Genomic DNA, 461,373 nt, shown 5'->3' with positions numbered 1-461,373 from the left:
CCTTGCTCAAGGATGGTTCGACCATTCATGACACACAGTCGTCGTTGGTATTAGAGGACCTGATCGGTAAATTCCTGCTTAATACGGTTAGTAAAGACGCCAAATGAGGAGTTTGTTCATGATCTCAACCTTGCGACGTGGCCTGTTGGTGCTGTTGGCAGCCTTGCCATTGATGGCTAACGCCGTGGCGGCACCTTCGGCGCACGACATTATTGATAGAACCACCAAAGAGCTGCTGGCTGACCTTGCCGCGAACAAGGAACAGTACAAGCAGAGCCCAAGCGCGTTCTACGATGCCCTCAACGGTATCGTGGGCCCGGTGGTCGACGCTGACGGCATCTCGCGCAGCATCATGACCGTCAAGTATTCGCGTAAAGCTACGCCTGCGCAGATGCAGCGCTTCCAGGAAAACTTCAAGCGCAGCCTGATGCAGTTCTACGGCAACGCCCTGCTGGAATACAACAACCAGGGTATCGTCGTTTCCCCGGCCAAGGATGAGTCTGGCAACCGCACCAGCGTGGATATGCAGGTCAAGGGCAACAATGGCTCGATCTATCCGGTTTCCTACACCCTTGAGAAAATCAACGGCGAATGGAAAGTGCGCAACGTGATCATCAACGGCATCAACATCGGCAAGCTGTTCCGTGATCAGTTCGCCGATGCCATGCAGCGCAATGGCAACAACCTGGACAAGACCATTGATGGCTGGGCCGGCGAAGTGGCCAAGGCCAAGGAAGTGACCGAAGAAGCTGCAGAGAAGCAGGCCCCATGACTGAGTCGGCTGTTCGTCAAGGCCAGGCCGGTGAGCTGCTCCTCAGTGGCGTGCTCGACTACAGCACCGGGCCGGCCCTGCGTAAGCAGGGCCAGGCACTGATCAATGCCAGCACTGCGCCGGCATTGGTCCTCGATTGCTCGGCGGTGGTGAAGTCCAGCAGTGTTGGCTTGTCATTGCTCTTGTGTTTCCTACGTGACGCCGCGGCGGTCAACAAACCTGTCAGTATTCGCGCATTACCCGAGGATATGCGTGAAATTGCCCAGGTTTGCGGTCTGGCCGAGCTGTTGGCGCATCCTTAATACACATTATTGAAGAAGCCCCCCGTCAGAGTCCTGCTATGCGGGGTTCGCAGGCGCGGGGCTTTTTTGTATGATGTGCGACCCGCGCGCACTGGGCGCCGATAGAGGTTGAGCATGCAGGCCCTAGAAGTTAAAAGCTTCCTTGAAGGAAAGCTGCCGAATACTGAGGTTGCAGTTGAAGGCGAAGGCTGCAATTTCCAGCTGAACGTGATTAGCGATGAACTGGCGGCATTGAGCCCGGTCAAGCGTCAGCAGCAGATCTATGCCCATTTGAACCCGTGGATCACCGATGGCAGCATCCATGCGGTCACTATGAAATTTTTCAGCCGCGCGGCCTGGGCCGAGCGCACCTGAGCCCCCAAGGCGTCGAGATTCTTATGGATAAATTGATTATTACCGGCGGTGCCCGTCTTGATGGCGAAATCCGTATCTCCGGGGCTAAAAACTCGGCCTTGCCGATCCTGGCCGCCACCTTGCTGTGCGATGGCCCGGTTACCGTAGCCAACCTGCCGCACCTGCACGACATCACCACCATGATCGAGCTGTTCGGTCGCATGGGCATTGAGCCGGTGATCGACGAGAAGCTGTCGGTCGAAATCGACCCGCGCACCATCAAGACCCTGATCGCACCGTACGAACTGGTGAAAACCATGCGTGCCTCGATCCTGGTACTGGGCCCGATGGTCGCCCGTTTCGGCGAAGCCGAAGTGGCACTGCCTGGCGGTTGCGCCATTGGTTCGCGTCCGGTGGACCTGCACATCCGTGGTCTTGAAGCCATGGGTGCGACCATCGACGTCGAAGGTGGCTACATCAAGGCCAAGGCGCCGGAAGGCGGCCTGCGTGGTGCAAACTTCTTCTTTGATACCGTCAGCGTGACCGGTACCGAGAACATCATGATGGCCGCTGCCCTGGCCAATGGCCGCAGCGTCCTGCAAAACGCCGCGCGCGAGCCGGAAGTGGTCGACCTGGCCAACTTCCTGATCGCCATGGGTGCCAACATCACTGGCGCCGGCACCGACACCATCACCATCGACGGTGTGAAACGCCTGCACTCGGCCACCTACAAAGTGATGCCGGACCGTATCGAGACCGGTACCTACCTGGTTGCGGCTGCCGTGACCGGTGGTCGCGTCAAGGTCAAGGACACCGATCCGACCATCCTTGAAGCGGTCCTGGAAAAGCTGCGCGAAGCCGGTGCCGAAATCACCACCGGCGAAGACTGGATCGAGCTGGACATGCACGGCAAGCGGCCAAAAGCCGTCAACGTGCGTACCGCTCCGTACCCGGCGTTCCCGACCGACATGCAGGCGCAGTTCATTTCCCTGAACGCGATTGCCGAAGGCACTGGTGCGGTCATCGAGACCATCTTCGAAAACCGCTTCATGCACGTGTACGAACTGCACCGCATGGGCGCCAAGATCCAGGTCGAAGGCAACACTGCCATCGTCACCGGTATCGAGCAGCTCAAGGGCGCGCCAGTGATGGCCACCGACCTGCGGGCTTCGGCCAGCCTGGTGATCTCGGCGTTGTGCGCTGACGGTGACACCCTGATCGATCGCATCTACCACATAGACCGTGGCTACGAGTGCATCGAAGAAAAACTGCAGATGCTCGGCGCGAAAATCCGCCGCGTACCGGGCTAACCCCCACTGCTCGGGCGCAGGGAAGCGCCCGCCCGAGGTGTGCACAGGCACGCCTCGGCTGAATTTGTTTCAAATCGAGGCTGTAATGGCCTCGATCTGTGTCTGGCGCCATTTGCGACCGGACAGCAATAGCCTGATGAAGGATTGACGTTTCCCATGTTGACCATCGCACTGTCCAAGGGCCGCATCCTTGACGATACTTTGCCGCTTCTGGCTGAAGCGGGCATCGTGCCGACCGAGAATCCGGACAAGAGCCGCAAGCTGATCATCCCCACGACCCAGGACGACGTTCGCCTGTTGATCGTGCGTGCTACCGACGTGCCGACCTACGTTGAACATGGCGCCGCCGACCTCGGTGTCGCCGGTAAAGACGTGCTGATGGAATACGGCGGCCAGGGCCTGTACGAGCCGCTGGACCTGCGTATCGCCCTGTGCAAGCTGATGACCGCCGGCCGTGTCGGTGACGTCGAGCCAAAAGGCCGCCTGCGGGTAGCCACCAAGTTCGTCAACGTCGCCAAGCGCTATTACGCCGAGCAAGGCCGTCAGGTCGATATCATCAAGCTCTATGGCTCGATGGAGCTGGCGCCGCTGATCGGCCTGGCCGACAAGATCATCGACGTGGTCGACACCGGCAACACCCTGCGCGCCAATGGCCTGGAACCCCAGGACTTTATCGCTGACATCAGCTCTCGCCTGATCGTCAACAAAGCTTCGATGAAAATGCAACACGCCCGGATCCAGGCGTTGATCGACACCCTGCGCAAGGCAGTGGAGTCTCGACACCGCGGTTGACTCACCTGCGCGGCCCTAGGTCGCGCCCGTCTATCCGCCTCATAGCCAGAATTCTCAGGTGCCCAAGCGGAAACGACTGCTAGTTTAGGGCGCCTGAGTTTTTGCCAATTCTATTGAGGCCCTCGCTATGACCACGTCCACTGCAATTGCCCGACTCAACGCTGCCGACCCGGATTTCGCCCATCATCTGGATCATCTGCTGAGCTGGGAAAGTGTGTCCGACGATTCGGTCAACCAGCGGGTGCTCGACATCATCAAGGCCGTGCGCGAGCGCGGCGATGCGGCGCTGGTGGACTTTACCCGCCAGTTCGACGGCCTGGACGTCAAGTCCATGGCCGACCTGATCCTGCCCCGCGAACGCCTGGAACTGGCCCTGACGCGCATCACCGCGGCCGCAGCGCGAAGCCCTGGAAGTCGCAGCGGCGCGGGTGCGCAGCTACCACGAAAAACAGAAACAGGACTCCTGGAGCTACACCGAAGCCGATGGCACGGTGCTGGGCCAGAAAGTCACACCGCTGGACCGCGCCGGCCTGTACGTGCCGGGCGGCAAGGCTTCATACCCGTCGTCGGTGCTGATGAATGCCATTCCCGCCAAAGTGGCGGGCGTGACCGAGGTGGTCATGGTGGTCCCGACCCCGCGCGGTGAAATCAACGAACTGGTGCTGGCCGCTGCCTGCATCGCCGGCGTTGACCGCGTGTTCACCATCGGGGGGGCCCAGGCCGTCGCCGCGTTGGCCTATGGCACCGAAAGCGTGCCGAAAGTCGACAAGGTGGTCGGCCCCGGCAACATCTACGTTGCCACTGCCAAGCGCCATGTGTTTGGCCAGGTCGGTATCGACATGATCGCTGGCCCCTCGGAAATCCTCGTGGTGTGTGACGGCCAGACCGATCCTGACTGGATTGCCATGGACCTGTTCTCCCAGGCCGAGCACGACGAAGACGCCCAGGCGATCCTGGTCAGCCCCGACGCCGAGTTCCTCGACAAGGTGGCGGCGAGCATCAATAAGCTGCTGCCGACCATGGAGCGTGCCGAGATTATCGAGAAGTCGATCAATGGCCGGGGTGCGTTGATCCTGGTGCGTGATATGGAGCAGGCCATCGAAGTGGCCAACCGCATCGCCCCCGAGCATTTGGAACTGTCGGTGGCCGACCCACAGGCCTGGCTGCCGTCGATTCGTCACGCCGGTGCGATCTTCATGGGCCGCCACACCAGCGAAGCCCTGGGCGACTACTGTGCGGGCCCCAACCACGTGTTGCCGACCTCCGGCACAGCGCGATTCTCGTCGCCGCTGGGGGTGTATGACTTCCAGAAGCGCTCGTCGATTATCTTTTGCTCGCCACAAGGTGCTTCCGAGCTGGGCAAGACCGCCTCGGTGCTGGCCCGTGGTGAATCGTTGAGCGCGCACGCCCGCAGCGCCGAATACCGCATCGTCAAGGGAGAGTAAGACATGAGCAAATTCTGGAGCCCTTTCGTCAAGGACCTCGTGCCTTACGTGCCCGGCGAGCAGCCGAAGCTGACCAAGCTGGTCAAGCTCAACACCAATGAAAACCCCTACGGCCCGTCGCCCAAGGCGCTGGCAGCGATGCAGGCCGAGTTGAACGACAACCTGCGTTTGTACCCCGACCCCAACAGCGACCTGCTCAAGCAGGCCGTGGCCAAGTACTACGGGGTGGATGGGAGCAAGGTATTCCTCGGTAACGGTTCCGACGAAGTCCTGGCGCATATCTTCCACGGCCTGTTCCAGCACGACCTGCCACTGCTGTTCCCGGACATCAGCTACAGCTTCTACCCGGTGTACTGCGGGCTGTATGGCATCACCTCGGCCCCGGTGCCGCTGGACGAGCAGTTCCAGATCCGCGTGGCGGACTACGCCAAGCCTAACGGCGGGATCATCTTCCCCAACCCGAACGCGCCGACCGGCTGCGTGATGGCGCTGGACGCGGTGGAGCAACTCCTCAAGGCCAGCCCGGATTCGGTGGTGGTGGTCGATGAAGCCTATATCGACTTCGGCGGCGAAACCGCCATCAGCCTGGTGGACCGCTACCCCAACCTGCTGGTGACCCAGACCCTCTCCAAATCGCGCTCACTGGCCGGTTTGCGGGTAGGCCTGGCGGTGGGCCACCCGGACCTGATCGAGGCGCTGGAGCGGGTCAAGAACAGCTTCAACTCCTATCCACTGGATCGCCTGGCGATTGTCGGCGCGGCGGCGGCCTTCGAAGACCGTGAATACTTCGAGAAGACCTGCCAACTGGTGATCGATAGCCGCGAGACGCTTGTGGCGCAGTTGCGAGAGAAGGGCTTTGAGGTGTTGCCGTCAGCGGCCAACTTCATCTTTGCCCGCCACCCACGGCACGACGCGGCCGGCCTGGCGGCCAAGTTGCGGGAGCAAGGGGTGATCGTGCGGCACTTCAAGCAGGAGCGGATTGCCCAGTTCCTGCGGATCAGCATCGGGACGCCTGAGCAGAACCAGGCGTTGATTGATGGTTTGGGTGATCTTTAAGGCTTGAATCTATATGGGCTGGACGGGCCGCATCGCGGGCAAGCCCGGCTCCCGCATGGAAATGCATTCCAATGTGGGAGCCGGGCTTGCCCGCGATGAGGCCATCAGCTACACCGACACTCCGTAGCCTTTAGAGCAACGGCTCGTCCGGCTTCTTGTGCTTCCAGCCATCATTGCCCGGCAGCAGCAGGTTCAAACCAATCGCTACCACGGCGCAGAGGGCGATGCCCTTCAGGCCGAAATCATCGGGACCGGTACCGGTGCCGATCAGCACACCGCCAATCCCGAACACCAGGGTCACCGACACAATCACCAGATTGCGCGCCTCACCCAGGTCGATCTTGTGACGGATCAGGGTGTTCATCCCCACCGCGGCAATCGAGCCGAACAACAGGCACAGAATCCCGCCCATCACCGGCACCGGAATGCTTTGCAGCAGCGCGCCGAACTTACCGACAAAGGCCAGGGTGATGGCAAATACCGCCGCCCAGGTCATGATTTTCGGGTTGTAGTTCTTGGTCAGCATCACCGCGCCGGTCACTTCGGCGTAAGTGGTGTTGGGCGGGCCGCCGAACAGGCCAGCCGTGGTGGTGGCGATACCATCGCCCAACAGCGTGCGATGCAGGCCGGGCTTTTTCAGGTAGTCACGACCGGTCACGCTACCCACGGCAATCACGCCGCCGATGTGTTCAATGGCCGGCGCCAGGGCCACCGGGACGATGAACAGAATCGCCTGCCAGTTGAATTCTGGCGCGGTGAAGTGGGGCAGGGCAAACCACGGTGCGGCGGCGATCTTTGCGGTGTCGACCACGCCGAAGTAGAACGACATGCCAAAACCCACCAGCACCCCGGCAATGATCGGCACCAGGCGGAAAATGCCCTTGCCGAACACGGCCACGATCAGCGTGGTCAGCAGCGCCGGCATCGAGATCAGCATTGCCGTCTGGTAAGGGATCAACTCGGCACCGTCGCCCGACTTGCCCATTGCCATGTTCGCGGCAATCGGCGCCATGGCCAGGCCGATGGAGATGATCACCGGTCCGATCACCACGGGCGGCAGCAGCCGGTCGATAAAACCGGTGCCCTTGATCTTCACGGCGAGGCCGAGGAAGGTATAGACGAAACCCGCCGCCATCACCCCGCCCATGGTCGCCGCGAGGCCGAACTGGCCCTTGGCGAGAATGATCGGGGTGATAAACGCAAAGCTCGATGCCAGGAACACCGGCACTTGGCGCCCGGTGACAATCTGGAACAACAACGTGCCAAGGCCTGCGGTAAACAGTGCAACGTTTGGATCAAGACCTGTGATCAGCGGCATCAACACCAGCGCGCCAAATGCTACGAAGAGCATTTGTGCGCCAGACAGGATCTGGCGCCAAAGCGGGTCGTTGAATTCATCCTGCATGTTCACGCGTCCTTCTGCTTGGTGCCGAAGATCTTGTCGCCAGCATCGCCCAGGCCCGGAATGATGTAGCCGTGCTCGTTCAGGCGCTCATCAATGGACGCGGTGTAGATCACGACATCCGGGTGAGCTTTTTCTACGGCGGCGATACCTTCGGGTGCCGCTACCAGCACCATGGCGCGGATATCCTTGCAACCGGCTTTCTTCAGCAGGTCGATGGTAGCGACCATGGAGCTGCCGGTGGCCAGCATCGGGTCGATGATCATCGCCAGGCGCTCGTCGATCTCGGGGACGAGTTTTTCCAGGTAGGTGTGGGCCTGCAGGGTTTCTTCGTTGCGGGCTACGCCCACAGCGCTGACCTTGGCGCCCGGGATCAGGCTCAGCACGCCTTCAAGCATGCCGATACCGGCGCGCAGGATCGGCACCACGGTAATTTTCTTGCCAGCGATTTTCTCGACCTGGACGGGACCGCACCAACCGGGGATCTCGTAGTTTTCCAGGGGTAAATCTTTGGTGGCTTCGTAGGTGAGCAACGCTCCGACTTCCTGAGCAAGCTCACGGAAGTTCTTCGTGCTAATGTCGGCGCGGCGCATAAGGCCGAGCTTGTGTCGGATCAGCGGGTGGCGGATCTCACGGATGGGCATGGGGAAAGGCTCCGGCGGCGGGCAAAAAAACCGGCCTAGATTAATCTATCCGAGGGTGTTGTCCTATAGACAACCTGTACGTTAGTCCATAAAGGCTTGAACGTTGCGTCCCAGAGGCGTACCTTCGCCCGCTTTTCTTGCCACAGTACCCCTGGAGAGCGCCATGTCCGCTGATCTCGAGCATATCCGTCAAATCATGCGCGAGGCTGACTGCCTGTACACCGAAGCACAAGTCGAAGAGGCTATCGCCAAGGTCGGCGCGCACATCACCCGTGAAATGGCTGAAACCAACCCGGTGGTGTTCTGTGTGATGAACGGCGGTCTTATTTTCGCCGGCAAATTGCTGACGCATCTGCAATTCCCGCTGGAAGCGTCCTACCTGCACGCTACGCGCTATCGTAATGAAACCAGTGGCGGCGACCTGTTCTGGAAAGCCAAGCCGGAAGTGTCGTTCATCGACCGCGACGTCTTGATCATCGACGACATCCTCGACGAAGGTCACACCCTGGGCGCGATTGTCGACTTCTGCAAACACGCCGGCGCGCGCAACGTGCACACCGCCGTGCTGATCGACAAAGACCACGACCGCAAGGCCCGCCCGGACCTGAAGGCCAATTACGTCGGCCTGCCGTGCATCGACCGCTACATCTTCGGTTACGGCATGGATTACAAAGGCTACTGGCGCAATGCCAATGGCATCTTTGCTGTGAAGGGGATGTAAGTCGTGGCGCGTTTTCTTGATCAGTCGCTGTTTGCCGAATTGGCCGAGAAAGCCGCCGCCAACCCCCGTGGCCGGCAGAACGTCAACTTCCACCAGATGGAAGAGCCGTGCCATCGCATGGCTGTCGGTTTGCAGCCACACACCTATGTGCAGCCCCATCGTCATCTCACCGCTGACAAGGCCGAGACCCTGCTGGTACTCAAGGGGCGCCTGGGTATTTTGATTTTCAGCGAGTCTGGCGCGGTTCTGGAGCGGCGCATCTTGCAGGCCGGTGGCGATTGCCAGGGCGTTGATCTGTCGCCAGGGGTTTTCCACGGTCTGGTGGTGCTTGAGCCAGACACGGTGATGTTCGAGTGCAAGGCAGGCCCTTATCGCCCGGTGGGCGAGGGCGAACTGGCGACCTGGGCACCCCGGGAAGGCGAAGCCGGCATGGCTGAGTATCATCGCTGGATGCTGGCCCAGTTCGATTGAACCTGGCAGCGGAAAAAAGGTGGGTGGGGCCCGCTCCCACATTAGAGCTTCGTGGCTTCCGAACCTTGTGTCCCGCAGGTAGACTTCTACCCCCGTGTACATGTCTGCAGGCTGGAGTCGGCAATGCGTAAAGATAAGAAACAAGTGATTGGTGACGAGATCGGCGACGATCAGATCAAGCTGTTCCTGGATTTTGAACCGGTCGACGCCACCTCACCGTCCCTGCACAAGCTGATCAAAGCCTATCGCGGCCTGCGCATCGACGATTTCGAGCGGTTCCTGGGCTTTTTCAAGGAAGCCGGGCTGGACCTCGACGGTAAGGACGAGCATGGCCAGACCTTCGTCGATCTGATCAAGGACCAGCGCAACGCGGACGAGTACATCGAGCTGATCAAAATCGCTCGCGGCTGAATAGCCAGGACATAAAAAAACGCCCCGTTCTCATCACGAGAGCGGGGCGATCGTTCCCACGCTCTGCGTGGGAATGCATCCGGTGACGCTACGCGTCACGACCTCAAGCGTAGCTTTCGGCCTCGCTACCTTGCTCAACCAGTTCCAGGCTGATGTTGTTCTGCACGCTGATCTTGCGATACAGCTCGGCATCGGTCTCCAGGACTTTTTCCCGGGCCGGGAAGATCTCCTGCAACTTGGCCGCCCACTCGCCGGCCGCCTGGGCCGGGAAGCAGCGTTCGATCAGTTCCAGCATGATCGAAACGGTCACCGACGCCCCTGGGGACGCACCTAGCAGCGCCGCCAGCGAACCGTCTTTGGCCGCGACCAACTCGGTACCGAATTGCAGCACGCCGCCTTTCTTCGGATCCTTCTTGATGATCTGCACCCGTTGGCCAGCCACTTCCAGGCGCCAGTCCTCGGCTTTGGCTTCGGGATAGAAGCGGCGCAGGGATTCCAGGCGCTGCTCCATGGACTGCATCACTTCGCTGACCAGGTACTTGGTCAGGTCCATGTTGTCCCGGGCCACGGCCAGCATCGGGCCGATATTGCCGAGGCGAATCGACATGGGCAGGTCAAGGAACGAGCCGAACTTGAGGAACTTGGTGGTGAAGCCAGCGTATGGCCCGAACAGCAGGGATTTCTTGCCATCCACCACGCGGGTGTCCAGGTGCGGCACCGACATCGGTGGCGAACCCACGGCCGCCTGGCTGTAGACCTTGGCCTGGTGCAGCTTGACCACTTCCGGGTTGTCGCAACGCAGCCACTGGCCGCTGACCGGGAAGCCGCCGAAACCTTTGCTTTCTTCAATACCCGAGGCTTGCAGCAGCGGCAGGGCCGCGCCGCCAGCGCCGAGGAACACGAACTTGGCGTCGACATTGCGCGTGTTGCCGCTGTTGACGTCCTTGATGCTCACGGTCCAGCCGGCGCCATTGCGCTTGAGGCCGGTAACGCGCTTGCTGTACTTGACGTGGGCATCTGCCGAGCTGCTCAGGTGCGCGAGCAATTGGTTGGTCAGGGCGCCGAAGTTGACGTCGGTACCGTTCATCACGCGGGTCGCGGCGATTTTCTCGTCGGCCGGGCGGCCCGGCATCATCAGCGGCATCCACTCGGCCATTTCTGCGCGGTCTTCGGTGTAGTGCATATCCGAGAACGCGTGGTGCTGGCTGAGGGTTTCAAAGCGTTTCTTGAGGAACGACACGCCTTTTTCGCCCTGCACGAAGCTCAGGTGCGGCACGGGGCTGATAAAGGACTTGGACGAGCCAAAGGTGCCTTTTTTGGTCAGGTACGCCCAGAACTGCTTCGACACTTCAAACTGGGTGTTGATGTGCACGGCTTTCTTGATGTCGATGGAGCCGTCACCCGCCTGCGGGGTGTAGTTCAGCTCGCACAGCCCGGCGTGACCGGTACCGGCATTGTTCCACGGGTTGGAACTCTCCGCGGCACCCGAATCCATCAGCTCAACGACTTCCAGCTTGAGGCCGGGGTCGAGCTCCTTGAGCAGTACGGCGAGGGTGGCACTCATGATGCCCGCACCTACCAGTACTACGTCGACTGCTTCGTTATGCGCCATTTAACGCGTCTCCAAAATCTGCAGCACCAAATTGACGGCATGGCTGCCAGGAGTGACGGGGCGGTTCACGTAATGCCCCAGGTTACCCATGGCCAGGATCGCCATGTCCGATTCTTCGCAATTTTTTTGCAACTTCAGCGGACGCTGCCGACCAGGCCTTATCTGCATATGAACGCATTTAAGGGCCCCTGTGGCAATTCGACTTATGGTCAAGTACGTCCGATCGTGCAACCAAATCCGTAGCGGACAGGCTTCAAGCTCCGGTTTTTGAGGAGTACTCGGTCCTGTGTGGTTGGGCAGTGCCAGACGTTGATGGTGCTTGTACAAACGCAAAACTATTCATTTGCTCGCCACACTCTTGTGAAGTTGTGAAAACCCGTTTTTTTCACGCTCTTTTGAAGACGTGAACCTCAAAAAAGGGCTGCCCCAGCCTGGCACCTGGCCCGAAATCACTGCCGACACGCGGCATAACGGGCAAACAACTCAAGTGGCCGAGCGCAATGGCAGCTCTGGCAGATTCGGTAAAGGCGCAGGTTTGCAGACAAAACAGCCAGCTCGCCAGCTTCACTCGATCTGTGTGGGCGGCTCTCTGTGGGCGGTGCGGGGGAGCTAATACCGGAGCATTAGCGATGCTGCGAGGCCCGATCAGGAGACGTCCTTATAATCGGGGGGAGATTGTAGCGAAGAACTGCAGGGAAATGGACGTGTTTTATGACTTTTATTAGCGCTTCGGTCAGGCGGTCAACGGCAGGCGGTGTGATGACCGTGCGCGGCGCGGGCTGATGCGGGCGCGGGCGGGCAGTGGCTGGTGCATCCAGCTCAAGCGGATCTCCTCGACTTCGACCCAGCCTCCACCCACCGGTGGCTGGCTGCAGTGCTTGAATGCCTGGCAACGACCTTGCGCGTCGAGCAGGGCAAAGTGTCGAAAGGCGGGCTTGCGTGCGAATAAGCGCCAGAGAAAGTCGAACATGGTGGGCCTCCTGATAATGGGGCCAAGCATGCCAGCCCAGCATGACATATCGGTGACACTGAACCGCAGCCGGCGGGCCTGTGTCTGAGGTTGTAACTGACGCTAGTTCCCGGCAGCGGCGCACCGCTATACTGCTCGGCTGTCGGTACCTGATTTCTGGAGAGAAAAGCATGTTGCAACGCCTGTTGTTCGGTTTGATCACTGTGACCAGCTTGACCCTGGTTGGCTGCGCCCACAGCCCGCAGCAACTCAGCCCGCAACCCAAGCTCACCACCCAGCTGGCGCCTGTAGGCCATGGCCAGCCGGTCTCGGTGCGGGTGGTTGACGGTCGTCCGTCGCCGACCCTGGGCACCCGCGGTGGCCTGTACCCGGAAACCAGCGCCATCACGGTGACCGGCGCCGACGTGCTGCCCAAGCTGCAAGCCCAGGCCGAAGCGGCTGTGCGCCTGCTGGGCTTCACCCCGACCAGCAACTCGCCTGGCGCGCCGCAACTGACCGTGACCCTGGCAGAGCTGAAGTATCAGTCGCCCAAGGAAGGCCTGTACGTGACCGAAGCCACCATCGGTGCGACCTTCCGCTCTGATGTGTCGGCCGGCAACCGTCGCTACAGCGGCCGTTACGGTGCGTCCCTGGACCAGCGCTTCGGCATGGCGCCGAACCAGGAAACCAACACCAAGCTGGTCAGCGACGTGTTGAGTGACGCCCTGACGCGTCTGTTCAAGGATCCAAGCATCGGCCAGATCCTCAGCTCGCAATAATCAGCTGTAAAAAAGCCGGGCCCCGTTACGGGCCCGGCTTTTTTGTGTCTGCGCTCTTCATGCCGCCGTTTCGACATAAAAGTCCAGCACACTCACGCCTGTGAGCAGGTCCAGCTCCGGCAGGTCGGCATGTTGGTGCCCGCCGAGGGCGCAATACACCAGCCAGTGCCGGTCCTGGACATTGAACGCCAGGCCGCCGACCAGCGCCTCTTGCTCATCGCTGGGGGCGATCAGATACAGCCGATCCTGGTTCTGCGCGTGCAACATGACAAGCTCCCTTGTGTGCGAAGGGCAACAGAGTGGCTTGTTAAGGTGACGTTCAGGTGACGCTGTAAATTACTCGATACAGTAGTCGTCAATGGGGGAGGGAGCTGTGATGCGCAGGAGGGCGCAGTCCGTTCAGGTTTGTATCTGGATGGACACCCGGTCACTGTTACACCGAGGTTTTTTGATGTCGCTGCCGGCATTACTGCTAAATACCACTGCATTGTTGATTGCCTGCCCCGGCGCCGGGCTGCTGTTTGTGACCCGCCTGCGGGAGCAGCGGGCGATGGCCCAACTTGCCGCGCAAAGTGAAGAGCGGGCGATCGACCAGCCGATGCTGTTTCTGGATGTGCGTACCGAGCGCCGTCATCGCCTGGGCTACCGCCTCGGGTTTGCCTGTATCGGGCTGGCGTTAGTGACCTCCTGGCTCAGCACTCAATTGTAAAAATACCCCAAAACCACTGTGGGAGCGGGCTTGCTCGCAATAGCGGTGTGTCAGTCAAATAGTTATCAACTGACCCACCACCATCGCGGGCAAGCCCGCTCCCACATTGTGTTGTTCACGCTATTGGCTTACAGGACAATCCCTGCTTTAACCCGATATTGATTACGCACCGGCATCGCATATTGCAGCACCAGATACGGTCGGTGCTCCGCCGGGCAGGCATTCAAGCGTCGCTCCCACTCTGCTTTCGCCTTGGCCAACTCGTCCGCCGGGAACACCTCGGCAGCCGTCGGCACCTGCAATTGCGGGTCGGCGTCGCTCCATTGTGCGTAGGCCAGGTAATGCACGGGAAATAACCGGTAGCCCCCCAGAATCTGTCGGTCCATCTCGATGGCCAACTGTTTGGTGTCTTCAAAACGCTCGACAATCGGCGGCGCGAAGTTGACGTGGACCCGGCCCTTGTAGCCCGTGATGCCCAGGGCAATGCTCACGTCATCTTCACCTGGCGCTTTGGCGTAGGTGCCGGTGGTGGCGCGGATATACAGTTCGCGCGCCTTGGCCGCGTCGCACGGGTCGTATTCGTAGCTGATGGACACCGGCGTCAGGTTCAGCGACAGGATGACGTCAGCAAACGGCTCATCCTTGCGGCTCATATGGAACATCTTGAGGATCGCCGACTCAGTGCGATCATCCCCATCCTTGGCGCGGCCTTCGGCCTGGGCAATCCAGATCGACTGGCAGTCGTTACGGATCGAATGGTTGATGTAGGCCGACAGCAGTTGGTACGCCGCCATCTTCTCGCGTCGCCCGGTAATGGAGCGATGTACGATAAAACTCTTGTTCAGGCGCATCAGATCGCTGACAAACGGCTTCTGCAGCAGGTTGTCACCGATGGCAATGCGCGGTGTTGGCAGGCCGGCGTGGTACACCGCATAGTTGACGAAGGCCGGGTCCATCACGATATCGCGGTGGTTGGCCAGGAAAACATAGGCCGTACCGGACTTGAGCTGTTCGACCCCGGTATAGGTGACGCCGTCGGTCGCCCGGTCGATGGTGTGGTCGACGTAAAACTCGACTTTGTCCTGCAAGGTGGCGACGGTGGTCACACCGGCGAACTCACGGCGCAGCTTCTGGGCGATCAGCGGCTTGAGCAGCCAGCCGAAGGCGCCGGCAAAGCGCGGGAAGCGAAAGTGGGTCAGGATGTCCAGAAAGGCCTTGTCACTGAACAGCCGGGCCAGTACTGCCGGGACTTCGCTGTCGTTGTAAGGTCGGATGGTATCGAATTCGCCCATCATGCTCTCTTGTTAGAAACGGCTAGGGTAAGTAAAGGTTTGGATCGATAAGTGACAGGGCAGGTCTGAACAAATGGCATCAAACGAAAAAGCCCTGCAAATAGACCGGCGATTATACGCACAAGTCACCTGGGAGAGACCGCGATGCTAGAACCTGCGCTGTACGATTGTCCTTATTGTGGTGAAGAGGTCGAGACATCTGTGGATTTGTCCGGCGGTGACCAGAACTATATAGAGGACTGCCAGGTGTGCTGTCGGCCGATCAATTTCTACCTGCAGGTCCACGGCGAGGAATGGATGCTCGAAGTGCGCAGCGAGAATGAATAAGGGGGGCAGCCATGCAACGAATCTACGAACCGGAAAACCTGATGGAGGGCGAGTTGCTGCAGCAAATGCTCGCCAGCGAAGGTATCGACGCCCATCTGGTGGGGCGCCATCTGCTGGGTGGTACGGGTGAACTGCCGATCTTCGGCCTGTTGGGCCTGGAAGTGGAGAACGACCAGGCTGGTGAAGCCCGCGAGTTGATTACCGCCTATATCGGCGCCCAACCGCTACCCGGCGATGAACCCGACAGCTACCCCGACGTGCTGGTCTGTTAGGCTGTCGTTCGGTTTACCCAAGAGTCGTGTTGCCCCATGTGTGGACGTTATGCCCTGTTTCGCTGGAACCCCGCCTTCGCTGCCTTGCCGGGGTTCCCGGCGGATCAACAGGCCCAGTGGAATATTTCTCCCAATGATTCGGTGCTGATCCAGCGCGCTACCGACGGCCAGCGCACCCTGGCGCGGGCCCGCTGGGGGCTGACGCCCCCCTGGTTGACTGATCTGTCCCGCACCCCGGCCCATGCCCGCGCCGAAACCCTGGCCGAACAACCGATGTTTCGCGAGGCCTTTCGCCTGCGCCGCTGCCTGCTGCCAGCCAATGGCTTTTATGAATGGCGTGGCACCCAGCGCAAGCGGCCGTACTGGCTCACGCCGGGGGAGGGCTCGACGCTGTTCTTTGCGGCGATCTGGGAGGCTTATCCGGTGCAGGAGCAGGTGTGGTTGAGCGCGGCAGTGGTGACCCAGGCCGCGCAGAGCCAGCGCCGGCCGCTGATTCTGGATGCGGCGGGGCAGGAAGCCTGGCTCGATCCCGAGACGCCTTTGCATGTGTTGCAGGGGTTGCTGGCCGGTGAGCCGGCGGCGTTGCGTGAGCGGGTGCTGGCTAACATGGTCAATGATCCGAAGCTCAATGGGCCGGAGTGTTTGACCCCGGGTTGAGGCTGGGGGTTGAGTGGGGGATTCGCTGGCGCCATCGCAGGCAAGCCAGCTCCCACATTTTGATGGGTGAATACCTTCAAATGTGGGCGCTGGCTTGCCTGCGATACGGCCCTGAAGGCCGCTGAAACCTTTATACCTTGAACTGATTGATCAACCGCCGCTGCTGCTCCGCCAACTGGGTCAGCCCCGCACTGGCAGCACTGGACTCATCGGCACCGCCCGCCACCTCATTGGCCACCTGGCCGATATTGATCACATTGCGGTTGATGTCCTCGGCCACCGCACTCTGTTCCTCTGCCGCACTGGCAATCTGCGTGTTCATGTCATTGATCACCGACACGGCCTGGGTGATGGTCTCCAGGGCCTGGGCCGCCTTGGCCGCGTGCTGCACGCTTTCATCGGTACGCTGCTGGCTGTCTTCCATGACCCGTACCACGTCCCGCGTGCCTTGCTGCAATTGCTGGATCATGGCCTGGATTTCTTCGGTGGCCTTCTGGGTTTTCTGCGCCAGGTTGCGCACCTCGTCGGCCACTACCGCAAAGCCCCGGCCCTGTTCGCCAGCCCGTGCAGCTTCGATGGCGGCGTTGAGGGCCAGCAGGTTGGTCTGCTCGGCAATGCCGCGGATGGCAATCAGGATGGCATTGATGTTCTCGCTGTCCTTGGCCAGGGTCTGGACCACGCCCACTGCCTTGCCGATCTCCAGGGCCAGGGCGCCGATGGACGTGGAGGTGTCGCGCACAATCTGCATGCCCTGGCTCGCAGCCTGGTCGGCATGGGTGGCGGCTTGTGCGGCCTGGGTGGCATTGCGGGCCACGTCCTGGGCGGTGGCGGTCATCTCGTGCACGGCGGTGGCGACCTGGTCGATCTCGACCATTTGCTTGTGCACCCCGAGGTTGGTGCGGATGGCGATGTCGGCGGTGTGTTCCGACGAATCGCTGACTTTCTGCACCGAACTGACCACCTGGGTAATCATGCCCTGCAGCTTGATCAGAAAGGTATTGAAGCCGGCGGCAATCGCGCCCAGTTCGTCGGCGCGGTCACTGGTCAGGCGGCGTGTCAAATCGCCTTCGCCCTGGGCGATGTCATTGAGCATCGCCACCATCTGCTTGAGCGGCCGGGCAATGCCATGCCCCACCAGCCAGATCACCAGCAGGCCGATGCCGGCAATCACCAGACCAACCATGGTCATGCCGAAGATATCGGTTTTGCGCTGGGCGTCCAGGTCGCCCTGCAGCGCTTGCAAGTCGGCCATCACCGTGCCCAACGGCAGTTGCAGCATCAAGGTCCAGCGCGCATCGGTCTGGCCGATGTTGAAGGGCAGGAACAACTCGATCAGCCCCTGGGCCTGGTCGACGTCGTAGCGGACTTCGCCGACGTTCGGCTGGTTGAGGTGATCGATTGTATTTTTGTCGAACAGGTCGCTGGCTTTCTCTCCCAGCTTGCTGGCGTCCTTGGTATAGGCGACCAGGCGGCCATTGTTGGAAATCAGCGCCATTTCGCCGGCACCGTTGTACAGCTTCTGGTCGGCAGCGGTCAGCATTTCCTGGATGAAGTTAACCGACAGATCGGCGCCGACGATGCCCTGGAACTTTGCGTCGATCATGATCGGCTCGATAAACGAGGCCAGCATCACCGTGGTATTGCCTACGCGATAGGGCGCGGGGTCGATGACACAGGGTTTTTGGGTTTCCTTGGAGCAGAGGTAGTACTCACTGGCGCGGATGCCGGTGGAGAGAATTTTCTGGTCGGTCAGGTCGGCGAGTTTTTCCAGGCCCAGGCTGCCGTCCTGGTTGCGGAACCACCAGGGCATAAAGCGCCCGTTTGTGGGCTCTATGCCAACCACGGCGGTGTTCAGGTAGTTGGCGTCGTTGTGGTCGATGGCATTGGGTTCCCAGGCGATATAGGAGCCGAGGACTTTCGGGTTGCGCACCACGGTTTCGTGCAGCAGGTTGATCAGTTGTTCGCGGCTGACCTGCAATGGGGCGCCGCCGTTTGCGTCTTTCATGCCCATCAGTGCGTTGGTGGTGGCCAGGCCTTTGGCGGTCACCAGTGGCGCTTCCAGTTCGCGCTGGATCAGTGTGGCTTGAGTGTGGGCGAGTGCCGTGAGCCGTTGCTCGATGATCTGCTCGAATTGCGCCTGGGTGCGTGCCTGCACCATGTCCTGGGTCCGTGCGCCGGCGAACAGCGCGTACAGCACCAGGGCCGCCACGACGCTCAGCACGATGGCCCCGGCCAATGCCGCAACAGAAAACTGAATCGACTTGAATTTCATGGAAGCTCCGGGCGCTTAGGGCATCATCTGTTTTCTTATATCGGCCACAGGCGCTGCAGACATGAGGTGCTGCCCTGTAAAAGAATCAGGGGTGTCGTTTATAGAATGGTTGTGGGCGTGGGGGATGTCTGAAATCAGCGGTTATGCGTCAGGTGTATCTGGCGCAGATACAAGGGAGGGCCTAGGATATGCGCCATAATTTCAGGGAGAAGGCGCATGAAAAAATATTTGGCGGTAACGGCATTGAGCGCAGCCTTGCTGCTCGCCGGTTGCCAGTCGGTCAACACCACCAGTGGCGGCGCCGTGGGTGTGGAGCGCAAGCAGTACATGTTCAGCATGCTGTCGAGCCAGGAAGTCGACCAGATGTACGCGCAGTCGTACCAGCAGACCCTTGGCGAAGCCAGTGGCAAGGGCCTGCTGGACAAGACCAGCACCAACGCCAAACGTGTGCAGGCTATCGCCAAGCGCCTGATCGCCCAGGCTCCCACCTTCCGTCCGGATGCGGCGCAGTGGAAGTGGGAAGTGAACCTGATCAAAAGCGACGAGATGAACGCCAACTGCGGGCCTGGCGGCAAGATATTTGTCTACAGCGGGCTGATCGACACCCTCAAGTTGACCGATGATGAGCTGGCGGCGGTCATGGGCCATGAAATTGCCCACGCCCTGCGTGAACATGGCCGCGAAGCCATGTCCAAGGCCTACGGCATCGAGATGGCCAAGCAGGGCGCCGGCGCATTGTTGGGCCTGGGCCAGGACAGCATGGCGCTGGCCGATACCGTGGCCAACTACGGCATGACCTTGCCCAACAGCCGCAGCAACGAGAACGAAGCCGACCTGATCGGCCTGGAACTCTCGGCCCGCGCCGGTTACAACCCGAACGCGGCCATCACGCTCTGGAACAAAATGGCCAAGGCCTCCGAAGGCGCACCGCCTGAGTTCATGAGCACCCACCCGGCCTCCAGCAGCCGGATCGCCTCGTTGCAGGCGGCGATTCCCAAGGTGATGCCGTTGTACCAGCAGGCCAAGAAGTCCTGATAATCCAGGCCTTGTGACGATCCAAAGCTGGGAGCGGGCTTGCTCGCGATAGCGGTGGTTCAGTTAATTAATACGTGACTGATACAGCGCTATCGCAGGCAAGCCAGCTCCCACATTTGCAAAGGGTTACAACCAGCCGCTGCTTTGCATGGCCTTGTACACCGCCACCAGCGCCAGGATAAAGAACGCCGAGGCCGCCAGGCGCCGAATCAGGGTCAGCGGTAGTTTCTCCGCGGCGAAATTCCCCGCCAGAACCACCGGCACGTTGGCAATCAGCATGCCCAGGGTGGTACCGATAATCACCAGCCACAACTCCGGGTATTGCGCCGCCAGCATCACCGTGGCGATCTGCGTCTTGTCCCCGATTTCTGCGATGAAGAACGCAATCAGCGTGGTCAGGAACGGCCCGAACTTGCGTGAAGTACTGGCCTCGTCATCGTCGAGCTTGTCCGGCACCAGGGTCCACAGGGCCGTGGCGCAGAAGCTCGCAGCGAGTATCCAGTGCAACACCGCATCCGAGAAGAAACTGCCAAACCAGGCACCCACGGCACCGGCGGCGGCGTGGTTGGCCAGGGTCGCGGCGATGATGCCGGCGATGATCGGCCAGGGTTTGCGAAAGCGTGCGGCGAGGATGAGCGCGAGCAATTGCGTCTTGTCGCCGATTTCGGCCAAGGCAACGATTGCGGTAGGAACGAGGAGTGAATCCAGCATCAGGTAGGTTTCCAGGGGCGGGTCGACACGGCTATGACACGTACAGCCTTCCCGCCCCGGGTAAGGTGTGCGTGTCATAGGTCTTGTCAAACCCCGGTCCGTCTGTGCGGACTCCTGGGTCGCATACGCCATGGTCTGCTGACCAAGTATGTTGACGTATGCCGGACGAGCATGTTGCTCGTGGGAGACTACTCCCCTAGGACGGAGCGGATTCTGCCTTGGCAAAATCCATTCGGCAAGCGTTCTTTTTCAAACGCCCGTCAGCCGCGCTTGGCACGGTAGATGCGAAAACCCTGGCCCTCGGCCTTGACTGCGCACACGCCCAGATGCTCTTCGATCAGTGGTTGGTACTTCAGGAAGCTGTTGGCAACTAGCCGAAGTTCGCCACCGTTTTTCAGATGTTGGCGTGCTTTTCGCAGCAGGTTTTCCGTAGCGAAATAATCCGTATGCACCCCGACATGGAACGGCGGGTTGCTCAGAATCGCATCCAGGCCCATGGGCGCGGCGTCGATGCCATCACCGGTCAGCACTTCGCCTTCCAGGCCATTGGCCTCCAGGGTCAGGCGACTGCTGGCGGTGGCGAAGGCGTCCACGTCGAGCAGCGTCACGGTGTTGTGCGGATAGCGCCGCTTGACCGCCGCGCCGAGCACGCCGGCGCCACAGCCGAAGTCCAGCAGATGACCGCTGGGCAGCTTGTCCAGGTGTTCGAGCAAAAGCGCGGTGCCGCGATCCAGGCGGCCATGGCTGAACACGCCGGGCAAGCTGACGACCTTGAGCGGCCCGTCGGCCAGTGGCACTTCAAAGACCTCGGCCAGGCTTGCCAGGTCGGGGGCTGCCGGGGCGTCGGCCACGGTGGCCAGCCACAGCTGGCAGTGCCGCGCATTGTCGAGCTTGCGTGGTTTGCCGAAGGCGTTCAGTTGCTTGGCGGCGCTTTCGATGCCGCCGCGTTTTTCGCCCACCAGGTACAACTCGGCGCCCGACAGCCGTGCCGCCACAGCCTTGAGGATGTAGTCGGCGAGGTCCTTGGACTTGGGCAGGAATACCACGGCTGTGTCGAAGGCACGCTGCGGTACATTCACCCCGAAATGGCTGCGCTCGGCAAACCGCGCATCCAGCGCCGCCTGATCGCCCGCATGCCAGCACCAGCCATGGGCATTGGGCAGGCGGCCCAGCAGGTCGTCGGCGGGCAGGCCGGCCAGTAACACATTGCCTTGAAAAAGTTCGGCCTGACGAAGCAGTACTTCACTGCGCGGATCCATGGTCTGTTCCCTGAAAAAGGAGCGCAGTTTATCAACTGACGACGCGCTGCGGTGCTCCGCTGAAAAAGCCCCGGGCGTTTTCGGTCAATTGGCCGACGATCCGTTGCCGCGCTTCGCGACTGCCCCACGCACTGTGTGGGGTGATGATCAGCCGTGGGATGTCGCTCGCCAGCAGCGGGTTGCCGGCGGTCGGCGGTTCGACGCTCAGCACATCGGTGGCCGCGCCCCCCAGATGACCGCCGCGCAGGGCGTCTGCCAAGGCCTGTTCATCAATCAGGCCACCGCGTGCGGTGTTGACCACGAACGCGCCCGGCTTGAGCAGCGCCAGTTCGCGGGCGCCGATAAAGTGCCGCGTATGTTCGTTGAGCGGGCAATGCAGGGTCAGGGCGTCGATCTGCGGCAGCAGTTCGTCCAGTGGCACCCGATCTGCGCGGGGCGGGCGACCGGGGATGGCGCCCAGCACTACGCGCATGCCAAAGGCTTCAGCCAGACGCGCGACGGCGCCGCCCAGTTCGCCATGGCCCAGTAAACCCAGGGTTTTGCCTTCCAGCTCGACAATCGGGTAGTCCAGCAGGCAGAACTGCTTGGCTTGCTGCCACAGCCCGGCATCGACGTCTTTTTGATAGTCCTTCAGGCGCGTGGCGAGGTTGAGCAGCAGCATGATCGTGTGTTGCGCCACTGACGGCGTGCCGTAACCCTGGCAGTTACTCACGGTAATGCCCTGGGTGCGGGCGGCGGCCAGGTCGACGTTGTTGGTGCCGGTGGCGGCGATCAGGATCAGTTTCAGGTCAGGGCAGGCGGCCATCGTCTGGGCGTTGATCAGGATCTTGTTACTGATCGCTACCTGGGCGCCTTGCAGGCGCTCGACCACTTGATCGGCCGAGGTCTGTTCGCACAACTGCAAGTCGCTGAAGGTCTCCCGCAACCCGCTGAGGTCAAGGTCCCCCTGGTCCAGGGAAGGGTGATCAAGGAAGACGGCGCGGCGATTGTTCGTCATCAACTGTACCTTTTGCGACAGGGTTCGAAGGCGTAATCTGCCGAGCCTACCAGATGAAATAATCAGTTACTTCTTGGAGTGTGCATGTACCTCACCGAGTTTTTGACCGTGGCGTTGATTCACCTGCTGGCCGTGGCCAGCCCCGGGCCGGACTTTGCCGTGGTGGTACGCGAGAGCGTTACCCATGGCCGGCGTGCCGGCACTTGGACGGCGTTGGGCGTCGGTTCGGCGATTTTCCTTCACGTTGGCTACTCGTTGCTCGGTATCGGTTTGATCGTGTCCCAGTCCATCGTGCTGTTCAACGCCTTGAAATGGGCGGCGGCGGCCTACCTGTTGTATATCGGCTTCAAAGCCCTGCGGGCGCAGCCGGCCAAGCCTGCCAGTGAAGAAGACTTGCACCGCGAAGTGGGCGAGCGCAGTGCCCGCGGCGCCTTTACCTCGGGCTTTGTGACCAATGGCCTGAACCCCAAGGCCACGCTGTTTTTCCTGTCGCTGTTCACCGTGGTGATCAACCCCCACACGCCGCTGGCCATCCAGGCCGGTTATGGCCTGTACCTGGCCGTGGCTACCGCCCTGTGGTTCTGCATGGTGGCCATGTTGTTCAGCCAACAGCGCGTGCGCGCCGGGTTTGCGCGCATGGGCCATTGGTTTGATCGGAGCATGGGTGCGGTGCTGATTGCCATTGGCGTGAAAGTGGCCCTCACCGAGCGCTAAAGGCGCCGCTGGCTGAATGAATGCTGGCGTAAAGCTAGCATTCATCCGGCTCTGCAAATCATTCCTTCGGCTGATTTGGCCGGCGTGCAAGGTCTCTACAGTGCAAATCCTTTAGCCAAGACCGTGCAGTCATAAAAAGGGATTCGTATGTTGCAGACTCGTGTTATCCCGCCCGCCGAAGGCGCCTACCAATACCCGCTGTTGATCAAGCGCCTGTTGATGTCGGGTGCGCGCTACGAGAAAACCCGGGAAATCGTCTACCGCGACAAGCTGCGCTACACCTACCCCACCCTGATCGAACGCGTCGCCCGCCTGGCCAATGTGCTGACCGCAGCCGGGGTCAAGGCCGGTGATACCGTGGCCGTGATGGACTGGGACAGCCACCGTTACCTGGAATGCATGTTCGCCATTCCGATGATTGGCGCGGTGATTCACACCATCAACGTGCGCCTGTCGCCAGAGCAGATCCTCTACACGATGAACCACGCCGAGGACCGCTTTGTGCTGGTCAACAGCGAGTTCGTCGGCCTGTACCAGGCCATTGCCGGCCAATTGACCACCGTCGACAAAACCCTGCTGCTGACCGATGGCGACGAGAAAACCGCCGATCTGCCCAACCTGGTAGGCGAGTACGAAACGCTATTGGCCGCTGCCAGCACGCACTACACCTTCGAGGACTTCGACGAGCATTCGGTGGCTACCACCTTCTACACCACCGGTACCACCGGTAACCCCAAGGGTGTGTATTTCACCCACCGCCAACTGGTGCTGCACACCATCGGCGTGGCGACCATCATGGGCAGCGTCGACAGCGTGCGCCTGCTGGGCACCAACGATGTGTACATGCCCATCACGCCGATGTTCCACGTCCACGCCTGGGGCTTGCCGTATGTGGCGACCATGCTCGGCCTCAAGCAGGTCTACCCCGGCCGCTACGACCCGGAATACCTGGTGGAGTTGTGGCGCAAAGAGAAGGTCACGTTCTCCCACTGTGTGCCGACCATCCTGCAGATGCTGCTCAACGCCAAGGCCGCCCAGGGCGTGGATTTTGGCGGGTGGAAAATCGTGATTGGCGGCAGCGCCCTCAACCGCTCGCTGTATGAAGCAGCCAAGGCCCGTGGCATCCAGTTGACAGCGGCCTATGGCATGTCCGAGACCGGCCCGCTGGTGTCCTGTGCCCACCTCAACGAAGAACTGATGGCCGGCAGCGAAGACGAGCGCACCACCTACCGGATCAAGGCCGGTGTGCCGGGGCCGTTGGTGGAAGCCGCGATCATCGACGGGGACGGCAACTTCCTCCCGGCCGATGGCGAGTCCCAGGGCGAACTGGTGCTGCGCGCGCCATGGCTCAGCGAGGGGTATTTCAACGAGCCGCAGAAGGGCGCCGAACTCTGGGAAGGCGGCTGGATGCACACCGGCGACGTGGCCACCCTCGATGCCTTCGGTGTGATCGACATTCGCGACCGTATCAAGGACGTGATCAAGACCGGCGGCGAGTGGATTTCATCCCTGGCCCTTGAAGACCTGGTCAGCCGTCACCCGGCGGTACGCGAAGTAGCGGTGGTCGGGATTGCCGACCCGCAGTGGGGCGAGCGTCCGTTTGCCCTGTTGGTGGTCCGTGAAGGCCACGGGATTGGCGCCCGCGAACTCAAGGAACACCTCAAGCCGTATGTCGAGCAGGGCCACCTGAGCAAGTGGGCAATTCCAAGTCAGATTGCCATTGTTACGGAAATTCCCAAGACCAGCGTCGGTAAGCTGGACAAGAAACGTATCCGTATCGACATCATTGAATGGCAGGCCAATAACAGCACCTTCCTGTCCACGCTCTGAGCCCTTGTGCCGTGCCCGTTCGGGCACGGCAATGCTCTATTACAAGCCTTCGCCTTGTCATTTGCCGAATTTCAGCCATCCTCTTTTGCGTCAGCCCTCGCTGACATGGCGAAAGGGCTGTCGCAGACGGGTTGGTGATGCAAATCACACTTTAGAGGGATCAAGCGGTACCCCCTGCTGGCTATAGTCCCTCCCAGAGTTTTTCAAGGATGCGGCGCTGCGGTCCTGGGTGGTCCGGTGGCTGTCTGGCATTGGAATCGTTGTATTCCGGCCGTTACAAGCGTGTTTGAAAAGGCTCACTGCCATAACAATAAAATGCACATGGAGTAGCGTCGATGACCTCAGTAAATCAGTTCTGGCGCCGGGCGAGATTACCCCTGGCGGTCAGTCTTGCCTCGACCCTCGCCGGGCCCGCATTCGGCGTCAGTTTCAACATTGGTGAGGTCGAAGGCAGCTTCGACTCGTCCCTGTCGGTGGGGGCCAGCTGGAGCACGGCCAAGCCCGATCGCGACCTGATTGGTGTCAACAACGGTGGCAAGGGGCTGTCGCAGACCTCCGATGACGGTCACTTGAACTTCAAGCGCGGGGAGACGTTCTCGAAGATCTTCAAGGGCATCCATGACCTGGAACTGAAGTACGGCGATACCGGTGTATTCGTGCGTGGCAAATACTGGTACGACTTCGAACTCAAGGATGAAGGCCGCGAGTTCAAGGACATCAGCGACCACAATCGCAAAGAGGGCGCCAAGTCTTCCGGCGGGCAGATTCTCGATGCGTTCATCTACCACAACTACTCCATTGCCGATGCGCCGGGTTCGGTGCGTTTTGGTAAGCAAGTAGTGAGCTGGGGTGAAAGTACTTTCATTGGCGGTGGTATCAACTCCGTCAACCCGATCGACGTGTCTGCGTTCCGTCGTCCGGGCGCCGAAATCAAGGAAGGCCTGATTCCGGTCAACATGTTCTACGTGTCGCAATCCTTGACCGATAACCTGTCGGCAGAAGCGTTCTACCAGTTGGAATGGGATCAGACGATCACCGACAACTGCGGGACATTCTTCTCGCAGCCGGATGTGATTGCTGACGGCTGCAACGATAACTTGCGCTTGCTCAGCAAGCGTTCAGTGATCGCGGCGGGCGGTGGTTTGCCGTTGATGAACGCGTTTGGCGTGAACATCAATGAGGAGGGTGTGCTGGTCAAGCGTGGCCCTGATCGCGACGCACGTGATAGCGGTCAGTTCGGCGTGGCGATGCACTACAACTTTGAGCCGCTGGATACTGAGTTCGGCGCGTATTTCATGAACTATCACAGCCGTGCGCCGATTTTCAGCGCCAGGGGCGCCTCCGCTGCGACCTACGCAGCAGCTAACGCATTGACGTTTACACCTGGCGCCAGTCAGTTGCGTCCTCTCATTGTGGCCGGTAACTCCAGCTACTTTGTCGAGTACCCGGAGGATATTCGGCTGTATGGCTTGAGCTTCTCCACCACGCTGGCGACAGGGACCGCCTGGAGTGGTGAATTGAGCTATCGGCCGAATGCGCCAGTGCAACTCAATACCACCGATATTTTGTATGCGGGCGTAACGCCGCTGTTGGGCCTGGGGGACGCTTCGCCACTTAAAGGCTCTGCTGACCAGGATCTGAACGGCTACCGGCGTAAGGAAGTTACCCAGTTCCAGACGACCTTTACGCACTTCTTCGATCAAGTGATGGGAGCAAGTCGCTTGACGTTGGTCGGTGAAGTGGGCGTGACCCACGTCGGTGGCCTGGAAAGCAGTAACAAAGCACGTTACGGGCGTGATCCGGTGTATGGCCCTGGGCAAGGCGCTCTTTGTGCAACGCTTAACGGCGGAACAATTGCCGGTGCCGGACCTGGCACCGATGCCAGCAACCTTACTGCCAATTGCAACAATGATGGCTTCACTACCGCCACTTCCTGGGGCTACCGTGGCCGGGCAATCTGGGAATACCCGGATGTCTTCGCCGGCGTGAACCTCAAGCCTAACGTGGCGTGGTCCCATGATGTGAACGGTTACTCGCCAGGTCCTGGCGGCAACTTTGAAGAAGGTCGCAAAGCGGTGAGCCTGGGGCTGGACGCGGAATACCAGAACACCTACACGGCGAGTCTGGCCTACACCAACTTCTTTGGTGGCGACTACAACACCTCGGTTGACCGCGATTTCGTGGCCCTGAGTTTCGGCGCGAACTTCTAAGTACACTGCATTTCAGGAAGACCAGAACATGAAAATAACCAAAAGTCTGTTGCACGTGGGTGTGCTGGGACTGTCGATCATGGCCAGCAGCGTCATGGCGGCCGTCTCGGCGGATGAAGCCGCCAAGCTGGGCACCACGTTGACCCCGATGGGCGCGGAAATGGCCGGCAACGCTGCCGGCACCATCCCTGCCTGGAAAGCCCTGCCAACCAACGCCGGCGCCGTGGACGCCAAAGGCTTCCTGGCCAACCCGTATGCCAGCGAGCAGCCGCAGTTCATCATCACCGCGCAGAACGTCGAGCAGTACAAAGACAAGCTGGCGCCGGGGCAGTACGCGATGTTCAAGCGCTACCCTGAAACCTTCAAGATGCCGGTGTACACCACCCATCGCGGTGCCACCGTGCCGGCGCAAGTGTTCGCCTCCATCAAGAAAAACGCCACCAGCACCAACCTGGTAGGCGGTGGTAACGGCCTGGAAAACTTCGAAACCGCGATTCCGTTCCCAATCCCGAAAAGCGGGGTCGAGGTGATCTGGAACCACATCACCCGTTATCGCGGCGGCAGCGTGACACGCCTGGTAACCCAGGCCACGCCACAGGCCAACGGCTCGTACAGCCTGGTGTACTTCCAGGACCAGTTCGTGTTCCGCGACAAGATGAAGGATTACGATCCGGCAAATCCGGGCAACATCCTGTTCTACTTCAAGCAGAAAGTGACCGCTCCTGCGCGTCTGGCCGGTGGTGTATTGCTGGTGCACGAAACCCTGGACCAGGTAAAGGAACCGCGCGCCGCGTGGGTCTATAACGCCGGCCAGCGTCGTGTGCGCCGCGCGCCGCAAGTGTCCTATGACGGGCCGGGGACTGCCGCCGATGGCCTGCGGACTTCCGACAACCTCGACATGTACAACGGCGCTCCGGATCGCTACGACTGGAAGCTGGAAGGCAAGAAGGAAATCTACATCGCCTCCAACAGCTACAAACTCGACGATCCGAAGCTCAAGTACGCCGACATCATCAAGGCCGGCCACATCAACCAGGACCTGGCGCGTTATGAACTGCGCCGCGTCTGGCACGTGGTCGCCACCTTGAAGGAAGGCCAGCGCCATATCTATGCCAAGCGTGACTTCTACATCGACGAAGACACCTGGCAAGCAGCGGTGATCGACCATTACGACGGTCGTGGCCAACTGTGGCGTGTAGCGGAAGCCCATGGCGAGAACTACTACGACAAGCAAGTGCCGTGGTACGCCCTCGAAACCCTCTACGACCTGCAGTCCGGCCGCTACCTGGCCCTGGGCATGAAGAACGAAGAGAAACAGGCCTATGACTTCGGCTTCACTGCCACCACCAGCGACTTCACCCCGGCGGCTCTGCGTCAGGATGGTGTTCGCTAAACAGCGCTAGACAAGTCCGCACCTGTGGGGGTGGGCTTGTGTGGGAGCGGGCAAGTCCGCTCCCACACAAGCCCATCCCCACATTTGTTTTTGGGCATCCGGAAAATAGTTGGTTATTTCTTGTTGTAGTCTTTTTCAGACAAATGTTGCAAAGATCTACAAAGCGACGGCTTTTAACGCTAGTCTGCGGACATCTGCAATGCCGACCACAGCCTACTACAAGAGCCCGGCGATGACTGATCTGTCCCCAATCCAAGGGCCTGCCAGTGCGATAATCCCCACGCTGGAAGGGCGCTTCTACCGACCCCCGCTGCCCGATGGCTATGTGCTGCGCCCGCGTTTGTGCGAGCGCTTGAGCGCCGGCCTGGACGGGCGTCTATTACTGGTCAGCGCGCCGGCCGGGTTTGGCAAGAGCTCGCTGGCGGTGGAGTTCTGCCAAAGCCTGCCTGATCACTGGCATAGCCTGTGGCTGGGCCTCAGTTCGCGGGACAGTGATCCGGGACGCTTCCTTGAGCGCCTGCTGGAAGGTTTGCAGCAGTATTTCCCGCAGGTCGGCACCCAGGCCCTGGGTTTGTTGAAAATGCGCCAGCGCCATCAGCCGTTTGCCTTTGAAGAGTGGCTTGATGGCCTGCTCGACGAATTGACCGTCCACCTGTCCACACGTACCCCGTTACTACTGGTGCTGGATGACTACCACCTGGCCCAGGGCCCGGTGCTGGATCGCTGCCTGCAATTCTTTCTCAACCATTTGCCCGATGGCCTGTTGGTGCTGGTCACCAGCCGCCAGCGTCCCGACTGGCATTTGGCACGGTTGCGTTTGTCCCGGCATCTGCTGGAGTTGCATGAACAAGACCTGCGCCTGACCAACGACGAATCCCTGGCCTTGCTCGAGAGTCATAGCAGCTCGTTGCGCGGTGAAGCCTTGGACAACCTGATCCGTCGCAGCGAAGGCTGGGTGGCCGGCCTGCGTTTCTGGTTGCTGGCGGCCTCCGAAGCCGGCAACGAGGCCGACTTGCCCCAGGGCCTGCATGGTGGGGAGGGGCTGATCCGTGACTATCTGCTGGAAGAGGTGATCGACTGCCTGCCGCCGGAAGTCCAGGCCTTCCTTTACGACACGGCCTCCCAGGAGCGTTTTTGCAGCGAGTTGTGCGATGCCGTGCGCGAGGCCCATGACAGCGCGGAAATCCTGCGCTACCTGCAAGCCCATCAGGTGTTCCTGGTGCCGCTGGACGAGCAGGGCCACTGGTACCGTTATCACCACCTGTTTTCCGATTTACTGCGCACCCGGCGCTCGCCAAATGCGATGTTGCCGGCCGCCAGCCTGCACCTGCGCGCCTGCCGCTGGTTCAACGCCCAGGGCTTGCTCGATGAGGCCGTGGAGCAAGCACTGCGTGCCGGGCATCCGGATGTGGCGGCGAATCTGGTGCAGAACCTGTCCGAAGAACAACTGCTGGCCGAGCAGAACGTCGGCATGCTCCTGCGCTGGAAGATGGACTTGCCCGACAGCCTGTTGATCAGCACGCCGCGCTTGATCGTGCTCTATAGCTGGGCGCTGGGGCTGGCTTGCCAGTTGGATGCGGCGGAAGAGTTGTCCAGCCATCTCAGCCGCTTCCTGCCGGCACCGTCGGCCACTGCGCAGAAGTCGATGCTCGCCCAGTGGCTGGCCCTCAGCGGCATCATCGCCCGTGGGCGCGGCGACCGGGAACTGACCCACTTGTATTGCACAGAGGCCCTGGAAAGCCTGCCGCACAAGCGTTACGGCCAGCGTTTGATGTGCCTGTCGACCTTGTCGAACCTGGCCATCGTCGACGCCGACCTGTGGCGTGCGCGGGGCTTGAATCGCGAATCCCTGGAACTGGCGCAACGCGTCGGCAACCCGCTGTTCGAGGCCCTGGCCCATTACGACCGGGCACGGGTGCTGCAGGCGCGTGGGGAAATCCTGCGTTCCCTGGAGGAGGTGCGCGAGGGCCTGCAACGCTTGCAGGGCCTGGCATCCCAGCGCCTGTATGCGGTGCGCGCACGCCTGTCGTTGTATGAAGGGTTCCTGCTGCTGATGCGTTGCCAGCCGGAGGCCGGCCTGTTGCGTTTGCGTACAGGGCTTGCCGAAGCCCGCGCCTGCCGGGATATCAGCGTGTTGATCGGCCACTGTGTCATCGCCAACCTTGAGGGGCGCCGTGGCGATTTTCCCAAGGCCTTTGCCGAACTGGCCGAAGCCGAGCGCTTGATGCATATCTGGGACGTGCCGCCGATCTACTACCTGGCCATGATCACCCTGATCAAATGCGAGTTGTGGCTGGCCCAGGGCCGTACCGACCTGGCCGATGCCTGGCTGGTGCGCCTGGGGCAAACCTATAACGGCGAGCAGGCTGCCGCCGCCCCGGAGTTTCATCCGCACCTGGCGCAACATATCGAACTGCAACAGGCGGCCCTGGATGCTATTCGTGGCCAGTGCGAAAGCGCCCGGCGTCGACTCGATGGGTTGGCGCGGCAAGCCGAAGGCAAAGGCCAGCAGATGATCGCGGTGATGGCCCTGAACCAGCACGTGCTGTTGTTGCTGGATGACGGCCAGGCAATGTCAGCCCGGCCGCTGTTTGCCCGCGCCTTGCAAATGGCCAGCGGTGGCGCGTTGCAACCCTTCCAGCGCCTGTTGGAACGTTATCCCGACTGGGTACGCGAGCAACTGGGCCAGGCGCCGAACGATTTGATGCGGCAAAGCCTCTGGGCCCTGCTGCCGGCGGTTGCCCCGCGCGAGCCGGTCGAAACCAGCCATTCCAGCGAAACCTTGAGCGCCCGTGAGCTGGCAGTGCTGCAGTTGATCGCCCAAGGGTGCTCCAACCAGGAAATCAGCAACCAGTTGTTTATCTCGCTGCACACCGTCAAGACCCACGCCAGTCATATCAACAGCAAACTGGGGGTCGAGCGCCGCACCCAGGCAGTCGCGCGGGCGCAGGAGATGGGGTTGTTGGGGTAAGGGGGAGACTTGCGCCGCAAAAGCCGGATAATGGCGGCCAATTCGTTTGCTCCGCTATTCTGGTAATCCCGCATGGAAATCAAGGTCAATTTTCTCGACAATCTCCGGCTTGAAGCCAAGTTCGATGACTTCACCGTGGTGGCCGACCAGCCGATTCGCTACAAGGGCGATGGCTCGGCCCCCGGTCCGTTCGACTACTTCCTGGCTTCGTCGGCGTTGTGTGCGGCTTACTTTGTGAAGTTGTACTGCAGCACGCGCAATATCCCCACGGACAATATCCGCCTGTCGCAGAACAATATTGTCGACCCGGAAAACCGCTACAACCAGATCTTCAAGATTCAGGTCGAGTTGCCGGCGGATATTTCCGACAAGGATCGCCAGGGCATCCTGCGCTCCATTGACCGCTGCACGGTCAAGAAAGTGGTACAGGCCGGGCCCGAGTTTGTTATCGAAGAGGTGGAAAACCTCGACGCCGACGCCCAGGCGTTGCTGATGCCGGCGGCTGCGGCAGACGCGGGCACCTTCATCGCGGGCAAGGACCTGCCGTTGGAGCAGACCATCGCCAACATGTCGGCCATTCTCGCGGGCCTGGGCATGAAGATTGAAATCGCCTCGTGGCGCAATATCGTGCCCAATGTCTGGTCGTTGCATATCCGCGATGCCCATTCGCCGATGTGCTTTACCAACGGCAAGGGCGCGACCAAGGAAGGCGCACTGGCGTCGGCCCTGGGAGAGTTTATCGAGCGCCTGAACTGCAATTTCTTCTACAACGACCAGTTCTGGGGCGAAGACATCGCCAACGCGGCGTTTGTGCATTACCCGGAGGAGCGCTGGTTCAAGCCCGGCCGTAAAGACGCGCTGCCGACGGAAATCCTCGACGAGTACTGCCTGAAAATCTACAACCGCGATGGCGAGTTGCGCGGCTCACACCTGATCGATACCAACTCCGGCAATGAAGAACGTGGCATCGTCTCACTGCCGTTTGTGCGTCAGTCTGACGGCGAGGTGGTGTATTTCCCCTCCAACCTCATCGAAAACCTCTACCTGAGCAACGGCATGAGTGCCGGTAACACCTTGGCTGAGGCCCAGGTGCAGTGCCTGTCGGAGATTTTCGAGCGTGCGGTGAAGCGCGAAATCATTGAAGGTGAATTCGCCTTGCCGGATGTCCCGGCTGAAGTGCTGGCCAAATACCCAAGCATCCTCGCCGGTATCCAGGCCCTGGAAGAGCAGGGTTTCCCGGTGCTGGTCAAGGATGCGTCCCTGGGCGGCGAGTTCCCGGTGATGTGCGTGACCCTGATGAACCCGCGCACCGGCGGCGTATTTGCCTCGTTTGGCGCCCACCCAAGCCTGGAAGTGGCGCTGGAGCGAAGCCTTACCGAGTTGCTTCAGGGCCGCAGCTTCGAAGGCCTGAACGACTTGCCGCAGCCGACCTTTGAAGGGCATGCGGTGACCGAGCCGAACAACTTTGTCGAGCACTTCATCGACTCCAGCGGCGTGGTGTCGTGGCGCTTCTTCAGTGCCAAGTCCGATTACGCGTTCGTGGAGTGGGATTTTTCCGGCCAGGGCGAAGACTCCAACGCCGAAGAGGCCGCGACTTTGTTCGGTATTCTCGAAGGCATGGGCAAGCAGGTCTACATGGCGGTGTACGAGCATATCGGCGCCAAGGCCTGCCGCATCCTAGTGCCGGACTATTCGGAAATCTATCCGGTTGACGACCTGATCTGGGATAACACCAACAAGGCGTTGTTCTTCCGCGCCGATATCCTCAACTTGCACAGCCTGGATGAAGACGGCCTGCAAGCGCTGGTCGAGCGCCTGGTGGAAAGTGAACTGGATGATTACACCGATATCACCACCCTGATCGGCATCGAATTTGACGACAACACGGCTTGGGGCCAGTTGACGATCCTTGAGTTGAAGCTGCTGATCTATCTCGCCTTGCAGCAGTATGAAGAGGCGAAGGAAGCGGTGGAGATGTTCCTGCAATACAACGACAACACCGTCGAACGCGGCCTGTTCTACCAGGCAGTGAATGCGGTGCTGGAGATGCAGTTGGACGAGGATTTGGAGCTGGAAGACTACGAGGCCAACTTCCGCCGGATGTTTGGCAACGAGCGCATGGACGCCGCCATTGGTTCGGTGGAGGGCAGCGTGCGGTTCCATGGTTTGACCCCGACCAGCATGAAGCTCGAAGGCCTGGATCGACACCTGCGGCTGATCGACAGCTACAAAAAACTGCACGCCGCACGGGCCAACAGCTAGAAGGGAGTCCTTATGCACGCCACAACCCCCGACTGATCCGCGAAACCTTCCCCGTCGGCCCTTTGCAGTGCAACTGCACAATCATCGGCGGGTCACCAAGAAGGCCATCGTGGTCGATCCGTATGGCAACCATGAGCTGATCCTGGCGCGGCGCGGCTCGACGCGCTGGGCCTGGGCCTTAAGGTGGTGAGCATCATCCACACCGATGCGCACCTGGGCCACTTCCTGGCTTCCGGCCAGTTGAAAGACAAGACCTGCGCCACGCTGCACCTGCACAAGGAAGATTGTCTTTCTGGGCTGCCCAATACGCTTGGTTTTAGCAACTGAAAAAGTAATCCGAATCGCTCAATCACGAAGCCAAATGTCATAAGCGAAAGACTGGTTCGGTTCCAAGCCGGCAAGGCTCCCTCAGCGGCAAAAAACACTCATGGATCGTTCAGGTCAGATATTAAGTTATCCTTGTTTGAACGATTGTAGATTCGATTCCGGTCAGCTAGCAGCGATTGTTAAATTTATAAGTAAGACACGTAGACGTGTAGATGTTTTTTTCTTACTTAGGCTCCATATGTAGTGGTCTAATAAAAATTGAAATGCTCTAGTGTTCGGCTCAAGGATCGAATGTTGTAGGCTTAACAGAAATACCGCTCACCCAGAATGGGTATTTTTTTGCGTTCCTAAGTTAATCATTTGCTGTCTCTATGATTCGGCGTAGAGTAAATGCACCGCGCAACTCTCCTAGAGCAAAGCCGCGGGCTTTATCCTGTGGGTATCGTTGATCTATTACCGCAGCCAGTTCCGGCTTTAGCTCCTTACCATGGCATCCTAAACACGCCTCACCTGTGGGAATAGCCTTCATCATTCGGAATTCACCCTTTACGATTTCCGAATACGCTAAACCAGATAATGCTTCACCTGCCGCAGCGCGCTTAACAAACTGCTCAAGGATCTGCCTTTCCCAAACATCTGGCGCGTTATCCGGATTTCGAACCTTTAATGCTGTCCGACCCACAACCCACGGTGTTTGACTATGCTGATCAGCAATTTGTGGTGCGAGCAACTGGCAAGCCTCAACGGCGTTAACCGCTCCGCCTGTTTGCATCGCTGATTTCACGGTGTCCATAAGATGCTGCTGGAAGGGGGGAATAAGAGTAGCCCCTTCAGCAGTCATCTTTTCGAGGTCGTCAGCATAGGCTGCAACGCTCAATGCTCCGCTCAGAAAAATCGTTACCATCCGCATATCAATTTCCTCATACTTTTCTCGATCGAACTGTTGGGGTTAACAAACATGGCCTTGACGGGGTGGTGAGTCACGATCTAAAACGTGCATCTGCCCTTGTCAGGTAGCGACGGTATTGACGCATGCCAATTATTTAAGTGAGTCAATTAACGACAGCAACTCAGAGCACGTTAAGAGTCATTTTCAGGTAGCAAGTGCCACTTCCTTAAAATGGAGGTAACTGACCGGCCCGCATGTTCACTTGCACGGATGGGTGGATAAGTGTCGGCGTACCGAAGGTGGCATTCCGCGCTTGGCGCATAGCAACGAAATCTGCTTCGCTGGTGCCCATGATGCACATGGACGTTATGAGTTCGTTGCTCTGCAATGGTTGTTTCATTGCGGTATTCATCTCGACCCGGGACCTTATAGTCGGGTCACTGACAACATAGCTATAGGTATGCTTAGCGGAGTCAAAAAAAGCTTCTACATGTGGTTTCATGATGGAATTCTCTTTTCGATATACGAAGTGGAGTGCTGATCTACCAACGGGCTCTGGTAAGGAACCGTGATCAGTGCTGCGATCTAAACCACCAGGGGCACCTTCAGGCGCCCGCTAGTGTGCAACGGTTGCCGCTCAGCAACGGTTACAGGTTTTGATGCCTAGCAACGTATAGACAGGGCAGAAACGGAAAATGCCAGTGGCCAGCGGCACCAAACCTATCCAACCCCACACGCCGATCACACCGGATAGACTGAGGCCAATGAGAAGCAGACCAGCGACAACGCGCAGGCTACGGTCAATGGTTCCAATGTTCGCTTTCATGGCGATCTCCCGATCAATGGCTGCGCCGGGTCTCCAGCGCAGTAAACAACAACATGCCGGCCAGCATGGCCAACATGAACACAATCACTTGCCAGCTTCCTGTCAGCAGAATTGCCACGGCGGGGCCAGGACAGATGCCTGCTATTCCCCAGCCGATGCCGAACAACAGGCTCCCGCCAATCAAGCGCGGGTCCAACTCACGTTTGATCGGTAGCTGCATTGGCCTTCCCAGCAGAGAACTTGATTGCTGTCGCGCCCAGGTTAGCGGGCCAACGGCTATGCCGATCGCCCCGACCATGACCAACGCCAAGGAAGGATCCCAGGCACCGGTTAAATCGAGGAAAGCGAGTACTTTGCTCGGATTGGCCATGCCTGCCAGAAGCAGACCCAAGCCGAACAGCAGACCCGCAATGAATGCACTCAGTTTGGTCATGTCCAACCCCCCAGCAGATGACGCAAGACAAACACTGTGGCGAAACCACTGAACATGAAGCACGCAGTGGCAACCATCGATCGCGGCGAAAGGCGCGATATGCCGCACACCCCATGGCCACTGGTGCAACCTGAACCATATCGTGTGCCGATGCCCACCAATACACCGGCGACGATCAATTCGAACCAGCCACTTTGGAACTCAATCTGCGGCAGCGTGGCGAACAAGCCCCATAGAAGAGGCGCGATGAGCAGGCCCAGGAGAAAAAGTGCTTTCTCACTCACCCCCTCGCTCCCACGCTGTAAAAAACTGCCGATCAGACCGCTGATGCCTGCGATACGCCCGTTGGCGACGACGAATAGACTGGCCGCCAAGCCAATCAATGCACCGCCTGCAAGGGATGACCAGGGAGTGAAGTTGAGCCAGTCGACATTCATGAAGCTTCTCCGGCACAAAATTGTTGATACAGGGTTTGGATGACTGCCGATGCTGCTGGACTGCTGATGCGATAGAACGTCACCAACTCCAATACCAATCGGGCACTCTAAGCCACAATGTTTTACCTATCCGCTGCAAGTTTTCACGCCCCTGTCGAAGCGGGTTCAGTGGAAGCATGCAGATCACCTTTTAGTACCAGCCCTTCGGAGTCTATGACTCGTAATTGGACTGGGATGCCTTGGGCCACGCTTTGTGTAACGGTGCAAAAACTTTCGAATTGGCCAAGGATGCGCGGTAAGTGCTCCAGCTTGGCAGCTGATTTTCCTAACTGCAGTTCAATGTCTATATGGAGTACCCGTAGGCGATTTTCAGCATTGCGTCCGACCTCAGCAGTGGCCTTGCATGAAAGCGGCTCGGCATCCTGCTTGTACTTACGCAGGGCGAACAGCAGACTGTTAGTCAGACAGTTAGCAACCGCACCGAGCAGCAGTTCCACCGGGCTGGGACCAACAGCCTCACCCAGTGGGGGTGGCTCATCCACGGTCAGAGTCGGCGCACCTTCTTCGAAGTGCAGCGTGCAGCGATAGTCATGTTGTTGCTCCAAACGCAAATTCACACGAGTGCTGTCGTTCATGAGTCCAATCCTTCGTTCATTTGACGGTAGGTTCAATCCAGCTCTGCAGCAGCGGACCAGGAAGTGGATCAGTGGGGTGGCCGAGATAAATACCAGCAGAAGAACCATCGCGGCCGGATCTGGCAGTCATGGATTGGCTGAAGGCTTCCAGGGCAGCCGTCAACAGGCGGATAAGTCCTCCGCCCTGATCTACTGAATAGCTTTTACCAGCAAGGCCACTGCAACCACTGCAGATACAATGGCAAACCCTTTTTGTAAGTTTGGCCCCGACAGCTTGGCAGCGACCAAGCGCCCGCAGATCATGCCGGCTAATGCGCCAATGGAAAACGGAATGGCAACTGCCCACTGTAAGTGCCCAGCTGCCGAGCTTGCAGCAACGCCGGAAATTGAAACCAGTGCAATAACGGCTAGAGACGTTGCGAGCACGGACTGCGCTGTCAAATTGGTGTATCGCTGGAGCGCCGGCACCATCACGAAGCCACCGCCCACGCCGAGCAAGCCGGAAAGCCCGCCCGCGACAATCCCAGAAACGGTGAGCGCCCATGCACAGGGTGCAGTCCAGTTCAGCTTTCCGCGATTTGCGTCCAACAGACAAGGCGGTTGTTTGTTCATGGCCGGTGTCTTTGATTCCGCGGAAGAAGGCAATGAGCGTTGAAACACCCGGAACGCTACGTACATCAAGACAAAGGCAAAGATGATCGTCAACGGACGGTTCGGCATGCGCTGCGCCAGCCAAAGGCCAAGCGGAGAACAGACGATCCCCGCACCTGCGATCAAAAGCGCTGCTTTATAGCGGACGGTGCCGTTTTTGAGTCCCATCACGGCACCCAGAGTCGCGGCTAAACCGACAGCCAGTAAACCGATTGGCCCAGCTTCGGCCATGCTCAACCCCACTCCAAACACCAGCAAGGGAACAGCCAGTATTCCTCCGCCAGCGCCGGTCAGCGCCAGAATGACCCCAACAGTAAGCCCGAGCAGTAGGATCACGATCATCTCAGTCTCCTTGCTTTCAGGTCTGGTTTCATAGGTCGGCCAACTCAGGTTTCGCCATCCACTCATGGCCCTTGAGCATTCCCTTCCAATACAGCGGTGGAAGAATCCGTTCCTTGAGCAGCCATGCCAGCCTCGATGGCCGGGTGCCGTCGATTAGCCAGGATGGGAAGCTGGGGGCGACCTTGCCACCATAGGTGAACTCAGCCAGTACGATCTTGCCGCGTTCAACCGTCAGCGGGCAGGAGCCGTAACCGTCGTAATGGGCGCTGCCTTTCGCTTTACCCATTGCAGCCAGCACATTATGGGCAACGACTGGCGCTTGCTTGCGTGCTGCTGCGGCGGTTTTGGCGTTGCTGGAGTTGGCCGCGTCTCCCAGCGCGTGAATATTGACCCAGGTTTTATGGCGCAAAGTGGCAGGGTCGACATCAATCCAGCCAGCCGTGTCAACGAGAGGGCTGACCCGGATGAAGTCCGGCGCAATCTGCGGTGGCACCACATGAAGTAGATCGAAGTCGCGCGTAACAAGATGGGAGCTGCCATCCGAATCGACGCAGTTGAACGTTGCAGTCCGTGCGGGCCCATTCACGCTGGTGAGTGTGTTGCCGAAATTCAGGTCGACACCATAAGCCTTGATGTATGACATCAGTGCGGGCACATAGTCGGGAACTCCGAACAGCACCGCGCCAGCGCTGCAAAACTCGATCTCGATGTTGTCCAATACACCGGTACGTTTCCAATGATCGGCGGAGAGGTACATTGCCTTTTGCGGTGCCCCGGCACATTTGATCGGCATGGGTGGTTGAGTGAAAATGGCTCGCCCACCACGCAGTTGCTGCACCAGTTCCCACGTGTAAGGGGCAAGGTGATACAGGTAGTTTGAAGTCACACCGTTGCGGCCTAGCGTGTCCGACAACCCCTCGATGGCATGCCAGTTAAGCTTCAGGCCAGGGCATACAATCAGCTGCTCGTATTTGACGACTCGGCATCCATCAAGAATGACGGCATTTCTCTCTGGTTCGAATGCGGCGACCGCCGACTTGATCCAGTGCACGCCTCGCGGGATGGTTGTGCCCATCGTGTGGGCAGTTTGGGGTGCATTGAAGACACCACAGCCGACAAGCGTCCAGCCTGGTTGGTAGTAGTGCACATCTGCCGGGTCGATGATGGCAATGTCTAGTCCAGGCTCTCGTGCCAGCAAGCTGGATGCAGTCGCGATACCCGCCGCACCGCCACCGATGATGACCACGGAATGCTCCGCCTCAGAAACTTCGACCGGTGTGCGCCCCTGATTCGCAATTCGGCGAATGACGCCTTTCATATCGAACCCGGCTTTTTTGGCAGTATCGATGATGTGTGGCAGGGATTGTTGGCCGGCTTGTGACAGTGCCCACATCGTTGTCGAGCGCATGCCGGAACGGCAATAGGCCAACACGGGCTTTGGAAGCGTTTCAAGGAGCTTGCCAAAGGCAATACCTTGCTCGTCGGTGACTTTGCCTGATTCAGCAGGAAGGTAGTGCGCCTCAATACCGATCGCCTGGGCGGCTCGTTTGATTTCGGCAAACAACGGTTGATCGCCGCCTTCGCCATCGGGACGGTTACACACAATGGCGCGAAAACCAGCTTCTTTCAGTTCCGCCAATTGGTTGGGGAAAATTTGTTCTGATACCGACAGTCCAGGCACAAGGCAACGAATGTCCATAAAGGTCTCCGTTATGGGTATTTTTCTTATAGGTTTTTCAGGGGAGGCAACGTCAGGCGACGTTGAGTGGGATTTTCAGGTAGCGCGTCCCGTTCGCTTCAGGCTCAGGCAAATGCCCGGCTCGCATGTTGACCTGAACCGATGGCAGGATCAGCGTTGGCATGTCCATCAATGCGTCACGCTTTGTGCGCATCGCCACGAACTCTTCCTCACTGATCCCATTACGCACGTGGACGTTTTGCGTGCGTTGGTCTGCAACAGTACTGACGAACTGCACCTCACGGCCATCTGGCTGGTAGTCGTGGCACATGTACAGCAAGGTATTGGCCGGCAGACTCAGTACCTTGTTGATTGATTGGAACAGCGTACGCGCATCGCCACCGGGAAAATCACAGCGTGCAGTACCGTAGTCCGGCATAAACAAGGTATCGCCGACGAATGCAGCCTTTTCGGTCCCATCGCTGATCACATAAGTCATACAGGCTGGTGTATGGCCCGGTGTATGGAGCGCGTGGCATTGCAGCGTGCCGATGGTGAACAGCTCGTCATTGACGAACAGGTGATCGAACTGGCTTCCATCGCGGGCCATATCACGACCTGTATTGAACAGAGTGCCGAATACCTCTTGCACCGTCGAAATCTGGCTGCCGATCCCTATTTTTCCACCGAGCTTTTCCTTCAGGTATGGCGCGGCCGTCAGGTGGTCTGCGTGGACGTGAGTCTCAAGAATCCAGTCGACCTTCGCATTGAGTTCGTTCACCCTCGCAATCAATTTGTCGGCAGACGTTGTGGCGGTGTGGCCGGATTTAGGGTCGTAGTCAAGTACGCTGTCTACTAAAGCGCAGTGGTTGGTCGCTTCATCCAGCACAAGGTAGCTGACGGTATTGGTGGCAGAATCGAAGAATCCTTCGACGTGAAGTTTTACGCTCATGACCTGTCTCCTTAGGGGGGCTTTTATCGAGCCGCTCACACTAAGGACTGACATAGCAATAAGCCTGCCAAGGTTGTTTCGTGCGAAAAATGGTTTTTATCTTGTTGATTTCAATAGATTTATATTTTTTTTAGGGATTTGTTTTTTATAAGACCCTGAAATTCGCTGCCATTGGCAGTGCCTGTTGACAGAGCTGGCAGTGCCACAACAGGATGGTGGATTCTCAGGAGCCACCATGAAGACCATCCTGCCCGCCCCGGACAACTCACTCCCACACCCGGATCAAGTGCAGTCGCTTGTTTCGTTTCTTGAGCACGAACCCCAGCCGATGATCGTGCTCGATCCGGAGTACAACATCCTGGCCGCCAACACTGCCTATCAGCGGCAGTTTGGCAGCGCTGACAAACCCTTTATCGGTCATAAGTGTTATCAAGTCTCACACCATTACGATGTCCCTTGTGATCAGGCGGGTGAGAATTGTCCGATGAAAAAGGCGCAGGAAATGCGCGGGCCGGATCGTGTTTTGCACATTCACCACACGCCTCGCGGTCCCGAGCATGTCGACGTCGAATTGCGTCCGATCCTAGACGAGCACGGAATAATTACCGCGTATGTTGAGCGTCTCACACTGGTCCGAAGCGCCTCAGCGCGCCCCAGTAACGAAGGGCTGGTGGGCTGTTCACCAGCCTTTAACCTCGCCCTGTCTGAGCTGCAGCGGGTCGCACCATCAATGCTGCCGGTACTGCTGTTAGGCGAGTCCGGTACGGGCAAAGAGTTGTTCGCTCGCGCGGTGCATGAAACCAGCGAGCGGGCCACTGGACCCTTTGTAGTCGTAGATTGCTCAGGATTGACCGAAACGTTGTTTGAGAGCGAGCTGTTCGGCCATGAAAAAGGAGCATTCACCGGTGCCTCCACGCGTAAACCTGGTTTGGTCGAAACGGCCCAGGGCGGCACGTTGTTTCTTGATGAGATTGGCGATGTTCCGCTGGCAATGCAGGTGAAACTGTTGCGCCTGATCGAATCGGGCACCTATCGCCGTGTCGGCAGTGTCGAGACCCTTCACGCCAACTTCAGGTTAATTGCTGCGACCCATAAACCACTGGAAAAAATGATGGAGAGAGGTGAGTTCAGGCAGGACCTGTACTACCGCATCAGCGCCTTTCCAATTCAGTTACCCCCCTTGCGTAACCGAGTTGAAGATATTGGCTTGCTTGTGAATTCATTTCTACAACGTGCCGGTACAGGCAAGCGCCGGCTGACGATAGATGCCGATGCTCTGACACAATTGCAGCGCCTTCCCTGGCCCGGCAATATCCGTGAGTTACGCAATGTTCTAGAAAGAGCCAGTCTGTTCGCTGACGATGGAGTGATCCGCTCCATACATTTACCCCTGCCCAGCGTCGTGATACCTCCTCAGTCCTCGACGTCCACCCCTTTAGGCGGCAGCACGCTGGTACAAGCACTCGCGACTTTTAAAGGTTCCCGCAGTGAGTTGGCCAAGCAAATGGGGATTAGCGAGCGTACGTTGTATAGGCGACTGAAAGAGCAAGGGTTGGCGTAGTCGCTAGCGCTCACACCGCATGACTGCCAATGACTGCCACTCTGGCAGATTGGCAGCGTATTAACCTGCCACGGCATCCTCTGCCTTGACGGACTCACTTCTAACATACTGTTATTAAACAATAAAAATAAAAAAGATCCCCTTGGCATGCCGTGTGCTAACTGCATAGTCATGACCATTTCCGACAAACGACTACGACGCCATCTGCTCACAGCAGTACTGATCAAGCTACTGGTGCTGACAGTGCTGTGGTGGCTGTTCATCCGGGATTCGCACGTCAGCGTCGACTCGAACACTATCGGCGACAGGTTCGGTGTACCCACCTCGACTCAAGGGGCAAGCAAGTGATTTCAGAACAACTGGTGGATTTGTCTCGGCTGCAGTTTGCAGCCACTGCGCTTTACCACTTTCTTTTTGTACCGCTCACGGTTGGCATGGTGTGGCTGCTGGTCATCATGGAAAGCGTTTATGTGATGACCGGTAATGTCATCTGGAAAGACATGACGCGCTTCTGGGGCAAGCTGTTCGGCATCAACTTCGCCCTCGGGGTGACTACGGGTATCACCCTGGAATTTCAGTTCGGCACCAACTGGGCGTATTACTCGCACTACGTCGGCGACATCTTCGGTGCCCCGCTGGCCATCGAGGGTTTGATGGCGTTCTTCCTTGAATCGACCATGATCGGCCTGTTCTTTTTTGGCTGGGATCGCCTGAAAAAAGAGCACCACTTACTGGTCACGTTGCTGATGGCCATTGGTACAAACCTCTCTGCGCTATGGATTTTGATCGCCAATGGATGGATGCAGAATCCGGTGGGCTCGGAGTTCAGCTACATCACCATGCGCATGGAGATGGTTGATTTCTGGGCAGTGGTGTTCAACCCGGTTGCCCAGGCCAAGTTTGTACACACGGTCTCTGCCGGCTATGTCACCGGCTCGATGTTTGTGCTGTCGATTTCAAGTTGGTATTTGCTCAAGAATCGTGATGTCGAGTTTGCCAAGCGCAGCTTCCGGGTGGCGGCCGCCTTCGGTCTGGCATCCGTGTTGAGCGTGATCGTGCTGGGGGATGAGTCGGGTTACACGGTAGGTGAGGCGCAGCAAACCAAACTGGCGGCCATGGAGGCCATGTGGGACACCAAACCGGCACCTGCGAGTTTGACCCTGGTCGCCAGCATCAATGAAGCCGAGTCCAGGAACAACTGGGAGGTTGATATTCCATGGGTGATGGGCTTGATCGGCACTCGCTCGGCCAGCAAGCAAATCCCAGGCATACATGACATTAAAGAAAAAAACCGCGCTCGAATTCTCCGCGGCATTACCGCCGTCAATGCGCTGGAAGCGCTGCGAGCCGACCGCACCGATAAAGCGGCATTCGAAACCTTCGAAGCTTATAAGGCGGACCTGGGCTTTGGTCTGCTGCTCAAAAAATACGTCGAGGACGTCAACCAGGCCACGCCGGACATTATCGACAAAGCAGTGAACGATACCGTCCCGCGCGTAACCCCCATGTTCTGGGCGTTCCGGATCATGGTGGGGCTTGGTTTTGCGATGTTGATGCTCTTCGGGCTTGCCTTCTGGAGCACGTTGAAGTCGACCTGCACGCGCAGCCGCTGGTTACTGCGTTGGGCTCTTTACATGCTGCCTGCGCCATGGGTTGCCTGCGAGTTGGGCTGGTTCGTCGCCGAATATGGTCGTCAGCCATGGACCATCTATGGCGTGCTGCCTACCCACATGAGTGTGTCTACCCTCAGCGTCAACAACCTCTATGGCTCGCTGGCGGGATTCATCGTGTTCTACACCGTGCTGCTGGTGGTTGAAATGTTCCTGATGGTCAAGTTTGCCCGTCAAGGTCCCGGCAGCCTCGGTACAGGTCGTTATGCCCACGACGCCCATTTGAAGGAACTCCACCATGCTTGATTACTTCACCCTGAAAATTATCTGGTGGGCGCTGGTTGGCGTACTGCTGATCGGTTTCGCCATCATGGACGGCCACGACATGGGGGTTGGCACACTCCTGCCTTTTGTCGGCCGCAACGACCTGGAACGACGCGTGGTTATCAACACCGTAGGGCCGCACTGGGATGGCAATCAGGTGTGGTTCATCACTGCCGGCGGCGCCCTGTTCGCGGCGTGGCCAGTGGTGTATGCCACTGCATTCAGCGGGTTCTATTGGGCGATGATCATGGTCCTGTGGGCGCTATTCTTCCGCCCGGTGGGTTTTGACTATCGCAGCAAGATTCAAAACTCCACTTGGCGCAGCACTTGGGATTGGGGCCTTTTTGTCGGAGGCGCGGTGCCGCCCCTGGTGTTCGGGATCGCGTTCGGCAACCTGTTGCAAGGGGTGCCGTTTCATTTCAACGACCTTCTGGTATCGACGTACACCGGCAGTTTTTGGCAACTGCTCAATCCCTTTGCGCTGCTGACCGGGGTTGTGAGTAGCGCAATGATTACCTTGCAGGGCGGTACCTATCTGGCACATCGCACTGAAGGTGTCATCCAGGCCAGGGCGATCAAAGGTGGAGTGGCTGCGGCAATCGTATTGTCGTGCTCGTTTATAGCGGCCGGCATCTGGCTGCAATGGATCGACGGTTATCGCATTACATCGTTGGTTGATACCGCCGGATTGCCCGATATTCTTAACAAGTCCGTGGTGCGCGAAGCGGGCGCCTGGATGGCTAACTATGGTCATTATCCGTTGTTGTGGCTGTTGCCCGTACTGGGATTGGTTGGCGCAGGAGGTGCCGCCATATTGCTGATGATGCGTCGCACACTCTCGGCGTTTGTTGCCTCATCGCTTGCGGTGATCGCAGTCATCAGCACGGCGGGTGTGTCGATGTTTCCATTCATCATGCCGTCATCAACAGTACCTGCGGCAAGTCTCACCGTGTGGGACAGCGTCTCCAGTCATTTAAGCCTAGCCATCATGTTCTGGGCCACGTTGATCTTCATGCCACTGATCGTGATTTACACCTCGTGGGCGTATCGCGTTATGCGGGGCAAGGTCACCGTCGCACACATCAAAGCCAACGAACATTCAGCCTATTAGTGCCAGCAAAGGAGTAAAGACTATGTGGTATTTCGCCTGGATGCTGGGAGTCGGTTTTGCATTGCTACTGGCTATATTGAATGCGATGTGGGGCGAGAACGAGGGCGGCCGAGCCTTGAGTGACAATGAGGAGACGCGGACATGATGCCGCGTGTTGCTAACGCTCCACCATCCTCACAAATTAATTTGCTGAGTTTGCTTATCGCTGTGGCGATCATGCTCGCATGTACGCTGTATCCCCCCATGATGGCAGCCCCCGATGGGAAAGCTGACCATGTGCTGGCTACTGCGTTGTTTGCGGCCATGAGTGTGGCCTTCGTGAGAGGTGTGGGTTTTGTCCCGCGGATGCTCGTCTGGCGTTGGCTTTTCTCAGGCTGGACCTGCTTTGCGGCACTTGCGCTTGCTGGTTGGGCAAAGTTTCTACATTGAGGACCGACGATATGACTGAGCTATTGAGTGACCAATATAAAGAAGGCGCTAGTACTTATCTCCAGTTAGGGGGGGAATCAGGCGTCCGTAAACTCGTCAACCGCTTTTACGAGCTGATGGATACGCTATCTGAAGCGAGAGTGGTGCGCCTGATGCATCCATTGAGCCTCGCCGACAGTGCTGACAGTCTATTTAAGTTCCTCAGCGGCTGGTTTGGCGGCCCGCCGCTGTTCCAACTGGAGCGCGGCCACCCGCGTCTGCGCATGCGACATGCGCCCTTTGCAGTCAGTATTGTTGAGCGCGACGAATGGATGCTGTGCATGCGTCAGGCAATTGATGAACAGGTGAATGACATAGCGCTAAATAGCAAGCTACAACGTATGTTTTCCGAAATGGCCGATCATATGATTAATACTGATGGGCAAAGTGCAGGTATTGCGGCACCCGTCTGAACGTTGCGTCTACTTTCAGCATCCGCACAATCGCAATGCTTTTAATTGGTTTTACCTGCTGCTTGTGAGAGCAGTTTGATAGATGTTCTTCAGTCTGAACTTTCTGATGGTGCGTATCTATGCCCAGATGGTTTTCCAATGCTGACTCACCAAACAGAAGTAATCACCTCACTTAATTGGACTTTTAAAAATATCATGATAAAAACTGCCCATGACCTAGTAACTGAGGCAAAAGCACTGATTGAAGAGGTCTCCATCAAGGACGCAGAGCAGGCTATCCAGGATGCAGATGTGCTTATCGATGTGCGCGAAGCGGACGAGTATGCTGCTGGACACATTTCAGGCGCGATACATGCTTCGCGCGGCATGCTGGAATTTAAACTTACTAACGACAGTGCCCTCAGTTCTCGAGAGCTTAAAGTTGTAGTTTATTGCAAGACAAGTGGCCGTGCCGCACTAGCGGCCGCGTCAATGAAAAATATGGGCTATCTGTATGTCAAGTCGATCATGGGCGGATTTGATGCTTGGATCAGTGAAGAGAAACCAATTGCAGTTCCGCACCTGCCAACCTTTGATTAATATCTTATGTTCAAGTGGATTACGTGTTAGTGATGCAATTCAAGGCAGGGGATCGTTGCGCGTTAATCCTGACAAAGAAATCGAATCGCCAGTGGTTTAGTCTAAGTGATGCCAGTATGTCATAATCAAATTTTTTTACAGTTTTTGACATGTTCCGCCCGCCGCTATACGGGTATCAATGGTCGCTGCAGCAGACTTCGAACTGACTGAGGGAAGTAGGCGCTGTATTTCATGCTCGTTCTATCATTACGCCTGTATGCACCAAGCCAAGGGGCTAATACTGTCCGGTGCCGGAAGGTCAGCAGTGCTCTAGCGACAGTGGCGAGCAAGACCCGTGTTAGTGAAACTCGCTCGCCATTGACGCCACGCTTGGAGCGACGGATTGGGTATCTGACCGCGTTGCAACAAAAGCTTGAGCTTCTGGAGCGTGACCAGCCATTCAGACACCTGAAGTCTCGGCGTCTGTCTGCGGCAGGATTGAATGTGATCTCCGCCCATCCGGCTTACGCGCGGGCCTACCGTTACGACCGGTATGCCCTGCGCTCTGGTATCAGTAGAGCGGTCGGGGAGGAGTCTTTATGGATCAGTCCCACCTAGGAAATCTATGAGCGTTGGTGCTACGTGATGCTTGTGAGCGTGCTCAGGCAACTGTTAGCTCATTTCGAGAAGTGCCGCCGCTTCAAAACCACTGATCGCGTGCTGTGGCGCGCCAGGCATGAGGGGGGGCACGCGTTGTACGCCGTTATGAGAGCCTTGCTCTTGAGATCTGAATCTCGATGTATGGTGATGTAATTGATATAAGGGTGTTTGTCAGGGCCTGACAGGGCAAGGCTCTGCTAGGGTTTAGGTGAGCGTGCCGGTGTTTATCTTTTGTCACAGGTGCGCGGCGGAGCACGGAATTTTTACCGTTTGTCGCGTTCCAAACTCGGCACAGGTCCATTGCCAATGTCCTCTGCATCACAGAATGCAAAAGTAGGAGCTTCCCTCATGTTCACTTCGCGTCGTCTGCTTGTTGTTGCTACCGCGGTAGCCCTATTGTCGGGCTGTGCTTCCCCTAACCCTTACGATGGCAGCCAGGGACAGGCGGACAACGGTTCACAAGGCATGAGCAAAACCGCCAAGTACGGCGGCCTCGGCGCGCTGGCGGGTGCCTTGGCCGGTGCAGCCATTGACCACAACAACCGTGGCAAGGGCGCGCTGATCGGCGCCGCCGTGGCCGGTATCGGCGCTGCCGGTTACGGCTATTACGCTGACCAGCAGGAAAAGAAACTGCGGGAAAGCATGGCCAACACCGGCGTCGAGGTGCAGCGCCAGGGTGACCAGATCAAATTGATCATGCCGGGTAACATCACGTTTGCCACCAACTCCGATGCTATCGCCAGCAGCTTCTACACCCCCTTGAACAACCTGGCCGGGTCGCTCAAGCAGTTCAACCAGAACACCATCCAGATTGTCGGCTATACCGACAGCACCGGCAGCCGCCAGCTCAACATGGACCTGTCCCAACGGCGTGCGCAAAGCGTGGCCAACTACCTGACCTCCCAAGGTGTGAGCCCGACCAACCTGACCACCCGTGGTGCCGGCCCGGATAACCCGATTGCCAGCAACGCTGATGTCAATGGTCGTGCGCAGAACCGTCGTGTCGAGGTCAACCTCGGCCCGATCCCGGGTCAGCAGTACGGCCAGCCTGCGCAGCAACAGCAGCAGAACAACCAGTTCCAGGGCAATCCGTACCAGCAGTACCAGTAACCGCCAGCCAATAAAAAGGGCGCCGTGCAGTCAATGCACGGCGCCCTTTTTATTGGCTGGCGATTACATCAGTCGATGTATTCGAACAGCTTCACAATTTTCTGTACCCCGGACACACCCTGGACCAGGTTGGTGGCGCGGGTGGCTTCCTGCTGGGTCAGCAGGCCCATCAGGTAGACGATGCCGTTGTCAGTCACCACCTTGATCCGCGAGCCGGGGATCGCGCTGTCGGTGAGCATCTGCGCCTTGATCTTGGTGGTCAGCACAGCATCATTGCTGATTGCCAGCAGGGTGATGGGTTGTGCGACCTGCAATTCGTTATGGACTTTCTTGACCCGTTGCACGGTCGAAGCAGCTTGCTCGGCCTGGGTCTTGAGGTCGGCGCGCGGGGTTTGCCCGGCGAGCAGCACGATGCCGTTGAAGCTGGTCACGACGATGCGCGATGCGCCGTTACCCAGGTCGGTGGCGGCCTTGGCGACGTTGACGCCGACCTTGGTCTCGATCAGCGAGTCATCGATCTTGCTGCCAAAGGTGCGCGTGCCGCGGTCGTCCTGGATAGGGGAGTCGCGGGTCGCGGTGATGGCCGAGGTGCAGCCGCTGATAGCGAGGCACAGCGTGATGGCCATAAGGCTGAGGCGGTTAACGGTCATTCTTCACTCCCGAACAGTTGGCTGTCGATCAGATCGCACAGGCAGTGGATCGTCAGCAGATGGACTTCCTGAATACGTGCAGTGACATGGGCCGGGACGCGGATCTCCACGTCTTCGGGCAGCAGCAGTGAAGCCATGCCGCCACCGTCGCGCCCGGTCAATGCTACGACAATCATTTCGCGATCATGTGCGGCCTGGATCGCTTGAATAATGTTTGCCGAGTTGCCGCTGGTGGAAATCGCCAGCAGCACATCGCCCGGTTGGCCGAGGGCACGGATTTGTTTGGAAAAGATTTCGTTGTAGCTGTAGTCGTTGGCGATCGAGGTAATCGTCGACGAATCGGTAGTCAAGGCGATAGCCGGCAGGCTCGGCCGCTCGCGCTCAAAGCGGTTGAGCAGCTCGGAGGAGAAGTGCTGGGCGTCGCCGGCCGAACCGCCGTTGCCGCACGAAAGCATTTTGCCTTCGTTGAGCAGGGCGTTGACCATGACCTGGCTGGCTTGCTCGATGTGCGGTGCAAGTACGTCCATCGCCTGTTGCTTGGTATCGATACTGGCCTGGAAAAGCTGGCGAATTCGGGATTGCATGTCCATCTGTGTGACCTTAAGTAGCGCGGCTGTATGGCACACGAATGTGCAGCCCGCAAAGCAAAGAGCAAAAGTGTGCGGTGAAGATGTCCGATCTGTGCCGGTGGCGCTCAGCCGTCGAAGGCGTTGCGCAGCCAGTTCAGACCAGCGGTTCCGTGGGGGCTGCTTTCTATGGCAACCACATCGAAACGGCAGGGGGAGTCGGCCCAGCGACGTTCACTGAGCAGGAAAAACTGCGCGGCGAGTATCAGCTTTTGACGTTTGCGCTCGTCGATACTGGCGAGCGCACCACCCCATTGTGCGTATTTTCTGTAGCGGACTTCGACAAATACTACTGTATCGCCGTCAAGCATGACCAGATCAAGCTCGCCGCGTTTACACAACCAGTTCTGCGCCAGCAGGCGCAGACCTTGTCGCTGCAAGTGTTCAAGTGCTTGTTGTTCGGCATCCTTGCCGGTTTTTGCGCTGGAGCGTGGGGGCATCAGCGCGGGGTATCGGGCAAGCGTTCGATCTGGCCACTGACAAACTTGGCCCACGGCATCTGGCGTTCGATCCGTTGGCTCGGGCTCATGCCCAGGTTGCCGGAATGGCCGTCGATGCGGGTGTCGGGCAGCGCCTTGAGTTGACCCAGGCGTGGCGCCAGGCGGTAGGCGTCCACACCCATCGCATAGAGGCGGCCCAGGCTGCCATTGGCTTGTGGCCATTGTGTAGCAACCTGATTGCGCAGCGGGTCGGTGGTGTTGAGCAGCCACGGCGTTTCGCAGAACATAATGCCGTTCATGTCGTTGTACTGGTTCTTGTCGCCACTGGCACTGAACACGTGGGAAGTGGCATATACCGGCACATCGCCCGCGTATTGGAAGTTCAGCGTCGGCTTGATCTGTTGGGCCTGTTGCGGTGTCACGGCGAGGAAGATGAACTCGATATCCTGGCGACGCGATGGCTGTGCCGCGATGTCAGTGCCGACTGTGCTTTGCAGGCTCTTGGCGCGGCCTTCGCTCTGGCGCAGCTTGAACAGGTCGGCGATCTGCTGGGCGAGGGCCACAGGCTGGTCGACATGTTCGACACCGATCAGGGTGCCGCCGTTGGCTTCCCAGTCCTGGCGGAAGGCCTTGAGCACACGGTCGCCCCATTCGCCTTTCGGCACCATGGCCGCTGCGCGGTGCAGGCCATCGGCGCGGGCACGGCGCGACACTTCACGGGCTTCGTCCTCGGCAGCCAGGCCGAACTGGAACAGTTGCGCAGGGGCTTGGTCGCCCTCGCTGTAGTTCAGGGCCAGGGTGGTGATGGGCAGTTGCGAGCGGGCGCTGAGTTGCTTGACCAGCGGCTTCTCCAGCGGGCCGATCACCAGTTGCACGCCATCAGCCTGGGCCTTTTTGTAGAACTCATCGATGGAGCTGACGCGCGAGCTGTCATAGAACTCGATGACAGGTGGCTTCTGCCCGGCCTGTTGCGCTTGGTAGTGCGCGGCCATGAAACCTTCGCGCAGGGCCCTGGCCACGCTGGCCAGCGGGCCTTGCTGCGGTAAGAGCAGGGCGATTTTATTCAGCGGCTGGCTGGCCAGTTCCTTGAGCTTGGTCAGCGGCGTCGGCAGTTGCACCGCCGCCGGGTGCGCAGGGTTCTGCACGCGCCAGGTGTCGATGGCGGCTTGCTGCTGCTCCAGGGTGCCGGCGTTCTTCACGGCCTGGGCCAGGCTGATCCAGCCGTCGAGGACCGGATTGCCGCTGGCCTGCAACTGCTCGCCAGGTACGGCGGCAATCAGGCTCCAGATGGCTTCGTGGTTGCTGGCGGCAGCATCGCCCGTCAGCAACGGGGCCATGGCCACGCGTTCGCGGGCGGCGGCCAGGGTCTGGCCGTCGGCTTCATAGGCGCGGGCATGCACGCTGCCAGTGCGGATCTGTTGTTCCGGCGGCAACTCCTTGAGGTTTTGCAGGCTCGGATGGCTCAGCGCGGTCAACGCAGCCTTGGGCTGGTTGCGGCCCATGGCCAGTTCTGCAGTCAAGGTGCTGGCGAAGACCTGGGCGGCCGGCTTGAGGCTGTCCAGCGGCACTTGCGCGAGGATCTGCGCGGAGCGCCCAGGATTGTTCTGGTGGAAGGCCATGTCCGCTGCGCTCAGGCGCAGCAGTGCAGCTTTTTCTGGAGTCTTGGCCGAAGTCGCCTGTTCGAGCAGTTGCTCGATGGTGGCATCCGGGGTCCGTGGGAGTTCGCCAAGGCTTGACGAGGGCGAGCTTGCGCAAGCCGCCAACAGGGCAGCCAGGCAAAGGGCGGAGAACAGCCGCAGGCAAGCGATCATGTAAGTGTTCCTGATACCGATCAAATTAGCGTGGAATTGTACCCAAGCACTGGCCCGGGCGCGATGTTACTGGCGTGAAACCGTCTATTTAGATCGTTTAAATGTTGCAGGGCGTCAGTAACCGCAGCAAACAGACCCGATGGACACGACCCCGTTGGCGCATTTTCTTGACGTCTACGCGCTACAATATGGCTTTTGCCAATCTTTGAGGTGTGCGCTTTGACTGCTCCAGGTCCTTTGAATTCCACTGCTGGCTCGCTTTTTGTGGTGGCGACGCCCATTGGCAACCTGGACGACATCAGCGCACGGGCGCTGAAAGTGTTGCGCGAAGCCAAGTTGATTGCGGCGGAAGACACCCGGCACTCGCTGCGCCTGATGCAGCACTTTGGCATCACCACGCCCCTGGCGGCCTGCCATGAGCATAATGAGCGTGACGAGGGCAGTCGCTTTATTACCCGCCTGCTCGCGGGCGATGACGTGGCGTTGATTTCCGATGCCGGTACGCCATTGATCTCCGACCCTGGTTACCACCTGGTCCGTCAGGCCCGGGCGGCGGGCATCAATATAGTCCCGGTTCCCGGGGCGTGTGCGTTGATTGCCGCCTTGTCAGCCGCGGGCTTGCCGTCCGACCGCTTTATCTTCGAAGGTTTCCTGCCGGCCAAGGCCGTGGGGCGCCGGGCGCGTCTGGAACTGTTAAAGGAAGAGCCGCGCACCCTGATCTTCTACGAGGCGCCGCACCGTATCCTCGAGTGCCTGCAAGATATGGAGCTGGTCTTCGGTGGCGAACGCCTGGCCTTGCTGGCACGGGAGCTGACCAAGACTTTTGAAACCCTCAAGGGCCTGCCGCTGGAAGAGCTGCGCGCGTTTGTCGAGGGTGACAGCAATCAGCAGCGTGGCGAATGCGTCGTGCTGGTCGCGGGCTGGGCCGCGCCAGAGACTGAAGATGCCGTGGGCAGTGAAGCCATGCGCGTGCTGGACCTGCTGCTCAAGGAAATGCCACTCAAGCGCGCCGCAGCCCTGGCCGCAGAAATCACCGGTGTGCGCAAGAACGTGCTGTATCAGGCCGCGCTTGATAAGCAAAAGAGCGAATAGTTCCAGGGTTTAACCTGCACGGCGTCGGAACATGATGGCAATGCTGTCTTTTAATACTTGTTCTAAGGCCGCCGTGCCGTTAACCTTCGCGGCGGAGAGTCGATTGGACAGTCGCTGCCCTCTATGAAAATTAGGGGGGGGAGGAAAGTCCGGGCTCCATAGGGCGAAGTGCCAGGTAATGCCTGGGGGGCGTGAGCCTACGGAAAGTGCCACAGAAAATAACCGCCTAAGCACTTCGGTGCCGGTAAGGGTGAAAAGGTGCGGTAAGAGCGCACCGCGCGACTGGCAACAGTTCGTGGCTAGGTAAACCCCACTTGGAGCAAGACCAAATAGGGTTCCAAGGCGTGGCCCGCGCTGGAACCGGGTAGGTTGCTAAAGATGTCCAGTGATGGCCATCGTAGACGAATGACTGTTCAAGACAGAACCCGGCTTATAGATCGACTCTCCACCTTTTTCCCTCTGCACGAGTCTCGGGCAGAAACCAGGTAGTAGCGCAAGAATCCCTCCCTGCCAAATCATTGGCAGATGCGTCTTCGTAATACCGAAAAAATCTTACTCTTAATAAATTACTTTAAGTTCAAGCTCTAGCTCTTTGAGCTATTTGCGTTTGTTGAGTCAAAAACATCGTCGAACTCTCGTTTCTCCTCCTTTTACGCTCCTAAATCTCCGTTCTGTAAGGCTTTTCCTTTAATCCGCGCCTTGACGGTGTGGTAGGCGCATTCCTATAGTGTGCGCAAGTGGCGGAAAGTGGCACAAAGTGGGTTTTTTGAACGTAAAACGCTAAAATTTGGAGAAACGCACCTGTGTTTCGCGGAGCTAACGCTATCAGTCTCGATGCAAAAGGCCGTCTCGCCATGCCGAGCCGGTATCGTGACGAGCTCATTTCGCGAAGTTCCGGGCAGTTAATCATCACGATTGATGCCGTTGACCCTTGTTTGTGTGTTTACCCCCTCGATGAGTGGGAGTTGATTGAAACCAAGTTGCGCGCTCTGCCTTCGTTGCGTGAAGAAAACCGCCGTTTGCAACGCCTGCTGATTGGTAATGCCGTCGACCTCGAACTCGATGGCAGTGGTCGTTTCCTGGTTCCACCGCGTCTGCGCGAATACGCCAAGCTGGATAAGCGCGCGATGCTGGTAGGCCAACTGAACAAGTTCCAATTGTGGGACGAAGATGCCTGGGATGCTGTGTCTGCAGCTGACCTGGCTGCTATTCAACAACCGGGCGCCATGCCTGATGAACTGCGTGATTTGATCCTGTGACTATTGATAGCGGCTTTAACCACATCACCGTGCTGCTTGACGAAGCCGTCGAGGCTCTCGCCGTGCGCCCTGATGGCTGCTATCTGGATGGCACGTTCGGGCGCGGCGGGCATAGCCGGTTGATCCTCCGCCAGCTTGGCCCGGAGGGCAAACTCCTCGGGTTCGACAAGGATCCCCAGGCGATTGCCACCGGGCAAGCGCTAGCGGCCGAAGACGGCCGCTTTGTCGTTGTGCAGCGCAGCTTTGCCGAGTTGGGCGCGGAAGTCGCCGAGCGGGGCATGGCGGGCAAGGTGGCCGGGGTTTTGCTGGACCTGGGCGTGTCGTCGCCGCAGTTGGACGACCCTGAGCGCGGTTTCAGTTTCATGAATGATGGTCCGCTGGACATGCGCATGGACCCGAGCCGTGGCATCAGCGCCGCGCAGTTCATCGCCACCGCGCCCCACGAAGAAATCACCCGCGTATTCAAGGAATACGGCGAAGAGCGTTTCGCCGGCCGCATGGCCCGTGCCGTGGTAGAGCGCCGGGAAATCCAGCCGTTCGAACGCACCGCCGACCTGGCCGAAGTGCTGAAAGTCGCCAACCCGGCATGGGAGAAGGGCAAGAACCCTGCGACCCGTGCATTCCAGGGCCTGCGCATTCACGTCAACAACGAACTGGGCGACCTGGAGGCTGGCCTCGAGGCTGCCCTGGAGTCCCTGGAAGTGGGCGGTCGTCTGGTGGTGATCAGCTTCCACTCCCTGGAAGACCGCATCGTCAAACTGTTCATGCGTCGTCTGGTCAAGGGCGAAACCGACAACCTGCCGCGCAACCTGCCGGTACGTTTCGAAGCCTTTGTGCCGAAAATCAAAATCCATGGCAAAGCGCAGTTCGCTTCCGAAGCCGAACTCAAGGCCAACCCACGTGCTCGCAGCGCCGTCATGCGTGTTGCGGAGAAGTTGCGGTGAGCAAGCTTTTCGCCAAGCCCCTGCCGGGCGGCAGCTTCTTTATGATGCTGCTGTACGTCGGCGTACTGGTGTCTGCAATTGCGGTGTCCTACAGCGCCCACTGGAACCGTCAGCTGCTCAATAGCCTGTACGGCGAATTGAGTGTGCGCGACAAGGCCCAGGCGGAGTGGGGCCGGTTGATTCTTGAACAAAGCACCTGGACGGCCCATAGCCGCATCGAAGTGCTGGCCTCCGAACAGCTGAAGATGCACATTCCTGGCGCGGCGGAAGTCCGCATGGTGGCGCCATGATGAAACTCGAAGGCGCACTCTACCCGTGGCGCTTCCGCGTCGTGCTGGGCTTGCTCGCGTTGATGGTGGGTGCGATTGTCTGGCGCATCGTCGACCTGCAAGTGGTGGATCGCGACTTCCTGATCGGCCAGGGCGATGCCCGCAGCCTGCGTCATATCCCGATTCCTGCGCACCGCGGGCTGATCACCGACCGTAACGGTGAACCCCTGGCTGTCAGTACACCGGTGACTACGCTGTGGGCCAACGCCAAGGAACTGCAAGGGTTCAAGGACAAATGGACCGAGCTGGCCCACGCCCTCGGCCAGGATCCCAAGGCCCTTAAAGAGCGTCTTGAAGCCCAGGCCAGCAAAGAATTCATCTATCTGGTTCGCGGCCTGACCCCGGAACAGGGTCAAGGCGTGCTCGACCTGAAAATCCCCGGTGTCTACGGCATCGAGGAATTTCGGCGTTTCTACCCGGCCGGCGAGACCACTGCCCACATGGTCGGCTTCACCGACATTGATGACCATGGCCGCGAAGGGGTGGAGCTGGCCTACGACGAGTGGCTGGCCGGGGTTCCCGGCAAGCGGCAGGTCATCAAGGATCGGCGCGGCAGACTGATCAAGGATGTCCAGGTCACCAAAAACGCCAAGGCCGGTAAGCCCTTGGCGTTGTCGATTGACTTGCGCCTGCAGTACCTGGCCAACCGCGAGCTGCGCAATGCGATCATCGAGAACGGCGCCAAGGCCGGCAGTCTGGTGATCATGGACGTGAAGACCGGCGAGATCCTCGCCATGGTCAACCAGCCGACCTACAACCCGAACAACCGTCGCAACCTGCAACCGGCGATGATGCGCAATCGCGCGATGATCGACGTGTTCGAGCCGGGTTCGACCATGAAAGCCATCTCCATGAGTGCGGCCCTGGAATCCGGGCGCTGGAAGCCGACCGACAAGGTCGAGGTCTATCCGGGCACCCTGCAGTTGGGCAAATACACCATTCGCGACGTGTCCCGCAGCGAAGGCCCGGTGCTGGACCTGACCGGCATCCTGATCAACTCCAGTAACGTCGGCATGAGTAAAATCGCCTTTGATATCGGCGGCGAAAACATCTACCACCTGGCGCAGAGGATCGGCCTGGGCCAGCCTACCGGCCTGGACTTCCCGGGCGAGCGCGTCGGCAACCTGCCCAACTACCGTGAGTGGCGCAAGGCCGAGACCGCGACCCTGTCCTATGGCTATGGCCTGTCGGTGACCGCGATCCAACTGGCCCACGCCTTTTCCGTGCTGGCCAACAATGGCCGCATGACGCCGTTGAGCCTGATCCACCTGGACGAAGCGCCGAAATCCGAACAGGTCATCCCGGAAAACGTCGCCAAGACCATGCAGACCATGCTGCAACAAGTGATCGAGGCGCCACGCGGCGTGTTCCGTGCCCAGGTCCCGGCCTATCACGTGGCCGGCAAGTCCGGTACCGCACGGAAGACGTCGGTGGGCACCAAGGGCTATGCCGAAAACTCCTACCGCTCGCTGTTCGCTGGCTTCGGCCCGATGAGCGATCCGCGTTACGCCATCGTCGTGGTCATTGATGAGCCGAGCAAAGCCGGCTACTTCGGTGGCCTGGTCTCGGCCCCCGTATTCAGCAAAGTCATGTCCGGCACCCTGCGTTTGATGAACATCACGCCGGACAACCTGCCGCCGACCCAACAAGCCAACGCCGGACCACCGGTCGCTGCTGTAAAAGCCAATGGAGGGCGCGGCTGATGTCTCTTAGCCTGAACAAGATTTTCGCCCACGCTGGCCGCGATCTGTTGATTCGCGAACTGAGTCTGGACAGCCGTAACGTACGTGCTGGCGACCTGTTCCTGGCTGTGCCGGGCGGCAAGTTCGATGGTCGTGCCCATATCGCCGACGCCCTGCAGCGCGGCGCGGCGGCGGTGGCCTACGAAGTCGAAGGCGCCACTGTATTACCGATTACCGATGTGCCGTTGATTCCGGTCAAGGGCCTGGCGGCGCAGTTGTCGGATATCGCCGGGCGTTTTTATGGCGACCCGAGCCGCCAGCTCAACCTGATTGGCGTCACCGGCACCAACGGCAAGACCAGTGTCACCCAGTTGGTGGCCCAGGCGCTGGATCTGCTGGGCCAGCACTGCGGCATCGTTGGCACCCTGGGCACCGGTTTCTATGGCGCGCTGCAAAGCGGACTGCATACCACACCGAACCCGATTGCCGTGCAGGCGACCCTGGCCGACTTGAAAAAGGCCGGGGCCAAGGCCGTGGCCATGGAAGTGTCGTCCCATGGCCTGGACCAGGGCCGGGTCACCGCCCTGGCGTTCGACGTGGCAGTGATGACCAACCTGTCCCGCGACCACCTGGACTACCACGGCAGCATGGAGGCGTACGCCGCCGCCAAGGCCAAGCTGTTCGGCTGGACCGATCTGAAGTGCCGCGTCGTGAACCTCGATGATGCATTCGGGCGCCAACTGGCCGCAGAAAAAAGCGAAGCGCGCCTGATCAGCTACAGCCTGGAAGACTCCAGCGCCTACCTGTATTGCCGCGAAGCCCAGTTCAATGATGAAGGTGTACTCGCGACGCTGGTCACGCCCCAGGGCGAGCACCACTTGCGCAGTGCCTTGCTCGGTCGCTTTAACCTGAGCAACGTCCTCGCGGCCATCGGCGCCTTGCTGGGCCTGGATTACGCCCTGGACGAAATCCTGCGTGTATTGCCCAAGCTTGAAGGCCCGGCCGGGCGTATGCAGCGCCTGGGGGGCGGGACGCAGCCGCTGGTGGTGGTCGATTATGCCCACACCCCGGATGCCCTGGAAAAAGTTCTCGAAGCCCTGCGCCCTCACGCCAAGGGCAAGTTGCTGTGCCTGTTCGGCTGCGGCGGCGACCGCGATCGCGGCAAACGCCCGCTGATGGCCGAGATCGTCGAGCGCCTGGCCGATGGTGTGCTGGTGACTGACGACAACCCGCGCAGCGAAGCGCCAAGCCAGATTTTCGATGATATCCGCGCAGGCTTCCAAGACGCCTCTCGGGTGAGCTTCGTCGCCGGTCGCGGCGCGGCCATTGCCCAATTGATCGCCAGCGCCAGCGCTGACGATGTGGTGGTCCTGGCCGGTAAAGGCCATGAGGACTACCAGGAAATCAACGGCGAACGCCATGCCTTCTCCGATCTGGTCGAGGCCGATCGCGCCTTGACCGCGTGGGAGGTGGCCCATGCTTAAGGCCATGCAGTTCAGCGAACTGACTCAGGCCTTGTCGGCCCGTGTGTTGTCGAGCGATTGCAGCTTCGACGGCGTCAGTATCGACAGTCGCAACATCAAGCCGGGGCAACTGTTTGTCGCCCTGGCCGGCCCGCGCTTCGACGGGCATGACTATTTGAATGAGGTGGCCGCCAAAGGCGCGGTCGGTGCCTTGGTGCAGCGTGAAGTCACTGACGCGACACTGCCGCAGTTGCTGGTGGCCGACACCCGTCTGGCCCTGGGTCAATTGGGCGCGTTGAACCGCGCGGCGTTCACCAATCCGGTGGCGGCGATCACCGGCTCCAGTGGCAAAACCACGGTCAAGGAACTGCTTGCCGGTATCCTGCGCACGCGCGGGCCGGTGCTGGCGACCCGTGGCAACCTGAACAACGATTTCGGCGCACCGCTGACCCTGCTTGAACTGGCGCCGGAACATACCGCCGCCGTGATCGAGCTGGGCGCGTCGCGCATTGGCGAAATTGCCTACACCGTAGCCATGACCCGGCCGCACGTCGCCATTATCAACAACGCGGGCACTGCCCACGTTGGCGAGTTTGGTGGCCCCGAGAAGATCGTCCAGGCCAAGGGTGAAATCCTTGAGGGACTGGACGCTTCCGGTACCGCAGTCCTGAACCTCGATGACAAGGCCTTCGAAACCTGGCGTGTACGTGCCGCCGGGCGCAAGGTCTTGAGCTTCGCCGTGCACAACGCCGCGGCGGACTTCCATGCCTCGAACATCACGCTCGATGCCCGTGGCTGCCCGGCCTTCACCCTGCACAGCCCGCAAGGTGATGAGCACGTGCAATTGAACCTGCTGGGCAACCACAACGTTGCCAACGCCCTGGCCGCCGCCGCCGCTGCCTACGCCCTGGGCGTGTCGCTGTTCGGCATTGCTACCGGCCTGGGCGCAGTGCAACCGGTCAAGGGGCGCACCGTGGCGCAACTGGCGAGCAACGGCATGCGCGTGATTGATGACACTTACAACGCCAACCAGTCCTCGATCTGCGCGGCCATTGACCTGCTCAAAGGCTTTGACGGTCGCAAGGTGCTGGTGCTGGGTGATATCGCCGAGCTGGGCGACTGGGCCGAACAGTCCCACCGCGAAGTGGGTGCCTACGCCAGTGGCAAGGTCGACGCCTTCTACGCCGTCGGCCCGAACATGGCCCACGCCGTCGCCGCGTTTGGTTTGGGCGCGCGGCACTTCGCGAGCCAGGCCGAGTTGATCCAGGCGCTGGGCGTAGCCGAACAAGACAAACACACAACCATTTTGATCAAGGGATCGCGCAGCGCGGTGATGGAAAACGTCGTCGCGGCCTTGTGTGGCTCAAGTACGGAGAAACATTAATGCTGCTGCTGCTGGCTGAGTATCTGCAACAGTTCCACAAAGGCTTCGCGGTCTTTCAGTACCTGACCCTGCGCGGGATCCTGGGTGTGCTGACCGCGCTGTGTTTGTCGCTGTTTCTGGGGCCATGGATGATCCGTACTCTGCAAAACCTGCAGATCGGCCAGTCCGTGCGCAATGACGGCCCGCAGTCGCACTTGTCCAAGTCCGGCACACCGACCATGGGCGGCGCGTTGATCCTGTCGTCCATCGGCATCAGCACCTTGCTCTGGGCCGACCTGGCCAACCGCTATGTCTGGGTGGTGTTGCTGGTGACCCTGCTGTTCGGCGCCATCGGCTGGGTCGATGACTACCGCAAGGTAATCGAGAAGAACTCCAAGGGGCTGCCAAGCCGCTGGAAGTATTTCTGGCAATCGGTGTTCGGCCTGGGCGCGGCGATCTTCCTTTATATGACTGCGCCAAGCGCGGTGGAAACCACGCTGATTTTCCCGATGCTCAAGGATGCCAGCATCCCGTTGGGCATTGGCTTCGTGGTGTTGACCTATTTCGTGATCGTCGGCTCCAGCAACGCGGTCAACCTGACCGATGGCCTCGACGGCCTGGCGATCATGCCGACGGTGATGGTGGGCGGCGCCCTGGGCATCTTCTGCTACCTGTCGGGTAACGTGAAATTCGCTGAATACCTGCTGATCCCGTATGTACCGGGCGCGGGTGAATTGATTGTGTTCTGCGGCGCGCTGATCGGTGCCGGACTGGGCTTCCTGTGGTTCAACACCTATCCGGCCCAAGTGTTCATGGGCGACGTCGGCGCCCTGGCGCTGGGCGCTGCCCTGGGCACCATTGCCGTGATCGTGCGCCAGGAAATCGTCCTGTTCATCATGGGCGGCGTGTTCGTGATGGAGACCCTGTCGGTGGTGATCCAGGTTGCATCTTTCAAGTTGACCGGTCGCCGCGTGTTTCGCATGGCGCCGATTCATCACCACTTTGAACTCAAGGGCTGGCCGGAGCCACGGGTGATTGTCCGTTTCTGGATCATCACCGTGATTCTTGTGCTGGTTGGCCTTGCCACCCTGAAACTGAGGTAGAAACGAGTGTCCCTGATCGCTTCAGACCACTTCCGCATCGTTGTCGGCCTCGGCAAGAGCGGCATGTCCCTGGTTCGCTTCCTGGCGAACCGGGGCACGTCGTTTGCCGTGGCCGATACGCGGGAAAATCCACCGGAGCTGGTCACGCTGCGCCGTGACTACCCGCACGTGGAAGTGCGTTGTGGCGAGTTGGATGTCGAGTTTCTGTGCCGTGCCGACGAGCTCTACGTGAGCCCCGGCCTGGCCCTGGCGACCCCGGCCCTGCAAGCGGCAGCGGCGCGTGGCGTGAAGTTGTCCGGCGATATCGAGCTGTTTGCGCGTAACGCCAAGGCGCCCATCGTCGCGATCAGCGGTTCCAACGCCAAGAGCACCGTCACCACCCTGGTCGGCGAAATGGCGGCTGCGGCCGGCAAGCGCGTGGCCGTGGGCGGTAACCTCGGTACGCCGGCGCTGGATTTGCTCAGCGACGATATCGAGCTGTATGTCATGGAGCTGTCGAGCTTCCAGCTGGAGACCACCGATCAACTCGGCGCCGAAGTGGCCACCGTGTTGAACGTCAGCGAAGACCATATGGACCGCTACAGCGGCCTGCCGGCTTATCACCTGGCCAAGCACCGGATCTTCCGTGGTGCGCGGCAAGTGGTGGTCAATCGCCAGGATGCCCTGAGCCGTCCGCTGATGGGCGAGGGCCTGCCATGCTGGACCTTCGGCCTGAGCAAACCCGATTTCAAGGGCTTTGGTATCCGTGAAGAGAATGGCGAGAAATACCTGGCCTTCGAATTCCAGAACCTGATGCCGGTCCGTGAACTGAAGATCCGTGGCGCCCACAACCAGTCCAATGCCCTGGCGGCCCTGGCGTTGGGGCATGCGGTCGGCTTGCCGTTCGACGCGATGTTGTCGAGCCTGCGCACCTTTGCCGGCCTGGAGCACCGCTGCCAGTGGGTGCGCGACCTGGATGGCGTGTGCTACTACAACGATTCCAAGGCCACCAATGTCGGCGCCGCGCTGGCCGCCATCGAAGGCCTGGGTGCCGATATCGACGGCAAACTCCTGCTGATCGCCGGTGGCGACGGCAAGGGTGCCGACTTCAAGGACCTCAAGGGCCCGGTGGCTGCTCATTGCCGTGCCGTGGTGCTGATGGGCCGTGACAGCGACTTGATCGCCGCTGCCCTGGGCGACGCAGTGCCGCAAGTGCGCGCCACCTCCCTGGACGACGCCATCGCCCAATGCCGCGCCCTGGCCCAGCCCGGCGATGCCGTGCTGCTGTCGCCGGCGTGCGCCAGTTTCGACATGTTCAAGAACTACGAAGAGCGCGGCCAATTGTTCGCCCGTGCCGTGGAGGGCTTGGCATGAGTCTGGACCTGAAGAACATTATCAAGCCGTACCCGTCGCCGATCATTACCGGGCGCGGGATCGACCTCGACTTCCCGATGCTCGCCGGTTGCCTGGCGCTGCTGGGCCTGGGCCTGGTGATGATCACGTCGGCCTCCTCGGAAGTGGCCGCCGTACAGTCGGGTAACACCCTGTACCACATGATCCGCCACCTGATTTACCTGGTGATCGGCCTCGGTGCGTGCATCGTCACCATGATGATTCCTATCGCCACCTGGCAGCGCCTGGGTTGGCTGATGCTGCTCGGTGCCTTCGGCCTGCTGGTGATGGTAATCGTCCCCGGCATCGGCCGTGAGGTGAACGGTTCGATGCGCTGGATTGGCTTCGGTGCCTTCAACGTGCAGCCTTCGGAAATCGCCAAGGTGTTCGTGGTGATTTACCTCGCGGGCTACCTGGTGCGTCGTCAGAAAGAAGTGCGGGAAAGTTGGATGGGCTTCTTCAAGCCATTCATCGTGCTGCTGCCCATGGCCGGTCTGTTGCTGATGGAGCCGGACTTCGGCGCCACCGTGGTGATGATGGGCGCCGCTGCTGCGATGCTGTTCCTCGGCGGGGTGGGCTTGTTCCGCTTTGCCCTGATGGTCGGGCTCGCCGTGGCGGCCGTGACGATCCTGGTGCAGGCGCAACCCTATCGGATGGCGCGCCTGATCACCTTTACCGACCCCTGGTCTGACCAGTTCGGCTCCGGCTACCAGCTGACCCAGGCGCTGATCGCCTTCGGTCGCGGCGAGTGGCTGGGCGTGGGCCTTGGCAACAGCGTGCAGAAGCAGTTCTACCTGCCGGAAGCCCATACCGACTTCGTGTTCTCGGTACTCGCCGAAGAGCTGGGCGTGGTCGGCTCCCTGGCCACCGTCGGGCTGTTCGTGTTCGTCTGCGTGCGGGCCATGTACATCGGCTTGTGGGCGGAGAAAGCCAAACAATTCTTTGCCGCCTATGTGGCTTACGGCCTGGCCTTCCTGTGGATCGGCCAGTTCCTGATCAACATCGGTGTGAACGTCGGCCTGCTGCCGACCAAGGGCCTGACCCTGCCGTTCCTCAGTTATGGCGGCAGCTCGTTGGTGATCTGCTGTGCCTGTCTCGGCTTGTTGCTGCGTATCGAGTGGGAGAGTCGAACCCATTTGGGCAGCGAAGAGATGGAATTCAGCGAGAGCGATTTTGCCGAGGAGCCGACCCATGGGCGCTAACGTGCTGATCATGGCGGGCGGCACCGGCGGCCACGTGTTCCCGGCGCTGGCCTGTGCCCGTGAGTTCCAGGCCCGCGGCTACACCGTGCATTGGCTGGGTACGCCCCGTGGCATCGAAAATGAACTGGTTCCGGCGGCCGGCTTGCCCCTGCACCTGATCAACGTCAGCGGCCTGCGCGGCAAAAGCAAATTGTCCCTGCTCAAGGCGCCGTTCGTGTTGCTCAAGGCGGTGTGGCAGGCGCGCAAGGTTATCCGTGAGTTGAAGCCGGTGTGTGTGCTGGGCTTTGGTGGCTATGTCACCGGTCCCGGCGGTGTGGCCGCGCGATTGGCCGGTGTGCCGGTGATCGTCCACGAGCAGAACGCTGTGGCCGGTACTGCCAACCGCCTGTTGGCGCCATTGGCGGCGCGAGTCTGCGAGGCATTCCCGAATACGTTTGCAGCCATGGACAAGCGCCGCACCACCGGTAACCCGGTGCGTACCGAGCTGTTTATGGACATTGCCCGCCAGGCCCTGACCGGGCGCAAGGCGCACCTGCTGATCCTCGGCGGAAGCCTGGGCGCCGAACCGCTGAACAAGCTGCTGCCGGAGGCGCTGGCGCAACTGCCTGTGGAACTGCGTCCCGAGATTTTCCATCAGGCAGGCAAGAACCACGATGAAGTGACTGCCGCCCGCTATCGCGAGGCCGGTGTCGAGGCGACTGTAGAGCCTTTTATCAAAGACATGGCCCATGCCTATGGCTGGGCCGACCTGGTGGTCTGTCGCGCAGGTGCGTTGACCGTCAGTGAACTGGCTGCTGCCGGTCTGCCGTCCTTGCTGGTGCCTTTGCCCCATGCGATCGACGATCACCAGACCCGCAACGCCGAATATTTGGCCGGGGAGGGCGCTGCCTTCCTGCTGCCGCAAAGAACGACTGGCGCCGCCGATCTGGCCGCACGCCTGACTGAGGTTTTGATGCAACCCGAACGACTGAACAGCATGGCGAGCACCGCAAGCCGCCTGGCCAAACCCGACGCCACCCGTAGCGTGGTCGATATCTGCCTGGAGGTGGCCCATGGTTGAGAATCAAAAAGCCATGCCGCAACCGGAAATGCGCCGTATCCGTCGCATCCACTTCGTCGGTATCGGCGGCGTGGGCATGTGCGGGATCGCCGAGGTGTTGCTGAACCTGGGTTACCAGGTCTCCGGCTCCGACCTCAAGACCTCGCCGGTCACCGAGCGCCTGGAATCGTTTGGCGCACAGATCTTTATCGGCCACCGTGCCGAGAACGCCGCGCAGGCCGATGTACTGGTGGTCTCCAGTGCCGTGAACACCTCCAACCCGGAAGTGGCCACCGCCCTTGAACGCCGTATTCCCGTGGTGCCCCGCGCCGAGATGCTGGCCGAGCTGATGCGTTACCGTCACGGCATCGCCGTCGCCGGTACCCACGGCAAGACCACCACCACCAGCCTGATCGCTTCGGTATTTGCCGCCGGCGGCCTGGACCCGACCTTCGTGATCGGTGGCCGGCTGAATGCAGCAGGTACCAATGCACAACTGGGTACCAGCCGTTACCTGATTGCCGAAGCCGATGAAAGCGATGCCAGCTTCCTGCACCTGCAGCCGCTGGTGGCCGTGGTCACCAATATCGACGCCGACCATATGGCGACTTACGACGGCGACTTCAACAAGTTGAAGAAAACCTTCGTCGAGTTCCTGCATAACCTGCCGTTCTACGGTTTGGCCGTGGTGTGCCTGGACGATCCGGTAGTGCGCGAAATCCTGCCGCTGGTCAAGCGTCCGACCGTGACCTATGGCTTCAGCGAAGACGCCGACGTGCGCGCGATCAATGTACGTCAGCAAGGCATGCAGACCTTCTTTACCGTGTTGCGCCCGGATCGCGAGCCGCTGGACGTCTCGGTGAACATGCCGGGCAACCACAATGTGCTCAATTCCCTGGCGACCATCTGCATCGCCACCGATGAGGGCGTCAGCGATGAAGCCATCGTCGAAGGCCTGTCGGGCTTTGCCGGTGTGGGCCGGCGCTTCCAGGTCTACGGCCACCTGCCGGTAGACGGCGGCGACGTGATGCTGGTGGATGACTACGGTCACCACCCGACCGAAGTCGCGGCCGTGATCAAGGCCGTGCGTGGTGGCTGGCCGGAGCGTCGCCTGGTGATGGTCTACCAGCCGCACCGCTACAGCCGCACCCGTGACCTGTACGACGATTTCGTAAATGTATTGGCCGATGCCAACGTGCTGCTGTTGATGGAAGTCTACCCGGCCGGTGAAGAACCGATCCCCGGCGCCGACAGCCGCAAGCTGTGCAACAGCATCCGTCAGCGCGGGCAACTGGACCCGATCTATATCGAGCGCGGCGTGGACCTGGCGCCGGTCGTCAAGCCGCTGTTGCGTGCCGGCGACATCTTGCTGTGCCAGGGTGCCGGTGATATCGGCGGCCTTGCCCCTAAATTGCTCGCGAGCCCGCTGTTTGCTGCCGCGCCTGCCCAGGGGAAGTCGAAATGACCACCAACTACGGCTCCCTGTTCTCCACCATCGCGCCTGCCGACTTCGGCCGCGTGGCGGTACTGTTCGGCGGCAAGAGCGCTGAGCGCGAAGTGTCGCTCAAGTCCGGCAATGCTGTGCTCCAAGCGCTGCAAAGTGCCGGTGTGAACGCCTTTGGTATCGACGTGGGCGATGACTTCCTCGCTCGCCTGCAGGCCGAGAAGATCGACCGCGCCTTCATCATTCTTCACGGCCGTGGTGGTGAAGACGGCAGCATGCAGGGCCTGCTGGAGTGCGCCGGGATCCCTTACACCGGCAGCGGCATCCTTGCCTCGGCACTGGCCATGGACAAGTTGCGCACCAAGCAGGTGTGGCACAGCCTGGGCATTCCGACGCCGCGTCACAGCGTTTTGTGCAGCGAAGACGATTGTATTTCTGCGGCCAAGGAACTGGGCCTGCCTTTGATCGTCAAACCAGCCCATGAAGGCTCCAGTATCGGCATGGCTAAAGTGAACTCGGCCGCCGAATTGATCGACGCATGGAAAGCGGCAAGTACCTACGATTCGCAAGTGTTGGTGGAACAGTGGATCTCCGGTCCCGAATTCACCATCGCGACCCTCCGTGACCAGGTATTGCCGCCTATCGCGCTGGGCACCCCCCATACCTTTTACGACTACGACGCCAAGTACCTGGCCTCCGATACCCAGTACCGGATCCCATGCGGCCTCGATGCAACCAAAGAGCAGGAATTGATGGACCTCACAGCGAAAGCCTGTGAGGCGTTGGGTATCGCCGGTTGGGCGCGGGCAGACGTGATGCAGGATGACCAGGGGAACTTCTGGTTCCTTGAAGTCAACACCGCACCGGGCATGACCGACCACAGCCTGGTCCCCATGGCTGCACGCGCAGCCGGCCTGGACTTCCAGCAGTTGGTGCTGGCGATCCTGGCCGCCAGTTATGTGGCCGGTAATGTGGCCGGTAATGAAGAGGCACGAGGTTAAGACCATGCAAGGCGCATCGCTTCGCCATCAGCCACCCGCTCCCGGCCGCAAGCCGGTGCCGCGTGGTGCCAGTCGAATGGTGGCTAAAGAGCCGATGTCGGCGCGCCTGCCGAAAGCCAACTTTGGTTTTCTCAAGGCCCTGTTCTGGCCGGTGCTGTTGGTGGCGTTGGGCTTTGGCACCTATGAAGGTGCGCAGCGCCTGTTGCCGTATGCCGACCGCCCCATCACCAAGATCAGCGTGCAGGGCGACTTGAGCTACATCAGCCAGCAAGCGGTGCAGCAGCGGATCGCGCCTTTTGTCGCGGCGAGCTTCTTCACCATCGACCTGGCAGGCATGCGTGCCGAACTGGAGCAGATGGCGTGGATTGCCCACGCCGAAGTACGGCGCGTGTGGCCGGATCAAGTGACGATCCGCCTGGAAGAACAACTGCCCGTGGCCCGTTGGGGTGACGAAGCGCTGTTGAACAACCAGGGCCAGGCGTTCAACCCGCGTGAGCTGGCCAACTACGAGCATTTGCCGCAGTTGTTCGGGCCGCAACGGGCGCAACAACAAGTGATGCAGCAGTACCAGGCGTTGAGCCAGATGCTGCGGCCACTGGGCTTCTCCATTGCGCGCCTGGAATTGCGCGAGCGGGGCAGCTGGTTCCTGACCACCGGGGCAGGCAGTTCCGGCCCGGGCATCGAGTTGTTGCTGGGACGCGACCACTTGGTGGAGAAGATGCGCCGCTTTATCGCCATCTACGACAAAACCCTGAAAGAACAGATTACGAACATTGCGAGCATCGACCTGCGTTACGCCAACGGCCTGGCCGTTAGCTGGCGCGAACCGGCTGCGCCCACGGCAGCGCAACCCGCTGTCGCGAAGAATTAAGAAGAGGCAGGACCCATGGCAAACGTGCAAAGCGGCAAAATGATCGTCGGTCTCGATATCGGCACCTCCAAGGTGGTGGCGCTGGTAGGCGAGGTCGCGGACGACGGCACGCTGGAAATCGTCGGAATCGGCACGCATCCGTCCCGGGGCCTGAAGAAGGGCGTGGTGGTCAACATCGAATCCACCGTGCAGTCGATCCAGCGCGCTATCGAAGAAGCGCAACTGATGGCGGGCTGCCGGATTCACTCGGCATTCGTCGGCGTGGCGGGCAATCACATTCGTAGCCTGAACTCCCACGGCATCGTGGCGATCCGCGACCGTGAAGTCAGCTCGGCCGACCTTGAGCGCGTCCTCGACGCTGCCCAGGCCGTGGCAATCCCGGCTGACCAGCGTGTGCTGCACACCCTGCCGCAGGACTACGTTATTGATAACCAGGAAGGCGTACGTGAGCCCCTGGGCATGTCGGGCGTCCGCCTGGAAGCCAAGGTCCACGTGGTGACCTGCGCCGTGAATGCCGCACAGAACATTGAAAAATGCGTGCGTCGTTGCGGCCTGGAAATCGACGACATCATTCTTGAGCAGTTGGCCTCGGCCTACTCGGTCCTGACCGACGACGAAAAAGAACTGGGCGTGTGCCTGGTGGACATCGGCGGCGGCACCACCGATATCGCGATCTTTACCGAAGGTGCGATCCGTCACACCGCGGTGATCCCGATTGCCGGCGACCAGGTGACCAACGACATCGCCATGGCCCTGCGGACACCGACCCAGTACGCCGAAGAAATCAAGATCCGCTACGCCTGCGCCCTGGCCAAGCTGGCCGGTGCCGGCGAGACCATCAAGGTGCCGAGCGTGGGCGACCGTCCACCGCGTGAACTGTCGCGCCAGGCCCTGGCCGAAGTGGTCGAGCCGCGCTACGACGAACTGTTCACCCTGATCCAGGCTGAACTGCGTCGCAGCGGCTACGAAGATTTGATCCCGGCCGGCATCGTGCTGACCGGTGGCACCTCGAAGATGGAAGGCGCGGTCGAACTGGCCGAGGAAATTTTCCACATGCCGGTCCGCCTGGGCGTGCCCCATGGCGTCAAGGGCCTGGGCGACGTGGTGCGCAACCCGATTTATTCCACCGGTGTGGGCTTGCTGTTGTACGGCCTGCAAAAGCAGACCGACGGCATTTCCCTGTCGGGCATTGGCAGCCGCGAAAGCTATAGCAGTGACGAGCCCAAAGCGCCGTTGCTGGAGCGCCTGCAGGCTTGGGTGAAAGGCAATTTCTAAAGATTTACCGCAACACCGTTTCAAAGTAGTAGGCGAAAAAACTAGAGAAATGAAAGGAGAGGGAAAATGTTCGAACTCGTAGACAACATCCCCGCAAGCCCGGTTATTAAAGTAATCGGTGTCGGCGGTGGCGGCGGCAACGCTGTCAATCATATGGTCAAGAGCAACATTGAAGGCGTTGAATTCATCTGTGCCAACACTGATGCCCAGGCGCTGAAGAGCATCGGCGCGCGGACCATCCTGCAATTGGGCACAGCCGTGACCAAGGGCCTGGGCGCTGGCGCCAATCCGGAAGTCGGCCGTCAAGCCGCCCTGGAAGACCGTGAGCGTATTGCCGAAGTGCTGCAAGGCACCAACATGGTGTTCATCACCACCGGCATGGGCGGCGGTACCGGTACCGGTGCGGCGCCAATCATTGCTGAAGTAGCCAAGGAAATGGGGATCCTGACGGTCGCTGTCGTGACCCGTCCGTTCCCGTTCGAAGGCCGCAAGCGCATGCAGATCGCTGACGAAGGTATCCGTCTGCTGTCTGAAAGCGTTGACTCGTTGATCACCATCCCCAACGAGAAACTGCTGACCATCCTCGGTAAAGACGCCAGCCTGCTGTCGGCTTTCGCCAAGGCCGATGACGTACTGGCCGGTGCCGTTCGCGGTATCTCCGACATCATCAAGCGTCCGGGCATGATCAACGTCGACTTTGCCGACGTACGCACGGTCATGAGCGAAATGGGCATGGCAATGATGGGCACTGGCTGCGCCAGCGGTCCTAACCGTGCACGTGAAGCGACCGAAGCGGCCATCCGCAACCCGTTGCTCGAAGACGTGAACCTGCAAGGTGCACGCGGCATCCTGGTGAACATCACCGCCGGTCCTGACCTGTCCCTGGGTGAGTACTCCGACGTGGGTAGCATCATCGAAGCCTTTGCTTCCGAGCACGCGATGGTCAAGGTCGGTACCGTTATCGATCCAGACATGCGCGACGAGCTGCATGTGACCGTGGTTGCCACGGGTCTGGGCGCTAAAATCGAGAAACCGGTGAAGGTTATCGACAATACCGTGCACACCAGCCAGGCCTCGGCCGCCGCTCCAGCACCTGCTCGTCAGGAACTGCCGTCGGTGAACTACCGTGATCTGGATCGTCCGACCGTGATGCGCAACCAGGCCCAGGCCGGTGCTGCGGCGTCCCGTAGCCCGAATCCGCAAGATGATCTGGACTATCTGGACATCCCGGCTTTCCTGCGTCGTCAGGCCGATTAATGGAATGTATCAGGGCTATGAAGGTGATTGGTGTTCAGCAAAGGTCTGGTCTGCTATTATCGCCAGCCTTTGTTGATACCAGTTCGCAATTTGCGCTGAAGCGGTCCAAGCCATGATTAAACAACGCACCCTGAAGAATATTATCCGTGCCACAGGTGTAGGTCTGCACTCCGGGGAGAAGGTATACCTGACTCTCAAGCCCGCACCTGTCGACACCGGCATCGTGTTTGTTCGTGCCGACCTGGACCCTGTGGTGCAGATTCCTGCTCGCGCGGAAAACGTTGGCGAAACCACCATGTCGACCACATTGGTCAACGGTGACGTCAAAGTGGACACGGTGGAGCACTTGCTCTCGGCCATGGCTGGCCTGGGCATCGATAACGCCTACGTCGAGCTCTCCGCGTCTGAAGTCCCGATCATGGATGGTAGCGCTGGACCTTTCGTATTCCTGATTCAATCTGCCGGCCTGGAAGAACAGGACGCAGCCAAGAAGTTCATTCGCATTCTGCGGGAAGTGACAGTAGAAGACGGCGACAAGCGCGCCACCTTCGTCCCGTTCGAAGGCTTTAAAGTGAGCTTTGAGATCGATTTCGATCACCCGGTATTCCGTGACCGCACCCAAAGTGCAAGCGTGGATTTTTCCAGCACTTCGTTCGTAAAAGAAGTCAGCCGCGCCCGTACCTTTGGTTTCATGAGTGACATCGAGTACCTGCGCAAGCACAACCTCGCACTCGGCGGCAGCGTTGAAAACGCCATCGTGGTCGACGCGGATGGTGTACTGAACGAAGACGGCCTTCGCTATGAAGACGAATTCGTGAAGCACAAGATCCTCGATGCAATTGGTGACCTCTACCTGCTGGGCAATAGCCTGATAGGCGAGTTCAAAGGCTTCAAGTCGGGCCATGCACTTAACAACCAGCTCCTGCGCAAGTTGATTGAGCAGAAAGATGCTTGGGAAGTCGTGACCTTCGAAGATGCCAGCACCGCACCGATCTCTTACATGCGTCCCGTTGCGGCGGTGTAAGTAACAACTCTCTTTCTTTAGTTTTTAAAGGCTGCCTTCGGGTGGCCTTTTTTTATGGCGGTGGTTTGTGGCTCCGCCAATGTTCAATCAAGGCGCAAAACAGACCTGCGGTGACAAGCTCCCTCGCCACAATAGGTACGCAACCACTACCTCACCAGGGCCGCATCGACGACGCGGTTACGCCCGCTATTTTTCGCCTCATACAATGCCCGGTCAGCACTGAGCAGCAACTCCTCCAATGACGCGCTGCTGCGTTTGTCCCAGGTGCTCAGGCCGATACTCACCGTAATAGGCTCGCTATCACCGGCAACCGGCGGCAAGTGCTGGATCCCCTGGCGGATATGCTCGGCAATCGTCCTGGCACCGCTGGCATCGGTATGCGGCAGGATCACCGCAAACTCTTCGCCGCCGTAACGTGCCGCCAGATCGGCCGGGCGGCGGATTTGGCGGCCGATCACCTGCGCCACGCTGCGCAAGGCTTCATCCCCCCCCTGATGGCCATGGCGGTCGTTGAAGGCCTTGAAGTGGTCGACGTCGATCATCAGCACAGACAAGGGCTCGGTCGAGCGGCGGGCGCGCTCCCATTCCAGAGCCAAGCGCTGGTCGAGGGTCCGGCGGTTGGCCAGGCCGGTCAGGCCGTCCGTGGCTGCCAGTTCTGACAGCACCTTCTCGGCGCGATAGCGGCGCCGCAGCTCCAGGCGCAACATCCAGCTCAGCCACAGCAGGCCCACACACAACACCCCGGTGGCCCCTGCCGTCAGCCACGCGGCGCGCTGCCAGGCGGCGAACACATCGTCGCTGGCCAACGCCACCACCACGATCAATGGCAACCGCCCCACATTGGTAAAGGTATACAGCCGTGGCGTACCGCTGATCGCAGAGATGGCCCGGAAGCTGCCGCTGCCTTCTTTCAGCATGCGCTTGAAGTTGGGGAGTGAACTCAGGTCCTTGTCGATCATGTCCTGTTCGAGCACGGGGTGCTGGGCCAGCAGGATGCCCTGGTTGTTCAGCAGGTTGATGGTGTTACCGTTGCCGATGGTCAGGCTGCTGAACAGTTGGTCGAAATACGCCAGGCGCATGGTCGCCACGGCCACCCCGGCAAACTCGCCGTCGGGCCCGGTCACGCGGCGGCTGAAGGCGATACGCCAGACCTGCTCGCACTGACAATGGATCTTGAACGGGCGGCTGATAAACAGTCCGGCCTCGGGGTTCTGTTGATGGACCTGGAAGTAGTCGCGGTTGGCGAAGTTACGTCGGGTTGGGGTCAGCGTCGACGAGTCGGCAAGCACCGCGCCCTGGGCGTCCAGCAGCAGGACTTCACCTTTATAGGGGGCTGCGGTGGACTGGTCGAATTGCAGTTGATGCCGCACATCCGCCGGCAGTCCCGACAAGTCCTTGCCGGCCGCCTCAATCAGGCCGTGCAGTGCCAAGTCATAGAGCTCGACGTTGCGCAGCACATCGGCATTGATCAGTTGGGTGATATTGCTGGTAGACCGTTGGGCGGTCTGCAGCGTGCTGGCATGTTCGCGGATCAGCAGCACGGCGACGATGATCAGGATCAGGGTGACGGTGAGGCCACTGCCCAGAATCAGCAAAAGCTCCGGGCGTGCAGGCAGGTTAAGGGCGCGGCGTTGACTCATCGGACGGACTTCGGCGGTGACGATGAGGGCAGTTTAGTTCCGCGCGCCTGAAATTAGCTCATCGGCAAAAAAGATAATTGGCCGTCAGAACACATTGATCGGGTAGTCGACGATCACCCGGTACTCATCCACATCGCGGTCCACCGCCGAGTAGCCATTGCTGCCCCGGTTGGTCGCCCATTGCAGGCGCACCGCCAGGTCCTTGGCCTTGCCGCCCTGCACCACGTACTTGAGGTCGATATCCCGTTCCCAGTGCTTGGCGTTCTTGCCGTCGGCGCTGTACCAGGCCGAGTAGCCGCGGCTGTTGGGGTCGACTTTGGTCAGGTCGGTCTTGCCGCTGATGTACGACACCGCTGACGTCAGGCCAGGGACGCCGAGCCCGGCGAAGTCATAGGCGTACTTGAGCTTCCACGAGCGCTCGTTGGGGCCGTTGAAGTCCGAGTATTGCTGGGAGTTGTCCAGGTACACGCTGTCGCCCTGGGCGATATAGTCGAACGGCGTGTTGCCGTTGACCCGCTGGTAGGCGGCCATGACGCTGTGATTGCCCACGCCCACAGTGAAATGCAGGCTGTAGGTGTTGTTGTCGATATCCCCCAGCAAGGCATTGCCGGTGTCCTGGGTATGGTAGAAGTGCAGGCCCGGGTTGAGGCTGACCAGGTCATTGACCGCGTAGGTGTAGTCCAGGTCGTAGTAGTACTGGTTCCACACGTCCTTGAGTTCGGAGGCGTACAGGTTGCTGGTCAGCCCTGGCAGACCGCTCCAGGCCACGCCTGCCCAGTTCATATGCTGGCTGTCCTGGCCCTTGGGCAGCGCGCCATAGCTGGTGCCGATGCGCCCGTGGCCGCTCTGGTTGTAGAGCTTGGCAAAGCTGGCCTGGCCGCCTTCGAACATCCAGCCGTCGAGGCTGTGGTTGGTCAGGCTGACGCCACGGAAGGTCTCGGGCAGCATGCGGGTCATGCCGCCGGCAATTACCGGGTTGTTGAGGAACAGATCGCCGGCTTTGAATTCGGTATCCAGAGCGCGGATTTTCAAGGTGCCGCCACCGGTGGAAAACGAGCCCGGCGCTTTGCCGTTGCCGCTGCCGTACGGCAGGATGCTGGAGCCGTCCGTACCGCCGCCGCCGTCCAGTTTCAGGCCGAGCATGCCATGCACATCCAGGCCGAAACCCACGGTGCCCTGGGTGTAACCGGACTCGAAGACCCCGAGGAAGCCTTGGCCCCACTCTTTGCTGTCGTCGGTGTGAATGTCGCGGCGGTCACGATTCATGTAGTAGTTGCGGGTGTTGATATTGAGGCTGGAGCCTTCGACGAATCCGTCGGTGGGAGGGGTGTCTGCGGCATGGGCGATAGGGGAGATAGTTGCTGCAATCGCGAGGAATAACGGGGTGAATGTCAGCGCGGTTTTCACCGGGGGAGCTCCTTTGGGTCAGTCTGAACGGCCAATGTTGTGGGGTGTTCCTGGCCTTTTTTACGGCAAAAAAAAGCCGCTGAAGTCAGCGGCTTTAAGACAGATTCCCAGTGTAGAGCCCTGGAAATAAGTCGAGGGAAATGGCAGGGCGGGTCGGCTGTCTTTGCCGTCTCGCTCGTCGATGCGACATATTGGCGCAGGCGAGCGGTACGGTACAGAGTGTAACAAGATAATGACTGTTGCCCAAATCGCAACAGTCGAGACGATGAAGACCCTCTATGGGAATGGGCTTATGTCGGAGTGATTTTAAAATTCAGATCGGCAGGGTGATACCAAAGGTGTTGCCACCGTGTTCACTGCGCACAAACACCTCCCCGCCATGCATCAAGGCAATCGCCTTGACGATGGCCAACCCCAACCCATGATTGGCCCCGCTGTTGCTGCGCGAGGCGTCGACGCGGTAGAAACGCTCGAACAACCGTGGCAAATGCTCGCTGGCGATCCGTTCTCCAGGGTTGGTCACGCCAATCAGCACCTGCTGCTCGTGCGTTTCAATCCGCACCTCGATCACTTGCCCCGGCGAGGTGTGCTGCACGGCGTTGTTCAGCAGGTTGATCAGGGCCCGGCGCAAATGGGCCTTTTCGATCCTCACCTGGGCATCGCCGACCACCGTGACCTGCACCTGGGCGTCTTCAAGGATAAAGTCCAGATAGTCGAGGGTGGTCGCCACCTCATCGGCCAGGGAGCTTTCAACCAGCTTGGTGGCTTTGCTGCCCTGGTCGGCGCTGGCCAGGAACAGCATGTCATTGATGATCGAACGCAGGCGCTCCAACTCCTCCAGGTTCGATTGCAGCACTTCAAAGTAATGCTCGGCCGAGCGGCCACGTGTCAGCGCCACCTGGGTCTGGCCGATCAGGTTGGTCAGTGGCGAGCGCAGTTCGTGGGCCACGTCGGCGTTGAACGACTCCAGGCGCGAGTAGGCGGTTTCCACCCGCTCCAGGGTGGAGTTGAAGGCATTGGCGAATTGCTTGAGTTCCGGGGGCAGCGGCGACAATTGCAAGCGCCCGGACAGTTTCGGCGGGGCCAGTTTTTGCGCTTCGTCCGAGAGCCTGATCAGCGGCTTGAGGCCGATGCGCGCGACCCAGAAGCCCAGCAGCGAAGCCAGCACCACGCCGATAAACGCCAGGCTGATCAACGCCATCAGCAAATGGTGCTGGGTGGCGCGGAAGTTGGCGGTGTCGATGGCGATCATAAAGCGCAGCGGCGGGCGCAGGTCCTTGGCCGGGAACTGGCTGACCAGCACCTTGAACGGATACGCATGCCCCGGCAGGTATAAATCACGCTTGCCCGTGGGGCCGGCGGCGAACTCGCGAAGGTGCGCGTCCGGGTTGCCGTACTCATAGGCCGGGTCGCTGCTCACTACCCAGAAGCGTATGCGTGCATCCTCTTCGCCCAGCAGCTTGAGTTTGTTGGTCATTTTCACCCAGTGATCCGGCGTGCCGAAACGTGTGATCGACGACTCCAGCACACTGTAGCGCGCATCCAGTTCGGCCTCCGGCAACAGGCCCAGGCCACGGTCCACCTGCTGGTAGAGCGCGCCGCCGATCAGCAGGAAAATCACCAGCGCGACCAGGGTGAACATGCCGCTCAGGCGCAGGGCAATCGAGTTACTCGACACTGCGGTTCTCCAGTACATAGCCCATGCCACGGATGGTGTGCAGCAACTTGTGCTCGAACGGCCCGTCGAGCTTGGCCCGCAGGCGCTTGATCGCCACTTCGACCACATTGGCGTCGCTGTCGAAATTGATGTCCCAGACCATTTCCGCAATCGCCGTCTTGGACAGGATCTCGCCCTGGCGCCGCGCCAGGACGCTGAGCAGCGAGAACTCCTTGGCCGTCAGGTCCAGGCGCAGGCCGGCGCGGCTGGCCTTGCGGCTGATCAGGTCGATCCACAGGTCGGCAACGGTCACCTGCACCGGTTCATGCCCGCCGCTACGGCGGGTCAGGGCTTGCAGGCGGGCGACCAGTTCGAGAAAGGAAAACGGCTTGCCCAGGTAATCGTCGGCGCCTTCGCGCAGGCCGCGAATGCGGTCTTCCACGCGCTCGCGGGCAGTCAGCATGATCACCGGGGTTTGTTTACGCGCCCGCAGTGCGCGCAGCACGCCAAACCCGTCGAGGCCGGGCAGCATCACATCGAGCACGATTACTGCGTAGTCGCTTTCCAGGGCCAGGTGCAGGCCCTCGATGCCGTCGCGGGCGACGTCCACCGTGTAGCCTTGTTCCGTCAGCCCGCGATGCAGGTAGTCGGCGGTTTTCTCTTCGTCTTCAATAATCAGGACACGCATGACCCCGCCTCAATGTGTGGTCGCCAGCCCGGGGGCCGGAGTGGGTCTGTGGAACAGCTTCTCAAGGTACAAGTATATGACCGGCGTGGTGAACAGCGTCAGCGCCTGGCTCACCAGCAACCCGCCGACCACCGCGATGCCCAGGGGCTGGCGCAGCTCCGCGCCGGGGCCTGCGCCGAGCATCAGCGGGACTGCGCCCAGCAGCGCGGCGAGGGTGGTCATGATGATCGGTCGAAAACGCGTGACACAGGCTTCATAAATCGCATCCGCCGGTGCCAGCCCACGAACCCGTTGGGCTTCGAGGGCAAAGTCGATCATCAGGATGCCGTTTTTCTTGACGATGCCGATCAATAGCACCAGGCCGATCAAGGCCATGATGGAAAAATCCTGGCCCAGCAGCCACAGCATGATCAACGCACCCAGGCCGGCCGAGGGCAGGGTCGAGATGATGGTCAGCGGATGCACGAAGCTCTCATACAGCACGCCGAGGATGATATAGACCGCCACCAGCGCCGCGAGGATCAGCCACGGCTGGCTGGCCAATGAACTCTGGAACGCCTGCGCCGCACCCTGGAAATTGCCAATGAGGGTGCTCGGCATGCCGATCTCGTTCTTGGCCTGGTCGAGCATGATCACGGCGTCGCCCAGGGCCACGCCCGGCGCGAGGTTGAACGACAGGTTGGCCGCCGGGAACATGCCGTTGTGGCTGATGGATAACGGCCCGACCGTCGGCGGGTCGACCTTGGCCAGCGCCGACAATGGCACCATTTCGCCGCTGAGGGGCGAGCGCAGGTAGAAGTAGTTCAGGCTCTCGGCCTTGCCCCGTTGCTGGCTGTCCAGTTCCAGCACCACCTGGTACTGGTTGGTCTCGGTCTGGAATTCATTGACCTGGCGCTGGCCGAACGCATCGTACAGCGCCTGGTCGACATCGGTGGCGGTCAGGCCGAATCGCGCGGCGGCCTGGCGGTCGATGCTGATGTGGGTGATGCTGCCGCCCAGTTGCAGGTCGTTGGACAGATCGCGGAAGGCCGGGTTGGTGCGCAGTTTTTCGGTCAGGCGCTGGGTCCAGGTGTTCAGGGTCGCGCCGTCGTTGCTCTTGAGCACGTACTGGTACTGGCTGCGGCTGGGCCCGGAGCTGAGGTTGATGTCCTGGCCGGCGCGCAGGTACAGCACGATCCCCGGTACCCGGGCCAGTTTGGCGCGGATCCGGTCGATAAACTGGCTGGCCGACACATCGCGATCACCGCGATCCTTCAGGGCAATCCAGAAGCGGCCGTTGGCGATGGTCTGGTTACTGCCGGTCACACCCACCGAGTGGGAGAAGTTTTCCACCGCCGGGTCGGCCTTGATGATTTCGGCCAGGGCCTGGTGCTTGGCCACCATGTCCGGGTAGGACACATCGGCCGCTGCCTCGCTGGTGCCAAGAATAAAACCGGTGTCTTGTACCGGGAAAAAGCCCTTGGGGATAAACACGTAGCCGGCCACGGCCAGGCCCAGGGTCACAGTGAAGATGCCGAGCATCGTGCGCGGATGGGCCAGGGCCCGGCGCAGGTTCCTCGCGTAACCGGCCAGCAGGCGTTCGCCAAAGCCCGGTTTGTCGTGGGGAGGGTGGGCGGGGGCGCGCATAAACTGCCCGGCCAGCATCGGCGCCAGGGTCAGGGACACCACCACCGAAATCAGGATGGTCGAGGTCGCGGTCAGGGCAAATTCCTTGAACAGGCGCCCGACCACGCCGCCCATGAACAGCAACGGGATAAACGCGGCCACCAGCGAAAAGCTGATCGACACCACGGTAAAACCGATCTCGCCGGCGCCCTTGATCGCCGCTTCGCGCTTGTCCAGGCCCGCCTCAAGGTGACGGTGGATGTTCTCCACCACCACAATCGCATCGTCCACCACAAAACCCACGGCAATCACGATGGCCACCAGGGTCAGGTTGTTCAAACTGAAGCCCATCACATACATCAGGGCAAAAGTGGCCACCAGCGACACCCCCAGCACACTGGAGACAATCAGGGTTGCCGACCACTGGCGCAGGAACAGCGCCATCACCGCCACCACCAGCAACACCGCGATCAACAGGGTGATTTCCACTTCATGCAGCGAGGCACGAATGGTCTTGGTGCGATCCGACAGCGAGCTGACTTCCACCGACGCCGGCAGCATCGCCTGCAAGCGCGGCAGCTCGGCCTGAATGCGGTCCACGGTGTCGACGATATTGGCCCCCGGCTGGCGGAAAATCACCAGGTTGACCCCCGGCGTATCACCGGACCAGGCCTGCACGTAGGCGTTTTCCGAACCGTTGATCACCCGTGCCACGTCGCGTAACTGCACCGGCGCGCCGTCCTTGTAGGAAACAATCAGCTCGCCGTATTCCTCAGGATGAAACAGCTGATCGTTGGTCGACAGCGTCGATACGCTGTCGCGCCCATACAGCGCGCCCTTGGCCAGGTTCAGGCTCGACTGCTGCAGCACCAGGCGGATATCGGCCAGGGTCAGGCCGATGGCGGCGAGTTTGTCCGGCGAGGCCTGTACCCGGATTGCCGGGCGTTGCTGGCCGGTGATGCTGATCTGGCCGACGCCGTCGATCTGGCTGATCTGCCGGGCCAGCAGGGTTTCCACGTAGTCGCTCAGTTCGGTGCCGGGCATATTGTTGGAGCTGATACTGAGGATCAGCACCGGGCTGTCCGCCGGGTTGACCTTGCGCCAGGTCGGCAGGTTGGGCATATCGCTGGGCAACTTTCCGGCCGCCGTGTTGATCGCCGCCTGCACTTCCTGGGCGGCGGTGTCGATGCTCTTGTCGAGGGTGAATTGCAGGGTCAACAGGCTGGAGCCCAGGGCGCTGCTAGAGGTCATCTGGGTCATGCCGGGGATGGCACTGAATTGCACTTCCAGGGGCGTGGCCACCGACGAGGCCATGGTGTCGGGGCTGGCGCCGGGCAGTTGGGCGGTGACCTGGATCGTCGGGAACTCCGCCTCCGGCAATGGCGCGACGGGCAGGCGCGGAAAGGCGATCAAGCCCAGCAGCACCAGGGCAAAGGTCAGCAGCAGGGTGGCGACCGGATGGTCGACGCACCAGGCCGATACTGAGCCACGACCCTTCATGGCCGGGCCTGCGCTTGGGCGGTCTGGACCACTTGCGGCGGCTCCTTGAGCACCTCCACCTGGGCACCGGCCTTGAGGCGCGACTGGCCGTCGCTGACCAGCACATCACCGGCCTGCACACCGGTGACAATCGTCAGGTCGCTGTTCTGGTAGGTCACGTGCACCGGCACCACGTCCACCTTGTCGCCATTGACGCGGTACACGAAGTGCGAGTCCAGGCCGCGCTGGACCACGGTCGGCGGCACCACCAGGGCCGCCTTGTCGAGGGCGGTCTGGATCTTCACCGTGACCAGTTGCCCCGGCCACAGTTTTTGCGTGGCATTGCTGAATTCGGCCTTGGCGCGGATGGTGCCGGTGGTGGCGCTGATCTGGTTATCAATCAGGCTCAGGCGGCCTTCGCCGAGCAGGATGGCGGCCGGGCTGTCGGTGTCGGCGCCGAGGAACGCATCGACACTGGCCGGGTGTTGCGCGGCGATCAGGCCCTGCAGGGTCGGCAGCATCTGTTGCGGCAGGGAAAATTCCACGGCGATCGGGTCGATCTGCGTCACCGAGAACAGGCCCTGGGCATCGCTGGTACGCAGGAAGTTGCCTTCATCCACATTGCGAATCCCCACCCGACCGCTGACGGGGGAGCGAATCTGTGTGTAGGAAAGCTGAACCTGGGCCGCATCAATTGCCGCCTGGTTACCCAGGGCCGTGGCCTTGAGCTGGTTGACCAGGGCTTGCTGCTGGTCGTAAGTCTGCTTCGACACGCCGTCGTCGATGCTCAGCTCTTTGTAGCGCTTGAGATTGACTTGTGCCACCTGCAACTGCGCCTGGCTTTCGCCCAACTGGGCCTTGGCCTGGTCAAGGCTGGCGCGGATCGCCCGGTCATCAATGCTCGCCAGCAGGTCGCCGGCCTTGACCCGTTGCCCCTCCTTGACCAGCAACTGGGTGAGAATGCCGTCGACCTGCGGGCGGATCACCACGCTATGCAGCGACAGTACCGAGCCGATACCGCTGACAAACCGTGGGATATCCTGCTGCGCGACACTGACCACCCGGACCGGGATTGCGCTGGAAGCCGACAGCTTGGTCTTGGCCGGCCGGGTCGCCACCCAGGCCACGACCGCCAGGGCCACGACGGCGAGCACAATCACGGTGGTTTTGCGTGGAATGGGCATGGTCTCGCGGCGTCCGGACAGGGAAAGGGAGGAGTGGAGGCTCTTTATAGCCTGTAAAGCCGGTCAGCAAAGTGACCGGTAACTGACAGGGCTGTCAGCAAAGGTCGACCATTCGTACGGGCAGTGGTTAAAGAACCAGGGCGCGCAGGTATACTGCGCGCCAGTGTGGCCCGCAAGTCGGGCCCGCGTCATTTTTTGCACGCTCCGGAGCTTCCATGAATTCCCCGACACAACCGCCTGTTGAAAGCGCCGAACTCGCTGATCCAGACAGCCTCGACAGTGAAGCCAAGCCGGTGATCCCGGCGTTCAAATTCCCCTTCAAGCCGGGTGAGCTGGCCGGGGCGAAAGACAGCAATCAGCCGTGGTACAAAAACGGCGCGAAGAACGGTCACACCAAGACCCCCGGCATGGCGCCGCCCGGCACCCGTCGTTCGATGGGCAAGCGCTGACTGCCTACAGCCATTGCTGACTTTTCGCCTTGTCGGCCCATGACCTTTTCTTGAAAGCTTGCTCGATACCCCTTCGCCGCGCCTGGTTGGCAGCACGGGGTGAAGGAGTGGGATTTTCAAGAAAGGGATGTCTTCATGGCTTGGGCAAAGATCTTTGTTTTATCCATTGGGGCGCTACTGTCGGGCGCCTTTCTGATAGGGCCGGTGGCCGCCGCGGCGCCGCGCAGCGAGATCCGCTTCGCGATTTCCCCTCTGTTTCCTCCCTATGAAAGCCGCAACGCCCAAGGGCAGTTGGTCGGCTTGAACATCGAACTGGGCAATGCCTTGTGCGCGCAACTCGATGTTCGCTGCACCTGGGTCGATCAAGTCTTCACCCATAGCATCGCAGCCCTTGAAAGCCGGCGTTTCGACGCAATCATGGGCATGGCTTCTACCCCGCAACGCCGGCAGTTGATCGACTTCACCGACGATTTGTACCCCCTGACCACGCACTTGGTGGCGCGCCGTTATTCCGGGCTGATGCCCACGGTACGCGCCCTCAAGGGCAAGCGCGTGGGGGTGTTGACCGGCAGCAATCGCGAAGCGTTCGCCCTGGCGCAATGGGCGCCGGCCGGGGTGATCATCAAGAGCTTCTGGCTCAATGACCAGTTGATCCGCAGCCTGGTGGCCGGTGATATTGACGCGACTCTGCAAGGTACAGCCGAAATTCGCCAGGAGCTGCTCGACACCGAGCAGGGGCAACCTTTCGATTTCGTCGGCCCGCCGGTCACCGGCCAACAGATGGGCACTGCCGTGGCCATCGGCGTGCGCAAGTCCGATCGTGAATTGCGCAGTGACCTTAACCGGGCGCTGGAGCAGCTCAAGCAGAGCGGCGAGCACCAGCGCATTCTGCGAGGGTATCTGCGGGAGGAACTCGACATTGCAGCGGCGCAACCGGGCGATGGGCCGCGCTTTTACCCCAGCGAGCTGACGCTGCCTTTTTCCGAGGCGGTGCGGGTCGGCGACACGTTGTACATCTCCAGTATCTCGGGGTTGGATATTCGCGGCAATCCGGTGAAAGGCGGGACGGGCGCACAGATGAAGCAGGTGATGAAGAACCTGCACGACCTGTTGGAGCGTCATCATTCGTCGTTGGATCGGGTGGTCAAATGCACCTTGATGCTGGCCGACCTGGATGATCTGGCTCTGGTCAATGAGGTGTACCTGGGCTACTTCGCCCGTAGCCGCTTGCCCGCCCGCAGCGTACTGGCCGTGCGCAGGTTGCCGCGCAGCGCACGGGTGGCGCTGGACTGTGTCGCCCTGATTGAGGAGTACCACGAGCCGCAGGCGCTGGCGCCGGGCAACTAAATGCGTGGAACATGAGCTGGATCAGTATTTGCTCAACCGGTGCGCTTAGAGTCGGTGCCCCTGCCGACTCCCCCAATAACCCCCGAGCGCGCTTTCCATGAAGATCAATCTCCCGGTCACGGGGCGAAATGTGGACATTGCCCAAGATGCCAACATTCTCTCGACCACCGACCTCGGCAGTTCGATTACCTACGCCAACCAGGACTTTATCGACGTCAGCGGCTACAGCCGCGAGGAGCTGCTGGGCGCGCCACATAATCTGCTGCGCCATCCGGACATGCCGTCGGCGGCCTTTGCCCATATGTGGCAGACCCTCAAAAGCGGTCGCTCGTGGATGGGCATGGTGAAGAATCGCTGCAAGAACGGCGATCACTACTGGGTCAGTGCCTATGCCTCGCCGGTCACCCGCGACGGCGTGGCGGTGGAGTACCAGTCCGTGCGGACCCGGCCCGATGCGCGGCGGGTGATGGCGGCGGAGCGCGTGTATGCCCGTCTGCGCACGGGCACTCGGCGCATGCGGCCGGTGCTGGAGATGCCCTTGAAGTTGTCGCTGGTCACCGGCGCGACATGCGCCTTGACCTGGGGGGCTGGGGTCGGCTTGGCGAGCTATCCGTGGGCGGTGCAAGTGCTGGGCCTGGCGGCGGTGGGCGCGGTGGGGATATTAGGCGTCAACCTGTTGTTGCGCCCCCTGCGGCAACTGAGCGAGCGGGCGCGGCAGATCGCCGATAATCCCGTCAGCCAGGCGATCTATACCGGGCGTGCGGATGAGCTGGGGCAAATCGAATTTGCCATGCAGATGCTTGAAGCCCAGGTGGGCGCGGTGGTCGGCCGGATTGGCGATGCATCGCAGCGTTTGTCCGGGCACGCCGCCGCCCTGGTCGAGCAACTGGACAGCAGCCACAGCAGCACCCTGGGCCAGCAGAGCCAGACCGACCAGGTGGCCACCGCCATCCACGAGATGGCGGCCAGCGTGGCGCAAGTCGCCAACCATGCCCAGCAAGCTTCGAAAGCCGCCGACCAGGCCGGCAGCGCGACCCGTGAAGGTCATCAGCGAGTGGACGAAAGCCGCGATGCGGTGCTGCGTCTGTCCCAGGAACTGGCCAGGGCCACCACGGTGATCCATCAATTGGAAAGCCATAGCGGTGATATTTCCGGTGTGCTGGAGGTGATCCGGGCGATTGCCGAGCAGACCAACCTGCTGGCCCTCAACGCGGCCATCGAGGCAGCGCGAGCGGGCGAACAGGGCCGTGGTTTTGCGGTGGTGGCCGACGAAGTGCGCGGCCTGGCACAACGTACCCAGCAATCGACCAATGAAATCCAGCGCATGATCAGCACCCTGCAGGGCGGCGCCCGGGATGCGGTGATGGCCATGGAACAGAGCAGCCAGCATGTCGAAGCCAGCGTCGATCACGCCCAGCGCGCCGCATCGGCCCTGGATGGCATCAGCCAGCGGGTCAACCAGATCACCGCCATGAGTGTGCAGATTGCCACTGCAGTGGAAGAACAGAGCGCGGTCAGCGAAGACATCAATCGCAATATTGTCGGCATCCGCAATGCCGGCGAAGCCACCGTCACTGCCGGTCAGCAGAGCCAGCTCAGCTCGGGCGACGTGGCGGCCCTGGCGGAAGATCTGCGGCGGCTGGCAGAAGAGTTCTGGGGCAAACGCCACTAGGTTGTGGCTGTGGCAAGCCCTGATGCCCTTCAGTTCATAGAGGGTGCAGGGCAATCAATAACCTGTGGCGAGGGAGCTTGCTCCCGTTGGGGCGCGAAGCGGCCCTAAAATGGGACTGCTACGCAGTCCAACGGGAGCAAGCTCCCTCGCCACAGTACAGCCCCAACCCATTTGACGCGCCTCAGGCAGCGCGCAAGGAGATAAACGCATAGTTGGCCGGCACCTCGGTGGCGATCTGTGCCCCGGCATCCAGCAACTGTTCGGCGATGTCCATGCCGGACACATGAAACACCCACTCATTGGCCATGGCCGGTTGTTCCACCGCCAATTCAATGGCCTGGGCAAACGCGCCCATATCCGGCAGGTACGCGGTAAAACCATCGCCCTTGAGCGCCGTGGTGCGAATCCCCAGCAGGGCGCACACCGCTTCCTTGGTCTGCACGTCGTCACGGTCGGCCTGGCGTGAGCGGCGGATCAGCTCCGCCAGTTCAGGGTCCACCAGTTCACCCCCGACGATCAGCGCCGGGCCCTGTTCCCAGGAGTGCGGCGGACAATCCTTGGCGGCCGGGTTCAGTGGGATATGCGGGTTGATCTCCATCGGGTAGATACGACAGACCAGCGGCCGCCGCTCATAGATGCCGCAGCGGTTGTCTTCGTCAAGATTCCGGCAGGGCCCCGCGTTGTAGGCGGCAAAAGTAATGGCCACAAACGCCTCGGTCGTGCCGCTGGGCACCACCACCGAACGCCGTTCGGCATGCTCGCGTTGTTGCAGCGGCAGGCCCAGGCCATTGCCCAGGAAGCCTTCCACCAGGACGATGACATTGCCGCCGTCCGCCGCCCACTGGCGGGCTTCGTCGAGTGTCAGGGGGACATGATGGTCGGTGCAGCATTTGCCGCAACCAACGCAGGAAAAATGGGTATTCATGGAGGATCTGCTACCAGGCCAGGTCAGAGGGCGCTCTTGGACGGTGACGGGTTTTTGCCTCTATCCGCCGTTCAGAGACTCTGGAAGCAAGTTATGCGCCAGTGCCGGTCAGTCGTCGCTGACCATGTCGCGCAGCACAAACACCATGCCCGCACTTTCATACAGCTGGCGTGCGCGCAGATTGCTCTCCAGCACCTTGAGGTCCACATAGGGCTCGCCGCGTTGCTTGAACACCTGGAAGCTGTGCAGCAACAAGGCGCGACCCAGCCCCTGGCCCTGGGCACAGGGGTGGATGGCGAGATTCTTGATAAAGGCACTGGTCCAGCATTGGGCCACGCCAAGAATCCCTTCGGCGTTGCTGACCACCAGGCACAGCCTGGGGTCGAACTCTGCGTTGCTGATGAACTGCTGCTGCCAGGTGTCCAGGTTGGCGACATGGCCGCCGCCCTGTTCCTGGGTCATGCGTAACACCGCATGAATCGCCGTGGCCAGTTCGTCGCGGTAATGGTCCAGGCGGATGCCGGCCGGCCATTGCGGCGCGGGCAGGCTGGTGGTGAGGTCGCGGCGCAGCAGTTGGTAATACGCTGTCACGGTTTACAGGCCTTTTTGCGCCACGGTCTGGGCCGCAACCACCAGGCATTTGGTCAGCTCGGGTGACGAGAACTTGGTCAGCACCGAGTCGGCACCGGCCAGGCGGGCTTTTTCGCTGTTCATCGCGCTGTCCAGGGAGGTGTGCAACAGCACGTACAAATCCTGGAAGTCCGGGGTTTCGCGCAGGGTGCGGGTGAGGGCGTAGCCGTCCATTTCCGACATTTCGATGTCAGACACCACCACATTGATCTGCCCGGCGCTGCCTTGCAGTTCCAGCAGCACGTCGATGGCCTCTTTGGCACTGCGAGCGGTGTGGCAGGTCAGGCCGAGGTTGCGCAGGGTGTGCACCGATTGCTGCAGGGCCACCTGGCTGTCGTCCCCCACCAGGATGCGCGCATGGCCGAGCACTTCGGCTTCTTCCATGGTCAGGTCGGTCGGTGCCACTTCGATCTGCGCGGGGGCGATGGCGTGGATGACTTTTTCGATGTCCAGCACCTGCACCAGCACCCCGTCGACCTGGGTCACGCCGGTGATAAACGAGCGCGTACCGCCGGAACCAAAGGGCGGCGGACGGATATCGGTGGTCAGGCAATGCACGATCCGGCTCACCGCCTGCACATGCAGGCCCTGCTTGGAGCGGCTGACATCAGTGACGATCAGGCAACCGCCGTCGGGGTCTTGCAGGGGCATTTCGCCCAGCGCCCGGCTGAGGTCGATCACCGACAAGGCCGCGCCACGCAGGGTGGCGATGCCTTTGACGTGCGGGTGGGACTCCGGCAGCTTGGTCAGCGGCGGGCAGGGAATGATTTCGCTGACTTTCAGCAGGTTGATGGCCATCAGCTTGCCGCTGCGCAAGGTAAAGAGCAGAAGCGAGAGTGAATCTGCGCGGGCTTTGGTGGTGGACATAAAAACCTTCTGTGGATCAGCGATAACAATCTATAGCGGGTTATCGACGTTCGCGCCAAAAACTGTAGGGGCTGGCTTGCCAGCTCCTACAATGCCGATCAGCCTTTCCACACCTGCGGGTTCACCAGATCCTGCGGGCGCTGGCCCTGCAGGGCGCTGCGCAGGTTGTCCAGGGCACGGTTGGCCATGGCTTCACGGGTTTCATGGGTGGCCGACCCGATGTGCGGCAAGGTCACTGCATTGCTCAGTTGGAACAGCGGCGACTCGGCCAGGGGCTCGCGCTCATACACATCCAGCCCGGCGCCGCGAATGCGCTGGGTTTGCAGGGCTTCGATCAGTGCCGGCTCGTCCACCACCGGGCCTCGGGAAATATTCACCAGGATTGCGCTGGATTTCATCAGGCCCAACTCGCGATGGCTGATCAGGTGCTGGGTCTTTTCACTCAACGGCACCACCAGGCACACAAAATCCGCCTCGGCCAGCAACTGGTCCAGGCTGCGCATCTGCGCGCCCAGTTCCTGTTCCAGCGTGGTCTTGCGGCTGTTGCCGCTGTAGATAATCGGCATATTGAAGCCCAGGCGCCCACGGCGGGCGATGGCCGCGCCGATATTGCCCATGCCGACGATACCCAGGGTCTTGCCGTGTACATCACAGCCAAACAACGGCGCGCCGACGCTGGCTTTCCACTGCCCGGCCTTGGTCCAGGCGTCCAGCTCGGCCACGCGGCGGGCGCTGCTCATCAGCAGGGCGAAGGCCAGGTCGGCGGTGCTTTCGGTCAGCACATCGGGGGTGTTGGTGAGCATGACCCCGCGTTCGTTGAAGTAGTCCACGTCGTAGTTGTCGTAACCCACGGAGACACTGGACACCACTTCCAGCTTGCTCGCCCCTTCGAGCTGCGCCCGCCCGAGCTTGCGGCCGACGCCGATCAGGCCGTGGGCGTGGGGCAGGGCTTCAGTGAACTGCGCGTTGATATCACCCTGCTTGGGGTTGGGGACGATGACCTCGAAGTCCTGTTGCAGGCGTTCGATCATCGCGGGGGTGACACGGCTGAAGGCGAGGACAGTCTTTTTCATCGCAAGTGAGGCTCATCGACAGGGAAGAATGCCAAGCACGCTAACATTCCTCGCTGCGAATGTCAGGACACCGCTAGACCTCTGTGGGCACAGGGCAAAATGTGGGAGGCTGGCTTGCCTGCGATGACGGCAGGTCAGCTACCCAGCCGCACCCCACCCAAACTGCCACTCAGTTCATACGCAACCAGTTCCGCCTGGTGCGCCGCGAGGATCTCCGGCAGCGAGCCGCGCAGGTATTCCACCCAGGTCTTGATCTTCGCATCCAGGTACTGGCGCGACGGGTAGATGGCGTACAGGTTCAGTTCCTGGGAGCGGTAATTCGGCATCATCCGTACCAGGGTGCCGTTACGCAGGCCTTCGATGGCCGCGTACACCGGCAGCAGGCCGACGCCCATGCCGCTGATGATCGCGGTCTTCATCGCGTCGGCGGAGTTCACCAGGAACGGCGAGCTGTTGATGCTCACGCTTTCCTGGCCGTCCGGGCCGTTGAAGGCCCATTTGTCCAGTTGGATCACCGGGCTGACCAGGCGCAGGCAGGCATGGTTGAGCAGGTCACTGGGCCGCTGCGCGCAGCCGTTGGCTTTGACGTAGGCCGGCGAGGCACAGACGATGCTGTAGGTGATCCCCAGGCGTTGGGAGACAAACCCCGAGTCCGGCAGCTCGCTGGCGAGCACGATGGACACGTCGTAGCCCTCGTCCAGCAGGTCGGGCACGCGGTTGGCCAGGGTCAGGTCGAAGGTCACGTCGGGGTGGGTGCGGCGGTAGCGGGCAATCGCGTCGATCACGAAATGCTGGCCGATGCCGGTCATGGTGTGCACTTTGAGCTGCCCGGCGGGGCGTGCATGGGCGTCGCTGGCTTCGGCCTCGGCTTCCTCGACATAGGCGAGAATTTGCTCACAGCGCAATAAATAGCGCTTGCCGGCCTCGGTCAGGGCGATGCGGCGGGTGGTGCGGTTGAGCAAGCGGGTTTGCAGATGGGCTTCCAGATTGGAGACCGCGCGCGAGACGTTGGCCGTGGTGGTGTCCAGTTGTACGGCGGCGGCGGTGAAGCTGCCGGCCTCGGCGACACAACTGAAGGCGCGCATGTTTTGCAAAGTGTCCATGGGGTGCTCTCAAGGGAGATGGCAAATTGTGACACGAAGTTACGGGGGCGAGTGAGCCCGACCAATGGATTATCGCCTGAACGGTAATAAAGATTCACAGGAATCCCACCTTATCGCCATTCCCCGTGCCCCCTAGAATTGCCGCACCGTCCCCGCAACACCACCTCAGGAATTCGCAGCAGTGCCGCGTCGCATCAGCAGAGAGCTGAAGACTCTCAGTGTTTGGGCTTTATCGTTAGCAATCAGCGGCTGCATCGGAACCGGAGGAATTGCCCCCCAAGGCAAGCACCTCGCCGCCAATACCCTGGCCACCGACGACGCGATCCAGAGCGCCGCCCGGGATGCCCACTGGCCGACCAGCCAGTGGTGGCAGGCCTATGGCGACCCGCAACTCAATCGGTGGATCGACCTCGCCGTACAAGGCAGCCCGAGCATGGCCGAAGCCGCCGCCCGGGTGCGTGAAGCACGGGCCATGGCCGGGTTGGCCGAGTCGGCCGAGGCCGTGCAGATCAACGGGGATGCCACCTTCAAGCGCCACAACTGGCCCAGCGATCAGTTCTACGGCCCCGGCAAGCTGGACAATTCCACCACCTGGGACAACAACGCTGCCCTGGGCCTGAGCTACGCCCTCGACCTGTGGGGCCGCGAGCGCAATGCCAGCGAGCGCGCCGTCGACCTGGCGCATAGGCGTGTCGCCCAGGCACGCCAGGCCCAGTTGGAATTGCAGAACAATGTGGTGCGCGCCTATATCCAGCTGTCGCTGCATTACGCCCAGCGCGATATCGTCGCCGCCACCCTGGCCCAGCAACAGCAGATCCTCGACCTGGCGCAAAAGCGCCTGGATGGCGGGATCGGCACGCACTTTGAAGTCAGCCAGGCCCAGACGCCGTTGCCGGAAACCCATCGGCAACTGGACGCCCTCGACGAAGAGATCGCCCTGACCCGCAACCAACTGGCGGCTTTGGCCGGCAAGGGGCCGGGGGAGGGTGCAACCTTGCAGCGGCCGACCCTGGCCCTCGGTGCGCCGCTGAAATTGCCCTCGGCACTGCCCGCGCAATTGCTCGGCCAGCGCCCGGACGTGGTCGCCAGCCGCTGGCAAGTCGCGGCCCAGGCCCGGGGGATTGACGTGGCCCACGCCGGTTTCTACCCCAACGTCGACCTGGTGGGCAGCCTCGGCTACGTCGCCACCGGCGGCGGCATGCTGGAGTTCCTCACCGGCAAGAAACTCAACTACAGCGTCGGCCCGGCGATCACCCTGCCGATCTTCGACGGTGGCCGCCTGCGTGCGCAATTGGGCGAGGCCAGCGCCGGCTACGACATTGCCGTGGCCCGCTACAACCAGACCCTGGTCAATGCACTCAAGGGCATCAGCGACCAACTGATCCGCCGCGAATCCATGGCCAAGCAGCAAACCTTCGCCGCCGAATCGCTGGCCTCGGCGCAGAAAACCTATGACCTCGCAATGATCGCCTATCAGCGCGGGGGCTGACCGATTACCTCAATGTGCTCAATGCCCAGACCCTGCTGTTTCGCCAGCAGCAGGTCGAGCAACAGGTCCAGGCCGCGCGCTTGAGCGCCCATGCCGAACTGGTGACAGCCCTGGGCGGTGGCCTGGGTGCTGGCAGCGATGCTCCGACACCCGATAAGACACTCCCGAGCAAGACCCCGGCGGCTTTGGCCGTGTTCGATCACTGATCAGGTTCCCCATGACTCCCTTGCCTGCACCGCTGCGTTGGCTGCATTCCCTGGAATGGCGCCGTGGCTTTTTCGACTGGGCGCGCAGTGATGGCGTGACCTGGGTGTATATCTTCAAAGTACTGATCGCCGCGTTTCTCACCCTGTGGCTGGCGATGCGCCTGGAACTGCCGCAACCGCGTACCGCGATGATCACCGTGTTTATCGTGATGCAACCGCAAAGCGGCCAGGTGTTTGCCAAGAGCTTCTACCGCTTCCTCGGCACCCTGGCGGGGTCGGCGGTGATGGTGTTGTTGATCGCCTTGTTTGCGCAAAACACCGAGCTGTTCCTTGGCGCGCTGGCGATCTGGGTCGGCGTGTGCACGGCCGGTGCCACCCGTAACCGTAACTTTCGCGCCTATGGTTTTGTGCTGGCCGGGTATACGGCGGCGATGGTCGGCCTGCCGGCGCTCGCCCACCCGGACGGCGCCTTTATGGCGGCGGTCTGGCGGGTGCTGGAAATCTCCCTGGGGATTTTGTGTGCGACCCTGGTCAGTGCCGCGATCCTGCCGCAAACCAGCAGCGCGGCCATGCGCAACGCCTTGTACCAGCGTTTCGGCACCTTCGCGCTGTTCGTCACCGATGGCCTGCGCGGGCGCAGCCAGCGTGAAGGTTTTGAAAGCAGCAACGTGCGCTTTATCGCCGAAGCCGTGGGCCTGGAAGGGCTGCGCAGCGTCACCGTATTCGAAGACCCCCATATGCGCCGGCGCAATGGTCGCTTGAGTCGCTTGAACAGTGAGTTCATGGGCATCACCACGCGCTTCAACGCCCTGCACCAGCTGCTCGAACGCCTACGCAGCGATGCCGCCGACCATGTGGTGGCCGCGATCAAGCCCGGCCTGCAGGACTTGGCCGAACTGCTCGATGGCTTCAGTGGGCGCGCCCTGACCAGCCCCGATGCTGCGCGCCTGGTGAGCCAACTGACGGCCTACAAGGAGAGCCTGCCGGCCAAGGTCCGCAGCCTGCGGGCGATGTTCCAGGAGAGCAGCCCGAGCGATGCCGAGCAGTTGGATTTCCACACTGCCTACGAGCTGCTGTACCGCTTTGTCGATGACCTGCACAACTATGCGCAGACCCATGCTTCCCTGGCCGAGCACAGCCACGCACGGGAGCACTGGGACGAGTCCTACACGCCGAAAACCAACTGGCTGGCCTGTGCCGCGTCGGGAATTCGCGCGTCATTCATTCTGCTGGTGCTGGGCAGTTACTGGGTGGCCACCGCCTGGCCCAGCGGCGCGACCATGACCCTGATCGCGGCAGCCACCGTGGGCCTGTCGGCCGCCACGCCGAACCCCAAGCGCATGGCCTTCCAAATGGCCTGCGGGACGCTGATCGGCGCCGTGGTGGGCTTTGTCGAAATGTTCTTCGTGTTTCCCTGGATCGACGGCTTTCCCTTGCTCTGCGTGATGCTCGCCCCGGTGATCGTGCTCGGTGCGTTCCTCTCGTCGCGCCCGCAATACGCCGGGGTCGGCCTGGGCCTGCTGATCTTTTTCAGTACCGGTTCGGTGCCGGACAACTTGACGATCTACAACCCCTACACCTTTATCAACGACTACATCGCCATGATCATCGGCATGCTGGTGTGCGCCGCGGCGGGGGCGATTATCCTGCCGCCCAACAGCCCTTGGCTGTGGCGCCGCCTGGAGCGCGACCTGCGTGAGCAAGTGGTATATGCCATCAGCGGCAAGCTCAAGGGCCTGGCCTCGGGTTTTGAAAGCCGCACCCGCGACCTGCTGCACCAGGCCTATGGCCTGGCCGCCGGCCAGCCACAGGTGCAACGCAACCTGTTGCGCTGGATGTTTGTGGTGCTTGAAGTCGGTCACGCGATCATTGAGTTGCGCAAGGAACAGGCGATCCTGCCGGTGCACCCGGCGTACGCTCAATCCCAGCCCTGGCGCCAGGCCATCCGGGTCATGGGGCGTTCGCTGGTGCGGCTGTTTTTGCAACCGAGCCAGAGCAACTTGGAGCGCGCCCTGGTGGCGGTCGATCACGCCATCAGCCGCGTGCAGGCCACCGACGAACCCTTCGCCCCGCACTTCGACACCTCGGCCCTGCGCCGGGTGAAAAGCTACCTGCACTTTATCCGCACCTCCCTGCTGGACCCGCAATCGCCCCTGGCTGCCTTCAAGCCTTCCGGAGTCGCCCATGCCTCGTGAAATAGCGTTCCACGGCATCTACATGCCGACCATGACCCTGATGTTTTTTATCGCCGCCGCACTGGCCTGGGCCCTGGATCGCTTCCTGGCGGGCTTTGATTTGTACCGTTTTTTCTGGCACCCGGCGCTGCTGCGCCTGAGCCTGTTCACCTGTCTTTTCGGCGCCATGGCGCTGACTGTCTACCGTTGAGAATGCCCCGATGAAAAAGTTTTTCAGCCTGCTCGCAACCCTGCTGGTTCTGGCCCTGGCGATCTGGATTGGCCGCACCTTGTGGGTCCATTACATGCAGACCCCATGGACTCGCGATGGCCGGGTGCGCGCCGACATCATCAACGTGGCCGCCGACGTCACCGGCGAAGTGGTGGATGTGCCGGTGTGTGACAACCAGTTGGTGAAAAAGGGCGACCTGCTGATGCAGATCGACCCCGAGCACTACCGCATCGCGGTCAAGCAGGCGCAATCTTTGGTCGCCTCACGCAAAGCCACCTGGGAGATGCGCAAGGTCAACGCCCACCGCCGTGCCGACCTCGACGCCCTGGTGATCTCCAAAGAGAACCGCGACGACGCCAGCAACATCGCCGACTCGGCCCTGGCGGACTACCAACATGCCCTGGCGCAACTGGAGGCCGCCGAACTGAACTTGAAACGCACGCAAGTCGTGTCAGCGGTCGACGGCTATGTCACCAACCTCAACGTGCATCGCGGCGACTATGCGCGCATTGGCGAAGCCAAGATGGCCGTAGTCGATATGAACTCGTTCTGGGTCTACGGCTTCTTCGAAGAAACCAAGCTGCCCCATGTGAAAGTCGGTGATAAAGCCGATATGCAACTGATGAGCGGCGAGACCCTCAAGGGCCATGTGGAAAGCATCTCCCGCGGCATCTACGACCGCGACAACCCCGAGAGCCGCGAACTGATCGCCGACGTGAACCCGACCTTCAACTGGGTACGCCTGGCCCAGCGGGTACCGGTGCGGATCCATATTGATGAAGTGCCGGAGGGGGTGTTGCTGGCGGCGGGGATTACTTGCACGGTGATCGTCAACCAGGCACAAAACTAAACAGAGGGCATCAGGCACGTCGCCTGCCGGCTCCTGCAGGGGAGGGTTATTGGCCCTGGATATAGGTCTCATGCAGGTGCCGCCACAGCAGTGCGCCGCTGGCCTGTTTCTCGAACACCACGGTGGCCCGGCGATCCGTCTGGCTGGCGCTGTGATCAACCTGATGCTCACGGTAGGTCACCGTGGCACCCCGCGCATGGCGGTCGATGCCGGTCAGTTCACTCAAGGTGATTTTCAATCCGGGCCGCATGCCGCCCAGGCGAGTGAACAGGGCCTGGACCCCGGCGGCATTCACCCGTGCGCCGGTGGCGGGGGCGATCATGCTGAACTCGGGGGAGAAGCGCGCCAGCAAGTTCTGCAGGGTGCCTTCGGGGGCTGTGCCGGCAAACCACTGCTCGATCTCGATGTGGGTCTGGATCACTTCTTCAAAAAAGTCGCTGTAATCAATCATCATTGAGTCTCGCTGGCTGGGTGAAGCAGTGCGCGAACCCTGGAGGTATCCAGGCTCAGCGCTGCGAAGAGCGGCAGCAGTGTCAGGGCTGCCGCGATCAAGAAGGTCATGGTGAAGGAATCCGAGGCCGATAGCACGGCGCTGAGTGCCGCTGCGCCGAGGCAAAAGCTCACTTGCCGATTGATATTCCACAGCGCGCTGGCGTGGCCCATGCGTTCGGCAGGAATATCCAGAAAGGCCAGGGTCTGCGCGGTGCTGCTGCACAGGCTGCCACCCAGGCCCATCAGGGCATAGGCGCCCACCAGCAGGGCGGGCTGGGCAGCATTGAGCAGCAGGATGCCGGCGCATTGCAAGGCCATGCCGGCCAGCAGCAATGGCTTGGGCCCGCACCGGCTGAACAACTGCTTGCTCAGGTAGATGGCCAGGGCCGAGGCCAGTGCCCACGGCAGCATCAAGGCCCCGGTGCGTGTCGCGTCGTATCCAAGGCCTCGCAGGTAGAGGATGGCGACCAGGCTGGTGCCGATAAAGACGCCGGGGATAAACAGATACACCAGCATCGCCACTCGCAGCATCGGGTGGCGGATCTGCTTGAACAGACTCCCCAAGGCCAGGGCCGGTCGCGAGGTTGCGGGCACATCGGGTTTTATCCACAGCAGTGCCAGCAGCAGGGTCAGGAGGGCCAATGGCAGGTTGGCATAGAAGATCCAGCGCCACGACACCGTGTCCACCAGCAAGCCGCCCAGCGCCGGGGAGAGTGCTGGCACCAGCAGCGTCACCGACATCACTCGGGCCGTCAGTTGGTGACGCTGCCCAGGGGCAAAGTGTCGGTACGCCAAGGCCTGGCCCACCGGTATCAGCAATCCACCCCCCAAGCCTTGCAACAGCCGCCAGCCGATCAGGGCCTGAATCGACTCGGCCTGGCCTACCAGCACCGATGCCATGCCAAACAGCCCCAGGCTCGCGGCGATCAAGCGCCGCTCGCCCAACACTGCGGCGAGCCAGACGCTCAGCGGAATAATCAGGGTCAGGCCGAGCAGGTATGCGTTGCTGATCCACGCCAATTGCGTGACCGAAGCCTGCAGTTCATGGGCGATATCCGGGTAGGCGACGGTGGCGACAAACATGTTCACCAGGTCCAGGGCGAAGCCCAGTAAAAAGATCCAGGCGACTTTCGAGCGGTAGGTCATAGGGGCGATCCAGCGTTTGAGGCTGGCAGGGTAGGCCGGTTGCAGAGCTTGGGATACACGGGTTTGCCTGTTAGTTTGTCAAAAATATTTTGACAAAGGGGGGCTGTGGCCATGGTCAGTCTGGACCGATTCGACACTTTCAAAGCCGTGGTCGAGGCCGGCTCGCTGACGGCCGCCGCCGATCTGCTGGGCCAGACCCGCGCGGTGGTCAGCTTCAATCTCAAACGTCTGGAAGCCGAACTGGGCGTCACCCTGCTCACCCGCAGTACCCGCCAACTGGCGCTCACCGATGCCGGCGAACGTTTCTACCTGCGCTGTACACGCATGCTCGAAGAAGCACGGCTGGCAGTGGAAGAGGCCCGTTCTGAGCACGCCCAGCTCAAAGGCACCCTGCGCATCACCACGACTGTTGAATATGCGTTGGCGGTGGTCGCGCCGGCCGTGGAAGGTTTTCGCCGCCTGCACCCGGACCTCAACATCCACTTATCCACATCCTCGACCCATGCCGACCTGATCTCCGAGCGGTTTGACGTGGCGATCCGGCTGGGGCGCCTGGTGGACTCCAATCATCGTGCGGTGCAGTTATCCACCTATCAGGTATTTGCCGTTGCGGCGCCTGGTTTGGGTAGTGCCCATACGTTGGATGAACTAGAACGACTGCCCAAGCTGGGGCATGGCCGCCTGACTGAGTTGAGCGTGACCGACCCGGCAGGTGGCGAACATCACTATCGCTCTGGCCCCAGTGCGCTGGTGGTCGACAGTGCCGCCGTGCTGCAAGCATTTGCCGTGCGCGGGCATGGCGTGGCGGTCCTGCCGCAGTGGCTGGTGCAGGAGGACCTGGACGCGGGGCGGCTGGTACGCCTGTTGCCGGATCATCGTTTCGCGCCTCAGGGGGTGTATGCGCTGTATCCGGACACGCGGCATTTACCGCTGAAGGTGCGGGCGTTTATTGACTTCATGAAATAGCGAAGACCCCGTGCAGAGGGCAAGTCCGCTCGCCACGGTGATCAAAGTGCTCCACCCAGCCCAAATCGCTTCTTCAACACCGTCTCCAACAACCCCTTGGGCAGCAGCGCCGCCATCAACGGCAACGCCCGGCTGCCATTCCCCGAACGCAGCAGGCGCGGTGGTTCACTCTGTTGCACGGCCTTGAGCACATCCGCCGCAAAGGTGCTGGCCGGGGTCGGTTTGTCCTGGGAGGCCTGGGAGCGGGCACGGATGCTTTCGCGCAGTGGCCACCACGGCGATTGTTCATTGATCAGCAATTCGGCCTGGGTGCCGGCGTTCTTGGCAAAGTGGGTATTGATCGCCCCCGGCTGCACTTCCATGACTCGCACGCCAAACGGTGCGAGTTCCATGCGCAAGGCATCGCTCAAGGCATGCACGGCGGCCTTGGAGGCGCAGTAGGCGCCGGCAAACGGCGTGACCAGCACCCCGGAAACGCTGCCGATATTCACCACCAGCCCTTTGCGCGCGCGCAGGGCGGGGAACAGCGCCTGGGTCACGCCGACGATGGCGAACACGTTGGTCTCGAACTGGCGCTGCAGGGCCTCGGTGCCACCATCGAGCAGCGGGCCCATGGCGCCGTAGCCGGCGTTGTTGATCAACACATCCAGCTCGCCCACCTGTCCGGCCAATTGCGCCAGGGCCGCGCCATCGTTGACGTCCAGTTGCACGGCCTTGAAACCGGCAGATGCGAGGGCCGCGACGTCTTCGGGACGACGGGCGCTGGCCCATACGTCATAGCCGGCGACTTTGAAGGCATCGGCCAGGGCACGGCCGATGCCGCTGGAGCAACCGGTGATAAGCACGTTAGGCATGGGGCAATCCTTGGTAGTGGTTAGTCGGAGAAGCTGCCTTGCAGGTGTTCGGCGCGAAACTCCAGGGTTTGCGGGCGGTAGCCGGGGCGCAGGGGCGGCACTGGCAGACAGTCTTCCCAGGTGGCGCCGGCCTGCAGTTCGCCGGGGCCGCGATAACGCGGGGCAGCATAGACGTTGTCCGCCAGGTTCACCGTATCGCCTGGTGCGTAGGCGGCGACGCGCCAGCGCAGTTCGGTCAGGGGGACGTCGTTGCCGTTGTTGAGCTTGAGCTGCAAGGGGCGGTCGGCGGGGCACTGATCGGGGGCATAGTGGATGCGCAGTTCCAGGCGCGCCAGTTGCGAGGCTTCGCGGTTGTCCAGCCAGACCACCCATATCGCCACGAAGCCCAAGCCCACTGCTGCGGCGAGGGAAACCGGCAATGCCTTGGCCGGGTAGCGCAGGAGTAGGACCAGCCAGGTGATGATGAGCAGAACGCCGAAGAACATGGGGGCAGCCTCGTGGGTAGATGAACCATCGTACCGTTGACAGCATGCGGTTGCCTATCGGGTTGCGGTCACCCCCGAACGGACACTCCACGTAACCTTCGCGCTGGAATCAAGGGGGTTGTTCGCTTCACACACCTATATACAGCCACAGACTGACGGTCGTTGTTCTGTGAGCTTTTTTTATACGTGCCGAGAACAACGCCATGACCTTATCCGTACAAAATTTTGCTGTTCCAGCCTACCGCTCCTTCGCTTCTGACGATGAGAGCAGCCCAATGAAGTCCGCCTCCAATACCCAAGCCACCACCGTTGCCGGCAACAGTGCCCTGGACAACCGTAACGCGCTGATACTGACCCTGGCAGGCCTGGAGCAAGGACTTGCAACGGGCCGTATATCCAATGAGCATATTCTCCCGGCCTTGCAAGCCGCCAAAATACAATTGGCTCCCGATGCGCAACACCCAGGCCCGACAATGGAAGTCAGCCTTGCGCAATACATCACCGCCAATGGCTGGAGCATTCCGCAAAACCGAGAGGGGCTCATCCAACTCAGGCAGACCGTGTCTGCCCTGGCACCGACAAGCCCCTCGAATGCCTACGCAGTCATTACCGAGCGAGCCGCCAAGGCCAATGTCGAAAAAACCAAATTCAAAAAGATTGTGTTGGACACGGCCGTGGCGTTTCCAGATGTGCGCAAAGAAGCCAAAAAGCGTGCAGAAGAAATTGTGTTCGGGTTGACCGGAATCCATGTAGACGCCGACAAGACTTATTTGAATCGTTTTAACAGTTCGCAATCAGGGCAAACCGCTACCGGTTGGGAACACATGAAGGAAGAACCCACGTCATCCATCAGTTTGACTGACGCCGTGTTGAAGAACTTTTCCGAGTACGACGGGATTCCCGGCACTCTGGACTCGGAAGCGGGCTTGTATAAAGACGGCCCCGGACAAAGCGCCAAAGCAGGCTATGGCGCCCACAACGAAATCCCCCTGGCGCCTTCGGCCTTTATGAAGGCCCTTTGGAAATCCGATTTCCAGACGACCATGTCGGCAAAAATCGACAGCTTCTGGAAAGACCACGCCGATGGCTACCGCACAGTCCAGAAAGGCATATTCATCTATAGGGCAGGCGAGCAACTCAAGGCCCAGGAGGCGAAGTTACCGGCCGAACGTGCGCTGCAGCCGCCCGAGCATCAGCTCACCAGGAGTGACTATAGACGGCTGATGAAGGCGGTTACCGGTGCAGAAATAGCCGAAGACCAGCCCATGACCGTGGAGAAACTGCAGGCAACCTCCCCGGTAACCGGCGATGTCCAGGTTCATGCATTTGATATCAATGGCTTTCAGTCCAGTGATATTTTGCGTTTTACCCTGCCCGCAGAGGGGCTCCAGAAGGATGCCAGCGGGCGCCTGGACGGCGTGCAAATTCTCTATATTCCTGACGCCAAGCCAGCCTTTCTGAAATTCGCCTCACTGGAAAAAATGGATCAATGGGTCAGCGATCAAGGCAAGACGCCCCAGACGCGCAAAGCCCTGGAGTCGCACTTCTCGTTGGCTGATCGGCAGAACAGTGAGTCCGGTGGTTTTGGGACCGCATTCTTTAATGCAATCGTGCCGCTGGGTTCCCTGATCTCTGAGATACGGCCAAAAAACGGCGTCGATTCATCCCTGGAATACCTCAGTACGGATAGCGTCAGCAGCCAGGAGGGCAACGTCATTGACCGCAGCAATATCGCGATCAAGGGCGATGTGTTCAGTCACATGGCGGACAGTGGCCAGCAGCGTATGAGGAACGACGCAGACACCGCGATCAAATCCAACAGCGAGGTCACCCGTGACACCTGGCTCAACGACATTTCGGTCGGCGCAGAACTGCTGGTCAAACTGGCCCCGCTGGCTGCTCCGGTCGCCGCCGCTGCCGTCATCACAAGTCTCACGGAAGTGGTATTGGGCACCGAAAAAGAGATTTCGGGCGACACCCAGGCTGAACGTCATGACGGGGCGTCGAAGTCATTCGATGGCATGATCAACACCTTGTTCTCCTCTGCCGGTCTCAGCTCAAATGCCGCGGATCCCTTTGCGCTGCCCAAAGAAGAACCGCTAGCCCCTGAGCCCTCCGTGGAGTCCGCGTCCGAACCGGCGCCTGACTCTCCAGGCGTTGATGCCGATGTGCCCAATCGCCTGCAACCGTCACAAACGGACAACATCAGCGCCTACGCCATTGCCGATGGCGAATCATTACTGGCCAAGAGCACAGTCAATGCTAGAGGGATTTATCAGTACAAGAACGAGGCGGGGCTAGATCGTTGGTTTATCCGTTACACCGATCAGTCCGGTATCGCCAAGACGTATGAGATTAAAGGTGATTTCAAACTCAGTGACGGCTATGTCCAGATTATTGATCCCCAGACCGGTAAACCCGTACTGACCGTTGAAACAGGTGCCGATAACCAATGGCGCGCGAGCAAGATGCTCGGGGGCAATAGAAAAGGCAAGGGGGTCAACGCTGCCCGCGAGCAGCCTGCCGGGCAAGGCCCGCTGGCATCAAGCTCAGCAACCAATCAACCCTTGGCCAATCATCAGGATTGGCAGTCGATAGTGGATTCGGGCACTTACAACGGCAAGCCGGTTTACATTCACTACACCAGCAAGGCCGGCGCAGAAGCGATCGCTCGCGAGCGAAGCATCAATGATCTGGCGCGTGGTGAAAGGCGTGCGGGTTCAAAGGGCGGTGTGTACGTTAACCCCCCAGGCCAGCAATTTAACAGCGAGAACGTTGAGAACCTGTTGTTTTTAGGGAATGAACGCTATGTGGGCAGTGGCGACTATATGGTGATCTTCAGCTCTGACCAGGTGCCCACGGATTTAGGCCCGGTCACGGCCGGCAGCCAGTTCGTCGAGCTCAAGATGGCCAAAGAAATCAAGCTGACGCCGTCGAACTTTCTGTATTTGGGGCCGAACAATTTCAAGGACTATTTCGAGTGAAGGGAACAACGCTGAGTGGGTGATCGCTGCCAATCTGCAAAGTGGCCCGATCAGAAAAAGCCCCCGCCCAGCCCATTGCGGATAGGGGACGCAACGGGCTGGGCGAGGGCTTTTTGTTTTGCGGTGTTACTGCGCGATGGTTTTCACTGACACACCACGCTCGACGGGAGTCGAGCGCCCGTAGATATCTTCAAACCGCTCGATATCGTCTTCGCCCAGGTAGCTGCCCGATTGCACTTCGATGATCTCCAACGGGATCTTGCCCGGGTTGCGCAGGCGGTGCACCGAGGCAATCGGGATGTAGGTGGACTGGTTCTCGCAGAGCAGGAACACATTCTCGTCGCACGTCACTTCGGCGGTGCCGCTGACCACGATCCAGTGTTCGGCGCGGTGGTGGTGCATCTGCAGCGACAGGCACGCGCCCGGCTTGACCGAGATGTGCTTGACCTGGAAACGCCCGCCCATGTCCACCGAGTCGTAGGAGCCCCACGGACGGTAGACCTCGCAGTGGTTCTGGGTCTCGCTGCGCCCCTGTTCGTTCAGGGTGTTGACCATCTGCTTGACGCCCTGGACCTTGTCCTTGTGGGCAATCATCATCGCGTCCTTGGTTTCCACGACCACGATGTTTTCCAGGCCGATCACCGACACCAGCTTGCCGTTGCCGTGGATCATGCAGTTCTTGCTGTCCTGGATCACCACGTCGCCCTTGGTCACGTTGCCGTTGGCGTCTTTGTCATTGACCGCCCACAACGAGGCCCAGCAACCCACGTCGCTCCAGCCGGCACTCAGCGGCACCACGCAGGCGCGCTGGGTTTTTTCCATCACCGCGTAGTCGATGGAATTGTCCGGGCAGCAGGCGAAGGTGGCTTCGTCGAAGGTCACGGTGTCGGCGGTGTGTTCGCTGCGTTCCAGGGTCAGCACGCAGGTGTCGTAGATGTCCGGATCGTGCTTTTTCAGCTCTTCGAGGAAGCGGCTGGCGCGGAACAGGAACATCCCGCTGTTCCAGAAATAACCGCCGCTTTTGACGAACTCGACGGCGCGTTTTTCATCCGGCTTCTCGACGAACTGCTGCACCCGGCTGACACCTTCGGGCAGCAGCGAATCGTTGGTGGACTTGATATAGCCGTAGCCGGTTTCCGGACGGGTGGCCGGTACACCGAACAACACCATCTCGCCACGCTCGGCCGCCACGGTGGCCAGGGCCAGGGCGCGTTGCAGGGCTTTCTGGTCATCCAGCACATGGTCGGCTGGCAAGACCAGCATCAGTTCATCGCGGCCTTCATTGACCAGCATCATCGCGGTCAGGGCCACGGCCGGCGCGGTGTTGCGGCCAAACGGTTCCATCAGGATGCGCTGGCTGTCGAGCTTGCGAGTGCTCAGTTGCTCATTGACGATAAAACGGTGGTCTTTGTTGCAGACGATGATCGGTGCGTCCATGCCTTCGAACACCAGGCGCTCGAGGGTTTGCTGGAACAGCGTGTGCTCGCCGGTCAGGGCCAGGAACTGTTTAGGAAACTGTTTACGGGAAAGCGGCCAAAGACGTGAGCCGCTACCACCGGAAAGGATTACTGGGATCATGTGTTTCTCCTTGAATCGATTTGGGTCAGAGCTACGAAGGTTTGTCGTTTCACTCTTGTTTTTGTCTCGGTCCTGAGTCGACACGCGGACAGTGTGGGAGCAGGCAAACCAGCTCCCACAAGGGGGCGTCTCAACTCAGGGAAATCATCAGCGGGTCGACACGGGGCGCTTGACCCACACTGGCGACAGGTTGCTGCCGGAGCCGGTGACATACAGCACCGCCGCCTCACCACGTTCCAGGGCCACCGGCTTCACATCGCCAACCTTCTTGTCGCCGTCGTACAGCGCCAGGCTGACCTTCACCGGGTTGATCTCGCGCTCGCCACGGCCCTTGGCGGCCACGGCCTTGACCACATCGGTCTTGCCGTCGGCAGTTTTCAGGGTCAGGGCCTTGTCGCTGAGGTTCTGCACGCGCACCAGGGATTTCTGCTTGTTCTTGAACGGCGGTTCTTCGATCAGTTGCGGCTGGCCGCTGGCGCTGTTGACCAGGGTGTAATAGTGATCGGCGGCCAGTTTGACCGTGACGTTCTGGCTACCGACCTTGGCGCTGTAGTCACCGCCCGGCAGGAAGCTGAAGTCACTGCTGGCCAGCGGTGCCACATCGCTCAACGCCGTGTTGCCGACGCTGGCGCTGACTTCCTGGTTGCTGGCGTTGAACAGGCGCACGAAGCTCGAGCCTTTCGGTGCGACGGGGCCATAGAGGGCGGCGTCGCCTGCGAACGCGGACATGGATACGAAGCTCATGCCGGCGGCCAGGGCCAGAGTCTTGGCGAGACGACGCGGAGTAGTAGTGAAAGTCATGTGAGTTACCTCTCTTTCAGTTTTGCGCCCGGTCGGGCGTCTCGGATTTTTCGGTTTTAACTGGGGTGTTGCTTGCCATGTTCTGTTGGCGCGTACCGGCTTGTTTGAGCTGCGCGACCCACTCGGGGTCGGCTTCGCCGATTTCGTTGTTCACCGGCAGATAGCGTTCCGGAAACTCCCAGATCAGCACTTGCGGCGGGCTGTTCTTGAAGTCATCGCTTTTCAGGTAGCTGAGCATCGGCAGGATCGGGCCGTGGCCGTCTTCGGAGTAGTTCACCACTTCGCTGCCCAGGGCTTGCTTCAGGGCGCCGACGAAGTTCCAGTTGGGGTTGGCGCTGTAGCTGGTGCCCACCAGGGCCACCGGCATCTCGCTGTCGGCAAACAGCGCGTCGTCGCCTGCGGCCTGGGCCTGCACCGCGTGGGTCACGCGTTTTTGCAGGGGCTCCTTGGGCGGCATCAGGTTTTCGAACAATGGGTCCAGGGGCAGGAACAGGCGCAAGTCACCGCTGTGGGGGGCGATGCCCTCGGCGTCGGTGACAAAGCGCTGGGGCTCGCCGCTGAGCAGGGTCTTGGCGTTGATGGTCCTGGCCAGTTGCTTGGCGGCGACTTCGGCGCCATCCGGGGTCCAGTGGGTGTCGGTGCGCAGGAACACCTGCTGGCCGTGGAGCTTGGCCTGTTGCAGCGGGCCCAGCAGGTCGGGGGCGAGGATCTTGTCGGCGGCAACCCGCGCATGGAAGTCCTGATAAAGCCCGGCATGAATGCTCGCCGGTTGCACTTCACCCAGATGCTCCGGGTACAGGCGCACCTTGGCCGGGACAATCGCCATCACCAACTGCACGCCCTTGGCCTTGAGGGTCTGGCGCACGCCTTCGACCAGGGCGTAGTTGTCTTGCAGGTTCTGCTCTTCGTTGACGGCGGGGTTGAACTCCTCGTCGCTGTACAACCAGTGATCGCGACCCAGCACCACGCCGGGACGGCCTTCGTTGAACAGCTTGTAGTCCAGGGCGGCCCAGAGGTTGGTGCCCAGGCGCTTGATCGGGAACTCGTCGTCGTAATGGGTCTCGACGGCCTTGGCCCAGCGCCCGTTGAGCACGGTGGCCTCGGCGTTGGTGTTGAAACCGAAGAAACTGCGCACCGACCACGCGCCCAGGGCCATAAGCAGGGCCATGAACAGCGCGGCGTAGAGGATGCGGAATGAACGGGTCATGGTCGGCTCCCTCAGAACTGGAAGTAAAGGAACGGCGAGAAGCTTTGCGCCGAGAGTTTCAGAATCGAAGCCACAAACAGCAGCAGGATCACCGCGCGCATGGCATAGCGGGGCCAGTCAGCGGTCCAGTAGGCCGGTTGCACGGCGGCGTTGCTGCCGACGCTGAAACCGGGCTCCTGGATGCTGCCGGGGGTGTCGCCAGGCACTGCCTTGATCAGGCTCGGATCGGCCGGCTTGGCCTTGTCGGCCGGGCGATTGTTGTAGAAGTCGCGCAGGCCGAAGAACGCCAGCGTGGCGTAGGCCACCACCATGGTTGCCACTTGCAGGCCCGTCAGGTTGGCGCGGTTGAGTTCCGACAGCGACCACTCGCCAAAGCTGAACATCGCGCCGTACATGCGCCCGGCGACGTGCAGGTTTTCGGCGCGGAAGATCACCCAGCCCATCACCACCAGCAGGAAGGTGAAGGCCCAGCGCACCGGGTTGAAGCTACGTGGCGAGGTGTTGAGGCCGATGGCTTTTTCAATCGCCAGCCACATGCCGTGCCAGGCGCCCCAGACGATGTAGGTGATGTTCGCGCCGTGCCACAGGCCACCGAGCAGCATGGTCAGGAACAGGTTGCGATAAGTGGTCAGCGTGCCTTTGCGGTTGCCGCCCAGGGTGATGTACAGGTAGTCACGCAGCCAGGTGGACAGGCTGATATGCCAGCGCCGCCAGAACTCGGTGATCGACTGGCTGATATACGGCTGCTTGAAGTTTTCCATAAAGCGGAAGCCCATCATCAAGCCCAGACCGATCGCCATGTCGCTGTAGCCGGAGAAGTCGAAATACAGCTGCGCGGTATACGCCAGCGCGCCGAGCCAGGCGTCGCCGGTGGTGGGGTTTTGCAGGGCAAAGCAATGGTCGGCCACCACCGCCAGGGTGTCGGCGATAAACACCTTCTTGATAAAACCCTGCATGAACCGCGTGCAGCCCTCGGAGAATTTATCCAGGGTGTGGGTGCGGTTGTTGAACTGGTCGGCCAGGTCGCGAAAGCGCAGCACCGGGCCGGCAATCAAGTGCGGGAAGATCGCCACGAACGCCGCAAAGTCGATGAGGTTGCGGGTGGCCGGGGTGTCGCCGCGGTACACGTCGATGATGTAGCTGATGGACTCGAAGATGTAGAACGAGATCCCGATCGGCAACAGCACGTGGGTCAGGATAAACGGCTCCAGTCCCGCCGACTTCATCATCAGGTTGATGCTGTCGACGCCGAAGTTGGCGTACTTGAAGTAGCCGAGGATGCACAGGTCGACCGCCACGCCGAGCAGCAGCCAGCGCTGGGCCGGCTTGGTGCGCACGCCTGCGGCACCGACCTTGAGGCCGATCCAGTAGTTCCACAGGGTCACGGCGGCGAACAGCGCCAGGAAGTCCACTCGCCACCAGGCGTAGAACACATAACTGGCAATCAGCAGCAGCAGATTGCGATAGCGTTGCCCGCTCAAATAGTACAAGCCGAGAAAGATCGGCAAGAACAGAAACAGGAACACATTGGACGAGAAAACCATCCCGATCTCTCCATGTTTAACCAACAGTCAAGGGCCAACGGCCCCCCCAAACCCCCCACGAAAACCGGGGAGGGCGATCGTTCCCACGCTCTGCGTGGGAATGCCTCTTGTGACGCTCTGCGTCACGCTGTGGGACGCAGAGCGTCCCGTGCTGCATTCCCACGCGGAGCGTGGGAACGATCAGCGGCTAACTGCCTTTTTCATGTGCCGGGTCGTAGACCTTGGTCAGGTCGCCACCCAGGCGGAAGGTCTTGAACGGCTGCATCTCGTGCTTGCGCTCCAGTACCTCCGGGGCGCAGGTGTAGAGGGTGCAGAAGGGCTCCAGCCAGGCGAATTTCGAGTCCTGCTCCAGATCCTGCATGTCCTGCTCTTTGCCGTTCTTCTGCTCGAAGAGTTCCGGATCCTTGACCCCGGCCAGCACCTTGTCGCCCAGGCGCTTGAGTGCGCCGTTGTTTTCCGGGCGTACATCCACGCCATTGACCAGGGCGAAACTGGCGATCATCGCCAGCGGTGGCAGCGCATAGTTGTGGTAGGCCAAGGCCCGTTGCTGGCGCTTGAGTTCGTTGGGCAGGTAGCCCTGGGCGTCGACCTGATTGGCGCCGACCTTGTATTCCTTCACCGCCCAATCGAACAGGTCGCGACGGTTGGTGGCGACGGATGTGGCCATCACCGACCAGGCGGCCCAGTACGAATGGTTGTTGGTTTTTTCCAGGGGCAGGTTGTCCCAGTCGCTGACCACTTGCTCGGCCAGTTTGTTGAACCAGGCTTCGATCAACTGCGATTCCTGTGGGTGCCTGGCCAGTGGTTGCGACTCGGAGAACTTCAGGCGCACATAGGCCGACGCCATGCTGCCCAACGCCCATTTGCGCATCGACTTGCCGGTGTGGTTGAAGTCCTTGGACATCAACGCATCGGCCTTGGCCCAGCTCACCAGCCAGTTCAGCGTGCACTGCAATTGCTCCGGGCGACCGTCGCGCATGAACTGCATCACTCGCTTGCTGGTGTCTTTTTCCAGTTTGGTGATGTCGGCGGTGCTGTCGCGAAAGGCTTTTTCCGACTGCACATTCAGGGTCGAACGGGCTTTGTCGGAGCCTTCGTATTTGCTGCGAAACTGCAGCGAGCCGGTGTAGGGCGTCGGCATGGCGTCGCAGTCATTCTTGAAGTCGCCGGTCTTGAACGCTGCAATCGGCGCGAAGTAGCCCTGGGGCGGACGCAGCGGCGCGGCGGCGTTGGCGTGGCCGGCAAATATCGCCAGGCCGAGCAACGTTGGAATCAATAACTTCTGCATAGGTAACCTCATTGCCCGGCGGAAGCAGTCTGCTGACCACCCGCGGGGAATACGTTGCGTGTGCAAATTTTCGCTTCGACTTTCTGCGCCGCAGCGCCCGCTTCGGGGCCCTGCACTTCCACGGCCAGCAGGTTCTGCGAGGCCCAGTCTTCATCGGTGCGCAGTTCAAAGGCGAAACGCCCGTCTGTCTCGGATGTTTCGGGTTTGTCGATCTTGATGTCCTCGTGGCGCCCGTTCATGTACCAGAGGGTGGCTTGCAGGGTTTTCACCGAGGGATCGGCGAAGCGAATGTCGACCTGATGACGGCTGTTGCGCAGGTCCATGTTCTTGCTGTTAACCATCAACTCGTTCTTGCCCGGCTTGAGGGTGGTGCTGGCGCTCATCTGCGCCGGCTTGCCCTCACAGCCGTTGTCGAGCAGGGCCATCATCTGGCGGTAGGTGGTTTCCTGGTCGAGGCGATACAGCGGTGAGAATTCCCAGATCAGAATCTTCGGTGGGCTCTTCTGGAATTCTTCGCTGCCCAGGTACTGGATCATCGAGCCTTCCAGGCCACCGCCGGGGAAGGCGACGTTAAGGATGTCGGCGCCGATTTCCTGTTGCAGGAAGCCGGCGAAGTTGTAGTTCTTGCCACTGTGGCTGGTGCCCACCAGGGTGATCTGCGGGTTGCCGGAGTCGCCGAACAGGTCGCCGTCCGCCGCTTCGCCCTTGGGCTCGGTGCTGAACTGGTCCATGTACTGGATCGCGTAGCTGGTGCCGCACAGCTGCCCGGCCATGTTGTGCAGGGTGCCGGTCTTGCCCATGCGCCCGGACTTGTTGGTCTCGAATTCACGCTGGGGGATCCCGGCGAACTCGGGCATGGCGCGCACCTTGGCCCCGACGATTTTGGCGGTGCGCTGGGCGCCATACGGGGTCCAGTGCTGGTCGCCACGGAAGTAGAAGTCGTGGGCCGGCTGTTCGTCCGGCAATTGCTCGTTGGTCAGCGGCGACAGGTCCGGCACCACATAGCCCATCTTGGCAAAACGCCCGAGCATGCTCTTGTAGTTGCCCAGGGCCTTGTCGAAATCGAAGCTGGCTTTCTCTGCCGGGTTGAGTTTGTTGCGGTTCACCAGGCCACGGGTCGGCTGGTAGACCACCACCAGTTCCACGCCCTTGCTCTTGAACGCATCGCGCAGTTGCTGCATGCGCTTGTAGCCGGCCGGGGTGGTGTCGAATTCGGTGCGCAGGTCTTCCTGGGTACGGAACAGCCAGTCGCCCTGGGCCTGTACCAGGGTGGTGAAGTTCTGCTGGTAGCGGGTGGTGTAGTTCTTTGCGTCGTGGGCCTCGGGGCACAGGTTGCAGCACGGCTCGGCGGTAAAGCTCGGCGCCTGGGCTTCATCGGCGCGCACGCCGCTGCTGGCGGCCAGGATGCCGAGGGTCAAACCCGAGAGGCTGAGTAGCTTGATCATGTGTGGGTGCATAAAGGTCATCCTCAGTCCTGCAATGGGGTCTGGCGTTCGACAGGGTCGATCAGCACGGCTTTTTTCTGGCGTACCAGCAAGTCGAGAATCTCTTCCTGGCGCTCACCTAGAACGCCGGAGAAGCTGATGCCACTGGATTTGGTCGGCGCGAGCATCGACACGCGGTACAGCTCGATGCTCAACGGCGAGTCGATGGACAGCGGCCCGCTGCCATTGGCCGCCAGCTCGCCGCCAACCACGATCAGCGAGACCTTGGTGTCGAACGGATCGAGCGCGATGTCGCGGTCGGTGTCGGTCAGGTCCTTGATATGGCCGTAGACCCCGGTCAGGCCGTTGGCCATGGCGAGGTTCTCGTACAGGCGGATGTTCACGCTGTTACGGACACGGATGCCGTGGCGACGGTTGCTGATCACCTTGTTGCCCCACAACAGGTTATCGCCGCTCTCATAGAGGGTGATGCCGTCGGTGTGGTTGCGGTAGATCTCGTTGTCGGCGATCAGGTTGTTCACGCTGTTACGGTCGATCACCAGGCCCGACAGCTTGTTGTCGTAGCTGCGGTTGTTGAAGATGAAGCTGTCGTTGACTTCACGGGAAATAATGATGCCGTGCTTCTTCTTGGTGCCGTATACGGTGTTGTCGGCAATGATCAGGCCGTGGGAGCGGTCGTGGGGGTCGATGCCGTAGACGATGTTGTCTTTGTAGGTGCTGCCCTTGATCACAAAACCGGTGGTTTCGTAGCAGTAGAAGCCGTACCACATGTCCGAGAACTCGGAATCGACAATCCAGCCGGTCGGCTCCGGGCGCTTGAGGACCTTGGCCATGTTCGGCGTGTACTGGGAAATACTCACGCCGTAGGACTTACTGTTGGCATAGCCGAAGCTGGCCATCTTGCTGTTGACGATATAGGTCTGGGTACCGCCCCAGGCCAGCAGGAACGGGCGGAATTCCGTGGGCGAGCGGAAGGTCGCCGGGCCGTTGGTTTTCTCGCGCCAGCCGGTGATCCTGGTGTCGCGCACAAACAGCTGGCCGTCGTTGACCAGGAACGAGCCGGCTTCCTGGGACAGGCGCAGTTCCTGGGTCTGCCCGTCGATTTCGAGGATGCCTTTTTCGCCGACCACAATCGGCAGCCTGGCCAGGAACACGCCGGGCGAGGTTTCGCTCAGGTATTGCTTGGGCACCTTCTTGAGCAGGTCCTTGAGGTTCATGTAGCCGTCGTCGATAAAGATCGCCTGGGGAATGCCGTGCTGGCGCACCACCCATTCGGCCATCTTGTTGTCGCCGCCGATGAAGTCCTTGAGGGCGTTTTCCTGCATCATCCGGCGCACGCTGACCTTGCCGGCCTTGCTGCGCACGATTTTTTTCGCCACGGCTTCGGCGGTGTAGCCCGAGAGGTCCGGCAGCGGCGGCTTGGCCATCTCCAGCGGCGCCGTAGGCGGGCTGGTGATGGTGTAGGTCTTGGCCTGTTGCAGTTCCTTGGCGAGGGTGGGCGCCTTGACCTGCGGCTCGACATTGGCAAAGGCCGGGGCGCACGCCAGCAGCATTGCCGCAGCGAGCAGGGCCGAGCCTTTGAGGGCGTGAGGATTCATTGCGCAGGCTCCCATCAGAAACGCCAGATCACATCGACAAAGGCGCGGTGCATGTACGAGTCGACTTGCTTGCCATAGGCGTCGCCCGGTTTGAACACACCGCCACGAAAGCGCACCAGGGCCGACGGTTCGTCGATCGACTGGCTGAGGGCGGCGGGCAGCAGGCCTTTCTTGAAGTACTTGGTGACCACCAGGTCCATCTCCTGGCCAAGGTCTTTCTTACCGTCTTCCAGGGGCAGGGAGGCGCTGGACAGCACGGCGCCGGTGACGTCGTCGTAGTTGTTCTGCACCGCGTCGATGCCATTGCTGCCCACTGGCTTGTTGCCGTCCACACGCCAGAACTTGTGGTAGACCAGGCTGGCGTCGTAGTCATCGCGCAACTGCCAGGAACCGAACAGGCTCATGGACTGCATATTGTTCATCTCGCCGCGAAACGCCTCGCCAAAACGATGCATCCGCGATTGGGTGCCGGTGAAGTTCGAGCGGTTGCTTTGCAGGCCGTTCTGCTCGTAGTCGGCACTGGCGCGGGCATAGGCCGCACCCACTTGCCACTGCGGGTCGAGGCGCAGGCGCACCCCCAGGTCGGTGGCCCAGCCATCCACATCGGTATTGCGCTTGGCGTTGGCCGGGCGGCTGCCGTCGGCGTTCAGCGCGTTGACGTTGCTACGGTCGCCCTGCATGCCGGTGACGCTGGCCCAGTAGTTGACGGTGTTGGTGTTGCGCCAGTTGTAAGCGTCGCTGTTGGCCTCAATGCCGAGCCAGGTCAGGTCGCCGTTCTGGCGCTTGTCCAGCGAATCGGCGGCCACGCCCGGTTGCGGGTAGTCGAGCTTGCCGTCGTCATGGCTGTGATGACCGCGCACGCCAACCCAATGGCCCGGGGTCCACTGGTAGGCCGCGTCGGCGTAGAAGTGCTGGCGGTCCTTGTCTTCGGGGGACAGTTCCTTGAGGTCGGTGCGGTACTCGCTGAAGCGTTCGGCGGCGCCGACATTGGCCTTGAGCAGGGTGGTGTCGAAGGTCCAGTTCAGCGCTTCGATGTTGGTGTCGCGCCATTGCCCGTCATCATTGCGCAGGCGCTGGCGGCCGAGCTTGAGGATCTCGCCGGGGTAGGGGGTGAAGCCGCTGTAGCCGACCCAGAACTCACGCAGGGCCAGGTAGTTTTTCTTGGTCTTGCGGTCGTTGTTGCTCGATTGCTCGGTGGTGTCGCCATCGGACTGTTGCAGGGTGTCGGTTTCGATGATGTCGCTGGACGCCACCGCCTGGCCCATGGCGTAGGCGCTCCAGGCGCCGCTTTCACCGTAGATCCACGGGCGCACATCCAGGCCGATGCCGTTGACGTCGCCGCCTTTTTGCGTGCCCAGGTCGCGGTCGTCTTCGGACTGGCCGGTGACTTTCACGTCCAGGCCGAAGTTCTTGTCTTCGGTCAGCGCGGCCAGGGTCGGGCACGACCACAGCAGGGCGAAGGTCAGGCCAATACCGGCCTTGACGAATGGATTGAGTTTCATAGGGATTCCTCGCCGTCTTCTTCTTGCAGGGCGTGCAGTTGCAGCGTGCTTTGGCTCAAGGCACCACGGGCGGCCAGCTCTTGTTGCAGCAGGCGCTGGCCCTCGGCGCGCTGGGCGGGCGGCAGTTGTTGTTCGAGTTGCGCGGCCAGTTCATTGGCCTGCGGCGTGTCCTGGCGCTTCGCCAATTGGCTGAACACATAGGCGTTGAGCGGGTCGGGCTGGGTGCCCTTGCCTTGGGAAAACAGCTGGGCGATAGCGAAGTCGGCGCTGTTCTGGCCGTTGCGCGCCGCCGTCAGCAAGTGATCCAGGGCTTTTTGCGGGTAGACCTGGCCCAGGTAGCCACGGCGGTAGATCTGGCCGAGGTAGTAATCGGCGGCCACTTCCCGGCCCTGGGCATTCTGGAAGTGGGCTTCGGCGGCCTTGGCATCGGCCGGCACCCACTTGCCTTCGTAGTAGAGCTTGCCCAGCAGCAACTCGGCGCGGGGCTGGTCGGCGGCGCGGCCGTTGTCGAGGTACTTCATCATCTGCTCGACGTCGCCCAGTTCCGGGAAGTCGTAGAGCAGTTGCGCGAGGCTGACCCAGGACGCCGGGTAGCCGGGGGCGATTTTTTCCAGCAGGGCCTGGGCGCTTTTTTCATCGGTCTTGCCCAATGAGGCATCGCCCAGCACACGGGCCACACTGTCGACCCGCTGGGCGCTGACGGTGCCACGGCTGTAGCCGGCTTCCATCTGCTTGAGCAGTTCGGCCTGTTGCTCCGGTTGCTCGCGCTTCTGGTAGACAGTGGCCAGTTCGACGTAGCAGATATCGGTGCTGTTCAGCGCGGCCTTGCAGATTTTTTCGATGTCATCCAGGTGCTGATCGTAGGTGCCCTGGGTGCGGTACAGCAGCACCTGTGCCAGGCCGGCTTCCGGGTAGCCGGCGGAGCGCCAGCTATCAATCTGCTGCTGCGCGTTGACGCTGGGGAAATCGTGGGGGTATTGCAGGTACAGCATGGCCAGCGGGATCAGGGTGTTGCCTTCGCCATTGGCAAAGGCTTTTTTCAGCAGGCCTTCGGCTTCGCGGTGCTCGGCTTCGGTGGCGCCGGGCTTGGCCACCAGCAGGCGACCGAGACGGGCCTGGGCGCGGGGCGAAATATCGGCCGCCGCACGGTAGGTGGCTTCGGCTTGCTTGATCTGCGCCGGGTCACGGCTGCCGACCTGGATATCGGCCAGGCCGACCTGGGCTTCGCTGTAGCCCAGCTCTGCCAGTTGCTGGTAGTTCTGCGCGGCGGTGGTGGTGTCGCCACGCTTGAGGGCTTCATTGGCCAGGCGCTGGTCGGGCAGGCCGGCGCAACCGGCCAGTGTGACGGCCAATGCCAGCAGCGCCACAGGTCGCAAGGGGGAGCGAGCTTTTGTGGGCGCTGGCTTGCCTGCGATGGCATCGCCGCGGTGTATCTGCTGCACCGAGTCGATGCCATCGCGGGCAAGCCCGGCTCCCACAGAAGTGGGCTCCCACAAGGATTGTGTTGTTCTAGAAATAGGCTTCACAGGCAAATCCTCGCTTACAAACCAGCAGCCATGGCTTTATCAATCAGCCAGTTCAGGGACGGACCACGGTCGCTGGTCACTTCCACGGGGCGGCCGGCATAGGCGCTGTCCAGCGGGGCATCGGGCTTGATCTGCACGCGGATATCCGAGGACAGGTCGGCGCTGTTGAGGCTGGTGCTGCTGACGATGGTGCCGGTGCGGGTCTGTTCTTCATCGGCGACCTGGAAGCTCACCGGGGTGCCTGGGCGCACGTCGCCGAACTGGCGATAGGAGAAGCGCGCCTCGACATTCGCCTGGCTGCCGCGCGGCACCAGTTGGAAGATCACATCACCCTTGCTCGCGTATTGACCATCGGCCACCAGTTGCTGGGCGACGATGCAGTCGCAAGGGGAGGTCAGGGTGCCGGTCATTTGCTTGCCGAACAGCTCTTCGACCTTGGCCGGTTGCAGCTGGTCTTCGTCCAGGTGGCCCTTGAGCACATCCAGCATGCTGGTGCTGAAGGTCGCCAGTGGCGCGCCTTTGGCGGCAACGCCGTTGTCTTTGATCAGGCTTTGCACGGTGCCGTCGCGGGGCATCGTGACGTTCATCCCCGGCACGCTGACCAGGCCGGCCTGGGCATGACTGACGAAGTACATGCCATACACCGACTTGAACACAAACCCGAATGCCGCCAGGCCCACCAGGAAGATCGCCAGGCTGAACGTCACGGCGCGCAGGCGACCAAAGGCGCTCATGCCGCTGCCGCTGTCCTTGACCTTGCGTGCCTTGGTGAAGTTGTCGCGCTGCAGGGTCGCCAGTACATCGCCCATGGTCACGATATCGCCGGACAGGTGCGAAGTGATCAGGTGCCGCAGGGTGGAAATATCCTGGGCATCCAGGTTCTGGAACTGGCAGCCGGTGCGGCCGGTCTGGCGGTCGTGGGAGCGGATCAACAGCTCCACGTCCATCGCCAGACCGAGGTTGTCGATGACAAACTGCAGGCGCGCTTTATGCACATCGCCGACCTTCAGCGGTTGCTGGGCGGCATTGAAGGCCAGGCCGCCGGCGGACAGGTCGATGACCCGTACTTCCATGGGCGTGCGGTCGGCACCGAAGAAGCGCAGCTTGGCCGGGATTTTCACCCGGGCGTGTTGGCGCTGGGCTTCGGATTCGTGGACAACGTTGGCGTTTACTTGACTGTTCATCAGGGCATTTCCTTAAGTTAATTCAGGCTTGGCAGGGTCAGACCATCATCAGCAACACGGCGACGAAAATGCTGCCGGCGGAGAAGGGTCATGGTCCGAGACGACCAGGTGTTGAACCAACGTTGAAAGCTGGCCAAATCGCGGGTCAGTTTGGTGTCCTGGCGGGTCCAGGACTGTTGATCGAGGCGGAAGAACACGTAGATCTTCACCAGCGCGCCCATGATCTGGTTGTAATAGAGAATCACCGGGTAGGCGGGGCCGATCTTGTGCCCCGAGCACGACAGCAACAGGGTCAGGATCAGGCGGGTGATGCCGATCCACAAAAGGTAAGCGAGGATGAACGCGCCGCCGTACTTGAAGGTGGCGATGATCGCCACGGTCAGGCCGAGCAGGGAGGTCCACATCGACACGCGCTGGTCGAACAGCACCACGCTGGTGAACAGACCCAGGCGGCCCATGCCCAGGCCCAGGGCCCGGGAGTTCTGGCGCAGGTTGTTGCCGTACCAGCGGAACATCAGCTTGCGGCTGGCCTTGATAAAGCTCTTTTCCGGCGGGTGTTCCACGGTGTTGATCGCCGCATCGGGCACGTAGAAGGTGTCGTAACCCAGGCGCATCAGGCTGAACCAACTGGACTTGTCATCGCCGGTCAGGAATTTGAAACGGCCCAGGCGCCAGTGTTGCAGCGAGTCGCTTTCCACGTCGGCGATAAAACCGGGGTCGGTGACGACGCTGGCACGGAACACCGACATGCGTCCGGTCATGGTCAGCACGCGCTTGGACAGGGCCATGGAGCACATGTTGATGTGGCGTTGGGCGAAGCGCAGTTTGTGCCACTCGCTCATGATGTAGCCGCCGCGCACTTCGCAGAACTCGTTGGTGGTCAGGCCGCCGACATTGCCGAACAGCTGGAACCACGGCACGGTCTTGCGCACTACGCCTTCGGCGAGCACGGTGTCGCCGTCGATCACCGCCACCACGGCGCGGTCGTCCGGCAGGTGACGGGAGATCGCCCGAAAACCGAAGGCCAGGCCGTCGCGCTTGCCGGTGCCGGCGATACGCACGAAGTCGAGCTTGACGTGAGCCGGTGGGTTCATCTTTTCCCAGAGGCTCTTGACCAGCAGCTCATCGGACATTTCCACCAGGGAGCAGACCACAGTGGTGGGGAAACCGCACTCGATGGCCTCGCGGATCACCGAGCTGTAGACCTGGGCCGTGGTCAATGCGTCGATACGAAAGCTGGTAACCATCAGGAACACATGGGACGGGTCCGCCGCCTTGCCCAGCTTGCGCACTTTGCGCCGCAGGTGCGGGTAGACCACGTACAGGAACAGCATGCCGCGAAAGAAATGCGTAGCACCCATCGAGTAGCGCCAGATACCCACGGCGCCAATCAGGAAAATAAAATTCTTCGACTCGGAGTCGAACGTACTCGCCGGCAGCAGCAGGGCGAGTCCCATCAGCAGACTCAGAAAGACCAGCCAGCCGGCGGATTGGAGCAGTACGTGTTTTAACTTGGACATAAGCGTCATCCGAAGGTGAAGAAGGCTTCAAGCTGCAAGCGCTGGGGATCAGGACACTTGCAGCTTGAAACTTGCCGTTGCTGTTACCAGCAAATGCCTTCGGTACGGCCACTGACGCTGGTGGCCTGGGACATAAAGCCCACCAGGTCGACCACTTGCTTGCCGTGCGGGGCTTGCTGGGCCAGGGCGCGGAATTTCTCGTCGCGGTTGCCGAGGATGATCACGTCGCTGTTGTTGATCACATCGTCGAAGTCCGAGTTGAGCAGGGACGACACGTGGGGAATCTTGCCTTCGATGTAGTCCTTGTTGGCCCCATGCACACGGGCGTATTCGACGTTGCTGTCGTAGATGCTCAGGTCGAAGCCCTTGCCGATAAGCATTTCCGCCAGTTCCACCAGTGGGCTTTCACGCAGGTCATCGGTGCCGGCCTTGAAGCTCAGGCCCAGCAGGGCGACCTTGCGCTTGTCGTGGCTGGAGACGATGTCGAAAGCGTTCTGCACCTGGGATTCGTTGCTGCGCATCAGCGAGTTGAGCAGCGGCGCCTCCACGTCCAGGGTGCTGGCGCGGTAGGTCAGGGCGCGCACATCTTTTGGCAGGCACGAGCCGCCGAAGGCAAAGCCGGGGCGCATGTAGTACTGGGACAGGTTGAGGGTCTTGTCCTGGCAGACCACTTCCATCACTTCGCGACCATCGACGCCTACGGCCTTGGCGATGTTGCCGATTTCGTTGGCGAAGGTGACTTTGGTGGCGTGCCACACGTTGCAGGTGTACTTGATCATCTCGGCAACGGCGATGTCCTTGCGGATGATCGGCGCATCGAGTTCTTCGTACAGCGATTGCAGGACATCACCGGAGGCTTTGTCCAGTTCACCGATCACGGTCATCGGTGGCAGGTCGTAGTCGGCGATGGCCGTGGATTCGCGCAGGAACTCCGGGTTGACCGCGACACCGAAGTCGACGCCGGCTTTTTTGCCGGAGCAGTCTTCGAGGATCGGGATCACCACGTTGGCCACGGTGCCGGGCAACACGGTGCTGCGCACCACGATGGTGTGGCGGGTGGTCTTGTCACGCAGGACAAAACCGATCTCGCGGCATACCGCCTCGATGTAGTTGAGTTCCAGGTCGCCGTTTTTCTTGCTCGGCGTGCCGACACAGATCATCGACAGGTCGGTATCGCGGATGGCGTCGGCGAAGTTGGTGGTACCGCGCAAGCGGCCGGTGGCAATGCCCTGGCTCAACAGTTCGCCCAGGCCGGGTTCAACGATGGGGGATTTGCCCGCGTTGATCAGGTCGATCTTATCCTTGGAAATGTCTACGCCGACCACTTCGTGGCCCCGTGCAGACAGGCAACCGGCACATACTGCGCCCACGTAACCCAAACCAAATATGCTGATGCGCATCGCATTTACCTCTATCTTTATCACGCCATTAGATGGCCGGAGTTCATGTTTTCAAGCGTCACTCATGCACTAGGTAATGCGGTGAATAGACACAGCATTGCCATGTACAGGCATGTTAAAAGTCGAGTGACTAACTAATGCACTCAAGTTGTGCGCAACTTGGCCTTATTGTTGGGGCTTGCCCTGAAATGCAGCCAGCCTTCGGTGAGAAGGGTCTGGCGTCAGTGCCGCAACGCCTTGATATGGACATAAAGCCCTTATCTATCAACGCATTGGGTTATCTCACTGACCCATTTGAGTAGGCTCAGCCTTGGCCTTGTAGGGGATGGTCATGCAACCTTATCGCCCGCCCTCAACTAAACAGTTGTTAATCAGACCGAAGGGTCAAAGTTGAATGTGACAACTTTGCTACTTCCGTTGGTCGCTGTGTAAGTCATATCGCACAAGAACAGAGATAATCGTTACCGGTGGTATGAGCGGCACTGAAGGACATAGTTCCTGGCCGCTCATCCTGTTTCTGGAAATTTCTTGAAATATTAGGAAAGATGGCACTAGTACTATATTGATAGCACTTGCGGATTGGGCTAGTGGTTATAGGGAGTTGGCGCGGGGATATAGTTTTGTGCCACTACTGTTTGAAAAAAGTGGTGCCACTACGAAAAATTCTGACGAATGTCGAGTGAAAGAAACGTTAGGAAATCTGAAGAAATATTTTTGACGTCAAAGTAATGACGATTCCGCATTTGAAATACGGAAAAAATGTGGGAGCAGGCTTGCCAGCTCCCACATCGGATTTGCGCTGTACTGGCGACCTACTCCGGTGCGTGATCGCGCAAAAATACCAGGTTATCCGGCTTGGACTGCTCGGCACTGAAGCGATAACCCTGGACATCAAACTGCTTGAGCTGCGCCGGGTCGTTGATGCGCTCTTCGATGACAAAGCGGCTCATCATGCCCCGGGCCTTCTTGGCGTAGAAGCTGATGATCTTGTATTGGCCGTTCTTCAGGTCCTTGAACTCGGTATTGATGATCCGCGCGTTCAAGGCCGGGCGCTTGACCGCCGAGAAGTATTCGTTGGAGGCCAGGTTCAGCAGCACATCATCGCCCTGCTCAGCCAGGGCCTCGTTGAGCCATTCGCTGATCCGCGTGCCCCAGAAGGCGTACAGGTCCTTGCCACGGGCGTTGCCCAGCTTGGTGCCCATCTCCAGGCGGTACGGCATCATCAGGTCCAGGGGGCGCAGCAGGCCGTACAGGCCCGAGAGCATGCGCAGGTGGTCCTGGGCGTAAGCGAAGTCGGCGTCGTTGAAGGTCTGGGCATTGAGGCCGGTGTAGACGTCGCCCTTGAAGGCCAGCAGCGCCTGCTTGGCATTGGCCGGGGTGAAGGCCGGGGTCCAGCTGCCGAAACGTGCGGCGTTGAGGCCGCCGATCTTGTCGGAAACATGCATCAGTTCGCTGATCTGCGCCGGGCTCAGCTCGCGCAACTGCTCGATCAACTCCTGGGAGTGGTCGAGGTATTGCGGCTGGGTAAAGCGCTGGGTTACCGGCGGGGTCTCGAAATCGAGGGTTTTGGCGGGGGAAATCACCGTCAGCATGAAGTCGTCTCCTGTAATCGTCGGGGGATTCTAGGGGGTTGGGGCGTTGGACTCCACCTATCACGCCAATAGCTGCCATACGGTTATCCCTGTGGGAGGATAGTGATCGGCTATAGTGGCCGACGAATCAGGAGGGGGAGACCTGTTGTGCGAATTGCGCTTTTAGTGTGCGCCTGGCTGACGTGCCTGGGCGCCCAGGCGGCCAGTGTGGATGTCGCGACCCTGGACCGTGGCACCTGGCCGGAAAAACTCAGCAGCCCGGCGCTGTTTGATGTGGCATCACGCGCCGAAATCCTCATGTTCGCCAACGCGCTGCTGGCCAGCGAGGCCCTGGATGAACCGGCCCTCAAGCAGCGCCTGGGGCTGAAGATCGTCAACCAGGGCGCTATCGACGACCTGCGCCGCCACCTCTGGCAGCGGTTGCTGGAGAACTACATGTTCGCCCAGCAAAGCTGCGAACAGGACGCCTCATTCTGCTATCTGGTGGACAACCTCGACGACCTGCGCGATCAAGCCGGCAAGTTCGAGGTGAGCGAGCAATCTTTCTATATAGGCTGGGCCGGTCCCAGCCGCGCGTTTCACCAACGCTACCTGGATGAACTGTTGCGCAAGGCCGCGCTGTTCCCGCAGATCGGCAGCGAAGTGGCGCGTTTTGGGGATTTCGAGCGCAATGGCGATGAACTCAACGACCGCCTGTTTTTACTGACCTTCGATGGCGGCCCGTCACCGCTGGGCGGTCAGACCGACTGGCTGGCCGACTACCTGCGCAAGCAGAAAATGACAGCCACCTTCTTTGTCCTGGGCAACAGCCTGCAAACCCGCCTGGAAAAGACCTCGGCCGTCGATGTGCAGGGTTTGTACCAGGGCCAGTGCGTGGGTATCCAGGGCTGGCAATACCGTTCCCACAGCCATTGGGTCGACTGGCAAAGCTCGATCACCCGCAGTGCGTCGCTGACCCAGAACCTGCTGCCGGAAAACTACGTGCCGCTGTTCCGCCCACCCTATGGCCAGCGCCGGGCTGACAGCCAGGGCTTTTTCCAGGCCCAGGGCCTGCAAGTGGCATTGTGGGATATCGACTCCCAGGATGAACCGGGCCTGCTCAAGGCCGACGAGTCGGCCCAGCGGGTGCTGACGCTGATGTTGTTGTGGCGCAAAGGGGTGATTGTGTTCCACGACACCCAGGACAAGGCGCGGGTCGCATTGCCGCTGTTGCTACAGGCAACGGCGCAAAGTGGGCTGGGTTGGCAGGATTGTCGGGAAGCGTTTCGCTGAAAAGGGCAAAAGCCCGGCCCTGTTGGGGATGAGGGTTTTTTGGGGTGATTTGCTGCGACATTTCGATGCAGGCGGACTTCCGACTTTAGCGGGGTGCGTGGCGGCCCGCCAGTGCTATTCGTCATCCTGAAAAATAAACTTCAAAAAAGCGTCAAAGTGCTTTTTCCTGTCATGGGTTTTGCGGTATTACGAAGTCAGATCGCCGAAACCTGCACCACAGGTGGCGTCTTCCCAGACTCCCTTTGCGGTGTATTCGGCGCTCGAATCGAGGCGCAGCACTGTTGTGGTATTGCGTCGACTGGCTCCCACAAAGGTGACCGAGTATGGATGATCATGGACGTAACCCTTCTTCCGACCAGCCAATCCTTTATGTGCTTGATACCAATGTATTGATTCACGATCCAAACGCGTTGCTCAATTTCGAAGAACACCACGTCGCCATCCCGATGATCGTGCTTGAAGAGCTCGACAAACTCAAAAGCGGGCACCACAGCGTTGCCGCCGAATGCCGCCAGGCGATCCGCCTGATTGACAAGACCCTGGGCGAGGCCTCGCCCGATGATGTGGAAGTCGGCGTCCCGATCCAGCGTGGCAAGAGCGGGCCCAAGGGCTTGCTGTCGATCCTGATGAGCAAGCGCAGCGAGCCCAACAGCCTGCTGCCGGAAAACCTCAACGACAACAAGATCATCAACCAACTGATCGACCTGCACGCACGCGACAAGGACCTGCGCCTGGTGCTGGTGACCAAAGACATCAACATGCGCCTCAAGGCACGAGCGTGTGGGATCGCTGCCGAGGACTACAGTACCGACCAGCTGGTCGACGATGTGTCGATGCTGTCCCGGGGTTATCACACCATGACCGGCTCGTTCTGGGACCGCGTGAGCAAGGTCGAGACCCGCCAGGACCATGGCCGCACCTGGCACCAGGTGCAACTGACCGACAACCTGCCGGCGGTGCATATCAATGAATTCATCATCGACGAACAGGGCTTCGTGGGCTGGATCAAAGAGATTCAGGTCGACAAGCTGCTGATCCTCGATCTGCATCAGGAGCCCCTGTTGCACCAGGAAGCCTGGGGCCTGAAACCGCGTGATATCTACCAGAGCCTGGCGCTGTACGCGCTGCTCGACCCGGACATTCACCTGGTCAACCTGACCGGCGCGGCGGGTTCGGGCAAGACCATCCTCGCCCTGGCGGCTGCCATCGAGCAGACCATGGTCACCAAGCGTTATCGGCGCATCATCGCCACCCGTAGCGTGCAGGGCCTGGACCAGGAGATCGGCTTTTTGCCCGGCACCGAGGCAGAAAAAATGGAGCCGTGGCTGGGGGCGATCACCGACAACCTCGAAGCCTTGCACATGGATGACGAAAACACCCATGGCAGCGTCGACTACATCCTCAGCAAAGTGCCGTTGCAGTTCAAATCCCTCAACTACATTCGAGGTCGCAGCTTCCAGCAGAGCCTGATTCTGATTGACGAATGCCAGAACCTCACGCCGCACCAGATGAAAACCATCATCACCCGTGCCGGCGCCGGTTCCAAAGTGGTGTGCCTGGGCAACCTGGCACAGATCGACACTCCCTACCTGTCCGCGACCAGCTCCGGGCTGACCTACCTGACGGAACGCTTCAAGGATTTCCCGAACGGCGTGCACATCGCCTTGCAGGGCGTCCCTCGCTCGATTCTGGCCGAATACGCCGAATCCCACCTGTAATCCGAAACCGGGCGATGCCTCCATCGCCCGGTTCACCTCAGTTCCTGTGGGAGCCGGGCTTGCCCGCGATGGCGTTGGTGACTGACACTGCGCTATCGCAGGCAAGCCTGCTCCCACCTTTTGATCTGCGTTGGGTTTACAATCGGGGCTTCTGATCAGGAGTATCCCCGTGCTGACTCATCTCGATTCCCAGGGCCGTGCCCATATGGTCGACGTCACCGATAAAACCGTGACGTTCCGCGAAGCCGTGGCCGAGGCGCGGGTGCGCATGCTGCCCCAGACCCTGCAAATGATTGTCGACGGCGCCCATCCCAAGGGCGACGTGTTCGCCGTGGCGCGCATCGCCGGGATCCAGGCGGCGAAAAAGACCAGCGACCTGATCCCCCTGTGCCATCCGCTGATGTTGACGGGTGTCAAGGTTGAGCTGGCAGCCGAAGGGGAAAATACCGTGCACATCATCGCCCGCTGCAAGCTGTCCGGGCAGACCGGCGTGGAAATGGAAGCACTGACTGCCGCCAGTGTTGCCGCGTTGACGATCTACGACATGTGCAAGGCGGTGGACCGTGGCATGACCATCGAGAACATCCGCCTGCTGGAAAAGCTCGGCGGCAAAAGCGGGCATTTCAAGGCGGACCAGGCATGAGCATCAACGTACTGTTTTTTGCACGCTACAGCGAGGCGATAGGCCTGGACTCCCTGGAGGTCGAAGGCGACTTCGCTACGGTCGATGCCGTGCGCCTGGCACTGGCGGCTGATGCGGGCTTCGAGGTGCTCAACGAGGCCAGCCTGATGTGTGCGCGCAACCAGGAACTGTGCTCCCTCGACGAGCCTTTGCAGGCCGGTGACGAAGTCGCCTTCTTCCCGCCCGTGACCGGAGGCTGACCATGGCCATTCGTGTGCAAGCCCAGCCCTTTGACCCCGGCGCCGAAGTCAACGCCATGCACGCGGCCAACGTGGGTGTGGGTGCGGTGGTGAGCTTTGTCGGCTATGTACGCGATTTCAACGATGGCCTCGATGTGGCGGGGATGTTCCTTGAACACTACCCCGGCATGACCGAAAAAGCCCTGGCCAAGATCGCCGTCGAAGCCGAGCAGCGCTGGCCGCTGCTCAAGCTCGAAGTGCTGCACCGCATCGGCGCCCTGGAGCCCGGCGAACCCATCGTGTTCGTCGCGGCCGCCAGTGCCCACCGCCAGGCGGCGTTTGATGCCTGTGCGTTTGTGATGGACTACCTCAAGACCCGGGCGCCGTTCTGGAAGAAGGAGAACACCAGTGAGGGGGCGCGGTGGGTTGAGGGGCGAGAGTGATCATGCGGCGGCGGGTCGCTGGAAAGCCTGATTGTTTATCATTGGGTGGCGCTTGCAAGAACACGCAGTCATGGCTGTGGTTTATAGTTATAAAGGTTCATTAAGTTATTTCTATTTCAGCTAATTAACTGTCATTTTTAACAGTTACTTTCTCTTTTTTTCCTGGTCTCTAATCTCCCTAAGTGTTCGATATCTAAGTTCGTGGAATTTCAGCTCGAATTTGGTTTCGAGAAAGTTCGCGCTACGGCGATGGATGTGGTTTTTGGAGAACGAGATGATCAGGCAATCACATAATATGCGGCTTGTGCATTTTAAGGTCAGGTTTGCTGATGGCACTGACTATACGGATGCACTTTATGCCAATGGGCATCATCAAGTTGAAGTTGTAGTTGAGGTTTTAAAGCAGGTTTTGGGGAAAAAAGGTGTCTGGAGTCAAGCCTCCTTAACCGATAGTGAGCGAGCGAGTGTAAAAATCGTACCTGTTTCTATCGCGGATAATGCCAGTGTAGGCAGCGGGTGGAGTTGCGATACGCAGAAGAACGAATATGATCCAGGACTCTGGAATCGTACTGGGGAAGAACTCGGCGAGAGTCTGCCAAACAATACGGTTGTTGACGCGGGGGTAGAGATTGTCAGGCGTTATATGCGCCTTGAGGAAAATGTCTCTCTCAAGGCTGTACAGTTCATGGCGACTATTGTGTTGGACGGAGAGACGGTTACTAACAGCTATTCCGAATATCCGACTGATTTTAAGTCGTCGGTATTTATCAAGCCCACGGTGCCCCCAGTATTGCTTTCTACAGAGCTTGATTTGATTGTTGATTATGATGCTTTAAATATTACAGGGCTTCTTGATATTGATATGTACTATTGGGAAGGTGTTAATGGTTTGTGGTTTGTTCATAATTATGGGTTGAATGAGTCAGTGGAGGTGCCAAATGAAGGGACCTCCTTTCAGACGTCTTATGGACTTTCGGGTAATTATAAAGGAGGGGTTTTCTCTGGGTCTGCGAGCAGTACTTTACGGTTGAGTATGGTTCACCAGTATCTTCCAGTTGTAAATCCAGGTGAGGATCCAGTGATTCATCGGATAAGTAATCGTGTCATGTGCGCGGTTAAACTTACTACACAGATTCCGGACCTTCCGCATGAGGTTTTGAATAGCAAGTGGCGGTTGCGGGATAACTATGGGAATCTTCATGTATTTAAAATAGTTCCCTATGAAAGTGGCAATCGTCTGACGGTGGAGCCCGTTAAGTTAGCAAGGCGACCTCAGCACTTCCACATCGTCCTTGCTAATGGTCAGGATTCTACTGACGCGCTGTATGCCAATGGCCGGCATCAGTGCAAAGTTCTTATTGAAGTCACTATGGTGCAGGAAGGGATTAATGGTAATTGGGAGAGCACGCTCCTGCGGGAGGATGAAAAAGCCAGTGTAGCGGTCACATTATATTCTCCAAATGTGAACCAGCCTCTACCGGGGGGGTGGTCCTGCGATACCGTGAAAAATATATATGATACCGGACTTTGGATTCGAGAGATACAAGACGCAGAGGGGGGCGGAATTGGGGAGAACACTACGCAACAAAAGAGTGGGGCGCTGGATACTATAGAGATAGTTGAGCGATTTATGCGTTTGGAAACCGGCGCTTCAATGGAGAGTCGGAGGCTTATGGCTAAGATAATTATAGATGGTAAAGTTTATACCACGAATTTTAACGAAGGGGATTCAAAGTTTAATGCTTGGGTGAATATCTCGCCTCGGCAGCCTTATCGAGTGAGAGTTCGTGATCTTATACTTACTGTGGATCACGCTTATTGGAATCACAATACGAAGACCGATATTGATGTTTGGTATTGGTTGCCCCCGCCTGGGGTGAGGTTTATCTCCCAAATGGGGTTAGACGCACCCATGTGGGTCCCTTGGGAGGGGCGTTACTTTCAGACGTCTTTTGTTAATGGGGCCGGTGGAGTTGATAGAAAAGGCGGAGTTGTAGTGGGCCACGATAAGCCTGGGTCAAGCCCCTCTCTTGATGAGATACATGAAAACTTGTCAGATAATTATCATATTCTGAGATTTAATCGAGTAAATACGATTATGCGTGCGTTATGGGTTTCCATTGAGCTCCCCATGTTTGAAGGGGAGGGCAACACACCTTGGCGACTAGTCGATAATTATGGCTGCATGCATGTATATACTATGCGTGGAAGTAGGCAAAATATTGAGTTGTTGGATTATGAGAGCTGATTAGATTTGTGCGTCTCGTCTTCAGAACAGGTGCTTACCATGAATGTCTATTCCAACGCATTTAATTTTTCCTCGTACTTGAACGGTTCCGTCGATCCACGAACAGGTCAGTATGGTGCCCAAATCAATTTGGCTCAATTATCTCCTGAGGGGCCTCTCGAGGTCAGTCGCAGTATTGTTTTGTTATTTTCAATGTTTGAGCCTGGCCGTGTACCTTATGGGTTGGGGTGGCGCCTGAGTAATACGGAATTTGACCTTTCCAGTGCGCAACTCACGTTGATTAGCGGCGAGCGATTTAAGACGCAAGGTATGCCTTCTGTTGGCGGAACGATGGTTTTCAAGGATCGAAAACTTAAAGATCTAGTGGTAAGGCGAACGAATGAAACCACGCTGCATGTGATTTATCGGGATGGCACGATTGAAGTTTTGGAGCGTACCAGTAGTACGCTCCCTTATCGAATTACTTCCATAAGATTTGAAAATGGTGAGGTCTTCAGATTCGGCTATGCCCCAGGTGGTTCTCTTGAGCGTATCCTCAATCACAAACAGGAAGAGTTGCTGCTACTGACCTACGCGAGTGGGCGCCTGCAAACGGCTGATAGACGTGTCGAGGGGGGGCGTTATGCGCGTACGCGATTTACACAGATCAATGATCGCCTTACAGGTGTCACTGCGCCTTACGATCGTAGTGGTGCGCCGGGGGTTGCTGCCTATACGTTTGTATACAGGACGCCGTTTCGTAATGGCTTGGTTGCGATTGAGCGGGTGCAAACGCCGATGGGCGGAACTGAGCAGATCAACTATACCGAAAACGGTCATCAATATGGCAACAACCAATTCATCCCCCGTGTGTCCAGTTGGACGCAGACTCCAGGTGCCAATCAACCTCCAATGATCCGGACTTATGATTACAGTCCAGGGCAGAACTTCACGGGGTTCCCTTATGCGGGTGGTTTCAAAGAGGGTGAGGACAACCTGTATCTGATTAGCGGCGCCTATGACTATTGGACTGAGGAGAAAAGCATTGACGCGGCCAATAACAATACGGTCTTGAGCGTCACTCGTACCACCTACAATAAGTTTCACCTGTTGACCGAAAAGCAGGTCCTACGCGAGGGAACGCGCAGTAAAGTAAATATCACCTATAACACGCTCCCCGGTCTATTTCCCAGCCAGCCCGCGAACTTCCAGCTGCCCAAAACCGTTACCAATCGCTATGAACTCGTAGCTGGTGGCACCTCGAGGGAAGAGATCCAGCAGATCGAAACCGATGATTATGGCAACGAACTCAGCCGCACCGAACCCTCTGGTATTCGCACCGAATACAGTTATTACCCGATTGCCGGCGAAAGCGGCAAATGCCCGGCGGACCCCCACAAATTGTTCCAGCGCTACCTCAAACAAGAGCGACTCGTACCTGTAGGAGGCACCCCTACCGCGCGACTCACGGAATATACCCATACGCGCGTCCCCCAGACGGGCAGTAGTTATTTTGTGCTACAGCAATCGAGCAGCCAGGCTGGTGTGCTAGTGATGCAGCAGACTTACTACGAAACCCCTGTGGCGCTGGCTGGCCGGTTGAAGAGCAGCACCAGTACGGTCGGCGGGCAGCTGTTGACCAGTGATTTCAGTTACGTCATTGAAGGCGATAACCTGATCGAAACCCGACGGTTGAAAGGGCGCGAAGAACAAGGAAATCAATGGCTTGAGGCAAAACGCACGCTTTCGATGGTCAGTCGACGCCTGTTGTCGTTAACGCGAGATGGCGGCAGCACGATGGGCCTGGCGTACGACGTCAATGGCCGGCTGACCGCAGAAACCGTAGCTCTTGGAGCGCCGCAGAAAGCGACCCGGCAATACGCTTACCATTTTGCCGAAGAGAATAAGCGTGCCCATCTGATTACCGCGGACGCGCAAGGTAACAAGACGATTACCTACTACGACGGTGCCGGACGCCAGGTGTCCGAAGCACAATTGATCGGCTCGAGCCAGGAGCGAGTCGCCTGCACTTGGCGTTATGACGCGCTTGGGCAAACTGTGGAAGTGGTCAAGAGCGACTACGTGACCAACGGGCAACGCTCGTTGCGCAGCGTCCACTCCTACAGTAAGTGGGGCAACGCCAGCCGCGTCACCCACGCCGATGGCCGTGTTGTCATCAACGAGTATGACCCGCGGCTCAATCTTACGGAGGAGGGCGTGGTTGGCGGTGAACGGCTGTTGACCTATTTCAATACGCATAACCAGCCAATGAAGGTGGAGCGCCTGGATGCCAACAATAATAAAGTGGAGCTGGCGTCGTATACCTACGATGGCCTGGGGCGCTGCGTGACGGCAGTGGATGTCAATAAAACGTCCACTGAGCTGACCTATGACGTGTTCGACCGGGTGCTGACGACCCTTCAAAAACCAATAGATGGCACTCCTCATCGGCTGCGTAAAACGGATTACGCCCCCGGCACCAGCAGTGAATTGGCCAGTGCTTTTACGGTCGACAACAAGCGGCTGGGGGCCCGTACCTACGATAGCCTCGGCAGAATGACCAGCCAGACGCGTGGGGCATTGGGGCAGGCCACGACCTGGGAGTACAAGGCCGGAGAGATGGAACCGTTCACCATGGTTTCCTCCCGTGGGGTTCGCCAGACCCTGACTTATGACACAGAGTTGGATGTGCCGACTCGGATTGAGATGTCGGACCATCCGGCGAGCACCTACCGGCATGACCCGGTTACCGGTGCTATGACACGTTCCGAGACCAATGGCTTGATCCATGAGTTCGTTATGGATGCCAACGGCCGTCCTGAAAAGGATATCCAAACCGCCAACGGCAACGTCCTGACCTCGCAGTATGGCTATTCCCCTGGCGGGCGCCTGCTGCAGCAAACTTCCGCCGACGGCCAGTCCAGCCAGCTTGAGTACGATGTGTTCGGGCGGTTCTCCAAGATGACCACTGGCGCCATGGTCATCGAGCAAACCTACGATACATTGGGCCGGCCGCATGTCCTGAGCACCGCCTATGAAAGCACGCGAGTCGTTACCAAGCTGTCCTATGACTCGCTGGGTCGGGAAGCCGAGCGCCGCTTCGAGCAGAACGGTGCGCTGTTCCAGGTCATGACCAGCACGTATCACCTCAACAGTATGTTGGCGACACGGGAACTCAAGGACGCCGGCTCACGCCTGGTGATCGGCGAGACCTTCACCTACGATGCCTTTCTGCGGCTCAAGACCTATCGCTGCACGGGGCCCGAACACCCCAAGGATCATCTGGGGCGTGGCATTGTCGGGCAGGATTTCAGCTTTGACAGCCTCAATAACATTACTCGGGTTGTCACGACGTTTGCCGACAGCACGCAAGACACCTGCGAGCGTTATTTTACCGGTGCCGATCCCACTCAACTGACCCGGCTGACCCATACACGCCCGGCGCAGGATGTCACACTGACGTATGACGCGGCGGGCAACTTGCAGGCACACCCGGCGGGCCAGGCCTATACCTACAATGGTTTTGAGCAGTTGACCACAGTGCAGGCCGGTCCCCTCAAGTACAGCTACCAATACGATGCCGAGGCCCGCCAGGTACTGGCGTCCCGGGGCAGTGAGCCGCCGGTGATGCTGGCATACGCCGGCGACCGGCTGGAGACTCTGGTTGAAGGCAATAAAAAGATCCGCTACGCCGACGGCGGGGATGAGGTGATGGCACGCAGCGGGGGCGTCGACGGGCTGCAACTGCATATGAACGATGCCAGCGGTAGTGTGCGCGGCGTATCGGCCCCAGGCCAGGCCCATGTGCGGCGACACTACACGCCCTACGGCGATACGAAAATCCCGCTGGATGACGGCAAGGTCCGTAGCATGGCTGATCTGCAACTGCCGGCGTTGAATGGTCAACGGCTGGATGCGGCGATCAACCTCTACTTTCTCGGCAACGGTCAACGGGTCTACGATCCTCACCTGATGATGTTCTTGCAGCCTGATCCGCTGAGCCCTTTTGACGAGGGGGGGATCAACAGCTATGCCTACTGTGCTGGTAATCCGGTCAACCTAATGGACCCCAGCGGGTTGTTGCCGAACTGGTTGAAGTGGGTATTGACCGGAGTTGCGCTGGTGTTGTCGATAGTGACGGTAGGGTTTGCGGCTCCCGGATTTGTTACCGCGGTAGCGGCATATGCGGCGGCAGCTGGAACGGCGGCGGCATCTGCGGCGGGGATGGTTGTTGCTTCCAAGGCGGCGCTGCTGGGGGCTGCATCGTTGGGGGTGGTTGGGGGAACGCTTAGTGTCGCAGCCTTGAGTATCGCTGAGGTCGACAGGGCGATGGGTTGGGACCGTTCGCACCACATCCAAAACCTGGGGTGGGCATCTTTCGGGTTCTCTGTGGCGTCATGGGTAGTTAGCTTTGCGGGGGCCTACACGTCGGCAAGTATGGCCTACACTGCGGCTCTCAAGGCCAGCACGGCCAAGGACTTTGTCAAGTACAGCAGCTTTTTTGACGCCCCACTGGGGGCCAGCTTTCTGGCGGCTGGCAAGCGGATGCTGGGCTTGAGCTATAAGTTCACCGATAAACAGGGAATCACTAGCTTCAGCAAGATTTACGGGGTCACCCGTTTCGTATTGAGAAGTACCAACTTTGGTCGCTCGGTAGAGGCCAGAACCACATCGGCAGGCTCGGGTGGTGGCGATCCTGCCCAACCCGTGCCAGGTGCTCCCGGTTCGGCCCATCCCCAGCCGCAAGCCACGGGCAGTCGCCTGGTGGATATGCCGGCCAGCAGTGCAGGCTATTACCAGGCATTCAGAGACGAGGCGTCGCGCATTCGCCAGCCCATCATTGCGCAGTTGTATCAAGGATGATCCAGCAGGGTACCGTGCCTGCAATCAACCCAGGCGCCGGGGCGATAACATCGCCTCCGTCAGGCCGGCACGCTGCAACGCCTCGGGTAACGCCAGGTGGCGAACCAATGCCGCACTGGCCTGGCCCATCGCCGGTGAGGTCTGGATGCCATAACCGCCCTGGGCCGCGACCCAGAATAAACCCTCGACCTGTGGATCGAACCCGCACACCAGGTCGCCATCGCTGACAAAGCTGCGCAACCCTGCCCAGGTGCGGGTCGGGCGGCGGATGCTCAGGGTGGTGGCTTGTTCGATGTGATAGATGCCCGTGGCAATGTCCAGCTCTTCGGGTTGCACGTCGTGGGGCGCCACCGGGTCGGCATTGGCCGGTGAGCCGAGGAACATGCCGGCGTCGGGCTTCATGTAGAACGAGCCGTCGAGGGCCGCCAGTTCCGGCCAGGTGTGGCTATTCACCTCGGCGGGGGGCGCGAAGATAAAGGCGCTGCGCCGCTTGGGTTGCAGGCCGATCTTCCGCGCTCCGGCCAGCTCGCCAATGGTGTCGGCCCAGGCGCCGGCGGCATTGAGGATCACCGGGGCGCTGAAGCGTTGTTGCGAAGTGCGCACGTGCCACTGGCCCTCGCCGTCGCGGGTCAGTTTCTGCACTTCATTGTCGGTGTGGATTTCTCCGCCATTGCGCCGGATACCACGTAGATAGCCTTGGTACAGCGCGTCGGTGTCGATGTCGCAGACCGTCGGGTCGTAGATCGCCCCGTGGACTTTTTCCGGGCGCAGGATCGGCAGCCTGTGCAGCGCCTCCTCGGCACTCAGCAGCTGCGTCTCGGGTACCAGGGCCTTGGCACTCAGGTATTGGCGCTGCAGTTCGTCAGGATCGCCCAGCAGGTCCACCAGCAGTTCGCCACGGGGCGTGAGCAACGGATGCTCGCTGAAACCTGCGGGCGGGTGATCGAAGAAGTCGCGGCTGCCCAGGGTCAAGGCGCGCACTTGCGGGGTACCGTAGGCGGCGATATACAGCGCGGCCGAGCGGCCAGTGGAGTGATAGCCCGGCATGGACTCACGCTCCAGCACGATGACGCGGGCGTGTCGGGACAGCCAGTAACCGGCGGAGGCACCGGCAATACCGCCGCCGATGATGATGTAGTCGGCCTGGTTCATGTGTTCCTCCTTGAATGTGAAAGCGCTGAAAGCAAATGTGGGAGCGGGCTTGCTCGCGAATGCGGTGTGTCAGTCTCTGGACATATTGACTGATTCACTGCGTTCGCGAGCAAGCACGCTCCCACATCTTTTACCGCATTCCAGCTTAAGGGCGTTTACGCTCTACGGGACGCAGCAAGTGCGTCGGCGGCGTTTCGCAGCTGATCTTGCGGCCCAGCAAGGTTTCGATCGACGGCAATTGATACGAATCGTCTTCCCCGGCAAAGCTGATCGACACACCGGCAGCGCCTGCACGCCCGGTACGGCCGATACGGTGTACGTAGTCGTCCGGCACTTCCGGCAGGGTGAAGTTGATCACGTGGCTGATGCCGTCGATATGAATCCCGCGGCCTGCCACATCGGTGGCCACCAGCACGCGGATCTTGCCTTCGCGAAAGCCTTCCAGGGTCTTGATGCGTTTGTGCTGCGGCACGTCGCCGGACAGTTGCGCGGCATTGACGCCGTCGCGAACCAGGCGTTCTTCAATGCGCCGCACTTCGTCCTTGCGGTTGGCAAATACCATGACCCGCTCCCAACCGTTGTCGTTGACCAGGTTGTAGAGCAGCTTGTATTTGTCGGCACCGGCCACCGCATAGATATGCTGTTCGACGTTTTCGCTGGCGACGTTCAGCGCCTCGATCTCGACGATGGACGGGTCGGTGGTCCACTGCTTGGCGAGGTTCATCACGTCTTCGGTGAAGGTCGCGGAGAACAGCAGGGTCTGGCGTTCGTTTTTCGGTGGGGTCTGGCGAATGATCTGACGCACTTGTGGGATAAACCCCATGTCGAGCATCCGGTCGGCTTCGTCCAGCACCATCACTTCAACCATGTCCAGGTGCACGTCACCACGCTGGTTGAAGTCCAGCAAACGGCCCGGGGTGGCGACCAGGATGTCGCAGTGCCGCGCTTCCAGGTGCTTGAGCTGTTTGTCGAAGTCCATGCCGCCCACAAACGTCATGACGTTGAGGCCGGTGTATTTGGTCAGGTCGGCGGCATCCTTGGCGATCTGCACCACCAGCTCCCGGGTCGGGGCGATGATCAGTGCCCGTGGCTCGCCCATGTAGCGCTCTTTGGGCGGCGGGGTTTGCAGCAGCTGGGTAATGATCGAGATCAGGAACGCTGCGGTCTTGCCGGTACCGGTCTGGGCGCGGCCAATGGCGTCTTTGCCGGCCAGGGTGAAGCCTAGTACCTGGGCCTGGATCGGCGTGCAGTATGGAAAGCCCAGGTCCTGGATGGCATGCATCAGTTCCGGGGCCAGCTTGAAGTCGTGAAAGCGGGTCTTGCCCTCTTGGGGCTCAACCACGAAGTCTTCCGGTTTCCACGGCTTTACCACCGGTTTTGGCGCACGTTCGCGGCGCGGTTTTTCTACGCGCGGTGGTTCTTCTACGGGCTGGGCGGCTGGAGCCGGGGCGGCAGGCGTGGCAGGCGCTGGTTTTGGCGAGGCAACGGGCGCGGTTCGGCCAGGCTGTTTACCGTCATTGCGGCTGCCGGAAGTTTGGGCCGGGGCGCTGGGAACAGGGGCGAGTGGTTCAGCCTCGCTTTTACCGAACATCTTCTTGAGTGCTTTGAGCACGGTCATCTCATCAATTGGTTAAGGAATGTACGCCGGCCAGTGTAATGCAAGAATCGGGCGCGGCGTAGTGCGTTGGACACGCGGCTACACAATGGCGGTTTTTTAGCCAAGGCGCTGGCTTAGCCATTGACCGATATCGCGGATCTCTTCGGGTAACACTTCGTGACCCATTGGGTATTCTTGCCATGTCACGGTGACACCCTGCTGCTTTAAATGCTCATAGGCGCTGCGGCCCATGGCGTTCTGCACCACTTCATCGTACTGGCCGTGCAGGCACAGGGCCGGAATGCGCTGCTGGCTGGCGGACAGTTCCAGTTCATCGCTGAACGTCGGTGCATAAGTGGAGAGGGCAAGCACGCCACCCAAGGCCCCCTGCCATTTCATAAAGGCGGCGTGCAGGACCACCGCGCCGCCTTGGGAGAAGCCGGCAAGGAAAATGCGCGAGGCGTCTATTCCGCTGGCTTTTTGTTGGTCGATCAAATCAATGACCATTTTTGCCGACTCATCCAGCTGTTCACGGCTGATGGCCCGTGCCGGGGTCATGGCCAATATGTCGTACCAGCTTGGCATCTCGTAGCCGCCATTGATGCTCACCGCACGGGTCGGAGCCTGGGGCAATACAAAGCGCGTGGACAGCAAGGTTTCCTGCAACGCCTCCGCCACTGGCAAGAAGTCGTAGCGATCGGCACCCAGGCCATGCAACCAGATTACGCAGGCGTCTGCGGGCTTGGCGGGCTGAAGAATCAAGGGGTCGGTCATGTTTGCTCCATAAATGTGCGTGCGCGCCGAAGAGATGCGACAAGGCAGTTCGTGCAAGGCGGCTCAGTTAACAAGATGTCGCATGGTTGACTGTTTTGCGATTGATCCTGGGCTGAAACGACTCAGCTGACACTCTGGTACGGCGCTTGCTATGTGTAGGTTGATGTCAGAACTATCCGGGAACGGTAACACTATCAGTGACTACCGCCTCTGGGATAGCCGCTGCAATGACAGCGACAGCCTCTTGCTGCTTGACCCCAAAAAAAGCCAACACGGGTCGATATCGCCTCATAAGGGTGCGCAGAGGTTCGAGCTCCGACACAACAAGAGCAACTGGAGGTTTGAATGAAGGTATTGAAGTCCACCCTGGCCATCGTGACTGCGGCGACCGTATTGGGGATCAGTGGTCTGGCCCAGGCCGGTGCCACCCTGGATGCAGTGCAGAAGAAAGGGTTTGTGCAATGTGGCGTCAGCGACGGCCTGCCGGGTTTCTCGGTGCCGGATGCCAGCGGCAAGATCCTCGGGATTGACGCTGACTACTGCCGCGCCGTGGCCGCTGCGGTGTTCGGCGACGCGACCAAGGTCAAGTTCAGCCAATTGAATGCCAAGGAGCGTTTCACCGCGCTGCAGTCTGGCGAAGTCGACATCCTCTCGCGCAATACCACCATGACCAGCTCCCGCGATGCGGGCATGGGCCTGAAATTCCCGGGGTTCATCACCTACTACGACGGCATCGGCTTTTTGGTCAACAACAAGCTGGGCGTGAAAAGTGCCAAGGAACTGGACGGTGCAACCATCTGCATCCAGGCCGGTACCACCACCGAGCTGAACGTTTCCGACTACTTCCGTGGCAACAACCTCAAGTACACCCCGATCACCTTCGACACCTCCGATGAAAGCGCCAAGTCCCTGGAGTCCGGGCGCTGCGACGTGCTGACCTCCGACAAGTCGCAACTGTTCGCCCAGCGCAGCAAGCTGGCCGCGCCGAAAGACTACGTGGTCCTCCCGGAAACCATTTCCAAGGAGCCCCTGGGCCCGGTCGTGCGTAATGGCGACGACGAGTGGCTGGCCATCGTGCGCTGGGTGGGCTACGCCATGCTCAACGCTGAAGAAGCCGGTATCACCTCGAAAAACGTCGAGGCTGAAGCCAAGGCCACCAAGAACCCAGACGTTGCTCGTCTGCTGGGCGCTGACGGCGAATACGGCAAAGACTTGAAAGTGAAGAAGGATTGGGTGGTCCAGATCGTCAAGCAGGTCGGTAACTACGGTGAAGTGTTCGAGCGCAACCTGGGCAAGAGCACCCCGCTGGAAATCGACCGTGGCCTGAACGCGCTGTGGAACAACGGTGGCATTCAATACGCACCTCCTGTGCGCTGATCGCTGATGGTTCTATCACCCGGTGGGCCAACCGCCGGGTGATGTTCTGTTCCATTTTTTGCGGGGCACTTAATGCAAACTCAAATCGGCGCACCAAAACAGAAGCTCAGCTTCAGTGATCCAAAAGTGCGTGCGTGGCTGTTCCAGATCATCACCATCGTGGCGGTGGTCGCGTTGGGCTGGTACCTGTTCAACAACACGCAAACCAATCTTCAGCACCGGGGCATTACCTCCGGCTTCGACTTCCTGGAGCGCAGCGCCGGTTTCGGCATCGCTCAACATTTGATCGACTACACCGAATCGGACAGCTATGCCCGGGTCTTTGTGATCGGTCTGCTCAACACCTTGCTGGTCACCGTGATCGGTGTGGTCCTGGCCACCATCCTCGGGTTTATCATCGGCGTGGCCCGGCTGTCACCGAACTGGATCATCAGCAAACTGGCGACGGTGTATGTGGAGGTGTTTCGCAATATTCCGCCGCTGCTGCAAATCCTGTTCTGGTATTTCGCGGTGTTCCTGACCATGCCGGGGCCGCGCAACAGTCATAACTTCGGCGACACCTTCTTTGTCAGCAGCCGTGGCCTGAACATGCCGGCGGCCGTCGCGGCCGATGGGTTCTGGCCGTTTGTCGTCAGCGTGATGGTGGCGATCATCGCCATTGTGTTGATGAGCCGTTGGGCCAATAAACGCTTTGAAGCCACCGGCGTACCGTTCCACAAATTCTGGGCAGGCCTGGCGCTGTTCCTGGTGATCCCGGCGTTGTGCACGTTGCTGTTTGGTGCGCCCGTGCATTGGCAAATGCCGGAACTCAAGGGCTTCAACTTCGTCGGCGGCTGGGTTCTGATCCCCGAGCTGCTGGCGCTGACCCTGGCGCTCACGGTTTACACGGCAGCGTTTATTGCCGAGATCGTGCGTTCGGGCATCAAGTCGGTCAGCCACGGCCAGACCGAAGCCGCGCGCTCCCTGGGCATGCGCCCCGGGCCCACGCTGCGCAAGGTCATCATCCCGCAAGCCCTGCGGGTGATCATCCCGCCGCTGACCAGCCAATACCTGAACCTGGCGAAAAACTCGTCCCTGGCCGCCGGTATCGGTTACCCGGAAATGGTTTCGCTGTTTGCCGGCACGGTGCTCAACCAGACCGGCCAGGCCATCGAGGTCATTGCCATCACCATGAGCGTGTACCTGGCAATCAGCATCAGCATTTCCCTGCTGATGAACGGGTACAACAAGCGCATTGCGCTGATCGAACGGTGAGGACACCCGTATGACTTCCCATACTTTCAAACCTGATATGCCGCCGCCGAACAAAGTCTTTGGCCCGATGGCATGGATGCGCGCCAACCTGTTTTCCAGTTGGCTCAATACCCTGCTGACCTTGCTGGCGTTCTACCTGGTGTACCTGGTGGTGCCGCCGATCCTGCAGTGGGCGATCCTCGACGCCAACTGGGTCGGCACCACCCGCGCCGACTGCACCAAGGAAGGCGCCTGCTGGGTGTTTATCCAACAGCGCTTCGGGCAGTTCATGTACGGCTACTATCCCGGCGACCTGCGCTGGCGCGTGGACTTCACCGTGTGGCTGGCGGTGATTGGCGTGGCCCCGCTGTTTATCTCGCGGTTTCAGCGCAAGGCGGTCTACGGCCTGGGCTTTCTGGTGCTGTACCCGATCATCGCCTTCTTCCTGCTGCACGGCGGGATCTTCGGCCTGACCAACGTCGCCACCAGCCAATGGGGCGGCCTGATGCTGACCCTGGTCATCGCCACCGTCGGCATCGCCGGGGCCTTGCCCCTGGGGATTGTGCTGGCGCTGGGGCGACGCTCGAACATGCCGGCGATTCGTGTGGTGTGCGTGACCTTCATCGAGTTCTGGCGCGGCGTGCCGTTGATTACCGTGCTGTTCATGTCGTCGGTGATGCTGCCGCTGTTCCTGCCTGAAGGCATGGGCATCGACAAGCTGCTGCGGGCCCTGATCGGCGTGATCCTGTTCCAGTCGGCCTATGTGGCTGAAGTGGTGCGCGGTGGCTTGCAGGCGATTCCCAAGGGGCAGTACGAAGCGGCCGCCGCGATGGGCCTGGGCTACTGGCGCAGCATGGGCCTGGTGATCCTGCCGCAAGCCCTGAAGCTGGTGATCCCCGGCATCGTCAACACGTTTATTGCGCTGTTCAAGGACACCAGCCTGGTGATCATCATCGGCTTGTTCGACCTGCTCAACAGCGTCAAGCAAGCCGCCGCCGACCCGAAATGGCTGGGCATGGCCACTGAAGGCTATGTGTTCGCGGCCCTGGTGTTCTGGATTTTCTGTTTTGGTATGTCGCGCTATTCCATTCATTTGGAACACAAGCTCGACACTGGCCACAAGCGTTAGGAGTTTTTTGATGAGCGAAGCAATCAAACAGCCGGTGAGCCCTGAAGGCATTATCCAGATGCAGGGCGTCAACAAGTGGTACGGCCAGTTCCATGTGTTGAAAGACATCAACCTCAACGTCAAGCAGGGCGAGCGCATCGTGCTGTGCGGCCCGTCCGGTTCGGGCAAATCCACCACCATCCGCTGCCTCAACCGCCTGGAAGAGCACCAGCAGGGGCGCATCGTGGTCGATGGCGTGGAACTGACCAATGACCTCAAGCAGATCGAAAGCGTGCGCCGGGAAGTGGGCATGGTGTTCCAGCACTTCAACCTGTTCCCGCACCTGACCATCCTGCAGAACTGCACGCTGGCGCCGATGTGGGTGCGCAAGATGCCCAAGCGCAAGGCCGAGGAAATCGCCATGCACTACCTGGAGCGCGTGCGCATCCCGGAGCAGGCCCACAAGTTCCCGGGGCAATTGTCGGGCGGCCAGCAACAGCGCGTGGCGATTGCCCGTGCCCTGTGCATGAAGCCGAAAATCATGCTGTTCGACGAGCCGACCTCGGCCCTCGACCCGGAGATGGTCAAGGAGGTGCTGGACACCATGATCGGCCTGGCCGAAGACGGCATGACCATGTTGTGCGTGACCCACGAAATGGGCTTTGCGCGCACCGTGGCCAACCGCGTGATCTTTATGGATAAGGGCGAGATCGTGGAACAGGCGGCGCCCAATGACTTCTTCGACAACCCGCAGAATGAGCGGACCAAGTTGTTCTTGAGTCAGATTTTGCATTGATGGATGTTTGAGACCAACCCGGCCTGGCGCCGGGTTTTTTTTGCGGCTAGGAAGCGTTGAGTACTTCAGTGTCGCTGTTCACGGTAGAGGTGAAGGCACCGAACAAATCAGCACCCTCGGCGAGAGCTTTTGCGTCTGCCAGCAAATGTGGGTGACGATCCAATAACCGCATCAACAGCACCAAGGGTTTGGGTGCCATCAACTCACCGCGCTCGTACCGAGAGAACGCGTTGTGGCCGCCCCCGGACAGCAATTGCACTGCTTCTTTTTGTGTAAGGTGCCGTTTTCGGCGGATGCGTTTTATCTCGGCGCCGATCATTTTTCGCGCGGCGAGAACCAACTCATCACCCGCTTCTGCATAGCGATCCGCACTATCGGTATCGGGGTCCCAAAAGCCGTCGCCACAGGCTTTGCATCCCCAGCCTGAAAGAGTGTCGACCCGACGCCCCATGCCCTGGACACTGATGGTTTTGCGTTCCTTCCAAGCCGCCTGACATCCGCCTTTATCACCGCCGAATCGTAATGAGGTGTGTACTTTTCCATAAGACACCTGAGGCCAATAGTTACCCTTGAAGGGTAATTTTACTGATTGAAAATTCGCTTCCTTTGCCCGCCTGAAAACCCTGGTGCGTTGCTTCTATAGGCAACTCCGAATAGGCTGTACGAAAATTCATCCTATGATTGGACGAAAGTACAAAACTCATGCCGGACATCGCCCCTCTGATCAAACGCTCCCTGGTCGACCAGGCCCTGGACCAACTGCGCCAGCGCATCACCCAAGGCAAATGGGCGATTGGCGAGCGCCTGCCCACCGAGCCGGAGCTGTCGGCCGAGCTGGGCATCAGCCGCAATACCGTGCGCGAAGCCATGCGGGTGCTGGCGTTCTCCGGGCTGATCGAGGTTCGCCAGGGAGACGGTAGCTACCTGCGTTCCATGACCGATCCGTTGGGGGTGATGAATGCCATGTCCCAGTGCACCCTGGAGCAGGCGCAGGAGACGCGGCAGATTCTTGAGGTCGAGGCCGTCGGCCTGGCGGCCTTGCGCCGCACCCCTGAGGATCTGCAACGCCTGCACCAAGCGCTGCAGGCCAGTGGCGAGCACTACCACGGCGACCTGGAGCATTACATCCAGTGCGACCTGGTGTTCCACAAGCGCTTGGTGGACGCGGCCCACAACCCGGCCTTGAGCGAGCTGTACCAGTACTTTTCCAGCATCGTCGGCGCCCAGTTGCGCCAGACCCTGAATATCAAGCCGCGTCGCCAGGCAGTGTTCGACCTGCATGTCGAACTGCTCAATGCCGTGGAGCAGCAGGCCCCGGAGCGCGCCAAAGCCCTGTCCCGGCAGTTGATCAATGAACCTTGAACCCGAGAACGCCATGCCCCGCCCAGAAAATGCCCTTGAAGAATTGCTGATCGACGCCGAGGCCGACGACGAGGTGGTCCAGCACAGTCCGCCGCAGGTGCATCGTCCGTGGCTGTTGTTACTGGGCCTGATCCTGGTGGCGTTGAACCTGCGCCCGGCGTTGTCGAGCATGGCACCGCTGCTCAGTGAAGTGTCCGCCAGCCTGGGGTTGTCGGCGGCCCAGGCCGGCCTGCTGACCACCTTGCCGGTGCTGTGCCTGGGCCTGTTTGCGCCCATGGCGCCGATCCTCGCCCGACGGTTTGGCGCCGAGCGGGTAGTGCTGGGGATTTTATTGACCCTGGCCGCCGGGATCATTCTGCGCAGCTCGTTCGGTGAGGTCGGGCTGTTCGCCGGCAGTCTGTTGGCCGGGGCCAGTATCGGCATTATCGGGGTGTTGTTGCCGGGTATCGTCAAGCGTGACTTCGCCAGGCAGGCCGGGGCCATGACGGGGGTCTACACCATGGCCCTGTGCCTGGGCGCGGCGTTGGCAGCAGGGGCCACGGTGCCGTTGAGTCATTACTTCGCAGACAGCTGGAACATCGGCCTGGGCTTCTGGATGATGCCGGCACTGCTGGCGGCGCTGTTCTGGTTGCCGCAAGTCGGGCAGAAACACGGCGCCCACCAGGTGGCGTATCGGGTCAAGGGCTTGCTGCGCGACCCGCTGGCCTGGCAGGTGACGTTGTATATGGGCCTGCAATCGTCCCTGGCCTATATCGTGTTCGGCTGGCTGCCGTCGATCCTCATCGGCCGTGGCCTGAGTGCCACTGAAGCCGGGTTGGCCCTGTCCGGCTCGATCATCGTGCAACTGGCCAGCTCCCTGGCCGCACCCTGGCTGGCCACCCGTGGCAAGGATCAACGCCTGGCCATTGTGGTGGTGATGCTGCTGACCCTCGGCGGCCTGTTCGGGTGCCTGTATGCACCGTTGGACGGTCTGTGGGGCTGGGCGATTCTGTTGGGCCTGGGCCAGGGCGGCACGTTCAGCCTGGCGCTGACCTTGATCGTGCTGCGCTCGCGCGATTCCCATGTGGCCGCCAACCTGTCGAGCATGGCCCAGGGCATCGGCTACACCCTGGCGTCCCTTGGCCCGTTCGCGGTCGGCCTGGTGCATGACTGGACCGGCGGCTGGACGGCCATTGGCTGGATTTTCGCGGTAATCGGCCTGGGTGCAATCGTCGCCGGGCTGGGCGCAGGACGTGCGCAGTATGTGCAGGTCACCAGCGAGAAACTCTAGAGATACAGCACTTCCAGGGTTGCCGAGCCATCCAGCGGGGTGTCGGTGCTCAGGTCCAGGTTCTGTCGGGCATTGATCACCGCTTCGACTTTGACCGTGCTGATCAGAACCTGAATCGCCGACGGTCCGGCGACACTGTCTTTGGTTTCGGTGAACCCCAGGTAACTGTTGGCGCCAATCTCGATGGTGTTGAGGTTGGCGGTACGCCAGGCCAGGCCGCCGGTGGTGGACTCGGTGCCGTAGATCAGCGAAGTACTGTCGACCAGCGTTTTTCTGGGATCAAACGTCATGGAATACAGCCCGATGCGATTACCACTGTTGTCGAACCCCAGCCCGTAATAGATCTCGCTGTTGACCGTGGCCGAACCGTTGCGATTGTCGCGCATGCGCAGGGCAAAGCGCGCTGGGGCATTGCAGCCGATTCTGACTTGCAGCTGCTTGATCGGCAGGCGTGTGCCCTTGTCGAGGTTCAGGTCATGCTGGGAAATCTTGCCGTAGTCGATCATCCCGCCGCTGGACAGCAGCGGGGTACAGGCTGTCGGCGTGACCTGGCCTTTGACGCTCAGGTCCACGGTCGAGGCGGCCAGCGCAGGTTGCGCCGAGACCAGTAACAGCAGGGCGGGCAAAGCCAGGCAGTGCTTGTGCATAAAGAAGGTTCCAGAGGTCAGAGGTAGATGATTTCCAGGGTGCCGGAGCCGTTGATACGCACCACGTTGCGCAGGTCCATGGATTGGGTGGGGGCCAGGTAGGGCTTGATGCGCACCGTGCCGACCAGGTGTTGAGCGGCAATCGGCCCCAGGGTGCTGCCGATGCTGTCGGTAAACCCCATCAGGCTATTGGCGGCGATCGGGATCTGCCGGGCGGTGGCGCTGCTCCAGGCCTGGCCGTTGCTGGTGGAGTCGGTGCGATAGAGGGTGCCCAGGTTATCGGCGCTGAAGTCCGCCGGGTCGATGTTCAGATAGTAGCGACCGATTTTGTTGTGACTGGCATCCACGCCCAGGCCGTAGGCGGTCTCATCGGTGCCGCCGGTGGCCGAGCCGAATCGGTTGTCGTGCATCACCAGGGCGAAGCGTGCGGGGGCATCGCAATTCACGGAAAACTGCAACGTACGGGTGGGCAGCGGGGTTTCTGCAGTGGCGCTCAGGTCCTTGGCCAGCAAGGTGCCGTAATCCACCAGGCCGCCGTTGGATAACTGCGGTGTGCAAGCGACGGGGGCGAAGTGGGCGCGCAGGGTCAGTTCCCGGTAGCGTCCGCTTTGGGGGGCGTCGAAGGTGCCCGACACTTCCCAGGTGGTCGCATCGCGCACGTGGGTCGCGGCCACGTCGGCCCAGGCACTGAGGCTTACTTGCAGGGAAAAGTGCTGGCCTTGCACCGGAGTGCCGCGGACCATCGGCACCACCCCATGGCCTGGACGCCAGTTCAACGCTGTGGCGACGGTGGCGGGAGGCTGGCCGGCGCCCGGTAGTAACCCCAGCTCCACTGCCTGGCCATCCAGCACGCCATCGCTGACTTGCAGGGCGTAGTGTCCATGTTCGGTAAATTGCAGGTATTGCGCATTCGCCGCCAGGGCCCGATAGAACACACTCATATCCGCCGGTTGCGGACAGCTCAGGTTCAGGCTCAGGCGGCGTTCGCCGAGCAGGCGCTGGGGGGCGCTGTCGTTTTGTGCAAGGCGGCTCATCAGGCCCAAATCCAGCAGGGATTCACTGAGGGTCAACTGGCACTCGTCATCGGCCAGGGCATTGCCGGCAAGGCCGACGGTAAGCACGACCGCCATCAGTCGCTTTGGAGCGCGGAAAAGGCGCATGGTGATCGTCCTCATAAGGCGTTGCAGCTCGCTGGCGCGGTTTCGAAGTACACCTGGGGATCGCCCTTGGCCGACAGTTCAAACTGCAGCCGGCAGCGCTCCATCTCTGGTGCGCTGACCCACAATTCGGACTGCTCCAGCACGTTGGGCAGGAACACCTGGCCACCGTCCTGCACCAGGGTCACGAACTCGCCGCTGGCGGTACTGACAGAGGCGCCACGGGGCAGCAACGCCCCCTGCGCGGTGCGCGCGGTGAGCAACACTCGACGGGTCAAGGTCACGCCGAATTCGACCCGTTGCACGGCGCCGCGCCCGGCCGAGATCATGGTCAGGCCGTTGTTGATATCGGCGTTGCGCGGCAGCGAGCGGGTCTGCACTTCCACCGGGCTGCGGCCATAGGCGCTCACCTGGGGCACCACGGCCTGGCCTTGCCAGTCGGTCCACACCGGGCCGCTGGGCGTGCTCAGCTTGATACCGCCCATGTCGCCCAGCGCCACCACGGCAAAGGTGTCGCGCACCGCATACGGCGACAACGTGACACCGCCACCATGCAGCACCACGCCCCCCCGGGCGCTGCCCTGATAGCTCGAACGCTCGGCATCGGCGCGGCTGTAGCTGAAATCGAGTTGGCTGTAGCGGGGCAGGGCCGAGAGGCCGAGGGTGGTTTCGACCTGCTGGTCGCGGGTGTCGTGTTCGGCGCTGACGCGGTAACTCAATTGATCGTCGATCTGTTCGTTCAGCCCCAGCCCCGTGCGATGTTCGCTGCCCGAGTTGCGGACCCAGGCCCGCACGCGGCGGCTCTCGCCCAGGGGCAGGCTGACGTTCAGGTACACCGCGTTGTCCTGCTGCTGGCGCCCGCCCATCTGCCACTCGGCACTGGCCGACAATGACACCCCGCCGACGCTGGTGCCCCAGGACGCCAGGCCGCGACTGCTGCTCTCGCCGTCAGCGCTGCTCGAGCGCGAAACCCCGGCACTGAAAGCCCCCAGCCACGGGTGGGACCAGCCCAGCGTGGCGCTTTGTTGATCGCGATAACGGGAGCGCGGTTGCTGGGTGGTGTCGGGCGCGTAGGTGGCTTCTTCCAGTTCCCGATAGCCCGGTGTCCTCCAGGAATTGGCCACGCTGAACGACCATTGATCATTCAGGCGCTGGGCCCAGGACAGGTCGGTTTGCAGGCCACGGACCTTGTCCCGCGCCTGGGTATCGGCGAGCTGTGTGGACAGCTGGATCTGACTGTCCAGCCACGGCAGCCAACCCAGGCTCAGCCCCGCAGCCCGGTATTCACTGGACACCAGCACGCCGCTGCCCAGGGACAGTTGCGAGTGCACGGCACCGGTCCAGCCCGCGCTGGCGACCCACGGATCGTCGCCCTGGGCATCGCCGATATTGCGCACACGGCCCACCGCCACCGAGTACCCCGGTGCTGGCAACCCGAGGCCGAGCATGGCGGCGGGGACGGTGAAGCGTCGCTCGCCGCCGCTGCTTTCCTTGACCGTGACTTCGACGTCCGAACGCGAGTTCAGGCGCCGTACGTCCGTCAGGGAGAACGGGCCGGCGGGCACCACCGTGGAGTGAATCAACGCGCCGTTCTGCCGCACCTCGACTTGCGCCGGGCTGTTGGCAATACCGTCGATGGTCGCGCTTTGCCCCTGTGCCAGTAGAGCCTGTTCGGTCAGGACCTGGACCCCGGTGATCTGCGCACCGGATAACACCGGGTTGTAGAGGCTGATCTGCCCGGCTTGCAGCACGGCTTGATGGCTGGCAAAAGTGCGCTGGGCATAGGCCTCCAGATGGGTGCTGCGCGACAGCCCATCCTGCCAGGTCTGTACTTGGCGGCTGCGCACGATCCAGTCGCCGGCGTTGAAACCCACCTCGGTATTGGCCGAGCCAAACCGGCTGTTGCCGTCGCCGAAGCGGTTATAGAACCCTGTGAGATCGTAATTGAGCAAGCCGGCGACGCCGCCGGTTTCATAGCCCGAGACGTCTTGTTGCACCGGGCGCAATGCATCGGTCGGCACCACCAGGGACACGCTGAGGCTGGCGGGGTCCGGCTCCACCAGGCTTTGTGGGTACTGCGCGAGAAAATCATGGCAGGGCCCTTCGTCGCCGGGGATCGTCAGGTTGGCGGCGTCCAGCAAGGATCGGTCAAAACACAGTACGCCCTGTTGATCAAAACCCACCTCCAGGCGCCCACGAGGCTGGCCGTTGACCCGCAGGCTCACCGCCTGCCTGCCGGCGGCAAAGCGCGGGGCGTCCAGCAGCAGGTTGGCCAACTCTGGGTCAATGCCGCGCTGGTGCAGGGTGGTGGCGTCGAAGCCGGGCCGTGCTTCGGCCCAGGCTTTGCCCGGCAATAAGGCACAGGCCAGCAGCATCGCGGGGAAGGCAAGGCGAGCGGGAGTGTCGGGCACTGCTTCGCCGTCACGGGAGCTCAATATTGTTTTCACGAAAGGCACTCGATTGAAGGGCGTCTGTGGCGGGTCGGGAACCTCTTGTTGCTCGTCAGATGATCGGGGCTTCGTAGGCGGCAGCCGCAAAGCCGTAGACGGTGGCCGGTTGCAGTCGCACTTTAGTGGCGGGGCCGCCGCTGGCCTGCACACTCAGGGTCTCCCCGGGCAACACGTAGGTGCGAGGCAGCATGGCTTTGCCGTCACCGGGCAGCAGGCGCAGGTCCTGGGCCAGGCGCACCACATACGGGCTGTCGTTGCGCACGTGCAAGGTACTGCCCTGTTGCGACCAGGTCAGGCTGGTCCAGGGCGTGCGATTGAGGGCCAGACCCTTGGGGTGGATGATCACCGGCAGGTTCTGGCGCACCGTCACGCCGACCTGTGCGTGCCCGGCTTTGGCCGCGGAACGGCCCTGGGGCATACCTTCGAAGATCGCCCGTTTGAGCCGCTGGGTACGCAGCGGTTGTTGGCTTTGCAGGATGAAACGGACCAATTGCGATTTGTCCGGCTCCACCCGCGACAGTGGCGGCGTGACTACCAGCAGGGGTTCGGTGTCTTCGGGAATGTCTTCCAGGGTGACGTGCAACAAGGCGAGCTGGCCGTCGGTGTTGGTCACTGAAACGGCGGCCTCACCCTCGGCTTCGTAAATAATCACCACGGAGGTGTCCGGCACCATGCCGTCGGCCTGGGCCTGTGCGCCAAGCAGCAGCGACAGGGCAAGCCAGCAGGTTGCTGTTTTGAGTAAGGTTGTGGTCATGCCGGGGTCTTCCATTGGGGCAGCGTGAAGAGGTCAGAGGTAACGCAGGTCCAGCACGATGGAGCCATCGAGCGGCACCTCCTGATTCAGGGTCAGGTACTGGGTGAAGTTGATCGACGTGTCGATGCGCAATTGAGTCGTCAACTGGCCGATGAAGTCCGGCTGGCGATCTCCGGGCAGGGCAAAGCCGACATAGGATTTGGGGTACGCATTGGGTTCCGGGCGCCAGGTTTCGCCACTGTCGGTGGAGGCCAGGACCTGCATGGGCTGTGAGTCGCCCTGGGGGTTGCGATAGGACAGGGCGATGGACCCCAGGCGCTCGGCCGGGACGTGGATGTTTCGGCCCAAGCCATAGAAGAACCCAGGGGCCAGTGAGGATTGCGCGCGGTTATCGAGCCCCACCAGGGCGAACAACATCGGCCTGGTGCATTGCACCTTCAGTTCCAGCAACTGGCCCGGTAGTACGGTGAACTCGTTGGCGTTGAGGGTGTGTGCGGGAATTTTCCCATGATTAACCGTGCCGTCCTCTGACAGCGTCACGTGGCAGGCATCCGGCGTCAGCCGCCCCGTTACCGTGATATCGACAGAAGACGCGGCGAAGGCCGCTGCGCCATTCGTCAGCAAAAGCCAGATCGCCAGAAGGCGAGGGTAGGTGTTCATCGGTGGGCGCCACTGGCCGAAGTAGACACGGCCGATACGAAAGAAATACCCATGCCCGCAAGTCTCAGCCAGGCATGGGCGTCCAAGGGTTACAGGTACTTGACTTCAAGGGTGGCGGAACCATCGAGGGTGACCTCGTTGCTCAGGTCCAGGCCGTCGGTACGGGCAATGCTGGTTTCCACCACCAGTTCCGCCACCAGCTCCTGGATGGAGGCCGGCTGGGTGGCGTCATCCATGGTGGCTGCGGCCATGTACAAACCTGGATTCCAGAACTTTTCGCTGTACCAGGTATTGCCGCCGTCTGCGGATGCAATCGGCTGCATCGGTATTCCGTCGGCGACCGCGTTGCGTAGCGTCAACCCGAACCAGCCCAGTTTTTGCGTGCCGTTGATCAAGCCCAGGCCGAACTGGGCCGCAGTGGGGGACGAGCCGGCGCGGTTGTCGATGGCGTGCAGGGCAAATTGAATCGGGGCATCGCACGTGACCCCCAGGATCAGGACGTGGGTGCCGATTTGTGTGGGGCTGTCCGCACGCAAGTCTTTCGCGGAAATCTTGCCATGGTCGACGATTCCGCCATGGTCCATGTTAGGCGTACAGGCGCTGGGGACGATCAGACCCTTGACGGTCAGGTCGACGGTGGAGGCCGCGTAACTGGTGGCAGAGCCAAGCAGCAGCAGGCTGGTGGCGATGGCGGTGAACACGGGTTTCATGGGAGCGAGTTCCTTTCGATTGGGGCTGTGTGTGGCGTTACAGATAGTTGACCTGGACCGTGGCGTGCCCATCGACGGGGACTTCGTCGGTCAGGGTCAGGCCATCGGCAGGCGCAATGTGGGTGTACAGGCGGATCTCCGCGTCCAAGGCGCGGACGGCGATAGGTACCAGGTCATTGCCCCTCGCAACTGCCGTCACCAGGGTGTGGTTGAGCATATTGGTCAGTTCCCACGTCACGCCGCCGTCTCGCGAGGTAATGGTCCGTACCGGGGCACCGTCAGCTATCGGGGTGTAGAGATGAAAGGCGGACCCTCCCAGTTTCTCGCCCCCGGGCGTCATGCCCAGGCCATGCCAGTTGTCGTGGTTGGCCGAGGAGCCGGCACGGTTGTCGACAGTGTTCAGGGTGAAAAGCGTCGGTGCTTCACAGCGCACGCTCAGTAGCATGGATTGATTGGGCAGTTTGGTGTGCTGGTCGGCGTTGAGGTCCTTGGCCGACATTTTCCCGAAGTCGATGGTGCCGTCGCCTGAGATCAACGGTGCGCAGGCGCTGGGCGTAATGGTGCCTTTGACGGCGAGGTCGGTGGTGCTGGCGGCGAATGCCGCCGGTGTGAACAGCAATGTCAGTAGGAGTCTGGAGGCAAAAGCGTTCATAGACATAGGGCCCTTTATCTGGAGTGGTCCAAGCAGCGTCGACCGGTTTAGAGGTACTTCACTTCCAGGGTTGCCGAACCGTCCAGCGCCACCTCATCGGTCAGGGTCAGCGTGTTTGCCGGGGCAATCCAGGTATTGAGCACGATCTCCACGGATGCGGTTTCGAGGGGGTGCGGCAAGTAGCCGACATCCGGGACAAAGCTGCCGAATGCAATCAACCGGTTGGGCGCGACATAGTCGTCGTCCCACTGCATGCGCCATGTGCCATCGCGAAATTGCAGCATTTGCGATGGGATGTCGGCGACGGGGTTACGCACGATCACTACATACATCCCGAGTTTTTCCGTGCCATTGATCAGCCCCAGGCCATAGCCTGAGGCATTGGTGCCGTGCGATGTACCTGCCCGATTATCGACAGGGTTGATCGCAAACAGCGTCATGGCCTCGCAATTCACAGTCAGTTGCAGGGTCTTGTCTTCAATTCGTGTTTGTGTGTCCGGGTTCAGGTCTTTGGCCGAGATTTTCCCGAAGTCGATAGCGCCCGGCACGGTGAGGGTGCAGGCGCTTGGGGTGATAAGCCCTTTGACCGTAAGGTCCACGGTGCTGGCGGCAAAGGCCGATGAGGCACTGGCGAGCAACAGGGCGGTGCCCACCAGGTTTAACGACTTGTTCATGTTCAGGTTGTTCCAGTGCAGGTTCGGCTGATAAGGCGCACACGGCAATACCTGCCCTTTGTGAAGGGTGGCTTACAAGGCGGCTTGGCTTATGGGTTTCAGGGCTGCTGCGGGGCGGCGCCTGAGCTCCCTCTTCTCGGGGTAGGCGCAATTTAGCGGGGAGACTGGGCAGGGGAAATACAACTATTACGACAATCGGCGGGAGAGGGAAATCAGTTTGGAGCGTGTCGGAATAAGTTAATTTGTTTTGTAGGAAAGTTGGTTTTTTCGTAGTTTTTGCATCGTCATGACCGCCTTCATAAGGCTACTTTTGTAGTGCGATAGCAGTCGTGTGAAGTGTTCGCACGTCCCCTGGCTGTTGCGTCAGCGTTGCCGGCCTACTACGAGCGCTGGGCGTTGCAGGACCCATCGCAATCATGAGGTGACCATGGAGACTGGCGTATTTTCCAACGCAGTGCTTTCCCGTGAACCGACACCTTCGCCTACACCGCCTGTGCACTGGCAGCACCTCAAGGTACTGGTGGTGGAAGACCACTCCGCCTACCGCATCTTAATGGGGTGGTTCCTCAAACAGCTCGGGCTGGGCCATCAATTGGTCGGCGACGGGCAGCACGGGCTGGCAGCCCTTACCGAACGGCGATTCGACCTGGTGATCAGTGATTGCCAGATGCCGCATATGGACGGCTACACCATGAGCCGTGCAATCCGTCTGCGTGAACACGCTAACGCCCAGAGGCGGGTACCGATCATTGCCTTGACCGGTAACCTGGTACATGACGACCCCCAGCGTTGCCGCGATGCAGGCATGGATGCCTGGTTGCTCAAGCCGTTGTCCCTGGGGCAATTGCATAGCGTATTGGCATTGTGGCTGCCAGGCCCGGCCGATGTGCAGGCGCCGGTGCCCGTTTCGGCACTCTGGCCGACCCGTGCCGGCCTGATTGAAACCTTTGGCGATGCTCTTGTAGTGGACCAGATGCTCGCCAGCCTGCTTTGCGAAGCCCGGGAGGACAGTGTCGGCCTGGCTCATGCGTGCCGGACTCTGAATGCGCCGTTGACCGCCGAGCGCTTGCATCGCCTGGTGGGGAGCCTGGCCTTCCTCGGGGTGGCGGACCTGGAGTTGCGAGGCATGCGCCTGATCGAGCGCGTCCATGCCCAGGGCATAGCATTGAGCGCGTCGCAGCTGGAAGCGTTCCAGGCTGACTTGCATACCTACCTCACTTACTTGGGCTCGCTGTGATGCCTTTGTCGATTTGTAGGTAAATGGAAGTCTGTGTTGAAAGTTTTTGGTGTAGGCGTTTTCTTTTTATTTTGTAGGTGTTGCCGGGCTGGCTACCAAACATTGATCGTGATGAAAAAACCGGGAGCTCAGGCAGTTGTTGAAGGGGACCGGCGCAGGTATTTTGCGCGGATTCAAGTTGCCATCATCCGTGGGTATTTATGCTTCGCGTAATTATTGCTGACGATCATCCCATTGTGCGTATCGGGCAGAGAGTGGTAATCGAGGCGAACGGCCGGTGCAAAGTCGTGGGGGAGGCCGATGGCCCCGATGAACTGCTGCGGTTGCTGGAAACCACGCCCTGCGACGTACTGGTGACCGACTTCGCTATGCCGGGCGGCCAGCAGGCTGACGGCTATGGCCTGCTGAGCCTGTTGCACCGCCAGTACCCGAGGTTGCCGGTGATTTTGGTGACCATGTTTGCCAACGTCGCCACCTTGCGCGCCTCCTTTGCCCACGGCGCACAGGCGATCGTCGCCAAAAGTGCCTCGGCCAAGGAGTTGCCCCTGGCTATCAAGACGGTGCACGCCGGCCAGACCTTTGTCAGCGAATGCCTGCGGGTGCAGTTGGTGGAGGCGGGTACGGGCGACCAGTCGCAACAGCCGCAGTTGTCCGGCAAGGAGCGCGAAGTGGTGCGCATGCTCGCCAGTGGCATGACGGTCAGTCAGATCGCCGCGCGGGTCAATCGCAGCATTTCCACCATCAGCAAACAGAAAAGCACGGCCATGAACCGCCTGTGTATTTCCACCGACGTGGATCTGTTCGCCTATGCTCGCAGCTGCGGGATGGTGCCCTAGGTATTCCGCAGATCAATGCCGATGGTGTTGCAGGCCCATGCACACTATCGTAAGTGACTTTCAACCCTTCGCCGGATGCTGCCCATGAGCGACGCCCATAACGCCCTGATCAACGAGTTCTATGGCGCCTTCCAGCGCCTGGATGCCGAGGCCATGAGTGCCTGCTACACCGAGGATGTGCTGTTCAGCGACCCGGCGTTCGGCGAATTGCGCGGGCGCGATGCCGGCGACATGTGGCGCATGCTCACCACCCGGGCCAAGGACTTTTCCCTGACCTTCGACCAGGTACACAGTGACGACAACAAAGGCAGTGCTCATTGGGTGGCGACCTACCTGTTCAGCCAGACCGGCCGCACGGTGGTCAACGATATCCAGGCGCGCTTTGTGTTTCGCGACGGCAAGATCTGCGAGCACCACGACCATTTCGACCTGTGGCGCTGGTCGCGTCAGGCCCTTGGCACCAAGGGCCTGCTGCTGGGCTGGACGCCGCTGGTGCGCAACGCGGTGCGCGGCCAGGCGTTGAAAGGGTTGAAGGCGTTCCAGGCCAGTCGTTGATAAGATTGGCGCTCTTTTCGTTTGCCAGAACCTTTTGTGAACAGCCCACCTGAACCTGTCGCGCCCAAACCCTGGTTTGTCTACCTGGTCCGGGCGGCCAATGGCGCGCTCTATTGCGGGATCAGCAACGATCCGCTGCGCCGCTTTGCGATGCACCAGAGCGGCAAGGGCGCGCGGTTTTTTCTGTCCAGCCCGGCGGTGGCGCTGGTGTATACCGAGGCTTGCGCGAGCAAGGGCGAAGCCCTGCGCCAGGAACGCCTGATAAAGAAGCTCAAGAAAAGCGCCAAGGAGTGTCTGGCCCGGGCTTATCAATCTGACTGATCAGTTCCCATCAGGCCAATGGCTAGGCCGCCGGGGTTTTGCGCGATAATCTGGCCGCTCCTTCATCTGGCGGAGTCCGGCATGTCTGAGTTGATCCTGCACCACTACCCCCAATCCCCTTTCGCGGAAAAAGCCCGCCTGCTCCTGGGCTTCAAAGGGCTGTCCTGGCATTCGGTGATCATTCCCCCGGTGATGCCCAAGCCGGACCTGACGGCCCTGACCGGCGGTTACCGCAAAACCCCGGTGCTGCAGGTGGGCGCGGATATTTATTGCGACACCGCGCTGATCGCCCGCCGCCTGGAACAGGAAAAGGCCACGCCGCCGCTGTTTCCCGAAGGCCAGGAACTGCTCAGCCAAAGTTTTGCCGCCTGGGCCGATTCAGTGGTGTTTTCCCATGCCGTGGCCCTGGTGTTCCAACCCGAATCCCTGGCCGTGAAATTTGCCAAGGTGCCACCGCAGTTGCTGCAGGTGCTGGTCGCCGACCGTAGCAAGATGTTCGGCGACGGTAGCGCCGCCCGCATGCCGCTGGAGGTGGCGCGGCACCAGTGGCCGGCAATCATTGCGCGGCTTGAGCAACAGTTGCAGCGTCAGTCAGGGGAATTCCTGTTTGGCGAACCGTCGATTGCCGACTTCGCCATGGCCCATCCGTTGTGGTTCCTCAAAGGCTCATCAGTGACCTCGCCGCTTGTGGATAACTATCCGGCTGCCAGCGCCTGGCTTGCTCGGGTGCTGGGCTTCGGGCATGGCACCGCCAGCGAGATGAATGCCGGGCAGGCCCTGGAAATCGCCCGCGATAGCGCGCCTGCGGCGTTGCCGGATGAAGTGTTTGAAGATCCCAACGGGTTCAAGGTCGGCCAGCAAGTGACCATCGCCGCGACCGACTACGGCGTCGACCCGGTGGCGGGGGAGTTGGTGTTTGCCGGTCGCGAAGAGTTGATCCTGCGCCGCGAGGATGAGCGTGGCGGCACCGTGCATGTGCACTTTCCGCGCCTGGGCTTCTTAATCCGTTAATCAAACCGCTGTAGGCGCGGGTTTGCTCGAATGCCGTTCAGTCAGGCGTAGATCCCACATTTGGTCTTCGCTGCGTTGAGCATTGCGTTCGCTTAACGGGTCGGCATTAGGGCTTGCTCGCGCCTACAGGTTCAGGGCGGACAGGATGGCATCCGGGTTGTAGTCGCGGATCTGCGTGCCATTCACGTCCACAAATGGAATCCCGCCGCCTCCCAGGGCCTCATAAGCCTTGCGTCCCTGGGCGTCCTTCTCGATGTCCACGGTCTTGTAGGGGATACCCTTCTGATCGAGGAACCGCTGGGTCTGCTTGCAGTACCCGCACCACTCGGTGCTGTACAGCGTGACCCGGGCAGTGGCGCGTACCTGCTCCGGGACGACCTGCGACGGATTGAACAGTCGCTCGATCTTGCCCCAGTTCTGGATCGCCACCACTACCAGCAACACCAGCAGGACTTTCTTCAGTACCCCGCCGAGCATCAGTTACGGCGCTTGAGCTGGTCGGTCAGTTGGGTCGGCAAGCCCTTGATGATCAGGGTGCCGGCGGCTTCGTCATACTCGATCTTGTCGCCCAGCAGGTGCGCTTCAAAGCTGATCGACAGGCCCTCGGCGCGCCCGGTGAAGCGGCGGAACTGGTTGAGGGTGCGTTTATCCGCCGGGATTTCCGGCGACAGGCCGTAATCCTTGTTGCGGATATGGTCGTAGAAGGCCTTTGGCCGATCTTCATCAATCAGGCCCGACAGTTCTTCCAGGCCCATCGGCTCGCCGAGCTTGGCCTGGCTGCTGGCGTAATCCACCAGGGTCTTGGTTTTCTCGCGGGCGGACTCGTCCGGCAGGTCTTCGCTTTCGACGAAGTCACTGAAGGCCTTGAGCAGGGTGCGAGTCTCGCCCGGACCGTCGACGCCTTCCTGGCAGCCGATAAAGTCGCGGAAGTACTCCGAGACCTTCTTGCCGTTCTTGCCCTTGATAAACGAGATGTACTGTTTGGACTGCTTGTTGTTCTGCCATTCGGACACGTTGATGCGTGCCGCCAGGTGCAACTGGCCCAGGTCCAGGTGGCGCGAGGGCGTCACGTCCAGCTCGTCGGTCACGGCCACGCCTTCGCTGTGGTGCAGCAGGGCGATAGCCAGGTAGTCGGTCATGCCCTGTTGATAGTGGGCAAACAACACGTGGCCGCCGACGGAGAGGTTGGACTCCTCCATCAGTTTTTGCAGATGCTCCACGGCAATCCGGCTGAAGGCGGTGAAATCCTTGCCGCCTTCGAAGTATTCCTTCAACCAGCCACTGAACGGGTGCGCGCCGGACTCGGCATGGAAGAAACCCCAGGCCTTGCCTTGTTTGGCGTTATAGCTCTCGTTGAGGTCGGCGAGCATGTTCTCGATGGCGGCGGACTCGGCCAATTCGGAGTCACGGGCGTGGAGAACTGCGGGCGTGCCGTCGGGTTTTTTGTCGATCAGGTGGACGATGCAATGACGGATCGGCATGGGCTTCTCGGCTGGTTGAGCGGGAGCGGTTGGCCTCCCGGAAAAAGTCGCCAGTGTACCGCACCCGTTGGTCGCGGCGTCGTTTGAAGCGGTTTCGGGAGGCCTCTGACGGGTCAGATGCCTTTTTTTCACGGTTTAGAGCGATAAAGCTGACCAAATGGGTAGGTAGAAGCGGATATTTCCCCGTCTCTGTGCTAGTTTTGCCCGGTCTTACGCGATGTATCGGCGTTAAGCGTGCATTCAGCATTTGTCAGGTCGAACCAAACCCCGTTTCAGGCATCTATAACCCCGATCTCTCGCGGTTATGGCCAGGGGTGCCAGGCCATGACGGTCGGGCTCGATGGCTGACACTGCACTCTGCAATCCAAATGAATTTGATAGGGAAGGAACACCACAATGGCTTTGACTAAAGACCAACTGATCGCTGATATCGCCGAATCCACTGATACCACCAAGGTTCAAGTACGTGCCGTACTGGAGCAACTGGCTCAGATCGTTGGTGACCAGCTGGACAACGGCGGCGAAATCACTCTGCCAGGTGTTGGCAAGCTGAAAGTGACCGAGCGTCCAGCCCGTACCGGCCGTAACCCTTCGACTGGCGCTGCCATCGAAATCGCTGCGAAGAAAGTGATCAAGCTGGTTGTGGCCAAAGGCCTGACCGACTCGATCAACAAGTAAGACGCAGCAAAAAAAAACCGTGCACCGGAGCGATCCGGGCACGGTTTTTTGTTGCCTGCGATTTACCTCTAGCGCACCCAGCGCTGGCGCCAGATCTGCTGCTCGTTCTTGGTCTGGAAGGTCCAGGCCACAAAACGGCTCTGTTTCTGGCCCTGGGACATCTCCACTACCTGGCTTTCCAGGGCACCGGCTTTTTTCAGCGCGGTCTCGATGGCAGGCAGGTTCGAGGCTTTTGACACCAGGGTGCTGAACCACAGCACTTTATGGGCGAAATGCGCGCTTTCGGCGATCAATTGCGTGACAAACCGCGCTTCGCCGCCCTCACACCATAGCTCTGCCGACTGGCCGCCGAAGTTCAGTACCGGCAACTTGCGCTTGGGGTCGGCCTTGCCCAGGGCGCGCCACTTCCGCTCGCTGCCTTTGGTCGCTTCGTCCATGGAGGCATGGAACGGCGGGTTGCACATGGTCAGGTCAAAACGCTCACCCGGCTCCAGCAGCCCCAGCAGAATATGTTTCGGGTTGGTTTGCAGGCGCAGTTGGATGACCTTGCTCAGGTCGTTGGACTGCACGATGGCCTTGGCGGCCGCCACGGCGGTAGGGTCAATCTCGGAGCCGAGGAAATTCCAGCGGTAATCCATGTAGCCGATCAGCGGGTAGACGCAGTTGGCGCCCATGCCGATGTCCAGCACCTTGACGATCGAGCCACGGGGGATCTTGCCGTCGTTGACACTGGCCAGCAGGTCGGCGAGGAAGTGCACGTAGTCGGCACGCCCTGGCACCGGTGGGCACAGGTAGTCAGCCGGGATATCCCAGTGCTGCACGCCATAGAACGCCTTGAGCAGCGCCCGGTTGAACACCCGCACCGCGTCCGGGCTGGCGAAGTCGATGCTTTCCTTGCCGTAGGGGTTGAGGATCACGTACTGGGCCAGTTCCGGCGTGGTCTTGATCAGCGCCGGGAAGTCGTAACGGCCCTGGTGGCGGTTGCGCGGATGCAGAGTGGCCTCTTTGCGTGGCACCACGGGCTTGGCTGTGGCGGCGGTTTTCGGCTTCTTGCGGGGCGGTTTGGGTGTGCTGGGGGCGGTCATGATGATTCTGGTGTTGGCTCAAAGTGGCGGCCATTGTCACACATCCTGAGCCCGCCCCGGGCAAATGTGGGAAGCGGGGTGTTTTCCAGGGCCAAAAAAAAGAGACCCGAAGGTCTCTTTTTTTACGCGGGTTGCCTCTTACAGGCTGGAAATCCGCGCACGTTGCTCCGCCAGCTTGCCCAACGCCTGTTCGGCCTCGGCCAGCTTGGCGCGTTCCTTGTCGATGACTTCGGCCGGGGCCTTGTCCACGAAGGCTGCATTGGACAGCTTGCCGCCCACGCGCTGCACTTCGCCCTGCAGGCGCAGGATTTCCTTGTCCAGGCGCGCCAGCTCGGCACCTTTGTCGATCAGGCCGGCCATCGGCACCAGCACTTCCATCTCGCCGACCAGTGCGGTGGCAGACAGCGGTGCTTCGGCGCCGTCAGCCAATACGGTGATCGACTCCAGCTTCGCCAGCTTCTTGAGCAGGGCGTCATTCTCGGTGAGACGGCGCTGGTCCTCGGCACTGGCGTTCTTCACGAACACCGCCAAAGGCTTGCCTGGGCCGATGTTCATCTCGGCGCGGATATTGCGCGTGCCGAGCATCAGGGTCTTGAGCCATTCGATATCGCTTTCGGCAGCCTCGTCGATGCGTGCTTCATTGGCCACTGGCCAAGGTTGCAGCATGATGGTCTTGCCTTCGATACCGGCCAGCGGCGCCAGGCGCTGCCAGATTTCTTCGGTGATGAACGGCATGAACGGATGCGCCAGGCGCAATGCCACTTCCAGCACGCGCACCAGGGTGCGACGGGTACCGCGCTGGCGCTCGACCGGCGCGTTCTCGTCCCACAGCACCGGCTTGGAGAGTTCCAGGTACCAGTCGCAATACTGGTTCCAGATGAACTCGTACAAGGCCTGGGCGGCCAGGTCGAAACGGAACTGGTCGAGTTGGCGGGTCACTTCGGCTTCGGTGCGCTGCAGCTGCGAGATGATCCAGCGATCAGCCAGGGACAGCTCAAAGGCTTCGCCGTTCTGGCCGCAGTCTTCGCCCTTGTCCAGCACGTAGCGCGCTGCGTTCCAGATCTTGTTGCAGAAGTTGCGATAGCCTTCGACGCGACCCATGTCGAACTTGATGTCGCGACCGGTGGACGCCAGCGAGCAGAAGGTGAAACGCAGGGCGTCGGTGCCGTAGCTGGCGATGCCGTCGGCGAACTCGTCGCGGGTCTGCTTCTCGATCTTTTTCGCCAGTTTTGGCTGCATCATGCCCGAAGTGCGTTTCTGCACCAGGGTTTCCAGGTCGATACCGTCGATGATATCCAGCGGGTCCAGGACGTTGCCCTTGGACTTGGACATCTTCTGGCCCTGGCCATCACGTACCAGGCCGTGTACGTACACGGTCTTGAACGGTACCTGCGGGGTGCCGTCTTCATTCTTCACCAAGTGCATGGTGAGCATGATCATCCGGGCAACCCAGAAGAAAATGATGTCGAAGCCGGTGACCAGCACGTCGGTGGAGTGGAATTTTTTCAGGAACTCGGTCTGTTGCGGCCAGCCCAGGGTGGAGAACGTCCACAAGCCCGAGCTGAACCAGGTGTCGAGTACGTCGTTGTCCTGTTGCAACGCGACGTCCGGACCCAGATTGTTCTTGGCGCGTACTTCGGCTTCGTCGCGGCCGACATAGACCTTGCCCGACTCGTCGTACCAGGCCGGAATGCGATGGCCCCACCACAACTGACGGCTGATGCACCAATCCTGGATGTCACGCATCCATGAGAAGTACATGTTTTCGTACTGTTTAGGCACGAACTGGATACGGCCGTCTTCCACAGCCGCGATTGCCGGCTCGGCCAGCGGCTTGGTGGACACGTACCATTGGTCGGTCAGCCACGGCTCGATCACGGTGCCGGAACGGTCGCCTTTTGGCACTTTCAGGGCGTGGTCGTCAACGCTGACCAGCAGGCCAGCGGCGTCGAAGGCGGCAACGATCTGCTTACGCGCTTCGAAACGGTCAAGGCCGGCGTATTCGGCCGGAATCCTGCCGTCGATGCTGTCGTTCAGCGTACCGTCCAGGTTGAACACCTGGCAGGCCGGCAATACGGCGGCGTTCTTGTCGAAGATGTTGAGCAGCGGCAGGTTATGGCGCTTGCCGACTTCATAGTCATTGAAATCGTGGGCCGGGGTGATTTTCACGCAGCCGGTGCCGAATTCAGGGTCGCAGTAGTCGTCCGCGATGATCGGGGATGCGGCGGCCTACCAGCGGCAGCTCGACGAACTTGCCGATCAGTCCCTGGTAGCGCTCGTCGTTCGGGTTAACCGCTACGGCAGCGTCGCCGAGCATGGTTTCCGGACGGGTGGTGGCGACGATCAGGTAGTCGTTGCCTTCGGCGGTCTTGGCGCCGTCGGCCAGCGGGTACTTGAGGTTCCACAGGAAACCCTTCTCGTCGTGGTTTTCCACTTCAAGGTCGGAAATCGCTGTGTGCAGCTTGGTGTCCCAGTTGACCAGGCGCTTGCCACGGTAGATCAGGCCATCTTCATGCAGGCGCACGAAGGCTTCCTTGACCGATTCCGACAGGCCATCGTCCATGGTGAAGCGCTCGCGGCTCCAATCCACCGACGAGCCGAGACGACGGATCTGACGGCTGATATTGCCGCCTGAATGGTCTTTCCATTCCCAGATCTTCTCCAGGAACTTCTCGCGGCCCAGGTCGTGACGGTTTTGGCCAGTGGCTTCCAGTTGGCGCTCCACCAGCATCTGGGTGGCGATACCCGCGTGGTCGGTGCCTGGCTGCCACAGGGTGTTGCGGCCCTGCATACGGCGGAAACGGATTAACGCATCCATGATCGCATTGTTGAAGCCATGGCCCATGTGCAGGCTGCCAGTGACGTTCGGCGGCGGAATCATGATGGTGTAGGACTCGCCCGCACCTTGCGGAGCGAAATAGTTCTCGGACTCCCAGGTCTGGTACCAGGAAGTTTCAATAGCGTGCGGCTGGTAGGTCTTATCCATGCGCGGCGGGACCCTAGTTGGCATTTATTCAGGAAAGCCGGCAAGTATAACGAGGGATAGGGGAGAGGGCGAGACGAAGAGAGGGGCTAAGGCTGGCGCGGGTCAAATGTGGGAACGGGCTTGCCCGCGATAGCGGTGTGTCAGTCATCGACAAATCGACTGATCCACCGCCATCGCGGGCAAACCCGCTCCTACAGGGGATATCTATGTGGCTTAGGACTGGTACTGGCTGAGCAACCGCTCCATCCGCGCATCCATCCGGCGCTTGATCTCGGTTTCGATATGCGGGGCAAAGTCGTCGATCACGTCCTGCATGATCAATTGCGCAGCGGCGCGCAGTTCGTTGTCCAGGTGCAACAACAGGGCATCGGGGGCTTTTTCGGCGGCGGGTGCTGCCTGGACGACGGGCGGCTCGACCGGCGCGGCGGCGGCTGGCTTGGCGCCGACCGTATCGAACAGCAGGGGGATCTGTACCTCTTCTGCGACAGTATCGGTCAGCAGCGGCGGTTGCAGGTTGTCATCACCCAGCAACTGGCGGATCGACTCGAGGTCATCCAGCAGGTGGTCAGACGGTTTTAGCGGGTTTGAAGTGTCCATCATGTGCTCAGAGTCGCTGTAATCGGTGATCTTGCAGAGAATAGCCCTGTTCGCGGTAGAAACGGAAACTCTCACGCGCGGCCTGACGAATAGCCGGATCTTCCACCACCACTTCCGCGACCCGGGCAAACCCCTTGGCGAAGGCTGGCACTTTCAGGTCCAGGTTGACCAGCAGGTCATGGTGATCGCCACAACTGTCGCCCACACCCAGCACCACCTGGCTGTCCGGCTCCGATTCTGCGGGGCCGTGGGGCACGAAGCTCTCGCCCTTGAAGCGCCACAGGCGGGCATCAAGGTCGTCACGCTGGGCGGCATCGCTGCAGTGCAGGTAGATGCGGTGGCCCATGCGCCAGGCTTTTTCCGTGAGTTTGCAGGCAAAGTCCAGGCGAGCCGACGGATCGGCGCTGGGCAATATATAGAAGTCGACTTGGGTCATTACATTTCCAGGCAGGCACGCAAAAACCTGTAGGAGCCTGTAAATCGGCTCCTACAGAGTTGCGTTTAGGCTTTGGCGCGATCCAGCAGGTACTGGGTCAGCAACGGCACTGGACGGCCGGTAGCGCCTTTGTCCTTGCCACCGCTGGTCCAGGCGGTGCCGGCGATATCCAGGTGGGCCCAGTTGAAGTTCTTGGCAAAACGCGACAGGAAGCACGCCGCCGTGATGGTGCCGGCCTTTGGCCCGCCAATGTTGGCGATGTCGGCGAACGGGCTGTCCAGTTGCTCCTGGTACTCATCGAACAGGGGCAATTGCCAGGCGCGGTCGTCGGCCGCCTTGCCGGCGCTGAGCAATTGCTCGACCAGCTCGTCGTTGTTGCCCAGCAGGCCCGAGGTGTGGGAACCGAGGGCGACGATGCAGGCGCCGGTCAGGGTGGCGATATCAATCACTGCCTGGGGCTTGAAGCGCTCGGCGTAGGTCAGGGCATCGCACAGCACCAGGCGGCCTTCGGCGTCGGTGTTGAGGATTTCCACGGTCTGGCCGCTCATGGTGGTCACGATATCGCCTGGGCGGGCAGCACCGCCGCTCGGCATATTTTCGGCACAGGCCAGGATGCACACCAGGTTGATCGGCAGCTTGAGCTCCAGCACGGCGCGCAGGGTACCGAATACACTGGCGGCGCCGCCCATGTCGTACTTCATCTCGTCCATGCCGGCACCCGGCTTGAGGCTGATGCCGCCGGTGTCGAAGGTGATGCCTTTACCGACCAGGGCGAACGGTTTGTCGGCTTTCTTGCCGCCGTTGTATTGCATGACGATCAGGCGGGGCGGCTGGTCGCTGCCCTGGCCCACGGCATAGAACGAGCCCATGCCCAGTTCTTTGATCTTCTTCTCGTCGAGGACTTCGACTTTCAGGCCCTTGAATTCTTTGCCCAAGGCCTTGGCCTGTTCACCGAGGTAGGTCGGGTGGCAGATGTTTGGTGGCATATTGCCCAGGTCGCGGGTGAACGCCATGCCCGCAGCGATGGCCTGGGCGTGGGTGGTGGCGCGCTGTACTTCAGCCTGGGCGGCCTTGATGGTCAGCAGGGTGATTTTCTTCAGGGCGCGGGGTTCGGCTTTCTGGCTCTTGAACTGTTCGAACGTGTAACCACCGTCCAGCAGGGTTTCGGCCAACAGGCGGGTCTTGCCGTAGCTGTCGCGGCCCTTGACCACGATTTCGTCCAGCGCCAGTGCCGCATCGCTGCCGCCCAGGCCCTTGAGGGTGTTGAGGATGGCGCTGATGATCTTGCGGAACGGGCGGTCGCCCAGTTCGGCATCCTTGCCCACACCCACCAGTAACACGCGATCGGCTTTGAGGTTCGGCAGGCCTTGCAACAGCAGGCTTTGCCCGACTTTGCCGGCCAGGTCACCACGCTTGAGCACCGCGCTGATGGCGCCACCGCTCAGTTCATCGACTTGTTTGGCGGCCGCGCCGAGCTTGCGGCCTTCGCCGATGGCGACCACGAGGGTGGCGGTCTTCAACGTTTCGGGGCTAACGCTTTTTACAACCAATTCCATGTTCGGGTCCCTTATATAAGGTCAAAGAGCCTGGAGTCTGTACTCCGGCCTGTGGGCTGGGCCGCCTGTAGACGGCCGCGACAAAGCCCGCAGTTTGTACCGCGTCGCCCGAGCCTGACAACCCTTGACGCCAGCTTTGTGCATGGGTGTGAGCAAGCTCCGTGACAGGCGCGGACAATCACAGGATAATGCGCCATCTTTTTCGCCGGCCCGTGTCAACGGGGCGACTTGATATGCTTGCTTGTTTGGCCGCCTTAGCCTGACAACCCTGGAGTGTCTGGTTTGATCGTCTTCCGTTATCTGTCCCGCGAAGTTCTGCTGACCCTGAGTGCCGTGAGTGCGGTACTGCTGGTCATCATCATGAGTGGTCGTTTCGTCAAATACCTGGCCCAGGCCGCCTCGGGTGCCCTGGATCCGGGCTCGTTGTTCCTGATCATGGGGTTCCGCCTGCCTGGCTTCTTGCAGCTGATCCTGCCCCTGGGCCTGTTTCTCGGGATCCTGCTGGCCTATGGCCGGCTCTACCTCGAAAGCGAGATGACCGTGCTGTCGGCCACCGGCATGAGCCAGCAGCGTCTGCTGGCCATGACCATGGTCCCGGCCACCGGCGTAGCGCTGGTGGTGGCCTGGCTGAGCCTGAGCCTGGCGCCCCAGGGCGCCATGCAATTTCAACTGGTGCTCAACAAACAGGACGCGATGACCGAGTTCGACACCCTCGAACCGGGGCGCTTCCAGGCGCTCAACGACGGCACCCGCGTAACCTACACCGAGCGCATGACCGACGATCGGGCCAACCTCGGCGGTGTGTTCATCTCCGAGAAGCGCCTGGGCCAGGACAAGAAGGACCGAGGCATTTCCGTACTGGTGGCCGATAGCGGGCGCCAGGAAGTGCGTCCGGACGGCAGCCGCTACCTGATCCTGGAAAACGGCTATCGCTACGACGGCAGCCCCGGCCAGGCCGACTACCGCGCCATCAAGTACGAGACCTACGGGGTCATGCTGGCCCGGCCGGATGTGAGCAACGAGGTCACCGACCGCGATGCCATCCCGACCTCAGCCCTGATCGGCAGCAAGGAACTGCGCTCGATTGCCGAGCTGCAATGGCGTATTTCCCTGCCTCTGCTGGTGTTTATCGTCACCTTGATGGCGGTGCCGCTGTCCCGGGTCAACCCGCGCCAGGGCCGCTTCCTCAAGCTGCTGCCGGCGATCCTGCTGTACATGGCCTACCTGACCATCCTGATTTCCGCCCGTGGTTCCCTGGAGAAGGGCAAGCTGTCGCCGACCCTGGGGCTGTGGTGGGTCCACGGCATCTTCCTGGTGATTGGCCTGGGCCTGCTGTATTGGGAACCGATTCGTTTGAAAATGCAGAGCCGTCGCGGCATGAAGGAGATGGCTCGTGGGTAAGTTGGATCGCTACATCGGTAGCAGCGTACTGGTCGCCATCCTGGCGGTATTGGGCATCATCCTCGGCCTGGCGTCGTTGTTTGCCTTCATTGATGAAGTGGGCAACGTCACCGATACCTACACGGTCACTGACGTACTGAGCTACGTGGCGCTGACCGCCCCGCGCCGGCTCTACGACATGATGCCGATGGCCGCACTGATCGGCTGCCTGATCGGCCTGGGCAGCCTGGCCAGCAACAGCGAGCTGACCATCATGCGCGCCGCCGGGGTGTCCATTGCCCGTATCGTCTGGGCGGTGATGAAACCCATGCTGCTGCTGATGGCCGCCAGCGTGCTGATCGGCGAATACGTGGCGCCACCGGCGGAAACCACCGCCCAGGCCAACCGTGCGCTGGCCCAGGGCTCGGGCGATGCGCAGAGCTCCAAGCGGGGCCTGTGGCACCGCCAGGGCGATGAATTTATCCACATCAACGCCGTGCAACCCGGTGGCCTGCTGGTGGGGGTGACCCGCTATCGCTTTGATGAAGAGCGCCACATGCTGTCGTCGAGCTTTGCCAAGCGGGCACAGTTCAATGACAACCAGTGGGTGCTGAGCGATGTCACCACCACCCATTTCCGCAACCCCGGCAAAGGCACCGAGGCCAGCACCGAGGTGATCAACGAGCCGACACAGACCTGGGACATCGCCCTCAAGCCGGAACTGCTCAATACCGTGGTGATGATCCCGGAAAGCCTGCCGATCTCCGGTTTGTGGAGCTATATCCACTACCTCAAGGACCAGGGCCTGAACAACGGCCGCTACTGGCTGGCATTTTGGGTCAAGGTGTTGCAGCCGGTGGTGACCGCTGCCCTGGTGCTGATGGCGATTTCGTTTATTTTCGGCCCGTTGCGCTCGGTAACCCTGGGCCAGCGGGTATTTACCGGGGTATTGGTCGGTTTCACCTTCCGCATTGCCCAGGACCTGCTGGGGCCGTCGAGCCTGGTATTCGGCTTCTCGCCGCTGTTTGCGGTGCTGGTGCCGACCGGCATCTGTGCCCTGGCCGGGTTCTGGCTGCTGCGGCGGGCCGGTTGATCCGCGGTTGTTGAACAAAAAATGCCCCATTCGCAAGAACGGGGCATTTTTGTTATTGGTCGTCAAAGATGACGTCTGGCCTGAGCATCAGGTACAATTCCCGGCTATTTTTCAGCGGGCAATCTGCCTGCAGCCTTTTTGAGTGTTGATCCGTGAGTGATTTGAGTCATATCCGCAATTTCTCCATCATCGCCCACATTGACCATGGTAAGTCGACGCTGGCCGATCGATTCATCCAGATGTGCGGCGGCCTTGCCGAGCGTGAAATGGAAGCCCAGGTCCTGGACTCCATGGACCTCGAACGCGAGCGCGGGATCACCATCAAGGCCCACAGCGTTACCCTGTACTACACCGCCAAAGACGGTATCAAGTACCAGCTGAACTTCATTGACACCCCGGGCCACGTCGACTTCACCTACGAAGTCAGCCGTTCCCTGGCCGCCTGCGAAGGCGCGCTGTTGGTGGTGGACGCGGGGCAGGGCGTTGAAGCCCAGTCCGTGGCCAACTGCTACACCGCGATCGAGCAGGGCCTGGAAGTCATGCCGGTGCTGAACAAGATCGACCTGCCACAGGCCGATCCGGACCGTGTGAAGGAAGAAGTCGAAAAAATCATCGGCATTGACGCCACCGACGCCGTCGAGTGCAGCGCCAAGACCGGCCTGGGTGTCGACGAAGTGCTCGAGCGCCTGGTCAAGACCATTCCTGCGCCAACCGGTAACTACGAAGATCCGCTGCAAGCGTTGATCATCGACTCCTGGTTCGACAACTACCTGGGCGTTGTGTCCCTGGTACGCGTGCGCCATGGCCGGGTGAAGAAGGGCGACAAGATTCTGGTCAAGTCCACCGGCAAGATCCACCTGGTGGACAGCGTCGGTGTATTCAACCCCAAGCACACCGCTACCACTGATCTGAAAGCCGGTGAAGTAGGCTTCATCATCGCCGGTATCAAGGACATCCACGGTGCGCCGGTCGGTGACACCCTGACCTTGAGCTCGACGCCTGATGTCGACGTGCTGCCAGGCTTCAAGCGCATCCAGCCCCAGGTCTACGCCGGCCTGTTCCCGGTCAGCTCCGATGACTTCGAGGATTTCCGCGAAGCCCTGCAAAAGCTGACCCTCAACGACTCGTCGTTGCAGTACACCCCGGAAAGCTCCGACGCCCCTGGGCTTCGGCTTCCGCTGCGGGTTCCTGGGCATGCTGCACATGGAAATCATCCAGGAGCGCCTGGAGCGCGAGTACGACCTGGACCTGATCACCACCGCGCCAACCGTTATTTTTGAGCTGGCGCTGAAAACCGGTGAAACGATTTACGTCGACAACCCGTCCAAGCTGCCGGATCTGTCGTCGATCGAAGACATGCGCGAACCGATCGTGCGCGCCAATATTCTTGTGCCGCAGGAACACCCTGGGCAACGTCATTACCCTGTGTATCGAAAAGCGTGGCGTGCAGCACGACATGCTGTTCCTCGGTACCCAGGTCCAAGTGACCTACGATTTGCCGATGAACGAAGTGGTCCTGGACTTCTTTGACCGTCTCAAATCCACCAGTCGCGGCTATGCTTCGCTGGATTACCATTTCGACCGTTATCAATCGGCCAATCTGGTGAAGCTCGATGTGCTGATCAACGGCGACAAGGTCGATGCCCTGGCGCTGATCGTGCACAAGGATAATGCGCACTACAAAGGTCGCCAGTTGACCGAGAAGATGAAGGAACTGATTCCGCGCCAGATGTTCGACGTTGCGATCCAGGCCGCCATTGGCGGGCAGATCATTGCGCGGACTTCCGTCAAGGCTCTCAGAAAGAACGTACTGGCCAAATGCTATGGCGGCGACGTCAGCCGTAAGCGCAAGCTGCTTGAGAAGCAAAAGGCCGGTAAAAAACGCATGAAGCAAGTGGGTAACGTGGAAATTCCACAAGAAGCCTTCCTTGCGGTGCTCAGGTTGGATAGTTAGGTCCTATGTCACTAAATTTCCCGCTGTTGCTGGTCATCGCCGTTGCCGTCTGTGGCTTCCTGGCGCTGCTCGATCTGCTGTTCTTCGCCCCGCGTCGCCGGGCGGCCATCGCGTCCTATCAGGGCAGCGTCAGCCAGCCCGATGGCGTGGTGATCGAGAAGCTGAACAAAGAGCCCCTGCTGGTTGAATACGGCAAGTCGTTCTTCCCGGTGTTGTTCATCGTGCTGGTGCTGCGCTCGTTTCTGGTAGAGCCGTTCCAGATTCCTTCGGGTTCGATGAAGCCAACCCTGGATGTGGGCGACTTTATCCTGGTGAACAAGTTTTCCTACGGGATCCGCTTGCCGGTGATCGACAAGAAAATCATCGAGGTGGGTGATCCGCAGCGCGGCGATGTGATGGTGTTCCGCTACCCAAGCGACCCGAACGTCAACTACATCAAGCGTGTGGTCGGCCTGCCGGGTGACGTGATTCGCTACACCAGCGACAAACGCCTGTTCGTCAATGGCGAGTCGGTGGCTGAGAAACTCATCGGTGCCGAGCCGAATACCCTGGGCAGCGCCGAGCTGTACGAGGAAAAACTCGGGGCGGTAGAGCACCAGATCCGCAAGGAAATGAGCCGCTACCGTTCGCCGCCCGACAACCAGTGGACCGTGCCTGCCGGGCACTACTTCATGATGGGCGACAACCGCGACAACTCCAACGACAGCCGCTACTGGGATGATCCAAGCATTCCCAAGGAGCTGCTGGGCATGGTTCCGGACCAGAATATCGTCGGCAAGGCCTTCGCGGTCTGGATGAGCTGGCCCGAACCCAAACTCAGCCACCTGCCGAACTTCTCGCGGGTGGGGCTGATCAAGTAATCCATGCGGCGCTGTGAACACAGCGCCGAATGCTTTTCTGGGGCTTGGACATTGGTCCGGCCTCGAGCGATACGCAGCATTGCCAGGATTTGAATTTGAACACAGCGTTAATCGTCGATGGCCTTTGCCGCCACGTACTGAAAGTAGGTAAACCGTGAGCGTTTCTTTGAGTCGTCTTGAGCGTCAGCTCGGCTACACCTTCAAGGACCAGGAATTGATGGTCCTTGCCCTCACACATCGCAGTTTTGCCGGGCGCAACAATGAACGCCTGGAATTCCTCGGTGATGCCATTCTCAACTTCGCCGCTGGCGAAGCCTTGTTCAACCGCTTCCCCCTGGCCCGTGAAGGCCAGCTGTCGCGCCTGCGCGCGCGCCTGGTGAAAGGCGAGACCCTGGCCGTATTGGCCCGTGGTTTTGACCTGGGCGAGTACCTGCGCCTGGGGTCCGGCGAGTTGAAAAGCGGCGGTTTCCGTCGCGAGTCGATCCTGGCCGATGCCCTGGAAGCCCTGATCGGCGCGATCTATCTCGATGCCGGGATGGAAGTGGCCAAGGAGCGGGTCATGGCCTGGCTGGCGTCGGAAATCGACAGCCTGACCCTGGTGGATACCAACAAGGATCCCAAGACCCGCCTGCAGGAATTTTTGCAGTCGCGCGGCTGCGAACTGCCACGCTACGAAGTGGTGGATATCCAGGGTGAGCCGCATTGCCGTGTGTTCTTCGTCGAATGCGAAGTCACCTTATTGAACGAAAAAAGCCGAGGTCAGGGTGTGAGCCGTCGTATTGCCGAACAGGTAGCGGCCGCTGCAGCACTGATTGCCCTGGGCGTGGAGAATGGCCATGACTGATTCAACCGCAACACGCTGTGGCTATGTTGCCATCGTCGGCCGTCCCAACGTGGGCAAGTCCACGCTGCTCAACCACATCCTCGGGCAGAAGCTGGCGATCACCTCGCGCAAGCCGCAGACCACCCGCCACAACATGCTAGGCATCAAGACCGAAGGCAACGTGCAAGCGGTCTATGTCGATACCCCGGGCATGCACAAAGGTGGCGAGAAAGCCCTGAACCGCTACATGAACAAGACCGCTTCGGCGGCGTTGAAAGACGTCGACGTGGTGATCTTCGTGGTTGACCGCACCAAGTGGACCGATGAAGACCAGATGGTCCTCGAGCGTGTGCAGTACGTCACCGGCCCTTTGATCGTCGCGCTGAACAAGACCGACCGCATCGAAGACAAAGCCGAGCTGATGCCGCACCTGAGCTGGTTGCAGGAACAACTGCCGAACGCCCAGATCATGCCGATCTCGGCCCAGCACGGGCACAACCTCGAAGCCCTGGAGCGGGTGATCGCCGGCTACCTGCCGGAGAACGAGCACTTCTTCCCGGAAGACCAGATTACCGACCGCAGCAGCCGCTTCCTCGCCGCTGAACTGGTACGCGAGAAAATCATGCGCCAGATGGGCGCCGAGCTGCCGTACCAGATCACCGTGGAAATCGAAGAGTTCAAGCAGCAGGGCAAGACCCTGCATATCCATGCGCTGATCCTCGTCGAACGTGACGGCCAGAAGAAAATCATCATTGGCGACAAGGGCGAGCGCATCAAGCGCATCGGCACCGAGGCGCGCAAGGACATGGAATTGCTGTTCGATTCCAAGATCATGCTTAACCTGTGGGTGAAGGTTAAGGGTGGCTGGTCCGATGATGAGCGTGCACTGCGCTCCCTGGGCTACGGCGACCTGTAATCAGCCTTTAGTAACACCGCAGGACAAAATGTGGGAGCGGGCTTGCTCGCGAATGCAATGGATCAGTCACCAGATGCTTTGGCTGACCCACCGCATTCGCGAGCAAGCCCGCTCCCACATTGGATAGTCGTTGTTTTCCAGACCGTGTTCCCGCAGCGAGAACCCCATGTCCCCAACCCCACCCCCCAGCCAACCCGCCTACGTCCTGCACAGCCGCGCCTACCGCGAGACCAGCGCCCTGGTGGACTTCCTCACGCCCCAGGGCCGGCTGCGCGCGGTGTTGCGCAGTGCGCGGGGCAAGGCGGGCACGCTGGCGCGGCCATTCGTGGCCCTGGATGTGGAGTTTCGCGGCAGGGGCGAGCTGAAAAACGTCGGCCGCCTGGAAAGCATCGGCACCTCGGCCTGGCTCAATGGCGAGGCGCTGTTCAGCGGCCTCTACCTCAATGAACTGCTGATCCGCCTGCTGCCCGCCGAAGACCCGCACCCCGCAGTGTTCGATCACTACGCTGCGACCCTGCTGGCCCTGGCCGAAGGCCGCCCCCTGGAGCCGCTGTTGCGTGCTTTCGAGTGGCGTCTGCTCGACGACCTGGGCTACGGTTTTGAACTGAGCAACGACCTGCACGGCGAGCCCATCGCCAGCGACGGCATGTACCGCCTGCAGGTGGATGCCGGCCTGGAGCGCGTCTACCTGCTGCAACCCGGCCTGTTCCAGGGCACCGAGTTGCTGGCCATGGCCGACGCCGACTGGAGCGCCCCCGGTGCCTTGTCTGCGGCCAAGCGCCTGATGCGCCAGGCCCTGGCCGTGCATCTGGGCGGTCGGCCGCTGGTCAGTCGCGAGTTGTTTCGAAAGCCCTGACATCCCCGTGTATGCTGTGCGCCGATTCTTTCCCTTTTCAGGAGCGCTTCCGTGACCACCAGCAATCGCATTCTTCTTGGCGTCAACATCGACCACGTCGCCACCCTGCGCCAGGCCCGGGGCACTCGCTACCCTGATCCGGTCAAGGCCGCGCTGGATGCCGAAGAAGCCGGCGCCGACGGGATCACCGTGCACCTGCGCGAAGACCGCCGGCACATCCAGGAGCGCGACGTACTGGTGCTCAAGGACGTGCTGCAAACGCGCATGAACTTCGAAATGGGCATCACCGAAGAAATGATGGCCTTCGCCGAGCGCATCCGTCCGGCGCATATCTGCCTGGTCCCGGAAACCCGCCAGGAACTCACCACCGAAGGCGGCCTGGATGTCGCCGGCCAGGAAGCGCGGATCAAGGCGGCAGTCGAGCGTCTGTCGCAGATCGGCAGTGAAGTCTCGCTGTTTATCGACGCCGACGAACGGCAGATCGAAGCCTCGCGCCGCGTGGGCGCCCCGGCCATCGAGTTGCACACCGGCCGCTACGCCGATGCCACCACCCCCACCGAAGTGGCCGAAGAACTGCAGCGCATCATCGACGGCGTGGCCTGTGGCCTGCGCGAGGGCCTGATCGTCAACGCCGGCCATGGCCTGCACTACCACAACGTCGAAGCCGTGGCGGCGATCAAGGGCATCAACGAACTGAACATCGGCCACGCGCTGGTGGCGCACGCGCTGTTCGTCGGTTTCAAAGGAGCGGTTGCCGAAATGAAAGCGCTGATCCTGGCTGCCGCCAAGCCCTAATCAACGCTGGGCTTGTGTGGGAGCGGGCTTGCCCGCGATAAGGGCGTTTCAGTCGATACCTCTATTGACTGACACAGCGCTATCGCGGGCAAACCCGCTCCCACACAAGCTTGCTCCCACATAAGGCCTTTCCCACATGCGGCAATGCGAAGCCTTACTGTTTAGCCGGTAGGGGTGTATCGTATTTGCCCTTTGCGGGCCTTGGGCCTGCGCAGATTTGTGAGGTTGTTGTGTCCCGATCCTTTTCCCGTCGACAAATCCTTGGTGGCCTCGTCGGCCTGGCAGTCGTGGGTGTCGGTGCCGGTGGCGCCTATCGCTACTGGCTGGGGAAAGTCGCGGACGCCAGCGCCGGGCGCGATTACGAGTTGATCGCCGCACCGTTGGACGTGGAACTGGTGCCGGGACACAAGACCGAGGCTTGGGCCTTTGGCCCTTCGGCGCCGGGCACCGAGTTGCGCGTACGCCAGGGCGAATGGCTGCGGGTGCGCTTTATCAACCATCTGCCGGTTGCCACCACCATCCACTGGCACGGCATCCGCCTGCCCCTGGAAATGGACGGCGTGCCCTACGTCTCGCAACTGCCGGTATTGCCCGGTGAGTATTTCGACTACCAGTTCCGCGTGCCGGATGCCGGCAGCTACTGGTATCACCCCCATGTCAGCAGCAGCGAAGAACTGGGTCGTGGCCTGGTCGGTCCGTTGATTGTCGAGGAGCGCGAGCCCACCGGCTTCCAGCACGAACGCACCCTGAGCTTGAAAAACTGGCATATCGACGAGCAGGGTGAGTTTGTCGAGTTCAGCATCCCCCGCGAAGCAGCCCGTGGCGGTACGGCCGGGCGCCTGTCGACCATCAACGGTGTGCCGCAGGCGGTCATCGACCTGCCTGCCGGGCAAATCACCCGGGTGCGCCTGCTCAACCTCGACAACACCCTGACCTATCGCCTGAATATCCCTAACGTCGAGGCGCAGATCTACGCGCTGGACGGCAACCCCATCGAGCCACGGCCCCTGGGCAAGGAATACTGGCTGGGCCCGGGCATGCGCATCTGCCTGGCAATCAAAGCCCCGCCGGCCGGCGAAGAGCTGTCGATCCGCAATGGCCCGGTGCGCCTGGGCACCTTCCGCTCGGTGGCCAACACCGACGCGCCCGGCGAGTGGCCACCAGCGTTGCCGGCCAACCCGATTGCCGAGCCCGACCTGGCGAATGCCGAGAAACTCAACTTCAATTTCGAATGGGTCGGCTCGGTCTCGGTCGATGTCGAAAACAGACCGCCGAGCCTGTGGCAGATCAACGGCCAGGCCTGGGATATCACCGACAAGACCTGCGCCGACCGCCCGATTGCCAAGCTCGAGTTGGGCAAGAGCTATATTTTCGAACTGAAGAACATGACCCAGTACCAGCACCCGATCCACCTGCATGGCATGAGTTTCAAGGTCATCGCCTCGAACCGCCACAAAGTCACGCCGTACTTCACCGACACCTACCTGCTGGGCAAGAACGAACGCGCTCGCGTGGCGTTGGTGGCGGATAACCCTGGGGTGTGGATGTTCCACTGCCATGTGATCGACCATATGGAAACCGGCCTGATGGCCGCCATCGAGGTGGCGTGATGCGCCAGATACGCCCGACGGCGATTATCGACCGCAGCCGCGACCAGGACTTTATGCGCGAAGCCCTGGCCCTCGCCGCCCAGGGCGCGGCCCTCGGCGAAGTGCCGGTGGGTGCGGTGCTGGTGCAGGACGGCGAAATCATCGGGCGCGGCTTCAATTGCCCGATCAGCGGCAGCGACCCCAGCGCCCACGCCGAGATGGTCGCCATCCGCGCGGCGGCCCAGGCCGTCAGCAACTACCGCCTGCCGGGCAGCACCCTGTATGTGACCCTGGAACCGTGCAGCATGTGCGCCGGGCTGATCGTCCACTCGCGCATCGCGCGGGTGGTGTACGGCGCGTTGGAGCCCAAGGCGGGGATTGTGCAAAGCCAGGGGCAGTTCTTTACCCAGGGCTTTCTCAATCATCGAGTGATGTATGAAGGCGGGGTGTTGGCCGAGGAGTGCGGAGCGGTGTTGAGTGAGTTCTTCAAGGCGCGCCGGGCTAAACCCTGACCTCAATGTGAGAACCGGATCAATGTGGGAGCAGGCAAGCCAGCTCCCACATTTTTGATCTGCATTTTCTCAGGGCGATTGGGGGTTACTTCTTGGCGATAATCACCGCGCGCATCGGCGCCGGCAGCCCTTCAATCGTCTTGCTGTGATCCTCAGGGTCGAGGAAGTCACTCAGGGACTGATACTTCATCCACTCTGTCCCGCGTTGTTCCTCGACCGTGGTCACGCTCACATCCACGCAGCGTACCTCAGTGAAGCCGGCACGCCGCAGCCATAGCATCAGCGCCGGCACCGAAGGCAGGAACCACACATTACGCATCTGTGCGTAACGGTCTTCCGGCACCAGTACCTGTTGTTGATCGCCCTCGATCACCAACGTTTCCAGCACCAGCTCGCCGGCCTTGACCAGGCAATCCTTGAGCGCCAGCAAATGCTCGATTGGCGAGCGGCGGTGGTAGAACACGCCCATGGAGAACACCGTGTCAAAACCTTCCATGTTTGGCGGCAGGTCTTCGAACGGGAAGGGCAGGTGCCAGGCGTTGGGCGCCGACAGGTAGCGCTGCACCGCCTGGAACTGGCAAAAGAACAACCAGTTGGGGTCCACGCCAATCACACTGTCGGCGCCGGCGCCGAGCATGCGCCACATGTAGTAGCCGTTGCCACAGCCCACATCGAGGATGCGCTTGCCCGCAAGGTTCAGGTGCGGCGCGACCCGCGACCATTTCCAGTCCGAGCGCCATTCGGTGTCCACGTGCACCCCGAACAGGTTGAACGGGCCTTTGCGCCACGGGCTCAGGCCCATCAGCGCGGCATGCATCTGCTCACGGGTTGTGTCATCGCAATCGGTGTCGAGGGTCAGGCCGTTCAGCAGGTCGACTTCGCTTGGCAGGATCTTGGGCAGCGCATCCAGCGCACTTTGCCAGCGCGCCAGGTCGCCATGGCCCTTTTCCATTTTTGCATCGAGTTGTGCTTGCAGGCCCTGGGCCCACACGGCCAGGGGAGTGCCGACCAGATGGCGGGCGAGGGGGGACAGATCAATCATGGCAAGGCAATCAACGAGGCAAAGTTAAGACACTGGAACCACGGCACGACTTTCGAGAACCCGGCCGCCAGCAGGCGTTCGCGGTGTTCTTCGAGGCTGTCGGGCTTCATGACGTTTTCGATGGCGCTGCGCTTCTGGGCGATTTCCAGTTCGCTGTAGCCGTTGGCGCGTTTGAACGCTACGTGCAGATCGGTGAGCAATGCATGTTCTTCGGGATCATTGAAGCGCAGTTTTTCCGAGAGAATCAGCGCGCCACCGGGCAGCAGCGATTGGCGAATCCGCCCGAGCAAGGCCAGGCGCTCCTCGGGGGCGATAAATTGCAGGGTGAAATTCAGCGCCACCACCGACGCCGGCTGGAACTCTAGGGCGAGGATATCGCCTTCGATCACCTCCACCGGCAGCAGCTCCTGGAACATCGAGTCCTGGCCGTTGAGGTATTCGCGGCAGCGCTCGACCATCGCCGCCGAGTTATCCACAGCGATCACCCGGCAACCGTCGGTGCGCACGTGGCGACGCAGGGCCTGGGTCACCGCGCCCAGGGACGAACCCAGGTCGTACAGCACGCTGCCCGGCTGGGCAAACTGCGCCGCCAGCACGCCGAGGTTCTCGACAATCGTCGGGTAACCGGGCACCGAGCGCTTGATCATGTCCGGGAACACCCGCACCACGTCCTCGTTAAAGGCGAAGTCCGGCACCTGGGGCAAGGGCTGGGCGAATAGGCGATCGGGTTCTTTGCTCACGGCTGTTCCGGCGACGAAGTGGAAAAGGCCGGCATTTTAGCCAACTTGGCCGAGCGATGCGCGCCTTCTCTGATCTGTGGCGAGCGGGCTTGTTGTGGCGAGCGGGCTTGCCCGCGCTGGATTGCGCAGCAGGTCCCATCTAGGGGGCCGCTGCGCGCCCCAACGCGGGCAAGCCCGCTCGCCACAGGGGGAGTCAGGTCAGGGGCGTGCGGCGCGGCTGGGAAAAGGCCGAGGCGGTGATGCCCCACTGTCCCAACCAGTAGGTGATGATCAACAGGTACGGTGCGGCATCGAAGGTCACCACAAAGCGGTTGATGCCGATCAGCGTGTCGGAAAACACAAACAACGCCGCGCCGACGGCCGCCAGCTGCGCCGAGCGCTTGGGCACGTCGCTGCCCAGGCGCGCCAGTGCACGCCAGAGCATGGCGCTGATCACCAGCGCATACACCACCACCGGAATCAGCAAGTCGCCCAGGCCGTGGGATATCAGGATGCTCAACAGGATCGCCCCAACCCCCAGGGCCAAGGCCAGCGGCAACAGGGCCGGGCGCCGGCAGTCGCTGAAGTAGGCTTTGAGATACGCCAGGTGCGCGAACAAAAACGCGCCCAGGCCGAAGATAAACAGGTCGCCAGGCCAGGCCAGCAACACATCGCCCACCACGGAGAAAATCAACCCCAGGCTGATCCAGCGTCGATAGTCACTGGGCGGCGCATCATGCAGCCAACCCAACAGCGCCAGTACCGGTAGCGGCTTGACCAACAGGCACAGCAAGGTGGCATGCGTGCTCAGACCGTAGATAAAGGTACCCGCACCCATCAACGCAAGAATCATCCATGGCATATCAGTTCACCGTAATGGCGCAGTCAAAGGTGTCCACCGGATTCACTTCCGGGGCCCAGGGTTGTTGGGAGGTCAGGCGCAGGCGGCCAGTGCCTGCGGTAAAGGCCTGGAAGCGCCAGGTGGATTGCCCGGCGGCACCCACTACGCCGGCGTCCTCGGGGTTGCTGTAGACCTCGGGGCCGAGGCTGCGCAGCACGCCGCCGGCCGAATCCTGGATCGCCCAGCGATAACCGGTGGTGGGGTTGCTCGGCAAGGTCAGGGTCAGGTTTTGCCCGGCCTTGAGCTTGAGCGGGCAGGCGCTCTGTTTTTCGACGGTGACGTTTTGCTTCGGTGCACTGGCGCAAGCCGCGAGCAGGGCGAGGCTTAGCGGAAGAAGCAGGCGGGCAGCGGTCATGAAGGCTCCGTTTATTGGCGACGAAGGGCGAGCATAACCGAAGATGAGACAAGGTGTTACAGCAGGGTTTTGTGTTGAGGCGGCTGAAGCCATCGCGGGCAAGCCCGCTCCCACATTTTGATATGTGAACACATTCAAGTGTGGGAGCGGGCTTGCCCGTGATGAGGCCAGTGCCGACGCTACAGATCTATCAGAACAACACCTTCGCCACATCCGCAAAGCGCTTGGCAAAGTGCACCGTCATGCCTTCCTTGAGGTACTCCGGCAATTCTTCAAAGCTGCCCCGGTTGGGCTCCGGCAGGATCAGTTCATGGATCTTCTGGCGCCGCGCCGCAATCACCTTCTCGCGCACGCCACCAATCGGCAGTACGTGCCCGGTCAGGGTCAGTTCGCCGGTCATGGCCACGCCTTTTTTCGGCGGCTGGTTGCGCGCCAGCGAGAGCAGCGCACTGGCCATGGTCACCCCGGCACTCGGGCCGTCCTTGGGCGTGGCGCCTTCCGGCACGTGCAGGTGCACGAAGGCTTCGTCGAAGAACTTCGGATCACCGCCAAACGACTTCAGGTTGGAGCTGATGTAGCTATAGGCGATTTCGGCGGATTCCTTCATCACTTCACCCAACTGCCCGGTGAGCTTGAACCCACGATTGAGCGTGTGGATACGCGTCGCCTCGATCGGCAAGGTCGCGCCGCCCATGCTGGTCCAGGCCAGGCCGGTGATGACACCCGTGCCCGACAGTACCTGCTCGTTGCGGAACACCGGCATGCCCAGGGAGCTTTCCAGGTCCTTGTTGCCGATCTTGATCACCGAGTCCGGCTCATCCAGCAGCTTGACCACCGCCTTGCGCACCAGTTTGCCCAGTTGCTTCTCCAACTGGCGCACCCCGGCTTCACGGGCATAGCCGTCGATCAGCGCACGCAGGGCGCCATCGGTGATGCTCAGGCTGTTCTTGGCCACGCCGGCTTTTTCCAACTGCTTTGGCCACAGGTGACGCTTGGCAATGGCGACTTTTTCTTCGGTGATATAGCCCGACAGGCGAATCACTTCCATACGGTCCAGCAACGGGCCGGGTATCGAGTCCAGGGTGTTGGCGGTGCACACGAACAGCACTTTGGACAGGTCCAGGCGCAGGTCCAGGTAGTGATCGAGGAATTCGACGTTCTGTTCCGGGTCGAGGGTCTCCAGCAGGGCCGACGCCGGGTCGCCCTGGTAGCTCTGGCCCATCTTGTCGATCTCGTCGAGCATGATCACCGGGTTCATCACCTCCACATCCTTGAGCGCCTGCACCAGCTTGCCCGGCAGGGCGCCGATGTAGGTGCGGCGATGGCCCTTGATTTCGGCCTCGTCGCGCATGCCGCCGACGCTGAAACGGTAGAACGGCCGTCCCAGAGACTCGGCGATGGATTTGCCGACGCTGGTCTTGCCCACACCCGGCGGGCCTACCAACAGCACGATGGAACCGGCGACTTCGCCTTTATAGGCGCCGACCGCGAGGAACTCGAGGATGCGACTCTTGATGTCGTCCAGCCCCGCATGGTGTTTATCCAGGACTTTGCGTGCGTGTTTGAGGTCGAGTTTGTCCTCGCCATACACGCCCCACGGCACCGAGGTCGCCCAATCCAGGTAGTTACGCGTGACCGCGTATTCCGGCGAGCCGGTTTCGAGGATCGACAGCTTGTTCAGCTCTTCATCAATGCGTTTCTGCGCCTGGGCCGGCAGCACCTTGCCTTCCAGGCGCTGCTCGAACTGTTCGACGTCGGCGCTGCGATCGTCCTTGGTCAGCCCCAGCTCCTGCTGGATCACCTTGAGTTGTTCCTTGAGGAAAAACTCGCGCTGGTGCTCGCCGATCTTGCGGTTCACCTCGGCGGAGATTTCCTTTTGCAGGCGCGCGACTTCCACCTCTTTGCGCAGCATCGGCAACACTTTTTCCATGCGCTTGAGCATTGGCACGCAGTCCAGCACTTCCTGCAACTCGTTACCGGTGGCCGAGGTCAGCGCGGCGGCGAAGTCGGTCAGGGGCGACGGGTCGTTGGGGCTGAAGCGGTTGAGGTAGTTCTTCAGCTCTTCGCTGTACAGCGGGTTGAGCGGCAGCAGTTCCTTGATCGCATTGATCAGGGCCATGCCGTAGGCCTTGACCTCATCGGTCGGCTCGCTGGGCTGGTGCGGGTATTCGACCTCCACCAGATACGGTGGGCGGTGGTGCTTGAGCCAGGTCTTGATGCGCACGCGGGTCAGGCCCTGGGCAACGAACTGCAGCTTGCCGTTTTCGCGGCTGGCGTGATGCACCTTGACCAGGGTGCCGTACAACGGCAGGGCAGAGGTATCGAAATGCCGCGGGTCTTCGGGCGGCGTGTCCATGAAGAACAGCGCCAGGGAGTGGTGGTCGGATTTGCTCACCAGCTCCAGGGTCTCGGCCCAGGGTTCTTCATTGACGATCACCGGCAACACTTGCGCCGGGAAGAACGGCCGGTTGTGGATCGGGATGATATAGACCTTGTCCGGCAGATTTTGCCCAGGCAGGGCCAGGCCGGTGTTGGACGATGGAGTTTCAGCGTTTTCGGGGTCGGCGTAGTCGTTGAGGTCGATATCGGGGAATTCTTGCTGGTCGCTCATGGGGCACCTGCACAGTGAAGTATGGAGGTTAGATGGGGCAGGTGAGCGGTGGTTTCAATGGCCCGGCGTGGTTAGCAACAAATTGCATGACATTTTCGAAGACCCCTGTGGCACTGGCTGTTTGTGCGACACCCAGAACCCTTCAGCAAATCAGGGGCGATTTTATGCCTGCGTGCGCCGTTTAGACGGTGATCTGTCGTCAAAATAATGTCAGCAAACCTCCCGTATTTATTAGGTTTACTTCTGCTCGGCGAAGGCTAATCTGGGTTTTCCAAATGCCCGGTATGAACGGGCATTTATTTGACACCGGGCCGCCAGTCGCGAGGGATGCGTATGACAAAAGGGCGCTTGAGCTGGGGCGTGGGCACGCTGCCAGGAGGCAAGCGGATGAAATGGCGCCACGCCTTCCAGGCGCGGCTGGCCGGGGTGTTGGCGTTGCTGCTGCTGGTCGTGGTGGGCGCGGTGTATTTTGCCGTGAAAGTGGCCACTACCCGGGCCGTGGAAAATCAGGCCCTGGTGCAACTGGAGACCGGCAGCCGAGTGTTCGAGCGCCTGCTGGACCTGCGCGGGCGACGCCTGCAATACGGCCTCGACTGGCTGACGGTGGACGAACAGTTGCGCCGTGCCGTCGCTGAGGGCCAGCCGGCGGCGATCCTTGCGGCCCTGCACCGGCAGGGCAGCGGCATCCGTTCCAGCGAGGTGTTTGTGCTGGGGCTGGATGGGCAGGTCATCGTCAGCACCCTGGCTGGCGTGCCGGCGCAGCAAGTCTTTCCCTACGCCGAGGCGCTGCGTCAGGCTCGGCGCAATTCCCTGCATATGCTCGTTGTCTCCCTGGCCGGCCGGCCGTTTTTGCTGGTCCAGGAAGATGTGCTGGACCCGCTGCCCATTGCGCGGGTGGTCATGGGCTTTTCCATGGATGAGGTGTTTGCCGCCGAGTTGCGCTCCCTGAGCAATCTGGAGGTGTCGTTCATGAGCGTGGACAAGGGCCAGCCGGGCGCCTTGTTCAGCACCCAGCCCGTGACAGATCGCCCGGCCATTATCGAGGCGCTACAGGCTTCGCACCCCAGGGCGCTGGCACAAATAAGCGAGTTTCACGGCCAGCGTTTTCTCAGCCAGGTGCTGCCCCTGGCCAACACCGGCGATGGCGGGCAAGTCATGGCCTTGCTGCAAAGCCCGCTGGACCAGGCCCTGCAATCCTTTGCACCGCTGGACCGGCAATTTCTCGGCATCGCCCTCGCGGCCCTGCTGGTCTCGCTGGTGGGCGCGCTGTTGATGGCGCGCCGCGTGTCGCGCCCGCTCGATGCCCTGGTGCAGGCAGCCGAGCGCATTGGTGGCGGGGATTACCGCACGCCAGTGGCGGTGCGCGGCAAGGATGAATTCGGCCTGCTGGCCCGTGCCTTCAATGCCATGCAAAGTGGCATCGCCGTGCGCGAGCGGCAACTGGCGCACAATGCCCTGCACGATGCGCTGACCGGCCTGCCCAACCGCGCCCTGGCCATGGAGCGCCTGGGCAGTGCGATCAGTGCGCGGCGGCCGGTGGTGCTGCTGTACCTGGGGATTGAAAACTACCGGGTGATCAACGAAGGCTTTGGCCCCCAAGGGGTCGAGGAAATGTTGCGCGAAGCCAGCCGCTGCCTGCTGTCGAGCCTGGCGGCCGGGGATTCGGCGGCGCGCATTACCGGCAGCGAATTTCTGGTGCTGTTGGAAAACACCAAGCTCGACAGCGCCGTGGCCCGCGCCGACCGCCTGTACAGCCTGTTGACCGAGCCGCAGCGGGTGGGTGTCGATGAACTGCGCCACGAAGTGAGCATGGGCATTGCCGCCTACCCCGAAGATGGCCAGCAGGTCGAAGAACTGATCAGCCGCGCGGCCATTGCGCGCCACGATGCGGCCGCGCTGCCCGGCTATCTGCAGATCTATCAACAAGACCGTGACCTTGCCCATCAACGCCAGATCAGCCTGATCCGCGACCTGCGCCGCGCCGCCATCGAAGACGAATTGTTCCTGTGCTATCAACCCAAGCTCGACCTGCGCCACGGCTACGTGCGCCAGGCCGAGGCACTGTTGCGCTGGCAGCACCCGACCCTGGGCCTGGTGTCCCCCGTCGAATTCATCCCCCTGGCCGAACGCTCCGGCAGCATGGCCAGCCTGACCCATTGGGTGATCGAAGAGGCGATCCGTCAGTTGGCAGAGTGGAGCGTGCGCGGGCTGGAGGTGCAGCTGTCGCTGAACATTTCGGTGGACGACCTCGGCGACGAAGGGCTGGCGCCGCGGGTGACCGAACTGCTGGAACTGCATGGGGTGCTGGCCGGGCAGTTGATTTTCGAGATCACCGAAAGCGCGATCATGCACAACCCGGAACAGGCCTTGCGCATCCTCGAGCAACTGCGCGGCTGTGGCATCAGCCTGTCGGTGGACGACTTCGGCACGGGCTACTCGTCCCTGGCCCAGTTGCAGCGCCTGCCGGTGCAGGAGCTGAAGATCGACCAGTCCTTTGTGCGCAACCTCGACAGCACCAGCGGTGACGCGGTGATCGTGCGTTCGACCATCGAGATGAGCCACAACCTGGGGCTCAAGGTGGTGGCCGAAGGGGTGGAGTTCGAACCCAGCCTGAGGCTGCTCAAACAATGGAATTGCGACACCGCCCAGGGCTACCTGATCAGCCGGCCGTTGAATGCCATGGCCTTTGAGATGTGGATGCGCCGGGATCGCAGTACGGTGTGACGGGGCCTGCGCGGTCAAAATATGGGAGAGGGCTTGTGTGGGAGCTGGCTTGCCTGCGATAGCGGTGGGTCAGTGCAACATATGCCAACGGATCCACCGCTATCGCAGGCAAGCCAGCTCCCACATTTGAGTTGTATTTCAAATAAAAAACCCCGGAATTCCGGGGTTTTTTTGTTGCAGCTGTCGCTTAATCCGCCAGCTTGAACGCCATCACATAGTCACCCTGCTTGGTCCCCAGGGAACCATGACCGCCCGCCACGACCAGCACGTACTGCTTGCCGTCCTTGCCGGTGTAGGTCATCGGGGTGGTTTGCGCGCCTGCAGGCAGGCGGCCTTCCCACAGTTGCTTGCCGTTTTTCACGTCATAGGCACGCAGGTACTGGTCGAGGGTACCGCTGAGGAAGGACACGCCACCGGCGGTGGTGAAGGTCCCGCCCAGGCTTGGCACACCCATGCTCAGGGGGATGGGCACTGGCGAGCTGTCACGCACGGTGCCGTTCTTGTGCATCCAGATGGTCTTGTTGTTGGTCAAGTCCACGGCGGCCACATAACCCCAGGCCGGTGCCTGGCATGGCAGGCCCATTGGCGAGAGCATGGCTTCCAGGACCACGCCATAAGGCGTGCCTTTGTTCGGCTGCACACCTTCGGTCTCGCTGACACGCGGGCCCATGGCGGCGATTTTTTCTGCCGGGATCATGGTCGACTTGAACGCCATGTAGCTTGGGTTGACGAAGGCAATCTGGCGCACCGGATCAACCGAGATGCCGCCCCAGTCGAACACGCCGAAGTTGCCGGGGTAAACGATCGAACCTTGCAGCGATGGCGGGGTGAACGGGCCATCGTAGCGCAGGGATTTGAAGTCGATCCGGCATAGCATTTGGTCGAACGGGGTCACGCCCCACATGTCACGTTCCTTGAGGGGCGGTGGCATGAAGTTGAGGTCGGACTTGGGCTGGGTCGGCGAGGTGTGATCGCCTGCCACTGCGCCTTGCGGTACCGGGATTTCGTTGATCGGCACCACCGGCTCGCCCGTTGCACGGTCCAGCACGTAGATGCTGCCTTGCTTGGTCGAGGCCATCACGGCTTGCTTCACGCCGGCCGCTGTCTTGATGTCGATCAGGCTTGGCTGGCCGCCCACGTCCATGTCCCACAGGTCATGGTGGGTGAACTGGTAGTGCCAGCGCACTTTACCGGTGTCGATATCCAGGGCGGTCAGGCCGGCAGCGTGCAGCTCGGAAGCCGGGGTGCGGTAGCCACCGAACTGGTCCGGGGTCTGGTTGCCCATCGGCAGGTAGAGCATGCCGAGTTTTTCATCGACGGCGAACATCGACCACATGTTGGGCGAGTTGCGGGTGTAGGTCTTGCCTTCGGCAATCGGCGTGGTGTCGTCCGGGTTGCCGCTGTCCCAGTTCCACACCAGCTTGCCGGTGTGCACGTCGAACGCGCGGATTACGCCGCTTGGTTCGTCGGTGGAGACGTTATCGGTGACGTGACCGCCAATGACCACCAGGTTCTTGGTGATGGCGGGCGGCGAGGTGGAGTAGTAACCACCGGGGGCGAAGGTGCCGATGTTGGCGCCCAGGTCGACCTGGCCTTTGTCGCCGAAGTCTTCACACATTTTGCCGGTGTCGGCGTTTAGTGCGATCAGACGGGTGTCGGCGGTCGGCAGGAAAATGCGGCGCGGGCAGGCATTGGCGGCTGGCATGGCGGCGCCGGTGGCCGGGCTTTGCTCGGTGGCGGCGTAGGCCGCGTCATCGTGATACGACACGCCACGGCAGGTCATATGCGCCCAACCCTTGAAGTTCTCGGCTTTCTGCGTCGAGAGCTTAGGGTCGAAACGCCAGATTTCCTTGCCGGTGTCCGGATCAAGGGCAATCACCTGGCTGTGCGGTGTGCACACGTAGAGCATGCCGTTGACTTTCAGCGGGGTGTTTTCCGCGGTGGTTTCACCGGGGTCGCCCGGGCCAGGCAGGTCGCCGGTGCGATAAGTCCAGGCCGGTACCAGCTTGTGGGCGTTTTCCGGGGTGATCTGCGCCAGCGGCGAGTAACGATCACCGAAACCCGAACGGCCATAGGAATTCCAGTCGCCATCGGCCTGGGCCGGCGCGGCGTTGGTCATGCCCGGTACCGCGTCGCGGTCCAGTTGGCCCTTGATTTCACCGGGGTTGGTGAACTGGCTGGCCACGGCGGTTGCGCCGGCCAGCACCACGGCTACGCTCAGCGCGCCGGTGCCCAGCGGGGCGGGTTGGCCGCGCAGCAGGGGACGGCGGAACCACGGCAGCAGCATGACGATGCCCAGGCCGAACAACAGGGCCAGGCGCGGCACCAGTTGCCACCAGTCCAGGCCGACTTCCCACAGAGCCCACACTGTACTGGCGAACAGCACCACAGCGTACAGGCCCAGCGCCGCGCGGCGCGTAGCCAGCAGCAGGACGCCGGTCAGAGTGATGCCGATACCGGCCAGCAGGTAGTACAGCGACCCGCCGAGCATGCTCAGCTTGATGCCCCCGGCCAACAAGGCCAGGCCCATGATCAGCAGCAAGATCCCCAGCAGCCTGGGCAGCAGGCGGCTTGGGCTTGAAGCACCATCAGTGCTCATAGTGTGATTCTCCGTGACGTTTAAAGTAGTCCCGCGCTTGTTCACTGTAGATGACGTTTGTGCGCGGGCTTGGTTCAGGTCTCATTGCGTTTATTGCGATTCAGAAGGACGCTTGCAGCTTGATCCCGCCGACCAGCGCGTCATCCACCTGGGCAACGGCCCCCGGATGCCGGATGTATTGCAGGTTCGGGCGCACCGTCAGCCAGTTGCTGACATGCACGCCGTAATAGAGCTCGGCGCTGTATTCGGTGTCTTGCACCGGCAGGTAGGCGGCGTCGTCGAAGTCGTAGACCGCACGGGCCTGGTTGCTGGCCTGGGCGTTCTTGCGATAGGCCGGGTTGACGTGCACGCGGGCCACGGCAAAGCCGATATCGTCCTGGGCGCGGGCATCGAACGGGCCTTTGTAGACCACCCCGGCCTGCACATAGTTATCCACAGCGTTGGTCTTCTTATCGTGCATCGTCGCGTTGGCGAACACGCTCAAGCCACGGCTGTTGTCGCTGGCGAGGCGGGTGACCTGCTGCTGCACGCCCAGCCACACACCGTGCTTGCTGGAGGCACTGCGATAGGCCTCGCCACTGACGGCGGCGGGCTGGTCGTAGCGGTCCTTGTAGACATCGCTGGCCTTGGCGCTGCTGTAGTAGTAACCGGCGCGGTATTCGCCCGGCAGGCCATGGAACGTTGGCGTCCACACCAGCTCCACCGGCAGCAGGGCGCCCTGGGTGCCGCTGCCACTGAGCTTGAAGCCATTGCCGCGATCGAGGTTGGACGGGTTCTGTTCATAGGCGCCGACCTGCGCGTACAACTCGGGCGTCAGGTGGTATTTGACCCGCAGCGCCCATTGGCTCACGGGCCAGTTGTACCAGATGCCACCGACCCAGTTGCCCACCTGGGAGCCGCAGAACGCCAGGTTCTGGAAGTCACAGGGGAAGCTGTTGAAGTCTTCGCCTTCGCCAAAACGCCCAGCTTTGATATCCAGTTTTTGGTCGAAGAATTTCTGCTGGTACCACATCTGCGTCAGGCGCCAGGTCTGGCCACGGCCCCAGACTTCCTGGGACGAGGTAAAACCGCCGACCCGTGGGTCATTGATGCGGTCATTGCTGATGTTATTGCCACTGCGCTCGGTGATCGTCAGTTGGAACTCGGCATCGTGCCAGCCGAGGATCTTCTGCAGGTCCAGGTGGCTGCCGAAGGCCCATTGGTCGCTGTAGCGGGCGGTGCGGTCGTGGTCCGAGCCGCCATGCAGGTTGCTGCCCATCTCGCCGGTGTAGTCGATCTTGAAGTCGTAGCCTTGTTGAGACAGCGCTGTCCTGGAACCGCCGAAATCACCCAGCATCCACGGTGACTCGCGGTCAAAGGCAGGGGCGGCCTGGGCACAGGTGATCAGGCACAAAGGCAGCAGCGCAGCGCACAGGCGCAGTGTTGGGAAAGCAGGCATAGGCAAGGGCAGGTCTTAATAGTTTTTGGTTTTAGTACGCAAACGGCGACCGGCGGGGCGGGCGCGCATCAGGGTTTTGGGTGGCAGATGAAACGTTTCAGGTTGTTGCCGACAAGGATAAAGCGCCGGCACGGGGAGAGAAAGGGCTAATCGCAAGATGGATTATTTCGGATTTGGTAACAGTCGGCGCAGAGACCGCAAAGCAGTGAGGGAGCTGGCTTGCCCGCTCCCACAGGGGATCTCGTTTACAGCACGGGTTTGGCTAGACAACACAATTTAATGTGGGAGCTGGCTTGCCTGCGATAGCGTTGGGTCAGCACCGGAAAGGCTGGCTGACCCACCGCCATCGCGGGCAAGCCCGCTCCCACAGGGGGGGCTCGTTTGCAGTACGGGTTTGGCTAGACAACACAACTTGATGTGGGAGCTGGCTTGCCTGCGATAGCGTTGGGTCAGCACCGGATAGGCTGGCTGACCCACCGCTATCGCGGGCAAGCCCGCTCCCACAAGGGGGCTTGTCTGCAGCACGAGTTTGGCTAGACAACACATAGCTCCCACAGGTTGAACATCCCTGTCTGTCAGAAGGTCGTGCGCAGGCCTACCTGCACGCTGCGCCCCGGTGCCGGTGCGATATCGCGCAGGATCGAGCTGGCGTAGCGCACGGTCTGGTTGGTCAGGTTCTCGCCGTCAACAAATGCCAGCCACTGGCTGCCACCCAGGTTGAAGCGATAGCCGGCACTGGCGCCCAATGTGGTGTAGCCGTCGGTGCCGCTTTCGTTGTTCGGCACCCGACCCTGGCCAGCAGCATGCTCGATATCAATGCGCGCCTGCCAGCGATCCAGTTCCCACAGCAGGCCACTGTTCAGGCGCAGCGGCGCAATACGGGGCAGGGCTTCGCCGGTCTCCAGGTTGGTGGCGCGGGTGTAGTCGCCCGACAGTTCCAGGGCAAATTTGCCGTAGGCGCTTTCGCCAAGTTTCCAGTGATCCTGGGCTTCGAAGCCAACGAAACGTGCGCGTACGCCGGAGTAGGTGTATTCCGGGATGCCGTCGGCGTCTTCTTCGCCTTCGTCATTCAAGGTGCGACCGCTGTTCAGCAGGCCGATGTAGTTGGAGAAGTGGCTGTAGAACACGCCAAAACTGCCCTTGTGCGTGCCATTGTCAAAGCGCAGGGCCAGGTCGCTGGCCACGGCTTTTTCCTTGGACAGCTTGGCGTCGCCCACTTCATAGGTGCCGGTGGCGACGTGGGCGCCGTTGGCGTACAGCTCGTAGAAGGTCGGCGCGCGCTCGGTGTAGCCCAGGGTCGCGGCCAGCGACCAGATGGGCGTGAGGGTATACACCGCGCCCGATGACAGGCTGCCAGCGGTGAAGCTGCTGGAGGTGTTGGCATTGGCAAAGCGCTCGTTGCCCTTGCCGTCCGGGTCGACAGTGGTGTGTTCCAGGCGCCCACCCAGGCTCAGTTTCAGGCGCTCGGTGGCCTGCATTTCTTCGAGGATAAACAGCGCGCCGGCATTGGTCTCGGTCTGCGGTACGAAGGCTTCCTCGCCCAGGGCGGAAAATTCGCTACGGCTGACCTGGGCACCGACGATGCCGTCGAAAGGCCCCATCGGCTGGTGCCGTGCTTCGATGCGCGCCTCATAGCCCTTGTTCTTAAAGGTGGTACCGGTTTCGCTGCCTTCGATTTCCCGGTGTTCGTAATCGGTGTAGCCAGCGTCGAGTTTGACCGAGGTAAACGGCCCTTGCAGGTTGCGGATTTCGGACGCAAAGGCGTAATGCTCTTGTTGCATACGGATGCGCACATCCTGTTCGGCGGGCGAGCCGTAGTTGCTGTCGGAGTTGCTGTAGGACAGCCCGGCGTAACCGTTGTCCCAAGTGTAGGAACCGCCCACCGCACCGCTGTCCTGACGCCCATCGCTGTTGCCCAGGCGGCCGTTTTTGCCGGGGCCGTTTTCACTTTGCGGGGCATGGCGGCTGCGGGCGTAACCGGGGATTTTCAGGTCGTTGAATTGCCGTGCGCTGGCATCCAGGTGCAGGGCGAAGCGGCCGTTGCCGGCTTCCAGCTTACCGGCGCTGCTGCGGGTGGTGTCGGCGCCGCCGTAGCGCAACTCGCCCGCGCCATGGATGCCTTCGATGGCTTCGGTGGGGATGCGGTTGTCGAAGGTATTGACCACGCCGCCGATGGCGCTGCCGCCGTAGAGCAGGGCCGCCGGGCCACGGACGATCTCAATGCGCTCGACATTGACCGGGTCCAGCGGCACCGCATGGTCATAAGACAACGACGAGGCATCCAGCGCGCCGACGCCGTTGCGCAGGATGCGGATGCGGTCGCCATCCTGGCCACGGATGATCGGGCGGCTGGCGCCAGGGCCGAAGTACGACGACGACACCCCCGGCTGCTTGTTCAGGGTTTCGCCAAGGCTGCCTTTTTGTTGCAGGGTCAGGTCATCGCCTTCCAGCACCGTGGTGGGCGAGGCCAGTTGTTGGCTGCCCAGCGGGTTGCCGGTGATGATTTGGGGTTGCAGTTCCAGGGCGTGGGCCTGGGTGCCGATCAGCAGGGCGGCGGCCAGCGGCGTCAGGCGCCAGAGAGGGGAGAGGGACATCGGGGGTTCCTTGGCAAAGCAGAGAAGGTTTGATATGAATGGTTACAATATAACATCTCTTTTTCGTCCGGGAAGCGGAACTTTTTCAACGGCTATAGTGAACACGGTGCTTCCGCCTGCCTGGCCTCTCGGCTAAGGTGCGCGGCTTCCTCTTTATTTACTTGGCAAAGGCCCGGCATGACCGCATCGAATAACAACCCCCTGCACGGCGTTACCCTGGAACAGGTGCTCACTGCACTGGTGGCGCATTACGAATGGGAAGGCCTGGCCGAGCGCATTGATATCCGCTGCTTCAAGAACGACCCGAGCATCAAGTCCAGCCTCACCTTTTTGCGCAAGACCCCGTGGGCGCGGGAGAAAGTCGAAGGCCTGTACGTCAAGCTGATGCGCACCAAACGCCCGCTGGACTGATCCCATGAAGCGCTTTATCGCGTCAGCGGCGCTGGCCGGCTGGGCGGGCCTGGCGATCCAGCAGTACCTGGTCCTCTACTCACGCTGGATGGCCGATGCCAGCCTGTTGGGTGGGTTGGTGAGTTTCTTCAGCTTCTTCACGGTGCTGACCAATACCCTGGCGGCGGTGGTGCTCAGTTACGCACTGGTGAATCGCCCTTCAGCCGGGCGCCGCTTTTTCCTGCAGCCTGCGGTCAGCAGCGGGATAGCGGTGAGTATCGTCGTGGTGGGGCTGGCGTATAGCCTGCTGCTGCGGCATTTGTGGAGCCCCGAGGGCTGGCAGTTTATCGCCGACGAGTTGCTCCACGATGTGATGCCGCTGCTGTTCCTGGGGTATTGGTGGCGGTGTGTGCCCAAGGGGACGTTGCGCCTCAGGCACATCGGCTATTGGGCGATCTACCCGCTGCTGTATTTCGTGTACGTGCTGCTGCGCGGGCATATGCTGGGGCAGTATCAGTACCCGTTTATTGATGTCGACACCTTGGGATATCCACAGGTGTTTATGAATGCGGGGGGGATATTGCTGGGGTTTGTGGCGGTGGCGTTGGCGATAGTGGGGCTGGACAAGATCCCCAAGGTAACGAAGGACTAATGTGGGAGCGGGCTTGCCCGCGATTGCAGTGGGTCAGTAGCAAATGTGCCGACTGATACAGCGCAATCGCGGGCAAGCCCGCTCCCACATTTTGACCGAGTGAGTCCTATTCTTCGTCGCTGCCCTGGGCTCGCCAGTAGCCCACGGCCTTGACGAATTCGTCGTTGAGCTGGTGCTTATCCAGCAGCACCCGCCGAACCTGGCGTGACAGCTTGGTCTCGGTAGCCACCCAGGCATACAGCGCCCCGGCCGGTGGCTGCAGGTGCTCCACCGTGGCCAGCAGGTCATCGACCCCGCGCATCACCCAGATCACTTCCACATCCGCCGCACTGTCGAGCGCCTGCTTTTCGTGCTCATCGGCAATTTCAATCACTGCCAGCACCTTGCGCCCCGCCGGCAGTTCTTCCAGGCGCCGGGCAATGGCCGGGATTGCGGTTTCGTCGCCGATCAGCAGGTAGCTGTCGAAGATATCCGGCACGATCATCGAGCCCCGTGGCCCGCCGATGTACAGGTGTTGGCCGACGGCAGCCTGCTCGGCCCAGGTCGACGCCGGGCCGTCGCCATGCAGCACAAAGTCGATATCCAACTCCCCGAGGGCCAGGTCGAAACGCCGTGGCGTGTAGTCGCGCATCGCCGGTTGTGGGCCCTCGCCCTTGATGGTGAAGGTCGGGCTTTGCAGTGCGGCCAGTTCTGCGGCGTTCTGCGGGAACAGCAGCTTGATATGGTCATCGCTGCCCAGGCTGATAAACCCGGCCAGTTGCTCGCCACCCAGGGTGATGCGGCGCATCCGCGGGGTGATATCGACCACCCGCAATACCTGCAGGCAGCGGCGTTTGATCTCGTGGGTGACGCGGTGGATGACGGGCTTGTTCATTCACTTTTCCCCTGTACAGGTTGGACGGCCGGGCCATCCACAATGGCTTGGGCGGTGCTGTTGAGCAGCCCCGCAACACGCGTGATTTCTTCCGGGCTCCAGCGCCCGTGGTGCAGTTGCAAGGCATGGCGCAGGTTGTGCACCGCCTCGTGGATCTCGGGTGGCCGGTCGTGGCCGCGCAGCGAACGCTTGCTCACGTCGATGCGCATGCGCACACCGTCCAGGGCAATTTTCTGCTCACTCAAGAAGAGACGTCCGGCGTCGGTGATTGTGTAGCGTTTTTTCCCGCCCTCGGCGTCGCCACTGATCAACTCGCTTTCTTCGAGGAAGGTCAGGGTGGGGTAGATCACCCCGGGGCTGGGGCTATAGGCGCCGTCGAACAACCCTTCGATCTGGCGGATCAGGTCGTAGCCATGGCACGGCTGTTCGGCGATCAGCGCCGGCAGGAGGATTTTCAGATCGCCCGGGGCAAAGACTCGGGGCCCCCGGCCACCGCGCTCGCGGCCTGGGCGTTTCTCGAAGCCGTCGCGGCCGTCACCGGGTTCACGGTGGGAATGATGGTCTCTCATTGTCATGCTCTCTGTGGGTGTCTAAGACATAACGTAAGATATATCTTATGGATCGAGCAATGCCTTCTGACGAACGGTAGGGCGCCAACCCCGGGTGCTATCACCGGCACCACAGGCTGATTTATAAATGGTCGGTTTAAATAGAGTTGTGGAGTTTTTGCTCTAAAGTAAGTTCTGCTTAGCTATACCTATTCGTGTACTCCATTTCTTACGGAACGATGTCTTATATAGGTAAGCCGAACTAATGTTGCCTGTATTACCGGGATGACAGGTAATACGTGACTTATTGAGTTTTCAGGATTTTTTCTGCCTGCATAGAGGGTTTGATAACTACGCGCTACACGGAAATGGCTGGCTTACCTGAAGTTGGAATCGGCAGATAATTTACTTGCGTCTTAGGACTCAACTTGGAGTTGGGCTTGTGGCGCGTCATGAAGTTTCGATCGAGTCGAATCTTTAACTTACTTAAAGTGACAACAGGTATTTAACGATGCTGAAAAAAACTGCTTTCGTCCTGCCATTGGTCTTGTTGGCTATCGGCTCTTCCAGCGTATTTGCTGCCGGTGAAGCCACCAGCGTCATCAACATCAAGGCAACCATTCCTACCAAACAGTTCCACGCCCAGCCGGTGGATCCGGATTTCGGTAAGGATGAAACCATGTCCTACAACACCGTCACTGGCCAATTGAGCCAGATCCGTGCCACCTACGCGGTAAAAAATACTGACGGTTCGATCAAGGCCTACATCGAAGGCGGCCCGGCATCCCTGAGCAACGGCACGTCCTCCATCCCCCTGACCACTTCCTTCAACGGCGTGACCCTGACCGGTTCGCCACTGGAAGTCGTGGATGACGCCAGCTCCACCCCGGGCACCCAGGCCGATATGGTGGTTGTGGCCGCCAAGCCAGCCGACACCGACGCAGGCCTGTTCACCACCAACTACACCGTGGTGTTCGATCACGAGCCACGCGTTGCGCCGTAAAGGCGACCTGTTGATCAGTAAGCATCGGCTTATTGCTTAGCCCTACCGATCGACAGGCAGTCGCTGTCGGTTGATCGGTATTCAAGTATTCCCTGTGCGTAATCAGAGTATCCGTTCATGTTCCCGATGATTTTCATCGCGGCAGCGCTCGCCTTGTTGTTTTGTACGGGGGCGTTTGCAGCTGACGCGGCAACTGGCACAACCCCAAGAAGTTTGCTGTCCCAGGCCAAGGGTTTACCGGCTGACTTCGAGGAGCATTTTTTTGATGTGCCGTTGGCGGTACGGGTCGAACTGGATGAGGAGTTCGTCTCTGAGGCGATGATTGTCCTCACCCGCGACGACCGCCTGACCCTGCTGGATTTCACTGACCATGAAGGCAGTGTGATCAAGGATATCGAGCGCGACCGCTGGGGTGACTACCTCAAGCAGGGTGTGCCGTTGGGGGCCTGCGAAAGTAGCTGCCCGGATCAGTTGCTGGCGGTGCACTACAACCTGGAAAAGTCCCTGCTCACATTGCTCACCGAGAATGCCGAGCGTGAAGGGCAAGAATCGAAGTACTACTCCCTGCCCACGGGCGGCAGCACGGGCCTGATCGTGCGTAACCAGCTGAATATCAGTGGCGGCCAGGGCCAGGACCTGGGCGGACGCCTGGGGCTGGATGCCAGCGGCAGTCTGGGCAATTGGAACCAGGTGCTGAACATGCAGTTCTCGCGCTTGGGCGGCCCGGATGACGATGCCCTCAACCACGCCGTGTACTCGTTGTACTCCCAGCGTGAACTGCACGGTGAGTTCCTGCGCCTGGGTTACTTCACGCCTAACGCCGAAGGCCTGACCCGGCAACTGCGTACGTTCGGCGCGAGCCCCGACACCGCCGTGGGCGTGATGTACGGCAGCTCCGACAGCCTGATGATCAGCAATCCCAAGCCGAGCATCTACCCCATTTACGTCACGGCCAATCGCCAGGCCTCGGTCGAGATTTACCGCAACGGGCTGTTGATCAACACCCAGGCCGTTACCACGGGCTTGCAGAGCCTGGACACACGGCCCTTGCCCGGCGGCATCTACGAGGTGGAAGTGCGCCTGGTGGAAGACGGGCAGATCACCAGCACCACCCAGGAGTTGGTGTACAAGCCCAATAACTGGCGCAACCTCGACAACCGCTGGCGCTACAACGTCTTTGCCGGGCAAGAAAGCAAACTGCTCAGCAACTGGGACGAGCAACCCAGTGGCGACCTGACCGCCGGTGCCTCCCTCAACTATCTGGCTCACCCTCGAGTGGTACTGGGGTTGTCCGGGCGCCAGGTCAAGGACAACATGCAGTACGGCACGTCCGTCGACTGGTCCCTGGCCAATAACGCCAGTCTCTACGCCAACATCTACCAGACCGATAGTTACGGCACCGGCGTCGACTTCAACAGCCTCTACAACTACGGGCTGGGCAGTGTGGTGCTCAACCACACCCGCAGTTGGCTGGATAACCGCAACACCTACGAAACCCTGCCCGACGGCACCCGCATTCGCCAGCGCGATATCTTTGTCGGCCAGACCAGCCAGTCGTCGCTGTCAGTGAACCATCGCCTGAGTAACCTGCGTTCCATCAACGCCCGGTTGGCTTATAGCGAAGGCAACGTTCAAGGTCTGGGGCTGGACCTGGGCTGGACCGAACGGGCTCACCTGTTTGGCAATGACGCCAACTGGCGACTGTCGTTGTTCGACCGTCCTGCCAGCTCCAGCACCGGCGACAAGCGCAATCGCGGGGTCGACCTGAGCGTCAGCCTGGCCCTTGGCAGCCCGGGCGAACAATGGTCGGCCAGCATCGGTACACGCACCTCCCGTGACGGTGGCCGCGACAACAACGGCTCGCTGAGCTATCGCCGCGACCTGCAGGATCATGTTCTGCAAAGTGTTTCGGCCACCGCCCTGGTTGACACCTACGGCGTCGGGCTGTCCGGCATGGCCAGCTTCCAGACCGATGCGGTCAATGGCGACGGTTTTGTGCAGCGCTCATCGTTCAATAACGACCTGACCGGTGGCCTCAACCTGGACAGCACCTTTGCCGTCGGCGGGCAGCGGATGGTGCTCACCAGCCAGTATGCCGGCAGCGGTTCGGGGATGATTGTCGACGTTGAAAGCGATGTGGACGACATCGTCCTGCGGGCCGATGACTTGAGTGGCGGCAGCACCATCTTGCGACCTGGGCGCAACTTCATCCCAATCGCCGCCTACAAGGGCAGTTCGGTCAGCTTCGACTTCGACGGTAACCACGCACCTGCGGCCAATATCCAGCCACCGCGCACGGCGTACCACCTGAACAAGGGCGGCGTGGACTATCGCAAGATCAGCGTGATGCGCACCGTCACCGTGCTCGGGCGCCTGGTGGACCCCCAGGGCAAACCGCTCAAGGGCCACCACATTCTCAACCACGCCAGCCGTGGGGTGAGCGAGGTCGATGGGTTTTTCTCCCTGGAAATGAACGCCAGCTCGCCGACCCTCGAGGTGCGGCGTAACAACCAGCTGCTGTGCCAGTTCCGCCTGGATACCGCCAATGCGCACAGTGAAAACGACGTGCTGATGATTGGGGATTTGCGCTGCACGCCGGACACCCTGGCCGACTCCACCTTTACCCAGCAGACCGCAGGTTGAGTGGCATGACGAGATTACCGACCACCATGAAACGCATCAGAACTTTGATCTGCCAGTTGGGAGGAGTAGGCGCTACGTTGTTGTTCAGTTCGACGGCAGTGGCGCTGACCCAGGACATCACGGCCGTGTTTACGCCGGACCCCGGCAATCCGTTTGTGAACCAGTTTCGTAATACAACGCCTATCAGTTCTATTTGCGAGTCTCACATTCCAAACCAGTGCAAGGCGTTGAATATCTTCAGCCTGCGGGAGTGGAACTTTGAGGCGTTATCCAACGGGCCGATCCTGGCCAACCATGAGAATGACCGCCAGGGCTATTACGTAAAAGTGCCATCCGAGTGGCGAGATGTGCTGGTGACGCATAACAGAACCGGGGAAGTCGAGACCGTAAAGATGCGTATTGCCGGGCTAGGTGGCGTCTGGACTGCGGCCAATCCGCCGGGGGTGGCGGCTTGGGCGCAACCTGGACGTGCATGGCATGCGCAATGGCAAAACGCTCCGAGCCCGTGCCGAAGTACTGGTCACCTTAAGTTTACCAATGCCTCTGCCACGTATTTCTGGTTGGTCCCTGAAGGAGCAGGCGCCTGTGGTCGCAAGCCCTCGCTGGATATTCCCAGGTTGCGCCTGTTCCAACTCGAGTATGCCTATGAGCTTAAAACCCCCAATCCGCTAGGCATGTCCAGCGGTGAATACTCTGGCAGCCTCACCTACACCATGGGGCCTGGGGGAGATTATGACTTCGGCGATGTGCTGATTCCGTCGGACAACCAACTGACCTTCAATTTCGCCCTGGAAGTGCAACACCAGCTCCAGGTGGACGTCCCCCCGGGCGGTAACCGTGTCGAACTGGTGCCCCAGGGCGGCTGGCAAGGCTGGGTGAACCAGGGGCGCAAGCCGGCACGGTTGTTCCGTGACCAGACGTTCAATATTTCCGCCTCGTCGCGCTTCAAGATGCAGATGGCCTGCGATCAGGTCGTAGGGGACACCTGCGCCTTGAAAAACACCACGGACGGTCATGAAGTGCCGCTGGACGTCAGCGTCAGCCTGCCCCATGGCCTGAACCGTGAAGACGGCAGCGCGGTGAATCGCCAGCCGCTGCTGCTCAGCGGCGCCGGCACCGAGCAGTTCAATCCGGGCTTCTACGTCAACAGGCGGCCCGGCACCCTGCACTTCGAGGTCAAGAAAGATTACGCCGAGCAGATGCTCAGTCGAGGCGGTAGCACCTACACGGGCCAGGTCTCAGTGGTCTGGGATTCACAAATATGAGCTGCCGTCAGATAGAGGCCGTCAGTGGTAGCGGCATGAATGTAGCGAAGTGGCTAGGGCGTGGCTCGCAGGTGGCGGCCAGCGTGTTACTGGCGTCGCTGGCAATGCCTGCAATCGCTGTGGAGATGAGCATTCATGCTGAGTTTCGGCCGGACCCTGCACAGCCGCACTTGAACAAGTTCGAGAACAAAACGCCCAGTGTTGGTTACTGTGTGTCATTCCCTGCCCAGTGTAAGTCCTTGAACATATTCAGCCTCAGGGCTGCTATTTCGGCTGAGTCCGTGACGCAAATCTCTGCGTTTCATACGGATCAACGGCAAGGCGCAATGTTTAAGGTCCCAACGGAGTGGCAGGATCTGACCGTGGTGCATCGGCAGACTCAGGAGACCGAGACGTTAAAGGTACGGATCATGGGGGTCGGTTCGACATATTCCATTCCCAACCTGATTAGCCTGGTCGGAGGGGGCGTGACCCCTTTGCAGGCTCATCAGAGAATGTGGACCGGCTCCAGTTGGGTGTACCCGCCGCGTACCTGCCTGGGCACCGGGGTGAGCCTTTATGGGACGATAACCTATGGGTTTTTCTGGCGAACCCCCGTCGGCTCTCTATGTGCCAGACAGGCCAGGTTCGACATTCCCACCATGCGCTTAAACAGCCTGGAGTTTGCCTATGAACTCATCACGCCCAACCCATTGGGCATGTCTTCAGGGGAGTACATCGGTAGTCATCAATACACCGTAGGGCCCGGCAAGGACTTCGATTTGGGCGACGTGATGATGCCCAGCAGCCCTACGCTGACTCTGAATTTCACCCTGGCGGTGCAACATGACCTCAAAGTCGAAGTTCCCCCCAACGGCAACCGTATCGAGCTGGTACCCCAAGGCGGCTGGCAAGCCTGGCTGAATCAGGGTCGCAAACCTGCGCGTCTGTTTCGCGACCAGACCTTCAGCATTTCTGCCTCGTCGCGTTTCAAGATGCAGATGAGCTGTGAGCGGTCTATCGGCGACACCTGTGCCTTGAAGAACACCACCGACGGCCACGAGGTGCCGCTGGACGTCAGCGTGAGCCTGCCCCATGGCCTGAACCGGGCCGACGGCAGCGCCGTGATTCGCCAGCCGCTGCTGCTCAGCGGCGCCGGTACCGAGCAGTTCAATCCGGGCTTCTACGTCAACAGGCGGCCCGGCACGTTGCACTTCGAGGTCAAGAAAGACCACGCCGACCAGATGCTCGAGCGCGGTGGCAGCACTTACTCGGGCCAGGTCACGGTGGTCTGGGACTCGGAACTTTAAATGAGACTGATGAAGATGAAACATCTGTTGGCGCTGTGTGCGCTGTGCTGGTTGCCGATCTCGGCACCGGCCGCTCCCAACATCAATGTCGGGGTGTTCTATGACTACCTGGACGGCGATAAAAGTACCTACCTCAAACGGGTTTTCAACGGCGGTGACAGCACGGCATTTATCAAAGTCTCGGTGATGGAGATCCTCTACAACGCCGACGGCACCTCCGAGGAAGTGGAGCTCAAGAGCAACCTCGAGAACACCGCCCGCGACGGCTTGATGGCCACCCCGGCACGCCTGATCGTCCCTGCCGATGGCATGCAAGGCACACGTTTGCTGTACCTGGGCGAGCGCGACAAAGAGCGCTATTTCCGCGTGCGTTTTGTGCCGGTGATGCCGGAGCCGGAGGACGATTTTGCCGTCTCCAGCGACGAGCGCGAGGCCTATAAAACCAACCTCTCGGCCGGCGTCACGGTACTGGCGGGGTTTGGCACAGTGTTTTTCGTGCGGCCCAAGGTCACGCGCTTTGCCACCCGTATCGACGATCAGCCCACTGAGTACGGGATGCATAACGATGGCAACAGCGTGGTGGTGGTCGACCAGTTCAAGGACTGCGCCAGCGACGGTGCCCAGGAATGTTTGCCCGTCACCAAGAACCACATCCTGCCGGGCCGTGCCTTCAGCTTCCCCAAGCAGGCAGGGCGTACGTATCGCTTCACTCTGGTTGAGGGCAGCGAGAAAAAACCATATGAGGTCAAAGGCTAATGGTCATTGAAAGAGCACATAGGCACGGGCACCGCCCATGCAGAGGCTGCAAAGTCGTGTTGGCAGCACTGTTACTGGTGGTTGTCACGTTGCTCAGTACCCAGGCCCACGCGATCCGTGAAGAGCAGGTGTTCGAGGTCTCCGTCACCATTCCCACCGCCGACTTTTATGTGCTGCCGATCAACCCGGTGTTTTTAGAGCGTGAGCAAGAAATGGCGTGGAACCTGGTGACCCGCACGCTCAAGCCGTTGCGCGAACACTTCGACGTGAAAAACAGCGCCGGCGGGATTGTCGCGCGCCTGGGCGATCTGCCGGTGCTGTCCAACGGCCGGCGCCTGATCCTGTTGAACGTGTCCTTCAACGGCCAGGCGCTGGACCTGACGGACACCCTGGTGGTGCCCGCCGATCAAGCGCGGGTCGGCAAGCGAGTGCTGTTGGACATTGCTGCCGTCGAGCCGGAGGACGGCTACGTGCCGGGCGACTATTTTGGCAGCGTTAACCTGATATTCGACGCGTTGCGACCGTAAGAGGTGGTTATGAAATACGTTTATGCAGTACTGGGCGCGTGGCTGTGGTCCTTCAATGCCTATGCCGGGCCGGCCATCAATGTCGGGGATTTTTACGATTACTTGAATGGCGACAAAAACACTTATCTCAAGCGCGTGTTCAATGGCGGCACCAGCACCGCGTTCGTCAAGATCAATGTCACCGAAATGCTCTACAAACCCGATGGCAGCTACGACGAAGTACCGCTCCAAAGCCAAGGCGACGGCATGGTGCGCGATGGCCTGATGGCCAGCCCGGCACGCTTGATCGTGCCCGCCAATGCGATGCAAAGCACGCGCTTCCTGTTTATGGGGGAGCGGGACCGGGAGCGTTACTTCCGGGTGCGCTACTTGCCCGTGGCGCCGGAAAAGGACGATGACTTTGGCGTCAACGACGAGGACCGCGCGGCGTATGAGGCGTCATTGACGGCAGGTGTGCGGGTGATGTCGGGGTACGGCACGGTGTTCTTTGTGCGGCCCGAGCACAGCCGTTTCGATACCCGCACCGAAAACGGTGGCCGCACCTACACCCTGCGCAACGCCGGCAACACCGTCGTGGTGGTGGATGAGTTCAAGGACTGTTCGGTAGCGGATCGTACGGACTGCGCCCCCGTGACCAAGAACCATATCTTCCCGGGGCGGGTATTCAGCTTTGAAAAACAGGCCGGGCGGACCTACCGGTTTTTCCTGGTGGAAGGCAGCTCCGAGAGAGTCGTCGAGATCAACGGCTAGGGCGCGCTGCACAAGGTGTGGCCAGCGGGCTGCAGATAGGGCGTCAGCACCGGCGCCATGCCCTTGAGCACCTGGACCGGCAGCGCCGAGGTAAACGTGAAGTTCTGCGCACCGCTGCCGGGGACAAAGGCGGTCAAGGTACCGAAATGCCGATCGCCGATATAGAACACAAACGTCGCCGTGCGGTTGATTGCCTTGGAACTGAGGACGCGCCCGCCGGCGCCAATGGCTTCGATGCGATTATCCCCGGTGCCGGTCTTGCCGCCCATGGCCAGTGGCGTGCCGTCGGCCAACTTGAAGCTGCCCGACAGCCTTTTTGCGGTGCCTGCGTCTACCACCTGGGACAACGCACTCCGTAGGGCTGTGGCGACTTCGCTGGGCATCACCCGCTTGCCTTTATCGGGGTGGTTCACCAGTCGGGTTTCATAGGGCGTGCCAGGGGCGAAGTGCAGGCTGTCGATCCGCAGCGTCGGTTCACGTACCCCATCGTTAAGGATCGTCCCTACCAGTTCCGCCAAGGCTGCCGGGCGGTCACCGGAGCTGCCGATGGCGGTGGCCAGGGACGGCACCAGGTGGTCGAAGGGATAGCCAACCGCCTGCCAGCGCTGATGAATATCGAGGAACGCCTCAATCTCCAGCATGGTGCGGATACGGGTGTCCCGGGCGCTTTTGTGGCGGCTCTTGAACAGCCAGCCATAGACTTCCTGGCGCTCGTACTGGCTGGCGGCGACGGCCTGGGCGAAGGTGGCGTCGGGGCTGTTCAGCAGGTAGCCAAGCAGCCACAAGTCCAGTGGGTGGACCTTGGCGATGTAACCCTGGTCCGGCAGGTCATAGGCGCCGGGGCCGTAGTCTTGATAGAGCTTTTCCAGGCGTGCATCGGTAAGTTTTTCCGCGGCCTTGGTCCCGGTCAGATGGGAGCGCACAAAGCTGTTGAAGCTCTGCTGGCTGGCCTGGGGCAACAGGTACCGGTGCACGGCGGCCAGGCGAATGGCGGTGGGGTGAATGCTGTCGAGAAAAGTCGCTAGCCGGGCCTGGGTGTCCTTGTTGCGGTATTTTTTCCAGAACCGCAGCAAAAAGGTCTTGCCCTCGCGGTCGGCGAACTGGGCCAGGTATTCCTGGCGGCGCGGGTCGCTGTCGTCCTTGAGCAACTGGGCGCTGTTGCCCGGTGCCTGGTAGGTGCTGTAGCGCACCAGGTCACGCATCAGCCGGATAAACGGCAGGTTGATGGATTCGCGCAGGGCATCACGCAGGGTCGGGTTGCGGCCATTGTCTTCGTTGCGAAAGTTATTGAAGCGATGCAGGCCGCCGCCGGTAAAAAAACGTTCGCCGGGGCTGGCGGAGTACTGCCGGTCGAGGGCCGCGTCGAGCATGTTCGCCAGGCTCCGGTCGCTGTTTTGCACCAGGTAATCCACGGCCCAGCGGGACAGGCGGTCCTGCTCGTCGAGCACGACTTTTTTCAGCGCGGCGGGCGTCTGCCCGGCATAGCGCTCGTGCAGTTCGCCGATGATTTGCAGGTAGGTGGTGAGCACCCGCAGCTTGGCGGTGGAGCCCAGTTCCAACTTGCTGCTCTCGTTGATATCGAAGGGTTGGTCGGTGTTGTCGGTTTGCACCCGCACCCGGGCGCCGTCGGGTGTCATTTCGTAGAGGTTGAAGCTGTAGCGCACCTGAGCGGTGCCGGCCGCGGTCAGCAGGCGCGGGCCGAGCAGGCCGAGTTGGCCGGCAACGCTCGGGTCTGCCAGGCGCTTGAGGTACTCGGTGGCCTGGGTTTGCAGATCGCTTTGCAGGGTACTGGTGGCGGCCAGGTCGAGGCGGTCCAGGTCGTACAGCGAACGATTGAGCAGGGCGGCCAGGCGGCTGCGGGCGACGCTGATGCCCTTGTTGGTTTCGATTGGCCGGAGGGTGGGTTGCTGCTGCCAGTCCCGATAGTTGACCTGACTGGCCAGGGCCGCCGTGGACAGTGCCGGTTCGATCACGCCGTTCTGGGCCAGCAGGCGGATATGGCTGTCGGTGAGCTGCGCCAGTTCATCGCGGCCCTTGGTCAGGTAATGGGACGGGCGGCGCTGGGCAATCATCAGCGACAGCACTTCACGCAGGGCCAGGCCTTTTTGCGCCAGGGATTGTGGGTCGCTGCCGGCGAGCAGGGCGTTGGTCTGGTTGAAGTCCGCGCCGTACCACACCCGCAGGCCCTCGGCCATGCCATGCACTTCGCCATGCCCCGGCACTGCCGACAACGGCACGCTGTTGAGGTAATCGCGCACGAGGTTTTGCCGTGCCTTCAGCGTCTGCGGACCATTCTGATAAGTGCGCACACTGGCGGAAATCATCTGACGAATTTTTTCGCCGCCGGACAGGGTCAGCCCGTCGGGGGAGTGGCGGTACTTTTCCAATTGCGTGGCGAGGGTACTGCCGCCCGCCGTCTGGCCGGGCAAGTGCAACACTTTGGCGACCTGGGACCAGGCGGCCTTGGCAAAGCGCGGCCAGTCCACGGCGGGGTTGGCCTGGGGCTGGGCGGGGTTGAGCAACTCGCGGTTTTCGATAAACAGCAGGCTGTTGACCACCAGTGGCGGGATATCGGCAAAGGAAGGGTAGAGCTGCTGCGGGTAGCTGAACTGGTACAGCGCGGTGCCACGGCAATCGGTGATCGACAAGCCCGCCTGGACTTTCTCGGCATAGGGCACGAACAGGCCGTGGCGAGTGTGGTTCATCAGCGCGTCGGAGAAGCGCGCCTGGGACTGGATCAGGTAATCGCGCTTGAGCAGCCTGGGTAAGAAGTCACCCAGGGCGCTGTAGCCCAGGCGCTGATCGAACGGGCCGGCACCGGGGTAGACGATGGCATCGCTGGGGCCGGGCTGCACGCTGTAGGTCAGGGTTGCCGCCAGGCGACTGAACTCCCGCGCCTGCCACTTGGACGTGCGCATTTCCCGGGAAGCGGCAAACCCCAGCGCGATCAGGCCCATTACCAGCAACAACCACAACATACGCCAGGCATAGCGTCGTTTGCGGGGCTTTTGGGGCGGTGGCTGTTCATCCGGGCTGTCGGTTGGCACCGCAGCCTTGGCCGAATTGGTTTGCCACGAAGCACCCATAGTCGATTGATCCATTCACGCAGATTGATCGGACTTGTCTGAAGCTTAGACGCTGGTAGGCGTGTAGGAAGGATTTGTGTGGAGTGTGAGATTTTGGCCGAATGCACGTGGCGTGGTGCGGGGGGATCTACCTATCTCTCCTGTGCAGTTGTTTGGGTGGGTGTGCATACCCGTTGTTTACAGCCAGCCCTCTGAATGTCTGCAAACACCGCGAGCGGTGGTCAGGCAAGGGGACAAGCCCCCACGCCAGCACACCGCAGGGAAGGCCCGTCCTAGAGCCATCCCCGCAGGTAAATCCGCCAAAGGTAGGGGCATGACTGTGCACCATCCTTGTGCAATACTCGCCGCCGTTTAATGAAGGCAATTCCTACATTGCCCAGGTGATGCTCCTCCGTAAAAGGCGCTTTTGCCGAGAGTTCTCGCTGAATCTTGCTGTTTATTGAGTGAAAAGCCCTGCTCATGGCTTTTTATACTGCACCCCCGCTGAGCGGGCCCGGTTTCTAGGGCCAGGCAGGTTTGCCCAAAAGGCAGCCTGGCAGGAGGGCGTCGTGGCGATCCGCCGTGATGCCGGACACTCGGTGGTTCATATCCAATAACAAAATGAGGTTGTACCCCTATGCCTGTTGGCAACCATCTGCCCCATGGCGAGACCGCTCAAGGCGGTCCGCTCAAACGCGAACTCGGCGAACGGCATATTCGCTTGATGGCGCTCGGCGCCTGTATCGGTGTCGGTCTGTTCCTCGGTTCGGCCAAGGCCATCGAGATGGCCGGCCCGGCAATCATGCTGTCCTACATCATTGGTGGCCTGGCGATCCTGGTGATCATGCGCGCCCTCGGTGAGATGGCCGTACATAACCCGGTGGCCGGTTCCTTCAGCCGTTATGCCCAGGATTACCTCGGCCCGTTGGCGGGCTTTCTTACCGGCTGGAACTACTGGTTCCTCTGGCTGGTGACCTGCGTTGCGGAAATCACCGCCGTTGCCGTGTATATGGGCGTGTGGTTCCCCGATACGCCGCGCTGGATCTGGGCCCTGGCGGCTCTGATCAGCATGGGCACGATCAACCTGATCGCGGTAAAAGCCTTCGGTGAGTTCGAGTTCTGGTTCGCCCTGATCAAGATCGTCACCATCATTGCCATGGTTATCGGCGGTGTCGGCATCATTGCCTTTGGTTTCGGTAACGACGGCGTGGCGCTGGGGATTTCCAACCTGTGGGCCCACGGCGGCTTTATGCCCAATGGCGTGCAGGGCGTGTTGATGTCCCTGCAGATGGTGATGTTTGCCTACCTCGGCGTGGAAATGATCGGCCTGACCGCCGGTGAAGCGAAGAACCCGCAGAAGACCATCCCCAATGCCATCGGCTCGGTGTTCTGGCGCATTCTGTTGTTCTACGTCGGCGCGTTGTTCGTGATCCTGTCGATCTACCCGTGGAATGAAATCGGCACCCAGGGCAGCCCGTTTGTGATGACCTTCGAGCGTCTTGGCATCAAGACGGCTGCCGGCATCATCAACTTCGTGGTGATCACCGCCGCGCTGTCGTCCTGCAACGGCGGGATTTTCAGCACCGGGCGCATGCTCTACAGCCTGGCGCAGAACGGCCAGGCCCCGGCGACCTTCGGTACCACCTCCAGCAACGGCGTGCCGCGCAAGGCCCTGCTGTTGTCGATCTTCGCCCTGCTGCTGGGGGTGTTGGCCAACTACCTGGTACCGGACAAGGTCTTCGTATGGGTCACCTCCATCGCCACCTTCGGTGCGATCTGGACCTGGGTGATGATCCTGCTGGCCCAGCTCAAGTTCCGTAAGAGCCTGAGCCCGGCCGAACAGAAGGCCCTGAAGTACCGCATGTGGCTGTACCCGGTCAGTTCGTACCTGGCCCTGGCGTTCCTGGTACTGGTGGTGGGCCTGATGGCTTACTTCCCGGATACCCGCGTGGCGCTGTATGTGGGCCCGGTGTTCCTGGTATTCCTGACCGTGCTGTTCTACGTGTTCAAGCTGCAGCCGACCCAGGACGGTCTTGGCGCGCAACGTTCGGCGTAATCCCCTGACCCCTGGCCTGCCTGTTTGCTTCACAGGCAGGCCAGTCGCGCTTCAGACGTGCATCAACGTCCGTTGCGTGCCCTCGGTCAACTGACGCACAAGGCGGTTCTGTTCGGCCGTTTCCTCGTCGAGCAGTTGCTGGTGGCGGGTCCAATACTCATCCGAGTTCTTGGTCGGAAACTCCTGATTCAGCGCGCCGACTTTGTAAGCGATGGTGCCCTTGACGGTGAAAAACGCTTCCGGCTCGCTGCTGGCCAGATACTCGACCCAGAAGTCGGTCATCAAGATTGCTTCCTGCAACGCCGGTGACTGGCCGAGTGCCCGCAGACTCCTGCGCGCTTCATTGACCACCTCGTCGGTGACGTAATCATCCACGGTGTACAGCAACGCCAGTGGATAAAACGGCAGGTTGAATTCACGGGCCAGTTTGTCCCGCAGGTAAACGGTGACCTCGGCGGGGTCGACTTCAAGCCCTGCCTGCTCGCGCTCAAGAATAAACCGGTCGCAAAAGTGATCCAGCTGGTTCAGGTAAAAGCAGCTCTTGGCCAGCTCCAGCAATGCCCTGTCGGCCAGGTAACTCCTTGGCTGCTGCTTGGCCTGATGGATCCGGTGATGCAGCTCCATGTTGGTAAATGCCAACAGGACGCTGTCGCCGCAATTGCCTGAACCATAGGTATTGAGGCAGACCGCGTTGCGCAGTTGCGTCGACTCGCCCATGGCGATCAGCAAGGTCCAGACCCGCTCGGTCAGGCGCGCCCTCGATGCCGTGTGGCGATAGGCGTGGGTTCGCTTCAGGTCACGCAGCACCCGGAACACATCATCGGCCCTGGCGGTTTCATTCGCTTTCAACTGTTCCCACAGCTCTCGGCGGGCGGGCACGTCTTGTGCCGCGACGCCTGTCAGCCAGGTGTCGAGGTCGTTTGCCGCTACGGGAGCATGGGCCGGTGTGCGAAGTTGCCCGCCCAGGCGGATGCCGGTATCCAGGCGGTATGTGTCGATGCGCGCCAGGGTCTCGGCGGACAACGGGTTTTCATGGAGCAGGGTGTTGCGATTGGCAGTTTGCAGCCATGGGTTGGTGAAAACCTCTTCAGGGATGGTGGTGATCCCGTTTGCCTGCAAGTGCAGTTCTGTCAGGCTTGGCAGGGCGCTGGCGCCGATGGGCCACTGAGTGATGCCTGTATTGGCCAAGTGCAAGGTATTCATCTGCAGCATCCGGCTGACATCCGGTACGAGGGTCAGGTCCGGATTATCGTTCAGATCGAGTTTCTGCAGGTTGACCATGCTTGCCAGGCGTTGCACAGACTCTTGGGTCAAGTGCAGGTCGTTGTCGTTCAGGTCAAGGTGGGTAAGTGTGGTCATGTCGGTGATCGCCTGGGGCAGTTCAGTCAGGCGACAATCAATGCGCAATGCCTTGAGCTGGGTGAACTTGCCAAGAAACTCCGACCCTGTCGCAGGGAACGCATTGCCGGAAATCCGCAGGTATTCAATGTGATTGAAGCCGGTGGTGCCCGTCAGGAATGACGCAGGAGGCAAGCCTTCGTCGTCCAGTTGCAACTCCAGCGAGGGCACGTTGAATAGCCCGGCGATGTAAAACGTAGCGTTTTCCTGACGCCATGCGCTGCGCAGTTGGTAGGCAATATGGCGTCGCCTTCCGCGGTTCATGCCCAGGGGATCGTTGAGCTCGTTGTCGGTCGGCAACAGGGTTTCACTCCAGCGCGACAGCTCCACATCCATGGCCTGATACTCCGCCTGGCGGCGTTCCAGCTCGAGCAGTTTTTCTGGGTCGCTCATGTTCAATGACTGCAGCAGTCGCCGTGCATCGTCGTTGTTGAAATGGTGGTACAGCTCTTGGACCTTGGCCACCAGGTCCGGTGGCCGGGGGCCGCGAAAAGGCCAGATTCGTTGCCATAACGGATACACCAGGAACGAACGGTCAACGCCCATCGCCGGTTGCATCCAGGGTTGCAGGTGTGGGATGTCCAGCAGACCCTTGATTTCAATACGGCGGGCGAAGGCCAGTTCGGCAAGCTGGTACTGCAGCTCGGCGATACCGCTTTGGGTGTCAACCTGAAGCAAGCTCTGCTCGGCAGCAGACAAGGTACTGAGAATGACCCGCAGCAATCTGTTCGATGGCTGGCCCAGCGGTTCGCCCTGTTGGTCATAGGCCTGATACCCCCGGTTGGTCCTGGCGATCGTCTTGCGTGATGTCCCCACCAGATGCCCTGCCGTTTCCAGCAAGCGTCCCTGGTTGTCCCATTCGCGAATATCAATGCGCAGGGTTTTCGGCCAGGCGGGCAGGAGTCGCAGCAGGTACAGGGTGATCCGGTCGCTGTCGGCATTGGCGCAGGCATCCACATACAGGCCTTCGTACGCACGGTTCAGGCGCAAGTCGTGGGCACTTGTGCGCGCCTGTTCCGCCAGGCGCAGGCTCAATTGGTTGTGCTTATGCAGTTGTCTGAGCTCCCGTGACGAGGCCTGGCCCAGGATCGCCTTGACCGTGCTGGTGGGCAGTTCCGGGTGTTTGGCCTTGAAACGCCGCTCTTGCTCGGTGCCGCCGGACTCGCTGCGTCGGTACAAAGACTTGAGGAGTTGCGCCCGTTCCCGTTCGGTGTATTCGACGATCCGGGTGACCAGTTGGACCAGACGCTGCTCGGTGGTCTTGGGGACCTGCCCCAGGAGGCCCTCGATAACGTCATCGTGGGGGACGATGGCCTCGAGCAGCCGGGCACTTTTGAACTGCGCATCGGTGACCGTCACCACCTGGTTGTCGGGCCGCTGGTGCTCGGGGTATTGGTGGGTGACGCGATTATCGCGGTCGACAATCTGCAACACATGGGTGTCGGGCCATCCGGGCAGGCTGGAGATCACCAGCAACTGCAGGTCCGGACGGGCGAAAGGGTTGCTGGGCAGGGCATACATCGCCTCGATGAACCGGTTGATTTCCTGGTCGATGCGCAAGCGCTTGCACGTATCGGCCAGCAGCGGCGGCGATGCCCGATTGCTACGGTGTATCTGGCGCAATACATGGGGCGGGGTGTCGGTCAGGGCGAGAATGGACGTGGCCATATCCTTGGGGAATGCGTAGTGGTCGCTCCCGAGGCGATAGAGCAGGCTGTGGTCATCCCAGCTCATCGGGTTCTCGCTGGACAGGCGCCAGGCACCTTCACCGTTGTGCTCCAGGGTCGGGGTGTCGACGCCGACCTTTTGCGGGTGCATGAGCCGCCACTTGAATACCCGTCTGTCATAGATGATCCGATACCAGGAGCCAAACAGGGGCAGGTAATGGTCGCCGCTGAGGGGAAGCAGGCCCAGGGCGTCGAGCTGCAGTTTGTGTGGCAAGGACAGGGTGTGTTCGTATTGCGCCAGCGAACCGTTGGCCAGCCTGACAAAGCCTGAAGGGCCGCGCTGGTTGCTCATGTAGTCGCCCAGGGTAGCGCGCAGGCCCAGGGCATCGGTTTCGCTGCTCATGCTGAGTAGCTGCCGTTCATGGGGTTGCAGCACTGAGCCAATGGCCAGGTAGAAGCTGTCCACCGCCGGTGACACGGCAATCGTGCCGGCATTGCGCATGTCATAGGCCTCGTAGACGCCTTCGCCGAAGTGGCGCAGTTCCACGGTGAGGTCGTCGGGGCCGCTGGAGACATAAGGGCTGGCGATGGTGTCAGCGATCACTTCGGTGATGACGAATCTGCGTTTGAGACGTTGCTGTATCAAGGCGGAAGCGAACTCCCTGGCCCATTGATCGGCGTCGTTGTTGAACTGACGGGGGTGATACAGCGCGTCGATGGCGGCGTCGATGCGCAGGGCGGTGCGGTGAGTGTCCAACAACTCATAAAAGGCCGTTGGCAAAAGCCCGCCACGCAGGTAGGCCTGTTGTTGGCTTGGGCTCAGTGGATGCTGTTCCAACAGCCGTTGGAGCAGTGCCGGTGACAATGGGCTGTTGAGGTCGCGCATTTTTTTCAGCAGCGGGGTGACGGCCACCAGGGGCTCTGCTGCCTTGACCGGCAAGAAACGCCGGACAGTGGGGGGCGGCAGTTGCTCGCTTTTTTCATAACTGGCGTAGTTCACCAGGGCCGCGAACAAGGCCGTGCGTTCGCGCCGTGCCAGGTCTACAACGGCACGGCGCACTGCCATGATCCGCTGGGCGGGCGTGGCATCGGCTTGCTCCGTCAGGCCCAGTTGCGAGGTGTCGGGCTGCAGGCTGATGACCAGGTCCAGCAGGGGGGCGGCGCGGTAGCGCGGCTGGCCGCGATAACGTTCGGCCTGGTAACTGCCGTCTTCGTTGCGCACGATTGTCAGGGTCGTCAACCCAGGCACCCGCTGTTCAGTCTTGCCAAAGGTTTCGATCACTGAGCGTTGTGGGTCGCTGATGCTCAACAGGACTGCGGCGGGCCACTCGGGCAGTTGGGTCAGCAGGCACAGCACCACGCTATCGCCATAGGGGGGCAAATAACCGGCTTCGTGGAAGTGTTCGATAATCTGCTGGATCACCTGATCGGCCTGCAGGCGCCGCACGCCTTCGATCAGGTTCAGGGGGGGCGGTGCGCCGCGCCAGACATTTTCCAGGATGGCGCGGGAGGTGGCGGTGCTGCGCAGCATCCGTTCCAGGTCGACCGGGGAGATGATCGACGAACCATTGTGCAGCATCTGTTGCAGCAACTGCGTATCCGACAGGTCTCGGGTGTGGTGCAAGTCGAAGGTCCAGGCTTGCAGGTGCGGGGCAAACACAATCGCAGGCTTGTAGGCGCTGCGGCTGTTCTTGAGCACGTAGCGCTGATTGTGCTGGTCGTGGATGACCTCGGCCACCAGGGTCTGGCGCTCGTGGTGCAGTTTGACGTACTGCCTGCCTTGTACGGTGAACACGCACAGGGCATCGGCACTTTTACCTTCGAGCAGGTATTGCTGGTCATGGGCGTAGTGGCGGGCGTCGGGTTTCCACAATTCATCCACGCCGTCGGGGCGCGTGACCTTGCGCGGGTTACCCAGCTGTTGCAGGTAGTGGAGCATGCGCTGGCGATGGGCTTTGCCGGCAACGCTGATCAAGAGCCCGCTGACGGCCAGATCGGCGACATCGGTCAGGGTCGAAGCGAAGCCGCTGGCGTCGCCCTTGATGGCTTCATCCAGGCCTGCGCTGACGCTGTAGGTCATGCTGCCGAGCACCGCCAGTTGCATGACCCGATTCATCCCCGTGACCCCACCGGGCAGGGGGGTGAGCAACAGTTGCAGGACTTCGTTGGCGATAGCGGCGGTGGCGTCCTTGAGCGCTTGCCAGTCGGCTTCGGAGCGGGTGTTGGCGAGGGTGTCGATATCGGCCTGGCAGCGCTGGATCTGGCGATAAGTCAGGGCTTGCAGCAGGGTTTCGGTGGGGCCGGTGGCAGGGTCGGTGGCGAAATGAATGTCGTTGAGCGTCTGTTCCGGGAAGGCTTTGTGAAAGCCGTCATACAGAAGCCCGGCCAGCCAGCTCATGCCCTCGGGGCGTGGTTCCTGGGTCAGCAACGGCCGGAACAACGACAGGCCTACCAGCGGTAATTGGCGGGAAAACCAGCCGAGGTCGCCTTGCTGGTGACTGTCGAGCAACTGCTGGCGAAAATCAGCCTCGGCCGAGCGCGCGTCGCGGTGGTAGCGGAACGCGCCGCCGGGGCGAAAGGGGAAATAGGACAGCACCGCGAGGCTGGCCACTCTGATCAGCAGCAACGGAACGGGAATCGCACTCTGCCAGGGCACAAAGGGCACGGCAATCACGGGGGTGACGCCGGAGGTCAGGCTCAGGCTCTCGACGACCAGGGGCGGCCCGTTGCCCTCGATCAACGCCGTGAGGCTGTCGTATACCGCCTGGGTCATGCCGTTGTGGGCACGGTTGCGCCAGGCGTCCAGCGCATCGAACCGCAAGAGTGCCAGCGCCGCCTCGCTCATCAACCGGCGCAGCGTGCCGTTCTCGCCGAGTGCGGCCTTGATCTTTACTTGCAACTGGTGGCCCAGGTCCAGCTCGCGGGCGATGGTGATGAACGCCCGGGCGCTGAGGCTGCGATCGCCATCGGGGCCGACCACGCGGCTGGCGTCCACCAGGCTGTAGCCGGAGTCCTGGCGAATGGCGGAGGTAAAGCCGAAATTCACGCAGGCGGCTTCCCACAAGGTCATGCTCTTGATGTGTTCGATTTCGCGCAGATTGCTATCGGAGCGGCGGGGCACGCGGATATGGCTGCCCGGTTGACGATCCCAGGGCAAGGCTTGCTCGACCTTTTCCAGGTAGGTGGTCTCGAAGCGGTATAACTGCGGGTCGCGTCCGCCGATCCGGTTGCGCAACTGCATCAGGCTGTCTGTCTTGAAGGCCCGGACCACTCGCTCTTTCTCGGTTTCAACCGCCGCCAGGGCTGCGAGAGCGTCGCGTTGCAGCTGCAGAAAGCGTTTTTTTTCCTGGGTGTCCAGGCCATCGAGGGCCTGGTGAACGTTGCGCTGGATCAGCTCCAGCGCCTGTTGTTGGGCCCAGGCGGTACTCGATTGCAGATTGCCAGACAGGCCGTTGAGTAATTGATGAGTCGGCATGTGCTCTACCTTTCACGATAAGTGGAAGGTAGATGGAATCAGCCCGCACCCAGGCTCGGGGGCTAACTATTTAAGGGGCGTTCGTCACTGCGCCGAGCCAGGTTCAGTTGCTTGTTGAACTCCAGCCATGCCGCCAGCCCAGCCATCAACGCCAGGCCCAGCAGTGCACTGAATATCTGCATCGGCCAGGCGTCGTCGACCTGGGCGTTGAGCATATCCGCCAGCGGCGCCAGTAAGACCCCCAGGCAGAACACTTCCAGGGAATAGCGCCCCATGCGGCAGCTTTGTTGCGCCAGCCAGTTTTGTGTCCAGGCGCGGCCGGGCAGGAGCTTGGCGGTGACATAGGCCAGGGCGAGGAAGTGCAGCAGGCGCACCGGCGACAGATCGGTCTTGCTGATCGGGTACAGCAGGTTACTCAAGGCGGCGGGCATCAGCTCATCGTGGATCTCGGGCCAGCGCCAGGACACGGTAATCACGCCGGCCAGCAGTGTGTAGGCGGCGGCCGCAAGAAACAGCGGTTGTCGCTGCAACGGCCGGGTCTCAGGTGCATGGGGCTGCCCGGCGCGGATTGCCGCCGCGCCGCCGAGCACGAACAATAACTGCCAGGTCACCGGGTTGAAGTACCACACGCCATCGGCAATCGCCGCCAGGTTCCAGCCCAATTTGGGCGCCAGCAGGTACACCACCACCGACACCGCCACCACCGCCAGGGGCGCGCGCACCAGTACCGGCAGCACCAGCGGCAAACCGAGCAGCAACACGATGTACAGCGGCAGTGGGTCCATCAGGTTGGGCTTGAAGCGCAGCAGCAATTCATCGGTCAGGGCTTGCTGCGGGTTGGTGATGAAGTGCGTGAGGCCCATTTCCTGGACCAGGTCGCGGGTCTCCACCTTGCTGTTGGCGAAGAAGACGATGCCCATCAGCATCGCCAGCAAGAAAATATGCACCACATACAACACCCAGGTACGGCGCAGGATTTTCAGGCTGGCCATCCAAAAACCTTCGCGCTGCAACACTTTGCTGTAGGCCAGTATCGAGGCGTAGCCGGCGAGGAACACGAAGACTTCGGCGGCATCGCTGAAGCCGACGTTACGCAGGGTGATCTGACCAAGGGGGTTGTGAGGCACGTGATCCCAAAAAATGAAAATCAACGCCAGGCCTCGAAAAAAGTCGATGCGCGGGTCGCGTCCGTTAAGCATGGCTCGGGCTCTTGAACAGTGGGTTAAATACTGACCCGCGGGTGTCGGCAATGATCCTGCCGCGCGTCGGGCGGGCGCAGGTTGGCGGTATTTGTAAGCAATTGCAAAGGATGGATATTACGGAATGTCTCAATTTCGGGATGGAATTGTACCGCCGGTCGCATAACCGCCCCTACCTGTTAGTTCTGACAGTAGACGAGGCTTTGTCGGCATGGCTTGCTTGCCCATCGACCGCGATGGGCAACGAGGCGCGATGGTGGCATGGGCAGACTATGGATGGGGTTCTCCACCTACACGGTGATCGGCATCGCCAATACGGTGATCCACTGGCAGCTGTTTTTCGTGCTCCGGGCCGCCTTTGATCTGAGCCAGGCCTTCAGCAATTTCCTGGCCTTTTGCGTGGCGGCGACCTTTTCGTTTTTTGTGAATGCCACTTTCACCTTTGGTATGGCGGCTTCGCTGGGCCGCTACCTGCTGTTCATCTTCTGCCTGGGCAGCTTGAGCCTGGCGGTGGGGTGGCTGGCGGATCGCTGGCGCTTGCCCGGGCTGGTCACCGTGGTGGTGTTTTCCCTGGTCAGCCTGGTGTGCGGTTTCCTGCTATCGAAGTACTGGGTGTTCCGCAGGTCCGCCCCATGAGGCTCTCGCTGATCGTGCCGTTGTTCAATGAGGAGCAGGCGATACACCTGTTTTACCGGGCCGTACGCCAGGAGCCGTCGTTGCAGGATCACGAAGTCGAGATCGTGTTTATCAATGACGGCAGCACCGACCGCACGGGTGATATCGCCAGGGATATCGCGTTGGCCGATAGCGATGTGGTGTTGATCAACTTTTCCCGCAATTTTGGCAAGGAACCGGCACTGTTTGCCGGCCTGGCGTACGCCAGCGGTGAGGCGGTGGTGCCCATGGACGTCGACTTGCAAGACCCGGTTGAAGTGGTCGCGCGCCTGATCGAGAAATGGAAGGAGGGCGCCGATGTAGTCCTGGCCAAGCGTCGTGATCGCTCCAGCGATGGCTACCTCAAACGCCACAGTGCCTCGATGTTCTATCACCTGCTCAATCGCATCGCCTACACCCATATCGAAGAAAACGTCGGCGACTTCCGCCTGATGGACCGCAAGGTGGTGGACGTGATCAAGACGTTGCCGGAGCAGCAATTGTTCATGAAGGGCGTACTGTCCTGGGCCGGGTTCACAGTGGCTATCATCGAATATGACCGGGTTTGCCGGGTGGTCGGCCACAGCAAGTTCAATGCCTGGAAACTGTGGAACCTGGCGCTGGAGGGCATCACTTCGTTCAGCACCTTGCCCTTGCGGTTATGGAGTTACATCGGTGCCGGTATTTCGTTATTGGCGCTGGGGTATGCGGGGTATCTGATCATCGACAAATTGCTGTTTGGCAATGAGGTGCCGGGGTATCCGTCGCTGATGACGGCGATTCTTTTTTTAGGCGGTGTGCAACTGATCGGGATTGGCATATTGGGGGAATATGTGGGGCGGATCTATATGGAAGCCAAACATAGGCCGAGGTATGTAGTCGCCAATGTAGTGAAGAACCAGGAGACGCCAGATGAGTCAATTTGACGGGGTGGCTATGGGCAGTGTTGATAACTCGAAGCGAACAAAAGTTTATATCTCCCTGGCTCTTATAGTGTTCTATTTTTTTGTGTTGTTGGTTTCAGTCGGGGTGCGGTTTGCCCAGTTGACTGAAACCGGTATATGGCTTGATGAGGCTTTCAGCCTACTGCTGAGTATGAAGTCGCCTTCTGAGATTCTGTTTCATACGGCCCGTGATGTTCATCCACCACTGTACTATCTGATGTTGCATGAGTGGATCAAGGTGTTCGGTAATGGCGCTTTTGCCGCCCGCAGTCTGAGTGTGTTTTTTGGGGTTGTTTCGGTGGCGCTGGGGATCTGGTTGTCGCACCTGTTGCTCCCTCGACGTGCGGCAATGCTGGCAAGCATATTATTGGCGATCTTTCCGGCGGCCGTTCGCTACAGCCAGGAAGTCCGTATGTACTCGTTCCTGGGGGCTTTGATGCTGGGCGCGACGATTGCATTTATCTACTGGCTTGACCGTCCGCAGAGTAAAGTTCCGCTCGCCCTGTACATCCTGCTGATGGTGGCAGGGCTTTATACGCACTATTTTGCGGCTTTATGCCTATTGTCCCATTGGGCCTATATTTCGCTTCTGGCAACGTCTCGACAGATAAAATATAAGTACCTGTGGAGTCGTAGTTGGTGGCTGGCCAATGGTTTGATTGTGATTTGTTTTTTACCCTGGTTGCCCAGCCTGCTAAATCAATTGACGTATTCGAGGTTGGACTGGATCGCCCAGCCGGGTATTAAGGAGTTGGTCGAGCTGACTTGGTTTTTTCTGAATTTCAGTGAAGGTCAGCAGGTGCCTGTCTGGGGGGGTTATGGCCTGGCCTTGGTGGTGTGGATAGCGTCCGTATCTATTTGTCTGTGGGATGCAAGTGATCGAAAAAATAATGCACTTCTTGTTGTGTATGTATGGTGCCCGATAGCGGCGATCATGCTGGTGTCATTGTTTTGGCCGCTGCTGTATCCACGTTATTTTTTATTTGCCGGGCTGGCGTTGCCTCTCGTCATTGCAATGGCGCTGGAGGGCGTGTCGACACGAAGTAAGTCGGCGTTCGTCATCGGTTTGTCAGCGGTTATTCTGCTTGAGTTGAATGGTTTGTGGCATGTGTATAACAAGACGTGTACGTGGTGTTATGAAAACAATCAGCTGGGCGCGCTGGCCGATTATGTTGACCACACTTCGCAGCCGGGAGACGGGGTGTTGGTGCTGGAGCCTTTCATGCACTTGTCCATGATCTATTACCTCAAGAGCGAACGCCCTGCGATGCAGTACACACCAATAAACGCGGATGGCACATCAGGGCGTCCCAACGGGTATCAGATTTCCACACTGATTCAAGACAAGGCCGATCAGATCTATGTCGATGACCTGGAATTGCTCACAACGGCCTCAGGCCGACTTTGGCTGATTGATGCCCAGGACCGTGGCACCCTCACGCGAAAGCTTCCTGCCCATTGGCAGTTGCTTGGCACCTATAGGGTAGGTAAGGAAAAAGCCCAGCTTATGGCTATTTGCCCGTTGGCGAGTGGCTGCCAGAAACCGCCTCTTCAATGACGGATTAAAACCCATCCATCAACAACACCCGGCAAGGCTTGGCCTGATACGCGTTGATCTGCGGCACCAGCCGGGTGAAGTGTTCGGTCTGGCAATGGGCATCCAGCGCGGCCTGGTCGGGCCATTGCTCGATGAAGATAAAGTGCCCCGGGTCTTTCTGGTCGACGAACAAGTCGTAGGCGATGCACAGCGGTTCCTGGCGGGTTTTTTCCACCAGTTCGGCGTACCAGGGGCGCACGGTTTCCAGGTGTTCGGGTTTGATAAAGTCTTCGGCGATCACTTTCAACACGATATTTGTCCTTTAAGCCGCTTCTACTTCATGGGGCTCGAAACTGTCGGCCCGCGCCATTTGCCACATACGCGAATAAAACTCGCCGTTCACTTCACCGGTCAGCAGCTCCCCTGGCTTGAGGAACACATGCAACTGCGAGAACAGCTTGATCTCGGTGGCCGACATGCGCCTTACCAGGTGTTTGGCCGACAACTGCGAAGGGTGATCCAGGCCGGCCGCCGCGAGCATTTCCGCGAGGGCCTTGAGGGTGTTGCGGTGGAAGTTGAATACGCGCTGGGCCTTGTCCGGTACCACCAGTGCGCGCTGGCGCAACGGGTCCTGGGTGGCCACGCCGGTCGGGCATTTGTTGGTGTGGCAGCTCTGCGACTGGATGCAGCCGATGGCGAACATAAAGCCCCGGGCCGAGTTGGCCCAGTCGGCGCCGATGGCCAGGACGCTGGCGATATCGAAGGCGCTGACGATCTTGCCGCTGGCGCCCAATTTGATTTTGTCCCGCAGGTTCAGGCCCACCAGGGTGTTGTGCACAAACAGCAGGCCTTCACGCAGGGGCACGCCGATATGGTCGGTGAACTCCACGGGGGCGGCGCCGGTACCACCTTCCTTGCCGTCGACCACGATAAAGTCCGGCAGGATCCCGGTCTCGAGCATGGCCTTGGCGATGCCCATGAACTCCCACGGGTGGCCCAGGCAGAATTTGAAGCCCACGGGTTTGCCGCCGGACAATTCACGCAACTGGGCAATAAAGTGCATCAGCTCAATCGGCGTGGAGAAGGCACTGTGGCGTGACGGCGAGATGCAGTCTTCGCCCATCATGATGCCACGGGTCTCGGCGATTTCCTTCGTCACCTTGTGCTTGGGCAGGATCCCGCCATGGCCGGGCTTGGCGCCCTGGCTCATCTTGATTTCGATCATCCGTACCTGCGGGTTTTGCGCCTGCACGGCAAAGCGTTCGGGGTCGAAACGGCCGTCGCTGGTGCGGCAGCCGAAGTAGCCGCTGCCCAGCTCCCAGGTCAGGTCGCCGCCGTTTTCCCGGTGGTAGGCGCTGATGCTGCCTTCGCCGGTGTCGTGGGCGAAGTTGCCGAGCTTGGCGCCCTGGTTGAGGGCGCGGATGGCGTTGGCGCTCAACGAGCCAAAGCTCATGGCCGAGATATTGAACACCGACGCCGAGTACGGCTGGGTGCACTGCGGGCCGCCGACCACCACGCGAAAGGCGCTGGGGTCGCTCAACGGGGCCGGGCGCATGGAGTGGCCGATAAATTCGAAACCGGACTGGTACACGTCGATCAGGGTGCCGAAGGGTTTGTCGGCGCTTTCATTCTTGGCCCGCGAGTACACCAGCGAACGCTGGGCCCGGGAGAAGGGCAGGGCGTCGCTGTCGGACTCCAGCAGGTACTGGCGGATTTCCGGGCGAATGCCTTCCACCAGGTAGCGGATATTGCCCAGGATCGGGTAGTTGCGGCGCACCGCGTGGGGGCTTTGCAGCAGGTCGAACACGCCGATCAGGCTGAGCACGCCGGTCACCAGGGTCATCGGCCAGAGCCATTCGTGTTGGATAAAGGGGAGGCTGGCGAGGGTGAAAATGACACACACGGCAAAGAATGCATAACGGCTAAGCAACGACAGGCTCATACGGTTTCCTTGGGTTCGGACTCTCTACGACCTGTAGGAGCCTGCTCCTACAAGGTTCTATTCTTTATGCGGGTTCACGGTTCAACACGGGGCCCAGCTTACGGTCGAGTTCCTTGCCGGGGCAACCGCAGAGAACCCAAGGCTCTCTTGGTATTGCAATACGTTCTCGTTTGGGTGCATTATTTACGTTACTGTATAACGTATTAATCCTGCCCAGATGCCCCGGAGGCCCTATGAAAGCTGGTATTCACCCCGACTACCGCACCGTGCTGTTCCACGATACTGCCGCCGATGTGTTTTTCCTGATCGGCTCCACGGTCGACACGGATCGCACCCACCAACACACCGATGGCAACACTTACCCTTACATGGCCCTCGACGTATCCAGCGCGTCCCACCCGATCTACACCGGCCAGCAGCGCAAGACCCAGGTCGAAGGGCGGATTGCCGGGTTCAACAAGCGGTTTGCCTCGTTTGGCTCCAGCCCCAAGCCCGCTGAAGCCTGAACAGCAGAGGCGTCACGCCGCTGTCTGCCGGATCGGTAGCACCACCCGAAAAGTGGTGCCCCTGCCGACTTCACTGCTCACCGAGATATCCCCGTGGTGTTTCTTGACGATGCCATAGGACAGCGACAACCCCAGGCCCGTGCCTTCGCCCACCGGCTTGGTGGTGAAAAACGGGTCGAAGATTTTCTGCAGGCTGTGGGGCGCAATCCCGCAGCCGTTATCCGCCACCTCCAGCCACACCCGATCGCCCTCGACCCCATTGCTGAGGGTGATCGTGCCGCGCTCCGGGCCCATGGCCTGGGCTGCGTTGATCACCAGGTTCATCACCACCTGGTTGATTTGTGAGGCCAGGCATTCAATCTCGGGCAGGGGCTGGTAGTGCTTGATCACGTCCGCCTTGTGCTTGAGTTCACTGGCCACGATGTTCAGGGTCGAGTCGATCCCTTGCTGCAGGTTCGCCCATTGCCATTGCTCGTCGTTATCGACCCGGGAGAAGTTCTTCAGGTCTTTGACGATCTGCGTCACACGGCCGATGCCGTCCTTGGATTCGCGGATCAGGATCGGGATGTCCTCCTTGAGGAAGTCCAGGTCCAACTCGTTGCGCAAGGCGCTCAGTTGTTCAAGGCAGTCACCGGGCGCCAGGGCCGCCTCAGCCTGTTGATAGGCGTCGAGCATGCGCTGCAATTGCTTGAAGTCACTCTCCAGCGTGCCAAGGTTGGAGGTGACGAAGCCCACGGGGTTATTGATTTCGTGCGCCACCCCGGCAGCCAGTTGCCCCAGGGAGGCCAGCTTCTCCGATTGGATCAACTGGCTTTGCAGCTGCTTGCGCTCGTCGATTTCCTGCTGCAAGGCCTGGCTGGCAAGGGTCAGCGCCTCGGTGCGCTGTTCTACCAACTGCTCCAGGTGCACGGTTTTCAGGCTGGCGCGGCGGGCCATGTCCCATTTGGCCGCCAGGGTATTGGCCATCTGTTGGACTTCGATATTGTCGAAGGGCTTCTTCAGAATAAGCAGTCGATCATGGGCATTGAGGCGCGACAGCAGTTCTTCCCAGGAATAGTCCGTGTAGGCGGTACAGACCACCACTTGCAGGTCCGGGGCGACTTTCCACAGCTCTTCGATAGTCTGAGCACCGTCCCAGCCCTGGGGCATGCGCATGTCGACAAACGCCAGGGCGTAGGGTCGTGCTTGTTGCATGGCCGCACACAGTTGCTGCAAGCCTTCCTGGCCGCCGTAGGCCGAGTCGAGTTCAAAGGTCTGGGCCTGGGGTTTGGCGGCTTCGCCAAACAGCGCGCTCTCCATCTCATCCAGCGCCGCGTTCTGTTCGAGCGTCGGCATCAGGATCTTGCGAAAGTCCTCGTGGATCGAGGGGGTGTCATCAATCAGCAGAATGCGCCGGTTGTAAAGAGAGGGCATGGTCAGGTCTCGGCACGTTCAAGAGGGATAGACAAGGTAAACAGGGCGCCCTGGCCCGGCCCATCGCTGTGGGCGGTGAGACGGCCTTTCATTTCGATGGCCGCCAGGGCGCAGCTATGCAGGCCGAAGCCGTGGCCTTCCTTGCGGGTGGTGAAACCGTGGGTAAAGATCCGCGTCATGTTCTCTGCGGGAATTCCTTCGCCTTCGTCTTTTACGCTGATTTGCAGCGTATGGTCATCCAGGGGGCGGACCGTCAGGGTTATCTGGCGTGGCCGGTCGCTGAGGTTGGACATGGCGTACTTGGCGTTGCTGATCAGGTTTACCAGAATCAACAGCAAACGATGCTTATCGACCATGACCTCGGGGACTGGCTGATAGTCTTTGACCACCGTGACATGGTGGCGACTCAAGGCCCCGGAATTCATGCGCAGCGCGTCTTCGACCAGGGCGCTGATATGGACCGGTTCCAGCAGCTTGGAGGCGCCAGCATAGGACTGCTGGGTGGAGACGATGTCCTTGATGTGGTCGACGCTCTTGGTCAACTGCACCAGTTCATCGGCCATGCCTTGCTGCTCGATGGCAATCGCGTCCACCAATTGATTGAGGTATCCCGGCAACATTTTGCCCTTGTCGTCGTCCGTCAGGAAGGTGCCCAGGTCATGGGGATGCTCGTTGATCAACTGCATGGCCTTGCCCAGCCCCAGGGCCTTGCTGGCCCGCAGCTTACGGGTGACCAGGTCGGCGGACACATTCACGCTGTTGAGCACGTTGCCGACGTTGTGCAGCACATTCGTGGCAATTTCCGCCATGCCGGCCTGGCGGGCGCTGTCGAGCAGCTCGCTCTGGGCGTCCTTGAGTTCCCGGGTGCGTTCCTCGACCCGTTGTTCGAGGCTTTCGTTGACAGCCAGCAGGGCGCGGTTGACCCGGTTGATCTCGGCGAAGCTGCGTAACAGGCGAACAGCCAGGTACACCAGTACCAGCATCAATAACGTCGAAAACACCAGCAGGTAACGGTGGTACTTCTGCTCGGTCAGTTCGGCGACCCGTTGATCCTGGTCGAGTTGGTTGGTCATGACGTCCAAGTGCTCGGACAGCGGGATTGCGGCGATGCGCTCAAGCAAACTGTTGACCACCGGTTGCTCACGCAGAATCAGGGCAATGTGCTTGCTGAGAAGCTCGATAGGGCTCTGGAAATCCCCAGGCAGGTGTTCCTTGTTGATCGCCAGTTTGTTCAACCCGACAAGAATCTCTGCGGCCTTGTCATCACTGGCAACCAGCGCGAACTCAAGACTGCTGAGCAACAAGTCGTAGGTGTCGCTGGTAATGTCCTGCAACTGCAGGCGATTGTTGTCGTCCAGCAGACCGAACTGCATCTGGATATCGTCCTCGGCGTTCGGCAGGAAGGCCAGGGAGTTGCGCAGCAAGGCGTTATGGGCTTTGAACTGGTCCACCAGCCGCGCTTTTTCCTCGATCGCCGCTTGATAGGTGCTCTGTGCCAATTGCCAGTTGGCTGGATCGGCATGCTGGTGCAGGTGCTCGCGCGCTTCCAACTCGGCCCAGAGGCTGTTCATCTCGTTGAGCGGCGCGACCAGCGGGTCGTAGTTGTGGGTCAGGGCGATCCGCGCCTTGAGCACCTCGCTGTCCCATTGCGCGTTCAATTGCTTGATATGGCGGATCAGGTCCCGGGACGGGGTGTAGTTGCTGCTCTGGTCAGTAGAAGACTTGATGTATAAAAAAACCAGGATCGAGGCCAGTACCACGGTGACGACACCGAGCAGTGCCAGGCTGGCGCGGCGAGTCAGCTTCATAGCGGCTTGCCCTCCCATTCGCCGGTCAGCGTCTTGAGAAACAGCGCAATCAGGGCCCTGTCATCCGCCGACGGCGTGCGCCCCAACTGGTACTTGAACATCACGTCGATCGCCTCTTCCAGAGTCTTGGCCGAGGCATCGTGAAAGTACGGGGCGGTGACGGCGACGTTACGCAGGCTGGGCACTTTGAACACATGGCGGTCTTCCTCATCCAGGGTGACCAGGTAGCGCCCCAGGTCCGCGTCCACCGGGTTGCCGCGGTCCTTGAAGTAGTCACCCAGCACGCCGAACTTCTGGTACATGTTGCCCCCGATGTTGACCCCTTGATGACAGGCAATACAACCGTACTCCTTGAAGCGCAGGTAACCCTGTTTTTCGTCATAGCTGAGGATGTCGGTGTTGCCCAGCAGGTACTGGTCGAAGCGTGAGTTGGGCGTGAGCAGGGTGCGCTCGTACGTGGCCAGGGCATTCTGCACGTTGGCGGCCGTGACGCCGTCGGGGTACGCCTGGGTGAATGCGCGTTGATATTCAGGCGCAGCGGACAGCGTCGCGACCACGGTTGGCCAGGTGTTACCCATTTCCACGGGGCTGGTCACCACTTGTTCGATCTGTGCCTCTAGGGTGTCTGCCCGGGCGTTCCAAAACTGTTTGAAGTTCAGGCTGGCGTTGAACACCGTGGGCGTGTTGAGGGCCACGGGCTTGCCGTCGAAGCCCAGGGAGAAGGGTTTGTCATCCGCGCCGCCTTTGTCCAGGCGATGGCAACTGGCGCACGACAGGGTGTTATTGATCGAAAGACGCGTTTCATTGAACAGCCGACGCCCCAACTCGACACGGGCGGCATCCAGCACCGGCGTTCCAGGCAGCGGTTTGAGCGCCTCATCGAGTGGCGCTGCGAGTGCCGTTGAGCCGCCCAGCCATACGCCGAATACCAGGCTTATGACCCATACCGACGGGTAACGCGGTGATGTATTGCTCAACTTCAATTCCTTGTGAGCAGAGAATCATTGATCCGGCATCAGATGATGTGGGCCGGTTTGCAGCAGCCGGGCAAAATCCTCGGCCGCCACGGCTTTGCTGAACAGATAGCCCTGGCCCTCCTCGCAGTGCCGGGCCTTGAGGAACTCCAGTTGTTCGACGGTCTCCACGCCCTCGGCAATGATATTGAGGTCCAGGCTCTTGCCCAGGCTGATAATGGCACTGATCAATTGCATGTCCTGGGTGTTCTCGCCCAGGCCACGAACAAACGACTGGTCGATTTTTAGCACATCGACGGGAAAGCGCCGCAGGTAACTGAGGCTGGAGTAGCCGGTGCCGAAGTCATCAATGGCCAGCCGCACCCCCATTTTTTTGATCTCGTGCAGGATGGCAACGGTGTCTTCGACGTTTTGCATCAATACACTCTCGGTAATCTCCAGCTCCAGCAGGGCGGGCGCCAACCCTGTCTGCTCGAGTATGGTCGCAAGGTTGCTGACAAAGTCGCGCTGACGGAAGTCGATAGCCGAGATGTTCACCGAGACACAAATGGGCGCCAAGCCCTGGGCTTGCCAGCGTTGCGCCTGTTCGCAAGCCTGGCGCAAGACCCACTGGCTCAAGGGCACGATCAGGCCGCTGTCTTCGGCCATGGGGATGAAGTCCGATGGGTAGACCCAGCCATGAGCCGGTCGAAACCAGCGAATCAGCGCTTCGGCGCCGACAATCCGCCCACTCTTCAAGTCCAGCTTCGGCTGATAGTGCAAGACAAACTCATCGCGCTCCAGGGCCAGGCGGATAGCGGCCTCCAGGGTCTGCTGCTGGCGCGCGATGAGGTTCATGTCTTCGATAAAGAAGCTGAAGTTGTCCGGCCCCTGTTCCTTGACGTTACGCATGGCGGTTTCCGCCTTCTTGATCAGCTCCACGGCATTGAAACTGTCATTGGGGTAAATGCTGATGCCAAGGCTGGCAGTGACACGCAGGTCATGGCCCGCCACATGGCGGGTGCGGCCCAGAGCCTTGAGGACCTTCTCGGCAATGCTTTTGGTTTGCTGGGGGTGATGAATGTCGTTGAGGATCATCACGAACTCGTCGGCGCCATAGCGGAACACCGAGTCGGATTTGCGGACCGTTGCCGCCAGATCCTCGCCGACCTGTTGCAACACTTGATCGCCCACGGGGTGGCCCAGGGCGTTGTTGATACGCTTGAAGCGGTCCAGGCCAATAAACATCACGGCCAGTTGAGTATTGTGGCGCCGGCCCAGGGCAATGGCCTGCGTCAGTCGGTCGCCGAGCAACGTGCTGTTGGGCAGGCCGGTGAGGGCATCGTATTGCAGCAGGTGCGAGACCTTGAGCAGTTCCTGGACCCGTTCTTCGATCGTGCGCTCCAGGTTCGACACCTTGAGCAGCGCATCCTGTGCCAACTGCCATTTCCAGGTCAGGGCACTGGCCATCTGACGGATTTCCAGATGGTCGAAGGGTTTTTTCAGGATCAGCAACTGATCGCTGAACTTCAGGCGCGCTTCAATCGCTTCGAAGGAGTAGTCGGAATAGGCGGTACACAGGGCGATTTGCAGGTTGGAGTCGATGTTCCACAGCTGCTCGATGGTCTCCAGGCCATCCCACCCCGGCGGCATGCGCATGTCGATGAACGCCAGGGCGTATGGCGCGCCGTCAGCCAGCGCCTGGCTCACCAACGCCAGGGCTTCCTGGCCCTGGTAGGCGGAGTCCAGGGTGTAGCGCTGGTGAACCGCGGGTGCCGTACCGAACAGGCTTTGCTCGATACTTTCCAGCGTCTGGTCAGCGATGGCCTCGGCACAGAGGATTTTGCGGAAGTCCTGATGGATAGAGGCCGTATCGTCGACGATCAGAATGCGTCGGTTTGCATGTTTAGGGCGCTGGCTCATGACCCGGACCCATCGGCATGCAACAACATGGAGGGGTGCATAAGGATTCCTTTCCGCAACGGGTGAGAGGAGTGAGTCAATTGCTGACTCTATGTACAAGCGTAGTCGGCTCCCTTGAATTAGTCGGCCAGTTGGCGTCAAATCAACGGCAGCTCACCCTTTGACGTAGAGCGCTGATTGCCTGGGCAAGCACCGCGCAGTCAACGGCAGGTGCAAGGGTTAAATCTAGTTCAAGTTTGAGTAGGTGTCGCCATGGATGAGCAACTCGCTACAACTTCTCCCTACAGGCCCACGGTTTTGCTGGTCGATGATGAAGAGTCGATCCTCAACAGCCTGCGCCGCCTGCTGCGCGGTCAGCCTTATGACGTCTTATTGGCCGGCAGCGGTGCCCAGGCGCTGGAAATCATGGCGGCCCAACCCGTGGACCTGGTCATGACCGATGCCCGGATGCCGGCCATGGACGGGGCGACGTTGCTGGCCGAAACCCATCGCCTGTACCCGGCGACGTCGCGCATCCTGCTGACGGGCTACGCCGACCTGACGATGATCATCAAGGCCATCAACGAGGGGCAGATCCACCGCTATATCAGCAAGCCGTGGAACGATGATGAACTGCTCCTGATCCTGCGCCAGTCCCTGGAGCATCAGTTTTCCGATCGCGAAAGGCTGCGCCTGGAGCAACTGACCCGCGAACAGAACGATCAACTCAAGGCGCTCAATGCCACCCTGGAAAAGCGCGTCCTATCGCGCACCAGCGAGCTGCAACAGACCGCCGACATGCTTGACCTGGCCTACGATGAACTCAAACGCAGCTACGTGACCGGCACCGAAGTCTTTTCCCTGCTGGCCAACCTGCGCCTGCCCAAGGAGAAACAGACCAACCGCCCATTGATCGAGCTAATCCGGGTGTACTGCCGAGCCCAGTCGATGGATGAGTCCAGTGTGCGCGACCTGACCATGGCTGCGGCGCTGTACAACGTCGGCAAGTTGAGCTGGACCGACAGGATGATGATCGCTCCCGCCGACCTGTTGCACAGCACCGACCGCGAGCTGTATCGCACCTACCCGACCCAAAGCGAATCGCTGCTGATGACTCTGGAGCCGATGAAGGATGCGGCGCGCATCATCCGCCATCACCAGGAACGCTGGGACGGCAGTGGTTTCCCCGACCACCTCAAGGGCGATGGGATTCCGTTTGGCTCGCGTTTGCTGAAGCTGGCGGTGGACTTTATCGAATTGCAGCGCGGCTTGATTCTGGAGCGGCAGATGAACAGCGACGAAGCGTTGCTGTACATCCGCAAATACGCCGGGCGCCTGTATGACCCGGATATGGTGGAAGACTTCGTCCAGGCCTGTGCGGCCTTCCTCAGCGACGTGACCCTGGGCGACCCGACGGTCAAGGTGCTCGGCACGCGGGAATTGGCCGAAGGCATGATCCTGGCGCGCAATCTCAATGCCGACAACGGCATGCTGTTGCTCAACGCCGGCAAGGTGCTGAACCTGCCGCTGGTGGACAAGCTGATTGCCTTTGAAGCCATGGAAGGCGCCAAGTACAGCGTGTTCATCAAGGAGCCTGACGAACCGCTCCCCGCTCAATAAAAAATCACACAACCTGTGGCAAGGGGGCGACCAGCCTTGTTGTGGCGAGCGGGCTTGCCCGCGCTGGGCTGCGAAGCAGTCCTAATCAGGCCACCGTGTTTTCTCAGTTGGAGCTCGGTGGGTGGTCTGGGGCGGCTTCGCCGCCCAGCGCGGGCAAGCCCGCTCGCCACAACAAACCCGTCATCACAAAAAAACGGCCACAAAGCTGGCAGCGCAGCGCAGGGTCGTGTGATCCTTTGCGCCCTTTACTCCAAGGCGTTTATTTCATGTCCCAGACTATCCGTATCGCCGCCGCCCTGTTGATCGGCAGCGACGGCCAGACCCTGCTGGTGCGCAAGCGCGGCACCCAGGCGTTCATGCAGCCGGGCGGCAAGATCGACGCGGGCGAACAACCGGTGCAGGCCCTGGCGCGTGAGCTGTACGAAGAGCTGGGGCTGCGTATCGACTCGGCCCAGGCACACTACCTGGGCCACTTCTCGGCGCCGGCGGCCAACGAGCCGGGGTTTACCGTGGCGGCCGAGCTGTTTGAAGTGCGTATCGACGTGCCGGTAACGCCCGCTGCCGAGATCGAAGAAGTGTGCTGGATCGACCCGGCCGGCGACGGCGGCCTGCAGCTGGCGCCCTTGACACGTGACTTGATCCTGCCGTTTTATCGAGCATCGCTGACCACTACTGCCTGAACTGTCGGGCGCAAAGGACTGAGCCGTGATCCCCCTCAATGAACTGCTGATTTTTGCCGCCGCCTCGCTGCTGCTGGTACTCACGCCCGGGCCGAACATGATCTACCTGATCTCCCGCTCGATCTGTCAGGGCCGCAAGGCCGGGGTCACGTCGTTGCTGGGGGTGGTCGCAGGTTTTTTTGTGCACCTGTTCGCCGCGGCTGCCGGGTTGACCGCAGTGTTTCTCACGGTGCCGGTGGCCTACGAAGTGCTGAAGTGGGCCGGCGCGCTGTACCTGCTATGGCTGGCCTGGCAAGCAGTGAGACCGGGCGCCCGTTCGCCGTTCGAGGCCCAGCAACTGCCCGCCGACTCGCCGCGCAAGCTGGTGACCATGGGCTTTCTGACCAGCGCCCTGAACCCGAAAATCGCGGTGTTCTACCTGTCGGTATTCCCGCAGTTCATCACCCCGGAGCACGGTTCGGTCTTCACCCAGAGCCTGATGCTCGGCTTTACCCAGATCAGCGTCAGCTTTGTGGTCAACCTGCTGATCTCGCTGTGCGCCGCGAGCATCGCCGCCTGGTTTATCCACAACCCCACGTGGCTGGCGGTGCAGCGTTATTTCATGGGGTTTGTGCTGGCCGCCCTGGCGGTGCGCCTGATGCTGGAGCAACGGCGCAGCGCGTGAGCAATCAACGGACTGCGCTGACCCCATCCAGGGTCGAAAACGAGGTGTCCTTGGCCGTCAGCAAAAAGTCGCGCATGTACGGCGCATCCAGCATATCCGCGCGGATCCCGGCGTACAGCGTGGCAAACAGGCCCTTCTCGCCCAACCGCTTGGCCTTCACATAACCCCGCGAGCTGTACTCGTGCAGCGCCCAGTGGGGCATGCCACATACGCCGCGTCCGCTGGCCACCAACTGCATCATCATCACCGTCAGCTCCGAGGTACGGACCTGGGCCGGCTCGACGTCGGCCGGTTCCAGGAAACGGGTGAAGATGTCCAGGCGGTCGCGCTCCACCGGGTAGGTGATCAGGGTTTCGCTGAGCAGATCCTCGGGCACGATGTACGGCTTATTGGCCAGGGCGTGCTGGTTGGCCACGGCGAGCATCGCTTCGTAGGTGAACAACGGCACATAGGTGATGCCCGCCAGCTCCAGCGGGTCGGAGGTCACTACCAGGTCCAGGTCGCCACGGGCCAGGGCTGGCAGCGGGGCGAAGGCAAAGCCGGAAGCCAGGTCCAGCTCGACTTCCGGCCAGGCATCGCGGAACTGGTCGATGGTCGGCATCAGCCACTGGAAGCAGCTGTGGCACTCGATCGCCATATGCAGGCGTCCGGCGGTGCCGCCGGCCAGGCGTGCGATATCCCGTTCGGCACCGCGCAGCAGCGGCAGGGTGGCGTCCGCCAGTTGCAGCAGGCGCAGGCCGGCGCTGGTGAAGCGTACCGGTTTGGTCTTGCGCACAAACAGCGGCATGCCCATGCGCTCTTCCAGCTCTTTGAACTGGTGGGACAGTGCCGACTGGGTCAGGTGCAGGCGCTCGGCGGCTTCCACCAGGCTGTCGGCTTCGCGCAAGGCGTGCAGGGTCTTGAGATGACGGATTTCGAGCACGGGCTCTCCATGAAGATAATTTGTGACAAGTTTGGATGGCGTGAGTTTGTCTCATGTTGAAAATTCTGTCGACCATGACCGCCGGGCACTCTTCATCAAACTGTCACGTAACTGTGGCAGCGCGCTTGAACAAACTTCATCAGAATCGCGCTCTACTGGGGTTCTGCGTTTCGGTGTTTTTCATGCGCGTGTTGCTTTTACTGGCCGCCTTATTGTTCGGCCTGCCGTCTTTTGCGGCTTCTCGATGTGATGTCAATGTCCCGACTGAGCGGGTCGACCTGGACCAGGTGAGCCTGGCGTACCAGAGCATCGGCCGTGCTTCCGACCCCGCGTTGCTGCTGGTGATGGGCCTGGGCGGGCAGTTGATCCACTGGCCGGACGAAGTGGTGGTCGCCTTGTGCCAACAAGGTTTTCGGGTGATCCGCTACGACAACCGTGACGTTGGCCTGTCCACCTGGCGCCAGGCCCCGGCCAGCGCCAACCTGACCTTTGAAGTGCTGCGCTACAAACTCGGCCTGCCGGTGGCTGCGCCCTACACCCTGACCGATATGGCCGACGACGCCCTGGGGTTGATGGATGCGTTGCAGGTGCGCCAGTTCCATGTACTGGGCGCGAGCATGGGCGGGATGATCGCCCAGCATCTGGCGGCGATGGCGCCGCAGCGCGTAGAAAGCCTGACCCTGATCATGACCAGCTCCGGCGCCGAAGGCCTGCCCGCGCCGAATGCCGCGCTGGTGCAGCTGCTGTCGCGGCGCAGTGCGCCCAACCGTGAAGTGGCCCTGGAGCAGCAGGCCGACTTGCTGGCCGCCCTGGGCAGCCCTCAGGTTGAGGATGATCGCCAGGCGTTGCTGCAGCAGGCGGCGCAGTCTTACGACCGGGCATTCAATCCCGAGGGTGTGAAGCGCCAGATCATGGCCATCCTTGCCGAACCGAGCCGGGTGCCATTGCTCAACCAACTGCGCGTGCCGACCCTGGTGGTGCATGGCACGGCCGACCCGTTGTTGCCGGTGATGCATGGTGTGCACCTGGCGGCGCATATCCAGGGCAGCCAGTTGCGGCTGATCCCGGGTCTGGCCCATCGTTTTCAGGAAGCGTTCAAGGCGCCGTTGCTGGCGGCGGTGTTGCCGTACCTGCAAGCCCACCGCGAAGAAGCGGCGCATTGGGCGCAGGTTGAACCCCTGGCCCCCGCCAAGGTTTTATGACGGCCGCGTAGAGGTGTATGGTGCGAACTTTGTGGCGTGTAATGCCTGCGAGGTTGCCTGAATGAGTACTTCCCTGAAAATCGACTTTGTCAGCGACGTGTCCTGCCCCTGGTGCGTCATCGGCCTGCGCGGCCTGACCGAAGCCCTGGACCAACTGGGCGCCGAAGTGCAGGCCGAGATCCACTTCCAGCCCTTCGAGCTGAACCCGAACATGCCCGCCGAAGGGCAGAACATCACCGAGCACATCACCGAGAAATACGGCTCCACTGCCGAAGAGTCCCAGGCCAACCGCGCGCGCATCCGCGACATGGGCGCCGCCCTGGGCTTTGCGTTTCGTACCGATGGCCAAAGCCGTATCTACAACACCTTCGACGCCCATCGCCTGCTGCATTGGGCCGGGCTCGAGGGTTTGCAGTACAACCTCAAGGAAGCACTGTTCAAGGCTTACTTCAGCGATGGCCAGGACCCGTCCGACCACGCCACGTTGGCAATCATTGCCGAGAGCGTTGGCCTGGACCTCAAGCGCGCAGCCGAGGTTCTGGCCTCGGACGAGTACGCCGCAGAAGTCCGCGAGCAGGAGCAGCTGTGGGTATCACGCGGGGTGAGTTCGGTGCCGACCATCGTGTTCAACGACCAGTACGCGGTCAGTGGTGGGCAGCCGGTTGAAGCGTTTGTCGGTGCAATCCGCCAGATCATCAACGAAGCCAAAAGCTAACAAGTACCACCGGCCAAATGTGGGAGCGGGCTTGCTCGCGAAAGCGGTAGATCAGCTAAGTATCTCTTGACTGACCCACCGCCTTGGCGAGCAAGCCACATGGGTTCCTGGCCCATCCCTTGCATTACCCCCCTAAAGCCCCGCCGGTAAGCGGCTGGGCACTGCCAGGGGGTGAAACATTACCTTGAATATTCTTGATCTCGACCACAGCCTCACAGCCCAGGCACCCATCGCCCGGCGTCTGGCCAGTGGTCAAGCGACGCGCCTGGACCTGCTCGACCTGGGCCCGAAACTGCGCCTGTGGTCCACCGAAAAAACCTGGAAACGCTTTGCCCAGCGCCTGGCCCAACGGCCCCGGCCAAGCACGGCGCGCCCGGAAATTTTCTTTGTCGGCTCCGGCGACTATCACCACCTGACCCCGGCTTTTCTCGCCGAAGTGCAGGAACCCATCAGCCTGATCCACTTCGACAACCACCCCGACTGGGTACGTCTGGCCCCGCGCCGACACTGCGGCTCATGGGTCAATCAAGCCCTGAAGATGCCGGCGATCCAGCGCATCGTCACCCTCGGCCCGTGCAGCGATGACCTGCATAACCCGCAACTGCGCGGCGGTAACCTCGGCGCCCTGAAGCGCGGGCACTTGCAGTTGTTTCCCTGGCAGCACGCGCCGTCGAAAGTCTGGGGTCGGGTAGGGGATGGCGCCGGCCATGCACAACAGGAAAACCACCTGCACTGGCGCAACCTCGCTGAGCTCGACTGGCCTGCGTTCCTTGAGCAAATGATCGCCAGCCTGCCCACCGAGGCGGTATGGATCACCCTCGACAAGGACGTGCTGGCCAGCGAAGACGCGGCCACCAACTGGGACCAGGGCGGCATGCGCCTGACGCACCTGCTGCAAGCCCTGCGTGCGTTGGCGGCGAGCAAGCGGATCCTTGGCATCGACGTGTGCGGCGAGTTTGCGCAGCCTGCGTTCAGCAACGCCTTCAAGCGCTGGGAAGCCAAGTCCGACCAGCCGCCGGCCGCACGCTGGAGCGCTGATGACCTGCTGCGTAACGCCACCACCAATGAAGCGTTGATCAACCTGTTCGAGGAGCTGTTCCCGTGACCCTGACCGTCGTGTTGCTGGTGGCCTTTTCCATCGTTCTCGATGTGATCGGCCAGTTGTGTTTCAAATTGGGCCTGGACCGCTTGCCCGAACTCGAAGGCGGCTTTCGCCTGAATGCCTTCTGGGGCCAGGTGTTTAATGCGCCGTTGCTGTGGGCGGGCATCGGCGCCTATGTCATCGAATTCTTTGTCTGGCTTGAAGCCTTGTCCCGCGCGCCGTTGAGCCTGTTGTTCCCGGCCGCCGCACTGGCTTACTGCGGGGTGGTGTTGGCGGGCAAGGTGATACTGGGCGAAACCGTCAGCCGCCGGCGCTGGCTGGGCACGATGGTGATTACCGCCGGCGTGATGTTGGTGGCTGTAGCAGGAGCACAATCATGAGTGCGCAAGAGATGGCTATCCGTCCGGTTGGCTGGCTGCATGGGCGCCTGGGCACCGTAGTGTTATGGGCGTTGTTGATCCTCACCGAAAGCGCCGGCCAGTTGTTTACCAAGGTGGCTGGCGATCAAATTGGCCAGATGGATTTCAATTGGCAGTGGTTGGCGGCGGTGGCGGTCAACCCGGGGATCCTCGCGGCGATCGCCTGCTATATCGGCGCGTTCTTTGTGTGGATGCTGATCCTGCGGCGCAGCAGCCTGTCCCTGGCCTTCCCCCTGAGTTCGCTGGTGTTTGTGGTGGTGCTGCTCGGCTCGTGGTTGGGGCTGGGCGAGCACATCAGCTTCCTGCACTGGGTGGGCGTGGTGGTGATTATTGGCGGGATTGCACTGCTGGCCGAGGGCGAAGAAAACTGAGCCCAGACTGGAATGACGGACAAATATGGGAGCGGGCTTGCCCGCGATGCAGGCGCCGTGGTGTATCAGTTACACCGCGGTGATGCTATCGCGGGCAAGCCCGCTTCCACACAATCAATCGAAGGTGTAGCTGATCGCCGTCTGCACCTGCCCCTGGTTCACCTCGCCGGTCTGGCGCACGATGCTGCTGTCCGCCGCTGACCCCAGCAGATGCACCCAACTGGCACTGGCCAGCAACGACCATTTGGGCGCCAGGGGAATCTGCACGCTCTGGGTCAGTGTCAGGTTCTGGAACCCGCCGCTGGCGTTGTACGGGCGAATCCCGGAGCCTGCCGCTTCCTGCTCATCCACCCCGAAAAACGTCTGGGTCTGGCGGCCATCGGCAAAATGCGCGACCAGCCCCGTGCTGCCAATCACAGCGCCGCCCAACGGGTAACCCAGTTCCCCGCCGAGCTTGCCGAGCACGCCGCTTTGCGCGCGGGCACCGCCCACGGCCCGCCCCAGTTGCGCGTAGACCCGCCAGAAGTCCGCTGGCGCGTACTGGATAAACCCGCCGACCTCGGCCATGTCCGATACATCCCGCAGGCCCTTCAGCGGCCCGTTGGCCGTGCGTCCCGCCAGGTAATTGAGGTACGGCCCGGCACTCAAGCCATTGCTGTTGAGCGCACTCCAGGTCAGGCCGTCATCGGTATCGAGGCTGACATCTCCCCAATCCAGGTCGAAGTAGGGCAGCGGCACGGTCTGATAGCGGCTGGCGGCGGGTTCCCGTGGCTGATAGCTCAGGCCCAGGCCCACCTCGCCGCTGATGTCGGCCGCTGCTGCCGAACCCATCCACAGCCCCAGGACGCCGGCGAATACCCGCGAAGTCACCCTGAACATATTGCTTGCTCCTCTTGCAAAATATGCGCGCATGAACGCGCAGGCGCAGGGCCCCACGCAAGCACTCATGTTGTTTGTAGCGACCTACAAAAATTGTAGCTTGGGCACTGGGTATTTCACCGTGACATGGGGCAGAACCCCGGCCCCATTGGGTTTTGTGCACTTGGCACAGTCCCTGCTCTAACCCTGGTACAAGCGCATCCGCGCTGTCATCTCCAAGGTAAACGCAGATGAATGACTGGCATATCGTGTGTGACTTCGATGGGACCATCACACCCACCGATGTCATCGACAATGTTCTCCAACGCTTCGCCGGCCCCGAGTGGGAAACCATCGAGCAACAATGGCTGGACGGCCATATCGGTTCCCGCGAATGCCTGAGCCGCCAACTGGCATTGATCAAGGCGACACCGGCCGAACTGCTGGCGTATTTCGACACCGTTGAGATCGACCCGGACTTCCCGGACTTCGTCGACCATGTCCTTGGCCTGGGCGCGTCCCTTGAAGTGGTCAGCGACGGCATCGAGCAAGGCATCGCGCGGATCCTTTCGCGCAACTACGTGACCCTGCTGCCGATCATCGCCAACCGCCTGCGCCAGGTTGACCAGAACAGCTGGCGCATCGACTTCCCCCATGCCAGCGACGCTTGTCGCGCGGCCTCGGGCAACTGCAAATGCAAGTCCACCCCGCGTAACAAACGGGTGTTGGTGATCGGCGACGGCAAGTCCGATATGTGCGTCTCGACCACCGCCGATTTTGTTTTCGCCAAGGGCAGCCTGGCCCAGTACTGCCAGACCCACGCCATCCCCCATCTGCGCTTCGACACCTTTGCCGAACTGCCGGCCTTGCTGGCCAGGCTGCCCCAGGGCATCGCCGCCAACGCCACCCATTTCACTTCCGAAAATCAGGAACTCTTTCATCATGTCTGATATCCGTATCGCTACCGCCGAAGACCAGGTTCTGCTGGATAAAGAAGCCAAATACTGCTCCTACGGCGACACCGTCCACTACATCGACCCGCCGCGTATCTTCAGCCGTTGCGAAGGCTCCTACGTGTGGGACACCGAAGACCAGGCCTACCTCGACCTGCAAATGTGGTACTCGGCGGTCAACTTCGGTTACGCCAACCCGCGCCTGAACAATGCGCTGAAACAGCAGATCGACACCCTGCCGCAAATCGCCAGCCAGTACCTGCACAAGGGCAAGATCGAGCTGTCGGAAATGATCGCGGTGGATGCCAAGAAAAAATTCGGCCTCGATGGTCGGGTGCATTTCAACGTCGGCGGTTCGCAGTCCATCGAGGACTCGCTGAAGGTGGTGCGTAACGCCACCAACGGCAAGAGCCTGATGTTCGCCTTCGAGGGCGGTTACCACGGGCGCACCCTCGGTGCGTCGTCCATCACCTCCAGCTACCGCTACCGTCGCCGCTACGGCCACTTTGGCGAGCGCGCCAACTTCATCCCGTTCCCGTACCACTTCCGTGGTCCCAAGGGCATGACCAAGGAAGAGTACGGCAGCCACTGCGTGCAGCAGTTCGCCCGTCTGTTCGAGACGGAATACAACGGTGTGTGGGACCCGAAAGTCGGCCAGAGCGAGTACGCAGCGTTCTACGTCGAGCCGATCCAGGGCACTGGCGGCTACGTGATCCCGCCGATGAACTTCTACAGCGAACTCAAGCAGGTGCTCGACCAGCACGGCATCCTGATGGTGGTCGATGAGATCCAGATGGGCTTCTGGCGCACCGGTAAGTTGTGGTCGATCGAGCACTTCGATGTGCAGCCGGACGTGATCGTGTTCGGTAAGGCCCTGACCAACGGCCTCAACCCCCTGGGCGGCATCTGGGCCAAGGAAGAGTTGATCAACCCGAAAATCTTCCCGCCGGGTTCCACCCACTCCACCTTCGCCTCCAACCCGCTGGGTACGGCGGTGGGCCTGGAAATGTTCAAGATGACCAGCGAAGTCGACTACGGCGCGATGGTCATGGCCAAGGGCAAATACTTCCTCGAAGGCCTGCAAGAGTTGCAAAAGCGCTTCCCGATCATCGGCGACGTCGATGGCCTGGGCCTGGCCCTGCGCTGTGAAATCTGCGGTCCCGATGGCTTCACCCCGGACAAGGCGACCCTGGACTACATGGTTGACGAGGGCATGAAAGGCGACATGCTGGTAGACGGCCAGAAACTCGGGCTGATCCTCGATGTGGGCGGCTACTACAAGAACGTGATCACCCTGGCGCCGTCCCTGGAAATCAGCTACCCGGAAATCGACCTGGGCTTGAAGCTGCTGGAGCAACTGCTGACCCGAGCGATGAAGCGGTGAACCAGGCCGATATCGATCTCGGCGAAGGCAACGCCGGCTTCGTTCTCGGCAACGGTCCGGTCGGGGTCTTGTTGATCCACGGCCTGACCGGCACCCCGACCGAGTTGCGTCGGGTGGCCCAGGGCCTGGCCAAGGAGGGCAACTGCACCGTGTATGTGCCGACCCTGGCCGGGCACTGCGGGGGCAACGAAGACCTGCAGGCCACCGGTTGGCGCGACTGGTACGAGGGCGTGCGCAAGACCTTTGTCGGCGTGCAGCAGCGCCATGCGCAGGTGTTCGTCGGTGGCTTGTCCATGGGCGCGGTAATGTCGATGTACCTGGCCTCGGAGTTTCCGGGCCAGGTCGCCGGGTTGCTGATGTACTCCACGACCCTCAAGTACGACGGCTGGAGCATCAACAAATTTGCCTTCATCACGCCGTTGCTGATCCGTATTCCGTTCGGTGTGCGCCTGTTCCGTTTTACCGAGAAACCGCCCTACGGCATCAAGAACGAACGCCTGCGGGCCATCGTCGAGCGGCAGATGAAAGAGGGCGAGAGCAGCGAGGCCGGGTTGTTGACCATGGAAGGCGTCACCGTGCGCGAGCTGCACTGGATGAATGCGGTGGTGAAGAAACGCATGCCGTCGATCAAGACCCCGGCGCTGGTGCTGCACTCCATCGAGGACGACATCACCAGCCGCTGGAACGCCGACTACGTGGAACGCCACCTGGGGGGGCCGGTGACCAAGATCCTGTTGGACAACTGCTATCACATGATCACCGTCGACCTGCAATACCGCCGGGTGATCGAGTTGAGTGCCGACTTTATCGAGCAACACACCGGTTCAAAAATGGGCGATGTCTCGTTCTGCGAGCCCGCGCTGGCGGCGGCACAGTAAACATTGATGTTGCCTGAGCCACCGCTATCGCAGCCTCACGGGGCGAGACAGCGCCCACAGGAGCACTTACAGGGATATTCCGATGTGATCACCGCACACACCTTCCCGAGCATCCACGCCATCGAACGCAGTGCCTGGAATGACTGTTTTCCCCTGGCGTTGGAGGATTGGGATTACTACGTCGCCGTAGAAAACGCTGCCATCGACGACTTCCAGTGGCGCTACCTGGCCCTCTATGAGGACGGGCAACTGCTGGCCGTCGCCCCGGCGTTCATCACCCATTACCGCCTCGATACCACCGTGTCGGGCATCGCCAAACGCTTTACCCAGCGCCTGGAACGCTGGTGGCCGGGAGCGTTGCGCCTGGGCTTGTATGCCATCGGCTCGCCGGTGGCCGAGCAATGCCATGCCGGTGTCGCCAGCCATGTGCCCGCTGCGCGCCGCAGTGCGCTGTTGGAGCAATTACTGGTCGCCGCGCGTCGGGATGCCGATGCATTCGGCATCGGCCTGCTGGCGGTCAAGGACGCGCCAAGCCTGGATCAGGACTGGGCCGACAGCTGCAAGACCGTCGGCCTGCACAGCATGCCGAGCCTGCCTACCGGGCTGCTGCCGCTGCCCTACGGCTCGGTGGATGCCTATCTGGGCTCCCTGGGCAAATCCACGCGCAAGGATTTGCGGCGCAAGCTGCGTGCGCCGGGGCCACAGGTGGAGTGGCGGGACAATGTCGATGATGTGTTGCCGGATATCATGCGCCTCTACGAAGCCACGCTGGCTCGCGCCGACCTGCAATTCGAGCGCCTGCCTGCCGGTTATTTCAGCCAGGTGCTCGCCCAGCTTGAACAACGGGCGCGCTGTGTACTTTACTGGGTGGATGGGCAACTGGTGGCGTTCAACCTGGTGCTGCTGGACCAGCACCGGCTGATCGACAAGTTCTTTGCCCACGACCTGGCCCACAGCCGCGAACATAACCTGTACTTTCGCAGTTGGCTGACCAACGTCGACTACTGCATCGAGCACAATATTGCGTTGTACGAGTGCGGGCAGGCCGGGTATGCCAGTAAGCTACGCCTGGGCTGTGAGTTCGCCGGCAATACGCTGTTCTTCCAGCACCGCAACCGGCTGCTCGATACCCTGCTCAAGCTGGTAAAAGTGTTTATTCGCCCGGACCGATCCGACCCTGCCATGGCTGCTGCAATAAGCGAAACCCGATGATCGCCAAAACCCGTCAGAAAGCCCGCCCATTTGCCATTTCCCGCTGGAGCCTGCAGCGCAAGCTGGTGTTGGCGTTCTGGTTGGTGACGGTGATCCCTACCATGATCGCCGCCGAGCTGGCGGCCACCACCCTGTCGCAGATTTTCGACAGCAATGTGCGCATCTGGCTGCAAGAGTCGACCCGCATCGTCAAGGATGAAGTCAGCGACATCCTGCACGACAACGCCCGTGTGGCGCAGATCTTCCTGCGGTATGTGCGTCCGCCTTCCAGCCATGAAGCGATGCGTCATGACCGTTTGATCGCGGACATTGCCCGCGCCACTGATATTGACGTGGTCACGCTGATTCGTAGCAGTGACCGCAAGGTGATGTTCAGCACCGTGGGCGAGGATGTGGTGAAACAAATCAGCCTCGCTCCCAATGCCGTGTTGCAAACCGTGCAGGTCGGCGGCGCGGCCACCGGGGCCGTGATTTCCTCGTTCGAGACCAGCCAGGATGGCGTCGACTACGAACTGTTGGTCGGTACCTACCTGGACAGCAGCTTCCTGACCAGCGTCGCCGAGGTGCACTCCCTGGACTTGCGTCTGTACCTGGCCAATACCGAAGGCTTCTCGGAGATCTTCTCCACCCAGCGTTTTGAAGACCACCCGACCCGCGTGCCGAAATCCGTGGAAACCCTCCTGCGCAGCACCAAGCAGCCCAGTGAACAGTTCACCAGCAACTACAGTGGCCTGTACTGGCCGATCTTCAATGACACCGGCGAGTTGCAGGGCGTGATCTTCAGCGGCCTGCTGCGCCACACCAGCCTGGTGGGGCTGGTGAACCAGAGCAATCTGTTTGTGCTGATCTTCCTGCTCAGTTCCGCTTTGTCCCTGGGGGCCGGTGTGCTCTGGTCTCCCGGCACCTGTCCCGGCCACTGCGCGAATTGTCCCAGGGGGTGAGCGCGGTGATCAGCGGCAACTACCAGCACCGCGTGGCCGTCACCGGCGGTGACGAACTGGCGCAATTGAGCAGCACCTTCAACCATATGACCGAGCGCCTGGGCGAGTTGCATCACCTCGAAGCCCAACTGCGCCGCCGCGACCGCCTGCATGCCCTGGGCGAAGTGGCGATGGGCCTGGCCCATGAAATCCGCAACCCGCTGGGCATCATCAAGACCGCGACCCAACTGCTGCACCGTCGCACGGACCTGCCGGAGACCGACAAGCGCCACCTGGAATACGTGATCAGCGAAGTCAGCCGGATCAATGACCTGATCACCGATTTCCTCGACTTCGCCAAGCCCAGCGAACCGCTGCGCAGCCAGCAACCGGCGCGGCCGCTGGTGGAAGAAATCCTCGGTTTCTGCGCGCCGGAGCTGGCCAGCCACGCCATCGACGCCCATCTCGACGACCAGGCGCCGGGTGCGACCCTGTATGTGGACGCCAAGCAATTCAAGCAGGCGTGCCTGAACCTGATCCTCAACGCCATCGACGCCATGCCCCAGGGCGGGCGCCTGACCTTGAGCATCAGCCGTGTCGATCACTACACGGTGATCAGCATCAGCGATAGCGGCCAGGGCATCCCCCCTGAAATGATCGAGCGGATCTTTACCCCCTTTGTTACCACCAAGGCCTCGGGCACCGGCCTGGGCCTGGCGAAAGTCTATTCAATCATGGAGAGTCACGACGCCAGCATCGAATGCACCAGCGAGAAAGATGCCGGCGCCACCTTCAGCCTGTACATTCCGGCCAACGGTGAAGATGACGGCGACGACGAGGACAGTCATGACACATAACATATTGGTGGTCGACGACGAGCCCAAGCTCTGCGATTTGCTGTCGTCGGCCCTGAGCCAGAACCATATCCAGGTGTTTATCGCGGGCAATGGCCTGCATGCGCTCAAGGTGCTGGAGCAGGAGGACATCGACCTGGTGATCAGCGACTGGCGCATGCCCGGCATGGACGGCCCGCAACTGCTGGCCGAGATCAAGGTGCGCTACCCGCAATTGCCGGTGATCGTGATGACGGCCTACAGCACCGTGAAAAATGCCGTGCAGTCCATGCGTAACGGTGCCTACGACTACATTGCCAAGCCCTTCGATATCGACGAGCTGGACATCACCGTGGCCAAGGCCTTGCAGTTTCGCGACATCATGCGCGACAACGCACGGCTGCGTGCCGAACTCGATGAACATGCCCAGTTCGATAGCCTGGTCGGGGAAAGCCCGGCGTTTCGCCGAGTGTTGCAGGCGGTGGATTCGGTGCGTGAAAGCAACGCCACCATCCTGTTGACCGGCGAAAGCGGCACCGGCAAAGAAATGGTCGCCCGCGCCATTCACAAGCATGGCAACCGTGCAGACAAGCCTTTTGTGGCGGTCAACTGCGCCGCGATCCCCGAAGGCTTGCTGGAAAGCGAAATGTTCGGCCATCGCAAGGGCGCGTTTACCGGCGCCGTGGCCGACCGGGTAGGGCGCTTTATGCAGGCCGACAAGGGCACGCTGTTTCTCGACGAAGTGGGGGATATGCCCCTGGCGTTGCAGGCCAAGATCCTGCGCGCCTTGCAGGAACGGGTGATCGAGCCGGTCGGCGACCCGCGTGAGCGCAAGGTGGACGTGCGGGTGATCGCCGCCACCAACAAGAACCTGCTGGAAGCGGTGGCGAACAAGGAGTTTCGCGAAGACCTCTACTACCGCCTGAATGTGTTCCCGATCCCACTGCCAGCATTGCGCGAGCGCGTCGAAGACATCGCCCCGCTGGCCCGCCACTTTGCCCGCAGCCTGAGTGCCAACGCCGGTAAACGCATCACCGGCTTCAGCCCCGACGCCTTGCAGGCCATGGCCGCCTACAACTGGCCGGGGAACATCCGCGAGCTGCAAAACTGCGTGGAGCGCGCGACCATCGTCGCCTCCAGCCCGGTGATTGAAGATATCGACCTGCCGGCCTACCTGTTCGCGTCTCAGCCGACCGAGCGGGATGTGACGACAATCCTCAGCGAAGGCCCAGGCGTGCCCCAGGACCTGGACGCGGCGCTGGCCGAGGTGGAAAAGGCCTACATCCTCGCGGCCCTGCAGGAGAGCAATGGCGTACAGGCGGCTGCGGCGTCGCGGATTGGCATCTCCGAACGCAGCTTTTGGTACCGCTTGAAAAAGCTTGGGATCCAAATCGACAAAATCGTACGCTGAGCCCTGGGAGCCACACATAAGCAAATGTGGGAGCTGTCGAGCTTTAGCGAGGCTGCGATGCGGGCAGCTGGGTTTTTCAGGTGTACCGAGTCGATCCCATCGCAGCCTCGCCGGGGCTCGACAGCTCCCACAGGGGATTGGGGAGGCACACTGAGCAAATGTGGGAGCTGTCGAGCTTTAGCGAGGCTGCGATGCAGGCAGCTGGGTTTTGCAGGTGTGCCAAGTCGATCCCATCGCAGCCTCGCCGGGGCTCGACAGCTCCCACAGGGGATTGGGGAATCACAAGGATCAAATGTGGGAGCTGTCGAGCTTTAGCGAGGCTGCGATGCAGGCAGCTGGGTTTTGCAGGTGTACCGAGTCGATCCCATCGCAGCCTCGCCGGGGCTCGACAGCTCCCACAGGGGATTGGGGAGGCACACTGAGCAAAGGTGGGAGCTGTCGAGCTTTAGCGAGGCTGCGATGCAGGCTGCTGGGTTTTGCAGGTGTGCCAAGTCGATCCCATCGCAGCCTCGCCGGGGCTCGACAGCTCCCACAAGGGATTGGGGAATCACAGGGATCAAATGTGGGAGCTGTCGAGCTTTAGCGAGGCTGCGATGCAGGCAGCTGGGTTTTAAAGGTGTACCGAGTCGATCCCATCGCAGCCTCGCCAGGGCTCGACAGCTCCCACAAGGGATTGGGGAATCGCAGGGATCAAATGTGGGAGCTGTCGAGCTTTAGCGAGGCTGCGATGCAGGCAGCTGGGTTTTAAAGGTGTACCGAGTCGATCCCATCGCAGCCTCGCCAGGGCTCGACAGCTCCCACAGGGGATTGGGGAATCACAGGGATCAAATGTGGGAGCTGTCGAGCTTTAGCGAGGCTGCGATGCGGGCAGCTGGGTTTTGCAGATGTACCGAGTCGATCCCATCGCAGCCTCGCCGGGGCTCGACAGCTCCCACAAGGGATTGGGGAATCACAGGGATCAAATGTGGGAGCTGTCGAGCTTTAGCGAGGCTGCGATGCAGGCAGCTGGGTTTTAAAGGTGTACCGAGTCGATCCCATCGCAGCCTCGCCAGGGCTCGACAGCTCCCACAAGGGATTGGGGAATCGCAGGGATCAAATGTGGGAGCTGTCGAGCTTTAGCGAGGCTGCGATGCAGGCAGCTGGGTTTTGCAGATGTACCGAGTCGATCCCATCGCAGCCTCGCCGGGGCTCGACAGCTCCCATAAGGGATTGGGGAATCACAGGGATCAAATGTGGGAGCTGTCGAGCTTTAGCGAGGCTGCGATGCAGGCAACTCGGTTTTATGGGTGTACCGAGTGGGTCCAGTTCCCACAGTGGAGCCGTGGAGTGTCAGGCGTGAATTCGAATCCACACACTCACCAGCACCGTCGCCGCCATCAGCCACGCCACTGCGGCCACCGCCAGGGAGGCCTCCAGGCGCATGCGGTCGACCATCACATACAGCGTCGCCAGGTACACAAAGTACGGAATGATCGACCACATGCCGAACACAATGGTGGTCTTCAGGTCGTCCACCGAGCGGCCCTTGCCGACGATGTAGTGGGCGATCAGTGCAAAAGTCGGAAACAGCGGCACCAGGCCGGCGATGTAATAGTTCTTGGTTTTGGCCAGCACCGCCAGGAGCAACACCACCGCCGCTCCGAGGGCGGCCTTGAAGACTAAATCCACGCATGACTCCTTAGTGGCTCAGGCCGTATTTCTTGACCTTGTCGAACAGGGTGGTCTTGGCCATTCCCAGTTCCTGGCTGGCCTGGGTCAGGTTGCCGCCGCTGCGTTGCAGGGCGTCGCTGAGCAGGTTGCGTTCAAAGGCTTCCACCGCTTCGGTAAAGGCCAGGCCATGGTTGTCGGGGCTGGCGCCGCTTTTCTTGAAGGCGGGCAGGCCCAGGGCAAAACGTTCGGCGACGTTGCGCAGTTCACGTACGTTGCCGGGCCAGTCATGGCTCATCAGGCTGGACAGGGTCTGGTTGTCCAGCTCCGGGGCGATGCGGTCGAAGCGCAGGGATGATTGCTGCAGAAAGTGTTCGAACAACTGCAGGATATCTTCGCGACGCTCGCGCAGCGGTGGCAGTTCCAGGGTCACCACGTTCAGGCGGTAGTACAAGTCGCTGCGGAACTGGTTGGCGCGGCTCAAGTCGTCGAGGTCGGACTTGGTCGCGGCAATCACCCGGCAATCCACCGCCACGCTCTGGTTCGAACCCAGGCGCTCCAGGGTGCGCTCTTGCAAGACCCGCAGCAGTTTGATCTGCAGGTTCATCGGCATGCTTTCCACTTCGTCGAGGAACAGCGTGCCTTCGTGGGCATGCTCGATCTTGCCGATCCGCCGTTTGCCCGCACCGGTAAAGGCGTTGGCTTCGTGACCGAAAATCTCGCTCTCAAACAGGTTTTCCGGCAGGCCGCCGCAGTTCAGGGCGACGAACTGGTGGGCGTGGCGGCGGCTGAAGTCGTGCAGACAGCGGGCGACCAACTCTTTGCCGGTGCCAGTCTCGCCTTCGATCAGCACGTTGGCCGAGGTGTCGGCGACGTTGGCGATCAACTCGCGCAGGTTCTGCATCGCCGGCGATCGTCCGATGATCCGGCCTTCCAGGGAGTCACGCTCGGCCAGTTGCCGGCGCAGCGCCCAGACTTCCCGGGCCAGGCCACGTTGTTCGAGGGCGCGGCGCACCACGTCCACCAGGCGCTCCGGAGAAAAGGGTTTCTCCATGAAGTCATAGGCACCGTTGCGCATCGCACCCACTGCCATGGAAATATCGCCGTGGCCGGTGATCAGCACCACCGGCAGGCTTTTATCCAGGGCCTTGAGGCGGGTCAACAGCTCCAGGCCGTCAATGCCGGGCAGGCGGATGTCACTGATCACAATGCCGGCAAAGTTCTCGCCGACGCGCTTGAGTGCCTCTTCAGCACTGGCCACGCCGACGCTGGGAATATCTTCCAGGGCCAGGGCTTGCTGGCAGCCGAGCAACACATGGGGATCGTCTTCGACAATCAGCACGGTCAGCTCGGTGTTGGGTTGGCTGTTCATATCGACTCGCCGGGTTGATGGCCTGCCAGGGGCAGGCTCAGGACAAAGGCTGTACCACCAGCGGCCGGATGCTCGACGGCCAGGTTGCCGCCGGTGGCTGCGGCAAGGCTGGCCGACAGGGTCAGGCCCAGGCCCAAGCCTTGCTCGCCGGGTTTGGTGGTGAAAAAGGGTTCGAACAAATGCTTGCGGGTCTCAGGGTCGATGCCATGCCCGTTGTCCCGCACCCGCAGGCGGTATTTGCCTTCGCTGATGTCACTTTCCAGCCACAGCTGCGGGGCGGGTTGGGCGTGCATCGCGTCCAGGGCATTGCCGATCAGGTTGACTAGGATTTGCTCCAGGCGCGTCTGGTCGATCTGCAACATGGCCTGGCTGAACTGACGGTGTACGGTCAGCGGCAGGCTGTCGAGGCGGCTGCCCAGGACCTGGAACGCCGCATCCACGGCCTTGCCCAGACTGGCTTCGCCCTGGTCGTCGCCCCGCCGGGCAAACGAGCGCAGGCTGGCGGTGATGCGTCCCATGCGGTCGATCAGTTCATTGATGGTCTTGAGGTTGGTGCTGGCAGTATCCAGGGCGCCGCGCTCGAGGAAGCGCACGGTATTGCCGGACAAGGTGCGCAGGGCCGCCAGCGGCTGGTTCAGTTCATGGGCGATGCTGGTGGACATCTGGCCGATGGCCGCTAATTTGCCGGCCTGGACCAATTCGTCCTGGGCCCGGCGCAGGGTTTCTTCGGCCTGGCGCCGCTCGCGGATCTGCGCCTTGAGCCGTTCGTTGCTGGCGCGCAGGTCGGTGGTGCGCTCGGCAATCCGCCGCTCCAGCTGGTTGTTGGCTTCCTGCAGGGCCTCGCGGGCGGCCAGGCGTGTGGCGATTACCTTGCGCCGCTCATTCCAGGCAATCAGCAGGAACGCCACCAGGGCAAAGGCCACCGCAACGAGGATGCCCTGGTTGATCGCGGCCTGGCGCAGGTCGTTGAGCGGGGTGAGCAGGGTGAAATTCCACGGTGTGTCGTTCAGGGGCCGGGTCTGGGCCAGGTAGGTGACTTCCCGGTCGTCGGCCACCACTTCACTGTTGGCCGGGAAGGTCAGCTTTTCGGTGCCAGTGTCGAGCTGTTCGCGGGCCAGGGGTTGCAGTTCGTTGAGGGTCGCCCAGTAATATTGCAGGCTGCGGGCCAGGCGCTCCTTGGTATCGTCGCTCAGCGGGCGCACCGCCTTGAGCCGGCGTGCCGGGTCGCTGGAGAGGATGATGATGCCGTTCTCGTCGCTGACAAAGGCTTCCAGACGCGCGCGCTGCCAGCGTTCTTCCAGCGCTTCGAGGCGCACCTTGACCACTGCGACACCAATGATCTTGCCGTGTTCTTCCAGGCCATGGGCCAGGTAGTAGCCAGGCTCGCCATTGGTGCTGCCGATGCCATAGAAACGGCCGGGCTGGCCACGTACGGCATTCTGGAAATAGGCGCGGAACGACAGGTCTTCACCGAGGTAGCTGTCGACATCGCGCCAGTTACTGGTGGCCATCACGCGGCCGGTGGTGTCCATCACATAAATCGCCCGACTGCGGCTGCGCCGGTTCAGGCCTTCGAGGTATTCGTTGACCCTTTGCCGGTGTTCCGGGTTCGGGTCGGCCAGCAGTTTGGAGACGCTGGATTCCAGCTCCAGCAGGCTGGGCAGGTAGGTGTACTTGCTGATCTCACTCTCGACCGTGCGCGCATGCAGCTCCAGCTGGCGCTCGCCGTTCTCGCCCAGGGTCCGGATGCCGTAATGCTCGCTGGTCCAGAAGCCGATAAAACCCAGGCCGATCATCAACAGGATGATCAGGGGCGGCAGGAACAGCTGGCGAATCAGACGAGGCTTCACGGCAAGGGATGGCGGTGCGGCGCGATAGAGGGTGGGGTCGCATTTCATCACAGATGCCTTGGGTCAACCAGCGCTTGCCTGGACCGGTGTGGGGGGCGGGCTTGCCCGCGATGACGGTAGGTCAGCCACAGAGGTTGACTGATATGCCGCAATCGCGGGCAAGCCCGCTCCCACAGTGCCCGGTTTCTACAGTGGACGCTGTGTTGTGCTTAGTGCTGCAGGATTTTCTCGAGGAAGTGCTGCGCACGTTCGGAACGGGCGCTGATATCGCCGAAGAACTCTTCTTTAGGGCAGTCTTCGATGATCTTGCCGGCATCCATGAAGATCACGCGGTCGGCCACTTTGCGGGCGAAGCCCATTTCGTGGGTCACGCACATCATGGTCATGCCTTCCTGGGCCAGTTGCACCATCACGTCCAGTACTTCGTTGACCATCTCCGGGTCCAGGGCCGAGGTCGGTTCGTCGAACAGCATGACGATCGGGTCCATTGCCAGAGCACGGGCAATCGCCACGCGCTGCTGCTGGCCGCCGGACAGTTGGCCCGGGTGCTTGTCCTTATGTGCCGACAGACCTACACGCTCCAGCAATTGCAGGCCTTTCTTCTCGGCTTCTGCCTTGCTGCGGCCCAACACCTTGATCTGCGCAACCGTCAGGTTTTCGGTGATGGTCATGTGCGGGAACAGTTCGAAGTGCTGGAACACCATGCCTACGCGCGAGCGCAGTTTCGGCAGGTTGGTCTTCGGGTCGGCAATCGAGGTGCCATCGACCACAACGTCACCTTTCTGGAACGGTTCCAGGGCGTTGACGCACTTGATCAGGGTGGATTTGCCCGAGCCGGAGGGCCCGCACACCACGATCACTTCGCCTTTTTTGACCTCGGTGCTGCAATCGGTCAGCACCTGGAAGTCGCCATACCACTTGTTGATGTTCTTGATAGAGATCATACGGCAAACCTTTTTTGCAGACGCTTGACCAGCAGCGAGGCGGCAAAGCTGATGATGAAGTAGACGACACCGGCAAAGATCAGGAACTCATTGGAGCGGCCGATAATGTCGCCGTTGGAACGGGCGGAGTTGAGGAAATCCACCAGGCCCACGGTGTAGACCAGCGAGGTGTCCTGGAACAGGATGATGCTCTGCTGCAACAGCAGCGGGGTCATCTTGCGGAACGCCTGGGGCAGGATGATCAGGCGCATGGTCTGGCCGTAGGTCATGCCCATCGCTTGTGCCGCAGCCATCTGGCCCTTGGGGATCGACTGCACGCCGGCCCGCACGATTTCGCAGAAGTACGCCGCCTCGAACATCATGAAGGCCACGACGCAGGAGGTGAACGCACCGATTGGCGTGTCTTCGCCGGTGATCCAGCGCAACACGAACGGCACCGCCAGGTAGAACCAGGTGATCACCAACAGCAGCGGGATCGAGCGGAAGTAGTTCACATAGGCGCCGGCCAGGCTGGACAGCAGTTTGCTGGAGGACAGGCGCATCAAGGCCAGGATAGTACCGAGAACGATACCGCCGACCACGCCCATGACCATCAGCTTCAAGGTCATGACCATGCCGTTCCACAGGCCAGGCATGGCCGGGATAATGCCGCTGAAATCAAATTCCATTATTTGCCCCCCACGGAAATCAGGCCGGGCACAGCGACTTTCTTCTCGACCAGGCGCATCAGCAGCATCAGGCTCATGTTCAGGGTGAAGTAGATCAGCGTGGCCAGGGTGAAGGCTTCAAACAGGTTGGCCGAGAACTCGGCGGTCTGCTTGGTTTGCGCCAGCAGTTCCATCAGGCCGATCAAGGACGCCACGGAGGAGTTCTTGAACACGTTGAGGAATTCCGAGGTAAGCGGCGGAATGATGATCCGGTAGGCCTGGGGCAGCAGCACGTTCCAGTAGATCTGCGACAGGCTGAAGCCCATGGCGCGCGCGGCGGCTTCCTGGCCACGGGGCAGCGCCTGGATACCGGTACGCACTTGTTCACATACGCGGGCGGCGGTGAACAGGCCCAGGCACACGACAACGCTCAGGTAGGCCGAGGTGGTTGGGTTCAAGTCTTGTTTGTACCAGTCCTGCAGGTTTTGCGGCAGCAGGTCGGGCACCAGGAAGTACCAGATGAACAGCTGTACCAGCAGTGGCACGTTACGAAAAAGTTCCACATAGCAGGTGGCGATGCCGGCTACGAGGCGGTTAGGCATCGTGCGCATCACCCCCAGTATCGAACCCAGCAGCAAGGCGACGATCCAGGCCACGACGGCGATGGCGATGGTCCAGCCCAAACCGGAGATGAACCAGTCGAGATAGGTCTCGCTGCCCACGCCGGTGGACTTGAAGAATACGCCCCAGTCCCAGTTGTAATTCATTAGGGTCTCCCCCGAAATCAATCGATGTACAAGCACCCGCTTGGGGAAGATCCATTCCCGCCTGACGGTGAACGTCAGGCACACGCGATCGGCTCGGAAACCGCCAGGTCGAGTGTTCCAAATAATAATGCCAGCAGGTAGTAACAGACGCCTGAGGGAGGGTTGGCTCCCTCAGGAGATAAGGTTAGTTCGGAATCAGGACTTTTTTTCAGCCGTTTTGTCGTCGGCTGCTTTGTCGGTCGGATTGGCGATCAGGGCCTTGAGTTCGTCGCTCATCGGGAACATCAGGTTCAGGCCTTTTGGTGGGATCGGCGAGCTGAACCACTTGGTGTATATGTTGTTGATTTCGCCAGACTTGTAGGTAGCGACGATAGCGTCATCCACAGCCTTCTTGAACGGTGCATCGCCTTTGCGAACCATGCAGCCGTAGATTTCGAAGGATTGCGGCGTGCCGGTCACGGCCCAGTCGGTAGGCTTCTTGGCCTTGGCCATTTCACCGGCCAGCAGCGCATCGTCCATCATGAAGGCAACGGCGCGGCCGCTTTCCAGCATCTGGAAGGACTCACCGTGGTCTTTGGCGGAGATGACGTTCATGCCCATCTGCTTGTCAGCGTTCATGGACTTGAGGATGCGCTCGGACGTGGTGCCGGCGGTGGTCACGACGTTCTTGCCCTTGAGGTCAGCGAAATCCTTGTAGGTCGAGTCCTTTTTGGACAGCAGACGGGTACCGATTTCGAAGATGCCGACGGAGAAGTCGACTTGCTGCTGACGCTCAACGTTGTTGGTGGTGGAACCACACTCAACGTCCACGGTGCCGTTCTGCACCAGCGGGATACGGGTTTGCGAAGTGACCAGGTTGTATTTGACCTTCAGCTCGCCTTCCTTCATGCCGAGGTCTTTCTCGACAGCTTTGACGATGGCCAGTTGAATGTCGTGGGAGTAGCCCACTGGTTTGCCCGAACCATCCGCAATGTAGGAAAACGGAATGGAGGCGTCGCGGTGGCCCAGGGTGATGGTGCCCGACTCTTTGATTTTCTTCAGCGTGCCGGTCAGTTCGGCGGCGAAGACTGGAGTGCTAATCAGAGCAGCAGCGATAGCTGCGCCCAAAATATGGGGAACGATACGCATCAATACTTCCTCGACATTTGTTTTTTTTATGAAGCCTGGACGGCTCTTTCGATACAGCGAATGCCTGTGACGGCTCCTGAAGCATCTCAGACAAACACGTACCAAGTGTAGAGCATGAGTCGTGCCAGACTCTGATTAAAAGTCTAACTGTATGATTTATATGGCGATTAACTTTATATGACGAGGTTTATCCGGTGTTTAAATCCGGCAAACCGAATAGGTGGCGTTACCACGTTCGGAAAACCGAATCTGTAGGCATTGGCTGCCGGCGATCACCGCCCGTTGTTGCAGGCCAGCCAGCTCCCACATTGATCGCATTTCACATCAAGACGTCCATAAAAAAGCCCCTGGGCCTTTCGGCGCAGGGGCTGGATGCATCAGGCTGCTTCGATCTTGCTGCGGTTCTGTTCGACCTTGACCAAGTAAAGCTGCAGGTTCTCCTGCTCCTCGGGGGTGGTGAACAGCCCGAGTTTGGTGCGCCGCCACAGGATGTCGTAGGCCTGGGTCGCCCATTCCTCGGCGCACAGGTAGTCGACTTCCCGGGTGTACAGGCCGCCACCCAGGTGCTCGCCCAGGTCGGCCAGCGATTGCACGCCTTCGAGCAGGCGCCAGGTGCGGCTGCCATAGGTGGTCGACCAGCGGCGGGCGATCTCGCTGGGGATCCACTCGAACTTGCTGCGAATGTCGGTGGCCAGGGCTTCCGGCGTGCTCATGTCTTCACCGCCGGGCAGGCTGGCCTTGGCGGTCCAGCTCGGCTTGATATGCGGGAAGTAGGGGGCCAGTTGCGCCAGGGCCGACTCGGCCAGCTTGCGGTAAGTGGTCAGCTTGCCACCGAACACCGACAGGATCGGCGCTTCTTCGCCGCTGCCGGACAGTGCCAGGGTGTAGTCGCGGGTAATGGCCGACGGGTTATCCGACTCGTCGTTGCACAGCGGGCGCACGCCGGAATAGGTGTGCACGATATCGTCGCGGCTCAACTGCTGCTTGAAGTGGGCGTTGACCACCTTGAGCATGTAGTCCGTTTCACCTTCGGTGATCGCCACTTTCGCGGGGTCGCCGGTGTACTCACGGTCGGTGGTGCCGATGATGGTCAGGTGATTGAGGTACGGAATGGTGAAGACGATACGCCCATCCTCGTTTTGCAGGATGTGCGCATGGGCGCCTTCGTACAGTTTCGGCACGATCAGGTGGCTGCCCTGGATCAGACGGATGCCATACGGCGAATCGAGCTTGAGGTCATCCTTGATGAACTTGGCAACCCATGGGCCGGCCGCGTTCACCAGAGCCTTGGCGCGTATCGACAGCAGGCTGCCATCGGCGCGCTCCAGGTGCAGGTGCCACAGGCCCTTGCTGCGACGGGCGCTGACGCAACGGGTCTGGGTGTGGATATGTGCACCCTTTTCCCGGGCGGCCATGGCGTTGAGTACAACCAGGCGCGCGTCGTCGACCCAGCAATCGGAGTATTCGAAGCCCTTGGTGATTTCGCTTTTCAGCGGGCTGTCGGCGCCGAACTTCAGGCTTTTGGAGCCTGCAAGTTTCTCGCGCTTGCCGAGGTGATCGTACAGGAACAGGCCGGCACGGATCATCCAGGCCGGGCGCAGGTGCGGGCGATGGGGCAACACAAAACGCATCTGCTTGACGATGTGCGGGGCCTTGGCCAGCAGCACTTCGCGTTCGGCCAGGGCTTCGCGCACCAGGCGGAATTCGTAATGTTCAAGATAGCGCAGGCCGCCATGGATCAGCTTGCTGCTGGCAGACGAGGTGTGGCTGGCCAAGTCATCCTTTTCGCAAAGGAATACCGACAGGCCGCGACCGGCTGCGTCTGCCGCGATGCCTACACCATTGATCCCGCCGCCAATCACGGCAACATCATAGACTTCGGCAAGGGGTGGAGCAGGCAAGGTAGAAGGGGTCATCGGCTGGCCTCGCGATCTTTTTTAATATTGGAATTCGAACATTAATGTTCATTTACGAAAATGGTAGCTCATAAACGCGGGCACAGCCAGCTGACTTCGATTGAAAAAACTCATCGAAGGGCGGGAAAAGGAAAAATTGTGAACATTGAGCCGGGTGCTGGCTCAAGAGAGTTGTGGCCCTGGGCCGCCATCGCGGGCAAGCCCGCGCCTGTGGGAGCGGGCTTGCCCGCGATGGCGCAGGTCCAGGCGCCAGCGAGCTCAGGGGGCGCTCAGACGACTTCCAGGCGAATCTTGTTCTGGCTCAACAACTGCACCAGCGCCGGCACCGGCTGCTGATCGGTGACCAGGCAATCAATCAAACTGATCGGCCCCAGGCGAATCATGGCGTTGCGCCCGAATTTGCTGGAGTCCGCCGCGAGGATCACCTTGCGTGCGTTGGCAATGATCGCCTGGGAAACCCGCACTTCCTGGTAATCGAAGTCCAGCAGGCTGCCGTCCTCGTCGATACCGCTGATACCCACCAGGGCGAAGTCGACCTTGAACTGATTGATGAAGTCCACGCTGGCCTGGCCCACCACGCCGCCGTCACGGCGTACATTGCCGCCGGTCAGCAGCACGTCGAAGTCGTCCTTGGCGCTGAGCATCATGGCGACATTGAGGTTATTGGTGATGATCTTCAGGTGACTGTGGTTGAGCAGCGCCCGGGCAATGGATTCGGTGGTGGTACCGATATTGATGAACAGCGAGGCATGATCGGGGATCTGTGCGGCAATGGCTTCGCCGATACGCTGCTTTTCATCGCGCATCTGGTCGGCACGCATGGCGTACTCGGTGTTTTCGACACTGGAGTCATAGGCGGCGCCGCCGTGGTAGCGACGCAGCAGATTGGCGTCGGCCAACTGATTGATATCGCGGCGGATGGTTTGCGGGGTAACAACGAACAACTGCGCCATTTCCTCGATACTGACGTAGCCGCGTTCGCGAACCAGTTCGAGGATTTGTTGCTGACGGGGAGGCAGATTCATTGGGCGTCCTGTGGGCTGCCATACAAAAGTGGCCCATGATGACGCAGGAATCTGCTCCCTGCCAGTTACAACCCGATGTGGGTCCTACGCTTGGCTTATTCAGCGCCTTCGTGGGGTTCCCAGTCACGGGTGCGGCTGACCGCTTTTTTCCAGCCGGCGTAGAGTTTTTCTTTGGCGGGCTCGTCCAGTTGTGGTTCGAACTCGCGTTCGATCACTGCCTTGCCACGCAGCTCATCCAGGCTGCCCCAGAAGCCACAGGCCAGGCCGGCCAGGTAGGCAGCGCCCAACGCCGTGGTCTCGCGCATTTGCGGGCGCTCGACCTGGGTGCCGAGGATGTCGGCCTGGAACTGCATCAGGAAGTTGTTGGCCACTGCGCCGCCGTCTACCCGCAGGGATTTGAGGCGTTCGCCGGAGTCCTGCTGCATGGCGTCGAGCACGTCGCGGGTCTGGTAGGCAATCGACTCCAGGGCTGCACGAATAATGTGATCGACACGTACGCCACGGGTCAGGCCGAACAGCGCGCCACGGGCGTAGGGGTCCCAGTACGGAGCGCCGAGACCGGTGAACGCCGGTACCAGGTACACGCCGTTGCTGTCTTTGACCTTGTTGGCGAAGTATTCGGTGTCGTGGGCGTCATTGATGATCTTCAACTCATCGCGCAGCCACTGCACGGTGGAACCACCGTTGAACACAGCGCCTTCGAGGGCGTAAGCCACTTCGCCACGCGGGCCGCAGGCGATGGTGGTGAGCATGCCGTGCTGGGATTTGACCGCTTTGTCGCCGGTGTTCATCAATAGGAAGCAACCGGTGCCGTAGGTGTTTTTCGCCTGGCCCGGCTCAACGCACATCTGGCCGAACAGGGCGGCTTGCTGGTCGCCGGCAATGCCGCCGATGGCAATCCCGCTTTTGGTGCGGCCATAGATTTCCGAGGAGGACTTCACTTCCGGCAGCATCTCGCGCGGGATGTCCAGGACCTCCAGCATCTTCGCATCCCACTCCAGGGTGTGGATGTTGAAGAGCATGGTACGTGAAGCGTTGGTGTAGTCGGTGACGTGGGTCTTGCCGCCGGTAAATTTCCAGATCAGCCAACTGTCGATGGTGCCGAACAGCAGCTCGCCATTGCGCGCGCGTTCGCGGCTGCCTTCGACGTTGTCGAGGATCCACTTCAACTTGGTACCGGAGAAGTACGGGTCGGTGACCAGGCCGGTGGTGTCGCTGATGTATTGCTCATGGCCGTCGCGCTTGAGCTGCTGGCAGATTTCGGTGCTGCGCCGGCACTGCCAGACGATGGCGTTGTAGATCGGGCGGCCGGTGACCTTGTCCCAGACCACGGTGGTTTCACGCTGGTTGGTGATGCCGATGGCGGCGACCTGGTCGTGGTGCAGGCCGGCTTGTGCCAGGGCCTCGACCATCACAGCGCTCTGGGTGGCGAAGATTTCCATCGGGTCATGCTCGACCCAACCGGCTTGCGGGTAGTGCTGGACGAATTCACGCTGGGCGGTACACACCACGTTGGCGTCACGATCAAAGATGATCGCCCGGGAACTGGTGGTGCCCTGATCGAGGGCAATGATGTAGTTCTTATTCTGTGTGTCGGTCATGTCGATTGCCTTGGACGGAAAAAAGGAGTGGGTAAGTAGCCTGGGCCGCAAGGGGCAGAAGGGCTCAGGCTACCGCTTTCAAGAAGTTCGGGTGTTGCCGCTGGTGGCGGTTTCGGCTGCATCAGTTGTAGCAGCTGCGGCGTTGGGCAGATGGCGGGCAATCAACCCGCGATAGGCCGCAGCGCCGAGGCAGGCACCGACAATCGGTGCAACGATCGGAATCAGGAAGTAAGGAATATCGCGCCCGCCGGTGAAAGCCATTTCACCCCAACCGGCGAAAAAGGTCATCAGCTTGGGGCCGAAATCCCGAGCCGGATTCATCGCAAACCCGGTCAGCGGGCCCATGGCGCTGCCGATCACGGCGATCAGCAAGCCGATCAACAGCGGGGCCAGGGGGCCGCGGGGCAAGCCGTTATTGTCGTCGGTCAGGGCCATGATCACGCCCATCAGGATCGCGGTGATGACCATTTCCACCAGGAACGCCTGGGCCGTATTCAGCAGGGCGTGCGGGTAGGTGGAGAACACCGAGGCCAGTTCCAGGCTGGCTGCGGAGCCACGAACCATCTGGTGAGTTTGTTCGTAATCGAAAAACAGGTTGCTGTAGAGCGTGTAGACCAGCGCGGCGGAGCAAAAGGCGCCGGCAACCTGGGCGATGATATAGAAGGGCAGTTTGCGCTTGTCGAAATCGGCAAAGATGCACAGCGCGATACTGACGGCTGGATTGAGATGAGCCCCGGAAATGCCGGCGCTCAGGTAGATCGCCATGCTCACGCCGATCCCCCAGATGATGCTGATTTCCCACAGGCCAAAGCTGGCACCCGCGACCTTGAGCGCAGCGACGCAACCGGTACCGAAGAAGATCAGCAGCGCGGTGCCGAGGAACTCGGCCATGCATTGGCTGGAGAGTGAAGGCTGTTGAAGAGCAGTTGTCATTGAAAACCTCGATTTTTTTTCTTGTCTGGCGCTGTGCCACAACGGGCGATGCGCGATTTTCACCGTGGTCAGGATCCCCATCCTGCGCACGGCTTACTGCTCGGACACTGTGGATAGATTCTTACAGTATTCGGAAACGAAAAAATATAGACAAGAAACGCCGCTGTCAAAGGTCGAAAGTGAACGGTCGGTCATTTTCAAACTATTCGCGTGATGAATGATCTCGGCAAGCCATCGGCGGGGCTGGCGGCAAGCGTGGCCAGGATCTGCGCGGATTCGTCGCACGACCCCCTGCACTAGAGCGTTTTGCCCGGGTTTGTCCTAGAATCGGCGGTCTGTTTTTCCACGTTTTCCCCAAGCCTGGAGCCTCCATGACACCTGCATTGGACTTGCTGAAAAAAGTTCGCGCCGAACATCGCATCCACAGTTATGAACATGACCCCAAGGCGGCATCCTATGGCCTGGAGGCCGCGGAAAAGTTGAGCCTCGACCCGGCGCAGGTGTTCAAGACGTTGCTTGCCAGCAGCGAAAAAGGCGAATTATTGGTGGCTGTGGTGCCGGTCGTCGGAAGTCTTGATTTGAAGGCCCTGGCTCACGCTGCGGGCGTAAAGAAAGTCGAGATGGCCGACCCGGCGGCGGCGCAGCGCTCGACCGGTTATTTGTTGGGCGGGATCAGCCCTTTGGGGCAGAAGAAGCGCTTGCGCACCTTCATTGATGTGAGCGCAGAGCCTTTTGCGACAATTTTTGTCAGCGCAGGCAGGAGAGGGTTGGAAGTGGAGTTGGCGGCGGCGGTGTTGGCCGAGCATACCCAGGGAAAATTTGCGCCGATTGGTCGGGCGTGATTTCAAGAGCGGTGGAGTCAGATCTGGGAGCCAGCCTCTGTGGGAGCTGGCTTGCCTGCGATAGCCTCACCTCGCTGTAGCTGACAGCCCGAGGCGCCTGCATCGCGGGCAAGCCCGGCTCCCACACAAGCCCGCTTCCACACTTTTGACTCGGTTTGTTCAGTTGGCGGTGCTGTAGCGCCGCACACCGGACTCCACCTGCGGGATCTGCGCCGCCGTGCTCCCCGAAGCCTGGAACAACACCAGGTGCTCGGCCGCCACGCGGATCCCCACATGTACACCCACTTGATGATCGGCATGGCTGGGGAAAATCGACTCCAGCTGGGCGCCGGTCGGCAACTGCAGGCGGTACAGGGTCGAGGCACCCAGGAAGGTCTTGCCGACGATCAGCGCGTTCAGCGGGCTGTCCGGTGCATACACGATGTCATCCGGGCGCAGCAACACATCCACCGCGCAGCCGGTTGGCCAGGTATAGGCACGATTGCCGCGCAGCTCGCCCAGTTCGGTAGTGACCGACTCCGGAGTGCTCAATTGGCCACGGATGAAATAACCCTGGCCAATAAAACTCGCGACGTAGGGCGTCAGCGGTTCGTGATAGAGGTTGTAGGGCGTATCCCACTGCTCCAGGCGGCCTTCCTTGAACACGCCGACATGGTCGCTCACCGCAAAGGCTTCTTCCTGGTCATGGGTCACCAGGATCGCACTGGTGCCACGGGCCTTGAGGATGTCGCGCACTTCATGGCTGAGCTTGCGCCGCAGTTCGCCGTCGAGGTTGGAGAACGGCTCGTCCAGCAACAGCAATTGCGGTTCCGGCGCCAGAGCACGGGCCAGGGCCACGCGCTGTTGTTGGCCACCGGACAGTTCGTGGGGGAAGCGCTTGCCCAGGTTCTTCAGGTTGACCAGCTCCAGCAGTTCGGCGACCACCCGCTCTTTGTGCGGGTGTTTGCGAATGCCGAAGCCGATATTGTCGGCCACGCTCAGATGTGGAAACAGCGCGTAGTCCTGGAACACCATTCCAATGCGACGCTTCTCCGGGGCCAGGGTAAAGCCGGCGCTGGAGATCACTTCGCCAGCCAGGTTGATCTCGCCTTCGTGCACCGGCTCAAACCCGGCAATCGCCCGTAGGGTGGTGGTCTTGCCACAGCCCGAGGAGCCCAGCAGGCAACCGATATCTCCAGCGTTGAGGTGCAGGTTGAGATTCTGCACCACCCGTTGGTCCTGATAGCCGCATGCCAGATTGCGCAGGTTCAGCAGAAGTGGCTGGCTCATGCGTGGTGATACGCCGGTGGGACCAGGAATTCCAGCAGGGCCTTCTGCGCATGCAGGCGGTTTTCTGCCTGGTCCCAGGCGACGGAGCGCGGGTCGTCCAACAGGTCGAGGCTGATTTCTTCGCCGCGATGGGCCGGCAGGCAGTGCATGAACAGCGCATCCGGGGCGGCGAGGTCGAGCAATTCACGGGTGACTTGATAAGGCGCGAACAGGGCCAGGCGCTTGGCGGTCTCGTCTTCCTGGCCCATGGAGGTCCAGACGTCGGTGCTCACCAGGTGCGCGCCGATCACCGCGTCTTTCGGGTCGCGCACGATTTGCACGCGGGCGTCGGCCTTGGCCAGGAACTCGCCGCTCGGCTCGTAGCCCTCGGGGCAGGCGATGCGCAGGTGGAAGTCGAACTGGATCGCCGCTTCTATATAGCTGTTGCACATATTGTTGCCATCGCCGATCCAGGCCACAGTCTTGCCCTGGATCGAGCCGCGATGTTCGAGGAACGTCTGCATATCGGCGAGCAACTGGCACGGATGCAGGTCGTCGGACAGCCCGTTGATCACCGGCACTCGCGAGTTGGCGGCAAATTCAGTCAGGGTGCTGTGGGCGAAGGTACGGATCATCACTGCATCGAGCATGCGTGACATGACGATGGCGCAATCGCTGATCGGCTCGCCACGGCCCAGTTGGGTATCCCGAGGCGACAGGAAAATGGCCTGGCCGCCGAGCTGGATCATGCCGGCTTCGAAGGACAGGCGGGTACGGGTGGACGACTTCTCGAAAATCATCCCGAGTACGCGGTTTTTCAGAGGCTCGAACAGTACGCCGCGATTACGCAGGTCTTTAAGCTCAATGCCTCGACGGATCACGCTGACCAGCTCTTCGGGCGTGCAATCCATCAGGGAGAGAAAGTGCCTTGCGCTCATCATTAACTACCTTTTTGCAACAGACCGCAGATACTCAAAGCCTTGTTTATTGTGACAACGGGCGAGACCTGCGGCGAAAGCCGCACGGGGCGACGAAATAGGGGAAGGCGCGATATTGACATTAAATGTCGCGTCTTACCAATAGGCTACGGTTTTTTAGGGGTGTTCAAAGGGGCGGGAATTGCACTTTTGAGGCCTGTTTACGGACAGCAGCGGGTCATTTGTACACTGGCGCCGCGACCTTTTGCAATGTGTGATGGCGGCCCCGGGCCAGGTTGCGTCGGTTTCTGGGGCAGTGTGGGCGGTTTCTGAAACATTTGCTAATGCTTGCCCATGGTCTGGCCTGATGCCCATTGATTCACGGGGCGAACGTTGCTGGTGCCGCCGCTGGGCGCAGCCCATAGTCAGGCCAAAGCCCTAATAAAGAGACTGGCCATGACCAAGACTCTCCATCACCGTGCCTGCCACCTGTGCGAAGCCATTTGCGGCCTGACCCTGGAAACCACCACTTCGGATGATGGCAGCATTGCCATCACCTCGATCAAAGGGGACGCCCAGGATACCTTCAGCCGTGGCCATATATGCCCCAAGGCCGTGGCCCTACAAGATATCCAGAACGATCCCGACCGCCTGCACCAGCCGATGTTGCGGGTGGGCAGCGAGTGGCAGCCGATCCCCTGGGACGAGGCCTTCGCCCTGGTGGCCGAACGGCTGGCGGGGATCCAGGCGCGGCATGGGCAGAATGCGGTGGCGGTGTATCAGGGCAATCCCAGTGTGCATAACTACGGCTTGATGACCCACAGCAACTACTTCCTCGGGCAGTTGAAGACGCGCAATCGCTTCTCCGCGACGTCGGTAGACCAACTGCCCCATCACCTCACCAGCCACCTGATGTACGGCCATGGCCTGTTGCTGCCCATCCCGGATATCGACCAGACCGACTTCATGTTGATTCTGGGCGGCAATCCACTGGCCTCCAATGGCAGCATCATGACCGTGCCGGACGTGGAGAAACGTCTGAAGGCCATTCAGGCACGGGGCGGCAAAGTGGTGGTGGTCGACCCCCGACGCAGTGAAACGGCGGCCATGGCCGACCAGCACCTGTTTGTGCGCCCCGGCGGGGATGCGGCGTTGCTGTTCGGGCTACTCAACACATTGTTTAGTGAGCACCTGACCCGCGACAGCCACTTGCCGGTGGACGGCCTGGAGGAGGTGCGCCGGGCCGTCGCAGGTTTTACCGCCGAGGCCATGAGCGCCCACTGCGCGGTGCCGGCCGAGCAGATCCGCCAGTTGGCGCGGGATTTTGCGGCGGCAGACAAGGCGGTCTGCTATGGGCGGATGGGGGTATCGACCCAGGCGTTCGGTACCCTTTGCCACTGGCTGGTGCAGTTGATCAACCTGGTCACCGGGAATCTGGACCGGGTCGGGGGCGTCTTGTGCACCGAACCAGCGGTGGACCTGGTGGCCGCCACGTCTGGTGGGCACTTCAACCGTTGGCAGAGCCGGGTGTCCGGGCGTCCCGAATACAGCGGCGAGCTGCCGGTGTCGGCCTTGGCCGAAGAAATGCTCACCGAGGGCGAAGGACAAATCCGTGCGCTGGTGACAGTGGCCGGCAACCCGGTGTTGTCCACCCCCAACGGACGCCAATTGGAGCAGGCCCTGGACGGTCTGGAGTTCATGGTCAGCGTGGACCTGTATATCAACGAAACCACGCGCTATGCCGACCTGATCCTGCCATCGACCTCGGCCCTGGAAAACGATCACTACGACACCACCTTCAATATGTTTGCAGTGCGTAACGTCACGCGCTTCAACCGGGCGATCCTGCCCAAGCCCGAGGGCGCGTTGCACGACTGGGAGATTTTTGTCGGCCTGGCCCAGGCGTTTGCGGCTCGCACCGGCAGCCCGCTCAAGCCAACCCTGGCGCCGGCGCAGATGATTGACCTGGGCCTGCGGGCCGGGGCCTATGGCGATGCCTCCTCGCACAAGCTATCGGTGGCGATGCTGGCCGAGCATCCCCATGGCCTGGACCTGGGACCGCTGAAGGCCAACCTGGCGGGACGCTTGAAAACCGCCAATGGTCGGGTGCAGGCGGCGCCAGCAGTGATCCTCGCGGACCTGGCGCGGTTTGCCGCATTGCCGTTGCCCAAGGTTGATGAGTTGCTGCTGATCGGCCGCCGGCACGTGCGCAGCAACAATTCGTGGATGCATAACTATCACCGGCTGGTGAAGGGCAAGCCGCGGCATCAGTTGCTGATGCACCCGGATGACCTCGCCAGTCGCCAACTGAGTGACGGCCAGCGCGTGCGGGTCAGTTCGCGGATCGGCATGATCGAGGTGCACGTACTGGCCAGCCTGGAGATGATGCCCGGCGTGGTCAGCCTGCCCCACGGCTGGGGTCATGACCGGCCGGGTGTGCAGATGAGTATTGCCAGCGCACAGCCGGGGGCGAGTGCCAACGACCTGACGGATGAGCGTCAGTTGGACGAACTGTCAGGTAACGCGGCGTTGAACGGCGTGCCGGTGCAGGTCGCGGCGGCGTGACGCAGTGAGTCTGTCGGGGAGCCCGAGCACCACGCTGGGATTTTGCGTTACAATGCGCCACCGTGCCGACCTGTGAGTCGCAAAGTTCCAGCCGAGGTGTTCCATGGATATCATCGAAACGATTAAAGAGCAGATTGCTAACAACACCATTCTGCTTTACATGAAGGGCGCACCGAATGCCCCGCAGTGCGGCTTCTCCGCGAAGGCCTCCCAGGCCGTCATGCAGTGTGGCGAAAAGTTCGCTTACGTCGATATCCTGCAAAACCCGGAAATCCGCGCCAATCTGCCGAAGTACGCCAACTGGCCTACTTTCCCACAACTGTGGGTGGCCGGTGAGCTGGTCGGCGGTAGCGACATCATCACCGAAATGGCGGCTGATGGTTCGTTGCAAGCGCTGATCAAGGACGCAGCTGAAAAAGCAGCGGCCAAGACCGAAGCGTAATTCGCGCGCAATAAAAAGCCCCGCTTCTCATTCGAGAGCGGGGCTTTTTTGTGCCTGTTGGCGCGGTTATTCACCCATCTGCGATTGCAGGTAGTTTTCCAGGGTCACTTTGTCGATCAGGCCGATCTGGGTTTCCAGCCAGTCGATATGCTCTTCCTGGTCTTCGAGGATATCTTCCAGCAGTTCGCGGCTGCCGAAGTCGCCCTTGGTCTCGCAATGTGCAATGGCGGCCTTGAGGTCGGCATGGCTCTTGCGCTCGAAGCCCACATCGCTGTTGAGCATTTCCAGGGTGTGCTCGCCGATGTTCAGCTTGCCCAGGTCCTGGACGTTCGGCAGACCTTCGAGGAACAGGATGCGCTTGATCAGCGCGTCTGCGTCCTTCATGGCCTTGATCGACTCTTTGTACTCACGCTTGCCGAGCTTTTCCAGGCCCCAATCGTCATACATGCGTGCATGCAGGAAATACTGATTGATCGCGACCAGTTCATTGGCAAGGATTTTGTTGAGTTGCTGGATGACTGAGATGTCGCCTTTCATGATTGGGGTCCTGCCCTGTATTCGTTGTATATAAGGCGGAGTTTGAGCTGCACAACTACTAGTGTCAAACCTAAGTTATTGAATAATAAATGAAAATTAATCGGAATAAGAATGTTTGTGTTCCGCGTCTTGGCGCTAACTATTTGAATTACAGGCATAAAAAAACCGGACGCTAAGTCCGGTTCTTTAAAACACGCCACTTCAGGCGTGTGTAAATTCTGCCGAGTAGGGGATCGCGGCCTGGGCTGTTTGCAGCGATGTCAGGGTTTCCCGTACCACTTGCTTGGCAAGGCAGGCACATTTGCCACATTGGCTGGCAACGCCGGTGGTTTCACGCACTTCCTTGTAGCTGCAGCAACCTTCATAGATCGCTTCGCGGATTTGTCCGTCGGTGACGCCAGTGCAGAGGCAGACATACATAAGGGAGAACCATCGCGGTTTAAGGCTTAAGTGCGATGGATCTTAATGTTAACGAGAATGATTGTCAAAGTGCTTTCTCAAACCTTTGCCCGCCGTGGGCCCCTCACTGACGAACGGCTTTTTTCAGGTATGATGGTCGGTCTTTACGAAGCGTGATCGCGTCACAGGCCTGTCGTCAATTCACGGCAGACTCAGGGGCGGTCCATTTACTTCAATTACCATCAGGAGATAACCAATGAGTGTACTCGTCGGCAAACAAGCCCCGGATTTCGACGTACCTGCCGTCCTCGGCAATGGCGAAATCGTTGACAGCTTCAAGCTGTCTGAAGCCATCAAAGGCAAATACGGCCTGGTGTTCTTCTACCCGCTGGACTTCACTTTCGTCTGCCCATCCGAGCTGATCGCCCTGGATCACCGCATGGACGACTTCAAGGCACGTAACGTTGAAGTGGTTGCCGTGTCCATCGACTCCCATTTCACCCACAACGCCTGGCGCAACACTGCCATCAATGATGGCGGCATCGGCAAAGTCAAATACACCATGGCTGCCGACATGAAGCACGACATCGCCAAGGCCTACGACGTTGAGTCCGAAGGCGGCGTGGCTTTCCGTGGCGCGTTCCTGATCGACGACAAGGGCGTTGTGCGCTCGCAGATCATCAACGACCTGCCGCTGGGCCGTAACATGGAAGAGCTGATCCGCCTGGTCGACGCTCTGCAATTCCACGAAGAGCACGGCGAAGTCTGCCCAGCCAACTGGAAAAAAGGCGACAAAGGCATGAACGCTTCGCCAGAAGGCGTTGCGGCTTACCTGACCGAGAACGCTGGCAAGCTGTAAGCCAGATTCGCGGTAAAAAAAACCGGCCTGAGAGGGCCGGTTTTTTTATGCGTGGGATTTAGCGACCTGATCAGTCGCTGAAATCTTCCCAGCCGCCCATCTGCTTCCAGCGGTTGACGATGCCGCAGAACAGATCGGCAGTCTTCTCGGTGTCGTAGCGAGCCGAGTGGGCTTCACGACCGTCGAAGTCGATACCGGCAGCCTGGCATGCCTTGGCCAGTACGGTCTGGCCATAAGCCAGGCCAGCCAGGGTCGCGGTGTCGAAGCTGGAGAACGGGTGGAACGGGTTGCGCTTCATGTCCAGGCGCGCCACGGCGGCGTTGAGGAAGCCCAGGTCGAAACTGCTGTTGTGGCCGACCAGGATCGCGCGTTTGCAGCCGTTGGCCTTCAGGGCCTTGCGAACGCCACGGAAGATGTCGGTCAATGCCGCTTCTTCGCTGACGGCCATGCGCAACGGATGGTCGAGCTTGATTCCGGTGAACTCCAGGGCCGCCGCTTCGATGTTGGCACCTTCAAAAGGCTCGACGCGGAAGAAATGGGTGTGTTCTGGATACACAAAGCCCTGTTCGTCCATGCCGATGGTAGTCGCGGCAATTTCCAGCAGCGCATCGGTGGCGCAATTGAAACCGCCGGTTTCTACGTCGATAACGACAGGCAGATAGCCGCGAAAACGCTCGGCCATCGGGTGGCGCGAACCGCCGCCACTGTGTTCCTGTTCGTCGTCGTAATGGTCTTCACTCACGTGTGTTCCTCCAGCAGGCGCCAGCGCAGTGTTTCACCGGCGCGCAGCGGGATAACGGTCAGCTCGCCAAATGGCAGGCTGGTGGGGGCGGTCCAGTCTTCACGGACCAGGGTAATGCGGTCGGTATTCGCCGGCAGGCCGTAGAAGCGCGGGCCATTGAGGCTGGCGAAGGCCTCGAGTTTGTCCAGGGCGTTGCGTGCCTCGAAAGCCTCGGCGTACAGCTCGATCGCCGCATAGGCGGTGTAACAGCCGGCACAGCCGCAGGCAGCTTCCTTGGCGTGCTGGGCGTGGGGGGCCGAGTCGGTACCGAGGAAGAACTTCGCATTGCCACTGGTGGCGGCATCGAGCAGTGCCTCCTGGTGGGTGTTGCGCTTGAGGATCGGCAGGCAATAGAAGTGCGGCCGGATCCCGCCCACCAGCATGTGGTTGCGGTTGTAAAGCAGGTGATGCGCGGTGATGGTCGCGCCAACGTTGGCCGAAGCTTCGGTGACGAATTGCACGGCGTCGGCAGTGGTGATGTGCTCGAACACCACCTTGAGGGTCGGGAACAGCTCGACCACACGGCGCATGTGTTCGTCGATGAAGATCTTCTCGCGATCGAACACATCGACATCACCACGGGTGACTTCACCGTGGATCAGCAGCGCGGCATGCCCACTTCGGCCATGGCTTCGATGGCGGGCAGGATCTTGTCGATACTGGTCACGCCGGAGTCGGAGTTGGTCGTGGCGCCGGCCGGGTACAGCTTGGCGGCATGCACGTAACCGCTGGCCTTGGCCTCGCGGATTTCTGCGGGCTGGGTGCGGTCGGTCAGGTAGAGCACCATCAACGGTTCAAAGCGGCTGCCGGCCGGTCGTGCAGCGAGGATGCGCTGGCGATAGGCGTCGGCTTCTGCGGCATTGCGCACCGGAGGTACCAGGTTAGGCATGATGATGGCACGGCCAAACGTGCGCGCTACATCAGCCACGGTTTGGGGCAACGCAGCACCATCGCGAAGATGAATATGCCAGTCGTCGGGACGCAGCAGGGTCAGGCGGTCGGACATTGGGGATTCCAGGCGGGTCAATCTGGTGGGAATGCTACCGGAAAAGACTCTTGCAGGCACTCGCTATCAAGTTTTGCAGGGCGCGACCGATATCCCTGGGTATGCCTTAACGATGTATGACGCCTTGTTGTGTTGTAGAAACCAGTGGAGCCGCCCGTGCGCCAGCAATATCTAGCCCTGCTCAGCGTGTTCGCCAGCCTGCCTGCGATGGCCCTGACCTTCCAGACGCGCCTGGAAAATATCGAGTGGAAGGTGGAAGGCGACAAGTTCGAGTGCCGCTTGAGCCAGCCGATCGCCGATTTTGGTTCGGGTGAGTTCGTGCGCCGGGCCGGCGAGCAGGCGACATTTCGCTTGAAGGCCTACAACAGCGCGCTGGGCGTCGGCTCCGCAACACTCTTGGCGGCGGCGGCGCCGTGGCAGCCGGGGCGCGGTGATATCAACCTCGGTGCGGTGCGTGCGGGCAGCGGCGATGTGCTGTTCAACAGCTCCCAGGCCCAGGCCGGGCGCCTGTTCAATGGCTTGCTCGATGGCCGCAGCCCGACTGTGCGCCACTATTCCCGGGATGGCGGCTATTCGGAAATCCGCTTGCTGCCGGTGCGCTTCAACAAGGCCTACAGCGATTACCAGTTATGTACTGCGAAATTGCTGCCGATGAATTTCGAGCAGGTCAAACAGGCTGAAGTCGGCTTTCCGGGTGGCGGTATTGACCTCGACCCGGCGGCCAAGGCCAAGCTGTTGGTCATGCTTGAGTTCATCAAGGCCGACCCTACGGTCAACCATATCGAACTGGACGGCCATTCGGATAACAGCGGCAATCGCCTGACCAATCGCGACCTGTCCCGGCGTCGAGGCCTGGCGGTGATGGACTTCTTCAAGGCCAATGGCATTCCCGAATCGCAGATCGTCCTGCGCTTCCACGGCGAGCGCTACCCGCTGGTGCCCAATACCAACCCGGCCAACCGGGCGAAGAACCGACGGGTGAATATCCATCTCGACCGGGTGCCAGCCCCCGAGAAACCGGCACCCCAGGCCACCGCCCCGGCGAATGCGGCGGCGACCTCGTAGGCATCGGCCATTCGTCGCTCGCCCGACATAATCTGTCGCTTTATCTTCATTTGCTGTCGCGCCCCTGTAATTTCACGGTTTTGATCGGTAGAATCGACGCCTTTCCGTAAAACCCCGTGGAGTGATGGCATGGCCGACGTAAACAAGGTCGTTCTCGCGTATTCCGGCGGCCTGGACACTTCGGTGATCCTCAAGTGGCTGCAGGATACTTATAACTGTGAAGTGGTGACCTTTACCGCTGACCTGGGTCAGGGCGAAGAGGTCGAACCTGCACGAGCCAAGGCGCAAGCCATGGGCGTCAAAGAGATCTACATTGACGACCTGCGCGAAGAATTCGTCCGCGATTTCGTTTTCCCGATGTTCCGCGCCAACACCGTCTACGAAGGCGAGTACCTGCTGGGTACTTCCATCGCACGTCCGCTGATTGCCAAGCGCCTGATCGAAATCGCCAACGAAACCGGCGCTGACGCCATTTCCCATGGCGCCACCGGCAAAGGCAACGACCAGGTGCGTTTCGAACTGGGCGCCTATGCCCTGAAGCCTGGCGTGAAAGTGATTGCTCCTTGGCGTGAATGGGACCTGCTGTCCCGTGAAAAACTGATGGATTACGCTGAAAAGCACGCCATCCCGATCGAACGCCATGGCAAGAAGAAGTCCCCGTACTCGATGGACGCCAACCTCCTGCACATCTCCTATGAAGGCGGCGTGCTGGAAGACACCTGGACCGAGCACGAAGAAGACATGTGGAAATGGACCGTCTCCCCGGAGAACGCTCCTGACAAGCCGCAGTACCTGGAACTGACCTACCGCAACGGCGACATCGTCGCGCTGGACGGCGTCGAAATGACCCCGGCCACCGTACTGGCGACCCTCAACCGTATCGGTGGCGAGCACGGTATCGGCCGTCTGGACATCGTCGAAAACCGTTACGTGGGCATGAAGTCCCGTGGCTGCTACGAAACCCCGGGCGGCACCATCATGCTGCGCGCTCACCGCGCCATCGAGTCCATCACCCTGGACCGTGAAGTGGCTCACCTCAAAGACGAGCTGATGCCTAAATACGCCAGCCTGATCTACACCGGTTACTGGTGGAGCCCTGAGCGTCTGATGCTGCAGCAGATGATCGACGCCTCCCAGGTCCATGTGAACGGTGTGGTGCGCCTGAAGCTGTACAAGGGCAACGTGATCGTCACCGGCCGCAAGTCCGATGAGTCGCTGTTCGATGCCAATATCGCGACCTTTGAAGAAGATGGCGGTGCCTACAACCAGGCTGACGCTGCTGGCTTCATCAAGCTCAACGCACTGCGCATGCGCATTGCGGCCAACAAGGGCCGCAAGTTGTTCTGAAGTACCTGAAGCGTCATAAAGAGTGGCCCCTTGAAAAAGGGGCCATTTTTTTTGTCCGTCATTCAGGAGGTCCGGGTTTTGTTTATCAGTGTTTAATGTCTTGCCGATGTGTTTGGGGCGTTGCTGTTTATTAGTTTTGCTTTTGTTTTTTTGTGTCGGGAAGTTGATGCTTCAGGCATGCAGCCTTGTTTGTGTTTAAAATCATTCGGTTGTTTAGTAGGAAAGAGATGGAGTTCTATTTTATTTGTGGAAATATCTGTCAGATAATTCCAAGTGTTGTTAATGACTGTTGCACCGAGGGAACTTTTTTGCAGGGGCAATGGCCGCGTCGAGGCACGCAGGTCTGGCCCGTGCAAGGGGCATTTCCTGAAAATGGCGTGCGTCATGTTTACTTTTCTAGGGTAAACGGTGCTTTTTTTGCTCAAAATATGTTTGCCCACGGAAAGTTCTGAAAGGCTGAACAATAACCGGCACATCCATAGAGGCGTTTTTTTGTAGGTCTATTCTCATAACTTTGTGGGTTGGGTCTCTGCTTGTCGTTACTTGGGGGGGAGTGCTATGCCAAGGAGGAAACGACTAGGCTATTGTGCTGGCTCTGAATAATTCGAACAGCGAAATTGGACTTGCCCATGAATAAAGTGCTGATCGTGGATGATCATCCCGTCATTCGCCTTGCTGTACGCATGCTAATGGAACGTCATGGTTATGAGGTCGTTGCAGAGACCGATAACGGAGTCGACGCGTTACAACTAGCGCGGGAGCATATGCCGGATATTGTCATCCTGGATATTGGAATTCCCAAACTTGACGGTTTGGAAGTTATTTGTCGCCTGTCTTCCACAAAGCAGGCGCAACCCTTCAAGGTGCTGGTGCTGACCTCCCAGGCACCCGGTCACTTCTCCATGCGCTGCATGCAGGCGGGGGCGGCGGGCTATGTGTGCAAGCAGCAGGACCTTACCGAGCTGCTGAGCGCAATCAAGGCCGTGCTGTCTGGCTACAGCTATTTCCCCAACCAGGCACTCAACTCGGTGCGGTCCACCCAGGGCAATACCAGCGAGGCGGATATGGTCGAACGGCTCTCAGGCCGGGAGATGATGGTGCTACAGCAGTTGGCCCAGGGAAAAACCAACAAAGAAATCGCCGACGGCATGTTCCTCAGCAACAAGACGGTGAGTACCTACAAGACGCGTCTGCTGCTCAAGCTCAATGCCCGGTCCCTGGTGGACCTGATCGAGCTCGCTCAGCGCAACGGCCTGGTTTAAGAAGCAGGGAGCAACAGGCAGGAAAAGCCTCCATCGCGGAGGCTTCTGTGTGATCGTTTGGCTAGAGATCGAAATCGTAATCGGCCAACTGTTTTTGCAGGCGTCGCTCTTCCAGAAGATTGTCGATGGTGCGGCGTTTGCTCAAATTGGTCTTGGCCACTTCTACGGGCGCCTCGGCTACTTCGTCAGTGTCCGTTGCCACAAAGTCATCTTCTACATCCAGTTGTTCTTTGCCAGTGCTCATAAGGTTAACTCCAGGCTAAGACTGCCGTTGGCGCTCCTTATATCGGCAATTGCGCACCGGGTAAAAAAGATTTTTTCAATCGACTCATCAATAAAAGCAATGACGGCTCAATCGTCAGACGTCTTTTCCTTGTATTCACACAGATCCTCGATGCGACAGCTGCCACAACGCGGCTTGCGGGCCTGGCACACATAACGGCCGTGCAGAATCAACCAGTGGTGGGAGTCGAGCAGGTAAGGCTTTGGCACAAATTTCATCAGTTTTTTCTCCACCTCCACCACATTCTTGCCCGGTGCGATCCCTGTGCGGTTACTCACGCGGAAAATATGTGTGTCCACCGCCATGGTCAATTGGCGAAACGCTGTATTGAGCACCACATTGGCCGTCTTGCGACCCACGCCGGGCAAAGCTTCAAGTGCTTCCCGGGTTTGTGGCACTTCGCCGCCATGCAACTCGACCAGCAGTCGGCAGGTTTCTATGACGTTTTTTGCCTTGCTGTTATACAGGCCAATGGTCTTGATGTACTGCGACAGCCCCTCCACCCCCAGGGCATGGATCGCCGCTGGAGTATTGGCCACCGGAAACAGCTTGGCCGTGGCCTTGTTGACGCCCACATCCGTCGATTGCGCAGACAGGATCACCGCAATCAGCAGCTCGAACGGCGACGAGTAGGCCAGCTCGGTCTTGGGTTCTGGGTTGTCCTCGTGAAACCGACGAAAGATCTCCAGGCGTTTTGCGGCATTCATGGGGCGAGCGGTTCCTTCAGTGTGATTTGCGGCGTTGGGTCCAGGCTTGCCACCCGGCAAGCCACAACCCGAGCAGGATAAACCCTGTGGGGGCGAGGGTGGCGATGCTGCTGCCGAGTAACAAGCGCGAGAGGGTGATTGCAACCAATAGCCCGGTAGCAACGGTGAATAGCTGAAGCTGCGCCCTGCGCTGGTTGGCGGCGAACAGGCCGGCATGTTCAAGCAATACGCATTGCACGCCAATTAACCCCAGGTAAGCTCCCAGGGCCATAGACGGGCCAAAGGCCAGGGCCTGGGCCACCAAGTGTGCGCAACTGACCCAGGTGGTGGCCAGCAACACATTGGCAATCAGCCGCCAATTGCCACTGAGGCGATTACGCACCCAGGCGCAGCTCCAGCCATGCAGCGTCACGATCAGCACACACAGCGCCCAGAAGGCAGCGGCGCCGGCCGGGGTGGCGCTGACACCCAGCAGCGCAGGCAGCAGCAACAGGCTGCCAAGGGCGAATGGTTTAGTCATGGCTGGCAGTCTCCAGCAGCGCCTGACGATGTTCGTCAAAATACCGCAAGGCATCATGGGTTGCGTTAATCACCGCGCGGGAGGTGATGGTCGCGCCCGCCATCTGGTCGAACTGGCCACCGTCTTTCTTCAGCGCCCATATCTGCGGACTTTCCCGCGACAACCCTTTGAACGAGGCAAGCCAGGGATTGCCGGGCTCGCCAATAGGTCCGCCCAATGTCGGGGTTTCTGCGTGGGCCAGGGTCTTTACCCCGAGCAGCTTGGCGTTGTGGTCGATGGCAATCAGCAATTGGATACGTCCACCGTAACCATCGACCTGCGCGCGCAGCACGACGGCGCTGGGTTTACCGGCCAGGGTCGCGAGGTAACCACCCAGCAGTTGACTGTTATCCAGCATTTCCGAGGCGATACCCAGCGGGCGCTCCAGGGGGTGATTGTCATAACTGCCAGCGGGCAGTACATCCAGCAACGCCCGACTTTGCATTTCACGCTGCTGCGCGGCAATGGGCTTGCTCGTCAGCTGTTGCAGGCCAACGGTCAGGCCCACCGCGCCGACGGCGATCATCAGCACGATCAAGGCTTGCCAGGTGCGCGTCATGCCTTCACCGCCTGCGGCCGTGCCCAGCGCTCCAGTGTCGGCACTGCCAGGTTCATCATCAGTACGGCGAACGCCACGCCATCCGGGTAGCTGCCCCAGGTGCGGATCAGGTAGGTCAGCAGCCCCACGCCCACCCCAAACAGCAAGCGTGCCCGCGCACTTTTCGCGCCCGACACCGGTTCGGTGACGATAAAGAAGGCGCCGAGCATGGTGGCCCCGGTCAGCAGGTGAAACAGCGGCGAGCCATTGGAGTCCGAGCCCGAGCCGTTCCAGCCCAGCAGGCTGATGACAAACAGGCTGGCGAGCATGCCCACCGGCGCATGCCAACTGAATACCCGTTGCTGCAGTAAAAAGACGCCGCCGGCGAGAAACGCCAGGTTTACCCACTCGCTGCCGGTGCCGCCGATCTGGCCGAACGCCGGGTTGCTGGCAAACAGTTCATCAATGGTCAGGCTGTTATTGATGCGTAACGTATCCAGCGCCGTGGCCCGGGCCCAGGCATCGGCGGTGTCGCCGTGCAGGCCGAACACCTGTTGCAGGCCGGCCAGCAGGTCCAGGCCGTGGGATGCCGGCCAATGGGTCATTGGCTGGGGAAAGGCCAGCAGCATCAGCGCATAACCGAGCATGGCCGGGTTGAAGGGGTTCTGCTTGCCACCATACAGATGTTTGCCCAGCAGCAATCCACTGCTCACAGCGCCCACGCATAGCCACCACGGGCAGTAAGGTGGCAGCGCCAGGGCCAGCAGGACCGCGCTGACCAGGCCACTGAGGTCGCCACCGCCCTGGCCGCGCAACCGGCGCACCCCGGCTTCGACGGCCCAGGCACAGGTGCCGGCCAGCAACAGATTGATCAACACGCCCCAGCCATACAGCCAGAACAGCACCAGCACGCCGGGCGTTACCGCCATCAACAGGCGCTGCATGGCCTGTTGCTGGCGCTCAACAACGTCAGGCCCCGACATGTTCATCCACCAACCGCTGAGCGTCAGCCAGGCGTTGTCTGGCGTCCATTAACGCGTTGGTACTGCTGGCGGGCTGGCGTTCGAGTTTGTTCAGGTCGGCGCGGGCATAGGCCAGGGCGGTCTTCAATTGGCGCAGTTGGCTGTCGATGGGCCGTTTCTCGACACGTTGCAAATCAGGCCTGGGCTGCTCGGAGGCTTCTTCGGCCGCATGCAAGGCTTGTTCAGCGTCGGCCAGGGCTGCGCCCAGGGCGGCCAGTTGTTCGGCATCGGCCAGCGCGTCCTGGGCTTTTTTCAGCTCGGCGCGACGCATGGCCAACTGGATTTTGGCGCGTTTGAGCGCTGGATCTTTATTGGCCTGGGGGATCACAACAGCGGGGGCGTTGGTTTCAAGGGCGGCCAATGCCTGTTCGGCGGATTCAAATTGCTGTTGCAGGATGATCAACTGCGACTGTTGCTCAAAGGTCGGCGGATGGCCGAAGGCTTTCAGGGATTTATGCAGTTGCGCCCGGCTCATCGCCAGGTTGATCTTGGCCTGTTTTAGCGCGGCGTCGATGTCGGCGTCTTTTTGCGCGCGCACGCGCTCGATGGCAGCCTGCAGCGGGTCGCCGTTGCTCTCTGCGCTGGGGGCCGGGCGTTTACTGCGGGCCAGGCGTTCTGCCAGCTTGTGCTCTTCCTCGCGTTGCAGCCTGGCGTTGCGTTGCTCGAAGCGGCGGCGGGCGCGCTCACGCTTGGCCCCGCGCTCTTGGCGCTCCTCGGCGGTGCTGGCATAGCCCGCGACAATTGGCAGCACCGTGGCCAGCGGCAAGGGCAGCATGTCGATGCAGTCCACCGGACAGGGCGCGACACACAAGTCGCAACCGGTGCATTCATCCACGATCACGGTGTGCATCAACTTGGCCGCGCCGACAATCGCATCCACCGGGCAAGCCTGGATGCACTTGGTGCAACCGATGCACTCGGCCTCACGGATAAAGGCAATCTGCGCGGGGGCTTCACCACGGGTGCTGTCCAGCTCCAGGGGCGCCAGGTTCAACAGCTGCGCCAGCTCGGCGATGGTTTCCGTGCCGCCTGGCGGGCACTTGTTGATAGCCTCACCCCGGGCGATGCCTTCGGCGTAGGGGCTGCAACCAGGGTGCCCGCATTTGCCGCATTGGGTCTGGGGCAGCAGGGCGTCGATACGTTGAATCAGGCTCATGGTTTGATCATTGCGTTTAAGCCCAGCAACGCCACGGCCATCAGCCCGGCACTGAACAGGTCCACGGGCAGGCCTTTGAAGGGCTGGGGGATATCGTTGTGGTCTATGCGCTGGCGCAAATCGTTGAACAGGCTGAGGGTCAGCCAGAATGCCGGGCCGATCCCCAGGCTATAGATCAGTTGGGTGGTATTGCCAGGGCCCAGGAATACCACGCTGAGCACACCGGCGTTCGCCAGCAGCGGCAGCCACAACCCGTCGAAGGGCAGTGCGGGCACGCGGCGGGAAAGTACCGTCAGCAATGGCTGGCTCAACAAGATCGCCACCGGCACATAAGCAAACAGCCATACAGCGTCCAGCGCCAAGGGTTGCAACACAAAGTGAACAACCAGGTAGCTGAAAGCGCCGCTGAGGGCGACCAAGAGTGTGGTCGCCAACCCTAGGGCGTGCACCCGCCGTCGTTCCAAAGGCGGATCCCCAGGCAGCGCAACACGCAGCAGGTATTGGCTGATCAGGGCAGCGCAGAGAAGGGCGACAAGCAGTTCGGTCATGGTCGAGCCGGTTAAGCAAACAGGGCCTGATTATCCGGCAAGCAGGGAGAGGGTACTAGCGCAAACCGCCCTGTCGCGGCCAATCACCGCGACAGGGTTTTCCGGTTACTTGATGCGCTGGCCAGGCTTGGCGCCACTGTCCGGGCTGAGCAGGTAGATTTCCTCGCCGCCAGGGCCGGCTGCCATCACCATGCCTTCGGAGATGCCGAACTTCATTTTGCGTGGCTTGAGGTTGGCAATCATCATGGTCAGGCGACCATCGAGCTTAGACGGGTCCGGGTAGGCACTTTTGATCCCGGAGAACACGTTGCGTTGCTCGTCACCGATATCTAGGGTCAGGCGCAACAGCTTGTCGGCGCCTTCCACGGCTTCGGCCTTGATGATCAGCGCGACCCGCAGGTCCACGGCGGCAAAGGTATCGAAGTCGATTTCCGGCGACAGCGGATCCTTGGCCAGCTCGCCATTGCCCGCTGGGGCGGCGTTGCCGGTGTCGGTCTGGCTGGCGGTCAGGTCTTCCTTGGAAGCATCCGTCATGGCCTGCACCTTGACCGGGTCGATACGGGTCATCAGCGGCTTGAATTCGTTGAGCTGATGGTTGTTGAGCAGGCTGGTGTGGTCATTCCAGGTCAACGGTGCAACGTTGAGGAACGCCTCGGCGTCGGCGGCCAGCAACGGCAGCACCGGCTTGAGGAAGATCACCAACTGGCGGAACAGGTTGATGCCGGTGGCGCAGATGGCCTGGACTTCATCCTGCTTGCCTTCTTGCTTGTTCAGCGACCACGGTGCCTTGTCGGCGATCCAGGCGTTGGCGCGGTCGGCCAGGCCCATGATCTCGCGCATGGCGCGGGCAAAGTCGCGGGCTTCATAGGCGTCGGCGATGCTTGGCGCGGCCGCCAGGAACGCGTCGGTCAGCTCCGGTGCGGCGTTGACCGGCACCATCACGCCAGCGTTGCCCTTGTGGATAAACCCGGCGCAGCGGCTGGCGATGTTGACCACCTTGCCCACCAGGTCCGAGTTGACCTTCTGCACGAAGTCTTCCAGGTTCAGGTCCAGATCGTCGACGCCACGGCCCAGCTTGGACGCGTAGTAGTAGCGCAGGTATTCCGGCGACAGGTGGTCAAGGTAGGTGCGCGCCTTGATAAAGGTGCCACGGGACTTGGACATCTTCTGGCCATTGACCGTCAGGTAGCCGTGCACGGCGATGCCGGTCGGCTTGCGGTAGCCCGAACCTTCGAGCATTGCCGGCCAGAACAGGGCGTGGAAGTTGACGATGTCCTTGCCGATGAAATGGTACAGCTCGGCGGTGGAGTCCTTGCCCCAGAACGCGTCGAAGTCCAGCTCAGGCGTGCGGTCGCAGAGGTTCTTGAAGCTGGCCATGTAGCCAATCGGCGCGTCCAGCCACACATAGAAGTACTTGCCCGGCTCATCGGGGATCTCGAAACCGAAATACGGCGCATCGCGGGAGATATCCCACTGTTGCAGGCCGGCATCCAGCCATTCGGCGATCTTGTTTGCCACGGCGTCCTGCAAGGTGCCGCTACGGGTCCAGGTTTGCAGCATTTCCTGGAAATCCGGGAGCTTGAAGAAGAAGTGCTGGGAATCCTTGAGCACCGGGGTGGCGCCCGAGATCGCCGACTTCGGATCTTTCAGGTCGGTCGGTGCGTAGGTGGCACCGCATTTTTCGCAGTTATCGCCGTACTGGTCTTCGGTGCCGCACTTGGGGCAGGTGCCCTTGATGAAGCGGTCGGCCAGGAACATTTTCTTTTCCGGGTCGAAATACTGGGTGATCGAGCGGGTGGCAATGTGCCCGGCATCACGCAGTTTCAGATAGATCTGGCTCGACAGCTCGCGGTTCTCTTCGGCGTGGGTCGAGTGGAAGTTGTCGAAGTCCACCAGGAACTCGGCAAAGTCGGCGCTATGTTCAGCCTGGACGTTGGCGATCAGTTGTTCCGGGGTGATGCCTTCCTTTTCGGCGCGCAACATGATGGCCGAACCGTGGGCGTCGTCCGCGCAGACATAAATGCATTGATTGCCGCGATGCTTCTGGAAGCGCACCCACATATCGGTCTGGATGTACTCAAGCATATGGCCAAGATGGATGGAACCATTGGCATAGGGCAGGGCGCTGGTGACGAGGATCTTGCGTGGCTCGGACATGGGGCTCGGCTACTTGATGAAACGGAGGTCGGCCACTATAAAGCGCTGGGGAATTTATTTCACCCCGTGAGGCTGTTTCAGGGTTTTCCAATATCGCGAAAGCATGCCCCTCACGCCTCGGAACGGTTAGGATAGCCGCCTGTTTTAGTCTGTCTTTTCCGGGAGTAGCCCATGAGCGCCGTCAATCGCGCAGCGGTGGAAGCCGTTCTTCGCCAGTACACCGACCCCTACCTGAACCAGGACCCGGTCAGCGCCGGCTGTGTCCGGGCCATTGAGGTGCAGGGCGATCAGGTCACGGTCCAGCTTGAGCTGGGCTACGCCGCAGGCCTGTTCAAGAGTGGCTGGGCGCAGATGCTGCAAATGGCCATTGAAGGCCTGGACGGCGTGCGCTCGGCCAAGGTCGACATCCAGTGTGTGATCGCCGCGCATAAGGCCCAGGCACAGATCCCCGGCCTGGCCAACGTCAAGAACGTGGTGGCGGTGGCGTCCGGCAAGGGCGGCGTGGGCAAGTCGACCACGGCGGCCAACCTGGCCCTGGCCCTGGCCCGTGAAGGTGCGCGGGTGGGCATCCTCGACGCGGATATCTATGGGCCCAGCCAGGGCGTGATGTTTGGCATCGCCGAAGGCTCGCGGCCGAAGATCAAGGACCAGAAGTGGTTCGTGCCGATCCAGGCCCATGGCGTGGAAGTGATGTCGATGGCGTTCCTGACCGATGACAACACCCCGATGGTGTGGCGCGGGCCCATGGTTTCCGGGGCCTTGATGCAACTGGTGATGCAGACCGACTGGGGCAACCTGGACTACCTGGTGATCGACATGCCGCCGGGCACCGGTGATATCCAGCTGACCCTGGCGCAAAAAGTGCCGGTGGCCGGTGCAGTGATTGTCACCACCCCCCAGGACCTGGCGTTGCTGGATGCGCGCAAAGGCGTGGAGATGTTCCGCAAGGTCAACATCCCGGTGCTGGGTGTCGTGGAGAACATGGCGGTACACATCTGCTCCAACTGCGGCCATGCCGAGCATCTGTTCGGTGAAGGCGGCGGCGAAAAGCTCGCCACCCAATATGACGTTGAGCTGCTGGCTTCGTTGCCGCTGGCGATGGGCATTCGTGAGCAGGCAGATGGTGGCAAGCCGACGGTCGCCGCCGAACCCGATGGGCAGATCGCCATGGTCTATCAGGAACTGGCCCGTCATGTAGGCGCGCGGATTGTCTTGCAGGAAGCCGGTGCCCAGGCAATGCCGACCATCACTGTCAGCGACGACTGATCGACCTGAAGGCAGACAAGCCTCGACCCTGTCGGGGCTTTTTCTTGTCTGGCGTAAACCTTTTGGGAGGGCGGGTGCGCATTTCCCTAATGGACGGTGTAAGCATTCGCTTACTTTTTCGTAAGTGTTTGGTTTTTTAACCGGACCTGGATGCCTCGAATCACCTGGACATATTTCTATATCATTGAAATATAACGCTTATTTATTTGTGATCGAGAGCGACGGCGGGGTGTGCTTGGGAATGGATCCCGTTGAACTTGTCTGGGAAGTCTCTACTATCAGCCCTGTGTCCACGGATTGACACAGTCATCACGGAACGATGATTCAGGGAACCTCGCAGGATGCGATTCATCAGGACGATGAAAAGGAACACAGGGACTAGGGAAAAAATGTGGGCGGGTCAAACCGCCCCTTTTTTTTGCCTGCAGAAAAGTAAAAGACCCGCGCGCAAAAACGCAAAAAGGCCCGCAAGGGGCCTTTTAGAGGGGCGCGACGCTGTTAGCGTTCGAGGTCTTTGATCTTGCCTTTAACGCCATCCCACTCTTCCGCATCTGGAAGCGATTCTTTCTTCTCAGTGATGTTGGGCCAGATTTCCGCCAGCTCGACGTTCAACTGAATAAATTCCTGCATGTCCTCCGGTACTTCATCCTCGGAGAAAATCGCAACGGCCGGGCATTCTGGCTCACACAGGGCGCAGTCAATGCACTCATCCGGGTGGATTACCAGGAAGTTCGGGCCTTCGTAAAAGCAGTCCACCGGACACACTTCTACGCAGTCGGTGTACTTGCACTTGATGCAGTTGTCGGTGACGACGAAGGTCATTTCTAGTTTTCTCCTCAGGCGGCGGCAGCGAAACCCCTTCTGGCAGGGCTCGCGAGGTTTGGGAGCGATAGTCTGCAGGCCAGGCTAAAAGCCCGCAGCATCCCAAACCGCGCGAGATTCTATCAGCTTGCACGCGTCTGCGTTAGACCCGTGTCTTCAGTGCATAGAGCAATTCCAACGCTTTTCGTGGAGTCAAGTCGTCCAGGTCAAGCTTTGCCAACTCATCCAGTACCGGGTGGGGCAGGCTGGCGAACATATCGCTCTGCATGGGCACACCCGGTTTGCTGGTGGCCTTGGCTGGGCTTGCAACCACGGTTTCGTGGGGCAGGGCGGTGGTTTCCAGGCGGCTGAGGTGCTCGCGGGCGCGCAGGATCACATCGTTCGGCACACCGGCCAACTGGGCCACGGCCAGGCCGTAACTCTGGCTGGCCGGCCCTGGCAGCACATGGTGCAGGAACACGATGCGCTCGTTGTGCTCGGTGGCATTGAGATGCACGTTAGCCACCAACGGCTCGCTTTCCGGCAGCACGGTCAGTTCGAAATAGTGGGTGGCGAACAGCGTGTAGGCCCGCAGGTGGGCCAGGCGCTCGGCAGCGGCCCAGGCCAGGGACAGGCCGTCGAAGGTACTGGTGCCGCGCCCCACTTCGTCCATCAGCACCAGGCTGCGGTCGCTGGCGTTGTGCAGGATATTGGCGGTTTCGCTCATTTCCACCATAAAGGTCGAACGGCCACCGGCCAGGTCATCGCTGGAACCGATCCGGGTGAAGATGCGGTCCACCAGGGACAGCTCGCAACTGGCCGCCGGCACAAAGCTGCCGATATGCGCCAGCAGCACGATCAAGGCGGTCTGGCGCATGTAGGTGGATTTACCGCCCATGTTCGGACCGGTGATCACCAGCATGCGGGTATCGTCGTCTAGCGACAGATCGTTGGCCACGAACGGCGTGGTCAGCACTTGCTCCACCACCGGGTGGCGACCCTGGACGATGCGCATGCACGGCTCGCTGACAAAACGCGGGCAGTTCAGGTCAAGGTTCAGGGCGCGCTCGGCAAGGTTGCTCAACACATCCAGCTCGGCCAGGGCCGCAGCGGTGTCCTGCAGCGGTGCCAGCTTGCCGATCAGGTCTTCGAGCAGGGCTTCATAGAGCATCTTTTCCCGGGCCAGGGCGCGGCTCTTGGCCGACAGCGCCTTGTCTTCGAATTCTTTGAGCTCAGGGGTGATAAAGCGCTCGGCACCTTTAAGGGTCTGGCGACGCTGGTAATCAATAGGTGCCTGCTCGGCCTGCTTGCTTGGCAACTCAATAAAGTAGCCGTGCACACGGTTGTAGCCGACTTTCAGGTTGGCCAGGCCGGTGCGGGCTTTTTCGCGGGCTTCCAGGTCGATCAGGAACTGCCCGGCGTTCTCGCTCAAGGCTTGCAGCTCATCCAGCTCGCTGTCGTAACCGGTCTTCAGCACGCCGCCGTCGCGGATGATCGCGGGCGGGTTGTCGATAATGGCTTTTTCCAGCAGCGCAGCCAGTTCCGGGTAGGTGCCGGCCGTGACAGCAAGTTGTTGCAGGTGCGGCGCGTCCAGTTCGGTCATCGCCTGTTGCAACTCGGGCAGCACGCCCAGCGCGTCACGCAGGCGCGCCAGGTCACGCGGGCGGGCGTTACGCAGGCCGATCCGCGCAAGAATCCGCTCGATATCACCGATTTCCTTGAGCCGCGGTTGCAGCTTTTCAAAGCGGTAGCCGTCCAGCAGGCAGGTAATGGACGACTGGCGCGCCTGCAATACGGTCAAGTCGCGCAGCGGACGGTTCAGCCAACGGGTCAGCAGACGGCTGCCCATGGCGGTCTGGCAACGGTCGACCACCGACTGCAGGGTATTGTCGCGCCCGCCGGCCAGGTTGGTGTCCAGCTCCAGATTGCGCCGGCTGGCGCCATCGAGCACCACCGTATCGTCCAGGCGCTCATGGCGCAGGCTGCGCAAATGCGGCAGGGCGGTGCGCTGGGTTTCCTTGGCGTAATTGAGCAGGCAACCGGCGGCGCCGATGGCCAGGGTCAGGGTCTCGCAACCAAAACCCTTCAGATCCTGTACGGAGAATTGCTGGCACAGACTTTTCAGCGCCGAATCGCGCTCAAAATCCCACGGCGCACGGCGCTTGGCCCCACGGCGTTTTTCCGCCGGCAGATCCTTTGGCCAATCATCCGGGATCATCAGCTCCACCGGATTGATGCGCTCCAACTCCGCCAGCAGGTTCTCCCAGCCCTTGATTTCCAGGACCGTGAAGTTGCCACTGGTGATATCCAGCACCGCCAGGCCGAACAACCGCTCGTCCCCCAGCACCGCCGCGATCAGGTTGTCCCGCCGCTCATCCAACAGCGCCTCATCACTCACCGTCCCCGGGGTAATGATGCGCACCACCTGACGCTCCACCGGCCCCTTGCTGGTCGCCGGGTCGCCGATCTGCTCACAGATCACCACCGACTCACCGAGCTTGACCAGCTTGGCCAGATAACCTTCCAACGAATGATAAGGAATCCCGCACATCGGAATCGCCTGCCCAGCCGACTGCCCGCGCGCGGTCAGGGTGATATCCAGCAGCTTGGCGGCCTTCTTCGCGTCTTCATAGAAGATCTCGTAGAAGTCGCCCATGCGATAGAACATCAACTGATCAGGGTGCTGGTTTTTCAGGCGCCAGTACTGCTGCATCATTGGAGTGTGGGAGGACAGATCGGAGGTGTTTTTACTCATTGGGTAGTAGGCAAATTCGTTGAAAGTGATGGGGCAAAGGGGGCGCTTGGCCCAGCATTTTTTGCGATGGCGGCAAGGTTAACATGCGAGGTCCGTGCTTCGCAGTTCACAAACGGCCAGTACACCCGCATACCCCATGCACAAAATATGCAAATTAGCATTTGCCAACCCCAAAAACTCCCGTCACTATCCCCGTTATGCAAAAACGCAACGTTTCAATCGTCTTAAGAGAGCTGCTCGATCGCGACGGGATCTCCCCCACGGAGCTTCACCGGCGTACCGGCGTGCCTCAATCCACTCTGTCCCGGATTCTCAGCGGCAAGATCGTTGATCCGTCGGACAAGCACATCTCGCGGATCGCCGATTACTTCCGGGTGAGCACCGACCAGTTGCGCGGGCGCGCGGGGTCGGCGTGGCAGGATGAGCGCGACCCGATGCATTCGGAGCTCAAGGATATAAGCCTGTGGGACGACGACACGCCCGTTAATGATGACGAGGTGTCGATCCCCTTTTTGCGCGAGGTTGAATTGGCTGCTGGATCAGGAAGATTCGTCATCGAGGAAAGCGAGAAGGCCAGCCTGCGTTTTGGTAAGCGCAGCCTGCGGCATAACGGTGTGCAGTTCGACCAGGCCAAGTGTGTGACGGTACGCGGCAACAGCATGCTGCCGGTGTTGCGTGATGGCGCCACGGTGGGGGTGAATGCCGGCAAGAGCGGGATCGGCGATATCGTCGATGGCGACTTGTATGCCATCAATCACAACGGTCAATTGCGGGTCAAACAGCTCTATCGTCTGCCTTCGGGGATCCGCCTGCGCAGTTTCAATCGTGATGAGCACCCGGATGAGGACTACAGCTTCCAGGATATCCAGGAAGAGCAGATCAGCATCCTCGGTCACGTTTTCTGGTGGGGCATGTACGCCCGCTAACCCTTCTCTGTAAGAAACAGCCCGCCTGAGAGCGGGCTTTTTTTCGCCTATGGAAAACCGCCCAGGGCCCACCACTCAAGGGGTTTATGCGCCAATGCATTATCCGAGTAAAAATAAATGCATTTGTGCATTGACTGTATATGCATACATGCATATTCTCCATCTCAAGCCAGCCAACAAGGTCTGGTGGAGGCGGCAAGGATGCTGCCAAGGAAGACAAGGAAGGCACGCAACACTGGCATGGACGCCACCGAGTGATGGCAAGGACGCCAGGCAACACCGGCAAGGATGCCGACGCTCTTTAGTTTCACGGTTTACAACAGGCAGCGATGAACCGGCCTTGACGGTTCAGAGGGTTGGCAACTGACCCGGGTGTGCAGCGTAAAGCACCACAAGCAGTTATCCGGCAGACAGGGATCGTGGTCGGAAAAACATCGAGGAAAGATCCGTACCGCGCCAGTAGCGCCGAAAGATCCAAGGACCGCATTACTGAAAAGCCCGGGCTACCGGGCTTTTTGGAATGCCTACCGACACACCCATCCATCTATTTATCAAAGCACCGGCCACCTGCCGGTTTTACGCATTCCAGGAGGCGTGACATGACAAACGAGCAGCAAGCGTTGGCAGAAATGCCTATCTGGCTGGTGATTATTCTGGCCCTGATCGGCGGCGTGTCCGGGGAGATGTGGCGCGCCGACAAGGAGGGCGCCCGCGGTTGGTCGCTGGTCCGCCGCCTGGCCCTGCGTTCCGGGGCGTGCATGGTGTGCGGGGTGTCGGCGTTGATGCTGCTGTACGCCGCCGGCATGTCGATCTGGACGGCGGGCGCCCTCGGCTGCCTGACCGCCATGGCCGGTGCCGACGTCGCCATCGGCCTCTACGAGCGCTGGGCCGCCAAGCGCATCGGGGTGAATGAGCCGCCCGGTTCGCCCCCGGACTCAAAGTGATCGTTGCAAGGAAGCCACACCATGACCCTCATTGAAAAACCGTCACAACTGCCAATAGCCATCGGCCAGGCCCTGCGTAAGGCGTTCCCGGCGTTACGGGTGGGCAGCCCGCCGGGCATCCTGGCGGCGGATGAAACCGCCGTGGCAATCACAGTCGAGCGTAATGGCCCGGGCGTACGTTCCCTTGAAGGACGCAAGGCCCATGTGTTGTCGATCTCGCTCAAGGTCATGGCCGCCGAAGGCGCGCAAGCTTTTGACGCCTGTGACCTGGCGAGCCGGCTGATGGACCTGGTGCTGGATAACCGTTGGCAGTTGCCGGCGGCCCAGTGCGATGTGCCAGTCAACATTGTCGCGCTGCCATCGACCCTGGCGGGGGCCGACACCCAGTACGACAGTTGGACCGTGTCCTTCAACCAAACCCTCTACATCGGCCCGCCGCTGCTTGACGACCCTATGGGCAAGCCGCTGTTTGCCCGCACCTGGGAGGTGTCGAATATCGACGACCCCGATCAATACCGGCCCCTGCAGGAGTAGCCCCATGTTCGACGCACTGTTACGCCTGCAATTGGCGCCCATCGTCGAGCGCCTGGCGCAGATGGAAACCCAGCTTGAAGACCTCTATCGGCGGGCCGAGAGTTTTTGCCGGATCGGCGTGTGCCAGGAGGTCGACGCGGCCAGCAATACCTGCAAGGTCAGGCATGGCGAGTTGCTGACCCCGGCGATTCGCTTTTTCAACCCCAGCGCCGGGGCGCAGACCGAAACGCGAATCCCCACGGTGGGAGAGCAATGCCTGCTGCTCAACTACGGCGGCGGCGAGGGCGGGGGGCAGTCGGTGGCGCTGTTTGGCCTGAACAGTGATCGCTTCCCGCCGCTGTCCAGTGTCGCCAGCCTGACGAGCCGGCGTTACCCGGACGGCACGCAAAGCGCCTACGACGCCGCCGGTCATGTGCTGGATTGGAGCAACGGCCCCACGGCATTCACTGGCTCTCGCGAGCAGGTGGAAATGAGTCTGGGCGCTGCCCGTTTGGTCATGACCGCTGCAAACATCAGCGTGCAGGTCGGTGCAGTCGGCCTGCTGCTGGATGCGTCCGGCGTTCACTTGAGTGGCCCGGTGGTGGACCACCAGGGTCGAGTTATCAGCACGGCATAAGGATTTGCCATGATCGGAATAGAGAGAAACACCGGAGCCGTGGTGGACGACTGGCCGCAATTTGTCCAGCGCGCCACCCGGGCCCTGACCACACCTTTGGGCACACGGCAGAAACGCCCGCTGTACGGTTCGCTGATCCCGCAACTGCTGGGGCAGAACCTGGGCGACGACCTGTTGATCCTCGCCCAAAGCCACGCTGCCCAGGCTTTTTACAACCCACAGAACGGCATCGCCGATTTTGTTCCGCAAGTCATCGTCGCCAATCGCCAGGGCGCTGGCCTGTTGCTGCGGTTTGCCGGCACCTGGAAAAACCGCAAGCAATCCTTCGAGGTGGTGACATGAGCATGTTGATCCCCGGGCAGAACCAATTGGCGCCGCCCGACCTGATCGCCGTCGACGAGTTCGAGCCGCTGTTGGCGCAGTTCAAGGCGTTTGTCGTCGATTATGTCGCCGCCCGCGCCCCGCAAAGCGCGGTCAAGCTCAAGGTCAGCCTGGATAACGAAAGCGAGTTGCTGACCCTGGCCCTGGAAGCGTTTTGTGTGCGCCTGCAAACCCATGAGCGCAAGTACAACGCGCGCATCCAGCAGATGCTGGCGTGGTGGGCCACCGGCAGCAACCTGGATGCGCGCCTGGCCGATATGGGCCTGGAGCGCCAGGTGCTCGACCCCGGCGACCCGGCGGCGTTCCCGCCCGTGCCGCCGACCCTGGAAAGCGATGATGATGCCCGTCTGCGTTACTACCTGGCCCCCCACGCACCGGCTGCCGGCTCGCGCATGCAGTATCGGCGCGAGGTCTTTACCCTCGGCGAGCGGCCGGCGGTGAAAGTCCACGGTACGGCTGCGGGGGTGGTGACGGTCAGCTATACCTTCGACCCGGATGGCTATGCCGCCCAGGTCAAGGACGGCAACGCCCGGCGCACCGCGCCTGGGCAAGTCATGGTCACCGTGCTGTCCCGCACCGGCAATGGCACGCCGTCGGCGGATTTGCTTGAAGGGGTGCGGCGCCATTTCGCCCGGCCCGATGTACGTCCGGAAACCGATTGGGTCACGGTGCAGGGTGCGCAGATCGTGCCGTACAAGATCCGCGTGGTGGCCAAGATCAACGCCGGCCCGGACTCGGGGCTGACACAAGTGGCGGCCCAGCAGTTGCTGCAGACCTATGCCGAGTCCTGTCACTGCCTGGAAGGGCGTGTGGACCCGAGCTGGATCGACTACACCATCCACACCGCCGGGGCGGCGCAGCTGGAGATTCTCGAGCCGCTGGCGCCGATCATCACCACGGCGTTCCAGGCCCCGTACTGCACGGGTGTCGAGGTGGAGGTGCGCAGCTTATGACTGAACAATCTCCCAGCCTGTTGCCTGCCAACAGCTCACCGCTGGAGAAGGCTTTGGACCTGGGCTTTGGTCGACTGCTCGAACGGGTCGTCCCGCCCTTCCCGGCGCTGATGAACCCGCTGCAAACGCCTGCGCCGTTCCTGCCTTACCTGGCCGCCGACCGTGGCGTCAGTGAGTGGAATGCCTCTGCCGACGAAACCGAAAAACGCCTCACGGTGGCGCTGTCCTGGCAAATCCAGCGCCAGGCCGGCACGCCCAAGGCGTTGAGCCACGCGGTCGAATCCCTGGGGTTTACCCCCAATATTCTGGCCTGGTACCAACAGCGCCCGCAGGCCCAGCCCTACACCTTCGACGTGCAGGCGATCATCGGGCGCAGTTGGTCCAGTGGCGACCACAACCGCTTGATCCGCCGTATCAACGCGGCCAAGAGCGAGCGCGACCTGGCCACCATCACCCTGGTGCATGAAGTGCACGGTGGGCTGCCGATGACCGGCGCCGCCCACCGGGCGTTGAGCGACGGCGAGTTGTCGCTGTGGGGCGCGCTGCCGGAACTGATGCTCAGTTCAAGGCTTAACAGTGCGGGCGTGGCCCAGCACTACACCATTAACGACTACGACCTCAGGGCGCAGCCATGACCGATGACATCACGCGCCTGGTGCGCTTCACCTCCAAGGGATTGGATGAAGTGCTGCAGGCAAAGAACCAAGGCTTGAAAGGCGAAATCACCCACATCGCCGCCGGCACCGGCCGCTACAACCCCACCGGCAACGAAACCGCCCTGCGCAATGAGCGCCAGCGGGTGGCGATTGTGGACTACGAAGACCTGGGCCAGCGCCAACTGCGCATGGCCGCGCTGTTTGATGGCGATGGCGAGTATGAGATTGGCGAGTTTGGGTTTTATCTCGCCAGTGGGACGTTGTTGGCCGTGTATTCGGTGGCGGGGCAGTTGCTGACGTATAAGGCGGCGGCTGCTCGGGTGCTGCAGAAGTTTACGTTGGATATTTCGCCGTTGCCGGCGGATAGCGTGACGATTGTGGTGGGGAGTGAGAACTTGAATGTGTTGTTGACCGAGGAGATTGCAGAGCTTGCCACGGCCAGCGTTGACAATATGGCTCGGCATGTTGGTGTGCTATTTCGAGTCATGGCTCTGGAAGCCAAGTGACGAGCTGATTCATAAGATAAGCAATATAGGGAGTTGAATATGAGTATGGAAACTACGATCACTAGTTTGGTCGCGGCTGCAAATAAGTTAACCAGTGCGATAAATGGGAAGGTCGCTGAAATAGATGCTTCTGTTTTGGCGGCGGTTCGTGCAATTCCTGAAATGTCCCGGTCATTTTATGTCGATGCGGTAGGTGGTAGCGATCTGGCCTTGGGATCGGTGGAGGCCCCGCTCAAATCTATTAAAGAGGCGATGGGGCGATCTAATATTACCCCTTATGTAACGATTTACCTGAAGGCAGCTCAGACGCATGAGTATGCGGCTCCTACTGAGCAAACCCCTTACTGGTCAATCGCGAATAAGCTGGTTTTCATGAGGTATGGTTCAGGGAGTAACCCGGTTTTTTCTCCGAAGGTTGGCGAATATATGGCTGGTAGCTCAAATATTCACTTCTTGTCGCTCGAGGGTGGCAGTGTCTACTTTCGATTCGTTGATGTTGTTATGCCGACTGTATTAAAAGCAGGAACGTCTGGTTGGTATTCCTTTGCTTCGTCTCTGTTTCATCGCGCACATGGTCCGGCCGCTTCCGTGCAGGGCTCGGTTACCTTCTCGGGTAGTAAGCTGACGTTGGGTGCGGTAAACGTTTTTTACTCCGGGTACTCTGCTAACTATAAGGTGGAGCTTACGTCCTCCGTTGTGGATGCGGAGTTTTCAACGAAATTTGCTGAGTTGGCCGGCGCTACGATGTTGTTGTCGGTATTTGCCTCGTCGATTACAGGAAATAAAACTTGGTCGCACCTTGTGACTGGTTTGGTAAAGGACTCCGGAGGAAGTCTGTCTAATTTGCTGAGTAATGTTGGCAACGTCGTGGCTGCTGGAGTTTGATGATGATTAAAGAATTCAGAAATAAAGATCAGACTTTCTACAATGTGACTGTAGAGCAGTTGCTTGAGATGGGGTTTTCTAAAGCCGAAGTCGACGCCGCTTTGCAGGTCGAACAGGCCGCTGATATAGCTTTCAATCGGCGCCTGGCTTACCGAACAGATTCGGACCCGCTCTATATGGAGTGGCAGTACGATCAAACCGAGGCCAAGGAGAACGCATGGCGGGCTAAAGTCGCCGAAATCAAGGCTCGTTACCCACTGCCAGGTGAGTAATCCGGCAGCAATCATAAACACCGCGAAAGCGGTTTTTTTTCGCATCCAAGAAAGCCCCATCGCTGGGGCTTTCGCGTTTCTGGAGTCCCCCCATGGCCAACCGCCAAACCTACACCGTCCTCATCCCATTCCCCACCGGAGGTGGCCACTGGTCCGCCGTCGGCCAGGAACTGGACCTGCTGGACGTCGAAGCAACCGCCCTGCGCACCGCCGGCCGCCTGGAATTGACCAGCGTGCTGGCTGCCGCCCAAGACACCCCACCGGCCAAGAAGGCCGTCACCAAGAAGGCTGAATAATCATGGCTGAGGTTTTGAACTTCGAGCATAACGGCATCACCGTCAATGCCAGCGAATCCCCCGAGGCCATGGGTGGCCTGGGTGACAACGTGATCGGTCTGGTCGGCACCGCGCCCAATGCGCACCTGTCGATCCCGAAAAACGCCCCGTTTCGCATCAACAGCTTCACCGCCCAGGCGCTGCTGGACCCGACCGGCGCCGAGTCGGGCACGTTGTTTCATGCGGTGTACCAGATCCTCAAAGTGGTCAAGGTGCCGGTGTATGTGGTGATCGTCGAAGAGGGCGCCACCCCGGCCGATACCCTCAACAACGTGATCGGCGGCAACGAGCCGGCAACCGGTCGCAAACTGGGCCTCGCGGCGCTGAGCAGCGTTCCTGAAGACCTGACCATCATCGGTGCCCCGGGCTTTACCGGGACCAAGGCGGTGGCCGGTGAATTTGCCGCGCTCGGCAAGCGCATCAAGGCCCGTGTGGTGCTGGACGGCAAAGACGCCAGCGTCGCCGACCAAGTGACCTACAGCGGCGAGCTGGGTGGTGCCGACCTGGGTTTCGACCGCTGCCTGCTGGTGCACAACATGCCGTCGGTGTACTCCAAGGCGGCGAAGAAAAACGTATTCCTCGCGCCGTCGTCCCTGGCCATCGCCGCATTGGCCAAGGTCAAGCAATGGGAAAGCCCGGGCAACCAGGTGACCTTCGCCGAAGACGTGTCCCGCGTGGTCGAGTACAACATCCTCGACACCTCCACCGAAGGCGACCTGCTCAACCGTTACGGCGTGAGCTACTACGCGCGCACCATCCTCGGTGGCTTCTCGCTGCTGGGTAACCGCTCCCTCACCGGCAAGTTCATCAGCTATGTCGGCCTGGAAGACGCCATCAGCCGCAAGCTGGTCAAGGCCGGGCAGAAAGCCATGGCGCACAACCTGACCAAGTCGTTCATGGACCAGGAGGTCAAGCGCATCAACGACTGGCTGCAAACCCTGGTGGCCGACGAAACCATTCCTGGCGGCAGCGTGTATCTGCACCCGGAACTCAACAGTGTCGAGAAGTACAAGAACGGCACCTGGTTCATCGTGATCGACTACGGCCGCTACGCGCCGAACGAACACATGGTTTATCAACTCAATGCCCGCGATGAAATCATCGAGCAGTTCCTGGAGGACGTTCTCTAATGTTTACCAACCGAGTCAGACAGGCCATTGCGGCGACCCTCCAAGGCCTGCCGCTGTCGGCGACTGTCGAGGAATTCACCCCGCCGAAGATCGAATTCGAGATGGAGTCCATGTCCGGCGGGCGCTTTATCGCCGAGGAAATGGCCAAGAGTGCCAAGGTGCTCAGCGCCAAGCTGGTGCTGCAAGGCGCCGGTCCCGAAATCATGCTGGCCCTGGGCGTGCGCTTGGGCGAAGACATCCTGCTCAACGTGCGCGAAGCGGGCCAGGACCAGGATGGCAAGACCTACTTCACCTACCACACCGTCGGCGGCAAGCTCAAATCCCTGGAGGAAGCCAAGCTGAAGATGGGCGAAAAGGCCACCACCACCCTGGATCTGTCCTGCCGCACCTACCATCGCCTGGACAACGGCGTGCCGGTGATCGACATCGACGTGCGCACCCAGAAGTTTGTGCTCAACGGCGTCGACATCCTCGGCGATGCCCGGCGTGCGGTGTTGATGCCGTAAGCCCTTCCACGAATCGGAAATAGGCACGGCCAGTGTGGGAGCTGGCTTGCCTGCGATAGCGGTCTACCAGTGACAAATGAGGCTGCTGACACAGCGCGATCGCAGGCCCGCCAGCTCCCACATTGACCGTGTCCACGTGTTCAACATTGTTCATCAAGGAATTTCGCCCATGGCCTGGAAGCCACCCCTGCATATCCTGCTGGCGCCCATCACCGCCGACAGCGGTGCGACGATCGAGCAGATCCAACTCAAACCCTTGTTCTACGCCCCACAAAAACAGGCCCTGGCCCGTGCGGGCGACGATGAGGACGACCAGTTCTTCGAGCTGGCTAAACTGGCCACCGGCCTCTCGGAAAAGGAACTCGACCAACTCAAGCGCCCGGACTACGTGAGCATCGTCCAGTACGTGCACGACCTGTCGACGCGCCCGGCTTCGTTCTTTCTGGAAGGTTCCACCGAGCCCGGCGAGGAGGTGCAACTGCTGCTGCCACTGGAAGTGGCCGGCCGCGTATTGACCAGCGTCACCCTGGAAATGCCTGCCCTGCGTGCCACCAAAGTGATGAAAAAACTCGCCACCAACAAAGAGCGCGCCGAGTTCATTACCTCGCACTGCACCGGCCTGATGATCCCCGATCTGGACGGCCTGACGGTGCCTGATTGGACGGAATTGCAGGAGCGCATCGACGATTTTTTAAACAAACCGGCGGACTTCTTTCGCAGCGCGACATCGAAGTAATCCTCGACGTTGTACCGCTGGTTTACTCGGTAAACGAAGCGGAAATCCTCGAATGGGATGCCGCAAAAGCATTGCGCCGCTACGACATCGCGATCAATCGCCTTGGCGTCAAATAGGAGTAGAGCGAGATGCAAGACCCTCGATATACGCTCAAGCTCGCCGACGAAGACAAACGCTGGATGACCTTTCCCGCACTGGCCGAAAGTGGCGCCTTGCAACTGTCGGGCCTGCTTGAAGCACAGGACGAAAGTCTGGTTGGCGCCTCCAGTGTGGGCGGCGCAACCGAGCCGCCGTCTGAGCTGAGCCTGGCCCTGGCCAACGCCAGCCTGCATATCCACGCGTTGACCGAGGAACAGGTGCGCCTGCGCGAGAGCCTGGAAACCCTTAATGGCACCCTGTTTATCACGGGTGGGCCGCTGGGCGGCACGGTCGCTGAAACCATGACCAGTGCGCCGCAAGCTGCGCCCGAAGACAAGGCCTCGGCGACTGAGTCCTGGTTGAGCAAGAGTTCCAAATGGGTGGGTGAAAGCTTGCTTGATACGGTCAAGAGCCGGGTATCGGGCAAGGTAGTCGATGCAACGCTGGGCAAGTTGCCCTACGTCGGGAAATTGTTCCGGGACGATAGCAAGGACTGCTGCTGCCCAGGCGCCAGCGAACCCTTGACCGGGCGGGCTCGTTACGGGCCCAAAGGGTCACGAAAAACGGTGAGGCAAAACGGCACTGGCCGCACAAGCCCACCGATGCCGAGAAAAACCTCAGGGACCGGCAGGAGCGCCACCGGGCCCATGGCAATCATGAGGAGCCTGGGCGAGCGCGCAGGCAAGGTGTTTGACGGCCTGAAAACGGGGTTCCTGGCGCGGGTGACTTCGGTAAGCGCTAGCCTGCGAAGGGTTTCTACCCGTGCGTTGAACACAGGCAAGGCGTTGCTATTAAAGAGTGCATCAGCCCTCGGCCTGCGCAAGGCCCCAGCCTCCCGCCTGGTCCCAACCCTGAGCCGGCTGGGGTCTATCGGCGTGCGCAGGTTGACGCCATTGCGCTCCGCCGAGGCGGCCATCAACGTCGTCCGGGGCGTGCGCAGCGGCAACATGCGAGCCGTCGGCAGCGGCCTCGGTACCGCCGGTGCCGCATGGGCCGGCGCTTCTGCCGGAGCGGCCCTTGGCACCCTGGTATTCCCTGGCGTGGGCACTGCGGTGGGCGGCGTTATCGGTGGCCTGTTGGGCGGCGAGGGCGGTAACTGGCTCGGTGAAAAATTGTTCGGCCCCAGTGACCGCCTGCCATCGCCCGATGCCGTGAGCAAAGAGCTCAACAGCGCCCGCTCGGACAACGTCCAGGTCACCCTGGCGCCGAGCATCCAGATCACCGGCGTCAACCCTGCCGACGCCCAGCAGGTGGTCGACCGGGTCCTGCAAAGCCTGCAAAACCAATGCGTGCCGATGCTCAGCGATTCACTGGCGGTTCGGCGCAATGCGGCACTGACCGACGGAGGTGATTGATGCGACAGCAGATGGTGTTGGGCGACTTTATTTTCGGGCTGTCCCGAGGGTTCGCCTATTCCGCGCTCCAGCGCAGCAGTGATGGTGGCTGGGGCGACCTGGAGATTATTGCCAGCAAGCCCCAGTCGCGACAGAACGGTCAGAAGCTGGAAAAACTGACCTTCAATGGAACCGCCATGGCGGCCGTCGGCATGCAGCGCCTGGACCAATTGCGCGCCTTGCAGGATGCACGGGCATCGCTGCCGCTGGTCGATGGCATCGGCCGCAATTGGGGGTTGTGGCGCATTACGGCGGTCACGGAAAACCAGGCCAGTGTGATTGATGACGGCACTGCCATGGTGATCAAGTGGACGCTGGTGCTTGAGGAATTTATCAATGCGTAGAGTCCGAAGTATTGCCGGTGATTCGGTCAACCTGCTGCTCTACCGTGAGCTGGGGCGGTGCGATGACGCGGCCGAAGAAACCCTCTGGCGCTTGAACCCCGGGCTTGCCGAGTATGGCCCAGTGTTGCCGGCGGGCATCGGGGTAATCGTGCCCGAGATGGACGCGCAACCGGGTGTTGCAAAGCCGGTTTCGGCCTGGGATTAAGGAGGCAACATGGCAATGGGATTTACCCCGGTCGTGGAGATTTATGGCGCCAACGCGGCCTTGATCAACCCACGGCTGATGCAGTGGAAGCACACCGACGCGGCGGGGATCGAATCCGACCGCCTCGAACTGACCATCAATATCGAGGGCCTGGAAGGCCTGCCGAGCCTGGGCGCCAAGATCGGTTTGCGCGTGGGTTACCGCGAGTCGGGGCTGGTGGAAAAAGGCGAGTTTGTGATTACCCAGCGCACGCCTTACCTGTTTCCCATGCGCCTGGTGATCGTGGCCACGGCGGCGCCGTTCAGCGTGATGGACCAGAGTGGCTACCGCCAGCGCCGTTCCGCCAGCCATGGGCCCACGACCCTTGGAGCGCTGTTTCGCCAACTGGCGACGCGGCATGGGTTTTCGCCCAGGGTGGCGCCGTCGCTGGATGGGATTGCGATTGATCATATCGACCAGTCCAACGAGACGGACATGGGCTTTATCACCCGCCTGGCCGGGCGTTACAACGCGGTGACCAAGCCGGTCAACGAGCTGTATGTGCTGGCGGAAAGCGGCCAGGTCAAGTCGCTCTCGGGCCAGCAACTGCCGGATGTGCGGCTGTCGGTGACCCATGACAACCGTCCCGGCGAGCAGGCGTTTATCAGTGCCCGGGTTGATGAAAATGCGCGGGCCAAATACCAGGGGTGCCGTGTCAGTTGGTGGGATGCCGCGGCCTCTCGCCAGCGCGTGGTCGAGGTGGGGATCGCGCCGTTCAAGACGTTGCGCCAACGGTGCCAGAGTGAAACCGAAGCGCGCTCAGTGGCACAGGGCGAGTTGCGCCGGGTGGGGCGTGAAGGTTTGAGCATCACCATCGACTGCCCTGGTAACCCGTTGCTGTCCGCCGAAGGCCTGTTGTTGCTGGATGAAACCTGGCCGGGCTATATGCAGGGGCGCTGGTCGATTGACAAGGTGACCCATGTAGGCGACACGACGACGGGGTATCGCAGTTCGATCATGGCCCGTGGATTGGCCTCTTAAATGGTTGGAGATCAAGGATGATCACGCTGACGCAGTTGCAACAGATCCTGCCTAACGCCCGCGCCCAAGCGGGCGTTTTTATTCTGGCGCTGAACGCCGCCATGCTCCATCGACACATCACCGGGCCTAAGCGGATGGCGGCCTTTATCGCCCAGGTCGGGCACGAGTCCGGCGAGCTGCGTTACGTGCGTGAACTGGGCGGCGAGCACTACCTGAGCAAATACGACACGGGCGCCTTGGCTGCACGCCTGGGCAACACTCCCGACGCCGACGGTGACGGCCAGAAGTACCGGGGCCGCGGCTTGATCCAGATTACCGGGCGACGCAATTACCTGGCCTGCAGCCGGGCGCTGTTTGGCGATGAACGTCTGCTGCATTTCCCCGAACTGCTGGAGCAGCCGCAATGGGCGGCCGAATCCGCCGCCTGGTTCTGGCACAGCAATGGCTTGAATGAATTGGCGGACCAGGACCAATTCACCACCATCACCCGCCGTATCAATAGTGGCCTCAACGGACTGGAGCACCGCCAACAGTTGTGGGAAAAGGCGAGGGCGGTGTTATGCCGTTGAGCGGGCGCATATGGGCGGTCGCCCTGCTGATGGCTATCTCGGCGGCAGCCAGTTGGCAGGTCCAGGCCTGGCGTCATGGCCTGGCCTTTGAGCGCCAGGCCGCACGGCATTCAGCCCTGCTCAACCGGCAAAGCCAGGAAGCACAGGGCCAATACCGGGCCGAACAGGATAGGCGTCGGGCGTTGGAGCAACAGCTTCACGCCAGCGATCAACAACACACGCGGGAGTTGAGCGATGCACAGCGTCACCAGGTTTATCTGCGCGATCGGTTGGCCACTGCTGATGTGCGCTTGTCAGTCCTTCTCGACGCCACCGACCCCGCCAATGGCCGCGCAATGCCGGCCACCGCCGCCGGCAGCGTGGTTCATGGAGCCCCGCGAGGTCGACTTGACCCGGCGCATGCTCAACGAATTATCGGCATCACCGATGCCGGCGATAACGGACTGATCGCGTTGCGGGCCTGCCAGGCGTATGTAAGTGCCATCACCCGGTAATCTGTTGAAGCCGTCTGCAGCTTGCGTGGCCGATGGGCTCCTGTAGGGTAGGCAAACCCCTGCACTTTCCTGGAGACGACCGTGAAGGAAATTACCCAACTCGCCGCCGAACTTGGCCGACGTTTGCAGGTGCTCAATGCCCACGTCACCACCGCCGAATCCTGCACCGGTGGTGGCATCGCCGAAGCCATCACCCGTATCCCGGGGAGTTCGGCCTGGTTCGAGGCCGGGTATGTGACCTATTCCAATCGCCAGAAGACCCGTCAGCTCAATGTGCCGGAGGGGCTGTTCCCCAAGGTCGGCGCGGTGAGCCGTGAAGTGGTCGAGGCCATGGCCCGGGGCGCCCAGGAAAAAAGCCTGGCGCGGTTTGCGGTGGCGGTCAGCGGCGTGGCGGGCCCCGATGGCGGCTCGCCGGACAAACCGGTGGGCACTGTCTGGCTGGCCTGGGGTGTCGGTGACGAGGTTACGGCTGAGTGCGAGCACTTCCCCGGCAACCGCGACGAGGTCCGCCGACAAACGGTAAAAGCCGCATTAGAGGGGCTGTTGCGACGAGCTGCAGCAGAAATAGAAAATCAGGGGTAGGCGATCCCCGATCTTTATGGAACAATACTGTCTACTTATACAGGTGTTGGCCGTCAGGCCTTATTGATTACGTGAGGACTTTAATGGACGACAACAAGAAGAAAGCCTTGGCTGCGGCCCTGGGTCAGATCGAACGTCAATTCGGCAAGGGTGCCGTAATGCGTATGGGCGATCACGACCGTCAGGCGATCCCGGCTATTTCCACTGGCTCTCTGGGTCTGGACATCGCGCTCGGCATTGGCGGCCTGCCAAAAGGCCGTATCGTTGAAATCTACGGTCCGGAGTCTTCTGGTAAAACCACCCTGACCCTGTCGGTGATTGCCCAGGCACAAAAAATGGGCGCCACTTGTGCGTTCGTCGATGCCGAGCACGCCCTGGATCCTGAATATGCTGGCAAGCTGGGCGTCAATGTCGACGACCTGCTGGTTTCGCAGCCGGACACCGGCGAGCAAGCCCTGGAAATCACCGACATGCTGGTGCGCTCCAACGCCATCGACGTGATCGTGGTCGACTCCGTGGCAGCCCTGGTACCAAAGGCTGAAATCGAAGGCGAAATGGGCGACATGCACGTCGGCCTGCAAGCCCGTCTGATGTCTCAGGCGCTGCGTAAAATCACCGGTAACATCAAGAACGCCAACTGCCTGGTGATCTTCATCAACCAGATTCGGATGAAGATCGGCGTGATGTTCGGTAGCCCGGAAACCACCACCGGTGGTAACGCGCTGAAGTTCTACGCTTCGGTCCGTCTGGACATCCGCCGTACCGGCGCGGTGAAGGAAGGTGACGAGGTTGTCGGTAGCGAAACCCGCGTCAAGGTTGTGAAGAACAAGGTGGCTCCGCCATTCCGTCAGGCTGAGTTCCAGATCCTCTACGGCAAAGGTATTTACCTGAACGGCGAGATGATCGACCTGGGCGTGCTGCACGGCTTTGTCGAGAAGTCTGGTGCCTGGTATGCCTACAACGGTAGCAAGATCGGTCAGGGCAAGGCCAACTCGGCCAAGTTCCTGCAGGACAACCCGGATATCGCGGCGACCCTCGAGAAGCAGATCCGCGACAAGCTGCTGACCCCGGCGCCAGACGTCAAGGCAGCAGCCAACCGCGAACCTGTTGATGACATGGCAGAAGCCGACGCTGATATCTGAGTCCAACGATGACAGTTGTACTCGATACGCTGGTTGCCGTACGGCGTACGGCAATGGACCTGCTCGCACGACGCGAGCACGGTCGTGTCGAGCTGACGCGTAAACTGCGTCAGCGTGGCGCCCCTCCCGAAATGATCGAAACAGCCCTCGACCGCTTGACGGAAGAGGGGCTGCTTTCCGAAGCCCGTTATCTCGAAAGTTTTGTTTCCTACCGGGCACGCTCGGGCTACGGCCCTGCGCGGATTCGTGAGGAATTGAGTCAGCGGGGCTTGCAGCGCGCCGATATTGAACTGGCGTTGCGTGAGTGTGGCATCAGTTGGCAAACGCAACTGGAAGACACCTGGCGTCGCAAGTTTGCCGGCCATCTGCCGATTGATGCCCGTGAGCGTGCCAAGCAAGGGCGCTTTTTGAGCTATCGCGGGTTTTCAATGGAGATGATCAGCCGCTTGTTGAGCGGTCGAGATCTGGACGACTGATTCTTCGGCAAGCGGCGATCAAAGGGGCTCGACAGCTCCCACATAAAACAGCACTAAAACAAAAGGCCCGCTATGAAAATAGCGGGCCTTTTTTGCGTTTTACGGCCTCACGCCGGTTCCGGCGCTACGCGTTGCTGTGTTTTACCCTGGGCTTGGGCCCAGTTCTCCGGCAAGTTGATGTAATCCACCAACTCCCGCAACCGCCCCTGATTACGCCCGGTGAAGTTGAACACCAGTCGCGTCAGGTGGCTGAAGTGCGCCTCATCGTGCTCTTCGCCCCCATAGGCCAATTGCTGGAAGTCATCACTCAGCCGCAGGTCAGCGAATGCCGTCTGTATATGCGCCAACGCACGCTCGCTGAGAGGGTGGTTCATGCGCACCACAAACTGGCGTTTCAACCAGCGGGTGGAGTGGAAGTTCGCGTAGAACTGGTTGATTTCGTTCACTGCCTCTTCGGCGCTGTGCACCAGGCGCACCAGCTTGAGGTCGGTGGGCAAGATGTAGCGGTTGGCCTCCAGTTGGTTGCGAATAAAGTCCAGGGCGCCTTGCCAGAATCCACCGCCGGGCTCGTCCAGCAGTACTACTGGAACCAGCGGACTCTTGCCGGTCTGGATCAGGGTCAAGACTTCCAAGGCTTCATCCAGGGTACCGAAGCCACCCGGGCACAGCACCAACCCATCGGCTTCCTTGACGAAAAACAGCTTGCGGGTAAAGAAGAAGTGGAACGACAGCAGGTTTTCCGTGCCATCAATGGTCGGGTTGGCATGCTGTTCAAAGGGCAGGGTGATATTGAACCCCAGGCTGTGGGCCAGCCCGGCGCCTTCGTGGGCGGCAGCCATGATGCCGCCGCCGCCACCGGTGATGACCATCAGATCCGAACGGGCCAGGGCCGCGCCCACTTCGCGGGCCAGGGCGTAGAGGGGGCTTTCCACTGGGGTGCGGGCCGAACCGAAGACGGTGACCTTGCGGCGGCTTTTGAACTGTTCGAGCACACGAAACGCGTGGTCCAGTTCATTGATTGCTTTCAAGGTGATCTTGGCGTTCCAGCGGTCACGGTCGTCCTGGGCCATGCGCAGCACGGTGAGGATCATGTCGCGATACAGCGAAATATTCGGGCTACTGGGGGCAATCAGGTTGAGTTGCGCTTCGACCTGCTGGGCTAGGTCGGTCCCGTTTCCTGGAAAATGACGATTCAGCAGGTCATTCGGTTGATCAGGCATTCAGCTTCTCCTTCGTTACAGAGCCCCGGCGTCTTATTGCAGGCTGCTGACGGCGACGAAACAGGCTCTGTATGTTCCTTGTGATTAAAAACCTTTGCACTGCAAGTCGCGCGAGGGCAACCTTTTTTGCCCTGGAAATGTTACCGGATGGCTCGATCATGAGCCCCTAAAGTCTTGTCTGGCAATAACTTAATAGGGATTGATCAAGGTTTTGCAGGAAGGGTTGTGGCAAGGAGGCTTGTCTGCCGTTGGGCTGCGTAGCAGCCCCCCTGAGGTCTGGCAGATAGGCCGACAACTCAGGTTCCAGGGCTGCTGCACAGCTCAACAGGGGCCATGTTGGCGCTTGGGGAGGGACTTACTTTTTCTTCTTGGCCGGAGCCGGGCAATCCGCTTCGACGAACTTGACCGACGCCACCGGGCGGTTGGTCTTGTTTTCGGTGATTTCGTAGCGCATCACCGCTCCCTTGGCCATCAATTCGCGATAGCCTTTATTCAGGCAGACGCTCTGTCCCAGCTGGAAATACACGGCCTTGGGGTTGGCGCGCATCTGTTCGGCGCGCTCTGGCAGGACGCTCAGGTGGTCAATCAGTTGCATGCCTTCGACGGTGTAGGCCACTTCCAGGGTTTGTTCATCAATTTCCCTGGGCAGGTCCTTGTTGCTTTCTGCCGCGACGCTTTGCAGTTTCTTGTTCATTTGCAGCTCCACCAGGGAGGCTGCCTGGGCGCCTACGGGTAATACCAGCGCCAGGGCGACGGTCGGGGCGGCAAGACGCAACATAAGACGCAGCATGAAACTCTCCTGATTCGGTTACTGGTCCATAGACCCGTCACTGCGCTATGCGTTCAGTGGCGCGGGATTATAGGTGACCTGTCGCCGCGACGGCCAGGCGTATTGGTTGGGCGGCTCTGGTAAACTGCCGGCACTTTTGCTGCCCCGAGTTTTGCCCGTGTCGATTTTCATCGTTTCACAACGGCACCCGCTATGAGTCATGCGGTCTTCCGTCTGCGTACCCAACGCCTGGCCCGTGCCGTCAGCCCTTTTGTCGCACGCGGCTCGCGTGCCGAACGTTGCCCCAGATGCCGGGTCATCCCCGAATACTGCTTGTGTGCGTGGCGCCCTAAGGTCCAGGCCAGGTCGGCCATGTGCCTGTTGATGCATGACGTGGAACCGATGAAACCGAGTAATACCGGTTGGTTGATAGCGGATGTAATCGACGATACAAGTGCTTTTCCCTGGGCGCGCACGGCCGTCGAACCTGAGCTGCTGGCGCTGCTGGCCGACCCGCAATGGCAGCCCTATATCGTCTTCCCCGGCGAGTTTGTAGCGCCGCAGCGGGTGGTCAGCGAGGTCAAGGTGGCGGATGGCAAGCGTCCATTGTTTATCCTGCTGGACGGCACCTGGAGCGAAGCGCGCAAGATGTTCCGCAAGAGCCCGTATCTGGAGCACCTGCCGGTACTGAGCCTGGAACCGGAGCAGTTATCGCGCTACAAGTTGCGCCGCTCCAAGCGCGATGACCATTTCTGCACTGCCGAAGTGGCTGCCTTGTGCCTGGAATTGGCCGAGGACCAGCAGGCTAGCGAAGTGCTGGACGCCTACCTGGATGTTTTCAGTACCCATTACCTGGCGGCCAAGTTCCAGTTGGCGCTGGATCCGACGGACAGTGTCCATACCCGTCTTGCACCTTATCTGTAGGACTTCGCGGCCAGATGACATTTGCATGATGGCACTGCATCGCCTGAGCCGGCTAAAATGCCATCAAGCGTAACTGTTCGTGACAGCCGCGGGCTGGCACCTCGTACGTTGGTGAGCACCGAACCCATCGGTACTCCCATAAAAAACAGGATCATTTAATAAATGGCCACATACGAAATCCTGATTGCCGATGACCATCCGCTGTTCCGTAGCGCGCTGCACCAGGCGGTTACGCTGGAGCTGGGCGCGGATGTACGCCTGGTTGAAGTGGGCAGCATCGCTGAACTGGAAACCCAGCTCACTGACAAGACTGATTGGGATCTGGTGCTGCTGGATCTGAACATGCCCGGCGCCTACGGGTTTTCCGGCCTGGTACTGTTGCGCGGGCAGTATCCGCAGATTCCGGTGGTGATGGTGTCGGCCCAGGAAGAGGCAGACGTGGTAGTGCGCTCCCGTGAGTTCGGGGCCAGTGGCTTTATCCCCAAGTCCAGTTCGATGGAGCAGATTCGAGCTGCGGTGCGTACGGTGCTGGACGGTGATGTCTCATGGCCGCCCCAGGCATTTGAAGAAATCAACGTGTCTGCCGAAGCCAAGGCCGCCCAGGAAGGGCTCGCCAGCCTGACGCCCCAGCAGTTTCGTGTGCTGACCATGGTCTGCGAAGGCTTGCTGAACAAGCAGATCGCCTATGAGCTGAGCGTATCCGAGGCGACCATCAAGGCGCACGTCACCGCGATTTTCCGTAAGCTGGGCGTGCGCACCCGCACCCAGGCGGCGCTGCTCTTGCAACAGCTTGAGTCAATTTCCCATTAATAGAGCGGTGCTGTTCACGCTTTTTTGACTTGACGTGCTCTAGCTTCCTTCCATCATTTTTTGCTCAGTTGCCTGCCTATGTCGCCGTTCAAGGGTCAAACCGGTATCAAACGTATCTTCAACGCCGGGGGCTATTCCCTGGATGGTTTGCGTGCGGCTTTCACCGGCGAGGCGGCCTTTCGCCAGTTGGTCCTGCTCAACGTGATCCTGATTCCGTTGAGCTTCTTCCTCACGGTCAGCCGCGTAGAGCGCGCACTGTTGATTGCCGTGTGCCTGCTGGCGCTGATTGTCGAGTTGCTCAACTCGGCCGTGGAGGCGGCGATTGATCGGATTTCCCTGGATCGCCACCCGCTGTCGAAAAACGCCAAGGACATGGGCAGCGCCGCGCAATTCGTGGCGCTGACCATGATCACCGTGGTGTGGGCAGTTATCCTGATCTAGGCGATATTCGGCAGCACGATCTCGTCACTGCGCTGCACCCCGGCGGTAAAGGCGCGGCACAGCTCGAGGAATTCGCGCATGGCCGAGGTCTGGTACTTCTGTTTATGCCAGATAAAGTAGAACTGCCGGGCCAGGTCCAGGTCCGGGGTCTCCACCGGCACCAGGCTGCCGCGCCGGAACGCATCCCGTAGTGCCAGCCGGGAAATGCAACCAATCCCCAATCCCGACTCCACCGCGCGCTTGATCGCCTCGGTGTGCTCCAGCTCCAGGCGAATATTCAGCGCGCTGCGATGATGGCGCATAGCCTGATCAAACGTCAGGCGCGTCCCGGAGCCCTGTTCCCGCAGGATCCAGGCTTCATGGGTCAACTGCTCCATGGTCGCCTGCCCGCGCAGGGCCAGGGGGTGCTGGGGCGCGCAGAACACCACCAGTTCATCCTCGACCCAGGTTTGCACCTCGATGTCCGGGTGGCTGCAGTCACCCTCGATTAGACCCAGATCAATTTCGTAATGCGCGACCTGATGCACGATATGTGCAGTGTTCTGTACATGCAGCTTCACCTGGCTCTCGGGATGCTGCTGCATGAAGCTGCCGATCAGCAGCGTCGCCAGGTAATTGCCGATGGTCAGGGTGGCGCCGACCGCCAGGGAGCCGAAGCCGGACTTGCCGTTGAGCAGGTCTTCGATTTCCTTGGCCTGGTCCAGCAGCGCCACCGCCTGGGGCAGCAATTGATGACCCAGGGCATTGAGGCTCAGGCGTTTACCGGCGCGGTCGAACAATTGGCAGCTGGATTGGCGCTCCAGCTCGGTGATCGAGGTGCTGGCGGCGGATTGAGATAAGGCCAGAAGGCCAGCAGCGCGAGACACGCTTTCCTGCTGGGCGACGGCGACGAAGACTTGCAGTTGACGGAGAGTAAATCGCATATCTATATAACCGATAACCCTTATCTTAATAATCCAGTTAACAGATATTGTCGCCGCCATTAGAATACTGTGCAATTGCGCACCTACCATTTTTGGCGCTGACCCATTTCCAGGAGTTCCCCGTACATGAGCAACATGAACCACGAGCGTGTCCTCAGTGTTCATCACTGGAACGACACTCTGTTCAGCTTCAAGTGCACCCGCGACCCGGGCCTGCGCTTTGAGAACGGTCAGTTCGTGATGATCGGCCTGCAACAGCCCAATGGCCGCCCGCTCATGCGCGCTTACTCCATCGCCAGCCCGAACTGGGAAGAGCATCTGGAGTTCTTCAGCATCAAGGTTCCGGATGGCCCGCTGACTTCCCAATTGCAGCACTTGAAGGAAGGCGACGAGATCATCATCAGCAAAAAACCGACGGGCACCCTGGTGCTGGACGATTTGAAGCCGGGCAAACACCTGTACCTGCTCAGCACCGGTACGGGTCTCGCGCCCTTTATGAGCGTGATCCAGGACCCGGAAACCTACGAGCGCTTCGAAAAAGTGATCCTGTGCCACGGCGTGCGTTACGTCAACGAAGTCGCCTACCGCGAGTTCATCACCGAGCACCTGCCGCAGAACGAGTTCTTCGGCGAGGCGCTGCGTGAAAAGTTGATCTACTACCCGACCGTGACCCGTGAGCCGTTCGAAAACGAAGGCCGCCTCACCGACCTGATGCGCAGCGGTAAGCTGTTCAGGGATATCGGCCTGCCGCCGATCAATCCTGAAGACGACCGCGCCATGCTGTGCGGTAGCCCGAGCATGCTCGACGAGACCAGCGAAGTGCTGAACAGCTTCGGCCTGAAGGTTTCGCCACGCATGCGTGAGCCGGGTGACTACTTGATCGAGCGTGCGTTCGTCGAGAAGTAAGCGCGACTATAAAAATGTGGGAGCTGCCCGGTGGGGGAGCTGGCTTGCCTGCGATGGCATCACCGTGGTGTAGCTGATACACCGAGGTGCCTATATCGCAGGCAAGCCAGCTCTCACACTGGCCAGCTCCCATATTTGTTTTTGGCGTTTATTCGGCCGCAACCACTTCAAGCACGCAAATCACCCCAGCCTCGGGATAGTGCCAACGCACGTCCACATCCCAGAACCGCACACCATACTCGCGCTCCGGCCCTGGCGTCTGATACGCCGGCCGGGGGTCCTGTGCCAGGCACTGCTCAATCAGCTCCACCAACGGCTCGCCAAGGCGCTGGGCGTGGCCTTGTGCCTGGTGCAGCGCGGTCTTCAGCCACTGCACGGGAATCAGCTGTGGCGCGCTGCTTGCGATGCGGTTGGTGGCCGTGTCGATGATGTCGGCATAAGGCACATACGGCTTGATATCCAAGACCGGCGTGCCATCGAGCAAGTCGATCCCGGAAATCCACAGCCGGCCCGGCTCCACCTTGTCCAGCTTCACCACCGACTGGCCGATGCCATTGGGGCGATGGGTCGCACGGGTGGCAAATACGCCCATGGACGTGTTGCCACCCAGGCGCGGCGGGCGCACTTTCAAGCGCGGCTTGTCTTCCAGGGCCTGATGAAACAGGAACAGCAGCCACACATGGCTGACCTGCTCCAGGCCCTGTACGGCCTCGCCCTGGTCGAACGGCGCCACCAGCTCCAGCAAGCCCCTGGCGGCGGGCGCCAGTTGGGGTTGGCGCGGGATGGCGAACTTCTCCTTGAAGCAGGAGCGCACGAAACCTACGGGTGAGACGTTGTAGTTCATGGCTTACGCGCGAACCCGCAGGGTCAGGCCCTTGAGGAAGTTACGCAGCAACTGGTCGCCACACGGGCGATAGTTGGTGTGGCCGAACTTGCGGAACAGTGCGCTCAATTCCGGCTTGGACACCGGGAACTCGGCCGCCTTGAGGATGGCGTGCATGTCGTCTTCCTTGAGCTCGAAGGCCACGCGCAGCTTCTTGAGGATGATGTTGTTGGTCACCGGGGTTTCGATCGGCTGCGGGGGACGGCTTTCGTCCTTGCCGCGCTTGAAGATCACCAGGCCATCGAGGAAGTGCGCCATGACTTCGTCGGGGCAGAACACGAAGCCTTCTTCCTCGTCTTTCTTGAGGTAGGTCAGCAGGTCGTCCTTGGACACTTCCATGCCGCCGATCTTGATGATCTCGACCATCTTGTTGTCGCTGATGTCGAGCATGTAGCGCACGCTGCGCAGTACGTCGTTGTGAATCATGGTGGGCAATCCTGGTATTCGACTGTAGACATCGCCCGGGCGGGCGATCTCGAGAAATAGGGTGGCTTAGAACTTTTCCTTGCCGGACATGTAGCGCCATTGGCCGACCGGCACCTTGCCGATGGACACGCCGCCAATGCGGATGCGGCGAATGGCCACAACCTTCAGGCCAATGGCTTCGCAGAACAGGGCGATGATGCCGGGCTGCGGGTTTTTCAGGGCAAAGCGCAGGCGGTTCTCGTTCTGCCAGCTGGCTTTGACCGCCGGCAATTCCTTGCCTTTGTACATCAGGCCATGGGCGAGGCGGTTCAGGCCGTGCTCTGCCACGTCGCCGGAGACCTCAACCACATACTCCTGCTCGATCTTGGCGGCATCGGCCGTCAGCTTGCGCAGGATTTTCCAGTCCTGGGTAAACACCAACAGGCCGCTGGCCTTGGCCTGCAGATCGGCGCTGGCGGTCAGGCGCAGGAAGTGGCCCTTGAGCGGGCGCTTGCTGAAGCGGTGCTCTTCAGACAGGGTTTCGGCGCTCAGGGACTGCATCGCGCTGTCGACATCCACACCAACCGGTGCATGAAACAGGATAGTCACAGGCTCTGGAGCCGTGGCCTTGGCCTCGGGATCAAGTTCGACTTTTTGTGTCGTGACCTTGAGCTGTGGCTCATCAATCACTTCGCCATCTACCGAGACCCAGCCGCCTTCGATGAACAGCTCGGCCTCCCGACGGGAGCAACCGACCAGTTCGATAAGGCGTTTGGAGAGGCGTATGGGGTCAGTCATGACAAGGGCCGTAACAAAAGGGGGCGGCTATTGTACCTGCCTGGAGCCGGTTAATCCCGGCCCCATTTCGCCGCAGTTGCTTTTTGTGGGCGCAGGCAAGCCAGCGCCAACATTTGATTTGGGCTGTGTCAGCCGCTGCGTGTTTGCTGCACCTGGCGCAAACGCATATGCAGCAACGGATAGGGCTGGCCCATGCCGTCATGCTCGGTGCGCCCGATCACTTCAAAACCCTGCTTGAGGTAGAAGCCCAGGGCCTGGGGGTTTTGTTCGTTGACGTCCAGTTCATCGGCATTCATCGACGTAACCGCATACTGCAGCAACTGCTGCCCCAGCCCCTGGCCCCGGTAGTGCGGGTCGATAAACAGCATTTCCACCTTGCCCGCCGCAACGCCGGCAAACCCGGTGATCCGCTGGCGCGCGTCCTTGGTGCAGATCAACATCACGGCATCCAGGTAGCGCGTCAGCACCAGGTGTCTCAGGCGCTCAATGTAGCTATCCGGCAGGAAGTCATGGGTGGCTCGCACCGAGGCCTCCCAGATCCGGGTCAATTCCGGATAGTCGCTGGTTTTCGGGGTGTGGATAACCGAGTGCTGGTCCATGCCCGCTGCTCCTTGCTGCTTGTTGGCGGTGATGGGGCAAACGATAGACCTAAAAAAGCCCCGCATCTTGTCCAGAAGCAGGGCTTTTTCAATTTTTTACCGCTTAGTCGCGTTTTTGCGCCCAGAGGTCGTACTCGTCGGCGTCGGTGACCGTGCACCAGACCTTGTCGCCGGGCTTGAGGCCGCTGGCATCGTCGATAAATACATTGCCGTCGATTTCCGGCGCGTCGAAGAAGCAGCGGCCGACCGCGCCTTGCTCGTCCACTTCGTCGATCAGCACTTCGATTTCCTTGCCGATGCGCAGTTGCAGGCGGGCCGAGCTGATGGCTTGTTGATGGGCCATGAAACGCTCCCAACGCTCCTGCTTGACGTCATCCGGCACCACCGCCAGGTCCAGCAGGTTGGCCGGGGCACCTTCCACCGGCGAGTACTGGAAGCAGCCGACGCGGTCCAGTTGGGCTTCGGTCAGCCAGTCCAGCAGGTACTGGAAGTCTTCTTCGGTTTCGCCGGGGAAGCCCACGATAAAGGTCGAGCGGATGATCAGGTCCGGGCAGATCTCGCGCCAGTTCTTGATCCGCGCCAGGGTCTTGTCTTCGAAGGCCGGGCGTTTCATGGCCTTGAGCACTTTGGGGCTGGCGTGCTGGAACGGGATGTCCAGGTACGGCAGGATCTTGCCGGCGGCCATCAACGGGATCAGTTCGTCGACGTGCGGGTACGGGTACACGTAGTGCAGGCGCACCCACACACCCAGGCTGCTCAGGGCTTCGCACAGTTCGGTCATGCGGGTTTTCACCGGCGCGCCGTTCCAGAAACCGGTGCGGTACTTCACGTCGACGCCGTAGGCACTGGTGTCCTGGGAGATCACCAGCAGCTCTTTGACCCCGGACTTGACCAGACGCTGGGCCTCGTCCAGTACATCGCCCACCGGGCGGCTGACCAGCTTGCCGCGCATCGACGGGATGATGCAGAAGCTGCAACTGTGGTTGCAGCCTTCGGAAATCTTCAGGTACGCATAGTGACGCGGGGTCAGCTTGATGCCCTGGGGTGGCACCAGGTCGATCAGCGGGTTGTGGTCCTGGCGCGGCGGCACCACATCGTGCACGGCGTTGACCACCTGCTCGTACTGCTGCGGACCGGTCACCGCCAGCACGCTTGGGTGCACGTTGCGGATATTGCCTTCTTCCACGCCCATGCAGCCGGTGACGATGACCTTGCCGTTTTCCTTGATGGCTTCGCCGATCACTTCCAGGGACTCTGCCTTGGCCGAGTCAATGAAGCCACAGGTGTTGACCACCACCACGTCAGCGTCCTGGTAGGTGGACACAACGTCGTAGCCTTCCATGCGCAGTTGCGTGAGGATGCGCTCGGAGTCGACCAGAGCCTTCGGGCAACCCAGGGAAACAAAGCCAACCTTTGGGTTGGCTTTTGCGATGGTGGTGGACATGTCTAACCTCGGTATTGAATGACGCCGCCAGTCGGGCACGACAGGGCAACGGATGGGCACTTGATGTGCCTCTGATCAAAAAGTGCGCAATTCTAGCGACGGGAAACGCGCTTGACCAGCTTTATGCAGGGAAATACGACGAGTGCTGCGTTATGCTGCGCGCCGTTGCATCGGGGTAGATCGGTAGTCAACAAATAATCTGTTACTAGAAGTACAGCAGTACACGCTGTGTATAGCTTGGCGTTGGGCTTAAGTGTATAGCTGTGCTGCTTATAGAAGACCTCAGGTCAAAAGGGCGGGAGTGGTTGATGGGTCAGGTAAATAGTCAGGCGGCAGGTGCCGGGCACTCCAGCGCAAAGCCAATCGGCATGTTGGTGGCCGCGGTCGGGGTGGTTTATGGCGATATCGGCACCAGCCCGCTCTACACCCTTAAAGAGGTGTTTTCCGGCAATTACGGGGTCCAGGTCAATCATGACGGCGTGCTGGGGATCCTGGCGCTGATTTTCTGGTCGCTGATCTGGGTGGTGTCCATCAAGTACATGTTGTTCGTGCTGCGCGCCGACAACCAGGGCGAGGGCGGCATCATGGCTCTGACGGCGCTGGCCCGACGGGCGGCGGGCAATCACCCGCGGCTGCGCAGTTTCCTGGTGGTGTGCGGCCTGTGCGGTGCGGCGTTGTTCTATGGCGACAGCATGATCACCCCGGCGATTTCCGTGTTGTCGGCCATCGAGGGCCTGGAACTGGCGTTCGACGGCCTGAAGCATTGGGTCGTGCCCGTGGCGCTGGTGGTGCTGGTGGGGCTGTTCCTGATCCAGAAACATGGCACCGACCGCATCGGCAAGCTGTTCGGGCCGGTGATGGTCACCTGGTTTTTGGTGCTGGGTGGCCTGGGTATCTATGGCATCGTCCAGCACCCTGAAGTGCTCAACGCGATGAACCCGATGTGGGGCGTGCGCTTCTTCATGGTCCACCCGGGTATCGGCGTGGCGATCCTCGGCGCCGTGGTGCTGGCCTTGACCGGTGCCGAAGCGCTGTATGCCGACATGGGCCATTTCGGCCGCAAACCCATTGCCCGCGCCTGGTTTATCCTGGTGCTGCCGGCCCTGGTGCTCAACTATTTTGGCCAGGGCGCGATGCTGCTGGGTGACCCCGAGGCCGCGCGCAACCCGTTCTACCTGCTGGCGCCAAGCTGGGCACTGCTGCCGCTGGTGGGCTTGTCCACCCTGGCCACGGTGATTGCTTCCCAGGCGGTGATTTCCGGTGCGTTCTCGTTGACGCGCCAGGCAATCCAGCTTGGTTACATCCCGCGCATGCATATCCAGCACACCTCCAGCGCCGAGCAAGGCCAGATCTACATTGGCGCGGTGAACTGGTCGCTGATGGTTGGCGTGATCCTGCTGGTGCTGGGCTTCGAGTCTTCGGGCGCCCTGGCCTCGGCCTACGGGGTGGCCGTGACCGGAACCATGCTGATGACCACGATCCTCGTCTCCGCGGTGATGCTGCTGCTGTGGAAATGGCCGCCGGTCCTGGCAGTCCCGGTGTTGCTGGGCTTTTTGCTGGTGGATGGCCTGTTCTTTGCGGCCAACGTGCCGAAGGTAGTGCAGGGCGGTGCGTTCCCGGTATTGGCGGGGATCGTGCTGTTTGTGCTGATGACCACCTGGAAGCGCGGCAAGCAATTACTGGTGGAGCGCCTGGACGAGGGCGGGCTGCCGCTGCCGATCTTTATCAGCAGCATCCGCGTCCAGCCGCCCCATCGCGTGCAGGGCACGGCGGTGTTCCTCACCGCCCGCCCGGACGCGGTGCCCCATGCCTTGCTGCATAACCTGTTGCATAACCAGGTGCTGCACGAGCAGGTGGTGCTGCTTACGGTGGTCTATGAAGATATCCCGCGCGTCCCGGCCCAGCGCCGCTTCGAGGTGGATTCCTATGGCGACGGTTTCTTCCGCGTGATCCTGCACTTTGGCTTTACCGATGAGCCGGACGTACCCGAAGCCCTGAAGCTGTGCCATCTGGACGACCTGGACTTCAGCCCCATGCGCACCACCTACTTCCTCAGCCGCGAGACGGTCATCGCCTCCAAGCTCGAAGGCATGGCGCGCTGGCGTGAAGGGTTGTTTGCTTTCATGCTGAAGAACGCCAATGGCAACCTGCGCTTCTTCAAGCTGCCGGTGAACCGGGTGATTGAGTTGGGCACCCAGGTAGAAATGTAGGCCGTGTTGAAAACAGAACCGCGATGGGCTGTATGCCATCGCGGTTTTTTTTGGCCTGTCGATCCTTGGTTGAATCATCGCCTTTTAAAGCCTGGGGGGTGTGCTAACGTCTTTTTATCCAAGTTTGTCGTCTGGCCCATGAGGATCCACTTACTAGGGGAAGCCAAAGATGAAGCGCACGCTCTCAGGATTGGTGTCAGGCATCACGCTTTTAGTTGTAGGTTGTTCGTCCAGCAGCATTGATATACCGCCCGTCGTCCCCCAGGCTTTGCCCTTTGCCGACGCTCACTTCCACCCTTCCAATTACGCCTATCAGGGCGTTTCGTTGAAAACCCTACTGTCAGACTATTTATCGGCCAGTGTGGTCCGTTCGGTGGTGATGCCGCTGCCGTTGCAGCAGCGCTGGGACAGTTTTGAACACTATCAGGTGATGGACCCTTCCGGTCGTTTGTATGGCGCCAACTACTACATCGGCCCCAAGGCGGACTTGTACTATTACGCCTTCGCGGACGCGATGTATGCCAGGGAGTACCTGCAGTTGTCAGCGGCGGATCAGGGGCGGCTGGACCTTATGATTACCGGCTTCAACCCCATGGACCGGTATGGGGCCCAGCACATCAAGCGGGTGCTGCTGACCTTTCCGGGGGCGTTTGCCGGTATCGGTGAGTTCACGGTGCACAAGGAGTTGGTGTCACGCAAGATCGCCGGCGAGACCATCCGCAGCACTGCCACCGTGCCGCTACCCGCTGACCTCGATAAGAAAGGCACGATGTCGCTGTATGCCCAGTCCCTGGTAGATCTGCTGAAGGTGGCCGAAGAGACCGGTCTGGTCGTGACGCTACACAACGACTTGTACCAGACCGAAGTCAACTACGACGGTACGGTGGAGGATGTCTTCCCTGGCCGGACCTATGAGGCGGCCCTCAAGCATTTGTGCAGCGCGGCCCCCAGTGCTTCGGTGATCTGGGCGCACACCGGGCTGGGGCGCTATGTAAAACCGACGTCCACCCACTTGAAGACCGTTGCTCGTATTCTCGACAGCTGCCCGGCATGGGTAGTGGATATTTCCTGGGATCTGGTCCAGGAAAATATTATTCACCCCGGACCTGGCATGCCGCCCGTCAATGAGTGGATCGGCTTTTTCAATCAGTACAGCAGCCGGGTGTTATGGGGCTCCGATACCGTGATGTTCAGCAAGAACACGCTAGAGTTGCCGGACAAGGTGGTACCTGGCCAGCGCCTCACGGTCGAGCAATACCTGGCGCTTCCCGAGTTGATCCGACCGCTGTTCAGTCGACTGCCACCTGATGTCGCGGAAAAAATCAGTCACGGCAACTACGTGCGTCTGTTTGATGAAGCGCGGCGCAAGGTGCGAGCCTGGGAGGCCAGTCACGCGCAGGATGATGTGTGGGATCTTTCCGGACCGTCGGCAGCGGTGCGCTGAGGCCCACTAAAAAGCCCTCGTTACCGTGAGGCAGCGAGGGCTTTTTGTTGTACGGCGATTAACCTGCAATGGGATCTACGGTAGGAGCAGACGTTACTCTGCCTTGACCTGACGCTTCTCGATGATATCCACCAGGCGCTTGGCCAATGCCGGGTAGTTCTCGTCGAAGTGATGGCCGCCCGGTAGCTTCATGGCTTCGCCCACGGCGGTCTTGTCGGTGCAGCCGCTCTCATCGACTTCTTCCTCACCGTAGATGCACACCACTTTGGCCGCTGGCAGCTTGGCCATTTCCGGGCCGGTGGCGGCTTCCTTGCCGGCGTTGCCCAGCCAGCCTTCCACTTCGATCTCGAAGCTGCCGGTGCGGGCAAAGGCCAGCAGGATAATGGCGTCGACCCGCTGCTGTTCGGCTTCCGGCAGGCGGTTGTAGATAGCTGGCAGTACATCGGCACCGAACGAGTAACCCGTCAGCACAAAGCGTTTGGTGCCCCATTTCTGCCGGTAGTGCTGCATCAGTTCGGTCAGGTCTTTGGCGCTCTGTTCCGGGCTTTTGTGCTGCCAGTAGTAGCGCAGGGTGTCGACGCCGACCACCGGGTAGCCGATCTTCGCCATCTCGCCGGCCACGTCGCGGTCCAGGTCGCGCCAGCCGCCGTCGCCGGAGAGGAACAGGGTCACGGTGTCCTTGGCCTGGCCGGCCGGTACTTCGACCACCGGGATCGCCAGGCCGCCATTGTCCGAGCCCACCAGTTGCTTGCGCAGTTCATTGTTCAGCACTTGCGGGTAGTTGATGTCGTAGTCGCTGATGCTGGTGGTGGCACGCGGGGTGTCGCGTACGAAACTGGCGCTTTCGTCGTCGGGGTTGTCGTTCCAGGCCACCAGCCAGTTGCCGTGGGCGGCGGTCTTGGGCAGTGGGTCCGTGCAACCTTCCTGGACCAGGGCAAAGCCCACCGAGATGGCGTTGGCCTTGTCGTCGTTCTGCGTCGCCAGCCAGCGCCAGGCCAGGCCGGCGCCAGGGCCGATGCCGCTGACCAGGGTGGCCGGGCCCTTGAGTTGGCCCAGCGCCGCTTGCAGGGCTTGTTCCTGCAGTTTGCAGTCTTCCTTGGGCAGGATCACTTGCACGATCTGCGCGCTGCCGCCCTGGCTCAAGGCAATCAGTTGATTATCGGTCAGGCTGGCGTCGGCCATCACGGCGACCGCTACGCGGGCCTTGGTGGGGGTACCCGGTGTTACGCGGGTCATGCTCGAGCCGTCGGCCTGGGGCAACTGTTCCAGGGTCGGTTGGGGGGCAGGGCGATTCCAGTACCAGTAGCCGCCACCGAGGATCAGGGCCAGCACCACCAGACCTGCCAATACATACCGCCAGGAGCGTCGAATCATCAGCGTTTCACCAATCCAGTCAAGCCGCCTGCGATCAGGGCGGCGGTATCGGCCAGTGCCACCAGCGGATCAAGTCCTGCGGGCACGGCCATGTAGCGAGGTTCCCAGTCAGGCTGGAACTTGTCTTTGAAGCGGCGCAAACCTTGGAAGTTATACAGTTGCTCGCCACGGCGGAATACCATCGAGCCCAGGCGCTGGGTCAGCGGTGCGCCACGACGCGGTTGCAGGCCCGACAACGGCACCATGCCGAGGCTGAAGCGTGCATAGTTGTGGCTTTTATAATGCTGGATCAAGCCGACCATCATGAACTCCATGGTCAGCTTTGGTGCGTCGGGGTGCGCGCGCATCAGGTCCAGGCTGGCCAGGTCATGGCTGTAGGTCTCCAGCAGGTTGGCGAAGGCCACCGGCTGCCCCTCGAAGCGAATCACCGCGATGCGAAAATGCTTGAGGTATTCATCGCTGAAACGGCCGAGGGAGAAGCCCTTTTCCCGCACGTTCTTGCCGGTCAGCCAGGCATCGGAAATGACTTTCAGCGCGTCCATGGGCGCCTGCCCCGGCTCGAAGATTTCCAGAGACAGGCCGTCCCGCGTCCCGCGGTTCCAGGTGTAGCGCAGGTCCTTCATCTCCTTGCCCTTGGCTTCCAGGTCAAAGCGCTTGAGATCGACCCGGGCTTCTTCGCCCAGCTTGATCGCCGTCAGGCCGATATCCATATAGAAGGGCAGGTTCTCTGCGCGCACCTGGTAGAACACCGGGCGGGCGTGATGGATATCGCACAGGTCGCGGAACTGCCAGATCATCTCGGCCCTTGGCTGGGTCGGGCCGATCGGGTCGTACAGCGCCACCAGGCTACGGCCACGGCGGGCATACATCAGGAAGGCTTCGTCGTTGGGGTGGAACAGCAGGGCCTTGTCGCCGGTCAGGGCCAGGCCGCCGTCGGGTTGCGACGAGGCCATCAGGATCTTGGTGGCCCGCTCCAGCTCATCGGCGCTCGGCAGGTGGATCACCGGGCGTGCGGTGCGCAACAGCCAGGTCAGCGAGACAATCACCAACAGGATTGCGGCGCCCAGCAGCGAGCGCAGGCCACGCGGGGCGTTGGCGTCGAGGGTGAACTGCCACCACAGTTGATGGCTATAAGGCACATCCTGATAGGCAAACAGCAGCAGCCAGATCGACGCACCGAGCACGCAGACGCTGGCCACCAGATACAGCGGCGAGAACGGCAACTCGGTCAGGCGGCTGGCGCGGTAGAACGAGCGCCGGAAGATCGCCAGCAGCACGGCGGTGGTGGTCATCAGGCTGGCTTCTTCCCAGTCGAAGCCTTTGAGCAGTGAGAGCAGGGCGCCCACCAGCAGCAGCACCATGGTCAGCATCCAGGCTGCCGACAGGCGTCGACGCAGGCCCTGGGCCAGCAACAGGCACAGCACGCCGATCAGGCTGGCGCCAAAGTGCGAGGCGTCAATCAGGCGGTGGGGAATCAGGAAGCCGATGTTTTCCAGGCGTGAGTCGATTTCCGGGGTGGCGCCGGAGAACAGCAGCACCACCCCGGACAAAAAAACCAGCACGGCCAACACCGGTGCCGCGAGGCCCGAGGCCACCCGCAGGCTCTGCTGGGTCTGGAACAGACGCTGAGCCTCGCTGATCAGTAGGAAGATGCATGCGATCAACAGCGGCAGCACCACGTAGATCATGCGGTACAGCAGCAGTGCGGCGGCCAGCGGCGCGGCGCCGAGCGTGTCGGCAAATGCGGCCAGCAGGATCGCTTCGAATACCCCGACGCCGCCTGGTACATGGCTCAGGACACCGGCGGCAAGCGCCAGCAGGTAAACCAGCAGGAACGGACCGAATGGCGGCGCTTCTGGCAGCAGCAGATAAAGCACGGTAGCGGCAGCGGCGACGTCCAGGGCGGTGATGATCAATTGCAGGAAGGTCAGTCGGCGTCCTGGCAGGCGCAAGGTGCGGCGGCCGGCCCGGACCAGAAGGTTGTCGGGGTAGGGTTGTTCTGGCAGTCGACGGCGATAAATCCCGATACACAGTACGACCGAGAGCAATAGCACCGCACCGGCGATCCCGCCGAGCAACGTTGCGGGTAAGTGCAGGGCATTGGAGGCGGCGGGCAGGTTGCTGAGGGTGGCCAGGGCGGCGAGCGGCGGTAGGGCACAACCCAGGGCCAGGCTGGCAAACACCGTCATCCGGGCAACTTCCGAAGCCCCGATGCCATGCCGTGCATATAAGCGGTAGCGCACCGAGCCGCCGGACAGCATCGACAGGCCAATCGCATTGCCAATGGCGAACGCGGTAAAGCCGCCATAGGCCAAAGTCTTGGCCGGCAGTTTTACCCCGGCGTAGCGTGCGCCGGAAAATTCGTAGCCCAATAGAATGATGAAACCGGCGATCGCGGCGGCGAAGGCGCCCAGCAAGGCGGGCTGCGGCACCTCCAGGATCGAGTCGTGGAGGGCGTAAAGATCCAGCTCCAGGAGCAAGTGGCGGCAAGCGATCAAGGCAATGGTAAACAGCAGCAAAGTGACTGCCAGCCCAATGGGTTGACGATACTTGCTCAACCGATCCAGCCAGCGCAGACGGGTGGGGGTGATCGGTTGTGTGGCTGTGACAGTGTCTTGTGGTTCAGACGAATTGGCGCGCATCAATCACCTCGTGGATTGTGCGCGACAGGATGGGGGTATCCAGCCAAGTTACCAATCCCTATGTACAAAATAATTACAAATAGTAACGCGGATCACCGGGGCCGGCGACAGCGTCCATTGGTCGCGCAAGGGTGTGCTCGGCACTCGAGCATGGCCTGCAATTGGATGGAGTCCGAAACCCATGAGCGGTTTCCTGAAAGATGCCATGCCATTGTTTCAAAAGAACTTTTCAGTCAGACACAAAAAAGGCCACTCTTTCGAGTAGCCTTTCTTGATGTTTGGTTGCGGGAGCCGGATTTGAACCGACGACCTTCGGGTTATGAGCCCGACGAGCTACCAGACTGCTCCATCCCGCGTCTGTGGGCGGCATTCTACAGCGCAACGACGAGGTGTCAACCGTTAATGGCATAAAGGGCCAAATAACTGCAAATTAGCCTAAGTGCTCGATTGAACACGACTTTTCACTGCGTCGGCATATTGCATCCGGCGGCAGGGCAAAAACCTGCGCGCACAAAAAAGGCCACTCTTTCGAGTAGCCTTTCTTGATGTTTGGTTGCGGGAGCCGGATTTGAACCGACGACCTTCGGGTTATGAGCCCGACGAGCTACCAGACTGCTCCATCCCGCGTCTGTGTGTCGGCATTCTACAGAGGAATGACACTGTGTCAACCACGGATTCAAAGAAAAGCGCTTGTGCTTCAATCGCTTAGCTCTCCAAATCAACTGCTGGAAGGGTTTGCGGCCAGTCAGGCCGTGGCTTCCAGCTCTATTGGGGCGTGTTCTTCGATTGAGAAAATAAATTCATCCGGGCTTTTTCCTACCGCTTTGTCAGATGATTCAAAGTACTGGTGCTATATACAGGTGTGAATGCGATACTGGCGATCCGTCCACTTTATGTCCTGATCACGCCTCTCTTTATATGACGCAGCGCAAAATCATCCACGTCGACTGTGACTGCTTCTACGCTGCCATCGAAATGCGGGATAACCCGAGCCTGGCGCAAAAGCCCCTGGCGGTAGGTGGCTCGGCGGACCGGCGCGGGGTGATCGCCACCTGCAATTACGAGGCGCGGGCCTACGGCGTGCGGTCGGCCATGTCCTCGCGCCATGCGTTGAAACTGTGCCCCGACCTGACCATCGTCAAGCCGCGTATGGATGCCTATAAAGAAGCATCGAAAGAAATCCACACGATTTTCCGTGAATACACCGATCTGATCGAACCGTTGTCGCTGGACGAAGCCTATCTGGATGTTTCCGATTGCGCGCATTTCGGCGGCAGCGCCACGCGTATTGCCCAGGATATCCGTCGGCGGGTCTCCAATCAGTTGCATATCACGGTTTCTGCGGGGGTGGCGCCGAACAAGTTCCTGGCCAAGATCGCCAGCGACTGGAAAAAGCCCAATGGACTGTTTGTGATCACCCCGGATCAGGTGGAGGACTTTGTTTCGGCGCTGCCCGTGAGCAAGTTGCATGGCGTCGGCAAGGTCACTGCTGAAAAACTGGCGCGGCTGGGAATAGAGGACTGCCTGCAACTGCGCGAGTGGAACAAGTTGGCGCTGGTGCGGGAATTCGGCAGTTTCGGTGAGCGGTTATGGAGTCTGGCGCGTGGGATTGATGATCGTGCGGTGCATAACGACAGCCGCCGGCAATCCATCAGCGTAGAGAATACCTACGATGTCGATCTACCGGACCTGCCCAGTTGCCTGGAAAAACTCCCTGAGCTGATGGAGACCCTGGCCGGGCGCATGCAGCGTATCGACAGCAGTTATCGGCCGGGTAAACCCTTCGTCAAAGTGAAGTTCCATGATTTTACCCAGACCACCCTGGAACAGGCGGGGGCAGGGCGAGACCTGGAGAGTTACCGGCAGTTGCTGACCCAGGCGTTCAATCGTGGGGGTAAGCCGGTGCGATTGCTGGGGATTGGTGTGCGCTTGCTCGATTTGAGCATGGGCAATGAACAGCTGGAACTGTCCTGGTAGACGGCTGGAGGTGGGCCTTATGTGGGAGCGGGCTTGCCCGCGATGGCAGTGGGTCAGTCGAATATATCTAACCTGACACTCCGCTATCGCGGGCAAGCCCGCTTCTACATTGAGTGTTGCCTCAGCGGGTTCCCGGATCAGCCACCAGCCGGCCGCCATCCTGGGTCAGTGCCTTGAGAAACTCCTGCTGCAACTCCGGATCATTGCGCGTCAGTTCAATCAGGCTCTGTTCCAGTTCGCTGGCTTCTTCTTCCAGGCCCAGTTCCGACAAGCGCTTGACCCGATGCACCCATTGGCTGACTTCGTCATCCTCCAGGTCGTCGTAGATCAAGGTATGGGCTTCCAGCAGCTTGCCGCGCAAAGTGGTGCTGATGGCCAGGGATGAGTCCGAGTGCACGTCGTCCTGGGCATCTTCAATGCTGATCCGCAAGGTGCGGACCTGGCTCAGGTCCTGCTCGGCAAACGGGCTGTCCAGCAGGTTCAGGCGCAGGACGCCATTGCGGTCGGTGGTCATCTCGTGGGTCTGCTTGCCGGCCTTGACCTGCACCGGTCGCTCGCTCCACGGCAGGCTGGTGTACTCCAGGCGGCGGTCACGCTGGATTTCGTCGATGCCTGCCAGGTTCTGCTGCGCCCGGCCGTGTGACTGCACGTTCATGAACGGGTTGAGCCCGGCCACGCCGTAACTGATCCAGTCATGGGTCATGCTGTCGGGCAGGTTGCCCAGGGCAAAGATGTTCGCCACGTTGGCCCCGGCGCCCGCGACTACTGCCACGGCACCCAGCGGGATCTCATAGAGTTCGCGCCAGGGCTGGTAGGGCGTGTAGCGATCATAGTGGCGCGTGACTTCAAACTCAGTGACTTCGAAAGTCCGCTGTTCATGAATACGCACGCGGCGTTGCGGCAGCTCAAGTACTTTGGGTTCGCCGACATCAATCTGCAGGCTGTGGTCGAGCAACTTGCGCTCGATCCGTTCCTCGTGCTCGCTACGCTGCGACATTTGATTGGCGCAGCCGCTGACCAGCAGGGCGCCGCACAAGGCGGCGCCCCCCAGGGCTTTGGTGTTTCGCTTGAACATGACTTCTCTTGATCTGGTTTTCAGCGACGAATACGCGCCTGAAGGAAGGGCAGCACGTCAGCCACCGGCAACGGTTGGGCTTCGGCTTCGGTCCGGCTCTTGTATTCCAGATTGCCATCGGCCAGGCCGCGGTCACTGACCACGATCCGGTGAGGGATGCCAATCAGTTCCATGTCGGCAAACTTGATGCCCGGGCTGGTTTTCTTGTCGCGATCATCCAGCAGCACTTCGAAACCGGCGGACGTCAGTTCGGCATACAGTTTGTCGGTGGCTTCGCGAACCTGCTCGGTTTCGTAGCGCAGCGGTACCAGGGCGATCTGGAACGGCGCCAGGGTGTCGCTCCAGATAATGCCTTTGTCGTCGTGGTTCTGCTCGATGGCAGCGGCCACCACGCGGGAAACGCCAATGCCATAGCAGCCCATTTCCAGGGTCACCGGCTTGCCGTTTTCGCCCAGCACTTCGCACTTCATCGCCTTGCTGTACTTGTTGCCCAGCTGGAAGATGTGCCCCACTTCGATGCCGCGCTTGATTTCCAGGGTGCCCTTGCCGTCCGGGCTTGGATCACCGGCCACCACGTTGCGCAGGTCGGCCACGGTTGGAACCGGCAGGTCACGCTCCCAGTTGACGCCGAAGTAGTGCTTGTCGTCGATGTTGGCACCGATACCGAAGTCGCTCATCAGCTCGACCGAGCGGTCGATGATGATCGGCAATGGCAGGTTCAGCGGGCCCAGGGAGCCGGCGCCGGCGCCAATGGCGTCACGCAGTTCGGCGTCCGAGGCCATGACCAGCGGGCTGGCGACGCCAGGTTGCTGGGCAGCCTTGATTTCGTTGAGTTCGTGGTCGCCACGGATCACCAGGGCGATCAACTTGCCTTCTTCCTCGGCATGCACGATCAGGGTCTTGATGGTCTTTTCAATCGGTAGATTGAATTTTTCGACCAAGGCCGCGATGGTCTTGGTGTCTGGGGTATCGACCAGGCGCAGTTCTTCAGCCGGCGCAGGACGGGAAGTTTCCCGTGGCACCGCTTCGGCTTTCTCGATGTTGGCCGCGTAGTCGGAGCCGTCGCTGAAGACGATATCGTCTTCGCCGGACTCTGCCAGCACGTGGAACTCATGGGAACCCGCGCCGCCGATGGAACCGTTGTCCGCTTCGACCGGGCGGAATTTCAGGCCCAGGCGGGTGAACACGTTGCAATAGGCCTGGTGCATGCGGTCATAGGTGACCTGCAGCGAAGGCTGATCGGCGTGGAACGAATAGGCGTCCTTCATGATGAACTCGCGGCCACGCATCAAGCCGAAGCGTGGGCGGATTTCGTCACGGAACTTGGTCTGGATCTGATACAGGTTGAGGGGCAGCTGTTTGTAGCTGCTCAACTCGTTGCGCATCAGGTCGGTGATCACTTCTTCATGGGTCGGGCCTGCGCAGAAGTCGCGACCATGACGATCCTTGAAGCGCAGCAACTCAGGGCCGTACTCTTCCCAGCGCCCGGATTCCTGCCACAGTTCAGCCGGCTGAGTGCTCGGCATCAATACTTCCAGAGAGCCGGCGGCGTTCATTTCTTCGCGAACGATCGCTTCGACCTTGCGCATCACCTTCAAGCCCATGGGCAGCCAGGTGTACAGGCCAGAGGCCAGTTTGCGGATCATACCGGCGCGCAGCATCAGCTGGTGGCTGATCACGACCGCGTCGGAAGGCGTTTCTTTCTGTGTGGCGAGCAAATATTGACTGGTGCGCATGGTAGGCCGTTGTCGGTTGCTTGGACTTGAAGTGACCTGGGATTGTACGGGCGGTCGCCGCCAGAGTACAGGCATCAGGTGGTGACTGGATTTCTGTGGGGCGCTGGCTTCACGTGGGAGCGGGCCAACCCCCACAGGTATCAGCCTTCTTCGGGCGGGTTCAAACGGATCCGCCGGCTTTCCTGGTACCAGTGCAAGGCAATCAGCAGCAGTGTCGGCACACCGAGCATCGCGGTGATCAGGAAGAAGTTGTGATAGCCGAACTTTTCCACCATGACCCCCGAGTAACCACCGATCAGTCGTGGCAACAGCAACATGATCGAGCTGAGCAGGGCGTATTGGGTGGCGGAGAACTTCAGGTTGGTCAGGCTCGACAGGTAGGCGACGAACGCCGAGGTCGCCAGGCCCGAGCTGAAGTTGTCCAGGGAAATGGTGAAGATCAGCATCTGCAGGTCGGCGCCCATGTCGGCGAGCATCAGGAACAGCAAGTTGGTGCCGGCCGAGGTGATACCACCGATAAACAGGATCGGCAGGATGCCGAATCGCACGATCAACAGGCCACCCATGCCGGCGCCGACCAGGGTCATGATCAGGCCGAAGATCTTGCTGACACTGGCGATCTGGTCCTTGGTGAACCCCTGGTCGATATAGAACACGTTGGCCATCACGCCCATCACCGTGTCCGACATGCGGTAGGTGGCGATCAGCCCCAGCAGCAACAGGGCCTGCCAGCGGTAGCGCAGGATAAAGTCGTTGACCGGCGTCAGCACCGGCGCCAGGCCTCGACGGCCCATGGCCGAGAGGCACAGGGCGGTGAGGGTGATATAGAGGATGGCGCGCAGGAAGGCGCGGTCTTCCAGCAGCAGGTCGAGCAGGCTTACGCCTTCGAACAGTACGCTGGCGAAATCGGTGTTGTACAACTGGGTGAACATCGCCGGGACCGACACCAGCAGGACGATCAGCACAAACACCGACATCAGTTGGTGGGCAAACGTGTAGCGCCCGGCCTGCAACTGGGTGCGCAGGGGCACGTCGGGTTCACGCATGAAAAAGCTGGTGAGCAGGGCAGGGATCATCAACACGCCGAACAGCACGTAGGTGCCGGTCCACGCCGAATGCTTATAGTTGAAGCCGGTGGAACCAAAGCCTTCGGCAAAGAACAGCGCGCCCGCCGTGGCCAGCAGGGCGGCGATGCGGTAGCCGGACATATAGCTGGCGGCCAGCGCGGCCTGGCGGCTGTCATCGGCGATTTCCAGGCGATAGGCGTCAACTGCGATGTCTTGGGTTGCGGAGGCGAATGCGACGATAACGGCAATGGCGATCAGCCAGGACAGGTGTTTCTGCGGGTCGCAGAAGCCCATGCCGATCAAGCCGAGAATTACCAGGGATTGGGACAGCACCAACCAGGAACGACGACGGCCCAACTTGCCCAATAGCGGCAGGCGCCATTGGTCCAGCAGGGGTGACCAGACCCACTTGAACGCATATGCCAGGCCGATCAGGCTCGCATAGCCAATGGTCTCGCGTGCCACACCGGCTTCGCGCAACCAGACTGAGAGCGTCGAGAACACCAACATGTAAGGCAGACCGGCGGCAAAGCCGAGCAATAACAGCACTAACGTCGAGGGGCTGGCATAGGCAGCGAGCGCGGCGCGCCAGGTTTTACGGGGCATGGGCTGGAGTCTGCCTCAGATTTACGGAAACAAAGCGCGCACTCTAACCGCTGTGCTCTACCGGGCGCCAGCCATGGCGCTGAATATCAACGCGATTGTTCAGGATACTGACACCTTCGCTGCGCAAACGCGCACGTTGTTCATCACCTGAAGCGCTGCCCGCCGGCAGACTTATCCGACCGCCGGCGGCGACCACCCGGTGCCAGGGCAATTTCGAACCCTCTGGGAGCTGGCTCAGGGTGCGGCCCACGAAGCGTGCGGCACGCCCCAGTCCAGCCAGGTGCGCCAGTTCGCCATAACTCACCACGCAGCCTTCGGGCACTTGGGCCAAGGTAAGGTACAGCGCAGTACGGCGCATTTCGGACGGGGTTTGCGGCGTTTCGGCGGGCTCGTTCACAGTTCTGGCTGGCTCGGTTGAAATCAGTCGTTTCTATGTAAGAAACGTCTGTAAAGATGGCGTTGAGAATTGAACTCAATAGAAAACCTTGAGTCAGTCCTTGCTAAGACGTCAGCTACGCCGATAATGCCCCTTTTTTCGCCAAACTTGAGCCCCGTAACCGCTTATGTTGTCCAGAACCCTGCTGTGCCTCGCTGTTTTTACTGCCTCTACCCCTGTGCTGGCCGATACCATCTGGTTGAAAAACGGTGATCGCCTGACCGGCAAGATCAAGGTTTTCGACGGCGGCAAGCTGTTGATCCAGACTGAATACGCCGGGGCGATCCCGGTGGACTGGAAACAGGTGAAAACCCTGGAAAGCGACCAGGAGCTGCTGGTCAAGCAAGACGCCTACACCGGCGAGAAGGCCAAGTCCCTGCACCCGGCCGAGGACGGCAAGGTGATCCTGGCCAACGGCGAGTCTCCCAAGACGGTGGAGTTGGCCAGCATCCAGCAGATCATCAAGCCAAAACCGGTGATCGAGGATCTGGTGTGGAAGGGTAATGTCGACGTGGCGCTGGACTACAAGCGTGCGGAAAAAGACACCGACGACTACGACATCGACTTCAAGACCACCGCCCGTCACGGCAAGTGGCGGCATATTGCCGAGGGCGAATACAACCGCGAATTCCAGAACGATGTGGTCACCACCGACAACTGGAGCGCCGAGTACGCGCTGGACCGCTTTATTACCGACCAGTGGTTCTGGCAGGGGCGCCTGACGTACAAGCACGACAGGGTTGAAGACCTGCGTCGCCAGCGCACGGTCGGTACCGGTCCGGGTTATCAGTTCTGGGACGATGAGCTGGGAGCGTTCTCCCTGGGCTCGCTGCTCAACCGCACTGACTATGAATACCAGGACGGCGGCAAGGACAACTTCTATTCCCTGGCCATGAAGTGGGACTACAACCGCTACCTGATCGGCAAGACCGTGGAGTTCTTCACCAACGGCGAAGTGGGCAAACCCCTGGCCGGTCCGGCCGACTACGCCCTCGATGCCGAAATGGGCCTGCGCTACAAAGTCACCGAATGGGCCTCGCTCAATCTCAAGGCCGAGCGCGACATCATCAGTGGCGGCTCGGACAGCGACCTGAGCAAGACCCGTTACACCGCAGGGTTTGGCGTGACCTGGTAACTGGAATGTAGGCGCTGGCTTGCCTGCGATAGCGCCACCGCGGTTTCTCAGTATTACCGAGGCGATGCTATCGCAGGCAAGCCAGCTCCCCCACAAGCCGCCCTACATGGGATTTCGCGGTGTCAGTTACAACCGCAGCCCACCATCCAACTCCAGGATGCGCCCGGTGTAATAGTCGTTCTCGAAGATGTACGCCGCCGAATGGGCGATTTCTTCCGGGCGGCCCATGCGCTTGAGCGGGATCCCCGAAGTCATCTTTTCCAGCGCTTCAGGCTTCATGCCCAGTGTCATCTCGGTCTCGATAAAGCCCGGCGCAATACCCGCCACGCGAATGCCATAGCGCGCCAGTTCCTTGGCCCAGGTCACCGTCGCCGCGGCCACGCCGGCCTTGGCCGCCGAATAGTTGGTCTGGCCCACGTTACCCGCGCGGGAGATCGACGAGATGTTGATAATGGCGCCCTGGTTGTTCAGCTCCACCATTTTTGCTGCCACTTCGCGGGTGCAGAGGAACACGCCGGTCAGGTTGACGTCGATCACCGCCTGCCACTGGGCCAGGCTCATCTTGGTCATCTCGCCGTCCTTGACCTTGAGCAGCAGGCCATCACGCAGGATCCCGGCGTTGTTGATCAAACCGTGGATCGCGCCGAAATCCTCGGCGATCTGCGCTACGGTATGAGTCACCTGGTCTTCATCTGCCACATTGCACAGATAGCTGCGCGCGGTGACACCATGGGACTGGCAGGCAGCCACGGCCGCATCGAGCTTTTCCTGATTGAGGTCCACCAGTGCCAGATGGGCACCTTTGCTTGCAAAATACTCGGCCATGGAGCGGCCCAGGCCCTGGCAACCGCCGGTGATAATGATTACTTTGTCGTTGAGATGCATTCGCATGTCCTATGAGCAGATTTGAGCGGTTGCCCCAGTCCGTTTTCTGACGGAATTTATCGAAGGAGTCATAAGTTGAGCGTCCACGTTGCCAAGAATGCACGAGAACTACTGCTCAAGGAATACCGTGGGGCGCTGGCCACCCACTCCAAGGCCATGCCCGGCTTCCCCTTTGGTTCGGTGGTGCCTTATTGCCTGGATGCCGAAGGCCGGCCGCTGATCCTGATCAGCCGTATTGCCCAGCACACCCACAACCTGCAAAAAGACCCCAAGTGCTCGCTGTTGGTGGGCGAGCGCGAGGCTGATGATGTGCAAGCTGTCGGGCGCCTGACCTATCTCGCCGAAGCCGAAAAGCTCGAGGACGAGGCGGCCATTGCCGCCGCCGCCGAACGCTACTACCGGTATTTCCCGGACTCGGCCAACTACCACAAGGCCCATGACTTCGATTTCTGGGTGCTCAAGCCGGTGCGGCATCGCTACATCGGCGGTTTTGGGGCGATCCACTGGGTCGATCAGTTGACCCTGGCCAACCCGTTCGCCGGCAAGGCCGAGTTGAGCATGATCGAGCACATGAACAGCGATCACACCAAGGCCATCGCCCACTATGTCGAACTGGCCGGCCTGCCGACGTCCGAGCCGGCGCAACTGGCCGGTATCGACAGCGAAGGCATGCACCTGCGCATCGGTCAGGGCCTGCACTGGTTGCCCTTTGCGGATACTTGCAACACGCCGACACAAGTGCGCGAGGCCTTGGTTTTCCTGGCTCACGCCGAGGCTTGGCCGAAAAAAGCCACCTCGCAAGCTTGAATTCACGAAAGGGCGACGTCATCTAGGGTCTAGTAGCAAGGCATTCTTGCGTTGAGGAACCATTTGATGCGCCCTTTTTTATTGCTCTTTCTGCTGTTTCCGGTGCTGGAGCTGTTCGTATTCGTCAAGGTCAGCGGTGCTATAGGGTTTTTCCCGGCGCTGCTGCTGATTATTCTCGGCTCGATGCTCGGCGTGTTCGTGCTGCGTATCGCCGGCCTGGCCACAGCACTGCGTGCCCGTGAAAGCCTGAATCGCGGCGAGTTGCCGGCCCAGACCATGCTTGAAGGCTTGATGATGGCTTTGGCCGGTGGCCTGTTGATCGTGCCGGGTTTTGTCAGCGATGTGCTGGGTTTGATCCTGCTGCTGCCATTCACCCGGCGCTTGCTGGCAGGCAAGCTGCGCCAGCGTGCCGAAGAAGCGGCGATCCGCCAGCGTGCGTTTGCCGATGACCTGCAGCCTCGTGGTGGCCCGGCACCTCGCCAGCCGTTGGGGCGTGAAGGTGATGTGATCGAAGGTGAGTTCGAGCACCGCGACTCCAAGTAACGCCATCCCTGGCAGGGCACCTTCGGGTGCCCTGCTGACACAAAAATTTTCATCTGCGGCCCTTGTAATAAGCATATACGCCCTTATGTAACGGTCACCGCAAGGTTTCTGGTGGCGACACCAGACAGACTTCCGCGTTTCGCTTGGCGAACCGCGACCGGCACCGCCGGAATACCACCCGCCGGTACTGATACCGGCCGATGAAACTTACAATTAGGAGAGATCGACAATGAGCAAGCTTCGTCCTCTGCACGACCGCGTCGTTATCCGTCGCAGCGAAGAAGAAAAGAAAACCGCTGGCGGTATCGTTCTGCCAGGTTCGGCTGCTGAAAAAGCCAACCACGGTGTGATCGTCGCTGCAGGCCCAGGCAAGACTCTGGAAAACGGTGAAGTGCGTGCGCTGGCCGTTAAAGTCGGTGACAAGGTTGTATTCGGTCCTTACTCCGGCAGCAACACTGTGAAAGTCGACGGCGAAGACCTGCTGGTTATGGCTGAGAACGAGATTCTCGCTGTACTGGAAGGCTGATTCCCCGCTCATTTTCCCGTTACTACAAAGTATTTAAGGAATATCGATCATGGCTGCTAAAGAAGTTAAATTCGGCGATTCCGCCCGTAAGAAAATGCTCACCGGTGTCAACATCCTGGCTGACGCAGTAAAAGCGACCCTGGGCCCGAAAGGCCGTAACGTGATCATCGAGAAGAGCTTCGGCGCTCCGACCATCACCAAGGACGGCGTTTCGGTCGCCAAAGAAATCGAACTGGAAGACCGTTTCGAAAACATGGGCGCGCAGCTGGTCAAAGACGTTGCCTCCCGTGCCAACGATGACGCCGGCGACGGCACCACCACCGCCACCGTTCTGGCTCAGGCCATCGTCAACGAAGGCTACAAAGCCGTCGCTGCCGGCATGAACCCGATGGACCTCAAGCGCGGCATCGACAAGGCGACCATCGCCATCGTTGCTGAGCTGAAAAACCTGTCCAAGCCATGCGCTGACACCAAGGCTATCGCTCAGGTAGGTACCATCTCTGCCAACTCCGACAGCTCCATCGGCGACATCATTGCCGAAGCCATGGAAAAAGTCGGTAAAGAAGGCGTGATCACCGTTGAAGAAGGCACTGGCCTGGAAAACGAACTGTCGGTTGTAGAAGGCATGCAGTTCGACCGTGGCTACCTGTCCCCGTACTTCGTCAACAAGCCAGAGACCATGGTTGCCGAGCTGGACAGCCCGCTGATCCTGCTGGTCGACAAAAAGATCTCGAACATCCGCGAAATGCTGCCAGTACTGGAAGCCGTTGCCAAAGCCGGCCGTCCACTGCTGATCGTTTCCGAAGACGTTGAAGGCGAAGCCCTGGCGACTCTGGTTGTGAACAACATGCGCGGTATCGTTAAAGTCGCAGCCGTCAAGGCTCCAGGCTTCGGCGATCGTCGCAAGGCCATGCTGCAGGACATCGCCGTCCTGACCGGCGGTACCGTAATCTCCGAAGAGATCGGCCTGAGCCTGGAAAGCGCCACCCTGGAAAACCTGGGTAGCGCCAAGCGCGTGACCATCTCCAAAGAAAACACCATCATCGTTGACGGTGCTGGCGTTGAGCAGGACATCCAGGCGCGCATCACCCAGATCCGTGCCCAGGTTGCCGAGACTTCCTCGGACTACGACCGTGAAAAACTGCAAGAGCGCCTGGCCAAGCTGTCTGGCGGCGTTGCAGTGATCAAGGTTGGCGCTGGTTCCGAAGTTGAAATGAAAGAGAAGAAAGCCCGCGTTGAAGACGCCCTGCACGCAACCCGTGCGGCCGTTGAAGAAGGCGTGGTACCTGGCGGTGGCGTTGCACTGATCCGTGCTCTGGAAGCCCTGACCAACCTGACCGGCGACAACGCTGACCAGAACGTCGGTATCGCTGTGCTGCGTCGTGCTGTTGAAGCACCGCTGCGCCAGATCGCTGCCAACTCCGGCGACGAGCCAAGCGTTGTAGTCAACGAAGTCAAGAACGGCAAAGGTAACTACGGTTACAACGCTGCGACTGGCGTCTACGGCGACATGATCGAAATGGGCATCCTGGACCCTACCAAGGTGACTCGTTCCGCGCTGCAGGCTGCAGCCTCCATCGGTGGCCTGATCCTGACCACCGAAGCTGCAATCGCTGACAAGCCGAAAGCAGAAGGCTCGGCTGGCGGCGGTATGCCAGACATGGGCGGCATGGGTGGCATGGGCGGCATGATGTAAGCCAGCCTTACCCCCGATGCATAAAAGCCCCGCCTGAGTGATCAGGCGGGGCTTTTTTATCGATTGTGTCCCGTCCTGAATAAGGTTTACACCTTCTGACCTATCTTCAGGAGGAGTCAATGGAATCGGGCAAAAGGCGGAGCCAGCGTGACTACACGTTAGCCTTTAAATTATCGGTCGTAGACCAGGTCGAAAAGGGCGAGTTGAGTTATAAAGAGGCTCAACGGCGCTATGGCATCCAGGGCCGGTCCACGGTACTGGTCTGGTTACGCAAGTACGGCCGGCAGGACTGGAGCCAAGGCGCCTCAATTCGAGAGCCGAGGAGCAGGTCCATGACCGAGCCAACCCTCCCGCTGACCCCCGAGCAGCGGATCAAAGAACTCGAAGAACAGCTGGCGCTAAGCAATCAGAAAGCGCAATTCTTCGAAGCCGTCGTGAATGTTCTGAAGAATGACTACGGTGTTTCCGTCGTAAAAAAGCGACCCGGCAAGTCCTCTCGCAAGGGCAAATCCAAGGCCTGAGCATCACCAGGGCTTGCCTGTTCATGGGCATTTCGCGCCAAGCGTATTACCAACGCAATCGGGCTTTCGACGAGAGAGCTCGTCAAGATCAAGAAGTCATGGACTTTGTTCTTGAAAAGCGCCGCCGTCAGCCTCGGATAGGCACGCGCAAGCTGCATTACCTGATGAGCGTCGAAGTTGGCGCATCAGTGCGGGTCGGCAGAGACCGCCTGTTTAGCATCCTGCGCAATGCTCGAAAACTGGTTGTGCGCAAACGGGCTTACCACAAAACGACGGACAGTCATCACCGCTTTCGCCGCCATCCCAACCTGCTCAAAGCAGGTCAGGAGCAGGTCGTGGCCAATAGGCCAGAACAGGTCTGGGTTGCAGACATAACCTACCTGCCGACACAGGAAAGCGTGGCTTATGTGAGCCTGGTGACAGACGCCTACTCACGCAAGATCGTAGGCCATCATGTGCATGAGAGCTTGCATACCGAGTCGGTGATCAAAGCGATGGAAAAGGCCGTTGGCGAACGCCGAAGCACGCTGCCACTGATCCATCACTCAGACCGCGGAGCCCAATACTGCTCTGAGCTTTATCAACGCTTGCACGCTAGTCATGGCGTCAGATGCTCAATGACCGACGGCTATGACTGCTACCAGAATGCTCTGGCAGAGAGGATAAACGGCATTTTGAAGACCGAGTTCCTGCTGTATCGCCCTAAAAATCTGGCGGACGCAGTGAAAATGGTGGATGAGTCGGTGCTGATCTACAACGGGGAACGGCCACACCTGTCCCTGAAATACAAAACGCCCGATGCAGTGCATCGGGCGTTTTGAGACTGAAATAGGTGTAAACCTATTTCAGGACTAGACATTGAAAACAGTAATCGGTTGACCGTTCAGGCCTAGCGGTAAGCCATACTTGGCCTTAAGCTGCGCGAGCCAACACGGCTGTTACCGCGTACGGAGACACTGCCCATGCGAATTTTATTGGTTGAAGACAACCGCGATATTCTGGCCAACCTGGCGGATTACCTCGGACTCAAGGGCTATACCGTGGACTGTGCGCAGGACGGTTTGTCTGGCCTGCACCTGGCGGCCACCGAGCATTACGACCTGATCGTGCTCGATATCATGCTGCCTGGGATTGATGGCTACACCCTGTGCAAACGCCTGCGTGAAGACGCGCGCCGCGACACACCGGTGATCATGCTCACCGCCCGCGACCAATTGGACGATCGCCTGCAAGGCTTCAAGTCGGGGGCCGATGACTATCTGCTCAAGCCGTTTGCCCTGTCGGAACTGGCCGCACGTATCGAAGCCGTGCTGCGTCGCGCCCAGGGTGGCGGCCGGCGCGAGCTGCAAGTCGGCGATCTGTCCTACGACCTCGACACCCTGGAAGTGACCCGCGAAGGGCGCCTGCTCAAGCTCAACCCTGTCGGCCTGAAACTGCTCGCGGTGTTGATGCAGAAAAGCCCGCATGTCCTGCGCCGCGAAGTGCTTGAAGAGGCCCTGTGGGGCGATGACTGCCCGGATAGCGACAGCCTGCGCAGCCATGTCCACCAACTGCGCCAAGTGATCGACAAGCCATTTGCCAAACCCTTGCTGCAAACCGTGCATGGCGTGGGTTATCGCTTGGCCGAGGGTCGTGATGGAGTTTAAGCAAAGCCTTGCCCAGCGGATCATCATCGCCTTTGCGCTGATGAGCGCGCTGGTGGCGGGGGCCTTCGCCATGGGCATCGTCGCCACGGTGCACCTCGTGGAAGAAAAACTGATTTCGGCGGGGCTGGGCGGCGACCTGCAGCGTCTGCTGTTGATGGACAGTGTTGAAGACTGGCGCCACCGTCCCGAGCCGGACCAGCTGTTTTATTTCAGCGGCGGGCGTGGGGATTTCCAACTGCCCAAGGACTTGCGGCATCTGGACGCTGGCTTTCACGAGGTATTTCGCGATGCGCTTTCCTACCATGCCATGGTCGAGATCGTCGACGGCCGTCGATATGTCCTGCTGCAAGACCAGAGCGATTTCGAAGAGCGCGAGCGCGTGTTGTTTGCGGTGGTGCTGGTAGGGTTTGTACTCAGCCTGTCGCTGGCGGTATTCCTCGGCTGGGTCCTCGCCCGTAAGGTGATGGCCCCGGTGGTGCGCCTGGCGCGCCAGGTGCGGCATCGTGACCAATTACTGGGGCTGGCCCCGCCGCTGGCGCCGGACTATGCGGCCGACGAAGTGGGCGAGCTGGCAGTGGCCTTCGACGCCACCCTTGGCCGTCTGCGCCAGGCCCTGACCCGTGAGCGCTTGTTCACCAGTGATGTCAGCCATGAACTGCGCACCCCCTTGATGGTGCTGGCCAGTTCCTGCGAACTGCTGCTGGAAAACCCGGCGATTGATTCACGGGGGCGTAAACAGGTCGAGCGTATCGCCCGGGCCTGCGAGGAAATGCGCGAGCTGGTACAGACCTTCCTGATGCTGGCCCGTGCCCAGCATGACGACACCACAATGTCGCCCCAGGTCAGCCTCTCCGAGGTCGCGGAGGGCTTGCTGGGGATCTGGCGCGAACCTATCGAGCGCAAGGGCATCGAGTTGTTCTACCTGCCGGGCAACCCACTCGACACCCGCTACAACGCCACCTTCCTGCACGCGGTCATGGGCAACCTGCTGCGCAATGCCCTGCACTACACCGAACACGGATTTATCCGCCTGACCCTGGAGCCCACCGGCTTTGTGGTGGAAGACAGCGGGGTGGGGATTCCCGAAGACAAGCGCGAGGCTATGTTCGAGCCGTTTGTACGCGGTAACGAAAAGCGCGGTGACGGCCTGGGCCTGGGTTTGTCGCTGGTCCAGCGCATCTGCGAGAGCCAGGGCTGGGTGGTCAGCCTCAGTACCATGGAACCCAGTGGTTGTCGCTTCCATGTTGAATTGAATCAGGTCAAATCCTGACCCCTTTCCTGCCCCTGTTCCTGGGGCAGACTCCCGCCTGTTCGGCGAAGATGGCTTCATGCCATGCTTTTTTCTTGTAAAATCTTGTAATTTTTTAGGGTTGGACGGGACGTTTTTTTCACAAAGGGTTGACCTGCGGATGACGTGCGACTGCTTAAGGTTGCAGGCATCAGTCTAGGAGATCCGTTGATGGCTACCCCTATCAAACTTGAATTTTCCGCCAAGTACGACGACCGGCACGCTCAACAATATCTGCTTAAACATCAGGGCAAGTTGGCGCGGCGGCTGTCGCACAAACGGGATGAGCAATTGGCCCGCGGTGCGCTGGCGATGGCTGGTGAGCCTGGCCTGGTGTTGGATTTGCCGTGCGGTGCGGGGCGTTTCTGGCCTCTGCTGGCCGAAAAGCCCAACCGAGTGATCATCGGCGCGGACAATTCCGAGTCCATGTTGAACATCGCCACTGCGTCGCAACCGGCGGATGTGCTCAAGCGGGTACGGCCCTTGCAGACATCAGCGTTTGATATCGACCTGCCAGACAACGCAGTGGACAGCATTTTCTGCATGCGTCTGCTGCACCACATCGGCGACCCGGCGCATCGACTGGCTTTATTGAAGGAATTTCAAAGGGTTACCCGCGATAGTGTGATCATTTCGTTGTGGGTGGATGGCAACTTCAAGGCCTGGAAACGCAAGCGCCTGGAATTGCAGCGCCGCAACAAAAGTGAGCAGGAGAGTTACCGAAATCGTTTTGTGTTACCGGCTGCTACTGTTGAGGCTGAGTTTGAGCAAGCTGGTTTTCGTGTCCAGGAGTATTTGGACTTCATACCGCTGTACGCCATGTGGCGGGTGTATGTATTGCGCAAGAGGTAGCAGGATGGCAGTTGAGTACGTAGCAGGCAGTCACGTAGCTCCCGAAGAGCGCTTCGATTACTTCTGGCGGCAGCAGGGCGAGTGGGTCGAGGAGCCCAATCGGCGTCGAGGGGGCGAAAGCGGCGTACAGCGGGTAATCGGCACCAATGGGCGCTTGCTCTACAGCAAGCGCCAGACAGGTCACACCTATCGCAGTTGGCTGCATCCTTTTGGGCGGCCCACGGTGTTGCGCGAGCGCGATGCGCTCAGGGGCCTGCGCTTGCTCGATGTGGGGGTTCCGGAACTGGTGTTCTGTGGCGCCCGTCGTGATCCGGACCAACAGTGGAAGGCTTTGCTGGTGACGGCGGCTTTGGATGGCTTTGTGGATATCGACAGCTGGTACGCCGCCGATGGCCGTGCGCAATGTGGGGAACTGGTGCATGAGCGCCTGCTAGCTGAGTTGGCGCAAACCCTGGCGCGCATGCACAAGGGGCGCTGGCAGCATGGCTGCCTGTACAGCAAGCATATTTTTGTGCGGGTCAGCGGGGCGGCAGAGGGCGCGACGGTCGAAGTGGCGCTGCTGGATCTCGAGAAGAGTCGCCAACGCTTGACCGCCCGCCGGGCCGCTGACCATGACATGCAGCAGTTGCGGCGCCATTCGTCGTGGAATGCCGCCGACTGGCAAAAACTCAGCTACTTTTACGAAGCGGCGTTTGGCAGCGCTATCAAGGGTTTAACCTAATGAAGCTAGAAATAGCACGAGGTTTGTTTCTGTTGGGGGCCTTGGGCATCGCCTCCCTGGCCCTGGCTGCCTGGGAGCAGCCCCGCACAGAAGTCCTCAGCGCGGCGCACAACGGCGGGCAATGCCCGGTGCCGCGGATCGCCAAGACCACGGGGGGCACGCAGCCTGATCATCAGCTTTTGCTGTTTATGTTTGGGATGTCCCAAGGGATGAGGCCTGCGAGTTGAAGAGATTGACGCCCCTGTAAAAGGCCCCGCAGTGCGGGGCCTTTTGTTTTTTGCGTGTTGCTGCGTTCTTGGTCTGGGATGGCGGCTATACGCTCAGCCCTGGCGGGGCGCCTCAGATCAAGATCAAAAGCAGAGCCACAGTAGAACCGGAGCGCGAAGCCGCGTTCCCCGGTGGGTGTGGGAGCTGGCTTGCCAGCGATGGCGCCGGTACTGCTAGCCTTTATGTTGTCTGACACACCGCTATCGCAGCCTCGCAGGGCGAGACAGCTCCCACAGGGGCCGCAGAAACGGATAGGTACTCAATCAATCTACCGCAGCCAAGACCTCACGCTTAGCCAACAACGTATAAACACACGGCAACACAAACAGCGTAAACAACGTACCCACAGACATCCCCGTAGCAATCACCATCCCGATATCAAACCGACTGACCGCCCCGGCCCCTGTGGCAAAGATCAACGGCACCATGCCAAACACCATCGCTGCCGTGGTCATCAACACCGGGCGCAGGCGAATCGCCGCCGCTTCTTCCACTGCTTCACGGGGCGTCAGGCCCTTGTCCTTGCGTAACTGGTTGGCAAACTCGACGATCAGGATCCCGTGCTTGCTGATCAGCCCGATCAACGTCACCAACCCCACCTGGGTGTAGATGTTCATGCTCGACCAACCCAGGAACAAGGGGATCAACGCGCCGCAGATCGACAGCGGCACCGTCACCAGGATCACCAGCGGGTCACGGAAGCTCTCGAACTGTGCCGCCAGCACCAGGAAGATGATGGCCAACGCCAGGCCAAAGGTGACCCACAGCGCGCTGCCTTCCTGGATGAACTGGCGTGAGGCGCCGCTGTAGTCGAAGGCGTAGCCGGCCGGGGTTTCTTCGATGGCGATCTGGCGCACGGTGTCGATGGCCTCGCCCATGCTGACAATCGGGAAGCCCGATATCAGCGCCGAGTTGAGTTGCTGGAACTGGTTCAGTTGGCGCGGGCGCGCGCGGTCACTGATGCTGATCAGGGTCGACAGCGGCAACAGCTCGCCCTGGGTGTTTTTCACGTAGTAACTGTTCAGCCACTCGGGGTTGTCCCGGTAGGCCCGCTCGACCTGGGCGATGACCTTGTAGCTGCGCCCATCAATGGTGAACCGGTTGATTTCCGCCTCCGCCAGCAAGGTCGCCAGTGTGCTGCCCAGATCCTGCATCGACACCCCCATCTGCGCCGCCTTGGCGCGGTCGATGTCCACCACCACCTCGGGTTTGTCGAACGCCAGGTCGATATCGACAAAGGCGAACTTGCCCGACTCCATGGCCCGTTTCTTCACGCGGTCGGCCACTTGCAGCAACGACTCATAGTCATTGGGTGTGTTGATCACAAAACCGAAGGGCAGGCCTTCGCCGGTACCGGGCAGTGATGGCAGGTTGAAGCCGAATACCTGCAAGCCGGGGATCTGCTCCAGGCGTTTCTGTACCTCAGGCAGGATCTGCATCTGCGTGCGGTCGCGCTCGTTCCACGGTTTGAGCAGGAAGCCGCCGATACCCGATTGCACCCCGTTGAACCCATTGATCTGGAACGAGGAGTAATACTCCGGGAAGTCCTTGAAGATCGTGATGAACTCGTCGGTGTAGGTGTTCAGGTAGTCCAGGTTGGTCGGCTGCGGTGCGCTGGCCATCATAAAGATGATGCCCTGGTCTTCATCCGGGGCCAGTTGCGACTGGGTGAATTTGAGGAATACCGGGATCAGGCACAGCACGATCAGGGCAAACACGATCACCACCGGCCGGGTGTTCAATGTGCCGTGCAGCATTGTCTGGTAGCGGCGCTTGAGGCCTTCGAAGATGCGGTCCAGGCGATGGGCCAGGCCCGTGGGGTTTTCGTCGTGGCGCAACAGCAGGGCGCACATCATCGGTGACAGGGTCAGGGCGACGATGCCGGAAATCACCACCGCACCGGCCAGGGTCAGGGCGAACTCCTTGAACAACGCCCCGGTCAGCCCCTCGAGGAAACCGATGGGTGCATACACCGCCGCCAGGGTGATGGTCATCGACACCACCGGCACGGCAATCTCCCGCGCGCCTTCCAGCGCAGCGTCCAGTGGCGTCTTGCCTTCTTCAATATGGCGGTGGATGTTCTCCACCACCACAATGGCATCATCCACCACCAGGCCGATGGCCAGCACCATCGCCAGCAGTGTCAGCAGGTTGATGGAGTAGCCCATCAGTTGCATGAAAAACAGCACGCCAATCATCGACAGCGGGATGGTCACCACCGGGATCACCACCGAGCGCAGCGCCCCGAGAAACAGGAACACCACGACGATCACGATCAGTACCGCTTCAAACAGGGTCTTGACCACTTCGTTGATTGACGCCTGGATAAACAGCGTGGCGTCGTAGGCGATTTCTGCTTTGAGATTGGGCGGCAACTGGGATTCCAGCTCCGGCATCAGCTTGCGTACTTCTTTGATCACATCCAGCGGGTTGGCACTGGGCGTGGCCTTGATGCCGATGTACACCGAAGGCGTACCGCCAAAGGAACTGATGGCGTTGTAGTTTTCCGCGCCCATTTCCACCCGGGCCACGTCGCCCAGCAGCACCCGGCTGTCGCCATCGGTCTTCACGGTGATGGCGGCGAAGGCCTCGGCGGTCTTCAAATCGGTGTTGGCGTTGATGCTGGTGACCACATACTCGCCCTTCACTTCGCCGGCGGCGGAGAGGAAGTTGTAGTGGCGCACGGCATCGGTGACGTCACTGGCGCTCAGGCCAAAGCCCGCGAGCTTGACCGGGTCCAGCCACAGGCGCATGGCAAATACCTGGTTGCCGAGGATCTCGGCTTCGGCCATGCCGGGCAGGGTCGCCAGCTTGGGCTGGATCACCCGCGACAGGTAGTCGGTGATCTGCGGGTTGCTCAGTTGCTGGCTGGAGAAGCTGATGTACATCAGCGCCGAGGCATCTGCGGCCTCCTTGCTCAACACCGGGTCTTCGGCGTCCTGGGGCAGTTTGTTCTTGACCTCGTTGGCCTTGGCCAGCAGCTCGGTGAACAGCCGGTCGCTGTTGGCGCCGATCCGCGCATAGATGGAAATCACCGAGAAGTTCTGGCGACTGACCGAGGTCATGTAGTCGATGCCTTCGGCACTTGCCAGGCTTTGCTGCAACGGCTGGGTGATATAGCCCTGGATCGTCTCGGCATTGGCCCCGGGGTACGCGGTAGTCACCGTGATCAGGGCATTTTCCATGGATGGGTATTGGCGCAGTGGCAGTTTGCTGTAGGCCTGGAAACCCAGGAGCACGATCAGCAGGCTGACCACCATGGCCAGCACCGGGCGGCGGATAAACGTGTCGGTAAACGCCATGGCTCAGTTCCTTGAACCGTCGTTGCGCGGAGGTTGGCCAGGGGCGGCCGGCAGGTTTTTATCCGCAGTGATGGCGATATGCGCACCGGTGTCGAGCTTGATCTGCCCGGCGCTGACCACTTGCTCGCCACTGCTCAGGCCTTTGGTGATCAGCACCAGGCCATCGCGCCGTTCGCCGGTTTCGATAAAGCGCCGTTCGGCGATCAGTATCGGTTGACCGTTGGCATCTTTTTCGAGGCTGCCGTCCTCGGTCTTTTTCTGTGTTACCACGTAGGCTGAGTTGCCGTAGAGGGTGTAGGTAATGGCACTTTCCGGTATCACCACCTGCGCTTGCGGGTCGGGCAGCAGCACTTGCAGGCTGCTGAACATGCCCGGTAGCAGTTTATTGTCCGGGTTGGCCAGGGTCGCTCGAACCAGCACGTTACGGGTGCTGCTCTCGACTTTCGGGTTGATCGCACTGAGGGTGCCGGGGAAGGTCAGTTTCGGGTAGGCCGAGACTTGCACCAGCACCCCCTGGCCCACGGCCAGCTTGGGCACCGACTGCTCGGGCACATAGAAATCCACATAGAGGCTGCTCAGGTCCTGCAAGGTGGCAACCACCGTGCCGCTGGCCAGATAGTCGCCCACATCGACCTGACGAATGCCGATAGTGCCGCTGAACGGCGCGACGATGTGTTTCTTGGCCAGGGACGCCTTGAGCTGGTTGACCGTGGCCTTGTTTTTTTGCAGTTGCGCCGAGAGCCGGTCGAACTCGCCCTTGGAGATCGCCTGGCTGCCCACCAGTTGGCTGCCGCGCCCGTAATCGAGCTGGGCCAGACCCAGGTCGGCCTGGGCGGTTTGCAGCAGGGCGTCTTCCACCGCACTGTCGAGCCGCACCAGCGGCTGCCCGGCCTTGACCTTCTGCCCCGACTCGAACTGCACGTCCTTGACCGTGCCGGCAATCTCCAGGGCGAGGTTCACCCCCTGCAAGGCCTTGAGCGTACCCACCGCCGGCAGGCGCTGTTGCCACGGTTGTTCGACCGCGGTGGCCACCGCCACGCTGATCGGCGGTTTGGGCGCGGAAAAGACCTGGATCTGCTGATAGATGGAAAAGGCTTTATAGCCCCCCAGCAGCAGGACGATGAACAGCACAACGGCCAACATGATCAGCATGCGACGACGCAGCATATTCCGGTTCCTTGGAAAAAACTGAGGCAGACGAAGACGAACGATTCGGCACATTACTCCGAGTTTCGGGGGGATTCCAACTGGTAAATTTCAGCGCTCGCGGGCAGGCTCAAGCGCAATGGTTTTGAGGCGCAGGGGAATAGGGAAAGGGGTGTCAGGCCTTTCCCATATGAGGTCAGGGGGCGGGCATGTCACGCTTGGCCAGCGCCGTATACACCGACGGCAGGACGAACAAAGTGAACAAGGTCCCGATCGACATCCCGGTGGCGATCACCATGCCGATATCAAACCGGCTGACCGCGCCGGCACCGCTGGAAAACACCAGCGGGATCACCCCCAGCACGGTAGCGATGGTGGTCATCAGCACCGGCCGCAAGCGGATCGCGGCGGCTTCTTCGATGGCGGCACGCGCCGACAGCCCCTGCTCCTTGCGCAACTGGTTGGCGAACTCGACGATCAGGATGCCGTGCTTGCTGATCAGGCCGATCAGCGTGACCAGGCCGATTTGTGTGTAAATGTTCAGGGTCGACCAGCCGAGGAACAGCGCAATCAATGCCCCGCAGATCGACAGCGGCACCGTCACCAGGATCACCAGCGGGTCACGCAGGCTTTCAAACTGGGCCGCCAGCACCAGGCCGATGATCGCCAACGCCAGGCCGAACGTACCCCACAGCGCATTGCCCTCCTGCACAAACTGGCGCGTGGCGTTGCTGTAGTCGAAGGTGTAGCCCGCCGGAGCCTCTTCCTGGGCGATGGCATGTACGGTCTCCAGGGCGTTGCTCATACCGACAATCGGGTAAGCCGAGACCAGCACCGAATTGAGCTGCTGGAACTGGTTCAACTGTCGCGGGCGTACCTGTTGGCTGGAGACGGTGATCAACGTCGACAGGGGCAGTAATTGGCCCTTGGCATTTTTGACGTTGTAGTGACTCAGCCAGTCCGGGTTGTCGCGGTAGGTGCGCTCGACCTGGGCAATGACCTTGTACAGATTGCCATCAATCCTGAAGCGGTTGATTTCCGTTTCAGCCAGCAGGGTCGCCAGGGTCAGGCTCAGGTCCTGCATGGACACGCCCATTTGCGCGGCCTTGGCCCGGTCAATGTCGATCACTACTTCGGGCCGGTCGAAGGCCAGGTCGATATCCACGTAGGCAAACTTCCCGGAGTCGATGGCCCGCTGTTTGACGCGCTCGGCCACCGCCAGCATCGACTTGTGGTCCTGCTGGGAACTGATGACAAAACCAAAAGGCAGGCCTTCGCCCGTACCCGGCAAGGACGGCAGGTTAAAGGCAAATACTTGCAGGCCGGGGATGCTGTCGAGCTTTTTGCGCAGCGGCGCCAGCACCTCCATCTGCGTGCGCTCGCGCTGATCCCACGGGCGCAGTTGGAAACCGCCCACCCCCGAATGCACGCCATCGAGGCCATTGATCTGGAACGAGGCCTGGTACTCGGGCAGGGTCTTGAACAGCGCGATGAAGTCCTGGGTGTAACGGTTGAGGTAGGCCAGGTTGCTCGGCTGCGGTGCGCTGGCGAGGATAAAGATCAGGCCCTGGTCCTCATCGGGGGCCAGCTCGGAGAGGGTGAAGGTGAGCATGGCGGGAATCAGGCCGAGGATCAGCAGGGCGAACACGATGACCACCGACTGCGCCTCCATGATCTGATGCAGGCGGCGCTGGTAACGCTGCTTCAGATGGTTGAACAGCCGGTCCAGGACCAGGGACAGGCCCCGTGGCTGTTCTTCAGGGCGCAATAACAGGGCGCACATCATCGGTGACAGGGTCAGCGCAACGATACCGGAAATCACCACGGCCCCGGCCAGGGTCAGGGCAAACTCCTTGAACAGCGCCCCGGTCAACCCCTGCAGGAAACCAATGGGCGCATACACCGCGGCCAGGGTAATGGTCATCGAAATCACCGGCACGCACACCTCCCGCGCGCCTTTGATCGCCGCCTCAAGGGGCGACTTGCCTCGTTCGATATGCCGATGAATGTTCTCCATCATCACAATGGCGTCATCCACCACCAGGCCAATGGCCAGGACCATGGCCAGCAGCGTCAGGACGTTGATCGAGTAGCCCATCAGTTGCATGAAGAACAGCGTGCCGACCAGCGACAGGGGAATGGTGATGACGGGAATCACCACGGCGCGCAAAGAGCCCAGAAACAGGAACACCACCAACACCACAATCAGGATGGCTTCCAGCAGGCTCGACAGCACATGGTCGATAGAGGCGTTGATATACAACGTCGAGTCGTAGGCGATATCGGCTTGCAGATGAGGCGGTAACTGCGCCTGCAGCAGGGGCATCAGTTCGCGTACGCGCTTGCCCAGCTCCAGCGGGTTGGCGTCGGGGGTCGGCTTGATGCTGATGTAGGTCGCGGGCAGGCCATTGAATGAACTGAAGCTGTCGTAGTTCTGCGCACCCAGCTCCACCCGCGCCACATCCCCGAGGCGGACCTGGCTGTCGCCGTTGGTTTTCAAAGTGATGGCCCGGAAGCCTTCAGCCGACTGCAGTTCGGTATTGGCCGTGACACTGGTAACGACTAATTCACCTGTGGCGTCGCCGGCAATGGACTGTACGTTGTAGCGTTTGATGGCCTGGGTCACATCGCTGGCGCTCAAACCAAAGCCTGCGAGTTTCAGCGGATCAAGCCAGATACGCATGGCAAAGCTTTGGTTGCCGATGATCTGGGCCTCGGCCATGCCCGGCAGAGTCACCAGGCGAGGCTGGATCACACGCAGCAGGACGTCGGTGATTTGCGCATTGTTCATGGTGTCGCTGGAAAAACCCAGGTACATCAGCGCGGTGTTATCCGCCGCGACCTTGTTCAGCACCGGATCCTCTATGTCCCGAGGCAGTTGGTTCCTTACTTCATTGGTCTTGGCCAACAGCTCGGTGAACAACCGGTCGCTGTCGGCCCCGACCCGCCCGTAGATGGAAATAATCGACACGTTCTGCCGGCTGGTGGAGCGCATGTAGTCGATGCCTTGCGCGCTTGCCAGGCTTTTCTGCAGAGGTTGTGTGATGTAGCTCTGCACGGTCTCGGCACTGGCGCCTGGAGAGACCGTGGTCACCGTGACCAGCGCACTTTCCATCTGCGGGAATTGGCGCAATGGTAATTGCCCAAAGGCCTGCCAGCCCAGCAACACGATCAACAGGCTGACCACCAGGGCCAGTACGGGGCGGCGGATAAACAGGTCGGTGAACGTCATTTTTCGTTCTCCCGTTGGGCCGCCAGTGGACGCTCATCAGGTTGGTTCCGGTGGATGCTGATGCGCACTGGGGTACCGTTTTGCAATTTGATCTGGCCGGCAGTAACGACCTGTTCGCCCTTGGCCAGCCCTTTGGCAATCACGATGGTGCCATCGCGTCGCTCGCCCGTTTCGACCAGGCGTTGTTCGGCGATCAGCAGCGGCTTGCCCTCGGCATCCAGCTCGTCACGGCCTTCGCTGTTTTTGCGCGGGGCTACGACGTACACATACTGGCCATAGGGGCTGTAGGCGATTGCGCTCTCCTCGATCACGATATGCAAACCCGGGTTCGTCAGCAGCACCTGCAAGTGGGCGAACATACCCGGCAACAGGTCGGCGGGCGGATGAGTCAGGGTGGCGCGTACCAACACATTTCGCGTGTGGGTGTCGACGATGGGGTCGATGGCGCTAATGGTGGCGAGACTGGAAAGTCCTGGGCGTGCCGAGACTTCAATGCGCACGGACTGGCCGATCTTGATCAGTTGAACGGCGTGCTCGGGGATGTGGAAATCGACGTAAAGGCTATGGGCGTCCTGCAGGCTGGCGATCACGGTGGCGCTTTGCAGGTAGTCACCGATGTTGACTTGGCGGATGCCAAGGGTGCCGTTGAACGGGGCGACGATGCGTTTTTTGTCCAGCGCCGTGCGACGTTGTGCAACGACGGCATTGTTGCGGTTGAACTCGGCGGACAGTCGGTCGAACTCCTCTTGGGAGATGGCGTTGATCGCCACCAGCTCGCGGCCGCGCTGGAAGTTCTGCCGGGCCAGGCTGCGGTCCGCCAGGGCCACGTCCAGCGCGGCCTGCTCGGCCTGATTCTCAAGTTGCAGCAGGGTTTGCCCTTGCTTGACCACTTGCCCGGAGTCGAAGTGCAACTGGGTGACGACGCCGGGCACCTCGATACTCAGGTTGATGCCCTGCAATGCCTTGAGGGTGCCAGCGGCGGGCAACTGGCGCTGCCAGGGTTGTTCGAGGGCGGTTGCCACCGCCACGCTGACGGGCGGCTTTGGCGCATGCAGCAGCTGCAGCTGTTGGTAAACCCAGAACGCTTTATAGCTGGCGAGCATCAGCACGACCAGCAGTACGATGCTGAGCATGGTAATCATCCGGCGGCCCGGCATAGTTGCTTCCTTGTGAAGGTGACAGGGTGCGGAGGGCGCGCGCAGGGGCGCTCGCTGGCACGATGAGCCAGGCAGTCTTCATCAGAAAGGCGAGTGCTATAAGGCGGAAAGTCGGACGTGTCTGTGAGATGAGTAGTCCCCGTGGCGGGGTTTTTTCACAGGTTGCGTAGGGTTTTTCTGGTGAGTCGGCTCCCAGGTGTGGGCCCGGGAGCGCGACAGTGGTTTTAGATCAGATGCAGGTGGTTATCCCAAAACCCAGCTGGCAGATCCAGGGGCTTGGCCACCAGTTGGGGCTGCCGGCAATCGTAGAAACGGCAACGACCCTGGCCAGAGGTCACGACAAACCCGTCGGCCACTGCGCCGACGCCGGCGCAGTCAGGCAACGGCCCGTCCAGGCGCAGTTCGCCACTGTCCATGTCCCAGATAAAGAAGCGATTGCCCCGTGGCGCGGTCAGTGCCACCAGACGCAACTCGCTGTGTACGGCCACGCTGGCGGTGTAGTGCCCCATGGCCTGCAATTGCTCATCGGCCACCGGGAACGCCACGAACGGTTGCCCCCGGACGCTTGATCGCCAACAGTTCGGAACGCTCCTGGGAAGGCCCCATAAACTGTTGCCCGGTGAGGATCGTGCCATCGCTGGCGATCCCCATATGGCGCACGCTGTTCATTGGCTGGCTCAGGGTTTCCTTGCTCAGCAGGGTGCCGTCGCGCTGCATCAGCACCAGGCTCGGCTCCATGGCGTTGAGGTTCATCTCGACCCGGCTTTCGGCCTCGGTGCGAATGCCACCATTGGCCACGATCAGAGTCTCGCCATCGGGCATCCACGACACCTGGTGCGGGCCGATGCCGTGGGTGGACATCTCCCCGCTGTGTACCAGGCGCTCACCTTCGAACCTGTACACGCCCAGTAGGCCGCGACCGGGGTCGGTGGTGTCGTTTTCCGTGGCGTATAGCCAGTCGCCGCTCTTGTGGATGACTGCATGCCCATAAAAGTGCCGGTTGGCCTGGGACGTCACGGTTTGCAGCAGCGTGCCGTCGCGCAGGTCTACCAGGTAGCTCTCGGTGCCGGGGCGGCGCGCCACGAACAGCGCGATGGGCAGGCTCGGGTGGTTGATGATGTCGTGGCAACGCTGACCGACCTGGGTGGCGAACACCTGGCTGCCGTCCAGGCGATAGCCCACGGCGTAGTGCTTGCCGTCGGCATCATCCCGGGCCGACAGCAACAGCGGGCTGTCGCCCTTGCGCTTGAACAGCGTCCAGCCGCCCAGGGTGATTGCACTGAGCAGCACGCTGCCGATGGCCAAAGCCTGTCGCCTGAGCATCATCAGTCACCGTCGTTGGCATTGAAGCCCAGTTGGATGCCCAGCGCCTTGGCCAGTTCGCCTTCATGCAGGCGGTGGACCACGTTGAGGCTGTCGTAGATAGCGTTGAGTTGCTCGCGCCCGGCATCGTCGGCCAGCAGTTCATTGAGCGAACGCTGGTTGCTGTCGAACAGCTTCAGGGCGGCGGCGTAGGCGGCGTCGATCTTTTCGGCCAGAGGTTTCTGGTCGGCAGGCAGCAGGCCGCGCAGGCCTTTGTTGTCGACCCCGACCCACACGGTCTGGGCCGCCGCGAGGCTGGCTCGCAAGCCTTGCAGGGACGACTGGCTGCGCCACGCATCGGCCTGGAATGGCTGCGGGATGCCCTTGGACAGGCGACCCATCGGTGTGCCGAGCTTTTTCTTCAGGGTATCCAGGGCCGTGACCTGCACGCGCAGCAGTTCGGCGATGGCTTCGTGGGAATCGGCGTAGCGCTGGTTAGGAAACTTGGTCATCTGCGCGAGCATGCCGTCGGTGCTGTTCCAACTGGCCAGAATCTCTTCGGCCAATTGCTTCTGGCGCTCGCCGATGGCCATCAGCAGCGGGCAGTAGCGGGCTTTCTGGGCGTCGTTGGCGATGTCGGTCTTGGCGTCATACAGGATGTATTCGTAGGCCGACAGGCCTTGCACTACCACGCTGGACTTGGCCAGGGCGGCGGCGTCGATCTGTGGCTGGGCGGTGGCCAGTTGCTCGACCTGGCGGCCGACGAGGTTTTTCTTGTCGGGCCAGAACTGCACCTGCCAGGCGCGATTGCCTTCGGCCAGCGGGCCGATCAGCAGCGGTTGCAACTCGGCCCAGGCTTTTTGCGCATGGAGGAAGTCGGCGCGGGCGGTCTCCAGGGATTCCTTGCCTTGGCAGTAAGCCAGGGCGCTGACGGCCAACTGCCGGTCAGCTTCGACCCAGCGGCTGTAGGTCGGCAGGATCACTTGCTTGGCGATGGCTGCCGAGGTGACCGCTTGCGGATCCTGCGGCGAGCAGGCGCCAAGGGCCAGGGCGGCCAGGCTGGTGAACAACAACTTGGGACGGAACATGTCGAGCTCCCTTCAATAATTGGGGCAAAGCTTATAGAGAATTCAGGAACGCGAGCAATGCTGCTCTCTGCTGCGCATTAAAAGACAACACCTGTTGCTGCGCCGCCTGGGCCTCACCGCCGTGCCACAGCACGGCTTCGAGCAGGTTGCGGGCACGGCCGTCATGCAGGAACTGGGTGTGGCCACTGACGTTTTGCGTCAGGCCAATGCCCCACAACGGCGGCGTGCGCCAGTCGCGGCCACCGGCCTTGAACTCGCTGCGGTTATCGGCCAGGCCCTCGCCCATGTCGTGCAGCAGCAAATCGCTGTACGGGCGGATGACCTGGTTGGCCAGCTCCGGTTCGGCGGCATTGCTGGCGGTGGTGAACTTCGGTGTGTGGCATGCCTGGCAACCGGCCTGGAAGAACAGGTTCTTGCCGTCCAGCACTTGTTGCGCGTTGACGTCGCGTCGGGCGGGCACGGCCAGGTTCCGGGTGTAGAACAGCACCAGGCGCAGGATGTTATCGCTGACTTCCTGCTCGCCATTTTCGCCGTTGCCGTTGGGCGCCTGCTTACAGGCAACCTGTGCGTCGGTGCAGTCGTCCATGGGCCGCAGGCTGGTGGTCAGGCCCATATCACCAGAGAACGCGTGAACATTTTGTTGATTGAGGTTCGGCTGCCCGGCTTTCCAGCCAAAGCGCCCGAGCACGGTTTTTTGCTGGGCATCGTCCCAGACCCAGTTCGGGCGGCCGAGCACGCCGTTTTTGTCCGGGCGTTTGCTGGCGTTTTGCAGGATGTCCGCGTCGCTGATGGCTTCGAGCAGGCCCAGGCCGATCATCGGCGGTGCTACACGGGCGGAAAACCGCGTATCCGGGTGCATCGGCCCGTAGCCGAGCTGGGTGATCTGCAGGCTCGGCTTGCGCAACTCCACCACCGTACCGTCATTGAACGTGACGTTGACCGGTGTGTAGTCGACCCGCACCTTGCCTTCCGGGACGACACCGGGCACGGCCATGTCCTGCAACTGCCCGCCATACACCGGCTCGGGCACGATCCCCAACTGTTCGATGACCTTGGCATAGGGCGGCGAATCCGGGATCGACAGGCGTACCAGCATCGACACCGCATTGTTGGCCTCAGGCGCGGGCGGATGGCCGCGCCCGTCCTTGATATGGCAGTTCTGGCAAGCATTGGTGTTGAACAGCGGCCCCAGCCCGTCGCGGGCGGTGGTGGTGGCCGGGGCGATCACCCATGGATTGCGGAAAAAACTGTTGCCGACGCTGAAGTCCAGGCGGCGGGTTGGTGCCAGGTTGGCCGACGGCAGAGAAAAGGCATTCTGGTCGGTCTTGCGCACCGTGGTGCTGCCCCCCGAACGGGCTTCACCGGGCTCGGCCTGGGTAAACGTCGGCGGCGGGGCGTCATCGCAGGCACTCAGACTCACGGCCATCAAGAGTGCAGACAGGCGAAGAAGCAAACGGGGCATCAAGAATCCTGGAAGACGGGCGAGGGTGGATGAAATTCAGGGGCAAAGTCTAACAGGGCGGGGCGGATTGAATAAGAGCAATTATCGTTTGCTCCAATCTGATGCATTCCCGCTAGAATGACCGCACATTTTTTTTGGAGGTGGCCAATGCAGGCTCTCGACGCTTTGCTCAACCGTGTTTCCGTACCGCGCCTGCTGGAACCGGCCCCTACTGCCGAGCAGCGCGAAGTGCTGTTCGCGGCAGCCATGCGTGCGCCGGACCACGGCCAACTGCGGCCGTGGCGCTTCCTCACCGTGGAAGGCGCAGCCCGCGAGCAAATGGGCACCCTGCTGGCCGAAGCGGCCCGCCTGCAAGACCCCGAGGCCCCGCAAGCGGTGATCGACAAGGCGCAGAATGGCCCGTTGCGTGCGCCGTTGGTGGTGGTGGTGATTGCCCGTCTGCAGGAGCACTTCAAGGTGCCCAAGTCCGAGCAATTGCTGGCGGCGGCCTGTGCGGCCCACGGTATTTTGCTGGCGGCGTATGCCCAGGGCATTGGTGCGGTGTGGCGGACCGGGGATTTGTCGTATTCGGCGCATGTGGCCAAGGGGTTGGGGCTGAGTGCGGGTGAGGAAGTGATTGGCTTCCTTTATTTGGGCACTGCGCAAAACCCGCCGCGGACGGCGGCGAAAGAAGACATCACGGCGTTTGTCAGCGCCTGGACCGGTGTCTGACTCACTGCAAATCTGCTGGTGCTGTATGTGGGAGCGGGCTTGCCCGCGATAGCGCAGTGTCAGTCGCCGGATTTATTGACGGGTCCACCGCTATCGCGAGCAAGCCCGCTCCCACATGGGGTATTTCATCGTTTTCCGGACCTGGGTCTACACCCGGAACTGATCCATCAGTTTCATCTGCTGGTTGGCCAATGCATTCAACTGGCTGCTGATCGCCGCCGATTCAGTGGCCTGACCGGTCAAGGTCTCGGTCACGGTACGGATCGCCGAAACGTTGCGGTTGACCTCTTCGGCCACGGCGCTCTGTTCTTCGGCAGCGCTGGCGATTTGCAGGTTCATGTCGCTGATCACCGTCACCGCATCGCTGATCTTGCCCAGGGCCTGGACCGCCTGCTGGATCTGCCCGGCGTTGTTCTGCGCCTGGCTCTGGCTCGAATGCATGGTGGTCACTACCCCACGGGTAGCGCTCTGGATACGTTCTATGACCAGGCGGATTTCTTCCACTGAGTCCTGGGTGCGTCGCGCCAGGTTGCGCACTTCGTCTGCCACTACCGCAAAACCCCGTCCGCTTTCCCCGGCGCGTGCCGCTTCAATCGCCGCGTTGAGCGCCAGCAGGTTGGTCTGCTCGGCAATGCTGCGGATCACCTCCAGCACCGAGCCGATCTGCTCACTGTTGACCGCCAGGGCTTCGACCTCGGTCACCGCCTTGCTGACTTCTTCGGCGAGGGTGGTGATATCGCGGGTACTGCGCTCGATAATCGCCATGCCTTCACGGGCCGATTGATCGGCGCCGCGTGCTGCACTGGCAGCATTTGAGGCGCTGTTGGCCACCTCATGGGCGGTGGCGCTCATCTCGTTGGAGGCGGTGGCCACCTGGTCGATCTCGCGAAATTGCACCTGCATGCCTTCGCTGGTCTGGCGCGCGATTTCCGAGGACTGATCCGCAGTGCCACGGGCTTCAGTGATGCTCTGCTTGATCTGGGCGATGGTCGGCTGCAGCTTGTCGAGGAAGCGATTGAACCAACTGACCAGCTCCCCCAGTTCGTCTTTTTTCGTGTAAGTCAGGCGCTGGGTCAGGTCGCCGTCGCCGCTGGCAATATCCTTGAGCATCGCCGCCACGCTGTTGATCGGGCGAGTCACACCCGTCGCGGTCAGCCATATCAGCAGCAGGCCCAGCAGGCCAGCCACGGCGCCCACCAGCAACGCCTGGAGTGTGCCGCGGGCCTGGGCGTCGTCGAGCACGCCTTGCAACTTGACCGAATCGGCCAGCAGCACGTCCTTGGGCAGCGAAATCAACACGCCCCAGGGCTTGGCACCGGCAATCGGCTTGAGCGGATATACCGCGTGGATCGTGTCGTTTTGCTCGCGGACCTTGCGCGTTTCACTGGCCAGCAGTTGCACGATCTCTTTGCCTTCGCCACCAAGCATATCGACGATGCTCTTGCCGACCTTGTCCGGCTCGCCACTGTAGCCAGCGATCAGGCCACTGCTGGAGAGGATTTCCATGATTCCGGCGCCGTCGAACAGCTCTTTTTGCGCGGTATTGGCCGCCGCTTGCAGGGCGTCCAGGGCAATGTCGATACCGATCACCCCAATCACCTTGCCGTCGGCCAGCAGCGGCAGGGAGATGGTGGTCATCAGCATCGACTTGCCGGCCACTTCGTCGGCGTACGGGTCCAGCAGGCAAACGCTGCGGGTATCCCGTGGGCAGGTGTACCAGATGTTGTAGGGCGTGCCGCTGAGATTGAGGGTGGTCTTGGTCAGGTCCGCTTCCACCATGATCGTGTTCAGGCCTTCACCGCCGGCCCGGCTCCAATAGCTGGAGAAACGCCCGGCTTCGTTGGAGGCGCGCAGCTTGTCGTCGATAAATTCGCTGTCCTTGCCATCCAGGCCGTTGGGTTCAAACGACAACCAGATCCCCAGCACCTTGGTGTTGCGCTCGAAGGCGGTCTTGATCTGCTGATTGAGCTCCTCGCGCACGGCCCCTGCTTCCAGCGAGCGCTTGGCGGCCATGTTGCGCAAGTCCTTGACCTGATCGGCGAGGGCGGTGACCACCAACAGGCTCTCGCCGAAGGCTTTCTGTACCTGTACCGCCTGCTCGGCGGCCTTGGCCTGGAGCAGGTTTTCCACGCTGGTGGTGAGCATCTGCGAACTTGAGGTGTTGACCAGTTGGTCGTTCTGGTTGGTCTGGTAGATGTTCAGGCTGACGATCAGCGCAATCACCCCCAACAGGCAGAGGCCGGAGAGCAGCACGATTTTCAAGCGGATGGAGAGGGTGTCGAACATGGGCTTACTCGCGATTGGACTTGTTGGTGTGCAAGCAGGGCAACGGCCAAGTCCATTCGGCGCTATGCCCGGAACATCGGCACCGACGGGTAATTCATGAGGAACAGGCGATGAGCGGTAGGGCGCTCAGGCGGGGGTTCGCGCCAGGCGTTCGGGGCGTGACCAGATCCACAGGTTGCCCAGGCTCATGCCGGCGATCGCCAGGTAGATCGGCCACCCGTGATCGAGCATCACCAGCATCAGGCCGGCACACAGCAGCATGCTCACGGTGGCGCTGACCTTGGCCCGGCGCGCGATGATCTTGCCGTTGCGCCAGTTGAACAGGATCGGCCCGAACAGCCGGTGGTTTTCCAGCCACGCGCTCAGGCGCGGCGAGCTCTTGGTGGCAGCCCAGGCGGCCAGCAGGATGAATTCGGTGGTGGGCAGGCCCGGTATGACAATCGCGATCAAGCCGATCCCCAGGCTGACATAGGCCAGCAGGCCGAACAGGATTCGGGCGAGCTTGGAGGAGGAGGGGGCGGGGGCTGTCATAGGTACGATTTGTCTGGGTTTCGAAAAATCTGCAAATGGAGCGCGATCAACATGTGGGGGCTGGCTTGCCTGCGATGCAGACGCTTCGGTGTATCAGTTAGACCGAGGCGATGCTATCGCAGGCAAGCCAGCTCCCACATTCATGACATGCCAGCAGCGGGTCAGGCCAGTTCTGGGGCGCTAGCGTACGCCTGTTCCAGCAACACGGTGAAGCGTACAAAGGCATCCACTGCACCTTTTTCCGCCGCCGCTTCTTCTTCGGCGCTCAGTTCCAGGCTATCGAGGGTGCGGGTGAAGCGCTTCCAACCTTCGGCACGGCCACCGGCCGGCTCGCCGAGGTGGCGGGCCCCGAAGGTTTCGCTCAGGCCCAGGCCAACGGCACGTTTGATCAGGAATGCTGCGCCCAGCTTTGAACCTTCGGAGACGAACAGCCAGCCCAGGGCCTGGGCCTTGCTCGGGTTCTGCACGGCACCGGCCACGGGGGCAGGCACTTCGGTGTCCAGGTCGGCCAGGTCCAGCTTGGCGGCGTCGGCGCGGCAGCGCTCGGCCAGGTCGGGCACCAGCTTGATCAGCTCGGGATCGTTGTACAGCGCCACCAGTTCCGACTGGAACAGGTACTGCGCGACCACGAAACGGGCGAAGTTGGCCTGGGTTTCAAACGGGGCGTGAGCCTTGACCAGGGCGTCGAGCTTGGTGTGTGGCTCGTGGGTGATCTGGTTCAGGCGCTGGGAGCGCAGGCTTGCGCGTTCTGTGGTGGTGGAAGCGGTCATTGGATGTCCTTGAGAAGGAAAAGCGCCTTGTTGCCAGGCTGTTATTACTAGACGAACAAGAAGACGCGTCACAGTAAAAAATCCTCACCCCGGCCGGCGATAAAACCGGCGAGGCGGGGTTGCGTGGGTCAGATATCCCAGATCAGGTTGATCGCAAAGTTACGCCCTGGCTGGGTCAGGCGGTCCAGGCTGGCCGGCGAGGTCACGCCGGCTTCGCCCACGCCGTCGTAGCTGCGCACGTCATCCCAGTTCCAGTATTTCTTGTCGGTCAGGTTGTACAGGCCGCCGTTGACGGTCAGCTCGTCGGTGACTTTGTAGAAGCCGGTCAGGTCGACGATGCCAAAGCCCGGGGTCTTGAACGGGCCGTTGGCCTTGATGCCGGTCGGGGTAAAGAACGTGGTGCTGTCTACCCGGTTCTGTTTCTTGACCAGGGTCCAACTGACCAGCGCACCGTAGGTGTCCTGGTCGTAGCCCAGGCCGAACACACCCTTGAGCGGGTTGACGCTGTTCAGCGGCTGGCCGGTTTCGTCGTTGCGGCCGTGGGCGTAGGCAATCGCGCCTTTGCTGTACAGGCCTTGCGGCGCGCCGAAGGCGTCCAGGTTCAAGCGCCCTTTGACCTCCATACCCTTGATGGTGGCGCGCTTGATATTGCCGGGCTGGAAGATGGTACCGGTTGGGCTCAGTGCGGCGTTGTCCTCGTCAATGAAGTCACGGTACTTGTTATAGAACACCGCGACGTCGAAATTGCCTGAGTCGAAGTTGCCACGGATTCCGGTTTCGTAGCTCTTGCTGGTTTCCGGCTTGAGGTTCGAGTTGGGCTCGACGACATAGTTTTCTTCCAGGTTTTCAAAACGGCCATACAGCGCTTTGGCTGATGGCGTGCGGAAACCTTCGGCGTACTGGCCAAACCAGGTGTACTGCTCGGTCAGTGCGTAGGTCACGCCCAGTTTTGGCGAGAAGCGATGCCAGGTTTTGTTCGAGTCGTCATGGGGGTACTTGCGGTCCGGGTCGGTGGTATTGAGGAACGCTTCGGTCAGTTTGGGTTTGAGCTGGATGTAGTCGTAGCGCAGGCTGGGCAGGAAGGTCCAGTCATTCCAGCTGATCTGATCCTGGGCAAACAGCGCGTAGCTGTTGATGGTCGGATCGGGGAAATCGCTGGCTTTTTTCACGCTGTCGGCAGGGGTTGGGCTCGGTGCGCCGATGGCAGTGCAGCCCGCGCCTACAGCCAGGCAGGTCGCCGCACCTTCGCGCGAACCGGTGACTTTCTGCTGCTTGATCGTGGTGCCGTAGGTCAGCAGGTGATCGGTATCGCCGATGACGAAGGCCTTGTCCAACTGCGCGTCGAACACCCACTGCTTTTCTTCGTAGAGGGTGTCGCGGGTACGCAGCACGCGGCGGCCGGCCTGATAGATTTCGCTGGTGGCCTGGTCGGTCTTGGCGATCTGGTAGTTGAGGCTGGTCTTGATGTGATCGGCAATCGGCGAGTCGAGTGAAAACTTGTTCTCCAGGCCAAAGCGTTCGCGGGTGATGGTGTCGTTACCGCGGCGGTCACGGTACATGTTCGTGCCCTGGCCCTCGAGGAAGATCCCGCCCACCGCACTTTTCTGGTTGATGTCGCGGTCGTCCTTGTACTTCTCGTAGGTCAGGCCCAGGCGGTTGTCTTCGCCGTAGTTCCAGCCCAGCTTGGCCAGCACGTTGGTAGTGCGCACGTCTTCCGGGTTGGCGCCGGTGCGGGCCAGGCCGGTGGCGTTGTTGCCGTTATGAGACTCCATCTCGTGGCCGTTGCGCTGACTCAGGTGCAGCAAACCGTCGAAGTCCTGCACCCGGCCGGCGACGGTGCCGGAGGTCAGCCAGCTTTCGTCCGCCGAGCTGTAGCCGGTCTTCAGCCGCGCGCCCACATCCTGGCCAGGCTTGATGATGTCATCCGGATCGAGGGTGAAGTAGCTGACGGCGCCGCCGATGGCGCTGCTGCCGTACAGGGCCGAGGCCGGGCCACGGATGATTTCCACGCGCTTGACGATTTCCGGGTCGACATAGTTGCGCCGGGTCTTGGCGTACGGGCCGTTGAAGAAGTTGTCCGGCACCTCTACACCGTCGACCTGGGTGAGGATGCGGTCGCCGTCGATCCCGCGAATGTTGTAGCCGGAGTTACCGGAGCGGGTGCCCGCGCCACCGACCGAGACGCCCGGTTCGTAGCGCACCAGTTCGCGGATGGTGTTGACGTTCTGGCGGTCCAGCTCCTCGCGCTCATGCACGGTGACGGTGCTGGGCACGCTGTCTACCGCTTGTTCCTGACGGGTGGCGCTGATGGTCATTTGCTGCAGGGTGATAGCACTGCCCGCCGTGCGCTTTTCCAGGACGATATTGTTGTTACCCAGTTTGCGGTAGTTCAGGTTGGTCCCCACCAACAGCCGATCCAGGGCCTTTTCCGGTGTCAGTGAGCCCCGTGCGCCGGGGGATGAAACCCCTTGGCCCAGTTCGGCGGGCAGGCCGATCTGCCAGCCGGTGACGGCGGTAAAGGCGTTGAGCGCCGACACCAGGGATTGCTGCTCGATGCTGAAGGTGTAATTGGCGTGGCTGCGCGCAGCGGGTTCGGCGGCAGTGGCCGTCAGGACCGGGCTGCCTGCCAACAGGATCGCGGCGGCCAGCAGGCAAAGCGTGGGCGAAGAGGACCGGCGGTTGAAACGAGAGGACATCGAGAGCGCTCCGAGGTACGAGTCTTATAGTTGCGAGCCTGAATCAAATAGGAATCAGTTGCATTGGCTAAGACGAGACGTACCAGCAGAGGTTATCGAGTAAAAATAATTATTCTCAATTGAGAATGACTAGCGCGGGGAACTCCGAGAGCCTGGCCGAGGTGATATGCGCCAGGGAGCGCACTACGTCCAGGGGCTGGTCCAGGCGGTAATTACCGGTCACCGCGACGCTGGCCAGTTGCTCGTTGGTGTTGACGATCCAGCCCGGGTAATAGCGCCGCAGCTCTGCCAGCACTTCACTCATCGGGCAGTTTTCAAAGACCAGTCGGCCCTGGACCCACGCCAGCTCCTTGGTCGCATCGAGTTTGGAGGGTTGGCCGAAGCCCTCGGGGCCGACGCGGATGCTTTCGCCGGCACTCAGGCGCACCCGGTTGTTGCCGAAGGGGGTACTCAGGTCAACGTCTCCGCGTTGCACCTGAACCTGGGCCTCACCGTTGAGATAACGCACAGCGAATGCCGTATCGCTGACACTGGCGCGCACTGGGCCGGCGTCGATTTGCAGGGGCAGGCCACGGTTGGCCGCGACTTCGAAAAACGCCTCGCCCTGGTACAGGCGGGCGATGCGCTGATGTTCGTCGATGGTGCTGGAAAACGCCGAATTGGTATTGAGCAGCACCTTGGAGCCGTCATCCAGCTGCAGGCGCTGGCGCTCGCCGACCACGGTCAAATGGTCGGCCTGCAGGCGCACCGGCAGGTTGCTGAAGCTGAACAGCCCGAGCAGCAACACCGCCGCCGTGGCCAAGGGCTTCCAGTGCGGCTTGATGCGCCGCCAGGCGCTGGGCTTGCGCGGTGCATTGAGGGCCACGGCGGCGCTGTGTACCGGCGCACCGCCCCAGGCGGCCTGGGCTTTGGCAAAGGCTTGGGCGTGACTCGGGTCGGCGGTGAGCCAGGCCTGGAACTCGGCCTGCTGGCCTGGCTGCGGGCATTGCAAAGCGATCAGCCAGTCGAGGGCTTGGTCCATGGCCGCATGTTGCAACACCTCATGAGCCAGCTCATGGGGGCGCAGTTTGTTCGGGTCCGTCACGGTGTTCCTCGGGTCTTCGCCACGTTTTATTCAGTGTCTTGCGTATTTTTGCGACATTTCTGTCGGCTTGTCCCGACAAAGCTTAAGGGTGATCGAGTCGTTCGGCCACACCTATGCAGATGGCCATGATCAATTTCAGTTCCTTTTGCACGGTGCTCAAGGACACCTGCAACTGGTCGGCAATCTCCTGATAGCTGCAGCCGTGCAGGCGGCTGAGGATAAAAATCTGCTGCTGGCGGGCGCTCAACTGTCCGAGGCTGACACTCAGGTGCTCCAGCAATTGCTCGGCGTGGGCGGCATCTTCGGGCGTCGTGACCGGGGAGGCGACGCTTTGCAGGACATCCAATGGGACATCTTCCTGCAAGGTGCGGGACTGGATCCGACGCGCGCGCAGATGGTCGAGGGCCAGGTTGCGTGCGGTCTGGAACACGAAAGGTTCGAGGTGATCAATCGGTCGCTCGCTGAGCGCCCGGGTGACGCGCAGGTAGGTTTCCTGCAACAGGTCCTCGGCGGTGCTGTGGTTATTCACCATCCGCTGCAAGGTGCGCAGTAGCACCACCCGTTGGGTGAGGAAGACTTGATTGAAGCGAGATAGGCTCACAGTGATACCGGACCAATTGGCAGTTAATGATAATGCTTATCATCAACGCAAATGGCAAGTGGCTATTTCTCTGAACCCACGCAAGACAAATGTGGGAGCGGGCTTGCTCGCGAATGCGGTGGGTCAGTCAATACATTCATTACTGACCCACCGCATTCGCGAGCAAGCCCGCTCCCACAGGGGGGGTTATTCGGCGTTACACAGCGCCAGGCAGTTATCCAGCATACGGTTGGAGAAGCCCCATTCGTTGTCGTACCACGCCAGTACCTTGAGCAGCTTGCCACTGGACTTGGTGTGGTTGGCGTCGAAGATCGACGACAGCGGGTTATGGTTGAAGTCACTGGAAACCAGCGGCAGGGTGTTGTAGCCGAGGATTTTCGAGTGTTGGCTGGCTTCTTTGAGCAGCGCGTTGACCTCATCGGCCGTGGCTTCTTTTTTCAGTTGCACGGTCAGGTCCACCAGCGACACGTTGATCACCGGCACGCGCACCGCCATGCCCGTCAGCTTGCCCGCCAGTTCCGGCAGGACCAGGCCCACCGCTTCGGCTGCACCGGTCTTGCTCGGGATCATGTTCTGCGTGGCCGAGCGGGCGCGGTACGGGTCGGTGTGGTAGACGTCGGTCAGGTTCTGGTCGTTGGTGTAAGCGTGGATGGTGGTCATCAGGCCGCTTTCGATACCCAATTCGCGGTGCAGCACCTGGGCCACCGGCGCCAGGCAGTTGGTGGTGCAGGAGGCGTTGGAGATGATCTGGTGGGATTGACGCAAGATGTCATGGTTGACCCCGTAGACCACGGTGGCATCCGCGCCCTTGGCCGGGGCCGAGATGATGACCTTGCGCGCGCCGGCGCTAATATGGGCAGCAGCCTTGTCACGGTCGGTGAACAGACCGGTGCATTCGAACACCACGTCGATCTTGTGCGCAGCCCACGGCAGATCGGCGGGGTTGCGAATGGCACTCACGGCGATCCGGTCGCCATTGACGGTCAGGCTTTCCTGATCGTGAGCAACCTCTGCATCGAAAGTGCCATGGACGGTGTCGTATTTGAGCAGGTGGGCATTGATCGAACTGTCGCCCAGATCATTGATGGCGACGATCTGCAAATCCTGGCGGTAACCTTGGGTATAAAGTGCACGCAGGACGTTGCGGCCAATACGGCCAAAACCATTGATTGCAATCCGAAGAGTCATTTGAAAGCGCCTGTCGTCGATTTGTTGTAAGAATTACAAGATTATTCGCATAAAAATAGAAAACAAGCCTTTTTAGTGGCAATATTTTGTTCAATCTACAACGAGTGACCTGAATCAACTGGTCCGATGATCCAAACGACTCCCTGCCATCCCATGAGCGGTGGGCGTTTGATCAGCATAGACACTCAGGTCGCCACATCCGTTAGCCTGGAGTTCTACACATGCATCCCCGCGTACTTGAGGTCACCGAACGCCTTATCGCCCGCAGCCGGGCAACCCGTGAGGCGTACCTTGCGCTGATTCGCGGCGCGGCCAGCGACGGGCCGATGCGCGGCAAGCTGCAATGCGCCAACTTTGCCCACGGCGTGGCCGGGTGCGGCACTGAAGATAAAAACAGCCTGCGGATGATGAATGCCGCCAACGTGGCAATTGTTTCGTCATATAACGACATGCTCTCGGCGCACCAGCCGTACGAACATTTCCCGGAACAGATCAAAAAAGCCCTGCGCGAAGTCGGCTCGGTCGGCCAGTTCGCCGGCGGCACCCCGGCCATGTGCGACGGTGTGACCCAGGGCGAGCCGGGCATGGAGCTGAGCCTGCTCAGCCGCGAAGTGATTGCCATGTCCACGGCGGTAGCGCTGTCCCACAACATGTTCGACGCCGCGCTGATGCTGGGGATCTGCGACAAGATCGTCCCGGGCCTGATGATGGGCGCCCTGCGTTATGGCCATCTGCCGATGATCTTCGTGCCCGGCGGGCCGATGCCCTCGGGGATCTCCAACAAACAGAAGGCCGATGTGCGCCAGCGCTATGCCGAAGGCAAGGCCAGCCGCGAAGAGCTGCTGGAATCGGAGATGAAGTCCTACCACAGCCCCGGCACCTGCACCTTCTACGGCACCGCCAACACCAACCAGTTGCTGATGGAAGTGATGGGCCTGCACTTGCCGGGCGCTTCGTTCGTCAACCCGTACACACCGCTGCGCGATGCACTGACCCGCGAGGCTGCGCACCAGGTCACGCGCCTGACCAAGGCCAATGGCAACTTCACACCGATCGGCGAGATCGTCGACGAAAAATCCCTGGTCAACTCCATCGTCGCTCTCAACGCCACCGGCGGCTCGACCAACCACACCCTGCATATGCCGGCCATCGCCATGGCCGCGGGCATCATCCTCACCTGGCAGGACATGGCCGACCTCTCGGAAGTGGTGCCGACCCTGTCCCACGTCTACCCGAACGGTAAAGCTGATATCAACCACTTCCAGGCGGCGGGCGGCATGTCGTTCCTGATCCGCGAGTTGCTGGAAGCCGGCCTGCTCCACGAAGACGTCAACACCGTGGCCGGCCATGGCCTGAGCCGCTACACCCAGGAGCCATTCCTGGTGGATGGCGAACTGGTCTGGCGTGAAGGCCCGATCGAAAGCCTCGACGAAAGCATCCTGCGCCCGGTGGCCCGTGCCTTCTCCCCGGAGGGTGGCTTGCGAGTGATGGAAGGCAACCTCGGCCGTGGGGTGATGAAAGTCTCGGCCGTGGCCCTCGAGCATCAAATCGTCGAAGCGCCGGCCGTGGTGTTCCAGGACCAGCAGGACCTGGCGGACGCGTTCAAGGCCGGCCAGTTGGAGAAGGATTTTGTCGCGGTCATGCGCTTCCAGGGCCCGCGCTCCAATGGCATGCCGGAATTGCACAAGATGACGCCGTTCCTTGGTGTGTTGCAGGACCGGGGTTTCAAAGTCGCATTGGTGACAGACGGGCGCATGTCCGGCGCCTCGGGTAAGATTCCCGCCGCGATTCACGTCAGCCCCGAAGCCCAGTGCGGTGGGGCGCTGGCGCGGGTCAAGGATGGCGATATCATTCGCGTCGATGGCGTCAAAGGCACCCTCGAGCTTAAGGTGGACGCCGAAGAATTTGCAGCGCGCGCGCCTGCCACGGGCCTGTTGGGCAATAACGTGGGGGCCGGTCGCGAGCTGTTTGCATTTATGCGCCTGGCCGCAAGCTCCGCAGAGCAGGGCGCCAGCGCCTTTACCTCTGCCCTGGAGACACTTAAGTGAAACTTGCGCTGGTTGGTGACATCGGCGGTACCAACGCCCGGTTTGCGTTATGGCGGGACCAGGCACTGCATTCGATCCGGGTGCTGGCCACGGCGGATCACGCCAGCCCTGAAGAGGCGATCAAGGTCTACCTCGCCGAGGAAGGCCTGGCGCCGGGTTCCATCGGCGCGGTGTGCCTGTCGGTGGCCGGGCCGGTAAGTGGTGATGAGTTCAAGTTCACCAACAACCATTGGCGCCTGAGCAAGACCGCGTTCTGCAAGGCCCTGCAAGTGGACGAGCTGCTGCTGGTCAATGACTTCTCGGCCATGGCCCTGGGCATGACCCGCCTGCAACCCGATGAGTACCGCGTGGTCTGCGCCGGCACCCCGGAGCCGTGGCGCCCGGCCGTGGTGATCGGCCCAGGCACAGGGCTGGGCGTGGGCACCTTGCTGGACCTGGGCGCCGGCCGCTGGGCCGCGTTGCCGGGTGAGGGCGGGCATGTCGACCTGCCCCTGAGCAGCCCACGGGAAACCCAGTTGTGGCAACACATCTACAACGAGATCGGGCATGTCAGCGCCGAGACCGCCCTGAGCGGTAGCGGTCTGCCACGCCTGTACCGGGCGATCTGCGCGGTGGACGGCCATCCGGCGGTATTGGAAACCCCGGAGGCGATTACTGCGGCAGGGTTGGCTGGCGATCCGGTGGCGATGGAGGTCCTCGACCAGTTCAGCATCTGGCTGGGCCGCGTGGCCGGCAATAACGTGCTGACCACCGGCGCCCGGGGTGGGGTGTATATCGTGGGCGGGGTGATCCCGCGGTTTGCCGAGTTCTTTATCAACAGTGGCTTTGCCAAGAGCTTTGCGGACAAAGGTTGCATGAGCGACTACTTCAAAGGGATCCCGGTGTGGTTGGTGACGGCGCCGTATTCCGGGTTGACCGGAGCGGGTGTGGCGTTGGAGCAGGCATTTGCGTAGGCAGTGATGGCCCCATCGCGGGCAAGCCCACTCCCACATTTGATTGTGTTCACAAATCAAAATGTGGGAGTGGGCTTGCCCGCGAAGAGGCCCTAGAGAGCACCCCATAACAACAAGGAGGCCCCTGTGAGCGTAATCAGTAAATCCATTCTTCTCGTCGATGACGACGAGGAAATCCGCGAGTTGCTGCAAACCTACCTCAGTCGCGCCGGCTTCCAGGTGCGGGGCGTGCCCAATGGCGCAGGGTTTCGCCAAGCCATGGACGAAGCCCCGTGCGACCTGGTGATCCTCGACGTCATGCTGCCCGACGAAGACGGCTTCAGCCTCTGCCGCTGGGTACGTCAGCACCCGCGCCAGGCTCAGGTGCCGATCATCATGCTCACCGCCAGTTCCGACGAGGCCGACCGGGTCATCGGCCTGGAGCTGGGCGCCGACGATTACATCGGCAAACCCTTCAGCCCCCGTGAGCTGCAGGCACGCATCAAGGCCCTGTTGCGCCGCTGCCAGTTTGGCCAGGAGCGCAGCGGTGGCGATGTGCTGGTGTTTGATGAGTGGCGGCTGGACATGATCAGCCATCGCTTGTTTCACGTTGATGGCGAGGAAGTCATCCTCTCCGGCGCCGACTTTGCCCTGCTCAAACTGTTCCTCGATCACCCGCAGCAAATCCTTGATCGCGACACCATTGGCAATGCCACCCGTGGCCGTGACCTGATGCCCCTGGACCGCATTGTCGACATGGCCGTCAGCCGCCTGCGACAACGCCTGCGCGACACCGAGAAACCGCCACGGCTGATCCGCACCGTGCGCGGCAGCGGTTACCAACTGGCGGCCAGTGTGGTTGCCAGCAATGCCCACTGAGCGCGGGCGCATTCCGGTCCCGCGTTCCTTGTTGGGGCGCATGCTGCTGCTGACCCTGTTGGCGGTGCTGTTTGCCCAGGCTTTATCCAGCGTGATCTGGGTCTCGCAGCTGCGCGCCACCCAGCTTGAGGGCCTGGTCACCAGCGCCCGCAGCCTGGCCCATTCGATGACCGCCAGCGTCAGTTATTTCCGTTCCCTGCCGGTGGCTTATCGCCCGCTGGTGCTCGACCAGTTGCGCAGCATGGGCGGCACGCGCTTTGTGGTGACGCTCAACGACAAACCGCTGGATATGCAGATCTTGCCGCAAACCCCGCGCAAACAGGCGGTGCTCGGCGCGGTGGACGAAGTGCTGCGCCAGACCCTGGGCAGTGATGTGCATTTTTCGGTGGAATTTGTCAGTGCCAAAGACCTGCGTATCTTCAATGCCGGCCTGAAACTCGATGAGCTGCCACGTTCCTGGGCGCATTACGCGCTGACCCTGGAGCCGGTCAACCCGCCGGTACTGGTGACGCAGATTGAGTTGGGCGCCGGCGAATGGCTGTATATCGCCTCGTTGCTGCCCGAGCCCTACACCAGCCTCGAAGAACAGGGTCTGCCGTCCCAGCAAGTGTGGTTTATCGTGCTGACCAGCGGCTTTCTGTTGCTGTTTATCGGCTTGCTGGTGCACTGGCAAAGCCGGCCGCTCAAGCGCCTGGCGCGGGCGGCGCGGGACCTGTCCCTGGGCGCCGACGTGGAGCCGGTGGCTGAAGGCGGCGGCAGCGAAGTGGTGGAGGTAGGCCGCGCGTTCAATGCCATGCGCGAGCGGATCAGCCGCTACCTGACCGAACGCAGCCAGTTGTTCAGCGCAATTTCCCACGACTTGCGCACACCAATCACACGCCTGCGGCTGCGGGTGGAACTGCTGGAAGACGAAAAGCTGCAAGCCAAGTTCGGCCGTGACCTGGATGAGCTGGAACTGCTGGTCAAGGGCGCGTTGCAGTGCGTCAAGGACACGGACATCCACGAGAACATCGAGCCGGTGGACCTCAACCATGTGCTCGACTGCCTGGTGGAGCCGTATCTGGCGCCCAACGGCAATGGCCGGGTGACCCAGCACGGCCGGGCGTTGACGGCCTATCCGGGCAAGCCGCTGGCGCTCAAGCGCTGCATTGGCAACCTGATCGACAACGCCTTGAAGTACGGGCAGAACGCCCATCTGCGTATCGAGGACGATGGTGCGCAGTTCATCCTGCATGTGGATGACGAGGGGCCCGGTGTACCGGAGCAGCGTCTGGAGCAGGTCTTCGAACCGCACTTTCGCCTGGCCGGGCAGCAGCAGGGCTATGGCCTGGGGCTGGGGATTGCACGCAATATTGCCCATAGCCATGGCGGCGAAGTGAGTTTGCAGAATTTGCGCGAAGGTGGCCTGCGGGTGACCTTGCAACTGCCCCGCACCCCGGACTAAGCCGCGCTGCCGAGCCTATGTGGGGGCGGGCTTGCCTGCGATAGCGGTACATCTGACCCACCGCCATCGCAGGCAAGCCAGCTCCCACAGCGGTCCGCAGTAGGTCAGAGGCTCTGGCGCAACCTGGCTAAATCTCTAAGCGGCGGCGCCCCAAACAATCGGCTGTATTCCCGGCTGAACTGCGACGGGCTCTCATACCCCACCCGATACCCCGCCGCCGAGGCTTCCAGGCCTTCGGCGATCATCAGGCGCCGCGCTTCCTGCAAGCGCAGTTGCTTCTGGTACTGCAACGGACTCATGGCCGTGATGGCCTTGAAGCGGTGGTGCAGGGTCGACACGCTGAGATTCACTTCCTTGGCCAGGTCATCAATGCGTAGCGGTTGTTCGTAGTTGCCGTTCAGCCAGGTGATTGCGCGGCTGACCCGATGGCTCTGGCTATTGGCCACGGCAATTTCGTACAGGCGATAGCCCTGTGGCCCACGCAGCAAGCGGTAGAGGATTTCGCGATTGATCAACGGCGCCAACATCGCGATATCTTTGGGCGTATCCAGCAGGCGTGCCAGGCGCAATACGGCGTCGAGCAACTGGGTGTCGATCCGGTCGACATACATACCGCGCGCGGTCGGGCGCGTGGGCACCCCCATCGGGCCGGCTTCCGCAATCAGGGCGGTCAGTTGCGCCGGGTCGATATTGATGCGCACCGACAGGTTGGGGTCTTCGACCGTGGCGTCGATGACTCGCCCGGCCACCGGCATCGCGACCGAGAACACCAGGTAGTTGAGGGGGTCGTAGGCAAAGATTTCGTCGGCCAGGCGCACTTCCTTGCTGCCGTTGGCGAGGATGCACAGGGCAGGTTCAACCAGCACCGGCATGAAGTCGCGCGGCGTATTGTGGCGGTTCAGGTAGAGCGAAGTGATCGCGGTGCCGTAGGAACCGTCCTCCCAGGTGTGCCGGTGCACAATGCTGGCCAGTTCGGCGCGCTGTTTTTCCATCTCGGCATCGAGGGGAATGGACTGCTGTTCGGGCGACGACATGGAGCGTCCTCTGCATGCTTCTTTGATGGGCACAGCTTAGCGGTGGCGCTGCAAGCCGTGTTATGTCGATTCTGCACAATCCTTGCCTGATCCTGCGGCGCGTCTGGAATCAGGCAAGCCCCCCGGCCTGTCATCTGCCTGAAACAAGGCGCTTGTCCCTGCAATAAAGCCTGGGGCCGAACCGGGTGTCTACGCTTCTGGCAGGATTGTGCAATAAGCCGGCAGGAATCGACTAACCGCGCAGGGGCCTGCGCCCGTATCTTTGATTGTGTGGCAACACGCCCTCACAGTGCTTGCCGAGCATCACTTCTCAACGGGAGAGTCGAACATGTCCACCCCCATTCCCGCGAGCCATCTGGCCTTCATCCGCGCCCGCAGCGGGTGCAGCACCGAACTGGGTGCACGCTTGAGCAGTTTGATCGAACCGGGCCGTCAGGCTCAGGGTTGCCTGCAATTCTCGTTGCAGCATTCCCAGGTTGACCCCGATGTCTGGTTGGTTTCAGGTTTCTGGAGCAGCGAACAGGCCATGAGTGCCTACTTCAGCTCGCCGGCGCTGGTGCTGTTTACCGAGTTGTTGAACGACAGGGTCGTGCGCAGCATGGACTTCCAGACCTTCACTGACGCCTGCGCCGACAAGGCTTATGGCGAGTACCTGCAACTGGCCGGTTAGGGTTTAGAATGGCCGACTTTCCATTGGCCAGGACCTGCAACATGGCACGTAAAGAATTTGCCCACCACGAAGCTGTTTCCGCCCTAGTGCGCGAAGACCAGGGTGGCTATAGCGCCGCCATTGCCGTCAAGGCACTGGACGGCATGAGCGCACCGCGCTTTCACAAGATCCTCGATGGCCAACTGTTCAAGACTGCCGACGACGCCGACGATGCGGCGGCCCAGCAACTGGAGCGCTTGAGCGATATCGACGAAGAGGGCCAACTGGCCTGGGCAACCGCAACAAACTAAAGAACACCACCGACCCAACGGTGGGCGCGGGGTTTGTGTGGGAGCGGGCTTGCTCGCGAAAGCGGTGGATCAGTTCCAAATTGGCTGGCTGACACGACGCTTTCGCGAGCAAGCCCGCTCCCACACAAGCCGCTCCCACATTTTTAATTGCATTCGATCCAATCAGGGTTTGGTAGCCCCTGGGCGGTACATCTTGAACAGCGCTTCCGGCCCCAGCTGGAAATAATCCGCCGGGCCGCCGCCCCGCAGAATCGGCTCGGCCGCCGCAGTGTCGTACACCCCATCCTTGAGCAACCATTTGGCGATATGCACCGCGACCACTTCGCCAAGCACCAGCCAGCTGGGCACCAGTTCCTTGTCGGCCCGCTGTAGCTGAATGATCTGCGTGACCTTGCACTCGAACGACACCGGGCTTTCGCCGACCCGCGGCACAGCGATCACTTTGGAGGCCACTGGCGTCAGCCCGGCCAATTCAAACTCGTTGACCTCTGGTGACACGGCGGCGCAGCTCTGGTTCATCTGCTCGGCCAGCGGGCGCGTGGCCAGGTTCCAGACAAATTCGCCGGTCTGTTCGATGTTATTCAGGCTGTCTTTACGCCCGACGCTGGAAAAACCAATGATCGGCGGGATGTAGTTGAAGGCATTGAAAAAACTGTAGGGCGCCAGGTTCAGGCGGCCTTCGCGGTCCTGGGACGAAATCCAGCCAATCGGGCGTGGGCCGACGATGGCGTTGAACGGGTCATGGGGCAGGCCGTGGCCGTTGGCGGGTTCGTAGAAATGGATATCGTCAGGCATGGACGGGGGTTCCTGCGGCGGGGAAAAGCGCAATAGTGCAGGCCCAAGGGCAGGATTTCCACCGGATTGGCGGTGCCGCCTGGAGTTTTCATCCAGCAACCACCTGTTTTTCACCGCCCTGCGGCCAGTCTGCACGCCCGGTCGATGATCCTGCTCGTCTGGTTGCTGGTGATGATCGCCGGTGCCTGGTAGGTACAGCGCAGGGACAGCCGTCAGCCGCTGGCAGAGCTGTCCTGACGGGATGAAAAAAGGGCCATGTCATTGGATGACATGGCCCTTTTCTACACCTGGCGAACGCTTAGTCCGTGGTGATCCGCGAATGCTTGCGGGTGTCTTTCATGGTGATGTAGACCAGCAGCGACACGGCAATACACGCGGTGACGTACCAGTAGTAGCCGGTTTCCATGCCGATGCTCTTGAACCACAGGGCGATGTATTCAGCGGTACCGCCGAAGATCGACACGGTCAGTGCGTAAGGCAGGCCGACACCCAGTGCACGGATTTCGGTAGGGAACAGCTCGGCCTTCACCACGGCGTTGATCGAGGTGTAGCCGCTGACGATGATCAGCGCCGCCATGATCAGGAAGAACGCGCCCCACCAGGTCTGGACGGTGTGCAGAGTGGTGAGGATCGGCACGGTGAACAGGGTGCCGAGGATGCCGAAGGCGATCAGGATCGGCCGGCGACCGACCTTGTCCGACAGGCCGCCGACAATCGGTTGCAGGCACATGAACAGGAACAGCGTGGCCGCAGAAATGGTGGTGGAGTCGGAAATGCTCATGCCGACAGTGTTCACCAGGTACTTCTGCATGTAGGTGGTGTAGGTGTAGAAGGCCAGGGTGCCGCCCATGGTCAGGCCGACCACGGTCATCAGTTCCTTGGGGTGGCGCATCAAGGTGCGCATTGCGCTTTCCTTGGCTTTTTCCTTCTTGGTGAAGGACTCGGTTTCTTCCATGCCGCGTCGCAGGTACAGGGCTACGACTGCGCACAGTGCGCCGATGGCAAACGGGATACGCCAGCCCCAGGCATACAGCTCTTCGGTGGTGAGGATCTGTTGCAGCACGATCAGCACCGCCAGCGCGATGAGCTGGCCGGAAATCAGGGTCACGTACTGGAAGCTGGAGAAGAAGCCGCGACGTTCCTTGGTCGCCATTTCACTCAGGTAGGTGGCCGAGGTGCCGTATTCGCCACCGACCGACAGGCCTTGCAGCAAGCGGGCGAACACCAGCAGGATCGGCGCGCCGACACCGATGGTTTCATAACCGGGGCTCAGGGCGATGATCAGCGAGCCGAAGCACATCAGCAGCACCGACGCCATCAATGCGGCTTTACGGCCTGCGCGGTCGGCGTAGAGGCCCATCAGCCAGCCGCCAATCGGGCGCATCAAAAAGCCCACGGCGAAGATCGCGGCGGTGTTGAGCAGTTGGGCGGTGGTGTCGCCTTTAGGGAAGAAGGCCTTGGCGAAGTACAGCGAGAAAGCAGCGTAGACGTACCAGTCGTACCACTCGACCATATTGCCGACCGATCCGCTGAAGATCGACTTGATGCGGCTGGAGGTGGTGCGTGCTTGCGCCGGCGCAGCCGCCGACCCCAGAGGCAGGGTATTGGAGTTATCCATTGAAGGATCCTTCATGTCATTGTTTTTGTGGAGCGCGCGTCAGCGCAGCCTGGTTGGACCTATAGCAGGAGCTGTGCCAAGCAGGTGAGGGCCCGATCTAGAAGGGTTGGGGGATTATTTTGAGCGGAAAGTCGCTGATCATTTTTTGTTGATGAGCGGAAATCCGCTTATGGCGGCTGTCCTCATCGCAGGCAAGCCAGCTCCCACATTCTGATTTGCGAATACATTCAAGTGTGGGAGCTGGCTTGCCTGCGATGAGGCCCTCAGGGGGCCCTCAATCCATCGACAAAAACATTTCCCGGGTCAGCCCATGGCGCTGCATCTTTTCATTGAAGGTCCGCCGTGGCAGTTGCAGTTCGGCCAGAACCGCCTTGATATCGCCCTTATGCCGAGTCAGCGCGGCTTTCAGGCAATGGGCCTCGAATGCCTCCTGCTGCGCCGCCAGGGATTGCCCGGCCTCGATACCTTCCGGCTCCGGCTCGCCCAGGCCCAGCACCTGGCGTTCGGCGACGTTGGCCAGTTCGCGCACGTTGCCCGGCCAGTCATGGCTCAGCAACTGCCCCAGTTGCGGCCCGTTGAGGGGCACGGTCTCGCGGCCCAGGCGTTCGGCGGCTATCTGGGTAAAGTGGTCGAACAGCAGTGGGATATCTTCGCGGCGTTCGCGTAACGGTGGCAGGCGCAGTTGTGCCACCGTCAGGCGGTAGGCCAGGTCTTCACGAAAACGCCCGGCGCGGGCTTCGTCCAACAGGTCGGGCTTGGTGGCCGCAATGATGCGCAAGTCGACCTTGATGCTCTGGTTGGAACCCAGGCGCTCCAGTTTCTGTTCCTGCAACACCCGCAGCAGCTTCACCTGCTGGGCCAGGGGCATGCTTTCGATCTCGTCGAGAAACAACGTGCCGCCGTTGGCGTACTCCAGCTTGCCGATGCGCTTGCCCTGGGCGCCGGTGAAGGCGCCGCTTTCATGGCCGAACAGTTCGGCTTCAAACAGTTGCTCGGGAATCGCCGCACAGTTGAGCGCGACAAACGGCTTCTTTGCCCGGGGCCCGAAGTCATGCAGGCAACGGGCGACCAGCTCCTTGCCGCTGCCGGTCTCGCCGCGGATCAGCACATTGACCGGCAAACCGGCCAAGTCCAGCACCTGGCGCCGCAGGTTCTGCAGGCTGCGCGACACCCCCAACAGGGTCGACTCCAACTGGGCGCGATGATCGGCCTGTTGGTGCAGGCGGCGGTTTTCCAGGATCAGTCCGCGTTTGTCCAGGGCCCGGCGCAGGCTGGCGAGCAGGGCGTCGGGGCTGAAGGGTTTCTCAAGGAAGTCGTAGGCGCCGTCGCGCATGGCTTCGACGGCCATCGGCACGTCGCCATGGCCGGTCAGCAGGATCACTGGCAAATCGGTATCGCGCCGTTGCACCTCGGCCAGCAGCTCCAGGCCGCTGAGGCCCGGCATGCGCACGTCGCTGAGAATCACCCCGGGGAAATCCCTGGGCAGTTTGGCCAGGCAGTCCTCGGCACGGCTGAACAACTGCACCTCGAACCCGGAGAGGCTCAGCCACTGTTCCACGGCCGTGCGGATGCTGGCCTCGTCATCAACCACGATCACCGCGTTCAGCATAGGTCTGGCGCCTCCAGCGCGATGGGCAGGATCAGGGTGAAGACGGCGCCGTCTCCCTGGTTGGCAGCAATCAGGCGCCCCCCCAGTTCATGCACGATAGCGTACGACACCGCCAGCCCAAGTCCGAGCCCGTCCCCCACCGGCTTGGTGGTAAAAAACGGGTCGAACACATTGTTCAGGTGTTCCTCGGCAATCCCACCGCCGCTGTCGCTGACGCTCAGGTGCCACAGTTGTTGATCAGCATGCAGGCGGATTTCCAGGCGCTTGCGTGGCTTGTTGGCCATGGCGTCCAGGGCATTGCGCAGCAGGTTGATCAGTACTTGTTCCAGGCGAATGGCATCGCCGCGCACCCAGGCCGGGCGGGTCAGGTCGAGCACGGTGCCGATGGCTTCGTCCCGCAGGCGTGCGTCGAGCAACTGCAGGGACTGGTCGACCACGGTCGCCAGGTCCAGGCGTTCGCGCAGGCCACTGGGGCTTTTGCGGGCGAAGGTCTTGAGGTGGCCGGTGAGGGCGGCCATGCGGGTGAGCATGTCGTCCAACGGCGTCAGGGCCTGGTAGGCGTCGTCGATACGCCCGTGGTCGAGCAGCAGGCGCAAGGTGGCCAGTTGCATGCGCTGGGCAGTCAGTGGCTGGTTGATTTCATGGGCCAGGGCCGCGGACATCTGTCCCAGCGCCGCCAGCTTGGCCGATTGCACCAGGCCATCCTGGGCGGTGCGCAAGGCCCGGGTGCGTTCTTCCACCAGGCTCTCAAGCTCTGCGCGGCTGCGCTGGCGCAAGCGGGCGAGGCGCCAGCGCTGGCTGAGGAACAGCACCAGGAACACCAGGGTCAACCACAGGCCAGCGGCGGCGAGGCCGGCGTTACGTTGGTCTTCAAAGGCGACCTGGGGTTTGCGCAGCAGGTGCAGGGTCCAGCCTTCGGCTTTGAGAGGCAGGGATTCCCAGATGTAGTTGGCATTGCCTTCGGGCCCGGCGACGCGCATCAAGTGACTGTTTTCGTCAAAGCGCTGCAAGGTCTGGGTGTCCAGGGGCTGCAGTTGTTTTTTATCGTATTGGCGCGTGGCCTTGAGCTCGGCCAGATCGTTGGCCGACAGCGGGCGCAGGTTGCGGTAACGCCATCCGGGTTTATTGGCGATAAACACAATGCCCCGGGCATCGCTGACCAATAGCAGGTCGTCGCCCTGGGCCCATTCGCGCTCCAGTTCCGGGAACTCCAGTTTCACCACCATGGCGCCGAGAAACTGCTCCTGCTCATCCAGCACTGCGCTGGACAGGAAATACCCCGGAATCCCGGTGGTCACCCCCACCGCATAAAAGCGCCCGGTGCCCTGGCTGCGGGTCTGGCTGAAATACGGGCGAAACGCATAGTTGTGGCCGACATAGCTACTGGGCAACCGCCAGTTGCTGGCCGCCACGGCCAGGCCGGTGCGGTCCATCAGCTCCAGGGTCGACGACTGCGCGGCACCGTTGATGCGTTCCAGTTTGTGGTTGAGCACGTCCTGGGTCGCCGGATCCAGCGGGCCTTGCAAGGCGCGGATCATTTCCGAATCCAGGGCCAGTACGGCGGGCAGGGCGCGGTAACGTTCAATCAGGGTGTGCAGGGAGTTGGCGTACAGCGCCAGTTGCTGATTGGCACGGCCGGCATCGTCCACCAGGGACTGGCGTTCGGCCTGGCGCATGGCAAGAGCGGCGGCCAAAACGGCACCGGCGATAATCAGCAGGGAGTAGAAGGTCAGACGCAATGGGCGAGGGATCGCGATCATACGAGAATGAACAGCTGCAGTAGGGGGCGAGCACCATACCATGCAGCAGGACGAGCGCAGTACTTGTGGGAGCGGGCTTGCCCGCGATTGCATCGACGCGTTCTGCAGCCAGACCGCAGTGCCTGCATCGCGGGCAAGCCCGCTCCCACAAAATCGTCGGTCATAAAAAAGGCGACTGCGGCATGGAGCCACAGTCGCCTTCTATCCCTGCGGGGAAGTGCTTACTGCACCTCTACCGCCAGGCTCTCACTGATCTTTTTCTGCCAGATGGCAGGGCCAGTGATGTGTACCGACTCGCCCTTGCTGTCGACGGCAACAGTGACCGGCATGTCCTTGACGTCGAACTCGTAGATCGCTTCCATGCCCAGTTCGGCGAAAGCGACCACGCGCGACTTCTTGATGGCTTGCGCCACCAGGTAAGCAGCGCCGCCGACGGCCATCAGGTACACGGCCTTGTGGTCCTTGATCGCTTCGATGGCGGTCGGGCCGCGCTCGGATTTGCCGATCATGCCCAGCAGGCCGGTTTGTTCGAGGATCTGGCGGGTGAACTTGTCCATCCGCGTGGCGGTGGTCGGGCCAGCCGGGCCAACCACTTCTTCGCGCACCGGATCTACCGGGCCGACGTAGTAGATAAAGCGACCCTTGAGGTCCACCGGCAGGGTTTCACCCTTGTTCAGCATCTCGACCATGCGCTTGTGCGCCGCGTCGCGACCGGTGAGCATCTTGCCGTTGAGCAGGACGGTTTCGCCCGGCTTCCAGCTTTGCACGTCTTCCGGGGTCAGGGTGTCGAGGTTGACGCGACGGGCCGACGGGCCGGCTTCCCAGACGATTTCCGGGTACGCGTCCAGCGGTGGCGCTTCCAGCGAGGCCGGGCCGGAGCCGTCGAGCACGAAGTGCGCGTGACGGGTGGCGGCGCAGTTGGGGATCATGCACACCGGCAACGAGGCGGCGTGGGTCGGGTAGTCCATGATCTTCACGTCGAGCACGGTGGTCAGGCCACCCAGGCCCTGGGCGCCGATCCCCAGTTGGTTGACCTTCTCGAACAGCTCCAGGCGCATCTCTTCGATACGGTTGGACGGGCCGCGCTTTTTCAGCTCGTGGATGTCGATGGATTCCATCAACACCTCCTTGGCCATCACTGCGGCTTTCTCGGCGGTGCCGCCGATGCCGATGCCGAGCATGCCCGGTGGGCACCAGCCGGCGCCCATGGTCGGAACGGTCTTGAGCACCCAGTCGACAATCGAGTCGGACGGGTTGAGCATGGCCATTTTCGACTTGTTCTCGGAACCACCGCCTTTGGCGGCCACGTCCACTTCCACGGTGTTACCCGGGACGATGGAGTAGTGGATCACGGCCGGGGTGTTGTCCTTGGTGTTTTTGCGCGCACCGGCCGGGTCGGCGAGGATCGAGGCGCGCAGGACGTTTTCCGGCAGGTTGTAGGCGCGACGCACGCCTTCGTTGATCATGTCGTCCAGGCCCATGGTGGCGCCATCCCAACGTACATCCATGCCCACGCGTACGAACACGGTGACGATCCCGGTGTCCTGGCAGATCGGGCGGTGGCCGGTGGCACACATGCGCGAGTTGATCAGGATCTGCGCCATGGAGTCACGGGCTGCCGGCGATTCTTCGCGCAGGTAGGCCTCGTGCATCGCCTGGATGAAGTCAACGGGGTGGTAGTAGGAAATGAATTGCAGGGCGTCGGCAACGCTCTGAATCAGGTCGTCTTGCTTGATCACGGTCATGAGTCGCGCTCCTCTATAAGGGAACATTCAATAAAGGTGGCTTCAGATGGGTGCATCGGTCGCTGAAGCCACCTTTTCCAAGGCACGCCGGGTAGTGCTGGCGCGACGCTAAAAAGGCGCGGCAGTATAACCCGGCGCGATGGCCGATACACCCGACGATGGTCAAACGCTGCCGACCACCCTCCTGGAGGAGCCGACGCCTGCAAAAAGCAGTTACAGTGATCGCACATTTTGATGCGAGGCCTTTCATGCCTGAACTGCACGTCGGCGAACGCCGCTGGTCGGTCTCCACCGGCAGCAATCTGCTGGATGCCTTGAACCAGGCCGGTGTGGCTGTGCCCTACAGTTGTCGCGCGGGCAGTTGCCATGCGTGTTTGGTGCGCTGCCAGGGCGAGGTTGATGACAAGCAGCCCGATGCCCTGAACCCGGCACAACGCCAGGACGGCTGGCGTCTGGCCTGCCAGTGCCAGGTCGTGGGCGATGTACAGGTCGAGACCTTTGACCCCTTGCGCGACGGCGCGGCGGCAACGGTGCTGAGCGCCGATTGGTTGAGCCCGACAGTGTTGCGCCTGCGCCTGCAAGCGGAACGTGGGTTGCGCTACCGGGCCGGCCAGCACCTGGTGTTGTGGGCGGGCACGGTGGCGCGGCCGTATTCCCTGGCCAGCCTGCCCGAGGAAGATCCGTTCCTGGAGTTCCACCTCGATTGCCGCCTGCCCGGCGAATTCAGCGACCTTGCGCGGCAGTTACAGGCCGGCGATCCATTGCGCCTGGGCGAGTTGCGCGGCGGCGCGTTGCACTACGATCCGGACTGGCAATCCCGGCCGCTGTGGCTGCTGGCATCCGGCACCGGAATGGGCCCGTTGTGGGGCGTGTTGCGTGAGGCGTTGCGCCAGGATCACCAGGGCGCCATTCGCGTGATTCACCTGGCCCATGATGCTGATAGCCATTATCTGGCCGAGCCCCTGAGGCAACTGGCCGCGAGCCATCCCAGCCTCAGTGTGGAGCTGTGGACGGCGGCGCAGTTGACCGAGGCTTTGGCGCAACTGCGGCTTGTTTCCCGGCAAACCCTGGCCTTACTCTGCGGGCACCCCAGCAGTGTCGAGGCCTTTTCCAAGCGCCTGTTCCTGGCTGGCTTGCCGCGCAATCAACTGCTGGCCGATGTGTTCCTGCCCCGTGGTTGAGCGCTGATGTCTATCTGCGAGACTCACCATGACCGACGCCATCCTGCTGCACCGTGACCGTGGGCTGCTGATCCTGCAGCTCAATCGCCCCGACAAGAAAAATGCCCTGACCCGCGCCATGTACAGCCAATTGGCGGCGGCGCTGGAGCAGGCCGATGCCGACACGACGGTCAATGCCGTGCTGATCCAGGGCAGCAGCGACTGCTTTACCGCCGGCAACGACATCGGCGACTTCCTTGAGCAGCCGCCCACAGACCTGGACAGCCCACCCTTTCATTTCATGCAAAGCCTGCTCAACTGCCGTAAACCGGTGATTGCCGGCGTGGCCGGGGCGGCGGTGGGCATTGGCACCACGCTGCTGCTGCATTGCGACCTGGTGTATGTCAGTCGCGATGCCCGGTTGCGCATGCCATTCGTCAACCTGGGGCTGTGCCCTGAGTTTGGCTCCAGCCTGATCCTGCCGCGCTTGCTGGGGCACGCGAAAGCCGCCGAGTTGCTGCTGCTGGGCGAAGGGTTCAGTGGAGAGCAGGCTGCGCAGTGGGGGATCGCCACCGAAGCGTTGGGCAGCGGCGAAGCGGCCCTGGCCAAGGCGCGGGAAGTCGGCGGGCGCTTTGAGACCCTGGCGCCGGGGGCGGTGCAGGTGACCAAGCAATTGATGAAGAGCGTCGACCGCGAGCAATTGCGCCAGGTGATCGAGGAGGAGGGTGCATTGTTTACCCAGCGCTTGAGGTCGCCGGAGGCGATTGCGGCGTTGTCTGGGTTTATTGCCCGGCGCTGAAATCCAAGTGGTTGGACTGGCGTTATCGCGGGCAAGCCCGCTCCCACACTTGAAATGCGCTCCAATGTGGGAGCGGGCTTGCCCGCGATAACGCCAGTCCAGTCACCACAGCAGCGTGACTTGAAATGCAAAAGGCCCTGTCACTCACGTGCCAGGGCCTTTGCTTTTCAGCGGGTCACTCAGACCATTGGATCGCCAACGTGCAGGATCTTCATGCCGTTGGTGCCACCGATGGTGTGGTAGCTGTCGCCCTTGGTCAGGATCACCCAATCGCCTTTCTCGACTACGCCACGCTTGAGCAGTTCGTCGATGGCAGCCTGGCTGACTTGCTCAGGCGGCAGCGACGCCGGGTCGAACGGTACGGTGTAGACGCCACGGAACATGGCCGCACGGGCCTGGGTTTCGCGGTGCGGGGAGAACGCGTAGATCGGGATCGAGGAACGGATACGCGACATGATCAACGGCGTGTAGCCACTTTCGGTCAGGGCGATGATCGCCTTCACACCCGGGAAGTGGTTGGCGGTGTACATGGCGGCCAGGGCGATGCTCTGGTCGCAGCTTTCGAACACTTTGCCGATGCGGTGGCTGGAGGTTTTGCTGGTCGGGTGTTTTTCAGCGCCGACGCAGATACGCGCCATGGCCTGGACTGCTTCCAGCGGGTACGGGCCGGCAGCACTTTCCGCCGAGAGCATCACGGCGTCGGTGTAGTCGAGCACGGCGTTGGCCACGTCGGACACTTCGGCACGGGTCGGCATCGGGTTCTGGATCATCGACTCCATCATCTGGGTCGCGACGATCACCGCTTTATTGTGGCGGCGTGCGTGCAGGATGATTTTCTTCTGGATGCCGATCAGTTCTGCGTCACCGATTTCTACACCGAGGTCGCCACGGGCAACCATCACTGCATCGGACGCCTTGATCAGGCCGTCGAGGGTTTCGTCGTCGGCCACGGCTTCGGCGCGCTCGATCTTCGCCACCAGCCAGGCGGTACCGCCGGCTTCGTCGCGCAGTTGGCGGGCGTACTCCATGTCGGCAGCGTCACGCGGGAAGGATACGGCGAGGTAGTCCACTTCCATTTCGGCGGCGAGCTTGATGTCAGCCTTGTCTTTTTCGGTCAGGGCCGGTGCAGTCAGGCCACCACCGCGACGGTTGATGCCTTTGTGGTCGGACAGCGGGCCGCCGATGATCACGGTGCAGTTGAGCTCGGTGACGGTGGCGGTGTCGACACGCATGACCACGCGGCCATCGTCCAGCAGCAGTTCGTCGCCGACGCCGCAGTCTTTGACCAGGTCCGGGTAGTCGATACCCACGACCTGCTGGTTGCCTTCGGTCAGCGGATGGCTGGTTGAGAAGGTGAATTTGTCACCAATCTTCAGCTCGATGCGCTTGTTGGCGAATTTGGCGATACGGATCTTCGGCCCTTGCAGGTCACCCAGCAGCGCGACGAAGCGGCCATGCTTGGCGGCGAGGTCACGTACCAGCTTGGCGCGAGCCTTGTGCTCGTCCGGGGTGCCGTGGGAGAAGTTCAGACGGGCAACGTCCAGGCCAGCCAGAATCAGCTGTTCGAGGACTTCCGGCGAGTTACTGGCCGGGCCAAGGGTGGCGACGATTTTGGTACGACGGACGGACATGCACGGACTCCTGAGTTCTAGCGCTGGGGAAGGCTACTATGCTCTTTGGCTGTAGTCATTGTTCGTTTGCACTACTTATTGTCGATTCGCTTGTTTTCACGCGATGACGCCAGACGAACAACCTTGAAGATTTTCGCCCAAGGGTCGATACACTGCTCAAGACAGGAGAACACCCATGCGAGTTTTGATCATTGCAGCCCTGGCCGTCAGTGTTGTCGGCTGTACCCGTTGGTCGATGGACCATCATTTGAACAATGCCTACCGGGCCTACAATGTAGGCGACTGCGAACGGGTCACCCTGGAATTGTCCCAGGTCGACCGTCAAAGCCGGTCCCGGCGCTACGTGCAGCCGGAGGTCTCGATGCTGCGTGGGCAGTGCCTGGAACGGCAGAAGTTGTTCGTGGATGCCGTGCAGACCTATCAGTTCATCATCAGCCAATATCCGTCGAGCGAATACGCATTCCGTGCCCGCGCACGCCTGGATACCCTGCAACAACTGGGGCATTACCCCGGTGCAAGCACTGCCCGCGCACGGCCAGCCGCCTTGTGATGACATTTGTAATTTGACAGCTGGCCTCTTGCCGGAGTTGGGCTATTCTTCGAATGTCTGTTTGTACAACTTTCAATCCAAATAGATGTAGCCCCTGATTCGATGGCGTTTAAGCGACAGGGCAAAGGCTGCTGTTGTAGCGAAATCCGGGGGAGAGCGGGGTGCTGCTGGCAGCGCTCCGGTCCGAATCACAGGAACGGCCAGAATCATGGCCATTGGACGGCGATCTCATCATGTTTACCGACCGAAGGATTGAGCGACACCAGTTGCCCTGTTTTTTACAGGTGTTCAACCGCCACACGGATAAACCCATCGGTTACTTGGGTAACATCTCCAGCGAGGGGCTGATGTTGGTCAGCCGATTACCCATGATGGTCAACGCGGATTTTGAGCTGCGCTTGAAGATCCCCGGACCTGAGGGGGATGTGCATGCCATTGACTTCACTGCCACCTGCCTGTGGAGTCGTGAGGATATCAACCCCCAGCATTACGATTCGGGGTTCACCCTGCTGCAGGCCCCCGACGAGTACGGGCAATTGATTGCCGCGCTGTTGCAGTACTTCAGCTTTGATCCCTTGCAGGCTTCGGCCTAGCGTCATGCGCCACTCATAGCACGCCGGCCTTTTTCCAGCCCAGGTAACGGGTTACCAGGTCTGCGCCGAGGTCCGAGGGTCGGGCGTCCAATACCGCCAGGCCCTGCGCCTTCATGCGGTCATGCAATTCTTCCCGGGCATTGAGGTAGTCGACGCTGCCACAGTAGGCCAGCGCTTCCGGCAAGGTTTGCACAGGCGCCTGGTGCACTTGATCCAGCACTTCTTCGCGCAGGCTCGCGACCAATACCCGGTGCTGGCGGCTGATGCGCTTGACGGCGGTCAGCAGATCCTCGTCGTCCTCATCACGCAGGTTGGTCACGACAATCACCAAGGCCCGGCGTTTCTGGCGGGCCAGCAGTTGGTTGGCCGCAGCCTGGTAGTCGGCCGCGCGCCGGGTGGTGTCCAGGTCGTATACCGCGTTGAGCAACTGGTTCAACTGGCCGCTGCCCTTGACGGGTGCCAGGTAGCGCGGCTGGTCGCAGGCGAAGGTGCACAAGCCCACGGCATCGCCCTGGCGCAGGGCCACATAGCTGAGCAGCAGGCACGCGTTGAGAGCGTGGTCGAAATGCGCCAGCTCGTTGTCCTGGCTGCGCATCCGCCGGCCGCAGTCGAGCATGAACACAATCTGCTGGTCGCGCTCATCCTGATATTCCCGGGCAATCGGCGTGCGTTGCCGGGCCGTGGCCTTCCAGTCGATCTGGCGCAGGCTGTCACCCTCGCGAAATTCCCGCAACTGGTGAAACTCCAGGCCCAGGCCGCGACGCTGGCGCTGGCGTACACCCAGTTGGCTGAGCCAGTTGTCTACCGCCAGTAATTGCGCGCCGTACAGTCGGGCAAAATCCGGATAAACCCGGGTGGCGTCCTTGACCGGCACCTGGCGCTTGGCAGTCCACAGCCCCAGGAGGCTGGGGAGGTGCACCTCACAGCGCTCAAAACTGAAATGCCCACGGCTCAAGGGGCGCAGGCGGTAGCCCAGTTCGCTCTGTTCCCCGGGGCGCAGGGTGATGGACTGGGGCAGGTTTTGCACGCTCAAACCATCCGGTACGTGATCAAACACCTCCAGGACCAACGGCTGTGGATAGTCATGTTCCAGGGTGATCCGCACCTCGCTCCAACGCCCCAGCGCCAGGCTGCCCGGCATCTGCCGGCGCAGGCGTGGCGAGGGGCGGCGTTTCAGCCGGCCAGCATCGAGCAAGGCCAGCAAGAGCAGCGCCAGGAGCAGGCCCCAGGCGATGGAATGCAGAGCGGCCGGCACGTTGAGTTGCAGGGCCACGGCCGTCCCGAGGGCGATGTTCAGGCCCAGCAACACGGCAAGCCAGGCCAGCAACAGGCGAGTCGGTCTCATGGGCATGTCACTGGCGTGGTGCCGGCACTTGGTCGAGTAACTGGGTCAGCACCTGATCCACCTCCAGGCCTTCGATATCCAGCTCCGGGGCGATGCGTACCCGATGGCGCAACACTGCCAGCGCACAGCTCTTGATGTCGTCCGGCGTGACGAACTCGCCACCTCGCAGCAGGGCGCGAGCACGGGCACCCCGCACCAGGGCGATGGACGCACGCGGGCCCGCGCCCAGGGCCAGACCGGGCCAGGTGCGGGTGGTACGAGCCAGGCGCACGGCGTAGTCGAGTACCTGTTCATCCAGGGCCAGCTCACTGGCGACCTGCTGCAACAGCAACACGTCAGCGGCTTGCAGCACGGTGCGCAGTGGTTGCACGTCGAGCATGTCGGCGCGCGATGAACGGGTCACTTCACGCACCATATCCACCTCTTGCTGCGCCTCGGGGTAGTCCATGCACACCTTGAGCATGAACCTGTCGAGTTCGGCCTCCGGTAGTGGATAAGTGCCTTCCTGTTCGATGGGGTTCTGGGTGGCCAGCACCATAAAGGGCTGGCCGATAGGCAGGGCTTCGCCTTCGAGGGTGACCTGGCGTTCCTGCATGGCTTCGAGCAGGGCGGCCTGGGTTTTTGCCGGGGCCCGGTTGATCTCGTCCGCCAGCAGCAAGTGGGTGAACAACGGCCCCTTGCGCAGTTTGAACTGCTCGGTGTGCAGGTCGTACACGGCATGCCCGGTTACATCACTGGGCATCAGGTCCGGGGTGAACTGGATACGCGCGAAGTCGCCGTCAAAGCAGCGGGCCAGGGCCCGTACCAGCAGGGTCTTGCCCAGGCCGGGAACCCCTTCGAGCAACACGTGGCCGCCGGCGATCAATGCGGTCAGCACATCATCAATCACCCCATCCTGGCCAATCACGGCCTTGCGCAACTCGGTGCGCAGCGCCTGGGCCAACTGGGTGGCCCGACCGGTGTCGAGGGTGTTGGGTGAATCCACTGGAGAGTCGCTCATAGGGCATTCCTGAGGGTTTGCAGGCAGGCCACCTGGCGGCTGAAGTCGGCGCTGGAAAGCCGCTTTGCCGGGAGTGGGCCCAGGGCCTGGCTGATAATGGATGGCGGTTGGCGAGTCAGGCGTTCAAGGGCTTGCCATTGCCCGGCAGTGTCCAACTGTTCGAAGCCGGGGTGGCGGCGGCGGGCGGTGCGCAGGATGTCCCGCTGCAGGGCGTGCAACAGGCTGTTTTGCCCACTGCGGCGCAGCAGGAAATCGGCACTGGCATTCAAGTGTTCCAGCAGTTGCCGGCGTGCCTTGGGCGCGGGTGCCTGGATGGGCCCCTGGCGTACGCCGGCGCGCCACAACCCCAGCACAATCAAGGCGGCGAGTGCCAAAAGGGCCTGGGGGAAGTAACGCAGCAACAGGCTGAACAGGTTCTCGACATCCGTGTTGGACAGTAGGGTGACATTGCTGCCCTGGGTCAGGTACCAGAGCAGCCAGGCATTATCGTGCAGGCCTATATCCGGGGTTTTCCACAGTTCGCTGTCGGTGATCACTGTCACACGGCCCTGCCCGAGATCGAGTTGCATCAGGTGGCTGGACTTGGCGCTGTTGGCCGAAAACTGGGCCAGGTGCCTGGGGTCGATCAAGGTGAAGTCGGTGTCGAAACTGAAGAAGGCCGGTGCGGTTTCATTATCGACATACAGGCGTGTCAGGTCCGGCTTCTTGCCCTTGCGAGGTGGGACTGGCTGGTCGAAGTCATCGCTGAAGGCCTGGCGCAACTGCAGGCGATCGAGCAGCAGGTCGCCGCTGTCCTGGGTTTCTTCATCCCATATAGCTTCGGCCACCAGCAGCAGGTGGCCGCCGGCCTGGGTCCACTCCAGCAACTGGTCAACCTGGCGCGGGGTCATGTTGCTGCGTTCGCTGAGCAACAACAGGCTGCCGCCCTTGGTGGGCAGGGTAGCCAGGCGTTCCAGGCTGTTGGCGTGCTCAACGGCTATGCCTTGCTGGCGTAGGAAATGCTCCGCCGCCAGGTAGGGATTAGCCTGGGCTTCGGGTGATGGCCCGCGCTCGACCACTTCCTCGTAAGGGATCGCCTTGTGCCAGGCGTAGAAGCCCCCCGCCGTCAGCAGGCAGGCCAGGATCAGCGCGAGCCAGATCAGTGGCCGGTTCATCCCGTGGCCTCGCTGTCGAACAGCGCGCGCCAGTGGGCGCACAGTTGTTGTTGGGCCAGGGCAGGCGGTACGCGATGGCCATAGGCGAGGTTTTGCCAGTGGCGGGTCAGGTCGTCGCTGAATGCCAGCAATTGCGGCTGTTGCAAGTGACGCACGCGCTCCAGGACCTGGCCTTCGGTATCGGCGTTTTTCAGGGGCAGGTTGAAGTCATGCAACAGGCGGCTAAGCAGGCCGCGATAGAGCAGGCCAAGCGCTTCACGGGGCTGCGAGGCCCACAGTTGCTCGGCGGTACCGGCGATGTCATCGGGTAATGTTTCCACGCCCATGTCCAGGCCGAACAGTTGTGACGGCACTGGCTGGTCAACGGTGCGGGGGGCGCGGCGATGGCTGACAAAGGCGTGCAGCCAATCACGATAGCGCCAGGCCACCAAGGCAATGCCGGCGATCAGCAGGCTCCACAACAGCACCTCCATGACCAGGGCCAGAGACTTGAAGGTGTCGCTGTTGAGGTTGTCGAGCAAGGATTTAAGCCAGGCAGGCAACCGGGCATCCCCTGTGGGCTTTGGTTTGTCGATGGTCTTGTCTTCGCCGAAACGGTAGCGGGTCACGGATTCCGGATTCTTGAACGGGGGCTCTTCCAGCAGGCGCTTGATCGCCTGGCTGGCGGCTGGCGTACTCAAGGGTTGTGCAGCCACGGGTTGATCGGCCATGGCCTGGGGTGTTGGCGGGAGCAGCAGCAGGCCGACAGCCAGCAGTAGGACGGCCACCGTTGACCCCAGGCGCTGGCGCAGACGGCGGAACACCAACTCCAGGTCCCAGGCTTCGAGCACGGTACGCCGGTTCAGGTAGAGGCTGAACCCGCAGGCCACATAGATCGGCTCCCAGAGCACCAGGACCAGGGCGTACAAGGCATTGGTCAGGTGTTCCAGCCAGAGCCAGTCCTGGCTGCTGGCCAGCGCCAGTTGTTGCCAGTCCCAGTCGAGCTCTACCTGTTGTGGCAGGAACAGGTAGAACAGCGCCATCAAGCCAATCCACAGTGCTGTTTCCAGGTGAATACCGATCAGCGTCAGCCAGCGCGCTGCACCGGCATTGCGCTGTTGCAGCACCCCCAGCCGTTGTTGGCGGGCCAGGCCGCCGAGGCCTTCGAGTTGCACCACGGGCATGACGAAGCTGCGACTGAGGCTCAAGCGTCTCCAGGTCAGGCTGGCCAGCAGTTGACCTTTGAGCAGGCGGGGCCATTGGCGCAGCGCCTGCTTGAGGGTAGGCGTTTCGCCAAACAGTGCTGTGGACAGGATATACAGCGGCAGGCGCTCAAAGGCCGGTTTCAACCACCAGAACACCAGTACAGCAACAGATGGGTAGTCCCACAGCGCAAGGCTGATCAGGATAAAGATCGGCAGGCTGACCAAGGCCCAACTGCTCATCAAGAGCACGCGGTGCTTGCGGGCCAGCAATACCCCCAGGTCCATGGCTTCCCACGTAGTGCGGGGGCGGATTACCACGCTGGCGTCACTCAGGCGCATGACGACCCCTGCCGGCAAACAGCAGATAGGCGAGCACCATCGCCCAGAGCGCGGCGCCCACCAGGTACTTGCCCCAAGGTTCCACGGCGGTGGTGGAGGACCAATAGGCCTCTATAAAGGCCGCGATCAGCAGGAATAAAATCACGCCGCAGATCATTTTCACGCTTTTGCGGGCTGCCAGGCGCAGTGCTTCACCCCGGGGCAATGCTCCCGGCGCGATCAAGGCCCAGCCCAGTTGCAGGCCGGCCGCGCCGGCCAGGGCGATGGCCGTCAGTTCAAAGGCGCCGTGACCGATGACAAAGGACCAGAAGGTCTGCCCATAGCCGATTTCGGTCAGGTGACCGGCGATGGCGCCGATCATCAGGCCATTGAAAAACAGGAAAAACACGCTGCCCAGGCCAAACAGCAGGCCGCCGGCAAAGGTCTGGAACGCGATGCCGATGTTATGCATGACGTAGTAGCCGAACATCATCCAGTCTTCGCTCGACGCCCGTGCGGCTGCGCGGCCCAGGCGACTGGCATCGGGGTCGTACATCTCCTGCATCTCGGACACTTGCGGGGCACTGACGATGGTGTAGATCAGTTCGGGGAACAGGTAGACCAGCAGCGCAATGCCGATCAGGCTGCCAAAGAACAGCAGGCTGGCGACCAGCACGAAGCGCCATTGCTCGCGAACCGTGCGGGGGAAATCCGCCAGCAGGAAGCCCAGCACCTTGGCCCCGAGCTGGCTGCGATGGCGATACAACTGTTGATGGCCGCGCAAGGCCAACTGTTGCAGCGGGTCTATCAGGTAGCTGCTATAGCCCCGCTCCTGCGCCAGTGCCAGATGTTGGCACAGGCGTCGGTAATCTTGAGGGAAACGCGTCAGGTCCTCGGCCTTTGCCTTGCCTTGTTCAAGCAGGGCCAACTGGCTGGCAAATGCCTGCCAGTGCGGCTGGTGACGGGTTTCGAACAGGCTTTGCTTCATGTCGGCCCCAACAGGCCGCGGGCCACGCCATTGAGCTGTTCCACGGCGCGCGCGGGGGAGACCTGCAGGGGCGTGGCCAGAATCGCCGCCAGCTCGTGGGTCCGTTCGGCGGACAGCTCACCCTGGCGCTCGGCAAAACCCAGGATCGCACGTTGCTCGTCCAGCTCGAGGGCAAAGGGCAGGCGCAATGCCGGGGCCTGGGGCAGGAGGGGGCGGGCCAGGGGCTGTTCGCGATAGATCACCAGGGTACCGGCCGCAATGTCGCCCAGGCGTTTGAAGTGGGGATGTTGCAGGCAACTGATGGCCCCGAGGAAATAGCCGAACGGCAACATATCGACAAACCGCAGCAGGTTGCGGATCAGGGATGCGGACCAGCCAATGGGCGTGCCGTCATCCTGTACCACGCGCAGGCCCATGATCTGTTTGCCCGGTGAACTGCCCTGGTTGAGCACTTCGAACAGCACCATGTACCACCAACTGACGAGGAACAGCAGGATCGAGCCCAGGCCGATGCCCAGGTTGCCGAGAAACGCCAGGGCGATGAACAGGACACCGAGGATCAGGCCGCGCAGGCCCAGGTCGAAGCCGAATGCCAGTGCCCGGGGCATCAGCCCGGCGGGGCGCAAGGGCAGGTCGATGCCTTCCGGGGTCTCGATCTGATAGCGGGTGTCCAATGGTGCGGTGGGCATTGCATTCCCTGGCAGTGCGGTGTGGCTGGGCATGGGCAACCTCGTCGGGCAGCCGGCAATTCGAGAGGCCGATGCTAGCAGTGTCGCGGACGGAAGTAACACCTGAAAATGCGCCAAGGTTTCACTGAATGTTTATCCAGTGCACACGGCGCTGGCCCCGGGCGGCGTCCAGCGCCTAGACTTTGTCGGTCTTCAGCACAGGAATAGCCCGTGACCTCGATCTTCTGGTACGACTATGAAACCACCGGCATCAACCCGCGCAGCGACCGTGCGCTGCAGGTTGCCGGGATTCGCACCGACCATGACCTCAATGAGGTCGGGCCGCCGGTCAATCTCTATTGCCAGCCCAGCGACGATATCCTGCCGCACCCGGCCGCGTGCATGATCACGGGCATTACCCCCGGCCAACTGGCGGAAAAGGGTCTGGCCGAAGCCGACTTCATGACGCGGGTGCATGCCGAGCTGGCCGCCCCCGGCACCTGTGGTGCGGGTTACAACACCCTGCGTTTCGATGACGAAATGACCCGCTACAGTTTGTATCGCAATTTTTTCGACCCTTACGCACGGGAATGGCAGAGCGGGAACAGCCGCTGGGACTTGATCGACGTGATGCGCACGGCCTATGCCCTGCGTCCCGACGGCATTGTCTGGCCCGAGCAGGACGGACGCGTGACCCTCAAGCTGGAGCGCCTGACGGCGGCCAATGGAATTGACCATGGCCAGGCTCACGAGGCTTTGGCTGACGTGCGGGCCACCATCGCCCTGGCGCGGTTGGTCCGGGAAAAACAACCCAAGTTGTACGATTGGTTGTTTCAACTGCGCAGCAAGCAGCGGGTCATGGATCAAATCCGCCTGTTGCAGCCCATGGTGCATATTTCCGGGCGCTTTTCCGCTGAGCGCCATTACCTGGGGGTGGTCCTGCCCCTGGCGTGGCATCCGCGCAATCGCAACGCGTTGATTGTCTGCGACCTGGGGCTCGACCCACAGGCGCTGCTGGACCTGGATGCCGAAACCCTGCGCCAGCGCTTGTATACCCGGCGCGATCAATTGGCCGAGGGTGAGTTGCCGGTCCCGCTCAAACTTGTTCACATCAATCGTTGTCCGGTCGTCGCGCCGCTGAATGTGTTGCGGGCGCAAGACCAGCAGCGATTGAACCTGGACATGCGTGAATATCAGGCCCGGGCACTGCGGCTAACTGACGCACAGGAACTTTGGCGGGATAAATTGCCGGCGATTTATGCCGAGGACGATTTCGCCGCAAGCGCCGACCCGGAGCAACAGCTCTACGATGGTTTTATTGGTGATCGGGATCGACGTTTATGTGAGCAAGTCCGCACTGCTGAACCCGACCCGAGCAACTAGCACGCCAGCAGTGGCCTTTTGATGATCATCGTTTGCCGGAATTATTATTTCGCTATCGTGCCCGCAACTTTGCGCACACCTTGGACAGTGAAGAGCAACAACGCTGGAAACTCTTCTGTCAGCAACGCTTGTCAGATGCGGATTACGGCGCGCCAAATACCCTTGAGAGTTTCAATAAGGCCAGGCTTGAATTGGACGCTAGTGCTACATCGTTTCAGCGTCAGGTGCTGGATGAGTGGCAGGAATATGCTGACGCTTTAAGCCAGCGCCTGGACCTGTAATCGGCGTTCGATAAAAAGTAGGCAATAAAAAACGCCAGCGAACTGGCGTTTTTTATTGTGTCGCGAATCAGGTGACGATCTGGCGAACCTTAGTCCAGCAGGGTAGCCCAGCCTTCAACCACGTCACCGCCCCACTTGGCTTTCCACTCTTTCAGAGTCTTGTGGTTGCCACCTTTGGTTTCAATCACTTCGCCGTTGTGCGGGTTTTTGTATTGCTTGACCTTACGCGCGCGCTTGGTACCGGTAACTTTCACGGCGGCGCGTGGTGCTTTAACTTTCGATTCCGGATCCAGCAGCGCGATGATGTCACGCAGGGATTTGGAGTATTCACCCATCAGGGTGCGCAATTTGCCTTCGAATTCCAGCTCGGTTTGCAGTTTGTCGTCTTGGGACAGATTCTTCAAACGTTCTTGCAGCTCTTTGATAGCGGATTCGGTGGCACGGTATTCGTTGATCAGGGACATGAGGACTACCTTATACGGGACGCTGAGGGACAGGGATAGTGGCCTAATAATAGTCAGACAGTTTGCCCAAGTAAACATTTAAGCTCGGTTTTATGTGATTTACTTTGGTTGTTTGTAGCGAAAGGCTCGGAGTGCATTATTTAGTGCGTCCAGCCGGCTAAAGATAATCTCATTAGATCTCGGCTAATTGCGGTAACAGATGCTTGTACTGACATAGTGCCCAGGTAAAAACCATACGCTGTTTAGGGCCGCCGCAAGGAATCGCGCGAATAAGCGCTGAGGAGTACTGCAGTTTTTCTACGGTGTCGCTAGAATGGCGGCCTTTGCGAAGTTCTGGAGTTTGCCCCTAATGCGCACTTTTCGTCTGGTGATTGCTTGCCCGGATCGGGTTGGTATCGTCGCTAAAGTCAGTAACTTTCTGGCCTCCCACAATGGCTGGATCACCGAAGCGAGTCATCACTCGGACAATCTCAGTGGTTGGTTTTTCATGCGCCACGAAATTCGCGCGGACACCCTGCCGTTTGGCCTTGAAGCGTTTCGCGAGGCGTTTGCGCCCATCGCCGAAGAGTTTTCGATGACCTGGCGTATTACCGACACCGAGCAGAAAAAACGCGTGGTGCTGATGGCCAGCCGCGAATCCCACTGTCTGGCGGACTTGCTGCACCGCTGGCACAGCGATGAGCTGGATTGTGAGATCGCCTGTGTGATTTCCAACCACGACGACCTGCGCAGCATGGTGGAGTGGCATGGCATTCCGTACTACCACGTCCCGGTCGACTCGCAGAACAAACAGCCGGCCTTCACCGAAGTCTCGCGTCTGGTCGAGCAGCATCAAGCGGACGTTGTAGTCCTGGCGCGCTATATGCAAATCCTGCCGCCGGAACTGTGCCGCGAATACGCAGGCAAGGTAATCAACATTCACCACAGCTTCCTGCCGTCCTTTGTCGGGGCCAAGCCGTATCACCAGGCGTCGCTGCGTGGCGTGAAGCTGATTGGTGCAACCTGCCACTACGTCACCGAAGAGCTGGACGCAGGTCCCATCATCGAGCAGGACGTGGTCCGCGTCAGCCACAGCGACAGCATTGAAGACATGGTGCGTTTCGGCCGCGACGTCGAGAAGATGGTCCTGGCCCGTGGCCTGCGCTATCACCTGGAAGACCGCGTGCTGGTGCACGGCAACAAGACCGTGGTGTTCTGATCGACTGTTTTGGGTTGAAGCAAAAAGGGCCTGGGCGTTAAATCACCCAGGCCCTTTTTATTAGTGTCAGTTGCGAGGATCGAACCATGAATGATCCCCTGGATAAAGCCACGTCCAAGGCGCCCGCCACCTTGGGGGAGGGCTGTTTGAGCCGCTATGACCCGGATGCCCTGGATGCCGAGGACGGCACGGATTTCCCCGATGCCGCCCGGTTGTGGGAGCAGTTGCAGGAAGAGTCAGGGCCGCACGACAAGCCCGGCCCTGACAAAAACAACGCTGGCTGAATGTAGGCGCTGCTGTGTTGAGGTCTAGATGCGGAAGCTCCCCACCAATTGTTTCAAGCGCGCCGCTTGCTGCTCCAGATCGGAGCAGGCGCGCAAGGTGGACTGCAGGTTTTCCACACCCTCCTGATTGAGCGTGTTGATCTCGGTGATGTCGATATTGATCGACTCCACCACCGAGGTCTGCTCTTCCGTCGCGGTAGCCACTGATTGGTTCATGCCGTCGATTTCACCGATGCGCTGGGTCACGCTGCTCAGGCGCTCGCCTGCCAGGTTGGCGATTTCCACGCTTTCGAGGCTGTGGCGCTGGCTGTCGCTCATGGTGCTGACCGAATCCCGGGCGCCGACCTGCAGCTCCTCGATCATCTTTTGCACCTGTTGCGCCGATTCCTGCGTGCGGTGGGCCAGGTTGCGCACCTCGTCGGCCACCACCGCAAACCCGCGTCCGGCTTCCCCGGCTCGCGCAGCTTCAATGGCTGCGTTGAGTGCCAGGAGGTTGGTTTGCTGGGAAATACTGGTGATCACTTCGAGGATCTGGCCGATATTCACGGTCTTGCTGTTAAGTGCCTCGATATTGCTGCTGGAGGCACTGATCATCTCGGACAGTTGCGTCATGGCCTTGATATTGCGCTCCACCACTTGCTGGCCATCTTCGGCCAGATGGCGTGCGTCGCTGGCCTGGTTCGAGGCCTGGGCGGCGTTGCGGGCAATTTCCTGGGCAGCGGCACCCAACTGGTTGATCGCTGCCGCGACACTGTTGGTGCGGTTGGCCTGTTCGTCGGAGTTGACCATCGACGAGTTGGAGGCGCTTACCACGCGCAGGGCCACTTCATTGACCTGGCCGGTGGCGGAGGACACTTCGCGAATCGAAGTATGAATCCGCTCCACAAAGCGGTTGAAGGCTTTGCCCAGAATGCCGAATTCGTCGTGGTTCTGGATCGTCAGGCGGCGCGTCAGGTCACCTTCGCCATCGGCGATGTCTTCCATGGCCCGGGTCATGACATGCAGCGGTTGCATCAGCACGCGGATCAGCATGCCCAGCAGCGCGATGATGATTGCCACGGCAATCACCGTGGCAATAATGGCCGAGGTGCGGAATTCGCTGAGCATTGCGAAGGATTTGTCTTTATCTACCGACAGACCGATATACCAGTTCACTGACGGCAAACCCTTGATCGGGGCGAAAGTGACGATACGGGTTTTGCCCTCGACCTCGATTTCGCTGAAGTCGGCACTGATCTTGACGGTCTGGTTCGGGTACGCCTCGCCCAGGGTCTTCATCACCAGGTTTTTTTCCGGGTGCACCAGGATCTTGCCGTCGGCACTGACCAGGAACGCGTAGCCCATGCCGCCGAAGTCCAGCGCGCCGATATTGTCCACCAGGGTTTGCAGGCTCAGGTCACCGCCGACCACGCCGACGCTTTGCCCGGCCTTGCTGCTGGGGGTGGCGATGGAAATGATCAACTGGCCGGTGGCGGCGTCGATATAGGGCTCGGTCAGGGTCGAGCCATTGCTGCTCTGGGCACCCTTGTACCAGGGGCGCACGCGTGGATCGAAGCCGTCGGGCATCTTGGCATCGGGGCGAATGGTGAAGCCGCCTTTGCTATCGCCCAGATAGGTTGCCATGAACGAAGATGTCAGGGCTTTCTGCTCTAGCAGGCTGGCGATGACGCTCGGCTCGGGGTTGATGGCGATGTTCTGGGCGGCGTTTTCCACCAGCACAATACGTCCGGCCAACCAGCTCTGGATATTGCTGGCGGTGACATCCCCCATTTCGTGTAGGTAGCTGTCGAGGTCATTGCGAATCGCGTTGCGTTGCAGGTAGTCGTTGTACAGCGTAAACAACGCAAATGCGGCAATGACGATAAGGGCGGCTGCAAGCAGGATTTTGTGGCTGAAGCGCAGATTTTTATTCATGGCTCGTCGTGTCCGCTAGTGTCTTAATGTCCAAGGCGCGTCTTTTATGGCAACGCATAAATGACAGCGTTAAATAAAGTGTGATATTTCCATTTGCTCCTGCAGGAATTATCTGACCTAACTTTTTTAGGCTTTTTGGGTCTCTCGCTTTATCTGTATCGACCGTGCAGGGCTAAAGATTAATCATGGGTGACAAAATGCCAGACTCCTCGCAACTTCTTATTGGTGCAGACCTCGAAGGCCAAGTCATCGCCCAGGCCATGCGCCTGGGTAACCGCCATGGCCTGATAGCCGGCGCTACCGGCACCGGCAAGACCGTGACGTTGCAGCGGCTGGCAGAGGCGTTCAGTGATGCTGGCGTGGCGGTGTTCGCTGCAGATATCAAGGGTGACCTGTGTGGCCTTGGCGCTGCAGGCAATCCCCAGGGCAAGGTGGCCGAGCGGATCGCCGGCATGCCGTTCCTGAATTACGCGCCTAAGGCATATCCGGTAACGCTGTGGGATATCCACGGTCAGTCCGGTCATCCACTTCGTACAACCTTGAGTGAAATGGGCCCACTGTTGCTGGGCAGTCTGCTGGAGCTGACCGACAGCCAGCAGTCGACCTTATATGCAGCGTTTAAAGTGGCCGATCGCGAGGGCTTGTTGCTCTTGGATCTCAAGGACCTCAAGGCCCTGCTCAATCACCTCAAGTTCCACCCCGAATTGCTCGGCGATGATGCGGCCCTGATGACCACGGGCTCCAGCCAGGCTTTGCTGCGGCGCCTGGCCGTGCTGGAACAGCAGGGCGCCGAAGCTCTGTTCGGCGAGCCGGCGCTGCAACTGGAAGATATTCTGCAACCGGCCAGCGATGGGCGAGGGCGTATTCATTTGCTGGATGCCAGCCGCCTGGTGCACGAGTCACCCAAGGTCTATGCGACCTTCCTGCTGTGGTTGCTGGCGGAGCTGTTCGAGCAGTTGCCGGAACGCGGAGATGCCGACAAGCCGCTGCTGGCACTGTTCTTCGACGAAGCGCATTTGCTGTTTGCCGATACGCCCAAGGCCTTGCAGGATCGCCTGGAGCAAGTGGTGCGGTTGATTCGCTCCAAAGGTGTGGGGGTGTATTTTGTCACCCAGTCGCCGGGCGACTTGCCGGATAGCGTACTGGCGCAACTGGGTTTGCGGATCCAGCATGGCCTGCGGGCGTTCACCACCAAGGAGCAAAAATCCCTGCGGGCGGTGGCCGATGGTTTCCGGCCAAATCCTGCATTTGATGCGCTGGCGGTATTGACCGAGCTGGGCACGGGTGAGGCGCTGGTGGGTACGCTGCAGGAAAAAGGCACCCCCGAGGTGGTCCAGCGGGTGCTGGTCTCGCCGCCGCAGTCGCGGATCGGGCCGTTGACTGCCGCCGAGCGGGCAGGGTTGATTGCCGGCTCGCCCCTACAGGGGCGCTATGACAAGCCGATTGATCGTGAATCCGCCTATGAAGTGCTGATGGCACGCAAGGAGCTGGGGCCCGAGGCGAGTGCTGCGCCTGCCGCTGAAGAACCGAGCTTCACCGACAAGGCCGGGGCGTTTCTTGGCACGACTGCGGGCAAGGCCCTGAAATCGGCGATGCAGCAGGCGGCCAACCAGATGGGCCGCCAGTTGGTGCGCGGGCTGTTGGGGTCTTTGCTTGGCGGTAGCAAGCGCAAGTAGCCATCCAGGTCTATGCAACCCAATGGGGGAGCGGGCTTGCCCGCGATTGCGCTGTATCAGTCGATACATGTGCCGACTGGCACACCGAACTCGCGGCTGCCCGCTCTCAGGTCTTGGGCTTGGCGTGACTGGCCAGGCGCTCCAGCGCTGCGCGCAACTTCGGATCTGTAATCCCGTCTGCCGTCGCCTGGATGGTTTCGGCGGCATTCACCGACAAATCCATGGTATGCCCCACCGCACCTTGCTGCACGGTCGGTGGCTGGACCTTGAACTGGATGCGCTGCAGGCTCTCAAATACCTCAAATGCCTGTAGCTGGCGCTGCAAGCGTTTTTGTTGGTAGCGCAGGCGGGTTGCCCAATGCCCATCGGTGACGATCAGCAGCAGCGTACCTTCACGCCACGACGCCACATGACAGTGCTCGCGGGCTGCAGGTTGCAGTTGGCTTTCCAGGAGGCGTTGCAGATGGCCCAGGCGTTGCGCATGGCCAAAGATGGCTTTTAAAGGCTTGGCTTCGCGCAGCAACACGGCGGGAGCACGGGCCGTAAGAGGGCGAAATGCCATGATCTAGACACCTTAGGTAACAGAGCCGCCATGGTAGCAGAAAGCGTGTGCGGCACCGTGGTCATTGCTTTGTCAGCAGTTTATCCATTAAATCAATAAGTAACTTCTCACTCGAATGGGTTGAAGTTCAGCAAAAAGCCCCTATTTTAAACAAGCCCTCTGGGAACGCTGTGCCTGCATCGTGGAACAACGCCACTTTCCTCACCCTCGTTTCCGGGTAGAATGCTCGTTCGCATGCGGCCGTGAGGGCTGCTCGGGCGACTCACGGGGCGCCCCTTCATCCCTAATGTGTGGAAGAACCTGCCGATATGTTTGCGCCTTTGTTAAAGAAACTTTTTGGAAGCAAGAATGAGCGCGAAGTCAAACGCATGCTCAAGACGGTGCAGCTGGTCAATGCCTTCGAAGAGCAGATGGTTGCTTTGTCGGACGAGCAATTGCGCGCCAAGACCGAAGAGTTCAAGGCCCGCATAGCCAAAGGTGAGACCCTCGACAAACTGCTGCCCGAAGCCTTTGCGGTCGCCCGCGAAGCCGGTAAGCGGGTGATGGGCATGCGCCACTTCGACGTCCAGTTGATCGGCGGCATGACCCTGCATGAAGGCATGATTGCCGAAATGCGCACCGGTGAAGGCAAGACCCTGGTGGCAACCCTGGGTGTTTACCTCAACGCACTGTCCGGCAAGGGCGTGCACGTTGTGACGGTGAACGACTACCTGGCCCGCCGGGACGCCAACTGGATGCGTCCGCTGTATGAATTCCTCGGCCTGACCGTCGGCGTCGTGACGCCGTTCCAGCCGCCGGAAGAGAAGCGTGCCGCCTACGCCGCCGACATCACCTACGGCACCAACAACGAATTCGGTTTCGACTACCTGCGCGACAACATGGCGTTCAGCATGGAAGAAAAATTCCAGCGCGAACTCAACTTTGCCGTGATCGACGAAGTCGACTCCATCCTCATCGACGAAGCCCGTACTCCGCTGATCATCTCCGGCCAGGCCGAAGACAGCTCGCGCCTGTACACCGAAATCAACAAACTGATCCCGCGCCTTGAGCAACATATCGAGGAAGTGGAAGGCGTGGTGACCAAAGAAGGTCATTACTCCATCGACGAGAAGACCCGTCAGGTCGAACTCAACGAAGCCGGTCACCAGTTCGTCGAAGAAATGCTGACCCAGATCGGCCTGCTGGCTGAAGGCGAAAGCCTGTACTCGGCGCACAACCTGGGCCTGTTGACCCACGTGTATGCCGGCCTGCGCGCCCACAAGCTGTTCCATCGCAACGTCGAATACATCGTCCAGGACGGCCAGGTGGTACTGGTCGACGAACACACCGGCCGTACCATGCCCGGTCGTCGTTTGTCCGAAGGCCTGCACCAGGCCATCGAAGCCAAGGAAGAGCTCAATATCCAGGCCGAGAGCCAGACATTGGCCTCGACCACCTTCCAGAACTACTTCCGCCTGTACAACAAGCTGTCCGGCATGACCGGTACTGCGGATACCGAAGCGTTCGAATTCCACCAGATCTACGGTCTGTCGGTGATGGTCATCCCACCGAACAAGCCGCTGGCGCGTAAAGACTACAACGACCTGGTGTTCCTGACCGCCGACGAGAAATACGCGGCCATCGTCGCCGACATCAAGGAATGCATGACCCACGGCCGTCCGGTCCTGGTGGGTACTGCCACCATCGAAACCTCCGAGCACATGTCGAACCTGCTCAACAAGGAAGGTATCGAGCACAAGGTCCTCAACGCCAAGTTCCACGAAAAAGAAGCCGAGATCATTGCCCAGGCCGGTCGCCCAGGCGCGCTGACCATCGCGACCAACATGGCCGGTCGTGGTACCGACATCCTGTTGGGCGGCAACTGGGAAGTGGAAGTGGCGTTCCTGGACAACCCGACCCCTGAGCAGATCGCCCAGATCAAGGCTGACTGGCAGAAACGCCACCAGGCAGTGCTGGAATCCGGTGGTTTGCAGGTGATCGCGTCCGAGCGTCACGAATCGCGTCGTATCGACAACCAACTGCGTGGCCGTGCCGGTCGCCAGGGTGACGCCGGTTCCAGCCGTTTCTACCTGTCCCTGGAAGACAGCCTGATGCGCATCTTCGCCTCGGATCGGGTGAAGAACTTCATGAAGGCCCTGGGCATGCAGTCCGGCGAAGCCATCGAGCACCGCATGGTGACCAACGCCATCGAAAAGGCCCAGCGCAAGGTCGAAGGTCGTAACTTCGACATTCGTAAGCAACTGCTGGAGTTCGATGACGTCAACAACGAACAGCGTAAAGTGATTTATCACATGCGTAACACGTTGCTGGCCGCCGACAACATTGGCGAAACCATCGCCGACTTCCGTCAGGACGTGCTCAACGCCACCGTCAGCGCCCATATCCCGCCACAGTCCCTGCCTGAGCAGTGGGATGTTGCCGGCCTGGAAGCGGCGTTGAAGAGCGACTTCGGTGTCGATCTGCCGGTCCAGCAATGGCTCGACGAAGACGACCACCTGTACGAAGAAACCCTGCGCGAAAAACTGATGGCCGAACTGCTGGCCGCGTACAACGAGAAAGAAGAGCAAGCCAGTGCCGAAGCACTGCGCACCTTCGAGAAGCAAATCGTTCTGCGCGTGCTGGACGACCTGTGGAAAGACCACCTGTCGACCATGGATCACCTGCGTCACGGTATCCACCTGCGCGGCTACGCCCAGAAGAACCCGAAGCAGGAGTACAAGCGCGAGTCGTTCACGCTGTTCTCCGAGTTGCTGGATTCGATCAAGCGCGATTCGATTCGTGTGCTGTCCCACGTTCAGGTGCGCCGCGAAGACCCGATCGAAGAAGAAGCCCGTCTGCGCCAGGAAGCCGAAGCCCTTGCCGCGCGCATGCAGTTCCAGCATGACGAAGCACCGGGTCTTGAAGCACCTGAAGTGCTGGGCGAAGAAGTCGACGTGGCCCTGGCCCAGGCGCCGGTGCGCAACGAGCATAAGCTGGGTCGCAACGAGCCGTGCTGGTGCGGTTCGGGCAAGAAGTTCAAACACTGCCACGGCGAAATCAACTAAGATTTTTGCCTGACGCTGCAATACCCTGCGCCGCGACCGGCATCAGCCGTCGCGGCGTTTTGCCATTTAATCACCGTCGACGACGACGGTGCAGACATCGTTAAGGAGCGCATTCATGGCTGTTGGTCTTGGTCCTTTGCCCACGTTGCACCCGGTTGCCGGTTTTGAACTCGGTATCGCTTCGGCCGGCATCAAACGCCCTGGGCGCAAAGACGTGGTGGTGATGCGCTGTGCCGAAGGCTCGACCATCGCCGGCGTGTTCACCCTGAACGCGTTTTGCGCCGCGCCGGTGATTCTCGCCAAGCAACGCGTCGAAGGCCCGGTACGTTACCTGCTGACCAACACCGGCAATGCAAACGCCGGCACCGGCGAACCAGGCCTGGCCGCTGCCGCGCGCACCTGCGCCAAGCTGGCGGAGTTGACCGGCGTGGACGCCAGCCAAGTGCTGCCGTACTCCACCGGGGTGATCGGTGAGCCACTGCCCGTGGAAAAAATCGAAGGCGCCCTGCAAGCCGCGCTGGACGACTTGTCGGTGGATAACTGGGCGGCCGCGGCCACCGGGATCATGACCACCGACACCTTGCCCAAGGGCGCCAGCCGCCAGTTTGTGCATGACGGCGTGACCGTCACCGTGACAGGTATCAGCAAAGGCGCGGGCATGATCCGCCCGAACATGGCGACCATGCTCGGCTACATCGCCACCGACGCCAAAGTCTCCCGTGACGTGCTGCAAAACCTGATGCTTGATGGCGCCAACAAGTCGTTCAACCGCATCACCATCGACGGCGATACCTCGACCAACGACTGCTGCATGTTGATTGCCACCGGCAAGGCCGATCTGCCGGAAATCACCTCGTCCAACGGCCCGCTGTTCGCGGCGTTGAAGCAGGCGGTGTTTGAAGTGTGCATGGAAGTGGCCCAGGCCATCGTGCGTGACGGCGAAGGCGCGACCAAGTTCGTTACCGTTGAAGTCAACGGCGGCGGTAATCACCAGGAGTGCCTGGATGTGGGTTACACCGTGGCCCACTCGCCATTGATCAAGACCGCGCTGTTTGCGTCCGACCCGAACTGGGGCCGGATCCTCGCGGCGGTTGGCCGTGCCGGCGTACCGAACCTGGATGTGAGCAAGATCGACGTGTTCCTCGGCGATGTGTGCATCGCCAGCCGTGGTGCCCGTGCCGAGACCTACACCGAAGCCCAGGGCTCGGCGGTGATGCAGCAGGAAGAAATCACCATCCGTATCGAGTTGGGGCGCGGTGAGTGCAGCGAAACCATCTGGACCACCGACCTGTCCCACGAGTACGTGAAGATCAACGCCGAATACCGTACTTGATACCTGCCCGGGGCATTGGCAATGCCCCGGCAGGCGCCGGCTTAGAGGACGTAAAACCGTGAAACGAGTTCATGTAGCAGCCGCAGTCATTCGCGGTACCGATGGCCGGATTCTGTTGGCCCGTCGTGCAGATACCCAGCACCAGGGCGGCCTCTGGGAGTTTCCCGGTGGCAAGGTGGAGGCCGATGAGTCGGTGCTCACCGCACTGGGGCGAGAGCTGCAGGAAGAATTGGGTATCCAGGTCACCACGGCCCGGCCGTTGATCCAGGTACAGCATGATTACCCGGACAAGCAGGTGTTGCTGGATGTCTGGGAGGTCTCGGCGTTTACCGGCGAGCCCCACGGCGCGGAAGGGCAGCCCCTTGAATGGGTGGCGCCACGGGACTTGCAGAACTACGAGTTTCCCGCGGCCAATGCGCCCATCGTGGCTGCTGCCCGTTTGCCCGCCGACTACCTGATCACCCCAGGCGAACTGGAAACCCCGGTGCTGTTGCGCGGTATCCAGAAAGCCGTTGCCGGTGGCATCAAATTGATCCAGTTGCGTGCGCCCAATGGCTACGACCCCAAATACCGCGACCTGGCGGTGGACGCCGTAGGCCTGTGTGCCGGCAAGGCGCAATTGATGCTCAAGGGGCCGTTTGAATGGCTCGGTGATTTCCCGGCTGCTGGCTGGCACATGACCTCGGCGCAACTGCGCAAATACGCGAGCAAGGGCCGACCGTTGCCCAAGGACCGCTGGTTGGCGGCGTCTTGCCACAATGCCGAGGAACTGGCATTGGCCGAACTGATGGACGTGGATTTTGTCACTCTGTCGCCGGTGCAGCCGACCCAGACTCACCCTGATGCGCAGCCTCTGGGTTGGGAAGAGGCGGCGCAGTTGATCAAGGGCTTCAGCAAGCCGGTGTTTCTGTTGGGCGGGGTTGGGCCTGACGAGCGGGAGAAGGCCTGGGAGAGCGGGGCGCAGGGTGTGGCGGGGATTCGGGCGTTCTGGCCTGAGGTGTGAGTTGTCATTGCTGGCCCCATCGCGGGCAAGCCCGCTCCCACATTTGAATGTATTCACAAATCAAAATGTGGGAGCGGGCTTGCCCGCGATGAGGCCCCGCCAAACAATACAAAACCCGCAGAATCTCAGTGCGGCCTAGCCGCCTGCCACAAAATCCCCACATTTGAATGTATTCACAAATCAAAATGTGGGAGCGGGCTTGCCCGCGATGAGGCCCAGTCAAACAATACAAAACCCGCAGAATTTCAGTGCGGCTTAGCGGCCTGCCACAAAATCCCCACATTTGAATGTATTCACAAATCAAAATGTGGGAGCGGGCTTGCCCGCGATGAGGCCCTGCCAAACAATACAAAACCCCGCAGAGTCTCAGTGCGGCTTAGCCGCCGCCTGCCACAAAATCTCCGCAATCCCTTGCCTCCGGGCAATCACCCTTGCTGCCACAAACAGCAAATCCGATAGCCGATTGATATACGCCAATCCCACCCCTTCCAACGGCTCCAGCGCATTCAGTTGCTGGCAGCGCCGCTCGGCGCTACGGGCCAGGCTGCGGCACACGTGGGCCTGGGCAATCAGCGCCGAACCGCCGGGCAGGATGAAGTTCTCCAAAGACCCGACTTCTTCATTCCAGCGATCAATCGCGGCTTCCAGGCGGTCCACCTCGCCCGCATTGAGTGCCTTGTAGACCGGCATTGCCAACTCGCCACCCAGGTCAAACAATCGATGCTGGCAGGGTGTCAGTACCTCGATCACATCGTTCAGCGCAGGATGCTGGCCGCTTTGCTCCTCAAGGCCGGCCAACAGCAGGCCCAGTTGGCTGTTGAGGCTGTCCACTTCACCGATCGCCTCCACCCGGGGGTGATCCTTGGGCACGCGGCGGCCATCACCCAAGCCGGTTTCGCCCTTGTCGCCGGTACGGGTGTAAATTTTCGACAGGCGAAAGCCCATGGTCAGTGCTCCAGTTGAGTCAGTTCGTGGGGGGCAAGCTGGCTGCCGGCCAGTGGCAGGCGCAAGGTGAAACAGGTGCCCTGGCCCAGGGTGGAGTGAACCTCCATCTGGCCCTTGTGGTTGTTGGTGATGATGAAGTACGAGACCGACAGGCCCAGCCCCGTGCCCTGGCCGATTTCCTTGGTGGTGAAGAACGGTTCGAACGTGCGTTTGCGCACGTTCTCACTCATGCCGATGCCATTGTCTTCCACCTGGATCTCGGCCCAGGGTGGGTTGAGCCGGGTGCGCAGGATGATGCGCCCCGGCTCGCTGTCGTCTTCGCGCAGGTGGATGGCCTGGGCGGCGTTTTTCAGCAGGTTGAGCAGTACCTGCTCCAATTCGTTGGCGGTGCCCGGCACGGGGCCCAGCAAAGGGTCGAACTGGCGGATGATCGCCTGGCCCTTGAAGTCGAAGCCGATGGTCAGGTCGAAGTCGTTACCGGCAATTTCCACGGCCTGGTCAATCAGGGCCGGCAGGTCGCAAGGCGCCATCTGACGGTTGCTGCGGCGGCTGAAACTGAGCATATGGGTGACGATTTTCGCTGCACGGGCCCCGGCTTGCTGGATGCCGTCGAGCAACTGCGGTACTTCGCGGCTTTGCAGGTAGCGGTTGACCGTTTCCAGTTCCACGCCCACCTGCTCGGCATGCTCCTGGTTTTTCGGCAGGTCCGCCGACAGGCGTCGCCGAATGTTCTGCACGTTGTGCAGGATTGCCCCCAACGGGTTGTTGATTTCGTGGGCCATGCCTGCGGCGAGCCCACCGACTGACAGCATTTTCTCCGATTGCACCATCATTTCTTCCAGGGACAGGCGCTGGGTAATGTCGTCGATACGGATCACCACCCCGCGCCCGGCGCCACCCATCAGCGGGTAAAAGGTCAGGGCATAGTGCTTGGGTTCGTCGTCCTTGATCCAGGTAACGCGCTCGATGCGCTCCACCGTGTGCTGCTCTACCGTGGCCTTGAGCTGGGGCAGATAGGGCTTGAGCGGTTCGAAGGCGAGGAAGATCGGCTGGTTCAGGGCTTCATCCAGGCGCGTGCCGGACAGGGCGCTGGCTTCCTGGTTCCATTGGGTGACGTAGAGCTGCTCGTCCAGGGCAATCAGGGCGGAGGGCATGGAGTCGATGATGCTGTTGAGATAGTTCTGAAAGCCGGTGAGTTTTTTCTCGATCTTGCTGCGAACCTGCACTTCCAGTTCCAGCTTGCGGTTGGTATGCCGGGTTTCCTCGGCCAGACCCTGGGCCTGGTCGTAGGCGGCCTGGGAGTCGTCCCGTGCGCGCTTGAGTTGCTGCTCCCGGGCTTCGATACGCGACAGCATGGTATTGAACGCTTCGGCCAGGCTGCCGATTTCGTCATGGTTGCCGCGACCGGCCCGCAGGGCGTAGTTCTCCTCGCGGGTGACCTGGCGCGACAACTCTTCCAACTCGTGGATGGGCCGGGTAATCAGGCGTTTGATCTGCCGGGCAATCACCATCCACAGCAGGATGCTGAAAATCAGGATGCCAAGGCTGGCGGTCAGGGTGCCGGTGTAGAAAGCGACTGGCAGTTCGCTGCTGGCCACCAGCAGCAGATGCCCTGAGGGCAGGCCGGGGCGGGGCAGGGTGATGACTTGATTGCTGCGAAACTCGGTAACCCGCCACGCCTCGATGTCGCGATAGTGCGCCGGCAGTTGCAGGCGATCACCGTGTTGCAGTTGCGCCAGGCGGCTGCCTTCGCCGTCATACAGGGCCGCCGCCCGCAGTGGCGAATAGCTGGTCAGCTCGTTGAGCAAGGCATCGGCGTTGGCGGGAGAGTCCAGGGCTTGCGCGGCGAGGGCGGGGTTGGAAACCAGCCGGCCAATTGCCTGCAAGGCTTGCGGGGCCATGCTTTCCTGGGAGATCCAATAGGCGGCGCTGATAAAGGTCAGGTTGGCCACCAGCAGCACGGTGGTCAGCAGTACCAGCAGGGCCGCCAGCAGTTTCTGCCCGACGGGGAGGTTTTCGAGACGCTGGCGCAGTGGCATCAGGTGGTTCGCAGGCAAGGATCCAGTTGGCAGGGTAGCGCGTGCCTCAGTCGCTGGGCAATCCGTGTGCGTCCAGGTAGGCGGCCAGGCGTACCTGCAGTTGTTGCAGATGCGGCAGGCTCAAACGATGGCGCAAGGCCGCCTGGCAGGCATGGCCGAGCAGATAGCTGATCTCGGTGCGCCGCCCGTTGGCCACATCCTGGTACATCGACGAGAAGTTGGCCGCTGTCGCCTGGATCACCCGCTCCACTTCGGCCTGCAGATTCTCGGCCGCCGCGGGCTGGCCGCAGCACGTCAGCAGCTCGCCGAGCTCGGCACACAAGGTCGCCACCTCGCAGTGATGCGCCTGCAATCCGCCATTGCGGCATTGATAGAGCACCGTCAGTGGATTGATCGCACAGTTGAGTGCCAGTTTTCGCCAGAGCCGCGTGAGGATGTCGGTGCTCCACTGGTGGGGAATGCCGGCAGCGTGCAGGTCGTCCAGCCACAGCGGCGCCGTGGGATGGCTGGCGTCACCGAGCCAGGTGAAGCCGTGGCCGGCAAATACCACGCTGCCATCACTTTGCCGAAACGCACCCTCGGTGCTGGAGGCGAAGATACAGCGTGCCTGGGGCAATAGGGCGGCAACCGCATCCTGGCTGCCCAAGCCGTTCTGCAGCAGGATTACCTCGGCATTGGGTGTCAGGCGTCGTGCCAGCTGTGCGACAGCGCCAGGAGCATCGTAGGCTTTACACGCGACCAGCAGGCGATCAATTGGCTCGGGGCTGTCGGATGTTTGTGCAACCACCGGATAAGTCTGGGCATGCCCTTGTTCGACCAGGGTCAGCCCGGGAGATGCCTGATAGCGGGTCAGGCGCGCCTGATCGCGCAGGATCAGCGTGACGGGCAGGCCCGCGCGGGCCAGGCGTGTGGCCCATAATGTGCCGAGACTGCCTGCGCCGAGGACATGCCAGGTGGTGGACATCAATTTTGCTCCGTAAGCCGCTGGGTGAGCCAAGCAGCTCAGGGTAAAGAGTCGTTATAATGCCCCGGCATTTTACCCGCAAGCCAGGCGCGCTCCATCTTTACTGAGCCGCGCCCCTTTTTTATTGGAGAAACTACATGCCGTCGTTCGACGTGGTATCTGAACTGGACAAGCACGAAGTCACCAACGCCGTCGAGAACGCCGTCAAGGAGCTGGACCGTCGTTATGACTTGAAAGGCAAAGGCAGCTTTGAGTTCAAGGAAAAAGAACTGACGGTCAACCTGACCGCTGAAGCCGATTTCCAGCTGGAAGCGATGATCGAGATCCTCAAGCTGGCCCTGGTCAAGCGCAAGATTGATGTGCAGTGCCTCGAAGTCAAGGATGCCTACGCTTCGGGCAAGTTGATGAAGCAGGAAGCCGTGCTCAAGGAAGGTATCGACAAGGAGCTGGCGAAGAAAATCGTCGCTCACGTCAAGGACGCCAAGCTCAAGGTCCAGGCCGCGATCCAGGGCGAGCAGGTGCGTATCACCGGCAAGAAGCGTGACGATTTGCAGGATGCGATTGCCGCCCTGCGCGCCAAGACCTTTGATATGCCGCTGCAGTTCAACAACTTCCGCGACTGACCCGGTTCTCGGGAACCCGTGAGGGATTTCGACGTCCCACGCCACAGAACCTGCAGAAACGATTGAGCCCTACGGGGCTCAATTGCTGTGGCGACCTTTATATGCAGTGCTAAACAGGAGAATCTAGATGGACTTGAATGCTGAAGTGGATCAATTGATCAAGGCTTCCCAAGCCTGGGTCCCGATGATCATGGAGTACGGCAGCCGGGTATTGCTGGCGGTGCTGACCCTGGCCATTGGCTGGTGGTTGATCAACAAGTTGACCCACAAGGTAGGGCGCCTGCTGGCCCTGCGCAATGCCGACCTGGCGCTGCAGGGCTTTGTGACCAGCCTGGCGAACATCGTGCTCAAAGTGATGCTGATCGTCAGCGTCGCCTCGATGATCGGTGTCGAAACCACCTCGTTCGTCGCCGCGATCGGTGCCGCGACCCTGGCTATTGGCCTGGCGTTGCAAGGCAGCCTGGCTAACTTTGCCGGTGGCGTGCTGATCCTGCTGTTCCGCCCGTTCCGCATCGGTGACTGGATCGAAGCCCAGGGCACAGCGGGTACCGTCGATAGCATCCAGATCTTCCACACGGTGATCCGCACCGGCGACAACAAGACGGTCATCGTGCCTAACGGCATCTTGTCCAACGGCATCATCACCAACACCAACCGCCAACCGACCCGCAAGGTGGTGTTTGACGTAGGTGTCGACTACGAAGCCGACCTGCAAAAGGCCCGTGAAGTGCTGCTGGAACTGGCCAAGGACCCACGGGTTCTGGCGGACCCGGAGCCGGTTGCCGTGATTTCGACCCTGGGCGACAGTTCGATCACTGTTTCCCTGCGCGTATGGACCAAGACTGCAGATTATTGGGATGTGATGTTCATGTTTAATGAACTGGCGCGGGATCGTTTGAAAGCTGTAGGGATAGATATCCCATTCCCGCAGCGCGTTATTCGCATGATGCAGGAAGCACCTGCCAAGTAATAACGGGAGCAGGGATCGAACTTGGCTGAATGGTCAGGTTTAATCGCAGTAACAAACTAGATAGCTAGCTTGCTAGTTATTTAAGCAGTAGAAATATTAGTGCAATAAAAAGCCGCTCACTGATTAACAGTGAGCGGCTTTTTAATGAGGGGCCGAAGCCCCTGGGCATCTTCGATTACAAGATGTTCAGCGGGTATTGCGCGATCAGACGCAGTTCGTCGATCGACGAAGAACCGTAGTAAACGCCATCAGACGAGCGATAAGTCGCTTGGCGAATACGCAGGCTCAGGTCTTTGGCCGGGCCGCTCTGGATCACGTATTTGGCTTCGAGGTCGCGTTCCCACTCTTTGCCGTTCGAGGTCAGGGCGGTGTTGGCGCCGCTACCGGTGACGTACGAAGCCAGGAAGCTCAGGCCAGGTACACCGAAGGTGGCCATGTCGAGGTCGTAACGGGCCTTGAAGGATTTCTCGCCTTCGGCGTTGAAGTCGGAACGGGCGACGGAGTTGGCCAGGAACACTGTGCCGCCACCGTCAATGCCGTAGCCGTAGTCGCCGTCACCGGTAACCTTCTGGGCAGCCAGGGTGAAGGTGTGTGCACCGATGGTGTAGGCACCCTGCAAGCTGAACGCACGGTTGTCGAGTTTGGTCACGTCGTCTTTGAAAGCGCGTTGCAGGCCGGCACCGTCGCTCTTGGTGTCGTAGATGTTGAAGTCTACAGCCACCGACTGGTCGTCGCTCAGGGCATGGGTCCAGTTGACGTTGGCGTAGTATTTGCGCCAGTAGTCTTCGACTTTCGAGTAGTAGAGGCTGGTGGTGAACTCAGGCGTCCAACCGTAGGTACCACCCACGAAATTGGCTTGCTTGATGCCCCGGGAGGTTTCAGGGAAGTCGATGATACTGTCCCTGTAGGTTTGCGCCTGGGCAACGCTGGAAGTGAAGTGACCGGCTTCAAGCTTGAGGTCTTTGATCTCGTTGCTGACGATCGAGATACCTTGCGGCAGCTCCGGCAGCAAGCGACTGTCGTCGGACGCGAAGACCGGCGCAGTGGTGTACTGGTCGCCGACTTTCAGCACGGTATTGGAGAGACGGAACTTGATAGCGCCGCCGCCCTTGGAGTACTCATCCTCTGAGCGGCCATCCGAGCCTTCCGGGAACAAACCAGTGCCATTCCGGCCTCTGCCGCTGTCCAGTTTCACGCCCAGCAGGCCGATTACGTCAACACCCACACCGATGGTGCCCTGGGTGAAACCCGACTGGTACAAACCGTTGAAGCCCAGGCCGCTTTCCCGGGTGTAGCTTTTACCCGACGTGTTGTTGCGGTTATCCCGGCTGAAGTACAGGGCACGGGTGTTGATGCTGAAGGTGCTGTCTTCGACAAAACCTTTGGCATCATCTTGGGCGGACGCCATTGCGAACTGTGAGGTGCCTGCTGAGACAGCGAGGGCGATCATGCTCCACTTCATCACGCGCATCGTGATTTGCTCCTTTGGTTTTAGGAAGAGTACTGCCGTCCCACCTGTATTTTTGTCTGGGCGGCTCTTTCTTTTTTGTGACAACGCAAACTTATAGCACGCTGGCAATAATTGGCGATACTTGCACATCTGTCCTTTCAGCTTCTTTACGAGGCTGTCGTAAATTGCTAGATCCATGTCGCAAATCTACAGTCTGTTTGTCACCAGACTGACAACTTCAATACTGTCTTTAATACCCTGAGCAGGGGTGCAAAGTACCCTGTTCAAAGTTTTAAAACTTCCTGTAGGTGTATTGACTCACTGTTGTTTTTATCGTGAAACACTGCCTTCCTGGCAAGTGCCGTTGTCGACGATATGGGAGTGAATGCAACAAGCGTGCTCAAACTGCCGGGCGGATGTCATTTTTTCGTGAAAAATGTGTTGGATCTGTGAAAAGCGCCTGGAAACGGGGCTTTTGCGTGGTTTTTTTTGGAATTCGTGGCGCCAGTTGTGCGGGATTTCGAACGCGCAATAATACGTTTCTGTCAGAAATGTTACCGGTCCACCCTGTGGGGTGGGTAATCGGCGGATAAGCCCTGCCCGATGTAGGGCATAAAAGACTCATTTTGGTGCATCTGCCGATTGCCGCAGGTGTCGCGCGGATTGCCCCGTGAAGCAGTCGCCATTCGCAGGTATGCTGGGCGCCTGAAACTGACTAGCCGAACGGAGTGACTGCGGTGTTCGCCTTGGATCCACGTCTGCAAAACGACACCTTGCCCATCGGGGAATTCCCCCTGTGCCGGCTGCTGCTGTCCAATGACTCTAACTACCTCTGGCTTATCCTGGTGCCGCGCATTGCCGGCATCAGCGAAGTGTTCCAGCTCGACGCTGGCGACCAGTCCCGGTTGTGGCGCGAAACCACCACGTTGGCACAGTTGCTCAATGACGGGTTCGGCGCCGATAAAATGAACATCGGTGCGCTGGGTAACGTGGTCAACCAGTTACATGTGCACGTGATTGTGCGCAAACGCGACGATGCGGCTTGGCCTGCACCGGTCTGGGGCAAGCATCCGGCAGTGCCTTATAGCGACGATCAGGTGGCGCTGATTCGTACCCGCCTGCGGGAGCTGCTGCCGCCCGAATTCATTTTTGCCCAGGACTGAACCATGGACCTGCAAGACCGCGTGATGGACCTTGAGAGCCGCCTGGCTTTCCAGGACGACACCATCGAGACATTGAATGACATCCTGGTCGCCCAGCAGCGGGCGGTAGAGCGTCTGCAATTGCAGATGGCGGCCTTGCTCAAGCGTCAGGAAGAAATGGGCGGGCAGTTCGAGTCTTCCGAGGAAGAAGCGCCACCGCCTCATTATTGAGGGCTCGGGAAAAGTCCCGGCGATAAAAAACCGCGATGCAGTGTCAGCTGCATCGCGGTTTTTTTTGGGGCGTGCTCTGGGTTCAGCGACGCGGCAGGGCGGCGATCACGTCTTCAGCTTGCAGGCCTTTGTCGCGGTTCATCACGGAGAACTCCACGCGCTGGCCTTCCACCAGGACGCGATGGCCTTCGCCGCGGATGGCCCGGAAGTGGACGAAGATATCGTCGCCCGAGTCCCGGGAAATAAAGCCGAAGCCTTTAGAGGTGTTGAACCACTTGACGGTCCCGGTATCCCGGTTGGTCATGTCGTAGTTTTGCGAGCTGGCCGGCGCAGACGAACGGTAGAAGCTGATGGCCAGGTGAAGAACGATCGCGACCACCGCAATGGCCAGGCTGAGCAGGATGGCTGGATGGCCGCCGACTTCAGGCATAGGGGCCAGGAGGGTGAGGGTTTGTACCACGACAGCCAGCACCAGCAGGGCGCTGACCAGGTTTTGCAGTTGATGGCGTGTGCCTTTGTTCCAGTAGGGAATCACTGGCGCCAGCGTCAGGTTGAGAAGGCCGAACAGAGCCAGGTACAGCGCGTCGTGTTGTTGCAGGTACGGCAGGCTTTCTGGTTGCAGGCTCGGGATAAAGGACAGCAGCAAAGCTGCAGCGCCCGTTAGCAGGTGGACGATTTTCAACATTTTGATTAACTCACGTTAAGACGGATCACGAAGGAAGAGCTGACTGGCACGGTTCGCTTCTGAACAATGGGAGGCGTTGGGCACGTGCGCGATTATTCAGCCTATGCCGCTTGCCGCAGGAAATAGCGGCGGCGACACGCAGCCTATTTAACAGCAAAGCCTGTGCCTTCTCAAATCAAGCGTTTCAGGGCGTTGCAAAGATCATCGCATTTGTGCGGCAAACCCTTGTCCTAGACAGGTGTGGGTGTTTTTAACCGTGCCAGGCCTTGCCGCCCGTGGTCGAGCGCGATGCAAAGGGGCGATTTGCCGCAGGCCACCTGCGGCAGTAGGGCTGCGCAAGGCGAGGACTCTTGCTAGAGTGGGTAAGCACCTGATCAATGAATTTTCATCAATTGAAGGGAATAGACATGGCAATCGATATCGGTATCAGCGAAGAAGATCGTAAATCCATTGTTGACGGACTTTCACGGCTGCTTTCAGATACCTATGTACTTTATCTGAAAACCCATAACTTTCATTGGAACGTCACGGGGCCACAGTTTCGTACATTGCACTTGATGTTTGAAGAGCAATATAACGAACTGGCGCTGGCGGTTGACTCCATTGCCGAACGTATTCGTGCCCTGGGCTTTCCTGCGCCGGGTGCCTACTCTATCTATGCCCGTCTGTCTTCGATCAAGGAAGAAGAAGGCGTGCCCAGTGCTGAAAACATGATCAAGCAACTTGTCGATGGGCAGGAAGCTGTTACCCGCACCGCACGTGGGATCTTCCCGTTACTTGATAAAGTCAGCGATGAGCCGACTGCGGACTTGCTGACCCAGCGTATGCAGATCCACGAAAAGACCGCCTGGATGCTGCGTTCGCTGCTCGAAGGCAAATAAGCACCGCAGGCCAGTGGTGCCTGGCAGGCGCCACTGGCTTCAGCTGATTGCTTCCTGATACCTGCGTTGGCTTGTCCTACGCACAACAACTCTCCGTCTTCTGGCTGCACTTGCCTGCTTGATGTTTTATAGGCTCAACGGCCAATAACAGCCGTTTGTTCAAGAGCCGTTTGGCAAGGGAGTGTCAGGTGTATGTCGCGTAGTACGGGTAAAGGTGTGCTGGAAACTTCCGGCGTCTACAAGATAAAGATCGACCCTTTCGTCAAAGGGTTCGATATGGCATTGGCACGGCCACTGTCGCGCTCTGTCCGGTTGAATGGTTTTTCAACATGCCTGCGGCTTGAAGAAGTGTATTGGAATATTCTTGGCGAAATCGCCAGGATCAATACCTGTTCGGTCAGTGCGTTGCTGTCCTACGTGGATCGCGAGGTGCACTTGCGTTATGGCGGGGTGAAGAATTTCAGCGGTCTGGTCCGGGTCGTGTGTGTGGTTCATGCGTTGAAAGGGCAGGCTTCAGCCGTCAATCAGGCGGGCCTTATATAGCCGGGTTAGCCGAGACCGGAGCCGCAGGGGTGTTTCTATATAGTGCGTTGCACGTTGCCACGGCTGCACAGCCTCGATTTAACGGATATAATCTCGCCCTTTGCTGCGCAACCGGCTCTACCCGGGCGCAGCGCAGCAATGACGTGATCGCCGAGACATCCCATGCCCATGTACGATTACCAATGCGCTTCCTGTGGTCACCAGTTGGAAGCCATTCAGAAGATCAGCGACGCGCCGTTGGTCGATTGCCCTGCTTGCCAGGCCCCAGAGCTGAAAAAGATGCTGTCCATGCCGGGTTTTCGCCTGAGCGGTAGCGGCTGGTACGAGACCGACTTCAAGACCGGCGCCAAGAAGAATCTGGCGGGCGGCGACAAAGCAGACTGAGTTGAACTCTACGCGCGAGCTCCTGCATTATCCGTGGCCTGACTTAAAAGGTGCGGTGTCCGAGCAGGAACTCCACCGAATTTCGAATTACGAGAAGTGAAACCACTACCATGATGCGCAGCCACTATTGCGGCCAACTGAACGAGACCCTGGAAGGTCAGGAAATCACCCTTTGCGGATGGGTTCACCGTCGCCGCGACCATGGCGGGGTGATTTTCCTCGATATCCGTGATCGTGATGGTCTGGCCCAGGTGGTATTCGACCCGGATCGCGCCGAGAGCTTCGCCGCCGCCGACCGCGTGCGCAGCGAGTACGTCGTGAAAATCACCGGCAAGGTCCGCCTGCGTCCGGCCGGTGCCACCAACGCCAACATGGCGTCGGGCATGATCGAAGTCCTGGGCTACGAGCTGGAAGTGCTGAACGAGTCGGAAACCCCGCCGTTCCCACTCAACGAGTTCTCTGACGTTGGCGAAGAAACCCGCCTGCGTTATCGCTTCCTCGACCTGCGTCGCCCGGAAATGGCCGAGAAGCTGCGCCTGCGTTCGCGCATGACCACCAGCATCCGTCGCTTCCTGGACGAGAACGGCTTCCTCGACGTCGAGACGCCGATCCTGACCCGCGCTACGCCAGAAGGCGCACGTGACTACCTGGTGCCAAGCCGTACCCACGCCGGTAGCTTCTTCGCCTTGCCGCAATCGCCACAGTTGTTCAAGCAACTGCTGATGGTCGCCGGCTTCGACCGTTACTACCAGATCGCCAAGTGCTTCCGCGACGAAGACCTGCGCGCCGACCGCCAGCCGGAATTCACCCAGATCGACATCGAGACCAGTTTCCTCGATGAAAAAGAGATCATGGGCCTGACCGAAGAAATGATCCGCAACCTGTTCAAGGAAGTGCTGGGTCTGGAATTCGGCGAGTTCCCGCACATGACCTTCGAAGAGGCCATGCGCCGCTACGGTTCCGACAAGCCAGACCTGCGTAACCCGCTGGAACTGGTTGACGTTGCCGACCAGCTCAAGGAAGTCGACTTCAAGGTGTTCAGCGGCCCGGCCAACGACCCGAAATGCCGCATCGCCGCACTGCGTGTGCCAGGCGGCGCGAGCATGCCGCGCAAGCAGATCGACGACTACACCAAGTTCGTGGGTATCTACGGTGCCAAGGGCCTGGCGTACATCAAGGTCAACGAGCGCGCCAAGGGTGTTGAAGGCCTGCAGTCGCCAATCGTCAAGAACATCCCGGAAGACAAGCTCAATGTGATCCTCGATCGCGTTGGCGCAGTCGATGGCGATATCGTGTTCTTCGGTGCCGACAAGGCCAAGATCGTCAGCGAAGCCCTGGGCGCGCTGCGGATCAAGCTGGGTCACGACCTCGACCTGCTGACCTGCAAGTGGGCCCCGATGTGGGTTGTCGACTTCCCGATGTTCGAAGAAAACGACGACGGCAGCTTCAGCGCCCTGCACCACCCGTTCACCGCACCCAAGTGCACGCCACAGGAGCTGGAAGCCAACCCGGCCGGCGCGTTGTCCCGTGCCTACGACATGGTGCTCAACGGTACTGAGTTGGGCGGCGGTTCGATCCGTATCCACCGTAAGGAGATGCAACAGTCGGTGTTCCGCCTGCTGGGCATCAACGAAGCGGAACAGGAAGAGAAGTTCGGCTTCCTGCTCGATGCCCTGAAATACGGTGCTCCACCCCACGGTGGCCTGGCCTTCGGCCTTGACCGCCTGGTGATGCTGATGACCGGTGCCCAGTCGATCCGTGAAGTGATTGCCTTCCCGAAAACCCAGAGTGCTGCGGACGTCATGACCCAGGCTCCAGGTGTGGTGGATGCCAAGGCACTGCGCGAGCTGCACATCCGTCTGCGCGAGGCGCCGAAGGCTGAGTAAGGCTGCGGCGTGAAAGCGCGATAACGTTGTACGCAGTCAAAAAGGCGCATCTTCGGATGCGCCTTTGCGTTTAAAAGAGGGAAATCTCGCCTGGGGCGGGATTGAAAGGTTTCTAGAGAATTTCGGAGTTGTGTTATGGCTGGCCATTCCAAGTGGGCGAACATCAAGCACCGCAAAGAGCGTCAGGATGCCAAAAAAGGCAAGATCTTCACCAAGTGGATTCGTGAACTGACGGTTGCTGCCCGCCAGGGTGGCGGTGATCCGGGCTCCAACCCGCGCCTGCGCCTGGCGCTGGACAAGGCCCTGGGCGCCAACATGAGTCGCGACATCATCGACCGTGCCGTGGCCCGTGGCGCCGGTGCGGCGGATACCGACGACATGGTCGAGCTGACCTACGAAGGCTACGGCCCGGGCGGCGTCGCGGTGATGGTCGAGTGCATGACCGACAACCGCAACCGTACTGCGGCAGCCGTGCGCCATGCGTTCAGCAAGTGTGGCGGTAACCTCGGCACGGATGGCTCGGTGGCCTATCTGTTCGAGCGCAAGGGGCAGATTACCTTTGCGCCGGGTACGGATGAAGATGCGCTGATGGAAGCCGCGATGGAGGCGGATGCCGACGACGTGGTGACCAACGAAGACGGCTCCATCGACGTGTTTACCTCGTTTGCCGGCTTCTACGCGGTGCGTAACGCCCTGGAAGCCGCTGGTTTCAAGGGCACCGACGCGGAAATCGTCATGCTGCCGACCACCAGTGCCGAACTGGACCTGGACGGCGCGCAGAAGGTGCTCAAGATGCTGGATATGCTTGAAGACCTGGATGATGTGCAGAACGTCTACTCCAACGCCGACATTCCAGAAGACGTGGCCGCACAGCTAGTCTGAAGGCTGGTGTAGACCAAAATGTGGGAGCGGGTTTGCTCGCGAAAGCGGTCTGTCAGTCAGTCCATGCGTTGACTGAAACACCGCTTCCGCGAGCAAGCCCGCTCCCACATTGGATCTTCGCTGTATCAAAAAATGTGTTTACCCAACCTGCAGGCGTTATGACTTTAATCCTAGGTATCGACCCCGGTTCACGCATCACCGGCTTTGGCGTGGTGCAGCAGACCCCGCGTGGCTGCGTCTACGTGGCGTCGGGTTGTATCCGCACCGGCGCCGGCGAGTTGGCCGAGCGTTTGCAGATCGTCTATCGCGGCGTGCGTGAAGTGATCCAGACCTACGGGCCGGTGACCATGGGCATTGAAAAGGTGTTCATGGCCAAAAATGCCGACTCGGCCTTGAAACTGGGCCAGGCCCGGGGCGCTGCGATTGTTGCCGGGGCGGAGGAGGGCATGGAAATCGCCGAATACACCGCGACCCAGGTCAAGCAGGCGGTGGTCGGTACCGGCGCGGCGAATAAAGAGCAGGTGCAGATGATGGTCATGCATATGCTCAAACTCACCTCCAAGCCACAGATCGACGCCTCTGACGCCCTGGCCATTGCCATTTGCCATGCCCATACCCGTTCCAGCCTGCTGCCCCCATGGCCTTGGCACGGCACGCAGTCGTGGCGGGCGCCTGCGTCTCTGATAGCATCAGCGCAATCGTTATGGTCGGGCCTCGATCTGACCTCAAGCTTTAAGGATCTGAACCGTGATTGGACGCTTGCGCGGCACCCCTGGCTGAGAAACAGCCGCCGCACCTGATTCTGGATGTAAACGGGCTGGGGTATGAGCTGGAAGTGCCCATGACCACCCTGTACCGCCTACCGTCGGTCGGTGAGCCGATAACCTTGCACACCCATCTGGTGGTGCGCGAAGACGCGCAACTACTCTATGGTTTCATCGGCAAGCGTGACCGTGACTTCTTCCGTGAGCTGATCCGCCTCAATGGTGTGGGCCCGAAACTGGCCCTGGCCTTGATGTCGAGCCTGGAAGTGGACGAACTGGTACGTGCCGTTTCGGCCCAGGACACCTCGGCGCTGACCAAGGTGCCGGGGGTCGGTAAGAAAACCGCTGAGCGCCTGTTGGTGGAGCTCAAGGACCGCTTCAAAGCCTGGGAAGTGGTGCCAAGCATGTTTGCCCTGGTGCCGAACCAGCCGGATATGCCGGCGGCCCAGGTCGCCAGTGCCGAAAGCGATGCCGTCAATGCGCTGATCTCCCTGGGCTACAAGCCGCAGGAAGCCAGCAAGGCAGTGTCGGCCATCAAGGACAAGAACCTGAGCGCTGAAGACATGATCCGCCGAGCCCTGAAGGGAATGATTTAAGTGATTGAAGCTGATCGTCTGATTGCGGCCACCGGCCCTCGCGACCGTGAAGAGGTCCAGGACCGGGCCATCCGCCCCCTGAGCCTTGCCGACTACATCGGCCAGCCCACTGTGCGTGAGCAGATGGAGCTGTTCATCCAGGCGGCGCGCGGGCGTGCCGAGTCCCTGGACCATACGTTGATCTTCGGTCCGCCGGGGCTGGGCAAGACCACCCTGGCCAATATCATCGCCCAGGAAATGGGGGTGTCGATCAAGAGCACCTCCGGTCCGGTGCTGGAGCGCCCCGGTGACCTGGCTGCGTTGCTGACCAACCTTGAACCCCATGATGTGCTGTTCATCGACGAAATCCACCGGCTGTCGCCCATCGTCGAAGAAGTGCTGTACCCGGCCATGGAAGATTTCCAGCTGGATATCATGATTGGCGAAGGGCCGGCGGCGCGCTCGATCAAGCTCGACCTGCCACCCTTCACTCTGGTCGGCGCCACCACCCGTGCCGGCATGCTGACCAACCCGTTGCGAGACCGTTTCGGCATTGTTCAACGTCTAGAGTTTTATAGCACTGCCGATCTGGCGACGATTGTCAGTCGTTCGGCTGGGATTCTCGGCTTGCCGCTGGACCCTGAGGGTGCCTTCGAGATTGCCCGTCGGGCGCGTGGCACGCCGCGGATCGCCAACCGCTTACTGCGGCGGGTGCGCGATTTTGCCGAAGTGCGGGCCAAGGGGCATATCACCAAGGCCGTGGCCGACCTGGCGCTGAACCTGCTGGATGTCGATGAACATGGCTTTGACCACCAGGACCGGCGCCTGCTGTTGACCATGATCGAGAAGTTCGATGGCGGGCCAGTGGGCGTGGACAGCCTGGCGGCGGCGATCAGTGAGGAGCGCCATACCATCGAAGATGTGCTGGAGCCGTACCTGATTCAACAGGGTTACATCATGCGCACGCCGAGGGGCCGCGTGGTCACGCGCCATGCGTATTTGCACTTTGGGTTAAACATTCCGTCACGATTGGGGGAGATGCCTGTGGTAGACGAATTCCTCGATGCAGTGGACGATTAAAAAGGTATGGCGGGTCGATTTATTCGACGTTTGTGCTGTCCTAGTGGCTGGCGTCGTCATTCTTTCGTTAGAAATGCTGCAGAGAATGAAAAACAGTTGCCTGGCCGGATTGGCAACCTGAGGAGTAAGCACTAGAGTATGCGCGCGCAAAACGGGGATCAGTCGTTCGCACATCGCTGTCGCGTTTATTACGAGGACACCGATGCGGGCGGCATCGTGTATTACGTCAATTATCTAAAGTTCATGGAGCGGGCTCGAACCGAGCGGCTACGGGAGCTGGGCTTTGCCCAATCCCAGCTGGCAGGGGAGGACCTGTTATTTGTCGTGCATTCCAGCGAGGCCCGTTACTACGCGCCGGCGCGACTGGACGATGAATTGCTGGTCAGCGCGGAAGTAATCGAATTGAACCGTGTCAGCCTGCGCTTTAAACAGCAGGTCAGGCGGGCAACGGATGCAACGCTGCTCTGTGAGGGGCAGTTCCTGGTGGCGTGTGTGCGCACCAACAGTTTGAAACCCAGGGCCATTCCCGAAACTCTACGTGCGGCCTTTGCCAACGTGAGCGGCGCGGGTCAACAATCAAAGCAGGAGATTTAGCGTGGAACCTACCGTCGTCGACCATTCCTCCATGTGGAGCCTGGTCAGCAATGCCAGTGTCGTGGTTCAACTGGTCATGCTGACCCTGGTAGCCGCATCGGTTACCTCATGGGTCATGATTTTTCAGCGCAGCAACCTGCTGCGTGCCGGTCGACGTGCCCTGGAGAGCTTCGAAGAGCGCTTCTGGTCGGGTATCGACCTGTCCAAGCTGTATCGCCAGGCGGGCAGCAACCCGGACCCGGATTCGGGCGTCGAGCAGATCTTCCGCGCTGGCTTCAAGGAATTCTCCCGCCTGCGCCAGCAGTCCGGCGTTGACCCGGAAGCCGTCATGGAAGGCGTGGCCCGTGCGATGCGCGTAGCGATCTCCCGTGAGGAAGAAAAACTCGAGCAGAGCCTGCCATTTCTGGCCACCGTCGGTTCGGTCAGCCCGTATATCGGCCTGTTCGGTACCGTATGGGGCATCATGAACTCCTTCCGTGGCCTGGCAACGGCCCAGCAAGCGACCCTGGCCACCGTGGCCCCGGGTATCGCCGAAGCGCTGATCGCCACTGCCATCGGCCTGTTCGCTGCAATCCCCGCAGTAATCGCCTACAACCGTTTCGCCGCCACCAGCGAAACCCTGATTGGCCGTTACTACACCTTCGCCGATGAATTCCAGGCGATCCTGCACCGTAAAGTGCACACCAGCGAAGAATAAGCAGGTAATTCCCAATGGCTTTAATCGCTCGAGCTCGCAAAAAGCGCAAGCCGGTCGCCGAGATGAACGTAGTGCCTTACATCGACGTGATGCTGGTGCTGCTGGTGATCTTCATGGTGACCGCGCCGATGCTCAATCAGGGGGTGAAAGTTGATCTGCCCAAGGTTTCCAGCGAAGCCTTGCCGCAGGACAACAACACCCAGGTCCTGACCATTTCGATCAAGGCTGACAAGACCTATTACTGGAACCTTGGCAGCGAAGTCGATACCCAGAAGCAGCAGGACAAGGCCATGACCTTGCCGCAAATGACCGACGCTGTGACCAAAATCATCCGCGCCGGCAACGAAGGCGGCAAGCACACCCAGGTGTTCATCCGCGGTGACAAGTCGGTCGACTATGGCTCCGTCATGGGCGCCATGGGTGGGCTGCAGAAAGCCGGGGTCGGTAATGTTGGCTTGATTACCGAGGCGCCCTGATGCAGCAACAGCGAGAGCCGTCCGCCTCGGAAAGCTTCTTCTGGCCTAGCGTCTGGGCAATAGCCCTGCACGTTCTGGTGTTTGGCATGCTGTTTGTCAGCTTTGCCATGACCCCGGAGCTGCCGCCAGCCAAGCCGATCGTGCAGGCGACCCTGTATCAGCTGAAATCGAAAAGTCAGGCCACCACCCAGACCAATCAGAAGATTGCGGGTGAGGCCCAGAAGTCGGCTGCGCGCCAGACTGAAGTCGAACAGATGGAACAGAAGAAGGTCGAGCAGGAAGCGGTGAAGGCTGCTGCGGAACAAAAGAAAGACGAGGCGGCTCAAAAGGCCGAGGAATCGAAAAAGGCTGACGAAGCGAAGAAGGCCGACGAGGCGAAAAAGGCTGATGAAGCCAAGAAAGCCGAGAAAGCTGCCGAAGCCAAAAAAGCCGAAGAGAAACAATTGGCTGATATAGCCAAGAAGAAATCTGAAGAAGAAGCCAAGAAAGCGGCTGAAGAAGAGGCCAAGAAAAAGGCCGCTGAAGAAGCCAAGAAGAAGATAGTCGAAGACGCGAAGAAGAAAGCCGCCGAAGACGCCAAGAAAAAAGCTGCAGCAGACGAGGCGAAGAAGAAAATCGCCGACGACGCGAAGAAGAAAGCTGCCGCCGACGCCTCCAAGAAAAAGGCCCAGGAAGCAGCGCGCAAATCCGCCGAAGATAAAAAGGCCCAGGCCCTGGCAGATTTGCTTTCCGACACGCCGCAACGTCAACAGGCCTTGGCCGATGAACGTGGTGATGAAGTCGCAGGCAGTTTCGACGATCTGATTCGCGCGCGCGCAGCGGAAGGCTGGACACGTCCACCTTCGGCACGCAAAGGCATGACAGTCGTGCTGCAGATCGGCATGTTGCCGGACGGTACGGTGACTTCGGTCAGCGTGGCCAAGTCCAGTGGCGATGGTTCGTTCGACAGTTCGGCGGTTGCAGCGGTCAAGAATATTGGCCGGCTGACCGAGATGCAGGGAATGAAACCAAGCGACTTCGCTCCCTATCGTTCATTCAAGATGACATTCACACCTGAGGATCTAGCCTTGTGAGAAACCTTCTTCGAGGAATGCTTGTCGTTATTTGCTGCATGGCAGGGATAGCGGCGGCGGATGAAAAGAACATCCTGGTAACCAGCGGTAGCGATCGGGCCACTCCGATTGCGGTTGTACCGTTTGGCTGGCAGGGCGGCAGCGTGCTGCCGGACGATATGGCGGAAATCATTGGTAATGACCTGCGCAACTCGGGTTACTACGCGCCAATTCCGAAACAGAACATGATCAGCCAGCCGACCCAAGGTAGCGAAGTGATCTACCGTGACTGGAAAGCCCTGGGCGCCCAGTACCTGATGGTCGGTAGCATTGTTCCAGCAGGCGGTCGCTTGCAGGTGCAATACGCCCTGTTCAACGTGGCCACCGAGCAGCAAGTGCTGACCGGTAGCGTATCGGGCAGCGTCGACCAACTGCGGGACATGGCGCACTACATCGCCGACCAATCGTTCGAGAAACTGGTCGGTATCAAAGGTGCGTTCTCCACCCGCATCCTGTACGTGACGGCTGAGCGTTTCTCGGTGAACAACACCCGCTACACCCTGCAACGTTCGGACTACGACGGTGCCCGTGCAGTGACTCTGTTGCAATCGCGCGAGCCAATCCTGTCGCCGCGTTTTGCCCCGGATGGCAAGCGTATCGCCTACGTGTCGTTTGAACAGAAGCGTCCGCGCATCTTCGTTCAGCACATTGATACCGGTCGCCGTGAGCAGATCACCAACTTCGAGGGCCTGAACGGCGCGCCAGCCTGGTCGCCGGATGGCAATCGCCTGGCATTCGTGCTGTCCAAGGACGGTAACCCGGATATCTACGTGATGAACCTCGGTTCGCGCCAGATCACCCGCGTCACTTCCGGTCCTGGCATCAACACCGAACCGTTCTGGGGCAAGGATGGTTCGACCATCTACTTCACTTCAGACCGTGGCGGCAAACCGCAGATCTATAAGAGCAGTGTTGGCGGTGGCGGTGCGGAGCGTGTGACCTTTATCGGTAACTACAACGCCAATCCGAAGCTTTCGGCTGATGAAAAGACCCTGGTAATGATCCATCGCCAGGATGGTTTCACTAATTTCAAGGTGGCGGCCCAGGATTTGCAGCGCGGAAGCGTAAAAATCCTCACAGATAGCACTCTTGATGAGTCGCCTACTGTTGCGCCCAACGGCACCATGGTAATCTACGCCACCCGCCAGCAGGGCCGGGGAGTCTTGATGCTCGTGTCCATTAATGGACGCGTAAGGCTCCCGCTTCCTACCGCACAAGGCGAAGTCAGAGAACCATCCTGGTCCCCTTACCTGAACTGACGCGGCGCTACAAAAAGAAGTACTTAACACACTGGGGTTCATTAGGAGTTTCACGATGGAAATGCTGAAGTTTGGTAAGTTTGCTGCTCTGGCTCTGGCTCTGTCCGTAGCCGTTGGTTGCTCGTCTAAAGGCGGCGACAATGCCGGTGAAGGCGCAGCTGTTGATCCAAACGCTGGTTACGGCGCTAACACTGGTGCAGTTGACGGCTCCCTGAGCGAAGAAGCTGCTCTGCGCGCAATCACCACTTTCTACTTCGAATACGACAGTTCGGACCTGAAGCCAGAAGCCATGCGCGCTCTGGACGTTCACGCGAAAGACCTGAAAGGTAACGGCGCTCGCGTTGTTCTGGAAGGCAACACCGACGAACGTGGTACTCGTGAGTACAACATGGCACTGGGCGAGCGTCGTGCGAAAGCCGTTCAGCGCTACCTGGTACTGCAAGGTGTTTCCCCAGCTCAGCTGGAACTGGTTTCCTACGGTGAAGAGCGTCCAGTTGCTACCGGCAACGACGAGCAATCCTGGGCTCAAAACCGTCGCGTCGAACTGCGTAAGTAATTCGTCATGCGAACGTGCCGTCGTGTAGTAACCGTATTGGCTCTCAGCCTCGCACCGCTTGCGGTGTGGGCTGCGGTTCCCGTGGAAGATAGCAACTCTGGCTATAACAATAGTGGGAGTAGTTATCCACCAGCAGGTTATGGCACGAACGGCGCCTATGCAGGGGGAGCGGTTACTGCCGCTCCCTCGGCACAGGGCGAGCTGTTCAACCAGCTGCAACGCATGCAGGATCAATTGGCACAGCAACAAGGTGCGATTGAGGTTCTGCAAAATGAAGTGAACCGCCTGAAGCAAGAAGGCCTGGAGCGATACCAGGATCTTGATCGGCGTATAGGAACCGGCGTTACACCTGCCGCGACTCCTGAGAATTCTTCTGCCGGTGGCGCTGCAAGCGCCGCCGGTGGTGCAGCCGCCCAGGCCCCAGCGGCCAGCAGTGAACCGACTGATCCGGCCAAGGAAAAGCTGTATTACGATGCAGCCTTCGACCTGATCAAAGCCAAGGATTTCGACAGGGCCAGCAAAGCGTTCACCGCTTTCCTGGGACGTTATCCAAACAGCCAGTACGCGGGCAACGCCCAGTACTGGTTGGGTGAGGTCAACCTGGCCAAGGGTGATTTGCAAGGTGCAGGCCAGGCGTTTGCCAAGGTCAGCCAGCTTTACCCCAAGCATGCCAAGGTGCCTGATTCGTTGTACAAACTGGCTGACGTAGAGCGCCGCCTGGGTCATACCGACAAGGTCAAAGGCATTCTGCAGCAAGTAGTGGCCCAATATCCTGGGACCTCTGCTGCCCAGTTGGCTCAGCGCGATTTGCAGCGTTTGTAAGCAGTGCTGTCCCGCTTGGAAGAAACCCGCGCCTGTCGCGGGTTTTTTCGTTAGAATCCACGCCCTTTTATGAAATACGCTTTTTGGGGTTCACGCTTTGCCGGGATCCCATGAAGTGCCTGACGGAGGCGGACAGCCTGTTTAGCTGTTACGCCCGTGGCGACTATGCAAGACACATTACGCATCACCGAAGTTTTTTTACTCGTTACAGGGTGAAACGCGCACTGCCGGCCTGCCCACAGTATTTGTGCGCCTCACTGGCTGCCCGCTGCGCTGCCAGTACTGTGACAGCGCCTACGCCTTCAGCAGCGGCGGCACCATTCGTACCCTCGACGACATCCTGGAGCAGGTTGCAGGCTTCCGGCCGCGCTACGTCTGCGTGACAGGCGGCGAGCCCCTGGCCCAGCCCAATGCCATTCCTTTGCTCAAGCAACTGTGTGACGCCGGTTACGAAGTGTCGCTGGAAACCAGTGGTGCCCTGGACATTTCCGCGGTCGATCCTCGCGTCAGCCGAGTGGTTGACTTGAAAACCCCGGACTCCAAGGAGGCGCATCGCAACCGTTATGAGAACATCGAGCTGCTGACGGCCAACGACCAGGTCAAGTTCGTCATTTGTTCGCGGGACGACTATGACTGGGCCAACTCCAAGCTGATCCAGTACGGCCTGGACCGACGCGCCGGCGAGGTGTTGTTCTCTCCAAGCCACCATGACTTGAACGCTCGCGACCTCGCTGATTGGGTGGTTGCGGACAACCTGCCGGTGCGCCTGCAATTGCAGCTGCATAAATACCTTTGGAATGACGAGCCGGGACGCTGAAATGACTGAACAAACGACTGATCAAAAACGTGCGGTAATCCTGCTGTCCGGCGGCCTTGACTCCGCCACCGTGGTGGCGATGGCCCGTGCCGAGGGTTACAGCTGCTACACCATGAGCTTCGACTACGGCCAGCGTTCCCATGCCGAGTTGCACGCCGCCGCCCGGGTTGCCCGCGACCTCGGTGTGGTGGAGCACAAGGTAATCGGCCTGAACCTCAATGGCATTGGCGGCTCGGCCTTGACCGACAACACCATCGACGTGCCTGAGGCGCCCACAGAGGGCATTCCGGTCACCTATGTGCCGGCCCGTAACACCGTGTTCCTCTCGCTGGCCCTGGGCTGGGCAGAAGTGCTCAACGCCCGTGACATCTTTATCGGCGTCAACGCCGTGGACTACTCCGGCTACCCGGACTGCCGCCCAGAGTTCGTCGAATCGTTCGAGCGTATGGCCAACCTGGCGACCAAGGCCGGCGTAGAAGGCCACGGCTTCCGTATCCAGGCGCCGCTGCAAAACCTGAGCAAGGCGGATATCGTGAAGGCGGGTGTAAGGCTGGGTGTCGACTACTCGCTGACTGTTTCCTGCTACCAGGCGGACAATGATGGTCGTGCCTGTAGGAAATGTGACAGCTGCCGCCTGCGCGCTGAAGGCTTCCAAGCGGCCGGAATTACTGACCCAACGCGTTATTTCTGATTTATTTAAAATAAGGTGTTGAATAATCCTTAGAAATCAGTATTATACGCGCCACCACACAGCGGGTCGTTAGCTCAGTTGGTAGAGCAGTTGGCTTTTAACCAATTGGTCGTAGGTTCGAATCCCACACGACCCACCATTTTTGGCGGTTTAGAAAATCCGGAAGGCCCACGCAAGTGAGGATTTCCGGGTTTTTTTTTGCCTGGTGCAAAAGCACGCGCAGGGCTCTCTGGCAGCGTGACGTGCTGCTTGCCGGTTAGACAGGCAGCCGTCTGCGGCGACCATTCATTTCGTGGGTGGGTTGATGTCGATCGGCTGAAGATGGGCTTCGGCTGCCCCTGAACCGCGCCGCAACCCTAGGCTCAAAGCTGCTTGGCTCCATTCATCCAAGGGCTGTAGTCCACCTCCACGTAACCCTGGGGCAGGCCTTGAGGGTAGTTGGCAAACCCCTGCATCTGTCGCAAGTCCAGTCGTTTGCACTGCGTGACAAGGCGCTGCTGCAACGCGCTATCTACCTTGAAGCCTTGTGAGCGGTACGGGCTTTGATTCAGGTTGACCATGCACTCACTCACTTTGCCCTGGGCATCGGCGATGAAGTGGAAGCTCGCGACGCCAATACTCTGGGGGTCATGCCCGACAAACAATTGCTCACGGAAGAAGCGGATCTGCCGGTAGAGGTCGATGCGCTTTTTCTGCAGTTGTTGCTGTTCTTCCGAAAGCCCAATCAGAGGGGTGAACACCATGGGGGCGATAATCTCTTGGGTGTCCTTGGCATCGGCGAAGACCTTGGGCGAGACTTCGGGAAACAAGGTGGTCCAGCACAGTTCGGTGACCAGTTTGGCCAGCTTGGCCTGGCGCAGGTTGTTGTGGCCCTCGTTGGGCAGCAGGGTTCCGCGTTTGGCTGAGCAGTCCACTACGTGGTTCTGTGCATCGACGGTCAGGATCATATTCATCACCCCCGTCAGTTCCTGTTCATTGGCGGCCAGGGCATAGCTGCGCAATATCGTTTGGAACGTAGTGACGAATTTTTCGTCTTTTTGTTGCAGCTGTGCTGCCGCTGAGGCTGCCGCCTGTTCGGGGGTGTGGCTCTGGCAGCCGGACAGTGACAGCAGGCTTGCACCGAACAAGGCCAGGAGCCAGCGGGACGAAGAAGGCGCGTTGAATTCCATTTCTTGGGGGCTCGTGCACAAAGAGATTGGGAAGAGGTAGACGGGAACCATTCTCACCCATCAGGCGGTAAAGTGCGATTCGAAATACAAAAACCACACTGCTGATGGTTTTGGTTGTAATCGCTGACGTTTATCCAGCGCTGGTTTGCTCTGCAGACTCATGTTGTCTATATTTGAATCTATAGATTAATTCCGAGGTGGCAACCATGAGCCTAGCCCTTCAAGCACAGCCCTTCACCCGGGAGCAATGTGTCGCCGGACTCCGGGCGGCCGTGGGCATCCTGGAAAAATGGCAGGCCAGCAGCGACCAGGCCTGTCGCATCCTGCGTATCTCGCGCAGCACTTATACCCGTGCGCGGCAGCGCGATGCCGCGTGGTCGGTGAGCCTGGATGCCGACCAGATGCAGCGCATCAGCTTTGTGCTGAACATCCACGCCACGCTGCGCATGGTGTTCGATAACCCCGAGAACGTGTACGGCTTTGCGGCGATGGCCAACGACAACGCGTTTTTCAACGGGCGCTCGCCCCTCGAGGTTATGGCCCAGGGCGATATGATTTCCCTGTACGAGACCTTCCGCCGTATTGACGTGTTGCGTGGTGCGCAATGGTGAAGGTGAGCCAGTTGGGCGATTTGCCCAGCGGGCTGTTGCACGCCCATCGCCTGGTCAATTCCAAATTCCCGCCGATTGCGTTGTTTGACGATGTGGCGGATGCCGACGAGTTTGAGGCGCTCTATCAGATCCAGGCCCTGACCAACCCACGACTGGGTAATGAGGTCGGTCGGATCGAGCTGATACCCCGTAGGGAAATCCCCTTCGGGATCGTGGGATGTTCCTACGCCATTGCCCCGTTCACCCACGTCAATCCGGGCGGATCGCGTTTCAGCGCGGGTGATTTTGGCGTGCTGTACCTGGCGGCCACGGTCGAGACGGCACTGGCAGAAGTGCGTTATCACCAGAACCAGTATTGGTCCGGAGTTCATGGCCTTAACTATGAGCGCTTTGTTTTTCGTGGGCTGTCTTGCACCTTTGCCGGCGACGCCATGAAGGATGCGACGTCGGTGCCGATGAGCGATCCGATCTACGACCCTGACGACTACAGCCACGCCCAGCGCTTGGGGGGCGCGCTAAAGAAGGCCGGTTGTCCCGGCCTTCGTTACCTGTCGGTGCGCTCAGAAGGCGATCACTGCTGGGCGTTGCTGACACCCAGGCCGGTGTCGTCGATTGTCCAGGCCGCCCATTACGAGATGGTCTGGAATGGACAGATCACCAGTGTCAGCAAAATCAGCGAAGCCTGAGGCTGGCGGGTCAGATCTGCCCGCGCACCAGGATTGACTCATCAATCTGCGCAATCGACGTAACCCCGGTCAGGGTCATGGCCACGCGCATTTCCTTGGCAAAGATATCCAGCAGATTCTCTACACCGCGCTGGCCATCGGCAGCCAGCGCATAGGCAGGCGCTCGTCCCAGCAATACGCCACGGGCGCCGAGGGCGAGCATGCGCACCACGTCCAGCCCCGAACGCACCCCGGAGTCCACCAGCACCGTGAGGTCGCTGCCAACCGCCTGGGCAATCTCAGGCAGAGCCTTGGCGGTGGACAACACGCCATCGAGCTGGCGGCCGCCGTGGTTGGACACGACGATGCCGTCGGCGCCGAAACTCACCGCGTCCTTGGCGTCCTGTGGGTCGAGGATGCCCTTGATGATCATCGGGCCCTTCCAGAACTCGCGGATCCACTCCAGGTCTTTCCAGCTGATGGAAGGGTCGAAGTTGGTAGCGAGCCAGCCGATGTAGTCTTCAAGGTGGGTCGGTTTGCCCAGGTATTTGGAGATATTGCCCAGGTCGTGGGGGCGGCCCATCAGCCCTACATCAAGAGCCCAGGCCGGTTTGGTCACGGCCTGCAACATGCGCCGCTGGGCGGCGTACGGGCCGGACATGCCGGAATGGGCATCACGGTAGCGGGCGCCGGGGGTGGGCATGTCGACGGTAAACACCAGGGTTTTCACCCCGGCGGCTTGCGCACGCTCCAGGGCGTTTTTCATGAAGCCGCGGTCTTTCAGCACATACAGTTGAAACCAGATCGATTGCGCCGTCTGCGACGCTACTTCCTCGATCGGGCACACCGACACGGTCGACAGGCAAAACGGCACCCCTTTATTGGCCGCCGCGTTGGCCACCTGGACTTCCCCGCGTCGGGCAAACATGCCGGTCAGGCCTACCGGGCTCATGACCACCGGCATCGCCAGCGGTTGGTCGAACAGCGTGGTCTCCAGGCTCAGGCTCTCGACGTTGCGCAGGACACGCTGGCGCAGGCTGATGTCTGCCAGGTCCGAACTGTTGGCCTTGAGGGTGTGCTCGGCGTACGCGCCACCGTCAATATAGTCGAACAGGAAACGCGGCAGTTTGCGGCGTGCGGCTTCGCGGTAATCCGATGCGGACGAAATGATCATGAACAGTGAGGCCCCGGAATAAAGAAAACGGTGGGTGGAGGATAGTCAAAGGCATTTCATGGTAAAAACAACTTTTACAACTTCATTCAAGTCGCAAATGGAATAGTCATGAACCTGCGAACGCTGCGAGCCTTTGTCGAAGTGGTGCGCCAAGGCAGTTTCTCACAGGCGGCCGAGATGGTTTCGCTTACCCAATCGAGCGTCAGCAAAGCGGTCAAGACCCTTGAAGAAGAGTTGGGCACGCCGTTGTTCAGTCGTATCGGCCATAAGAGCGAACTGACAGCAGCCGGTGAAATTGCCTACCGCCGCGCCCTGGTGTTGCTCGCCGAGCGCAGTGACTTGGTCGCCGAGATCAACGACCTGCTGGGGCTCAAGCGTGGCGTATTGCGCATTGGCTTGCCGCCGGTGGGCAGTGGTGAATTGTTTGCGGCGATGTTTGCAGTGTACCGCCAGCGTTACCCACAGATAGAGATTGAGCTGATCGAGCACGGCAGCAAGAAGCTGGGCGAGTGCCTGCAAGCGGGGGAGGTGGATGTGGCTGCGCTACTGGTGCCGGTGGAGGGCGAGTTTGAGTATCAGGACGTGCGCGTCGAGCCGCTGATGGTCGTCCTGCCCAGCAGCCATCCATTGGCCGGGCGTGAGAGTGTGGATTTTTCCGACCTGTCCGACTCGCCATTCATACTGTTCGAAGCCGGTTTTGCCTTGAACCGCATCATTCTTTCCGCCTGCGAGCGTCGCGGTGTATCGCCGAAGGTTTCGGTGCGCAGCGCCCAGATCGACTTTATCGTCGACCTGGTGGGCGCGGGCCTGGGAGTCGCCTTCCTGCCGCGCATGCTGGCCTACAAACACTTGCATGCCGGCATTGCCCTGATTGCCCTGGATGAGCCTCAGACCGACTGGCATATTGCTTTGACCTGGCGGCGCAATGCTCATCTGCCGCCGGCTGCACGAGCCTGGTTGGACCTGGCCAGGGAAATGGGCAATGTCCCTGCGCCCTAAACGATGCCAATGTCGCGGGATATCACCCGTATGCTCCCGCCGGGTAGGCGTTTTGCGGCATATTAGGCTTTTGAATCCATTCGATATTCTGTAGCCTTGCGCAGCTTCACCTTAACCCGTGCTTGATGAACACAATCACTTCGTCCGGCGGCGCCCGAAGGGCTCCGGAGCCGGTGGTACACTCGACTTTCGCGCAACTGCGCCTGCAGGTCTTGCGAACATGACGCAAATTTCCGAACGCCTTCTGGTCCAAGCCCACCTCGATGCCAAGCAGCCCAAGGTGCTCAGTGCCGAGCAAGAGGCAAGCTTACGTTCTGCCATTGCTGCCGAGCTCAAGGCTCAAGACGCGGTGCTGGTGGCGCACTTCTATTGTGACCCGGTGATTCAGGCCCTGGCCGAAGAAACCGGTGGCTGCGTTTCCGACTCCCTGGAAATGGCCCGCTTCGGCGCCGCCCACCCGGCCAAGACCGTACTGGTCGCCGGCGTGCGCTTTATGGGCGAGACAGCGAAAATCCTCACCCCCGAAAAGCGCATCCTGATGCCGACCCTGGAAGCCACATGCTCCCTGGACCTGGGTTGCCCGGTGGAAGAGTTCTCGGCGTTCTGCGACCAGCATCCGGAACGCACCGTGGTGGTGTATGCCAACACCTCGGCGGCGGTCAAGGCCCGTGCCGATTGGGTGGTGACCTCCAGTTGCGCCCTGGAAATCGTCGAAAGCCTGATGGATAACGGCGAGACCATTATCTGGGGCCCGGACAAGCACCTGGGCACCTATATCCAGCGCCAGACCGGTGCCGACATGCTGCTGTGGGACGGTGCCTGCATCGTCCACGAGGAGTTCAAGTCCAAGCAGTTGGAAGACATGAAGGCGCTGTACCCGGACGCAGCGATCCTGGTACACCCGGAGTCACCGACCTCGGTCATCGAGTTGGCCGATGCGGTGGGTTCCACCAGCCAGTTGATTGCGGCGGCGCAGCGCTTGCCGAACAAGACGTTTATCGTCGCCACTGACCGCGGCATTTTCTACAAGATGCAGCAACTGTGCCCGGACAAGGTGTTTGTCGAAGCGCCAACCGCCGGTAACGGCGCGGCGTGCCGCAGCTGTGCGCACTGCCCGTGGATGGCGATGAATACCCTGGAGCGCACGTTGCAATGCCTGCGGGAAGGCAGCAACGAGATCTTCGTCGAGCCGTCCTTGATCCCCCATGCCGTGCGCCCACTCAAGCGCATGCTGGACTTTACCCAGGCGGCCCGCCTGAAGCTTGCGGGCAACGCCTGATTCACGGCTGATGCAGTAAAAAATGAGGGAGCGGGCTTGCCCGCGATAGCGGTGGATCAGTCTGCACATGTATCGACTGACACACCGCCCTCGCGGGCAAGCCCGCTCCCACATTTGGATCTTATTGGCCTGGGGCTATTTCTTTTTCTTCGGGATCCGCACCAATTGCGTGTCCGAATAGATGTCATGCCAGGCCCGCTGTTTCTTGTCCACCAGCGACCAGATAAACCCCAGCCCCGCGCACAACCACGACGCAATCGACACCACAAAACGCAACAGCGCCTGCCACAGGCTGATGCGCGAGCCGTCCGCATTCTGCACACGTACGCCCCACACCTGCATGCCCAGGGTCTGTCCGGAATGGGTCCAGAACTTGGCGAAGAAGCCAAACAGCACAAAAAACAGAATCGTCGACAGTAACGGATCACCGTCCAGGGCGCCGGACTCCGAGAGCGTGCGCATCTTCGCTTCACCGACAAAGGCGATCCACACCAGCTTATAGAGGAAGGCGGTGACGATCAGCAGGGCGGTACACAACAGGAAGTCATAGAACATCGCTGCCAGACGACGGCCCAGGCCAACGGCGGGGAATTCGCCTTGGGGGCTTAGCAGGTGTTTCGACATGGCTCGGCTCTCTGGAGGAAAAAAGCCATTTTACGGACAAACGCACATAAAAAAGCCTCTGATGTCACCATCAGAGGCTTTTTGTCGCAGTAAGGATCAGGCTTCTGCTTGTACTTCGTCAGCCTGCATGCCTTTCTGGCCCTGCACGGCGATGAAGGTCACTTTCTGGCCTTCTTTCAGGCTCTTGAAACCGTTGCCCTGGATAGCGCGGAAATGCACGAACAGATCCGCACCGCTTTCTGGAGTGATAAAACCAAAACCTTTCTCGTCGTTAAACCACTTGACGGTACCGCTCTGACGTTCAGCCATTTTCTTATTTCCTTGACGCTAAAAATTAATGACAGCCCCTTTCACCTGAAAGAGTACTGGGCTGGGTTGCAGGAAAGTAAGAGACGTCGAACGGGTTGTAGCAAACTTTGGCTACTGCCCAGGTCCAGGTTCAAAGCGACCCATGCAAACACAGTGGGCAAACTCTACGACAACTAACACAGAAAAAACAAGCCCTCTGCAAGCCACGTATTTACTCGCCTTCATGACACTTCGGTCAACATTGCGGCACTGTGTTATTCGATAGCGTGGGTCACTTGTTATAGGTTAATCGATATAACATTGACTATCGTCAGTGCACTGTTTTATGGCGGTTGCGTTACAGATTAGTGCAAATGAACACAACCGCGTTACTTATAGGAACAGTCGATCAGCCACGGTAGTAACGTTGTGGCACGAATGGCATTTTACTTACACGAAGTGGCACCTTTTTCCCACGCACTAATGCAGAGACTTCGCTCTCCAGCGCGGTAAAGGCCGTGTCGAGGTAGCCCATGGCGAGCGGGCCGCCGAGGCTCGGGCCAAAGCCGCCGCTGCACACACGGCCGATCACGGTGCCGTGTTCATCGACAATCTCGGCGCCTTCACGGACCGGGGTGCGTTCCTGGGGCAGCAGGCCAACGCGCTTGCGGCTGACGCCGGTTTGCTGCTGGGTGAAAATCCGATCTGCCCCCGGGAAGCCCCCGGCACGCGCGCCATCGGCGCGACGGGCCTTGGAAATCGCCCACAGCAGGCTGGCTTCAATCGGCGTGGTCTCGGTGTTCATATCGTGGCCATAGAGGCACAGCCCGGCTTCCAGGCGCAGGGAGTCGCGGGCGCCGAGGCCGATAGCTTCGACTTCAGTTTCGGCCAGGAGGCTACGGGCCAGGCTTTCGGCACTGGCCGCAGGCACCGAGATCTCAAAACCGTCTTCGCCGGTATAGCCGGAACGGCTGACGTAGCACTCGACCCCCAGCAGGCGCAGGGGTGCGAACTGCATAAAGGTCATCTTGGTCACTTCCGGCGCCAGGCGCGCCAGCACTTTCACCGCTGCCGGGCCTTGCAGGGCCAGCAGGGCACGTTCTTCAAACAGTGGCTCGATCTGGCATTGGTCGCCCAGATGCTGGCGCAGGTGCGCCAGGTCTTGATCCTTACAGGCGGCGTTGACCACCAGAAACAGCTCGTCGTTACCCAGGTTGGCGACCATCAGGTCATCGAGGATGCCGCCCTGGTCGTTAGTGAACATGGCGTAGCGCTGCATGCCCACGGGCAGGTCGATGATATCCACCGGCACTAGGGTTTCCAGGGCCTTGGCGGCGTTGGACCCGGTCAGGCGGATCTGGCCCATGTGCGACACATCAAACAACCCGGCCTGTTCACGGGTGTGCTGGTGTTCTTTCATCACGCCCAGGGGGTATTGCACCGGCATGTCATAACCGGCGAACGGCACCATGCGTGCGCCCAGTTCAAGGTGCAGGGCGTGCAGCGGGGTTTTCAACAGGGTTTCGGTGGACATATTCAGCTCCTGAAAAACGTGCTGGCGCGTTTATAAGCATCAGCACTCGATAATGTTGACGGCCAAACCGCCACGGGCGGTTTCCTTGTATTTGCTTTTCATATCGGCGCCGGTCTGGCGCATGGTGCGGATCACCTTGTCGAGGGACACGAAGTGCTGCCCATCACCGCGCAAGGCCATGCGCACCGCATTGATCGCCTTCACCGAACCCATGGCATTGCGCTCGATGCAGGGCACCTGCACCAGGCCGCCAATCGGGTCGCAGGTCAGGCCGAGGTTATGCTCCATGCCGATTTCGGCGGCGTTCTCCACCTGGGAGACGGTGCCGCCCAGCACTTCACACAAGGCTCCGGCGGCCATGGAACAGGCCACGCCCACTTCGCCCTGGCAGCCGACCTCAGCCCCGGAGATCGAGGCGTTTTCTTTGTAGAGGATGCCGATGGCCGCGGCGGTCAGCAGGAAGCGCACCACCCCGTCCTCATTGGCGCCGGGGATAAAGCGCATGTAGTAATGCAACACCGCCGGCACAATCCCGGCGGCACCGTTGGTGGGCGCCGTGACCACGCGCCCGCCGTTGGCGTTTTCTTCGTTGACCGCCAGGGCATACAGGTTGACCCAATCCAGCACCGACAGCGGGTCGCGCAGCGCCGATTCCGGGTTCTTGCACAACTGGCGATGCAGCGCGGCCGCACGGCGCTTGACCTTCAAGCCACCGGGTAGGATGCCTTCATTGCGACAGCCGGCCGCCACGCAGTCCTGCATGACTTGCCAGATCTTCAGCAGGCCGCTGCGGGTCTCGGCTTCCGGGCGCCAGGCGCTTTCGTTGGTCAGCATCACCTGGCTGATGGACAGCCCATAGGTGGTGCAATGGCCAAGCAAATCCTTGGCGTGCTTGAAAGGGAAGGTCAGGGGCGTGGCGTCTTCGACGATCCGGTCGGCGCCGGCCGCGTCTTCATCCACCACAAAACCACCGCCCACCGAGTAGTACTCACGGCTGCGGATCTGGATGCCGGCTGCGTCAAACGCACGAAAGATCATGCCGTTGGGGTGGTAGGCGAGGGGTTTGCGAATCATCGCCAGGTGTTCTTTCTCGTTGAACGCAATGCTGTGTTCACCGAGCAGGTTCAAGCGAGCGTCGCCGCGCATCTGCACCAGGCGCGCGGCCACGGTTTCGGTGTCGACGGTGTCCGGGTGTTCACCTTCCAGGCCCAGCAGCACGGCCTTGTCACTGCCGTGGCCTTTGCCGGTGGCGCCGAGTGAACCGTAGAGTTCCACCTTGACGCAGGTGGTGGCGTGCAACAGGTCGTCCCGCTTGAGGCCCTCGGCGAAGCGGGCGGCGGCACGCATCGGGCCAACGGTGTGGGAACTGGAGGGGCCGATGCCAATCTTGAACAGGTCGAACACGCTTAAAGACATGAGTTGTTCTCCGGTTTCTTATTATTGGAAGCAAGCTGTTCTGCGCAATGCGATCACTGTGGGAGCCGGGCTTGTGTAGGCGCTGGCTTGCCTGCGATGCAGACACCTCGGTCTATCAGTGGCGCCGAGGTGAGGCTATCGCAGGCAAGCCAGCTCCTACACTGACTGCGTCTCTTCAGTCAGATCACGCGTAGCTCTCGATCGACGGGCACGCACACACCAGATTGCGATCGCCAAACACGTTGTCGACCCGGCCGACCGGCGGCCAGTACTTGCCTTCGATCAACGACGCTACCGGATACACCGCCTGTTCACGGCTGTACGGGTGGCTCCATTCACCGACGATTTCAGCTGCCGTGTGCGGCGCGTTTTTCAGCGGGTTGTCGTCCTTGTCCAGCGTGCCGTTTTCCACCGCGCGGATCTCCTCGCGGATAGCGATCATGGCGTCGCAGAAGCGGTCCAGTTCTTCCTTGGATTCGCTTTCGGTCGGCTCGATCATCAAGGTACCGGCCACCGGGAACGACATGGTCGGGGCATGGAAACCAAAGTCGATCAGGCGCTTGGCCACGTCATCCACGCTGATGCCGCTGCTGTCCTTGAGCGGGCGCAGGTCCAGGATGCACTCGTGCGCCACCAGGCCGTTGCTGCCGGTGTACAGCACCGGGTAGTGCTCTTCCAGGCGACGGGAAATGTAGTTGGCATTGAGGATCGCCAGCTGCGAAGCGCGCTTGAGGCCCGCACCGCCCATCATGCTGATGTACATCCAGGTGATCGGCAGGATGCTCGCACTGCCAAATGGCGCCGCGCAGACTGCGCCTTCCTTGCGCTGCATGGCCGCGTGGCCGGGCAGGAATGGCGTGAGGTGCGACTTGACGCCAATCGGGCCAACGCCCGGGCCGCCACCGCCGTGGGGGATGCAGAAGGTCTTGTGCAGGTTCAGGTGCGACACGTCGCCGCCGAACTTGCCCGGGGCGCACAGGCCGACCATGGCGTTCATGTTGGCGCCATCGATATACACCTGGCCGCCGTTGTCATGGATGATCCCGCAGATTTCGCGGATGCCTTCCTCGAACACGCCGTGGGTCGACGGGTAGGTGATCATCAGCGCGGCGAGGTGCTCGCGGTGCTCGATGGCCTTGGCGCGCAAGTCTTCGATGTCCACGTTGCCACGGGCATCGCACGCGGTGACGACGACGCGCATGCCGGCCATGTTGGCGGTGGCCGGGTTGGTGCCGTGGGCCGACGAAGGAATCAGGCAGATATCGCGGCGTTCTTCACCACGGCTCTGGTGATAGGCACGGATCGCCAAGAGGCCCGCGTATTCGCCCTGGGAACCGGCGTTCGGCTGCAGGGAGATGGCGTCGTAGCCGGTGGCCGCGCAGAGCATGGCTTCCAGTTCAGTGGTCAGTTGCAGGTAGCCGGCGCTTTGCTCGGCCGGGGCGAACGGGTGCAGGGCCCCGAACTCGGCCCAGGTCACCGGGATCATTTCACTGGCGGCGTTGAGCTTCATGGTGCACGAGCCCAGCGGGATCATGGTGCGGTCCAGCGCCAGGTCCTTGTCGGCCAGCTTGCGCAGGTAGCGCATCAGCTCGGTTTCCGAGTGATAGCGGTTGAACACCGGGTGGCTGAGGATCGGCGATTGGCGCAGCAGCGCGGCCGGCAGAGTGCTGTCGACGCTGGCGGCGAGGGCGGCGAAGTCCGGCAGGGCTTTACCGCCTGCGAACACGCTCCACAGGGTTTCGATATCGGCCTGGGTGGTGGTTTCATCCACCGACAGGCCCAGGCGTGCCGCGTCCACGACGCGCAGGTTGATGCGCTGGGCACGGGCCTGGTCGTGCAGGGCCGCAGTGTTGGCGCCGGTGGCCAGGGTCAGGGTGTCGAAGAACGTCTCTTGTTCAACCTTGAAGCCCAGGGCACCCAGGCCTTTGGCGAGGATTGCGGCCAGGTGATGAATGCGCGTGGCGATCTGCACCAGGCCTTTGGGGCCGTGGTACACCGCGTACATGCTGGCAATGTTGGCCAGCAGTACCTGGGCGGTGCAGATGTTGCTGGTGGCCTTTTCGCGGCGGATATGTTGCTCGCGGGTCTGCATGGCCAGGCGCAGGGCCGGCTTGCCGAAACGGTCTACGGACACACCGACCAGACGCCCCGGCATGTCACGCTTGAACGCGTCCTTGGTGGAGAAGTACGCGGCGTGCGGGCCACCAAAGCCCAGCGGCACGCCGAAGCGCTGCGCACTGCCGATGGCCACGTCGGCACCGAACTCACCCGGTGGGGTCAGCAGGGTCAGGGCCAGCAGGTCGGCGGCCACGGCCACCAGTGCGTTGGCGGCGTGGAAGCGCTCGGTCAATTCACGGTAGTCGAACACATCACCGTTGCTGGCCGGGTATTGCAGCAGGGCGCCGAAGAACGGGCTGACATCCGTCAGTTCACGCTCGTCGCCCACTACCACCTCGATGCCCAGCGGCTCGGCACGGGTGCGCAGCACGTCGAGGGTCTGCGGGTGGCTGTGCACGGAGGCAAAGAACTGGTTGCTGCCCTTGTTCTTGCTCAGACGCTTGCAGAAGGTCATGGCCTCGGCGGCGGCAGTGGCTTCGTCGAGCAGGGATGCGTTGGCGATCGGCAGGCCGGTAAGGTCACTGATCAGGGTCTGGAAGTTCAGCAGCGCTTCCAGGCGGCCTTGGGAGATCTCGGGCTGGTAAGGCGTGTAGGCGGTGTACCAGGCCGGGTTTTCCAGGAGGTTGCGCAGGATCGGCGACGGCGTGTGGCAGTTGTAATAGCCCTGGCCGATGTAGGTCTTGAACAGTTGGTTCTTGGCGGCGATGGCCTTGATCGAGGCCAGTGCATCGGCCTCGCTCAGGCCGTCGCTCAGGCCCAGCACGGCGGTGCCCTTGATGCTTTCCGGGATCACGCTGGCGCTCAAGGCTTCCAGGGAGTCAAAACCCAGGGTCGCGAGCATCTGTTGCTCGTCGTCCTGGCGCGGGCCGATGTGGCGGGCGATAAATTCGTTGGCGGTGCTCAGGTTGATACTCATGGCGCGCTCCTCAAGCTTCAGCGTTGGCTTTGATCAGGCGGTCGTACGCATCCTGATCCAACAGCTTAGCTACTGCATCGGCGTCAGCCGGTTTAAAGCGGAAGAACCAGCCTTCGCCCGTCGGGTCTTCGTTGACCAGTTCCGGGCTTTCGCTGAGCTGGTCGTTGACTTCCAGCACTTCGCCGGTCAGGGGCATGTACACGCCGCTGGCGGCCTTGACCGATTCCACAGTGGAGGCTTCGGCGCCCTGCTCGTAGGCCTGCAGCTCCGGCAGTTGCACGTAAACCACATCACCCAGGGCGTTTTGCGCGAACGCGGTAATACCTACGGTGACGCTGCCGTCAGCTTCGGCACGCAGCCATTCGTGATCTTCAGTAAAACGCAATTCGCTCATGGAAACTCCTCAGGGCCAGAATCGTCTGGTGGACGGGATTGGAATGGGAGAGTCCTTAGCAAAAATGCGGCCAATATAAATTTATTGTTATTAATCAACTGTTTATAGATATGTGGTGGTGAGTGAGGGACGCGCGCTGTAGCGAAATCGCTACGGATCGACAGTGGAAAAAAAGCCTATTTGGATCAAAGCCTTGCATGGCGAAGGCGGGCCAGACGTGTATTGAAAACGTTCCGCTGTAGCGTTTTCGATACGGCTGCGCGAGATGTATGTAGCGCACGGGCCGGCAGGGGGCGGCTTATTTTGCCGTTATCCAATGATTAGGACGCGCGGCATGAGCCATTCAATAGCGGCATTTCAGGGCACTTCCCAGCTAAACGCATCCCGCGACTTTCTCCGGCGCCTGTTTGCCCAGCGCCCGACGTTGACGCAAGTGGCCGAGTCCATGGTCCAGGACTGGATCGCCGACGGGTTCGCGGCCTCCCGTTTACGGGCCAACATCACCTGGATCGGCGTGAGGCAGCCCGCTCAAGCCGGCGCTGACAGCTATACCCAGCTCACGACCCTGGGTGATGCCTTGATCAGGCGCTGCATGAGCAGCGAAGTGCTGAACTACGTGGCCGGTCATCACTACCTGTTGGTCAGTTCCATAAGCCATGGCCTCGTGCCGATAACCGATGTGGTGTCGGTCGATGATATTGAGTTCATGCTCAACGCCCTGGCCCCCCAGTTGCTCGCCGGTTTTAACGCAAGGCTGGTGGCCTACTGGAACGCGCCTGCCCCCGGCGATGCAGGGCTTAGTCGCTGGGGCGCAGTCGGCACGCAGTTGCGTGAGTGTCTGCTCAGCGCCCGGCAGACTCCGCCCCTGACACCGCAGCAAGCAAGCGCGCTGCTGGGGCTGGGGGACGGGCCGCAGGAACTGTGGGGCCATCAGGTGGACCGGCAAGCGCTGGGCGGGGCCGATGTGCTGCGGATCTATCAAGTCTATGCCGGCCAGGAGGGGCGGCCCGGCGAGTGGCTGCCGTTGTTGGTCTTGCAGCGTCAGGTCGCGCAGCAACAGGTCAACCTGGTTTATGTTCCCGCGATAAGCCTGCTCAAACTGACTGCGTTGGACGAGTTGGGCAGCCTGCTGCCACGCTACATGAGCCACTACACCCCTGGACTGCTCGTCAATTGGGTGCTCAAGGAGCCGCAAGGTGATGTGTTCGATGCACAGGCCCAGACCTTGCTGGAGCGCCAGTTAAGGGCGTTGCAGCAGCTCAATTGGTCGGCCCTGCCCGGCGTCGACAGCTACAAGCGCCTGTTCAGCCAACTCACCGCACCCGAGGTGTGGTTCGAGGGCGACTATCTCCAGCAGCCCCACGAAGAGCAGTTGCCGCTGTGGTTGCAGGTCGCCAGCGGGGCCGACCGGAACACCTACGGCCAATGGCTGGAGCGTCTGGCACACCTGCAAAAACGCACGGGCGGTGCATCGTTTCTCGACGGGCTGGAGCCGATTGACGTGTATGCCCGCCAAGCGCTGCAACGCCAGATGCGCCTGGATTTCCCGCAAGAAGCCGCGATCAATCCGGATGATTACCTGCTGACGTTTGAACGCACCCAAGGCGCCACGGTGGGCTGGACGCAGCGCACCACCAAGACCTTGACCTCATGGTCGTTGGAAAACCCCTTTGCTACCCCCTATGCCAGTGTGCAGATCGCCCATCATGCGGCGCCGGGGCAGGAGGTTGCCCAGTGGATCAGGCCGGCGTACCTGGAAAAACTGATTGAGACGGTCGATGTGGGGCGGCATTACCCCGCGCTACTCAAGCGGGCGCTGGTGTCGGACCCGGCAGAGTCTGCACGGCGCCGACGCTTGTTTGTCGAGCAGATGGCCTTGCAGCTTCCATTGCGCGCCCTTGAGAACAGCCTGCGCCAACGCAACGGGTTTACCCCGCCCGGCGCAGAGGTGGTGCAAGCCTTGCTGCAGAGCGACCCGCTCAAGCGGGCGGTCGGTAACCAGGTGATCATCGCCCGGCCCTTGGCTTTTCTGACGCATGCCGGGGGAACGGTGCATAAAGCCAGCAACCTGTTTGTCATCGGTCCGCGGGATAACAGCCCGTTGCCCCATATTCTGTACCGGCCTGATCAGGCCGAGGCGCTGCTCCAGCAGTTCGCCAGCCGCCAGGCGCTGCTCGACGAGATCACTCGAACGGGCAGTGACCTGCAGGCGGTGGTGCTTGAGCAACTGTCTGAAAACAGCCGCGCATTGTTTGCCAACGGCGGGTTTTCAAGCCCCCATGTCCAGCGCTTTCTACAGGGGGACGAATACAGCGAGCACGCTGCGGCGAGCCCGGCATTGCTCAGCGACGAGCCAGTACCTGGGGTGTTTCTTGAGACGGTATTTGATGAAAACGCCAGGAGCCTTTGGCAGTCCGCCGAAAAACGCGCCACCTCTATCGAGGCGCTGCGTTGGACGCTGTTCAAGAATAATCTCTGGCAGATCTTCAATGCCCTGCTGCCCCTGCTCAGGGGATCGGTGGCAGTGGCGGGGTGGTTGTCCCAGGTGTATGTCAGCTTTCGCACGGTGCTGGCTTTGCCGGCCGCAGCCAGTCAGGAAGACACCGCCGGTGCCCTGGTCGATTTGCTCGGCAGCCTGGCCGGCCTGCTGTTGAGCCCGGTGGTCAGTCTTGATCAGCGTTTGCGGTTGAGTGAGACCCGGTCACTGTCTACTGGCGCGATCGAAACCACGGCGGTCAGGCATGTCCAGCAGACGCCGTCGACGTTTGCCTGGCAGCGTTCACTGGCCGATGTCACGGGCATGGACTTTTCCTGGGCCAACGCGCGGTTGCGCCTTGATCCCGCGCAACAGGCACAGCTTGAGACCTTCCGCTGGTCCCCAGGGCAGGGCGAGCAGTGGCCGGGAACGCCCACGGTCAGCTCGCCAGACAGCCCTATACGCGGCCGGGTCGCGGTGCGGCGCGCCGGCGGCACGGTCAGCCATGAAGATTACCTGTTAATTGACAGCCAGCTGTATGGGGGCAAGCAGGTGGATGGGCGTTGGCGCATCGTGGACCTGAGAAATCCCCTGCGCGCCGGCCCCTGGCTCAGGAAAGATTCACGCGGGGTGTGGAAAGTCGACCTGGGCCTGCAATTGCTCGGTGGCCATCCCAAGCTGTCGGCTGCCAGCCGCCGCGCCAATATCCAGCGTCAGAACCAGATGTTTGAACGTCATTATCAAGAGATGACGGAACGCCTGATGGAGGCTGAAAAAGCCGCGGCGGCCGCTGAAGAGCGCTTTGAACACGCCCACGGCGGCGATCAGCAAAAACTCTTTGATCCATCCCTGCAAGTGCTGCGGGCCAGCTATCTGGCCGCCCTGGAGAAACAAAGCCGGGCGCAGTTCAACCGGCTGGACGCGTTGATCGCAAAAAATGCCAACAAACCCGTGGAGCGGTTCGAGCCGGAAAAGATTCTGCAATTGGAGGACCTTGTCCAGACCCTGCGTGTGCAGATGGTAATGCTGATCGCAAACCGCTCGAACGAGGTGTTTCCCGGTGAGCGTCGCAGCCAGTTGGGTGAACAGCTGGAGCATGAAGACGTAGCCGTTGTTCAGGCTGCGCACCACACGCTCGTCGAGTCGATGCAGACAATTATTGGCTACAACGACCAACTGATCGACTTGAGCATCCTGGAGCGAAACAACTATGCCAGGCTGGCCCAGGTACCCGGGTATGACTCGCGGCCTGAAGCCTTGCTTCCCTCCACACTTGGCACGCCGCTGGACTGGAAGTCGCTGCAGTTGAAGGCATTGGGCGGGGTGATAGTGCGCAGGCCGCCGAAGCCCGAGGAATATGAGGATTTCATCCGGATCGGCTCGTTGGTCGATGAGGCGACCCAATCGGTGCAGTCACAAAAAAACCTGCAGGAGGCAGGCCCCCTGAGTGTGCAACAGCGCATCGACGGCTATGACGCGATTTTGCTCGACTATGACAACACCCAAGCGTCCCTGCGTGAGTACGGCGACATGGATTCCGACCTGCTCTATGAGGGCAGCATCGAGCGCTTGAATCGCATGCTCAACGCCTTGGAGCATGAAGCGCGCGGTTCCCTGGCGGCGCTGCTGCGTGAGCGCGAGCAGACTCCTGCACGCGCGCCCGGGCCCGCGCTTGGCTCTGGCAAGCGCCTGATCCGTGACCGCAAGAGCCGCTATCTGGTGGGCCAGGTTCGGGCGCGTACGCCGCAGATGAACGAGCACATTGTCGATGTCATCAATCCGGTCGATCAGAGTGTGGTGGCGAGCTTTCGGCAGGCGCCTGGCAGCGATGAGTTTGAGGCAATCACCCAGGCCAGTACGCCGCCAGTGCGCCCGGTGCGCTCCCTGGAAAGGCTCAGGGACGATGGGCGCAAGCTGCTGGCGCGCCAGTCGACTGTGCTTGAGCAGGCGCGTAACGAAGCGCGCCTCTCCAGCCAGCCCGCCAGCGTCGAGGCCCGGTTGTTACGGCATGCCGGGAAAATCAATGGGGTGGCCGATAAGATCCGCAAGGCCCTGGGGCAGGAGCAAAGCCAAACGCAGGAGCCCCTGCTCAAGGAGCTGGGGCAGGCCTCCAGCCGCCTGGCGGAGCACGGCAGGCTGATCCGTATCGAGATGGTCAAGCGCCTGGCACCTGATGAAGAGGGGATTGCCTACCTCAAGAGCCAGAATGAGGTGCAAATCCTACCGATAGAGGGGCGCATAGCGCTTAAACGGGAGAATGATTTCCTGCAGGAATACCTGGTCAAGGACACTGGCGGCAAGGTATTGGCCTACGCCCATTTTCATTACCGCACACGCGAGGCGGCCAACGCGCCATACAGCGCCGGCCATTTGAAACGGCCGGAACAACGCTTTATGAGCTTTCGCAGCCTGGCCGACAAGACCGACAGCGATGTGATTGCGATCTACTATTCGCGGATCAGCCCGGCCATGGCCCAGCAGCTGTTTTTCAGCGCGACGGGGGCGGTGATCCAGCGTGGGCGCAGGGTCCTGTGGTGATCAGGGTTTGCCGGGGATGCCATATTTGCGCAACCGATGGGCGATAGCGGTGTGAGACGTCTGTAGACGGTTGGCCAACTGACGTGTCGAGGGGTAGGTGGTGTAGAGCTTTTCGAGCAGGCTGCGCTCAAAGTCCTCGACTGCCTGCTCCAGGCTGTTCACTTCGCCGTCGCTCTGGCGAGCGACCGAGGTGCCGGCGATATCCAGGTCGCCAATGTCCACCAAGTTGCTTTCGCAAATGGCGGCGGCGCGGAAGATCACGTTCTGCAACTGGCGCACATTACCCGGCCAGCGGTTGCCCAGCAGCGCCGGATAGGTGCCCGGAGCCAGGCGGCAGACCGGGCGCTGGATCTGCGCGCAGGCCTGCTGCATGAAGTAAGTAGCGGGCCAGCAGCAGGATGTCCTGGCCACGTTCGCGCAGGGGCGGCACTTCCACATTCAGCACATTGAGGCGGTAGAACAGGTCTTCGCGGAAGGTGCCTTCGCTGACCATCTTTTCCAGGTCGCGGTGGGTGGCGCTGAGGATGCGCACATTGACCTTGACCTCGCGGTCGCCGCCGACCCGGCGAAAGCTGCCGTCATTGAGAAAACGCAGCAGCTTGGCCTGCAAGTACGGCGACATCTCGCCGATCTCATCGAGAAACACCGTGCCCTGGTTGGCCAGTTCCATCAGCCCTGGCTTGCCGCCGCGCTGGGCGCCGGTAAAGGCGCCGGGGGCGTAGCCGAACAGCTCGCTTTCGGCGAGGTTTTCCGGCAGCGCCGCGCAGTTCAGCGCCAGGAACGGTGAGCTGTGGCGTGCGCTGATGGCATGGCAGGCACGGGCCACCAGCTCTTTGCCGGTGCCGGTCTCGCCCTGGATCAACAGCGGGGCGTCGAGGGCCGCCACCCGTTGCGCACGGGTCTTGAGGGTGCGGATGGCCACGGACTCGCCCAGCAACGCATCGAAGCCTTCGGCATGGTCATGGTGCAGCGCCGAGAGCCGCTCGCCGATGCGATTGGGTTGGTACAACGTCAGCAGCGCGCCGGCATCGGTAATCGGCGTGGCATCCAGCAGCAAGGTCTGGCCGTTGACGCTGATCTCGCGCAGGGGCAGGCGAAAGCCATGTTCGAGCAAGGCTTCCAGCAGTGCCGGATCGTCAAACAGCTCGGCGATACTTTCGCCAGCCGGCTCGCGGCCATAGAGGGCGATCAGCGCCGGGTTGGCCAGCAGCACCTTGCCGGCGCTGTCCAGGGCCAGGACCGGGTCGGTCATGGCCGCCAGCAGGGCGTCGAGTTGCAGGTGGCGGCGCTGGCCGGGAAGGATATCCACCACCGTCACCGCCTGTACGCCATGGACGCTGAACAGCGCGTCGCGCAACTCTTCCAGCACCTCCACGCTCAGGGTCGGCGCGTCGATGTAGACGTTGGGCGGGATCATCTCCACCGCATCCAGGTTGAGATTGCGCCCACCGAGCAGGGCCAGGACTTCCTGGGTAATGCCGACGCGGTCGATGAAGCTGACGTGGATACGCATGGGGCGGACTTTGATTCTGCAATGCGGAGGGTGGCCAGTATGCCTGAGCGACGGTGGAGATCAAAAATGTGGGAGTTGGCTTGCCTGCGATAGCCTCATCGAGGTGTGACTGATACATCGAGGTGCCTTCATCGCAGGCAAGCCAGCTCCCACACAAGCTGGCTCCCACATTTGATCTGTTTTGGCCGTGGAGCAGTGGTTATTCCAGGTGTTCAGGCTTGATCGGATCGCCCGGCTTTACATCCAGTTGGTGGCGCACATCCTCGAACATCAGGTCGTACTGTTTATGCATGCCTCCGTTGAGGACCGCGGTTTTCGGCATGCCGTATTTCTGCGCGATGTTCATGGCATGGCGGGCAAAGTCGAAGGCCTGGTCCTTGGGCAGGAAGAATTCTTCCTTGAGCTCTTTGCCCTGCACCGAACCATGCATCTTGAAGAGCATTCCCTTGCCTTCCTTTGGATCCTGGCTGACTTCATAGTCGATGCACAGGTCGTAGCTGTGGTCCTGGGCATTCAAGGCGTGGCGTTCAACATGCAAGTGACCGGGTTCAAAAATGGCCATAGGCGTCTCTCCCTAACAAGGCATTGGAGAAGGGCGGCTGCAACAGCCGCCCGGGGTGTATTTATAAGTAGGTGATGCCAGGTTTTGCCGTGCTGATACGGGTACCGGCGGTGCCCTGGACGATCGCTTCGATGTCCGAGAGTGAACCGATCACTGCGGTTTTGCCAGTGTTGCGGGCGAACTCGCAGGCGGCCTGGACCTTGGGCCCCATGGAGCCGGCGGCGAAGCCGAGTGTTTCCATGTCGTCGGGGTGGGCCTGGGCGATAGCCTTTTGCGTCGGCTTGCCGAAGTCGATAAAGGCGGCGTTGACGTCGGTGGCGATCACCAGCAGGTCTGCTTCCAGTTGCTGGGCCAGCAGCGAGGAACACAGGTCTTTGTCGATCACGGCCTCGATGCCCTTGAGCTTGCCGTTCTCGTCATACATGGTCGGGATGCCGCCGCCGCCGGCACAGATCACGATGCTGCTCTTTTCCAGCAGCCACTTGATCGGGCGGATCTCAAAGATGCGTTTGGGCCGTGGGCTGGCCACTACCCGGCGGTATTTATCGCCATCGGGGGCAATCGCCCAGCCTTTTTCGGCGGCCAGTTTTTCCGCTTCGGCTTTGGAGTAGACCGGGCCGATCGGCTTGGTCGGGTTCTGGAAGGCCGGGTCGTTGGCGTCCACTTCAACCTGGGTCAGCAGGGTGGCGAATGGCACCTCAAAGTCCAGCAGGTTGCCCAGTTCCTGTTCGATGATGTAGCCGATCATGCCTTCGGTTTCGGCACCCAGCACGTCCAGCGGGTAGGGCGAGACCTGGGTGTAGGCGGCGGCTTGCAGGGACAGCAGGCCGACTTGCGGCCCATTGCCGTGGGCGATCACCAGCTCATTGCCGGGATGGATCTTGGCAATCTGTTCGGTGGCGATCCGGATATTGGCGCGTTGGTTGTCCGCAGTCATGGGTTCACCACGGCGGAGCAGGGCGTTACCGCCCAGAGCAACGACGATACGCATAGCGGTTGTCCTTTTAGAGTGCGGCTTTGTGAACACCGGACAAAATGTCGGAGTTGGCTTTATGTGGGAGCTGGCTTGCCTGCGATGGCATCACCTCAATATGCCTGGCAGACCGAGGTGACTGCATCGCGGGCAAGGCCGCATAAAGCCCGCTCCCACATTGACCGTGTTACATCAGTGGGAGCGGTGTTGGGTTACAAGTCAGCCAGCGTCGAAACCAGGATCGCCTTGATGGTGTGCATGCGATTTTCCGCTTGCTCGAAGGCGATGCAGGCTGGGGACTCGAACACGTCGTCGGTCACTTCGATGCCGTTGGCCAGGTGCGGATACTGCTCGGCAATCTGTTTGCCGATCTTGGTATCGCTGTTATGGAACGCCGGCAGGCAGTGCATGAACTTGGTGCGTGGGTTGCCGGTGGCTTTCATCAGTTGGGCATTGACCTGGTACGGCAGCAGTTGCTCGATACGCTCGGCCCAGGCTTCCACTGGCTCGCCCATGGAGACCCAGACGTCAGTGTGGATAAAGTCCACGCCCTTGACCGCCGCTTTCGGGTCTTCGGTGAGGGTGATGCGTGCACCGCTTTCTTCCGCGTATTTTTTGCAGCGACCGACCAGGTCATCGTGGGGCCACAGGGCTTTGGGTGCGCAGATGCGTACGTCCATGCCCAGTTTGGCGCCGACCAGCAGCAGCGAGTTGCCCATGTTGTTACGGGCGTCGCCCAGGTAGGCGTAGCTGATGTCGTGGATCGGCTTGTCAGCGTGTTCACGCATGGTCAGCACGTCGGCGATCATCTGGGTTGGGTGGTACTCGTCGGTCAGGCCGTTGAACACCGGTACCCCGGCAAATTTCGCCAGTTCTTCGACGATTTCCTGCTTGAAGCCACGGTATTCGATGGCGTCGTACATGCGCCCGAGTACGCGGGCGGTGTCTTTCATGCTTTCTTTGTGGCCGATCTGCGACGAGTTCGGGTCGATATAGGTGACGTTGGCGCCCTGGTCATAGGCTGCGACTTCGAAGGCACATCGGGTGCGGGTCGAGGTTTTCTCGAAGATCAGCGCGATGTTGTTGCCTTTGAGGTGCTGCTGCTCGGTGCCGGTGTACTTGGCGCGCTTGAGGTCGCGGGACAGGTCCAGCAGGTAGCGCAGCTCGCGCGGGGTGTGGTGTTCCAGGCTCAGCAGGTTACGGTTGTGGATGTTGAACGCCATGATGATTCTCCTTGGATTCGGTAATCGGCCCGGTCGGCATCGGGTAGGTGCCGACCGGGGAGACGGTCGTTTAGTAGTCGATAGGATCGCGGATGATTGGGCAGGTCATGCAGTGGCCACCGCCACGGCCGCGGCCCAGTTCACCGGCACTGATAGTGATGACTTCCACACCGGCCTTGCGCAGCAGGGTGTTGGTGTAGGTGTTGCGGTCGTAACCGATCACCACGCCAGGCTCTACCGCTACCACGTTGTTACCGTCATCCCACTGTTCGCGTTCGGCGGCGAAGCTGTTGCCGCCGGTTTCCACTACGCGCAGGGTCTTGAGGCCAAGGGCTGCGGCCACGGTGTCGAGGAAGTTGGTTTTCTCCCGTTGGATATCAATGCCGTGGGGCTTGCTTTCGTCAGGGCGCAGGGTGAAAGGAACGATCTGGCTTACCACTTCGGGGAAGACGGTGACCAGGTCGCGGTCGCAGAAGCTGAACACGGTGTCCAGGTGCATCGCGGCGCGGGATTTCGGCAGGCCGGCCACGATGACTTTTTCCACGGCCTTGTTCTTGAACAGGTTGCGCGCCAGTTGGCCGATGGCCTGGTGGGACGAGCGCTCGCCCATACCGATCAAGACCACGCCGTTGCCAATCGGCATCACGTCGCCGCCTTCCAGGGTGGCTGCACCGTGTTGCAGGTCAGGGTCGCCGTACCAGATCTGGAAGTCGGCGTTGGTGAACTCGGGGTGGAACTTGTAGATGGCGGTGGTCAGCAGGGTTTCCTGACGTCGCGCCGGCCAGTACATCGGGTTGAGCGTTACGCCACCGTAGATCCAGCAGGTGGTGTCGCGGGTGAACTGGGTGTTGGGCAGCGGCGGCAGGATAAAGCTTGAGTGGCCGAGGAAGTCGCGGAACATCTCGATGGTCTTGCCACCAAAGCTGCTCGGCAGGTCATCGGCCGACACGCCACCGATCAGGAACTCGGCGATCTTGCGCGGCTCCAGGCTGCGCAGCCAGGAACCGACTTCATCGGCCAGGCCCAGGCCAACTGTATCGGCAGTGATCTTGCGCTCCAGGATCCAGTCCAGGGCTGCGGGGATGGCAACAATGTCGGTCAGCAGGTTGTGCATTTCCAGCACATCAATATCGCGTTCGCGCATCTTGGTGACGAAGTCGAAATGGTCCCGCTTGGCCTGGGCAACCCAGAGCACGTCATCGAACAACAGTTCGTCGCAATTGTTGGGGGTCAGCCGCTGATGGGCCAGACCTGGGGAACACACCATGACTTTGCGCAGTTTGCCGGCTTCGGAATGTACGCCGTACTTAACTTTTTCCGTGGTCATTACAGATCCTCCAGTGAACATAAAGATTCAGGTGTTACAGAGTCAGGAAGCCGTCGTAGAGCCCATAGGCCGCCACCAGGGCGCCAATGACCACTGCGGCGAAAATCAGCTTCTCGACGTTGGTGAAAATCGGTTTGCCCAGTTCACGCTTGGCCTTGGCGAACAGGATCGCGCCAGGGGCGTAGAGCAGGGCGGACAGCAGCAGGTACTTGGTGCCACCGGCATACAGCAGCCAGACCGCGTAGATCAGGGCGACGGCGCCGATAAACAGGTCTTTCTTGCGCTCGGCCAGGGCCGCCTCGTAGGTCTCGCCGCGCACTGCCAGCAGCAGCGCGTAGGCCGCCGACCACAGGTAGGGCACGAGGATCATCGAGGTGGCGAGGTAGATCAGCGACAGGTAGGTACTGGCGGAAAACAGGGTGATCACCAGGAAGACCTGGACCATGGCGTTGGTCAGCCACAGGGCGTTGACCGGCACATGGTTGGCGTTTTCCTTACGCAGGAACTCCGGCATGGTGTGGTCTTTGGCAGCGGCGAACATGATCTCTGCACACAGCAGCACCCACGACAGCAGCGCACCCAGCAGCGAGATGATCAAGCCGACGCTGATCAGCACCGCGCCCCAGTGGCCGACCACATGCTCCAGCACGGCGGCCATCGACGGGTTCTGCAGCTTGGCCAGTTCCGGTTGGGTCATGATGCCCAGGGACAGCACGTTCACCAGCATCAGGAACAGCAGCACGGTGATAAAGCCGATGACGGTGGCCTTGCCCACGTCCGAGCGTTTTTCGGCACGGGACGAGAAGATGCTCGCGCCTTCGATACCGATAAATACCCAGACGGTGACCAGCATCATGTTGCGCACCTGGTTCATTACGCTGCCCAGGTCGGGGTTTTTCAGGCCCCAGATATCAGCGGTGAAGATGTCCAGCTTGAACGCGAACAGCGCGATCAATACAAATAGCACCAGCGGTACGATCTTGGCGACGGTGGTCACCAGGTTGATAAACGCCGCCTCCTTGATCCCGCGCAATACCAGAAAATGCACGGCCCACAACAGCACCGAGGCGCCGATCACCGCCGCCGGGGTGTTGCCTTCGCCGAAGATGGGGAAGAAGTAGCCCAGGGTGCTGAACAGCAACACGAAGTAGCCGACGTTGCCCAGCCAGGCACTGATCCAGTAGCCCCAGGCTGACGAGAAACCCATGTAGTCGCCAAAACCGGCCTTGGCGTAGGCGTACACGCCGCCGTCCAGGTCAGGTTTGCGATTGGCCAGAGTCTGGAATACAAAGGCCAGGGTCAACATACCCACGGCAGTGATAACCCAACCAATCAACACCGCACCGACATCGGCGCTGGCGGCCATATTTTGCGGCAACGAGAAGATCCCGCCGCCAATCATTGAGCCCACAACAAGAGCAACAAGGGCGCCTAATCGAAGTTTTCCGGGAGATTCAGACATTGCGTGACTCCAATGCAGGAGAAGAGAGACCACAGAATAAAACTGTGCGCTGTTCAAATAGCTGACTTAGATCACTTCATTGGCACATTCCATTGTGAATTAAAGACTTATGAATAAATGCTACAGGCGTATAATTGCCCGGATATGCTCATTTCAGAGCATCTCTCCGTTCGGGTTAATCCTTTTGTGCGCAAGACGTGGACGCTTGAAGCTAGCCCGTTTTCGCAGATGTGCAAACTTTTTCAGAGGCTTTGCCAAATACCTCCCATGGATAAAAGACAAGCCGTATTTAAATTCTAAATTTACCTAAACTCGATTAATTGAAATGTCATTAAGTTATGAGGCGAGCAGTTTTATTCGCTATAGCTAATAAACATTGATTGATTTCGATAAATTAGCCGAGTGCAGCGCTCAATAACTGTTTTATCTGCAGGAGTTTCTATGTCGCAACCGGCACAAAAGCTGCGTCTCAGTGCTCTGGTGGCATTGGTGGTGGGCTCGATGATTGGCGGCGGAATCTTCTCGTTGCCGCAGAACATGGCTGCGCGGGCCGAGGTGGGGGCGATCCTGATCGGTTGGGGGATCACTGCCGTGGGTATGTTGACCCTCGCGTTCGTGTTCCAGACCCTGGCCAACCGCAAGCCCAACCTCGACTCCGGGGTGTATGCCTACGCCAAGGCGGGGTTTGGCGACTACATGGGCTTCTCGTCGGCCTGGGGCTACTGGATCAGTGCCTGGATGGGCAACGTCGGCTATTTCGTGTTGCTGTTCAGCACCCTGGGCTATTTTTTCCCGGTGTTCGGCCAAGGCAACACGCCGGTGGCGATCGGTTGCGCGTCGTTGCTGCTGTGGGCTGTGCATTTTCTGGTGATGCGCGGGATCAAGGAGGCAGCGTTTATCAACCAGGTCACCACCGTGGCCAAGATCGTTCCGCTGCTGATGTTTATCGTGATCGCCGCCGTGGCCTTCAAGGCGGATGTATTCACCCGGGATATCTGGGGCCTGGGCAACCCGCAGTTCGGTGGGGTGATGGACCAGGTGCGCAATATGATGCTGGTCACCGTGTTTGTGTTTATCGGTATCGAAGGGGCCAGCGTGTACTCGGCGCGCGCGGAAAAACGCTCGGACGTGGGCCGCGCCACGGTGATCGGGTTTGTCGGAGTGCTGGCCCTGCTGGTGCTGGTCAACGTGCTGTCCCTGGGGATCATGAGCCAGCCCGAGTTGGCCAACTTGCAGAACCCCTCACTGGCGGGCGTGCTGGAACATATCGTCGGCCCCTGGGGCGCAATGTTGATCAGCATCGGCCTGGCGGTGTCGCTGCTGGGGGCGTTGCTGTCATGGGCCTTGCTGTGTGCCGAAATTCTCTACGCCACTGCCCATGACAAGACCATGCCGGCCTTCCTGAAAAAGGAAAATGCCAACCGCGTGCCGGTCAATGCGTTGTGGCTGACCAATGTGATGATCCAGCTGTTCCTGGTGATCACGCTGTTTTCGGCCAGCACTTACACCACGTTGATCTACCTGGCGTCGTCGATGATCCTCGTGCCGTATTTATGGTCGGCGGCCTATGCCGTGTTGTTGTGCGGGCGCGGAGAAACCTACGAAGAAGCCCATGGCCAGCGGCTCAAGGACCTGCTGGTCGGCGTGATTGCCCTGGGCTATGCGGTGTGGCTGCTGTATGCCGGGGGCTTGAAATACCTGCTGCTGTCGGCGTTGCTGTATGCACCTGGGGTGATTTTGTTTGCCCAGGCCAAGCGCGAGCAGGGCCAGCCGCTGTTTACCTTGCTGGAAAAGGGGATTTTCAGTTGCGTGATTGCCGGGGCGAGCCTGGCGGCGTATGGGTTGTATAGCGGAGTGCTGACCCTGTGAGCATGACGCCTGGTTGATTGTGCTGGGGAGGGCCTTATCGCGGGCAAGCCCGCTCCCACAGTTGATCGTGTACCCGGTCAACTGTGGGAGCCGGGCTTGCCCGCGATGACCATTTCAAGGTCACCACCGTGCTCGATGCGCGCCCAATTCCCCAGCCGGCAAATCCCACTGCAGCGGTGTCCCGGCAAGAGTGACCGGCGCCAGCAACCGATGCGCCGGCCCCCAGGCCGTCTGCTCCACCAGCAGCCCCTGATCACCCGGTTCTTCTTCACGCAACGCTGGCTGCTTCACGCCTTGTCCCGCCTCGATCAACAATTTCGCCGTACGCGCCAGCGACAGCCGGGCCGAACCCCCATGCCCGCTGCTTAAGCGCTCGGCCAAGGCCAGTATCGCACTGGCCGCCATCAGGTAACCGGTGGCATGGTCCAGCGCCTGCACCGGCAGCGGCACGGGTTTATCCGCCTGCTTCCATTGCATGCCGGCGTGGGCGATACCGCTGCTCATCTGCACCAGGCTGTCGAAGCCCCGGCGATTGCGCCACGGGCCGCTCCAGCCGTAGGCGTTGAGGCTGACGTCGATCAGGCCGGGGGCGAGTTGCTGCAGTGCGCTCGCGTTGTAACCCAGTTGCTCCAGTGCATCGGCCCGATAACCATGAAACAGAATGTCGGCATCCTTGAGCAAACCTTCGAATAATTGCCGGTCGTCGGTGTTTTTAAGGTCCAGGCGCGCGCAGCGTTTGCCCAGGGTCATTTCCGGCACGACCCCTGGTTCGTTCCAGGTGGGGGAGTCGATGCGTAATACGTCGGCGCCAAGCCCTGCGAGAAAACGGCTGGCCACAGGACCGGCCAGAACGCGGGTCAGGTCCAGTACCTTGACCCCCGCCAACGGGCGCGCCACGTTGCCCAGCCAGGTGGTGTTGCCGGCTGCCTCGAAGCGCTCCCATGCCACCAACGGTTCCTGATTGACCGCCAACCCTTGGGGATGAGCCTGCCACTGCTGCCAGGTGCGCATCTGCGCGGCGCAGCCGGCCTCATCGACAATCGCCTGCTCAAGCTCGGCGGCGTTCCAGGAGGCGACCTTGAGCGCCATCGCCGCCCGATCCGCGACCTGCCCCAGTACACGCTCGGCAGCTGCGCGGTGGTGGGGGGCGTTGGTGTGCAGACGAATCCAGCCGTCAGCGCAGGCGTAGTCGCCGGCAATCGGATCCCACAGCGGCGGTACGTTCCAGCCCAGTGGGCGCAGGGAGCTGGAGAACCAGAAGGAGGCCAGGCGCGGGTCGACGCTGATCAGGGGCAGGCGCCCGGTGTGTTGTTCCAGCAGCCGGGCTATGGCCTGGCCGGCAGCCCCGATGCTGGCGCAGGCCAGCTCGGTGACAGCGAAGGTTGACGGCAGGGCGCCGGCTGCAGTGGTCGCCAGCGGCGTGGGCGGCAGATCGATTGCACGCTGGATCGAGGTGAGCAGATCAGTCATCAAAGGCCCTCCATAAGAGAGGGGCCATCATAGAAGATCTTCAGGGGTGTGCTGCAATCCCCGGCTGCAAGGGCAAGTCCAGGGTGGCGATAAATCCGCCCTCCGGGTGATTGGCCAGGCTCAAGCTGCCGCCATGACGTTCGGCGGCCCGACGGGCGATGGCCAGGCCCAGCCCATGACCTTGGGCGGTTTGCCCGGGGGCGCGGTAAAACGGCTCGCCCAGTTTTTGCAGGTGTTCGGCCTCCACGCCCGGGCCGTGGTCGCGCACGCTGATCACAATGCGTTCGCCTTGGCGCAGGGCCTGGACTTCAATCGGCTGGGTGGGAGGGTTGAAGCGCTGGGCATTACGCAACAGGTTGTCCAGCGCCCGCTCGATCATATGGGGCCAGCCCTTGAGTTGCAGCGCCGGCTCGGCTTGCAGTTGCACCAGCTGCTCCGGGGCGCCGAGCTGGGCGTCCTTTTGCAGGGTCTTGAGCAGGGCGTTGAGGTCGATGTCTTCGGCGCTGGCGTTGTCGGCGTCGACCCGCGCCAGCACCAGGATCTCGCTGATCAAGGCTTCCAGGCGATCACATTCCAGGGTCAGGCGCGGCCAGAGCTTCTCCCGGGCTTCGGGCGTGGCCCGTTCCGCCAGGGCCAGGGCGATCCGCAGGCGCGCCAGGGGCGAGCGCAGTTCGTGGGACACATCGCGCAGCAATTGCCGCTGGCTGCCGATCAGGCTTTGCAGGCGAGCGCCCATGCGGTTGAAGTCGGTGGCCAGTACGCCAAATTCATCACGTCGGTCGGCCAGGCGCGCCAGGCTGTTTTGCTGGTACGTGGTCTGGCCCAGGTCATGCACTGCACCGCGCAGACGGCTGAGGGGGCGAGTGATGGACAGGGTCACCAGCAGGCTGAACAGGGTCAGCACCACCAACGCAATCGCCAGGGCACTCAAGGGCCAGAGCAGGCTGCTGCGGTGCCAGGCATCCAGCTCCGGCAGGGCGATGCGGTAGATCAGCAGGTAGGTATCGCCGGTTTTTTCACTGGTGTACTCGGCCGTCAGGCGGCGCCACGGTAGCCGGCCCTCGTGGCTCTCATGCTGGCGGGCTTCAAAGGCGGCGGCGCGGCGCGGGAAGGTGCCACGCACCACCGGGTCGCCGCTCTCGTTGAGCACCTGCACATCGACGTGGTACTGGCGTTTGCGCTGTTGCAACAAATCCTGGGCGGCGTCCTCGCCCTGGGTTTCATAACGCTGGGTCCATTCTTCGGCCAGGTTGTTGAGGCCGGGATGGCGGCTGAGAATCCAGGCGTCCTGGTTGAGCATATGCCCAAGCAGGACCGACAGCCCGGCAACCAGGGCGATAGCCAGCCAGAAACTGGCAAGGATGCGCCAGAAGAGTGAACGCACAGGAAACCCTCAAACAGGAAAAGCCCAGCGGCACGGGCCACTGGGCTGGGAGGTTGCTAACGCATTATTGCGCTTTTTGCGGTTGTTGCGCTTTCCAGGCCTGGAACTGCTGCCACTCGGCTTGACGCTCGGCGCGTTTCTTCGCCATTTCGTCGAACTTCTTCTGCTGGTCAGGCTTGAGCAAGGCGCGGATATCCGCCTGGGTTTTCTGCTTGGCGGCGGCCATTTCGTCCTTCATGGCCTTCTGGTCAGCGGCCGGGAGTTTGTCCAGGTACTTCTTGACCAGTTGTTGGCGGCCTTCCCGTTGTTCGCCCATCAGTTTGCCGATCTGCTGGCGCTGCTCGCGGGTCAGGTCCAGTTGGCTGAACGGGCCGCCTTTGCCGCGCATGCCGTGTTCACTGCCGTGGCCCGGGCCACCCATCATGTGGCCTTCAGGGCCGCCCATCGGGCCATGGCCTTCTGGCATGGCCATGGCGACGGTCGGCAGGGCTGCGGCGAACATCAGAGCGATAAGGGTCTTGCGCATGGTGTTTCTCCTTGTCTCGGTTCCGGTGAGTCCGGATGTGAGTAGATTACGAAGATCAAGGTCAGCGGCGGTCAGGGAAGGGTAAAGCTTGGGTAAAGACGGATTGGGTGGGGGCTTACAAACCTGTAGGCGCCGGGTTGCCGGCTCCTGCTGGGGATGTCAGAGGCTGTAGTAGTAGCCACGGCTGCGCAATGCAACGATCCGCGGGCGGCCGTCGGCATGCGGGCCGATTTTCTTGCGCAGGTTGCTGACGTGCATGTCCAGGCTGCGGTCATACAAGGTCAGCTTGCGCCCCAGGGCGATCTGCGCCAGCTCCTGCTTGTCCAGGGGCTCGCCCGGCTGGCGCAGCAAGGCTTCCAGCAGGCGGCTTTCGGACAGGGTGAGGGTCAGTTCCTGATGGTCGATGATCACCACACCACGCACTGGGCTGAAGCACAGGTCGCCCAGTTCCAGCTGGGTCGACACCGCCGTCGGGTGGCTGCGGCGCAGTACCGCCCGCAGGCGGGCGGTCAGTTCGCGGGGGTCGCAGGGCTTGGCCAGGTAGTCATCGGCACCCAGTTCCAGGCCGAGGATCCGGTCCAGGGGCTCGCCCCGGGCCGAGAGCATCAGTACCGGCAGCTCCGGGTGGTCGGCGCGCAATTGCTTGAGCAACTCCAGGCCGCTGCCGTCGGGCAGCATCACATCCAGCACCACCGCCGCCGGCGCGGCTTCGGCCAGGGCTTTGCGCGCGCTCACGCCGTCATGGCAAGCGCGCACCTGGAAACCTTCCTGGCTCAACCAACTGGTCAGCAGCTCACAAAGCTCCTGGTCATCATCTATCAGTAACAGCTCGCTCATGACTCACTCAATTTAGCCATTGTCGACGGCGCCGATGCCCGCCACTGGCGAAGATACCGCACAGCAGGGCGACCAGCGCAACTCCCGCACCAATCACAAACCACTGCTGCTGGTCAGTGAGCCAGCGTGGCAGGGCGCCACCTTGTGCTTCCTTGAGTTGCTGGGCCAGGCGCTGATTGTCCTGGCGCAGCCGGCTCAGTTGCGCACTCTCGCGGGCAGCATCGGCAGTCTGCAATTGTTTGCTCAGCTCTTCGCGCAGGCGTTCGCTTTCTTTCAAGCGTTGCTGCAACTCGGTGATCTGGCTGCCGGCACTCAAGGACAGGGGCGTGGAACTGCCGGTGTTCGAGGTTTCTTCAGCCTGGGCCGTAGCCCCGATCGTTAACACTGCCAACAGACACAACTGACGTAAGCGCATCGGAACTCCTGATTCCACACGAATATTCAGAACGTTGTCGGCAGGTTACCGAGAATAATGAGCGATTAGGCGTTTGCCGAGCCCAATAGGTTCAGCACCACCGGGATCAGGGCAGGACTTGTTTGAACGGTTTGACCACGACATCGGCATAGGCGCCGGCCGCCACATACGGATCGGCCTTGGCCCAGGCCTGGGCATCGGCCAGGGAGGCGAACTCGGCGATGATCAGGCTGCCGGTGAAGCCAGCGTCCCCCGGATCATTGCTGTCGACCGCCGGGTGCGGGCCGGCGATCACCAAGCGCCCCTCGGCCTGCAGCGCCTTGAGGCGTTCCACGTGGGCCGGGCGAACGGACAGGCGTTTTTCCAGGGAGTTGGCAACGTCGGTGGCGATGATGGCGTAGAGCATGTCAGTCCTCGGTTTTTGGCGTGGTGGGGTCGGTGTCATGCAGATGGCGCGACAGGTAGATACCCTGGGCAACCAGGAACACCACGGTCATGCCCAGGCTGCCGAACACCTTGAAGTCGACCCAGTAGCTCTGGAAGGTAAAGGCCACGAACAGGTTGGCCGCGCCACAGAACAGGAAAAACCCGATCCAGGCGATATTCAGGCGGGTCCAGATCGGCTCCGGCAGGCTCAGGGCGTGGCCCATGATCCGCTTGATCAGCAGGCGATCACCAATGAAGTGGCTACCGATAAAGGCCAGGGCAAACAGCCAGTTGACCACCGGGGCTTTCCATTTCAGGAAGGTCTCGCTGTGGAAGGCCAGGGTCAGGCCGCCAAAGACCAGGCAGGCGATCAGGGTCAGCCACTGGCTTTTTTCAAGCTTGCGCTGGGAGATGAAGATCGCACCGTAGACCACCAGGGAGCTGATGATCAGCACCGCCGTGGCGCTGTAGATGCCGCCGAACGACAGCTCATGGCCGCCGATATCAAGGACCCGTGGGTCGGTTTTGAAAACGATGAAGAACAGCAACAGCGGGATGAAGTCGATGAATTGTTTCACAGTAAGAGCCAGAAGCTGGATGTGGCGGCATAATAACAAACATCCTTGGTAGCGAAAGCGCCAGCTGACTTGAGGTTACACACTTCCGTGAATGTTGATTTGCACTGCCACAGCACGGCCTCCGACGGCGCCCTGGCGCCCGCGGTACTGGTTGCGCGTGCGTTTGAAAAAGGCGTGCGAGTCCTGTCGCTGACTGACCACGACACCCTCGAAGGCCTGGAAGAGGCGCGTAGTGCCGCCACGGCCCTGGGGATGCATCTGGTCAATGGCGTCGAATTGTCCTGCACCTGGGGCGGCGCGACCATTCATGTCCTGGGCTACGGTTTTGACGTCACGGCCCCGCCATTGGTGGCGGCCATTGCCAATTTGCACGATGGCCGCTGGCTGCGGTCCGAAGAAATAAGCCGCAAACTGGCGCTCAAGGGCATGCCCAACGCGCTGGAGGGCGCCCGAGCGATCCAGCAGGAGCTGGGCGACAGCGGCAACGCGCCGGCCCGTCCGCATTTTGCCGACTGGATGGTGCGTGAAGGGTTCGTCAAGGACCGCGCCGAAGCGTTCCGCAAATGGCTGGGCGCCGGCAAGCTGGGGGACGTCAAGCTGCACTGGCCGACTCTGGAGGACACGGTTGCCACGTTGCGTGCTTCCGGGGCCTGGGTCAGCCTGGCGCACCCCTGGCATTACGATTTTACCCGCAGCAAGCGTCGCAAGCTGATAGGCGACTATATTCAAGCGGGTGGCCACGCCATCGAAGTGGTCAATGGGCATCAACCCGCCGAACAGGTTGGCAGCCTGGCGATTCTTGCCCGTGAATTTGGTCTGCTGGTCAGTGCCGGCAGTGATTTCCATGGCCCAGGCGGCTGGTCGGAGATCGGCGAATATCGTCCGGTCCCGGAAGACTTGCCGCTCCTGTGGGGGCGATTCAAGCATGACCCCATTACCGCCACCGTCTGAACAGGTAGAGAACGTGAGTCAATTTTTCCAGATTCACCCGGAAAACCCGCAAGCGCGGCTGATCAAGCAGGCCGTGGAGATCATTCGAGGCGGCGGCGTGGTGATCTACCCCACGGATTCCTCCTACGCCATCGGTTGCCAGATCGGCGACAAGAACGCCGTGGAGCGCGTAAGACGCCTGCGCGAACTGGACAAGAATCACAACTTTGCGCTGATCTGCAGCGACCTGTCGCAATTGGGCCTGTTCGCCAAAGTCGATACCGGCACTTTCCGCCTGCTCAAGGCCCATACGCCGGGGCCGTACACCTTTATTCTGAATGCCACCCGCGAGGTGCCGCGCCTGTTGCTGCACCCGAAAAAGCGCACCATCGGCCTGCGGGTGCCGGAGCACCCCATTGCCCTGGCGCTGCTGGCCGAGCTGGGTGAGCCGCTGATGAGCGTGTCGTTGATCATGCCCGGCGACACTGAGCCGCTGGAAGATCCCTATGAAATGCGCCAACTCCTGGAAAAGCACGTAGACCTGATCATCGACGGCGGGTATGGCGGCAACAAGGCGTCCACCGTGATCAACCTGGCCGACGGCGAGCCGGAGGTGATCCGTGTGGGTTGTGGCGATCCGGCACCGTTCCTGGTCGAGGCCTGAATGTCGGCCGTGGAAACCGTCGACAGCCAGGCCGGCGCCCAGCAGGAGCTGCCATTTGCCATGGTCTACGGCCAGGCGGTCATGGAAATGCCCCTGGACCTGTATATCCCGCCGGATGCCCTGGAAGTGTTCCTTGAGGCCTTCGAGGGTCCGCTGGACTTGCTGCTGTACCTGATCCGCAAGCAGAACATCAATATCCTCGATATCCCTGTGGCGGAAATTACCCGCCAGTACATGGGCTATGTCGAGTTGATGCAATCGGTGCGCCTGGAGCTGGCCGCCGAGTACCTGGTGATGGCGGCGATGCTGGCGGAGATCAAGTCGCGCATGCTGCTGCCGCGTTCCGAGACAATCGAAGCCGAAGAGGACGACCCCCGCGCGGAGCTGATCCGCCGCCTGCAGGAATACGAGCGCTTCAAGGCTGCCGCCGAAGGCATTGATGGCTTGAGCCGCGTGGGCCGTGACGTGGTGGTGCCCAAGCTCGATGCCCCGGAAGCCCGGGCGCGCAAATTATTGCCGGATGTGAGCCTGGAAGAACTGTTGATGTCCATGGCCGAGGTGCTGCGCCGTGGCGATATGTTTGAAAGCCACCAGGTCAGCCGCGAAGCCTTGTCCACCCGTGAGCGTATGAGCGATGTGCTGGAGCGCCTCAAGGGCGGCGGCTTTGTGCCGTTTGTCGAGCTGTTTACCGCCGAAGAAGGGCGCCTGGGCGTGGTGGTGACCTTTATGGCGATCCTCGAGCTGGTCAAGGAATCCTTGGTCGAGCTGGTGCAGAATGAGCCTTTTGCGGCTATCCACGTGCGGGCGCGAGCCGAATAACGAGCTGAATTGATGAATCTGACTGAACCCCGCGAACTGGCACCGCTGTTGGAAGCCTTCCTCTTGGCCTCGGGCAAGCCGCAATCGCTGGAGCGCCTGTTTGAACTGTTTGAAGAGGCCGAGCGCCCGGAACCGCCGGTGTTCAAGAAGGCCCTGGAAATCCTGCGCAAATCCTGTGACGGCCGTGCTTTTGAACTGCGCGAAGTGGCCTCGGGCTATCGCTTGCAGATCCGTGAGAAATTTTCGCCGTGGGTGGGGCGCCTGTGGGAAGAGCGCCCGCAACGGTATTCCCGGGCGATGCTGGAAACCATGGCGCTGATTGCCTATCGCCAGCCCATCACCCGTGGCGAGATCGAAGACGTGCGCGGCGTGGCGGTCAACAGCCATATCGTCAAGACGCTGCTGGAGCGCGAGTGGATCCGTATCGTCGGCTACCGCGACGTACCCGGCAAACCTGCGATGTTCGCCACCACCAAGGTGTTTCTCGATCACTTCAACCTGAAGAACCTCGACGACCTGCCGCCTTTGGCCGAGCTGCGTGAGATCGAGGCCGAACCGGTGCTCGATTTCGACGATGCCCCGGTGCCGCCCGGCTTGCAGGAGCTGGCTGATGCCAGCGCCGAGCCGGAAGAGCCGAAGGACGAGACCAGTTTCCACACCTTGCTGCTGGAGCTGGACGATATGGAGCAGGGGATCAAGACCGACTTTGATGACTTGCTGCGTGATGGGGCGGGCGAAATGCCGGTGAACGTTGAAACGGCGCCTGCGGTCGAACCTGAGCCTGAGGAAGACATCCTGGGTGTGGCGGCCGCCCGCGAAAAACTGCTGGCCGCCGTCGCCGCCCTGGAACAGCCCGAGTTGAGCGAAGAAGAAGCCGAAGCCCGGGCACTGGCCGAAGCCATCGAAAACGAACGCCGCGAATTCGAAGACTGACCCAGAACCAAATGTGGGAGCGGGCTTGCTCGCGATTGCGGAGTGTCAGCCACTGGATATATGACTGATCTACCGCAATCGCGAGCAAGCCCGCTCCCACATTGGATCTTCTGCACCAGGGAGAATGTATATGAGCTCCACCAAAGACCCCTGTATCAGCCTCTGCAAGTTCAGCGACGATATCTGCGTCGGCTGCGGGCGCAGCAAGCGTGAGATCCGGGCCTGGAAGAAGCTCGACAAGGTCGACAAGCGCGCGGTGCTGGCCGAAGCCGAGCTGCGGCTGATCGCCCTGGGTGCCACCGGTCGGCGGAAAAGCAAATGAGCCGGCCCATATCGACTAGTCTCTGATGCGCAATGCGCGCCATGAGCGTATGATTCGCGACCCTTCGGCGATGCGTTCGTCCAAGACAACAGTTTCAATACCTTCAGGCCACGCCTGAATCGACACACCGGGAGGTGCTTAAGATGAAAGACCAAGACCAGAACGACAGCCAGGAAATCGGCCCAGCCGGCGAGAAACTGCAAAAAGTCCTCGCCCGTATCGGCGTCGGCTCGCGCCGCGACGTAGAAGCCTGGATCACCCAGAAGCGCATCAAGGTCAATGGCGTCGAAGCCACCCTGGGCCAGCGCGTCGACCTGCATGATGCGATCACCATTGATGGCAAGGTCATCAAGCGTGAAGAGGCCGCCGAATCGGTGCGCCGCGTGATCATGTACAACAAGCCCGACGGCGAGATTTGCACCCGTGACGACCCGGAAGGCCGTCCAACCGTGTTCGACAAGATGCCCAAGCCTAAAGAAGGCCGTTGGATCAACATCGGCCGCCTGGACATCAACACCACCGGCTTGCTGATGTTCACCACCGACGGTGAACTGGCCAACCGCCTGATGCACCCGTCCTACGAGATGGACCGTGAGTACGCGGTACGTGTACGGGGTGAAGTCGATGACGAGATGATCGAACGCCTCAAGGCTGGCGTGGTGCTGGAAGACGGCCCGGCCAAGTTCACCGACATCAAGCAGGCCCCCGGTGGCGAAGGTTTCAACCACTGGTACCACTGCGTGGTGATGGAAGGGCGTAACCGTGAAGTACGTCGCCTGTGGGAATCCCAGGGCCTGGTGGTCAGCCGCCTGAAGCGCGTGCGTTTCGGCCCGGTGTTCCTCAACTCGGACCTGCCGATGGGTCGCTGGCGCGAAATGAGCCAGTACGAAGTCGACATCCTCAGTGCTGAAGTGGGCCTGACCCCTGTGGCCATGCCGCAGATGAATGCCAAGAGCAAAGACAAGCTGGAGCGCATGCAGCGTAAATCGTCGCGCCCGGTGGCACGTACCGAACGCGTTGCGCGCACCTTGCGCCCGGCGCTGGATGCTCCGGCCACAGGCGGTCGTATTTCCCGTCAGCCGCAGATCGAGGGCGATCGTCGTCCATCGGCTCCAGCCCGTCAGGATGGCGAGCGTGCACCGCGTACCCCGCGGCCTGCCGGTCGTGGCGAAGCACCAACGGGCGGTCGCAGCAACCGTGGCGATACCGGCCGTGGTGCTCCGCAGACCGATCGCCCAGCCGAAGGTGCCAAGCGTCCAGCCAAGCCCGCGCCGAAAAAGCGCCCAGGGCTCAAACTGGTCGCGGACGAGCCGTCGGGCAAGCGCCGTGGCGCACCGGCAGGTTCCGGCCAGCGTCCGGGGTTTGGGCGTAAGAAGCCTTAAGAGCAGCAGCAAGCTTTAAGCTTCAAGCTGTAAGAAAAAGCGTCAACCTGCGGGTTGGCGTTTTTTTTTGCGCGCTGTGTGGCGAGCGGGCTTGCCCGCGTCGGGCTGCGCAGCAGCCCCACACTCTGCCGTGTCGGTCTGCCTGGTTGACTGGGTTGTTCTTTCGAGGGACTGCTGCGCAGTCCAGCGCGGGCAAGCCCGCTCGCCACGGGGGAGTCGGTGGGGTGTCAGGAATGGCTTCCGCGATGTAACGATTATTTTACGATTGGGCCGAGCCTACGCAGGGCGTGCTCTTGATGAACTTTCTGTGTAAAGAAAATCTTCCATTTGACGAACAATCTCTCCCGCAACCCTCCCTAGCGGATCGAGCGGTGTACAATGCGCCGCGTTTTACTGTGACCCCCCTTGCGTACCCACGCAAAAGGCCTTCAAGGCTAGCTGCCTTGTTAACTCCGCCCGGCCATAAGCCGGACGGGTTCGATTTCGTCACAGATAAAAACAAACAGGTGACGCATGACCGTTAGAAAGACGCTGGACTCCTGGTGTTTGCGCTGGGGTTTGATCGGCGCTGCTTGAGTCGGTTTCAAAGCAGCATCGTGTATTGAACATCATCAAACCTTGCGTGAGACCCTTTTCATGAGTGGACCCAACTCGCATTCAGGCGAACTGAAGCGCGGCCTGAAAAATCGTCATATTCAATTGATCGCCCTCGGTGGCGCGATCGGTACCGGCCTGTTCCTGGGCTCGGCGGGGGTGCTGAAGTCAGCCGGCCCGTCGATGATCCTCGGCTATGCCATCTGCGGTTTCATTGCCTTTATGATCATGCGCCAGTTGGGCGAAATGATCGTCGAAGAGCCAGTGGCCGGTTCCTTCAGCCATTTTGCCCACAAGTACTGGGGCGGTTTCGCAGGCTTCTTGTCGGGCTGGAACTGCTGGATCCTCTATATCCTGGTGGGCATGTCTGAGCTGACGGCGGTGGGCAAGTATGTGCATTACTGGTGGCCGGAGATTCCGACCTGGGTCTCGGCGGCGGCCTTTTTCGTGCTGATCAATGTGATCAACCTGGCCAACGTCAAAGTGTTTGGCGAAGCCGAGTTCTGGTTTGCGATTATCAAGGTGGTGGCGATTATCGGCATGATCGCCCTGGGCAGCTACCTGCTGGTCAGCGGCACCGGCGGGCCCCAGGCGTCGGTGACCAACCTGTGGGAACACGGCGGGTTCTTCCCCCATGGTGTCGGCGGCCTGGTGATGGCCATGGCAATCATCATGTTCTCCTTTGGCGGCCTGGAAATGCTCGGTTTTACCGCCGCTGAAGCGGACCAGCCACGCACCGTGATCCCCAAGGCGATCAATCAGGTGATCTACCGCATCCTGATTTTCTACATTGGCGCCCTGGTAGTGCTGCTGTCGCTGACGCCGTGGGACAGCCTGCTGGTGACCCTGAATGCTTCCGGCGATGCCTATAGCGGCAGCCCGTTCGTGCAGGTGTTCTCGATGCTGGGCAGCAACACCGCCGCGCATATCCTCAACTTCGTGGTGCTGACGGCGGCGCTGTCGGTGTACAACAGCGGCACCTACTGCAACAGCCGCATGCTGCTGGGCATGGCCGAGCAAGGCGACGCCCCGGCGGCGTTGGCGAAGATCGACAAGCGCGGCGTGCCGGTGCGTTCGATCCTGGCCTCGGCGGCCGTCACCCTGGTGGCGGTGTTGATGAACTACTGGATCCCGCAGCATGCCCTGGAATTGCTGATGTCCCTGGTGGTGGCCACGTTGGTGATCAACTGGGCGATGATCAGCTTCTCGCACTTCAAGTTCCGCCAGCACATGAACCGCACCGGTCAGGTGCCGCTGTTCAAGGCGCTGTGGTACCCCTATGGCAACTACGTGTGCCTGGCGTTTGTGGTGTTTATCCTGGGGGTCATGTTGTTGATTCCGGGGATTCAGGTCTCGGTGTATGCGATTCCTGTCTGGCTGGCCTTTATGTGGGTGTGCTATGTGCTCAAGAACAAGCGCAAGGCTCAGGCTGACGTGAGTGCTGTATCCTCGCTGAACCCCTAGCCCACCGCGTAGGGGCCGGCAACCCGGCCTCTACCCTCGCTTACGGACCCGCTTTCGATGTTGGTGATCTCCAGTAACGTGCACCTGCCCGATGCCGAAATCGAGTTGACGGCCATCCGCGCCCAGGGCGCTGGCGGGCAGAACGTCAACAAGGTCTCCAGCGCCGTGCATTTGCGCTTCGATATCGGCGCTTCGTCGCTGCCGCCGTTCTACAAGGAACGCTTGCTGGCACTGCGTGACAGTCGGATTACCAGCGACGGCGTGTTGATCCTCAAGGCCCAGCAATACCGGACCCAGGAACAGAACCGCGCCGATGCCCTGGAGCGCCTGGTGGAGTTGATCCTCAGCGCGACCAAGGTCGAGAAAAAACGCCGCCCGACCAAGCCCACCCTGGGCTCGAAAAAGCGTCGCCTGGAATCCAAGACCAAGCGCGGCAGCATCAAGGCCGGGCGCGGCAAGGTGGATTTCTAGCCGGCGTTACGTTCGTCGCGGTATTTGGGGGCCTGGCGATACAGGTACAGGCTCAGCAGCAGCCCGGCGAAGGCCGCCAGCGCGGCAAACAAAAAGATCGAGGCAAAGCCGAAACCCGCCGCAATCGCCCCGGCCAGCGGCCCGGTGATACCCAATGACAAGTCGATAAACAACGAATAGGCCCCTACCGCCGCGCCACGGCTGGAGGCGGGTACCAGGTTGACCGCTTCAACCCCCAGCGCCGGGAACACCAGGGAAAACCCGAAACCGCTCAAGGCCGCGCCCGCCAGGGCCAGCTCGGCGCTCGGGGCCAGCCATAACAGCAGCAGGCCGAGGGTTTCTACCGACAGGCAGGCAATCGCCACGCGAAACCCGCCGATCCGGTTGATCAGGTTGCCGAACAGCAACCGCGCCCCGATAAAGCTGGCGCCGAACAGGCTCAGGCACAGCACTGCGTTATCCCAGTTGCGGGTCGCGTAATACAGGGTGATAAACGTGGCGATGGTGCCAAAACCGATGGAACCCAGGGCCAGCCCGCAGCCGTGGGGCAGCACGCGGCCGAGCACATGCATAAAGGGCAGGCGCTCGCCGACCACAATGGGCGCCGCGACTTTCGGCCAGGCCAGCAACAGGCCCAGCACCGCCAGGGCAATAATGCTGGCACCCATGCTCCACAGCCCGAACCGACTGACCAGCAGCACCCCCAGTGGGGCGCCAATCGCCAGGGCGCCATAGCTGGCAATGCCGTTCCAGGAGATGACCTTGGCGGTATTCACCGCGCCGACCCGGCCGATGCCCCAGCCAATGGAGCCCGAACCCACCAGGCTTTCGGCACTGCCCAGCACCAGCCGGCCAATCAACAGGCTGGCCAGGCTCAGGGCCGGCAGGTGGGTCAGGGCGGCGGATGCCAGCATGAACACCCCGCTCAAGCCGCAACCGGCCAGGCCGTACATCACCGCGCGCTTGCTGCCGCGGTTGTCGATGATGCGCCCGGCGTAGGGCCGGCTCAGCAGGGTGGCCAGGTACTGCACGCTGATCACCAGGCCCGCGATCACGGCGCCAAAGCCCAGGTCGCTGTGGACATAGCCCGGCAATACGGCCAGGGGGATGCCGATATTCAGGTAGCCGATAAAGGTGAACAGCACGATGGAAACGACTTGCAGCGTGACCGCCATGGGGCGCTGGGTATCTGGCATGGGAAAGATCCACTGTCGCGGCAGGAAAAGATAGGTTGCTTATGATACCGGTGCTTTACGCTGCCAGAAAATCATTCACCACGGCAACTGTGGCAAAGGGGCTTACTGTAACCAGAGGGCTTGTGGTGGCTAGGGGGCTTGCTGTGGCGAGGGGGCTTGCCCCCGTTGGGTGGCGTAGCCGCCCCAAAACCAGCCACCTCGGTTTACCTGACAGGGGGGCTGCTGCGCAGCCCAACGGGGGCAAGCCCCCTCGCCACAGGATAAAAATCAGGGGGTTTCGGGGTCGAGCATGCGCGTGGTCACCAGCGCGGCCAGGGCGTTTTCCTGGGTGCCAAAGCGCTTGAGCAGCAGCGCCTGTTTTTCCGGGCTGAGGCGGCTCCAGACGTCGACCATTTGCAGGGCGGCGCCGAGTAACGCTTCATCGGGGGAATTGTGGGGGGTATCGGGCATGTGGCGTGTCTCTTGATTCAGGCGGTGTGGAAAGCGCGCAATGTCACGCTTTCCACACGGTCTGGGTGCTGCGGTCAGTCGTCGCTATCGCTGTCGACCGGTGTTGCCTGTGCCGGCGCTTGTTTGTCACTGCCGGCCTGTTGCGGGGTTGGCTGCTCAGTCTCGTGCAGGCTTGGGAAGGGGAGATTGGGAATTTCGTGCATCGTCGTCGCTCCTCGCAAGGTCTGTTGTGCAATTGCAGATGTGCCACGCTTTTCACAAAGCCTGGGCAGGATACAGCACTGCAAATGACAAAAAGACTTTTATCTCGCCAAATGCGCAAACCTTCATCTACCCGGCGCAAGTGACAAGAGGTCACAGGCTGGCCTGGCGTTCCATGGCGGCCTTGTAGAGCGAGTTTTTTGGCTGGGCAAAGACCCGCGCCAGCTTCGGTTCGAAAAAACTCAGGGGCAGGGTGGCATAGGCGGGGTCGAACGCCGCCGCGTCATACAGTGCGCAGAACTCGATGGTTTGCTCGTACTGCGGGTGTTCGCCAAATTGCTCGCGCAGGTGGCGATCCATGCCCAGATGATGAAAGAAATAGTAGCCCTGGAAAATCCCGTGCTTTTCCACCATCCACAGGTTCTGCGGGCTGACGAACGGCTTGAGGATGGCGGCGGCAATGTCCGGGTGATTGTAGGAGCCCAGGGTGTCGCCGATGTCATGGAGCAGCGCGCAGACCACATATTCTTCGTCGCGGCCATCGTGCCAGGCGCGGCTGGCGGTTTGCAGGGAATGGGTCAGGCGGTCCACCGGGAAACCGCCGAAGTCACCTTCCAGCAGGCGCAGGTGCGCGAGGATCCGTCCGGGCAGTTGGCGGGCGTAGGCACTGAAGTCGGCAGCGATGATTGCCCAGTCTTCCTGGGTGCCGTCCTGCATATGGGTAAAGCGGGCCTGTTGGCTCATCGACATGTCTCTTATTGTTTTGCGGGTTTAGAACGGTACCTTGCCCAGAATCATGTCGCGGTACATCACGAAATCGCCCAGCAGGCTGTAGAACGGATGCTGGAACGTGGCCGGGCGGTTCTTTTCAAAGAAGAAGTGGCCGATCCAGGCAAAGCTGTAGCCGGCCACCGGCAACACCCACAGCAGCCACCAGGCACCTTTGCCGACGGCGAAGGCGAGAATAAAAATCACCAGGCTGGTGCCGATAAAATGCAGGCGCCGGCAGGTGCTGTTGCCGTGTTCGCTCAGGTAATACGGATAGAACTCGGCGAAGCTATTGAATTGTCTGACATTTTCCACGTTGGCCGGCCCTCTGTTTGTTGTTGTGCCCGACGGATGTTCGGCGGGGAGCTTATTTGAGTCTAGAGTCATCACAGGCAAGGGCCAGTGACAATAGACGCCACTTTAGTATCCTTGGGTTCCGGGCTGCGGTTTCAGCCGTCCCTTCATAGAACGCGCGCAAGAAAACGCCATGAACGAACGAACCACTTCTGCAAGTTGGGCGATGGGGATAGTCAAGGCGCTGGAGCTCGATGGCCTGGATTGCCGTGCCCTGTTCCAACAGCTGGGCCTGGATTACCGCGCCCTGGATGACCCCGATGCGCGTTTCCCCCAGGACTCCATGACCCGGCTCTGGCAGCGCGCGGTTGAGCTGTCGGGCAATCCGGCCATTGGCTTGAATATGGGCAAGGTGGTGCGTCCGGCGTCCTTCCATGTGGCGGGTTATGCCTTGATGTCCAGCAGCACCCTGGCTGAAGGCTTTGCCCGGCTGGTGCGTTACCAGCGAATCATTGCCGAAAGTGCCGACCTGAGTTTCCGCCTGTTACCCGAAGGCTATGCGCTGATCCTTACGGTCCACGGCGACCATCTGCCACCCACCCGGCAAAGCGCCGAGGCTTCACTGGCCTGTGCCCTGGCGTTATGTGGCTGGTTGACCGGGCGCACGCTGCAGCCGCGCAAGGTGTTGGTGCAGGGTGATCAGCCAGTGGACCTGGAGCCTTACAAGCAGGCCTTTCATGCACCGCTGGTGTTCAACGCGCCGTATGACGCGCTGATCTTCGAGCGGGCGGACATGGAAGCGCCGTTGCCCACCGCCAATGAGGCTATGGCGCTGCTGCACGATCGATTTGCCGGGGAGTACCTGGCGCGGTTTTCCGAGAGCCGGGTGACCCACAAGGCTCGCCAGGTGCTGTGCCGGCTGTTGCCCCAGGGCGAGCCCAAGCGTGAGGTGGTGGCGCAGACGTTGCACTTGTCCCAGCGCACCTTGCAGCGGCGCTTGCAGGAGGAGGGCACCAGCTTCCAGGCTTTGCTCGACGACACCCGCCGCGAGCTGGCCGAGCAGTACCTGGCGCAGCCGAGCATGACCCTACTGGAAATCGCCTACCTGCTGGGGTTTGCCGACCCGAGTAACTTCTTTCGCGCGTTTCGCCGCTGGTTCGATGCCACGCCCGGCGAATACCGGGCGCGGCTGCAGGCTACGTCGGTGAGTGTCAGTGGCGCCAGAACGCCGGAATGCACAGCACCAACACCGTAATGATCTCCAGCCGGCCCAGCAGCATGCCCAGGGACAGGATCCACTTGGCGGCGTCCGGCAGGGTCGCGAAATTGCCAGCCGGGCCAATGGTTTCCCCCAGCCCCGGACCTACACCGGAGACGGTACTGGCGGCGCCGGTCAAGGCGGTCATCCAGTCCACGCCCAGCAGCGACAGGGCCAGGGCAATCATGCAGATGGTGATGGCGAAGAAGAACGAGAACGTCAGGATCGAACGCACGATTTCTTCGTCGAGGCGATGGCCGTTGTATTTCTGCTTGATCACCGCCCTTGGGTGAATCAGCTGGTTCAAGTTGGCCTTGAGCAGGATATAGGCGACCTGGAAGCGGAAGATCTTGATCCCGCCGGCGGTGGAGCCCGAGCAACCGCCGACAAAGCCCAGGTAGAAGAACAGCATCAGCGAGAAATTGCCCCACAGGCTGTAATCGCCCAGGGCAAAGCCGGTGGTGGTCACCACGGACGTGACGTTCAGCGCGACATGGCGCAGTGCATCCAGCCAGTGCAGGTTGGTGGTCCACCAGTACCAGGTGCCGAGCACCACCCAGGTCACCAGCAGCATCGCCAGCAAACCTTGTACTTGCTGGTCCTTGATCAGCGCCTTGCGGTTGCCACGCAATGTCGCGACATACAGGGCAAACGGCAGGCTGCCCATGATCATCACCACGATCGCCACCCAATGCACCGCCGGCTGTTTCCAGTGGGCCAGGGACTCATCGGAGGTGGAGAACCCACCGGTGGAAATGGCCGACATCGCGTGGTTGATCGCGTCGAACAGGCCCATGCCGGCCCACCAGAACCCGAGGCTGCCGAGGATGGTAATCCCCACATAGGCCGCCACAATCAGGCGCGCCACCATATGGGAGCGCGGCATGACCTTCTCGGAGCGGTCCGAGGATTCGGTCTGGAACAGGCGCATGCCCCCGATGCGCAGCAGCGGCAGGATCGCCACCGCCATGCCGATAAAACCGATGCCGCCGAGCCAGTGCAGCATCGAGCGCCACATCAGGATGCCCGGCGACATGGTGTCCAGGCCGCTGAGCACGGTGGCGCCGGTGGCGGTGATGCCGGACATGCTTTCAAAGAACGAGTCGGTATAGCTGATGTGTTGGGTCAGCAAAAACGGCAGCGCGGCAAAGATGCACACCACCACCCAACTGCTGACCGTCAGCAGGTACATGTCCCGGGGGCGCAGTTGCACCTGCTTCGGGCGCCCGGGAATCACCAGGGCCAGGCCGGCGATAAAAGTGATCATGCTGGCCCAGAGAAAGGACGGCAGGTCGCTGGTGCGCTCGAAAAATATCAGGGTGGCCATGGGCACGACCATGGCGACCGCGAGGGTAATCAGGAAGATGCCGATGATGAAACCAATGATCCGCAGGGTCGGCATTGCCATGAATAGCGCTCGGGTAACAGTCGGAGGCGCCATTCTACCTACGGTGCAGGGCTTGTAAACCGGGGGCTGCAAAGGGGGCGCGGATATGATGTAGGACTTGGCTTAATGGGGAGCTGGCTTGTGTGGGAGCTGGCTTGCCTGCGATGGCGGTGGGTCAGGCCCGAATGCTTGACTGAACCGCCGCCATCGCAGGCAAGCCAGCTCCTACAGGGGAGGTGGCGAGGGCAAACGATGAATACAAAAAAGGCGACCCGAAGGCCGCCTCATTCAAACCGCGTGGATCAGAACTCGTGATCAGCGGTATCCGGGTTCAGGTCACCGATGCCCAGCTTGCCAGCTGCTTGCTCGATGGAGCCGGTCTGCTTGACCAGGGCGGCGATGGCATCGCGCACGATTTGGTTGCCCGCCGTGTTGCCGGCCGCGATCAACTGGTCGTAGTGCTCACCCTTGTTGGCGTGGTCGACCATGACCTGGATCTTCGCTTCGGTAGCAGCCAGGTCAGCCTTGAGGGCTGCATCGGCGGCCGGGTCGATCTTGGCCACCAGGGACGACAGGCTGGCGCCGGTCAGCTTGGTGCCATCGGCGCGGGTGTACTCGCCCAGGTAGACGTTGCGGATGCCCTTGGCGTCGTAGAACTGCGAATTGTGGGTGTTGTCGCTGAAGCAGTCGTGCTC

At 60.7% G+C, this 461,373-nt stretch carries 400 protein-coding genes, 3 tRNA genes, 1 other RNA gene, 19 pseudogenes and 1 riboswitch (2 of these 424 only partly in view); of the genes and pseudogenes, 222 read left to right on the top strand and 201 right to left on the bottom strand.

The genetic code is table 11. The features are described from left to right. From mlaD to hisC, 8 genes and pseudogenes are all read left to right on the top strand, one after another. A protein-coding gene (mlaD, locus tag PSH80_RS22215) for an outer membrane lipid asymmetry maintenance protein MlaD (protein WP_057438115.1) crosses the window boundary here: on the top strand, window positions 1-107 show its 3' portion. It extends 361 nt beyond the left edge of the window; the window shows 107 of its 468 coding nt (coding positions 362-468); its start codon lies off the left edge, out of view; the stop codon is at window positions 105-107. 11 nt (window positions 108-118) lie between these two features. After that, window positions 119-772 (top strand): phospholipid-binding protein MlaC, encoded by a 654-nt coding sequence (locus PSH80_RS22210; protein WP_057438117.1) that lies wholly within the window; start codon window positions 119-121, stop codon window positions 770-772. Further along, window positions 769-1,074, top strand: a complete 306-nt coding sequence (locus PSH80_RS22205) for a lipid asymmetry maintenance protein MlaB (RefSeq protein ID WP_057958465.1) — start codon at window positions 769-771, stop codon at window positions 1,072-1,074. The genes PSH80_RS22210 and PSH80_RS22205 overlap by 4 nt, the downstream gene beginning before the upstream one ends. A gap of 114 nt (window positions 1,075-1,188) precedes the next feature. Further along, complete coding sequence (locus PSH80_RS22200; protein WP_010567702.1) at window positions 1,189-1,428, top strand: BolA family protein; 240 nt, start codon at window positions 1,189-1,191, stop codon at window positions 1,426-1,428. A 23-nt stretch (window positions 1,429-1,451) separates the two neighbouring features. Further along, window positions 1,452-2,717: a UDP-N-acetylglucosamine 1-carboxyvinyltransferase gene (murA, locus tag PSH80_RS22195; protein ID WP_057438121.1), complete on the top strand. Its 1,266-nt coding sequence runs from the start codon at window positions 1,452-1,454 to the stop codon at window positions 2,715-2,717. Between the two features lie 156 nt (window positions 2,718-2,873). Next, window positions 2,874-3,509: an ATP phosphoribosyltransferase gene (hisG, locus tag PSH80_RS22190; protein ID WP_003188599.1), complete on the top strand. Its 636-nt coding sequence runs from the start codon at window positions 2,874-2,876 to the stop codon at window positions 3,507-3,509. 127 nt (window positions 3,510-3,636) lie between these two features. Continuing rightward, window positions 3,637-4,954: pseudogene (hisD, locus tag PSH80_RS22185) on the top strand (histidinol dehydrogenase). Between the two features lie 3 nt (window positions 4,955-4,957). Next, complete coding sequence (hisC, locus tag PSH80_RS22180; RefSeq protein ID WP_057438123.1) at window positions 4,958-6,010, top strand: histidinol-phosphate transaminase; 1,053 nt, start codon at window positions 4,958-4,960, stop codon at window positions 6,008-6,010. 130 nt (window positions 6,011-6,140) lie between these two features. On the opposite strand, the gene PSH80_RS22175 is transcribed toward hisC, so the two are convergent. Together PSH80_RS22175 and upp are read right to left on the bottom strand one after the other, a co-directional pair. Further along, window positions 6,141-7,415 (bottom strand): uracil-xanthine permease family protein, encoded by a 1,275-nt coding sequence (locus PSH80_RS22175; protein ID WP_057958466.1) that lies wholly within the window; start codon window positions 7,413-7,415, stop codon window positions 6,141-6,143. 2 nt (window positions 7,416-7,417) lie between these two features. Further along, window positions 7,418-8,056, bottom strand: coding sequence for a uracil phosphoribosyltransferase (gene upp, locus PSH80_RS22170; protein WP_029291751.1), 639 nt, complete (start codon window positions 8,054-8,056; stop codon window positions 7,418-7,420). A gap of 163 nt (window positions 8,057-8,219) precedes the next feature. Here upp and PSH80_RS22165 point away from each other — a divergent pair, with 163 nt between their 5' ends. From PSH80_RS22165 to PSH80_RS22155, 3 genes are all read left to right on the top strand, one after another. Then, complete coding sequence (locus tag PSH80_RS22165) at window positions 8,220-8,777, top strand: hypoxanthine-guanine phosphoribosyltransferase (protein WP_057438125.1); 558 nt, start codon at window positions 8,220-8,222, stop codon at window positions 8,775-8,777. A gap of 3 nt (window positions 8,778-8,780) precedes the next feature. Then, on the top strand, window positions 8,781-9,248 hold the full coding sequence (locus tag PSH80_RS22160) for a WbuC family cupin fold metalloprotein (RefSeq protein WP_057438127.1): 468 nt from the start codon (window positions 8,781-8,783) through the stop codon (window positions 9,246-9,248). A gap of 123 nt (window positions 9,249-9,371) precedes the next feature. After that, entirely contained in the window at window positions 9,372-9,659 is a 288-nt protein-coding gene (locus PSH80_RS22155) for a PA4642 family protein (protein WP_038443313.1), read from the top strand. Window positions 9,660-9,762: 103 nt separating this feature from the next. Here PSH80_RS22155 and mqo read toward each other — a convergent pair whose 3' ends face one another. Together mqo and PSH80_RS22145 are read right to left on the bottom strand one after the other, a co-directional pair. Beyond that, entirely contained in the window at window positions 9,763-11,271 is a 1,509-nt protein-coding gene (mqo, locus tag PSH80_RS22150) for a malate dehydrogenase (quinone) (protein WP_057958467.1), read from the bottom strand. 733 nt (window positions 11,272-12,004) lie between these two features. After that, entirely contained in the window at window positions 12,005-12,241 is a 237-nt protein-coding gene (locus PSH80_RS22145) for a hypothetical protein (protein ID WP_057958468.1), read from the bottom strand. Between the two features lie 170 nt (window positions 12,242-12,411). On the opposite strand from PSH80_RS22145, the gene PSH80_RS22140 reads away from it, so the two are divergent. Next, window positions 12,412-12,999, top strand: coding sequence for a YajG family lipoprotein (locus PSH80_RS22140; RefSeq protein WP_029291738.1), 588 nt, complete (start codon window positions 12,412-12,414; stop codon window positions 12,997-12,999). Between the two features lie 57 nt (window positions 13,000-13,056). Here PSH80_RS22140 and PSH80_RS22135 read toward each other — a convergent pair whose 3' ends face one another. After that, a complete protein-coding gene (locus PSH80_RS22135) occupies window positions 13,057-13,266 on the bottom strand; it encodes a hypothetical protein (RefSeq protein ID WP_008434269.1) in 210 nt (69 codons plus the stop codon). 184 nt (window positions 13,267-13,450) lie between these two features. Between PSH80_RS22135 and PSH80_RS22130 the strand changes: the two genes are divergently transcribed. Next, window positions 13,451-13,708: a hypothetical protein gene (locus PSH80_RS22130; RefSeq protein ID WP_305418317.1), complete on the top strand. Its 258-nt coding sequence runs from the start codon at window positions 13,451-13,453 to the stop codon at window positions 13,706-13,708. A gap of 128 nt (window positions 13,709-13,836) precedes the next feature. Here PSH80_RS22130 and PSH80_RS22125 read toward each other — a convergent pair whose 3' ends face one another. Beyond that, the gene (locus PSH80_RS22125) at window positions 13,837-15,000 is read right to left on the bottom strand and encodes a 1-acyl-sn-glycerol-3-phosphate acyltransferase (RefSeq protein ID WP_169959755.1); all 1,164 of its coding nucleotides are present in this window, start codon (window positions 14,998-15,000) and stop codon (window positions 13,837-13,839) included. A gap of 144 nt (window positions 15,001-15,144) precedes the next feature. Here PSH80_RS22125 and PSH80_RS22120 point away from each other — a divergent pair, with 144 nt between their 5' ends. From PSH80_RS22120 to PSH80_RS22110, 3 genes are read left to right on the top strand one after another with little or no spacing between them, the layout of a single operon-like run. Continuing rightward, complete coding sequence (locus PSH80_RS22120; RefSeq protein ID WP_057438139.1) at window positions 15,145-15,327, top strand: CPXCG motif-containing cysteine-rich protein; 183 nt, start codon at window positions 15,145-15,147, stop codon at window positions 15,325-15,327. Between the two features lie 11 nt (window positions 15,328-15,338). Then, a complete protein-coding gene (locus PSH80_RS22115) occupies window positions 15,339-15,599 on the top strand; it encodes a putative signal transducing protein (RefSeq protein ID WP_057444473.1) in 261 nt (86 codons plus the stop codon). A 36-nt stretch (window positions 15,600-15,635) separates the two neighbouring features. After that, window positions 15,636-16,256, top strand: coding sequence for an SOS response-associated peptidase (locus PSH80_RS22110; RefSeq protein WP_057438144.1), 621 nt, complete (start codon window positions 15,636-15,638; stop codon window positions 16,254-16,256). A gap of 130 nt (window positions 16,257-16,386) precedes the next feature. Here PSH80_RS22110 and PSH80_RS27485 read toward each other — a convergent pair whose 3' ends face one another. Then, complete coding sequence (locus PSH80_RS27485) at window positions 16,387-17,091, bottom strand: methyl-accepting chemotaxis protein (RefSeq protein WP_370693750.1); 705 nt, start codon at window positions 17,089-17,091, stop codon at window positions 16,387-16,389. Window positions 17,092-17,292: 201 nt separating this feature from the next. After that, window positions 17,293-17,349, bottom strand: a pseudogene (locus PSH80_RS27480) (hypothetical protein); the annotation flags it as partial. Between the two features lie 1,395 nt (window positions 17,350-18,744). Between PSH80_RS27480 and PSH80_RS22100 the strand changes: the two are divergent. After that, the gene (locus PSH80_RS22100) at window positions 18,745-19,563 is read left to right on the top strand and encodes a M48 family metallopeptidase (RefSeq protein ID WP_057958473.1); all 819 of its coding nucleotides are present in this window, start codon (window positions 18,745-18,747) and stop codon (window positions 19,561-19,563) included. A 126-nt stretch (window positions 19,564-19,689) separates the two neighbouring features. On the opposite strand, the gene PSH80_RS22095 is transcribed toward PSH80_RS22100, so the two are convergent. The 3 genes from PSH80_RS22095 to PSH80_RS22085 all read right to left on the bottom strand — a co-directional run bounded on the left by PSH80_RS22095 (window position 19,690) and on the right by PSH80_RS22085 (window position 22,530). Next, entirely contained in the window at window positions 19,690-20,274 is a 585-nt protein-coding gene (locus PSH80_RS22095) for a TMEM165/GDT1 family protein (protein ID WP_057438151.1), read from the bottom strand. A gap of 89 nt (window positions 20,275-20,363) precedes the next feature. Continuing rightward, window positions 20,364-20,483, bottom strand: a riboswitch (yybP-ykoY riboswitch). A 51-nt stretch (window positions 20,484-20,534) separates the two neighbouring features. Continuing rightward, the gene (locus tag PSH80_RS22090) at window positions 20,535-21,533 is read right to left on the bottom strand and encodes a class I SAM-dependent methyltransferase (protein WP_057958474.1); all 999 of its coding nucleotides are present in this window, start codon (window positions 21,531-21,533) and stop codon (window positions 20,535-20,537) included. A gap of 31 nt (window positions 21,534-21,564) precedes the next feature. Next, window positions 21,565-22,530, bottom strand: coding sequence for a 2-hydroxyacid dehydrogenase (locus PSH80_RS22085; RefSeq protein ID WP_128592808.1), 966 nt, complete (start codon window positions 22,528-22,530; stop codon window positions 21,565-21,567). An 84-nt stretch (window positions 22,531-22,614) separates the two neighbouring features. Here PSH80_RS22085 and PSH80_RS22080 point away from each other — a divergent pair, with 84 nt between their 5' ends. The 7 genes and pseudogenes from PSH80_RS22080 to PSH80_RS22050 form a co-directional block, all read left to right on the top strand. Further along, a complete protein-coding gene (locus PSH80_RS22080) occupies window positions 22,615-23,244 on the top strand; it encodes a LysE family translocator (protein WP_057438156.1) in 630 nt (209 codons plus the stop codon). 147 nt (window positions 23,245-23,391) lie between these two features. Beyond that, complete coding sequence (locus tag PSH80_RS22075) at window positions 23,392-25,074, top strand: fatty acid--CoA ligase (RefSeq protein ID WP_057438159.1); 1,683 nt, start codon at window positions 23,392-23,394, stop codon at window positions 25,072-25,074. A gap of 335 nt (window positions 25,075-25,409) precedes the next feature. Then, window positions 25,410-27,284, top strand: coding sequence for a DUF1302 domain-containing protein (locus PSH80_RS22070; protein WP_057958477.1), 1,875 nt, complete (start codon window positions 25,410-25,412; stop codon window positions 27,282-27,284). 28 nt (window positions 27,285-27,312) lie between these two features. Then, window positions 27,313-28,677 carry a DUF1329 domain-containing protein gene (locus tag PSH80_RS22065; RefSeq protein WP_057958478.1) on the top strand — a complete coding sequence of 455 codons (1,365 nt, stop codon included), beginning with the start codon at window positions 27,313-27,315 and terminating at the stop codon, window positions 28,675-28,677. Between the two features lie 232 nt (window positions 28,678-28,909). Next, complete coding sequence (locus PSH80_RS22060) at window positions 28,910-31,648, top strand: LuxR C-terminal-related transcriptional regulator (protein WP_120734134.1); 2,739 nt, start codon at window positions 28,910-28,912, stop codon at window positions 31,646-31,648. 72 nt (window positions 31,649-31,720) lie between these two features. After that, window positions 31,721-33,910 (top strand): OsmC domain/YcaO domain-containing protein, encoded by a 2,190-nt coding sequence (locus PSH80_RS22055; RefSeq protein WP_057958480.1) that lies wholly within the window; start codon window positions 31,721-31,723, stop codon window positions 33,908-33,910. A 32-nt stretch (window positions 33,911-33,942) separates the two neighbouring features. Then, window positions 33,943-34,195, top strand: a pseudogene (locus PSH80_RS22050) (MBL fold metallo-hydrolase); the annotation flags it as partial. 59 nt (window positions 34,196-34,254) lie between these two features. On the opposite strand, the pseudogene PSH80_RS22045 reads toward PSH80_RS22050, so the two are convergent. From PSH80_RS22045 to PSH80_RS22000, 10 genes and pseudogenes are all read right to left on the bottom strand, one after another. Beyond that, window positions 34,255-34,335, bottom strand: a pseudogene (locus PSH80_RS22045) (hypothetical protein); the annotation flags it as partial. Between the two features lie 254 nt (window positions 34,336-34,589). Further along, window positions 34,590-35,147 (bottom strand): DUF3365 domain-containing protein, encoded by a 558-nt coding sequence (locus PSH80_RS22040; protein WP_305418308.1) that lies wholly within the window; start codon window positions 35,145-35,147, stop codon window positions 34,590-34,592. A gap of 205 nt (window positions 35,148-35,352) precedes the next feature. After that, window positions 35,353-35,560: pseudogene (locus PSH80_RS22035) on the bottom strand (MBL fold metallo-hydrolase); the annotation flags it as partial. 203 nt (window positions 35,561-35,763) lie between these two features. After that, the gene (locus tag PSH80_RS22030) at window positions 35,764-35,952 is read right to left on the bottom strand and encodes a DUF2892 domain-containing protein (protein WP_081044184.1); all 189 of its coding nucleotides are present in this window, start codon (window positions 35,950-35,952) and stop codon (window positions 35,764-35,766) included. A 13-nt stretch (window positions 35,953-35,965) separates the two neighbouring features. Further along, a complete protein-coding gene (locus tag PSH80_RS22025) occupies window positions 35,966-36,385 on the bottom strand; it encodes a DUF6691 family protein (protein WP_057958483.1) in 420 nt (139 codons plus the stop codon). Next, the gene (locus tag PSH80_RS22020) at window positions 36,382-36,822 is read right to left on the bottom strand and encodes a YeeE/YedE family protein (RefSeq protein ID WP_057958484.1); all 441 of its coding nucleotides are present in this window, start codon (window positions 36,820-36,822) and stop codon (window positions 36,382-36,384) included. The genes PSH80_RS22025 and PSH80_RS22020 overlap by 4 nt, the downstream gene beginning before the upstream one ends. Window positions 36,823-36,965: 143 nt before the next feature. Beyond that, on the bottom strand, window positions 36,966-37,457 hold the full coding sequence (locus PSH80_RS22015) for an OsmC family protein (protein WP_057958485.1): 492 nt from the start codon (window positions 37,455-37,457) through the stop codon (window positions 36,966-36,968). Between the two features lie 189 nt (window positions 37,458-37,646). Next, complete coding sequence (locus PSH80_RS22010) at window positions 37,647-38,450, bottom strand: sulfite exporter TauE/SafE family protein (RefSeq protein ID WP_057958486.1); 804 nt, start codon at window positions 38,448-38,450, stop codon at window positions 37,647-37,649. 28 nt (window positions 38,451-38,478) lie between these two features. Then, on the bottom strand, window positions 38,479-40,149 hold the full coding sequence (locus tag PSH80_RS22005; RefSeq protein ID WP_305418304.1) for a bifunctional protein tyrosine phosphatase family protein/NAD(P)/FAD-dependent oxidoreductase: 1,671 nt from the start codon (window positions 40,147-40,149) through the stop codon (window positions 38,479-38,481). A 52-nt stretch (window positions 40,150-40,201) separates the two neighbouring features. Continuing rightward, window positions 40,202-41,080 carry an MBL fold metallo-hydrolase gene (locus PSH80_RS22000; RefSeq protein WP_305418302.1) on the bottom strand — a complete coding sequence of 293 codons (879 nt, stop codon included), beginning with the start codon at window positions 41,078-41,080 and terminating at the stop codon, window positions 40,202-40,204. Between the two features lie 235 nt (window positions 41,081-41,315). Between PSH80_RS22000 and PSH80_RS21995 the strand changes: the two genes are divergently transcribed. From PSH80_RS21995 to PSH80_RS21960, 9 genes are all read left to right on the top strand, one after another. After that, on the top strand, window positions 41,316-42,641 hold the full coding sequence (locus PSH80_RS21995) for a sigma-54-dependent Fis family transcriptional regulator (RefSeq protein ID WP_057958489.1): 1,326 nt from the start codon (window positions 41,316-41,318) through the stop codon (window positions 42,639-42,641). A 147-nt stretch (window positions 42,642-42,788) separates the two neighbouring features. Further along, the gene (gene cydP / locus PSH80_RS27475) at window positions 42,789-42,989 is read left to right on the top strand and encodes a cytochrome oxidase putative small subunit CydP (protein ID WP_057958490.1); all 201 of its coding nucleotides are present in this window, start codon (window positions 42,789-42,791) and stop codon (window positions 42,987-42,989) included. Then, on the top strand, window positions 42,986-44,557 hold the full coding sequence (locus PSH80_RS21990) for a cytochrome ubiquinol oxidase subunit I (protein WP_186625280.1): 1,572 nt from the start codon (window positions 42,986-42,988) through the stop codon (window positions 44,555-44,557). Before cydP ends, PSH80_RS21990 begins: the two co-directional genes overlap by 4 nt. After that, on the top strand, window positions 44,550-45,686 hold the full coding sequence (cydB, locus tag PSH80_RS21985; protein WP_057958492.1) for a cytochrome d ubiquinol oxidase subunit II: 1,137 nt from the start codon (window positions 44,550-44,552) through the stop codon (window positions 45,684-45,686). The genes PSH80_RS21990 and cydB overlap by 8 nt, the downstream gene beginning before the upstream one ends. Window positions 45,687-45,708: 22 nt before the next feature. Then, on the top strand, window positions 45,709-45,831 hold the full coding sequence (gene cydX / locus PSH80_RS21980; protein WP_081044185.1) for a cytochrome bd-I oxidase subunit CydX: 123 nt from the start codon (window positions 45,709-45,711) through the stop codon (window positions 45,829-45,831). Next, the gene (locus PSH80_RS21975; RefSeq protein ID WP_057958493.1) at window positions 45,828-46,115 is read left to right on the top strand and encodes a cyd operon YbgE family protein; all 288 of its coding nucleotides are present in this window, start codon (window positions 45,828-45,830) and stop codon (window positions 46,113-46,115) included. Before cydX ends, PSH80_RS21975 begins: the two co-directional genes overlap by 4 nt. A gap of 11 nt (window positions 46,116-46,126) precedes the next feature. After that, window positions 46,127-46,567, top strand: coding sequence for a group II truncated hemoglobin (locus tag PSH80_RS21970; protein ID WP_057958494.1), 441 nt, complete (start codon window positions 46,127-46,129; stop codon window positions 46,565-46,567). Between the two features lie 198 nt (window positions 46,568-46,765). Beyond that, window positions 46,766-47,146 carry a rhodanese-like domain-containing protein gene (locus tag PSH80_RS21965; protein WP_057958592.1) on the top strand — a complete coding sequence of 127 codons (381 nt, stop codon included), beginning with the start codon at window positions 46,766-46,768 and terminating at the stop codon, window positions 47,144-47,146. Window positions 47,147-48,133: 987 nt separating this feature from the next. Next, entirely contained in the window at window positions 48,134-48,895 is a 762-nt protein-coding gene (locus tag PSH80_RS21960; protein ID WP_029297808.1) for an OmpA family protein, read from the top strand. 68 nt (window positions 48,896-48,963) lie between these two features. Here PSH80_RS21960 and PSH80_RS21955 read toward each other — a convergent pair whose 3' ends face one another. From PSH80_RS21955 to PSH80_RS21940, 4 genes are all read right to left on the bottom strand, one after another. After that, entirely contained in the window at window positions 48,964-49,545 is a 582-nt protein-coding gene (locus PSH80_RS21955) for a BON domain-containing protein (RefSeq protein ID WP_057958495.1), read from the bottom strand. Further along, window positions 49,542-50,135, bottom strand: a complete 594-nt coding sequence (locus tag PSH80_RS21950) for a phosphoheptose isomerase (RefSeq protein WP_057438165.1) — start codon at window positions 50,133-50,135, stop codon at window positions 49,542-49,544. Before PSH80_RS21950 ends, PSH80_RS21955 begins: the two co-directional genes overlap by 4 nt. 104 nt (window positions 50,136-50,239) lie before the next feature. Beyond that, window positions 50,240-50,611 (bottom strand): YraN family protein, encoded by a 372-nt coding sequence (locus PSH80_RS21945; protein WP_081044186.1) that lies wholly within the window; start codon window positions 50,609-50,611, stop codon window positions 50,240-50,242. After that, window positions 50,611-52,422: a penicillin-binding protein activator gene (locus PSH80_RS21940; RefSeq protein WP_120734129.1), complete on the bottom strand. Its 1,812-nt coding sequence runs from the start codon at window positions 52,420-52,422 to the stop codon at window positions 50,611-50,613. Before PSH80_RS21940 ends, PSH80_RS21945 begins: the two co-directional genes overlap by 1 nt. A gap of 219 nt (window positions 52,423-52,641) precedes the next feature. On the opposite strand from PSH80_RS21940, the gene rsmI reads away from it, so the two are divergent. The 18 genes from rsmI to lpxC all read left to right on the top strand — a co-directional run bounded on the left by rsmI (window position 52,642) and on the right by lpxC (window position 72,141). Then, window positions 52,642-53,514, top strand: a complete 873-nt coding sequence (gene rsmI, locus PSH80_RS21935) for a 16S rRNA (cytidine(1402)-2'-O)-methyltransferase (RefSeq protein WP_057958498.1) — start codon at window positions 52,642-52,644, stop codon at window positions 53,512-53,514. Between the two features lie 95 nt (window positions 53,515-53,609). Next, window positions 53,610-53,963: RNase P RNA component class A (gene rnpB / locus PSH80_RS21930), an RNA gene on the top strand. A 354-nt stretch (window positions 53,964-54,317) separates the two neighbouring features. Further along, window positions 54,318-54,773: a division/cell wall cluster transcriptional repressor MraZ gene (mraZ, locus tag PSH80_RS21925; RefSeq protein ID WP_003171868.1), complete on the top strand. Its 456-nt coding sequence runs from the start codon at window positions 54,318-54,320 to the stop codon at window positions 54,771-54,773. Next, window positions 54,770-55,717 (top strand): 16S rRNA (cytosine(1402)-N(4))-methyltransferase RsmH, encoded by a 948-nt coding sequence (rsmH, locus tag PSH80_RS21920; RefSeq protein WP_057958499.1) that lies wholly within the window; start codon window positions 54,770-54,772, stop codon window positions 55,715-55,717. Before mraZ ends, rsmH begins: the two co-directional genes overlap by 4 nt. Further along, window positions 55,714-56,007 carry a cell division protein FtsL gene (gene ftsL, locus PSH80_RS21915; RefSeq protein WP_057438173.1) on the top strand — a complete coding sequence of 98 codons (294 nt, stop codon included), beginning with the start codon at window positions 55,714-55,716 and terminating at the stop codon, window positions 56,005-56,007. Before rsmH ends, ftsL begins: the two co-directional genes overlap by 4 nt. Next, entirely contained in the window at window positions 56,007-57,749 is a 1,743-nt protein-coding gene (locus PSH80_RS21910; protein WP_162947807.1) for a penicillin-binding protein 2, read from the top strand. Before ftsL ends, PSH80_RS21910 begins: the two co-directional genes overlap by 1 nt. After that, the gene (locus PSH80_RS21905) at window positions 57,749-59,212 is read left to right on the top strand and encodes a UDP-N-acetylmuramoyl-L-alanyl-D-glutamate--2,6-diaminopimelate ligase (protein ID WP_057438177.1); all 1,464 of its coding nucleotides are present in this window, start codon (window positions 57,749-57,751) and stop codon (window positions 59,210-59,212) included. The genes PSH80_RS21910 and PSH80_RS21905 overlap by 1 nt, the downstream gene beginning before the upstream one ends. Next, complete coding sequence (murF, locus tag PSH80_RS21900) at window positions 59,205-60,575, top strand: UDP-N-acetylmuramoyl-tripeptide--D-alanyl-D-alanine ligase (RefSeq protein ID WP_120734128.1); 1,371 nt, start codon at window positions 59,205-59,207, stop codon at window positions 60,573-60,575. Before PSH80_RS21905 ends, murF begins: the two co-directional genes overlap by 8 nt. Further along, the gene (gene mraY, locus PSH80_RS21895) at window positions 60,575-61,657 is read left to right on the top strand and encodes a phospho-N-acetylmuramoyl-pentapeptide-transferase (protein ID WP_029297824.1); all 1,083 of its coding nucleotides are present in this window, start codon (window positions 60,575-60,577) and stop codon (window positions 61,655-61,657) included. Before murF ends, mraY begins: the two co-directional genes overlap by 1 nt. A 6-nt stretch (window positions 61,658-61,663) precedes the next feature. Beyond that, window positions 61,664-63,010 (top strand): UDP-N-acetylmuramoyl-L-alanine--D-glutamate ligase, encoded by a 1,347-nt coding sequence (murD, locus tag PSH80_RS21890; RefSeq protein WP_057958503.1) that lies wholly within the window; start codon window positions 61,664-61,666, stop codon window positions 63,008-63,010. Then, entirely contained in the window at window positions 63,007-64,230 is a 1,224-nt protein-coding gene (gene ftsW, locus PSH80_RS21885; protein ID WP_057958504.1) for a putative lipid II flippase FtsW, read from the top strand. Before murD ends, ftsW begins: the two co-directional genes overlap by 4 nt. Beyond that, on the top strand, window positions 64,220-65,290 hold the full coding sequence (gene murG / locus PSH80_RS21880) for an undecaprenyldiphospho-muramoylpentapeptide beta-N-acetylglucosaminyltransferase (protein ID WP_057438181.1): 1,071 nt from the start codon (window positions 64,220-64,222) through the stop codon (window positions 65,288-65,290). The genes ftsW and murG overlap by 11 nt, the downstream gene beginning before the upstream one ends. Continuing rightward, on the top strand, window positions 65,283-66,734 hold the full coding sequence (gene murC, locus PSH80_RS21875; RefSeq protein ID WP_057958505.1) for a UDP-N-acetylmuramate--L-alanine ligase: 1,452 nt from the start codon (window positions 65,283-65,285) through the stop codon (window positions 66,732-66,734). Before murG ends, murC begins: the two co-directional genes overlap by 8 nt. Further along, entirely contained in the window at window positions 66,731-67,714 is a 984-nt protein-coding gene (locus PSH80_RS21870; protein WP_057958506.1) for a D-alanine--D-alanine ligase, read from the top strand. The genes murC and PSH80_RS21870 overlap by 4 nt, the downstream gene beginning before the upstream one ends. Before the next feature lie 4 nt (window positions 67,715-67,718). After that, window positions 67,719-68,585 carry a cell division protein FtsQ/DivIB gene (locus PSH80_RS21865; RefSeq protein WP_057438185.1) on the top strand — a complete coding sequence of 289 codons (867 nt, stop codon included), beginning with the start codon at window positions 67,719-67,721 and terminating at the stop codon, window positions 68,583-68,585. Window positions 68,586-68,600: 15 nt separating this feature from the next. Continuing rightward, window positions 68,601-69,860, top strand: a complete 1,260-nt coding sequence (ftsA, locus tag PSH80_RS21860; protein ID WP_029297837.1) for a cell division protein FtsA — start codon at window positions 68,601-68,603, stop codon at window positions 69,858-69,860. A gap of 66 nt (window positions 69,861-69,926) precedes the next feature. Then, a complete protein-coding gene (gene ftsZ / locus PSH80_RS21855; protein WP_057444456.1) occupies window positions 69,927-71,117 on the top strand; it encodes a cell division protein FtsZ in 1,191 nt (396 codons plus the stop codon). 112 nt (window positions 71,118-71,229) lie between these two features. After that, on the top strand, window positions 71,230-72,141 hold the full coding sequence (gene lpxC / locus PSH80_RS21850; RefSeq protein WP_029297841.1) for a UDP-3-O-acyl-N-acetylglucosamine deacetylase: 912 nt from the start codon (window positions 71,230-71,232) through the stop codon (window positions 72,139-72,141). A 146-nt stretch (window positions 72,142-72,287) separates the two neighbouring features. Here the strand turns inward: lpxC and PSH80_RS21845 are convergent, their stop codons facing one another. The 6 genes from PSH80_RS21845 to PSH80_RS21820 form a co-directional block, all read right to left on the bottom strand. Then, a complete protein-coding gene (locus tag PSH80_RS21845) occupies window positions 72,288-73,781 on the bottom strand; it encodes a sensor domain-containing diguanylate cyclase (protein ID WP_120734126.1) in 1,494 nt (497 codons plus the stop codon). 84 nt (window positions 73,782-73,865) lie between these two features. Further along, window positions 73,866-75,188 carry an OprD family porin gene (locus tag PSH80_RS21840; protein ID WP_057958508.1) on the bottom strand — a complete coding sequence of 441 codons (1,323 nt, stop codon included), beginning with the start codon at window positions 75,186-75,188 and terminating at the stop codon, window positions 73,866-73,868. A 313-nt stretch (window positions 75,189-75,501) separates the two neighbouring features. Then, the gene (locus PSH80_RS21835) at window positions 75,502-76,866 is read right to left on the bottom strand and encodes a heavy metal sensor histidine kinase (protein WP_057958509.1); all 1,365 of its coding nucleotides are present in this window, start codon (window positions 76,864-76,866) and stop codon (window positions 75,502-75,504) included. Then, a complete protein-coding gene (locus PSH80_RS21830) occupies window positions 76,856-77,533 on the bottom strand; it encodes a heavy metal response regulator transcription factor (RefSeq protein ID WP_057958510.1) in 678 nt (225 codons plus the stop codon). The genes PSH80_RS21835 and PSH80_RS21830 overlap by 11 nt, the downstream gene beginning before the upstream one ends. Before the next feature lie 9 nt (window positions 77,534-77,542). Beyond that, on the bottom strand, window positions 77,543-80,638 hold the full coding sequence (locus PSH80_RS21825; RefSeq protein WP_305418287.1) for a multidrug efflux RND transporter permease subunit: 3,096 nt from the start codon (window positions 80,636-80,638) through the stop codon (window positions 77,543-77,545). Next, window positions 80,635-81,801: an efflux RND transporter periplasmic adaptor subunit gene (locus PSH80_RS21820; protein WP_128592810.1), complete on the bottom strand. Its 1,167-nt coding sequence runs from the start codon at window positions 81,799-81,801 to the stop codon at window positions 80,635-80,637. The genes PSH80_RS21825 and PSH80_RS21820 overlap by 4 nt, the downstream gene beginning before the upstream one ends. A gap of 215 nt (window positions 81,802-82,016) precedes the next feature. Between PSH80_RS21820 and PSH80_RS21815 the strand changes: the two genes are divergently transcribed. The 3 genes from PSH80_RS21815 to PSH80_RS21805 all read left to right on the top strand — a co-directional run bounded on the left by PSH80_RS21815 (window position 82,017) and on the right by PSH80_RS21805 (window position 85,269). Beyond that, a complete protein-coding gene (locus tag PSH80_RS21815) occupies window positions 82,017-82,250 on the top strand; it encodes a hypothetical protein (protein ID WP_057438192.1) in 234 nt (77 codons plus the stop codon). Window positions 82,251-82,385: 135 nt separating this feature from the next. Further along, the gene (locus PSH80_RS21810; protein WP_057958513.1) at window positions 82,386-83,597 is read left to right on the top strand and encodes a transporter substrate-binding domain-containing protein; all 1,212 of its coding nucleotides are present in this window, start codon (window positions 82,386-82,388) and stop codon (window positions 83,595-83,597) included. Between the two features lie 97 nt (window positions 83,598-83,694). After that, complete coding sequence (locus PSH80_RS21805; RefSeq protein WP_057958514.1) at window positions 83,695-85,269, top strand: PAS domain-containing methyl-accepting chemotaxis protein; 1,575 nt, start codon at window positions 83,695-83,697, stop codon at window positions 85,267-85,269. A gap of 181 nt (window positions 85,270-85,450) precedes the next feature. Here the strand turns inward: PSH80_RS21805 and PSH80_RS21800 are convergent, their stop codons facing one another. From PSH80_RS21800 to PSH80_RS21780, 5 genes are all read right to left on the bottom strand, one after another. Continuing rightward, window positions 85,451-86,194 carry a YkgJ family cysteine cluster protein gene (locus PSH80_RS21800; protein ID WP_057958515.1) on the bottom strand — a complete coding sequence of 248 codons (744 nt, stop codon included), beginning with the start codon at window positions 86,192-86,194 and terminating at the stop codon, window positions 85,451-85,453. Between the two features lie 108 nt (window positions 86,195-86,302). After that, window positions 86,303-86,785 carry an N-acetyltransferase gene (locus PSH80_RS21795; RefSeq protein ID WP_057958516.1) on the bottom strand — a complete coding sequence of 161 codons (483 nt, stop codon included), beginning with the start codon at window positions 86,783-86,785 and terminating at the stop codon, window positions 86,303-86,305. Between the two features lie 3 nt (window positions 86,786-86,788). After that, window positions 86,789-87,691, bottom strand: a complete 903-nt coding sequence (locus PSH80_RS21790; RefSeq protein ID WP_305418281.1) for a chemotaxis protein CheV — start codon at window positions 87,689-87,691, stop codon at window positions 86,789-86,791. A gap of 98 nt (window positions 87,692-87,789) precedes the next feature. Next, window positions 87,790-88,764 (bottom strand): D-glycerate dehydrogenase, encoded by a 975-nt coding sequence (locus tag PSH80_RS21785; RefSeq protein ID WP_057958517.1) that lies wholly within the window; start codon window positions 88,762-88,764, stop codon window positions 87,790-87,792. 134 nt (window positions 88,765-88,898) lie between these two features. Further along, on the bottom strand, window positions 88,899-89,867 hold the full coding sequence (locus PSH80_RS21780) for a LysR family transcriptional regulator (RefSeq protein ID WP_057958518.1): 969 nt from the start codon (window positions 89,865-89,867) through the stop codon (window positions 88,899-88,901). A 181-nt stretch (window positions 89,868-90,048) separates the two neighbouring features. Here PSH80_RS21780 and PSH80_RS21775 point away from each other — a divergent pair. From PSH80_RS21775 to PSH80_RS21760, 4 genes and pseudogenes are all read left to right on the top strand, one after another. After that, window positions 90,049-91,562 (top strand): annotated as a pseudogene (locus tag PSH80_RS21775) (efflux transporter outer membrane subunit). An 11-nt stretch (window positions 91,563-91,573) separates the two neighbouring features. Then, on the top strand, window positions 91,574-93,757 hold the full coding sequence (locus PSH80_RS21770; RefSeq protein WP_057958520.1) for an FUSC family protein: 2,184 nt from the start codon (window positions 91,574-91,576) through the stop codon (window positions 93,755-93,757). Continuing rightward, window positions 93,747-93,947, top strand: coding sequence for a DUF1656 domain-containing protein (locus PSH80_RS21765; RefSeq protein WP_057438206.1), 201 nt, complete (start codon window positions 93,747-93,749; stop codon window positions 93,945-93,947). Before PSH80_RS21770 ends, PSH80_RS21765 begins: the two co-directional genes overlap by 11 nt. A gap of 10 nt (window positions 93,948-93,957) precedes the next feature. After that, entirely contained in the window at window positions 93,958-94,818 is an 861-nt protein-coding gene (locus PSH80_RS21760) for an HlyD family secretion protein (RefSeq protein WP_305418276.1), read from the top strand. A gap of 46 nt (window positions 94,819-94,864) precedes the next feature. Here the strand turns inward: PSH80_RS21760 and PSH80_RS21755 are convergent, their stop codons facing one another. Beyond that, entirely contained in the window at window positions 94,865-95,269 is a 405-nt protein-coding gene (locus PSH80_RS21755) for a hypothetical protein (RefSeq protein WP_057438390.1), read from the bottom strand. Beyond that, window positions 95,269-96,456, bottom strand: coding sequence for an MFS transporter (locus PSH80_RS21750; RefSeq protein ID WP_057958521.1), 1,188 nt, complete (start codon window positions 96,454-96,456; stop codon window positions 95,269-95,271). Before PSH80_RS21750 ends, PSH80_RS21755 begins: the two co-directional genes overlap by 1 nt. A 111-nt stretch (window positions 96,457-96,567) precedes the next feature. Here PSH80_RS21750 and PSH80_RS21745 point away from each other — a divergent pair, with 111 nt between their 5' ends. Then, window positions 96,568-97,422, top strand: a complete 855-nt coding sequence (locus PSH80_RS21745) for a LysR family transcriptional regulator (protein WP_186625898.1) — start codon at window positions 96,568-96,570, stop codon at window positions 97,420-97,422. Window positions 97,423-97,463: 41 nt separating this feature from the next. Here PSH80_RS21745 and PSH80_RS21740 read toward each other — a convergent pair whose 3' ends face one another. Together PSH80_RS21740 and PSH80_RS21735 are read right to left on the bottom strand one after the other, a co-directional pair. Further along, complete coding sequence (locus tag PSH80_RS21740; RefSeq protein WP_057438210.1) at window positions 97,464-98,276, bottom strand: SDR family oxidoreductase; 813 nt, start codon at window positions 98,274-98,276, stop codon at window positions 97,464-97,466. Between the two features lie 20 nt (window positions 98,277-98,296). Beyond that, entirely contained in the window at window positions 98,297-98,761 is a 465-nt protein-coding gene (locus PSH80_RS21735; RefSeq protein WP_057438212.1) for a hypothetical protein, read from the bottom strand. 203 nt (window positions 98,762-98,964) lie between these two features. Between PSH80_RS21735 and PSH80_RS21730 the strand changes: the two genes are divergently transcribed. Beyond that, window positions 98,965-101,745: a dermonecrotic toxin domain-containing protein gene (locus tag PSH80_RS21730; RefSeq protein WP_128592813.1), complete on the top strand. Its 2,781-nt coding sequence runs from the start codon at window positions 98,965-98,967 to the stop codon at window positions 101,743-101,745. A 126-nt stretch (window positions 101,746-101,871) separates the two neighbouring features. On the opposite strand, the gene PSH80_RS21725 is transcribed toward PSH80_RS21730, so the two are convergent. The 13 genes and pseudogenes from PSH80_RS21725 to yaaA all read right to left on the bottom strand — a co-directional run bounded on the left by PSH80_RS21725 (window position 101,872) and on the right by yaaA (window position 119,930). After that, the gene (locus PSH80_RS21725) at window positions 101,872-103,323 is read right to left on the bottom strand and encodes a mannose-1-phosphate guanylyltransferase/mannose-6-phosphate isomerase (RefSeq protein ID WP_057438216.1); all 1,452 of its coding nucleotides are present in this window, start codon (window positions 103,321-103,323) and stop codon (window positions 101,872-101,874) included. A gap of 147 nt (window positions 103,324-103,470) precedes the next feature. Further along, window positions 103,471-104,124 (bottom strand): alginate O-acetyltransferase AlgF, encoded by a 654-nt coding sequence (locus PSH80_RS21720; protein WP_057438217.1) that lies wholly within the window; start codon window positions 104,122-104,124, stop codon window positions 103,471-103,473. A gap of 16 nt (window positions 104,125-104,140) precedes the next feature. After that, on the bottom strand, window positions 104,141-105,331 hold the full coding sequence (locus tag PSH80_RS21715; protein WP_057958524.1) for an alginate O-acetyltransferase: 1,191 nt from the start codon (window positions 105,329-105,331) through the stop codon (window positions 104,141-104,143). A gap of 11 nt (window positions 105,332-105,342) precedes the next feature. After that, window positions 105,343-106,875: an MBOAT family protein gene (locus PSH80_RS21710; protein WP_057438220.1), complete on the bottom strand. Its 1,533-nt coding sequence runs from the start codon at window positions 106,873-106,875 to the stop codon at window positions 105,343-105,345. Window positions 106,876-107,062: 187 nt separating this feature from the next. Then, window positions 107,063-108,163, bottom strand: a complete 1,101-nt coding sequence (locus tag PSH80_RS21705; protein WP_128592814.1) for a mannuronate-specific alginate lyase — start codon at window positions 108,161-108,163, stop codon at window positions 107,063-107,065. Between the two features lie 8 nt (window positions 108,164-108,171). Next, window positions 108,172-109,620 (bottom strand): alginate O-acetyltransferase, encoded by a 1,449-nt coding sequence (locus PSH80_RS21700; RefSeq protein WP_120734471.1) that lies wholly within the window; start codon window positions 109,618-109,620, stop codon window positions 108,172-108,174. An 11-nt stretch (window positions 109,621-109,631) separates the two neighbouring features. Then, complete coding sequence (algG, locus tag PSH80_RS21695) at window positions 109,632-111,221, bottom strand: mannuronan 5-epimerase AlgG (RefSeq protein WP_057958526.1); 1,590 nt, start codon at window positions 111,219-111,221, stop codon at window positions 109,632-109,634. After that, window positions 111,221-112,708: an alginate export family protein gene (locus PSH80_RS21690; RefSeq protein ID WP_057438224.1), complete on the bottom strand. Its 1,488-nt coding sequence runs from the start codon at window positions 112,706-112,708 to the stop codon at window positions 111,221-111,223. Before PSH80_RS21690 ends, algG begins: the two co-directional genes overlap by 1 nt. After that, window positions 112,705-114,084: an alginate biosynthesis TPR repeat lipoprotein AlgK gene (gene algK / locus PSH80_RS21685; RefSeq protein WP_220172977.1), complete on the bottom strand. Its 1,380-nt coding sequence runs from the start codon at window positions 114,082-114,084 to the stop codon at window positions 112,705-112,707. The genes PSH80_RS21690 and algK overlap by 4 nt, the downstream gene beginning before the upstream one ends. Before the next feature lie 164 nt (window positions 114,085-114,248). Continuing rightward, a complete protein-coding gene (locus PSH80_RS21680) occupies window positions 114,249-115,418 on the bottom strand; it encodes an alginate biosynthesis protein Alg44 (RefSeq protein ID WP_029297907.1) in 1,170 nt (389 codons plus the stop codon). 37 nt (window positions 115,419-115,455) lie between these two features. Further along, a pseudogene (alg8, locus tag PSH80_RS21675) lies at window positions 115,456-116,938 on the bottom strand (mannuronan synthase). A gap of 83 nt (window positions 116,939-117,021) precedes the next feature. Further along, window positions 117,022-118,338 (bottom strand): nucleotide sugar dehydrogenase, encoded by a 1,317-nt coding sequence (locus PSH80_RS21670; RefSeq protein WP_057438225.1) that lies wholly within the window; start codon window positions 118,336-118,338, stop codon window positions 117,022-117,024. Window positions 118,339-119,150: 812 nt separating this feature from the next. After that, on the bottom strand, window positions 119,151-119,930 hold the full coding sequence (yaaA, locus tag PSH80_RS21665) for a peroxide stress protein YaaA (protein WP_057438227.1): 780 nt from the start codon (window positions 119,928-119,930) through the stop codon (window positions 119,151-119,153). Between the two features lie 147 nt (window positions 119,931-120,077). Here yaaA and PSH80_RS21660 point away from each other — a divergent pair, with 147 nt between their 5' ends. The 7 genes and pseudogenes from PSH80_RS21660 (at window position 120,078) to PSH80_RS21630 (ending at window position 131,314) form a co-directional block, all read left to right on the top strand. Beyond that, the gene (locus PSH80_RS21660; RefSeq protein ID WP_120734118.1) at window positions 120,078-121,202 is read left to right on the top strand and encodes a polysaccharide deacetylase family protein; all 1,125 of its coding nucleotides are present in this window, start codon (window positions 120,078-120,080) and stop codon (window positions 121,200-121,202) included. Window positions 121,203-121,525: 323 nt separating this feature from the next. Further along, window positions 121,526-122,920 (top strand): PhoH family protein, encoded by a 1,395-nt coding sequence (locus PSH80_RS21655; protein ID WP_057438231.1) that lies wholly within the window; start codon window positions 121,526-121,528, stop codon window positions 122,918-122,920. Between the two features lie 169 nt (window positions 122,921-123,089). After that, entirely contained in the window at window positions 123,090-123,563 is a 474-nt protein-coding gene (gene moaC, locus PSH80_RS21650) for a cyclic pyranopterin monophosphate synthase MoaC (RefSeq protein WP_057438233.1), read from the top strand. Beyond that, window positions 123,560-123,802: a molybdopterin converting factor subunit 1 gene (gene moaD / locus PSH80_RS21645; RefSeq protein ID WP_057438235.1), complete on the top strand. Its 243-nt coding sequence runs from the start codon at window positions 123,560-123,562 to the stop codon at window positions 123,800-123,802. Before moaC ends, moaD begins: the two co-directional genes overlap by 4 nt. 2 nt (window positions 123,803-123,804) lie before the next feature. Continuing rightward, a pseudogene (gene moaE, locus PSH80_RS21640) lies at window positions 123,805-124,255 on the top strand (molybdopterin synthase catalytic subunit MoaE). 231 nt (window positions 124,256-124,486) lie between these two features. Further along, complete coding sequence (locus PSH80_RS21635; RefSeq protein ID WP_162947769.1) at window positions 124,487-126,472, top strand: hypothetical protein; 1,986 nt, start codon at window positions 124,487-124,489, stop codon at window positions 126,470-126,472. A 39-nt stretch (window positions 126,473-126,511) separates the two neighbouring features. Continuing rightward, window positions 126,512-131,314: an RHS repeat domain-containing protein gene (locus PSH80_RS21630; RefSeq protein ID WP_186625896.1), complete on the top strand. Its 4,803-nt coding sequence runs from the start codon at window positions 126,512-126,514 to the stop codon at window positions 131,312-131,314. 24 nt (window positions 131,315-131,338) lie between these two features. Here PSH80_RS21630 and PSH80_RS21625 read toward each other — a convergent pair whose 3' ends face one another. From PSH80_RS21625 to PSH80_RS21615, 3 genes are all read right to left on the bottom strand, one after another. Continuing rightward, window positions 131,339-132,466: an FAD-binding oxidoreductase gene (locus PSH80_RS21625; protein ID WP_057958534.1), complete on the bottom strand. Its 1,128-nt coding sequence runs from the start codon at window positions 132,464-132,466 to the stop codon at window positions 131,339-131,341. A 145-nt stretch (window positions 132,467-132,611) separates the two neighbouring features. Beyond that, window positions 132,612-134,084, bottom strand: coding sequence for an ATP-dependent RNA helicase RhlB (rhlB, locus tag PSH80_RS21620; protein ID WP_305418259.1), 1,473 nt, complete (start codon window positions 134,082-134,084; stop codon window positions 132,612-132,614). 96 nt (window positions 134,085-134,180) lie between these two features. Continuing rightward, window positions 134,181-134,837 carry an alpha/beta hydrolase gene (locus tag PSH80_RS21615; RefSeq protein WP_057958536.1) on the bottom strand — a complete coding sequence of 219 codons (657 nt, stop codon included), beginning with the start codon at window positions 134,835-134,837 and terminating at the stop codon, window positions 134,181-134,183. Window positions 134,838-135,182: 345 nt separating this feature from the next. Between PSH80_RS21615 and PSH80_RS21610 the strand changes: the two genes are divergently transcribed. The 4 genes from PSH80_RS21610 (at window position 135,183) to PSH80_RS21595 (ending at window position 139,351) form a co-directional block, all read left to right on the top strand. Beyond that, window positions 135,183-136,214 carry an amino acid ABC transporter substrate-binding protein gene (locus tag PSH80_RS21610; protein ID WP_057438245.1) on the top strand — a complete coding sequence of 344 codons (1,032 nt, stop codon included), beginning with the start codon at window positions 135,183-135,185 and terminating at the stop codon, window positions 136,212-136,214. A gap of 72 nt (window positions 136,215-136,286) precedes the next feature. Beyond that, the gene (locus PSH80_RS21605; protein WP_282405182.1) at window positions 136,287-137,468 is read left to right on the top strand and encodes an amino acid ABC transporter permease; all 1,182 of its coding nucleotides are present in this window, start codon (window positions 136,287-136,289) and stop codon (window positions 137,466-137,468) included. Window positions 137,469-137,478: 10 nt separating this feature from the next. Next, a complete protein-coding gene (locus PSH80_RS21600; protein WP_057958538.1) occupies window positions 137,479-138,576 on the top strand; it encodes an amino acid ABC transporter permease in 1,098 nt (365 codons plus the stop codon). A 10-nt stretch (window positions 138,577-138,586) separates the two neighbouring features. After that, complete coding sequence (locus PSH80_RS21595; RefSeq protein ID WP_045062117.1) at window positions 138,587-139,351, top strand: amino acid ABC transporter ATP-binding protein; 765 nt, start codon at window positions 138,587-138,589, stop codon at window positions 139,349-139,351. A gap of 46 nt (window positions 139,352-139,397) precedes the next feature. Here PSH80_RS21595 and PSH80_RS21590 read toward each other — a convergent pair whose 3' ends face one another. After that, a complete protein-coding gene (locus PSH80_RS21590; RefSeq protein WP_282405183.1) occupies window positions 139,398-139,901 on the bottom strand; it encodes a type II toxin-antitoxin system MqsA family antitoxin in 504 nt (167 codons plus the stop codon). A gap of 152 nt (window positions 139,902-140,053) precedes the next feature. Between PSH80_RS21590 and PSH80_RS21585 the strand changes: the two genes are divergently transcribed. After that, window positions 140,054-140,713: a FadR/GntR family transcriptional regulator gene (locus PSH80_RS21585; RefSeq protein WP_057958539.1), complete on the top strand. Its 660-nt coding sequence runs from the start codon at window positions 140,054-140,056 to the stop codon at window positions 140,711-140,713. Continuing rightward, on the top strand, window positions 140,703-141,983 hold the full coding sequence (locus PSH80_RS21580) for a CynX/NimT family MFS transporter (RefSeq protein ID WP_120734114.1): 1,281 nt from the start codon (window positions 140,703-140,705) through the stop codon (window positions 141,981-141,983). The genes PSH80_RS21585 and PSH80_RS21580 overlap by 11 nt, the downstream gene beginning before the upstream one ends. On the opposite strand, the gene PSH80_RS21575 is transcribed toward PSH80_RS21580, so the two are convergent. From PSH80_RS21575 to PSH80_RS21540, 8 genes are all read right to left on the bottom strand, one after another. Next, entirely contained in the window at window positions 141,980-142,630 is a 651-nt protein-coding gene (locus PSH80_RS21575; protein ID WP_169959725.1) for a DUF1120 domain-containing protein, read from the bottom strand. The two genes, PSH80_RS21580 and PSH80_RS21575, sit on opposite strands and share 4 nt — an antisense overlap. A gap of 17 nt (window positions 142,631-142,647) precedes the next feature. Beyond that, complete coding sequence (locus PSH80_RS21570; RefSeq protein ID WP_057958540.1) at window positions 142,648-143,790, bottom strand: DUF1120 domain-containing protein; 1,143 nt, start codon at window positions 143,788-143,790, stop codon at window positions 142,648-142,650. Window positions 143,791-143,801: 11 nt separating this feature from the next. Further along, window positions 143,802-146,234 (bottom strand): fimbria/pilus outer membrane usher protein, encoded by a 2,433-nt coding sequence (locus tag PSH80_RS21565; RefSeq protein ID WP_225923820.1) that lies wholly within the window; start codon window positions 146,232-146,234, stop codon window positions 143,802-143,804. Between the two features lie 55 nt (window positions 146,235-146,289). Continuing rightward, window positions 146,290-146,991, bottom strand: a complete 702-nt coding sequence (locus PSH80_RS21560; RefSeq protein WP_057958542.1) for a fimbria/pilus chaperone family protein — start codon at window positions 146,989-146,991, stop codon at window positions 146,290-146,292. Between the two features lie 33 nt (window positions 146,992-147,024). Then, a complete protein-coding gene (locus PSH80_RS21555) occupies window positions 147,025-147,651 on the bottom strand; it encodes a DUF1120 domain-containing protein (RefSeq protein WP_115128933.1) in 627 nt (208 codons plus the stop codon). Between the two features lie 89 nt (window positions 147,652-147,740). Continuing rightward, window positions 147,741-148,361, bottom strand: a complete 621-nt coding sequence (locus PSH80_RS21550; RefSeq protein ID WP_169989496.1) for a DUF1120 domain-containing protein — start codon at window positions 148,359-148,361, stop codon at window positions 147,741-147,743. A gap of 37 nt (window positions 148,362-148,398) precedes the next feature. Further along, window positions 148,399-149,013 (bottom strand): DUF1120 domain-containing protein, encoded by a 615-nt coding sequence (locus PSH80_RS21545; RefSeq protein ID WP_057958544.1) that lies wholly within the window; start codon window positions 149,011-149,013, stop codon window positions 148,399-148,401. Window positions 149,014-149,060: 47 nt separating this feature from the next. Further along, window positions 149,061-149,687, bottom strand: coding sequence for a DUF1120 domain-containing protein (locus PSH80_RS21540; RefSeq protein ID WP_057438259.1), 627 nt, complete (start codon window positions 149,685-149,687; stop codon window positions 149,061-149,063). 427 nt (window positions 149,688-150,114) lie between these two features. Here PSH80_RS21540 and PSH80_RS21535 point away from each other — a divergent pair, with 427 nt between their 5' ends. From PSH80_RS21535 to PSH80_RS21515, 5 genes are all read left to right on the top strand, one after another. Then, the gene (locus tag PSH80_RS21535; protein WP_057958546.1) at window positions 150,115-150,924 is read left to right on the top strand and encodes a hybrid sensor histidine kinase/response regulator; all 810 of its coding nucleotides are present in this window, start codon (window positions 150,115-150,117) and stop codon (window positions 150,922-150,924) included. Window positions 150,925-151,124: 200 nt separating this feature from the next. Continuing rightward, a complete protein-coding gene (locus PSH80_RS21530; RefSeq protein ID WP_057438263.1) occupies window positions 151,125-151,760 on the top strand; it encodes a response regulator transcription factor in 636 nt (211 codons plus the stop codon). A gap of 84 nt (window positions 151,761-151,844) precedes the next feature. Continuing rightward, window positions 151,845-152,315, top strand: a complete 471-nt coding sequence (locus tag PSH80_RS21525; RefSeq protein WP_057444437.1) for a nuclear transport factor 2 family protein — start codon at window positions 151,845-151,847, stop codon at window positions 152,313-152,315. 36 nt (window positions 152,316-152,351) lie between these two features. Continuing rightward, entirely contained in the window at window positions 152,352-152,636 is a 285-nt protein-coding gene (locus PSH80_RS21520) for a GIY-YIG nuclease family protein (RefSeq protein WP_057444436.1), read from the top strand. Window positions 152,637-152,717: 81 nt separating this feature from the next. Beyond that, window positions 152,718-153,647 carry a glutathione S-transferase family protein gene (locus tag PSH80_RS21515; protein WP_305418242.1) on the top strand — a complete coding sequence of 310 codons (930 nt, stop codon included), beginning with the start codon at window positions 152,718-152,720 and terminating at the stop codon, window positions 153,645-153,647. 123 nt (window positions 153,648-153,770) lie between these two features. Here PSH80_RS21515 and PSH80_RS21510 read toward each other — a convergent pair whose 3' ends face one another. Beyond that, a complete protein-coding gene (locus tag PSH80_RS21510; RefSeq protein WP_057438267.1) occupies window positions 153,771-154,124 on the bottom strand; it encodes a glutaredoxin family protein in 354 nt (117 codons plus the stop codon). Beyond that, the gene (gene yejK / locus PSH80_RS21505; protein WP_038443112.1) at window positions 154,124-155,128 is read right to left on the bottom strand and encodes a nucleoid-associated protein YejK; all 1,005 of its coding nucleotides are present in this window, start codon (window positions 155,126-155,128) and stop codon (window positions 154,124-154,126) included. Before yejK ends, PSH80_RS21510 begins: the two co-directional genes overlap by 1 nt. 396 nt (window positions 155,129-155,524) lie before the next feature. Between yejK and PSH80_RS21500 the strand changes: the two genes are divergently transcribed. Further along, a complete protein-coding gene (locus PSH80_RS21500; protein WP_038443110.1) occupies window positions 155,525-155,806 on the top strand; it encodes an HU family DNA-binding protein in 282 nt (93 codons plus the stop codon). Window positions 155,807-155,874: 68 nt separating this feature from the next. Here PSH80_RS21500 and rlmF read toward each other — a convergent pair whose 3' ends face one another. From rlmF to PSH80_RS21475, 5 genes and pseudogenes are all read right to left on the bottom strand, one after another. Then, window positions 155,875-156,891 carry a 23S rRNA (adenine(1618)-N(6))-methyltransferase RlmF gene (rlmF, locus tag PSH80_RS21495; protein ID WP_057958549.1) on the bottom strand — a complete coding sequence of 339 codons (1,017 nt, stop codon included), beginning with the start codon at window positions 156,889-156,891 and terminating at the stop codon, window positions 155,875-155,877. 138 nt (window positions 156,892-157,029) lie between these two features. Further along, window positions 157,030-159,877 (bottom strand): annotated as a pseudogene (locus PSH80_RS21490) (valine--tRNA ligase). A 213-nt stretch (window positions 159,878-160,090) separates the two neighbouring features. Then, a complete protein-coding gene (locus tag PSH80_RS21485; protein ID WP_057958551.1) occupies window positions 160,091-160,474 on the bottom strand; it encodes a hypothetical protein in 384 nt (127 codons plus the stop codon). 7 nt (window positions 160,475-160,481) lie between these two features. Next, complete coding sequence (locus PSH80_RS21480; RefSeq protein ID WP_057438270.1) at window positions 160,482-160,910, bottom strand: DNA polymerase III subunit chi; 429 nt, start codon at window positions 160,908-160,910, stop codon at window positions 160,482-160,484. 65 nt (window positions 160,911-160,975) lie between these two features. Beyond that, window positions 160,976-162,466, bottom strand: a complete 1,491-nt coding sequence (locus tag PSH80_RS21475; RefSeq protein WP_057438272.1) for a leucyl aminopeptidase — start codon at window positions 162,464-162,466, stop codon at window positions 160,976-160,978. A 282-nt stretch (window positions 162,467-162,748) separates the two neighbouring features. Here PSH80_RS21475 and lptF point away from each other — a divergent pair, with 282 nt between their 5' ends. The 10 genes and pseudogenes from lptF (at window position 162,749) to tadA (ending at window position 173,244) form a co-directional block, all read left to right on the top strand. Beyond that, complete coding sequence (lptF, locus tag PSH80_RS21470; protein WP_057438274.1) at window positions 162,749-163,867, top strand: LPS export ABC transporter permease LptF; 1,119 nt, start codon at window positions 162,749-162,751, stop codon at window positions 163,865-163,867. After that, window positions 163,860-164,939 (top strand): LPS export ABC transporter permease LptG, encoded by a 1,080-nt coding sequence (lptG, locus tag PSH80_RS21465; RefSeq protein WP_115128928.1) that lies wholly within the window; start codon window positions 163,860-163,862, stop codon window positions 164,937-164,939. Before lptF ends, lptG begins: the two co-directional genes overlap by 8 nt. 152 nt (window positions 164,940-165,091) lie before the next feature. Beyond that, window positions 165,092-166,893 (top strand): annotated as a pseudogene (lepA, locus tag PSH80_RS21460) (translation elongation factor 4). A 5-nt stretch (window positions 166,894-166,898) separates the two neighbouring features. Then, window positions 166,899-167,753, top strand: a complete 855-nt coding sequence (lepB, locus tag PSH80_RS21455; protein WP_057438278.1) for a signal peptidase I — start codon at window positions 166,899-166,901, stop codon at window positions 167,751-167,753. Window positions 167,754-167,907: 154 nt separating this feature from the next. Next, window positions 167,908-168,597 (top strand): ribonuclease III, encoded by a 690-nt coding sequence (gene rnc / locus PSH80_RS21450; protein ID WP_029297476.1) that lies wholly within the window; start codon window positions 167,908-167,910, stop codon window positions 168,595-168,597. Further along, a complete protein-coding gene (gene era, locus PSH80_RS21445) occupies window positions 168,590-169,492 on the top strand; it encodes a GTPase Era (protein WP_029297473.1) in 903 nt (300 codons plus the stop codon). The genes rnc and era overlap by 8 nt, the downstream gene beginning before the upstream one ends. Before the next feature lie 166 nt (window positions 169,493-169,658). Further along, complete coding sequence (recO, locus tag PSH80_RS21440) at window positions 169,659-170,348, top strand: DNA repair protein RecO (RefSeq protein ID WP_170059397.1); 690 nt, start codon at window positions 169,659-169,661, stop codon at window positions 170,346-170,348. Between the two features lie 51 nt (window positions 170,349-170,399). After that, window positions 170,400-171,143 (top strand): pyridoxine 5'-phosphate synthase, encoded by a 744-nt coding sequence (pdxJ, locus tag PSH80_RS21435; protein ID WP_057438282.1) that lies wholly within the window; start codon window positions 170,400-170,402, stop codon window positions 171,141-171,143. Between the two features lie 230 nt (window positions 171,144-171,373). After that, window positions 171,374-172,753, top strand: coding sequence for a multicopper oxidase family protein (locus PSH80_RS21430; protein ID WP_057438284.1), 1,380 nt, complete (start codon window positions 171,374-171,376; stop codon window positions 172,751-172,753). Then, entirely contained in the window at window positions 172,753-173,244 is a 492-nt protein-coding gene (gene tadA / locus PSH80_RS21425) for a tRNA adenosine(34) deaminase TadA (RefSeq protein WP_057958555.1), read from the top strand. Before PSH80_RS21430 ends, tadA begins: the two co-directional genes overlap by 1 nt. An 85-nt stretch (window positions 173,245-173,329) precedes the next feature. On the opposite strand, the gene cmoB is transcribed toward tadA, so the two are convergent. The 5 genes from cmoB to lon all read right to left on the bottom strand — a co-directional run bounded on the left by cmoB (window position 173,330) and on the right by lon (window position 178,872). Then, the gene (gene cmoB / locus PSH80_RS21420; RefSeq protein ID WP_305418231.1) at window positions 173,330-174,286 is read right to left on the bottom strand and encodes a tRNA 5-methoxyuridine(34)/uridine 5-oxyacetic acid(34) synthase CmoB; all 957 of its coding nucleotides are present in this window, start codon (window positions 174,284-174,286) and stop codon (window positions 173,330-173,332) included. Continuing rightward, on the bottom strand, window positions 174,283-175,026 hold the full coding sequence (gene cmoA, locus PSH80_RS21415; RefSeq protein ID WP_057438290.1) for a carboxy-S-adenosyl-L-methionine synthase CmoA: 744 nt from the start codon (window positions 175,024-175,026) through the stop codon (window positions 174,283-174,285). Before cmoA ends, cmoB begins: the two co-directional genes overlap by 4 nt. Before the next feature lie 193 nt (window positions 175,027-175,219). Then, the gene (locus PSH80_RS21410) at window positions 175,220-175,867 is read right to left on the bottom strand and encodes a lysoplasmalogenase (RefSeq protein ID WP_057958557.1); all 648 of its coding nucleotides are present in this window, start codon (window positions 175,865-175,867) and stop codon (window positions 175,220-175,222) included. 1 nt (window position 175,868) lies between these two features. Next, on the bottom strand, window positions 175,869-176,261 hold the full coding sequence (locus tag PSH80_RS21405; protein WP_057438294.1) for a protease inhibitor I42 family protein: 393 nt from the start codon (window positions 176,259-176,261) through the stop codon (window positions 175,869-175,871). 190 nt (window positions 176,262-176,451) lie between these two features. Then, complete coding sequence (gene lon / locus PSH80_RS21400; protein WP_057438296.1) at window positions 176,452-178,872, bottom strand: endopeptidase La; 2,421 nt, start codon at window positions 178,870-178,872, stop codon at window positions 176,452-176,454. 387 nt (window positions 178,873-179,259) lie between these two features. Between lon and PSH80_RS21395 the strand changes: the two genes are divergently transcribed. Next, window positions 179,260-181,596 (top strand): bifunctional diguanylate cyclase/phosphodiesterase, encoded by a 2,337-nt coding sequence (locus tag PSH80_RS21395; protein WP_169959720.1) that lies wholly within the window; start codon window positions 179,260-179,262, stop codon window positions 181,594-181,596. Window positions 181,597-181,783: 187 nt separating this feature from the next. Here PSH80_RS21395 and PSH80_RS21390 read toward each other — a convergent pair whose 3' ends face one another. From PSH80_RS21390 to PSH80_RS21380, 3 genes are all read right to left on the bottom strand, one after another. After that, window positions 181,784-184,195, bottom strand: a complete 2,412-nt coding sequence (locus PSH80_RS21390; RefSeq protein ID WP_115128926.1) for a glucose/quinate/shikimate family membrane-bound PQQ-dependent dehydrogenase — start codon at window positions 184,193-184,195, stop codon at window positions 181,784-181,786. 100 nt (window positions 184,196-184,295) lie between these two features. Then, window positions 184,296-185,633: a carbohydrate porin gene (locus PSH80_RS21385; RefSeq protein ID WP_115128925.1), complete on the bottom strand. Its 1,338-nt coding sequence runs from the start codon at window positions 185,631-185,633 to the stop codon at window positions 184,296-184,298. 575 nt (window positions 185,634-186,208) lie between these two features. Continuing rightward, the gene (locus PSH80_RS21380) at window positions 186,209-188,227 is read right to left on the bottom strand and encodes a TonB-dependent receptor (RefSeq protein ID WP_115128924.1); all 2,019 of its coding nucleotides are present in this window, start codon (window positions 188,225-188,227) and stop codon (window positions 186,209-186,211) included. Window positions 188,228-188,404: 177 nt separating this feature from the next. Between PSH80_RS21380 and PSH80_RS21375 the strand changes: the two genes are divergently transcribed. Beyond that, on the top strand, window positions 188,405-188,638 hold the full coding sequence (locus tag PSH80_RS21375) for a VF530 family DNA-binding protein (protein ID WP_057438302.1): 234 nt from the start codon (window positions 188,405-188,407) through the stop codon (window positions 188,636-188,638). Window positions 188,639-188,642: 4 nt separating this feature from the next. Then, window positions 188,643-189,269, top strand: coding sequence for a Pr6Pr family membrane protein (locus tag PSH80_RS21370; protein WP_115128923.1), 627 nt, complete (start codon window positions 188,643-188,645; stop codon window positions 189,267-189,269). A 106-nt stretch (window positions 189,270-189,375) separates the two neighbouring features. Here PSH80_RS21370 and PSH80_RS21365 read toward each other — a convergent pair whose 3' ends face one another. Continuing rightward, window positions 189,376-190,143 carry a siderophore-interacting protein gene (locus PSH80_RS21365; protein WP_115128922.1) on the bottom strand — a complete coding sequence of 256 codons (768 nt, stop codon included), beginning with the start codon at window positions 190,141-190,143 and terminating at the stop codon, window positions 189,376-189,378. Continuing rightward, window positions 190,140-190,712, bottom strand: coding sequence for a PadR family transcriptional regulator (locus PSH80_RS21360; protein ID WP_057958564.1), 573 nt, complete (start codon window positions 190,710-190,712; stop codon window positions 190,140-190,142). Before PSH80_RS21360 ends, PSH80_RS21365 begins: the two co-directional genes overlap by 4 nt. A gap of 490 nt (window positions 190,713-191,202) precedes the next feature. Between PSH80_RS21360 and PSH80_RS21355 the strand changes: the two genes are divergently transcribed. The 7 genes from PSH80_RS21355 (at window position 191,203) to PSH80_RS21325 (ending at window position 198,924) form a co-directional block, all read left to right on the top strand. Continuing rightward, window positions 191,203-191,694 (top strand): CS1 type fimbrial major subunit, encoded by a 492-nt coding sequence (locus PSH80_RS21355; protein ID WP_170044097.1) that lies wholly within the window; start codon window positions 191,203-191,205, stop codon window positions 191,692-191,694. Window positions 191,695-191,811: 117 nt separating this feature from the next. Then, window positions 191,812-194,337 (top strand): CS1-pili formation C-terminal domain-containing protein, encoded by a 2,526-nt coding sequence (locus PSH80_RS21350; RefSeq protein WP_169959716.1) that lies wholly within the window; start codon window positions 191,812-191,814, stop codon window positions 194,335-194,337. A 5-nt stretch (window positions 194,338-194,342) separates the two neighbouring features. Next, complete coding sequence (locus PSH80_RS21345; RefSeq protein WP_225923819.1) at window positions 194,343-195,602, top strand: hypothetical protein; 1,260 nt, start codon at window positions 194,343-194,345, stop codon at window positions 195,600-195,602. Window positions 195,603-196,243: 641 nt separating this feature from the next. Further along, window positions 196,244-196,891 (top strand): hypothetical protein, encoded by a 648-nt coding sequence (locus PSH80_RS21340; protein ID WP_057438309.1) that lies wholly within the window; start codon window positions 196,244-196,246, stop codon window positions 196,889-196,891. 15 nt (window positions 196,892-196,906) lie between these two features. After that, window positions 196,907-197,647 (top strand): hypothetical protein, encoded by a 741-nt coding sequence (locus PSH80_RS21335; RefSeq protein ID WP_057438396.1) that lies wholly within the window; start codon window positions 196,907-196,909, stop codon window positions 197,645-197,647. 56 nt (window positions 197,648-197,703) lie between these two features. Beyond that, on the top strand, window positions 197,704-198,174 hold the full coding sequence (locus tag PSH80_RS21330; RefSeq protein WP_057438311.1) for a CS1 type fimbrial major subunit: 471 nt from the start codon (window positions 197,704-197,706) through the stop codon (window positions 198,172-198,174). A 9-nt stretch (window positions 198,175-198,183) separates the two neighbouring features. Beyond that, entirely contained in the window at window positions 198,184-198,924 is a 741-nt protein-coding gene (locus PSH80_RS21325) for a hypothetical protein (RefSeq protein ID WP_057958568.1), read from the top strand. Here the strand turns inward: PSH80_RS21325 and PSH80_RS21320 are convergent. Beyond that, window positions 198,921-202,010: a transglycosylase domain-containing protein gene (locus PSH80_RS21320; RefSeq protein WP_198830320.1), complete on the bottom strand. Its 3,090-nt coding sequence runs from the start codon at window positions 202,008-202,010 to the stop codon at window positions 198,921-198,923. The two genes, PSH80_RS21325 and PSH80_RS21320, sit on opposite strands and share 4 nt — an antisense overlap. A 616-nt stretch (window positions 202,011-202,626) precedes the next feature. Here PSH80_RS21320 and PSH80_RS21315 point away from each other — a divergent pair. After that, window positions 202,627-204,045, top strand: coding sequence for an amino acid permease (locus PSH80_RS21315; RefSeq protein ID WP_057958570.1), 1,419 nt, complete (start codon window positions 202,627-202,629; stop codon window positions 204,043-204,045). Window positions 204,046-204,096: 51 nt separating this feature from the next. On the opposite strand, the gene PSH80_RS21310 is transcribed toward PSH80_RS21315, so the two are convergent. After that, on the bottom strand, window positions 204,097-210,585 hold the full coding sequence (locus PSH80_RS21310; protein ID WP_305418220.1) for an NEL-type E3 ubiquitin ligase domain-containing protein: 6,489 nt from the start codon (window positions 210,583-210,585) through the stop codon (window positions 204,097-204,099). A gap of 62 nt (window positions 210,586-210,647) precedes the next feature. Beyond that, window positions 210,648-211,784, bottom strand: a complete 1,137-nt coding sequence (locus PSH80_RS21305) for an OpgC family protein (RefSeq protein ID WP_200659067.1) — start codon at window positions 211,782-211,784, stop codon at window positions 210,648-210,650. 261 nt (window positions 211,785-212,045) lie between these two features. On the opposite strand from PSH80_RS21305, the gene PSH80_RS21300 reads away from it, so the two are divergent. The 3 genes from PSH80_RS21300 to PSH80_RS21290 are packed head-to-tail and all read left to right on the top strand — an operon-like array spanning window position 212,046 to window position 214,940. Beyond that, window positions 212,046-212,420 carry a GtrA family protein gene (locus tag PSH80_RS21300; protein WP_115128917.1) on the top strand — a complete coding sequence of 125 codons (375 nt, stop codon included), beginning with the start codon at window positions 212,046-212,048 and terminating at the stop codon, window positions 212,418-212,420. Further along, window positions 212,417-213,364 carry a glycosyltransferase family 2 protein gene (locus PSH80_RS21295; RefSeq protein WP_305418217.1) on the top strand — a complete coding sequence of 316 codons (948 nt, stop codon included), beginning with the start codon at window positions 212,417-212,419 and terminating at the stop codon, window positions 213,362-213,364. Before PSH80_RS21300 ends, PSH80_RS21295 begins: the two co-directional genes overlap by 4 nt. Beyond that, on the top strand, window positions 213,351-214,940 hold the full coding sequence (locus tag PSH80_RS21290) for a glycosyltransferase family 39 protein (RefSeq protein WP_305418215.1): 1,590 nt from the start codon (window positions 213,351-213,353) through the stop codon (window positions 214,938-214,940). The genes PSH80_RS21295 and PSH80_RS21290 overlap by 14 nt, the downstream gene beginning before the upstream one ends. Window positions 214,941-214,944: 4 nt before the next feature. On the opposite strand, the gene PSH80_RS21285 is transcribed toward PSH80_RS21290, so the two are convergent. Further along, window positions 214,945-215,229 (bottom strand): putative quinol monooxygenase, encoded by a 285-nt coding sequence (locus PSH80_RS21285; protein ID WP_057958576.1) that lies wholly within the window; start codon window positions 215,227-215,229, stop codon window positions 214,945-214,947. 12 nt (window positions 215,230-215,241) lie between these two features. Then, window positions 215,242-216,861: an FMN-binding glutamate synthase family protein gene (locus PSH80_RS21280; RefSeq protein ID WP_057438323.1), complete on the bottom strand. Its 1,620-nt coding sequence runs from the start codon at window positions 216,859-216,861 to the stop codon at window positions 215,242-215,244. A 233-nt stretch (window positions 216,862-217,094) separates the two neighbouring features. Between PSH80_RS21280 and PSH80_RS21275 the strand changes: the two genes are divergently transcribed. Next, a complete protein-coding gene (locus tag PSH80_RS21275; protein ID WP_057958577.1) occupies window positions 217,095-217,367 on the top strand; it encodes a type B 50S ribosomal protein L31 in 273 nt (90 codons plus the stop codon). Window positions 217,368-217,379: 12 nt separating this feature from the next. Here the strand turns inward: PSH80_RS21275 and PSH80_RS21270 are convergent, their stop codons facing one another. The 4 genes from PSH80_RS21270 to PSH80_RS21255 form a co-directional block, all read right to left on the bottom strand. Beyond that, window positions 217,380-218,780, bottom strand: coding sequence for an ATP-binding protein (locus PSH80_RS21270; RefSeq protein WP_120734094.1), 1,401 nt, complete (start codon window positions 218,778-218,780; stop codon window positions 217,380-217,382). 2 nt (window positions 218,781-218,782) lie between these two features. Next, the gene (locus PSH80_RS21265; protein WP_169989548.1) at window positions 218,783-220,588 is read right to left on the bottom strand and encodes a DAHL domain-containing protein; all 1,806 of its coding nucleotides are present in this window, start codon (window positions 220,586-220,588) and stop codon (window positions 218,783-218,785) included. Continuing rightward, entirely contained in the window at window positions 220,585-221,526 is a 942-nt protein-coding gene (locus tag PSH80_RS21260; RefSeq protein ID WP_220172976.1) for a cytochrome-c peroxidase, read from the bottom strand. The genes PSH80_RS21265 and PSH80_RS21260 overlap by 4 nt, the downstream gene beginning before the upstream one ends. Window positions 221,527-221,589: 63 nt before the next feature. Further along, window positions 221,590-223,464, bottom strand: coding sequence for a bifunctional diguanylate cyclase/phosphodiesterase (locus PSH80_RS21255; protein WP_305418210.1), 1,875 nt, complete (start codon window positions 223,462-223,464; stop codon window positions 221,590-221,592). 252 nt (window positions 223,465-223,716) lie between these two features. On the opposite strand from PSH80_RS21255, the gene PSH80_RS21250 reads away from it, so the two are divergent. The 3 genes from PSH80_RS21250 (at window position 223,717) to PSH80_RS21240 (ending at window position 226,407) form a co-directional block, all read left to right on the top strand. Next, the gene (locus tag PSH80_RS21250) at window positions 223,717-225,063 is read left to right on the top strand and encodes an HD domain-containing phosphohydrolase (RefSeq protein ID WP_057438331.1); all 1,347 of its coding nucleotides are present in this window, start codon (window positions 223,717-223,719) and stop codon (window positions 225,061-225,063) included. A gap of 266 nt (window positions 225,064-225,329) precedes the next feature. Beyond that, window positions 225,330-225,743 (top strand): NUDIX domain-containing protein, encoded by a 414-nt coding sequence (locus PSH80_RS21245; protein ID WP_115128909.1) that lies wholly within the window; start codon window positions 225,330-225,332, stop codon window positions 225,741-225,743. 25 nt (window positions 225,744-225,768) lie between these two features. Beyond that, window positions 225,769-226,407: a LysE family translocator gene (locus PSH80_RS21240; protein WP_057958583.1), complete on the top strand. Its 639-nt coding sequence runs from the start codon at window positions 225,769-225,771 to the stop codon at window positions 226,405-226,407. A 4-nt stretch (window positions 226,408-226,411) separates the two neighbouring features. On the opposite strand, the gene metR is transcribed toward PSH80_RS21240, so the two are convergent. Continuing rightward, window positions 226,412-227,329 carry a transcriptional regulator MetR gene (metR, locus tag PSH80_RS21235; RefSeq protein WP_032859924.1) on the bottom strand — a complete coding sequence of 306 codons (918 nt, stop codon included), beginning with the start codon at window positions 227,327-227,329 and terminating at the stop codon, window positions 226,412-226,414. Window positions 227,330-227,511: 182 nt separating this feature from the next. On the opposite strand from metR, the gene PSH80_RS21230 reads away from it, so the two are divergent. The 5 genes from PSH80_RS21230 to PSH80_RS21210 all read left to right on the top strand — a co-directional run bounded on the left by PSH80_RS21230 (window position 227,512) and on the right by PSH80_RS21210 (window position 231,138). Then, window positions 227,512-228,531, top strand: a complete 1,020-nt coding sequence (locus tag PSH80_RS21230; RefSeq protein ID WP_057438337.1) for an alpha/beta fold hydrolase — start codon at window positions 227,512-227,514, stop codon at window positions 228,529-228,531. 61 nt (window positions 228,532-228,592) lie between these two features. Beyond that, entirely contained in the window at window positions 228,593-229,246 is a 654-nt protein-coding gene (locus PSH80_RS21225; protein ID WP_057438339.1) for a DsbA family oxidoreductase, read from the top strand. Between the two features lie 184 nt (window positions 229,247-229,430). Next, entirely contained in the window at window positions 229,431-230,351 is a 921-nt protein-coding gene (locus PSH80_RS21220) for a hypothetical protein (protein ID WP_057958584.1), read from the top strand. After that, window positions 230,348-230,728 carry a transporter gene (locus PSH80_RS21215; protein ID WP_057438341.1) on the top strand — a complete coding sequence of 127 codons (381 nt, stop codon included), beginning with the start codon at window positions 230,348-230,350 and terminating at the stop codon, window positions 230,726-230,728. The genes PSH80_RS21220 and PSH80_RS21215 overlap by 4 nt, the downstream gene beginning before the upstream one ends. Then, window positions 230,725-231,138 carry an EamA family transporter gene (locus PSH80_RS21210; RefSeq protein ID WP_057958585.1) on the top strand — a complete coding sequence of 138 codons (414 nt, stop codon included), beginning with the start codon at window positions 230,725-230,727 and terminating at the stop codon, window positions 231,136-231,138. The genes PSH80_RS21215 and PSH80_RS21210 overlap by 4 nt, the downstream gene beginning before the upstream one ends. A gap of 114 nt (window positions 231,139-231,252) precedes the next feature. Here the strand turns inward: PSH80_RS21210 and PSH80_RS21205 are convergent, their stop codons facing one another. Then, window positions 231,253-232,017 (bottom strand): MipA/OmpV family protein, encoded by a 765-nt coding sequence (locus PSH80_RS21205; protein WP_198817978.1) that lies wholly within the window; start codon window positions 232,015-232,017, stop codon window positions 231,253-231,255. A 230-nt stretch (window positions 232,018-232,247) separates the two neighbouring features. On the opposite strand from PSH80_RS21205, the gene PSH80_RS21200 reads away from it, so the two are divergent. From PSH80_RS21200 to PSH80_RS21175, 6 genes and pseudogenes are all read left to right on the top strand, one after another. After that, complete coding sequence (locus PSH80_RS21200; RefSeq protein ID WP_198817977.1) at window positions 232,248-232,946, top strand: MtnX-like HAD-IB family phosphatase; 699 nt, start codon at window positions 232,248-232,250, stop codon at window positions 232,944-232,946. Next, entirely contained in the window at window positions 232,939-234,333 is a 1,395-nt protein-coding gene (locus PSH80_RS21195) for an aspartate aminotransferase family protein (RefSeq protein WP_057438348.1), read from the top strand. The genes PSH80_RS21200 and PSH80_RS21195 overlap by 8 nt, the downstream gene beginning before the upstream one ends. Beyond that, window positions 234,330-235,211 (top strand): carboxylesterase, encoded by an 882-nt coding sequence (locus tag PSH80_RS21190; protein ID WP_057958588.1) that lies wholly within the window; start codon window positions 234,330-234,332, stop codon window positions 235,209-235,211. Before PSH80_RS21195 ends, PSH80_RS21190 begins: the two co-directional genes overlap by 4 nt. A gap of 84 nt (window positions 235,212-235,295) precedes the next feature. Continuing rightward, window positions 235,296-236,423: a GNAT family N-acetyltransferase gene (locus PSH80_RS21185; RefSeq protein WP_186625557.1), complete on the top strand. Its 1,128-nt coding sequence runs from the start codon at window positions 235,296-235,298 to the stop codon at window positions 236,421-236,423. Then, window positions 236,420-238,200, top strand: a pseudogene (locus PSH80_RS21180) (ATP-binding protein). The gene PSH80_RS21185 and the pseudogene PSH80_RS21180 overlap by 4 nt, the downstream one beginning before the upstream one ends. Further along, window positions 238,190-239,587 (top strand): sigma-54 dependent transcriptional regulator, encoded by a 1,398-nt coding sequence (locus tag PSH80_RS21175; RefSeq protein ID WP_057958591.1) that lies wholly within the window; start codon window positions 238,190-238,192, stop codon window positions 239,585-239,587. Before PSH80_RS21180 ends, PSH80_RS21175 begins: the two are co-directional and overlap by 11 nt. Before the next feature lie 1,329 nt (window positions 239,588-240,916). On the opposite strand, the gene PSH80_RS21170 is transcribed toward PSH80_RS21175, so the two are convergent. From PSH80_RS21170 to PSH80_RS21120, 11 genes are all read right to left on the bottom strand, one after another. After that, window positions 240,917-241,255 carry a GlpM family protein gene (locus PSH80_RS21170; protein ID WP_057438356.1) on the bottom strand — a complete coding sequence of 113 codons (339 nt, stop codon included), beginning with the start codon at window positions 241,253-241,255 and terminating at the stop codon, window positions 240,917-240,919. 10 nt (window positions 241,256-241,265) lie between these two features. Further along, window positions 241,266-242,546, bottom strand: coding sequence for a sigma-54 dependent transcriptional regulator (locus PSH80_RS21165; protein WP_233093252.1), 1,281 nt, complete (start codon window positions 242,544-242,546; stop codon window positions 241,266-241,268). A gap of 56 nt (window positions 242,547-242,602) precedes the next feature. Then, complete coding sequence (locus PSH80_RS21160) at window positions 242,603-244,504, bottom strand: sensor histidine kinase (RefSeq protein ID WP_057958598.1); 1,902 nt, start codon at window positions 244,502-244,504, stop codon at window positions 242,603-242,605. A gap of 161 nt (window positions 244,505-244,665) precedes the next feature. Continuing rightward, window positions 244,666-245,400 carry an amino acid ABC transporter ATP-binding protein gene (locus PSH80_RS21155; protein WP_057438360.1) on the bottom strand — a complete coding sequence of 245 codons (735 nt, stop codon included), beginning with the start codon at window positions 245,398-245,400 and terminating at the stop codon, window positions 244,666-244,668. Continuing rightward, window positions 245,397-246,068, bottom strand: a complete 672-nt coding sequence (locus PSH80_RS21150; RefSeq protein WP_057958599.1) for an ABC transporter permease subunit — start codon at window positions 246,066-246,068, stop codon at window positions 245,397-245,399. Before PSH80_RS21150 ends, PSH80_RS21155 begins: the two co-directional genes overlap by 4 nt. Continuing rightward, window positions 246,068-246,814, bottom strand: a complete 747-nt coding sequence (locus tag PSH80_RS21145) for an amino acid ABC transporter permease (protein WP_057438362.1) — start codon at window positions 246,812-246,814, stop codon at window positions 246,068-246,070. Before PSH80_RS21145 ends, PSH80_RS21150 begins: the two co-directional genes overlap by 1 nt. 195 nt (window positions 246,815-247,009) lie before the next feature. Next, window positions 247,010-247,942: a glutamate/aspartate ABC transporter substrate-binding protein gene (locus PSH80_RS21140; protein ID WP_029295166.1), complete on the bottom strand. Its 933-nt coding sequence runs from the start codon at window positions 247,940-247,942 to the stop codon at window positions 247,010-247,012. Window positions 247,943-248,319: 377 nt separating this feature from the next. After that, window positions 248,320-249,858 (bottom strand): glycerol-3-phosphate dehydrogenase, encoded by a 1,539-nt coding sequence (glpD, locus tag PSH80_RS21135; protein ID WP_057958601.1) that lies wholly within the window; start codon window positions 249,856-249,858, stop codon window positions 248,320-248,322. Window positions 249,859-250,127: 269 nt separating this feature from the next. Continuing rightward, entirely contained in the window at window positions 250,128-250,883 is a 756-nt protein-coding gene (locus tag PSH80_RS21130) for a DeoR/GlpR family transcriptional regulator (RefSeq protein ID WP_057438366.1), read from the bottom strand. A gap of 95 nt (window positions 250,884-250,978) precedes the next feature. Then, complete coding sequence (gene glpK / locus PSH80_RS21125; RefSeq protein ID WP_057438368.1) at window positions 250,979-252,484, bottom strand: glycerol kinase GlpK; 1,506 nt, start codon at window positions 252,482-252,484, stop codon at window positions 250,979-250,981. 78 nt (window positions 252,485-252,562) lie between these two features. Continuing rightward, on the bottom strand, window positions 252,563-253,417 hold the full coding sequence (locus PSH80_RS21120; RefSeq protein ID WP_057444414.1) for an MIP/aquaporin family protein: 855 nt from the start codon (window positions 253,415-253,417) through the stop codon (window positions 252,563-252,565). 371 nt (window positions 253,418-253,788) lie between these two features. Here PSH80_RS21120 and ybaK point away from each other — a divergent pair, with 371 nt between their 5' ends. Then, a complete protein-coding gene (gene ybaK / locus PSH80_RS21115; protein ID WP_057438370.1) occupies window positions 253,789-254,259 on the top strand; it encodes a Cys-tRNA(Pro) deacylase in 471 nt (156 codons plus the stop codon). A gap of 159 nt (window positions 254,260-254,418) precedes the next feature. On the opposite strand, the gene PSH80_RS21110 is transcribed toward ybaK, so the two are convergent. Then, a complete protein-coding gene (locus tag PSH80_RS21110; RefSeq protein WP_305418192.1) occupies window positions 254,419-255,528 on the bottom strand; it encodes an ABC transporter ATP-binding protein in 1,110 nt (369 codons plus the stop codon). Beyond that, on the bottom strand, window positions 255,525-256,445 hold the full coding sequence (gene argF, locus PSH80_RS21105) for an ornithine carbamoyltransferase (protein ID WP_057958604.1): 921 nt from the start codon (window positions 256,443-256,445) through the stop codon (window positions 255,525-255,527). The genes PSH80_RS21110 and argF overlap by 4 nt, the downstream gene beginning before the upstream one ends. A 435-nt stretch (window positions 256,446-256,880) precedes the next feature. Here argF and PSH80_RS21100 point away from each other — a divergent pair, with 435 nt between their 5' ends. After that, a complete protein-coding gene (locus tag PSH80_RS21100; RefSeq protein WP_169989556.1) occupies window positions 256,881-258,989 on the top strand; it encodes a molybdopterin oxidoreductase family protein in 2,109 nt (702 codons plus the stop codon). 103 nt (window positions 258,990-259,092) lie between these two features. Next, on the top strand, window positions 259,093-259,431 hold the full coding sequence (grxD, locus tag PSH80_RS21095) for a Grx4 family monothiol glutaredoxin (protein WP_032858447.1): 339 nt from the start codon (window positions 259,093-259,095) through the stop codon (window positions 259,429-259,431). Window positions 259,432-259,497: 66 nt separating this feature from the next. Here grxD and bfr read toward each other — a convergent pair whose 3' ends face one another. After that, window positions 259,498-259,968, bottom strand: coding sequence for a bacterioferritin (gene bfr / locus PSH80_RS21090; protein ID WP_057439332.1), 471 nt, complete (start codon window positions 259,966-259,968; stop codon window positions 259,498-259,500). A gap of 201 nt (window positions 259,969-260,169) precedes the next feature. Beyond that, on the bottom strand, window positions 260,170-260,388 hold the full coding sequence (locus tag PSH80_RS21085; protein WP_057958606.1) for a bacterioferritin-associated ferredoxin: 219 nt from the start codon (window positions 260,386-260,388) through the stop codon (window positions 260,170-260,172). A gap of 235 nt (window positions 260,389-260,623) precedes the next feature. On the opposite strand from PSH80_RS21085, the gene PSH80_RS21080 reads away from it, so the two are divergent. After that, window positions 260,624-261,226 carry a peroxiredoxin gene (locus PSH80_RS21080; protein ID WP_003172097.1) on the top strand — a complete coding sequence of 201 codons (603 nt, stop codon included), beginning with the start codon at window positions 260,624-260,626 and terminating at the stop codon, window positions 261,224-261,226. Window positions 261,227-261,296: 70 nt separating this feature from the next. On the opposite strand, the gene rnt is transcribed toward PSH80_RS21080, so the two are convergent. Beyond that, the gene (gene rnt, locus PSH80_RS21075) at window positions 261,297-261,968 is read right to left on the bottom strand and encodes a ribonuclease T (RefSeq protein ID WP_057958607.1); all 672 of its coding nucleotides are present in this window, start codon (window positions 261,966-261,968) and stop codon (window positions 261,297-261,299) included. Further along, window positions 261,965-263,013, bottom strand: a pseudogene (gene pyrC, locus PSH80_RS21070) (dihydroorotase). Before pyrC ends, rnt begins: the two are co-directional and overlap by 4 nt. A gap of 156 nt (window positions 263,014-263,169) precedes the next feature. Here pyrC and PSH80_RS21065 point away from each other — a divergent pair. From PSH80_RS21065 to PSH80_RS21055, 3 genes are all read left to right on the top strand, one after another. Beyond that, complete coding sequence (locus tag PSH80_RS21065) at window positions 263,170-264,078, top strand: OmpA family protein (RefSeq protein ID WP_057439335.1); 909 nt, start codon at window positions 263,170-263,172, stop codon at window positions 264,076-264,078. Window positions 264,079-264,207: 129 nt separating this feature from the next. Beyond that, the gene (locus PSH80_RS21060) at window positions 264,208-265,425 is read left to right on the top strand and encodes an argininosuccinate synthase (protein ID WP_029295244.1); all 1,218 of its coding nucleotides are present in this window, start codon (window positions 264,208-264,210) and stop codon (window positions 265,423-265,425) included. Window positions 265,426-266,054: 629 nt separating this feature from the next. Continuing rightward, window positions 266,055-266,687: a response regulator transcription factor gene (locus tag PSH80_RS21055; RefSeq protein WP_032858436.1), complete on the top strand. Its 633-nt coding sequence runs from the start codon at window positions 266,055-266,057 to the stop codon at window positions 266,685-266,687. 61 nt (window positions 266,688-266,748) lie between these two features. Here PSH80_RS21055 and PSH80_RS21050 read toward each other — a convergent pair whose 3' ends face one another. From PSH80_RS21050 to metG, 8 genes are all read right to left on the bottom strand, one after another. Then, the gene (locus PSH80_RS21050; protein ID WP_057439336.1) at window positions 266,749-266,931 is read right to left on the bottom strand and encodes a PA3496 family putative envelope integrity protein; all 183 of its coding nucleotides are present in this window, start codon (window positions 266,929-266,931) and stop codon (window positions 266,749-266,751) included. Window positions 266,932-267,038: 107 nt separating this feature from the next. Then, window positions 267,039-267,677: an endonuclease III gene (gene nth, locus PSH80_RS21045; protein WP_115128897.1), complete on the bottom strand. Its 639-nt coding sequence runs from the start codon at window positions 267,675-267,677 to the stop codon at window positions 267,039-267,041. A gap of 16 nt (window positions 267,678-267,693) precedes the next feature. After that, window positions 267,694-268,197, bottom strand: coding sequence for an Rnf-Nqr domain containing protein (locus PSH80_RS21040; protein ID WP_128593204.1), 504 nt, complete (start codon window positions 268,195-268,197; stop codon window positions 267,694-267,696). Then, window positions 268,190-268,795: an RnfABCDGE type electron transport complex subunit G gene (locus PSH80_RS21035; protein WP_057958611.1), complete on the bottom strand. Its 606-nt coding sequence runs from the start codon at window positions 268,793-268,795 to the stop codon at window positions 268,190-268,192. Before PSH80_RS21035 ends, PSH80_RS21040 begins: the two co-directional genes overlap by 8 nt. Continuing rightward, window positions 268,792-269,757 carry an RnfABCDGE type electron transport complex subunit D gene (locus PSH80_RS21030; RefSeq protein ID WP_370693707.1) on the bottom strand — a complete coding sequence of 322 codons (966 nt, stop codon included), beginning with the start codon at window positions 269,755-269,757 and terminating at the stop codon, window positions 268,792-268,794. The genes PSH80_RS21035 and PSH80_RS21030 overlap by 4 nt, the downstream gene beginning before the upstream one ends. Further along, window positions 269,744-270,952 carry an electron transport complex subunit RsxB gene (rsxB, locus tag PSH80_RS21025; RefSeq protein ID WP_305418182.1) on the bottom strand — a complete coding sequence of 403 codons (1,209 nt, stop codon included), beginning with the start codon at window positions 270,950-270,952 and terminating at the stop codon, window positions 269,744-269,746. The genes PSH80_RS21030 and rsxB overlap by 14 nt, the downstream gene beginning before the upstream one ends. Beyond that, window positions 270,949-271,500 carry an Rnf-Nqr domain containing protein gene (locus tag PSH80_RS21020; RefSeq protein WP_057439341.1) on the bottom strand — a complete coding sequence of 184 codons (552 nt, stop codon included), beginning with the start codon at window positions 271,498-271,500 and terminating at the stop codon, window positions 270,949-270,951. The genes rsxB and PSH80_RS21020 overlap by 4 nt, the downstream gene beginning before the upstream one ends. Window positions 271,501-271,605: 105 nt before the next feature. Then, complete coding sequence (metG, locus tag PSH80_RS21015; protein WP_057958614.1) at window positions 271,606-273,657, bottom strand: methionine--tRNA ligase; 2,052 nt, start codon at window positions 273,655-273,657, stop codon at window positions 271,606-271,608. Between the two features lie 171 nt (window positions 273,658-273,828). On the opposite strand from metG, the gene apbC reads away from it, so the two are divergent. Further along, window positions 273,829-274,923: an iron-sulfur cluster carrier protein ApbC gene (apbC, locus tag PSH80_RS21010; protein WP_057958615.1), complete on the top strand. Its 1,095-nt coding sequence runs from the start codon at window positions 273,829-273,831 to the stop codon at window positions 274,921-274,923. 498 nt (window positions 274,924-275,421) lie between these two features. Here apbC and fdxA read toward each other — a convergent pair whose 3' ends face one another. Beyond that, window positions 275,422-275,745, bottom strand: coding sequence for a ferredoxin FdxA (gene fdxA / locus PSH80_RS21005; protein ID WP_003222178.1), 324 nt, complete (start codon window positions 275,743-275,745; stop codon window positions 275,422-275,424). 142 nt (window positions 275,746-275,887) lie between these two features. Next, a complete protein-coding gene (mutS, locus tag PSH80_RS21000) occupies window positions 275,888-278,479 on the bottom strand; it encodes a DNA mismatch repair protein MutS (protein WP_305418174.1) in 2,592 nt (863 codons plus the stop codon). 197 nt (window positions 278,480-278,676) lie between these two features. Between mutS and PSH80_RS20995 the strand changes: the two genes are divergently transcribed. From PSH80_RS20995 to recX, 23 genes are all read left to right on the top strand, one after another. After that, window positions 278,677-279,405, top strand: coding sequence for an XRE family transcriptional regulator (locus PSH80_RS20995; protein WP_081044189.1), 729 nt, complete (start codon window positions 278,677-278,679; stop codon window positions 279,403-279,405). Window positions 279,406-280,004: 599 nt separating this feature from the next. After that, window positions 280,005-280,349, top strand: coding sequence for a phage holin family protein (locus PSH80_RS20990; protein WP_057439345.1), 345 nt, complete (start codon window positions 280,005-280,007; stop codon window positions 280,347-280,349). A gap of 21 nt (window positions 280,350-280,370) precedes the next feature. Beyond that, complete coding sequence (locus PSH80_RS20985; protein ID WP_115128880.1) at window positions 280,371-280,883, top strand: hypothetical protein; 513 nt, start codon at window positions 280,371-280,373, stop codon at window positions 280,881-280,883. A 4-nt stretch (window positions 280,884-280,887) separates the two neighbouring features. Then, the gene (locus PSH80_RS20980; RefSeq protein ID WP_057958617.1) at window positions 280,888-281,499 is read left to right on the top strand and encodes a phage baseplate assembly protein V; all 612 of its coding nucleotides are present in this window, start codon (window positions 280,888-280,890) and stop codon (window positions 281,497-281,499) included. A 9-nt stretch (window positions 281,500-281,508) separates the two neighbouring features. Further along, window positions 281,509-281,841 carry a phage baseplate protein gene (locus tag PSH80_RS20975; RefSeq protein WP_038442971.1) on the top strand — a complete coding sequence of 111 codons (333 nt, stop codon included), beginning with the start codon at window positions 281,509-281,511 and terminating at the stop codon, window positions 281,839-281,841. Continuing rightward, on the top strand, window positions 281,838-282,833 hold the full coding sequence (locus PSH80_RS20970) for a baseplate J/gp47 family protein (protein ID WP_282405237.1): 996 nt from the start codon (window positions 281,838-281,840) through the stop codon (window positions 282,831-282,833). Before PSH80_RS20975 ends, PSH80_RS20970 begins: the two co-directional genes overlap by 4 nt. Continuing rightward, window positions 282,830-283,468, top strand: coding sequence for a phage tail protein I (locus PSH80_RS20965; RefSeq protein ID WP_057439349.1), 639 nt, complete (start codon window positions 282,830-282,832; stop codon window positions 283,466-283,468). Before PSH80_RS20970 ends, PSH80_RS20965 begins: the two co-directional genes overlap by 4 nt. Next, entirely contained in the window at window positions 283,465-283,995 is a 531-nt protein-coding gene (locus PSH80_RS20960) for a phage tail protein (RefSeq protein WP_057958619.1), read from the top strand. The genes PSH80_RS20965 and PSH80_RS20960 overlap by 4 nt, the downstream gene beginning before the upstream one ends. 39 nt (window positions 283,996-284,034) lie before the next feature. Then, window positions 284,035-284,880 carry a hypothetical protein gene (locus PSH80_RS20955; protein WP_057958620.1) on the top strand — a complete coding sequence of 282 codons (846 nt, stop codon included), beginning with the start codon at window positions 284,035-284,037 and terminating at the stop codon, window positions 284,878-284,880. A gap of 2 nt (window positions 284,881-284,882) precedes the next feature. Then, window positions 284,883-285,152 (top strand): hypothetical protein, encoded by a 270-nt coding sequence (locus PSH80_RS20950; RefSeq protein WP_057439350.1) that lies wholly within the window; start codon window positions 284,883-284,885, stop codon window positions 285,150-285,152. Between the two features lie 92 nt (window positions 285,153-285,244). Further along, window positions 285,245-285,448 (top strand): hypothetical protein, encoded by a 204-nt coding sequence (locus PSH80_RS20945; protein ID WP_057444703.1) that lies wholly within the window; start codon window positions 285,245-285,247, stop codon window positions 285,446-285,448. Between the two features lie 2 nt (window positions 285,449-285,450). Beyond that, complete coding sequence (locus PSH80_RS20940; RefSeq protein WP_128593208.1) at window positions 285,451-286,617, top strand: phage tail protein; 1,167 nt, start codon at window positions 285,451-285,453, stop codon at window positions 286,615-286,617. Beyond that, a complete protein-coding gene (locus tag PSH80_RS20935; RefSeq protein WP_128593209.1) occupies window positions 286,617-287,123 on the top strand; it encodes a phage major tail tube protein in 507 nt (168 codons plus the stop codon). Before PSH80_RS20940 ends, PSH80_RS20935 begins: the two co-directional genes overlap by 1 nt. A gap of 169 nt (window positions 287,124-287,292) precedes the next feature. Next, window positions 287,293-287,859: a phage tail assembly protein gene (locus PSH80_RS20930; RefSeq protein WP_057439353.1), complete on the top strand. Its 567-nt coding sequence runs from the start codon at window positions 287,293-287,295 to the stop codon at window positions 287,857-287,859. A 128-nt stretch (window positions 287,860-287,987) separates the two neighbouring features. Then, a complete protein-coding gene (locus PSH80_RS20925) occupies window positions 287,988-289,352 on the top strand; it encodes a tail tape measure protein (RefSeq protein ID WP_233096817.1) in 1,365 nt (454 codons plus the stop codon). Then, on the top strand, window positions 289,352-289,735 hold the full coding sequence (locus PSH80_RS20920; protein WP_305418163.1) for a phage tail protein: 384 nt from the start codon (window positions 289,352-289,354) through the stop codon (window positions 289,733-289,735). The genes PSH80_RS20925 and PSH80_RS20920 overlap by 1 nt, the downstream gene beginning before the upstream one ends. Further along, on the top strand, window positions 289,728-289,940 hold the full coding sequence (locus PSH80_RS20915; protein ID WP_057439355.1) for a tail protein X: 213 nt from the start codon (window positions 289,728-289,730) through the stop codon (window positions 289,938-289,940). Before PSH80_RS20920 ends, PSH80_RS20915 begins: the two co-directional genes overlap by 8 nt. Window positions 289,941-289,949: 9 nt before the next feature. Further along, window positions 289,950-290,960, top strand: a complete 1,011-nt coding sequence (locus tag PSH80_RS20910; protein WP_057439356.1) for a contractile injection system protein, VgrG/Pvc8 family — start codon at window positions 289,950-289,952, stop codon at window positions 290,958-290,960. Window positions 290,961-290,977: 17 nt separating this feature from the next. Continuing rightward, window positions 290,978-291,529: a glycoside hydrolase family 19 protein gene (locus tag PSH80_RS20905; protein WP_305418160.1), complete on the top strand. Its 552-nt coding sequence runs from the start codon at window positions 290,978-290,980 to the stop codon at window positions 291,527-291,529. Beyond that, on the top strand, window positions 291,520-292,023 hold the full coding sequence (locus PSH80_RS20900; protein WP_057958627.1) for a lysis system i-spanin subunit Rz: 504 nt from the start codon (window positions 291,520-291,522) through the stop codon (window positions 292,021-292,023). Before PSH80_RS20905 ends, PSH80_RS20900 begins: the two co-directional genes overlap by 10 nt. An 81-nt stretch (window positions 292,024-292,104) precedes the next feature. Further along, the gene (locus PSH80_RS20895; RefSeq protein WP_057958628.1) at window positions 292,105-292,605 is read left to right on the top strand and encodes a CinA family protein; all 501 of its coding nucleotides are present in this window, start codon (window positions 292,105-292,107) and stop codon (window positions 292,603-292,605) included. Window positions 292,606-292,688: 83 nt separating this feature from the next. Beyond that, window positions 292,689-293,747 (top strand): recombinase RecA, encoded by a 1,059-nt coding sequence (gene recA, locus PSH80_RS20890; RefSeq protein WP_029295312.1) that lies wholly within the window; start codon window positions 292,689-292,691, stop codon window positions 293,745-293,747. A gap of 8 nt (window positions 293,748-293,755) precedes the next feature. Beyond that, complete coding sequence (gene recX, locus PSH80_RS20885; protein ID WP_057439357.1) at window positions 293,756-294,223, top strand: recombination regulator RecX; 468 nt, start codon at window positions 293,756-293,758, stop codon at window positions 294,221-294,223. A 107-nt stretch (window positions 294,224-294,330) separates the two neighbouring features. Here recX and PSH80_RS20880 read toward each other — a convergent pair whose 3' ends face one another. Together PSH80_RS20880 and PSH80_RS20875 are read right to left on the bottom strand one after the other, a co-directional pair. Beyond that, complete coding sequence (locus PSH80_RS20880; RefSeq protein WP_169989565.1) at window positions 294,331-295,443, bottom strand: TIGR00730 family Rossman fold protein; 1,113 nt, start codon at window positions 295,441-295,443, stop codon at window positions 294,331-294,333. A gap of 355 nt (window positions 295,444-295,798) precedes the next feature. Continuing rightward, entirely contained in the window at window positions 295,799-296,233 is a 435-nt protein-coding gene (locus PSH80_RS20875; RefSeq protein ID WP_057439359.1) for a PA3611 family quorum-sensing-regulated virulence factor, read from the bottom strand. A gap of 192 nt (window positions 296,234-296,425) precedes the next feature. On the opposite strand from PSH80_RS20875, the gene PSH80_RS20870 reads away from it, so the two are divergent. The 3 genes from PSH80_RS20870 (at window position 296,426) to PSH80_RS20860 (ending at window position 298,387) form a co-directional block, all read left to right on the top strand. After that, window positions 296,426-297,136 (top strand): tRNA-uridine aminocarboxypropyltransferase, encoded by a 711-nt coding sequence (locus PSH80_RS20870; protein WP_057439360.1) that lies wholly within the window; start codon window positions 296,426-296,428, stop codon window positions 297,134-297,136. A 162-nt stretch (window positions 297,137-297,298) separates the two neighbouring features. Beyond that, entirely contained in the window at window positions 297,299-297,946 is a 648-nt protein-coding gene (gene erdR / locus PSH80_RS20865) for a response regulator transcription factor ErdR (protein ID WP_057958630.1), read from the top strand. Window positions 297,947-298,018: 72 nt separating this feature from the next. Next, entirely contained in the window at window positions 298,019-298,387 is a 369-nt protein-coding gene (locus PSH80_RS20860; protein ID WP_169959843.1) for a diacylglycerol kinase, read from the top strand. On the opposite strand, the gene PSH80_RS20855 is transcribed toward PSH80_RS20860, so the two are convergent. After that, a complete protein-coding gene (locus PSH80_RS20855) occupies window positions 298,384-299,310 on the bottom strand; it encodes a LysR family transcriptional regulator (RefSeq protein WP_032858383.1) in 927 nt (308 codons plus the stop codon). The genes PSH80_RS20860 and PSH80_RS20855 overlap by 4 nt on opposite strands. A 126-nt stretch (window positions 299,311-299,436) precedes the next feature. Here PSH80_RS20855 and fpr point away from each other — a divergent pair, with 126 nt between their 5' ends. Further along, complete coding sequence (fpr, locus tag PSH80_RS20850; RefSeq protein ID WP_024073760.1) at window positions 299,437-300,216, top strand: ferredoxin-NADP reductase; 780 nt, start codon at window positions 299,437-299,439, stop codon at window positions 300,214-300,216. A 148-nt stretch (window positions 300,217-300,364) separates the two neighbouring features. Here the strand turns inward: fpr and tsaA are convergent, their stop codons facing one another. The 5 genes from tsaA to rimO all read right to left on the bottom strand — a co-directional run bounded on the left by tsaA (window position 300,365) and on the right by rimO (window position 304,345). Continuing rightward, window positions 300,365-301,060, bottom strand: coding sequence for a tRNA (N6-threonylcarbamoyladenosine(37)-N6)-methyltransferase TrmO (gene tsaA / locus PSH80_RS20845; protein ID WP_120734068.1), 696 nt, complete (start codon window positions 301,058-301,060; stop codon window positions 300,365-300,367). Window positions 301,061-301,063: 3 nt separating this feature from the next. Further along, window positions 301,064-301,525 (bottom strand): DUF1456 family protein, encoded by a 462-nt coding sequence (locus PSH80_RS20840; RefSeq protein WP_057439364.1) that lies wholly within the window; start codon window positions 301,523-301,525, stop codon window positions 301,064-301,066. A 66-nt stretch (window positions 301,526-301,591) separates the two neighbouring features. Further along, complete coding sequence (locus tag PSH80_RS20835) at window positions 301,592-302,302, bottom strand: rRNA pseudouridine synthase (protein ID WP_120734065.1); 711 nt, start codon at window positions 302,300-302,302, stop codon at window positions 301,592-301,594. A gap of 128 nt (window positions 302,303-302,430) precedes the next feature. Further along, on the bottom strand, window positions 302,431-302,901 hold the full coding sequence (locus PSH80_RS20830) for a GNAT family N-acetyltransferase (protein WP_120734063.1): 471 nt from the start codon (window positions 302,899-302,901) through the stop codon (window positions 302,431-302,433). Between the two features lie 103 nt (window positions 302,902-303,004). Beyond that, entirely contained in the window at window positions 303,005-304,345 is a 1,341-nt protein-coding gene (rimO, locus tag PSH80_RS20825; protein WP_120734061.1) for a 30S ribosomal protein S12 methylthiotransferase RimO, read from the bottom strand. Between the two features lie 308 nt (window positions 304,346-304,653). On the opposite strand from rimO, the gene PSH80_RS20820 reads away from it, so the two are divergent. Further along, window positions 304,654-306,555 (top strand): potassium transporter Kup, encoded by a 1,902-nt coding sequence (locus tag PSH80_RS20820; RefSeq protein ID WP_057958632.1) that lies wholly within the window; start codon window positions 304,654-304,656, stop codon window positions 306,553-306,555. A 325-nt stretch (window positions 306,556-306,880) separates the two neighbouring features. After that, on the top strand, window positions 306,881-307,999 hold the full coding sequence (locus PSH80_RS20815; protein ID WP_162947766.1) for an amidohydrolase family protein: 1,119 nt from the start codon (window positions 306,881-306,883) through the stop codon (window positions 307,997-307,999). A gap of 93 nt (window positions 308,000-308,092) precedes the next feature. On the opposite strand, the gene PSH80_RS20810 is transcribed toward PSH80_RS20815, so the two are convergent. The 4 genes from PSH80_RS20810 to PSH80_RS20795 all read right to left on the bottom strand — a co-directional run bounded on the left by PSH80_RS20810 (window position 308,093) and on the right by PSH80_RS20795 (window position 312,642). After that, complete coding sequence (locus PSH80_RS20810) at window positions 308,093-309,373, bottom strand: virulence factor family protein (RefSeq protein ID WP_057958634.1); 1,281 nt, start codon at window positions 309,371-309,373, stop codon at window positions 308,093-308,095. After that, window positions 309,373-312,015: a bifunctional lysylphosphatidylglycerol flippase/synthetase MprF gene (gene mprF / locus PSH80_RS20805; RefSeq protein ID WP_305418149.1), complete on the bottom strand. Its 2,643-nt coding sequence runs from the start codon at window positions 312,013-312,015 to the stop codon at window positions 309,373-309,375. Before mprF ends, PSH80_RS20810 begins: the two co-directional genes overlap by 1 nt. Window positions 312,016-312,294: 279 nt before the next feature. Then, window positions 312,295-312,371: transfer RNA gene (locus tag PSH80_RS20800), tRNA-Met, on the bottom strand. A gap of 194 nt (window positions 312,372-312,565) precedes the next feature. Then, a tRNA-Met gene (locus tag PSH80_RS20795) sits at window positions 312,566-312,642 on the bottom strand. Window positions 312,643-312,933: 291 nt separating this feature from the next. Between PSH80_RS20795 and dinB the strand changes: the two genes are divergently transcribed. Continuing rightward, window positions 312,934-313,992 carry a DNA polymerase IV gene (dinB, locus tag PSH80_RS20790; protein ID WP_057958636.1) on the top strand — a complete coding sequence of 353 codons (1,059 nt, stop codon included), beginning with the start codon at window positions 312,934-312,936 and terminating at the stop codon, window positions 313,990-313,992. Window positions 313,993-314,113: 121 nt separating this feature from the next. On the opposite strand, the gene PSH80_RS20785 is transcribed toward dinB, so the two are convergent. The 4 genes from PSH80_RS20785 to PSH80_RS20770 form a co-directional block, all read right to left on the bottom strand. Next, window positions 314,114-315,067 (bottom strand): hypothetical protein, encoded by a 954-nt coding sequence (locus PSH80_RS20785; RefSeq protein ID WP_120734054.1) that lies wholly within the window; start codon window positions 315,065-315,067, stop codon window positions 314,114-314,116. 20 nt (window positions 315,068-315,087) lie between these two features. Then, on the bottom strand, window positions 315,088-316,803 hold the full coding sequence (locus tag PSH80_RS20780) for a proline--tRNA ligase (RefSeq protein ID WP_220172515.1): 1,716 nt from the start codon (window positions 316,801-316,803) through the stop codon (window positions 315,088-315,090). A 140-nt stretch (window positions 316,804-316,943) separates the two neighbouring features. Then, window positions 316,944-318,476, bottom strand: a complete 1,533-nt coding sequence (locus PSH80_RS20775) for an AmpG family muropeptide MFS transporter (protein ID WP_057958638.1) — start codon at window positions 318,474-318,476, stop codon at window positions 316,944-316,946. Between the two features lie 43 nt (window positions 318,477-318,519). Next, window positions 318,520-318,834 carry an MGMT family protein gene (locus tag PSH80_RS20770; protein ID WP_178111897.1) on the bottom strand — a complete coding sequence of 105 codons (315 nt, stop codon included), beginning with the start codon at window positions 318,832-318,834 and terminating at the stop codon, window positions 318,520-318,522. 205 nt (window positions 318,835-319,039) lie between these two features. Here PSH80_RS20770 and PSH80_RS20765 point away from each other — a divergent pair, with 205 nt between their 5' ends. Continuing rightward, window positions 319,040-320,047: a DUF481 domain-containing protein gene (locus tag PSH80_RS20765; protein ID WP_057958640.1), complete on the top strand. Its 1,008-nt coding sequence runs from the start codon at window positions 319,040-319,042 to the stop codon at window positions 320,045-320,047. A 126-nt stretch (window positions 320,048-320,173) separates the two neighbouring features. On the opposite strand, the gene PSH80_RS20760 is transcribed toward PSH80_RS20765, so the two are convergent. Beyond that, the gene (locus PSH80_RS20760; RefSeq protein WP_057958641.1) at window positions 320,174-320,932 is read right to left on the bottom strand and encodes an SDR family oxidoreductase; all 759 of its coding nucleotides are present in this window, start codon (window positions 320,930-320,932) and stop codon (window positions 320,174-320,176) included. 75 nt (window positions 320,933-321,007) lie between these two features. Here PSH80_RS20760 and PSH80_RS20755 point away from each other — a divergent pair, with 75 nt between their 5' ends. From PSH80_RS20755 to PSH80_RS20710, 10 genes are all read left to right on the top strand, one after another. Continuing rightward, entirely contained in the window at window positions 321,008-321,739 is a 732-nt protein-coding gene (locus PSH80_RS20755; RefSeq protein WP_057958642.1) for a HugZ family protein, read from the top strand. 66 nt (window positions 321,740-321,805) lie between these two features. Continuing rightward, window positions 321,806-322,282, top strand: a complete 477-nt coding sequence (locus PSH80_RS20750) for an FxsA family protein (RefSeq protein ID WP_057439377.1) — start codon at window positions 321,806-321,808, stop codon at window positions 322,280-322,282. Between the two features lie 229 nt (window positions 322,283-322,511). Beyond that, entirely contained in the window at window positions 322,512-322,808 is a 297-nt protein-coding gene (gene groES, locus PSH80_RS20745; RefSeq protein ID WP_017846112.1) for a co-chaperone GroES, read from the top strand. Window positions 322,809-322,857: 49 nt separating this feature from the next. Further along, window positions 322,858-324,504 carry a chaperonin GroEL gene (groL, locus tag PSH80_RS20740; protein ID WP_057439378.1) on the top strand — a complete coding sequence of 549 codons (1,647 nt, stop codon included), beginning with the start codon at window positions 322,858-322,860 and terminating at the stop codon, window positions 324,502-324,504. 119 nt (window positions 324,505-324,623) lie between these two features. After that, window positions 324,624-325,846 (top strand): IS3 family transposase gene (locus tag PSH80_RS20735; protein WP_162947727.1). Its coding sequence is split into 2 segments (ribosomal slippage): window positions 324,624-324,975 and window positions 324,975-325,846, totalling 1,224 coding nucleotides; the frame shifts between segments, so codons are not numbered across the junction. A 141-nt stretch (window positions 325,847-325,987) separates the two neighbouring features. Then, on the top strand, window positions 325,988-326,671 hold the full coding sequence (colR, locus tag PSH80_RS20730; protein WP_029295378.1) for a two-component system response regulator ColR: 684 nt from the start codon (window positions 325,988-325,990) through the stop codon (window positions 326,669-326,671). Then, entirely contained in the window at window positions 326,661-327,941 is a 1,281-nt protein-coding gene (locus tag PSH80_RS20725; protein WP_057958643.1) for a HAMP domain-containing sensor histidine kinase, read from the top strand. Before colR ends, PSH80_RS20725 begins: the two co-directional genes overlap by 11 nt. Window positions 327,942-328,130: 189 nt before the next feature. Continuing rightward, entirely contained in the window at window positions 328,131-328,811 is a 681-nt protein-coding gene (locus PSH80_RS20720) for a class I SAM-dependent methyltransferase (protein ID WP_120734048.1), read from the top strand. A 4-nt stretch (window positions 328,812-328,815) separates the two neighbouring features. Continuing rightward, a complete protein-coding gene (locus PSH80_RS20715) occupies window positions 328,816-329,532 on the top strand; it encodes a lipopolysaccharide kinase InaA family protein (protein ID WP_120734046.1) in 717 nt (238 codons plus the stop codon). Continuing rightward, window positions 329,532-329,759 carry a hypothetical protein gene (locus PSH80_RS20710; protein ID WP_057444708.1) on the top strand — a complete coding sequence of 76 codons (228 nt, stop codon included), beginning with the start codon at window positions 329,532-329,534 and terminating at the stop codon, window positions 329,757-329,759. Before PSH80_RS20715 ends, PSH80_RS20710 begins: the two co-directional genes overlap by 1 nt. 303 nt (window positions 329,760-330,062) lie before the next feature. On the opposite strand, the gene PSH80_RS20705 is transcribed toward PSH80_RS20710, so the two are convergent. From PSH80_RS20705 to PSH80_RS20675, 7 genes and pseudogenes are all read right to left on the bottom strand, one after another. After that, the gene (locus tag PSH80_RS20705) at window positions 330,063-333,101 is read right to left on the bottom strand and encodes a multidrug efflux RND transporter permease subunit (RefSeq protein ID WP_057439381.1); all 3,039 of its coding nucleotides are present in this window, start codon (window positions 333,099-333,101) and stop codon (window positions 330,063-330,065) included. A 3-nt stretch (window positions 333,102-333,104) separates the two neighbouring features. Then, window positions 333,105-334,268, bottom strand: coding sequence for an efflux RND transporter periplasmic adaptor subunit (locus tag PSH80_RS20700; protein WP_305418138.1), 1,164 nt, complete (start codon window positions 334,266-334,268; stop codon window positions 333,105-333,107). Window positions 334,269-334,443: 175 nt separating this feature from the next. Then, window positions 334,444-337,479: a multidrug efflux RND transporter permease subunit gene (locus PSH80_RS20695; RefSeq protein WP_198818146.1), complete on the bottom strand. Its 3,036-nt coding sequence runs from the start codon at window positions 337,477-337,479 to the stop codon at window positions 334,444-334,446. Further along, entirely contained in the window at window positions 337,476-338,636 is a 1,161-nt protein-coding gene (locus PSH80_RS20690) for an efflux RND transporter periplasmic adaptor subunit (RefSeq protein WP_057958649.1), read from the bottom strand. The genes PSH80_RS20695 and PSH80_RS20690 overlap by 4 nt, the downstream gene beginning before the upstream one ends. A gap of 224 nt (window positions 338,637-338,860) precedes the next feature. Next, window positions 338,861-339,959 (bottom strand): annotated as a pseudogene (locus tag PSH80_RS20685) (DUF1513 domain-containing protein). A 2-nt stretch (window positions 339,960-339,961) separates the two neighbouring features. Then, on the bottom strand, window positions 339,962-341,026 hold the full coding sequence (locus tag PSH80_RS20680) for an imelysin family protein (protein WP_057439384.1): 1,065 nt from the start codon (window positions 341,024-341,026) through the stop codon (window positions 339,962-339,964). Window positions 341,027-341,057: 31 nt separating this feature from the next. After that, window positions 341,058-342,488, bottom strand: a complete 1,431-nt coding sequence (locus tag PSH80_RS20675) for a di-heme oxidoredictase family protein (RefSeq protein WP_057958652.1) — start codon at window positions 342,486-342,488, stop codon at window positions 341,058-341,060. 147 nt (window positions 342,489-342,635) lie between these two features. On the opposite strand from PSH80_RS20675, the gene PSH80_RS20670 reads away from it, so the two are divergent. Then, on the top strand, window positions 342,636-343,199 hold the full coding sequence (locus PSH80_RS20670; RefSeq protein ID WP_057958653.1) for a nitroreductase family protein: 564 nt from the start codon (window positions 342,636-342,638) through the stop codon (window positions 343,197-343,199). A 147-nt stretch (window positions 343,200-343,346) separates the two neighbouring features. On the opposite strand, the gene PSH80_RS20665 is transcribed toward PSH80_RS20670, so the two are convergent. The 7 genes from PSH80_RS20665 to gap all read right to left on the bottom strand — a co-directional run bounded on the left by PSH80_RS20665 (window position 343,347) and on the right by gap (window position 352,355). Then, window positions 343,347-345,485 (bottom strand): methyl-accepting chemotaxis protein, encoded by a 2,139-nt coding sequence (locus tag PSH80_RS20665; RefSeq protein WP_120734042.1) that lies wholly within the window; start codon window positions 345,483-345,485, stop codon window positions 343,347-343,349. Window positions 345,486-345,611: 126 nt separating this feature from the next. Further along, window positions 345,612-346,016 (bottom strand): YbaN family protein, encoded by a 405-nt coding sequence (locus tag PSH80_RS20660; protein ID WP_057439386.1) that lies wholly within the window; start codon window positions 346,014-346,016, stop codon window positions 345,612-345,614. Window positions 346,017-346,177: 161 nt separating this feature from the next. Then, a complete protein-coding gene (locus tag PSH80_RS20655; protein WP_305418132.1) occupies window positions 346,178-346,786 on the bottom strand; it encodes a biliverdin-producing heme oxygenase in 609 nt (202 codons plus the stop codon). A 128-nt stretch (window positions 346,787-346,914) separates the two neighbouring features. Next, window positions 346,915-349,482 carry a TonB-dependent receptor gene (locus PSH80_RS20650; protein ID WP_305418130.1) on the bottom strand — a complete coding sequence of 856 codons (2,568 nt, stop codon included), beginning with the start codon at window positions 349,480-349,482 and terminating at the stop codon, window positions 346,915-346,917. 115 nt (window positions 349,483-349,597) lie between these two features. Continuing rightward, window positions 349,598-350,566: a FecR domain-containing protein gene (locus PSH80_RS20645; RefSeq protein ID WP_057958658.1), complete on the bottom strand. Its 969-nt coding sequence runs from the start codon at window positions 350,564-350,566 to the stop codon at window positions 349,598-349,600. Window positions 350,567-350,648: 82 nt separating this feature from the next. Further along, window positions 350,649-351,167 carry an RNA polymerase sigma factor gene (locus tag PSH80_RS20640; protein WP_057439388.1) on the bottom strand — a complete coding sequence of 173 codons (519 nt, stop codon included), beginning with the start codon at window positions 351,165-351,167 and terminating at the stop codon, window positions 350,649-350,651. A gap of 186 nt (window positions 351,168-351,353) precedes the next feature. Then, window positions 351,354-352,355: a type I glyceraldehyde-3-phosphate dehydrogenase gene (gap, locus tag PSH80_RS20635; protein ID WP_029295415.1), complete on the bottom strand. Its 1,002-nt coding sequence runs from the start codon at window positions 352,353-352,355 to the stop codon at window positions 351,354-351,356. Between the two features lie 221 nt (window positions 352,356-352,576). Between gap and edd the strand changes: the two genes are divergently transcribed. The 4 genes from edd (at window position 352,577) to PSH80_RS20615 (ending at window position 357,658) form a co-directional block, all read left to right on the top strand. Continuing rightward, complete coding sequence (gene edd / locus PSH80_RS20630) at window positions 352,577-354,403, top strand: phosphogluconate dehydratase (protein ID WP_057439389.1); 1,827 nt, start codon at window positions 352,577-352,579, stop codon at window positions 354,401-354,403. After that, a complete protein-coding gene (locus PSH80_RS20625) occupies window positions 354,400-355,356 on the top strand; it encodes a glucokinase (protein WP_057439390.1) in 957 nt (318 codons plus the stop codon). The genes edd and PSH80_RS20625 overlap by 4 nt, the downstream gene beginning before the upstream one ends. Window positions 355,357-355,482: 126 nt before the next feature. After that, entirely contained in the window at window positions 355,483-356,214 is a 732-nt protein-coding gene (locus PSH80_RS20620) for a response regulator (RefSeq protein ID WP_057439391.1), read from the top strand. Next, window positions 356,204-357,658, top strand: a complete 1,455-nt coding sequence (locus tag PSH80_RS20615) for an ATP-binding protein (RefSeq protein WP_305418127.1) — start codon at window positions 356,204-356,206, stop codon at window positions 357,656-357,658. The genes PSH80_RS20620 and PSH80_RS20615 overlap by 11 nt, the downstream gene beginning before the upstream one ends. A gap of 104 nt (window positions 357,659-357,762) precedes the next feature. Here the strand turns inward: PSH80_RS20615 and PSH80_RS20610 are convergent, their stop codons facing one another. Beyond that, on the bottom strand, window positions 357,763-358,692 hold the full coding sequence (locus PSH80_RS20610; RefSeq protein WP_057439392.1) for an AraC family transcriptional regulator: 930 nt from the start codon (window positions 358,690-358,692) through the stop codon (window positions 357,763-357,765). A 328-nt stretch (window positions 358,693-359,020) separates the two neighbouring features. On the opposite strand from PSH80_RS20610, the gene PSH80_RS20605 reads away from it, so the two are divergent. Together PSH80_RS20605 and PSH80_RS20600 are read left to right on the top strand one after the other, a co-directional pair. Next, window positions 359,021-359,362, top strand: coding sequence for an antibiotic biosynthesis monooxygenase family protein (locus PSH80_RS20605; RefSeq protein WP_057958661.1), 342 nt, complete (start codon window positions 359,021-359,023; stop codon window positions 359,360-359,362). Between the two features lie 8 nt (window positions 359,363-359,370). Further along, window positions 359,371-359,652, top strand: coding sequence for a hypothetical protein (locus PSH80_RS20600; protein WP_057439394.1), 282 nt, complete (start codon window positions 359,371-359,373; stop codon window positions 359,650-359,652). Between the two features lie 162 nt (window positions 359,653-359,814). Here PSH80_RS20600 and PSH80_RS20595 read toward each other — a convergent pair whose 3' ends face one another. From PSH80_RS20595 to PSH80_RS20575, 5 genes are all read right to left on the bottom strand, one after another. Beyond that, the gene (locus tag PSH80_RS20595; RefSeq protein WP_120734035.1) at window positions 359,815-360,447 is read right to left on the bottom strand and encodes a flavin reductase family protein; all 633 of its coding nucleotides are present in this window, start codon (window positions 360,445-360,447) and stop codon (window positions 359,815-359,817) included. A gap of 298 nt (window positions 360,448-360,745) precedes the next feature. Further along, window positions 360,746-362,065: an MFS transporter gene (locus tag PSH80_RS20590; RefSeq protein ID WP_057958662.1), complete on the bottom strand. Its 1,320-nt coding sequence runs from the start codon at window positions 362,063-362,065 to the stop codon at window positions 360,746-360,748. A 274-nt stretch (window positions 362,066-362,339) separates the two neighbouring features. Continuing rightward, the gene (locus PSH80_RS20585) at window positions 362,340-363,674 is read right to left on the bottom strand and encodes a sigma-54 dependent transcriptional regulator (protein ID WP_057958663.1); all 1,335 of its coding nucleotides are present in this window, start codon (window positions 363,672-363,674) and stop codon (window positions 362,340-362,342) included. Beyond that, window positions 363,668-365,434, bottom strand: a complete 1,767-nt coding sequence (locus PSH80_RS20580; RefSeq protein ID WP_057958664.1) for an ATP-binding protein — start codon at window positions 365,432-365,434, stop codon at window positions 363,668-363,670. The genes PSH80_RS20585 and PSH80_RS20580 overlap by 7 nt, the downstream gene beginning before the upstream one ends. Window positions 365,435-365,655: 221 nt before the next feature. Beyond that, window positions 365,656-367,179 carry a fumarate hydratase gene (locus PSH80_RS20575; RefSeq protein WP_057960547.1) on the bottom strand — a complete coding sequence of 508 codons (1,524 nt, stop codon included), beginning with the start codon at window positions 367,177-367,179 and terminating at the stop codon, window positions 365,656-365,658. Between the two features lie 248 nt (window positions 367,180-367,427). Between PSH80_RS20575 and PSH80_RS20570 the strand changes: the two genes are divergently transcribed. After that, window positions 367,428-368,360: an iron-sulfur-binding ferredoxin reductase gene (locus PSH80_RS20570; protein WP_057960546.1), complete on the top strand. Its 933-nt coding sequence runs from the start codon at window positions 367,428-367,430 to the stop codon at window positions 368,358-368,360. Window positions 368,361-368,388: 28 nt separating this feature from the next. Beyond that, window positions 368,389-369,138, top strand: a complete 750-nt coding sequence (locus tag PSH80_RS20565; RefSeq protein WP_057960545.1) for an enoyl-CoA hydratase — start codon at window positions 368,389-368,391, stop codon at window positions 369,136-369,138. 179 nt (window positions 369,139-369,317) lie between these two features. On the opposite strand, the gene pyk is transcribed toward PSH80_RS20565, so the two are convergent. Further along, on the bottom strand, window positions 369,318-370,769 hold the full coding sequence (gene pyk, locus PSH80_RS20560; RefSeq protein ID WP_029295454.1) for a pyruvate kinase: 1,452 nt from the start codon (window positions 370,767-370,769) through the stop codon (window positions 369,318-369,320). A 175-nt stretch (window positions 370,770-370,944) separates the two neighbouring features. Between pyk and PSH80_RS20555 the strand changes: the two genes are divergently transcribed. Further along, window positions 370,945-371,319: a hypothetical protein gene (locus tag PSH80_RS20555; RefSeq protein ID WP_057440129.1), complete on the top strand. Its 375-nt coding sequence runs from the start codon at window positions 370,945-370,947 to the stop codon at window positions 371,317-371,319. Window positions 371,320-371,552: 233 nt separating this feature from the next. After that, window positions 371,553-371,912: a PilZ domain-containing protein gene (locus tag PSH80_RS20550; RefSeq protein ID WP_057960549.1), complete on the top strand. Its 360-nt coding sequence runs from the start codon at window positions 371,553-371,555 to the stop codon at window positions 371,910-371,912. 13 nt (window positions 371,913-371,925) lie between these two features. Here the strand turns inward: PSH80_RS20550 and PSH80_RS20545 are convergent, their stop codons facing one another. Genes PSH80_RS20545 through PSH80_RS20520 form a run of 6 tightly spaced genes read right to left on the bottom strand, consistent with a single transcriptional unit; the run spans window position 371,926 to window position 378,590 of the window. Next, window positions 371,926-373,257 (bottom strand): DUF58 domain-containing protein, encoded by a 1,332-nt coding sequence (locus PSH80_RS20545; RefSeq protein WP_057960544.1) that lies wholly within the window; start codon window positions 373,255-373,257, stop codon window positions 371,926-371,928. A gap of 7 nt (window positions 373,258-373,264) precedes the next feature. Next, on the bottom strand, window positions 373,265-374,257 hold the full coding sequence (locus tag PSH80_RS20540; protein ID WP_128593427.1) for a MoxR family ATPase: 993 nt from the start codon (window positions 374,255-374,257) through the stop codon (window positions 373,265-373,267). Further along, window positions 374,254-375,411 (bottom strand): DUF4350 domain-containing protein, encoded by a 1,158-nt coding sequence (locus PSH80_RS20535; protein ID WP_128593428.1) that lies wholly within the window; start codon window positions 375,409-375,411, stop codon window positions 374,254-374,256. The genes PSH80_RS20540 and PSH80_RS20535 overlap by 4 nt, the downstream gene beginning before the upstream one ends. Beyond that, window positions 375,408-376,934, bottom strand: a complete 1,527-nt coding sequence (locus tag PSH80_RS20530; protein ID WP_057960541.1) for a DUF4129 domain-containing protein — start codon at window positions 376,932-376,934, stop codon at window positions 375,408-375,410. Before PSH80_RS20530 ends, PSH80_RS20535 begins: the two co-directional genes overlap by 4 nt. Further along, window positions 376,921-377,901, bottom strand: coding sequence for a stage II sporulation protein M (locus PSH80_RS20525; protein ID WP_057960548.1), 981 nt, complete (start codon window positions 377,899-377,901; stop codon window positions 376,921-376,923). The genes PSH80_RS20530 and PSH80_RS20525 overlap by 14 nt, the downstream gene beginning before the upstream one ends. Next, the gene (locus tag PSH80_RS20520) at window positions 377,898-378,590 is read right to left on the bottom strand and encodes an RDD family protein (RefSeq protein ID WP_057960540.1); all 693 of its coding nucleotides are present in this window, start codon (window positions 378,588-378,590) and stop codon (window positions 377,898-377,900) included. Before PSH80_RS20520 ends, PSH80_RS20525 begins: the two co-directional genes overlap by 4 nt. A gap of 210 nt (window positions 378,591-378,800) precedes the next feature. Between PSH80_RS20520 and sbcB the strand changes: the two are divergent. Continuing rightward, window positions 378,801-380,233, top strand: a pseudogene (gene sbcB, locus PSH80_RS20515) (exodeoxyribonuclease I). Window positions 380,234-380,322: 89 nt separating this feature from the next. Here sbcB and mvaT read toward each other — a convergent pair. Next, the gene (gene mvaT, locus PSH80_RS20510; protein ID WP_057440135.1) at window positions 380,323-380,697 is read right to left on the bottom strand and encodes a histone-like nucleoid-structuring protein MvaT; all 375 of its coding nucleotides are present in this window, start codon (window positions 380,695-380,697) and stop codon (window positions 380,323-380,325) included. 349 nt (window positions 380,698-381,046) lie between these two features. Here mvaT and purU point away from each other — a divergent pair, with 349 nt between their 5' ends. Both purU and PSH80_RS20500 read left to right on the top strand, forming a co-directional pair. Further along, window positions 381,047-381,895, top strand: a complete 849-nt coding sequence (purU, locus tag PSH80_RS20505) for a formyltetrahydrofolate deformylase (RefSeq protein ID WP_029295472.1) — start codon at window positions 381,047-381,049, stop codon at window positions 381,893-381,895. A gap of 86 nt (window positions 381,896-381,981) precedes the next feature. Then, window positions 381,982-382,179, top strand: a complete 198-nt coding sequence (locus tag PSH80_RS20500; RefSeq protein WP_057960537.1) for a hypothetical protein — start codon at window positions 381,982-381,984, stop codon at window positions 382,177-382,179. Window positions 382,180-382,203: 24 nt separating this feature from the next. Here the strand turns inward: PSH80_RS20500 and PSH80_RS27470 are convergent, their stop codons facing one another. Then, window positions 382,204-382,968 carry a methyl-accepting chemotaxis protein gene (locus tag PSH80_RS27470; protein WP_370693749.1) on the bottom strand — a complete coding sequence of 255 codons (765 nt, stop codon included), beginning with the start codon at window positions 382,966-382,968 and terminating at the stop codon, window positions 382,204-382,206. Window positions 382,969-383,109: 141 nt separating this feature from the next. Then, a pseudogene (locus tag PSH80_RS27465) lies at window positions 383,110-383,949 on the bottom strand (cache domain-containing protein); the annotation flags it as partial. Window positions 383,950-384,290: 341 nt separating this feature from the next. On the opposite strand from PSH80_RS27465, the gene PSH80_RS20490 reads away from it, so the two are divergent. Next, complete coding sequence (locus PSH80_RS20490; RefSeq protein WP_057960538.1) at window positions 384,291-385,769, top strand: helicase HerA-like domain-containing protein; 1,479 nt, start codon at window positions 384,291-384,293, stop codon at window positions 385,767-385,769. A gap of 106 nt (window positions 385,770-385,875) precedes the next feature. On the opposite strand, the gene PSH80_RS20485 is transcribed toward PSH80_RS20490, so the two are convergent. Continuing rightward, window positions 385,876-386,331, bottom strand: a complete 456-nt coding sequence (locus tag PSH80_RS20485; RefSeq protein ID WP_057440138.1) for a DUF721 domain-containing protein — start codon at window positions 386,329-386,331, stop codon at window positions 385,876-385,878. A 308-nt stretch (window positions 386,332-386,639) separates the two neighbouring features. Here PSH80_RS20485 and secA point away from each other — a divergent pair, with 308 nt between their 5' ends. The 3 genes from secA (at window position 386,640) to PSH80_RS20470 (ending at window position 391,711) form a co-directional block, all read left to right on the top strand. Further along, window positions 386,640-389,375, top strand: a complete 2,736-nt coding sequence (gene secA / locus PSH80_RS20480) for a preprotein translocase subunit SecA (protein WP_305418112.1) — start codon at window positions 386,640-386,642, stop codon at window positions 389,373-389,375. A 115-nt stretch (window positions 389,376-389,490) separates the two neighbouring features. After that, the gene (gene argJ, locus PSH80_RS20475; protein WP_057960534.1) at window positions 389,491-390,708 is read left to right on the top strand and encodes a bifunctional glutamate N-acetyltransferase/amino-acid acetyltransferase ArgJ; all 1,218 of its coding nucleotides are present in this window, start codon (window positions 389,491-389,493) and stop codon (window positions 390,706-390,708) included. Window positions 390,709-390,766: 58 nt separating this feature from the next. Further along, the gene (locus tag PSH80_RS20470; protein ID WP_120734018.1) at window positions 390,767-391,711 is read left to right on the top strand and encodes a Nudix family hydrolase; all 945 of its coding nucleotides are present in this window, start codon (window positions 390,767-390,769) and stop codon (window positions 391,709-391,711) included. A gap of 366 nt (window positions 391,712-392,077) precedes the next feature. Here PSH80_RS20470 and PSH80_RS20465 read toward each other — a convergent pair whose 3' ends face one another. The 3 genes from PSH80_RS20465 to PSH80_RS20455 are packed head-to-tail and all read right to left on the bottom strand — an operon-like array spanning window position 392,078 to window position 395,659. Continuing rightward, the gene (locus PSH80_RS20465) at window positions 392,078-392,656 is read right to left on the bottom strand and encodes a cob(I)yrinic acid a,c-diamide adenosyltransferase (RefSeq protein WP_305418109.1); all 579 of its coding nucleotides are present in this window, start codon (window positions 392,654-392,656) and stop codon (window positions 392,078-392,080) included. A 2-nt stretch (window positions 392,657-392,658) separates the two neighbouring features. Further along, on the bottom strand, window positions 392,659-394,695 hold the full coding sequence (locus PSH80_RS20460; protein WP_057960531.1) for a HAMP domain-containing sensor histidine kinase: 2,037 nt from the start codon (window positions 394,693-394,695) through the stop codon (window positions 392,659-392,661). Window positions 394,696-394,741: 46 nt separating this feature from the next. Further along, window positions 394,742-395,659 carry a putative 2-dehydropantoate 2-reductase gene (locus tag PSH80_RS20455; RefSeq protein WP_057960530.1) on the bottom strand — a complete coding sequence of 306 codons (918 nt, stop codon included), beginning with the start codon at window positions 395,657-395,659 and terminating at the stop codon, window positions 394,742-394,744. A gap of 137 nt (window positions 395,660-395,796) precedes the next feature. On the opposite strand from PSH80_RS20455, the gene PSH80_RS20450 reads away from it, so the two are divergent. Both PSH80_RS20450 and PSH80_RS20445 read left to right on the top strand, forming a co-directional pair. Continuing rightward, window positions 395,797-396,282 carry a YajQ family cyclic di-GMP-binding protein gene (locus PSH80_RS20450; protein WP_057440144.1) on the top strand — a complete coding sequence of 162 codons (486 nt, stop codon included), beginning with the start codon at window positions 395,797-395,799 and terminating at the stop codon, window positions 396,280-396,282. A gap of 127 nt (window positions 396,283-396,409) precedes the next feature. Beyond that, window positions 396,410-397,252 carry a mechanosensitive ion channel family protein gene (locus PSH80_RS20445; protein ID WP_057960529.1) on the top strand — a complete coding sequence of 281 codons (843 nt, stop codon included), beginning with the start codon at window positions 396,410-396,412 and terminating at the stop codon, window positions 397,250-397,252. A 175-nt stretch (window positions 397,253-397,427) separates the two neighbouring features. On the opposite strand, the gene PSH80_RS20440 is transcribed toward PSH80_RS20445, so the two are convergent. Then, window positions 397,428-398,723, bottom strand: a complete 1,296-nt coding sequence (locus PSH80_RS20440) for an OprD family porin (protein ID WP_057960526.1) — start codon at window positions 398,721-398,723, stop codon at window positions 397,428-397,430. A gap of 716 nt (window positions 398,724-399,439) precedes the next feature. Here PSH80_RS20440 and PSH80_RS20435 point away from each other — a divergent pair. Both PSH80_RS20435 and PSH80_RS20430 read left to right on the top strand, forming a co-directional pair. Next, the gene (locus tag PSH80_RS20435; RefSeq protein ID WP_057960525.1) at window positions 399,440-399,865 is read left to right on the top strand and encodes an HIT domain-containing protein; all 426 of its coding nucleotides are present in this window, start codon (window positions 399,440-399,442) and stop codon (window positions 399,863-399,865) included. Window positions 399,866-399,868: 3 nt separating this feature from the next. Beyond that, window positions 399,869-400,075: a SlyX family protein gene (locus PSH80_RS20430; RefSeq protein WP_029300323.1), complete on the top strand. Its 207-nt coding sequence runs from the start codon at window positions 399,869-399,871 to the stop codon at window positions 400,073-400,075. Window positions 400,076-400,157: 82 nt separating this feature from the next. On the opposite strand, the gene PSH80_RS20425 is transcribed toward PSH80_RS20430, so the two are convergent. Beyond that, on the bottom strand, window positions 400,158-400,760 hold the full coding sequence (locus tag PSH80_RS20425; protein ID WP_057441381.1) for a cold-shock protein: 603 nt from the start codon (window positions 400,758-400,760) through the stop codon (window positions 400,158-400,160). A gap of 407 nt (window positions 400,761-401,167) precedes the next feature. Here PSH80_RS20425 and PSH80_RS20420 point away from each other — a divergent pair, with 407 nt between their 5' ends. The 18 genes and pseudogenes from PSH80_RS20420 (at window position 401,168) to PSH80_RS20335 (ending at window position 414,918) form a co-directional block, all read left to right on the top strand. Beyond that, window positions 401,168-401,641, top strand: coding sequence for a Dps family protein (locus PSH80_RS20420; protein ID WP_029300319.1), 474 nt, complete (start codon window positions 401,168-401,170; stop codon window positions 401,639-401,641). 192 nt (window positions 401,642-401,833) lie between these two features. Beyond that, window positions 401,834-402,184 (top strand): ribbon-helix-helix domain-containing protein, encoded by a 351-nt coding sequence (locus PSH80_RS20415; protein ID WP_057441379.1) that lies wholly within the window; start codon window positions 401,834-401,836, stop codon window positions 402,182-402,184. Between the two features lie 162 nt (window positions 402,185-402,346). Continuing rightward, on the top strand, window positions 402,347-402,568 hold the full coding sequence (locus tag PSH80_RS20410) for an FmdB family zinc ribbon protein (protein WP_057441377.1): 222 nt from the start codon (window positions 402,347-402,349) through the stop codon (window positions 402,566-402,568). 110 nt (window positions 402,569-402,678) lie between these two features. Then, window positions 402,679-404,454 (top strand): aspartate--tRNA ligase, encoded by a 1,776-nt coding sequence (gene aspS, locus PSH80_RS20405; RefSeq protein WP_057960524.1) that lies wholly within the window; start codon window positions 402,679-402,681, stop codon window positions 404,452-404,454. Between the two features lie 135 nt (window positions 404,455-404,589). Then, window positions 404,590-405,336, top strand: a complete 747-nt coding sequence (locus PSH80_RS20400) for a YebC/PmpR family DNA-binding transcriptional regulator (RefSeq protein ID WP_038442836.1) — start codon at window positions 404,590-404,592, stop codon at window positions 405,334-405,336. 158 nt (window positions 405,337-405,494) lie between these two features. Next, window positions 405,495-406,020, top strand: a pseudogene (gene ruvC, locus PSH80_RS20395) (crossover junction endodeoxyribonuclease RuvC). Between the two features lie 63 nt (window positions 406,021-406,083). After that, window positions 406,084-406,696 (top strand): annotated as a pseudogene (ruvA, locus tag PSH80_RS20390) (Holliday junction branch migration protein RuvA). Then, on the top strand, window positions 406,697-407,755 hold the full coding sequence (ruvB, locus tag PSH80_RS20385; protein WP_029300308.1) for a Holliday junction branch migration DNA helicase RuvB: 1,059 nt from the start codon (window positions 406,697-406,699) through the stop codon (window positions 407,753-407,755). A 138-nt stretch (window positions 407,756-407,893) separates the two neighbouring features. After that, the gene (gene ybgC / locus PSH80_RS20380) at window positions 407,894-408,349 is read left to right on the top strand and encodes a tol-pal system-associated acyl-CoA thioesterase (protein WP_057441374.1); all 456 of its coding nucleotides are present in this window, start codon (window positions 407,894-407,896) and stop codon (window positions 408,347-408,349) included. Between the two features lies 1 nt (window position 408,350). Beyond that, complete coding sequence (gene tolQ, locus PSH80_RS20375) at window positions 408,351-409,046, top strand: protein TolQ (protein ID WP_029300305.1); 696 nt, start codon at window positions 408,351-408,353, stop codon at window positions 409,044-409,046. A 23-nt stretch (window positions 409,047-409,069) separates the two neighbouring features. After that, window positions 409,070-409,522 (top strand): protein TolR, encoded by a 453-nt coding sequence (tolR, locus tag PSH80_RS20370; RefSeq protein ID WP_162473200.1) that lies wholly within the window; start codon window positions 409,070-409,072, stop codon window positions 409,520-409,522. Beyond that, window positions 409,522-410,595, top strand: a complete 1,074-nt coding sequence (tolA, locus tag PSH80_RS20365; protein ID WP_057960523.1) for a cell envelope integrity protein TolA — start codon at window positions 409,522-409,524, stop codon at window positions 410,593-410,595. Before tolR ends, tolA begins: the two co-directional genes overlap by 1 nt. A gap of 17 nt (window positions 410,596-410,612) precedes the next feature. Continuing rightward, complete coding sequence (gene tolB / locus PSH80_RS20360; protein ID WP_154220440.1) at window positions 410,613-411,893, top strand: Tol-Pal system beta propeller repeat protein TolB; 1,281 nt, start codon at window positions 410,613-410,615, stop codon at window positions 411,891-411,893. Window positions 411,894-411,948: 55 nt separating this feature from the next. After that, entirely contained in the window at window positions 411,949-412,449 is a 501-nt protein-coding gene (gene pal / locus PSH80_RS20355; RefSeq protein WP_029300299.1) for a peptidoglycan-associated lipoprotein Pal, read from the top strand. Between the two features lie 6 nt (window positions 412,450-412,455). Continuing rightward, on the top strand, window positions 412,456-413,271 hold the full coding sequence (ybgF, locus tag PSH80_RS20350) for a tol-pal system protein YbgF (protein WP_305418097.1): 816 nt from the start codon (window positions 412,456-412,458) through the stop codon (window positions 413,269-413,271). A gap of 165 nt (window positions 413,272-413,436) precedes the next feature. Next, window positions 413,437-414,088 (top strand): annotated as a pseudogene (queE, locus tag PSH80_RS20345) (7-carboxy-7-deazaguanine synthase QueE). Window position 414,089: 1 nt separating this feature from the next. Continuing rightward, on the top strand, window positions 414,090-414,779 hold the full coding sequence (gene queC / locus PSH80_RS20340) for a 7-cyano-7-deazaguanine synthase QueC (protein ID WP_057960521.1): 690 nt from the start codon (window positions 414,090-414,092) through the stop codon (window positions 414,777-414,779). A 63-nt stretch (window positions 414,780-414,842) separates the two neighbouring features. After that, window positions 414,843-414,918, top strand: a tRNA-Lys gene (locus tag PSH80_RS20335). A 223-nt stretch (window positions 414,919-415,141) separates the two neighbouring features. On the opposite strand, the gene PSH80_RS20330 is transcribed toward PSH80_RS20335, so the two are convergent. Further along, window positions 415,142-415,948: a hypothetical protein gene (locus PSH80_RS20330; protein WP_186625470.1), complete on the bottom strand. Its 807-nt coding sequence runs from the start codon at window positions 415,946-415,948 to the stop codon at window positions 415,142-415,144. Between the two features lie 206 nt (window positions 415,949-416,154). Between PSH80_RS20330 and PSH80_RS20325 the strand changes: the two genes are divergently transcribed. Together PSH80_RS20325 and PSH80_RS20320 are read left to right on the top strand one after the other, a co-directional pair. Further along, the gene (locus PSH80_RS20325) at window positions 416,155-416,559 is read left to right on the top strand and encodes an antitoxin Xre-like helix-turn-helix domain-containing protein (protein WP_057440007.1); all 405 of its coding nucleotides are present in this window, start codon (window positions 416,155-416,157) and stop codon (window positions 416,557-416,559) included. Then, complete coding sequence (locus tag PSH80_RS20320; RefSeq protein WP_057960519.1) at window positions 416,553-417,245, top strand: RES family NAD+ phosphorylase; 693 nt, start codon at window positions 416,553-416,555, stop codon at window positions 417,243-417,245. Before PSH80_RS20325 ends, PSH80_RS20320 begins: the two co-directional genes overlap by 7 nt. Window positions 417,246-417,255: 10 nt before the next feature. Here the strand turns inward: PSH80_RS20320 and lldD are convergent, their stop codons facing one another. After that, window positions 417,256-418,398 carry an FMN-dependent L-lactate dehydrogenase LldD gene (gene lldD / locus PSH80_RS20315; protein ID WP_120734006.1) on the bottom strand — a complete coding sequence of 381 codons (1,143 nt, stop codon included), beginning with the start codon at window positions 418,396-418,398 and terminating at the stop codon, window positions 417,256-417,258. 108 nt (window positions 418,399-418,506) lie between these two features. On the opposite strand from lldD, the gene PSH80_RS20310 reads away from it, so the two are divergent. Together PSH80_RS20310 and nadA are read left to right on the top strand one after the other, a co-directional pair. Beyond that, window positions 418,507-419,397: a LysR family transcriptional regulator gene (locus PSH80_RS20310; protein ID WP_057440005.1), complete on the top strand. Its 891-nt coding sequence runs from the start codon at window positions 418,507-418,509 to the stop codon at window positions 419,395-419,397. A gap of 220 nt (window positions 419,398-419,617) precedes the next feature. Then, window positions 419,618-420,676, top strand: a complete 1,059-nt coding sequence (gene nadA / locus PSH80_RS20305; RefSeq protein ID WP_029300280.1) for a quinolinate synthase NadA — start codon at window positions 419,618-419,620, stop codon at window positions 420,674-420,676. Window positions 420,677-420,811: 135 nt separating this feature from the next. Here nadA and PSH80_RS20300 read toward each other — a convergent pair whose 3' ends face one another. The 6 genes from PSH80_RS20300 to gcvH form a co-directional block, all read right to left on the bottom strand. Beyond that, window positions 420,812-421,300: an RDD family protein gene (locus tag PSH80_RS20300; protein ID WP_029300279.1), complete on the bottom strand. Its 489-nt coding sequence runs from the start codon at window positions 421,298-421,300 to the stop codon at window positions 420,812-420,814. 96 nt (window positions 421,301-421,396) lie between these two features. After that, window positions 421,397-421,609 (bottom strand): cold-shock protein, encoded by a 213-nt coding sequence (locus tag PSH80_RS20295; protein WP_029241865.1) that lies wholly within the window; start codon window positions 421,607-421,609, stop codon window positions 421,397-421,399. Window positions 421,610-421,997: 388 nt separating this feature from the next. Next, the gene (gene gcvT, locus PSH80_RS20290; protein WP_169959664.1) at window positions 421,998-423,122 is read right to left on the bottom strand and encodes a glycine cleavage system aminomethyltransferase GcvT; all 1,125 of its coding nucleotides are present in this window, start codon (window positions 423,120-423,122) and stop codon (window positions 421,998-422,000) included. Between the two features lie 39 nt (window positions 423,123-423,161). Then, on the bottom strand, window positions 423,162-424,538 hold the full coding sequence (locus PSH80_RS20285) for an L-serine ammonia-lyase (RefSeq protein WP_057960516.1): 1,377 nt from the start codon (window positions 424,536-424,538) through the stop codon (window positions 423,162-423,164). Window positions 424,539-424,722: 184 nt separating this feature from the next. Next, window positions 424,723-427,572, bottom strand: coding sequence for an aminomethyl-transferring glycine dehydrogenase (gene gcvP / locus PSH80_RS20280; RefSeq protein WP_115128821.1), 2,850 nt, complete (start codon window positions 427,570-427,572; stop codon window positions 424,723-424,725). Window positions 427,573-427,582: 10 nt separating this feature from the next. Then, window positions 427,583-427,966, bottom strand: coding sequence for a glycine cleavage system protein GcvH (gene gcvH, locus PSH80_RS20275; protein WP_057440003.1), 384 nt, complete (start codon window positions 427,964-427,966; stop codon window positions 427,583-427,585). A 334-nt stretch (window positions 427,967-428,300) separates the two neighbouring features. Between gcvH and PSH80_RS20270 the strand changes: the two genes are divergently transcribed. Further along, window positions 428,301-432,980, top strand: coding sequence for a hypothetical protein (locus PSH80_RS20270; protein WP_305418086.1), 4,680 nt, complete (start codon window positions 428,301-428,303; stop codon window positions 432,978-432,980). On the opposite strand, the pseudogene PSH80_RS20265 reads toward PSH80_RS20270, so the two are convergent. The 6 genes and pseudogenes from PSH80_RS20265 to arcD (PSH80_RS20240) form a co-directional block, all read right to left on the bottom strand. After that, a pseudogene (locus tag PSH80_RS20265) lies at window positions 432,981-434,493 on the bottom strand (sigma-54-dependent transcriptional regulator). Between the two features lie 199 nt (window positions 434,494-434,692). Further along, the gene (locus PSH80_RS20260) at window positions 434,693-435,055 is read right to left on the bottom strand and encodes a DUF5064 family protein (protein WP_057440000.1); all 363 of its coding nucleotides are present in this window, start codon (window positions 435,053-435,055) and stop codon (window positions 434,693-434,695) included. 61 nt (window positions 435,056-435,116) lie between these two features. Further along, entirely contained in the window at window positions 435,117-436,046 is a 930-nt protein-coding gene (arcC, locus tag PSH80_RS20255; RefSeq protein ID WP_057439999.1) for a carbamate kinase, read from the bottom strand. Window positions 436,047-436,240: 194 nt separating this feature from the next. After that, window positions 436,241-437,251, bottom strand: coding sequence for an ornithine carbamoyltransferase (locus tag PSH80_RS20250; protein ID WP_029296316.1), 1,011 nt, complete (start codon window positions 437,249-437,251; stop codon window positions 436,241-436,243). A 70-nt stretch (window positions 437,252-437,321) separates the two neighbouring features. Further along, complete coding sequence (gene arcA, locus PSH80_RS20245; protein WP_115128819.1) at window positions 437,322-438,578, bottom strand: arginine deiminase; 1,257 nt, start codon at window positions 438,576-438,578, stop codon at window positions 437,322-437,324. Window positions 438,579-438,612: 34 nt separating this feature from the next. After that, window positions 438,613-440,040 carry an arginine-ornithine antiporter gene (arcD, locus tag PSH80_RS20240; RefSeq protein ID WP_057439997.1) on the bottom strand — a complete coding sequence of 476 codons (1,428 nt, stop codon included), beginning with the start codon at window positions 440,038-440,040 and terminating at the stop codon, window positions 438,613-438,615. A 441-nt stretch (window positions 440,041-440,481) separates the two neighbouring features. On the opposite strand from arcD (PSH80_RS20240), the gene arcD (PSH80_RS20235) reads away from it, so the two are divergent. After that, a complete protein-coding gene (arcD, locus tag PSH80_RS20235) occupies window positions 440,482-441,909 on the top strand; it encodes an arginine-ornithine antiporter (RefSeq protein ID WP_057960510.1) in 1,428 nt (475 codons plus the stop codon). Window positions 441,910-442,029: 120 nt separating this feature from the next. Here arcD (PSH80_RS20235) and PSH80_RS20230 read toward each other — a convergent pair whose 3' ends face one another. The 7 genes from PSH80_RS20230 to PSH80_RS20200 form a co-directional block, all read right to left on the bottom strand. Continuing rightward, window positions 442,030-443,379: a CoA transferase gene (locus PSH80_RS20230; protein ID WP_305418081.1), complete on the bottom strand. Its 1,350-nt coding sequence runs from the start codon at window positions 443,377-443,379 to the stop codon at window positions 442,030-442,032. Between the two features lie 40 nt (window positions 443,380-443,419). Further along, window positions 443,420-444,763, bottom strand: a complete 1,344-nt coding sequence (locus PSH80_RS20225) for a HAMP domain-containing sensor histidine kinase (protein WP_057960508.1) — start codon at window positions 444,761-444,763, stop codon at window positions 443,420-443,422. Between the two features lie 64 nt (window positions 444,764-444,827). Then, window positions 444,828-445,289 carry an LTXXQ domain protein gene (locus tag PSH80_RS20220; RefSeq protein ID WP_057960507.1) on the bottom strand — a complete coding sequence of 154 codons (462 nt, stop codon included), beginning with the start codon at window positions 445,287-445,289 and terminating at the stop codon, window positions 444,828-444,830. Between the two features lie 159 nt (window positions 445,290-445,448). Further along, the gene (locus tag PSH80_RS20215) at window positions 445,449-446,126 is read right to left on the bottom strand and encodes a response regulator transcription factor (RefSeq protein WP_057960506.1); all 678 of its coding nucleotides are present in this window, start codon (window positions 446,124-446,126) and stop codon (window positions 445,449-445,451) included. Window positions 446,127-446,133: 7 nt separating this feature from the next. After that, complete coding sequence (locus PSH80_RS20210; protein WP_057439993.1) at window positions 446,134-446,541, bottom strand: hypothetical protein; 408 nt, start codon at window positions 446,539-446,541, stop codon at window positions 446,134-446,136. A gap of 106 nt (window positions 446,542-446,647) precedes the next feature. Further along, entirely contained in the window at window positions 446,648-446,947 is a 300-nt protein-coding gene (locus PSH80_RS20205; protein ID WP_057439992.1) for a YciI family protein, read from the bottom strand. A 1-nt stretch (window position 446,948) separates the two neighbouring features. After that, window positions 446,949-447,545: a septation protein A gene (locus PSH80_RS20200; protein ID WP_057960504.1), complete on the bottom strand. Its 597-nt coding sequence runs from the start codon at window positions 447,543-447,545 to the stop codon at window positions 446,949-446,951. A gap of 87 nt (window positions 447,546-447,632) precedes the next feature. Here PSH80_RS20200 and PSH80_RS20195 point away from each other — a divergent pair, with 87 nt between their 5' ends. The 8 genes from PSH80_RS20195 (at window position 447,633) to arfB (ending at window position 455,124) form a co-directional block, all read left to right on the top strand. Then, window positions 447,633-448,496 (top strand): PHP domain-containing protein, encoded by an 864-nt coding sequence (locus PSH80_RS20195; RefSeq protein WP_057960503.1) that lies wholly within the window; start codon window positions 447,633-447,635, stop codon window positions 448,494-448,496. A gap of 13 nt (window positions 448,497-448,509) precedes the next feature. Next, on the top strand, window positions 448,510-449,139 hold the full coding sequence (locus tag PSH80_RS20190) for an L-threonylcarbamoyladenylate synthase (RefSeq protein WP_057439989.1): 630 nt from the start codon (window positions 448,510-448,512) through the stop codon (window positions 449,137-449,139). 120 nt (window positions 449,140-449,259) lie between these two features. After that, window positions 449,260-449,958 carry a ScpA family protein gene (locus tag PSH80_RS20185; RefSeq protein WP_169851199.1) on the top strand — a complete coding sequence of 233 codons (699 nt, stop codon included), beginning with the start codon at window positions 449,260-449,262 and terminating at the stop codon, window positions 449,956-449,958. A gap of 12 nt (window positions 449,959-449,970) precedes the next feature. Further along, window positions 449,971-450,891, top strand: coding sequence for an SMC-Scp complex subunit ScpB (gene scpB / locus PSH80_RS20180; protein ID WP_057960501.1), 921 nt, complete (start codon window positions 449,971-449,973; stop codon window positions 450,889-450,891). A 130-nt stretch (window positions 450,892-451,021) separates the two neighbouring features. Then, entirely contained in the window at window positions 451,022-451,213 is a 192-nt protein-coding gene (locus PSH80_RS20175; RefSeq protein WP_057439987.1) for a DUF1289 domain-containing protein, read from the top strand. A gap of 143 nt (window positions 451,214-451,356) precedes the next feature. Next, a complete protein-coding gene (rluB, locus tag PSH80_RS20170; protein WP_057960500.1) occupies window positions 451,357-452,595 on the top strand; it encodes a 23S rRNA pseudouridine(2605) synthase RluB in 1,239 nt (412 codons plus the stop codon). A gap of 636 nt (window positions 452,596-453,231) precedes the next feature. Continuing rightward, a complete protein-coding gene (locus PSH80_RS20165) occupies window positions 453,232-454,653 on the top strand; it encodes an amino acid permease (RefSeq protein ID WP_057439985.1) in 1,422 nt (473 codons plus the stop codon). A gap of 57 nt (window positions 454,654-454,710) precedes the next feature. Then, window positions 454,711-455,124: an alternative ribosome rescue aminoacyl-tRNA hydrolase ArfB gene (gene arfB / locus PSH80_RS20160; protein ID WP_057439984.1), complete on the top strand. Its 414-nt coding sequence runs from the start codon at window positions 454,711-454,713 to the stop codon at window positions 455,122-455,124. Here arfB and PSH80_RS20155 read toward each other — a convergent pair. The 5 genes from PSH80_RS20155 to PSH80_RS20135 form a co-directional block, all read right to left on the bottom strand. After that, entirely contained in the window at window positions 455,121-456,320 is a 1,200-nt protein-coding gene (locus PSH80_RS20155; RefSeq protein ID WP_057960499.1) for an MFS transporter, read from the bottom strand. The genes arfB and PSH80_RS20155 overlap by 4 nt on opposite strands. Window positions 456,321-456,587: 267 nt before the next feature. Further along, window positions 456,588-456,770, bottom strand: coding sequence for a hypothetical protein (locus PSH80_RS20150; protein ID WP_115128812.1), 183 nt, complete (start codon window positions 456,768-456,770; stop codon window positions 456,588-456,590). Window positions 456,771-456,844: 74 nt separating this feature from the next. Then, a complete protein-coding gene (locus tag PSH80_RS20145) occupies window positions 456,845-456,973 on the bottom strand; it encodes a hypothetical protein (protein ID WP_258558642.1) in 129 nt (42 codons plus the stop codon). Window positions 456,974-457,124: 151 nt separating this feature from the next. After that, window positions 457,125-457,715 carry an HD domain-containing protein gene (locus PSH80_RS20140; protein ID WP_186625462.1) on the bottom strand — a complete coding sequence of 197 codons (591 nt, stop codon included), beginning with the start codon at window positions 457,713-457,715 and terminating at the stop codon, window positions 457,125-457,127. Between the two features lie 27 nt (window positions 457,716-457,742). Then, the gene (locus PSH80_RS20135) at window positions 457,743-458,054 is read right to left on the bottom strand and encodes a DUF962 domain-containing protein (protein WP_057439981.1); all 312 of its coding nucleotides are present in this window, start codon (window positions 458,052-458,054) and stop codon (window positions 457,743-457,745) included. A 172-nt stretch (window positions 458,055-458,226) separates the two neighbouring features. On the opposite strand from PSH80_RS20135, the gene PSH80_RS20130 reads away from it, so the two are divergent. Next, window positions 458,227-459,288 (top strand): AraC family transcriptional regulator, encoded by a 1,062-nt coding sequence (locus tag PSH80_RS20130; RefSeq protein WP_057960496.1) that lies wholly within the window; start codon window positions 458,227-458,229, stop codon window positions 459,286-459,288. Here the strand turns inward: PSH80_RS20130 and PSH80_RS20125 are convergent. Continuing rightward, window positions 459,245-460,699, bottom strand: coding sequence for a TrkH family potassium uptake protein (locus PSH80_RS20125; RefSeq protein WP_057960495.1), 1,455 nt, complete (start codon window positions 460,697-460,699; stop codon window positions 459,245-459,247). The genes PSH80_RS20130 and PSH80_RS20125 overlap by 44 nt on opposite strands. Window positions 460,700-460,980: 281 nt before the next feature. Further along, window positions 460,981-461,373 carry the final stretch of an imelysin family protein gene (locus PSH80_RS20120; RefSeq protein ID WP_120734466.1) on the bottom strand. The gene runs 951 nt beyond the window's last position, so the window shows 393 of its 1,344 coding nt (coding positions 952-1,344); its start codon lies beyond the right edge, outside the window; the stop codon is at window positions 460,981-460,983.

It is taken from the genome of Pseudomonas sp. FP818 (assembly GCF_030687335.1).
Lineage (GTDB): Bacteria > Pseudomonadota > Gammaproteobacteria > Pseudomonadales > Pseudomonadaceae > Aquipseudomonas > Aquipseudomonas shahriarae.
This window is presented reverse-complemented; position numbering and strand designations above follow the sequence as displayed.

Coding starts and splice junctions, on each gene's coding strand:
- PSH80_RS22210 (WP_057438117.1), top strand. CDS start 119: ATGATCTCAACCTTGCGACGTGGCCTGTTGGTGCTGTTGGCAGCCTTG.
- PSH80_RS22205 (WP_057958465.1), top strand. CDS start 769: ATGACTGAGTCGGCTGTTCGTCAAGGCCAGGCCGGTGAGCTGCTCCTC.
- PSH80_RS22200 (WP_010567702.1), top strand. CDS start 1,189: ATGCAGGCCCTAGAAGTTAAAAGCTTCCTTGAAGGAAAGCTGCCGAAT.
- murA (WP_057438121.1), top strand. CDS start 1,452: ATGGATAAATTGATTATTACCGGCGGTGCCCGTCTTGATGGCGAAATC.
- hisG (WP_003188599.1), top strand. CDS start 2,874: ATGTTGACCATCGCACTGTCCAAGGGCCGCATCCTTGACGATACTTTG.
- hisC (WP_057438123.1), top strand. CDS start 4,958: ATGAGCAAATTCTGGAGCCCTTTCGTCAAGGACCTCGTGCCTTACGTG.
- PSH80_RS22175 (WP_057958466.1), bottom strand. CDS start 7,415: ATGCAGGATGAATTCAACGACCCGCTTTGGCGCCAGATCCTGTCTGGC.
- upp (WP_029291751.1), bottom strand. CDS start 8,056: ATGCCCATCCGTGAGATCCGCCACCCGCTGATCCGACACAAGCTCGGC.
- PSH80_RS22165 (WP_057438125.1), top strand. CDS start 8,220: ATGTCCGCTGATCTCGAGCATATCCGTCAAATCATGCGCGAGGCTGAC.
- PSH80_RS22155 (WP_038443313.1), top strand. CDS start 9,372: ATGCGTAAAGATAAGAAACAAGTGATTGGTGACGAGATCGGCGACGAT.
- mqo (WP_057958467.1), bottom strand. CDS start 11,271: ATGGCGCATAACGAAGCAGTCGACGTAGTACTGGTAGGTGCGGGCATC.
- PSH80_RS22145 (WP_057958468.1), bottom strand. CDS start 12,241: ATGTTCGACTTTCTCTGGCGCTTATTCGCACGCAAGCCCGCCTTTCGA.
- PSH80_RS22140 (WP_029291738.1), top strand. CDS start 12,412: ATGTTGCAACGCCTGTTGTTCGGTTTGATCACTGTGACCAGCTTGACC.
- PSH80_RS22135 (WP_008434269.1), bottom strand. CDS start 13,266: ATGTTGCACGCGCAGAACCAGGATCGGCTGTATCTGATCGCCCCCAGC.
- PSH80_RS22130 (WP_305418317.1), top strand. CDS start 13,451: ATGTCGCTGCCGGCATTACTGCTAAATACCACTGCATTGTTGATTGCC.
- PSH80_RS22125 (WP_169959755.1), bottom strand. CDS start 15,000: ATGGGCGAATTCGATACCATCCGACCTTACAACGACAGCGAAGTCCCG.
- PSH80_RS22120 (WP_057438139.1), top strand. CDS start 15,145: ATGCTAGAACCTGCGCTGTACGATTGTCCTTATTGTGGTGAAGAGGTC.
- PSH80_RS22115 (WP_057444473.1), top strand. CDS start 15,339: ATGCAACGAATCTACGAACCGGAAAACCTGATGGAGGGCGAGTTGCTG.
- PSH80_RS22110 (WP_057438144.1), top strand. CDS start 15,636: ATGTGTGGACGTTATGCCCTGTTTCGCTGGAACCCCGCCTTCGCTGCC.
- PSH80_RS27485 (WP_370693750.1), bottom strand. CDS start 17,091: ATGACCGCCACCGCCCAGGACGTGGCCCGCAATGCCACCCAGGCCGCA.
- PSH80_RS22100 (WP_057958473.1), top strand. CDS start 18,745: ATGAAAAAATATTTGGCGGTAACGGCATTGAGCGCAGCCTTGCTGCTC.
- PSH80_RS22095 (WP_057438151.1), bottom strand. CDS start 20,274: ATGCTGGATTCACTCCTCGTTCCTACCGCAATCGTTGCCTTGGCCGAA.
- PSH80_RS22090 (WP_057958474.1), bottom strand. CDS start 21,533: ATGGATCCGCGCAGTGAAGTACTGCTTCGTCAGGCCGAACTTTTTCAA.
- PSH80_RS22085 (WP_128592808.1), bottom strand. CDS start 22,530: ATGACGAACAATCGCCGCGCCGTCTTCCTTGATCACCCTTCCCTGGAC.
- PSH80_RS22080 (WP_057438156.1), top strand. CDS start 22,615: ATGTACCTCACCGAGTTTTTGACCGTGGCGTTGATTCACCTGCTGGCC.
- PSH80_RS22075 (WP_057438159.1), top strand. CDS start 23,392: ATGTTGCAGACTCGTGTTATCCCGCCCGCCGAAGGCGCCTACCAATAC.
- PSH80_RS22070 (WP_057958477.1), top strand. CDS start 25,410: ATGACCTCAGTAAATCAGTTCTGGCGCCGGGCGAGATTACCCCTGGCG.
- PSH80_RS22065 (WP_057958478.1), top strand. CDS start 27,313: ATGAAAATAACCAAAAGTCTGTTGCACGTGGGTGTGCTGGGACTGTCG.
- PSH80_RS22060 (WP_120734134.1), top strand. CDS start 28,910: ATGACTGATCTGTCCCCAATCCAAGGGCCTGCCAGTGCGATAATCCCC.
- PSH80_RS22055 (WP_057958480.1), top strand. CDS start 31,721: ATGGAAATCAAGGTCAATTTTCTCGACAATCTCCGGCTTGAAGCCAAG.
- PSH80_RS22040 (WP_305418308.1), bottom strand. CDS start 35,147: ATGCGGATGGTAACGATTTTTCTGAGCGGAGCATTGAGCGTTGCAGCC.
- PSH80_RS22030 (WP_081044184.1), bottom strand. CDS start 35,952: ATGAAAGCGAACATTGGAACCATTGACCGTAGCCTGCGCGTTGTCGCT.
- PSH80_RS22025 (WP_057958483.1), bottom strand. CDS start 36,385: ATGACCAAACTGAGTGCATTCATTGCGGGTCTGCTGTTCGGCTTGGGT.
- PSH80_RS22020 (WP_057958484.1), bottom strand. CDS start 36,822: ATGAATGTCGACTGGCTCAACTTCACTCCCTGGTCATCCCTTGCAGGC.
- PSH80_RS22015 (WP_057958485.1), bottom strand. CDS start 37,457: ATGAACGACAGCACTCGTGTGAATTTGCGTTTGGAGCAACAACATGAC.
- PSH80_RS22010 (WP_057958486.1), bottom strand. CDS start 38,450: ATGATCGTGATCCTACTGCTCGGGCTTACTGTTGGGGTCATTCTGGCG.
- PSH80_RS22005 (WP_305418304.1), bottom strand. CDS start 40,149: ATGGACATTCGTTGCCTTGTGCCTGGACTGTCGGTATCAGAACAAATT.
- PSH80_RS22000 (WP_305418302.1), bottom strand. CDS start 41,080: ATGAGCGTAAAACTTCACGTCGAAGGATTCTTCGATTCTGCCACCAAT.
- PSH80_RS21995 (WP_057958489.1), top strand. CDS start 41,316: ATGAAGACCATCCTGCCCGCCCCGGACAACTCACTCCCACACCCGGAT.
- cydP (WP_057958490.1), top strand. CDS start 42,789: ATGCCGTGTGCTAACTGCATAGTCATGACCATTTCCGACAAACGACTA.
- cydB (WP_057958492.1), top strand. CDS start 44,550: ATGCTTGATTACTTCACCCTGAAAATTATCTGGTGGGCGCTGGTTGGC.
- cydX (WP_081044185.1), top strand. CDS start 45,709: ATGTGGTATTTCGCCTGGATGCTGGGAGTCGGTTTTGCATTGCTACTG.
- PSH80_RS21975 (WP_057958493.1), top strand. CDS start 45,828: ATGATGCCGCGTGTTGCTAACGCTCCACCATCCTCACAAATTAATTTG.
- PSH80_RS21970 (WP_057958494.1), top strand. CDS start 46,127: ATGACTGAGCTATTGAGTGACCAATATAAAGAAGGCGCTAGTACTTAT.
- PSH80_RS21960 (WP_029297808.1), top strand. CDS start 48,134: ATGTTCACTTCGCGTCGTCTGCTTGTTGTTGCTACCGCGGTAGCCCTA.
- PSH80_RS21955 (WP_057958495.1), bottom strand. CDS start 49,545: ATGACCGTTAACCGCCTCAGCCTTATGGCCATCACGCTGTGCCTCGCT.
- PSH80_RS21950 (WP_057438165.1), bottom strand. CDS start 50,135: ATGGACATGCAATCCCGAATTCGCCAGCTTTTCCAGGCCAGTATCGAT.
- PSH80_RS21945 (WP_081044186.1), bottom strand. CDS start 50,611: ATGCCCCCACGCTCCAGCGCAAAAACCGGCAAGGATGCCGAACAACAA.
- PSH80_RS21940 (WP_120734129.1), bottom strand. CDS start 52,422: ATGATCGCTTGCCTGCGGCTGTTCTCCGCCCTTTGCCTGGCTGCCCTG.
- PSH80_RS21910 (WP_162947807.1), top strand. CDS start 56,007: ATGAAACTCGAAGGCGCACTCTACCCGTGGCGCTTCCGCGTCGTGCTG.
- PSH80_RS21905 (WP_057438177.1), top strand. CDS start 57,749: ATGTCTCTTAGCCTGAACAAGATTTTCGCCCACGCTGGCCGCGATCTG.
- murF (WP_120734128.1), top strand. CDS start 59,205: ATGCTTAAGGCCATGCAGTTCAGCGAACTGACTCAGGCCTTGTCGGCC.
- mraY (WP_029297824.1), top strand. CDS start 60,575: ATGCTGCTGCTGCTGGCTGAGTATCTGCAACAGTTCCACAAAGGCTTC.
- ftsW (WP_057958504.1), top strand. CDS start 63,007: ATGAGTCTGGACCTGAAGAACATTATCAAGCCGTACCCGTCGCCGATC.
- murG (WP_057438181.1), top strand. CDS start 64,220: ATGGGCGCTAACGTGCTGATCATGGCGGGCGGCACCGGCGGCCACGTG.
- murC (WP_057958505.1), top strand. CDS start 65,283: ATGGTTGAGAATCAAAAAGCCATGCCGCAACCGGAAATGCGCCGTATC.
- PSH80_RS21870 (WP_057958506.1), top strand. CDS start 66,731: ATGACCACCAACTACGGCTCCCTGTTCTCCACCATCGCGCCTGCCGAC.
- PSH80_RS21865 (WP_057438185.1), top strand. CDS start 67,719: ATGCAAGGCGCATCGCTTCGCCATCAGCCACCCGCTCCCGGCCGCAAG.
- ftsA (WP_029297837.1), top strand. CDS start 68,601: ATGGCAAACGTGCAAAGCGGCAAAATGATCGTCGGTCTCGATATCGGC.
- ftsZ (WP_057444456.1), top strand. CDS start 69,927: ATGTTCGAACTCGTAGACAACATCCCCGCAAGCCCGGTTATTAAAGTA.
- lpxC (WP_029297841.1), top strand. CDS start 71,230: ATGATTAAACAACGCACCCTGAAGAATATTATCCGTGCCACAGGTGTA.
- PSH80_RS21845 (WP_120734126.1), bottom strand. CDS start 73,781: ATGAGTCAACGCCGCGCCCTTAACCTGCCTGCACGCCCGGAGCTTTTG.
- PSH80_RS21830 (WP_057958510.1), bottom strand. CDS start 77,533: ATGCGTGTCCTGATTATTGAAGACGAAGAGAAAACCGCCGACTACCTG.
- PSH80_RS21825 (WP_305418287.1), bottom strand. CDS start 80,638: ATGAAGGGTCGTGGCTCAGTATCGGCCTGGTGCGTCGACCATCCGGTC.
- PSH80_RS21820 (WP_128592810.1), bottom strand. CDS start 81,801: ATGCCCATTCCACGCAAAACCACCGTGATTGTGCTCGCCGTCGTGGCC.
- PSH80_RS21815 (WP_057438192.1), top strand. CDS start 82,017: ATGAATTCCCCGACACAACCGCCTGTTGAAAGCGCCGAACTCGCTGAT.
- PSH80_RS21810 (WP_057958513.1), top strand. CDS start 82,386: ATGGCTTGGGCAAAGATCTTTGTTTTATCCATTGGGGCGCTACTGTCG.
- PSH80_RS21805 (WP_057958514.1), top strand. CDS start 83,695: ATGAAGATCAATCTCCCGGTCACGGGGCGAAATGTGGACATTGCCCAA.
- PSH80_RS21800 (WP_057958515.1), bottom strand. CDS start 86,194: ATGAATACCCATTTTTCCTGCGTTGGTTGCGGCAAATGCTGCACCGAC.
- PSH80_RS21790 (WP_305418281.1), bottom strand. CDS start 87,691: ATGTCCACCACCAAAGCCCGCGCAGATTCACTCTCGCTTCTGCTCTTT.
- PSH80_RS21785 (WP_057958517.1), bottom strand. CDS start 88,764: ATGAAAAAGACTGTCCTCGCCTTCAGCCGTGTCACCCCCGCGATGATC.
- PSH80_RS21780 (WP_057958518.1), bottom strand. CDS start 89,867: ATGGACACTTTGCAAAACATGCGCGCCTTCAGTTGTGTCGCCGAGGCC.
- PSH80_RS21770 (WP_057958520.1), top strand. CDS start 91,574: ATGACTCCCTTGCCTGCACCGCTGCGTTGGCTGCATTCCCTGGAATGG.
- PSH80_RS21765 (WP_057438206.1), top strand. CDS start 93,747: ATGCCTCGTGAAATAGCGTTCCACGGCATCTACATGCCGACCATGACC.
- PSH80_RS21760 (WP_305418276.1), top strand. CDS start 93,958: ATGAAAAAGTTTTTCAGCCTGCTCGCAACCCTGCTGGTTCTGGCCCTG.
- PSH80_RS21755 (WP_057438390.1), bottom strand. CDS start 95,269: ATGATTGATTACAGCGACTTTTTTGAAGAAGTGATCCAGACCCACATC.
- PSH80_RS21750 (WP_057958521.1), bottom strand. CDS start 96,456: ATGACCTACCGCTCGAAAGTCGCCTGGATCTTTTTACTGGGCTTCGCC.
- PSH80_RS21745 (WP_186625898.1), top strand. CDS start 96,568: ATGGTCAGTCTGGACCGATTCGACACTTTCAAAGCCGTGGTCGAGGCC.
- PSH80_RS21740 (WP_057438210.1), bottom strand. CDS start 98,276: ATGCCTAACGTGCTTATCACCGGTTGCTCCAGCGGCATCGGCCGTGCC.
- PSH80_RS21735 (WP_057438212.1), bottom strand. CDS start 98,761: ATGTTCTTCGGCGTTCTGCTCATCATCACCTGGCTGGTCCTACTCCTG.
- PSH80_RS21730 (WP_128592813.1), top strand. CDS start 98,965: ATGACCTTATCCGTACAAAATTTTGCTGTTCCAGCCTACCGCTCCTTC.
- PSH80_RS21725 (WP_057438216.1), bottom strand. CDS start 103,323: ATGATCCCAGTAATCCTTTCCGGTGGTAGCGGCTCACGTCTTTGGCCG.
- PSH80_RS21720 (WP_057438217.1), bottom strand. CDS start 104,124: ATGACTTTCACTACTACTCCGCGTCGTCTCGCCAAGACTCTGGCCCTG.
- PSH80_RS21715 (WP_057958524.1), bottom strand. CDS start 105,331: ATGACCCGTTCATTCCGCATCCTCTACGCCGCGCTGTTCATGGCCCTG.
- PSH80_RS21710 (WP_057438220.1), bottom strand. CDS start 106,875: ATGGTTTTCTCGTCCAATGTGTTCCTGTTTCTGTTCTTGCCGATCTTT.
- PSH80_RS21705 (WP_128592814.1), bottom strand. CDS start 108,163: ATGCAGAAGTTATTGATTCCAACGTTGCTCGGCCTGGCGATATTTGCC.
- PSH80_RS21700 (WP_120734471.1), bottom strand. CDS start 109,620: ATGCACCCACACATGATCAAGCTACTCAGCCTCTCGGGTTTGACCCTC.
- algG (WP_057958526.1), bottom strand. CDS start 111,221: ATGGGAGCCTGCGCAATGAATCCTCACGCCCTCAAAGGCTCGGCCCTG.
- PSH80_RS21690 (WP_057438224.1), bottom strand. CDS start 112,708: ATGAAACTCAATCCATTCGTCAAGGCCGGTATTGGCCTGACCTTCGCC.
- PSH80_RS21680 (WP_029297907.1), bottom strand. CDS start 115,418: ATGAACAGTCAAGTAAACGCCAACGTTGTCCACGAATCCGAAGCCCAG.
- PSH80_RS21670 (WP_057438225.1), bottom strand. CDS start 118,338: ATGCGCATCAGCATATTTGGTTTGGGTTACGTGGGCGCAGTATGTGCC.
- yaaA (WP_057438227.1), bottom strand. CDS start 119,930: ATGCTGACGGTGATTTCCCCCGCCAAAACCCTCGATTTCGAGACCCCG.
- PSH80_RS21655 (WP_057438231.1), top strand. CDS start 121,526: ATGGATGATCATGGACGTAACCCTTCTTCCGACCAGCCAATCCTTTAT.
- moaD (WP_057438235.1), top strand. CDS start 123,560: ATGAGCATCAACGTACTGTTTTTTGCACGCTACAGCGAGGCGATAGGC.
- PSH80_RS21630 (WP_186625896.1), top strand. CDS start 126,512: ATGAATGTCTATTCCAACGCATTTAATTTTTCCTCGTACTTGAACGGT.
- PSH80_RS21625 (WP_057958534.1), bottom strand. CDS start 132,466: ATGAACCAGGCCGACTACATCATCATCGGCGGCGGTATTGCCGGTGCC.
- rhlB (WP_305418259.1), bottom strand. CDS start 134,084: ATGACCGTGCTCAAAGCACTCAAGAAGATGTTCGGTAAAAGCGAGGCT.
- PSH80_RS21615 (WP_057958536.1), bottom strand. CDS start 134,837: ATGACCGACCCCTTGATTCTTCAGCCCGCCAAGCCCGCAGACGCCTGC.
- PSH80_RS21610 (WP_057438245.1), top strand. CDS start 135,183: ATGAAGGTATTGAAGTCCACCCTGGCCATCGTGACTGCGGCGACCGTA.
- PSH80_RS21605 (WP_282405182.1), top strand. CDS start 136,287: ATGCAAACTCAAATCGGCGCACCAAAACAGAAGCTCAGCTTCAGTGAT.
- PSH80_RS21600 (WP_057958538.1), top strand. CDS start 137,479: ATGACTTCCCATACTTTCAAACCTGATATGCCGCCGCCGAACAAAGTC.
- PSH80_RS21595 (WP_045062117.1), top strand. CDS start 138,587: ATGAGCGAAGCAATCAAACAGCCGGTGAGCCCTGAAGGCATTATCCAG.
- PSH80_RS21585 (WP_057958539.1), top strand. CDS start 140,054: ATGCCGGACATCGCCCCTCTGATCAAACGCTCCCTGGTCGACCAGGCC.
- PSH80_RS21580 (WP_120734114.1), top strand. CDS start 140,703: ATGAACCTTGAACCCGAGAACGCCATGCCCCGCCCAGAAAATGCCCTT.
- PSH80_RS21575 (WP_169959725.1), bottom strand. CDS start 142,630: ATGCACAAGCACTGCCTGGCTTTGCCCGCCCTGCTGTTACTGGTCTCG.
- PSH80_RS21570 (WP_057958540.1), bottom strand. CDS start 143,790: ATGCGCCTTTTCCGCGCTCCAAAGCGACTGATGGCGGTCGTGCTTACC.
- PSH80_RS21560 (WP_057958542.1), bottom strand. CDS start 146,991: ATGACCACAACCTTACTCAAAACAGCAACCTGCTGGCTTGCCCTGTCG.
- PSH80_RS21555 (WP_115128933.1), bottom strand. CDS start 147,651: ATGAACACCTACCCTCGCCTTCTGGCGATCTGGCTTTTGCTGACGAAT.
- PSH80_RS21550 (WP_169989496.1), bottom strand. CDS start 148,361: ATGAAACCCGTGTTCACCGCCATCGCCACCAGCCTGCTGCTGCTTGGC.
- PSH80_RS21545 (WP_057958544.1), bottom strand. CDS start 149,013: ATGAACGCTTTTGCCTCCAGACTCCTACTGACATTGCTGTTCACACCG.
- PSH80_RS21540 (WP_057438259.1), bottom strand. CDS start 149,687: ATGAACAAGTCGTTAAACCTGGTGGGCACCGCCCTGTTGCTCGCCAGT.
- PSH80_RS21535 (WP_057958546.1), top strand. CDS start 150,115: ATGGAGACTGGCGTATTTTCCAACGCAGTGCTTTCCCGTGAACCGACA.
- PSH80_RS21530 (WP_057438263.1), top strand. CDS start 151,125: ATGCTTCGCGTAATTATTGCTGACGATCATCCCATTGTGCGTATCGGG.
- PSH80_RS21525 (WP_057444437.1), top strand. CDS start 151,845: ATGAGCGACGCCCATAACGCCCTGATCAACGAGTTCTATGGCGCCTTC.
- PSH80_RS21515 (WP_305418242.1), top strand. CDS start 152,718: ATGTCTGAGTTGATCCTGCACCACTACCCCCAATCCCCTTTCGCGGAA.
- PSH80_RS21510 (WP_057438267.1), bottom strand. CDS start 154,124: ATGCTCGGCGGGGTACTGAAGAAAGTCCTGCTGGTGTTGCTGGTAGTG.
- yejK (WP_038443112.1), bottom strand. CDS start 155,128: ATGCCGATCCGTCATTGCATCGTCCACCTGATCGACAAAAAACCCGAC.
- PSH80_RS21500 (WP_038443110.1), top strand. CDS start 155,525: ATGGCTTTGACTAAAGACCAACTGATCGCTGATATCGCCGAATCCACT.
- rlmF (WP_057958549.1), bottom strand. CDS start 156,891: ATGACCGCCCCCAGCACACCCAAACCGCCCCGCAAGAAGCCGAAAACC.
- PSH80_RS21485 (WP_057958551.1), bottom strand. CDS start 160,474: ATGGACACTTCAAACCCGCTAAAACCGTCTGACCACCTGCTGGATGAC.
- PSH80_RS21480 (WP_057438270.1), bottom strand. CDS start 160,910: ATGACCCAAGTCGACTTCTATATATTGCCCAGCGCCGATCCGTCGGCT.
- PSH80_RS21475 (WP_057438272.1), bottom strand. CDS start 162,466: ATGGAATTGGTTGTAAAAAGCGTTAGCCCCGAAACGTTGAAGACCGCC.
- lepB (WP_057438278.1), top strand. CDS start 166,899: ATGTCACTAAATTTCCCGCTGTTGCTGGTCATCGCCGTTGCCGTCTGT.
- era (WP_029297473.1), top strand. CDS start 168,590: ATGACTGATTCAACCGCAACACGCTGTGGCTATGTTGCCATCGTCGGC.
- recO (WP_170059397.1), top strand. CDS start 169,659: ATGTCCCCAACCCCACCCCCCAGCCAACCCGCCTACGTCCTGCACAGC.
- tadA (WP_057958555.1), top strand. CDS start 172,753: ATGCGCCAGATACGCCCGACGGCGATTATCGACCGCAGCCGCGACCAG.
- cmoB (WP_305418231.1), bottom strand. CDS start 174,286: ATGATTGATCTGTCCCCCCTCGCCCGCCATCTGGTCGGCACTCCCCTG.
- PSH80_RS21410 (WP_057958557.1), bottom strand. CDS start 175,867: ATGCCATGGATGATTCTTGCGTTGATGGGTGCGGGTACCTTTATCTAC.
- PSH80_RS21405 (WP_057438294.1), bottom strand. CDS start 176,261: ATGACCGCTGCCCGCCTGCTTCTTCCGCTAAGCCTCGCCCTGCTCGCG.
- lon (WP_057438296.1), bottom strand. CDS start 178,872: ATGAGCGACCAGCAAGAATTCCCCGATATCGACCTCAACGACTACGCC.
- PSH80_RS21395 (WP_169959720.1), top strand. CDS start 179,260: ATGAAATGGCGCCACGCCTTCCAGGCGCGGCTGGCCGGGGTGTTGGCG.
- PSH80_RS21390 (WP_115128926.1), bottom strand. CDS start 184,195: ATGAGCACTGATGGTGCTTCAAGCCCAAGCCGCCTGCTGCCCAGGCTG.
- PSH80_RS21385 (WP_115128925.1), bottom strand. CDS start 185,633: ATGCCTGCTTTCCCAACACTGCGCCTGTGCGCTGCGCTGCTGCCTTTG.
- PSH80_RS21380 (WP_115128924.1), bottom strand. CDS start 188,227: ATGTCCCTCTCCCCTCTCTGGCGCCTGACGCCGCTGGCCGCCGCCCTG.
- PSH80_RS21375 (WP_057438302.1), top strand. CDS start 188,405: ATGACCGCATCGAATAACAACCCCCTGCACGGCGTTACCCTGGAACAG.
- PSH80_RS21370 (WP_115128923.1), top strand. CDS start 188,643: ATGAAGCGCTTTATCGCGTCAGCGGCGCTGGCCGGCTGGGCGGGCCTG.
- PSH80_RS21365 (WP_115128922.1), bottom strand. CDS start 190,143: ATGAACAAGCCCGTCATCCACCGCGTCACCCACGAGATCAAACGCCGC.
- PSH80_RS21360 (WP_057958564.1), bottom strand. CDS start 190,712: ATGAGAGACCATCATTCCCACCGTGAACCCGGTGACGGCCGCGACGGC.
- PSH80_RS21355 (WP_170044097.1), top strand. CDS start 191,203: ATGCTGAAAAAAACTGCTTTCGTCCTGCCATTGGTCTTGTTGGCTATC.
- PSH80_RS21350 (WP_169959716.1), top strand. CDS start 191,812: ATGTTCCCGATGATTTTCATCGCGGCAGCGCTCGCCTTGTTGTTTTGT.
- PSH80_RS21345 (WP_225923819.1), top strand. CDS start 194,343: ATGACGAGATTACCGACCACCATGAAACGCATCAGAACTTTGATCTGC.
- PSH80_RS21340 (WP_057438309.1), top strand. CDS start 196,244: ATGCGCTTAAACAGCCTGGAGTTTGCCTATGAACTCATCACGCCCAAC.
- PSH80_RS21335 (WP_057438396.1), top strand. CDS start 196,907: ATGAAACATCTGTTGGCGCTGTGTGCGCTGTGCTGGTTGCCGATCTCG.
- PSH80_RS21325 (WP_057958568.1), top strand. CDS start 198,184: ATGAAATACGTTTATGCAGTACTGGGCGCGTGGCTGTGGTCCTTCAAT.
- PSH80_RS21320 (WP_198830320.1), bottom strand. CDS start 202,010: ATGGGTGCTTCGTGGCAAACCAATTCGGCCAAGGCTGCGGTGCCAACC.
- PSH80_RS21315 (WP_057958570.1), top strand. CDS start 202,627: ATGCCTGTTGGCAACCATCTGCCCCATGGCGAGACCGCTCAAGGCGGT.
- PSH80_RS21310 (WP_305418220.1), bottom strand. CDS start 210,585: ATGCCGACTCATCAATTACTCAACGGCCTGTCTGGCAATCTGCAATCG.
- PSH80_RS21305 (WP_200659067.1), bottom strand. CDS start 211,784: ATGCTTAACGGACGCGACCCGCGCATCGACTTTTTTCGAGGCCTGGCG.
- PSH80_RS21300 (WP_115128917.1), top strand. CDS start 212,046: ATGGGCAGACTATGGATGGGGTTCTCCACCTACACGGTGATCGGCATC.
- PSH80_RS21295 (WP_305418217.1), top strand. CDS start 212,417: ATGAGGCTCTCGCTGATCGTGCCGTTGTTCAATGAGGAGCAGGCGATA.
- PSH80_RS21290 (WP_305418215.1), top strand. CDS start 213,351: ATGAGTCAATTTGACGGGGTGGCTATGGGCAGTGTTGATAACTCGAAG.
- PSH80_RS21280 (WP_057438323.1), bottom strand. CDS start 216,861: ATGAGCCTGTCGTTGCTTAGCCGTTATGCATTCTTTGCCGTGTGTGTC.
- PSH80_RS21275 (WP_057958577.1), top strand. CDS start 217,095: ATGAAAGCTGGTATTCACCCCGACTACCGCACCGTGCTGTTCCACGAT.
- PSH80_RS21270 (WP_120734094.1), bottom strand. CDS start 218,780: ATGCCCTCTCTTTACAACCGGCGCATTCTGCTGATTGATGACACCCCC.
- PSH80_RS21265 (WP_169989548.1), bottom strand. CDS start 220,588: ATGAAGCTGACTCGCCGCGCCAGCCTGGCACTGCTCGGTGTCGTCACC.
- PSH80_RS21255 (WP_305418210.1), bottom strand. CDS start 223,464: ATGAGCCAGCGCCCTAAACATGCAAACCGACGCATTCTGATCGTCGAC.
- PSH80_RS21250 (WP_057438331.1), top strand. CDS start 223,717: ATGGATGAGCAACTCGCTACAACTTCTCCCTACAGGCCCACGGTTTTG.
- PSH80_RS21245 (WP_115128909.1), top strand. CDS start 225,330: ATGTCCCAGACTATCCGTATCGCCGCCGCCCTGTTGATCGGCAGCGAC.
- PSH80_RS21230 (WP_057438337.1), top strand. CDS start 227,512: ATGCGCGTGTTGCTTTTACTGGCCGCCTTATTGTTCGGCCTGCCGTCT.
- PSH80_RS21225 (WP_057438339.1), top strand. CDS start 228,593: ATGAGTACTTCCCTGAAAATCGACTTTGTCAGCGACGTGTCCTGCCCC.
- PSH80_RS21210 (WP_057958585.1), top strand. CDS start 230,725: ATGAGTGCGCAAGAGATGGCTATCCGTCCGGTTGGCTGGCTGCATGGG.
- PSH80_RS21205 (WP_198817978.1), bottom strand. CDS start 232,017: ATGTTCAGGGTGACTTCGCGGGTATTCGCCGGCGTCCTGGGGCTGTGG.
- PSH80_RS21200 (WP_198817977.1), top strand. CDS start 232,248: ATGAATGACTGGCATATCGTGTGTGACTTCGATGGGACCATCACACCC.
- PSH80_RS21195 (WP_057438348.1), top strand. CDS start 232,939: ATGTCTGATATCCGTATCGCTACCGCCGAAGACCAGGTTCTGCTGGAT.
- PSH80_RS21175 (WP_057958591.1), top strand. CDS start 238,190: ATGACACATAACATATTGGTGGTCGACGACGAGCCCAAGCTCTGCGAT.
- PSH80_RS21160 (WP_057958598.1), bottom strand. CDS start 244,504: ATGAAATGCGACCCCACCCTCTATCGCGCCGCACCGCCATCCCTTGCC.
- PSH80_RS21155 (WP_057438360.1), bottom strand. CDS start 245,400: ATGATCTCTATCAAGAACATCAACAAGTGGTATGGCGACTTCCAGGTG.
- PSH80_RS21150 (WP_057958599.1), bottom strand. CDS start 246,068: ATGGAATTTGATTTCAGCGGCATTATCCCGGCCATGCCTGGCCTGTGG.
- PSH80_RS21145 (WP_057438362.1), bottom strand. CDS start 246,814: ATGAATTACAACTGGGACTGGGGCGTATTCTTCAAGTCCACCGGCGTG.
- PSH80_RS21140 (WP_029295166.1), bottom strand. CDS start 247,942: ATGCGTATCGTTCCCCATATTTTGGGCGCAGCTATCGCTGCTGCTCTG.
- glpD (WP_057958601.1), bottom strand. CDS start 249,858: ATGACCCCTTCTACCTTGCCTGCTCCACCCCTTGCCGAAGTCTATGAT.
- PSH80_RS21130 (WP_057438366.1), bottom strand. CDS start 250,883: ATGAATCTGCCTCCCCGTCAGCAACAAATCCTCGAACTGGTTCGCGAA.
- glpK (WP_057438368.1), bottom strand. CDS start 252,484: ATGACCGACACACAGAATAAGAACTACATCATTGCCCTCGATCAGGGC.
- PSH80_RS21120 (WP_057444414.1), bottom strand. CDS start 253,417: ATGACAACTGCTCTTCAACAGCCTTCACTCTCCAGCCAATGCATGGCC.
- ybaK (WP_057438370.1), top strand. CDS start 253,789: ATGACACCTGCATTGGACTTGCTGAAAAAAGTTCGCGCCGAACATCGC.
- PSH80_RS21110 (WP_305418192.1), bottom strand. CDS start 255,528: ATGAGCCAGCCACTTCTGCTGAACCTGCGCAATCTGGCATGCGGCTAT.
- argF (WP_057958604.1), bottom strand. CDS start 256,445: ATGAGCGCAAGGCACTTTCTCTCCCTGATGGATTGCACGCCCGAAGAG.
- PSH80_RS21100 (WP_169989556.1), top strand. CDS start 256,881: ATGACCAAGACTCTCCATCACCGTGCCTGCCACCTGTGCGAAGCCATT.
- grxD (WP_032858447.1), top strand. CDS start 259,093: ATGGATATCATCGAAACGATTAAAGAGCAGATTGCTAACAACACCATT.
- bfr (WP_057439332.1), bottom strand. CDS start 259,968: ATGAAAGGCGACATCTCAGTCATCCAGCAACTCAACAAAATCCTTGCC.
- PSH80_RS21085 (WP_057958606.1), bottom strand. CDS start 260,388: ATGTATGTCTGCCTCTGCACTGGCGTCACCGACGGACAAATCCGCGAA.
- PSH80_RS21080 (WP_003172097.1), top strand. CDS start 260,624: ATGAGTGTACTCGTCGGCAAACAAGCCCCGGATTTCGACGTACCTGCC.
- PSH80_RS21060 (WP_029295244.1), top strand. CDS start 264,208: ATGGCCGACGTAAACAAGGTCGTTCTCGCGTATTCCGGCGGCCTGGAC.
- PSH80_RS21055 (WP_032858436.1), top strand. CDS start 266,055: ATGAATAAAGTGCTGATCGTGGATGATCATCCCGTCATTCGCCTTGCT.
- PSH80_RS21050 (WP_057439336.1), bottom strand. CDS start 266,931: ATGAGCACTGGCAAAGAACAACTGGATGTAGAAGATGACTTTGTGGCA.
- nth (WP_115128897.1), bottom strand. CDS start 267,677: ATGAATGCCGCAAAACGCCTGGAGATCTTTCGTCGGTTTCACGAGGAC.
- PSH80_RS21040 (WP_128593204.1), bottom strand. CDS start 268,197: ATGACTAAACCATTCGCCCTTGGCAGCCTGTTGCTGCTGCCTGCGCTG.
- PSH80_RS21035 (WP_057958611.1), bottom strand. CDS start 268,795: ATGACGCGCACCTGGCAAGCCTTGATCGTGCTGATGATCGCCGTCGGC.
- PSH80_RS21030 (WP_370693707.1), bottom strand. CDS start 269,757: ATGTCGGGGCCTGACGTTGTTGAGCGCCAGCAACAGGCCATGCAGCGC.
- rsxB (WP_305418182.1), bottom strand. CDS start 270,952: ATGAGCCTGATTCAACGTATCGACGCCCTGCTGCCCCAGACCCAATGC.
- PSH80_RS21020 (WP_057439341.1), bottom strand. CDS start 271,500: ATGACCGAACTGCTTGTCGCCCTTCTCTGCGCTGCCCTGATCAGCCAA.
- metG (WP_057958614.1), bottom strand. CDS start 273,657: ATGTCCGAGCCACGCAAGATCCTCGTCACCAGCGCCCTGCCCTATGCC.
- apbC (WP_057958615.1), top strand. CDS start 273,829: ATGAGCGCCGTCAATCGCGCAGCGGTGGAAGCCGTTCTTCGCCAGTAC.
- fdxA (WP_003222178.1), bottom strand. CDS start 275,745: ATGACCTTCGTCGTCACCGACAACTGCATCAAGTGCAAGTACACCGAC.
- mutS (WP_305418174.1), bottom strand. CDS start 278,479: ATGAGTAAAAACACCTCCGATCTGTCCTCCCACACTCCAATGATGCAG.
- PSH80_RS20995 (WP_081044189.1), top strand. CDS start 278,677: ATGCAAAAACGCAACGTTTCAATCGTCTTAAGAGAGCTGCTCGATCGC.
- PSH80_RS20990 (WP_057439345.1), top strand. CDS start 280,005: ATGACAAACGAGCAGCAAGCGTTGGCAGAAATGCCTATCTGGCTGGTG.
- PSH80_RS20985 (WP_115128880.1), top strand. CDS start 280,371: ATGACCCTCATTGAAAAACCGTCACAACTGCCAATAGCCATCGGCCAG.
- PSH80_RS20980 (WP_057958617.1), top strand. CDS start 280,888: ATGTTCGACGCACTGTTACGCCTGCAATTGGCGCCCATCGTCGAGCGC.
- PSH80_RS20975 (WP_038442971.1), top strand. CDS start 281,509: ATGATCGGAATAGAGAGAAACACCGGAGCCGTGGTGGACGACTGGCCG.
- PSH80_RS20970 (WP_282405237.1), top strand. CDS start 281,838: ATGAGCATGTTGATCCCCGGGCAGAACCAATTGGCGCCGCCCGACCTG.
- PSH80_RS20965 (WP_057439349.1), top strand. CDS start 282,830: ATGACTGAACAATCTCCCAGCCTGTTGCCTGCCAACAGCTCACCGCTG.
- PSH80_RS20960 (WP_057958619.1), top strand. CDS start 283,465: ATGACCGATGACATCACGCGCCTGGTGCGCTTCACCTCCAAGGGATTG.
- PSH80_RS20955 (WP_057958620.1), top strand. CDS start 284,035: ATGAGTATGGAAACTACGATCACTAGTTTGGTCGCGGCTGCAAATAAG.
- PSH80_RS20950 (WP_057439350.1), top strand. CDS start 284,883: ATGATTAAAGAATTCAGAAATAAAGATCAGACTTTCTACAATGTGACT.
- PSH80_RS20945 (WP_057444703.1), top strand. CDS start 285,245: ATGGCCAACCGCCAAACCTACACCGTCCTCATCCCATTCCCCACCGGA.
- PSH80_RS20940 (WP_128593208.1), top strand. CDS start 285,451: ATGGCTGAGGTTTTGAACTTCGAGCATAACGGCATCACCGTCAATGCC.
- PSH80_RS20935 (WP_128593209.1), top strand. CDS start 286,617: ATGTTTACCAACCGAGTCAGACAGGCCATTGCGGCGACCCTCCAAGGC.
- PSH80_RS20930 (WP_057439353.1), top strand. CDS start 287,293: ATGGCCTGGAAGCCACCCCTGCATATCCTGCTGGCGCCCATCACCGCC.
- PSH80_RS20925 (WP_233096817.1), top strand. CDS start 287,988: ATGCAAGACCCTCGATATACGCTCAAGCTCGCCGACGAAGACAAACGC.
- PSH80_RS20920 (WP_305418163.1), top strand. CDS start 289,352: ATGCGACAGCAGATGGTGTTGGGCGACTTTATTTTCGGGCTGTCCCGA.
- PSH80_RS20915 (WP_057439355.1), top strand. CDS start 289,728: ATGCGTAGAGTCCGAAGTATTGCCGGTGATTCGGTCAACCTGCTGCTC.
- PSH80_RS20910 (WP_057439356.1), top strand. CDS start 289,950: ATGGCAATGGGATTTACCCCGGTCGTGGAGATTTATGGCGCCAACGCG.
- PSH80_RS20905 (WP_305418160.1), top strand. CDS start 290,978: ATGATCACGCTGACGCAGTTGCAACAGATCCTGCCTAACGCCCGCGCC.
- PSH80_RS20900 (WP_057958627.1), top strand. CDS start 291,520: ATGCCGTTGAGCGGGCGCATATGGGCGGTCGCCCTGCTGATGGCTATC.
- recA (WP_029295312.1), top strand. CDS start 292,689: ATGGACGACAACAAGAAGAAAGCCTTGGCTGCGGCCCTGGGTCAGATC.
- recX (WP_057439357.1), top strand. CDS start 293,756: ATGACAGTTGTACTCGATACGCTGGTTGCCGTACGGCGTACGGCAATG.
- PSH80_RS20880 (WP_169989565.1), bottom strand. CDS start 295,443: ATGCCTGATCAACCGAATGACCTGCTGAATCGTCATTTTCCAGGAAAC.
- PSH80_RS20875 (WP_057439359.1), bottom strand. CDS start 296,233: ATGCTGCGTCTTATGTTGCGTCTTGCCGCCCCGACCGTCGCCCTGGCG.
- PSH80_RS20870 (WP_057439360.1), top strand. CDS start 296,426: ATGAGTCATGCGGTCTTCCGTCTGCGTACCCAACGCCTGGCCCGTGCC.
- erdR (WP_057958630.1), top strand. CDS start 297,299: ATGGCCACATACGAAATCCTGATTGCCGATGACCATCCGCTGTTCCGT.
- PSH80_RS20855 (WP_032858383.1), bottom strand. CDS start 299,310: ATGCGATTTACTCTCCGTCAACTGCAAGTCTTCGTCGCCGTCGCCCAG.
- fpr (WP_024073760.1), top strand. CDS start 299,437: ATGAGCAACATGAACCACGAGCGTGTCCTCAGTGTTCATCACTGGAAC.
- tsaA (WP_120734068.1), bottom strand. CDS start 301,060: ATGAACTACAACGTCTCACCCGTAGGTTTCGTGCGCTCCTGCTTCAAG.
- PSH80_RS20840 (WP_057439364.1), bottom strand. CDS start 301,525: ATGATTCACAACGACGTACTGCGCAGCGTGCGCTACATGCTCGACATC.
- PSH80_RS20835 (WP_120734065.1), bottom strand. CDS start 302,302: ATGACTGACCCCATACGCCTCTCCAAACGCCTTATCGAACTGGTCGGT.
- PSH80_RS20830 (WP_120734063.1), bottom strand. CDS start 302,901: ATGGACCAGCACTCGGTTATCCACACCCCGAAAACCAGCGACTATCCG.
- rimO (WP_120734061.1), bottom strand. CDS start 304,345: ATGTCCACCACCATCGCAAAAGCCAACCCAAAGGTTGGCTTTGTTTCC.
- PSH80_RS20820 (WP_057958632.1), top strand. CDS start 304,654: ATGGGTCAGGTAAATAGTCAGGCGGCAGGTGCCGGGCACTCCAGCGCA.
- PSH80_RS20810 (WP_057958634.1), bottom strand. CDS start 309,373: ATGATTCGACGCTCCTGGCGGTATGTATTGGCAGGTCTGGTGGTGCTG.
- mprF (WP_305418149.1), bottom strand. CDS start 312,015: ATGCGCGCCAATTCGTCTGAACCACAAGACACTGTCACAGCCACACAA.
- dinB (WP_057958636.1), top strand. CDS start 312,934: ATGACGCAGCGCAAAATCATCCACGTCGACTGTGACTGCTTCTACGCT.
- PSH80_RS20785 (WP_120734054.1), bottom strand. CDS start 315,067: ATGTTCAAGCGAAACACCAAAGCCCTGGGGGGCGCCGCCTTGTGCGGC.
- PSH80_RS20780 (WP_220172515.1), bottom strand. CDS start 316,803: ATGCGCACCAGTCAATATTTGCTCGCCACACAGAAAGAAACGCCTTCC.
- PSH80_RS20775 (WP_057958638.1), bottom strand. CDS start 318,476: ATGCCCCGTAAAACCTGGCGCGCCGCGCTCGCTGCCTATGCCAGCCCC.
- PSH80_RS20770 (WP_178111897.1), bottom strand. CDS start 318,834: ATGCGCCGTACTGCGCTGTACCTTACCTTGGCCCAAGTGCCCGAAGGC.
- PSH80_RS20765 (WP_057958640.1), top strand. CDS start 319,040: ATGTTGTCCAGAACCCTGCTGTGCCTCGCTGTTTTTACTGCCTCTACC.
- PSH80_RS20760 (WP_057958641.1), bottom strand. CDS start 320,932: ATGCATCTCAACGACAAAGTAATCATTATCACCGGCGGTTGCCAGGGC.
- PSH80_RS20750 (WP_057439377.1), top strand. CDS start 321,806: ATGCGCCCTTTTTTATTGCTCTTTCTGCTGTTTCCGGTGCTGGAGCTG.
- groES (WP_017846112.1), top strand. CDS start 322,512: ATGAGCAAGCTTCGTCCTCTGCACGACCGCGTCGTTATCCGTCGCAGC.
- groL (WP_057439378.1), top strand. CDS start 322,858: ATGGCTGCTAAAGAAGTTAAATTCGGCGATTCCGCCCGTAAGAAAATG.
- colR (WP_029295378.1), top strand. CDS start 325,988: ATGCGAATTTTATTGGTTGAAGACAACCGCGATATTCTGGCCAACCTG.
- PSH80_RS20725 (WP_057958643.1), top strand. CDS start 326,661: ATGGAGTTTAAGCAAAGCCTTGCCCAGCGGATCATCATCGCCTTTGCG.
- PSH80_RS20720 (WP_120734048.1), top strand. CDS start 328,131: ATGGCTACCCCTATCAAACTTGAATTTTCCGCCAAGTACGACGACCGG.
- PSH80_RS20715 (WP_120734046.1), top strand. CDS start 328,816: ATGGCAGTTGAGTACGTAGCAGGCAGTCACGTAGCTCCCGAAGAGCGC.
- PSH80_RS20710 (WP_057444708.1), top strand. CDS start 329,532: ATGAAGCTAGAAATAGCACGAGGTTTGTTTCTGTTGGGGGCCTTGGGC.
- PSH80_RS20705 (WP_057439381.1), bottom strand. CDS start 333,101: ATGGCGTTTACCGACACGTTTATCCGCCGCCCGGTGCTGGCCATGGTG.
- PSH80_RS20700 (WP_305418138.1), bottom strand. CDS start 334,268: ATGCTGCGTCGTCGCATGCTGATCATGTTGGCCGTTGTGCTGTTCATC.
- PSH80_RS20695 (WP_198818146.1), bottom strand. CDS start 337,479: ATGACGTTCACCGACCTGTTTATCCGCCGCCCCGTACTGGCCCTGGTG.
- PSH80_RS20690 (WP_057958649.1), bottom strand. CDS start 338,636: ATGCCGGGCCGCCGGATGATTACCATGCTCAGCATCGTACTGCTGGTC.
- PSH80_RS20680 (WP_057439384.1), bottom strand. CDS start 341,026: ATGTTCCGTCCCAAGTTGTTGTTCACCAGCCTGGCCGCCCTGGCCCTT.
- PSH80_RS20675 (WP_057958652.1), bottom strand. CDS start 342,488: ATGCCCCGTTTGCTTCTTCGCCTGTCTGCACTCTTGATGGCCGTGAGT.
- PSH80_RS20670 (WP_057958653.1), top strand. CDS start 342,636: ATGCAGGCTCTCGACGCTTTGCTCAACCGTGTTTCCGTACCGCGCCTG.
- PSH80_RS20665 (WP_120734042.1), bottom strand. CDS start 345,485: ATGTTCGACACCCTCTCCATCCGCTTGAAAATCGTGCTGCTCTCCGGC.
- PSH80_RS20660 (WP_057439386.1), bottom strand. CDS start 346,016: ATGACAGCCCCCGCCCCCTCCTCCTCCAAGCTCGCCCGAATCCTGTTC.
- PSH80_RS20655 (WP_305418132.1), bottom strand. CDS start 346,786: ATGACCGCTTCCACCACCACAGAACGCGCAAGCCTGCGCTCCCAGCGC.
- PSH80_RS20650 (WP_305418130.1), bottom strand. CDS start 349,482: ATGTCCTCTCGTTTCAACCGCCGGTCCTCTTCGCCCACGCTTTGCCTG.
- gap (WP_029295415.1), bottom strand. CDS start 352,355: ATGACTCTTCGGATTGCAATCAATGGTTTTGGCCGTATTGGCCGCAAC.
- edd (WP_057439389.1), top strand. CDS start 352,577: ATGCATCCCCGCGTACTTGAGGTCACCGAACGCCTTATCGCCCGCAGC.
- PSH80_RS20615 (WP_305418127.1), top strand. CDS start 356,204: ATGCCCACTGAGCGCGGGCGCATTCCGGTCCCGCGTTCCTTGTTGGGG.
- PSH80_RS20610 (WP_057439392.1), bottom strand. CDS start 358,692: ATGTCGTCGCCCGAACAGCAGTCCATTCCCCTCGATGCCGAGATGGAA.
- PSH80_RS20605 (WP_057958661.1), top strand. CDS start 359,021: ATGTCCACCCCCATTCCCGCGAGCCATCTGGCCTTCATCCGCGCCCGC.
- PSH80_RS20600 (WP_057439394.1), top strand. CDS start 359,371: ATGGCCGACTTTCCATTGGCCAGGACCTGCAACATGGCACGTAAAGAA.
- PSH80_RS20595 (WP_120734035.1), bottom strand. CDS start 360,447: ATGCCTGACGATATCCATTTCTACGAACCCGCCAACGGCCACGGCCTG.
- PSH80_RS20590 (WP_057958662.1), bottom strand. CDS start 362,065: ATGGATAACTCCAATACCCTGCCTCTGGGGTCGGCGGCTGCGCCGGCG.
- PSH80_RS20585 (WP_057958663.1), bottom strand. CDS start 363,674: ATGCTGAACGCGGTGATCGTGGTTGATGACGAGGCCAGCATCCGCACG.
- PSH80_RS20580 (WP_057958664.1), bottom strand. CDS start 365,434: ATGATCGCGATCCCTCGCCCATTGCGTCTGACCTTCTACTCCCTGCTG.
- PSH80_RS20575 (WP_057960547.1), bottom strand. CDS start 367,179: ATGACCGTGATCAAGCAAGACGACCTGATTCAGAGCGTTGCCGACGCC.
- PSH80_RS20570 (WP_057960546.1), top strand. CDS start 367,428: ATGCCTGAACTGCACGTCGGCGAACGCCGCTGGTCGGTCTCCACCGGC.
- PSH80_RS20565 (WP_057960545.1), top strand. CDS start 368,389: ATGACCGACGCCATCCTGCTGCACCGTGACCGTGGGCTGCTGATCCTG.
- pyk (WP_029295454.1), bottom strand. CDS start 370,769: ATGTCCGTCCGTCGTACCAAAATCGTCGCCACCCTTGGCCCGGCCAGT.
- PSH80_RS20555 (WP_057440129.1), top strand. CDS start 370,945: ATGCGAGTTTTGATCATTGCAGCCCTGGCCGTCAGTGTTGTCGGCTGT.
- PSH80_RS20550 (WP_057960549.1), top strand. CDS start 371,553: ATGTTTACCGACCGAAGGATTGAGCGACACCAGTTGCCCTGTTTTTTA.
- PSH80_RS20545 (WP_057960544.1), bottom strand. CDS start 373,257: ATGAGACCGACTCGCCTGTTGCTGGCCTGGCTTGCCGTGTTGCTGGGC.
- PSH80_RS20540 (WP_128593427.1), bottom strand. CDS start 374,257: ATGAGCGACTCTCCAGTGGATTCACCCAACACCCTCGACACCGGTCGG.
- PSH80_RS20535 (WP_128593428.1), bottom strand. CDS start 375,411: ATGAACCGGCCACTGATCTGGCTCGCGCTGATCCTGGCCTGCCTGCTG.
- PSH80_RS20530 (WP_057960541.1), bottom strand. CDS start 376,934: ATGCGCCTGAGTGACGCCAGCGTGGTAATCCGCCCCCGCACTACGTGG.
- PSH80_RS20525 (WP_057960548.1), bottom strand. CDS start 377,901: ATGAAGCAAAGCCTGTTCGAAACCCGTCACCAGCCGCACTGGCAGGCA.
- PSH80_RS20520 (WP_057960540.1), bottom strand. CDS start 378,590: ATGCCCACCGCACCATTGGACACCCGCTATCAGATCGAGACCCCGGAA.
- mvaT (WP_057440135.1), bottom strand. CDS start 380,697: ATGTCCCTGATCAACGAATACCGTGCCACCGAATCCGCTATCAAAGAG.
- purU (WP_029295472.1), top strand. CDS start 381,047: ATGCGCACTTTTCGTCTGGTGATTGCTTGCCCGGATCGGGTTGGTATC.
- PSH80_RS20500 (WP_057960537.1), top strand. CDS start 381,982: ATGAATGATCCCCTGGATAAAGCCACGTCCAAGGCGCCCGCCACCTTG.
- PSH80_RS27470 (WP_370693749.1), bottom strand. CDS start 382,968: ATGGTCAACTCCGACGAACAGGCCAACCGCACCAACAGTGTCGCGGCA.
- PSH80_RS20490 (WP_057960538.1), top strand. CDS start 384,291: ATGCCAGACTCCTCGCAACTTCTTATTGGTGCAGACCTCGAAGGCCAA.
- PSH80_RS20485 (WP_057440138.1), bottom strand. CDS start 386,331: ATGGCATTTCGCCCTCTTACGGCCCGTGCTCCCGCCGTGTTGCTGCGC.
- secA (WP_305418112.1), top strand. CDS start 386,640: ATGTTTGCGCCTTTGTTAAAGAAACTTTTTGGAAGCAAGAATGAGCGC.
- argJ (WP_057960534.1), top strand. CDS start 389,491: ATGGCTGTTGGTCTTGGTCCTTTGCCCACGTTGCACCCGGTTGCCGGT.
- PSH80_RS20465 (WP_305418109.1), bottom strand. CDS start 392,656: ATGGGCTTTCGCCTGTCGAAAATTTACACCCGTACCGGCGACAAGGGC.
- PSH80_RS20460 (WP_057960531.1), bottom strand. CDS start 394,695: ATGCCACTGCGCCAGCGTCTCGAAAACCTCCCCGTCGGGCAGAAACTG.
- PSH80_RS20455 (WP_057960530.1), bottom strand. CDS start 395,659: ATGTCCACCACCTGGCATGTCCTCGGCGCAGGCAGTCTCGGCACATTA.
- PSH80_RS20450 (WP_057440144.1), top strand. CDS start 395,797: ATGCCGTCGTTCGACGTGGTATCTGAACTGGACAAGCACGAAGTCACC.
- PSH80_RS20445 (WP_057960529.1), top strand. CDS start 396,410: ATGGACTTGAATGCTGAAGTGGATCAATTGATCAAGGCTTCCCAAGCC.
- PSH80_RS20440 (WP_057960526.1), bottom strand. CDS start 398,723: ATGCGCGTGATGAAGTGGAGCATGATCGCCCTCGCTGTCTCAGCAGGC.
- PSH80_RS20430 (WP_029300323.1), top strand. CDS start 399,869: ATGGACCTGCAAGACCGCGTGATGGACCTTGAGAGCCGCCTGGCTTTC.
- PSH80_RS20425 (WP_057441381.1), bottom strand. CDS start 400,760: ATGTTGAAAATCGTCCACCTGCTAACGGGCGCTGCAGCTTTGCTGCTG.
- PSH80_RS20420 (WP_029300319.1), top strand. CDS start 401,168: ATGGCAATCGATATCGGTATCAGCGAAGAAGATCGTAAATCCATTGTT.
- PSH80_RS20415 (WP_057441379.1), top strand. CDS start 401,834: ATGTCGCGTAGTACGGGTAAAGGTGTGCTGGAAACTTCCGGCGTCTAC.
- PSH80_RS20410 (WP_057441377.1), top strand. CDS start 402,347: ATGCCCATGTACGATTACCAATGCGCTTCCTGTGGTCACCAGTTGGAA.
- aspS (WP_057960524.1), top strand. CDS start 402,679: ATGATGCGCAGCCACTATTGCGGCCAACTGAACGAGACCCTGGAAGGT.
- PSH80_RS20400 (WP_038442836.1), top strand. CDS start 404,590: ATGGCTGGCCATTCCAAGTGGGCGAACATCAAGCACCGCAAAGAGCGT.
- ybgC (WP_057441374.1), top strand. CDS start 407,894: ATGCGCGCGCAAAACGGGGATCAGTCGTTCGCACATCGCTGTCGCGTT.
- tolA (WP_057960523.1), top strand. CDS start 409,522: ATGCAGCAACAGCGAGAGCCGTCCGCCTCGGAAAGCTTCTTCTGGCCT.
- tolB (WP_154220440.1), top strand. CDS start 410,613: ATGCTTGTCGTTATTTGCTGCATGGCAGGGATAGCGGCGGCGGATGAA.
- pal (WP_029300299.1), top strand. CDS start 411,949: ATGGAAATGCTGAAGTTTGGTAAGTTTGCTGCTCTGGCTCTGGCTCTG.
- ybgF (WP_305418097.1), top strand. CDS start 412,456: ATGCGAACGTGCCGTCGTGTAGTAACCGTATTGGCTCTCAGCCTCGCA.
- queC (WP_057960521.1), top strand. CDS start 414,090: ATGACTGAACAAACGACTGATCAAAAACGTGCGGTAATCCTGCTGTCC.
- PSH80_RS20330 (WP_186625470.1), bottom strand. CDS start 415,948: ATGGAATTCAACGCGCCTTCTTCGTCCCGCTGGCTCCTGGCCTTGTTC.
- PSH80_RS20325 (WP_057440007.1), top strand. CDS start 416,155: ATGAGCCTAGCCCTTCAAGCACAGCCCTTCACCCGGGAGCAATGTGTC.
- PSH80_RS20320 (WP_057960519.1), top strand. CDS start 416,553: ATGGTGAAGGTGAGCCAGTTGGGCGATTTGCCCAGCGGGCTGTTGCAC.
- lldD (WP_120734006.1), bottom strand. CDS start 418,398: ATGATCATTTCGTCCGCATCGGATTACCGCGAAGCCGCACGCCGCAAA.
- PSH80_RS20310 (WP_057440005.1), top strand. CDS start 418,507: ATGAACCTGCGAACGCTGCGAGCCTTTGTCGAAGTGGTGCGCCAAGGC.
- nadA (WP_029300280.1), top strand. CDS start 419,618: ATGACGCAAATTTCCGAACGCCTTCTGGTCCAAGCCCACCTCGATGCC.
- PSH80_RS20300 (WP_029300279.1), bottom strand. CDS start 421,300: ATGTCGAAACACCTGCTAAGCCCCCAAGGCGAATTCCCCGCCGTTGGC.
- PSH80_RS20295 (WP_029241865.1), bottom strand. CDS start 421,609: ATGGCTGAACGTCAGAGCGGTACCGTCAAGTGGTTTAACGACGAGAAA.
- gcvT (WP_169959664.1), bottom strand. CDS start 423,122: ATGTCCACCGAAACCCTGTTGAAAACCCCGCTGCACGCCCTGCACCTT.
- PSH80_RS20285 (WP_057960516.1), bottom strand. CDS start 424,538: ATGTCTTTAAGCGTGTTCGACCTGTTCAAGATTGGCATCGGCCCCTCC.
- gcvP (WP_115128821.1), bottom strand. CDS start 427,572: ATGAGTATCAACCTGAGCACCGCCAACGAATTTATCGCCCGCCACATC.
- gcvH (WP_057440003.1), bottom strand. CDS start 427,966: ATGAGCGAATTGCGTTTTACTGAAGATCACGAATGGCTGCGTGCCGAA.
- PSH80_RS20270 (WP_305418086.1), top strand. CDS start 428,301: ATGAGCCATTCAATAGCGGCATTTCAGGGCACTTCCCAGCTAAACGCA.
- PSH80_RS20260 (WP_057440000.1), bottom strand. CDS start 435,055: ATGGCCATTTTTGAACCCGGTCACTTGCATGTTGAACGCCACGCCTTG.
- arcC (WP_057439999.1), bottom strand. CDS start 436,046: ATGCGTATCGTCGTTGCTCTGGGCGGTAACGCCCTGCTCCGCCGTGGT.
- PSH80_RS20250 (WP_029296316.1), bottom strand. CDS start 437,251: ATGGCGTTCAACATCCACAACCGTAACCTGCTGAGCCTGGAACACCAC.
- arcA (WP_115128819.1), bottom strand. CDS start 438,578: ATGACCACGGAAAAAGTTAAGTACGGCGTACATTCCGAAGCCGGCAAA.
- arcD (WP_057439997.1), bottom strand. CDS start 440,040: ATGTCTGAATCTCCCGGAAAACTTCGATTAGGCGCCCTTGTTGCTCTT.
- arcD (WP_057960510.1), top strand. CDS start 440,482: ATGTCGCAACCGGCACAAAAGCTGCGTCTCAGTGCTCTGGTGGCATTG.
- PSH80_RS20230 (WP_305418081.1), bottom strand. CDS start 443,379: ATGACTGATCTGCTCACCTCGATCCAGCGTGCAATCGATCTGCCGCCC.
- PSH80_RS20220 (WP_057960507.1), bottom strand. CDS start 445,289: ATGCGCAAGACCCTTATCGCTCTGATGTTCGCCGCAGCCCTGCCGACC.
- PSH80_RS20215 (WP_057960506.1), bottom strand. CDS start 446,126: ATGAGCGAGCTGTTACTGATAGATGATGACCAGGAGCTTTGTGAGCTG.
- PSH80_RS20210 (WP_057439993.1), bottom strand. CDS start 446,541: ATGCGCTTACGTCAGTTGTGTCTGTTGGCAGTGTTAACGATCGGGGCT.
- PSH80_RS20205 (WP_057439992.1), bottom strand. CDS start 446,947: ATGCTCTACGCCATCATCGCCACCGACGTTGCCAACTCCCTGGAAAAA.
- scpB (WP_057960501.1), top strand. CDS start 449,971: ATGAATCTGACTGAACCCCGCGAACTGGCACCGCTGTTGGAAGCCTTC.
- PSH80_RS20175 (WP_057439987.1), top strand. CDS start 451,022: ATGAGCTCCACCAAAGACCCCTGTATCAGCCTCTGCAAGTTCAGCGAC.
- rluB (WP_057960500.1), top strand. CDS start 451,357: ATGAAAGACCAAGACCAGAACGACAGCCAGGAAATCGGCCCAGCCGGC.
- PSH80_RS20165 (WP_057439985.1), top strand. CDS start 453,232: ATGAGTGGACCCAACTCGCATTCAGGCGAACTGAAGCGCGGCCTGAAA.
- arfB (WP_057439984.1), top strand. CDS start 454,711: ATGTTGGTGATCTCCAGTAACGTGCACCTGCCCGATGCCGAAATCGAG.
- PSH80_RS20155 (WP_057960499.1), bottom strand. CDS start 456,320: ATGCCAGATACCCAGCGCCCCATGGCGGTCACGCTGCAAGTCGTTTCC.
- PSH80_RS20150 (WP_115128812.1), bottom strand. CDS start 456,770: ATGCCCGATACCCCCCACAATTCCCCCGATGAAGCGTTACTCGGCGCC.
- PSH80_RS20145 (WP_258558642.1), bottom strand. CDS start 456,973: ATGCACGAAATTCCCAATCTCCCCTTCCCAAGCCTGCACGAGACTGAG.
- PSH80_RS20140 (WP_186625462.1), bottom strand. CDS start 457,715: ATGAGCCAACAGGCCCGCTTTACCCATATGCAGGACGGCACCCAGGAA.
- PSH80_RS20130 (WP_057960496.1), top strand. CDS start 458,227: ATGAACGAACGAACCACTTCTGCAAGTTGGGCGATGGGGATAGTCAAG.
- PSH80_RS20125 (WP_057960495.1), bottom strand. CDS start 460,699: ATGGCAATGCCGACCCTGCGGATCATTGGTTTCATCATCGGCATCTTC.